Genomic DNA, 461,373 nt, shown 5'->3' with positions numbered 1-461,373 from the left:
TATTAAGGCATTCGCGAAGCATCAGGAATGGGAAAATAAGGGCTATTTTAAAAAGGGTGAGCTTGGTTATGAATATCCCGAATATACGACCCAATTTACGGACGGCACGGCCATACTGATGTATGACGGCACATGGAAATCCTCCGTATTCAAAAAGGGGGAGTCTGGTGCGGCCATGGTCGGCAAGGTTGGATTTTTCAATCTTCCACCTTTGGAGGGAGGTGTCGGTGACCAAGCATCGCTGATGTTCAATGTCAACAACGGATACGGTTTTTCGGCTGCTGTAGCCAAAGATCCGCGCAAGCTTGAAGCTGTGAAATCCTTCATCAAAAATATGTTCAATGAAGATATGCAAATCCGCGGACTGGTCGAAGACGGTGTTCTGCCTGCCATGAATCTCGATGTTTCGGTGCTTGCTTCGAGCCTCAGTGATACCCTGATGAAGGAGATCGTGGATGTACTAGAAAATGCCCATACAAAGTTTGCGGCGTTCGATTCCCTGATCCAAACGGATGTGACCTCTGAAATCAGCAATGTCCAAATTCAAAAGCTCATCAGCAATCAAACGACACCGAAAAAAATGGCTGAAGCCCTGCAGAAAGTACAGAATGAAGCCAACGCTTTAGCAGAATAAGTGCAAATCTAAAAACATCGAAAATGCCGCAGCAGGCGTTACAGGATAAAGATTGGAAGAGTGCCTATGAATTTGCGCATCAAATTATTTACGGCATTTGTGGTATTAATCATTGTTCCTCTCTGCATATTGGGTGTTGTCACCTATATTGTCTCTTCGCATTCTATTGAGGAAAAATACAGCCGTCAGACGGAATATTCACTTAAGGCAATAAGTTATAGCATCAGTACCGTGCTGAAGCAGATGGATAATGTCACGGACAACGGAATTGCCACTTCAGTATTTCACATGGCCCTTGCTGCCAAGGATCCTACCAAGCAGGATTTGAATGCTGAACAGCTCAGTCTGAATAACAGCCAGCGGAACTTTCGAAGTCTGCTCTACAATCATCCGGCAATCAGCTATGCATTCCTCTATAATCTGAACGGATCAGGCAAAAACAGTAATGTATCAATCTTCACAAAGGAAAATTTTACAACCATGCCCTTTGAGGATTTCAAAAAACAGCCTTTATACAAAGAGGTAATGGATCTCAACGGTGTGCCCAAATGGATTGCGCCGCATGAGTATCCTGAACTGACGGGTACTGAGCCGGTTTTCACACAGATTCGGTTGATCAAAGAGCTTAGCTATTTTAAAAATATCGGCATTTTGGTTGTCCAAATCAAAAACTGGGATATAGAATCGATCTTCCATAACCTGTCTCCAACCCAAAGCATGCAATCTACAGAATTTATGCTGGTGAATGATGATGGTCTAATTCTTTATGATCCGAATAAAGCATTTGAAGGACAGCAGCTCAGCACAGTTATGAAAAAACCGGTGAAGTTTGGAAGCGGATATCAAAGCTTCAAGACAGATTTCCATGATGAGAAGAGCATTGTTTCCATATATCATCTTAAAGATTACTCCTGGAATCTGGTATCGGTCACCTCCTGGAAATCACTTTCAAAGGAAACCCTTGTGTTTGCCCAGTGGTTTATCGGCATTACTCTGCTGTGCCTGCTCGCTGCGATCACCTTCAATATGGTGTTCATGAGACGGATTACAGGCTCCATCGCTGTCATTGTCCGTTTTATGAGAAAGGTGGAGGGCGGAGATTTCAACGTCCGTGTCGAGGACCGCGGAAAAGATGAGCTTCATATTCTGGCCAAGGGCTTCAATGATTTGGTGGATCAAATCAACAGCCTGTTCAAACAGATCAACACCAAGCAGAAGCAGAAGACCCAGGCCGAGCTTCGGGTGCTTCAAGCCCAGATCAAACCGCATTTCTTGTTCAATACACTGGAATCCATTAATGTACTGGCCATTCAGAATGAAGGAGTCAAGGTCAGTGAAATGGTGCATAGGCTGGGTAGCATTCTACGGATAAGTATTCAGGACAAGGAGGAAATCCCCCTGGATCAGGAAATTGAGCATCTGCAGAGCTACCTGGAAATTCAAAAATTCCGGTTTGATGACTTGTTTGATTATGAAATCGACATACCGCCTGAGCTGAGGAGACGGAGCGTGTTGAAGCTGACGCTGCAACCGCTTGTGGAAAACTGCATTCAGCACGGTTTTGAAGGAATCGCATACAAGGGGCATATTCATATTTCCTGCTGGGCTGATCAGGGGCGCATTATTTTGCAGGTTCAGGACAACGGAATAGGCATGGAACCGAACCAGCTTCTGAAGTTTCAATATATGAAGACAGACAAGGAAGATGAGGCTGACAGAAAAGACCAGGTCAGATATCTTTATGAGGAAAGACGGGGCTTGGGTGTACGAAGCGTGGCTGACCGGATCAGAATTCACTACGGTGAGCATTATGGACTTTTTATATGTTCATCGCATCTGACCGGAACGATTATTCAGTGTGTTATTCCTGATGCTGAATGGAGGGATTGGAATGATTCTTAAAGTGCTGCTGGTGGATGATGAGGCTCCGATACTTAACAATCTGAAGAGCATCATTCCCTGGAAAGAAATGAACATGCAGGTGCTTACGGCCAGAAGCGGGCAGGAGGCGTTGGGATTTTTTGAAATCCATAGTCCGGATATTATTTTATGTGATATCCGAATGCCTGTGATGGATGGTTTGACCTTGGTCAGCCAGCTTAGGGACAAAGGATCTGTAGCTGAGATCATTTTGCTGACGGGATACCAGGAGTTTGAATATGCAAGGGCCGGTATCAAATATAAAGTCCGCGACTATATCTGTAAGCCAATACATTACAAAGAGTTGGAAAATAACATCCGCGCTATTGGTGAACAGATTGTGCAGAACCGGCTTAAGGATCCGTTCCAGCAGACCGTGTCCAGAATCCAGGAAAATGAGGACGATCAGATTGTCCGGAAAAATCCGCAGCAGCTGATGGGTGAAGCCGTTGGTTACATCGCAGACAAACTCGACAAAGATCTCGGTATCGAAGAACTGGCGGGGCATCTCGGAATCAGCTGCAGCTATTTCAGTTTGCTCTTCAAGAACCATCTGGGCATGACCTTTGTGGAATATGTCACCTCCAAGCGTATTGAAGCCGCCAAATATTTGTTAGTCCATAGTGAAAAAAGTATCACTCAAATCGGTTCTGGCATCGGCTATCACGAGAGGCGGTACTTTACGAAAGTATTTCAGCGGTATACTGGCATGACTCCTTCGGAATTCCGCGATCAAGCTAGGAACATCCCAGCTATATAAAATGGATTCGGCATTACACATGTGAAGATGTACCTTTACTTCGTTTTAATTTAAGTGATTTGGTTTTGTAAAGCTGGTTTTATGTGAGGATTTTACAGAAAATGCTGGAATGGCTTTTTGCAAAATCCCGAACTTATATATAAAGGATGTGTAGAGAAATTGGATATTTCTAAACTTACACTGGAACAAAAAATCGGCCAAATGTTCATCTGCGGCTTTCATTCTCTGGTACCGGATGACCAGATCCGCAAACTGATTCAGGATTACCATCTAGGAGGCGTCATTTACTTTCGGCGTAATATTGATGAGCTGGAGCAGGTGGCCAGCCTGTCTGCTTCGCTTCAGAATTTAGCTGCGGCTAACGAGGATTTACCGCTTTGGATTGCCATTGACCAGGAGGGCGGCATGGTGGCTCGTATTGACCATAAGAAGATGAGCCGAATTCCAGGAAATATGTCCCTTGGCGCAACGGATAATCCGGAATATAGCTATGAGGTATCCCTGATCAGCGCGGAAGAAATGCTTCAGCTCGGTATCAATATGAACTTTGCTCCATGTCTGGATGTGAACAACAACCCTCAAAATCCTGTAATTGGTGTAAGATCCTTTGGCGAGAACGCGGACAAGGTATCAGAGCATGGTGCAGCCGTAATCCGGGCGTTCCAAGAAAAGGGAATCTCTGCAGCTGCCAAGCATTTTCCAGGCCATGGAGATACCAGCGTAGACAGCCATATGGGGCTGGCGACTGTTGAACATGATTTGGACCGTCTGCAGCAGATAGAACTGAAGCCTTTTATCAAGGCGATTCAGGAAGATGTGGATGTTATTATGACGGCTCATGTGATCTTCCCGGCGATTGAGTCCGAGCCGATTCCAGCGACGTTGTCCAGATCTGTATTGACCGGACTGCTGCGGGAGGATTTGGCCTACAAGGGTATTATTGTAACAGATTGCCTCGAAATGCATGCCATTGCCAAATTCTTTGGCGTTGGTGAAGGTGCTGTTAAGGCGATAGAGGCTGGTTCAGACGTTGTGCTTGTAAGCCATACGCTCAGTGACCAGATCGAAGCGTTCGAAGCGGTCCAAAGCGCAGTACGGAGTGGACGAATCAGTGAAAATACGATTGATCGTGCTGTCGGACGTATTTTGGCCCTCAAGCAAAAACGAATTGCCGATCTGCCGGCATCTGATGCATCCCCTGTATTTCTTGAAAGACAAGAAAAGCCTGAAGTGGACCGCCTGCTGAAGGAGGTATCTCTGAAGAGCGTGACGCTCGTCAAAGACCAAGGACAGCTTCCGTTGAACATAAATGAACAAGTACTTGTGATTTGGCCTGAAGTTCGTTCCGAAACACAGGTCGATGAGCCTTGGACCGAGGTTGTGACGCTGGGTGATGCCCTTGCAGGATGGATGGGGGATGTTCAAGAAATCCGCATAAGTGCCGAGCCGGATCAAGAAGAAATCGAGAAGGTTCTGAACGCTGCTTCATCCTGCGCTCAAGTGGTGTTGGCAACATACACCGCCGGAAGCTCCCTCCCTGAGGGTCAGCGTGCTTTGGCAGAACAACTGTTGCAGCAGAATCACAGCAAGTTGATTGCTGCTTCTACACGAAATCCCTATGATTTGAACGATATTCCCGGAATTCCTGCTTATCTGTGCTGTTATGAGAATACGCCTTATTTCATGGAGGCCCTGGCTTCCATTCTGGCAGGTCAAAGTAAAGCCGAAGGCAAGCTTCCTGTCAGTCTTGATGAGCCCAATATGGTGAGGGCAAACTAGCATTATCCATGCTCTCATGGCAAGCTGCTTCAAACATTGCGAGGGCGGAAGGCTCCTTCAGTTGAGGGAACCTTCCGTTTTTCACATTATTGGAAGCAGGAGAGCAACTTTTCAACAAAATATGCGTCTAATACTATGTCTATTAGAGGGCGAGATACAAAAATGGAAGCATAAAGGAGTCTGTACATGAATTTCAAAAAACTGACAATGATTGCTGTGTTAGCTGTAGCTCAGACTGCACTCGTCATTCCGGCCGCTGGCGCGGAAGGTGCGAATACAGTTCAGCCTGAAACCATTCAGGGCATTAACATGAATGCAGCAAACAACCCAGACAGCACGTCAAACGCGCAGCCGGGTACCACAGCAGGAATTGCTGGCAATTCCACCAGTGGAGAAACACAAAACGAAAACACTGGGGACAACCAGAACATCACAGGGGGAACAAACGGAGAAAACGGCACTTCGAGTACGGATAACTCCGGCAAAGCAGGTAATAACACACAAACATCCACATCCTCTCAGGACGGTAATCAAGATACTGCAAACGGTACTGATACCACGGGTGAAGGCAGCACAACCGGAGGAGATAAAGGCGAAACAACTCCGGGAACGACATCCGAGCAAGCGGGCAATTCGGAGGTAACAAAAGGAATTACATCTCAGGCAGGTTCCAACCAGCTGATCCTGATGATGAACAGTAACAAAATGTACCAGGATGGCAAGCTCTATCTCGCAGGTCAGCCTATGGCTGTGAAAAATGGTGTTTCCTATGTAGCCATTCGGGCTATGGTGGAACGCGTGGGTCTAAAGCTTACTTATGATGGCAAGACGAAGGAAACGATCATCATCAAGGATGGTAAGGAGCTTCGCTTTAAAACCAATAGCAGTGTTTATCGTGTTAACGGCGAATCCAAGCCGATGAAAGGACCATCCTACCAACAAAATAATACATTTATGGTTCCACTGACTTCGATCACTCAAGCGCTGAACATTCCGTATACGGTGGATCAGGCGAACAAGAGAGTCATTCTGTCAATTTCAACAAAGCCGGTAGCCGCATTTACCGTTCAGCCTTCTGATATATTTGCAGGTGAAACGAATGTTAGTTACACGACACAATCAAAAACCTCGAATGGTTTGCAAATTGTGGATGAGCGTTGGGAAGGCAAGCAGGATATTTTCGAAGAGGTTGGAACTCATACGATTACTCATTATGTACAAGATTCCAGCGGACAATGGAGTGATCCATATACCGTCACCATCAATGTTCTGAAAGCGAATGAGCCGCCAGTGGCTAACTTTACAACAGACAAAGACGAATACAAGATGGGTGAACTGGTAAATATCACAGATCTGAGTACCGATGATGAGAATGCAATTGTCGATCGTCAGTGGATGAATGACCGCAAGGCATTCTTTACCCCGGGTCCTGTAACCATTCGCCTCACGGTCACAGATAAGCATGGTGCCGTCGGTGAATTCCAGAAGACGATCACCATTACGAATGAAACGCTATATACCGAGGATGATTTCAATAAGCTGTTCACTCCGGTAGGCGACAAATATACCTTTGATGGAACCAAGGTGCCGTCGTGGAAGAACATGGACTTTACGTTCACATCTGAGCCGGCCACTTTGATCCGCAGCAACAGCCCTGAGACCGTGTACTCGGAAGGTTTGCTGTACAAGGAAACGGCGCTTGGCAGCACACGCTTTATGCTTCATCATGTGAATTCAACCGGTAAAAACGAGAAGCTGTACGTTATCGCAACCAATACGTATACGGATAGACCAGCGCAGATTACGATGCAAAACTTTGGCATTGGCGGTCCTAATCCTTATCCGGAATTGACAGGCAAAACATCTATTGAGCGCTATTTCCAATCGATGCAGGATCAATCGGCTCGTCAGGTTATTAATCTGGCACCGGGTGAAAGCAAAGTGATTATGACGGATGTGAATAAAACGAAAATGAAGCCGGGTGATACGATTTCTGCCCTTGCTGATGCATTCAGTGATTATCCGATTCAATACAGCGTAATCATGATCGATGAAAACAAGGATCCGCTTCAAACTTTGCCATATCTCACAAGCCTCGAACGCGATGTGCATAATCGTGGGACTTATCCGGATTCCGTCCGCTTGATTCGTTACGATGAGCCTGTCGGAAGTACACCATCCCGGTTGGTTCTTGGAGACAACAAGGCTGATCCAAACCTGATAGGGCTGGATGGCATCTACGGAACTGAGACCTCAAATGCAGGTAACTTTGGGGTATTGTACAAAATTACATTAAGCCGCGTCGCACCACATACTTTGATAACACTGAACCCTCGTGGAGGACTTTACAACGGTATTGTGACTGTGAATGGTCAAGTCATTCAGGTTGCCAATAAGGCGGCGGTAAGCGCGCCGAATGAGAACAGCGTTCTATATCGTACCGGTGACTTTGAGCAGAACGTGGAGATTATGTATACTCCATCGCCAGGAAGCAACTTGCCGATCAATTTGCTCCTGATGCCTTTGCCACAGGAAAAATAGTCTTTCATTAAATAGCAGTCCTTATTTTATAAAACCAATCACTATTAGCTGCCTCAGCATCGGATTTTAGATGTCTGGGGCAGCTTTTATTTTCTGAAATGAATAGAGGGAATATGAAGTTTGAGTGGTTAACAAGAGGTTATACAGGTGAGTTATACGGTGGTGAAGGGAATATAGAGACAAAAATGGCGGCTCAGCAGTCCACAACAGACTGCCGAGTCGCCATTTCGCATGTTTTGCCTAAGAGCTCCGGCTCCGCCATAGCAGGTAGATGAAGAACGGGGCACCTACGGCGGAAGTAAACACGCCAACCGGGATATCCAGCGGGCTAAATAAATTCCGTGCCAACACATCAGCCAGCACAACGATAAATGCTCCGCACAGACCGCTCGCCGGCAGCAGGGAACCGTAAGAAGAACCAATAAGCTTTCTGGCAATATGCGGGGACAAAAGCGCAATGAAGCCAATTGCACCACCGACGGAGATACCGGCACCGGCAAGACCGACAGCTGTGAAAATTAGCAATGTCCGATCCTTTTCCACACTGCTTCCCGCGCCTGCAGCCAGGTCATCACCAAGCTGGAGCATATTGATTCGGCGGGCAAAGACAAGACTTAAACATCCGAGTATGACAAACCACGGTAAAATCATGTTCACATGCTTCCACGAGCTGCCATACACGCTGCCAAGCAGCCAGTTAAAGGCCTTTTGGGCAACATCGGTCGGGCCGGTAACAAGCAGCATCGTAGAAATCGAAGAGGCTACAGAGCCGATTCCTACGCCAATGAGAACAAGCATCAAAGGATTGACACCATTCTTCCAAGACAAGGCATAGATCAGCAGCGTGGTGAGTGCTGCTCCTACGAAAGCTGCGGGTGGCAGCCAGAACACGCTTGCAGACGGGATGAGCGTAATGATGGCCGTGGCTGCAAGTGAAGCACCACTCGTTACACCCATAACATCCGGAGATGCGAGAGGGTTACGTATGAGCCCTTGAGTGATTGCACCCGACATAGCCAGGCAGGCACCAACCATCGCACCGACCAAAACACGTGGGAGACGAAGCTTTTGTACCACAACGACGTCAAGTGAATCACCTTGTCCGAAAATGCCTTGCACTACGGCCCAAGGATTTACATATTTTGTTCCGAATCCAACGCTTACGATCATGGCCAGGAGCAGAAGAACGGCCAATCCGGCAAGAACAAGAATTTGTCTTTTACTCGTTAGAAAGGAAATTTGGCTTCCTTTAATACGGACGGCGATCGGTTCTTTGGATTTGGTTGAACGGCTCATTTTTTTAACAGCCCCTTTCTAGCAGCGTGAATAAAGAAAGGAACGCCGATAATGGCGGTCATTACACCAATTGGGATTTCGCGCGGCATCGCAATAAACCGGGCGGCAATATCCGCCAGCAGCAATAAAATACCACCCAAAACCGCACTATACGGAATAAGCCACCGAATATCTTTGCCAACAACAGTTCGCGCAATATGCGGAATCACAAGTCCGAGAAAGCCGATGGGTCCGGCAACTGCAACGGAGCTGCCTGCAAGAACAACAATCAATAATCCCATTGTCAACTTTAGCAGCAAGGTTCGCTGACCCAGGCTTTTGGCGACATCATCACCAAGCATAAGCGTATTGATGGAAGAGCTGATGAGCAGGGCAACCAGCCAAGCGGCCAGCATATAAGGCAGCAGACTGAGCAAAATGTCCAAGCTTCTTCCTTCAACTGATCCCGACATCCAAAAGAGAACTTCCTCCATAGCACGTCCGCTGATTATGAGCATGCCATTGGTCATTGAACTGCAGAAGGCGGTAATCGCTGCACCGGCCAGTGTGATTTTCAAGGGTGTAAGACCTTGTCTGCCCGCAGAGCCGAGAATGAATACGAACAGGCAGCTGACACCAGCACCAAGGAAAGCAATCCAAGTAAATGAAGCCAGCGAGCTGACCCCGAAAAGGACAAATGATGCGACAACGAACAGAGAAGCGCCCGCATTCAGGCCGAAAATACCGGAATCCGCGAGCGGATTCTTAGTCAATGACTGAAGCATAACCCCGCAAATACCAAGGCTGCCTCCGACAAAAGCTGCTATCAAGGCTCTGGGCACCCGGACTTCGCGGACAATGATATGTTCCGTACTTCCATTATATGAGGTAAAAGCCTCAAGCACCTGCCTCCAGCCCGTATTGTGCACGCCAAACAGAATGCTTGCAGCGACGCTGAGCAGCAGGATAATGATCCCGACAATCAGACCCATCCATTTATATGTAGTTTTATGCAGCCATACTGTCTGCATGGCGTATCCCTCATTCCTGTCAGGCAAAATAAACAACATATAAAAGTTTAAGGGGAGGGGGATGGAATGTCAATGAATATCATTCTCAATTAAAATCCCCTCACCCATGTGTTCCTTCCGGTTTAATGTAATATTTCTTCAATTATGTTGACAAGCAAAAGGAACTTCGATTAGGATTAAACACGATACTGATAATCATTATCAGATAGAATTCGAAGGGGAGAACACATACTTATGAAAAAATGGAACGGTATCATACTTATGCTTCTGGCAGCCGTGCTAGTTTTATCAGCCTGCGGTAAAGACAGCGGCAGCACAACCGGCAGCACAGGAACGGATAATGGGAATAAAGAGGCGGCGCAAGGTTCGAATGACGCTGACCGTTCAATTGATACGATCATGGGCAAAGTGACTGTACCCGCTCATCCACAACGCGTAGTCGTGTTGACCAACGAAGGTACGGAAGCTCTTTTGTCCATTGGAGTAAAACCTGTAGGAGCTGTAAAGTCATGGACGGGAGATCCATGGTACCCGCATATTAAAGATCAGATGCAAGGTGTAGAAAGTCTCGGAGAGGAAGGCCAGCCGAACGTGGAAGCGATCGCAGCCCTGAAGCCAGATCTGATCCTTGGTACAAAAATGCGTCAGGAAAAAATTTACGATCAGCTGTCTGCAATAGCACCAACCGTGTTCTCTGAGACACTGCGCGGCGAATGGAAGGAAAACTTCAAACTGTGGGCGAATGCAGTGAACGAGCAAACCAAAGGTGATGAAGTGCTTGCCGCGTATGACAAGCATGTATCTGATCTGAAAGCCGAGCTCGGCGACAAGCTGAACATGAAGGTTTCCATGGTCCGCTTTATGGCAGGTAAAGCACGGATGTACTACAAAGACACATTTTCGGGACTCATTCTGAGCGAGCTTGGCTTCGCACGTCCGAAATCCCAGGACAACGCAGGATTCTTTGATGACGTAGGCAAGGAACGCATTCCGGAAATGGACGGCGATATCCTGTTCTACTTCACGTATGAAACCGGCAATGGCAAGGGTAATGAGATGGAGAAGGAATGGACCAACGACAAGCTGTGGAATAACCTTGATGTCGTGAAAAAAGGAAATGCGCACAAAGTTGACGATGTGATCTGGAATACGGCGGGCGGCGTACTGGCTGCTAACCTGATGCTGGATGATCTGAAGACTTATTTTATAAAGTAAATCATATCTGAAATATGGAGGGGGCCCAATCGGGTCCCCTTTTGCTGTAATTGACTGTCATATCGTTTTGAGGCATTATTATTAGTATCAGGATGCTGCAAAATTCGATTTATAAGAAGAACGCAGTGCATTTAAATTATAGCTTTGCGTTGATATAAACGGGAGGATGAGCGTTATGCTTTCGACAGAACAGATTATTGACGCCATGTCGGAACAAGGACTGCGCATTACCGACCAGCGGAAGACGCTCGCCAGATTATTTGGTGAACATTCGGGTTATTTGTCGGCCAAGGATGTTTATGAGTATATGTGCAAAAAGTACAGCGGTCTCAGCTTTGACACGGTGTACCGGAATCTCAGAGTGATGCAGGAGTTAGGGGTGCTGGAGCAGGTCGTTTTCGAGGATGGGATGAAGTTCAAGGCAAGCTGCAGTGAAGATCATCATCATCATCATATGATTTGCCTGCAATGCCAGCGAACCTATCCGATTCAATTTTGCCCTATACATCTGGCCGATGCACCGGAGCACTTCCAGGTCGTGACGCATAAATTTGAAGTATTCGGTTATTGTAAGGACTGCCAGCAGTCCACTTCGGATGAGGAGCCAATGTCCACTAAATCCGGCGGGGGACGATAAAGTGGGAGTTACACGAAAAGTCGTTAAAGGTCCAATTATTTTCTACCGTAAATACATTTCTCCACTCAAGCCGCCGACATGCCGCTTCTATCCAACCTGCTCCGCCTATGCGCTGGAGGCGGTTGAAGTGCATGGGGCTCTGAAGGGATCCTGGCTGGCTGCTAAACGGATTGCCAAATGTCAGCCCTTTCACCCTGGCGGGGTGGATCTTGTTCCTCCGCGCAAGGAGAGAAAAGACGGCAAGCCGCATAATGGCAGCAGCAGTCTGACTTGACTTCAGACCCGGAGGTTCAGTATATTAAGGAATATATGACATTTCCAACGAACGGATGAGTAGGAGAAATTAGCTTAGCTCAGAGAGCCGGGTCAGCTGTAAACCGGTCTAAGCCATTCACCGAATATGGTCCGGGAGGAACTGCTTTCGAGCGGCAGCGATTCTTGATCAGCTGCGTAAGGGGGCGGCGTGTTCCAGCGTTAATGGACGGTATCCGGCAGCAAGCCGGGAACCGATGGAGCCTGTCTTCCGAGAGGAAGCGGGGAAATTGGGTGGTAACACGTGAGAGAACTCTCGTCCCATAGCGGGGCGGGATTTTTTTGTGTTCAAACAAAAATTAAACCATTTTCAGGAGGATGAACTGACGTATGTCCGAGAAAAAGACGTTTTACCTGACAACACCAATCTATTATCCAAGTGACAAACTGCATATTGGTCACGCCTATACAACGGTTGCTGGTGATGCAATGGTCCGTTACAAGAAACTGCGCGGATATGATGTACGTTATTTGACAGGAACGGATGAGCACGGTCAAAAAATCGAACGCAAGGCTGCCGAAGCGGGCAAAACACCGCGGCAGTTCGTGGATGATATTGTCGCAGGAATCAAGGAATTATGGAAAAAACTCGATATTTCGAATGACGACTTCATTCGTACGACAGAGCCGCGTCATACAAAGGTCGTTCAGGAGGTATTTGAACGTCTGCTGGCCCAGGGAGATATTTACAAGGGTGAATATGAAGGTTGGTACTGCACCCCGGATGAATCCTTCTTCCTTGAAAGACAGCTGGTTAACGGAAACTGTCCGGATTGCGGACGTCCCGTGGAACGCGTAAAAGAAGAAAGCTACTTCTTCCGGATGAGCAAATATGTGGACCGTCTGCTTCAATACTATGAAGACCATCCGGACTTCATTCAGCCGGTATCCCGAAAAAATGAGATGATTAATAACTTTATCAAACCGGGACTTGAAGATTTGGCAGTATCCCGTACAACCTATGAGTGGGGAGTTAAAGTCAAAAGCGATCCGAAGCATGTCGTTTATGTATGGATCGACGCACTGCTTAACTATATCACGGCTCTTGGTTATGGATCGGAAGACACCTCATTGTTCGAAAAATATTGGCCTGCAGATGTTCATCTGATGAGTAAGGAAATTGTACGTTTCCATACGATCTATTGGCCTATTATTCTGATGGCGCTTGATCTGCCGCTGCCGAAGAAAGTTTTCGCACATGGCTGGCTGCTGATGAAGGACGGCAAAATGTCCAAGTCCAAAGGAAATGTGGTTGATCCGGTAACTTTGATCGACCGTTATGGTCTGGACACCCTGCGTTACTACTTGCTTCGTGAAGTACCTTTTGGCGCGGATGGAACCTTTACGCCAGAAAGCTTTGTGGAGCGTGTGAATTCGGATCTGGCTAATGACCTGGGCAATCTTTTGAATCGTACGGTAGCCATGGTTGATAAATATTTTGATGGTCTGGTACCCGAGTATCAGGCAGGAGTTACTGCATTTGACGCTGAGATTGAGGAAGCGGCCGCGGCGGTGTACAGCAAGGTAGAGGAGGCCATGGAGAACATGGAATTCTCTGTAGCCTTGACGGCCATCAGCCAGTTTATCAGCCGCAGCAATAAATACATTGACGAAACCCAGCCATGGACACTCGCGAAGGACGATGCCAAACGCGGGGAGCTTGCTTCGGTCATGACACATCTGGTGGAAAGCCTGCGCATTGCATCGATTCTGCTGCAACCGTTCCTTACCCAGGCTCCGCGTAAAATCTGGGAGCAGCTCGGTATTGAAGAAGGTGAGCTGACCTCTTGGGACAGCGGCAAAACTTTCGGCTCGATTCCAGCAGGCACGAAGCTTGTTAAAGGGAACCCGATCTTCCCTCGTCTGGAGTCTGAACCGGAGATTGCTTACATCAAGGAAGCCATGACGGGAGGTGCTGCAGCTGCCACTGAAGCAGCAGTGCAAACAGATGAAGCGGCTGTTACCGAAGTGCCGGAGCTGAAGGAAGAAATCGGAATCGAAGATTTTGCTAAGGTTGAGCTGCGTGTAGCGCAAGTCATAGCGGCAGAGCCGGTCAAAAAAGCCGATAAGCTGATGAAGCTACAGCTGGATCTGGGCTATGAGCAGCGTCAAGTCGTTTCCGGTATTGCGAAGTTTTACACACCTGAGGATCTGGTTGGACGCAAGGTTATTTGCGTGACCAACCTGAAACCGGTCAAGCTGCGCGGGGAACTGTCTCAAGGAATGATCCTTGCAGCCTCGCAGGGAGATCAATTGACGCTGGCTACTGTACCAGACAGCATGCCAAACGGCGCAGTTGTAAAGTAATCACGCCCCGGTTGGTCTGAACAGGCACTAATATAGGAATAATAAGACGGAATACCTTCAGGAATAATATAGGTATTCCGTCTTTTTTATGCTTTGTATATCGTTTGAAATCATGTTTTGTTATTTTTTGTTTATTCCATAGAGTTGACAAAATTTCTAAACCCATTCTATAATTTATTAGTAAAAATTACGATTAAGGTGGGTCATGTAACGGTGAAGATGAAATGGCGGCTTAAAGCCGGAGCAGTAGGGTCCGTTATTTTGCTCATGATCATATTGGCTGCAGGCTGCGGCCCAGAGAGCCAAGGGAAGATTGTTGAAGGAAAGGTCAATGTAGTGACCACCTTTTACCCGATATATGAATTTGCAAAGGCGATTGGCGGCGAGGATGCCAATGTCATTAACCTGCTGCCAGCAGGCGTGGAGCCGCATGACTGGACTCCGCGGAGTCAGGATATTGTGAATACTTCCAAAGCGCAGCTCTTTTTTTACAATGGTGCCGGACTGGAAGGATGGGTTCCGCAATTTTTGAAAGGCTTAAACCGTGACAGTAAAGTGAAAGCCTATGAGGTCAGCCAAGGGATAAAGCTGATTGAAGCGGATGATGAGGCGGATCACGATCATGAAGGCGAAGGTCATAAGGATAAGCACCACGTTGATCCGCATACCTGGGTTAGTCCGAAATCTGCAATGATGATGGCGGAAAATATGAAGAACAGCTATATTGAAGCAGATCCTGTTCACAAAGATGCATATACAAGTCGTTATATGACCCTCAAAAAACAGCTTGAAGAACTGGACAGTGAATTCAACTCCCATCTGGACGAGATGCCCCGAAAGGAAATTGTTGTATCTCACGAGGCTTTTGGATATCTGGCACGGGATTATGGGTTGACGCAGCATGCCATTATGGGATTGTCTCCGGATGCGGAACCGCGGGCGCGGGATCTGCTGCAGCTTTCCGATCTGGTCAAGGAGAAAGGCATCCATTATATCTTTTTCGAAGAGCTGGTATCGGACCGTCTCGCCAAAACATTGGCATCGGAGACTGGCGCAGAGGTGCTGGTGCTTAATCCGGTTGAGGGACTGACAGAGGATCAGCTGAAACGCGGAGATGATTATTTTAGCCTTATGCGCAATAATTTGACCAACCTCATTCTGGCACTACAGGAGTAATATTCGTAATCGTATTTTAAATAGAGAGGTAGATGTCGCATGTATACGCCAATGGATGATCATTGCCATCAACCTGTGGTGGAGCTGGAGAATATCTCATTTTCCTACCGGGATCAGCAGGTCATTTCCGATCTGAGTTTTACAGTCAAGGAGAGAGATTTTGTTGGCATCATCGGCTCCAACGGCGCCGGTAAATCGACGCTGATGCGGATGATCGTGGGGCTCCTGCCTGCAGGAGAAGGGAGCATCCGATTGTTTGGACAGCCTATCCGCAAGTTCAAGGACTGGGAACGGATCGGGTATGTACCGCAGAAGAATGCTTTTAATCCCCTGTTTCCGGCTACCGTCCGGGAGGTTGTGCTGTCAGGGCTGTATAATAATAAAAATTTATTCCGCAGAGTAAGCAAAAGCCAGCAAAGGCAGTGCGATGATGCGCTGGAGGTTATGAGAATCCAGGATATCGCAGGCAAAAGGATCGGTGAGCTTTCGGGCGGTCAGCAGCAGCGTGCCTTCCTGGCAAGAGCGATGATTAACCATCCGGATCTTCTGATTTTGGACGAGCCTACCGTTGGCATCGACGCAAAAACACAAGCGGACTTTTTTGAACTGATTACACATATGCACGAGCATCATCATATGACTTTTCTGATGGTATCCCATGATATGGGGATGGTCGAAAGCTACCTTGGGAAACATCCGAAGCAGCAAAACGGAAACATTAACTTTTATGTCCGGCATTCACATGAAATTCAAAATTGCGAGGTACAGGATCTGCAGCATTCGCTGACTTGATCTTTTGCTGCTCCCGCAGAAGGAGTCGTTATTATTGGCTATCGATATTATGCTAAGTGATTTTTTCCAGCGTGCACTGGCCGGAGGCATCCTGATTGGAATAACCGCGCCATTGATTGGGATTTTTCTGGTGCTGCGCCGGCTGTCCATGATTGGGGATACCCTCGCGCATGTGACCATCGCCGGTGTCGCGCTCGGATTTTTAATTGAAGTATATCCGCTTGGAGCCGGACTTGTTTTTGCAGTACTTGCCTCATTTGCGATAGAAAAGCTTCGGAAAGCATATAAAAGCTATGCTGAGCTGTCCATAGCCATTATCATGTCCGGTGGAGTCGCGCTGGCGTCTTTGTTTTTTACACTCGGTATGGGTTACAATACAGATGTGATGAGCTATTTGTTCGGAAGCATTTACACGCTGGATACACAGGATTTGTACGTGGTAGGGGCTGTGACGCTGGTTGTGGTCGTGGTGATATCCCTCTTTTTTAAAGAGTTCTTTCTTCTTAGCTTTGAGGAAGATGCCGCAAGCGTAAATGGTCTGCCTGTACGCATGTTGAACATGCTGATAACGATATTGACTGCGCTTGTAATCAGTACGGCTATTAAGATAGTAGGGGCGCTTTTGGTATCGGCACTCTTAACCATTCCGGTTGCGATAAGTCTGCTGATTGCACGAAGTTTCAAATCTTCCGTGATATTATCCGTGGTTATTTCCGAAATTGCCGTGATTATCGGGCTCGTCATCGCCGGCATTTGGAATTTAGCGCCAGGGGCAACCATTGTTCTTCTGTTGATTGCACTTCTGATTTTGACCATGGCCGGTAAAAAGGGGTTATCGATTTAGAATCAAAATAGGGGGTACGGCCTTGTCAAACTTGAACGTTTGGATTGCATTTCTTGCCGGACTGGCTTCTTTTATCTCTCCTTGCTGCCTGCCGTTGTATCCATCATATTTGTCCTATATTACAGGGATGTCGGTTCAACAGCTGAAATCGGAGCAAAATAAAAAAGAAGTCCGTTTCCGGACCATGACACATACGCTGGCATTTATTTTAGGTTTTTCAGCAGTTTTCTACACTCTTGGCGTGGGAGCAGGCTTGTTCGGAAATTTCTTTAACAATAACCGTGATCTCATCCGCCAATTGTCTGCCGTTCTAATCATTTTAATGGGACTTTTTCTCGTGGGTATATTCCAGCCTAAGTTTTTAATGAGAGATTTCAAAATGGATTTCAAGTTTAAGCCCGCAGGCTACATAGGTTCCTTCATCTTCGGAATCGGCTTTTCAGCTGGATGGTCCCCGTGTGTCGGCCCGATTTTGGCTGCCATTATTGCATTAGCGGCAACGGAGCCTGGAGCATGGTTCCCGCTGATCACCGCATACACGCTTGGATTTGCCATTCCTTTTTTCGTGTTGGCTTTTTTTATCGGTTCAACCAAATGGATCGTGAAGTACTCGGGCATCATGATGAAAATCGGCGGCGTATTGATGCTTCTGATGGGCGTCCTGCTGTTTACGAATCAAATGACCAAAATCACGATTTGGCTGCAGGCAATTACGCCGGAGTGGCTGAAGTTTTAGGTGAAGTAGTCAATGTTCGCTGATGGGAAATGTTCAAAAATCCGCTCTGTGATAAATTCGCGCAGGGCGGTTTGTTGTTCATCGGGATATACGTATTTGGACTGTCCCCAGCGGCCCCACTTCTTTTTACGTTTCTCCATATCCATTTCAAGCTTGGATTTGGGATAACGCTGCTCAATGACCGATTTTGCCGTTTTGGTAAAACGATGCTGGATCAGCTCAAAGGTTAAATCCTTGGTAGCATCCTTGGGAAGGGTTCTCTCCAGACGCTGCAGGAGGTCCGCATAGCCTTCTTCCCAGCCGTCATACCAAATAATCGGGGCGATGATAAAACCAAGCGGATAACCGGCGTGAGCCACTTTTCCGGCGGCTTCAATCCGTTCCTCGAAGTGAGAAGTGGAGGGCTCGAATTGACGAATGACATAATCGGAATTGACGCTGAAGCGGATCCTTGTATGTCCGTTATGTTTTAAGCCGAGTAAGGGATCCACATGATGGAATTTGGTTACAAATCTGAGTCTGCCGAACTCTTCATCAGCCATAAACGTGATCAGGTCTGCGAGTGAACCGGTAATATGTTCAATGCCCACGGGATCCGAAGTACAGGCAGCTTCAAATCGGGTAATTTCGGGCTTGCGCTCCTCAATATACCGTTTAGCGGCTGCAAGAATGTCTTCGGTATTCACATACACGCGGATATAAGGCTTGGCCCCAAGTGTTGTCTGGAGATAACAATAATGGCAGTGACCCATGCAGCCTGTAGAGATCGGGATTGCATATTCGGCTGAAGGCTTGGATTGATCAAATTCTAACGTCTTGCGAACACCTACGACTAGCGTCCGCTTGGCATTTTTGTACTTTTCAAGATCCGTTTCTCCCGGCAGGTTCGTGATGCGGTTATGGGAGCTGGTCATGCGCAGCGGAATATTGTTGGATTTTACCCATTCCATCATTTTTTTGCCTTTTGAATAGTTAAGCGCATTCGGTTCAAAATATACAAGGTCCGGTAAGAACGGTTTGGTTGGCCTTAAAGTCTTGCGCGGTCGTTCCTTCACACCTGTCCCCATAGCCATCATGCTCCTTTCAAATTTTATTATGTGTGGCCCGTTTACACCTCAATCGTGGTAAAAGGGCCGTTTCCCGGCAGGACTTGCCAAGTCCTCACGGAAACATGTATCATTACAAGAGCAGGTATTTTGGTTCCATGATTCATGCTTAAAAAGAGAAAAGAGGGAAAAAGATGCCAACGCCCAGCATGGAGGATTATTTGGAGCGCATCTACAAGCTGATTGACGAAAAGGGATATGCTCGTGTCTCAGACATTGCCGAAGGCTTGGAGGTTCATCCTTCATCGGTTACCAAAATGATTCAAAAACTGGACAAGGATGATTACCTCATTTATGAGAAATACCGTGGACTTGTCCTGACCAGCAAAGGCAAAAAGATGGGTAAACGTTTGGTCGACCGCCATAAGCTGCTGGAAGAATTTTTGACGATGATCGGTGTATCCGATGAGCATATCTATACAGATGTGGAAGGGATCGAGCATCACCTGAGCTGGGATTCCATTACGCATATTGAAACGCTTGTAGAGTTTTTCCGGCGGGATGAGCAGCGTCTTCAAGACTTGCGGAATATTCACAATGAATTAGTGGGCGATTCGGTAAAATAGGCATCTGTCCCTTACAAGAGACGGATGCCTCTTCGTTTTTGGAGAGTTGAGACCCCATATGCCGGCATGACAGCCTTGGCCCGAAAAGGCTGCGGTGCATTATGCCTGCAAATCTATTATTACTTGGAGGATTCGTAGAATGAGGTTTTGGAAGTTTCACAAATGGATGATCCTGGCACTCGTTTTTGTATTGTTCTTACCTGTTACCAGTCGTTCTGTTCAAGCGGAAACTTCGAAGCAGTCCATCAGCATCAGTCTCGATGGAGATAAGATCAGCAGTGATGTTGCCCCCTATATCATACCGAAAGTTTATGTCACCATGGTACCTCTTCGCGTCATCAGTGAAGGTTTGGGAGCATCGGTAGAATGGCAGCAGACCACGAAAACCGTCAAGATTAACCGCGATGGTTCGTCCATGTCGCTGGTTAGCGGCAAGAAGACTGCATTGGTGAACGGCAACACTGTGGCTTTGGATGCATCCGTCCAGATCAAGAACGGCAGAATTATGGTGCCACTGCGTTTTATTGGTGAAAATCTGGGACTTCAGGTGATTTGGAATCAGTCGGCTCAGAGCATTGCGCTTTTATCGGGATCATACATACCTAATCTGCCGAATCCGGCAGAGCCTAGCCAACCCGATCCGGGTAACGGAAACGGGCAGCAGACACAAGGACTACATGGTGCGTGGATTTCCACCGTGTCCAACTTGGACTGGCCTTCAACGAAATCCTTCGGAAAAGTAGATCAGCAGAAGCAGGAGTTTATTTCCCTGTTGGACAAGCTGCAGGCAATGGACATTAATGCCTTATTCGTACAGGTGCGTCCTGCAGGCGATGCGTTGTATCCTTCGGATCTTGTGCCTTGGTCCAGGTATTTGACAGGCACACAAGGAAAAGACCCTGGTTATGATCCGCTGGAGTTTATGATTGAGGAAGCTCATAAGCGCGGCATGCAGTTCCATGCCTGGTTCAATCCATTCCGTGCGAGCATGGATACGGTCACAACGAAGCTGGCTGCAAATCATGTAGCTATCGAACATCCGGACTGGATTGTGACGGCCAATAATCAGTTGATCATTAATCCGGGAATACCGGAAGCACGCCAGCATATCATTGATACCGTTATGGAAGTTGTGAACAAATACAACATTGACGGCGTCCACCTGGATGATTACTTCTACCCTTCGGGCGGAACATTTAACGATAACAGTACGTACAAAACCTATAATACCAGCGGGCTTTCCCAAGCTGATTGGCGCAGAGATAACGTAAGCCAGTTTGTTCAGCAGCTTGGTAAATCGATACATGCATCAAAGCCTTCGGTTGAGTTTGGTATCAGTCCGTTTGGCGTGTGGCGTAATAAGGCGACAGACGTAACAGGCTCAGATACTAAAGCCGGCGTCACAGCGTATGATTCGATGTATGCGGATGTGAGAACCTGGATTCAGAATAAATGGATCGATTATGTAGCTCCTCAAATATACTGGAGCATGTCTTTCAAAATTGCGCAATATGACAAGCTGGTCGATTGGTGGGCTGGCGAAGTAGCAGGTACAGGTGTGGATCTGTATATCGGTCAGGCGCCATATAAGCTCGGCACAACGGAAGCTGGCTGGCAGAGCTCGCAGGAGATTATCAATCAGCTGAAATATAATGAAAAGTATGCGGATATTAAAGGAAGCATTTTCTTCAGAGCCACGCATCTGATTAACAATCCGCTTGGACTTATTCCGGCACTTACCGCATTTTATCAGCAATAAATACCCATATCATGAGTCATTAATCGACTCCCGTTCTCATACATTATTTTGAATAGTGGAGGACGGGGGTTTTTTGTATGCTCATCAATGCGGTTTTTGAGGGCGGCGGCGTTAAGGGAATATCGCTGGCAGGGGCGGTTAAATCGGCGGAAGCAGCGGGAGTTGTATTTAACAAAGTGGCAGGAACCTCCTCGGGATCCATCGTTGCTGCGCTGCTTGCAGCGGGATTTTCAGCGGATGAAATGAGCGAAATTGTCAGAACAACACCTTTTACTTCTTTTCTTCACCGCGCCCCCATTTTCAACACGAAAATCATTGGGCCGGCGGTACGGCTTATAATTAAAAAAGGTCTATATTCGGGAGAAGCACTGGAATATTGGATTCACAATATATTGAAAAAAAAGGGGATTCGTACGTTTTCGGATATTCCTGCCGGAAAGCTGATGATTATTGCTTCAGACATTACCAATGGCAAGATTCTTGTGCTCCCGGAAGATTTGATCAAACTGGGTCTTAATCCGGCAAATTTTGAGGTATCCAAGGCCATCCGGATGAGCACGAGCATTCCTTATTTTTTTGATCCGGTGATATTAAGATTATCCGGTGAAGCGGCCAGAGGAAAAGCCTTTGCAGATCAGTTTGTGTATGTGGTGGACGGAGGGCTGCTCAGCAACTTTCCTTTATGGCTGTTCGATGATACGACGCTGGAGGCTCCCGGGCAGACCACGGTACAGACCATTGGATTTCAAATGGTGGGTCGCAGCTCCAATAGTCCCCATATGATCCGCGGGCCGATCAGCATGCTGCAGGCGATGTTTGAAACGATGCTTTCCGCTCATGATGAGCGGTATATCGAGCAGGTAAACCGGTTCAGAACCATTAAAATTCCTACGCTCGGCGTCGGAACAACAGAGTTTCACATTTCGCCGGAAAAAAGTATGGAGCTATTCGAGTCGGGAGTTCAGGCGGGGAACAAATTTTTTGCAAGATATAAGGACTGAATATAAAGAAGGCGTTCGACTCTTCCGCGAGGGAAGGGTGAACGCCTTTTTCAATGTGTTCTGTTCAATGATATTTTGGCTGATCATCGTTCTTTCCTTTGGAGCCTTCGATGACCTGAAAAGGATAATGCTTCCGTTTCCCAGCTGTATGCGTCTTTTTGGCAGCGGCCACCTTTTCCATTGTTCGGGCGGATGGCTTGACCTTTGGCGTTGCTCTCGATTTTCTGCGTCCGGGCTGGTATTTATAAAGCAGGAATATCACGCCGAATACCAGGACGGGTATGAGGAGGGTTCTAATGAGCTGCAGTGGGTCGGCCAACAACAATTTTGCGAAACCAAGCACGGCCAGCACGACTGCAACCCCAAAAATTAGAGCATGCCTTTTCATCTTATCCTCATCCTTTCAGGGGATCCAAGACTCCAGTTCTTACAGGCTGGTTTGCTGCAGGTGCATTTTCCATTTGAGCATCAAGCTCAAGCATACGTTTAAAGGAGGCAATTGAAACTTCCACCTGATCGTCTTTAGGCTCCTTGGTGGTCAACAGCTGCAGCCACAGTCCGGGATAACCAAGATAGCGGAGGACAGGAACCTCTCTGAGCGAGTTGGTTAACTTCAGAAATTCAAAAGAAATGGCGATGACCACAGGAAGCAGTATAATCCGCTGCAAAACCCGCTGAGTCATATTATCCCACGGAACCAGGGAATAAATGAGTACCCCCAGCACAATCGTCAACATCATGAAGCTGCTGCCGCAGCGGTAATGGAGACGGCTGTGTTTTTGTACATTTTGAACGGTCAGCTCGTCTCCCGCTTCATAGGTGCTGATCACCTTATGCTCCGCGCCGTGATATTGGAATAGACGTTTAACAACGGGTGTCTGGGATATTCCCCATAGATAGACGAGAAGCAGAAGAAGCTTGATGACTCCTTCAATCAAGTTATGCAGAATGTAGTTGTCAAACAGCTTGCCGAAAAAAATATTTTCCAGAAAAACAGGCAGCAGCGTTAGCACCAGCTTGCCGACCACGAAGGAAAGGACGCCCACGGCGGCAACGCCGATAATCATGCTAAGGCTCCATTTGGATTCGTCCTTCTCTTTTAGCTTAGCGCGCTCTTCAGGCTCAAGCGTATCATCTGCATAAGCATCGGCGGAATAGTTCAAATGCTTCGTTCCCTTGGCGCTCGAATCTATAATACTGACAATGCCCCGCAGTAACGGAACCTTACGCAACTTGCGCATCCAATTCTTATCCTGCTTCGGCACTTCCAAAAATGTGATTTCCTGATTCTTCCGACGTACGGCTGTCACATTGACATATTTGCCGCCAAACATAACGCCTTCAATGACAGCTTGGCCGCCGTAGCTGACAGTTTTTGATTCTTGCGACAACCAGTTCACCTTCCCTGAGAAATTAATGTGTTCAGGATTTAGCAAATCCTGTATCGGTTACTCCGCTTTCATTGCATGAGAGCCAGAGCTTGATTAATACTATTGTATCTAATTTCCGGCTTAATTTCTAGTTGGTTTAGGCATGGATGAAATGTACATACTAAGGAAAACAAAAGGAGACTTCTGAAAATGACAACACAGGCCGCTGCCTATCGCCAAAAGTCAGAGGAAGGTCACACGAATCCGCTTGCATTTGCCCTCGAGCTCGGATTTTTTGCAGGACTAATCTGGGGAGCCATCCATTGGGTTTTCTATATGTTTCATTTTACGAAGGTGATACCGGGTTATCTCGGGGAATCTTTCTTCAAGCATGCCTTTCTCAAAAGCGGCTCCGGACAAATCGTGGGCTGGCTGCTCTTTATCGTTCTCTCAGCGGTTGCATCCGTTATATATGTATTACTTTTCCGTAAATTTAAGGGTCCTTGGCCAGGAATGGTATATGGCATTGTATGGTGGGTTATCATTTTCACAATAGCTGGCCCCCCACTTCATATGATGAAGCCCCTAAAATATCTCGGATGGAACTCGATCATTAGCGAATTCTGCTTGTTTCTGCTCTGGGGATTGTTTATCGGGTACACCATTGCTTTTGAATTTACGGATGAGCGGAAGCGGGAACCGAAGCAAGCCAAGGCCTGAGGCGCGCAAAAAAACTTCTCAAGTAGACATCCCCTATGTTAAAATAGCAGATGGTAATTTGACAATAAGGGTGGGAATACCATTTTGAGAACCATTTGGGTGATCAACGGACCGAACCTGAATCTGCTCGGACTTCGGGAGCCCGGTGTATACGGCTCTCAAAGCCTGCAAGCAATTGAGGAAGGCTTGCTTCAAAAGGCTGAAGCTTTGGGTGTGACGGTTACATTTTATCAATCCAATCATGAAGGCGACATTATCGACCGGATTCATGGCGCCCTTGGACATGCTGATGGTATCGTTCTGAATCCTGGTGCGCTTACTCACTACAGCTATGCTGTTCGTGACGCTATCAGTTCTGTTCGGATACCAACGGTTGAAGTGCATTTATCCAATATTCATGCACGGGAAGAATTCCGTCATACTTCGGTCATTGCTCCTGTAGCGGTTGGACAAATCGCCGGATTTGGTGCTGTCAGTTATGAGCTTGGATTGATTGCCCTGCTTCGCCACTTGGAAAGTCAGGGACAATAGTTCGCTGCCTCTTCCGGATGAAGCTGTGAAGAGAGAGGAGACGATTAGTAGTGAGCAACCATCGTGTACTTAAACTGCGTGAAGCGATGCAGCAAAAAAATGTGGAGGCCCTTTTTGTAACAAGTGCGATCAACCGCCGGTATCTGACCGGGTTTACAGGTTCTTCAGGTTATGTACTGGTTACATTGAATGAAGCATATTTGTTGACCGACTTCCGCTATATGACCCAGGCGCCGCAGCAGGCGAAGGATTTCAAGGTTGTCGAGCATGCGCAGCGGGTTACGGATACAGTGAAGGAACTACTGGCCTCCGCCAATATTGGCAAGGTTGCATTTGAACAGGATGACGTATCATATGCTGCGTACAGCACTTACGCTGAACAGCTTAAGCCAGTCCAACTGGTACCGGTTTCGGGACTGGTAGAACAGCTGCGTATGATTAAAGATGCAGAAGAATTGAAAGTGATGCAGAGAGCTGCGGATCTTGCCGATGACACCTTCAAGCATATTCTTGGCTTTGTCAAAGCGGGAATGACGGAACGTGAAGTCGACCTGGAGATGGAATTCTACATGCGCCGTCACGGTGCGACTTGCTCCTCGTTTGATACGATTGTCGCCTCAGGAGAGCGCTCCGCAATGCCGCATGGGGTTGCCAGTGAACGCGTGATCGCAGGGAACGAGCTCATCACATTTGATTTCGGTGCGCTGCTTGACGGCTATTGTTCTGATTTGACCCGCACGATTGCAATCGGTGAGCCTGATCCGAAGCTGAAGGAAATCTACGATATTGTCCTAGAGGCCCAGCTTCATACCCTTGAGCATATTAAGCCGGGAATGACTGGCCGGGAAGCCGATGCTTTAGCCCGTGACATCATTATCAAATACGGATATGGCGATCAGTTTGGCCACAGTACAGGTCATGGCCTTGGCATGGAAGTGCATGAAAATCCACGCCTTTCCAAGCTGAGCGATGATATTCTGAAGCCTGGGATGGTTGTAACCGTAGAGCCTGGAATTTATATTCCTGGTCTTGGAGGCGTGCGTATCGAAGATGATATTGTGATTACGGAGTCGGGAATCACAGTCTTGACGCATTCGTCGAAGGAATTTACCGTATTGCCGGTGTGATTAACGCAATATATATTTTAATTTTGGGAGGCATTTTTGTGATTTCAGTAAACGATTTTAAAACAGGATTGACGGTAGAAGTGGATGGCGATATCTTTACCGTTATTGATTTTCAACACGTAAAACCAGGTAAAGGTGCGGCTTTCGTACGCTCCAAACTGAAAAACCTGCGCAATGGCAACACCGTTGAGCGCACATTCCGTGCTGGTGAAACCATTGGCCGCGCAATTATCGAAAACCGCGGAGTTTCTTATCTTTATGCAAGCGGTCAAGAGCATACATTTATGGATAACGAAACCTATGACCAGTTCACACTGGACAGCGATCAGCTGAAGTGGGAGCTTAACTTCCTGAAAGAAAACATGAACGTGAACATTGTCAGCTATCAAGGAGAAATCCTGGGTATCAATCTGCCAACCAGCGTTGAGTTGAAAGTTATTGAAACCGAGCCTGGAATTAAAGGCAACACAGCAACTGGCGCTACCAAAAATGCAAAAGTTGAGACTGGCCATAACGTACAGGTACCGCTCTTCATCAACGAAGACGACGTGCTTTTGATCGACACCCGCGAAGGCAAATACATTTCCCGCGCTTAGGATTTCCTCCGGAAAAACTGCGGTGAACTTCGGATTCCCCTCATGAATGGATGAGGGGGATTTTTTTAAATAAAAAGTAAAAATGCGTCGATAAATATTGAAAATGTGATCTGTCATTTTCGGAATTCATCTGATGTTCCTTTCTTACATAAGTAGGTAAAACCCTTGATATATATAGCCTCATCAGGAAAAAAAGCTACCTCTCCGATGGACTTTCGTATTATACTAATTTAAAGCGTAAAAATAGACATTTGGATAATGAGTGGGGAGTGAATCGAAGTTGTCACTGTACGTCATGAAATTCGGAGGCAGCTCTGTAGGTGATACGGAGCGTATGAAGCGCGTCGCCAGACGCATCGTTGAGAAGCAGGACGAAGGACATCAATGTGTTGTGGTTGTCTCCGCGATGGGAGATACCACAGACGATCTGATCGATCAGGCGAAGCTTCTGAATCCGGAGCCTCCGGCACGGGAAATGGATATGCTGATGACGACAGGGGAGCAGATTTCTATGTCTCTTTTGTCCATGGCCATTAATCAGCTGGGACGCAGTGCCGTTTCGCTGACGGGATGGCAGGCAGGATTCCGCACAGAACCTGTGCATGGCAAAGCCCGGATCACCAATATTTTACCTGAACGTGTTCTGTCTGCCCTGAAGGACAATCACATCATCATCGTAGCCGGTTTTCAGGGAATGACTGAAGATGGGGAAATCACCACATTTGGCCGCGGGGGTTCGGATACGACAGCGGTTGCTTTGGCAGCAGCCATCGAGGCTGATGTGTGCGAAATTTATACGGATGTGGATGGTATTTATTCGACAGATCCGCGTATCGTCAAATGCGCGCGCAAGCTGACGGAAATTTCCTATGATGAAATGCTGGAACTCGCCAATTTGGGGGCAGCTGTCCTGCATCCGAGGGCTGTTGAATACGCCAAGCATCATAAGGTGCATCTGGTTGTCAGATCCAGCTTTAACTATAACGAGGGTACAGCGGTTAAGGAGGAAACAAGCGTGGAGCAGGGAGTAGTGGTAAGCGGTATCGCTTATGATAAAAATGTGGCAAGAATCAGTATTCTTGGCGTGGAAGATATTCCAGGCGTTCTGGCTCAGGTGTTTGGTACACTCGCTGAGGCTGCTATAAATGTTGATATTATCGTTCAAAGCGGCGTACAGGACGGCAAGGCGGACTTCTCCTTTACGACATCTTTGTCTGAGTGCGACCATGCACTGGAGGTTATTCATAGCCTTAAGGCGAAGGTTCCTTACCGTGACGTTACTTCCGAACGGAACCTGGTAAAGGTTTCAATCGTCGGTGCCGGTATGATCAGTCATCCGGGTGTCGCCGCTCAAATGTTTGATGTGATTTCCAAACAGGGCGTGAGCATCAAAATGGTCAGCACATCGGAGATCAAAACATCCTGTGTTATCGAAAATGCTAATTTGGAGCAGGTGGTTAAAGCATTGCATACCGCCTATAACCTGGATACCGATGTGCAGGTTTTTGTCGGAGGACCACAGGATAGACGGTAATTTTCTTATCTCTTGAATATGAAACACAAAAAGGCCTGAAGTGGAAGCTTCGGGCCTTTTTGTGTTTGTCTGCACTTCATGCAAACTCCCAGCATTAAAAGTGAGGAAAACTAGTAGAGCGGTGTCAAAATGAGATCATTTTTGACGATAGGCACCACTGGCACGGTGTCAACACCCGTACAGTATTCCACATCATGTGCGAATCCAAGCTTGATAAGCTGTTTGGCGGAAGCCCCCTCCATAACCGTCTCATACAGCATATGACGGCATTGCTGGTAGGCAAGCTTCATGGCCACTCCCAGATCGTTCAAACGCAATGGATGACCTAATTGGGATTCCATTGCGTCAATAATCATCCCCGCACATAATCCGTCTTCCAGAGAGAATTCGTTTTTGCAGCCTGCACAGAGCAGGATAACATCTCTTTCAAAAGCTGTCAGCGCGGATGCGCAGGCTGTGCCGTTCATAAATGAAGCGGCAAGCAGCCGCGAAGCCCGCTGCGATTTCAGAAGCCCGCGAGTTCCGTTGGACGTGGTCAAAACCACCAGCTTGCCAGCAATTTCCTCCGACATATAGTCGTGAGGAGAGTTGCCCGCCTGAAAACCCGGAATCTTCTTATAATAGCGTTCTCCGCCGACAAAGGTATGTTCGCTGCGTTTACTTTGGGCTTGAGGGACGGTTTCAACGGGAAGCAGGCCGCATGCACCCTTGGCAAGCGCCGTGATCATTGTACTCGTAGCACGCAATACATCAATCACAACGGCGCTTTTTTGTATAAAATCCTCTGTTCTAATATCGTCCACATTGGCAATCACGTCCACCCGCATGGAATAAATCCTCCTTAAGCCACTTTTATGTGCTGATCTCTATCAGCGGTTTAAGCCCACAGAGATTTGTTATTTTACTGCTACTATATGCAGTCCGCGAGGAAATGTTCCAGGCTGTTTCTTGTAAAAGATATCTAAAAAGAGAGATTGGAGCATATCCATATAGAAGATGCATATTTTTGTGTAAGGAGGTTTTCTTCTATGGACAAGTTCGTAATCAGTATGGCTACACTGCGAGTGCTCTCGGGCGGCATTGAAATTGCTGCAGCCCTGTATATGTTGAGGCTCGCTCAGGTCGATAAGGCGCTTGCTGTGAACTCTTTGCTGGCTTTCGTAGGACCTACTGTGCTTATCTTAACGACATCCATTGGACTCATTGGTCTGGCTGACAAGCTATCCTGGGGAAAGATCGCATGGATCTTCGTCGGAGTATCCTGTCTCTTAGTCGGAATTTTGAGAAAATGATAGATTCGGTCGTCATAAATTTGAAGTACAAGCATAAACATGAGGTATAAAAAAACATCTACTAGATTATCAACAACATGTTTCAGACATTAGGAGAAGATAGCTCGGGGGTGGTCGTATTACGAATCTAAACTGGCTTGAGCTGTTTCCGGATCGGATCAAGTCCATTCTGCTTCAGCTGCCTCGTGATCTTCTTGAGAGGCTGGAGGAAATACGCATCCGCGAAGAAAGACCGCTGGAAGTAAATGAATCAGGCGGACACCACTTCGTAACCGGACAAGGGATGCTCACCATGGAAGAGGAGAAAGCGTATAGGCCCGAGCGGGATGACAGCCGCAGATTTCTGGACCTGATCAGCAATCATTCCTTATATACCTTGGAAGAAGAGCTGCGCAAAGGGTTCATCACTGTTCCCGGTGGACACCGTATTGGATTGTCCGGGAGAACTGTTTTGTCTGGTGGAAGAGTGGAGCATATCAGGGACATCAGCGGATTCAATATTCGGATCGCCAGAGAAGTTCAAGGAGCAGCCAATGAAATCCTTCCTTATCTATACGATGACAAGGAAAAAAGAATGAAGCATACGCTTATTCTCTCCCCACCGCAGCACGGCAAAACAACACTACTTAGAGATCTTGCCAGGCAGATCAGCAGCGGAAGCTTAGGCTCCTCACCAGCCAAAAATTTGGGAATGAAGGTTGGCATCATTGACGAGCGTTCTGAAATTGCCGGAAGCCTGCATGGTGTGCCAAGCTTTGATGTTGGACCACGGACTGATGTTATGGATGCATGTCCCAAAGCTGAAGGCATGATGATGATGATCCGTTCCATGTCACCGGATGTTCTGATCGTAGATGAGATCGGAAGGGAAGAGGATGCAGAGGCTGTCACCGAAGCACTCCATGCAGGTATTTCTGTTATTGCATCAGCCCACGGCAGTGGACCCGAAGAGATCCTTAACCGACCGGCCATGCATGGACTTATGGAAAACCAAATGTTTGAAATGTATGTCCTGTTGCATCGCAGCAATGGCAAAACGACATTCCGTCTGATGGACCGGCAAATGCGGGTGCTTCAGGTGCGAATGAAAGGGGAAGCTCGTCATGCTTAAGCTGATCGGGGCTGTGCTCATCTTACTCTCCGGCACACTTGCAGGGTTTCACCAGGCAGCCCGTTTTGCGGCCAGACCCAAGCAGATTCGGGAGTTGATACTTGCGATGCAGAGACTTGAAACTGAAATATCTTACGGGTTTACTCCTCTCCCGGATGCATTCCGCAAGATGTCAGAGCAGCTGGGAGAGCCGCTGCGGAGCATTTTCCGGAGTTCAGCCATTCATATGGCCTCAGGAGGAATCACAGCACAGGAAAGCATCCAGCGTTCCCTGCATGAGAACTGGAAGCGGACCGCGATGAAAACGCCGGAGCGCGACATTCTCCATCAGCTCAGCTTCACGCTTGGGACAAGTGACAGGCAGGATCAAATCAAGCACATCGCCTTGGCCGCCCAGCAGCTAAAGCATGAGGAAGCTGTGGCAAGAGATGAGCAGGCAAAATACGAAAAAATCAGCAGAAGTCTCGGGCTATTGATTGGAGCATTGATCGTCATTTTGATCTTTTAGCGAGGTGCCAAGGAATGAACTTTGAAGTGAACGCAATTTTCCAGATTGCGGGAATCGGCATCATCATTGCGATGATTCACACGGTGCTCAAGCAAATGGGAAAAGAGGATATGGCTCATTGGGTGACGGTCATCGGCTTTGTCGTGGTGCTGTTCATGGTCGTCCGGCTGCTCGATAACCTGCTGCAGGAGATCAAAACCATTTTTCTGTTCCAGTAGGGGTTGCATATGGAAATTATACAGGTGGTAGGTCTTGGGCTCATTGCCACAATATTGATTATGGTCGTTAAAGAGCAGAAGCCGATGTTCGCGTTTCTGCTGGCCGCCGCAACGGGTGTACTGATCTTCATGTTCCTTATGGGCAAGATCAGTACTGTCATTTCCGAGCTGGAGCGGATGGCCAAGTCCTCCGGTGTCGAGATGATCTATCTGAAGACGATTCTCAAGATCATTGGCATTGCCTACATTGCTGAATTTGGCGCACAGGTGGTACGGGATGCCGGGCAGGAGAACATAGCCTCAAAAATCGAATTGGCCGGCAAAATTTTGATCATGGTGCTCGCGGTACCGATTATCGGCATCATTATAGAAACCGTGATGAAATTGCTGCCTTCGTAGAAGAAAGTGGGAATATCCATGCTGGGACAACGACGGCTGGACAAACGGCATTTGATCATGTTTCTGATTCTGTTTTTGCTGGTGGGTACAACGCGGGTATTCGCCGCTTCTCCAGCAGACCAGTGGGTCAAGCAGCAGGCGGAAGCCCTGCCGAAGGATCAAGTGGAATCCTACTGGGAGAACCTGATGAAAGATTATGGAGGGTTTTTTCCGGATCAGAAAGTGCCTTCCTTTATGGATATATTGCTGCCGGGAGGCGACAGCTTCAATGTCAAAAATGTCTTCTCGGCTCTAGGTTCCTTTATGTGGCATGAAGTGCTATACAACGGGAAGCTGCTCGTCACCATCGTGATGCTGAGCATCATGAGCATGATTCTGGAGACGCTGCAATCGGCTTTCGAAAGAAAGACGGTCAGTAAAGTGGCTTACTCGCTTTGCTATATGGTGATCATCGTACTGGCCATTAACAGCTTCAACGTTGCCATCGGATATGCCAAGGAAGCAATCGACCGGATGATTGATTTTATGATGGCGATGGTGCCGCTCCTGTTCGCGCTTCTCGCATCCATGGGTAACGTGGTTACGGTCTCGGTAACACATCCACTCATTATCTTTATGATCAACACCGTCGGAACCCTGATCCACACGCTGATCTTTCCGCTGCTTTTCTTTTCGGCAGTACTTCACCTGGTCAGTTCCATTTCCGATAAGTACAAGTTGACACAGATGGCCAATTTACTCCGAAATATCAGCGTTGGATTTCTCGGAGTCCTGCTTACGATCTTTTTGGGAGTCATATCAGTCCAAGGAATCACGAGTTCAATTACAGACGGGGTTACCATCAGGGCGGCAAAATATGTGTCAGGAAGCTTCATACCGGTTGTGGGAAAAATGTTTGCCGATGCCACGGATACCGTAATCTCGGCTTCACTGCTTATCAAAAACTCCATCGGCCTTGTCGGGGTTATCATTATTCTCTTCCTGTGTGCTTTCCCAGCCATCAAAATATTAGTCCTTGCCCTGATCTACAACATATCTGCTGCCATTATGCAGCCCTTGGGGGATTCACCGATTACTACATGTCTCGAAACGATCGGCAAAAGCATGCTGTACGTTTTCGCAGCTTTGGCAGCGGTTGGTCTGATGTTCTTTCTGGCCATCACGATCATGCTCACAGCGGGTAATGTGACCGTCATGATGAGGTAAGGAAGGAGGCGTGAGATTGACCTGGCTGAGTGGTTGGCTGAAGGAAGTTATCATGGTGGTGCTGCTGGCCTCCTTCGTGGATCTCATCCTGCCGAGCCGGTCCATGGAGCGATACGTCAAGCTGGTGCTGAGCCTTCTGATATTGCTCACGCTGCTAAGTCCCTTGATCAAAGTGCTCACGCAAGCAGCTGATGTCAAACTCGCGGGAGCTTTTAACAAATGGAATCAGCAATCCGCAATAGGCGGAAACAAGGGTAGCCTACAGCAAATTATGGATCAGGCGAAACAGCTGAAAAGTCAACAGCAGGAGCAGTCGCTGGAATGGGCCGCACAGGAAATTGCAGCTCAGATGAAAGAACAAATCCGGAAACAAAATGGTCAAAGTCCGGCAGAAGTGAAGGTTGTGCTGGCGCTGCAGGAGGGACGTGCTGCGGATGGAGAAAATGCGCTGAACCCTTATATAAAAGGAGTGACGGTTGTCATGCAGCCAGAGGCAGCTAATCCAAAGAAAACGGCAGACGGACAGGATTCATCCACAGATATCCGCGTTGAACCTGTTACACCCGTACAGGTTGAAGTTAATATAGATCCGATTCAGGGGGATTCGGACAACTCCGGCGGAACGACATCTTCAAAAGCAGCGGGTACCGGGAATCAAGATAGCAGCGTAAGCGAACATGCCGAAGACATCAAAAAAATGCTGGGTAACACATGGGGAATCGAACCGGAAACCGTCGTCGTTCAAAGCGGCCCTTCCGGAAACCGGAAGCTCTAAAAAATCGAGGTGAACACAAAGTGGGGAAATGGTTCAAGAAGCTGGAGCAGTGGATCGGTGGCGGCGGGCGGGGGGGCGGAAAGCGGATTAACACCTTTCGCTGGTTGATCATCGTGGGATTGATCGGAGTCGCGATTATTCTGTTCAACTCCTTTGTCAATGTGAAAAAACTTGATAACGAGAACATTGGCAGGGAACCGCCATCAGCGACAACATCCAAGGAAACCTTTCAAAGTAACGACAGCGAGACGAGCGCTTTCAGCAGTATAGAGGAAGCGGCAGAAGACAAGATGAAGGATATTCTGGAAAAAATCGTTGGTGTAGGCACGGTGGACATCATGGTTACGGTCGATTCCACAGACGAAATCATATACCAGCGAAATATCAAGGATTCACAGCAGCAGTCGGATGAAAATGATGCCAATGGCGGCAAGCGCCACACAACGCAGTATACGCGTGACGGGGAAGTTGTTACGTACGAGCAGTCAGGAACCCAAACCCCCATGATTACGAAAAGAGTGAAGCCGCAAATCCGGGGTGTGCTGATTGTCGCCAAAGGAGCAGAGAACGAAGTTGTAAAGCAGCTGATTGTCGATGCGGTGGAAAAAGGATTGAACGTGCCGGGATACCGCATATCCGTTGTTCCGCGTAAGCAGGGGTAAGCAGATTTCAAATAATGAGTTCAAAATTGAGGAGGATTTAAGGAATGAACAGTAAAAGACAAACGATTTGGTTGGTATCGATGCTGAGCTTGATGGTTGTACTGTCCGCTTACTACCTGTTTACGGAGGACTCGGGTTCATCCAAGACACCGGTCGCTGATAGCCAGCAGGTCGGGACTGCGGTGAAAACATCGGATAAGGAAGCTGCGTCTTCTAGTAAAACAACGACAGAAAATGGAGTCGAGGTTACAGAAGTGATTACTGACGGTAAAGTCAATGACACAACCGGAAAAACGGCGGCCTCAAGCACGGAAACGGGCACCAAAGATGCTGATAAAGATACGGCGAAGGACACAACCAAGGACACAACCAAGGACAATACCGACAAAACGGCTGCCACAGCGAAAACAGACGACAAGGACCAGGCGTCGGCAGATAAAGCTGCTACTGATAAAACGGCTTCCACTGGCAAGACGGCAGCAGCAGATGATAAAACGACAGCGAAAACCGAAAAAAGCGATGCTGATGTGCTGAAGGAAGTAGCTGCTCAAACACAAAAAAGTTCCGGGGGCAGCGAGATCGAATCATTCCTCTTCCAACGTTCACAGGATAATCTGAAAAAACATAATGATCTAATGGCAACGATGAACAATATGACCAAAGATCCGGCTGAATCCGCTAAGGCAAGTGAAGAGCTCACCACACTGGAAACCAAAGAAAACAAAATTCAAGGAATCGAAGAGGAACTTGAGCAAAAATATTCCTTCGCCAACGCTTTCGTGAAGGAAGAAAATGATAAGTATCAAGTGCTTGTTCTCAGCGACAAACCGGATGTGAAGCAAGCGGTCAGCATCGTCGAGCTGGTCATGAAAGAGATGAATGTATCCCAGGATAAAGTCAGCGTGAAGTATATGGCTCCTTAAGAGCCGCGAAAAAAGTGGAAAAAAGTCGAAAGAGTCCGGGATTATCTTGGACTCTTTCCATTTCTTTCGTTTGTGATATAATACATATCGTTATGTATGTATGTCCGGAAGCTAGGCGCTTCCTTTAAGGAGTGAATTGTGAATGTTGAAGTTAAGCGAAATCAAAGAGTTAATACAATTGGTCGATCAGACCTCGGTACATGAATTGGATATCGAATTGGAAGGAACACACCTGACGATCCGCAAGGCAAACAAAACCGAAGTGGTTACCAGCCAGCCGGTTGTGCCCCAGCAATATCTTCAGGTTCCGCAGCAAGCGATGCCTCAATTTTTGAATCCGTCTGCAGCTACCGATGCCGGTCAGCAGTCCGCAGCCGGTAAGAAAAGTGCAGCCGACTCTTCATTACATAAGATTGTATCTCCGATGGTGGGTACGTTCTACAGATCTCCATCCCCTGAGGCGGGTTCGTTTGTTAGCGTCGGCGACAAAGTGAATGAAAAATCCACAGTATGCATCATTGAAGCTATGAAGCTTATGAATGAGCTTGAAGCTGAAGTCAAGGGTGAAATCGTGGAGATTCTCGTGGAAAACGGACAACTGGTTGAATACGGGCAGCCTCTGTTTCTGGTGAAGTCGGAATAAGCACCGTATGTTTAAAGGGAGGTTACTTGCATGAAATTTCATAAAATCCTGATAGCCAACCGCGGTGAAATTGCCGTCCGCATCATCCGGGCCTGCCGGGAGCTTGGCATTTCCACGGTTGCTGTTTATTCCGAAGCGGACAAGGATGCGCTCCATGTCCGTTTGGCGGATGAAGCTTACTGTATTGGTCCAACGTCATCCAAGGAAAGCTATTTGAACATCACGAACATTATGAGTGTGGCAACGCTTACCGAGTGTGATGCTATCCATCCCGGATACGGATTCCTGGCCGAAAATGCCGACTTCGCGGAAATTTGTGAGTCCTGCAATATTACATTTATCGGTCCATCTGCGGATGCAATTAACAAGATGGGCGATAAAGCCGTAGCGAAGCAGACGATGAAATCAGCGGGCGTGCCGGTTATTCCTGGTTCAGACGGTCTGGTAGAGAATTTGGATGAGGCTATTATGATTGGCCGGGATATCGGTTATCCTTTGATTATTAAGGCGACTGCGGGAGGCGGAGGTAAAGGCATCCGTATCGCGGAGGATGAGCCGGCACTGGTCAAGCAGATTACAGCAGCACAGCAGGAAGCGCAAAAGGCATTCGGCAATGCAGGTGTATATCTTGAGAAATTCCTGACCGGCATGAAGCATGTGGAAATCCAGATCATGGCCGACAATTTCGGTAATGCTGTCAGTTTGGGTGAACGAGACTGCTCAGTCCAGCGCCGCAGACAAAAGCTTGTGGAAGAGTCACCATGTCCGGTTATTTCCCAAGAAGTGCGGGAGAAGATGGGTGAAGCAGCTGTACGTGCTGCTAAAGCTGTTAACTATTCGGGTGCGGGAACACTTGAGTTTCTGCTCGGACCAGACGGACAATTCTATTTTATGGAGATGAATACCCGTATTCAGGTTGAGCATCCGGTCACTGAAATGGTAACCGGTATGGATCTGATTAAGGAAATGATCTCTGTTGGAGAAGGCAATCCGCTTTCGTTCGCTCAAGAGGATATCGTAATTAACGGTAGTTCCATTGAATGCCGGATCAATGCAGAGGATCCTGCCCGCAACTTTATGCCGGCTCCGGGCAAAATCCAGTTCTATCTTCCACCGGGAGGACCTGGTGTGCGTGTAGACAGCGCCGCCTATCAAGGATATTCGATTCCTCCGTTCTACGATTCCATGATTGCCAAATTGATCGTTTGGGCTCCTACACGTGAAGAGGCTATCGCCAAGATGAAACGGGCATTGTCTGAATTTGCCGTTGAAGGCATTCACACGACCATTCCTTTCCATCTGAAGCTTTTGGAGCATCCAACCTTCAACAAAGGTGATTTCGATATTAAATTCCTAGAGGAAAACGAGATATAGGCATCTAAAAGGATGTTTGTCATGATTCACTGTTAATGTTATATTATGAGTGAATAAGAGCGTCCTAACGGGTGTATCGGTTATCCATCCAACCTGAAAGGTGTGTTGAATCAGAATGAGCACAGTACCGAGTGAGTCTGAACGTACGGATATCGGTGAAATACAGATTGCACCTGAAGTGATTGAGGTTATTGCAGGTCTCGCAACCGTTGAAGTTAAAGGTGTTGCAGGTATGAGTGGCGGCTTTGCAGGCGGTATTGCCGAACTGCTCGGACGCAAGAACTTGTCCAAAGGTGTAAAGGTGGAAGTCGGTCAGCGTGAGGCTGCGGTAGACGTTTCCGTCATTATTGAATATGGACAGCGGCTGCCTGAGGTAGCTACTGAAATCCAGCGCAACGTCAAACGCTCCATCGAAATGATGACCGGCCTGACTGTTATTGAAGTGAACGTGCAAATTCATGATGTTCATTTCAAAAATGCCGAGAGAGTGGATGACATAGATTTCAGTCAACGAGTGAAATAAAGAGTGATTGATATAGAATGAGCTGAAGTTCAGACAATAAACTTTAGTTCAGTCTATCTATAACCCCCGACTTGTGTCGAGGGTTTACTCTAATTTAAGGAGGCTGTGCTATTCGTGGCCAAAATACTGGATAGACTTCTGCTGTTTGTGTACAGCCTAAGTATCGGAGTAATTAGTGTATTTGCCATCCTCCGCATGAGTGATTTGGTTCCGGCACTGGGTGACTATATGGACGGAGCAACACTTCAGATTACGGTTATCGTGGTCGGCGCTGTTTTGTTCTTGCTCAGCATTCGGTTTTTCTATATTTCCATTCGCCGCGAACGGGTTCATATTCATTCGATCGATCAGCGTACGGAATATGGGGACATCCAGATTTCAGTGGAAACGATTGAAAATCTTTGCTTGAAAGCTGCTGCCAGAATTCGTGGAGCCAAGGATTTGAAGGCACGGATTCGCGTGACGGAGGCTGGACTTGAAATTATGATTCGCGCTATTGTCGAAGGAGATGTATCCATTCCTTCCATGACGACCGACATCCAAAAGCAGGTCCATGATTATCTTCAGGAAACAACGGGTATTCCGGTGTCGAATGTGGCCGTATATATAGCCAATATAGCCCAGTCGGCAGCGATTAAGAGTAGAGTGGAATAGAGGTGATCTTCCCAATGCTCTGGAAAGAAATATGGGAGAGTCACAGAGGGCGGATAATCGGCGTTGCCGGCGGAATTTTTTTAGGGTTTATTTATTTGTTTGCAGGTTTTTGGGATATGTTGTTCTTTGCATTGGTTGTGTTCATAGGATATACTGCCGGCAAAAGGAAGGACTTGCGGTTAGGGTCTTTTTTTCGCTGGAGTGAAATGGGGCAGTGGCTTTCCGAGCGCTGGCGTCCTTTTAAATGAACCCGTGATATGCTTTCTCCGGAAAACAGAGCTGCAGCTTCATAATGCCCACTTTCTGGTGAATCGTATCACGGCTTTTTTTTGCGAAAAAGCCATTGATTTGAGAATGATGCAAAAAACCTTATACAGCAATCCATAATAATAAGAATTACACTTATGACTGGTTCAGGAGGAACATAATGAAAAGACGTTTAGCAAGGGAAATCGTCGTGCAAAGCCTTTATCAAATGGAAATGAATGAGGTGGGCAGTGAAGAAGCGGTTAATATGCTGCTGGATGAGGCTGCAGAGGAAAATGATACGGAACGTGTCATCAAGAATGAAATCGAGCTGAAGGCATACGTGCTGGAGCTGGTAAACGGTGTCTGGAGTCACAAGCAAGCCATTGACGGCCTACTCGAAAATTACTTGAAAGGTTGGCAGATCAGCCGTTTGTCGAGAGTCGATCGCCAGATTTTGCGTCTCGCTGCGTTTGAGTTGCTGTATTCTTCGGACGTTCCGGCCAAGGTCGCTGTAAATGAGGCGATTGAGCTTTCCAAGCATTTTGGAACGGATGAATCAGGCAAGTTTGTTAACGGTGTTCTGGGGAACATGTTCCGCGAGCTGGACAAGCTGAAAAGCAATCCTTCATAGGCTTCGTCCGCTTGGCCGTTTTACTTTTCAATCGCTATCGATCAATTCATATACAGGGGAGAGAGTAGAATGACAGCAACCATTATCAGCGGTAAACAGGTATCCGAGGAAATTCGTGGCAATATTGCAATTGAAGTGAAGGAATTGGCAGCCAAAGGCGTTGTGCCTGGTCTGGCTGTCGTTCTTGTGGGAGAAGATCCAGCATCCCAGGTGTATGTCCGGAACAAGGAAAAAGCATGTCATGATCTGGGATACTACTCCGAGGTTCACCGTCTGCCTGCGGAAACAAAGCAAGCTGATCTGCTTGCGCTTGTGGACAAGCTGAATTGCCAGGACAGCATCGACGGGATTTTAGTGCAGCTGCCCCTTCCCGGACATATTGAAGAAAAAGCAGTTATTAATGCCATCGCAGTAGACAAAGATGTGGATGGTTTTCATCCCGTCAATGTGGGGAATTTGGTGATTGGTGATGACAGTCTTCTTCCTTGCACTCCTGCGGGTGTCATTGAGCTAATCAAGCGTGCAGGCATTTCTTTATCAGGCAAGCATGCGGTGGTCATTGGACGAAGCAATATCGTCGGCAAGCCGGTATCTCTGCTGCTTCAACGTGAAAATGCGACAGTAACCATGTGCCATTCGCGTACAGCAAACATGGCTGAGATCGCTCGCCAGGCAGATGTGCTCGTCGTAGCGATCGGAAGAGCTAATTTTATTGACGCCAGCTATGTAAAACCGGGTGCGGTTGTCATTGATGTGGGCATGAATCGCCTTGAAAATGGCAAGCTTGCCGGAGATGTGGATTTTGAAAGCGTCAAGGAAGTGTCCGGTCCCATTACGCCAGTTCCGGGTGGCGTTGGTCCGATGACCATCACCATGCTGATGCAAAATACACTGATTGCGGCAAAACGTCATCACGGGCTTGTGTAAGAGAGGGGTTCTGAGATGGAACCACAACGTATTTTTTCTATTAAGGACTTAAACCGATACATTCGGATGAAGCTGGATTCAGATGCTCTTTTATCTGATGTTTGGATTCGTGGCGAAATATCGAATTTCACCCATCATTCCAGCGGGCATATGTACTTTACGCTCAAGGATGAGGGCAGCCGGATTCGCTCGATCATGTTTGCCTCCCACAATCAACGGCTTCCATTCGTGCCGAAAGAAGGCGCCAAAGTCATCGCGAGAGGTAATGTGACGGTCTATGAGCGCGATGGACAGTACCAATTCTACGCGACTCATATGCAGCCGGATGGTATCGGCAGCCTCTATCTGGCGTTTGAACAGCTGAAAAAGAAGCTGGAGGATGAAGGGCTCTTCGACATTGAGCGAAAAAGACCGATTCCCGAGTTTCCTGAAACGATTGGAGTCATTACTTCGCCAACCGGGGCGGCCGTGAGAGATATCATGATAACGCTCGGACGACGTTACCCACAGGCGAAAATTGTGCTGTACCCGGTTCTGGTACAGGGCAAAGGTGCTGCTCCCTCCATCGTCCGAGCCATCCGTAACATGAACGATATGGATGAAGCGGATGTGTTGATTATCGGACGCGGAGGAGGCTCGCTGGAAGAATTATGGGCATTTAATGAAGAACCGGTCGCCCGAGCGATTCGTTCATCACATATTCCGGTGATATCTGCAGTAGGGCATGAAACGGATTTCACCATCGCTGATTTTGCAGCGGATCTACGGGCTGCGACGCCTACCGCGGCGGCTGAGCTAGCTGTCCCGCATGCGGCGGAGCTGAATGAAAGACTGCAGCAGCGTCAAAGGCTGCTTAAACAACTGCTTCTGCAGCGCGTCAAACGGAGTCGGCAGCAGCTTACTTCGCTTCAGCGTTCTCCGGTGCTTGTGCATCCACGGAGATACATGCTCCAGCATGCTGAGCGGTTAGATATGTTGAAGCAGCGGCTTAGCGGTAGCATGCGTACGAAGCTGAGTCTTAGCCGGGAGAAACAAAGCAGGATCTATCACGGTTTGATGCGGTACAATCCACGTGAGCAGCTCGCTTATGCCAAAAAGCGAAATGAGGTCAGCCGTAAACAGCTGTTATCCCTCATGCAGTCTGTCTTGAAGAATAAACAATCACAGCTGCGTTCTTCGTTGAGACAGCTTGATGCTTTGAGCCCGCTTAAGGTTATGGCACGTGGTTATAGCTTGGTTTACGATGAGCAGGAAAAGAAACTCATTAAATCAATAAATGACGTACAGCCTGGTGATCTGGTGCAAATTAAAATGAGCGACGGTCAGCTTTCTTGCCAGGTGTGGGGAATGAAGGAGGATGGGCAAAATGACGGACAAGGAAAATGAGCTGAAGTTTGAGGACGCAATGATTCAGCTTGAAGACATCGTTGGGGAACTTGAACATGGCGATGTGCCTCTGGAGAAAGCAATCGAGCTTTTTCAGGAAGGAATGAAACTTTCACAGCTCTGCAGTCAAAAGCTGGAGCAGGTGGAGCGTAAAATCGAAATGATCGTGGAAGAAGACGGTGAACTTCGCAAAAAGCCTTTCGGCAGTGAGCTCGATGTAAATGGCGGTGACGTACTTGAGTGAACAGGTCTCCTTCGGACAATATCATCAAAACATCATTGACCAGGTGACCACAAGACTGGAGGAGGGCCTTCCCGGCAGCTGGCAGATACCATCCACACTTCGTGAAGCCATGCAGTATTCGTTGATGGCTGGCGGCAAACGGATGCGCCCGCTACTTGTGATGGCCGCATGTGAGGCCCTGGAAGGAAATATGAATGCTGCGCTTGACGCCGCATGTGCCGTTGAAATGGTGCATACCTATTCCTTGATCCATGACGATCTGCCCGCGATGGATAATGATGATTATCGCCGTGGTAAGCTTACGAATCACAAGGTTTTTGGCGAAGCCACGGCCATTCTGGCGGGTGATGCACTGCTCACGCATGCCTTCTACCTTGTTGCGCAAATGTCCGGGGCTTATGGCATTCCGGCTGAACGGGTGGTAGAGATCACTATGGACCTGTCAGAGTTATCGGGTCCAAGAGGCATGGTGGGTGGTCAGGCAGCGGATATGGAAGGTGAACAGGGTCTGACGGAACTATCGCAGCTGGAATATATTCACCTTCACAAAACGAGTGATCTGATTATGTTTTCACTGCTAGCCGGCGGCAGAATTGCCGGAGCTGATGCAGCGAAGCTGGAAGCACTGCGGATGTTTGGACGCAAGCTTGGCCTGGCCTTTCAAATTCAGGACGATATTCTGGATATCGTCGGTGATGAGTCGAAGCTGGGTAAAAAAACACAAAGCGACATTAAACAGGAAAAGGTAACATATCCCTATTTTATTGGGCTTGAAGCCTCACGGGACGAAGTACTGCGCCTCACGCAAGAAGCTAAGGCAGCGGTTCTCGAAGCGGGCTTTTCCAATCCTTTCCGTTTGCTGGAAATCGCTGACTATCTGATGAATCGGGATCATTAATCGGCATCATTTTATGTTTGCGTAACGTTTTGTGATATAATGACGAAAAGAATCGCTGTTTCTGTAAGGAAAGCGTAACCATATGAATGAAAAGAGGCTTTTACATGGAAGCCGTACTTAATGAAAATATTTTATTCTATCAAGGAAAGCGGGGAGATTGACGTGCTGCTTCCACAAATTAATCAGCCTGATCAAATCAAATCTCTATCGGTTGAAGAGCTCTCTTCTCTGGCGGCAGAAATCCGTCAATTTCTGATTGAGAAGCTGTCTGTGACAGGAGGGCATCTTGCATCAAATTTGGGAGTGGTGGAGCTCACGCTGGCCCTGCATTACTGCTATGACAGCCCACGTGATAAGTTTATTTTTGATGTCGGTCATCAGGCTTATGTGCACAAGATGCTGACCGGCCGGATGGACCAATTTGACACCCTTCGTAAATATAAGGGATTATGCGGTTTTGTAAAAAGAAATGAGAGCGACCATGATGTTTGGGAAGCCGGACACAGCAGCACATCTCTGTCTGCAGCCATGGGTATGGCTCTTGCCCGTGATTTCAAGGGAGAGAAGAATAAGGTCGTAGCTATCATCGGAGATGGTGCTTTGACGGGTGGCATGGCTTTTGAAGCCTTGAATCACATTGGACATGAGCAAAAAGACCTGATGGTCATACTAAATGATAATGAAATGTCCATCGCTCCGAATGTAGGCGCGATGCATAATTATCTGAGCAAAATCCGTTCTGACCGCCATTATCTGCGGGCTAAGGATGAGCTTGAAATACTGCTGAAGAAAATTCCGGCGATCGGCGGCATGCTGGCCAAAACCGGCTCGCGCCTGAAGGACAGCCTAAAATATATGATGGTGCCGGGTGTTCTGTTCGAAGAGCTTGGTTTGACGTACCTCGGACCGGTTGACGGACATGACACTCAAAAGCTGATTGAGACGTTTAAACAAGCCGACAACGTGCGGGGACCGGTTTTTGTTCACGTTCTGACTACCAAAGGCAAAGGCTATAAACCGGCCGAAGCGGATTCCTACAAATGGCATGGTATTTCCCCTTACAAGATTGAATCGGGTAAAGAGCTGAAATCTGTTGGTAATCCGATGTATACGGATGTGTTTGGCAAAACGCTCATTGAGCTTGGAGAACAGGATCCTAGAATTGTAGCCGTTACACCGGCAATGTCGAAAGGCTCGGGTCTGATTCCTTTCAGTGAGGTATTTTCTAGCCGTATGATTGACGTTGGTATTGCGGAACAGCATGCGGCTACGATGTGCGCAGCACTTGCGATGGAAGGCATGAAGCCTGTTTTTGCGGTGTATTCAACATTTATGCAAAGAGCATATGATCAAATCGTGCATGATATTTGCAGGCACAATGCGAACGTTATGTTCGCCATTGACCGTGCAGGCTTTGTTGGTGCGGATGGGGAAACGCATCAGGGCGTTTTTGATGTGGCTTTTATGCGGCATCTTCCGAATATGGTCATGATGATGCCTAAGGATGAAAACGAGCTGCGCCATATGATGAAAACGGCGCTTGATTATGACGATGGCCCGATCGCTTACCGTTATCCGCGGATTAATGGTCTTGGTGTGCCTCTGGATGAGAAGCTTGTACCCATTCCGATAGGTAAGTGGGAAACGGTCCGTGAGGGCGAAGGCTATGCTGTATTGGCGAGTGGCCCTATGGTTCAAGTTGCCCTCGAGGCAGCTGAACAATTGAAACGCGAAGGTATTAATCTGCGTGTCGTAAATGCCCGTTTCTTAAAGCCGCTCGATGAGGATATGCTGGTTGAACTGGCAAACAGTCATACAAATATGATTGTTCTTGAGGAAGTGTGCGAAGCGGGAAGTCTCGGCAGTGCGGTACTGGAATTTTACGCCTCCAAGCATATTTTTGATACAAGAGTTTCCCTGATGGGAGTTCCGGATCGTTTTATTGAACATGGTAGCGTAAAAGAACAACGTGAAGAAACCGGATTGACTGCTGAAGGTGTATGTGCGGAGCTGAAGAAGCTGATGTCGCTGCATACTTTTGGGATGGGTAAGACGGGATTCTCTTCGTAATGGGAAACAGATCAGGAGATAAACATGAATTCGCCAAAAGAACGGATTGATATCCTGCTGGTTGAGCAGGGATTTTATGAAAGCCGCGAAAAGGCCAAGGCAGCCATTATGGCTGGATTGGTCTTGGCAAATGAGGAACGCATTGAAAAAGCAGGAATGAAAATCCCCAGGGAAACGGTCATCCGTGTAAAAGGTGCCGTGCATCCGTACGTCAGCCGCGGAGGATTAAAGCTGGAGAAAGCCATTCGTACCTTTGACATCGATATGGCAGGCAGAACCATGCTGGATATCGGTTCCTCCACGGGTGGTTTTACGGATTGTGCCCTTCAACATGGTGCCGATTATGTTTACGCTATCGATGTAGGCTCGAATCAGCTGGACTGGTCTCTGCGTAATGATGACAGGGTTAATGTGATGGAAAAAACGAATTTCCGCTATATGACACCTGAAGATTTGAAGGGACCTGAACCCAATTTTGCGAGTATTGATGTGTCCTTCATTTCCCTCCGGATTATTCTGCCACCGTTAAAGGCGCTGCTGAAACGTCCGGGGGACGTGGCAGCTCTTATTAAGCCGCAATTCGAAGCAGGCCGGGAAAAGGTCGGCAAATCCGGCGTGGTTCGTGAACCAGCCGTCCACCGGGAAGTACTGATGAACATTCTTTCCTTTGCTCATGACCTTGGATTCGTGCTGAAAGGGTTGACCTTCTCGCCGATTACCGGTGGTGAAGGGAATATTGAATTTTTGGCACACTGGCATTTGCCAGATGAAGATGAATCAGCAGAAGTGGAGTCTTCAGAAGGGTTTGATTCCAAGCTCCAGGCAATCGTTAATGACATTGTGGCTCAAGCCTCGAATACATTTACGGGAAACTCATCCAAGTGATGAGTTTCTTTTCTTTCCAGGCTATTTTTCCGAAGCATACAAAAATGAGTTTGAGGAGAACGTCTGTTTGGGATATAATGTACTTGAAATTATCTTTATGCAGTAATACGTATGGTCCTATAGAAAATAACGTAAGGCGCAAACAAGATGCATCCATGTTAATAAAAAAAGGAATTTCTTCTTTTCCCGCGAATAGAACCATGAGGTGATCGGGATGGGGGAACGGGCGGATTGGCTCGTCATGCTTCTTATTGGATTGCTGTTATTGATCTGGATTGCTAATGGGCTAAGGAATTGGCTATTCAAGCCACTGCCTGCCCGTGTGCCGGAAATGCCTATAAACGAAGAAATACCTGATCATCCGGCCGTAGATATGCTGGAGAGAGCGGGGTATGAAGTATTGGGCGGTAAAATTAAAATCCCCCTTTGGTTTGATGTGGACGGAGAGGATTTTTACAGCCGCTTGTTTATTGATTTTATTGTCAGGAATGATGAAAATACTCTGTATCTGGTCAAAGTTGCCCGAAGCCGGCTCCCCATGGACTGGACGGGAAGCTCGATCAGGGATCGGCTTCTGCCTTATTTTCTGCTCTATCCGGGCTGTGGCGGAGTGCTGTATGTGGATGTGGACAATGATGAGGTTGCATGCATTCATTTTGATTGGGATGAAGAGGACTCTAATGGATATGATGAATAAATATAAGTTTTTTTCAGGAGGTTCTTATGAAAGGTCTAAGACATATTAAAATTCGGGAAATCATTACTCAACAGGAAATTGAAACGCAAGATGAGCTGGTAGAGGCACTGCGTTCTGCTGGCTTTCAGGTAACCCAGGCAACGGTATCGAGAGACATCAAGGAGCTTCTGCTGATCAAAGTGCCGATGGACGACGGAAGATATAAATATTCCCTGCCTACCGACCAGCGTTATAATCCGGTTCAGAAGCTGAAACGTGCGCTTGTGGATAACTTTGTCCATATCGATTACACAAACAATCTGGTTGTTATGAAAGCTTTACCGGGGACGGCTAACGCTATTGCGGTTCTGCTCGATAATATGGAATGGAACCAGATTATGGGAACCATATGCGGTGATGATACGATTCTGATGATCTGCCGGACCAATGAAGACAGTGAAAGTCTGGTTGAGCTAATCATGAGCTATATTTCTTAAGATATCAGAAAGTATAAAATTCGAAGCAAGAGCTTCCTGATATCGCAAGAAAAACAACATCTAAGCGCGGTCTGTCTCCTTAGAGAGTACGTCGATCGACGTTTTTCTTAATATCAGCGATGGGCGCATAAATGGGAGGTGCTTTTTTAGATGCTGATGACATTAAGTATCCGTAATTTGGCCGTGATTGAAGCGGTGGATGTGTCATTTCATGCAGGGTTTCATGTTCTTACCGGGGAAACGGGAGCTGGTAAGTCGATTGTCATTGATGCTTTGGGGCTCATTGCCGGAGGCAGGGGCTCTGCCGATTTGATCCGGTATGGCTGCGATAAAGCCGAGATTGAGGCAATGTTTGAGCTTCATTACAATCATCCCGTATGGATTGCTCTGGAGCAACTCGGTATCAAGGCCGATCCTGAGGAGCATTTAATTATCCGCAGGGAAGTGACGAGTCAAGGGAAAAGCACTTCACGTATCAATGGGCAGCTTGTGAATTTGACGATGCTTCGGGAAATTGGGGAGCAGCTGATTAATATACACGGCCAGCATGAGCATCAGAACCTGATGCGTGCTGACCGTCATTTGCATCTTCTCGATACATACGGTGAGGCCGTCATTGGGCCGGTTAAGAAGCTTTATCAAGAAAAGTATGCGTCGTTCTCCAAGATTGAAAAAGAATATCGTGAACTGATGAGCAACAGCCAAAAGACCTATCAAATGCTGGATCTTTACCGTTTCCAGCTTGAGGAGATTTCCGCTGCTTCCTTAAAGTCCGGTGAGGATGAATGGCTTTTGGAAGAACGGGTCAAGCTATCCCATAGTGAGAAAATGATGGATTCTGTTTCAGGTGCATATGATCTGATCTATGGTCAGCAGGGACTGGGGACGATCAGCACAGCAGTATCCCGGCTTGAGGATGTAGTGCAATACGATGAGAAGGAATTGAAGCCTATTTTGGAGCAGCTCCAATCGGCTTATTACCAGCTTGAGGATGCTGCATTTCAGCTTCGTGATTACCGGGATGAGGTTGAATTCAATCCGGAGCGCTTAGATGAGGTGGAACAGCGGCTTGATCTGATAGCCTCATTGCGACGGAAATATGGGGATAGCGTGGATGAAATTCTCGCGTATTACAATAATGTTTTTCAGGAGACCAATGCCCTGGAAAACAAGGACGAGCGTCTGGAGGAGCTTCAGTCCCGCCGTGATGTGATGCTCGGAGATCTGATCGGGACGGCACAGGAGCTAAGCGAGGCGCGTCAAATGTGCGCCGCAGATCTGGCCGGACAGGTCGAGAGGGAATTGAAGGATCTTCACATGGAAAGAACCTCACTCGAGGTTAGATTAGACCGTATTGAGGATCCCAAAGGTGCCGAAATCAATGGCCGAAAAATCAAACTGACGCGCCAAGGAATTGATACAGCAGAGTTCATGATATCACCCAATCCGGGTGAGCCGCTGCGTCCGCTGAGCAAAATTGCATCGGGTGGCGAGCTCTCCAGAATGATGCTGGCCATGAAAAGCATTTTTGCGAGACATGACCGTATCCCTGTGCTGATTTTTGATGAGGTCGACACAGGCGTGAGCGGCAGAGCGGCGCAGTCCATTGCCGAAAAGCTGGATAAGCTTGCTGAAAACTGTCAGGTCTTCTCCATTACACATTTGCCGCAGGTTGCTTGCATGGCGGATCACCAATATCTGATCGAGAAAAATATTGAGGGTAATCGTACGATGACGCGGGTTGAAGAGCTTTCCGAACGTGGCCGTGTTGAAGAGCTTGCACGTATGCTGGGTGGTGTTGAAATTACCGAAAAGACACTCCATCATGCCCAAGATATGCTGAAGCTGGCGGAGGAACGGAAAGCTGCCAAAACCGCACCAGAGTAATGATTGACAGTAATAAAAGCCTGGGGGCAGGGTAATCTTAAAGGTACGCAATTGGCGACCACCTTTTTCGTCAAGCGAAAGAAGCAAAAGGGAGCGTGACAGCCATTGAACTCCAGCCTCAGGAATAAATTGCTCGGTCTTTTCGTTGTCTTCTTTCTGTGCTTTTTATGTATCACTGCACCTGTGCAAAGCTTTAAGTCCATCCCCAGTGAGATCAAAATGTTCGCTGGCGAAACGAACTCCGTTCAATTGGCCATGCCGGTGGCGGCACAGGCGACGGTGGATCGTCCAGATGTGCTGCAGTTGAATGGATCTGCTTCTCCAACCTATAAAGTCACACGGCAGCATCCGCTGCAGCTGCTCCCCCAGCAGAGCGGCAGTGCCAAGTTAACGCTTAAGCTGTTTGGCAAGATTCCTTTTAAAACTGTACAGATTCATGTGATTCCTGGCCTTAAAGTCATACCTGGAGGACAAACGATTGGTGTGAAGGTGAAATCAGCCGGCATTTTAGTGGTGGGTCACCATTTGGTGCATATTGATCCAACAACCAGAGTTTCCCCCGGAGAAAATGCAGGTATTCAGCTCGGTGATTTAATGACGCATATGAACGGTGAGTCACTTCAGGATATTACCAAAGTGGCTCAGGTTGTAGAGGATGCGGGCAAAGCGAAAAGGCCCCTTGAGATTACTTTTAAACGTGGGGATAAGGTCATGAAGACCAAGTTAACACCGGCTTACGACCAAAGCGAAGGTAAGTGGAGACTGGGCCTGTATATCCGGGATTCTGCTGCAGGAGTGGGGACCCTGACCTTCTATGCCCCTGATCAAGGTGTATATGGAGCTCTGGGGCATGTGATTACCGACATGAATACCCAAACACCTATTACCGTCGGCAGTGGTGAGATCCTTCAGTCCAGCGTTACATCCATTTCTAAATCTCAGGATGGAGAGCCCGGTGAGAAAAGAGCCCACTTTCTGAAGGACAGCAAAATTTTGGGCAGCATTGAGCGAAACACCCATTTCGGTATCTTCGGGAAAATGAAGCATAACCCTGATTACAGCCTTTATAAAGAAGGAATACCTGTTGCTTTTTCTCAAGATGTAAAAGAAGGCCCTGCTGAAATTCTGACGGTTGTGGATGGCCAGCAGGTTGAGAAATTCAAGGTTAATATCGTTCACGTAGCCAAACAGGATACCCCAGCCACCAAAGGCTTGGTGATCCGGATTACAGATCCAAGACTTATCGAAAAAACAGGCGGTATCGTACAAGGGATGAGCGGAAGTCCAATCGTGCAGGATGGAAAGCTAATCGGAGCTGTCACGCATGTGTTTGTGAATGATCCGAAGTCCGGTTATGGCTGTTTTATTGAATGGATGCTTCAGGACTCCGGCGTGATTCCCAATAACACGAAAGATACATCAAATCTTAAGGCCAGCTGAGCCTTAAGATTTTTTGTCGTATTAGCTAGAAATACATAGTATTTTGAATAAAAATATTTATTATAAATCAATATTGAAAAAAAATAAACAAAAATAATTTTCGACAGAAGGAATTTAAATTCGAATGTCGAAAACTATTTCAGACAAAAAAAATTGGATAATGATTCTAAGGAGGAAGCAGCCAGTGCAAAAAATCGAGGTTTTGTTGGCAGATGACAACCGTGAATTCACAAATTTGCTTGCTGAGTACATTACGGAGCAAGAAGATATGATGGTTACGGGAATCGCCTATAATGGCGAGGAAGTACTTAATATGATAAGTGATTCCAGAAAAATTCCGGATGTGCTGATTTTGGACATCATTATGCCGCATCTGGACGGATTGGGTGTTCTTGAGCGCTTGCGTGAAATGAATTTGTCACCACAGCCCAAAATCATTATGCTGACTGCTTTCGGCCAAGAGAACATCACTCAGCGGGCCGTACAGCTTGGAGCTTCTTATTACATTCTTAAGCCGTTTGATATGGAAGTTCTTGCGAGCCGGATTCGTCAGCTTGTAGGACAGCAGAGTGTAACGACTGGAAATCTCAGCATGAGTTCTTCCATCAAGTCCAACGTCGTTCCAATGGCAAAAGGAAAAAATTTGGACGCCAATATCACTTCAATCATACATGAAATCGGTGTTCCAGCGCATATTAAAGGATATCAATATTTGCGCGAGGCGATCACCATGGTGTACAACAATATTGAAATATTGGGTGCCATCACCAAAACGCTGTATCCCGCCATCGCCGAAAAATTCAAAACGACGCCTTCCCGCGTGGAACGCGCCATCCGTCATGCGATTGAAGTAGCATGGACGCGCGGCAACATCGATTCCATCAGCCACCTGTTTGGCTACACCATCAACATCAGCAAGTCCAAGCCCACCAATAGCGAGTTCATCGCGATGGTCGCAGACAAGCTGAGAATCGAGCATAAGGTTAGTTGAAAGGGTTAGGGGCATTGAACGAGCAAACGTATTTTATGTAAATCAATGCAAGCTTTTTATGATAAGCTTGTCTAAGACCGCTGTTGATTGGGTTTCGTGGAAATCCAATGAACGGCGGTTTTTTGCGTTGTGCTGAAATCAGAAGAACCGGCTATTTTTGTTCAACATTTTTGTTTTCTTGTATACATAGGAGTCTTTTTCTTCGTTATGTCAGTAGAAAGGAGCGGGCAATCATCGATGAGGCATTAATCAAACAATTGATCCAAAGGGGAAATGTCATCAAGCGTTATTTAATCCGGATCGGCGCGCGTTCGCCTGATGCTGAAGAAATCGTACAGGATACCCTGATGCAGGGTATCGCGCATGTGGAAGCAATCGATCCGGCCAAATTCATGTCTTGGCTTTTTAAGGTGGCCACCCATAAATACTATGATCTATACAGGAAAGAAGCAAGAAGAGGAAAGACGGTTTCGATCGAATCGGTGTCCCTGCAGGATGAACATTCCCCGGAAAGCGAGTATTTAAGACAGGAGAAGAGTCTGGAGGTCAGGGCACTTCTGAATCAGATACCGCATAAATACAAGCAGCTGCTCATTTTGAAGTACGAAATGGGTTTGTCCTATGAGGAAATAGGCAGTTTGATGAATTTGAAGGCCGAGCGGATTAAGACGGAATTATATCGGGCACGAAAAACGTTCAAAAAGATCTATGAAGGAGAATACGGATATGAACCATGACTTTTCAGATGAACTGGATGAGCTTGGAAAGCTCGGAGAGAGTGAAGAGAAGGATTTTCACAAGCTGCTGAAAAAAACGAAAAGAAAAACGATGCTGCGGAACGTGATCATTTCAGTCTTATGCACGGTTTTGGTTGGGCTGGGCTTGCTCATTGCAAACCGGGTACTGTTATCTCACAGCTTGAATGCCGCTTATAACGACATGTATCATTACAAACAAATTTCGGATCCCAATGTGAATCTCGGCAATATTCAATCCGTGGACGGCATCTGGAGCGGAACGGCGGAATTCCAAACCTATAAAATCATCGAGGGCATTCCGCTTCCCTGGTCGGAGAAGAATATCCAATACAATGTTTTGAACCATTTTTCGTTGTATAATGGCGGGTACTCTCCACTGAGCGTCACGGATCCGAAGATGGTAGAGCAAGGCATGAATTTCGCCAGATCCTATAACATGCAAAATGGGCAAAGAGAGCTGCTGTTCTACCATCCGTCGGTTCATTATACCAAAATGCTGAAAGAGGTCACCGAGCTGGGTCAGATCGACCCTGAAAAAAGGGTAGAGCTGGCCATTTCCTTCGACCGCAGTTACACTTCCGGAGAAATCCGTGCCATGCTGCCTGCTGGTGTTCATGCCAGATGGTTCTGGGTCGATACGTATTCTGCCCATTATGTGAAGTATTTAGGAAATGTTCCTTATCTTCCGATATCCGGCAGCAATGTGTTTGGTTACTCTGCCTATGCCGATCAGGAGGACAAGTTTGAGAACAACGAGGAAAAGTTCATTGAATTCATTCACGCCGGTCTCAAGATGAAAGGAAACTATGATTTTGAATATCACCAGATTTTCGATAAATTAAGAGGCGACAAAACCGAGCCGACAAAAGGCGATGTGCATAACATTGGTGTTGTCGTTACGGGAAGCCCGGAATCATTGCAAGCTTTACAGGCGAAGAGGTATGTTCGCGCAGCTGTATTGGGAGCCATTGTTGATAAGTATTGATTCTGGATTGAAGTTGCATCTGTTTTTCATAAGAACATGGATATATGTTAAACTACTCCTATCTAGATTGTTTCATGGGGGTTAGGAGATTCAATGTCAGAAGAAAAGATTGTTGGTTATAAAGTAAAGTTTAATATAGGGAAAAGATTTCGGATGAAGGTATATATGACCAAAGATTATTATGATATATGGAAGAATCTCCGAGATGCGGCTATTAAGGATGTATGGGTAGAAGAGGTTGAATTAGAACAAAGTTATTTTATCAGTTGAACAGCAGGAAGCATCATCTTTATCCGTAAAGATGATGCTTTTTTATATACTTATTCCATAAAATTTGAAAAAAGTGAAAGAGTCTAGGTTATAATTGGATATATAATAAGGGAGGAAATGGAAAATGAGTCGTGTATTTGTGATTTCTGACCATCATTTTGGTCATCAGAAAATTATTGATTTTGAATCCAGGCCATTCCAAAATGCCGAAGAGATGGACGAGTATATGATTAAGCAGTGGAATACCGTAGTATCCAGAGAGGACAAGGTATTTCATCTCGGCGATTTTTCCTTTTATAATAAAGAAAAAACGCAGGCTATTGTTGAGCGATTAAACGGGAACAAGTTTCTGATCCTGGGAAACCATGACCGTGGACGAAGCAAGGCATGGTGGCTGGATGCCGGTTTTAATGAAGTAAGTGAATACCCGATTGTGTTCCAGTCTTTTTTCATATTATCCCATGAACCGATGTATATGAATAAACATATGCCCTACGTGAATATTCACGGTCATATTCATAGTCAGAAATACGAGGGACAGCATTATTTCAATGCCAGTGTGGAGCTATGGGACTACAAACCTGTTTCTTTTGAAGAGATCAAGAGCAGCTTGGTCGCAAACGAGGAGCAGTAAAACATAGAGCACGTGAAGACAAGCGCAGCGGCCAACTGGTAAAGGTTACAAACTTTTGGCTGGATAAGCTTCCCCAAAAAACATAGTATGGATATAGGGTAGCAGCTTTTACACAAAAGCTGTGCTATGCGATGAAGAGAGGAGCTTCACGTTGACTTTTAAAAAATGGATGATCGCTGCTTCGGCGGCCGCTGTCGTTTTGTTATCCGGTACATCAATTATGGCCTTGGCAAAGGCCAATCCTATAAAAATCATGCTAAATGGCACAGAGCTTGTAACTGCGAAAGCAGCTCAAAAGGTGGACGGGATCGTCATGCTCCCGTTAAAAGAACTGGGTCAATTGTTTGGGAAGAAAGTATCCTATGACGAGAAAAGCAATACCGTTTCGGTAGACAAAATTTCGGGAGTTACGATAGGCGAATCCGAGGATAAAACCGTTCATATTACAGGTAACAAGACTGAAACGGGAACCTTTGACCAACTTCAAATCCAGACTTCTGTATTTAGCCGCAGTATACCTGGATACAATGTAACGAATCCCTCTTACGCACCGTTCATTATTACTCAAGATTTGGATGGAGATGGTCAAAAGGAAATCGTTATTATTCTGACCACCGGGTACGGTACCGGAGTTTACCAGTCCAATGTTCTTGTGTATACTGCGGAGGGAGACTTGATTCCTGTTGAAGATGCCAATACGGCGTTTCTGAAACAGTTTAGTGGCAGTTATACCGCGAAAGGGCTTGAAATAACGCTTCAAGCGAATCATTATACAATTCCCTCGGAGCTTATGATGACTGAAAAAGAATATCTTGGCGATAAGCCGGGCATCGGCGGTATAATGCGGTATACTGTAGAGGATGGAGTATTAACCGCTACAACTGCAGTTCAGGTTTCTCCTTCGGAATTTGTGGGTGATATAAATCTGAAATATTCTTTTAAAAATGGCTTGTTCCAAGCCGAAAATGCAACCTTTGAATTATATCCAGAATATCGTTCTTAAACGCGTGAAAGGAAGTATATGAAAACATCTAAGAGTACATACACAATGATTATTTCCATGCTTGCGGCAATATGTATATTCACTTTTTCAGGCTGCAGCATAGGAAGTATCCCGGATACCGGAAAATCGGATTCAGTGGACGGAAAGAAGTTAAAGGTATATTTTCTGGATGTGGGGCAGGGTGCTTCACAGCTTTTGGTCACTCCTTCTGGGAAAACAATGCTGATCGATGCAGGCAATAATGACAAGGAACAAACGATGCTGGATTACATGAAAAAATACCATATATCCAAGCTTGATGTTGTCATTGGAACGCATCCCGATGCGGACCATATCGGAGGTCTGGATAAGGTTATTGACCATATCCCGGTTACAACCATCTATATGCCCAAGGTGCAATCCAATACGAAAACTTTTGAATCCCTGTTGAAGTCGATTAAGAACAAAGGACTCAAAGTCAAGACGGCCAAAGCAGGTTTGTCCTGGGATCTGGATGATCAGGTGCATGTGGAAATGGTTGCTCCAAAGGGTACTTACGAGGATACGAATAATATGAGCGCAGTGGTGAAGGTTACCTATGGCAAAAATTCATTTCTGCTGACAGGTGATGCTGAAGCTGAAAGTGAAAAAGCAATGCTCGCTTCGGGTGCGGATTTGCAGGCAGATGTCATGCTGGTGGGCCATCATGGCTCCAACTCATCCACAACCTTAAAGTTTTTGAAGACGGTAAATCCGAAATATGCAGTTATTCAGGTAGGTAAAGATAATACCTATGGTCATCCCAAAAGTGCGGTGTTAAGCCGTTTGCAGAAGCAGGGAGTCGAGGTTTACCGTAATGACAAACAGGGTACCATTGAAATTACATCGGACGGGAATTCACTTCATATTGTCACAGAAAGGTGAGTGGCTCATGTGAAAGGCCATAAAGGATATGTTGAAGGATTCGAAGAAGAGTACTGCAAGATTGAAATTGACGGAAGCGTAGAAAACATTCCGAAAATCAATGTTGCTTCCCATGTGAAGCGGGGCGATGTTGTGGAGTGGAATGGAGATAAGTGGCTCCCTAACCCCGAACTAACGCGTACACGCAGCGAAGAAATCAAAAAAATGATGGATGATGTGTGGGAAGATTAAAAAAACTCTTCAACTTTTACAAAGTTGAAGAGTTTTTTGCTTAAATGAAAGATATATGACAAATAAATAGATTATTCCTCTACGATCAATTTACCGGTCATGTTATCATGACCAGCACCGCACATTACGGAGCAATCAAAGTCAAAGCTACCGGCTTTGTCAGCTGTAAATTCGGCTGTGCCATCTTTTTGCAGGTTCACATTGTACTCAGGAATTTCCAGACCATGTGCACCTTCTGTGTTTTTGAAAGTCAACTTCACTTTGTCGCCTTTTTTCACTTTGATTTCGGATGGTGTGAACTCAAAGCTTTTTGCGTTTACAGTGATTTCTTTTGTAGCTCCGCCTGCGGTAGATGAAGAATCAGATGCACTGCTGGAACTGGAATCATCGTTGCCGCATGCAGCAAGAACGGTTGCAGAAAGAGCAGCGACAGCGATCAGAGAAAATAATTTCTTTTTCATTTCTATGTGCCTCCCCTTTTTATCTATGTGGCTAAGTTGATTAACCATTACAAAACACGAGTTTACGCTTTTCGTATGTCAGTGTCAACATAAAATTAATTTGAATATGCAGAATCAAGATGATATTTAGTGATTAATAGAACGTAAAGAAATGTTATTTGAATGTTCAAACAATCGAGAAATCCATGACAATAATCATATGACAAAAATGTAATATGAACAAATATTGACGAAATTGTTAACGAGGAGTATGCTACTTAACGTTTGGTAGCATTATTTGTAATTTTATTAACATTGCTTACTTTAGTTTGCAACGGAAAGAAAAGGGGTAATGAAAAGCAGATTCCTTTATTGGATACAGCCTGAACAGATATTTAATGAACCGATGCATTAGTGCAAATCCAAGGACGATATCGATAAATAACGGAAACCCCATCTGCTTATTCCATGTAAGACGTTTGTAAGGTGTGAAAAAGAAAGTCGCTTGATGAACATAGCAAACATCGGAGCTGTGCGTCTATCATGCATCTGGGAAAGTCACTGCGTGGTCTTCAAATAAGTAGATCAATATAAACCGCTGAATTTCAAATTGCATGCGATTTCAAGCCAGACATTTGGCCAAGATGATCACCCATACATAATATTGTTTGGGCTCCTTTGCATGTGTTTGAATAAAGTGTTGAAATGATGCTGCTATATTGTAGGCTTCAAGGTAATTAGCAATTATATTAATTATTAGGGGGCATTTTTGTGAAACATCAAATGAAATTAGCTAGTGCTATCATCGCTGCAACGATGTTGCTGTCTGCTTGCGGAACCGCTGCGGATGATAAAAAGGCGGATGACACGAAATCACAAACCGATTCGACTGCAAAAACAGATTCCAACACCAGCACGGACTCGAAGGACAGCGCTTATGGAATTACTTCCAAACTGGGGGATGCGACTGAAGGAAACAAAAAGTTTGAAAACTATCCGACATGGGGTTATGATCTCGGCAATACACGCCATGTTCCATACAAAGGGATTACAGCGGACAATGCCAAGGATCTTGGCGTTATCTGGTCTGCAGATTTCAAGAAAATTGACAGTTCCATTTTGAACGGTAACCAAAGTTATCCTGTTGTAGCTGACGGCGTGGTATATGTATCGGTCAGCGGCAGCCAGGTGTTCGCATTTGACGCGCTTAGCGGCAAGCAATTATGGCATTGGAAACCTGACGAAGCTCAAGCGGCTAATTTCAAAAAAGCGGGCATTGTTGCAAACCGTGGTGTGGCGGTAGCGGAAGGTAAAGTATTCATGCTGACTATCGACAACAATGTCGTTGCACTGGATCAAAAAACAGGCAAGCTGATTAAAATGGAGCCAATTTCTAATACGATGCCTGAAGTAACTCTTGCAAACGGCTACTATGAAACAACAGCTCCAATTTACTATAAAGGTAACATCTACATCGGCAGCAGCGGTGGCGATAACGGCGCACGTGGTTTCGTTATGGCTTACAAAGCCAGTGACCTGACTCCTGCTTGGGATTCCCCATTCTGGACAGTACCACCTAAGGGCCAAGATTGGCTCGCAGGCAACAAATACCAAGGTGGCGGCGCAGTATGGTGCCCTGTAACCATCGATGAAGAAACCGGAATCATGTACTTCGCCGTAGGTAACCCGGCTCCTGACTTTTATGGTGAGGATCGTCCAGGTGCGAATCCATACACTGACTCTGTTGTTGCTGTTGATGCAGCTTCGGGCAAATTGAAATGGGCTAAGCAAGAAATCAGCCATGATCTTTGGGACTATGACGCAGCTGCTTCTCCAATGCTGATGAATGCAACGGTGAACGGCAAACAGCAAAAGGTTGTTGTTGAAGGCGGTAAATCCGGTCAATGGTGGGCATGGGATGCTGCAACAGGCAAAGTTATCTATGACGGCGTACCTTTTGCAAAAATCGACCATCCAAAACCAACTCCTGAAGGCGTTCTGGTATACCCAGGTACACTTGGCGGCGAAAACTATGCACCAGAAACCTATGATCCAGAATCCAACTTTGTTCTGATCCCTGGTATCGAAGCACCAAATGTTCTTAAATCCGCAAAATCAACGGATGAAGCGTACAATGATGCTTACGTTGGAGCCAAAGCTTTTGGTACATCCATGGGGGCAGCTCCAGATAATATCAAATCCTATGGTACAGTTACCGCAATTGACATGAACACAGGTAAAGTGGCATACCAAAACAAAACCACCGATATGATGAGAGGCGGCTTTACTAGCAATAGCGCCGGTCTTGCTTTCTATGGTGAACTTGACGGTAAAATGAACGCGATGGATATCAAAACGGGTAAGCTCGTATGGACCTTCCAAACAACGGGTGACAATATCGGTGCTGCACCTTCCTTCTTTACTGTAGACGGCAAGGATTACTTTGTTCAAACGACAGGTGGTTCCAAACCGCAAATTATGGTCTTTGGTCTTGGCGGAGATAAAACGCAAGGTCATGAAGGCAGTGCTGACGACAGCAGCGCACACTCCAAGAAATAATCTGTTGGTATAAACACACTGGGCAGGTTGTGGGCATTTGACAGCCTGTCCTTGTGTACTTTTAGGATCAGTTAGGAAGGGAGCCGAAAAGAATGCGTAAAATATCCCAACTATCCATTTTGGGAGTGCTTGCCGTTTCACTAGTGGGTTGCGGCAGCGGTAAAGAAGCTGCTGATGCAAAGTTGAATGTTGACCAGACATCCTTTCCAGTCAAACAATGGAGTATGGATTATTCTCATACGAAACCTGTAAAAGGCAAGCTGATGATCGGTGACAAGCCGGTTGAAAACGCGGAAGTGAGGGTTGGTAACAATAATCACACTGTGATAACAGATAAAGACGGCTCATTTGAAATGCTGGTTGATCAAAGCTTGATTTCAACGGTGAACATTAAGGTAACATCAATCGATAAAGCTAAAGTCGATGGTAAGGATATCGATAAGAAGGAATCGGAGAAGCTGCTGAATGCAGAAACACCCCTCCAAGTGTACTATCCGCTAAAGGTGCAGAATACGAGCGTGAATGCCACAGATTCCAGCAAGGTTGATGTTCACATCAAAGCAGAGATGAAGAACGGCGAACAATGGCCGGTCGTTCATGAGGATAAATATAGCATTCATGGAATCGTAAAAAATGCGGATAACAAGCCGGCTGAAAATGCAGTGGTATGGATCACGCGTGACGGCGGCGAAGGCTTTGCGAAGTCCACACCGACAGATAAAGACGGAAAATACAGCATGTACTATATTCCGGAGGATGATGAAGAAATCAATCTGGAAGTAGGCTACAAGGGGGTTAAATATACTTTGCCTCCGAATAAAGTGTATTTCTTCCCGGATGAAACGAGTATCGAAACCAATATCACTTTGCCAAAAGACGGAACTTACATTAAGGATGAGCCGCCAACTCTGGTCAGTAAAGAGGCTCCAGGTGCACTGTATACCGGTATTATGGTTGGCTTGGATGTAGGCGATGATGTGAAGTATCAGGTGACAATACCAGATGAGAAGGGTGAATTCATCCTGACCCTACCGAAAGAAGCATGGGAAAAGTCACCGACTTTCTATGAAACTAACTTCAGCCGGTTTATCGAGAAAGAAATCAAGCCAGGCGATACGATGTCATCGGACCAGCTGCAAAAGCCAGCTGCCAAAGATCCGACGCATATTAAGGCTGAAACCCCAAAATCTTAAAGAAATCAAAACCTAGAGAACCTATAGAAAGGCAGGGAACATTATCCCTGTCTTTCTTGCTAGATTCGGTATTTAAAAACTCAAACCAAATCTCATTTACAAAGTGAAGAGGGACATGAAAAAAACTGGAATACTTATGCTCATTGTGCTGATGATGCTCTTTGGATGCAGTGCTAATGAAAAGGAACATCATGGCGAAATCAAGCTTATGAATACAGAACTACCTGTCAAGGCCTGGCAAATGGATAACTCACATATGACCACCATTCATGGACAAGTACTTATGGATGGAAAACCAGTGACCCATGCGCTAGTTGCCGTATCAACCATTAAAACCGTGAGAACAAACGGTGATGGAGATTTTTCTGTATTATTGGATCAAAGCCAGCCGCTCAAGGTTCCGGTGCATATTCAATCGCTGAAAGAAGCCACTGTCTCTGGTAAACCGATGAACAAAGTTATGCAGTCTACATTAATGAAGGAACAAGCAGAGCTGCAAATTGCCTATCCGATTAAAGTACATCAAGTCAATATCTCTGCAGCTGATCCGGATCAAGTTGAAATCCACGCCCAGGCACAGCTGGAAATGAAAACCTTCTTTCCGGCGCTGATGTTTGACAGGTACGGATGGTACGGCATAATCAAGGACAGTAACGGCAAGCCGGTTTCAGGTGCTGTCGTGGAGCTTTTGGGAGACGATAAGTCGGAGCCCTTGACTGCTTCAGAGCCTTCAGGCAAGGAGGGGGATTATCTCATAGAAGCTATTCCCCAAAATATTCAAGCGGTCAGTCTGCAAGTGAAAATGGATGAAAAGACGTATGAGCTGCAAAAAGATGTCTATATCCCTATTCCGCATCAGACGAGTTTGGAGACAGACATTACCCTGCAAGGAACGATGATAGAGGGCAATACAGATATGCTGCAAATGAAATTGCTTCCAGGTGCCGTCTACCAGGGGATCATGATTGGTGTCCGTTCCGGGTCACCGGTAGATTATACTTCGACTGTCCCGACGAGGGATGGTTCGTTCATACTTACGATGCCGAAGAAGGTGTGGGAAGAAAAGCCCTTTTTATACGAAACAAAAATCAGAATATTCAGGCAAAATCCTATCCAAGCAAGAGAAGTCATACCTTCGGAGTTCATTCCGGCAGCACGGAATTACGAACCTGATCATATACAGGCACAGCAAAAAAGCTCTTCGAAATGAAGAGCTTTTCGTTATTCTATTGATCTTATTGAACTTTGTGGGGAGGAACAAAGCAGTTCCGGCAGCGAGGTTCATAATCATCAGAATCGCCGATCAGTATGATCGAGCCGTGCGGGGCGGGTTTACCGTTGACAATCCGCTGCGTAAAGACAGCCTCGGGGCTGCCGCAAACCGCGCAAAAAGCGGTCAGCTGCTGAATATCATCCGCCATAGCAAGCAGTCCGCCGATAAATCCAAACTCTTTGCCTCTGTAATCCAGATTCAAGCCGTCTACGATGACATGCTTGCCGCGGTACGCCAGCTCTTCAACAATTCCGAGGATCGGTTTGTTAAAGAATTGCACCTCATCGAAAGCAACCACATCTGCATCGGCTGTTTCGCTGATAATTTTAGCCGTAAGCTCATCAGTGAGATGTTTCGGGATGGAAATGGCCGGCAGTCTGTAACCGATACGGCTGACGATTTCATCCTTCGCATAACGCTGATCCTCAGCTGGCTTGTAAGCAACCAGCTTTTTCCGTCCGTATTGAACCAGCTTTTGGCATCTGCGGATCAGTTCTCCTGATTTTTCACTAAACATGGGTCCCGTAATTACGGTAATCCGTCCTCTATTCACTTTTATGCTCCTTTCCCACTTGAAGCAGGTCTTTCATAGGATGAAGAATCACGAAAAATGGCGACTTTTATAGAGTACCATAATCTGTTGGGAGTGGCTATAGACTTTTGCGGACTGGCGTGTTCAGGGTAGAAAGTGGTAAGGTTAGAGAAGGAAAGTCTAAGTGATTACGGAGGAATGCAATCATGCTTGAGAAGATTGAACAGTATAAAGAAAGAATATCCGGCATGTCGAAAGACATTGAGCAAGTACCGGAAGTAAAAGCGCTTCTGGATGAAATGCTGGAGGACTTAGGTACTTCAATCCAGCAGAATCATGCTTTACGCAGAACGATTTTGAAAAGCACAAATAAGGGGTCGAGAATGTCGACCAAGCTGAAGGATGCTTTGTACGAATAAAGGGTGCAGCGGTTATTTTCTGATTAAGATACACCAATTTCACTCTGCCGTTATATCCTGTAAAAGGAGTACATCAGATATGGCGGGGTGATGAAGTGGGCCGTTCCAGAAAGAAGCCGCAGCGTAATTACAATGCTTCTCCCAAAAAGAAGCCGCTTCGATCTTCAGCATTGGCGGTGGAATTAAGCCCCCAGCAGATTGCCGTTATAGGCGCTCTCCTGTCCGGCTTTTTTGTCGTGGAGTCCGTGCTTTACAATCGAAATAACGAGTTGAAAGTGATTTTGACCAGCAATACACTAACTTCGCTGCCGGTTTTAGGTAATAAGGAAAGAGAAGAGCAAGAAGATGTGGCTCTGGATGTCATCGCAAGCGGACCGGATTTTAACACTCATATAACGACCTTGTCTCAACCAACCCGTAAAATCTAAAAGACCCCACCACAAATGAACATGCGGCGGGGTTTTGTTGTGCTTATGAAGTTGGCTGTGCGGGAGGCTTGGGTTTCCGCTTTTCCTTGAACCTTGGTCCGACATAATTCCGTTTGCGGTCCCGGTACAATATCCATCCGCCAAGAAAGCTCATGCCGATCAGGAACAACAGTAAGCCGAGTATGAAATGGCCCCATCCAAAAGTTGGATTGGATATGCTCGCATCACCATGAACCGAGTAGAACGCGAATACGGCGTCTTTCATAAATAAAAAACCTGTCATGGCCATCAGTCCAGGCACAACAAGAATAAGAATGGCAATGAATCGGGAAATCATTAATTTCATATGGAAAATCCCTTCCTGTCGTTCTTTTTAGCTTAATTATATCATACCGTTTTCATGAACTTCTGTCCATTTCATCAGCCAATCCGATTTGTAATGAAGGAAAAAGAGAGTACAATATAAAAGATATATGAATACAGATTCATGGGGATTGCTCAGTAAAAATGAAATCCATAATTAAAAATTAATAATAAATGTGGGGGTTGAACATGACAATAACATGTGATGTAGCTGTGCTTGGCGGAGGAACCGGGGGATACGTAGCTGCAATTCGGGCCGCTCAACTCGGCAAACAGGTCGTCATCATTGAAGCGGACAAACTGGGAGGCACCTGCCTTCACCGCGGCTGTATTCCAAGCAAATCGCTTCTGCGGAGTGCTGAAGTATATGCAGAAATTCGTGAAAGCGAAAGCTTCGGAATTGAGACCTCTGGAGCGACTCTGGTTTTCCCCAAGGTACAGAACCGAAAATCTGCCATAGTAGATCAGCTGCACCAAGGAGTTCAGTATTTGATGCGGAAAAATAAGATTCAAGTGCTTCAGGGCAAAGGACGAGTGATCGGTCCATCTATTTTTTCACCGAAAAGTGGAGCTGTAGCCGTCGAGCTGGCAGATGGTGAGATGGAAACAATCGTACCAACGAATCTGATTATCGCAACAGGTTCGCGTCCACGCCATCTTCCAGGTCTTGAACCGGATGGCCGTTATATTCTAACAAGTGATGATGCGCTTGTGATGGACGAGCTTCCACAATCCATCATTATCATTGGCGGCGGCGTGATTGGTGTCGAATGGGCTTCCATGCTGAATGACTTCGGCGTTCAGGTCACTATCGTTGAAACCGCGCAGCAGCTGCTCCCTGCAGAAGATGAGGATGTGGCGCGTGAGCTGCAAAAGCTTCTTGTGAAGCGCGGAGTCATCATACACACAGGCAGCACCGTACAGACAGATACATATCAGGTTCAGGACGGACATGTCAGCATTGATGTAAGTAAGGGTGAAAAAACAGAAACACTTACTGCTTCAAGTATTCTAGTATCTGTCGGACGACAAGCCAACGTGGAAAATATCGGCCTGGAGAACACAGATGTACGTGTTGAACGCGGCTTCATCGCGGTTAACCAGCATTTGCAAACCGGCGAAGCTCATATCTATGCGATCGGAGATGTCATTGGAGGTTTGCAGCTGGCCCATGCCGCCAGTCATGAAGGTATTGCAGCCGTGAACCATCTTGCCGGTGAAGCGGTTCATCCCGTTCCGCAGCATATGATTCCACGCTGTGTATATACCCGGCCTGAAGTGGCGAGTGTAGGTATAACGGAAAAAGAAGCACGCCAAAAAGGAATGGAAGTCAAAGTCGGCAAGTTCCCGTTTCAGGCGATCGGCAAGGCATTGGTACATGGAAGAAAAGAGGGCTTTGTCAAGGTTGTAGCTGATGCTAGGAGCAATGACATCCTTGGAGTTCAAATGATCGGTGCCCATGTGACTGACCTGATTAGTGAAGCGGCCCTGGCACAGCTCCTGGATGCGACACCGTGGGAAGTAGGGCAGATGGTACATCCTCACCCAACGCTTGCTGAGGTTATCGGAGAAGGCATGCTGGCCGTGGATGGTTTGTCGATAGGGTTGTAAACCGGGAAGCGTAAGCACGCGGTAGAGAAAAGTTATAAAACCTTCTTTTTTTTTGGGGCGTAAAGGATTATAATAAGGTTAACCCAAGTCTTAGTACCAGGTTTTAATAGCAGGTTAAGAATTTGGTCGAAGGCTTTATTAATAAGGAGGTACCTCCCATGAATGAACAAGGTACTGTTGGAACAGGACATGAGCATGAGCAGCTTGGACTCAGCAACGGACAAGTGATTGACATGTACAGATATATGCTGCTCGCACGAAAGTTTGATGAGCGTAATTTGCTGCTGCAGCGGGCAGGTAAAATTAACTTCCACGTTTCAGGCGTTGGTCAGGAGACCGCACAGGTAGCTGCCGCGTTTGCTTTGGATCGGGAAAAGGATTATTTCCTGCCGTATTACCGCGATTATGGTTTTGTTTTAACCGTAGGTATGACCGTTCGTGAACTGATGCTCTCCGCTTTCGCGAAGGCAGAGGATCCGAACAGCGGCGGTCGTCAAATGCCGGGCCACTTCGGCTCCAAAAGACTGCGGATCGTCACCGGATCAAGTCCCGTTACGACGCAGGTTCCTCACGCAGTAGGCGTTGCACTGGCTGCCAAGATGAGAAAGCAGGAGCTGGTCTCTTTTGTCACATTTGGTGAAGGCTCCAGCAACCAGGGAGATTTCCACGAGGGCTGTAACTTTGCCGGCGTGCATAAACTGCCTGTCATCATTATGTGCGAAAACAATCAATATGCCATTTCGGTTCCACTTCATAAACAGATTAGCGGCAAGGTCAGCGACCGCGCCCTGGGCTACGGATTCCCTGGTATCCGCGTAGATGGCAATGATGCACTTGCTGTGTACCGTGCGGTCAAGGAAGCTCGTGAACGGGCGATCCGCGGAGAAGGTCCGACGTTGATCGAAGCGATGATGTACCGCCTGTCTCCGCATTCCACTTCTGATAATGATTTGGCTTATCGGACCAAAGAAGAAGTAGAAGAAAATTGGAAGAATGACGGTGTTGCCCGCTTTAAAGCTTACTTGATGAACTGCGGTATTTGGGATGAGACGAAGGAAGCGGATCTTCTGGAACAGCTGGCGCTAGAAATTAAGGATGCAACCGAGTATGCGGACAATGCGCCATTTCCGAAGCCAGAAGACACGATGCTTCATGTCTACGCGGATGATCGTAAAGAGGGGGAAACCACATGGCAGTAATGGAATATATCGATGCGATCCGTCTGGCCATCAAGGAAGAGATGGAGAAAGACGAAGCTGTATTTGTTCTCGGTGAGGATGTCGGTGTCAAAGGTGGTGTGTTCACGACAACCAAAGGCCTGATGGAGCAGTTCGGCGAGGAGCGGGTTATGGATACGCCGCTGGCTGAATCTGCGATTGCCGGTGTGGCCATTGGAGCCGCGATGGTTGGCATGAAGCCCATTGCGGAAATGCAGTATTCCGATTTCATGCTGCCTGCGACGAACCAAATTATCAGTGAAGCAGCCAAAATCCGTTACCGCTCCAATAATGACTGGAACTGTCCTATCGTTGTCAGAGCTCCAATTGGAGGAGGCATTTTCGGGGGGTTGTATCATTCCCAGTGTCCTGAATCCATATTTTTTGGTACACCTGGCCTTAAAATTGTCGCTCCGTTCACAGCTTATGACGCAAAGGGACTTCTCAAGGCGGCCATTCAGGACCCGGACCCTGTGCTCTTTTTCGAAAATAAAAAATGCTACAAAATGATACAGGGTGATGTGCCTCTGGACGATTATACCGTTCCGATCGGTAAAGCAAATGTGCTGCGAGAAGGTGCGGATATTACCGTTATCGGCTACAGCATGCCGCTTCATTTCTGCATGCAGGCTGCCGAAGAGCTGGAGAAGGAAGAAGGCATTACCGCCCAAATTCTCGATTTGCGTACACTGCAGCCGCTGGACCGCGACAGCATTATTGAAGCCGTCCGTAAGACCGGCAAGGTACTGATTGTTCATGAAGATAATAAAACTGGCGGCGTTGGTGCCGAGGTAGCCGCTATCATTTCCGAGGAATGCCTGTTTGATCTGGATGCCCCGATCATGCGCTGCTGCAGCCCGGATGTGCCTGCAATGCCGATCAGCCCGCCGATGGAAAAGTTCTATATGCTGAGCAAAGACAAAGTGAAAGAAGCCATGCGTCAATTGGCAATCTACTAGGGAAGCTTAGGGGTGAAAACATGTCAGAAAATCAAAAGTTAACCGACGTGGTGATGCCGCAGCTGGCTGAGTCACTGGTTTCGGCGACCATCGCCAAATGGTTGAAGCAGCCGGGGGAAAAAGTCGAGCAATACGAACCGATTTGTGAGGTTCTAACCGATAAGGTTAACGCCGAAATCCCTTCTACAGTGGATGGTGTGATGGCCGAATTAATCGCTGAAGAAGGCCAAAAGGTTGGTGTGGGAGAGATTATTTGCCGTATGGCTGTTGCCGGCCAGGCTCCTGCTCCGGCTCAAACTCAGCCTCATCAGGAATCTCCGAGTAATGCTCCAGCCGGTAATACCGGTGACCAGTCCATGAGAAGCCGCTATTCGCCGGCAGTTCAATCTTTGGCTGCCGAGCATGGAGTCAACTTAAGTGCGGTACAGGGAACCGGCATGGGTGGACGGATCACCCGCAAGGATGTTCTTGCCTTTGTAGAAAAGGGGGGCAATGGAAGCCCTTCGGCTGCAGCAGGTCAGGCTCAACAGGAGACACCGTCACCGTTTAAGGATCTGCCGCATGCGAATCCCGCGGTAACACCTGAACAGTATATTCCGCGGCCTCCCGCACCGGAAAGAAATTCGGGTCTGCATATGACGGAAAATCCTAAAATTCCGCCTATAGAGGTGGAAAGAGGCGGTGAGCGTGAGACGCTGATTGATGTAACTCCGCTCCGCAACGCAATTGCAACCAGCATGCGCCAGAGTGTGTCCGAAATTCCGCATGCTTGGACAATGGTAGAAGTGGATGTTACCAACCTCGTGCTGCTGCGCAACAAGCTGAAGGATGAATTTAAGCGCAGAGAAGGTTATAATTTAACGTATCTGGCATTCTTCTTGAAGGCTGTTGTTAATGCGATCAAGGATTATCCGATTATGAACTCCGTATGGGCAGTGAATAAAATCATCGTTAAGCGCGATATCAATATTTCACTGGCTGTCGGTACGGAAGATTCAGTTATGACTCCTGTCATTCAACGTGCGGATCAGAAGAATATTGCGGGCTTGGCACGGGAGATCGAAGAGCTCGCTACGAAGACCCGCCAGGGCAAGCTAAAGCTTGACGATATGCAGGGAGGTACCTTCACCGTCAACAATACGGGTTCATTCGGTTCCATCCTGTCCTATCCGATTATCAACTACCCTCAGGCGGCTATTCTGACATTCGAATCGATCGTCAAGCGTCCGGTTGTCATTAATGATATGATCGCGGTCCGCTCCATGGCCAATATCTGTTTGTCCTTGGATCACCGGATTCTTGATGGGGTTATCTGCGGACGATTCCTGCAGCGTGTCAAGGAAAACATCGAAGCCTATACGCTGGATACTAAAGTTTATTAAAAACTGGCAGTACATTCATCATCAGGGAGAGGGCGTGATTCATTCATGAGCAAAGCACTTAATGTTTCCTATACGCCGATGATGGGTTATGATGCAGCATGGGATTTGCAAAAATCAATCGTAAAAAGCATTGACCTTGGAGAGCAGCAGGATACCCTGCTGCTCTTGCAGCATCCGCCAACCTACACCATTGGTTCCCAAAGACATCCGGAGCATCTGCTTCTCAGCAAACAAGAGCTGGAGGAGAAGGGCATCGGCTTATTCGAAATCGATCGCGGTGGTGATATTACATACCATGGACCCGGACAGCTGGTAGGGTATCCTTTGCTTCTGCTGGAAGGAGAAGGACTGGATCTTCACGGGTATTTGCGCAGCCTTGAGCAAGTCATTATCAACTATTTAAAGCACTATGGAATTGAGGCGGGACGTAAGCCTGAGTATACAGGTGTGTGGGTTGGGGATTTGAAAGTTTGCGCAATCGGGGTCAAATTCAATAAATGCCGCAGTCGCCGTGCGTTTGTAACCAGTCACGGGTTCGCATTTAACATCAAGGCAGGGATCGAAGATCAGGGCTTTAAGGGAATAATCCCTTGCGGAATTCAGGATTTCGGTGTGACTTCCATGGAAGAATGCACGGGTCAATCTTTTACTGTCGAACAGGTTGCGAAAGAAATCATGCCTTTCTTTACCGAAGTCTTTTCGTACGAGGTGAATGGGGAACAAGTAACTGATACAGCCCGCTGAATCAGCGGGCGATCAGGGATTCAACCACTCCGAAAATAACGGAGCCAACCATGGCGATCAGCATCAGGTAAATAAAAACACGAAACCATTTTTTATTTTGCATAGTTACTCCTTTACAGATTGAAGATATATGGATTGCAGTATGACTTTGATCTTGATAGACAGGCTGCTATGTTTATTGTAACTTAACCATGAGAGAGAGGAAAGTCCAATGATCAGACAAGACCGTTTAGTTGAAGAATTTATGGAACTCGTGAAAGTGGACAGCGAGACAGGACATGAAGAAGATATCTCTATCGTTCTGAAAAAGAAATTCACGGACCTCGGACTGAAGGTTATCGAGGATGACTCCAAGTCAAGAACAGGCCACGGCGCAGGTAATCTGATTGTTACAATAGAAGGAACGCCGGGTTCCAAAGCTCCCAAACTGTTCTTCACATGCCATATGGATACGGTAACGCCGGGCAAGGGCATTAAGCCAACACTTGGTGAAGATGGCTGGATTACAAGTGATGGAACAACCATTCTTGGTTCAGATGACAAGGCTGGACTAGCGGTACTTTTAGAAGCGACTAAGGTTCTTCAGGAACAACAAATTGATCATGGCCAAATTCAGTTTGTTATTACAGCGGGTGAAGAGTCCGGATTACTTGGAGCGCGCTGCATGGATCCGAAATATTTGGATGCAGAGCTGGGCTACGCCATTGATTCCAATGGTGAAATAGGTGCCATAGCCGTAGCCGCTCCAACACAAGCTAAAGTTAAAATGAAGATCTTTGGAAAATCTGCTCATGCCGGTGTTAATCCGGAAGACGGTATCAGTGCCATTCAGGTAGCTTCCAAAGCGATATCCCGTATGAAGCTGGGCAGACTGGATCATGAGACAACAGCCAACATCGGTAAATTTGCCGGGGGCGGTGCTACCAATGTGGTATGCGATTATGTCGAACTTGACGCAGAAGCGCGCAGTATTGTCCAGGACAAAGTCGAACGCCAAATTGAACATATGCGAGAAGCGCTGCACAGTGCCGTACAGGAATGTGGAGCGAAATGTGAATTCATCAGTGAAATTGTATATCCTGCCTTTAACTTTGGTGAGAATGATGAGGTTGTTCAGCTGGCGCAGCGGGCCATTGCAAATATAGATCTCAGCAGCCGTACTTTCCATTCCGGAGGCGGAAGTGACGCGAATATTTTTAATGGTATGGGGGTTCCAACCGTTAATTTGGCACTTGGCTATGAAAATATTCATACGACCAAAGAACGTATTCGTGCAGTAGATATGGCGAAAGCAGCCGAAATGGTTATCAGTATTATTCGTGAGACAACGAAATAAGAGAATAAATAACAAAAAGGCTATTCCAAGTCGGCATACTAAACCGGCTTGGAGAGCCTTTTTTTAATGTATATTAATGAAATAATTTGGCTGAGGATGCCGTATGATTCTGCTGCTGGGCTGGTGTCCATTCCGTATGCCACTGTGTAATATTCAGTATCTGCAGAGCACGAGTGATATTGCTTAAATAACGATCGGTCTTGAGAAACATTTCACTGTCGATGATGCTGCTTTCCAGTCTGGAGATCAAAGAACCTCTCGTTTGCTGCAGGTAGCAGGAGGCAGCACCAAATCTGGCTGGTGAATGGTTAGGATCCGTGCTGTAAATCGCTTCAAATACGGATGCGGCTTCCTCGTAATGACCGGCGTCATATTGAATCTCGGCGGCAATGAAGCAAATTTCAAGCGATATCTGGCTTCGATCATAAAGAGGCAGCTGATCCATTTCGGATATTCGCATTGCGACCAATTCACGATACCCCTGTTGGTACAAGGTATAGATTAATTCATTGTACTCCTGTGTTGTCGGACTTGATAGGATGGTGAGCGCTTCATCGATCTTTCCTAGAGTGATGGCGGTTTTGGCTGTTTCCAAAGCTTCATACCTGGATAAGACAGGCATGCCGATTCCTCCCTTCATACCATACAGGCAACATTTACATACATGAATAACTTCCGTGACTCTGATCATTTGCTGAGCAGTCACAAGCAGTACACGATCATGATTCATTGGCGTTCGTGATCATAGGTTGAGCGCTTCCTTGAATTGATTTTATTTAAATCAGACATAGTATGTAGTGGACTTGATTAAATTCAGAGCAGGATTGTTCACCTATGAAAGACGTATACAGTTCTGCCGCTGCATTATAGGTACCAAGTGCCCAGAGAGCTTCCGCAGCAAGTATCGCGGTATGTGGGAGTGATCGGGAAGCGGCGGAGGTAAGTTGAAGGGCTATATCATTGTCATTTATCCCCATCCGGGAAAGCATGGTCATTGTCCCTCCGCTATATATAACAACTTTAGCTGTCATTTGTTATAAGAAGCGCATTAAAAAGTTAAAAAAAACGAAAAATCCATGTCATTTCTCACATTTATTGATAGATTTACTAAAAACCGATGCTTTTGACACTGCTTTAGCCATTACATTTGTCTTTAGACCCATTCAGGATGGCTGCCAATGGGGTATGAGGTTCTGTTTCTTTCATCCATTGTTTAAGCATGATTCGGATCTGCCAAGCCTGTCCAACCATATGAAATGAGTTGCCTGTACGGTAGCTTTTCATTTGCCTTCCTTCTTTCCGCTTGAAGTTTGTTATAATAACACCATATGTGTCAGCTTGTACAAACATGCTTGTTTTTATAATAAGGAGAGATGAGACGTTGAAAGAAATTTCGAAACAGAACTCAAAACTTGACGAAGTAACGATCTCAACCAAGCCCATTTTTGAAGGGAAGATCATTTCACTGCAGATTGATACCGTCGAATTACCGGATGGGAGTGCAGCTTCCAGAGAGATTATCAAACATCCAGGGGCGGTAGCCGTAATTGCAGTGCATGGAGATAAAATCATTATGGTGGATCAGTTTCGGCAGGCTATGGGCCGCTGCGAGCTGGAAATACCAGCAGGGAAGCTTGAAAAAGGGGAAGATCCGCTGGAGGCTGCCAAACGGGAACTGCAGGAGGAAACCGGTTATGTTTGCAAAAACATCAAACTGTTACACTCCTTCTATACATCGCCGGGGTTTGCTGACGAGATCATTCATTTATATGTAGCGGAAGAACTCGAAAGCGGGGATGCTGCTCCGGATGAGGATGAATTTCTTGAACTTTATGAGCTTTCTCTTGCAGAGGCGGAAGAGGCTGTCGCTTCAGGTAGAATCAGCGATGCCAAAACCATTATGGCTGTCTATGCCTTGAAGCTGAAGCAAGCGACAGGGGCATTTGGGCTATGAAAAAGGAAGCTGAAGATTTGGCGCAAAAAGATAACAGCTGTTTAAATGAGTACTACGCCGATCTGCATATCCATATTGGCCGTACGACTTCTGGACAGGCAGTAAAAATCAGCGGCAGCAAGGACCTGTCTTTTGCCAATATCGCTAAGGAAGCTGCCGGCCGCAAGGGCATCGACCTGATCGGGATCATCGACTGTCATTCGCCTGAAGTGCAAAAGGACATTATGGATTGTCTTTACGCAGGTGACATGAGTGAACTTGAAGGCGGAGGCATATCCTACCAAGGCACGACGATTTTGCTAGGCAGTGAAATTGAGATTTTCGAGGAAGGCAAGGGAGCCGCGCATCTGCTTGCTTATTTCCCGGATTTATCTGTCATGCAGCATTTTACGGCATGGATGACGAAGCATATGAAAAATGTCAATCTCAGCTCCCAGCGTATTTATGTGCCTGCACGCAAGCTGCAGGAGGAAATCTACGCCAGAGGCGGCATCATGATTCCTGCTCATGTGTTCACCCCGCATAAAGGTATTTATGGAAACGTGACACCCCGTATGTCCGAGGTTCTGGACCTGGATATGATCAGCGGCGTGGAGCTTGGACTCAGCTCTGATTCCGAGATGGCCGGATTGATTTCCGAGCTCGACAGATTCACCTTTGTTACGAACTCGGATGCCCATTCCCTTGGGAAGATCGGCCGGGAGTATAACCGGATCAAGCTGGCGGAGCCAAGCTTTAATGAACTTGTTCTGGCGCTTGGCAATAAAGAGGGGCGTCGGGTAACCGCCAACTTCGGCTTGAATCCTCGTCTTGGAAAATACCACCGTACTTATTGCCTGAGCTGCAGCCGTATCCTGGACCAGAATGAAGCCGTGACGGGCGCATGCCCGCACTGCGGCGGACTGAAGAAGGTTCAGGGAGTATTGGACCGGATTCTGGATATCGCCGACCGCAAGGAATCCTGGAGTCCTGCTTCGCGTCCAGCCTATCATTATCAGGTGCCGCTGGAGTTTATTCCGGGCCTTGGCAAAGTCACGATGAAAAAGCTGCTGGACCGGTTTGGAACGGAAATGTCCATTTTGCATAGAACTGACGAAGCGGAGCTGGCCGAGGTTGTTGGAGGCAGCATGGCAAAGCAAATTGTCATGGCAAGAAACGGCTCGTTGTCCCTCACTTCCGGCGGGGGAGGAACCTACGGAAGAGTAGCAGCATCAATAGACAAGACATAGTTTGGAGCTTGTCTTCATAGAGTAGAGGTATGTGATAGGAAGGGGGAAATCCTGTATGCGAACTTTCCGCCATACCTTGAAGGAGCAAACGGTTCTCTATATTTTTGTCGCCGTGCTGTTTCTTGTCGGGGTCATCTTCGGTGCTCTAATGGTGAATGCATTGTCGCTGGAGCAGCAGCAGGACCTGGGGCGGTATCTTCAGAACTTTTTCATTACGGTGGATCAAAGTGAACCAGGAACGGGCGCCGCAGAATCGTTCTGGAATATCGCGGGCTTGCATTTGAAATGGGTGGGCTTGATCTGGTTTCTAGGGCTGTCGGTTATCGGTTTGCCGGGGATTCTTATTCTTGATTTCTTGAAAGGTGTTTTGATCGGGTTCTCGGTGGGCTATCTGGTGGGGCAATTTTCTTGGAAGGGACTGCTCTTTGCACTGGTATCCGTGGCACCGCCCAATCTATTGATTATCCCGGTTCTGATTGTGACCAGTGTATCTGCCATCGCCTTTTCATTGCATGTGATCAAAAATAGGGTCATGATGCATAATCGTGTCAATGTCGTTCGCCCATTTGCATCTTATGTCGGTTTGACTGTGTTAATGTGTCTGATTATGCTGGGAATTTCATCGTTTGAAGCCTGGGTGACTCCGGAGATGATGAAATGGGTAACTCCAACACTACTGGAGACCGTGGTAGTGCCTGGGATGTAAGTAAAATCGTTTGACTTTGCGGCTCAACTCCCCCTATAATGTAAGATGTGATATAGCAAATGGTGCAGTGATTTTCCTGTGGGGAGGGAGAAAATGGAAGCGCGGATCGATAAAATCAAACAACAATTGCAATCCCAGGGCTATAAACTGACACCCCAGCGGGAAGCTACCGTCAGAGTTTTGCTCGAGAATGAAGAAGATCACCTCAGTGCGGAGGATGTTTTCATGCTCGTCAAAGAAAAGGCTCCTGAAATCGGTCTGGCTACCGTATACCGTACCCTTGAGCTGCTCAGTGAACTGCATGTCGTGGAAAAGATTAATTTCGGCGATGGCGTTGCAAGATATGATTTGCGGACTGATACCGCAAAACACCACCACCATCATCTGATCTGCGTGAAATGCGGCAGCATGGATGAAATCCGCGAGGATTGGCTGGGACCGCTGGAAGAGCGGCTGGAACGCGAGTTTAATTTTACGGTTTCCGATCACCGGCTTGATTTTCATGGAATTTGTTACCGCTGCAAGGATAAGGAAGAAAGCCAGCGCAGCGATGACAAGAAGTCGGATAATTAACAATCGGATATGATCCTCCAAGATCACAAGCTCTCGCCGGCATAATGTTTGCCGGAGAGGGCTTTTTTGGTGACTTAAAGACGCAGGCTTGTCATACTACCGGATAAAGATTCATAAGCTTAAATAACGAGAAGATGGCAGAAACCCGCCATTAGTTTTTATTTTCCGGGAGAGTGATTCGGATGGTCATATCAATGCGTAAATGCTTGGCTTCCTTGAAATTTTTGCTTGTCTTTGCGGCGCTTACATATACACTGTATCAGCTGTTTGGTTTGATCGGTGCATGGATTACCCCTGTAGATCATTACCGCATACCGGAGGGACATGCCGTAAAGGCTTTCCAACCGTCGGATAAGGCCAAATCAGGTGAAATGATGGGTGACCGGCTGCGTTTTTTCTACTGGTACGGGGAATAGCAGCGGGCATTATTGCAGGGAACCAGACGTTTGTTGTCGAATTATTGAATGGATCGGCTAATCTAACCGAAGGAGCTTTATTAACTTATGATGCAGTATGTTCAGTCCTTCATTCGTTATATAGGTGATGAGAAGGGTTTGTCACAAAACACGCTCGAATCCTATCAGCGCGACCTGCTGCAATTTTTTGAGTTTATAGAGAAGCAGGGGATTGAGTCGGCGGACCAGATTAAGAAGATCCATATTTCCATGTATATGAATAATCTCAAGGGCCACAGTTTCGCATCATCCACGCTAACAAGGAAGCTGGTGTCGCTGCGTTCTTTTTTTCATTACATGGTCAAGGAGTCACTGCTCGAACAGGATCCTACACTTTACATGGAGTCACCAAAGCTGGAAAAGAAGGTTCCTCAGGTCTTAACCGTGGAGCAGGTAGAACGCCTGCTGGCAGCGCCGGAGATGTCGTCCCCGCCGGGAATGAGGGATAAGGCGATGTTGGAACTGCTGTATGCCACAGGCATGAAGGTATCGGAGCTGATGGCGCTCAATCTGGATGACGTGAACCCGGACATGAAGTTTCTCCGGTGTACAAGCAGCTCAGGGAAAGAGCGGGTGCTGCCGATCAGCAGCATTTCAGCCAATGTCGTGGGAACGTATATGTCGCAGATGCGGCCGAAGCTGGCCCGGGAACAGCAGGAAAAGGCGCTGTTTCTAAATAATCTGGGGACAAGATTGACCCGGCAGGGATTTTGGAAAATACTGAAGAAATACGCCGCGGAATCCGGCATAAACGGGGATATTACTCCTCACACGCTGCGTCATTCCTTTGCGGCACATTTGCTGGAGGATGGGGCCGATATAAGGTCCGTGCAGGAAATGCTGGGACACAGCGATATCTCAACTACCCAAATATACGGCGCCTTAACGAAAAAAGCGATGAAGGATGTATATGAAAACCATCATCCGCGGGAGCGCATGTATTCAACACAATTGAAGGAGAGATCTTCATATGACAACGATTAATCAGACAGTCATTCAAGAGGCGGCAGCTTATATTCAAAGCAAAACAGAAGCGAAACCGGAGGTAGGCCTGATTTTAGGATCAGGGCTGGGTGTTCTTGCGGATTTGATTCAGGACGGTATTTCGATTCCTTATCAGGATATTCCTCATTTCCCAGTGTCCACTGTAGAAGGACATGACGGTGAGCTGCTGCTCGGGACTATCGAAGGACGTGCTGTAGTCATGATGAAAGGCCGTTTCCATATGTATGAAGGATATGGCCCTGAAGTGACGGCATTTCCGGTACGCGTGATGAAGGAGCTGGGTGTTTCAAGCCTGCTCGTAACCAATGCAGCCGGAGGCGTGAATACCTCCTATGAGCCAGGGGACCTGATGGTGATTTCGGATCATTTAAATCTCACTGGCAAAAATCCGCTCATCGGTCCTAATGACGCTGCACTTGGCGTGCGTTTCCCGGATATGTCCGAAGGCTACAGCCGCCGTCTGCGCAAGCTTCTGAAGGATACGGCTGAATCCAAAGGCATTCATGTCCAAGAAGGGGTATATGCAGGACTGCTGGGTCCTACCTATGAAACTCCTGCTGAAATCAGAATGCTGCGGACTCTGGGCGCTGACGCTGTAGGAATGTCAACGGTATCAGAAACCATCGTAGCTCGCCATGCCGGACTCGAAGTGCTTGGTATTTCCTGCATCAGCAACATGGCTGCGGGGATATTGGACCAGCCGCTTTCGCATGACGAAGTCATGGAAACCACGGACCGCGTGCGTGAGAAATTCCTGAGCCTCGTGCTCGCTGTCATTCCGAACATGTAAGACTGGAGCATAACCTTTTTCTTAATCAAATGAATGTGAATGTCCACAGGTCATAGACCTGTGGATTTTTTTTGTTCGGTTTCCCCAAAATTTTCCTTCGTATCCCACCTTTGCATGGAATATTTTTCTGCCAACCTGACGACACTGGAAAACAGCAGCAATATCAGAATTTTTGTGAATTCACGCAGGCTTTAGGGTGATGCAGGATTTCCAAAATTCTCATATCACTAATGACCAGAGGTCAGGAGGGGACTTATTTTGAAAAAAACGCTATTGGCAGTTGTGCTTATGTTATGCTTTTCGACTGCTTTTCCGCAAATGGGATCTGCTGAGGAAAAGGCCAAGCAGTCCGCCCAAGCGGAACTCGCGGCAAATGCCAAGTCTGCCATCCTCATGGATGCGGATACAGGAACTATTATCTATGAAAAAAACAGCCATGATAAACTGCCGCCAGCCAGTATCACCAAGATCATGACCATGCTGCTTACCATGGAGGCAATTGACTCCGGGAAGCTGAAGCTGACCGACATGGTCCGCACGAGTGAATATGCTGCATCCATGGGAGGCTCGCAGATTTTCCTGGAACCAGGCGAGGAAATGTCTGTCAATGAAATGCTGAAAGGGATTGCGATGGCATCGGGTAATGATGCTTCTGTCGCGATGGCAGAGAAGCTCGCCGGAACCGAAGAAGCCTTCGTTCAAATGATGAATGACAAGGTGCAGGAGCTGGGACTTACGGACACCCATTTTGCTAACTGTAACGGACTTCCTGCGGAAAATCACTACTCCTCTGCACATGATATTGCGGTGATCAGCCGTGAGCTTTTGAAGCATAAGGAAATTACCAAATACACCGGCTCATATCAGGATTATCTGCGCAAAGATTCACAGAAGCCGTTCTGGCTCGTAAATACGAACAAGCTGGTTCGCTTTTATACCGGGGCCGACGGATTGAAAACAGGATACACCTCTGAAGCGAAGTTCTGCCTTTCGGCTACCGCCGTGAATGGTAATCTAAGAGCGGTTGCAGTTGTACTCGGCGAGCCGAACACAAAGACGCGTAATGAAGAAGTGTCCAAGATGTTTGATTATATGTTTGCGCAGTACAGTACCCATACGATATTCAAACCGGGAGATACGATCGGAACGGTAAAAATCAATAAAGGCAATGTCAAGGAACTGACGCTTACCGCCGGACAAAACTACAGTGTTCTTCTGAAGAAAAATGCCAAAGCGGAGGGCGTTCGTCATGAGATCCAAGTTCCGAAAGAAGTAAAAGCCCCGGTTCAGGCTGGACAGGTGCTCGGTAAGCTGGTGGTTTACCAAGGCGACAAAGTTCTCAAGGAATTCGAGCTCAAATCCCCTGAACAGATCGGAAAGGCGAGCTGGTGGAAGCTTTTCAAGCGAACGACAGCCAAATTATTTCTTGTAGATTGATAGCAGTTTTCTTCTAGTTTTGTCGGGGTGCAGGAATCTCTTTTTACTGCGTAGAAATCCTTGTTCAAGACAGGAAGGAGAGTGAGCAGGCGTGAATTTGCAAGTGGAAATGGAACATCACCGCAAAACACTGATTGTCCGTCTATCCGGAGAGCTTGATCATCATACAGCCGATCATGTCCGTTTACAGCTGGATGAATCCATCCAGAAAGGACAAACGGAGCATTTGGTGCTCAGTTTCAAACATTTACAGTTTATGGATAGTTCCGGACTTGGCGTTATTTTGGGACGGTACAAGCTGATCAAAAGCAAAGGCGGCAAGATGGCGGTATGCGATGTGAATGAAGCGGTCTATCGTCTACTAGACATGTCCGGGTTGTTTAAGATCATGCCTATTTATGATAACGAGGGCCAGGCGCTCTCGGGACTGGAGGTTGTGTCATGAATGAAGAAAAGGCTCCGCAGCGCAATTTCATGACGCTCCAATTTTCATCCAAATCCGAAAATGAATCTTTTGCCCGAGTAACGGTTGCGGCCTTTATTTCCCAGCTTGACCCGACGATGGATGAATTGAGCGATCTGAAAACGGTCATTTCGGAAGCGGTCACGAACAGTGTTATTCACGGTTATGACAGCAATCCGGAAGGGAAGGTCACTATCACCGCCGAGATTATCGGCGACACGGTTACCATTACCGTTGAAGATAAGGGAGCCGGCATTGAGGATTTGGATTTGGCAAGGCAGCCGCTATACACGTCAAAGCCTGAACTGGAGAGATCAGGAATGGGATTTACGATCATGGAAAACTTCATGGATGAGTTTGAAGTTTCCAGCGAACCTGGCTCCGGTACATCGATCAGGATGAAGAAAAGGATTGAATCCAAGAAAGCTTTGTATAATTAGGGGTTGGGCGCATGGATGCTGATGTGAAAAAACCTTCTCAGACCTATCTGGAAGATGCGGAAGTCAAACGTCTGATCGCACTGAGTCAGACCGGTGACAGCATGGCCCGCGATACGCTGGTAAACTGCAACATCCGTCTCGTCTGGTCCGTTGTACAAAGGTTCATGAACCGCGGCTATGAGCCCGAGGATCTGTTTCAGATCGGCTGTATCGGTTTGCTGAAGTCTGTTGATAAATTTGATTTGAGCTACGATGTTAAATTTTCAACGTATGCTGTTCCCATGATTATCGGAGAGATTCAGCGTTTCCTGCGGGATGACGGCACACTCAAGGTCAGCCGCTCCTTGAAGGAAATGGCCAATAAGGTCCGGAAGAAAAAGGACGAGATGTCGAAGCATCTGGACCGACTGCCTACGATCAAAGAGGTTGCTGAAGAGCTCGGGGTAACGCCGGAGGAAGTGGTTTTCGCCCAGGAAGCCAACAAGCCGCCAACCTCTATTCATGAAACCGTATTTGAGAATGACGGGGATCCGATCACGCTTATGGATCAGATTGCTGACGACTCCCAGGAACGGTGGTTTGATAAGCTTGCTCTGAACGAGGCCATAGACGGCCTCTCCGAGCGTGAGAAGCTGATTGTATATCTACGGTATTACCGCGATCAGACGCAGTCGGAGGTAGCCGCGAGGCTTGGGATATCACAGGTGCAGGTATCTCGTCTGGAAAAGAAAATATTGCAGCTGATCCGTGATCAGATTGCGCAATGAAGATCAATAGATCGGCCAGGGATAACCTTGGCCGGTCTATTTTTTTGTTATGACATGGAGAGTGAGTAAAGGGATGCCGTGACTTTTTGAGGCTGCCCCTTTTTATGGTGAAATTGCAATACCTGACTAGAAAACTGCGCTATTTCCTATACTAACGTCAATGAAACAGCAAAGGAGTGATAGGGAATGTCTCCAAATCCGGCTCCTACGGTGTACCTGCAGCTGCGCAGCCGCGTGCCGATAAGTCAGGGAAGGAATGTAACACTCGGGCATGTAGCCCGGATATTGAGTGACCCGGAGTGGGAGACGCAGCTTCGCAATCTTGAGCTGGTACAGCCGCATAAATGGGACGGTAACTTGTTACTTATTGATCTTATGCAAATCATTCCAAAGGTGCAGGAGCTTATCCCTGGCGCCAAAATCGAACCGATCGGACAGCATCATGTGGTTGTGGAAGTGATCAAAAAACCTAAAAAGCCCTCGATGCTGCTATTTCTGCTCGTCTGGCTGCTGCTATTCTTCGGATCTGCGCTTACCATTATGAATTTCCACGCGGACGTGAACATGCAGGAGGTCCAGATCCGGACGGTGGAGATGCTGACAGGCAAACGGGACGAGCATCCGTATTTGTTCCAGACAGCGTATTCCTTCGGTATCGGATTTGGTATGGTGGTTTTTTTTAATCATCTGTTCAAGAAAAAATGGAACGAAGAGCCGACGCCGCTTGAAGTCGAGATGTATCTCTACCAGGAGAATATCGACCAATACGTCGTTGCCCAGGAATATAAGCGGATGAAATCATCACAAAATCAGGGTGATAAGACTTGAATAGCATGCTGGGATGGATTGTACAAATTTTGCTTGGCATCGCAGGCGGTATTGCGGTAGGCGGAGGTGTCATTGCGTTGTTTATCGTACTCGACATGATTCCGCGGTTAGCTCAGTTGACCAAATCATATCATAGGGTTCATTGGTATGAGGGTGCTATGGTGTCGGGTTCGCTGATAGGTACGGTTTTTGATTTTTGGAACTGGAAGATGTCACTCGGGGCATGGTCCGGATTTATCGTTGGTTTGTTCAACGGGATCTTCGTTGGCCTGCTGGCAGCGGCCCTGACAGAAGTTCTGAATGTGCTTCCGATTTTGGCGAAGAGATTGAGAATGATTCACTATTTGTTTGGTTTGCTAATGGCTATGGTGACCGGAAAGGTGGCAGGCTCACTGTTTGACTGGTTTGTATACAGAAAGTAAGACGCGAAAGGTGCGGGTGGATTATGAACAAGCATGAGAACGAACAGAACAGCGTAGAGGATCCGTCAGGACTATCGATGCTGATGCAGCATGGTCAGGAGAAAGCAGACAAGGAGCAGGAAAACAAGGAGCAGGGAAATAAAGCTTCTGGCGAAGAAAGGGAGCAGGAGGAGGGAAAGAAGGAATCAGCAAATTCTTCCGAAGAAGGTGATCCGGAGGAGTCAGATAAGCTAAAGGCCCAGGAAAAGAAGCGGGAGGCGGAGAAGTCCGACTCGGTTGAGGAGTCCGTCATTTATTGGCAGCAGACCGATGATGTACAGGGAAGCCTGGACCGGACGAAGGCAACGTTGAAGGAAGTTGTTGGTCTTGGAACCTCCTTTGACATCGTATTCCGCGAGATGACGCTGGCCGAACAGAGAACGGGCTTATTCTTTGTCAATGGCTTCGCCAAGGATAATATTATGCTGGAAATTCTGAAAAGGCTGACATATTTGACTGCGGATCAGCTGTCAACGGATGCGCTGCGCTCCTTTTTCGAATGCTATATCCCGCATATTCAGGTTGAAGTCGATAAAAAGCTGAGCTCGACGATCAATAAGGTGCTGATGGGAATGTCCGCCCTCTTTATCGAGGGTGAGCATGCAGCAATCGTGATGGATACACGTACGTTTCCTGTACGCAGCCCGGAAGAGCCAAGTATTGAAAGAGTTGTGCGCGGAGCAAGAGATGGCTTTACCGAAACACTGCTGAGCAATGTGGCACTCGTCCGCAGGCGTCTGCGCGATCCGGGCCTCAAATGCGACCTGGTGCAGGTGGGCAGACGCACACGCACGGATGTATGTATTGCATATATTGATGACATCGTTGATAAAGTGCAGGTAGATTCCATCCGGGAGAAGATTAAAGGATTGGATATTGAAGGGCTTCCGCTGGCGGATAAACAGCTGGAGGAAGCCATTATCAATAAAGGCTGGCATCCCTATCCGTTAGTTCGCTATTCGGAACGTCCCGATTTGGTTTCTGCCCATTTGCTTGCGGGCAGAGTGGCCGTATTCGTGGATACCTCCCCCAGCGTGATGGTCATGCCGACGACCTTTTTTGATTTATGCCAGCATGCCGAAGAAAACCGGCAAACACCGTTCATGGGCACGTACCTTAGATGGGTCCGCTTCCTCGGTATTTTCGCCTCGATGTTTCTTCTGCCACTCTGGATGCTCTTTGTGGTGAATCCTGAATTGAAGCCGGCTGTACTGGATTTTATCGGGCCGCATGATCATGGCAAAATCCCTATAATCGCACAATTTCTCATGGTCGAATTTGGGGTTGACTTGCTGCGCTTGGCTGCGGTTCATACACCGACGCCATTGGCATCGGCTATGGGTCTCATCGCGGCGATCTTGGTCGGCGATATAGCTGTCAAGACAGGTCTGTTTGTAAATGAAGTCGTGTTGTATATGGCTGTTGCCGCCATCGGAATGTTCGCGACACCGAGCTATGAGCTCGGGCTCGCCAATCGGATAGTAAGACTGGTGCTCTTGGTAGCAGTGGCTATTTTTAAAGTTCAGGGCTTCGTCGTTGGCACCACGCTGCTCATCCTGCTGTTGACAATGCACCGGTCCTACAATTCTTCATATTTGTGGCCATTTATACCTTTTAATGCAAAAGCACTGGCAAGTGTTTTATTCCGTTTTCCGCTGCTTGAATCCAAGAAAAGGCCATCCTTCAACAAAACAAGGGATAATACTCGAATGGCTCCAAATCCGGACAATACCGACCAATCGTAGAAAAATACAAATGATGTGCATAAAAATCCATTCAAACTCTTCCGTTGTCTGTTATACTGGTGTAAAAGTTCAGATGGAATCTTTACATGTTCCACAGAAAGCGAAGGGATGCTGAATATGTTCTTACATGGTACAAGTCAAATAAATGCAGCCGGACATCTGGAGATCGGTGGATGCGATGTTACGGATCTCAAGGCCAAGTACGGAACCCCGCTCTATGTCGTGGATGAAGATCTGGTGCGCCAGCGCTGTCAGCAGTATGTAGCCGCTTTTCGCGCGTCAGGACTGAAATTCCAGGTAGCATATGCGAGCAAAGCGTTCTGCGTTATGGCCATGTGCCGTATTGCGGATCAGGAGGGTATGTCACTGGATGTCGTTTCTGACGGTGAGCTGTACACGGCTCTGCAGGCGGGTTTTCCGGCCAAGCGCATTCATTTTCACGGCAACAACAAGACACTTGAAGAGATTGAAATGGCGATTGATGCCGAAATCGGCTGCTTCGTTGTGGACAACTTGATTGAGCTTCATCTTCTCAATGCGGTGGCTGCCGAGAAAAATGTAAGTGTACAAATTTTGCTCCGCGTAACACCAGGTGTTGAAGCGCATACTCATGAGTATATTTCCACAGGCCAAACCGATTCGAAATTCGGTTTTGACATCGGAAATGGTTCTGCATTTGAAGCTGTGAAGCTGGCATCCGAACAGTCCAATCTGGATCTGCTTGGTGTGCACTCCCATATCGGATCTCAGATTTTTGAGGTAGAGGGCTTTGAAATGGCTGTCCAAAGAGTTGCGGAATTCGCTCAGCGGGTTCATCAAGAGCTTGGCGTACAGTTCAAAGTGGTCAATCTTGGCGGAGGCTTTGGTATCCGTTATGTGGAAGGCGACACACCGCTTGAGGTTTCGCAGTATGTCAAAGCGATCACCGATGCAGTCAAAACACATTTCTCCAGCTGGTCTTCAGAAGTACCTGAAATCTGGGTAGAGCCGGGACGCAGCATCGTTGGAGATGCCGGCACGACGTTGTATACCGTAGGAACAAGCAAGGATATTCCCGGCGTTCGCAAGTATGTGGCCGTTGACGGAGGCATGACGGATAATCCGCGTCCTGCTTTGTACGAATCCAAGTATGAAGCAGTGCTCGCTAACCGTGCCAATGAACCGATTCAAGAAACGGTTTCGATTGCCGGTAAATGCTGCGAGAGCGGAGATATGCTGATCTGGGATCTGGATCTGCCGAAGGTAAACAGTGGCGATTTGCTGGCTGTTGCCTGCACGGGAGCATACAACTATTCCATGGCCAGCAATTATAACCGGATTCGCCGTCCGGCGGTTGTCTTTGTCAATCAGGGCGAAAGCGATCTGGTTGTACGCCGGGAAACACTGCAGGATATCATTGGCAATGATATGGTACCTGAGCGTATTAGCAAGCAGGCTGTTCTGAAATAGAAATCAGCCGTACTTAAAGCAAGAATTGGTGAAGAACAAAACACGAAAAGAATCATTTCTGTATTGGGGAATGCAGAAATGATTCTTTTCGTTTAATTTTGCCGATTTTTGCTTATACATACTTAAGATCACTTGTAGTCAAAGTATGTGAAATATTGCAAAAGTGCTGTGAATTGAGATACAATCAGAAAGTGATGAAAATAAGGACTTGCCTTTAAAGGGGTTTGTCTATGGTTAAAAAATTTCCAGAGGAAGTGACAACGAATGAAAAAAGGTACAATTGAACTTGAAAATGGTGGAGTTGTTGAAATAGAATTTCTGCCACAAGAAGCTCCGAATACGGTTGCAAACTTTGAAAAGCTTGCTAACTCCGGCTTTTACAATGGACTGTCATTTCACCGTGTAATTCCTGGTTTTGTCGCTCAAGGCGGCTGTCCAGTAGGAAACGGAACAGGTGGACCAGGATATACCATTGATTGCGAAACAGCAACGAATACAACCAAGCACACTAAAGGTGTTTTCTCTATGGCACATGCTGGCCGTAATACGGGTGGCAGCCAATTCTTTATTGTTTATGAGCCGCAGCCTCATCTGGATGGTGTACACACTGTCTTCGGTAAAGTTACAAAGGGTATGGAATTGATCGATGCGGTCAAACAAGGCGACAAAATGAAAGAAGTTAAGGTTTGGGACGCAGAATAATAATCTCATGAAAAACCCCCTCCAGAGGTATATCCTTCGGAGGGGGTTTTTAGCAAAGTTCATAACAATCAAGCCGTTTATTTCATTGCTGTTGCAAGGGAAAGACGGCTTTTTTCGTTTGGAAAAAGAATAAGCCCTGCAGATTTGAGGTTGCATTTTACGAAATGCGGTGTTAACATTTCTTTTAAGAAAGCGCCTGAATGTTCAGGAAAGTTTTCTTTATAATTTCATAAGCAAGATTGGTTAATCCTTCGGGGCAGGGTGAAATTCCCTACCGGCGGTGATGATGCATATTGTTTCAAGGTGAGAAGCCATGAAGCGGAAGCGTCTCAGTCCGTGACCCGGACGCGTGGCAAATTGGCCCGCGTACGGTGGACCTGGTGCAAATCCGGGACCGACAGTATAGTCTGGATGAGAGAAGGAGAGGAAACGCATGTTACATATTGTTCATGCGATGCCACCCAATAGAGCTTACGCATGCGTGTCTTTTTTCACGTACTCAGGTATGAACGCTGAAGTCTATTTGGCTTACTCTGTATACCGGAAAGTATGCGATCCATAAAAAGACATTGTTATTTGCTATTCCTGCACACAGGATCTGTCTATAATTCCATGACAGAAGCTTTATTTGCGTGTCTTCAAATTACTCTCAAGCTGCCCCCGGATGTTGATCCGGAGGGCTTTTTTTGTTGCATTTTTGAAATAGGGAGGAGGTAGAGATAGGCATGGAAATGGTTGTTAACGATGAATTTTATATGTCGCTGGCACTGGATATGGCGGAGCGTGCACAAGGACAAACAGGCATTAATCCGGTGGTAGGCTGTGTCATCGTTAAGGACGGTGCGCTTGTCGGGCTGGGAACGCATCTCCAGCGGGGAAGCGGGCATGCGGAAGTTCATGCTGTGGGTATGGCTGGTAAAAACGCTGAGGGAAGCAGCGTGTATGTGACGCTGGAACCCTGCAGCCATTTCGGCAAAACCCCACCCTGCTGCGATCTGCTGGTGGAGGCCCAGGTGAAGCGGGTGATTATCGCATGTGAAGATCCGAATCCGCAGGTTGCGGGCACAGGAATCGAAAGGCTTAAACAGAACGGCATTGAAGTAAAGGTCGGTGTTTTAAGAGATAGAGCCATTCGCCAAAACGAGAAATTCGTGAAATATATTACGACAGGGATGCCTTATGTGACCATCAAGACGGCGAGTACACTGGACGGGAAAATTGCAACCGATACGGGTGACAGCAAGTGGATTTCGAATGAGGAGGCAAGGCGGCAGGTACACAGCCTCCGTCATCGGCATCAGGCCATCATGGTTGGCATCGGAACGGTTCAAGCGGATGATCCCGCACTGACGACAAGGCATGAAGAGGTAGGCGGCTTGCAGCCAATCCGCATCATTGTGGATTCCAAGCTCAGCTTATCGCCTGACGCCAGAATTTTCAGTGAAGGTGCATCTCCGGTCATCGTACTAACGACGGAGCAGGCGGATCCGCAGAAAGTGAAGCTGCTAAGGGACTTTGGAGCGGCAGTTCTCGCTTGCGGCAGTGGTTCTTCCGTCGATCTCGGGTTCGCTCTGCAAGAACTGGGGCGCATGGAGATTGGGTCCATATTGGTCGAAGGCGGAGGGACTCTGAACGGTTCACTGCTTAAGGAGCGTCTTGCAGACCGGATTATCATGTATTTGGCTCCGATGATTGTCGGTGGAAAAGGAGCCCCGGTTAATTTCAATTTTGAAGGGGTTCACCATATCGCGGACGCTGTTAAGCTCGATTCCCTGGAGATCGAACAGATCGGGAATAACATATCTGTAACGGGAATACCGGTGTGGCCAAAGGGATGAAGATCAATAAATAAAGGAGAGATGGCATGTTTACCGGATTGGTAGAAGAAATCGGTGTTCTGGATGGAATCACAAGACAGGGTGAAGCCTTGGTTCTAAGTATTAAGGCTTCTGTGATCATGGATGACATCCGGATCGGTGACAGCATTGCGGTGAACGGTGTATGCCTGACAGCGACGAGGATTGGAAGCAGCGGATTTTCGGTGGATGTTACTCCGCAGACTTACCGGCATTCCAATCTGGCTCTTCTAAAGCCGGGGAGCCAGATAAATCTGGAGCGAGCCATGAAGGCAAATGGTCGCTTCGGAGGACATCTGGTGCAGGGGCATGTCGATATGACTGGTACAGTTCGCAGACTATCCAGAGAACGTAATGCGGTGTTGATTGATATTGCACCTGATAAAACGGAAATGTCGGCATACATCATTCCTCAAGGTTCGGTCACCGTGGATGGCGTCAGTCTTACGATTGCACAGGTAGACGGGGATAGCTTCAGAGTATCCATCATCCCTCATACTCTTGGCGAAACAGGACTATCCGGCATTAGGGCAGGCACCATTGTGAATATCGAATGCGATATTATCGGCAAGTATGTGCATGCACTGCTTGGACAGAGGGGTGCAGGATCCGGGAGCAGTTCGAAGGGAATCGATCTGGAGATGCTGGCAGCGAACGGCTTTAATTAATGGGCGTATATGATTTTTAGCAGAACAAAAGGGGGACTAGACATGATGGATCCATTCATATTTGACCCGATTGAAGACGCGCTTGAGGAACTTCGGGCAGGAAAGATCATTATCGTGGTGGATGATGAGGACCGGGAGAACGAAGGCGACTTTGTTGCATTGGCGGAAAAGGCCACGCCAGAGGTTATTAACTTTATGATTACTGAAGGCCGGGGGCTGGTGTGCGTGCCGATTACACGCGAACGGGCCGAAGTACTCAAGTTGTCTCCCATGACAGAGCAGAACACCGACCATCACGGTACGGCTTTTACGGTATCGGTTGATCATAAAGATACAACTACGGGCATATCTGCGTTTGAACGCTCATTGACAGTAAAGGCTCTGAGCGATCCGACATCCGCAGCCGCGGATTTTCGCCGCCCCGGTCATATGTTTCCTCTGATCGCCAAGGATGGGGGCGTCCTTCGGAGGGCAGGCCATACCGAAGCAGCGGTGGATCTGGCAAGATTAAGCGGCTGCGCCCCCGCCGGTGTGATCTGTGAAATTATGAAAGAGGACGGAACCATGGCGAGACTTCCGGATTTACAGGCAATCGCGAGTAAGCAAGGTCTGAAGCTGATATCGATCCAGGATTTGATTCAATACCGCAATCAGCGAGAGCAGTTGGTCCACCGGGAAGCCGAGGTACGGATGCCAACGGATTTCGGAGTCTTTCAGGCAGTAGCTTACACCAACGAGGTGGATGACAAAGAGCATCTGGCACTTGTCAAAGGGACGATATCCAGCGAAACACCAGTGCTTGTGAGGGTGCACTCCGAATGTCTGACAGGGGATGTGTTCCATTCGCTGCGATGCGACTGCGGTCCGCAATTCGCTGCGGCGCTCCGGCAGATCGAAGAAGAAGGCTCCGGTGTATTGTTATACATGAGGCAGGAAGGCCGGGGAATCGGCCTGATTAACAAGTTAAAGGCTTATGAGCTGCAGGAGCAGGGGCTGGATACCGTGGATGCGAATCTCAAGCTGGGATTCCCGGCGGATCTTCGCGACTACGGCATTGGCGCTCAAATCCTTAAGGATCTGGGTGTTCGGCAAATCCGACTTTTGACCAATAATCCGAGGAAAATCAAAGGTCTTGAAGGCCATGGCCTGGAAGTTGTCGAGCGTGTTCCGATTCAGATGGAAGCCGGAGTCGATAACAGCCGTTACTTGCATACGAAACAAACGAAGCTTGGACACATGCTGAGCATGGAATCTTAATCACATATAAGAGAGGTTGATATAGAAATGGCACATATTTTTGAAGGCAATTTGGTATCGAGCGGTTTGAAATACGGGATTGTGGTTGGAAGATTCAATGAATTTATTACGAGCAAGCTGCTGGGCGGCGCTCTCGATGGATTAAAGCGTCATGGTGCCGGTGAAGATGAAGTTGATGTGGCGTGGGTACCGGGAGCTTTTGAAATCCCGCTGGTTGCCAGCAAAATGGCCGAAAGCGGAAAGTATGATGCCGTGATTACTCTCGGAACCGTCATCCGCGGGGCCACCTCCCATTATGATGTGGTATGCAATGAAGTGGCCAAAGGCGTTGCCGCTACCAGCCTCAAGACAGGCGTTCCGGTCATCTTCGGCGTTCTGACGACAGACAGCATTGAGCAAGCCATCGAACGGGCGGGCACCAAGGCGGGGAACAAAGGCTACGAGGCGGCGATGTCAGCCATCGAAATGGCCAACCTGACAAAACAGTTCAAATAGGAATACGAGGACAAAGAGGCACTCTTTTTCATAAGGGTGTCTTTTTTGCATGGTCCAATGATGGACAGCTTTCTGTGATAATACGTCGATAGATGTTTTTCAGATCATTGGACTCCTTCTGCATTACCGTCAAATGATGGGGTAACTTCCCGAATTAACTCGAAGGCTGGGTAGGTGTTTTTGCGATTATTTATAGCATTTTGTAACAATACAACTACCTTTGTCACCCGAAAGGAACTTACTTCTCGGTCATGGAATAGTTTTCTAAACTATGCACCTTAAGCCTTATAGAGAGAAGGGGATCCTATGAAAAAAAAATGGCGAATGTCCTCCATATTAAGACTTTTTTTCATCCTCATTGTCATTATTCCGATGCTCCTGATCTGCTCTATCATCCTCAACATTTACAAACGCGATATTCTGCAGCAAAACACGGATCGCTCCCTGCAAACCGCCCAGGCACTTGCCTATTCGGTCAGCCAGGAAATCGGGCGCTTGTCCGGCCTCTTCGCTTCCATTGGACTGGATGAGGATGTTATATCCACCGTTTATGATATCTACCGGCAGGACGGTTTTGAGAGACAGCTCGCCACTTATAAATTGAAGGTGCTGATTGAAAAATACACCGCCTCCGTCTCGGGACGCGTACTGTCCGTCAATTTCTATTTCGATGACGGGTCCTCATACTCCTATTTGAAAAATCTGATGCAGAGAGGAACGGAGATCCAAAAAGAAGATTGGTATATGTCGGCTCTGAAGAAGCCGAACTTTATCCATTTCATCGGCATGAAGCCGAACTCTCTCTATGGAAATTACAGTCCCTATATGATGGTCGCGGCCCTGTCGCCGGGCTACTCCAATCCTTCCTCACAGCTTGAGATGATATTGTTCACATTTGAAAGCAGCGCGTTCGACCATATTTTGCAGTCTCGGGACAACTCGGAATCGACACTTTTTATCGCCGATGATCTGGGTGAGATTATTGCCTCCAATACGATATTGAAGAGAGGCAGCAAGCTGCCCATGCACCGATTAGCAGACACATTTCAGCATGATCAGGGTTCGTACGTGGATGATACGGACGGTGATAAGACGCTGATCACCTACGCCAAGGTGGATGTATCCCGTCCCAACTGGGTGGTTGTGCAAAAAATCCCTTACACCAAACTCATGGCCAACTACCGCAGCGTCAATTCCTTCATCTGGTTTCTGGCGATATTGATCATTTTGGCTTTTATTCTGATCTCCTTTTACTTCGTATCCAATATGACCAAGCCCATCCTGGAGCTGCTCCGGCAGATGGTCCGGGTTACGCATGGTGATTTGAACGCAAAAATTAACGTCACGGGCAGCCTGGAGATGGCGAGCCTGGGCCATTCCTTTAACCAAATGACCGAAAGGATACGGGAACTGATATATCAGCATGAGCAACAGGAGGTCGAGAAGAGGAAGGCTGAGTTCGCAGCCCTGCAGTCACAGATCAATCCGCATTTTCTGATCAATACACTGAACTCGATCAAATTCATGGCACTCATCAGCAAAGCGGACAATATCCGCAATATGACGCATGCGCTAACCAGGCTGATTGCCTCTTCATTTAACCGGGGCGGGCTTGTCACGACAGTCGCGGAAGAAGTCGATCATCTCAAGCATTATTTGTATATCATGGAGATCCGCTTTGGCAAATCGGTCGTTACTCAGTGGGATATCGCTCCAGAGACAGAAGAATTATATTTGCTGAAGCTGCTGCTCCAGCCCATTTTGGAAAATAGCTTTATTCATGGGCTGAAGGATATCGATTATCAGGGTATTATCCGGATATCCAGTGTATTGGAGGGTGAGGACCTGCTGATCACCGTGGCGGATAACGGCGTGGGGTTGGAGCGGGAAGAGCCGATACTTCCGGATGAAGGTACAACCAGGCATACGTTCAGCGGTATGGGGAATATGAATGTCCATAAACGGATTCAGCTGCATTACGGTCCAAAGTATGGACTGCGATATGAATCTAATATGCCGCATGGAACGATTGTCCACATCCGTCTTCCCCAGATTCGCGAGCCTGATGAGCTGCTGGTTTAAGGATAATGTAAAGCGGTGAGATGGATTACATGGGAATGAGGTGCGAAGCAAATGAATCGTACGAAATGGTTATACCTTCTGCTTGCCGCCTGCCTTCTATTCTTTATTAGTATCGGCGTAAGCGGACCGCTGTCTGACATGGTATTAAATCCGGTAAAAAAAATTTCAACTGCAGGCAAACCGGCAGCCAATCAAGATCAGCCGGTTAAGATCAAATTTGGCATGTGGGAAACCAAAATGGACATTTTGTTCTGGACCAGCAAGGTCAAGGAATATTCCAAAATCAAGCCGAATGTGACCGTGGAGGTGGAGACCATACCGGATAACAGCGGCCAATATTTAAAGGTGAGGCTCGCGGCAAACGATCTGCCGGATGTGTTTTATTTGAAGCCCTCCCAGTTGTCCGCGTACCAGGATGCAATTCTTCCACTTAATGGTTTTGAGGCGACTAAAGCCAACAAGTTTCCTGCCGTATTTAATGGAGATATCCTGGGTTTGCCGCTGGTATCCTTCTCTGAATATGTTTTTTACCACCCCAGTATTTTTCATGAACTGAATCTGCAAATCCCGCAAACCCTCGGTGAATTTGAGCAGGTGCTTGAAGCCATCAAAAATCACGATACATATATTCCAATCGCGATTGGCGGGAAAGAGGACTGGACTTTCTACCCTTTCATCGAATTCGGTCCTCCTCTTCTCTCCAAAGATCCTAATTATCTCACCAATTTGGCATATACGAAGGAGCCGTTCGGCAAGAACTCGTCCTTCGAGACGGCCGCAAACCTTCTAAAAAGAATCGCCGAGCACAGGCTCGCAGGCACCGATGCTTTAAGCATCGGATTTGATGAAGCCAAACAGCTGTTTCAATCTAAAAAAGCCGCCATGATTGCGCTGGGACAATGGTATTACCAGGATTACATTACCAACGTCAAAACCGACGAGGATTTGGATGCTTTCGCGCTACCATGGAGATTGGATATTCACGAGCGGCTTGAGGCAGTAACCATGCCTGACCAGTACATGGCGATTAACAGAAACTCCAAAAATGTGGAGGAGGTAAAGGACTTTTTGGAATGGATATTCAGCACTGAGGTGTATCAGGATTACATCAATTATTCAGGAAATACCTCCACAATGACGAATATTCCCTCTGATCAGCCTTTTTTCAATCGGGTCAAAAGCATGCATCCATTCGAACCTTTTATGTATTTCGGAATGAACGAACGGTACGAGACTGTTAAGAGCAAGGCGCAGTTTAACGAGAAAAAAGCGGGACAGGATATCTTTTCCGGAGCATCCGTGGCAGATGTACAACACATGCTGAACCAGAACTGGAGTAAAGCCGTGGAGTCATTAAAATAACCGAGCCGGAGGGATAAAACATGAGTAAATATAAGGCTTTTATCGTGGATGACGAACCGCTGGCAAGGCTCGCCCTTCGCGAGTATATCTCTTTGACCTCAAATGAAATCGAGATTATAGGGGAGGCGGGCGATGGGGAAGAAGCATTAAAACTGCTGGAGGAGCGCCAGGATGTTGATATTGTACTGGCCGATATCCAAATGCCGCGCATGAACGGAGTCCAGCTGCTCGAGGCATTGGGTGGAACTACCTTTTCCAAGCAGCCGCTGACCATCATGCTGAGTGCATACGGTGATTATGACTATGTCAGGGAATCCTTTGTGCTGGGAGCATTTGACTATATGCTGAAAGCAAATTTGGAGGAGTCGTATATCGCGCCTGTGCTGCAAAAAACCGTGGATGCGCTGGATAAACGCCAAAGCAATTCAGATGCTGCAGATGATATCGATGAGGATGCATCGATCTGTGCAATTCTACACCGTTTGTCCAGCGAAGAACCGGGCATGCTCTCAGGCGGGGAAATGGAAGAACTCAAGGAGCCCTTGGATCGTCTACGGAAGCATATGGGGGAGAAGAATCAAGTGGCTGCCGTGCTCCGGCTTTCGGACGCCGTGCAGTTGGATCGTATTCACCGGATGATTATTCAGACGGTTCAGTCGGTTGCGAATAAAGACAGGCGCGAATCGGTATGCCACGTATGCCGCAGTGATGAACGGCAGTATAATCTGTACTTCACGTTTCCAAAGCCAAGCAGCAGCATGGCGGTGAGGAGACTGAGTTATACGATGCTGACGGATATCAAAATCAGACTTAAACAATTTCTGAATTTAAACTTATCCATTGGCATCAGCGATGCGGCAGACGGGCTTTTTGAATGGAACCGCCTGTTTCAGCAAGCGGAGAGGCTGTCCGTGCTCAGCTACTACCAAGGATATGATCGTCTTTTTTATCCCGAATCCGAGAAAAAGACGTCCGTTACCGAGGAAGACTGGAAGGAAATCTGGCCGCCTGCGAAAACAGAGCTTGTCCAATCTCTGAAAGATGAGGATGCATCCATATGGAAGCCGTATTATCAGCGATGCTGCGAGCTTCTAGCCGGAAGGTTTCCTTCGCTCCCCGGACAGATCAGATCGGAGCTCAGCGATTTAATCTGGACGGCAGGATCGCTTGTGTACCAGAAGGGGATATCGATGAAGGAGCTTAATGAAACCTTTCCTCATCCCTTGGAGCAGGTTCGAAGGTTCGATACATGGGAAGATACGGTCCAGTGGTGTGAAAAGTATCTGGAGCTCATTCATGAGAGCCTGCATCCGAAAACAGATCGCGCAGGCACCTGGTTGAGTCCGATGATAGCCAAAACCAAGTCCATACTCGAAAAGCATTACAGCGAGGAGATTCACCTGTCTGTGATCAGCCAAATGGTGGGGGTCAGCGAGAGCTATTTGAGCAAACAATTCTCCAAAGAAGTCGGGGTCAACTTCATCCAATACCTGACTAACCTTCGCATTGATAAGGCCAAGAAGGCCCTGGAGAATGGACTGAAGATTTATGAAGTCGCCGAAATGGTCGGGTATGTCAATCCGGAGCATTTCAGCAGGATTTTTAAAAAAGTCACCGGCGTGAGCCCTGTGGCATACCGCAGGGACAGCGAATAATTCAATTCAAAAATGATCAACTCCACTTCAAAATAGATCATGGTTCCTGACCCGAGACTTTATATGATAGGAGGTACAGACACACGAGCTGCCGCGACTGATTTTATTGCCGAAGGAGGGATAGATAACGAAGGGATTTACCTACGTCACTATGAAAAAAGAAGGGAATGGTTCCTAGATGCTCCGCAAATCATTGATCATTGCACTATTCTGCACATTTTGTTCTTCCACTTGGCTGGCTTCAGCCCATGCAGAGACTGCTTCCGATTTTCAAATGAAAGCGTCTTCAAAGGAGTCGTCTGACTCTACCTTTACCATTACACTGAAGGGCAGCAACATTAAGGATCTATACGCCTATGAAGTGAAATTCAAGATCGATCCGAGTGAACTAGAAGTGGTCAAGGCTGAAACGAAAATCAAGGGTTACTCCGTTTCTCCCATTGTTAAAAACAATGAGGTTACGATTGCCCACACGAAAATAGGAAATGTAGACGGGGATAAGGGCGATATGGATATTGCTACCATAACATTCAAGGCTAAAAAAGCCGGCTCCTCCAAAGTGGAATGGATCTCCATGAAAATGCTCGATAAGAACCTAAAGGATCAGGTGATCACACCAGGACAATCGACCACTTTCATGAAGATTTTCAAGGATATTGCGAGCCACTGGGCCAAGGACGACATCATGCAAATGGTGGATCAAAAAATCGTTGAAGGTATGGATAGCGACCGTTTTGCCCCGAACAACAACGTCACCCGTGCTCAGTTCGCTGCTTTGATTACGAGAGCGCTTGACCTGAAGGATGGAGACGGCAAAAATCCATTCACTGATGTGAAGTCCGGCGCCTGGTATGAAGAAACGGTGAAGAAAGCGTATTCGGCAGGAATTGTCAGCGGCATGACCAGCAATACATTTGCACCGGACCAAAGCATTTCACGTGAAGAAATGACCGTAATGCTTATGCGTGCGAAAGCTGCTGCTCAAGGGGTCAAGGCTGATGATCTGCCGGGGGGGACTTCCAGCTCGTTCAAGGATTCCGGGAAGATTAGCTCATGGGCGCAAAAATCCGTAGGCTTTGCCATTTCTACCGGTCTCATGAAGGGCAGAACGGAGACGACTTTCGCTCCGAAGGAGCATGCCACAAGAGCGGAATCGGCGGTTGTAATCAAACGTCTGCTGGCTTCAGGGAAGTAGGGAGTCAAACGAATGTTTCTAAAAAAGAGACATGATTCAAAAGCAGAGAGGAAGATGGAAGTGAGGAAAAATTTATTACCGTTTGGTATATTCCTGTCCGCGCTTTTTAGCCTGCAGCTTTGCTTTACTGCCGGTAATACATTTGCAGCGGGAGATAGCGATGTATATTTCAAGGATTATAATGACGGGAATATCAGCGGCTGGACGTCCGCGAAGGGAACGACAACCTTTTCAGCAGACAATGGAACCGTTAAGGCAGTTACCCAGGGAGCGGTGATTTTTGCGGATCTGGAATCTCCCCAGTTCGCCAACGGGGATTATGAGGTGAAGCTGAAATTCAATCAGACGCCGACGCGCTTTGGGCTGGTATACCGTTATGTCGATAAGGATAACTATAATGTCATTCAATTCGATACGAACAGCTGGGGTTGGGACTCTCTGAAGAACGGTGCAGAGACCTACGGTAGTATTCCATCGACCTCCCCGACATTTGCTGCCGGGCAGCAGTATGCATTTAAACTCCACTATGAAAATGACAGCATCCAGCTGTCCGTTGATGGCAACAGCGTATTCAATACGACACTGCCCGGACTTCCCGCTTCTGCCGGCAAGATCGGCCTTCGCAGCTGGTTTGATAACAAGACAATCAACATCGATGACGTCAAGCTGACTAAAGTCGATGCGGTCAATCCGGATCCCAAGCCGATCTCGGTAACGGACACATTGACGTCCAGCAAAATGAAAGTGGAAATCGATAAAGAATTTCCGCGTGTGAAAAAGTACATTTGGAACGGTAGCAATGCAGAAATGAACGGACAGTTAAACGGTATCAATGAACTCAAAATTAACGGCAAATCTTATTACCCTACGGCGCTATCCTACCTTAAGAAAGAGGCGGCAGGAGAAAAAGGGGAAACAGCGGTATATACCCTATTGGTTCCCGGCATTAATGTGAAATTGGTGTTTGAATTGGAGCTGAAGGATAATGTCCTGCAGTTTAAAGTGACGGATCTTCAGGAGAATGGTACGGAAAAGGTGAAGACTCTAGAATTTCCGAATCATGATCTTGTATCCGTACTAGCCACTGAGCCTAAGGCTCAGGAAACAGCAGCTTGGGTTACCGGCGATTGGGTTGCAGTGAAGGAGGAGTATAAGGACCTGAAAGCCGGGGCGACGGATGTGAGCGGGGGACGTACGTTTGGCTTCCTCAATTCGGATAAACTGGCGGCTGCCGTAATCACGAACGTGGTGAATGCGTATGACAAGGTCCGCGTCAAAATCGGTACGGACACGGTGCTGAATACTCAGAAGGCAGCATTGTCGGGCGGAGCCTGGACCTACCGTGGAAGTACGGTACTTGATCCAGAGCCTTTGCCTTGGGCGAAAATCGTCCTGACTCCGGATGCTAATGGGGATGAGTCCGTAGATTGGCAGGATGCAGCTATCGCATACCGGGATCATGCCGAAACCCCTTATGGCAGTGATATGATCCGTGACAATATTTCCTATATCAGCATGAATATTGGATCTACGACTTCATCGCCGTTCCTGCGGGCTTTTGACAATGCCAAGAAGATTTATAATCTGACGGATGGCTTTGGTCAGCTGATACTCTTCAAGGGTTATCAAGCTGAGGGCCATGATGATTCCCATCCGGACTATGGTGGTCATATCGGTATTCGTCAGGGCGGTAAGGAAGATTTCAATTATGTGCTAAGCGAAGGTAAAAAGTATAACATCCATGGCGGCGTCCATATCAACGCGACAGAATACATGCTGGATGCCTTTGAGACGAAGATGGAAAATCTGACGCAGCCGCTAAGCAAGGGATGGGGCTGGCTGGATCAGGCTTACTATGTGAACAAGACAAAGGATGTAGAGTCGGGCGAGCTGAAGCGCCGTCTGGATATGCTTAAGGCCGATACAGGAAATAACCTCTCATTCGTCTATGTCGATGTATATTCGGGAGCCGATTATAACGCGAAAAAGCTTGCCGAGTACATTAACGGGAACGGATGGATGTTGGGTACGGAGTATGCGGGACCGATCTATGAGCAGGCGGCTTGGGTTCACTGGGGGACCGACCCAGGTTATCCGAACCAGGGTAATGACAGCAAGATCACCCGTTTTATCCGCAATCAGTATGTAGACGGATTCTTGAGTAATCCGCTTTTGAAAGGCAATAAGCAGGTAGGAGTCGGATATTGGCAAAACAGCTCCAGCTTCTACAGTTATAAAACCACAACGGCTGCGTTCTTTAACCAAAACCTGCCGACCAAATACATGCAGTATTTCCCGATCATGAAGATGACAAACGATCGGATTGACTTCGGCAGTAACGTAGCTGTGCAGCGGGGGCAGGACGGTAAAATCCATTTGAGCAAAGACGGTCATGATATCGCAATCATGACGGACAGCAGTGAAATCAGCGACAGTACCGTTTTCATTCCATGGGATCCGGTGAAAGAGGATAAAATCTACCACTGGAATCCGGCTGGGGGACAATCGACATGGACACTGCCGGCATCATGGAGCAATGTGACTACAGCTCAGCTGTATAAGCTGACGGATCTTGGGCGTGAACGTGTAGGCACCGTGGATGTCAATGGTGGCAAGGTCACACTGACCGCAGAGAAGGGAACTGGATATGTGCTCTATAAATCGGTGCCGCAGGATGGACCAGAAGTGGTATGGGGCGACGGCAGTCCGGTGAAGGACCCTGGTTTTGACAGCCAGAAATTTGGCTCATGGCAGAAGTCCTCTTCTGCCGGAAACACTGACCATATCCAATATGTGAAAAACAACAACGCGGATGATCAGCTTCAGGTCAAAGGACCGGGAGACGCGACAATCCATCAGGTCATTACCGGTCTTACACCTGGCAAAACGTATTCTGCGTCTGTGTGGGTAAATATCAGCGGAAAACGCAAGGTGGAAATTGGCGTGAACCAAGGGAATGACACGGTGAACAACTACCTGGATAATACGGATCACAAATTTTTAGCCCAGCAGCACAAATATGTGAGTACCAATTTTCAGCGTATCAAAGTGAATTTTGATGCAGTAAGTAATCAGGCAACTCTGTATCTGAAAGTGGATGAGGGCAGCGCAGCGGTCACCTTTGACGATGTGAGAGTCTGGGGGAATCCGACTAAAACAGACGCAGGTGATTCTGTATTCTACGAGGATTTCGAGAATGTGGATGAAGGATGGGGGCCATTCGTCTACTCGAAGCTTGGACCCGTGCGTACACATCTCGCGGAAAAGGGCGGCAATCAGATTCAATCCTACGTCCTTGACGGTAAATATTCGCTTAAAACCAACGAGGAAGGAACAGGTGAGTGGCTGCGCACGCTGCCGCATACCCTGCGCCTTCAGGAAGACAACAAGTATCACCTGACACTGGATTACAATTCCGATGAGCTCGATATGTACACAGTAGCGGTTCGTGTGAATGAGAATGGCACTGTTCGGGATTTGGCATCTGAGAATCTGAAGGAAGGGCGCAATAAGCTGGATCTAACCTTTACAACGGAAGGCGCTAAGGATGCTTATCTTGCGATTATCAAGAACAAGGTCAACAATCAAAAAGATTTGACAGGCACATTGGTGCTGGATGATATCCGCGTTAATGATGAAGGTGCAATCTCCCCTGAGGAGGGTGTCAAAGTAACGAAAATTACGCTGACGCCTCAGAATATCGAGCTGAACAGGGGGCAAAGCTCCCAAATCACTGCCCGGGTGGAGCCTTCCAACGCTTATGATCGTACAGTGCTTTGGTCTTCCGATAAACCGGACATCGTATCCGTGGATCAAACGGGCAAAGTTACTGCACATCTCGCTGGAACAGCCGTCGTTACGGCAACGGCAAAAGACGGAAGCAAAGTTACTGGTTCAGTAACGGTGAAAGTGTATGAGCCGAATACGCTCATCCCACAATCGCAAATGTCGGCTACTGCCACCAGCTTCCAACCTGGCGATGAGCCGGCAAACGCATTGGATGGCGATCCAGAAACCATATGGCATACCAAGTGGACCCCTGCACATCTGCCAGAATCCATTACTTTGAATCTGGGTGGCAGTTATAAGGTCAATCAGCTGAATTACACACCAAGATCCGGAGCAGGGAACGGTACAATTACCGGGTATAACCTTTATGCGAGCACAGACGGTGTAGAATTCACGAAGATCGCAACCGGTTCATGGATACGAGATGATAAAGTCAAAAGTGTTCGTTTTGATGCGGTTGATGCAACCCACTTGAAACTGGAAGCTATTGAGGGTGTAGGCAGCTTCGCATCAGCTGCGGAAATTCAGGTGTTTAACGTACTGGACACCTCAGAAGAGGTGAAGGTAACCGGCGTTACCATCAATAAGAAAGAGGTTACCCTCAAGGAAGGTGAGACGGCAGAGCTTACTGCAGCCGTTCTCCCGGAAAATGCAACGAATAAAAACGTAAGCTGGAATACCAGTGACGAAAATGTGGCAGCTGTCGAGGTTAATGACGGACGCACAATCGTAACAGGTAAAGCACAGGGAACTGCGGATATCACCGTTACAACGGCAGACGGCAAATTCACGGATGTAAGCCGGATTACCGTTCAGAAGAAAGATGGAAATCTGGAAGAAGCTACTGTCCTTACTGCTCCGTCACAGGTACAAAGCGGTGCCGAGTTCCGGGTTCAGTTCGGGCTCCGGAATATCAAGCACAATGTTTTTGCACAAGATATTGAATTTACCTATGACACGGCTGTGATGGATTTTGTTTCTGCAAAATCATTGCTCCCGGGAGTAAACATTCTGGAGACACAGCGAACAGGGGGCAAGATGCGGCTGATTGTTGCCAGTGAAGGTGCAGATCACGCGGTATCCGGCAATGCAGACCTGTTTGAATTGACATTTAAAGCTAAGGAAGCATCCGAGCCTGTCAGCGGAAATGTAGCGGTAAATAAAGCAACCATCTCTGATGAGTTAGGCACGGAATATGCTGCCGCCTCTTCTAAGGCTACAGTAGAAGTCGGAGGTAAAATCACGAATGTCGGCGACGTTAACGGAGACGGAAAAGTGAGCATCGGCGACCTTGCCATCATTGCGGCACATTATGGCAAAACTTCGTCCAGTCCAGATTGGCAGCAAGCCAAGAAGGCAGATATTAACGGAGATGGTGTCATCGGTCTTGAGGATTTGGTCCTCGTAGCCAAAAAGATCGTCGGATAATGTAACGGAAGTACAAGGTACATGGTGTCTATTTGGCAGCGCCATGTACCTTGTTTTTAAGATGAAACACAACCCGAGATCTGCCTGTTGTCATGATTGACCAGTTGATTTCTTTACTCGATAAAAAGCCGATTCGTCCGGGGTGAATGAATATGAAAAAAACGTTAAGCGTGTTCATTGCTTTTTGTTTATTCTTTTGTGTGTTGCCGCTGTATCACGTTAGCGCTGCACTTGATACGAATATGAAGCCGAAAGTCATTCCAAGTCTGCAGGAATGGACGGGTGGAACAGGCAATTTCACGTTGTCTGCAAACTCTAGAATTGTCATAACGACGTCAACATGTGCCTGTAAGCTACCTGAGACAGCAGCGGTTTTTCAGGAGGACTTGAAGGAGATCACAGGGTATGACATTCCAGTGGTGGTTGCCAAATCAGCGTCCAAGGGAGATTTCCTGCTTCTGCTGAATGATACGCGGGATGAATCCATTGGAGACGAAGGGTACCTGTTTGAAACAGTGGATTTTGTTACCATTCGGGCAAATACGGAGACAGGGGTTTTTTACGGTACAAGGACGGCCCTGCAAATTTTAGATCAGGATCCCTTGAAATCAAATATTGCGAAGGGGACGGCGAAAGATTATCCCAAATACAAAGAACGCGGCTTCATGCTGGATGTGGGACGTAAATTCTTTCCGATGAGCTTTTTAAAGGACTACGCAAAATTTATGTCTTACTACAAAATGAATGATTTTCAGCTCCACCTGAGCGATAACGAAATTTTCAGCGACACAAGCCGGGCGAACTGGAACAAGTATTCCGCATTTCGACTCGAAAGCAAGAAGTACCCTGAATTGACGGCAAAGGATGGATCATACAGCAAGCAGGATTTTCGGGAGCTGCAGGATATTGCAGGTGTCAGGGGCTTAACCATTACTCCAGAAATTGATACCCCAAGTCATTCCCTGGCATTAACCAAGGTGAGACCGGATTTGGTCAAGGATAATTTGCCGGTGGATCATCTGGATATTACCCGTCAGGAAGCGGTAGACTTCGTCAAGGATGTCTGGAGCGAGTATCTGGATGGGAATTGGTTTGATACAGATACGGTGCATTTCGGAGGGGATGAATTTGACCGGAATGATAAAACGACTTATGAGAAATACCGGCAGTTTTTAAATGAAATGAACGAGTTTTTCAAAAGCAAGGGAAAACAATCACGAATGTGGGGGAGCTTAAAGCAATTTCCGGGAACAACTCCCGTAGACACCGATATTATCACCCATAACTGGTCCAACGGTTGGCAGGATCCCGTGGAAACCGTTAAACAGGGCTACAACACCATAAACACCCTAGACTCCTACCTTTATATTGTTCCCAAAGCCTCCTACTACCACGACTACCTGGATTCCCAGTGGCTCTATAACAATTGGGATCCGACAAATTTTGGTGGCAGCTTGAAGCTGCAGGATGGAGAACCGAATTTACTTGGCGGCATGTTCGCAGTTTGGAATGATCTGCTTGGCAAAAAGGTCACGGCCGTTGAAGTACACGACCGGGTTAAACAGGCTATGCCGGTTCTCGCCGAAAAGATGTGGCGAGGAGCTTCGGTTGATTCCACGTACGCAGAATTCCAGCTGCTTGCAGGACAGCTTGGGGAGGCGCCGGGAACGAATCTGCTGCATACCGTTGATTCAGTAGCGGATACGGTGATTCATTATCCATTTGAGGAAGGGAAAGATGCAAACACGACCGACCAGTCTGGTAATGGATATCATGGCAAGTTGAGCGGTGTGAGCTGGGAGAACGAAGGGAAGTCAGGTAAAGCGGTATTGTTCAAAGGAGGCAGCGACCAGATTGCCACTGGCATACCGGATATGGGCTTCCCGTGGACTGCGGCTGCGTGGGTAAAGCTGGATGAGAATCAGCCGGCGGAAGAAGCTGTTTTCATGGAATCAGATTACGGAGCTCTCAAGTTGAAGCAGAAGACTAGCGGCAAAGCAGGATTTTCCCGTGAAGGCTATGATTTCAGCTTTAATGCGTCCATTCCGACTGGCCGCTGGGTGCATGTGGCGTTTCGGGGGGAATTGCAGGGAACATCGCTGTTTATTGATGGAGAATTAAAGGCATCGGTTGCTGATGTAACGCTTCTGCCTGCAGCCCTGATTGGCAGCAGGACTCACGCTTTAGCGGGAGAACTCGATGATCTGAAGATTTTCAAGAAGGCTTTATCCGGCAAGGAAATCGCAGAAGAGGCAGGCTCGCCGCCCTGGACTGTGAATATTGCAGCACACCAATCAGCTTCAGCGTCTTCTACGGAAACGGGGCAGTTTACAGCTGACTTGGCTTTTGACGAGATCGAATCCAAAGCTTCCCGTTGGTCCTCCGGTTATACGGATAATGAATGGCTGCAGGTGGATCTGGGTGGATCGAAGGATATCGGCAAGGTCATTCTCAAATGGGAAGATGCATATGGCAAAGGCTACAAGATCCAGATTTCTGATGATGCACAGAATTGGCGGGATGTTTATTCAACAAACGCGGGTGTTGGGGGCACGGAAATCATCAAGTTCCCGGCAGAGCGTACACGGTATGTACGGATGCAGGGAACCAAACGCTCAGGCCAATATGGATTTTCATTATATGAAATGGAAGTATATCAACCGAATCCCTCTGATGAGACACCTGTCCCGGTACCTGTAAGGTATGCTCAGGATTTTGAAAATAACTCGACGGGAGGATGGCAGCATACTGTTGGATCGGGAGTAGGCAGCATGGAAATCGTGGATGCACCGGGCGGAGCAAGCAAGCATGCCGTCAAATTCACTGCGAACAACGTCAACAATATTTTCGTGGATCAGGAATCCCCGCAGATCAAGGACGGCGAAATTGAATTCAAAGTTACCCCGCAAAGCGATGTCATCCGAACAGGAATCGTATTCCGCTACGCGGATGAGAATACCTGGGCTTCCGTCGGTTTTGACAAAAACGCTTGGTACTGGGTTAACGCGCAGGATAATTACGGGGCTATGACGACGGAGCAGGGAGCATTTTTGAAAAAGGGCGAGACTGCTGCCGTCAAGGTCAAATTCGAGGGAACGAATGTCACTTTGATCATCAACGGAAAAACCTATTTTGAAGGAGCACTTCCAAAGCTGCCGCAAGAAGAAGGGAAAATGGGGGCAAGGGTATTCGGACCTGCAGCGGCGGTCTTTGACGACTTCAATTACAGCAATAATGTGGCAGATATTCCTGTGACCGGAATCGATGTGGATATGAAGGAGGTTCATCTGAAGGTTGGTGAAAAAGCGGTGCTGACCGCAACCGTTAAGCCAGGAAATGCAACCGACAAGCAGGTGAACTGGAGCAGTAGCGATGAGTCAGTAGCCACAGTCGAGCGTGTTAACGGCAAGGCAGAGATAAGTGCTGTGAAAGAAGGGATTTCCGAGATTACCGCAGTCACTGCATCTGGAGGGCAAAAGGCTGTCGTTAAAGTAACGGTTACTCAAGCTCAGCAGGGAGCGTTGACCTCGGTGCTTAGTGTGCCAGCACAAGTTTCCACAGGTCAGACGTTCACAGCCACATTGGGTCTTCAGCATGTGAAGGGTGAAATTTATGCACAGGATATTACGTTTCATTATGATGCAAAGATGATGGATTTTGTTTCAGCCAAACCGCTTCTTGAAGGCGTGGGTCTGGTTGAAACGAAGAATATGGACGGAGCAGTCCGCATTATTCTGGCAAGTCATGGAGCCGGACATGAAGTGAAGCAGGATAAAGATATTGTGGAGCTGACATTCAAAGCGAGGCCGCTATCCGAACCTGCCAAAGGACAGATTCAGGTGGCGGATGCCACCATAGGAAACGGGGACGGAGCAGAGACGAAAGCCGGTTTATCTTCCGCTGAAATCGAAATCACCAAAGAAACAGCCGGAATCACGGGTGATATAAACGGTGACGGCAAGGTCAGCATAGGCGATTTGGCCATCGTTGCGGCAAGCTACGGCAAAACCTCTTCTGACGCCGATTGGGATCAGGTTAAACGGGCAGATGTCAATCATGACGGCAAGATTGATCTTTCGGATCTTGTGCTGGTCGCCCGTAATATTACGACATAGGCCTGCAATGGATCGCTCAGAAATAATCGAGGCAGGGAATATCTCATTTCCCTGCTTCCGTTGGCGACAGCCGCGCACCAATGCAGATGCATAACTGTGGAGTATCGTGCAGGTACAATAAAACCCGAAAGAATGTGGGGGATTTCGCTTGAAAACCGTTCATTACCGTCTATATGTTCTGCTCGCATGCCTGCTCCTGACGGGAGCCTGGTTGCTTTTCGGTCCGGAATTCGTTAGCGCGGCATCGGTCGGCCCTGTCTCTGACTTTAAACAGACAGATGACAAGACCTTTACGATTACATCAGGCCAAGACAAGGTCAAGGTTATTTTCGAAAGAGATGATATGGTCCGGATTTGGCTTGGCGTGAACGGACAGTTTACGAATATTAAAGGCAAGAATGCGGAACAGCCGGCTGAACCGATTGTCATCAAGGATGATTTTGGTGCCGTACAGGTCAACTGGTCCGACGAAGGATCTTATTACAAAATGGAAACAGGTAAATTCGTACTCAGAGCCTATAAGGCTCCATTGAAATTTGCCATGTACCATAAGGACAATCAAACCGTGGTATGGGAGGAAGCGGCAAGCCTGAGCTACAATGGACAGTCGACCTCCCAGCAGCTGGTCCGGGGAGAGGATGAGTATTTCTACGGAGGCGGCATGCAGAACGGATACTTCAGCCACCGGGACCGGAAAATTGCCATTGCCGAGAATTATGGGGATTGGGGAAGCGGAACCGTATCCAATCCGTCCCCATTTTATCTGAGTACGGCGGGTTATGGCGTCCTCCGAAATACCTTCCAGAACGGCATGTATGATTTTGATTCGACGGTACGACTCACACATGATGAAAACAGATTTGACGCCTACTATTTTTATGGGGATAACATCAAAGACATCCTGAACGGCTTAACCGATCTGACTGGCAAGCCGGCATTGATCCCGCGTTGGGGGATGGGCCTTGGGGATGCGAACTGCTACAACAAGGCTCCTGCCACAACGAAGGATGTGATCGAAAAGATCGCTCAAGCCTATCGCGATAACGACATGCCTGGCAGCTGGATTTTACCCAATGACGGCTATGGCTGCGGCTATACGGATTTAGGGTACACCGTTAATGAATTGAAGGAAAGAGGCTTTTACACCGGACTCTGGACACAAAACGGTGTGGAACAAATTGCCCATGAGGTTGGTGTAGACGGCACAAGACTTGCCAAGCTTGATGTGGCCTGGGTCGGTCCAGGTTATGATTTTGCCTTAAACGGCACGAAGCAGGCTTATCAGGGAATTGAAAAATACTCGAATGACAGAGGATATGTCTGGTCTGTTGGCGGATGGGCAGGAACGCAGCGCTACTCGACCGTATGGTCGGGGGATCAGTCGGGAAGCTGGGAATATATTCGTTTTCACATCCCGACGTTAATTGGTGCAGGATTATCGGGGATTCCTTATGCGACCGGTGATATAGACGGTATTTTTGGCGGCAGTGCCAAAACCTATGTCCGTGATTTACAGTGGAAAGCTTTTACACCAATCCTGATGAATATGTCGGGATGGGCCGCAAAGGATAAGCAGCCTTGGGTCTGGGGAGAACCGTACACGAGTTACAACCGCGACATTTTGAAATTGAGACAGCGGCTGACACCATATTTCTATACTTATTTAAATGAAGCATATGAAACAGGTGCGCCTCTTGTAAGGGGGATGATCTACAGCAACCCCGAGGATCCCAACTCCAAGGGCACGCTAACCCAATATCAGTTCATGTCAGGTGATTCTTTGCTTGTGGCACCGGTCTATTCGGATACGACTACCCGGAATGGTATTTATCTACCCAAAGGAAAGTGGATCGACTATTGGACTGGGGAGTCACATTACGGCTCTAAAATGCTGGATGAATATGCAGCTCCGCTAAACCGCCTGCCGCTGCTCGTGAAAGCGGGAGCCATCATCCCGATGTATCCCGAATCGCTGTACGATGGGCAAAACCCAGCCAATCCGGTAACTTATGACATCTACCCGTACAAGACTTCCAGCTTTACGATGTATGAGGATGATGGAGTGACGAAAGAACACCGCACCGGCAAATTTGCCAAAACGCGAATTGAATCTATAGCACCAGAGCAGGGGACGGGCGATCTCACAGTAAAGGTTGGAGCAAGTATCGGGGATTACACCGGTAAGCCCGCATCCCGCGTTAGCCAATTTACGGTTCATATGCCGAATCAGCCAGAAGCAGTTGTAGTGGAAGGATCGGCGTATGCCAAACTGGATACAAAAGCAGCTTATGATGCTGCAGCGAGCGGATGGTTCTACGATAAGTCCGAAAAAGGCGGAGTTCTCTATGTGAAAACGCCGGAACTTAGCGCAAGCCGCGGATTTGAATTGAAGGTATCCGGCTTTACAGCAGATGTCACGCCGCTTACGGATGCAGTGAAGATCGAGCTGCCGCAGGAGGACACTGACCCAAGCCGGATTCCACAGGATGACATTGTTGCTACAACATCGAGCGCTGATCCGACTACACCTGCAGCGAACGTATTGGATGGCAATTATGAATCCATCTGGAGCACACCGCTGGATGGAAGTGCTAAGCTGCCTCAATCGATAACCTTGAACCTTGGAACCAAGCAGTATATCAACAAGATCAAGGTGCTTCCGAGACAATACGGAGGTAAAGAAGGCGTGATTACCGGATACAACATCTCTACCAGCCTCGACGGCGTCAATTATGCCCTGGTCAGTACCGGACAATGGAATGACGACAAGCTGGAAAAAACAGCAGTCTTTGAGACGGTCGAAGCGGCATATGCACGAATCGAAGTCACAGCAGGCGTTTCAGGCTTTGCCTCGGCCGCGGAAATGAATGTATACCGAGATCTGACGAAGCCTGCGCCAATAGCGATTCCGAAAAATGAAATGAAGGCTTCTGCACTTAGCTTCCAGCCTGGGAGCGAGGCTGCCAAAGCCATTGATGGTGACCGGAACTCCGTTTGGCATACCAAATGGGATGGATCCGACAAACTGCCGCAATCCATCATTTTGGATCTTAGCAAAGTCCGTGAAATCAGCCAGTTCCGTTATGCTCCGCGCACGGATGCCGGTAACGGAACGATGACGACCTACAATCTGTATGTGAGCCTGGACGGTCAAGTCTTTACGAAGGTATCCAGCGGAACATGGCTCCGGAACAGCCTGAAGAAATACATCCAGTTTGAACCTGTTTCGGCAAGGTACGTCAAGCTGGAAGCGGTGGCAGCTGTTGGCGGATTTGCTTCCGCTTCCGAGCTGGATGTGTATGAAGCACCGAAGCAGGCTCCTCAGCTTCAGGTTATATCGGAAGGCAAGAAAGCGACAGCAGATAGCGAAGACACGGACCATCCTGCTTCCGCAGGTAATGACGGAAAATTGGATACCCGCTGGTCTGCGGCGGATACGAAGGCGAATCACACCTTTACCGTTGATCTGGCTGCCATGTATTCCATCCAAGCCTCAGAGGTTTCATTTGAACATAGCGATAAGGCTTATGGATACAAAATCGAAACCCGCGAAAATGACAAATCGAACTGGATTACCGTCGCGGACCACAGTGGCAATCCATCTGCCGGAGCAGTATTGAAAGATACTTTCGGCAGCCGGGGCAGGTACGTACGCATCACAGTGACGGGACTTCCGGACAGCAGCACGAAGGCCAGCTTTTGGGAATTTAAAATATACGGATTGCCGTCAGGGGAAGGAGTTAAAGCAACAGGCGTGAGTCTGGACCAAACAACCTTGGCGCTCCATGTGCAGGATAAACCTGCTCTGCTGGTTGCAACCGTTGAACCTGATGATGCGGCCAATAAATCAGTCACCTGGTCAAGCAGCGATCCAGGAGTTGCAGTTATAGATACGAAGGGGAGCGTATCTCCGAAAGGCGCGGGAAAAGCGACCATTACGGTCACGACAGTGGACGGCGGCTTCACCGCAACCAGTGAAGTGACCGTATCCGGACAGCAGGGTCTGATGGAAATCCCGCAGAGCCAAATGAGTGCGACAGCTACGAGTAGTGAAGCGGGTGTGAATGATCCCTCGTTAGCTCTGGATGCCAATCCCGACACACATTGGCACACGAAGTGGTATAACGTGGATCCGCTGCCGCAGTCGATCATCGTTAATTTAGGAGGTTCCTACAAGATCAGCAAGCTCGGATACTTACCGCGCCCTGATGCAGGCAACGGCACCATTACAGCTTATAACGTATATGCCAGCACGGATGGTGTTGCTTTTACTAAAATTGCTGAAGGAACATGGCTGAGAAACAAACAGCTGAAGGAAGTGAATTTCACTCCCATTGTGGCTAACTATGTGAAGCTGGAAGCCGTGCAGGGTGTTGGAGACTTTGCGTCTGCGGCAGAACTTACCGTGTTTAAGGTAAGCCAGGCCGACAATGGTCCGGCCGCACATCTGAATATGGAAGGCAAGGCAGCCTCAGGAAAAGAGTTCACAGTACGTCTGGATATGAACCAACTCAGTCAGCAGGTATTCGCACAGGATATGACGATTGAGTATGATCCCAAGCTTATGAGCTTTGTTTCTGTAGAATCTCTAATTCCAGGTGTGAAAATTGTGGAATCGCAGTTGAAGCAGCCAGGCAAGGTCAGGCTGATTATTGCCAGCGAAGGTGCTGAACATGGAGTAACGGGAGATCAAGCCATTGCTGCACTTACGTTCAAGGCTGCGGATATTTCAGCAACGGTTTCCGGGGATGTGAATGTCTCGGATATACTCCTTGGCGACGAGAAGGGGGCTGAAGTTGCAGCAGCATCTGCTTCAGCCCGTATCGAGATTACAACCGGAAACACGGGAGCTTCAGGTGATATCAATGGTGACGGCAAAGTCAGCATCGGTGATCTTGCGATTTTGGCGGCTCACTATGGTAAGGACACGACCAGCTCTGATTGGGATCAAATCAAACACTTGGATCTGGATGGCAGTGGATCTATTGATATTGCTGATTTGGCGTTCGTGGCCAAAAAGATCGCAGGATGAACGATTGTCCAGGCGGGTGATCTTCCGTTACCCCGCCTGGACATACATGAATGCATTAAGGGAGGTCAATCAGGAACAGCGTTAGAAGAGGCCGTAACGATTATTTTAGAAGGTGAGGAGGGAAGCAATTGAAAAAATCGGGGATTAGGTTAATGGGTGCAGCCCTGATCATGTCTTTGGTTTTTGCCTACATCAGTACCCGTTCACCAGTTCACGCAGACTCTCTTAATGCGGATGAGCTAACCGTTGTGGATCAGCATCAGGCTGAATCAGCTATCATCTGGTGGAGCAAAGACAATAAAACGGAAACGGCTTTCTATGCGGCTTCAGAGCTTAGGGATTACATTAAACAGAGCAGTGGGGCTGCGATTCCCGTTATACAGGGGAAGCTCACGGAAGAGGGCTCAGGTAAACTCGACCATCTCGACAGCGCTTTGATTATTGTAACCGGAGATGAAGCAAAGTCATATTCAAAAGGCCATCAAACCGCGGATATTCCGGTTGAATGGTTGGGTTCTGCCAATATGAAATTAACGGAAAAAAAGGGGGATTCCTTCGCCACAATTACATTGGAAAACAGACTTATTCTTGCAGGAATGAATAACCGTGGTACGCTTTATGCCGCCTATGACCTGCTTGAAACGCTGGGAATGAAATTCTTCGCGCCATCCTTTGATTCTTATCAAAAGCATGCTGAAGATGTACCTGTCCAAAGTTCAATCACAATTCAGGCTCAGAATCAGGTACAAGAGCCCGGTTTTACGATCCGCCGCAAGTATATTGAAGAGGGATGGAGCCATTCTTCTGACAACATCCCTGCACTGATCGACTGGATGTCTAAGAACAAGCTGAATACCCTGGTGGTGCCTTACGATTATATTGCTCAAGGTAACACGCGTTGGGATGATTGGCGCGAGAAGCTCATACCGGAGCTGAACAAAAGAAGCATGATGGTGGAAGTTGGAGGACATGGTTTTGAAAGCTTTCTCCGCAAAGATAAATACGGGGCAGAGCATCCTGACTGGTTTATCAGCGGCTACAATGTGTTCAATATTGCCAATGATGAGGCCGTCAATGCCTATGTGAATGAAGTCATCGCTTACCTGAAGGCGAGACCGGAAATCAGCATTTTTGATGCATGGCCGCCGGATGTAGCGACTTGGCCGGCAAGTGTGGTTTCTAAATTTGGCAGCAATGCCAATGCCTATGCTTATGTGGTGAATAAGCTTCATGATGCCGTCAATCGGGAGCTGCCGGGTGTAAGGATTGAAGCCATCGCCTATGCCTCCCATGACCAGCCTCCAAGCAGCGCATATATGTACGATGAATCTGTCCTCATTGATTTTGCACCCTATTTTCGCAGTTACCGGGATACGGTATACGATCCGAGCTCTTCCACTAATAAACCCTCTATTGATTTGATTAATAAGTGGAAAAACGTATTCAAAGGCGATCTTACAATGTATGAATATTACCGTCGATATGCCTTTCATTCTCTCCCTGTCGTATTCCCGCAGCTCATCGGCCAAGAGCTTCCTTATTATAAAACACTCGGCGTAAACGGGATCGGCACGTACTCGGAACCTGGGGACTGGATCACATTCGAAGCAACCCATCTGATTTTGGCAAAAATGTCGTGGAAACCGAATGCGGATCCGCAACAGCTGATTCAGGACTATGTCAATACCAGATATGGTGCAGCCTCGGCAGAAATGGGTGAATATCTCCGGCTCGTTGAAGAAGCAGGACGTACCGTATTCAATCAGCCTGCCGGCGATTTTGGCAACATCAATTCCGTGACAAAGGCACGGGAGAACTACATGCAAGCCAAGACAAAGCTGGTAAGTGCCCAGTCCAAAGCGCAAAGCGGAAGCTCATCCTCTTTCATGATCGAGCGCCTTGCCTGGAATATCGATTATGCGATTGCGGATGTTGAAGTGGATTATTACAGATTGCGTAATGACAATGCAGCCTCGAAGGAAGCCAAACTGCGTGCCTTAGGCTCGCTATTCACACATCGGTTCGATGGTATCATACTGCAAAACTCGTATTCACTGCGCAGATATATTAGTGGGTTTGGAGATCCCGATTGGATCTATGCTATGAATCGCGGTCAGCTGCAGCAGGCCCCGATGACAACAATGGGAACCCAGGAGAATAACGCAATTTCAAATATGGTTGACAACAACGAGGCGACGATTTACTGGTCGAATACGAATCCGTTGATTGGCGATTATGTCGGTGTTGATCTTAAGTTTGTGCAGCACATCAAAGAGATTCAAATAAAGATGTCAACGGCTGATAAGCCGAACGACTATATTCACCATGGTGTGATTGAGGTTTCCAAGGATTTTAGTGAATGGGAGGCGATTGCCGAGGTTGCTGATCAACCGGAAGCTCAAATCATGGTTGAGGGGGGGACAGAGGCAAGATTTATCCGGATCCGCACAACAGCAGCACAGAACCAGTGGGTTCAAATCCGTGAATTTACCGTGAAGGCCGATTCAACAGGCGAGCCCGGAGAGAGTGATGAGCTTCAAACCACGCTAACAACAGACAAAATGGAGGTTAAGGCTGGGGAAGCTTTGCGCCTGGACATGGGACTGAACCACATTGCCGATCCGGTATATGCCTATGATATTTCTCTTCAGTATGACCCAGGAGTGATGGAGTTCGTTTCAGCAGAATCCGTCAAAGATGGCATGATGTTAATAGAAAGCAAAGATGGCGATGGGAAAATACGTCTGATTGGCGCGAGTGCAGGCCCAGGGAAAGCCATTTCAACGGATAGCCAGCTGCTGCAGCTTACCTTTTTGGCAAAGAACGTGAAAGTGCCAACGGATGGAGCCTTCAAAGTCACTAGCGCCATACTTGGCGGTGAAGATGGAGAAGAGTCGGTAGCAGCAGCTGCTTCTATAACCGTGAAGGCGATTCCTGGTACCACTGAACAATCGGCAGATTTGAACGGTGACGGCAAGATAAGCATTGGTGATCTCGGCATTGTCGCCGCGCATTATGGCAAGGATTCATCAAGTCCGGATTGGCAGCAGGTGAAGCATGCGGATATCAATGGTGATGGCAAGATTGACATTGCAGATCTGGCAGCAGTGGCAAGTCAAATGACAGAAGGTAAGGGAACCCGAACTATAGCCCAAATCTAATGAAGAGGTGATCGGTAATGATGACAGTTCGTATGGAGAAAAAATGGATGGTTATGTTTGCAGTCTTTATGATGGCGGCTTGGCTCTTGCTCAGCTCCTCGACGGCTCATGCCGCTTCGGGAGACGAGGTAAGCGGAACTGCAGTGGAACAAAACTCAGGCGGAGATCATACGGTTACAGCCGATCAGCAGAAACCGAATGAAACCGGTACGCCTCAAGAAGCAGGCAATGTGAAAGAACAGGGCAAGCAGGAACCAAGCCAGAATGCGGCGGCTACTAGTGCCGGGCAGCAGTCCGTAACATTAAAGGCAAGCGTTGAGCAGGCTGCGCCGGGTCAATCGTTCACAATCAAATATGGTGTTTCGGGAGTAACAGGGAATGTGTTTGCCCAGGATATCACCATTGAATATGATCCAGCCGTGATGGAGTACGTGGCTGATTCTATCAAAGTGCTTAAAGAAGGCGTAACCGTTGTCAACGATCCCAGCACACAAGCTCCGGGAAGTCTCCGCATTATCCTGGCAAGCATGGGCGCGCAGAATGCGGTAACAGGAACCGGGGATATCTTGGAGCTTGGCTTTAAGGCAGCTGCCGTAGACAAGGAGACAGACGGGGTGCTTCGGATTATACAAGCAACGCTGAGCAACGAGATTGGAGAGGAGTTCAACATGGATAGCACCTCGGTTACTGTAAAAATCAAATCCGGCTCTGCCGTTTCGGGCGATGTGAACGGAGACGGTAAAGTAAGTATTGGTGACCTTGCGATGATCGCAGCCAAGTATGGCATGGATTCGACCAGTCCGAACTGGAACGATGTGAAGAAGTTCGATCTGGATAACAGCGGAGCCATTGATGTCGGCGATCTGTCCATCGTAGCCAAGAAAATTATAGAGCAGCCATAACATATGTGAAGGCAGGGGTAGCCGAAAGTCTACCCCATTTTTCAAATCCTATTTTGGGTGAATAAAGGGGAGATCGGCGTTGAAAAAAGCTTCGACCTTGCTTTTAAGTTTGATGATGCTGTTCGTCATTTTTCCATCTGCGATAATGGCAAATCCACAGCCGGAATCTGAACCGGATCGAGGCCTTGTTTTCAGAACAGAGAACCAGCAGATATACAACCAGAATTTTATCAACCTGAATGACAAAGTGGATAAATTAAAAGGGCTTGAAGAAGGAACGATTATCGTCCGGTTCCGTTATACCGGATCTTCCATCATGTCGCTTTTCTCGCTCAGTAACAGCACACTGGCTAACGGACATTTTCACCTGTATGTCAGCCCGTCCGCCGTAGGCAGTGAAAACCGCTATGAAGAGCCCGGACAGACCAGCGTAAACACACATGTCAAAGCAGATGTCGCGGTTAAGGAAAATCAGGTTCATACCGTTGCGATGGTTGTCAGCAAGGACCAGGGATATAAATATTTTCTCGACGGTAAGCTTGTGAAGCAGGATACGACCTCTGCGAGAAAGTTTCTGAGCAATATATACGCTCCGAACAGTTCGGAACTGGGACGTACGGCAAGGAAAGCAGGCTCTAATATGTATCCTTTTAACGGCGAGATTGATTTTGCCGAGGTGTACAGCAAGCCGCTAATAGATCAGGAACTGCTGAATGTTACGGGAGTGACCCAAGCAAATCCTGTCCAGAATCCGCTGCCCGAAGGAGCCATGATCACCCAGCCTTATTCGATCTTTTATCCGGATTTGTACGGCTCAAAGGCTTACCGGATTCCATCCTTGTTATATACGGATTCCGGGACACTCCTCGCAGGTATTGATAAGCGAATCAACCATAGTGGCGATTCTCCAGCCAACATCGATATGATGGTGCGCCGGAGCCTCGATGCAGGGAAGACATGGGAAACGAATGGGGTGCTGATTAATGATTATCCCGGCAATGCCTCCAATATTGATCAAGAATTGCTGCAGGACCGGCAAACCAAGCGGATCTTTTCCCTGGTTCTCGGATTCCCGGAGGGCGGCGGATTTCCGAGCTCCGTGCAGAGCAGCGGGTACAAGACCGTAAACGATAAGAAATATATGATCTTGAAGGATCAAAGCGGCAGTGAATATACGATAAGAGAAAATGGTGAGGTGTTTGACATCAGCAATCAAAAAACCTCCTACCGTGTCGATAAGCTACGGAATCTTTTCCAGAACGATACACAGATAAGTAATGTTTTTCTGAGCAGCTCGCCGCTGAAGCCTATTATGACCTCCTATCTGGAGCTCTGGCACAGCGATGACGATGGCCTGACCTGGGATGGACCGGTGAATATGAACCCGGGACTGAAGGAAGACTGGATGGCCTTTTTGGGAGCTGGCCCGGGAACGGGAATCCAGCTTACCCAGGGCCCACATGCCGGGCGGCTTGTATTTCCTGTGTATTTTACAAATGAGAACCGCCAGCAGGCAAGTGCTGTCATCTACAGCGATGACCACGGGGAGACCTGGCATCGCGGTGAGTCTCCAAATGAAGGGCGTATTGTTAATGGGGTTACGCTGCATGAACGTAATTTTACGGGCAATGAGCTTACGGAGTCGCAGGTTGTGGAAATGCCAGACGGCCAGCTGAAGCTGTTCATGAGAAATTATTCAGGATATGCCCAGATAGCGACAAGCTTTGACGGCGGGGAAACATGGGATGCTGAAGTCGTCACAGAGCGTGGGCTCGTGGCTCCATACTGCCAAATGACAGTGATCCGTTACAACGGGAAGATCGACGGACAGGATGCTGTGATTTTCGCCAGTCCGGGGGATGCATCAAGCCGAATCAACGGAACAGTTAAAGCAGGGCTCATCCGTGAGGATGGAACTTATGCCAATGGCCGGACGAAATACATCTTTGACTGGAAGTATTCTCAGCTTGTCAAAGAAGGCAGCTATTCTTATTCCAGTCTCGCCAATTTGGAAAACGGTAATATCGGACTTTTTTATGAAGGCACCAATATGGATTTCATTAAATTCAATGTGGATTATTTAAAGTGGCAGCGTCAGGGCATCAGTCCTCCGGTGAAGTTGACATCCATTGCCGTTGATGAACCCAAGACAGAGGGCTACTCTACCGGCGATAAGCTGCAGGTCAAAGCGGTGTTTGACCGTTACACGATGCTGAGCGGCGATAAGACATTAAAAGGAATGATCGGCGAGAAGGAAATTAATCTCCCATTGAGTAGCCGGAACGAGGCGGGTACAGAGTATATCTTTGAGACTGCTTTTCCGGATATCGCTCCCGGTACCTATCCATTTAAAGCCAGCTTTAGCTCAAATCTTAAAATTCTAAACGTATTTGGCAACGCTTTATCCGTTCAGGCAGAGGATAACAAGCTTCACGCCGATGTGCGTGCTGGTGAAGCTGAGGAAAAGGGCGCAGTAGTATCTCTTACAGGTCCGGGTAAGGTGTCATCCGGAAAAGAATTTGAGGTAGGGCTGGGGCTACGCCATCCGGAGAAGCCGGTATTCGCACAAGATATCACAGTTATCTATGATGCCAGCAAAATGGAATTTATATCTGCTAAATCGGCTACTGCCGGGGTACAGCTGGTCGATACCCAAGCATCGGAATCAGGCAAAGCCCGCTTTATTATTGCGAGCGAGGGTGCAGACCATGCTGTGAAAGACAGCGCCGAGGTCCTAACCCTTAGTTTTAAAGCGAAAGTAGCTACTTCAGCCTTCACTGCAAAAGTAGAAGCTGCGGACGCGACACTTGGAGATTCGGAAGGAGTGGAGACCAAGGCGATCCTATCGTCCATCGATGTCGATATCGTACCGGAATCATCTGGGACTTCTGAGGATATTAATCACGACGGTAAAATCAGCATTGGTGACCTTGCAATTGCTGCTGCTCATTATGGAAAAGATACATCCAGTCCGGATTGGGAGCAGGCGAAGCGCGCAGATATCAATGGAGACGGCAAAGTGGATATTGCCGATCTTGCTGCGATTGCAAGAAAAATTCTGGAGTAATCAAGCATATCGATGGGAATGGCGACGGCAAAATTGATCTTCTGGATCTTGCCGAAATCGCCAAGAAAATTTTACAGTAGCGAGCCAAGAAGGTGGAGGAGACTGCGGCTGTTCTCCTCCACCCCTTGATAAGAACCATGAGGAGGAGTTCCATTGAGGCGAAAAGGTAGGTTCAGCAGAGGATTGAGCTTATGCTTTGCTGCAGTATTCATGTTGACCGGCTTTACTCTTCCGGTATCTGCACAGGAAAATGATGGAACGGAGGCGGCGAAGATTACAGTCATCTCCTCTGAAGCCAGTGGGATGGATTACGGCGGGGAAAGAAAGTTGGATTTCAATGCTGACTGGCGTTTTCAGCGGGAGAACGGCGGCAGTATTTCCGGAGCACAGGCTCCAGATTTTGATGATCATGCCTGGCGGCAATTAAACTTGCCCCATGACTGGAGTATTGAACTGGATTTTAATGCAAATTCACCGGCAACACATGAAGGGGGATTCCTCGACGGAGGCACAGGCTGGTACCGCAAAACCTTCACATTGCCTGCATCTATGAGTGGAAAACATCTTTCCATCGATTTTGATGGCGTTTACATGAACAGCACTACTTATTTGAATGGACAGGTGTTGGGAACATATCCTTACGGGTACACCTCTTTTTCCTATGATATTTCCGATAAAGTGTACACGGATGGTAGAGAAAATGTACTCGCTGTCAAGGTTAACAATACTCAGCCGAGCAGCCGCTGGTATTCAGGAAGCGGAATATACAGAAATGTATATCTGACCGTAACAAGTCCGGTTCATGTCGCAAGGTATGGAACCTTTGTGACGACACCTGATTTGGAAACGGCATATGCAAGCGGCAGAGCAGACGTCAATATCGTGACTAAAGTTGCGAATGATTCGACGGTCCCTGCCGAAGTGAGCGTGAGATCTTCGATCGTGGATGCAGCCGGGAACCATGTCGCGATGGTGGATTCCAAAAAGGTCACGGCCGGGGCGGGCAAAGTCACTTCCTTTGAAGACAAGACCCAAATCAATCATCCGGAGCTCTGGAGCACCACGAATCCATATCTATACAAGGTCATCACTGAAGTGATTGCTGGCGGAAAAACAGTGGACACGTACGAAACATCCTTTGGAGCTCGATACTTCAAACTCGATGCCAATGAAGGATTTTCCCTGAACGGTCAATATATGAAGCTCCATGGCGTTTCGATGCACCATGATCTGGGAGCTCTTGGAGCAGCTACTAATGCCCGTGCAGTTGAACGGCAAATGCAGATCATGAAGGAAATGGGCGTCAATGCGATCCGAACGACACATAATCCTCCTTCTCCGGAGCTTCTGGAAGCTTGCAATAAGCTGGGGCTGCTTGTAATTGAGGAGGCATTTGATGCCTGGAATCAAAGCAAAAAAACATATGATTATGCGCGCTTTTTCTCGGTTTGGGCAGATCGGTTTGCCTCGACATGGGCGGAGCATGACATCAAAGAAATGGTCGAAAGAGACAAAAATGAGCCTTCCATCATCATGTGGTCACTCGGAAACGAGATCTATGACAGCTCCAGTGCAGGCGGTGCCGCAACAGCACGTAAGCTGGTGGAATGGGTGAAGCAGGTAGATACAACAAGACCGACGACCATCGGTCAAAATAGTGCTAACTCCAGGCCGCTTAACAGCAATATTAAAAACGTGCTTGATGCCGTGGATGTGGTTGGGCTGAACTATGCCGAGAACAACTACACTTATTTTCACGAGCAGTATCCAAACTGGATCATGTACGGCTCCGAGACCTCTTCAGCCACAAGATCCAGAGGGATATATACCCATCCGAACAGTGATAACAAAATGGGAACGTATTCGGATTTACAGCAATCCTCCTATGATAATGATTCCGTAAGCTGGGGGAGAACAGCGGAAGATGCCTGGAAGCAGGAGCGGGATTTGAAGCATATCGCGGGGCAGTTTATCTGGACCGGATTTGATTATATTGGCGAACCGACACCTTATTACAACACCTTCCCGTCGAAAAGCTCTTATTTCGGCGCAGTCGATACAGCGGGTTTTCCGAAGGATATATTCTACTATTATCAAAGCCAGTGGACAAAAGAACCCATGGTGCACCTACTGCCGCACTGGAACTGGAAGGAAGGAGAAACGGTCCGCGTCCTGGCCTATACGAATGCCAAAAAGGTAGAGCTGCTGTTAAACGGCACTTCACTCGGCGAGCGAAGTTATGAGAATAAAACGACCTCATGGGGTGTCCCGTACAAAGAAACCTCTGCTGGAAAAACGTATCTGGAATGGTCCGTTCCTTTCCAAGCCGGGACACTCGAAGCGGTAGCAAAGGATGAGCAGGGAAAGGTTGTCGCAAGGGATGAAGTGGTCACAGCAGGTGAACCGGCATCCGTGCGTTTGACAGCGGATAGACAGGTTATAGAGGCAGACGGTGCAGATCTGTCCTTTATTACTGCGGATATCGTGGATAGTAAGGGCAATATTGTACCAACTGCTGATAATCAGCTGCAGTTCAGCATATCCGGCAAAGGCTCGCTAGCGGGTGTTGATAACGGTAATGCGGCCAGCGCGGAACGTTATAAGGATAATAAACGAAAAGCATTTAGCGGCAAGGCGCTGGCAATTTTACAATCGGATCAAAAGGCTGGCGAGATCACGCTAAATGTAACGGCTGCTGGACTTCGGGGAGATTCAGTCAAAGTTTTCAGCGTGCCTGCAGCAGCTGGCGGCGAAAAAACGGTTGCCGGCATTGAAGCGGTGAATGTCATAACCGGAATCAATGAAGCCCCCGTGCTGCCTCAGAACGTGAAGGTTTATTACAGCGATGGTTCATCTGCTGCCAAAGCGGTGGTCTGGAATCCTGTAGATCCTTCACTTTATGCCAAAATCAACAAATTTGAGGTGGAGGGAACGATTGAGGGTGTTACTGGGAAAGCGGCCGCCAACGTGACAGTAAAAGGAATAATGGCGGTCAAAGCGGTTGCGTTAACGACCAAGGTCGGTTCCCTGCCAATACTGCCTTCAAGAGTAAGTCTGGTATTCAGCGATGATTCCATAACGAATGTTGCGGTGACCTGGGATCCGGTGTCTCCAAGCCAGGTTGCCCAAGAGGGCAATTTTACGGTTGAAGGGCATGTAGATGAAACCTCCCTGAAAGCAAAAGCGGAAGTCAGAGTCACGAATGAAAACCGCAGAGTCAATATCATGCTGCGTGAAAATGGCTCCGGCTTTCCGCAGCTTGAGGCAACGTATACCGGCGTAGGAGACAATTTAAACCATATTAACGACGGGATCAAAAGCTATAACGAGAATCCGAAAAACCGCTGGACCAACTGGACCGGATCACCGCGTGATCAGGGAGATTCCATCACCGTTGATTTTGGTAAAGCATATACGATCGACAATCTGGATCTGTTCGTCTTTACCGATTTTGGAACGGTAGTCCCAAGCAAGGTAACGGTGCAGTATTGGAATGGCACGGCATGGTCTGATGTTCAGCATGTGAAAGAGCCATCCTCTTACGCTGTGCAAAAAAATGAAATCCGATTTGATCCGGTCACAACCGACAAACTGAAGTTTCACATGAAAGCTTCAGAGGCCGGCAAATTCTCTGCCTTGACCGAGGTTGAGATCTATGCGGATCAAATTGCGATGGGTTCCAAGGCTAATCTTGCAAGCATTACGATTGATGGTAAAGCATTAACAGGCTTCGCCCCGGCTAAACACGATTATGAACTGACATTGCCATATGGAAGCCAAATGCCTGTTGTAGAGGCCGTAGGTGCGGATCATGCGGCAGTTACGTTGGTACCCGCCATCTCGCTTCCGGGTTCGGTTAAAATCTACGTCACTTCAGAAGATGGTCTGGTCAGCGGAGAATATGTCATTCATATCCAGACGGATGAAGCCAAACTGATTTCCGCAGAGATTGAAGCGGCGAGAACAGAACTGGTTGAGGATGATGTCATCGATCTAAAGGTCACCGGACTGCTCGAGAATGGCAAGAAGGCAGATTTAACCGGTACCCATCCGGTGTATTCCTTTGACAAAAATAAGGTAAATATCGAAAATAACAAGCTTTATGCACTCCATGTAGGGCAGGCCCGGGTCACTGCTGAGCTTACCTATAACGGAAACAAAGTGACGACAAAAGAAGCCGTATTCAATATTAGCCCCAATACGTCCGAGAAGGTCATTGAAGGTCTGGAATCGGTAAGTGTTGTGACAGATCTGGGAGTGGCTCCAGTCCTTCCCGAAACGGTCATTGCCCATTATAAAACGGGCCTGCCAAAACCTGCTGCCGTAGTTTGGGAAACTGTTGCTCCTTACCAATACGGAAAATTGGGATCATTCGAGGTGCTTGGCAGCGTTGAGGGGACAAAATTGAAGGCGAAAGCACGTATTACAGTCAAGGGCGCAATAGCTGTGGAGAACGTAACTATGGCTGTGCTGCGCAAGCAAACTCCGGGTCTTCCTTTGAGTTTGACTGTTTATTACAGCGATGGTACGGATGAACGGAAGAATGTGACCTGGGCGGAAGTCCCTACCGGCAGTCTGGATCAAACGGGCATCTTTGAATTGGAGGGTACGGTCGAAGGCACGCTGATGAAAGCGAAGGCTGTTATACGTGTCACGGAGACTGTAGGGGACGAACAGAATATCGCCATGGCGAAAAATGGCTACGACCATCCGAAAGCAGAGGCTTCCTTCACCAACCTGGGGCCTGCATCGCTGGACCGCCTTGAGGCCATTAATGATGGTGTGATCTCCTATGATGATAATCCGCAGAACCGTTGGACGAATTGGCAGCGGACACCTCGTTCCGGCGACTGGGTCTCCATTACGTTCGGGGATTTCAAACCCGTTGAATATGATGTGGACAATATGGAGATTCACTGGTTCGGAGATCATGGAACCTCGTATCCGGCCAGCTACAAGATTCAATATAAATCGGGAGAAGACTGGGTTGACGTGAAAAATATGAAGTCCGATCCCGTCTCAACTGCGCTGCGGCAGGCGAATAAATATACCTTTGATATGGTGAAAACCTCCGCTCTGAGAGTGGATATGACAGCACAAACCGGCATGGGTATCGGGATTACCGAGATTAAAGTGTTTTCGAAACATCCTGCGTCTTTCAGCGAGCCGAAAGTAACGGACATTAAACTGGGAGATAAGAGCATTATCAGCGGCCTTATATATAAAGATGGAAACTATGAATATACCGCTGAAATTTCCAGTCCCGCAGAGCTTCCACGAATTACGGCACAAGGAACAGACAATACGGGGATCACGGTCATACCTGCTGTCACGGCACCTGCTGATGCCAAAGTGATTGCCAAATCAGAGGATGGCAAGAAGACGGTTGTCTATACCATTCATTTCACGCTCAAAGATGATGGGACACCAAAGCAGATTTCGGCACAGCTTGCAGGGCCGCAAACGGTTCTCCCGGAGGAAGCTTTCAAGGTTGATTTAGGCTTGAAGCATGTTACGGGTGCCATTCAGGCTCAGGATATAACCGTTCATTATAATGCGGACAAATTTGAGTTCGTTCAGGCCGAGTCCAAGGAAGAGCATATAAAAATCATTGAGACATCTGCAGCCAACCCTGGACAGGTACGCCTGATCGCCGTCAGTACAGGGGCTGAGCATGCAATTCAGAAGGATGGCTCATTCCTTGCACTATCTTTCCGTGCCAAAGCGCTGGAGCAGACGGACTCGGGAGAAATTACAACAAACCGGGTATTTTTGGGGGACCCGGAAGGAAATGAGGCAGAAGCTGCACCTGCATCTATCCAGGTTGAAGTCTCCAAAATGACTCACCCTCCTGGCAGTGTAGACCTGAACGGAGACGGCAAAATAAGCATCGGGGATCTCGGCATCGTTGCCGCACATTACGGCAAGGATGCATCCAGTCCGGACTGGGAGCAAATCAAGCGCGCGGATGTGAACAGAGACGGTAAAATTGATCTTATGGACCTGGCCGCTGTGGCCAAGAAAATAATCTGATAACCAGAATTTGAGTTAGGAGCAGCACGGAATTCCGTGCTGCTCTTTTTTTTAGTGCATCATACCCAAAAAGTTAGTTCAAAAAGTATCAACTCTACTTCAAAATAGATCATTTGGAGGCGTTTCCAAGGCCTGTATAATGAGAAAAGCTCATGGGAATTCAGGCATAAAAGTGGCTTGAAAGTAACGAAAAAATTATGAATGAACCAGTTAGGGGGAGCGCAAGCAATGAATAACAATCTCAGGAAAAAAGCAACGGGGGGCATGGCACTGATGCTGGTGCTGATGTCACTGGCAGGATGCGGAAGTGGCTCAAAGGAGACTACAACCCAGCCTACGCAAGAGACGCCAACAACAAAGACGGAAACAGACCAACCGAAGGAAGAGACCAAGGATGCACCGGCGGCCGAGCCGAAAGTTTCGGGGGACTTCGAAATCCAATATTTTGTGGGTGGCTACGGCGATGCCTGGTGGAAAGAAATGCTCGGGGAATTTCAAAAGAAATATCCTGATGTGAAAATTAAGGAATCGGCAGGCTCGCAGATTAATGAACAGATGAAGCCGCGCTGGATTCAAGGCAATCCGCCGGATTTGGTCTATATCGATGGCGCCGGATCGAATGAAACGCAGATGGTCAAGGATGACCAGCTGATGGATATCACCGATTGGGTGAAGCAGGCGAAAAACGTGGACGGCGAAGCCCTCACGGATCCGCTGATCGCACCTCCACAGGACTACGGCGGCAAGAACTATACCATTCCGCTTGTATTCGGATCTTGGGGAACCTTTTATGATGAAAGCCTCTTTAAGGAAAAAGGCTGGGATGTTCCGAAGGATTGGGACAGCTTCCTTGCTGTAAGTGATAAGATCAAGGCCGCGGGCATCAATCCATACATCCATACAGGGAAATATCCCTACTATATCGTGGGCGGTCTGCTGAACTCAGGCTTTGTGTCAGAGAATGGAGATAACCCGCAAATTCTGAAGGACCAGGAAGCCAACAAGGAAGGCTCATTCAAGAATGACGCCGTTGCCAAAACACTCCAAAAGCTTGTAGATATGCGGGATAAAGGTTTCTTCGATAATGCTTCCTTCGGTATCACCCATACCGACTCCCAAATGCTGTTCCTGCAGCATAAGGATGCGATGATTCCAAATGGTCTGTGGCTGGAAAATGAAATGAAGAAGGATATGCCGCAGGGCTTCAAATTCGGCTTCATTCCATCCGTCATGCAAAATCCGGGCGGCAAGTATATCGCCATTCCTTATACCAGCAACATTGCCATTGCGAAGAAAGCGAAAAATCCGGAAGCTGCAAAAGCCTTTGTCGAATTTATTTTCACCAAAAAAGCAGCTGTACGCTGGGCTGAATTGACAGGCGCCCTGATGAACGTAAAAGCGGATCTTGAATCCTCAGGCGCCAGCGATGTTGTCAAAACAGCTATGAAATACTTCAACGGCTCCGACACCATTGTGGCACCTGTATTCAAGCTCAATGCGGATCTGGAGCAAGCAGAGAATGACGCCACTATCGCGCTGCTGCAAAAAACGATCACACCCGAAGAGTGGATGGACCGGATGGAAAAAACGGCCGCTAAATCCCGATAACATGCTTTAAGCTGAACAATCAGAGGGCCATGTGCACCTCTGATTGTTCTTTAAAATCACAGGGGAGGGCGTAAGGCCATGATAAACCTGGACAAAAAGCCGAAAGCCGGATACGCCGCTAGACGGAGGTTATTTATCGCCGGTTTCCTGCTTCCGACATTCATTTTGTTTTGTGTTTTTACCGTATATCCCCTTTTACGGGGGCTATATTTAAGCTTTTTTGACTGGTCTGGCGGCTCGGAGACGATGAATTTCATCGGTTTTGGCAACTACAAGGATCTAATGAATGATGATATTATCCCTACTGCTATCAAAAATGACTATTTTCTCGTGTTTTGGAAGGTCATCCTCATCATGCTGCTGGCGACCTTCTTCGCCGTTTCATTGACCCGGCTGAAGCTCAGGGAGTATGGCTTTTATCGTGTCATTTTCTTCTTTCCGAATATTATTTCAGTGGCCGTTATCGGTGTACTGTGGAGCTTCATTTATAATCCTCATCTTGGATTTCTGAATTCCTTTCTTTCACTGTTTACGAGAAAACCCGTAGAGACCAACTGGCTGGGAGATTCCCATTTGGCCATGTGGTCGCTGCTACCCCCAAGTGTGTGGGCCGGCATCGGTTTTTATATGCTTCTAATCATCGCCTCGATTCTGGGTATTCCCTCTTCGCTGTACGAGGCGGCAGGTATAGATGGTGCAGGACAATGGAAGCAGTTTACGAAAATCACACTGCCGCTGATCTGGGAGCAGTTCAAAACCTCCATTATCCATATCGTGATAACGACGCTGAACGGTTCTTTTATCATCGTCAAGCTGATGACCGACGGAGGTCCAGATAACCAGACACAGGTGCTTGGATATTATTTGTATCAGATGGGCTTCAAGCAATTTCATTTAAGCTATGGCGCAACGATTGGCGTCCTTATCTTGATCCTGTCTATCATTACGACGCTCATTCTGCAGCGGCTGCTGCGCCGGGATACCATTGAAATGTAGAGGTGGAACTTATGAATAAAGCTGCGAGTCAAAAGCCGGCAGGATTATGGGTTTCCAAAACAGTTGTGCGGGTTCTACTGCTGCTGTGGACGCTTATTGTCCTTTACCCGGTGTTTTGGACGTTTGTGACTTCCTTAAAGAATAACCAGCAGGTCATGCTGGGCAAGCCATGGGATTTCCCCTCCGTGTTTCACTTTGAAAACTATGCCAACGTATGGAGCCGCGCGCATTTCGGAAGCTATTTTATGAATTCAATCCTTGTTACTGCAGGCAGCACGATTCTGTCTTTGGCATTGGCTTCAATGACGGCATATATTTTGGCCCGGTTTTCTTTTAAAGGCAGAGGCCTGATGTATTTTATCTATGTGGCTTCCATGATGATCCCGACGACTCTTGGACTGATCCCACTTTTTTTTCTCCTGAGCGACATGCACTTGTCCAATTCACTCTTGGGATTGACGCTAGTATATTCGGTAGGAACCATCGGAATTTTACCTTTGGGCATATTCTTCCTGGTGGGATTTTATAAAACATTGCCAAGGGAACTGGAGGAAGCGGCAACCATAGATGGCAGCTCTTTCTCGGGGACATTTTTACGGATCATGCTGCCCTTGTCATCCCCGGGAATGGTTACTGTGGGGATCATGAATGCCCTGACCGTCTGGAATGAGTACATTATGGCTACCGTACTGATCAATGATCCGATGAAATACACCATTCCGGTTGGTATTGCGGTGATGCAGGGCGAAATGCAGTACAGAACGGAGTGGGGACCTTTGTTTGCAGGGCTGTCGATATCCATGATCCCGGTCATTGTGATGTATGTCATTTATCAACGGCAGATTACAGGAGGATTGACGGCTGGAGCATTAAAAGGCTAGGAGGGGAATTATGAAGGTATCGTTTATGTCTAAGAAACTGATGAGCTTATTGTTTGCTGTATTACTGCTGACCGGCTTATTCTCGAATCTGGCAGGCGCTGCTCCCGGTTCGGAAGGAACTCAGGTCATTACGGCTGCTTCAGGGGATGCATATGAGATCTATCCGCTTCCCCAGCATCAAAGCTACCAAGGCGCAGATTTCACCCTAACCGGTCAAGTCAATGTGGTATTCGAAGCCGGTGTTGATGCACCCACGCGCAGCCTGCTCCGAAAAATACTGGAGAGCAAATCACTTCAAGTCACCGAGTCTGCGGCGGTCATAGGGGATAAAACAAATGTTGTGATCGGGATCAAGGATTCTACGGGGTATGCGGATACCTATTTTGCAAATCGTATTCCGTATTCGTCTGCGCTTTTTCATGAGAAGGATGCATATGTACTCGATTTAAACGCGACTAATGAAGCGAAAGGGACCATTGCCGTATTGGGAAAAGATACGGATGCCGCTTACTATGCACTGGAAACACTCAGTCTGATTTTTGAGCAGATTTCGGGTAAAACGCTGCATAGCGTGAAATTCGAGGACTTTTCGGATACGAAGTGGAGAGGGTTTATTGAAGGCTTTTACGGATTTCCGTGGTCGCATGAGGACCGTAAGAGTCTGATGCGGTTTGGCGGCAAATTTAAAATGAACACCTATATTTTCGCCCCGAAAAATGATCAATACCATAATTCGGCCTGGAGAACACTTTATCCGGCGGATGAACTGGCTAAAATCAAAGAGCTTGTGGATGTAGGCAATGAAACCAAAAACCACTTTGTGTGGGCAATCCATCCTGGTTTTAACATGATTAACTGGAATAACTACGATACGGAGCTGCAAACCCTGCTGGCCAAGCTGGATCAATTATACGGCGTTGGTGTAAGGCAGTTTGGACTCTTTATGGATGACATCAGCACCTCACAGTCACTCACTGACAAGGATAAGCACGTGAAGCTGATTACGGATGTGGCTAACTGGGCTGCGGACAAAGGTGATGTAAAGCCGCTGATCTTCTGCCCTCCATTCTATAATCAAAGCTGGACGGGAGATGGCGGCAAGCCTTATCTCCAGGCACTCGCCAATGTTCCGGCCAACGTGGACATCATGTGGACGGGGAAAGGAGTAGTCGGCTCGGTCAACACAACGGATATGCAGTGGCCAAAAAATCTCTATGGCAGGGATCCGTTCATGTGGCTGAACTGGCCGGTGAATGATTATAAGGATTCGCGGCTCATGCTGGGCAAAGGGGAAGTATTGGTGCCTGGAACGCATAATATTTCTGGTGTGGTATCCAATCCGATGGGATGGGCTGAACTGTCCAAAATAGCATTGTTCGCCGTAGCCGACTATACATGGAACGTGGATGATTATAATCAGGACAGCAGCTGGTTGAACTCGTTCAAATATGTTGCACCTGAGGCAGCCTCCGAGCTGAATACGATTGCCTATCACTTGAGCGATCCTTCGCCAAGCGGTCATGGATTGCAGGTGGGCGAGTCCGAGAATATCCGTCCGGATCTGGATGATTTCCTGAGTAAATACAATGGGGGTCAGTCGCTACAGGAGAGCGGAAACAGGCTTGTTGCTGATTTCAATCAAATATTATCGGCGATCGAAGGATTCAAATCCAAGAGCCAAAACCCGAAAATGCTGCAGGAGATCGATCCTTGGCTCAGCAGTCTCAAAAATATCGCCTTGTCAGGTCAAGCTGCTGTCCGTTCTGCCATGGCAGTACAGGAAGGCAGTATGGATATTGCCTGGGAGGAGCTGGCCAAAGCCTCTGCCGCACTTGCTGAATCTAAGGCATACACGATTAAAAAACTCAATTACCCCGATGTAACCGTGGAGGCGGGTGCCAAACGGATGGTCCCTTTTGCTGAACAGCTGATTAATAAGCTGGATGCGCAGATCTATACATCGATGGATCCGGATTATGTGATTCCTGTTCCGATGAGCTCCTATGGCACACCATCGGATATCGGCCGCATGGTTGACGGAGATCCCGCCACCTACATGTACGTTCAAACGGTGCAACAAAACGGGGATTGGTACGGTCTTGATTTAGGCAAGCCAGTCAAAATTCACGATATCAGTATTATCCAGGGTAGAAACGATTCCGACTTTGATATTTTTCAAAAGGGGATACTCGAAACCTCTATGAACGGAGTGGATTGGACCGCGATTGGAGAAGAACGTTCAGGCTTCAACATTCGTGCAGACGGGCTGAGTACCGAAGGAAGATACGTCCGTTACCGCTTGACGCATGCGGGGATTCCAGGAGGAAAGCCGGATTTATGGACTGCAGTCAGAGAATTTACAGTCAATGCGGACCAGGGTAAAGCTGTCATTTATACCAACGTAACCGAACTGCAAGGGCATCCTCTGAATGCTGCTGATACCTCAGCGGAGCTAAGCGGACTGACCCAAGTCATTTTAAAGCCATCCCAATACGTGGGAATCAAGCTGAAATCGATCGAGCAGATCGAGGAAATTACCTTCGATAGTACGAATAGCAATTTGATCTTAGAGACATCTGCAAATGGCTTGGAATGGGTAGTGGTTCAGCCTGGGGGGCCATACAGCAACGCAGCTTACATCCGGCTGATGAATAAAGGGACTGACAGCATTACATTTGATCTGAACAGGCTGTATGTCAAGCTGTCCAAGTTCGTACAATCATCAGTCAGTCACAATTTTGCAAGTGTATACTCAGGAGCGGCCGGAAATGTATATGATGGTAAACTGGATACCAAAACATGGTTTGGCGAGGTCCAGACAAAAGGGAAATATGTACAGGTGGATCTGGGCGGAACGGAGAGCGTTAAAAACGTTGCCGTTGTCATTTCGGATGGTGAAGGAGACTTTTTCCGTAAGGGTGATTTGCAGCTCTCCCGTGATGGTCAAACCTGGGAAACCATTCATTCCTTCAATAATCCCGGTGACCGGACGCTGAATTTCCCTGATCATGAGGTGCCCTACCGCTATAAAAGAGTGGTGCTTGATAATAGCAAACAGGCTCGTTATATCCGATTGATTTCGACGGAAACCAATAATGCCTGGCTGGCTTTAAATGAAATCATTGTCAATGAAGGAATGGAAAAACCAGGGAGCGGAAGCGCCTCGATTGAATCACAGCCAGCTGGAAAAGGCGGTTCAGAGGCAGGGATGGCGATTGACCGCAAGCTTTCAACTTTCTTTATGCCTGCAGGTGATGCGAAACCGGGAATTCTGAATTATCAGCTGGCTCTGGGTTCGAAGCTGAAGAAGCTGATTATACTGCAGGGACCATCATCCCTGTCCAATGCAGATATCTCTGTAAGGGATGAGAATGGATGGCATACAGCAGGAAAGCTTTCTGAGTCCTATAATGCCGTCGATACATCAGGATTTGGCCATGTTTTGGAAATAAAGCTTCAGTGGAACGGAAGCAGGCTTCCGAAAATTCATGAAATCATTCCGGTAAAATCGGATGATGATGCTGAAGTTGAGCCGCCGGAAGAGAATAGCACCTTAATTACAGGTCCATCCTCGGTAAAAAATGGTCAGGAATTTAATGCTGGTCTTAGTGTCAAGAATGTGAAGGACAGTATCTATGCGATGGATCTTAAATTGTCATATGATCCTGCCCTCGTAGAGTTCGAATCCGCTGCTTCGGTTAAGGATGGTTTTGGACTGCTGGAGACGAAGCATGATACCCCGGGAGAAATCCGGATGGTAGCTGCGAGCTCCGGATCACAGCATGCAATCCAGGGTGACATGCAGCTATTGACGCTTGTTTTTCAGGCTAAGGATGTGGAGCAGACATCTGAAGGCAGCATCAAGTTAATACGTTCGGTGCTTGGAGATGCTGAAGGCAAGGAGAAAGAAACCTCACTCTCAGCCTATACATTCCAGGTGACTGCTGACCATCCTAATCCAGGTGTTTCGGGAGACATTAACAACGACGGCAAAGTTTCAATTGGTGACCTTGCGATTATTGCCGCCAATTACGGCAAGAGCTCGCAAAGCCCTGACTGGCAGCAGGCCAAGAAAGCGGATATTAACGGGGATGGCGTCATCGATCTGAGTGATTTGGCGTTTGTAGCCCAAAAGATCATCGGATAATCTCTATGTGACAAGCTTACGAGCTTGACGAAACTGCAGAAATCATGCTTAGTTAATGTAGTGCCTTTACATAGGGCACTACATTTTTTTAATATAGAAGTAGAAGTAGTGCTGATAAAATTTGATAGATTGATCTATTATGGACGGAGGATAGGCCGTGAACACAGTATTATACAAGCTGGAGACATTTGAGGGTCCGCTCGATTTGCTGCTTCACCTGATAGACAAAGCGGAAATCAATATCCAGGATATCCCCGTCAGCGAGATTACCGACCAATATATGGAGTATTTGCACAGCATGCAGGAGCTGGAACTCGATATTACAAGTGAGTTTCTGGTGATGGCAGCCACGCTGCTATCCATTAAATCGAAGCTTCTATTACCGAAGCCCCCGGTTTTCATCATGGACGAATTTGATTTTTACGATGAAGAGGATCTTGATCCGCGTGCGGAGCTGGTGCAGAAGCTGATCGAATACCGGAAGTATAAAGGAATTGCCAAGCATTTGCAGGAGAAGGAATGGGAACGGAGCCTGCTCTATGCGAAAGAGCCAGAGGATTTGACTCCATGGGTGCCGGCGGTAACCGAGAATCCGGTGCGGGGCCTCCATGCTTCAGATTTGGTCGCCGCGTTCCAGAAAGCTCTCCGCAAAGCGGTTAAACGGACAACCTATACCCGCATTCAGCGGGATGAGATATCGGTCAAGGACCGGATCAGACAGGTCGTAAACGTACTTGAGCAGTCTGGGCGGGGCGGCAAAGTGCTGTTCTCCAGGCTTTTACATGAAGACATGATGAGACATGAGATCGTCGTAACCTTTCTGGCCATATTGGAGCTGATGAAGATGAAACAAATTCTATGTTATCAGGAAAAGCTCTTCGACGATATTGTAATGGAATGGAAAGGGGGAGAGCAGGATCATGGACTTTCCGAAATTGAAATCGATTATTGAGGGACTTCTGTTTCTTTCAGGGGATGAAGGCCTTACGGTCAAACAAATTGCCGAAATTGTGGATCACCGGGCAGAGCTTGTTGCTGATGCGCTCACGGAAATGAAAGAGGATTTTGAACAGCAGCAGCGGGGTATTCAGGTGCTGCAAATTGCAGGAAGCTACCAGCTGACCACGCTCGGGGATCATGCAGCATATTATGAAAAGCTGGCCTATTCGCCTTCCCGGTCCTCTCTGTCCCAGGCAGCGCTCGAAACGTTGGCCATCGTAGCCTACCGCCAGCCCATTACCCGGGTTGAGATTGAGGAGATCCGCGGCGTCAAATCGGAGCGTGCCATTCAGACGTTGGTACATAAGGATCTAATAGAAGAGATTGGACGAGCAGAGGCGATTGGACGACCGATTTTATACGGGACCACAAAGTCATTCCTCGATTATTTTGGCCTTCCAAGTCTACAGGCGCTTCCGGAACCGCAATTATTTGAAAGCACGGAAAATCTGGAGGAAGAAACGCAGCTTCTGTTCGAAAAGCTGGACGGCAGACAACTTACGATCGATGATGTGAACTAATATGTTAAATTGAACCGGTAATCTAGATCATAGATTGCCGGTTTTTTATTTTGATCAGACGCACATGAATCATGTCCACACTGAGCATATAATATAAATCCGAATCTTTTCCAGCTTAGTATGCCATACTATGTCCGAAGATAACGAATGGTCATTTGTAGGGGGCTATATTGTGTGGATTACGCTGGCTGTTATAGCCGTTATTCTCATATTGCTTGCCGCTGCCGCCATGTCGAACATCATCTGCACCATCCGTTTCAGCAAGGATGGTCATGATGATAAGGCAATAATCGACATCCATATGCTGTACGGACTGGTACGGTTTCATTATGAAATGCCCAAACTTGTGTTTGAAAATATGAAAAAAGGCTTTCTCCTTAAGCTTGAAAAAGGCAGCAACCTGAGCCGGAATTCGGGAAACACGACGCATACCCGGATTAATAAGAAAAAAACGGATTTATGGGCTCATGAAATCCGGATTTTGTTAAGATCGACCGCTTCATTAAAAAAATGGCTTCAGCGGACATTTTCCCATGTTCGGGTTCACGAGCTGAAGTGGTCAACTAATTTCTCAACAGGCGAAGCCGAGTGGACTGCCATCGCTTCGGGTGTATTATGGAGCATCAAAACAACGCTGATCGGCTGGTTATCCTTTCAGGTCCGTATGAAAAGCAGTCCCCGGATAAATGTCATTCCCGTGTTCAAAGACGAGATGCTTTTTTCGACGGAATTTTATTGTGTTTCCCGGCTATCCTTCGGTTACGCCCTATTCGCTGCCATTATTCTGTTATCACGGATTCTGAAAGTGGAAGGCGGATTGAAAAAATGGATTCGCTTATACCGACAGAGGAAAGGTAAGGGGAAGGGGCAGAAAGTTCCAAGTGTTTGACATGGAGATGAGTAAAATCCCTCCTACATACTCGATATGAAGTTGGGCAAACTAATTTTTGAAATGACCTTATTTAGATTTCATGAAGGAGGAAGCAGCAAATGACCGATCATCCAATTCAAGGCCTCATGCAGACCGCTATGGAAAACATCAAAGGCATGGTTGATGTGAATACAATTGTGGGAGATCCCGTTCAAACACCGGATGGCAGCGTGATTCTTCCGATCAGTAAAGTGGGGTTTGGGTTTGCAGCCGGAGGCAGCGATTTTAACGGAGAATATGCCGGTAAAGACGTTAACGCAAACGGCCAAAACCACAACGATCTTAAATCTTCCATGCCATTTGGCGGCGGTAGCGGCGGTGGTGTATCTATTCGTCCAATCGCGTTTCTTGTTGTGGGTAAAGAAGGTGTGCATATCGTGCCGCTGGATAATCAAACCCATCTGTTTGAGAAGCTGATCGACTCTGCACCGATGATGGTTGAAAAGATCCAGTCCATGTTCCAAACCAATCCTGCTTCAACCGCTGGCGTAAATACTACACAAACACCAGTCGAGCAACCCAATCCAACGTTTTATTAACACTTGCCCGTCCCCTTCCAGCCGGAGGGGATTTTTTTGTGTGAATGAACGCAGGGGCATAACCGCCTGAAGACAAGCATATACTTGTACAAGATTTTCAAGAATCCCGGAGGAAAGATAACCATGCGGATAAAATCAATCACTTGCTGGATCGCTATGATTGCACTTTTGCTGACCTTCAGCGTACCGGTTTCAGCGCAAAACAGACCATCTCTTCCTGAATTGTACACACATGCGCAGGCTGCCGCTTTGATCGATGTAACATCAGGGCGATTGCTGTATTCCAGCCATGGAGATGATGAGCTGCGGATTGCCAGCTTGACTAAAATCATGACGGCCATTGTTGCCATTGAACACGGAGATTTCAAGAAACCGGTCAAGGTAAGCAAAAATGCTTTTGGAAAAGAGGGCTCATCCATCTATCTCAAGCTGGGTGAAGAGATGACCCTTGAAAATATGCTCTACGGCCTAATGCTCCGTTCAGGGAATGATGCAGCTACGGCAATTGCCGAACATGTTGGCGGGTCAGAGGAAGGCTTTGTATATTTAATGAATGAAGAAGCAAAACAGCTTGGTCTGGTGCATTCACAATTTGCCAACCCCCATGGGCTCGATGCGGAAGGTCATTATTCATCGGCGAATGATCTGGCCAAGCTGACAGCCTATGCACTGCATAATCCCGTTTTCCGGAATATCGTCAAGACACCAACCAAAAAAGCACCGAATCCTAATGAGTCCTGGGATTACAAATGGGATAACAAGAACAAAATGCTTAGATTGTACGATGGAGCCGATGGCGTGAAGACTGGGTATACCAAAAAAGCATTTCGCTGTCTGGTTAGCTCGGCAACACGCAATGGCCAGCAGTTGGTCGCTGTGACGCTGAATGATGGGGATGACTGGAATGATCATGGCAAAATGCTGGACTACGGCTTTGAATACTATCCCTTGTCCTCATTGATGGAGAAAGGGGAAGCTGTAAAGGGCTATGATCTGGTGGTAAGTAATACCTTCCAATATCCCTTTGCCAAAGGTGAACAGGATGGAGTCGAAAAAAAGCTGGTTCTCCATCAGCCTGTTAGAGAAGGGAGCACAGATGTAAGCTTTGGACTGCGGGGGGAAATACAGATTTATCTTGAGGGGAAGCAAGTGGGAGTGGTTCCGGTTTATCAGAAAGGAAGTTTCCTGCCTGCTGAAAAAGAACGGAATCCAGTCCAGAACACAATGGCTCCGGTGCATCCATCGACCTTTGCCGGAGCGCTGTCAGAAGTGGTTAAAAAACTGTTCCTGCAGCATGACTAACCGTCGATAATGGGAGAAGCGGGAGAGGAGAATGTCTAATGATCAATGTCATTTGGCTGGCGCTGATCGTCATCGGATTTGGGTTTGCAGCTGCGCAGGGGAATATAGAAATCGTAACCTCAGCTGCGTTTGACGGAGCCAAAACCGGTGTCACCGTATGTTTTGGGCTCATCAGTGTGCTGGTATTTTGGCTGGGAATGATGAAGCTGGCCGAGGACTCGGGGCTCCTTCAAAAAATTGCGAAGCTGATGAGCCCGGTCGTAAGATTCTTGTTCCCCGACGTGCCCAAAAACCATCCTGCAATGGGGTACATCCTTTCTAATATGAGTGCGAATTTGCTCGGACTTGGCAATGCAGCAACACCGATGGGGATTAAGGCGATGCAGGAACTGCAAACGCTGAATCCGGATAAAACTGCGGCAAGTCCGGCGATGTGTACACTGTTGGCCTTAAATACGGCGAGTATAACCTTAATTCCAACGACTTTGATTGCCATACGAATGAATTACCAGTCGGCCAACCCGACAGAAATCGTTGGCACAACGCTAGCAGCCACGATAGTGGCGACTCTTGCCGCGGTGGCGGCAGACAGATGGTACCGCAGGAAATTTTTGAACCGACATCCAAAGCCCCCAATTTCAATGGGTCCATCATCAGCCTTAAAACAGGACATTCCGGATATGAAAGGATGATTTCGGATGACTGCAATCATTAATATGATTTCAGCGTGGGCGATCCCTGTTTTGATCGCCTTCATTCCGCTTTTTGCCTTTACGAGAAGGGTGCCTGTGTACGAATCCTTTGTCATTGGTGCAAAGGAAGGCTTCCAAACGGCCATTCAGATCATACCCAATCTTGTTGGCATGATGGTAGCCATTAGCGTATTCAGGGCTTCCGGCGCACTGGACTTTTTTATGGGCTGGACAGGCCCGTTTTTGCATCGGCTGGGAGTACCGAGTGAAATCTTACCCCTTGGACTTTTGCGCCCATTAACGGGTACAGGCTCACTCGCATTCGCTACAGATCTGATTTCGGTATATGGGCCCGATTCCATGATTGGAAGGATGGCTTCTACGATTCAAGGCAGTACAGATACGACGCTGTATGTTTTAACTGTATATATGGGAGCGGTAGGCGTCCGTAATGGCAGGTACTCACTAAAAGTCGGTCTCTTTTCTGATGTGATCGGATTTATAGCTTCAATTGCCGTATGCCTTCTCTTTTTCGGCTGAAAATAATCCCCGTTTATGAGCGTAACGTAATGATAGACACCTCATATACTGTACCACGCATGAATTTGTACAGGGATTGAGGTGAAATCATGACATTTGAAGGCTTTATTATTCATCATTCCTCTTGCACGTCCATCAATGGAGTCGGCTATGATTTCTGGATCGGAGCGGACGGCTTCGTGACCTCGGCTCCTTTATTGACGGACCCATCCCATATTCATATCTGTCTGGAAGGCAATTTCAATAGGGACTACGAGCTGTTGGGTCCTGCTGAAAAACAGCAGCTTTTTATTGCCAGCAAACTCATTATGGAGCTGTCCAGACAGTATGACATTTCTCCCCTTTTTCTTTATCCGCACACACCTTCCTGTCCGGGAAAAGAATTTCCCTGGAATGAACTTGTGATTTACCCTTCTCACGGGTATCATTAGTTTGAGGTGACCTAATAAACAATGGAAAGATTACAGAAAATTTTAGCACAGGCAGGTATCGCATCTAGACGCAAATGCGAGGAATTGATACTGGCCGGCAAGGTGGAAGTTAACGGGGAAACCGTTACTGCGCTTGGAACAAAGGCGGACCCCGAACAAGATATCATCACGGTGGCAGGCAAGCCGATCAGAAATGAAAACAAGATTTACATTATGCTGAACAAACCCAAAGGCGTCATTACAAGTGCATCGGACCCTGCCGGACGCAAGATTGTTACGGATTATGTAAAAGGCATCAAGGAACGGATCTATCCGGTAGGACGTCTGGATTACGACACAGAGGGACTTCTGCTGCTGACAAATGATGGCGAATTTGCGAATATGCTGACGCATCCGAAGCATCATGTGCCCAAAACATATCTCGCGACCGTAGAGGGTATTCCTCACGGCAGCGAGCTGGACAAGCTGCGCGCGGGAATTAAGCTGGAGGACGGTATGACTTCCCCTGCAGAAGTCGAATATAAGGATATCGATACCGAGAAAAAAGAGGCTGTAATCAGCATTACGATTCATGAAGGCAGAAACCGTCAGGTGCGCCGGATGTTCGAAGCGATTTCCCATAAAGTCATCCGTCTGAAGCGGATTTCGTTCGGTGATTTGCTGCTCCAGAATCTGAAGCGCGGACTCTATCGTCATTTAACGAAGGATGAAATAGAGAGCCTGAAGAATATGGCTATATCCGGAAAACAGGGTAAAAAATAGCTCGGAAGGTCACACAATATTCATAACCAGCCTCCACAAATATGACATGTTTTCGATATAATTGTTCATAGGATGTTCAAAACCTGCGATGGAAAACATGAGATTTGTCATAGTAAAGGAGCATTTGGCATGGGTAAATCAAGGAAGAAAATTCAGATAATTATCCTGCTTTTGATCGTTGTTCTGGGCGGATATGCCATTGTTTCGCAAGTGTCTGGTTCGGGCGGCAAGCCTACGGAAGGCAGCAAAGCGCCGAATTTCGACCTTCTCGGTCTGGATGGCAAGGCTCATAAGCTGGATGAATACAAGGGAAAGGCTATGGTTCTTAATTTTTGGGGAACCTGGTGCGGACCTTGTGTGAAGGAAATGCCGGCTCTGCAGGCACAATGGGAAAAATGGAAGGATCAAGACGTGGTTGTGGTCGGAATTAATGCCGGTGAGGACAAGATGGCTGTCGAAAATTTCGTGAATAGTGTTAACGTGAATTTCCCGATTCTTCTTGATCCGAATAAGGATGCTATCGCAAAATACGGCATTTCGCCGTTGCCTACCACCCTTTTTGTGTCCAAGGACGGGAAAATTAACAAGATTCATCTCGGTCAACTGGATTTGGCCACCCTCGACAAACAAATTGCAGAGCTGGTGAAATCGTAATGTTACAAGAAGTAATCGCTTTTAAAAACACAAAATGCGAGTGCGGACACCAGAATCCGGTGGGCACCGTACTTTGCGAGGCCTGTGGCAGACCGCTTGAAGAAGAGGACCGTGAGTCTACCGAAGTTCTGGAAATGCGTTATGACGGAATGGCGCGCAGATCGCAGCGCGTCAATCCGAATTTCATCGACCGCATTTGGAACTTCTTTTCTTCTGTCAAAATAGCAGTATACATGATCATCCTGACGCTGATCGGTTCGATGCTCGGTTCGATATTTCCTCAGGAAAGCACTTTCCTGAACGTCGATCCTTCGACCTATTACAAGGATACCTATGGAACCTGGGGCCTGGTCTATTACAAGCTTGGATTGACACATACTTATGAATCCTGGTGGTTTATTCTGCTGCTCGTGATGATTGGAGCATCGCTGATTATATGCAGCCTGGACCGGGTTCTCCCGCTTTATAAAGCACTTACCAAACAAAGAATACTTAAGCACATGCAGTTTTTGACGCGTCAGCGGGTTGTTTATCAGGGCCCGGTTGAAGGTACAGTTGAGGATTGGATGAAGCAGGTGTCAGCCCCGATCAAAAAGAAGGGCTATCGTGTGTACACAGACGGAAACGCTCTCTTGGCGGAAAAATACCGCTTTAGCCGCTGGGGCCCTTATGTTATTCACATCGGCCTCATCATCTTTTTGCTTGCCGTTCTGGCACGTGGTTTGCCTGGACTGAAAATGGACCAGCATATTCCTTTTCCCGAAGGGGAAATCAAACACATACCGGATACTTCTTTTTATCTGAAAAACGAGAAGTTCACAGTCGAGTATTATACGCAGGAGGAAATGCCGGAGGAGTTCCGCAATAAAGGCAAGACTCTTCCCAAGCTGTTTAATACCCAAGCTACATTGTATCAATGCACTGCCGATTGTGATGATCCGACCAAAGAACCAAAGCTTGAAGAAGTGACAAAGCATAATATTCAGGTGAATGATCCTTTGGACTACAAGGGCCTGATGGCATACCAGTTTGACTATGACATGACTCCGATATTGCGAGCGGTGAGTCCATCTTTGGTAGATGTCAAGACGGGCCAAGACTTCGGGAAATTCAAGCTGGATATCAGAAATCCGCAACGCAACTATACGGTTGGCGACTATTCGCTTGAATTGAAAGAAAAGTACAATGACTTTGGTCTTGATGAAAATGGCAAGCCTGTCACGAAAACTCCGAATCCAAATGCGCCGGCATTTCTTTTCCTGATTAAAGGTCCGGATCTGCCAGCTGCGGGTGTGCAGTATATCTATTTTCCGAAAGAAATTGATAAAGAGCGTTTTCAGCAAGATGCCATCAACACCAAGCTGAATGGAGGAAGTGCTCCGCTCATGCTTGACGTGAAGGGTATGGAAAATGTCGATTTCTCTTTATCTACCTCATACTTGAATATTCGCGTGGATAAGGTAATGCCGTTTATCTGGATCGGCGCCAGCATCGTGATGCTTGGCCTCGTGCTGGGATTCTACTGGCAGCACCGCCGGATCTGGCTGCGGATTGATGACGGTATGTTGACACTCGGAGCACACACCAATAAAAACTGGTTCGGCATACGCCGGGAGATCTCGGCCATTCTGAAAAAAATGAATCTGGATGTGGACGAAAAGTCCATGGATAACGGAGGAAAAAACGCATGAAGTTATTGGATTTCAGCAGCAATATGTTTGTCGTTGCATTCTTCCTTTACTGCGCGGCATTTATATTATTCGCCGTTGCTCTGATGGGCCGCAGGTGGAGCAATCGCGACCCTGAAGCACATATGAAAAAATGGGGGGGGATCGCCTTTCTGGGTTCGTCCCTGGGTCTGATCTTCCATCTGATATTTTTCGTGACCCGCTGGATTGGCGGCGAACATATTCCGGTCAGTAACATGTATGAATTTATGTCATTCCTGTCGATGATGGTTATGGTCGCGTTTACGGTCGTATACCTGATATACAGAAAGACATTGCTTGGTTTGTTCGCCGTACCGATTACCATTATTATTATGGCATACGCTGCGGTGTTCCCGCAGGAAGTGCAGCCGCTGATCCCATCGCTGCAATCCTACTGGCTCAAGATTCACGTTACTTTAGCTGCAGCGGGTGAGTCCTTCTTCGCCATCGGTTTTGCAGCCGGATTTATGTACTTGATTCGCACGGTTGATTTTAAGAGTAAAGAGAAGAAAGCAAAAAAACAGCAGCGCTGGGTAGAAGTTATTTTCTTTTCAATCATCCTTGTTATATCCTTTATAGCTACTGTATTTATTTTCCGCTCAGCCGGTTATGAGTCGGTGTTTACGCAAACGAAAGTAACGGGTCAAGTAGGCGCACAAACAACGATTACCGAGAAAGTATCCTATAAACTGCCGCCGATCGTTGGACCGTATCACAGCAAGATCGAAAGCTATGAGCCATTCCTGGGTATGAGCAAGCCGTTGTTTAATGCTCCATCTTGGATGAACGGGGTAAATGCCGGACGTAAATTCAACACGATTATCTGGTCAGTTCTCACCGGTCTCATTCTTTACGGTATTCTGCGTCTGATCGTCCGCAAGCCGCTTGGCCGCGCCGCTTCTCCATTAATGGATGGCATTGATGCGGACGATTTGGATGAGATCAGCTACCGCGCCATTGCGATTGGTTTCCCGATCTTTACTTTAGGTGCTCTCATCTTTGCAATGATCTGGGCACAAATTGCCTGGGGTATCTTCTGGAGCTGGGATCCGAAAGAGGTATGGGCGCTTATCTGCTGGCTGTTCTACAGTGCTTATCTGCATCTCAGACTTTCCCGCGGCTGGCAGGGCAGTAATTCGGCCTGGCTCGCGGTTATTGGCTTCCTTGTAGTTATGTTCACTCTGGTCGGGGTAAATCTGGTTATCGCAGGTTTGCATTCCTATGCAGGTGTTGAATAACATTCATTAATCGACAAAAACCATCATAAAGAGAATCCGTTTCGCATTTGATGTTGAATGTTGAAGCGGATTTTCGCTATAATTGTCCTTTGAGAGCAAGTGGAAGATCTTCGTATGAACATAAAGGGGTTGTTGTCTATGTCAGAGCACGGAAATCGAATACTGGTTGTGGACGATGAAGAACGGATTCGACGTTTGCTTAAAATGTATTTGGAAAAAGAAGGTTATGAAGTGGAAGAAGCGGAAGATGGAGAAACGGCGCTGCGCAAAGCTTCCAATCAAGATTATGGACTTATACTGCTGGATTTGATGCTGCCAGGAATGGATGGCATGGAGGTCTGCACCCGTTTAAGACAATTAAAATCAACACCAATCCTGATGCTGACGGCCAAGGGTGAGGAAATCAACCGTGTTCAAGGTTTTGAAGTCGGTGCGGATGATTACGTTGTTAAGCCGTTTAGTCCCCGGGAAGTTATATATCGTGTAAAGGCGATCCTGAGACGTTCTTCAGCTACTGCTTATCTGTCGAAGGATAGTAATTCCAGCAACAATATTGTATTCCCTTATCTTGTTATCGAACATGATGCGCACCGGGTAACCGCAAGCGGACATGAAGTCAGTTTGACACCAAAGGAATATGAGCTCCTGCATTATCTTGCAGTTTCACCTGACAAGGTATTTTCAAGAGAAGAACTGCTGAAGGATGTATGGAATTACGAGTTCTTCGGTGATTTGCGTACCGTGGATACGCATGTCAAAAGATTAAGGGAAAAGCTGAACAAAGTATCTCCGGAATCGGCTGCCATGATTACAACCGTATGGGGAGTCGGTTATAAGTTAGAGGTGCCAAAGTAACGTGAACTTCTGGACATCGCTGGTCGGTAAATTGTGGGCAACGATCATATGCCTGGTGGCATGTATTCTGATTATCATGGCCTTGTTCCTGCTTCCGTATATCGATACCAATTTTTCGAACAATTCCGGAGATATTAAGCGTCTATTCACCTATACGGCGATCATCGGCTTTTCGATGACCACCTTTTTTGCGCTATTCCTTCTCACCAAAATTACCCAGCCTATGCAAAAGCTGATCAGCGCAACAGAAGCGATTAGCAAAGGCGAGTACAGCACCCGTCTGTCCATCGTAACCAGCGATGAGATTGGAAAGCTCGCTAATACGTTTAACCATATGGCTACTGAGCTTGAAGACAATATCCGCAATCTCAATCAGGAAAAGGAACATTTGGCTAGTGTACTGCGAAGCATGAGTGATGCAGTGATTACGATTGACAACTCTGGCCATATTATTTTGACTAATCCACCAGCTCAGAAGCTGATTCCCAAGTGGAAGGATATCGATTGGGATATGGATGAGTCAGAGGAGCTTGAAGGTCCATTCGAGGAGAAGGTACCTAAACCGCTGTTGGACTTGTTTGGACTGATGCTTCAGGAAAGTGCGGATGTAAGTGCGGATGTGCATGTCAAGCAGGGGGTATGGTCTGTACATATGGCTCCCCTGTATGCTGACAATGATATTCGCGGCGCTGTGGCAGTGCTCAGAGATATAACCGAACAGGTGAAGCTGGAGAAAATGCGACAGGATTTTGTGGCCAATGTGTCCCATGAAATCCGGACGCCGCTTTCGATGATGCAGGGCTACAGTGAAGCTTTACTTGATGGAATGGCTGCATCTCCGGAAGAGAGTGAGGAACTGATTCAGGTTATCCACGATGAATCCTTGCGGATGGGGCGCCTGGTAAAAGATCTGCTCGATCTGGCACGAATGGAGGCCGGTCATACGGATATTCAGCGGAGCAGGCTGGATGTAAATGAGCTGCTCGAACGCGTGTACCGTAAGTTCTCCGTACGGGCGAAGGAAAACGCAATCGAGCTATCCTACAGTAAAAAGTCGGATGATCTCTTTTTGGAGGAGGCGGACGAAGATAAGCTGGAGCAGGTTTTCACAAATCTTCTGGACAACGCATTCCGCCATACACCTGAAGGCAAGCAGATCCGTATTGTAGCCGAACGGGTAGGAGAGGGGCCTGTTACTGATCTGCAGATAAAGATTGAAGATGAAGGTGCAGGAATCCCTCAGGAAGATATTCCGTTTGTATTTGAAAGGTTTTATAAGGCAGATAAAGCCAGAGTGCGCGGAGGTTCCAATGGAACGGGGCTCGGGCTTGCAATCGTGAAAAGTATCGTAGAATCCCATTCCGGATCGATTCGAGTTACAAGCCAGCTTGGCGAAGGAACCATATTCTCGATACGACTTCCTGTCGAAAGCCATAAATCTTGATAGCATACCAAGAAACACCTCATTCTGGGGTGTTTTTTGTTGAAGTTGAAAGATTAATCTTGTTCAACGTGGAACAATCGATGATGCCCAAAAAGCGCATACCCTCTAATAGGGCATGCGCTTTTTGGTTATTTGATTTAATTTCTCGCTTATCGTTACAGCGTAATTTCGATGGCACGGTTCAGTTCAGCAAGGGTTGTCAGCTGAACCAGCACATCTTTTTGGACAGCTTTGTCAACGGACAGAATCATAATGGCTGCGCCACCGATGATCTTACGACCCACCTGCATGGAGGCGATGTTGACGTCGTTTTGGCCGAGAAGCGTACCAACACTGCCAATAATACCTGGCTTATCGTTATGGGAAATGAGAATTTGATGGCCTTCCGGTGCCATATCAACAGGGAATTTGTCAATTTGTACGATCCGTTCGCCATAACCGTTCAGCAGGGTACCGGCAACCAGAGTTTCCTCATTGTTTTGTGTCTTCAGGGTGACTGTCAGCAAATTCGTGAAGCCCTTGGACTTCGAAGCTTGGGTCACAACCACGTTGATATCCCGCAATTTAGCGAGATGCATGCAATTGACGATGTTTACTTCGCTTCCAAGATGATGCGCAAGCACACCTTTCACAATATAACGGGTCAGTGGCAGTGTATCCACATCCGACAGGTCGCCGGCATAGTCTATATGAATCTCATTGACAGCCTGGTTGGCTGCTTGTGCAGCAAAGCTGCCGAGCTTCTCACCGATTGAGAAGTAAGGCTGCAGACGGCTCATGACGCTTGCGGCTACCGGAGGCATGTTCACAGCGTTTTTAAACGGTTCGTTACGAAGGATATGAAGTACTTCCTCCGAGACGTCAATGGCCACGTTTTCCTGGGCTTCAACGGTCGAAGCGCCAAGGTGAGGCGTCACAATGATTTTTGGATGAGTAAGGAACGGATGATCCTTTTCCGGCGGCTCGCTTTCAAATACGTCAAATGCAGCGCCAGCTACAATGCCTTCATTAATAGCTTCCACGAGAGCCGCTTCATCGATGATTCCACCACGTGCGCAGTTGACAATACGCATGCCCTTTTTCATGACTTCAAACTGTGGACGGGAGATCATATGATGTGTTTCAGGTGTCAGTGGCGTATGAACGGTCATGAAGTCTGCATTCCGAACGATGTCATCCACGGATGCCAGCTTGACTTCCATCTTCTCGGCACGCTCCTGAGTCAGGAAGGGATCGAACGCCAGGATGTTCATACCGAATGCTTTCGCACGCTTCGCTACTTCACTGCCGATCCGTCCCATACCCATGACACCGAGAGTCTTATTGCGTAGCTCGACGCCCAGGAAGGATTTCCGGTCCCATACGCCACCAACCGTTTTTGCATAGGCCTGTGGAATATGCCGGGCCAGAGCCATCATCATGGCAAAGGTATGCTCACAAGTGGTAATGGTATTGCCGTCAGGAGCATTAATAACGATGATTCCGCGCTTGGTAGCTGCCTCAAGATCAATATTATCCACACCTACGCCGGCGCGGCCAACCACCTTGAGATTTGTACCGGCTTCCATAATTTTTTCCGTGACACGTGTTTGGCTGCGGACGAGAAGGGCATCATACTCTCCAATAATGGCAACAAGTTCATCCTCTCCGAGTCCCGTCTTTTTCTCTACCAGGACATCGGCTGCATCCATCAGCTGCTGAATTCCCAGATCACTGATTGGATCCGATACTAACACTTTAAACATGGTTTCTTTCCTCCTCATTCTGTTGGAAAACTTATATAATAGAGGGCTGTATTTCACAAAAAATACATTCCCGTAAAACCATACTCAGATGCTTTGTGGAAATATAGTATTCCCTGGGCAACGCGGTGCTGTATAAAAGAGCAGAGGTATGCTGTTACTCGGATTCCGCCGCAACATGGGGGAACAACGGAAAAATGGCTTAATATAACAAAAAAACCCTCAATCCGCACACTACTTGCGTAGTAAGGGACGAGAGTTGTTCGTGGTACCACCCTAATTCACCGCTGGATATTGCAGCCAGCAGCCTCAGAGGTCTTCTAAAGACCTGATTTGATAACGGAAATGACCCGGTTGCACCTACTGTAAGGTTCAATGCAACTTCTCTGGAACGCTAAGACGGCTTGACTGTCACCGGTTTGCACCAACCACCGGCTCTCTGAAGACTCTCAAGGGTCTTTTTTCCTTCATCGGTTTAACTCGTTAATTTTTTCATAATGTATCACGGCCCCGTGATGGCTGTCAATAGGGAACCTTGGCTCCTTGAATCTTCTGCGCTAAATCTGCTATGATTTTTATGATATTATTTGGCGTTTTCCCTGTGGGAATTGTCACTTTATGACTCGAAAAAGAATGGAAGCTGGGGCAGCAGCTCATTTCCGCCGTATTGTGCCTTCAATTTAATAAAATCCTGTGGATGAACGGCATTCTTTTTACGGAGAAAGTTAATGGTCTCCTGAAGTGAACCAAGTTTATATGTTTTGGTCTTTCCGGCTGCAATCCAGGAATCAATGAATGCGGTGATATCCTGCGGATCGGCTGCACTGAAGAAGGCGCTGCTCAGCATGATGGAGGCTACCGCTTCGTTTTTCACCATCAACGGGTAAGATTCCCATTCGTTCAGTTTTAGGGTGGAGGGCATTATATATTGATTCGGGATGGACGGACTAACCTTTGTTCCCCATTTCAGCATGGAGGAATAATATTGTTTTTGAGCCAAGAGACCGTATTTCACCGCATTTTGATAATAGGCATCCTCTTCGAGTGAATCAAGGATAGTTTTTGAATTTGATTCCGTCACAGCCGCGTGTTGAGCAGCCTTACTGAACAGCCGCAGGCTCTTCAGTGTGTTATTTTGGGACTGCTGCAGCAGAGGTGAAGAGTCATACATGGAGATTTGGAGTACCTCATTATATTTTTTATCTGCCAGCTTGGAAAGACTTTTGAAAATGCCGGATTTTTCTATCGCAAAGATGCCAGCAGTTTCGGTTTGTGCCAGCCATTCGCTCTTGAATTCCCGATAAGGCAAAAATACGGTATGATAGAAGGTGACGACATCCTGCTGTTGGTAGGAATCGGAGAAATCGGGTGAAGCGGATGATAACTTCAGATAGTTGTACTTTTCCTCCATACGGTTAGCACCTACCTGAACCCCTGACAGAAACGCTGCTGCTGTCACAATCAATGCGAGTATAAATAATAGGCTGAAGTAAAGCTCGAAACGGGAGGGGCGGTTTTTCATGATCTCTTGCACTCCTTCAAAATGGTGATGATCCTTGTATCGTTTAATAACTAAAGACAGGCAGGCATAATATGAAAAAATTTAAATTCCGTGCGCCGAAGTTGAAGCAGGCGACACCAGATCAGCTGACAGACCATCTGCTCCTGATCAATCTTTATCTTACACAAGGTCTTACCTTAATTATCGGATTAGCCTGGATATTATTTCAGAAGAGAAATCCTTTCGAATTATTCGTAGCACATAAAGGTGACTATTTTGTGGCTTGGGGGCTGGGACTGGCTGCCGCCATGTTTTTAATTGATTTTCTGGTGTCCCGAGTAACGCCAGAGGAAGTCATGGATGACGGCGGAATCAACAATATGCTGTTTCAAAACCGCCCTGTTTGGCATATTGTACTGATAGCGGCTCTGGTCGCGGTATGCGAAGAGCTGCTGTTCCGGGGTGCTATCCAGCATTCATTCGGTCCATACTGGACCAGTATTTTGTTCGCCGTGATCCATGTCCGCTATTTGAAGCACTGGATTCCAACGGGCTGGGTATTTCTGAGCAGCTTCGGACTCGGTTATATCTACATACACTCCGGCACACTTCTTGCCCCTGTGGTATGCCATTTTGCGATAGATTGTATTTCCGGGTTAGTGATTCGATTTCGGAGGGAATCATGAGTAGTGAATTAAGCAGAGTTGAAACGTATAACAGAAGCCGAAAAAAAAACCAAACAAAAAAACCCCCTGCATCATCGGATGAAGCTCCTAAGTCTAAGCCCGCTAATAGCCGGAGAGAACAGATAAAGCCGGCAGCTGCTCCTCCTTTGAGCAGGGTGAGAGCAATGAAGGAGAGGAAGAGCCGCGGAGCCTTACCTTCTCCTGCAGACAGCCGGTCAGAAGCCTCGCAGGGATCTGATCCAAAGCCCGATCCTAAACAAACATACCCTTCCCGCGCTCATAAGCATAAAGCGGGGTATGGAGCAGCAAGCACAGAAGAGGAGCTGGACTCTGCCCCGGCACGTTCTGAAACCTATGGTTCACGCAGAAATGTGATCAGTAAGTACTTTACCAACTCTTTATTTTTCCTGTTCCTTGTTTTGACGGCATTTCTTGTGTACTGGGGAGTGAAGGGCGCACCTCCGCTGGAGGACTTATGGTAACTGCAGTGCTGCTTTGGATCACCGGATTCCTCATCGTATGCTGTGTGCTGCTCTTTGCGAGGATGTCCTATGAGGCACGGCTTCATGCCGTTACGCATTCAGAAGTTATGATGGAAGGTTTGCCGGAAGCTTTCGATGGCTGCAGCATTTTTTTTATATCCGATATTCACAAGCGCAAGCTTTCCAACAAATATTTGCAGGAATTTCAAGGCAAAGCGGATTGGGTAATTCTCGGCGGGGATATGATGGAGAAAAACGTTCCGCTGGAACGTGTGAAGGAAAACTTGGAGATTTTATCAGGTGTGGGTCAGGTATACGCCGTATACGGCAATCATGATCTGAAGGCAGATCCCGAAGGATTGGCACAAGTGCTGAGAGATACGGGTGGAATTCTACTAAGGGATCAGAACATACGGCTGGTACGAGATGGGGAAGAGGTATGCCTGACAGGCGTCGACCAGCCGCTAACCAAGCGGGATGGTTATCCTGATCTTCCGGATTTGCCGGACAGTGATACTAAGGCGTGCAGGATTGTAGTAGTACATGACCCCGCCTGGATACGCTTTGCTCCCAACAAACCGGATTTGATTCTCGCAGGGCACACGCATGGCGGGCAAATCAGATTGCCATTTTTCGGGGCGGTAAGACTGAACGCTTTCTACCGCAAATATGATTGTGGCTGGTTTAGATGGTATCAGCCGCAATCTGCTGTGAAGCTGCCGCAAATGCTGATCAGCCGCGGATTCGGCAATAGGCGTGTCGCGCTCCGCTTATGCTGTCCTGCCGAGATGCACCTTATCCGGTTGAAGAAAGGCACGGCTGATAAGCTAAAGTGATAGTCCTGTATATACGAAAAGGCACTCGCCCCGACGATGAATTGGGAAGAGTGCCTTTTTAGTTTTGTCACATTATCTCATTTCAAGTTCTATACTGCGGGGATCCACAAACGTGTAACCCTTGCTCTCAAGCTTGGTCAGCAGCTGATCAAGCGCTTCGGTGGTCCATGAAAGCTCATGCATCAGAATATTGCTTCCGGCATGCAGCTGGTCCATAACATTTTGGATCACCTTCTGTGGATTATCTGTCCCTTTGGATTTCATTGTCCAGTCGAGAGAACCGTTTGACCAGGTCATATAGAGAAGTCCGTTTTCCTTCGCAATCTTCTTGCCGACATCTCCGCCTTCTCCGAAAGGAGGCCGGAAGAACACTGGCGTTTCTCCAATGGTATCTTTTACGATCTTTTGTACATCTTCTATTTGCTTTTTCACTTTTGCCTCTGGTTCTTTTCGTAAGGAAATGTGATCCCAGCTATGATTGCCGATAATCTGTCCACGGTCATGGATCAGCTTCAGCAAATCCGGATTTTCTTTGACCCGGTATCCGTTTACGAAGAAAATGGCTTTGGCATGATGCTTGTCCAGCGTATCAATCAAGCTGTTAATCCATTCCGCCTTTTTAGGACCATCATCGAATGTCAGCAGTACGACCTTTTTCTCCGTGCCTTCTTCATTAGGGACAATATTGTATGCCTTATTCATGTGGTATTTCAAAGGCACGGCAGCATTTTCATCATTTTGTCCGGCCGCGTTTTCCTGGGTACCATCTTTTTGCGTGCCTGGTACTTCCGCTGCGTCAGCGCCAGCCTTGCCGGCTTCTCCGGCTTGATTCTCATTGGCAGCATTCTCATGTCCTGAATCGTCATTTGAGCCGGGAACGGCTGTTGTCGTCGTTTTAGTGCTATCCTGGGTAGTTGTGCTTTGATTCTTCTCTGCAGTCGTTTCGTTTTTGTCGCCGCATGCGCTTAACAACAAGGCAGTCACAAGAAGAAGCGCAGCTGTCTTTTTAACCATTTTTCCATCTCACTTTCCTGTTTTTATGCCGCATGAGTATATCCATTTCCGCGAACAATACACTTGAGTTTATCACACAAGGAGGTTGTAATTGTGAATACTTCGTCATTTATAAGCGGTGTGCTGATTGGTGCCGCAGCTACGGCTATCATGTCCAAAAACAAAGGCTCGATCACTTCCGCAATCACTCAAAATGCGGGAAAAATGATGGATATGAGTTCCCTTGGAATGAATAGTTCAGCGAGCCACAGCAGCCAGCATGTTCAGATGCACTCCAAGGATGAAAGCATGAAGCAAATCAATGACTTCATCAACTCAAATCCTGATGTGAAAAGAGAAGTGGACATGATTATGAAGGAAACCAATACGGTCATACCTGGAATGTAAACGAAACGCAAGCCATTAGAATCATTTTCAGAGCGGATAATGCTCGGAATGATTCTTTTTTTTGTCTATTTTACAGCGTGCATTTCTGGTTATATAATGATAACATACTTACATAGAACTATTTTCAGCACACATTATGGGGGACATCATAATTTGTTATATCATTGCTTACAGAGGAGGATCCTGTCATGAAAATAGAACGATTGAGCTCAGATAAGATACGGATTTTCCTCACGTTCGACGATTTGAGTGAGCGCGGAATCCAGAAGGAAGACATGTGGCAAGAGCTTCCAAAGGTCCACGAGCTGTTCACCGAAATGATGGATCAAGCCTATAATGAACTTGGTTTTGACGCAACTGGACCGCTCGCTGTAGAAGTCTTTGCTCTGCCTGCTCAAGGCATGGTCGTCATCGTGACACGTGGGAAATATGATCATTCGCATTACAGTCATTTAGGGGAAGATGAGCTCCCCGAAGAAGTGTATGAAATGGAAGTGACCCTGGAGCAGAGCGACTCCATCGTGTATGCTTTCAACGATTTTGAGATACTCATTGAAGCTGCGCATGTTCTCGGCGGTCATATTACAGAGGCAGGCCGTCTTTATCATTATAAAGATAAATGGGTGCTGTACATGGATCCTGAACAGATTGATTCCAGCAAGCATCCTTCACTCATAGCCGTTTTGGCAGAATACGGAGAAGCTGCTTCTTATACAGAAGCTGTTCTTGACGAATACGGTAAGGTTGTCATGCAGGAAAATGCTATCGCGAGCATACGTGAGCATTTCAAACGGCAGGATTAAATTAGTGACATCATCCCATGAACAATGATTTCATGGGATGAATTGCTTTTTAAAGCGAAATACACACGGAAAAAGGGGGAAAGAAACGGTGCTTTGGTTTTCAGTCATAGCTTCGGCGCTAGCGCCGGGTCTAGCCCTTTTGACGTATTTTTATCTGAAAGACAGATATGAGCAGGAACCACTCATGATGGTCATCAAGGTGTTTGTGCTCGGCTTTCTGATTGTTGTGCCGGTGATGATCATCCAGCGGGGGATGACGAGCGGGTTTGGAGGCAATCCCTATATCGAATCATTCATCATTTCATCGTTTGTTGAGGAGTTTCTGAAATGGTTTGTACTGTACCATATGATTTACAACCATACCGAATTTGACGAGCCTTACGATGGGATTGTGTATGCGGTCGCCATTTCCCTTGGATTTGCTACGGTGGAGAATGTCATGTACGCCTGGTACAGTCACGCTTCGATCGGAGCGATGTTCCTGAGGGCGCTGCTGCCAGTATCAGGCCATGCTATGTTTGGGGTTATGATGGGTTATTATCTGGGACGCGCCCGTTTCTCCACGGGAAGGAAGGCTAAACGTTACTTGGTTTACTCCATGATCATTCCTTGGTTCTGGCATGGCGTTTATGATCTGATTCTTGCCACGATGACCCAATACTGGATATGGTTTATCGTTCCGTTGATGGCGTTTCTGTGGTATGGGGGAATGGGGAAGGTATACCGGGCTAACAACCGCTCTCCATTCAGGTTCGTCAAACGTGAAGAAGAGGTTAATACCTAATAAAAATGGGCACACTTTATCCTACGAGATTCCAATTTTGGAAATCCATACAGGATGGAGGGTGCCTTTTTTGCGTGTCAAAGTCACGATTGTATGCAGACAATGTGGAGAACGTTTTATATTAAGGGGAAAAAGAGACCGGGGACGGATTGAGACAGGTTTTAAGCAATGCTTGTGCAACAATAAAAATCTGTTCGATATTGAAGAACTGCCGATCTAAGTTAAAAATCCGGATAAAGTATACTGCCATAAGATGCATAAGACTCCTTTCTTCTTGTCAAACTAACAGCAGCAACGATATAAATTGAACTAAAGAATCAAGGAAATGCAAGGCTAAACTTTAGTTCATTTATATAGTAGATTGATCAAAATCAGCTGTGATACGCCGCGGGCTTTGGTTTTGATCTATACAGTTGAAGAAAGGAGACTCGAGCAATTATGTACAAGCGACTAAGCGCTGTTTTGTTTCCCATCGTCACCCTCTTTATGATCGGGGCTTTCGTGTGGGGGTATCAGGAGAATCAAGAGAAAAACGCAGTTCTCATTAAAGCCGAGAACCAGTATCAGCGGGCTTTTCATGACTTGTCCTACCATATGGACCGATTGCATAGTGAGCTTGGCAACACGCTTGCAGTCAGCTCTACCTCCAATGCAATGCACCGCAAAGGGTTAATTAATGTTTGGAGACTGACTAGCGAGGCCCAGAATGAGATTAACCAGCTGCCGCTGACGATGCTTCCTTTTAATAAGACAGAGGATTTTCTGTCCCGGATTTCAAATTTCTCGTATCAGACTTCGATGCGTAATTTGGATAAGGAGCCATTGTCACAGGATGAGTTTAAAAACCTCAAAGCTCTGTATAAGAATTCGGCAGACATCACCAAGGATCTGCAGACCGTGCAAAGCAAGGTTATTCAGAACCGGCTTCGCTGGATGGATGTAGAGAGTGCTATGGCAACTGAGGAGAAGGCTCTCGACAACACGATCATCGACGGTTTCAAAACGGTGGACAAGCGGGTTGGTGAATATCCGGAACTAAACTGGGGACCGGCTGTATCAAGCATTTACGACAAGCGTTCAGTTAAAATGCTGTCCGGCTTACCGGTATCCAAGGAGGATATTAAGCGTAAGGCTGCGAAATTCGCGGATGCAGGCTCCAAAGCCTCCATTCAGGTAACAGAAAACGGCAAGGGGACGGATTGGGAGTCCTATACGGCTACGGTTAAATCCAAAAACTTGCCTGCTATAGTTTCCATGGACTTTACCAAAAAAGGCGGACTTCTGATTAGCTACCATGACAATCGGAAGATCGGTAAGAAATCGGTAACCATTAAGCAGGCCAAAGAAAAGGCTAACCAGTTTCTGAATAAAAAGGGCTATAAAGATATGACAGCTGTAACCGCGGACCAATATGGGAATATGGGCAACCTCACTTATGTCAGCGTACAGGACGGTGTTTTGATATATCCTGAAAAAATCACGGTCCGAGTCGGTTTGGATAATGGTGAAGTCACAGGGTTCCAGGCAAGCGATTATGTGTATGAGCACAAAGGCAAACGCAATCTGCCGAAGCCAAAGATGACCATTGATGAGGTCCGCAAAAAGATAAACCCCGAGTTCAAGGAGACTTACAGCCGGTTGGCATTGATTAAGGATGACCAATCCAAGGAAACGCTCTGCTACGAATTCGGAGGAAACATTAATGGAGCAAGATACCGTTTATACATGGATGCTGCTGACGGCTCGGAAAAAATTGTTGAGGAGCTCAAATCTTCAGACCAGCAGGCTGCTGTAAAATAAATGACTTTTAACCCAGCTATCAAGAAGTCTCTTTCGTAAAGAGGCTTCTTTTTTGCTTAAAAACACATATTACCTGTGACGAAAGACATGGTATAATCAGGATATGCGGTTAATATATGAGCTGGCGGTGAACTTTTTTGTATCCTAAAATTGGTGACTTATTGTTTATTAGCGTAGATTCAGGGGATGAAAAAGAAGCGAACATTCAGTACAAATCCAGAATTGGGGATATGGACGAGGATTCGATTCTCATCGAGGTGCCAATGCAGGAGGGCACCGGACGGCTGAAGCGATTGTTTATCGGGGACGAGCTATCCATTTTTTTTATGACCGAGGGCGGAATCAAAAATTATTTCAATTCCTATGTCTTTGGATATAAAGAAGATGTTATCCGGATGGTGCGGATCCGCAGACCCGAACCCGAATCCATCAGTAAAATCCAGCGGCGCAGCTTTTTGCGTGTCCATGCAGAGCTGGAGGTAGCTGTCAAAACGGACAAGATGCTCCGCTTCGTTGCCCGTACGGATGATGTGGGGGGAGGCGGATTGTCCTTCTACTGCGACGCCAACCACCGTATTTCGGAGGGGGAAGGCGTATCTTGCTGGGTTCTCGTTCCTTATAAAAACGGAAGTATTGAACATGTGCCGTTTAACGGCGAAGTCGTCCGCATCAAGGTGCTTGAGAATGGCCGCAAAATTGTCATGGTCAAATTCACAACGATTGCAGATATGGAACGCCAAAAGCTGATCCGTTATTGCTTTGAACGACAATTTGATTTCAGACGTTAAAATGTTCCTGCTTATGAGATGATTCTAGAATAATGCAGCCATTTTCCGGAAACATTATAGGAAAAATCCGGGAGTGCATCTTTATGAACGAAAAAGAGCAGGTAAAACAGTATTTGCTATTATTTGAAAGGCTGAATGCACAAGCAGGAAGGCTTACCAAAATCCTGCTGATCTTTTTAATCGCTGCCTTAATATTCTTTCAAGCCGCACTGCATATCCGTTATCTGCGCCCTTTTATCTCACCGGTGGATCGACTGGATGGTATCCCTGTAAAAGAGCGGAATGTCAAGGATTGGCATGACTGATTTCACGGGTCTTTTTTGCATCAGTGTATGTTGTGTGGTATAATTTTCACGTCGCAGGCAGTGCCTGCTTTTTTCTTACGTTTGTGTTTGAGGAGGAATGCCCCTTTGGATAGGCAGGGGACTGGAAACAACTTGAAGATCAATATTGCAATTGATGGTCCTGCCGGGGCAGGCAAAAGCACGATTGCCCGCTTGGTGGCCAATGAGCTGTCCTACATATACGTGGACACGGGGTCCATGTACCGGGCAGTAACCTGGTATATGCTGAAGCATAAAATTTTGCCGGAATTTTCCGCTGAAGTGCTTCAACATGTTCAAAACATGGTGATTGAATTAATACCGGGTGCCAATGGGCAGAAGGTATTGGTGGATGGTCAGGATGTATCGCCGTTTATCCGTTCACAGGAAGTGAATGGCATGGTGTCGCAATATGCGCAAATTGAAGGGTTACGCAAGCATTTGGTAGCACTCCAGCAGCAGATGGCTGCACGCAAAGGCGTCGTTATGGATGGACGGGATATCGGAACAACTGTACTGCCGGATGCCGAATTGAAAGTTTTCATGACGGCCAGCGTCAAGGAACGTGCTCTCCGCCGTTTTAAAGAGATGAGTGATGCACCAGGTTTGACCTTGGAACAGCTTGAGAAGGATATATCAGAACGTGATCGTCTGGATGAAGGACGTGAAGTTTCACCTCTACGTTGTGCAGAAGATGCCATCGTTCTGGATACGACGCAAATGGACATCCCTCAGGTTGTGGAAACGATTGTTTCTTATTGCAGAACTCATACGAACTCATAAGGATGGGGAGAACGAAACATGATTTATATTTTTTGCCGGGGATTGCTGCGGGTGATATTTGCTTTTATGTATCGTCTAGAGGCGGTAGGCAAGGAAAACATCCCGGATGAAGGCGGAGTTCTGCTCTGCTCGAATCACATCAGCATACTTGATCCCATGACGGTGGGAATTAAATTCAGACGCAAAGTCAAGTTCATGGCAAAAGCAGAATTGTTTCAGGTTCCTGTTCTTGGCTGGCTCATTACACAGCTTGGCGCTTTTCCGGTAAAACGCGGAGGCGTCAGCAAAGAATCCTTTAAGACATCCCTGAAAATTTTGCGGGGTGGCGAAATCATGGGGATCTTTCCGGAAGGAACACGTAATTCTGACAGTGGTGCTGCGAAAAAAGGCGCTGCAAGCTTTGCTCTTCGAAGCGGAGCCGCAGTCGTGCCGGCTGCAATCATTGGTGATTACAAGTTTTTACGGAAAATGAAAGTTATATACGGGAAGCCGCTAGATTTATCCGAATTTGCTGACATGGAGTCCGCAGAAGCGGTAGATGCCGTGACTGACAAAATTATGTCCCGAATTCATGAGATGCAGAAGACCGGAAAGCCTACGGTGAATTAACGGTCCCGTGAATGAAGGCAAGCACTTATTGGAAAGATATTAAACACATATTTGAATGTTTTGAACTCTGCTTCAGCAGGTTTGAATAAATGGCTTTTTTTGAATTGAGGAGGGTATTGACATGTCGGAAGAAACAAAAAATCAGGAAGTTGAAGTAAACCAAGAGGAAATGGACCAATTCGTATCCTTGAAAAAAGGGGACACCGTGAAAGGTTCAATCGTCAAGCTGGAGGACAACCAGGCTTATGTAAGCATTGGATATAAATATGACGGTGTGATTCCGATTCGTGAGCTGTCTTCTGTTCATCTGGACAACGCATCAGATGCGGTTCAGGTTGGTCAAGAAGTTGAATGCAAAGTAGTAAGCATTGACGACGAAAAGGAAAAGCTTGTTCTTTCCAAACGTGCGATCGATAGTGAAAATGCTTGGGAAGAGCTTGAAAAGCATTTTGAAGCTAAAGACGTGCTCGAAGTGACTGTAGCAGACGTAGTTAAAGGCGGCCTCGTTGCTGACGTGGGTGTTCGCGGCTTTATTCCTGCTTCCATGGTAGAACGTCATTTCGTTGAAGATTTCAGCGACTACAAAGGACGCACTTTGCGCGTGAAAGTGAAAGAAATTGACCGTGAAAACAACAAGGTTATTCTTTCCGCTAAAGATGTTCTCGACGAAGAATTCGAGTCCAACAAAGTGCAAGTGATGTCCCAGCTTCAAGAAGGACAAGAAATCGAAGGTACCGTTCAACGTCTGACGCAATTCGGCGCATTCGTTGATGTAGGCGGAGTAGACGGACTGGTTCACGTGTCTGAAATGGCATGGAATCATGTTGAAAAGCCAGCCGACGTTGTTTCCGAAGGAGACAAAGTGAAGGTTAAAGTTCTTAAAGTAGACCCTGAAAAAGGTAAAATCAGCCTCAGCATGAAGGCTGCTCAACCTGGACCTTGGGATTCTGCAGCAGAGAAATTCAACACAGGTGATGTAGTTACAGGCGAAGTTAAACGTCTTGTGGCATTCGGCGCATTCGTTGAGCTTGCTCCAGGAGTTGAAGGACTTGTTCATATTTCCCAAATCTCTCATAAACACATCGGAACTCCGCAGGAAGTCCTGAAAGAAGGACAAGAGGTTCAGGTGAAAATCCTCGACATCAACACTGCAGAAAAACGTGTGAGTCTCAGCATCAAAGAAACAGAAGAAGCTCCGGCTGCTGCTCCTAGATCGGAAAGACCAGCTAGAGGAGGAAGCAGCAACCATAAGGATGAGCTTAAGGACAATCCTAACGTATCTCTGAGTAACCAAGGCCTCAGCATTACGCTTGGAGAGCGTTTTGGAGACAAACTCAGCAAATTTAAATGATTTTTGCAGTCTCGGAAATGACAATCGGCGAACCCTTTACCGGGTTTTCCGATTGTTTTTTTTTAGACGTAATAACTTTGTCTATTCTAGTATCATCTTGGCATGGGATTCGCTAAAATGCAGAGAAGATATGGCACAAAGATGCATGGAAACCATTTTCTTCGGGAAAATAGGATTAAAGTGAGCCATAGTCTGATGAAACGTTAGCCAAAATAAGTGTTTTTTGCTATGATGATAATCGTAAGTATTGACAGGAGGAGTGAATATGGCAAGACCCGTAGTAGCTATCGTTGGCAGGCCTAACGTTGGCAAATCAACCATTTTCAACCGTTTGATCGGCGATAGACTGGCCATCGTGGAAGATAAACCGGGAATTACCCGTGATCGAATTTATGGTGTTTCAGAGTGGAACGGAAAACCGTTCAGCGTCATTGACACTGGTGGTATCGAGATTGATGGAGACGATGTTATTTTAAAATCCATCCGCATGCAGGCAGAACTTGCGATTGAAGAAGCAGATGTCATTGTGTTTATGTGTGATGCTAAGAGCGGATTGACGCAGTCTGATGAAGAAGTAGCCCAAATTCTGTTTCGTTCCGGAAAGCCGATTGTACTAGCCGTGAATAAGGTCGATAACCTCGGCCGTCACGACGAGATTTATGAATTCTACAGCCTGGGATTTGGAGACCCGATTCCGATCTCCGGAAGTCATGGCACAGGTATCGGCGATTTGCTGGATGCAATCGTCGAGATTTTACCTGAATTGAATGATGATGAGTATGATGAAGATGTTATTCGTGTGGCCTTGATTGGCCGGCCGAATGTTGGCAAATCCTCACTCGTTAACGCAATTCTTGGCGAAGAACGTGTCATTGTCAGTGATATCGCAGGAACCACACGGGACGCAATCGATACGCCTTTTGAGAAAGATGGTCAGCGGTATGTGCTTATTGATACAGCTGGTATGCGTAAGCGTGGGAAAGTATATGAAACAACGGAAAAATACAGCGTTATGCGCGCCATGCGCGCCATTGAACGTGCTGATGTGGTGCTGATCGTTATTAACGGCGAAGAGGGAATCATCGACCAGGACAAGCACATTGCCGGCTATGCATATGAAGCGGGCAAAGCATCACTATTCGTTGTGAACAAATGGGATGTTGTGGACAAAGATGATAAAACGATGCTGCAGTTTGATAGAAAGATCCGTGATCATTTCCTATTCATGACCTATGCACCGATCGTGTTCCTGTCTGCCAAAACGAAGTCGCGTTTACATAAGCTGCTTCCTGTTGTGCAGCATGTGGCTGAACAGCATAATCTTAGAGTACAGACCCATCTTCTCAATGACGTTGTTTCCGACGCGGTGGCGATTAATCCTCCTCCGACGGATAAGGGAAGACGTATGCGCATTAACTATGTAACCCAGGTGGCTGTGAAACCTCCAACCATAGTTGTTTTTGTCAACGATCCTGAACTGATGCACTTCTCCTATGAGCGTTACCTGGAGAATAAAATCCGGGGAGCGTTTGATTTTGAGGGTACACCGATTAGAATCTTTACTCGGCGCAAATCGGATGAAAGTTAGGGGAGAATAGATTGATTCTACAGATCATAGCTATTGTTCTGAGTTATCTGCTCGGCTCTGTCAGCTTCAGCGTCGTGCTGGCTAAAATGCTCAAAGGGATTGATATCCGCCAGCATGGAAGCGGGAATGCGGGAGCAACCAATACACTTCGTATTCTGGGCAAAGGACCGGCTATTGTCGTGCTCCTGCTCGATGTTTTAAAAGGGATCATTGCGGTATTGGTTGGCAGATGGCTTGGAGACGGAAATGAATGGATTCCTGCTCTTTGCGGCATTGCTGCGATCATCGGTCATAACTGGCCGATCTATTTCCACTTTCGCGGAGGCAAGGGTATAGCCACTACCATTGGCGTAATGGCCACACTCAGCTTTGTTCCGGCCCTATGTGCCGGAGTTATCGCGATACTGCTTATTGTTATCACACGTTATGTATCACTCGGGTCGCTCGTATTTGTAGCGCTCACCCCAATTTCTCTATTGATCTCTGGTTTGATCTTTGGTTTTGACTGGTCCATCTTCTGGTCCAGCTTCGTTATCTGTTTGTTTGCCTTCTGGAGACATCGAAGCAATATTGTGAAAATTGTTCAAGGTCGGGAAAACAAAATAGGCTCCGGAGGATCCAAAGGAGGGAAGGGAATTGTCAAATAAAGTAGCTGTACTTGTTGCTGGCAGTTGGGGAACGGCACTGGCTAGCGTCTTAGCCGCCAATCATCCGGATGTGGTAATTTGGAGCCGCAATGCAGAACAAGTACAAGAAATTAACGAAAAGCACATGAACAGCCGCTATCTTCCTGAGGTAAGTCTGCCTGAGAATCTGAAAGCGACAACTGAAATGGAAGAGGCAGTTAACGGAGCAGCCGCCGTGTTGATTGTTGCGCCTTCCAAAGCGATGCGCGAGGTTGCCCGATCCTTAAAAGCCTATTGGCGTGAGGATATGATCTGCATCCATGCAACGAAGGGTTTTGAAACCGAGACCATGAAGCGGATGTCCACGGTGATCTCTGAAGAGCTCGGATGCACGGAAGGGGATCTTGTCGTCCTCTCCGGACCAAGCCATGCGGAGGAAGTGGTCCGGCGCTGCCCTACCACGGTTGTCGTCGCATCTCTCAATCAAAAGGCTGCTGCAGTTGCCCAGGATCTGTTTATGAATGCGGATTTCCGTGTGTATACGAATCGGGATATGCTTGGTGTAGAGCTCGCAGGTGCACTGAAGAACATTATTGCACTGGGTGCAGGCATGTCAGATGGACTTGGTTACGGAGACAATGCCAAAGCAGCTCTTCTTACACGGGGCCTTGCGGAAATAACCCGTATCGGTGTCGAGATGGGAGCGAATCCGCTTACGTTTTCCGGACTGGCAGGTGTCGGAGACCTTGTTGTTACCGCTACCAGCCAGCACAGCCGTAACTGGCGTGCAGGTTCGATGCTCGGCCAAGGGACGAAGCTGGATGAAGTGCTGAATTCCATGGGCATGGTGGTGGAAGGGATCCGCACGACCAAGGCGGCTCACACAATTTCAGAAAAATTCGGTGTTCAGATGCCTATAGCTGATCAGCTGTATCAAGTGCTTTTTGAAGACAAAGACCCGCGTATTGCGGTGGAAGCGTTGATGGGACGCGATCCTAAGACGGAAATGGAGTCCATGAAGCTCGCAACTTGGGAGCAGTGGCACAGCTGATGCTTTTCACCTTTCAGGGCAATTCCTCATATATATAATTTGAGGACTGCCGGAGGAGGGGAGAAGATGAGCAAAAATATTTCCAAGGATGTTCTGAATGTTGTCAATAAGAAATCAGGAAAGAATATCTCGGAAAATGCCGTTAAGAAGCTTGCCAGCACCGTAAAACCTTCTACTATGCAAAATGAGACCCAGCTCCGCCAACTGATCAAGCAGGTGTCCGCGATGGCCAATGTTCCAGTCAGCGAAGATACCATACAGGATATCGTAAGCGCGGTTAAAAAGAGCGGAATGAGTACGCAAAATATGGAATCGCTGATGAAATTAATGATGAAGAAATAACTCATGAATACTGTAGCGTAAAGGGCAATAAGTCGACGAAGCCTCGCGGCTTCCGAGACTTTATGCTCTTTTTTTAAGAGAAAAGTATGTACATGCTCCAATGGAATCATGCATTTATCTTTTGATAAGAAAGTGGACAAGTTTCATGCTATAATACGCTTATATCATCGTAAAAAGATTGGAGAATCAGAGCCTATGGATCCGATGACAAAAATGTGGGTTTCCCTGATTGCCATGCTGGTAATGGGGTTATCTGTGTTTTTAATTACATTTGCACGTACCAAAACGACCGGCGTTCTTCGGGGGACGTTATCCTTTGTGGCGTTTATTATTATGGTGGTCGGATTTCTCGGAGGAATGGCGGCGTTAATGTGATGAACCGTTTCCGCATGCTTTTTGACAAGAAAAAGCCGGCCCAAGAAGCTATTCAAGTGGAAGCGACTGTGACACATGAAGCCACGATGAAGCTTAAGGGCAATACGATTGAGAAAATGGTAGTACCTGAACCGGGCAAGACCATTCTTCAGCACGCCAAGGATCATGAGATTGATTGGCAGCATATGTGTAAACGCGGCACTTGTGCCCGCTGCAGATGTCAGGTGCTTGAAGGTGCTGAGTTTCTGGAGGAGCCAACCGAAGCTGAGCATAAACGCCTTGATCCGGAAGAATTTGACGAAGGCTTCCGTCTGGGCTGCCAGGCGGTTGTGAAGACATCAGGGATTATTTCAGCGCGTAACAAAACCTATTTCTAAACGGATGGGAAGAACAGGAGAGTGAGTCATGCAGATCACATCCGAATTACAGCATGCGCTGCAGCAGGTGTCTGAGACGCTGAATCAAGCCGGAAAATGCTGGCTGATCGGCGGTAGCTGCGGACTTCTGCTCCAGAATGTGCATCTGGACGCGATGCCAAGAGACATCGATGTTTATACGGACCAAGTCCATATGGCAGAGCTTCATCATCTGCTGCAGGATCGCTCTGTTGACGAGCCTGCTTTAAGTGAAACAGTCAGATACCATTCCATCCTAAGCCATTATGAGCTTGAAGATTATACGATGGAATTGGTGGGTGGCTTTAGGGTACGTGCTCAAGGGAGTCTTTATGAAGTGCATGTGGATAAGCTGTTGTTATCACAAGCCAAAGTGATCGAATTAGAAGGAATATTTGTACCATTAATGCCGCTAAGTCATGAACTGGTATTTAATATGCTCAGAAATCGGGCCGACCGTTATGAAGCAATTGCTAAGATAATGAGGACAGATCTTCAGGCCCATATACCGCTTTTAAGACAAATATTACACAGCAGCAGCTTTACAGAAAAGCATATCCGGCAAATAGTAAGCCTATTAGGTTTGAACCGAACCGGGAATGATAGTGCAAACCCTCTGCAAGCTCTATTGCGAGAGGAGCCATACACGAAATGAAACATGAAATCACATTCAGACCTTCCGGCAAAAAGGCAGTGGTAAGCCATGGTACAACTGTTCTGGCTGCCGCACAACGGGCTGGAGTACATATCCCCACACGCTGCGGCGGGAAAATGGGATGTCTGATGTGCAAGATAAACGTGGACGAAGAAGCCCGCGCTAAGTTATCGCGTCCGGCCGAATCTGAAAAACGAAAGCTTGGATCGCTTGTGCATCAAGGTGTCAGACTGTCCTGCCAGTCCAAAATCGAAGGGCCCGTAACCATAGACATACCGGAAGATAAATTAAAGGCTGCCATCCGTAAACAATTGGAAGCGGCCCGGCAAGAAGACCAGGATCAGCTGTGGTAAGACCATCTCACTAATATAATATCAATTGATATAAAGGATGATTATTGTGACTCAGGCTTCATTTTCTAGACGCTCCGGAGGCTTCCGGAAAGCTGCGGGAGCTGTTATGGTAATTCTGCTCGCGGTAAGCTTGACCGGTTGCTTGTATCCGGATGATAAAAAGAACGAAAACAGGGTCTCTTACCGTGAAAGCGTGAAACGGATTCAGTCGGCTATTGATGATTTTCAGAAGGATCAGGGCCTGCTGCCAATTCTAAATGCGGATGAAGATACCCCGAAATATGAAAAGTTTCGCGTTGATTTGGATCAGCTTCAAAAGCGGGGATTCATTGATGAAATACCAACCACGGCGTTTGAAAAAGGCGGCAGCGGCTATTTCATCATTCAGAATGAGGAAACAGACCCGACGATTAAGGTCATGGATCTGATAACGGTACAGAAGGTGAACGACGTACAGCGTGCGGTAAACCGCTATAAGATTGCCCATGACGGTAAGCTCCCTGCCGGGGATGAAGTGTATGCAGGTATTCATATGGTAGATCCGGCACTCGCGGATACCAAAAATATTGTTCTCAAAAGTGTCTACTCAGGTCAAGACATGAATTTTATCATGGATCAGACGGGTGTGGTCTATGTTGACTATGCATTCGATATTATGCAGTTGATTGACAAGGAAGGGCTCAAGCCTTCCAAAGAGGAAGATTTGCGGGAAGAACTCGTGAAATCCTCGGACTATGTCCCCGTCAAGTCTCTGCCTTATAAATGGTCCGGTGATTCTCCGGTCGCGATTCAAACACAGTCATAAAATGCTGAAGGTTAATGAATTAACTTCAAAGCCGTTCTCTATCGTGCTTCTGCACTTTGGAGAATGGCTTTCTTTTTTTCCTCCATCCAATTGATATACATAGATGAACATCTTCTCGCATATATCTGAGATGGATGACGAGGCCGGGCAAAGTTTGGGTATATAGAATGAGCTAATGTTGAGGGAATGGGCAGAAGCAACATTAACTCAATCTATAAGTTATGAGATTTTGCAAATACCCGTCATATTGTTTTTGATAGGTACATAATATGATACTAGTCCAAATGCCTAAAGCGAGTATCGCCGCTTTGCCGTTTCCGATCCAATTCTGACCCCGGCGGCGGACTACTGACGACATTGTATGGCTCCAATCCGTTGCAATGGCTCGAGGCTCCAGATGGAACACGAAGCGGATGCTCTTAAGCATTTTTCCTTCGGAGTAAATGAGGAGGGGATCTCTTTTGGAAAAAGTGGACATTTTTAAAGACATTGCCGAACGCACCGGCGGGGATATTTACCTGGGTGTCGTCGGCGCGGTCCGAACAGGCAAGTCAACTTTCATCAAACGGTTCATGGAAACCATCGTGCTTCCGAACATCGCAAGCGAAGCCGACCGTGCCAGAGCCGTAGATGAACTGCCGCAGAGCGCAGCAGGCAAAACTATTATGACAACCGAACCGAAGTTTGTACCAAACAATGCGGTGCAAATTAAGGTGGCTGAAGGTCTGGACGTCAACGTCCGCCTGGTGGATTGCGTAGGCTATGCGGTTGAAGGTGCGAAGGGATATGAGGACGAAAACGGTCCGCGTATGATTTCCACTCCCTGGTTTGAGGAACCGATTCCATTTCAGGAAGCAGCTGAAATCGGAACACGCAAAGTAATTCAGGAGCATTCCACGCTTGGCGTGGTTGTTACAACAGACGGCTCTATTGCCGAAATTCCCCGCGGTTCCTACGTGGAGGCAGAAGAGCGTGTCATTGCTGAACTCAAGGAAGTGGGGAAGCCGTTCGTTCTTGTCATCAACTCTACCCGTCCGCGCAGTGAAGAAACACTCCAGCTTCGGAATGAACTTGCTGAAAAGTATGACATTCCGGTCATGTCTCTCAGCGCAGCTACGATGACTGAGGATGACGTCACAGGGGTTCTTCGTGAAGTTCTCTATGAATTCCCTGTGCATGAAGTGAACGTGAATCTGCCGAGCTGGGTCATGGTGCTGAACGAGAAGCACTGGCTCCGCAACAACTATGAAAATTCCGTCCGCGATACGGTGAAGGATATCCGTCGTCTGCGGGATGTGGACCGTGTCGTATCGCAGTTCATGGATTATGAGTTCATTAACCGTGCTGCTCTCAGCGGAATGAACATGGGTCAGGGCGTAGCGGAGATCGACTTGTTCGCTCCGGATGAACTATATGACCAGATCCTCATGGAAGTGGTCGGCGTTGAAATCCGCGGCAAAGATCATCTGCTGCAGCTGATGCAGGAATTCTCTCATGCCAAACGGGAGTATGACCGCTTCGCTGAGGCACTGGAGATGGTCAAGACGACGGGCTACGGCATCGCCGCACCTTCTCTTGCGGAAATGTCATTGGATGAGCCTGAGCTCATTCGTCAGGGTACAAGATTTGGCGTGAGACTGAAGGCTACTGCGCCATCGATCCACATGATCCGGGTGGATGTTGAATCCGAATTCTCTCCGATTATCGGCACCGAGAAGCAAAGTGAGGAGCTTGTGCGCTACCTCATCCAGGATTTCGAAAACGATCCGATAAAGATTTGGGATTCAGACATCTTCGGCCGGTCCCTGCACTCCATCGTCCGCGAAGGTATTCAAGGCAAGATTGCCATGATGCCGGATAATGCGAGATACAAACTTCAGGAGACACTTGGCAGGATCATCAACGAGGGCTCTGGCGGACTCATTGCCATCATCTTATAAAAATGCAAAAAGAAAGCCGCAGGCGGAATACTCCTCTTGCGGCTTTTTGCTGTTCTCATTAACAAAGTACATAACATGTTGCTTTTAAAATAGCCTGAATCTCAGGAGGTATATATACTATGGTGTTGTCAATATACCGATTTGAAAATTAATATTTATTCATTTATTTGTTAATTTTATTTGTATTTGATTCCTGGCAGTTATTGCGGCCGAGGAGTGATGAATTGAAGGGAAACAGGAGTGTTATCATGAGAAGAGACGAGCTGGCTTTTAGGCTTGATTTTCTGGAGAGAAGCGTATATAGACATGTATTTGTCGTCACTTTTTATGTTTTAAACCGTTCTCAAGCTTAAAACTCTTGAAATTCTAGTTGCACTGTATTACTATAAGTTTGTCCGCGCCTGCGGCTGTACTAGCTTTATGGCGATTCTATCTGTAAAATAAACAGATGAACGTATATTTTACGGCAAAACGGAAAGAGTGAGTAACAACCGATTCAATCATTGGGGAGGTGAAATAGAAATGAATAAATCCGAACTGATTTCCCAAGTATCTGAAACGGCAGAATTGTCCAAGAAGGATGCGACTAAAGCGGTTGACGCTGTATTCGAATCCATTGCACAAGCTCTGCAAAGCGGAGACAAAGTCCAACTCGTTGGATTTGGCAACTTTGAAGTTCGCGAACGTTCTGCACGTAAAGGACGCAATCCGCAAACAGGTGAAGAAATCGAAATCCCTTCGAGCAAAATTCCTGCTTTCAAACCAGGCAAAGCGCTCAAAGACGGAATCAAATAAGATTTCTACATATTCCATATGTAAGCAAGAACAAGACCGTGATGAATCTTCAAATTTTTACTGTTCAACTTTTGTCAGTAAAGAATTGAAGATACCTGCAAGTCTTTTCGGTTCAACCGAATGGATCTGCAGGCTGTTCACGGCCTTTTCTTTTCTATCGGGATGTTTCCTGATCCGTATAAGCAATGAGAACCACAGTTTCGCCTGCGGCTTCACTCATTTGCTGCTCAAACTCGCGAAGCTTGGATACTGTTTCTTCATCCAGCTGTGCTGGTTCATAGTTCATCGCAAACACTCCCTTTTATAATAAATACCGTGTCAGTATGCCCGGTAGCTTAACAGCTTATGACCATAAAATTGAAATAGGAGAGGAGGATGAAGAATGGAAAATACCAATAACACGGATTACATTGTCGTCAAGGCCAAAGAAAACGGCGTGCAAGTTATCGGATTGACCCGGGGGACGGATACCAAGTTTCATCATACGGAGAAGCTCGACAAGGGTGAGGTCCTGATTGCTCAGTTTACCGATCATACTTCTGCAATGAAAATTCGTGGCAAGGCTGAGGTTCAGACTAAGCACGGCGTTATCGAGAGTGAAAGCTAGAATGCAGGCATAGCCTGCTTTTTTTCGTTGTATATCGAGGTATGGACTTCTGCGATGAAGATTAAACTAAAGGATACAACAAGCGAGGGAGGCCTTTTCCATGAACCGCTTTATCCTAACTAGTGCTGCACTCTTCATCACACTGGGAACAGTACTTCTGCTCTTACCATTCAGCAATCTTCATACCTCGGTGCCGCGCCGACCACAAGCATTGCCTGTTCTTCTGCATCAACCTGGCTGGGAGCTCAGCAATGACAATATCGTCGATGCCTTGCATTCACTTCCTCTGACTATGCCAATTCGCAGAGTGGAATGGAATGAACCAGCCATGTCTATTGATCTCATCGTATCGGCTCCGGATACCAAGCTTTCGGAGATGTATGAAAATATTGCGGATCTCCTTTCGTTTAGTTTTTCAAGTACTATTAATGTGAATCAGGTCAAGCTCAGGCTTGTGGCTGAGGACAAGTGGCTTGGAACAAAACATCTTTTGCTCGCAGCGGATGTCAGAAGGGTAGATTGGGACAGCGGGCTCAATGGGGAGCTTAAACGTACGGGGGAAGCGCCATTGTCTGATCTGATTAAACAGCGTTTTCATGTCATTGAAACAATATTGTGGAAAAACCAGTTCGGAGTGCTCCAAAACGGGTAAGATAACATGATTGATGTTATTTCACATAAGACAAATTACAATTTAGTGGCAGTTTAATGGAAGTTTGTCTTGCGATTATAGAATCGTTTTCATTTTGCTGAAAACTTATCCATTTATAATCTAAAAAAGAAGAAGTGCCACCGTGCGTGGCGAAAAAACATGTGATATAATAGGAAAGATTGTGAACAAAAGTTCTTGTTCGTGAAAAAGAAAGTGATTCAAGAAAGAAATAGGCTCGGAGGCTGACGATGAAACCGTACCGCGTACCCCAACTAGCAAAGAAATATGTCGAATACGACATGATACAAAAACATACGGAGCTGCCGCCTTTTCCTGACGCCCGTGTTCAGCTGTTATATATTTTTCTGAACCAGGGAACAAGCAAGACAACCGTTCATAGCGAATTGTTCTCGCTGGTCACCTCCCTGGTGCAAATGGGTATAGATACGCATGAAACGATTGATACGCAGGAGGGCAAGCCGGGAGAAGGATTTATGCGTTCCCGCCAGCTGAAGGTTCTCGCAGGAGATTATTTCAGCAGTCGGTTTTATCAGATCCTGTCTCAAAAAGGGCAAATCGAGGCTGTGTCGCGTCTCAGTCAGGCGATTTGCGACGTGAACGTGTTAAAAATGAATTTGTATGGGAAAATGAAGAGCCTGTTCATGTCAGCGGAAGAATATTTGCGGCAAACGGTGCAGCTGAATATGCAGCTGTTTCTTTCTTTTACTCCCCTGCTCGAAGAATCCTTGCATGATTTGTGGAATACGCTTCTGCGCAATGTCAGCGAGTGTGAGACCGTTGCAAGAGAAATGCAGCGGAGCAGTAATGAGCCGTATATTTACAGTTATTCGTATTGGCATATCCTGGATGTTGCCAGTGAAGAAGACAAACAGGCACTCAGAGAACGTAAAATCGACAACAAGGATTGGAAAAAGCTGATGCTGAAATATAAAGCAGGAGAGCATATGGCTGAAAAGCTTCGCCAAGCGGTAAACGGCGTGCAGTCTATCCTGAAAAGCGTCAAGGGTGATAGCCGCTTCCGTGAAATCGGACAAGTTTTGGAGCCTTTCCAGCGGCAGCTTCACGCTTCCGGATCTGCTGTCGGAGAAGGGTAGGGTTGCTTCAATGAATATCAATACTTCTGAGCCCAAAGCACATACGGAGGAACAATATGATCATGTCCAGTCCGTATTCGAAAGCATAGCTCCCAAGTACGACATTATGAATGACATTTTGAGCTTCCGGAGACATAAGGCCTGGCGTAAATTTGCCATGAAGAAGATGGCGATGAAGCCGGGGGATACGGCAGTGGATCTGTGCTGTGGAACCTGCGACTGGACACTGAGCATGGCGGATGCGAGCGGAAACGGTAAGATGGTGGGACTGGATTTCAGTCCGAACATGCTCAAGGTTGGGGAGAGCAAGGTACGCGCCAAGCACTTGGAAGACCAAATTACACTGGTTCAGGGTAATGCAATGGAGCTGCCGTTCGAAGATAACCGCTTTGACTATGCCACCATCGGATTTGGGCTGCGGAATGTGCCTGATTTGGAAAAAGTGCTTCAGGAAATGAGAAGAGTCGTTAAACCGGGCGGCATGGTAGTTTGTCTGGAATTGTCCAAGCCTACCTGGCAGCCGTTCAAAGGCATTTATTATTTTTATTTTCAAAAGATACTGCCTAATATGGGCAAACTCTTTGCCAAAAGATATGAGCAGTACAAGTGGTTGCCGGATTCGTTAGCCCTTTTTCCGGGAAGGGAGGAGCTGGCATCGATATTCCGGGACGTCGGTTTACAGCATGTCGAAGCCTTTCCCCTGACTGGTGGCATCGCGGCATTACATATTGGGATTAAGGAGAATCGGCATGTTTAAGAAAATCGGTATTTTTTTGGAAATGATCAAGATTGAACATACATTGTTTGCCCTTCCTTTCGCGTTTATGGGAGCCATTTTGGGATCGGTAGTGGTCAACAGCCACCTGCCTTCATGGGCGCAGATCGGCTGGATTCTTCTGGCCATGTTCGGAGCAAGAAGTGCGGCATTCGGTCTGAATCGGATGATAGACCAGGTTATCGATAAAAAGAATCCGCGTACGGCGGGCCGCGCAATTCCTGCAGGGCTTCTGAAGAATGCGGAAGTCATCGTATTTACGATCATTTCTTTTATTTTATTATTCTGGGCGGCATATGAACTCTCGTCTCTTGCGATGAAGCTGCTTCCTATAGCGGTGTTTATGCTCGTATTTTACTCGTATACCAAACGTTTTACCTGGCTTTGCCATCTGGTGCTTGGATTAACGCTCGGCCTTGCTCCGCTGGGAGGATGGGTTGCAGTGACCAACAGCATCGATTGGGTTGCTGTTCTTCTCTATGTAACGGTTGCTTTCTGGACGGCAGGGTTTGATGTGATCTATGCGATTCAAGACATGGAATTTGACAAAAACGAGGGGCTATATTCCATTCCTGCACGTTTTGGGATTCATAAATCCCTTCAGATTGCAAAGTTTTTCCATGTTTTGACGGCGGTTGGATTTGTGGTTCTGTTCTTCACGACAGATCTTAGCTGGTGGTATTTTGCCGGTATGGTGATCTCATATATTATTTTATTCTATGAACACTACATCCTGTCTCCAAAAGATATGAGCAAGCTGCAAACCTCGTTCTTTACGATGAACAGCGTGCTTAGCATTGCAGTATTCGTTTTTACACTGATTGATCTGGTGGTGCGGTACCATTGATACATACGGAAAATGAAAAGCGGGGCTGGGTCGTCGGCATAACGGGAGCAAGCGGCTCCGTTTACGGGGTACGCTTGGTCGAAACTCTGCTGGAACAAGGCTTTCCTGTTCATGTCGTGGTATCCAACGCGGGCTGGAGGGTGCTAAGCGAGGAACTGGGATGGAATGCCGGCAAGAGGGAGCAGATGCTGAGAGAGAAGTTCGACGGACTTCCGGGGAAACTCCATTATCATTCCATTGCCGATATCGGTGCAACCATTGCAAGCGGCTCGTTTCAGGTGGAGGGCATGGTAATTGCTCCCTGCTCCATGGGTACGTTGTCTGCTGTCGCAAACGGGACCTCTGATAATTTGATGACCCGGGCAGCAGATGTAATGCTGAAGGAGGGGCGGACGCTGGTTCTAGTGCCACGCGAGACGCCTCTTCACGCCATCCATCTCGAAAATATGCTGAAGCTCGCCAGGCTGGGCGTACGGATCATCCCGGCTATGCCGGCTTTTTATTTTCATCCGGAAACGATTGCGGATTTGGTTGATTTTCAGGTGGGGAAATTGCTTGATAGCATGCGCATTGAGCATCGTCTCTTTGCCCGCTGGAATGGTGGTCAGGCTGCGGTCAGGCTGTCTGCGGAGGAATAAGCTCCCTCGCAAGTGATTTATGGGATAGAAATATGCTATGATTTGACTGATAATGCTTCTGATGAAGATTTTTGACTCGAATTCTGCTGCTGGTGAAAAAGGATTGCGGATTGAGAATACGCTGACACGGGTGAAGGAATGAAAAGATTAGACATATTCGGCTTATTGAAAAAAGACATGAATTATATTGAAGACGAGCTCTTTCGGAGTATCGAAGGCGAGCATGAACTGCTGAACGAAACGTCCATGCACCTGCTTAAAGCGGGAGGAAAGCGTCTTCGTCCGGTATTCGTCCTGATGGGCGGCAAATTCGGCTCATATGATCTGGAAAAGCTGAAGCATGTGGCTGTCCCCCTAGAGCTGATTCATATGGCTTCTCTGGTCCATGACGACGTGATCGATGATGCGGATACACGCCGCGGGGAGCTGACTGTCAAGTCAAAGTGGGATAACCGTATTGCGATGTACACAGGGGATTATATTTATGCCCGTGCGCTTACGATCGCTACGCAGCTCGGAAATCCTCTGATCCATCAGGTGCTTTCCAAAGCAATGGTCGAAATGTCCATCGGTGAAATGGAGCAGATCCGTGATTTCTTTAATACGGAACAGAACGTGCGCCGTTATCTTCTGCGTATCCGCCGGAAAACCGCTCTATTGATCGCAATTAGCTGCCAGCTTGGTGCTGTCGCATCCGACGCTGATCGAAAAACCGTTAATCTGTTGTACCGCTATGGCTACAATGTCGGCATGGCGTATCAGATCCAGGATGATCTGCTCGATTTGTGCGGCACCGAAAAGCAGATTGGAAAGCCGCCGGGCAGCGACATGAGACAGGGAAACATTACGATTCCGGTCATTTACGCGCTGCAGGATGAAGAATTGCGAGGTCCGCTGCTGCGTGAAATCAGCTACATCCGCGAACGAAACGGGGAATGCGATGTCACGGGTGCCATTCGAATCATCAAGGAAAGCAAGGGCATTGCGCAGGCGGAAGAGCTGGCTGACCGCTACTTCAAAAAAGCGTTTGACGCGCTTGAACGGCTGCCGGACATTCGGACGAAGAAAAACCTCAGGGATATCGCGAATTTTGTTGCTAAGCGCTCCTATTAAATTTTTGATCTGAATTCTATATCAATTGTCAGTCTGAAATAACTGTAAGAAGATTACCAAACCTAACCTTATGACTTGAATCAAAACAGGAGAGTGAGTTTATGGAACGAACTTTTTTAATGGTCAAGCCTGATGGCGTTCAGCGCGGTTTAATCGGCAGAATTGTTGCGAGACTGGAAGACAAGGGATTCACCATGGCAGCCGGCAAGCTGGTTCAGGTATCTGAGGAACAGGCGAAACGGCATTATGCCGAGCATGAAGGAAAAGACTTTTATGATAATCTGGTGCGCTTCATAACATCCGGCCCTGTGTTCGCTATGGTTTGGGAAGGCGATGACATTATTGCGCTATCCCGAATTCTGATGGGGAAAACAAATGTAAAAGAAGCTCTGCCGGGTACAATCCGAGGCGATTATGCATCGCATACACCTCATAATCTGATTCATGGCTCCGACTCTCCAGAAAGCAGCGCGCGCGAAATTGCTAATTTTTTTGAAGCGCATGAACTGGTGGATTACGACAAAAGCATTTCGCCGTGGATGTAGTGAACCCGTTTTCTCAAGCCGGAGGCGCTCCTGCCGGAGAGCATCAACCGGATCCGGATTATTTGAAATTCATTCAAAATATTAAGCAAAGTACCGGCATTGATTTGTCGGAGTATAAAGAAGCCCAAATGAAGCGCCGTCTGACAACACTTCGGGTAAAGAATGGTTACCAAAGCTTTGCGTCTTTCTATGAAGCCATTTCTAAGGACAAAATGCTTTTCTATGAATTCCTCGACCGTATGACCATCAATGTTTCAGAGTTTTGGCGTAACCCCAACCGTTGGGAGATTCTCAGAGACGTCATTCTCCCTGAGCTGTCCGCAGGTGGCAATCGCCGTCTAAAGGTGTGGAGCGCCGCCTGCTCCACGGGTGAAGAGCCTTATACACTTGCTATGATTCTTGATGGAAAAGGATTGCTTGCGGACTCTTCTCTGGTTGCGACTGACATTGATGAAGGGGCTTTGGCAAAGGCGAAGCAAGGACTATATATGGAACGCTCTTTGAAGGACGTGCCCCAAGATGTCGCTTCCCGTTATTTTGCGCAGGAAGGCTTGATGTATAAATTCAGCGAACAGCTGAAGAAAAGCGTTCAGTTCCGCAAACAGAATCTGCTTATGGACCGTTTTGAGGAGAAGCATGATCTGATCGTCTGTCGAAATGTGATGATTTATTTTACAGAAGAGGCCAAAAACAAACTGTATCATAAGTTTGCGGAGGCGCTTCGCCCAGGTGGCTATTTGTTTGTTGGCAGCACTGAGCAGATATTTACACCTGGGCAATATGGTCTCGAGCCGACAGAAACCTTTTTCTACCGGAAGAAATCCTGAAATTCCATCCTGAGGGTATAATTGCAGCCGCTTGATGCGATACTATGACTAACACAATGACATGGATAAGTGGAGGTCTGCTTCAGTATGGATAAGCGGAAAGTGATTACGGCGTACCGTCGCGGTTTTATAACGATTCAGGAATGCGGTCAGATCCTGGGTATCGAGGATATCCGTCTGAGCCAGATGGTACAGGATTCCGTGGAAAGACTGAAGGAAGAAAGTAAGCAAAAAGAGTGCTTCCAGGTTAATAGCAGCAATGCAGAGTAAGACGCCGTCCCTTTAATTGAGGGAAAGGCGTCTTTTTTTGCAAATGCATACCTTCCTTGTCAAAGCGGTGGCAGCTATACTATAATGAGCAAAGATATCTTCGGATTTTAGCCAATTACCGTTTAACAGTTTAAAGGGGGAAAGCAACATGAGTATTCGTTACTTAACAGCCGGGGAGACGCATGGTCCCCAGCTTACTGCCATTATTGAAGGTTTTCCAAGCAATCTTACACTTGATTTTGAAGCATTGAATTTCCAGCTCCACCGCCGCCAGAAAGGTCATGGTCGTGGACGCCGGATGCAAATTGAGAAGGACACGGCAAAAATCGTCGGTGGCGTACGCCATGGCGTTACGACCGGTGCACCCGTTGCCATCGTGGTGGAAAATAAGGACTGGGCCAGCTGGAACCAGATCATGAACGTTGAGCCTATTGAAGGCAGTGATGAAGAGAAGCGTCGTGTGCATCGTCCACGTCCGGGTCATGCGGATTTGAACGGAGGCTTGAAATATAATTTGAAGGATCTTCGGAATGTGCTGGAACGGTCCAGCGCAAGAGAAACGGCCGTCCGCGTTGCTTGTGGAGCGATTGCCCGCCAGTTTCTTGAAGCCTTCGGCGTGAAGATAGGCGGACAAGTCATACGTATCGGAGAAATTGAGGCACCTGCCAACCAACTATCTGTGGATGAGCTAAACGAGCGCACGGAAGCCTCTTCCGTACGAGTGGTGGACTCCGAAACGGAACAGAAGATGGAAGCTTACATCGATCAAATTAAAAAAGAAGGCGACTCGGTCGGCGGGGTTGTCGAGTGTGTCGTTGAGGGTCTGCCGGTTGGACTTGGAAGCTATGTCCAGTATGACCGCAAACTTGATGGACGCATAGCTCAGGCGGTGATGTCGATTAACGCATTCAAGGGTGTAGAGATTGGCATCGGATTTGAAGCGGGCGTTCTCCGCGGGTCTCAGGTGCATGATGAGATTATCCATGAAGATGGACAAGGGTACTACCGCGCAAGTAATCGTCTCGGCGGTTTTGAGGGTGGTATGACAAATGGAATGCCTGTGGTTGTGCGCGGCGTAATGAAGCCGATCCCAACTCTTTACAAGCCGCTCAGAAGCGTGGACATTGATACGAAGGAACCATTTACAGCTCAGGTGGAGCGTTCGGATGCTTGTGCGGTACCTGCGGCGAGCGTCGTGATGGAACATGTCGTGGCATGGGAAATCGCCAAAGCTTTCCTTGAGAAATTCGGGGGCGATTCGATGGATGAGATTCGTGCGAATTACAATAACTACTTAACCCAAGTGGAGAATTACTGATGATGAGAAACGTACATGTGGAATTGGGAGAGCGTTCGTATCCGATCTATATCGGCTCCGGTCTGCTGCCGCAGGCCGCGGCTTATCTAATAAAGCATGGATTGTCAGTCAAAAGTCCGCATCTGGTTGTCACGGACGATAAGGTTGCTCCCTATCATCTTGAAACCTTGAAGTCCTCGCTGCAAGCGGCAGGCTTCCGGCTAGTGATCTCAATCGTTAAATCCGGAGAAGGCTCCAAATCCTTGTCAGTCTTTGAAAATGTCATGACAGACGCCATTCAGGGCGGTCTTGATCGCAATTCATCCGTCATCGCCCTTGGTGGAGGTGTAGTCGGAGATTTGGCCGGTTTTGTAGCCGCTACTTATATGCGGGGGATTTCTTTTCTCCAGATGCCAACCACCATCCTGGCGCATGACAGCAGCGTTGGTGGCAAGGTTGCCGTTAACCATCCGCTTGCCAAAAATATGATTGGGGCATTTCATCAGCCTGAATTTGTGTTGTATGATCTCGATACGCTTACAACACTGCCTCCCCGTGAGGTATCTGCCGGACTGGCTGAAATGGTCAAGCATGGTCTCATCAAAGACGAAGCATTTGCATACTGGTGCAAGGATCATGCGGGTGAACTGCTAGCCCTTGATTTGGATGCGCTTGGATATGGTTTGGAACGGGGTGTCGCTATTAAAGCGGATGTTGTATCCCAGGATGAACGTGAAGGTGGACTGCGTGCCATATTAAACCTTGGACATACCATTGGACACGCCATTGAGGCCGTTGGCGGCTATGGAGAGTTTTTGCACGGTGAAGCCATCTCGATCGGAATGGCTGGTTCGGCGCTCTTGGCTGAGGCATTGGGACGAAAAAAAGGTGTCTATGCCGAAACGATAGCAATGCTAACCGCTCTGAATCTGCCGGTTCTACTACCGGAGCATTTGGATGAGGACGACCTGATGGAGGCTATGATGCATGATAAGAAGTTCAAGGAAGGTACAATGGTATTTGTAGTACCGGATTCAATCGGCTCAGTCAGCATTGTGAAGGATATTCCGCAGCAACTGGTCAGAGATATCCTGAAACAGCTTAGAAAAGGAGGAGAAGCCCATGTATAACCGAGGTATTCGCGGTGCGACAACCGTTGAGCTCAATGAAGAGCGGGAAATTCTGGATGAAACTGTTGTATTGATGCGTGAAATAGTGGAGCGTAATGAAGTAAATCCTGAAGATATTTGCAGTGTTTGGATCACGCTGACTCAAGATCTGGACGCCGCATTTCCGGCAAAAGCCATAAGGCAATTAGAGGGCTGGGAACTGGTACCTTTAATGTGTTCCGTAGAAGTGCCTGTAAAAGGAAGCCTGCCGCGGTGCATCCGCCTGATGGTTCAGGTTAACACCGAAAAGAGCCAAAGCGATATTAAGCATGTGTATATGAACGAAGCGAAGAAGCTTCGCCCGGACCTTGCTGCTCCCAAGGCTTAACTTTTTGAGATCTATGCTTGCCAGGACGAGGGTCCATCCTGTATAGTGTAAGTTACATAGAATGACAGATGCGCAAAGATGTTGATGATCATTCTATAATGTATCGTTCGAACGAAGCATTTCGAACAATGTCCATGGATTGAACTTAGATAGAGATCTAAGTTAATCTATATAGCTGAGTAGAGTTTAGAAGAGCTGAGTTGAGTATAGAAGAGCTGAGTCCATATGCGTAATGCAAATTTTGGAACGTCCAGCCATAATGTTTTGCATAGATGTTTCTAGTTCTTCTTTCCAGTGATCTGGGATGCGGGAATTACAAATAATCGAAGCGGAATATGATTGCTGCGGACGACTCTTTCCACATACTTAATGAACGTCAAACCTCTACTTCGGTAGAGGTTTTTTTGTTATCTACATCAATAGTTCACTTAAGTTTTACCGAAATCCGAATGAAAAACGAAGGAGGGAACAAGTCATGATGAATCCGGGTGTGGAGCAGGTCATAAAGCTGTCCCGCGAGTATAATCTGATTCCTGTCGTAAAACGGCTGCTGGCGGATATGGAAACCCCGATACGAATTTTTCAGCGTTATGCTGAACGCGATTGCGCGTTTTTGCTTGAAAGTGTAGAGGGTGGCAGTCAGTGGGCACGGTATTCTTTTATTGGAACCGATCCTTTCATGATGATCTACGGCAAGAAGGGCGAGATTGTACTTGAAAGAAACGGCGCAGAAGAAATCGTTAAGGGCAAGCCTGTTGAAGAGCTGAAGGCTCTGCTTCGCCGCTACCGCAGTCCGAAAACGGAGGAACTGCCTCCTTTCACGGGTGGAGCGATCGGGTTCTTCGGTTATGATTTGCTGCAATATTATGAGAAGCTTCCTTCCCATGCAGTTGATGATCTTGTCATGGATGACATCCGGTTTATGTTTTGCGATACGGTGATTGTTTTCGATCATGTAAAGCAGCAGATTTTGCTGGTCGGTAATGTTCACGTCCAAGACGGAGATCGAGATGAGGATATCCGCCGCTGTTACGTGGAGATCGACAACAAGCTTAGTCAAATTGCTGAACAGCTGCAGACGCAGGGGCCGCGAGAAAACGTAAATGGACGTACAATTCCTGCAGATATTGAGCTTGGTGACATCAAGTCCAATATGACGAAGGAACAATATATGGAAAATGTGAAGCAGGCGCAGGAATATATACGGTCAGGAGATATTTTTCAAGTGGTACTGTCCCAGCGTTTTCATATTGAAACGGATGTTTCTCCGCTGCATGTATACCGCGTGCTGCGAACGCTCAATCCATCCCCTTATATGTACTACCTTAAGATGCATGAGGAGATCATTGTTGGAACCTCGCCTGAAGCACTGGTTAAAGTTGACGGTGGTAAAGTCGAAACGAGGCCGATTGCAGGTACACGGCCACGAGGGGCGGACGAAGCCGAAGATGACCGGTTGGCAAAGGAACTGCTTGAGGATGAGAAGGAACGAGCCGAGCACTTGATGCTTGTCGATCTTGGACGCAATGATTTGGGCCGGGTATCACAGTTCGGAACGGTTAAATGCGACATGTTTATGGAAATTGAGCGTTATTCTCATGTCATGCACATGGTTTCCAATGTATCCGGTACGCTTCGGGACGATAAGGATTTCTTCGATGCCTTTCTATCCTGCCTGCCCGCGGGAACGGTATCCGGTGCACCAAAGCTGAGAGCGATGGAAATTATCGCCGAGCTGGAGAAGGAAGCCAGAGGAGCTTATGCGGGAGCCATTGGATACCTGGGCTTTAACTCCAATATGGATTCCTGCATTACAATCCGGACGATCATCTTCCGTAAGGGCAAAGCTTACGTGCAAGCTGGAGCAGGGATCGTATGGGATTCGGTGCCCGAGAAGGAATACGAAGAGACGGTGAATAAGGCCAAAGCACTGCTGAAATCGATCCGGACCGCTGAAGCCATGTTTCCGACAGCGTCCAAAGTGGAAATAGAACAGCAGCTGAATCAGGATTATTTTTATGAATACACGCCATAAACACAAAGGAGGAGAAGAAGGTATGAGTACTAGTGAGTTTATTCCAGCATGCTTGAACCAGCTGATCGGAGGACAGGATTTAACGCGTGAGGAAGCACGTCTATTGATGTCTTCGATCATGGAGGGGAATGTTACCCAGTCGCAGATCGGAGCGCTGCTGATGGCACTGCGGATCAAGGGAGAGACGGTTGAGGAAATTACGGGATTTGCAGAAGCGATGCGGAATGTTGCCAGCACGGTCCAAACCGATAATGAGAAGCTGCTGGACACCTGTGGCACAGGCGGATCGGGAATACACAAATTTAATATTTCTACAGCGTCGGCCATTATCTCTTCTTCCGCCTCTGTGCGGGTGGCCAAACATGGAAACCGGTCGGCATCGGGCCGGGCCGGAAGCGCAGATGTGCTGGAAGCGCTCGGCGTGAACATTCACTTAAGCAGTGAGCAGGCTAAACGTTGTCTTGATGAGATCGGCATCTGCTTCTTATTCGCACAGCTCTATCATCCTTCGATGAAGCATGCTGCTGCCCCGCGCAAGGAGCTTGGTATACGTACGGTGTTCAATATGCTCGGACCATTAACGAACCCTGCAGGTGCAGACCGGCAGCTGCTTGGAATCTATGACCGTAACCGGACCCAGATGATTGCCGAGGTGCTCAGAGAGCTTGGTTCCAAACGAGCACTAGTCGTGACAAGCCATGATGGTCTCGATGAAATCAGTATCTCTGCATCAACCCAAGTTTCTGAGCTCCGTGATGGTGAGGTCCGGACGTATGATATTCATCCCCATGATCTTGGACTGGATGTTCATCCGCTTGAGTCCGTACTGGGCGGGGATGCGCTGCAAAATGCCAAAATCGTGGAATCCGTACTACAGGGAGAAAAAAGTCCGTACCGGGATGTTGTTCTTGCGAATGCAGGCGCATGCATTTATGTATCCGGACTTTCAGACAGCATTGCAGAAGGGGTTCTTACTGCCGCAAAGGCTATCGATACCGGCAGCGCATATACCAAACTGCAGCAGCTGATTCAAATGACAGGAGAGCTGAGCTATGTATCTTGATCGCATCGTAGAAACCAAACGTGAAGAAACAGCCGTACTGGCTGAAACTTTTTCAATAGATAAGGCGCTTGAGACCATCTCAGGATTGCCTGCAACCAAAGGGTTCGCCCGTACGCTGACAGCAGGTCGGAAACGGGATATGGGGCTCATTGCGGAAGTGAAGAAGGCCTCCCCTTCGAAAGGACTGATCCGCCCCGACTTCGATCCGGTCCAAATTGCACTTGCTTACGAGAAGGCTGGAGCGGATTGCTTGTCAGTACTGACGGACACTACTTATTTTCAAGGAAGCGGCGAATATCTGAAGGCTGTGCGTCAAGCTGTGAATCTCCCGCTGCTGCGCAAAGACTTTGTAATCGATGAGCGCCAGATCTATGAGGCGAGGCTGCTGGGAGCAGACGCGGTTCTCCTCATCGCAGCGATCCTCACACCGGAACAAATTTCATCGTTTATGAAAACGGCAGCCTCGATTGGCCTGGACTCTCTGATCGAGGTTCACAGCCTGGAAGAGATGAATCAGGTGCTCGAACTCGAACTTCACGATGGTGCCTTGATTGGTATCAACAACCGAAATCTCCATACCTTTGAAACTTCTCTTGCAGCAACAGAATTGCTGAGCAAGCTGGTGCCGGCAGGTGTGCCCGTCATTAGTGAAAGTGGGATAGCAGGCCCGCAGGATATGGAGTTTCTAAGAAATACAGGTGCATCGGGCGTCCTTGTGGGTGAATATTTCATGAGACAGGAAGATATCGCTGCGGCGGTTCGGAGCCTGATGGGGCCGGTAACGGAGGAAGGCGGCGTTCATTTGCATGAATAATACAAAAGTAAAAATTTGTGGACTTCAGGGCGTTGAAGTGCTAAAATCAATGATAAACATGCCTGTTGATTATATTGGTTTTGTATTTGCCAAAAGCCGGCGGCAGGTCATGCCCCAAGCGGCGGCCTCCATGGCAGCCGTTTTGAAAGAATGGGAAGCGCCTGTCATTCCACGCAGTGTGGGAGTGTTTGTCAATCCGGATATGGATCAGCTTGAGAAGGTTATGTCTCATCTTGAGCTTGATGTGATCCAGCTTCACGGCCAGGAAAGTCCGAATTTTTGCCGGGATATCAAGGAACGCTTTCAAGTTGACCTGTTCAAGGTCGTTTCTGTAGGACCTCAGCAGCGCGCGGACGGAAACCCCGTGGCTTTTCAGGATTATGCGGGAGTTATCGATGCTTTGCTGATTGATACATTTGAACCGCATTACGGAGGCGGATCTGGCTCCACTTTTGCCTGGGATAAGATCCCGGCATATCAGAAGTGGACCGAAAGTCAACGTATACCGCTGTTTGTGGCAGGGGGGCTGAACGCTTCCAATGTCGCAGGACTCATACAGGATTATGCACCGGACGGAATTGATGTATCCAGTGGTGTGGAAACGAACGGGGACAAGGATCTCGATAAAATCGCAGCTTTTGTGGAAAGGGTGAAGCAGGCATGACACAACTGCCGGATCAAAATGGACGCTTTGGCGAATTCGGAGGACGGTTTGTACCGGAAACTTTGATGAACGCTCTGATACATCTGGAAGAATCTTATAATCATTATTCAGAGGAGCCTTCCTTTCAGGAGGAGCTTTCCTATCTTTTGAAGCAGTATTCGGGAAGGGAAACCCCGCTTTATTATGCGGAACGGCTGAGTAAGCATCTGGGCAAGGCCAAAATTTATCTAAAACGTGAGGATCTGAACCATACGGGTGCCCACAAAATCAACAACGCTTTGGCGCAGGGTGTTTTGGCCAAAAGAATGGGCAAGCAAAAGGTCATCGCTGAAACGGGAGCAGGTCAGCATGGTGTGGCTACCGCAACAGTAGCAGCTCTTCTGGGAATGGAATGCAAGGTGTTCATGGGGGAAGAGGACACCAAGCGTCAGGCGCTGAACGTATTCCGCATGCAGCTGCTCGGAGCCGAAGTGGTTCCGGTTTTGTCTGGCTCGCGGACACTGAAGGACGCCGGCAATGAGGCTCTCCGCTACTGGGTCAGCAACGTGGAGGATACGTTTTATATTTTGGGATCGGCTGTTGGACCACATCCGTATCCTATGATGGTGCGTAATTTTCAGCGGATTATTGGAGATGAGACACGGCGCCAGATTCTTGAAGCAGAAGGCCGTCTCCCGGATCATGTAGTCGCGGCAATCGGCGGCGGCAGCAACGCAATTGGTATGTTTTATCCTTTTATCGAAGATAAGGAAGTGGCTTTGATAGGTGTTGAGGCTGCCGGCAAGGGTGTGGAAACCGCCTTTCATGCAGCGACCATGAGCAAAGGCACCAAGGGGGTATTCCAAGGCTCTATGAGCTACCTGCTTCAGGATAATTTTGGACAGGTTCAGGAAGCCTTCTCGATCTCTGCAGGATTGGATTATCCTGGAGTAGGACCAGAGCATTCGTATCTGAAGGATATTGAACGTGCCAAATATGTACCGGTTACGGACCAGGAAGCACTTGATGCACTGCAGCTGTTGTGCCGTACGGAAGGGATTATTCCTGCACTGGAATCCGCGCATGCGGTTGCGCAGGTGATCAAGATGGCACCTGGTCTCAGCAGTGATGATATTGTTGTGATCTGCCTGTCCGGACGCGGGGATAAAGACGTGGAATCCATTATGGCATACACAGGAGGGAACCAGGCATGAATTTGATCGACCAAACGTTTGCCAGATTAAAAGAAAATCAGCAGACTGCTTTGATCCCTTTTTTGACCATTGGTGACCCGGACTTGGATACCTCGGTTGAGATTATAGCAGAGCTGGAGGCGGCCGGGGCTGATATTGTCGAGCTCGGCGTTCCTTACTCAGATCCTCTTGCGGATGGACCTGTCATTCAACGGGCTTCCCAGCGGGCGCTGAAGCATCAAGTGAACATTGCCAGCTGCATGGAGGCTGCTGTTAAAGCGCGGGCTGCCGGCGTAAAGCTTCCTTTTATCCTGTTTACCTATTATAATCCGGTGCTTCAGTTCGATCTGGAGCGTTTCTTCGAAGAAGTGAAGAAGCATGACATCAGCGGACTGATCATTCCGGATCTACCGGTAGAAGAATCAGCGGAATTATCTAAACGCGCAGAAGCCGCGGAGATTCATCTCATTCCTCTGGTAGCACCGACTTCCAATGAAAGAATCAAGAGCATCGTGGCGAGTGCCAAAGGTTTTGTATACTGCGTATCTTCCCTGGGTGTGACGGGTGAGCGTTCCAGTTTCTTTGATGGAGTGGAGGAGTTTATCGCCCAAGTGAAAGAATATACGGACATTCCAGCAGCGGTAGGTTTTGGCATCTCTAACGGCGAGCAAGCAGCGAAGTTTGCCCGGATCTGCGACGGCGTTGTCGTAGGCAGCGCTATTGTCCGCCAGATAGAAGAAACCATACCACTCCTGCAAAATGTGGACACCCGCCAGGAAGGGCTCTTGCAAATACGCAAGTTTGTGGCACAATTAAAAGCATAAATTTGCTGAAAGTGAGTGGTTATCATGAAACCAAAATCCCATATTGTGAATCTTCCCGTGTATCAGCCGGGCAAACCAATTGAAGACGTGAAAAGAGAGCTAGGACTGGATGAGGTCATCAAATTGGCGTCAAACGAAAACCCATATGGTGCCTCTCCTAAAGTAAAAGAGGCTATCCTGGCTGAGCTGGAAAATATCAGCATCTATCCGGATGGCGGGTCTGTCGAGTTGACGGCTGATCTTGCGAGCTCTCTTGGCGTGAATGCCAATCAAATCATCTTTGGCTGCGGTTCGGATGAAATTATCGCCCTGCTTGCACGTGCATTCTTTGTTCCTGGTGATGAAACCATCATGGCAGACCAAACGTTCTCGGTATACAAAAGCAACGCGGATATCGAAGGAGCGATCAGCATTGAAGTGCCACTTGTTGATGGTACCCACGACTTGGATGCGATGCTGGATAAGGTCAACGACCATACGAAAATGATTTGGGTATGCAATCCGAACAATCCGACAGGCACCATTTTGTCTGAGCAAGTACTGACAGCATTCCTGGAAAAAGTTCCAGGGGATGTATTGGTTGTCCTCGATGAAGCATATTGTGAGTATGTGACAGATTTGTCTTACCCGAACAGCATTCAATATCTTGATAAATATCCGAATGTTGTCATTTTGCGCACATTCTCCAAAATATACGGTCTCGCTTCCCTGCGTATCGGATATGGTGTAGGACAGCCTGATGTTATTAAACTGATTAATCAGGTGCGTGAGCCGTTCAACACGTCACGTGTAGCTCAGGCAGCGGCTAAAGCAGCTCTGAAAGATCAAGAATACATTGCAATGTGCCGTACCGCTAATGCTGCGGGAATTGTACAGCTTCAAGGTGCGTTTGACCGTCTAGGTCTGGAGTATTTCCCTGCTCATGGCAACTTCATCATGGTGGATGTACGCAAGCCTTCGGGTCAAATATTCGAAGCATTGCTCCGCAAAGGTATTATTATTCGTGGCGGCCACAGCAAGTACCCGACACATATTCGGGTGACCGTAGGCTCGCAAGAACAAAATAAAGCATTTATTCATGCGCTGGAGCAGGTATTGGAAGAAGAAAAGGCTCATGCATAATAAGATGCGAACAATCAAGTGAGGTAACATGACTACGAAAATTGCAATTTTCGGAGTGGGACTCATCGGCGGTTCTCTGGCTCTTTGCTTCAAAGGCAAGCCGGGGATTACCGTCGTGGGTCATGCCCACCGTCCCGTCTCCGCTGAAAAGTATATAAGCCGTGGTGTTGTCGATGAAGCCACGCTGTCCATAGAGGAAGCGGCACTGGATGCCGACTTCATTTTTTTATGTGTACCTGTGGGCAAATTGGACGAGTACCTGACGAAGCTTAGTTCCATGCCTTTAAAGAAAGGCTGCATTATCACCGATGTTGGAAGTACCAAAGCGAGCATCGCTGCAGCGGCAGCCAAGCTTGAGCTTCAGGACGTCTATTTTATCGGCGGTCACCCGATGGCGGGTTCGGAGCGCTCAGGAGTTGAAGCGGCAACACCGCTGCTGTTCGAGAACGCTTATTATGTCCTGACGCCTCCAACCGGGCTGCCGGAAGGGGTGTATGAATCATTAGTGCATCTTCTCGTATATACCCGCGCTCAAATTGTTAAGGTCGATCCGGTAGAGCATGACAGAATTGTTGGTGCCATCAGCCATCTTCCGCATATCATTGCTGTAGCGCTGGTAAACCAAGTGTGTGATTACAATGAGACCAATTCCCTTTACCGCAGGCTGGCTGCAGGCGGCTTCCGGGATATTACACGGATTGCTTCCAGTGATCCGTTGATTTGGCGTGATATTCTGCTGAATAACCGTGATATTATGCTTCAGATGCTTTCGGATTGGAACGAGGGGATCACATCGTTTGTACAAATGCTTGAGGCAGACGACGGTGAAGGGATCACAGAAGCCTTTGCCAAAGCCAACGACTTCCGCAGCGAGCTTCCAGAAGGCCGTAAGGGCATGATTACTTCCTCTTTTGACCTGTACATTGATGTACCGGATCATCCTGGTATTATTGGCAAAATCGCAACTGAGCTCGGGATAAACCATATTAACCTGAGCAATATGCAGATCATCGAGAGTCGAGAAGATGTACCTGGCATCATGCGATTGTCTTTCCGCCAGGAAACGGATATGGAGCGGGCCAAAGAGCTGCTTAACAACATGGACTACAGCATTTCGCTGTAGTCCATAAAACGTTTACATTTCAAGTTCTAATATAGGGTTGACAAAATGAAAACGTATACATATAATAAAAGTACAGTATGGTTTCTCTCCACTCCTATCCAAATAACTGAGTTGCCCTTATATGGGCGACAGGCCACCAATAATGGTGGCCCTTTTTTTTTAGGAAATAATAAGTTCTTGCATACGCGAACATGTGGGACTTGTTGTCAAAAGATAATAAAATTCAGTTTTAGACTAGAAAATAAAGTGTTTTCTTAGTGCTTTGATTAAGATAAGGTTCCTTTTAAGCATTAGATGCTACCCGCATACGTTCTTTAGTTAAATATTGAAGATGGAATGTAGGGGGGAGGACGTAGCCCAAGCGAAGGCATGGGAGCGTCCTTTTATTGAACTAACGGGCAGTTTTGTTTAAGATCAAACACGGTGAACCTTACCATAAATAGCAGCAAGTTTTTATAAAGAAAGCCCCTTCCTACAGGTCTACTGGACATTAGGCGTGCGATGTAGGCCCAGTGGGAATGCTCCGCCGTGTACATGCTATCTTCACCCACGCATAGCCGCTCTCTGGCAATCGCGGAATGGTGCCGTCCTAACACCTGTCCGATTGCACAATTCGATCATCCTAGACGTAGTAAGATTTCTAACGATGGATTATCTGTGAATAGAGTCCCTCTGAATGACTAATTTGCCTCTCTTATTCCGGGTATCGTAATATTCATGAGCTTCGGCTACACCTTGGCCGGTAAAGGGGAATACGTGGTCCACATGTATGTCGAGCTTATTCGTCTGAATCCATTGAATAAACGCTTCCCAGTCACCCGCACCCGGGGTGATCAAGGCAAACTGGGCATCAATCCCACGGATGAGAGGGTGTTTCGCAATCGCCGGATTTACAAGAGAGATGAACGTCCCATTATCCTTTAAAATGTTGTAATTCTTCAGTTCTGTTAATCCGATTCCCGTAACTTTATCGACATCTGGGTCACGAACCATATCCAGCACGACATCAACAGGACTCAGAGTCTCCGCAAAGTCGGTTGTTGTATAATCAATCACTTCGTCGGCACCGAGCTGAAGAACAAAGGGATGATTATGTGCCTGAGCTGTGGTAATCACATAAGCTCCATGCTGTTTGGCTAATTGTATGGCGAGATGTCCTACGCCACCTGCACCGGCGTGGATCAGAATACGCTGACCCGGCTGCAGCTTGCCATAGTGAAATAGGGATAGCCAGGCCGTCATGCCGGAAGCAGAGAGCGAAGCGGCTTCTGCATCGGAAAGAGACTGCGGTATCACAGCAAGATCGCATTCTTCCACAGCGACATATTCAGCGTAGCCCCCGCCTGTACGTGACACTGCAAGAACGCGTTCCCCGGTTTGTACACGAGTAACCTTTTTTCCAGTAGCCACGACGATACCAGCGATGTCGACTCCAAGAACATGAGGGAATTGGGTGGGCATGAATTGACGGAATGTTCCACTCCTGATCAGTTGATCTGCTGAGGATACCGTGGTCGCCCTCATCTCCACGAGCACCTGTGTATCACGAATATGTGGTATATCGCACTCCTTCTCCGCAAAAACTTCCGAGCCACCATAATTCTCTATCACTACTGCTTTCATCATTGTCGTCCTCCATTCGGTATTGCTGGCTGTTGGTTGATTTGTTCATAGCCGTTCAATATAATTGATTGTACTTATGATGGGATTGGGGAACAATTGTTAAAACAATGGAATATGTACAATATTGAACACATTTTACGGTATTGTTCAATCTCTGTTTGATCAAAAAGGAGTAAGCATGGATAGAAGAATACTAAAATCACGTGAATCGATTATAGAGGCATTTATTAAACTGCTGTCCGAGAAAAATTTTGAGCAAATCACGATTAATCAAATCGCTGAGCGGGCCAATGTAAGTCGCGGAACGGTGTATCTGCATTTTATGGACAAGTTCGACTTGCTGGATCAGTGTATTAAATCCCACTTGGTGGAGCTGATCGAGAGCAGTCTCTTCTGCGGAGTTACTGGCATTTTTCCTTCCAAAGAAGCTTTGCTGCACAGTTTTCGGTATCTGAGAGAGCATGCCCCATTCTATGATGCAGTGCTGGCTGATCAAAGCGTCCCGGAATTTCGAACCCGCTTGCAGGCTGCTCTGCTTCGAGGATTGGATAAACAGATCGATATGAGTGGCATCAACCAGGGAAGGAACAAGGAGATTATGCTTCAATTCCTCGCTTCCGCAATGGCAGGCATGATTGAATGGTGGATTACCTCTTCCGAGTCTTACCCCGCAGAAGAATTGGTCGAAGAGTTGTGGATTCTGATGGAACGCAATCAAATGATACCTGTGTCTCCCGTTTAGGGGAGAGAGGCTGGAACTTATTGATAGTTGTGTTCAGCTGACGATAGTTATTATTCAATAAAAGAAAGAGCAGGAACAAAGGGTACTGTGCCCTTATTCCTGCTCTTTTCATGTCACGGCGTTTACTTCGTCACACTGCTCAACTTGAATGAGCCATCTGTCAGCCGGTTTGTATTCGCAAAGTCCACGCCAGGCTTATTCGTTTCCGGATCAATGATCGCAATCGCGATATCATAGGTTCCGGTAGCAAGGCCTGAGACGTTCAAACATGCGAGCAAAATGGGAGTAATCCTTGATGTCGATAAAATAAGATTAAAGATCCCAGCTAATGTAGAAGATTATGAACGCCAGGCAGATGAGTTAGCGGACGATGATTTTTTGTAGTCACAAATACCTTACACTGCCTTGCTTAATGCCAAAGAGAGCCTATCCCTTTACTAATTGGAAATGATTTAACCTCCAAATCAAAGTGATGGACTTATTTTCTTTCTCCTTAGCACTACACTACATAGACTAGGCCAATAAAGTTGTGGAATGAAAAAATATAAAGAAAGATGCTATGCCGAATACGAAAAAAAGAGGTCGACCATTTCGTTGGTCGACCTCTTTTTTTCTATTGCGCGGTCAAAATTTGTGGACCCTCAGCCGTGATGGCGATCGTATGCTCGTATTGGGCGGCGAGCTTGTTGTCCATCGTCCGTGCGGTCCAGCCGTCCGGATCGATTGTCATGAAGTAGGAGCCTTCGGTGATCATGGGCTCAATCGTGAACACCATACCTTCTTTGATACGGAGGCCTTTTCCAGGCTTGCCGACATGCATATAAGTCGGCTCTTCATGCAGGTCGCGGCCGATGCCGTGGGCGAGAAGGTCGCGCACAACGCCGAAACCGTGTGATTCCGCATGCCGCTGAATCGCACTCGTCACGTCGCCGAGTCGATTGCCGGGCTGCGCCTGCTCGATGCCCAGGTCAAGACATTCCTTCGTGACACGCATCAACTTCTCGGCCGTCGGCGAGATCTGCCCGACCGCATAACTCCAGGCCGAATCGCCGAGCCATCCATCGAGCTCAGCGACCGTGTCGATCGTCACGATATCGCCTTCCTCAAGTGGCTTATTGCTAGGGAAGCCATGTGCGATCACATCGTTGGCGGAGGCACAGGTCGCATATTGATAGCCCTTATAGCCTTTCTGGTATGGCTTTGCGCCGTGCTTCAACATAATGTCCTCGAATATACGCTCAATCTCGTTGGTGGTAATCCCCGGTTGGATAAGCGGGGCGATTGTACGATGGCATTCAGCCACCACTTGGCATGCTTTGCGGATAGCCTCAATTTCATGCTTGCTTTTTAAAATGACCATGTTCGTATCAGGACTCCTTCGTAATAGCTTGCATAGCGAGTCGGGCGATTCGTTCGACGTCCAGGTCGGAATTGCCCGCATAGTAGTGTAGCCCACAGCAACCGACCAGCACGGCAAGCATATGGTCGACGCTGTCGTCTTCGCACTGGGCGATCGTTTGGAGTGGAACGTACAGCCGTTCCATAAATTTTCTTTTGGCGTGGTGCCGATCCCTTTCAGGCAAGCCTGCATAATGTTCCGCCGCCATTTTGTAGACGAGATATGCGCGGGCATCCGATTGCCACAGCCGGAGCAGCGCTTTACAATACGTCAACAACGGAGAGTCATCCGGGGGGCTGCCGCTGATGTTCGCCCATTGTGCGATAACTTGCTCACATCGTTCGAAGCCGCTTCCTAGCACATCTTCTATTAATAAATGCCGATTGGGGTAATAATGGTATACTGTGCCGTAACCAAGACCTGCCTCGCGGGCGACGTCGCGAATATCAAAGCTGCCGCCCGTGCGAAAGTAGGAGCGCGCGGCGACGTCCAGAATCAGTTCTCTGCGCTGCATGCGTATGAGCTCATTTTGTGCTTTGGTACGGGGGCACATAGCGTGTTAACCTCCTTATATAGACCTGCAAATTTGTCAATATAAAAACAATAACGCATGGGGTGGGGAAATGCAAAAGATTTGTTGATATTCGATAAAATGAAGTACTGAACAATAAAGAACTAGAGCGTAATAATAAAGTTTAGACAGGGTGCTGGCGATAACCTAACGTGAAGCGATAGCTCAATAAAAACAAGAAGGCAGCCGATCTCAACATAATCGGCTGCCTTTATTCAACAAACGGGCAGTTCGCTACTCACCCAGAAAGCTTTGTTCAAAGAATTTCAATTGATAGTCAAGACTTATGGGGTCGCTAAAATAAAACGCTCTCGCATTGACTTCGAATACATGATGATTCTTCACAGCCGGAATATTTTTGTATGTCGATGTTTCCTGGAATGCAAATGAAGTGTCACCCTCTCTGTCCTTGCTGAAAATCACATAATCACCTACAAACTCTGACAATACTTCAGAAGAAATCGCATAGTAACCCTTCTTCAAGGCTACCTCTTTAACCCTGCTCGGCATGTTGAGTTTCATTTTTTGATACAGAATTTCTGTGCCCCGACCCCAGTTGTCTCCAAAAACATACAGCTGTTTATCATCATTTTCAATCACAGAAACCGTAGCATTCTCACCAATTTTGGCCTTGATTTTCTCCCCGGACTTTTCGGTCCGCTGTTTGAAATCATCCACCCAGGCTATAGCCTCTTGCTCTTTATTAAGCAGCTTACCGATCTCTAAATGCTGTGTTAAATAATCCAATTTCCCGTACGTAAAAGTAACGGTAGGAGCTATTTGCTTCAATTTGTCGAGATTCTTAATATCCGAGCCGGATAAACCAATAATTAAATCAGGATTGAGTTCAATAATTTTCTCTAAATTCTCATCTGATACTTCGGCAACAGCCTTTAAGTCCTTTTCAAAAATCGGACTCTTTTTCGACCAAACATCCACACCCACCAGAGTTACCCCCAGCGAAATTACATTTCCGGCATAAGTAGATAGTACAATGACCCGCTCAGGATGAGCTGGAACCTCGACAGGACCATCCTCGGATTGGTAAGTGATCGTTTTGTCTTCGGGATCTACAGCGGATTTAGGCGCTGCCCCCTTGTCTTCCGCTGATTGCTTACCGCAGGCGCTTAAAATTAAGATAAAACATAATAAAAGTGGAAGTAGTGCCTTTTTCATAGTTATGTACTCCTTCAAATTATTTAAATAAGAGCAACCCTATCCAAAATGAAATACTGTCGAATATAGCCGAACTATGATCCGCCTCCAATCCACTAGTACCGTGCATGGATGATAAACGCTTAACTGATAATGATTATCAATATCGTCATAAACATTAATTTAATTAGAAGGAATTGTCAATGGCTGTTTGGAAAATGGTGAACTGATTGCTATGAAGGAGCAAAATCACAAATCTTCACGGTATTTTTCAATGGGAGGAAGGAAAGGGTTACGAAGTCTCAAATTTTACGGGATTACCGGCCGAGGGTGTTTGGAAAGATGTTGCTCAAATAGGGGTAGACGGGCCGTCATGAATGGTGGTCTTTTTTGTGGGTAAGTAGACAAGACAATGAACTTTCCACCGAAAACAATGCCTTAACGTACCTCTAAAAAACGACTCGGAAAAAATATGTATTTTCTAGTAACTTTTTAAGGATTTGTTTCGTCTAATAGGATATTGAGTATATTTTTATGATGGGAAAAATCTTTATGTACCAGCAAAATTCGGCAATATGTGCAGGGTTTAACTGACTATCAAACATTAATATGGTACAATGAATAAGATATTTTTATAGAATCGTTGGTGAAATTACCAATACATAGGTTTGCTTGACGAAAACCGCCAACGCGAGTAGTCGACCGCAACTTTTCAAGTCCTGTTCGGTACTAATATACAACTGAATCGAACGGAAACGCTTTTGTACGGGCGAGGAGGTTACATAAAAATGACGGATTCCCAGATGATTAGGGAAATCAAGGAGGGCAATGTTGAGCTCTTCTCTGAATTAATGCGCCGTTATCAGCGGAAAATATTGGCTTTTGTTTATCATATGCTTAAAAGCTCCCACATGGAGCTCATGGCAGAAGACCTATGCTCCGAGACATTCTATAAGGCTTTTCGCAGCCTGCACTCATTCCGGGAAGTAGATGCTTCTTTCTCGACATGGCTGTATACGATTGCACGGAATACCGTGCTTAGTGAGCTGAGAAAGCAAAGAGGCGCACATATCCCTTTGGAGGAAAGCGGGGTTACCCCGGTAGCGCCGGCAGAGATTGCCCCGGAACAAGCCATTCTGCGTAATGAGAAAGTGGAGCTTGTCCGCGAGGCCATTAATAATTTGCCGGAGAAACAGCGGTCAGCCTTAATCCTTCGGGAGTACGACCAGCTGGACTACCAGGAAATAGCAGATATTCTTGGACAAAGTGTCAGCTCGGTCAAATCCTTGCTGTTTAGAGCCCGATCCAGTGTTAAATTACAGCTGGAACCGTATTTTTATGAGAATTACAATGAACAATACGAAGGGATGAAAAGCAGATGACTTGCGATGAAGCTCAAGAAATATTCGGGCTGATATCGGATATGGAGGAGCATGATCCAAGACTGCGGCTGCTGAAGGAGCATATGACTACATGCAGCGACTGCGCGGCCGAGTTTGAATTATGGTTGGAGAGCAGCAGCTTCATTATGGATTTGCAGGATGAACCATCCGAAGCGCGTGCTGAGGAAATCAACCGGAATGTCATGGACAGGATTTATCGTGAATCCCCGTGGCTAATCCCGGATCAAAGCAAACCGTTTGATGTCCCTGCGGTTGCCAGAAGGCATCTGTCACGTTGGATAGCCGGCTTTGTCATGGTTTTTCTGTGCAGCTTTCTATACTTTATGCTAATGGATAAACCTCATGTGAAAGAAACGGCGGATGCAGCCACAGGCATTTTGCCAACCGGAATTGCTGGTCATGCGACTTTGGTATCGGATCGTTTCAGTTACGACATCCCCGCTGCAAACAGTGGGATTATTGAGCCACTTGTCGTAGGGATGGGTCCTACTCATCCGCAATACTGGATGATTCTGTCGGTGCTAGGTGTTGCAATGGCTTTGTTTTCACTACGGAAATTAAGTCACATGCGAAAATAGAACGGTTCTTCCTTGAACTGCAGATAGAAAGTGGGTTCACATATGAGAATCGGTTTAGTCCGGCATGGGTTGACGGACTGGAATATGCTGGGCAAAATTCAAGGGCAAAGTGATATACCACTTAATACGGAAGGCCGAAGACAGGCAGAACTTCTTGGTGATCGTCTGCTGCTTACAGAGGAGTACACATGGGACTTTGTGATCAGCAGCCGACTTTCACGAGCAGAGGAAACCGGGAGAATTATAGCCTCGAAGCTGAACATACCCATACTTGAGCCTGATCCGAGATTAAATGAGCGTTCATTCGGTCAGGTGGAAGGCCTGACACTTTCCGAAAGGGAGAGTAAATGGGGCCGTGATTGGCATTTGCAGGAGCTCGGTCAGGAAAAGGATGAAGAGATCCAGGCACGGGGTCTTGCTTTTATGGAAGACACGTGGAATACATATCCTGACAAAAATATGCTAGTCATTTCTCATGGTGGCTTTTTGGCGCAGCTTTACCGCTCCTTGTATAAGGAACGCTATACGGAAAGGATAGGTAATCTGTCCTTAACGATTCTTGAGAAAACGGATCTGGAATGGGTCCCGCTTCTCTATAATTGCACAAGGCATCTCTTGGAAAACAAGGAATAACCCGAACTCATTCGGGTTATTTTTTTTGTCTCTACCGAATAAAAATTGTAATAATTCCCATAATGGTATTAAAACGGCGAGGCGATCAGAGATGAATTTAGCGGATATGCTGACATACGCGGATATCGGCCAGCTGACAACCATTGCGGAGCATTATGAATGCGAATGCAAACGGAATTCCAAGCATGAACTGATCCAGAGCATTTTGGTTATGCTAAGCCGCAGGGAATTCATTGAGCAACAGGTCAGTAACTGCTCGGCCAAGGATTTACGTTTTCTAAATACCCTTTTGTTTGATAACCGCAATTCATACAGCGTAGAAGAGCTGCAGGCCATGATTGCGCAAACGGCATTTGATGGTGAGCAGAAGGGCAAGAAGAAGCCCGAAAGTCCCAGAGAAGCAATTGCGCGCTACAAACGGAGCGGTTGGCTGTTTAACGGAATGACGCAAAACACGAGATTTTTGTTCCAGATGCCTAATGATTTGAAGGACAGGTTTAGATCAGAGCTAGGGATGACACTCCGCAAACAAATCAGCAGGACAAGCGAGCCTCCTGTTTACCGGGAGGAACAGAATTTATGCGCGGATGATCTGTTACTATTTCTCCGGTACTTGCATCAACAGGATATCGAGCTTAATCAGGAGTCAGTGATGTATCGACGTCATCAACAGCAAATCATGGAGATGCTGCATGTGAGAGAGCAGCTGGTGTTGAAGGGTGGTTGGCGTTTTGGCTATGGCAGAACATTCGGATCCTATCCAAGCCGGTTTGCATTACTGTACGATTTTGCATACTACCATGAATATATTTCGGAAGATGGACTAAGGCTGCGTTTAACCGCTAAAGGAACTGAGGTTCTGGAAGGCGGAATGAAAGAGAGCATGGTACAAATTTTTCGTTTCTGGTTAAGACTTTATAAACAAGCCGTGCCAAACCTTTCCTCACTGGTATATTGGACAAGCGAATGCACTAAAGACTGGGTAACGGTTTCGTCTTTGCATCAGGCTATAGGATGGCTGATTAAGCCATACTACTACGATACGGCAGAATCGATATTGAATGAGCGAATCCTTGGGATGATGCTTCATTTGGGATTGCTGCGGATTGGAGAAAGCCCTGAGCAGGGCATGGTTGTTCAAATGACCGCCTGGGGGCAAAAGGTTGCCGGCAAAAGCTCTGTTTTGGGTGGAGGTACGCTCCATGCATCCATTGACAAGACCTGAGCGGAGTTGTTAAAATCACTCCCAAAGTTAGGAGTGATGAGAAATGTTATTGCGTTATGGTCAGCATATGCCCAAGCTCCATCCTTCGGTCTATGTGGGCGAGGGAGCAAAGATTATCGGGGATGTTCAAATGGGAATGGACTCGAGTGTTTGGTTCAACGCAGTTCTCAGAGGCGACATGGCACCGATTATCATTGGCGAACGCTGCAATATTCAAGATGGAACCGTCGGGCATGTGAATACGGATGAGCCACTGATCTTAGCCGATGATGTTTCCGTTGGACATTCAGCCATCATTCACGGATGTACGATAGGTAAGGGTACATTAATCGGCATGGGGGCCATTGTATTGAACGGGGCTGACATTGGAGAATATGCTTTAATAGGAGCAGGTTCTATCGTTACTGAAAATAAAAAAATTCCACCCTATACCCTTTCCCTGGGGTCTCCCGCGAGAGTGGTCCGTGAATTAACGGAGGCGGATTTGCAAAGAATGTACCGAACGACTCAAAATTATGTGGAGAAGGGGAAGGAGTATAGGATGTTCTAAACAAAAGCTTGGAGGTGCATCCTATGGATAAAATGAAAGTTACGTATGAAGTCATGTTGGGGCTGGCGGCTGAAATGGTATGGGACGAAGCATTGCGCAAACACCGGAGCGAGGAGCTTTACCGAGAAATTGATCGGGCGCTGGCCTCCGGAGACGAATCGGCTTTCCGCAATCTTACGGATGAACTGAGGTTGCTGAACTGAAAATATAACTGAAAAGAAATGCAGTTCGCTGCAATTCATTTATTAAATAACAGATATAAATGAATTGAAAGACATCTGCATTTCTTTTTTTACTTCAGTCTTGGCATAATATGAAATATAATGGAGAAAAATGATGGAAGGATGAAAGTAATGAAGTTCAGTGAAGTGGACGAGGCTTCCTGGCCGGAGCTGCAGCCCTATTTCGACACCTGCCTTATCCCCTATACCGGACTTGCCGGCAAGGAGAATCCGATGCAGGCCACCGCAGCTTTGGAGCGGCTGCGGGATTTCATGGATCTGGTTGAGATTCCGTATAAGGGCAGAATAATTACATATCCGGCTTTCCAGTATGGATTGCAGCAAGAAATGTCACTTTTGAATGAAATATGCCGAAATGTGAAAAGTACAGGATTTAAATATGTAATCGTCATGTCATCAGACAATTTACTTCAATCAGAGGATTTAACGGAAGCAGATCTTATTCTTTCACGGTCTGAGATGAAGGAGCTGGAAGGGAAGGAACTTGCGGCTGCTATACAGGCAAAAATCCAAATTTTATGGAATCCTGTCCTTCTGACGTAAATGTGACAGAAATTCAACAATTTATTTGGGTAAATCTTCATCTATATGATAAAAAGATCTGGATATTCTTGACGGTCTTATAAGGCTAATATATTATTATTATGTCCTAGTAAGTCGTGTGATAATAATCATTGAAAGCACTTAAAGAATTGGTTGACAAAGGGGGTTGAAGACATTATGAGCAACCAAAATGACCACCATGAACCATCTGGAAAACCACCCGGGCGTAAAGAAATGTCCCGTCGACAATTTCTGGCTTATACTTTAGGTGGTGCAAGCGCATTTATGGCAATGGGCCCTGTCCTGCCTATGGTGCGGTTTGCAGTTGATCCGATTCTGCATAAAAAAGGTGAAGGCGAATTCATTAAGGTCGTGGAAGTAAACAAAATTACGGACGAGCCTCAGGAATTCACTTTTGAACTCCCTCAGCAGGATGGATGGTATGCGAGCAAAGCTACGTTAACAGCTTGGATCCGTAAGGATGAAAAAGGGAAAATCTACGCGCTGTCCCCGATCTGTAAGCACTTGGGCTGTACAGTCGGCTGGAACAATGATAAAAATTTCCCGGATGAGTATCACTGCCCATGCCACGGCGCACGTTACACCAAACTCGGCAAGAACTTGGCTGTAGCCCCAAAACCACTCGACACGTACAAATTGCAACAAAAAGACGGTTGGGTATACTTGGGACAACTGGAGCCAAATACTGAAGTGAAATAGGAGGCGTAGATTCGGATGTTTAAGAATGTTTACAACTGGATTGATGAACGTCTTGATGTCACGCCGATTTGGAGAGACGTTGCTGACCATGAAGTGCCTGAGCATGTTAACCCGGCGCATCATTTCTCCGCATTCGTATACTGCTTTGGCGGATTGACGTTTTTTATCACGGTCATTCAAATCCTGTCAGGAATGTTCCTGACCATGTATTATGTACCGGACATCATCAACGCTTATAACAGTGTTGAATACCTGCAAACGCAAGTGGCCTTTGGCCAAATCGTACGCGGTATGCATCACTGGGGCGCGAGCTTAGTTATCGTAATGATGTTCCTGCACACCATGCGCGTGTTCTTCACAGGTTCTTACAAAGCACCTCGTGAAATGAACTGGGTTGTTGGTATGCTTCTTTTCTTTGTTATGCTGGGTCTGGGCCTTACAGGCTATCTGCTTCCTTGGGATAACAAAGCTTACTTTGCTACAAAGGTTACCCTGGAAATTGCGAATTCCGTTCCATGGCTTGGGCCAATTATCAAGGAATTCCTGCAGGGCGGAACCATTGTAGGTGCAGAGACGCTAACGCGCTTCTTCGCACTGCATGTATTCTTCCTCCCAGCCGTATTGCTCGTACTGATCGTGGGACACTTTATCATGATCCGCAGACAGGGCATTTCCGGTCCACTATAATAAGAAGGGAGGAATATCGATGGCACATGGAAAAGATTCAAAAGAAAAAGTTGTATATGTAGGCGATTCCCGTGTTAAAAGAGGCGGCGGATTTATAACTCCTCCGGATTACACTGCGTTTCCGGGCAAATCGGAAGCGTTCATCCCTAACTTTCTTTTGAAAGAATGGATGGTTGGTGTTGTTGTCCTTGTAGGGTTCCTGGTACTTACCATCGCAGAACCTGCTCCACTATGGTTCCCTGCGAATCCGAGTGCGTCCATTATTCCGATGCCGGACTGGTACTTCTTGTTCTTGTATCAGTACCTGAAGCTTCCATACGCTTCCGGAAGTTATATCGTTCTTGGTACGATCGGCGTAAGCGGCGTGGCTTTCGGCTCACTGCTTCTGGCTCCATTCCTGGATACAGGTAAAGAACGTCGTTTCAATCGCAGACCGATTGCATCGTCATTAATGATTCTTTCTCTGATCGCGGTTGTATATTTGACCAACAGCGCTTGGACTCATTACAAGGATGAGATGGCTGAAACGGGTCAAATTCCTGAGAACATTCAGCGTGAAGAAAAAGCTGCTGAGAACAAGGCTAAAGGTCTTCCTACGACAAGCGGCAATCAGCAAAAAGAAATTGCTATTGTAGATAAGGAAAACCCAGCCATGGAATCCTTCAAAAAAGCGGGCTGTATTTCTTGCCACGCTGCTGATATGAAGGGTGCTAGCGGTCCATCGCTTCGCGGTGTCGGTGACAAACATAGTAAAGATGACATTCTGAAAATTATCAAAGAGGGCTATGAAGGTAAAATGCCTGCGATGTACGATAGTGCAATTGCTGCAGGCTTGACCGACAAAGACGTTGATAATTTGGCAGACTGGCTTTCCAAACAAAAGGCTGAAGCAAAATAAGCCGAATATACTTACCAAAAACCTGATCGTGAAAGCGGTCAGGTTTTTTTGGGAGTATAGGATAACACAGGGATTAATTTTAAAGCTCTTCATGTAGGAGGGACGATCATGTCCATTTCTTTTTTTTGGAGCCGTGCATTGCTGACTAACCGTTTTGTTTTATGGCTGCTGTTTTGGTGTAATCTGGCCGGAACTATATATGGTTATATGTGGTACGGTGAACAGATGGAATATACCATCGCCCATAATGCCATTTGGCAGGTCATTTTTGTTCCGGACAGTCCAACGGCCAGTCTTTTTTTCACGATCGGTGTTCTCTTTTTATTGTATCCTCCGAAGTCGCAGGCACTGAAGGGATTCAGTTTTCTGATGGAATCACTGGCAGTCGTCACTTCTGTTAAATATGGGATATGGGCGGTAAGCATTATTTTTGCCGGAGCCGCACAAGGGGATCATCTGGTATGGCAGGATTGGATGCTGGTGGCATCGCATCTTGCGATGGCTGTAGAAGCGCTGCTGTTTGTTCGTTTCTTCCGCTTTGGAGCTATTATGCTGATTCCGGCTGCGGCATGGACCTTCCTGAATGATATTGTGGATTATACATATGGTGTGTTTCCTTGGCTTCCTAATGAACTGCAGGATGATCTCCTCGGAGTTCAGTATTTTACTTTAGGATTGACTGTCTTCAGTGTACTTCTGGCCTGGGTCTTTCTAAGGCTTGCCAAACGCAAAAACATATAGCTTGTTCTACAGTCATCCCTTCTGCCATACATTTACGGTAGGAGGGATGTCCTATGCGGCGGAGCAAACGATTATTTAAACTTAAACCATGGTTATTTATATTTCTGGCGGCTCTATGCATGACTATGCAGCCTGCTAAGATAAACGCTCTTGGTGGTAACCAGGATTCCGGAAAGCCAGCAGAGGCTGTTAAGCAGGCGGAAGCGCTTAGCCAGACTGTTGAGCGGTTGTATCAGCATGTTCTCGAAGGAGATACCAATCTCGTCAATAAGGATCTTCAAGAGGTTGATTCTATATTCGAGAATTCCTCTTTGCAAAAACTGACTACTGTTGAAGGTATACATGCCCTATCGGAGAGTATCATCGAAATGAAAGAAGCCGTTGCCAGGGTTCAGCTGGATCCGAAACATTGGCTTGCAGCATCGGCCAAGCTGAGAATGGCGGCTGACAGTATAAACAATCCGAAGCAGGCCTTGTGGCTTCAGTATTACAAGCTGATTCGTGAAGAACTCACTCAAATGGGGGCTAACACCGATAAGGGTGATTTTCTAGCCGCAAAACAGGCATACGAGCGTCTCCAGGAACATTATGAAATCATACGTCCGGCTGTAATCATACAACGCAAGCCTGCTGACGTAACGATGGTGGACTCATGGCTTTCCTATGCGGGAGGATTAGTCAACGCAGTGACACCCAAACCGGGAGAAATGCAGAGAAGTATTGAGATAGGCGAGGAAATTTTCAACGGTCTGTTTGGCAAGAAAAAGGATTCACCGGCTCTTGCTCCTTTGGACCAAGTCAACGGGCCATGGCCTTGGGCGATATGGGCGGGTGCTTTTATCCTCGTCATTCTCACATATACAGCATACCGGAAATATCGGGGAGAGCGGGACAGTTTTAAAAAGGTGACACCGAAGTGGTAAGAACACTAACGATGCATACAGAAGACCGATCATGTTTACGGAAGTTTTACTTGCGGGATCAGGGATCGATCAAGCGTCAGTGGAGTTTGGTGTTTTGATTATTTAATTCAAAAAAATCTCCTCTGAACATAAAATCCAGAGGAGATTTTTTTTTGATTGAGATCGGTTTTAAGTTTCCTTGAATCCTTCTCCCAGTACATCATGGACGTCATTAATAATGACAAATGCACGTGGATCTATGGATTTGACAATCCCATTTAATCTGCGTATTTCATGCCTGGCGACAACACAGTAGGCCATATGCTTGGCCTGTTTGGAGTAGGCGCCAATCGCAGGAATGAGCGTAACTCCCCGTTCCATCTCTACCGTGATCAGATCGGCAATTTCAGGCGCATGATCACTGATGATCGTAAAGGCTTTGGCAGCGTAAGCCCCTTCTTGTATGAAATCTATGACCTTAGACGAGATGAAGACGGCTACAAATGTATAGAGAATTTTTTCTCTCGGGATAAAGAAAAGGGAAGCACCTATTATGATGATATCGATGCCCAGAATAACCTGACCCATACTCCAGCCGAATTTCCGGTTGCATATTCGCGCCACGATATCTGAACCGCCAGTCGTTCCGCCAAATCGGAAGACGATACCCAGTCCTACACCTAGTGTCACACCGGCATAGAGAGAGGCAAGGATATAATCCCGTTCCGTTTGAAAGGGCGAAATCCACCCTGCGTTAATCATTTTTTCAAACAGCCATAAAAAAAACGTCAGTGAAGCGATACCTACGCCGGTATATACCATCTGCTTTGATCCCAGTATTTTCCACCCGAGCAAAAACAGCGGAATGTTAAGAATCAATGTAGAGAGCGCGGGCGGTATGGAAAAAGCATAGTTGAGAAGCACGGTGACACCGGTCACACCGCCTTCCATTAACTGATTGGGGATAATGAAGTAGAGCAGTCCAAAAGCATAAATCGCAGCCCCGAGTATAATCGGCAATACCATTTTCATTTGTACGAACCATTTAGATGAACTCATGATACCCCTCGCATAGCTAAAAGTAGGAAGAATTTGTTCTTCGCTCCATTCTTAGTATACCTTTTTCCCTTCAGATTTAAAAAAGATTTGTTTTCAATTCTGCTTTGCGATAACATATGGAGTAAACTAATACCGGATTTATCCGGTAAAGGGATACAGCTAAAAAGGGGGAAGGTCATCAAGATGGAGAAGTCTTTGGCTGAAATGCAGAGGGAAGTTGACCAGTATATCTCCCAGTTTAAAGAAGGGTATTTCAGTCCTCTGTCCATGCTGGCGCGAATGTCGGAAGAAGTCGGCGAGCTGGCGCGAGAGGTGAATCACAGCTTCGGAGAAAAGCCGAAAAAGGCCTCTGAGGAAGATAATTCGATCGAGCTTGAGCTAGGGGATATATTGTTCATAACGATATGCTTTGCCAATTCCTTGGGTATTAATCTGGCCGAAGCGCATGACAAGGTCATGCATAAATTTAATACTCGTGACGCGAACCGGTGGACGAAAAAGGACACCGAATAAGTCCGTCATACATATGCTGTACAATAGCCCGTAATAACAGGGGGGAGTACAGCATAATGAAATCCGAACAATACGTCCGGAATGCCTATCACTGCATTTTGCAGAATGATTTTGAAGGGGCCATACAATGGTTTGAAGCGGCTGTAACCGAGGATCCGGAATCCGCAGAAATTCATTATCGCTGCTCCGTGACCTACGCCAGAAGCAGCAGGCTCGAGAAGGCGCTCGATCATGCGCAAAGAGCATGTGAGCTGGACCCGGAAAAAGCAGAATATTTGCTTTATCTACAGCATTTGCAGTCCATGAGGCTGGTGCAGGATGCGAAAAAAATGATCGATTCCGGTAAGGTGGCACCTGCAAGTGACTTATACCAGACAGTATCCATGCTGAAGGAAGCTGTGCGGCTCGATCCACTGTATGGTGAGGCGTATATTTGGCTTGCTTTAACGTACAGCCAGCTGAATGAACATGCATTGGCGATATCCTCGTTGAAGGAGGTCATAGCGCTTCAACCGCAGGATCATGGACTACAGGATATGCTCGCTCAGCTTAAAAATCGATTAAGCACATATTTACATGATTGATGAACATAGTACAGGAAGGCGGGGGAAAGCAGATGTCAGATCAGATTAAAGTTGCTGTAGCCGGTGCAGCCGGCAGAATGGGAATAGAGGTCGTTAAGCTTGTACTTGAGGATGCAAATCTTCAGCTGGTAGCAGCTGTGAACCGCTCTCAGGAAGGCACAGACGCAGGTACATTAGTAGGCTTGCCAGCTTGCGGAATCAAGCTGACGAGTGATCTTGAGCTTGCTTTAGTGGAAACAAAACCGGATGTCCTGGTCGACTTCACAACGCCTCAGTTTGCTTATCCGAACACGGCGCTGGCTGTCTCTCTTGGCATCCGGCCAGTTGTAGGCACCACCGGGTTTACTCCCGAACAAATCGAAGAGTTGGACAAGCAGTGTCAAAGTAAGGGGATTGGCGGACTGATCGCACCGAATTTTTCGATTGGCGCCATTCTTATGATGAAGTTTGCTGCTCAGGCGGCCAAATATTTCCCTCATCTGGAGATCATGGAATTCCATGGTGACCAGAAGCTGGATGCCCCATCAGGAACTGCGATTAAAACAGCTGAGATGATTGCTCAGAACCGCGAAGAAATTCGTCAGGGCAATCCGAAGGAAGAAGAGACAATTGATGGTGCAAGGGGCGGCTATTACAATGGCTTCCGCATTCATAGTGTCCGCCTTCCGGGCGTATTTGCACAGCAGGAAGTGATTTTCGGCGGTTTCGGCCAGACATTGAAAATCCGCCATGATTCCTATGAACGGGCAGGTTATATGCCTGGTGTGAAGATGGCCATTGAAAAAGTTATGAGCTATACCGGTATGGTTTACGGATTTGATCACTTTATAGAGTAGCTTCTAAAGGAGTGGGACAGGATGAAAATCGCATTTATTGCACATGACCGTAAAAAAGACGAGATGGTCAATTTTGTAACGGCCTATGAAAAGGTATTTGAAGGACATGAACTGTATTCAACTGGAACGACAGGGAAACGGATCATGGAAAATACAGACTTGAAAATTCACCGTTTTATGTCTGGCCCCCTCGGAGGTGATCAGCAGATCGGAGCACTTGTCGCGGAAAACGAAATGGATCTGATTATATTCCTGCGTGATCCACTGATGGCTCAGCCGCATGAACCGGACATTAATGCTCTATTGAGACTTTGCGATGTGCAGGGCATACCGCTCGGGACCAATATTGCAACGGCGGAAATTTTAGTCAAAGCACTGGATCGCGGAGATTTCGCTTGGCGGGAGCTGGTGCATAAATATAAACCAGGTGCTGAAATATGAGTGAATCGCTAGATATTTTGGTATTCGGAGCACATGCGGATGATGCCGAAATTGGTATGGGCGGTACAATCTTAAAGCATGTAGAAGCCGGGTACCGTGTAGGGATTTGCGATTTAACATTTGCTGAAATGTCTTCTAACGGTACCGTTGAGCGGCGCCGGCAGGAAGCAGAAGCAGCTTCCGGAGTTCTTGGGCTCACGATGCGGAGCAATTTGGGACTTCCTGACCGCGGTTTGTTTAATACTCCTGAGCATATTGAGGCAATCACTGCAGAAATCCGCCTCCATGCGCCCCGAATCGTGTTTGCACCCTATTGGGAGGACCGGCATCCGGATCATGTCGCCTGCAGCAAGCTTGTAGAAGAAGCTGTTTTTAACGCGAAGCTTCGGCGTTATATGCCGGACAAGCCTGCGGTGCTCGTGGATCAGCTTTATTTTTACTTCATTAATGATATGGGCAAAGCCGACCTCATGGTTGATATAACGGCCCAGCAGGAGAAGAAGGAACAATCCCTTCTGTGCTACCGTTCACAGTTTGAAAGCAGCAAGGATGGGGAAGATGCCGTTTCGACCCCGCTGAATCAAGGGTATATTGAACGTGTGCGGTCCCGGGACAAGCTTACCGGCCAACGCAGGCTTGTTCCCTATGCGGAAGGCTTTGCTGCACGATCACCTTTTCTTGTGGACAAATTCATGAAGGATTCCCATTAAAAAAGTCAGGGCTGATCTTTTGGAGATAACAGGAGATCAGTTCTGGCTATTTAACGCTTTGGGAACAATAATATAAACATATAAAGAATGTTTAAGGAAGGAGTGGGTCACATTGAGCCAACAATTGAAAATTGGCATCACATGTTATCCGTCTTTGGGCGGTTCTGGTGTCGTAGCGACTGAGCTGGGGAAGCTGCTGGCTGAAAGAGGGCATCAGGTCCATTTTATCGCACATAGCATACCATTTCGCTTGGGCGGAACGTTTCATAAGAATATTTTCTATCATGAGGTGGAAGTCAGCGATTATTATGTATTCCGCTACCCGCCGTACGATATGTCATTAGCCACGAAAATGGCTCAAGTTGCGAAAATGCAGCAACTGGATGTTCTGCATGTGCATTATGCGGTTCCGCATGCTGTCTGCGCGTTTCTTGCCAAGCAAATGGTGGGGGATCAACTGAAGGTTGTGACGACACTCCATGGTACGGATATTACCGTCCTGGCGCAGGATGAGTCTTTAAAAGACCTGATCCGGCTGGCCATTAATGAAAGCGATGCAGTAACTGCTGTGTCCCGGGATTTGATCAACGAGACGCGTGATGTTCTAGATATCAGCAGAGATATTGACCTCACCTATAATTTTGTGGATAAACGGATCTATTATCCGCGGGACACTAGCTCACTCCGCAGCGATTTTGCTGAGCCCGATGAAAAAATACTGATGCATATTTCCAATTTCCGTCCCGTAAAACGGGTGGGGGATGTAGTTGAGATTTTTGCGAAGGTAAATGAGAAGGTTCCTTCCAAGCTCTTATTTGTTGGAGAAGGTCCGGATTTGCCTAAGGTACAATGCAAAATTCAGGAGCTTGGTCTGCAGGATAAAGTCTTTTTCCTTGGAAAACAGGATGAAATTGCACAAGTGATTTCGCTTGCGGATGTGCTGCTGCTTCCTTCCGAGAAGGAGAGCTTCGGACTCGTTGCGCTTGAAGCGATGGCCTGCGGCGTACCAACGGTCGGTTCACTTGCCGGTGGCATCCCTGAGCTTGTCGTACACGGGGAAACCGGGTTTTTGGCTCCAATCGGGGATACGAAGCGCATGGCGGATTACACGATTCAGCTTCTGTCAAACGAGGCGCTTGCCGCGAATTTCCGGGAGGCATGTTTGAAGAGAGCTTGCCGTGAATTTGCTGATGGGCTCATCACACAGCAGTATGAGCAAATTTACTATCGCGTACTGGGACGTGAGGTTCCGCAGCTTAATCCGGTTTGCGGCTAATTCAAAGCGGTAATAGCTGTAGGCGGGAGGTTAAATATTTTGGTAACTTGGAAACAGGCTGACGCAGATATGGCGTTTCATAGTGAAGCGGTGGTATCCAAGCTGCTTGAGTGTGGCCATGAAGCTTACTGGGTAGGCGGATGCGTGAGAGATGAGCTCATGGGCAGACCTGTGCATGATATGGATATCACTACATCCGCATTACCGGAAGAAGTAGAGACCGTATTTGAGCGGACTGTACCGACAGGCATAAAACATGGAACGGTTACGGTGCTTTGCGGATCTTTCGCTTATGAGGTAACGACATACCGAGTTGAGGGAGCCTATGAAAATCACAGAAGACCTGCAGAGGTCGAATTTGTCCGTGATTTGAAGGAAGATCTCAAACGGAGAGATTTTACGATTAATGCAATTGCAAGAGCGGTTGATGGAACGATTGTCGACCCCTTTGAAGGGACAATGGATTTAAGTAAAGGCCTTGTCCGCTGCGTGGGCAATGCGAGAACTCGGTTTCAGGAAGATGCTCTGCGTATGGTCCGCTGTATCCGGTTTGCCTCGGTGTTCGGATTTGGCATCGCTTACCGCACATGGAAAGGACTGGTTGAAGAGCGGGAGGGTATCCGTTATATTGCCATGGAACGGTTTCGGGTAGAACTTGAAAAGCTGATGGATGGCAGTACGCCATACAGAGGACTTCTACTTCTTCACCGGAGCGGGCTGCTGAAAGATGCAAAAATCCCTTTTACATATGAACCAGATCGAGACTTGGTATCGGTGATTGATGACATATCCCCCGAAAATGTGGTCATCCGTTGGGCAATGCTCCTTTATGCCTGTGGATTAAGCGCACAAGGGGCACATGACGGCTTGCGTTCATGGACGTTTGCGAATACAATGCGGGAACAAATAGCGGGGATTCTGAGTGTCGGTGAGGCCGTAGGAGCGATGAATACGGAAATCCCTTATCAAGAACAATGGATTTCATTGGTGCTTCAACATGGAAGAGAGACGGCTGAACGATGGCTATTCATGGCAGGTTACATTACCCGACGGTACCCAGGCATTTACCCTCCTGAACTATTGGAGAACGGCCATGCTTGGACCCGCGAGATGGGAATTTATCATTTATCCGAGTTGTCCGTTACGGGGAGGGATCTGATGGATCTCTCCGGACGCAGAGGCGGTCCATGGGTCGGAGAGATACTTGGCATCCTGCTGGTTAAAGTAGCTTCTCGAATTCTGCCCAATGACAGAGAGATATTAATTGATGAAGTGAAACGGGTGATGATGACATGAGTGAGAAGGAAACACTTCTGGATTTGCTGCTTGAGAACCCGCAGGAGTTTATATCCGGCGAAGAGATCAGCCGCAGGCTGTCTGTTAGCAGAACGGCCGTTTGGAAACAGATCAATAAACTCCGGGAAGCGGGTTACGAATTTGAGGCTGTGCCCCATAAAGGTTACCGGATCCTGCGCAAGCCCGAGCGGCTTGATACGCTATCGTTGACCAAAGCTCTGAAGACAAAGACAATGGGTCAAAAGGTGAAGATCATAGATTCTACCGTATCCACACAAGAGGAGGCCAAGTTATTGGCCGAAGAGGATGCACCTGAAGGGACTCTTGTGATTGCGGAAGAACAGACCGGCGGTAAAGGAAGAATGGGACGTAAATGGCACTCACCTAAAGGCAAAGGAATTTGGATGAGCCTGGTACTGAGACCCAAACAGCCGATGCATTACATGCCGCAGATGACATTGATGACCGGAGTTGCCGTCTGCCGGGCAGTACGCAGAACGACAGGAGTTATGGCCGGGCTGAAATGGCCTAATGACCTGTTGGTGAATGGGCGGAAGATCAGCGGTATTTTGCTGGAATCCGCAGCAGAGGATGAGTATGTGCGCTATTGCATTGCCGGAATTGGTATTAGCGTTAATCTGGATCCGCAGGATTATCCGGAAGCGCTGACCGATGTTGCCACCTCACTTAAGATCGAAGCCGGTGAAGAGGTTGATCGAGTGGCTCTTATCGCGGCTGTTCTGGAAGAGTTTGAGGTGCTTTATGCCCTGTATCAGCAGGAAGGCTTCGGACCGATCGCATCGCTTTGGGAAGCATTATCCGTTACTTTAGGGAAGTCCGTGACCGTTAATACAGCCCGTGGAGCTGTCATAGGTACTGCGGAGAAGCTGGATCTTAGCGGGGCGCTGCTGGTCGCAACCGGCGAGGGACAGCATGTGTCTATTTTTTCCGGAGATGTCGAACTTAAACGCTGAAATCATCCACAGGATTTGCTAAGATATAATATATCGTAAGAAAAAAACTTCCGCATAAAACGTGGCCCATGCTGATTTGAATGTACTTCGATAGATGTTTTTGTTATACTGACATGTAGAGGCGGTATCGGCGTGACCGAACTGCACTCTGCCTGTGCAAGTGAAAGACATGTAGCATTCATAAAGCAAGACGCCGCTACGTTGGATTCTGCTCTGAGCCGAAGGGACCGAGACAGAAGGGACGATCGCAAGTGACTCTTTTTTGCCCTTTCGGAACTTTTTAGTGAAATTACTAAAAGGTTTTTTTGTTTTTCAAAATATTCCGAAATGGAAGGGGCTGCAAAAAATGGCAGTTAAACATCCGCTAAACATTGTGAAAATGAAAAAAATGAAACAGGAGGGCAGCGCGCTCAGTATGGTCACCGCTTATGATTACCCTACCGCGCGTCTGGCTGAGGAAGCAGGCGTGGATATGATCCTGGTCGGCGATTCACTTGGAAATGTTGTGCTTGGATACGACTCGACACTTCCGGTTACGATTGAGGATATGGTATATCATACACGCTCCGTTGTACGTGGAGCAGGGAATACCTTTATTGTCGCGGACATGCCTTTTATGACATATCACGGAAGCATTGATGAAACACTGCGCAATGTGCGAAAGCTGATGCAGGAAGGTCATGCTCAAGCCGTCAAGATGGAGGGCGGGAGAGAGATCTGCGCAGCAGTTGAAACGATTGTCGGAGCCGGTGTTCCTGTACTCGGACATATCGGTCTTACACCGCAGTCGGTGAATCAGATTGGCGGCTACCGGATTCAAGGGAAGGATGAAAAGGACGCGCAGCGTCTGCTGGATGATGCCAAGGCATTGGAGCAGGCAGGAGCTTTTGGCGTTGTTTTGGAACTGGTAACGGAGCAGGTAGCTGAATTCATCACGTCCCAGTTATCCATTCCAACGATTGGGATCGGTGCCGGTCGCGGTGTTGATGGCCAAGTGCTTGTATTCCATGATATTTTTCAATATGCTTCCCCGTACCGCAGCAAAAAATTTGTGAAAACATTCGGTGATGCCGGAACCTTGATCCGAGAAGGGCTCGCTCAATACGTCAAAGAAGTGAAGGAACGTTCTTTTCCGGATGAGAGTCATGTGTTTACTGCAGAGGATCAAGTTGTGGAAAACTTATACGGTAAAGGCCGGGAAAAGGTGAACAACGCATGAAAGCTGTAAGAACAATTACAGAACTAAGAGCACAAATTGAGGAATTAAAGTCCTCTTTAAATAAAACTACCGTCGGCCTGGTACCTACAATGGGGTATTTGCATCAGGGCCATGCCAGTTTGATCCAAGCTGCCAAAGAAAAATCGGATATCGTGGTAGTCAGCATTTTCGTCAATCCTATCCAATTTGGACCCGGAGAGGACTTTGAAACCTATCCACGTGATGAAGAAAGGGATTTGGCAGCCGCGGAGGGTGCAGGAGCTGATCTGGTATTCCTGCCCTCAGTTGAGACCATGTATCCCAAAGCTGCGAAGACGCGAATTGCTGTCTCAGAAGTAACCTCTGGTTTGTGTGGAGCTTCGCGTCCGGGGCATTTTGACGGCGTAACGACAGTTGTTAGCAAGCTCTTCCATATCGTTCAGCCGAATTATGCTTTTTTTGGCATGAAGGATGCGCAGCAGGTGGCGGTCATTGAGCAAATGGTCTTTGATCTGAACTTTAATGTCGAAATCGTTCCTTGTCCGATCATCCGTGAGGAGGACGGTCTGGCACTTAGCTCACGTAATGTTTACCTGAGCCCTGAAGAACGCTCACAGGCCCTTGTGCTTTCCCAGTCACTGCGTAAGGCACAGGCGGCCCTGGAGAAGAGGGAGATTCGGACAGCAAGAGAGGCAAGAGATCTTTTGGTGAGCAACATCAGTAAATCTTCACTGGCAGTGATTGATTACGTAGAAGTTGTAGCTTTTCCAGAGCTTTCACTTCTGGAGGATGAAGCAGGCGTATTAGAAAATGGTGAACCTGTTCTGATGGCTCTTGCTGTGAAATTTGGCAAAACCCGTTTGATCGATAACTGTCTGTTATACCCGAAGGGAGCATAAGACCATGTTTAGAACGATGATGAAATCAAAAATACACCGTGCCACCGTAACGGAAGCCAATCTGAATTATGTTGGCAGCATTACCATTGATGAAGATTTGATGGAAGCTGCTGATCTTCTGGAGAACGAAAAAGTGCAAATTGTGGACAATAACAATGGTGCACGCCTTGAAACTTATGTTATTCCTGGACCCCGGGGCAGCGGCGTGATCTGTCTCAATGGCGCAGCAGCGCGTATGGTTCAGCCTGGTGATACCGTCATTATAATTTCTTATGCCATGATGTCGAATGATGAAATCAAGAATCACAAGCCTACGGTTGTGTTCGTTAACGAATCGAATCAGCCTAAGACGACCATGAATAAGGAAGTGCACGCTACCATTATTTAAGGATTGGCGCCACTCGGGTAAAGACAAGGAATGGCAGGTCGATCGAGGAATGAAATGGGCTGTATCTACAAAAAATGAATGCAGGTGACCGCACTGATTTCATTTTTGGTTAAGGGTGGGATGCAGCCATGTTCCAACATGTATTCGCGGAAATGAACCACATGTTAGATGAGATCATGAAACATTACCCGACGGCGCAGGAGGCCCAAAAGCATCAGCTGATACAAAAGTGGAATATGCTTAAAACCATGAGTGATGGAATTATTGATGAGTGGTTATCTTTTGAGGAAAAGATGGGCGAGTTTCGCCAGCATGCCGAGGTGCCTTCCACCTTATTTTCGGAGCAGACACCTGAAATGGAGTTAAGCGCCTTTGTACGCGGACAGGGATATTTCCGGTTATTAATGTACCGTCAGGCCGCCCAGCAATTTTCTCTGGTTATCCGTCAATATCCGGACAGTCTTCTGGCCCGGATGTATCTGGCCATGGCACATTTATATCTGGAGGAAACCAAAGAAGCGCATCTTCATTTTCACTGGATACTCCCGCTGGCCAAAAGCCAGAAGCTGAAGGCCATGATCTACAATGCGTTAGGATGTATCGCGGTGAAGCATGGGAATGCAGGCAAGGCCCAGGAATTTTTTACATTGGCATTGCAGAGTGATCCCACACTTCCCGATCCCTTGGTTAATTTGAAGGTTTGCCAGCAAAACCGCGGTCAGCTTCAATATGGCAGCCAGTTGATTTCCTTAATGTAAGGCAACGCGAAAGGGACGATGCATCTTGCGCAAAAAAGCGCCTTGAGCATCGCCTTTTTGTTGTCACTTAATTTTCAAATGTGAAATCTTCTGTTATGCTGGTAATGAGACTGGAATGAAAGGATTAAACATAAATCATGAAATTTGCCGTACTGGATTTTGAAACGACAGGCAACCAGTCCGCCGATGAAATTATTCAAGTTGGACTTGCCATCATAGAAGAAGATTTGACGATTTCCCGTGTTTATGGTTCCTATGTGAAACCTGGTGTCGAAATTCCGCCTTTTATTACCGGTCTGACAGGCATAACGGAAGCGGATGTTGCAGATGCTCCTTCGCTGGAGGAGATGCTCATGGAGCTTGTTCCTCTGCTGGATGATGTCATTCTTGTAGGACATAACGTCGCCTTTGACTTCAATTTTCTGCAGAATGCGCTGGACAGCAGTGGATATTTGCCGTTTTCTGGCCGGATTCTGGACACGCTGGATTTTCTTAAAATATGTTTTCCGTCCCTGACTTCATATCAATTGAGTCAGGTGTCAGCGCATTTTCAAATAAAGCATGATCATCCGCATCAAGCCGATAGCGATGCATTAGCTACAGCCTATGTATTGTTAAAATGTCTGGATGAACTGGATGGTCTGCCTCTGATAACTTTGCAGCGCTTAAGTGAGCTTTTTGCAGAGGAAGACAGTGACCTCGGCTGGTTTTTCGACGGTCTCTGTCAACAAAAGGAACAAGAGCCGATACAGGATTTGAACAGCCATACCTTTTACCGCCAACTGGCGCTTGCTGTCGATGATTGGACTGAAATGAAGCCGCCGAGAGATGAATCGGATGATAATCCACTTTCAGGAGTCGATTTCAAAGAATATCTGGGTGAGATTCAGAAGCGGCTAAAAGGTATTATGCCCCAGTATGAAGAGCGTGAACCACAGTCGATTATGTTCGAAGAAGTGATGAATGCCCTGGATCAGGACAAGCATCTATTAATTGAGGCAGGTACGGGCACAGGTAAATCTTTGGGTTACCTGATTCCTTCCATATATCAAAGCGTGAAGCAGCAGCAAAAAGTGATGGTCAGCACGCATACCATTAACCTTCAGGAACAGCTCCGTGAACGGGATGTGCCCCTATTAACACAGGTCGTGCCGTTTCCCTTCAAAGCCGCTGTCTTTAAGGGCAGACAACACTATTTGTGTTTGAGAAAATTTGAACATAAAATAAACAGAAGAGACTTCTTTAATCCCAAGGAAGACACGATAACGGCAGCACAGATGATCGTCTGGCTGGCCCAAACTGAAAATGGGGATGATGAAGAGCTGAACCTCGGCGGGCGTGGCGGTGACTTCTGGGAAACTGTAAGCAGTGATTCGGATTCCTGTCTCGGACGCGGCTGCCCATGGTTCCGCAAATGTTATTATCATCGGGCGAAGCATGAAGCAGGGATCGCGGATGTGGTCATTACGAACCACTCCAAGCTCTTCACCGATGTGAAGGCAGGCCATCAGCTTCTCCCAGCATATGAACGTCTTGTCATTGATGAAGCGCATCATTTGGAAGATGTAGCAGGCAAGCATCTCGGACTCAATATGAAGTATTTCAGTGTGGTTCACACGCTTACCCGCCTGTATAAGGATGGCCGCAGCGGTCAACTTCCAACACTTCGCCAGCAGCTTCAGTCTTCGGGACAGGAGCGCGCCGGAGACTGGATTGCGGCGATCGATCGCATCAGTGAGGATCTGGTCGATGTCAAAGAGAACTGGGATAAGCTGAGCGAATCTCTCTTTAGCCTCATTCCGGAGCGTAATGATGCTGCACCTGGTGATGCCGGTCAGTTTGTACTTCGTTTGCAGCCCGGCAAATGGCCGCAGGAATGGGAGACGCTCAAAGGGCTGGAAAACCAAAACCATGTTAAAATCAGCGAAATCGTGCGCCGCGGGGAGAAAATGCTTGCGGAGTACAAGGAGGATGAAGACGATTACAGCGCAGATAGCCTGATCACGGATCTAAGTGGTCTATTTAAGGATTTGGCAGTCGAGCGGGATGATCTTCGTTTCTTCATGAATCTTAATGATGAGACCGTTGTGTACTGGATGGAAGCCAGCAGCCATTACCGGAGCAAGTCACTCCAGCTGTACGCCGTTCCAGTCGATGTAAGCAAGCAGCTCAAGGATTTGTTCTTTGATAAGAAAAAAAGCGTCATATTGACGTCTGCCACGTTGTCTGTGGATAAATCATTCCAGTACATGATTGATAATCTGGGATTGCAAGAGGATCAGGAAAACGGACGTTTGGTCTCTGTGCAGCTTCCTTCTCCGTTCAATTACCGGGATCAGGCTTTGCTGGTGATTCCGCGTGATTTTCCAAGTGTAAAGGGAAGTGTCGGTGATGCAGTATTTGTGAATACACTGGTACAGTCATTGGCTGATACTGCGGTTGCCACTCACGGACGAATGCTGGTGCTGTTTACTTCTTACCGCATGCTGCGGCAGGTTCATGAACCACTCAAAAATGCTCTTGCCAGCAGCGATATAACCGTATTGGGACAGGGCGTTGACAGCGGCAGCCGCACCAAACTCATCCGCAGATTTCAAGACAGCAGCGCTTCCGTACTGCTCGGTACAAGCAGCTTCTGGGAAGGTGTGGACATTCCGGGAGAAGCCTTGACCTGTTTGGCTATTGTAAGGCTGCCATTCCAGCCGCCGAACCATCCGCTCGTGGAGGCAAAAAGCGAACTGCTGCAGCGGCAGAAGAAAAATCCGTTTATGAAGCTTTCTGTGCCGCAGGCGGTTATTCGCTTCAAGCAGGGCTTTGGTCGGCTGGTTCGTACGGCAAATGATCGTGGAATTGTTATTGTATACGATACGCGCGTGATTGAATCCTATTACGGCAAGTACTTCCTATATTCATTGCCAGGACCCAAAATGGAACATATGATTACTGAAAAAATGATTCCTCGCATATCCGAATGGCTTCATGAGGGCCGAGCGTCCGAATCAAATGACTGAAAAACATGTATATAAATTAAGCTGTTAAAAATAGGGGGAGCAAGCATGAAATCGGAGAAAATATCCGAAGCGGTTGTCCGCAGATTGCCTGTGTATTTAAGATACTTGAATGATCTGAATAAACGTGAGGTATCCACAGTATCATCACAGGAGCTCGGACTAAAGCTGGATTTGAATCCTGCCCAGATTCGTAAGGATCTGGCTTATTTCGGGGATTTTGGCCGCAAGGGGATTGGTTACGATGTATCGTACCTGATCGAGAAAATTCGCCATATCCTGAATCTGGACCAGCAGATTAATGCCGTGCTCGTTGGAGCCGGTAATCTGGGCCACGCGCTATCGAATTATAACTTGTACCTTCGGGAAAATATCAAAATTGTCGCTGTATTTGATGAGAATCCCAAAAAGGTAGGATCGCGCATCAGCTCCTTAACGGTTCAGTCGATGGATGAAATTAGTGACACGATCAAAAGCCAGAACATCCGTATTGGGATTATTACGGTTCCTGATGTTGAAGCGCAGAATGTGGCAGATAAGTTGATTACCGCCGGTATAGAGGCAATTCTCAACTTCGCACCAACCATCTTGAAGGCGCCTGCGAACATCCGCATTCATGCGGCTGATTTCACAACGGATCTGCTGAGTCTGGCTTATTATTTGGACAATGGAAAGGACGATTCTGCGGATGACGGAGAACATAAAGACAAATAAATGGGTAATTAAGAACGGAAGCTTTGCTGTTTCTGATGCAGACAAGCCTGTGATTCACGGCTGTATGGTGATCGAGGATGACATGATTACTTATATAGGAGAGAAAATGCCTGAGATCGAAAGCGATGTTTCTGTCGTGGATGGAACTCACCTTTTCTTCATGCCAGGACTGGTTAACACCCATGGTCATGCTGCCATGTCACTGCTGCGCGGGTATGGTGATGACCTTGCGCTGCAAATTTGGCTGGAAGAAAAAATGTGGCCTATGGAGGCTAAATTTACATCTTCAGATGTGTACTGGGGCACTTCACTATCCGTACTGGAAATGCTGAAAGGCGGTACCACTACGTTCTTGGACATGTATGACCATATGGACCAAGTCGCTAAGGTGGTTGAGGAATCGGGCATGCGTGCATCACTTATGCGCGGGGTTATTGGTCTGTGTCCAGAAGATGTTCAGCGCCATAAGCTGAATGAAGCTATCGCGTTTGCGCGTGATTGGAACGGACAAGCAGACGGTCGTATCACGACCATGATCTCACCGCATGCACCATATACCTGCCCTCCGGACTTTATCGAAAAGTTTGTGCAGGCAGCGCATGACATGGATCTGCCGATGCATACCCATATGTCCGAGACGAAGGCTGAGGTAGAACAGAATGTCCGGGATTATGGAGTTCGTCCGGTCGCCCACTTAGAGAAGCTTGGCATGTTCTCACGTCCTTCGCTGGTGGCACATGCTGTGCATCTGACGCATGAGGAAATTGAAATTCTGGCTGCTAATCATGTTGCTGTCTCTCATAACCCGGGAAGCAATCTGAAGCTGGCCAGTGGGGTGGCTCGCGTAACAGACCTGCTCAAAGCAGGAGTAACCGTATCGCTGGGTACCGATGGAGCGGCAAGCAATAATAATTTGGATATGTTTGAAGAAATGCGTCTTGCGGCATTGATCCATAAAGGTGTCTCCGGCGATCCTACTGCTGTTCCTGCAGCTGAAGCCCTTAAAATGGGTACGGTTTATGGGGCTCAATCGCTCTTTTTGAAAAATGTGGGCACTCTGGCTCCGGGTATGAAGGCGGATTTCATCGCCCTGAATACGGATCAGGCGCATTTCCTGCCACATACCGATCTCATCTCACATGCTGTTTACTCCGCTTGCAGCAAGGATGTTGAGCATGTCTGGGTGGACGGCAAGCAAATTGTGAAACATGGCGCCTGTCTGACGCTGGACGAAGAGCGGATCCGCCGGGAAGCCCAAGCCGCTTTTGATGGTCTTCTGTCCCGATAAGGACGAAGGGCCTCAGAAAGGGAGCTTATGTTAAAGAATAAAAAAACGTGGATATTTCTCGGAATACTGTTACTCCTGCTGCTTGGGTTCGGTTCTTATCGTTATTACATATATGTAACGCAGGATATCCGCGCAGAAGAAACTGCGGTCATTCTAAAAGCCAAACAGGATACCAGTCTGGTAAAGGTGACCGAGGCAGAGAAATCAGTTTGGGACACGATCTGCTGGGCTATTGAAGGATTGGATAAAGAGAATCGGCCAATTATGGTGTGGGTGACGATGGATGAGAACGGAAAGGTCAAGTCGGGAGAGGGAGCGGTTCATGAGGAGCTGCTTTCAAACGGTTTGTCCGAAGTCCAGATCAAAGAAAAGATTCAAAAGGAAATACCGGATTTGGACAAAATGAGACTGCTGCCCGGAACGTATAACGGAGAATATGTTTGGCAGCTGTTTTACCGCTCTAAAGACCACTATTACTATCAATTCTATCGTTTCAGCGATGGACAAAGTATTGGCGGACCATTTACTCTGCCGAATAGGTAAAATATCATCCTAAAAATGGAAGAACCTCATTGAAAAATGGGGTTCTTTGGTGTGTACAGGATAAAATTTTAAATAATTTCACACTTTACCTTCGAAATAATATATACGATGTGATATACTTTTATTTGTATTCAAGAGATATAAGATATGCAGCTCGATGTATCGGCTGTTTTGATGTTGATAGAATAGAGCCTGAATAACCGTGACAAGAAGCTGCTGCCATAGCCTCCTTTGCCGCGGTTGTCTATTTTTTGTATGATGTAACTAGGTAATCTAGTTTTTTTCAATTTTGAGAGGAGGACAACTGTTTGAAACTGCGTCCAATACCTATTGTTCTTACTGTTGTTGTTTCAGCTGCAATATTGTTTGGTGGCTGGTTCTTTTACCGGCAGACAACCATGCAAGGGCCGCTTCAAAAAATTGTCCAGGACTATAATGGCGTTAATAATGCTCAATTTAATATTAACCGCAATCAGATCAACTTGAAACTTGATTTGAAGCCGGAAACGAATTTATCTGGTCTTGTCGATCAGATTACGACGAAAGGTAAGTCAGTTGTAGGGAGCCGCACATTGAAATTCGATTTTGTGGATCATTCCTCCGACAAGCTGAATCGTTATTGGGATTCCGCCATGTTTTCGGTAGCGGAAGCCATGGACAATAAAAAGTACACGGATATTCCTGCGAAACTGCAGGATCTGGCTAAGGATTCAGGGATCAAAGCCCAAACGGAGATGGACACTAAGAATGTATATATCAGTCTCAGCGATGGAACATCCAGCAAATTTATCGTACTGCCTCGTGATCCCGCCAAGATAGGGGTGTGGGAATAATGCCAAGATGGATTAAAGAAGTACTCATTGGATTCGTACCCGTATTGTTTATTTTCCTTGCTTTCATTGGTGTTAATATTATTCCGCTCGTGATCGCAGGACTGATGATTGGCGGCCTGCTGTTCGTAGCCAATATGCGCGGCGGCCTGGCTGTTGGCGCAGGGGCAGAGCGAAAACGTAAAAAGAGCGGTCCTCAAAAGCTCACGTTTGAACAAATCGGCGGTCAAGATAATGCCAAGCAGGAGCTGATGGAAGCTCTCGACTTTTTGATCAAGCATGAGGAGATTCGTAAGCTGGGTATCCGCCCTCTGAAGGGGATTTTGCTGACAGGCCCTCCAGGAACAGGTAAAACACTCATGGCGAAGGCTGCGGCACATTATACGGATTCTGTGTTTGTCGCTTCTTCAGGCAGTGAGTTCGTAGAAATGTATGTCGGCGTTGGTGCAGGACGTGTACGTGAGCTTTTCCGTGATGCTCGCAATCGTGCTGCCAAGGAAAATAAGCAAAGCGCCATTATTTTTATTGATGAAATTGATGTTATCGGCGGCAAACGCGAGGGCGGACAGCAGCGTGAATATGACCAGACCCTCAACCAGCTGCTTACCGAGATGGACGGGATTTATTCTTCCGAAAGTCCGCGTATTCTGCTTATCGCAGCTACCAACCGGAAAGAGATGCTGGATAGTGCTCTGCTTCGTCCGGGACGTTTTGACCGTCATATTCAAGTAGACTTGCCTGATAAAAAAGGCCGCAAGCATATTCTTGAACTTCATGCCAAGAACAAACCGCTTCAGTCCGAAGTGGTTCTGGAAAAGATCGCCGAGGAATCTTATGGCTTCTCCGGTGCCCAGCTTGAAAGTGTGATGAATGAAGCTGCCATTTATGCCATGCGTGAAGGATTAAAGGAAATCGAACAAAGACATCTGTCGATGTCCATCGATAAGGTTATGATGGGTGAGCGTACAGACCGTGAATCATCACTCGAAGAGAAAAAACGCGTAGCGATTCATGAACTCGGACATGCCATTATGGCAGAGCTCGTACGCCCTGGTAGTGTAAGCCAGGTTGCACTCAGCCCTCGCGGCAAAGCGCTCGGATATGTGCGGCATAATCCGCAGCAGGAGCAATATTTGTATACAAAATCGTTCCTCGAAGAGCAGATTATGATCGCTTTGGGCGGCGCCGCATCTGAGGAAATATTTTACGGCGGACGCAGTACCGGCTCAAGCAATGATTTTGAGCAAGCGCTGAATATTGTGCAAACCATGATGAAATCCGGGCTCACATCTCTTGGTATTGTGGATCTGGACATGGTGACGAAAGAAGAGCTGATGAAAGAAAACCATATTATTTTGGAAGACCTGATGAAACGGACACGGACCATGCTCGAGGAACGCCGGACGATCTATGAGCAGTCTTTGGATATACTGCTTAAAGAAGAGACGTTATCAGGCGATCAATTTCGGTGTCTATTTCATGAACATTCCCTGTTACCAGCATGAATTGTGATGCTGGTTCTTTTTTTTTACTTTTTTCATGTGCTAAGTTATTATTATAGTTTGGGTCACTATGTGCTCTCTTACAAAACAAAGAATCGGGTACATTATAAATATAGGAAATAGTGACCATAGGAAGGTGGAAGAGAAACATGTACTTTAAAAAAATTGGTGTGATTGGCGGAGGAACGATGGGCCAAGGAATCGCAGAGATGCTGGCTGCGCGTGGTCTTGATGTTCTTCTGGTTGAGAAATCGCCGGAGAAACTGGAATACTCCTATTCTTTGATCGAAATGAGTCTGGACAAACAGCTCGAAAAATGGGCTATTACCCAGGCAGAAAAAAAATTAATTTTGGGCAGAATTCATAAGGTGGTACATCTTGCTGAGCTTGGCACTTGCGATATGGTTATTGAGACCATTTCCGAGGATTTGGATGCGAAAAAGCAGGTGTTTTCCCAGCTGGATCAGGTTTGTCCTAATCATATTATCCTTGCCAGCAATACATCTTCACTCAGTCTGACTGAGCTTGCCAGCACTACGATGTATCCAGAGCGCGTCATTGGCATGCATTTTATTCATCCGGTAAGTAAAGTGGATCTAGTAGAAATTATCCGCGGACTGAAAACTTCGGATACAACCTTTTCCGAAACCAAGCGTTTTGTGGAAGAAGTCGTTCACAAAAAAGGCGTTATGGTTTATGAATCACCAGGATTTGTATCCAGCCGCATGATCTGTTTGATGATTAACGAAGCGTTACATATTCTTCAGGAGGGTGTGGCATCTGCAGAGGATATCGATGATGCTATGCGTATTGGATATCAATTCCAACACGGTCCTTTGGAGATGGCTGACCGCTTCGGTCTTGATTCCGTATTGGCTGCTCTTGAGCGCATGTTCCGTGAATTCGGCGAACTGAAATACCGTCCGTCGATTGTATTGAAAAAAATGGTGCGCGCAGGACATTTAGGCGTCAAAACGGGCGAAGGCTTCTTCAAGTATGACAAGGATGGTGACCGGGTATGAAAATTTTAGTCATTAACGCAGGAAGTTCCTCTTTGAAATACCAACTGTACGATATGAGGGATGAGTCCGTACTGGCAAAAGGCTTGGTGGAGCGGATTGGAATGGACTCATCCATTGTAACCCATAAGCCGTCTGGCCGCGCCGAGGTTACAGAGGTTAGCGAAATTCTGGAGCACACGACAGCAATCCGCAAAGTTCTTGCTTTGCTGACGGATAAAGAACATGGCGTGATCAGTTCAGTGGAAGATATCGATGCGGTAGGACACCGGGTTGTTCACGGCGGTGAGTACTTTGGGGAGTCCGCGCTGGTTGATGGAGATGTGAAGACCAAAATCCGTCAGCTGTTTGATCTCGCACCGCTGCATAACCCTGCATCGATGATGGGGATTAAGGCGGCTGAGTCGAATATGCCGAACGTACCGCAGGTAGTAGTATTTGACACGGCTTTCCACCAGTCCATGCCAGAGCATGCTTATCTGTATGCTATTCCAAGAGTGCTATACAGCAAGCATAAGGTAAGACGTTACGGTGCACATGGTACGTCTCATGAGTATGTCAGCAAGACAGCTGCAGAGTTCCTGAATCGTCCAATTGAGGATTTGAAGATCATCTCCTGCCATATCGGCAACGGGGCGAGCATCACGGCTGTGAAAGAGGGCCGTTCGATCGACACTTCCATGGGGATGACGCCGCTTGAAGGACTTATGATGGGAACACGCAGCGGTGATTTGGATCCAGCGATTGTGCCTTATGTCATGAACAAGGAAGAACTGACGGTTAATGAAGTGAACTCCATGTTGAACAAGCACAGCGGTCTTCTCGCTATTTCCGGCATCAGCAGCGATATGCGCGAGATTACAGATGGAATGTCAAAAGGTGATGCCAATTCGAAGCTGGCCTTTGATATGTATGAATACCGTCTCCGTAAATATATTGGCTCCTACGCAGCTTTAATGAACGGCGTTGATGTGATTGTATTCACAGCAGGCGTTGGAGAGAATTCGGTTGTTTTACGGAAAAAAGTATGCGAAAATTTGACTTATCTGGGCGTTGAGCTGGACGAGGAACTCAATGAGATCCGTTCCGGTGAACCGCGCCGTATTTCTTCGGCTAATTCCAAGGTACAGGTTTTGGTGATTCCTACCAATGAAGAGCTTGTCATTGCACGGGATACCAACCGCATTGTCCAGGGATTAAAGTCGTAGATTTTACTGAATCCAAGCAAGCAAAGCAAAGGGAGAGATTTAGGCATGGCCACTAAAAGTGTGATTCGTGATGTGAATCAGCATGTAGGAGAAACCGTTACGATCGGCAGCTGGATTAACAACAAGCGTTCCAGCGGTAAAATCCAGTTTTTGCAGCTTCGTGACGGAAGTGGATATATTCAAGGCGTTGTCGTAAAAAGCGAAGTTTCCGAGGAAATATGGAATGACGCCAAGAGCTTAACTCAGGAAAGCTCCGTATATGTTACAGGCATCATCCGTGAGGAGCCGCGCAGCCAATCCGGTTATGAAATGACGGTAACTGGACTTGAGATTATTCATTTGACCGAGAATTATCCGATTACACCGAAAGAGCATGGTGTCGATTTCTTGATGGATCACCGCCATCTGTGGCTGCGTTCGCCGAAGCAGCGCGCTGTTCTGGTGATCCGCGGAGAAATTATCCGCGCTGTTCAGGAGTTTTTCGATCAAAATGGCTTTACGTTGGTGGATCCGCCGATTTTGACTCCAACTTCTGCTGAAGGAACTACGAATTTGTTCCATACGAAGTATTTTGAAGAGGATGCCTATTTGACACAAAGTGGTCAGCTTTATATGGAAGCCGCAGCCATGGCACTCGGAAAAGTGTATTCCTTCGGTCCGACATTCCGCGCTGAAAAATCGAAAACGCGCCGTCACCTGATCGAATTCTGGATGATCGAGCCTGAAATGGCTTTTACAGATCATGAGGAAAGCCTTCAGGTTCAGGAACAGTTCATCAGTCATGTGGTTCAATCTGTATTGAAGAACTGCAAAACGGAATTGGAAGCGGTTGGACGCGATATTTCCAAGCTGGAACATATTCAAGCGCCATTCCCGCGCATTTCGTATGACGAGGCGATTGAATTTCTGCAAGGAGAAGGCTTCGATATTCCTTGGGGTGAGGACTTTGGCGCTCCGCATGAAACAGCTATTGCTGAGAAATACGACAAGCCTGTTTTCATCACGAATTATCCTGCCGGTATTAAGGCATTCTATATGAAACCAGATCCTAACCGTCCGGAAGTGGTTCTCTGTGCGGACATGATCGCACCGGAAGGCTATGGAGAAATTATCGGGGGATCACAGCGTATCGATGATCCGGCTTTGTTGGAACAACGCTTCAAGGAGCATGACCTGTCCATGGAAACATATCAATGGTACATGGATCTGCGCACATACGGAACAGTACCGCATTCGGGCTTCGGGCTTGGTCTGGAACGTACGGTGGCATGGATTTGCGGTCTGGATCATGTTCGCGAAACCATTCCTTTCCCTCGTACCTTGTATCGTCTTTACCCATAAGATAAGGAGAGGTGAAGCTCATGGACAGCGCTGAATGGAAGACATGGGCCGAGGGAGCTTCATCCGGTTTGGGAGCGGGCATGGCGATTATACCGTATGTCCTGCTCCAACATTACCGCAAGCTGAAGCTTAGCGATCAGGAGATGCTCCTGCTGATTCATCTGATTTCTTTCAAGCAGGTGGAACAGAAGGATTTCCCCTCATTGGAAGAACTCCAGGAAGTCATGGGGGCTTCGTCCCAAGCGATCGCGCAATGCCTGCAGAAATTGTTAAAAGCGGGCTTGATCAGTATCGATGAAGAGCTTGATGAGCTGCGTAATATTCAATATGAGCGCTATAATCTGTCCGGTCTTTACGAGAAACTGGGGCGCTGCTTAGCTGCCGAAGAGAAGAACAGATCTTCCCAGCTCTCCCCTCCAAAGCCTCAGGAGTCTTTGGATCAGGATGAAGGACATAATCTGTTCATCGTCATCGAGAAGGAATTTGGCCGGCCATTGTCTCCCATGGAATGCGAGACGATCTCCGGTTGGATGGATCAGGACCGGTACCCGGATGAGCTTATTCGTATGGCGCTGAAAGAAGCTGTATTCGCCGGAAAGGTGCATTTCAGGTATATCGACCGGATACTGCTTGAATGGAGCCGGAACCGAGTGAAAACAGTGGATGACGCCAAAGCCTATACGCAAAAGTTCCGCAGCGGCGGACGAGCATAATTTTCATATGAGCGTGTCTTTCCGAGAGTATTCGGAAGACACGCTTTTTGTGGTAAAATACGAAGAGAATTTTATTAATTTATCTTTATCAGGAAATCTAATGAAGGAGGATCATAGATGAAGAACATACTTATTTTGGGCGGGACCCGCTTTTTCGGTAAAAGACTTGTCCAGCTTCTTTTGGATGAAGGGCATAAAGTGACGATCGCAACCCGGGGGAATACGGAGGACGGCTTTGGCGATGAAGTCGGACGCATCCAGCTTGATCGCGAAAATAAAGAATCACTGGCCAAAGCGGTTGAAGGTGGCAAGGAATGGGATACGATATATGATAATATCTGTTACTCCCCTCAGGCTGCCCAGGACGCTTGCGATGTTTTCCAGGGGAAAGTAAAGAGGTACATACTGACTTCCACGCTATCTGTGTACGAGCCTGCTTCCCGCACGCATGAGGAAAAGGATGTGAATCCTTATATTTACCCGGTGACCTTGGGCGGGAAAAATGACTTTTCCTATGGAGAAGGCAAACGTCTTGCCGAAGCGGTATTTTTCCAAAATGCCGATTTTCCGGCTGTGGCGGTCCGTTTTCCGATTGTGCTTGGAGAGGATGATTATACGGGCCGGCTGGAATTCCATATCGACCATGTGAAGCAGGAGGAGCCCATCGGGATTCCGAACCTTCAGGCAAAAATGTGTTTTATTTCGTCTGGCGAGGCTGCAGCCTTTCTCAGCTGGCTCAAAAACCAGCGAGTGGAAGGCCCGATCAATGCCCGTTCTCAGGGAGATGTGAAATTATCCGAACTGATGGGATGGATTGAGAAGGAAGCCGGTAAGAAGGCTTTGATTACGAAGCAAATCACGGATAGCAACAAATCTCCTTTTGGCGTGCCGGACTCCTGGGTCATGGATACGAACAAGGCGGAACGTTTAGGTTTTCAATTCCAGCCGCTTCGTTCCTGGCTGCCTGCGCTAATCCGCCAGTTGTCTGTGCAAGAAAAGTAGTATTGGCGAATTTTAAAAAAAGGATATCATAGCAGCCCTTTCCCCATGGGGAAAGTGGCTGTTTTCTTTTCATGAACTTTTTTTCGGAAAAGATGCAGGGTTAGCAAAATTCATGTCGTCTATTGATACGGGGAAGGGGGAGAGAAAGATTGACGAAGAACGATTGATCGATCAAATCAGGCGCGGCGACCAGGCTGCATTCCAGATGCTTGTAGAGCATTACGGGCAGCATGTTTTCCAAACCGCCTATTCTGTGCTAAAAGAACCGAAAGAAGCGGAAGACGCGGCACAGGAAGTTTTTTTGCAAGTCTATAAATCTCTCCCGGATTACCGTTCCCAAGGGTTCAAAACATGGATTACCCGCATCGCGGTACATAAAGCGATTGATGCCAAACGCAAGCTGAACAGGCGGCGGGAAGACCAAATGGCTGAAGGAGAGCTTATTGAGCATCTGCCATCAGCTGATGAGGATGTGCTGGGGCAGCTGGTCCGCCAAGAGAAAAAGTTGCTGCTAGAGAGAAAAATGGACAGTTTGCCTGCCCAGCACAAGGATATTTTAATTCAATTTTATATACAGGAAAAAAGCTATGACCAGATTGCCAGGGAGCAGGATATTGCGGTGAAAACTGTGGAGTCAAGATTGTACCGGGCAAGAAGCTGGATTCGCAACCACTGGAAGGAGGAAGAATGGAATGAGTGACAACAGGCAGTCAATACTGACAATCGAGGAATGGATAGCTTATATTCGTGGTGAAACCCCGCAAGGGCTGACCGAATGGATGGAAACGCTCCTTCTTGAGGATGAAACTGCTTTTTCACTGTATATGCAGGCCATGGATATGGAAGCGGATGGTCTTCCTGTCATGGGAAATCCGGAGCAGTTTGTACAAAATGTCATGAGTCAGCTTGTAGCACCGGAAGTCAATAATATACACCTGGAGCAGAAAGAAAACAGGCGTCGTTGGTATGAGCACCGATTATTCCATTATGCGATAGCAGCCTGCTTAACCTTGATCTTCCTCTCGGCAGGGTGGTTCGATAAGCTTACGCCTGGGCCACAGCAGGTTAATGCTCATGAAAACAAAGCTTCCTACAGCGAGGAGCTCGTTCGAGTGACGACGGGGTGGCTTGACCGGATTAAGCCTTAAAAACTAATAAATAGATGAATATATCTTTTGAAAGGAAAGATGAATTTGGAACCGTACCGCAATAAAATGACAGCCTTTATCCTCAATTTCATCCCTGGGCTGGGGCACTATTATATGGGGAGAAAAGGTAGAGGGTTTATATATCCACTCCTGTTCTTTGGAGGAATCCTTCTCGGGTTTATGCTGTTTGTGGCCAGTAATGGTGAAGGAGCCGTCTTTGCGCTAACAGCAGTCTGCGCGTTCGTCCTGTGGATCATCTGCATGCTGGATCTTATCGTCTATCTGCTGCGGATCCCCACTGTACAGAATAATCAATATCACTCTGGCGGATATGGTCCGCATGGGCATCCCCATTACGGTAATCCGGGCAATCCGCCTGCAGGAATGGGCATCTATCCGGATCCGGAGGAGATGGAAGGGCAGCAGATGCATTCATTCCAGCCTTATCCACCACCAGCAAGCGCTGTAAGGAGTCCGGAGAGTGAGCGCTTTTACACCATTTTGCTCTCCTTTGTACCGGGACTTGGACATCTTCATATGGGTTTGATGCAGCGCGGACTTTCTTTTCTCATTGCTTTTTTCGGACTCGGCACGATTATGTTTTTCCTGACGGGCTTGACCAGTCATACGATATTCCTGTTGTTCCTCGGTATACTCCCGATCATTTGGCTGTACTGTATGTTTGATGCCGTTCAGCTCATTCACCGCAGACAGGCGGGAGAAATGCTTCAAGACCATAGCCTATTCGACGATATGGAAGCTGGACGCGAGGAAGGCAAGCGCAGCAAAGTCATTGCTACACTCTTGTCCGCTTTTCCAGGCGCAGGGCATATGTATCTTGGACTTCAAAAGAGGGGACTTCAGCTCATGGTCATATTCCTGGGCAGTGTATATGTGCTGGATGTACTGCATTTGTCGCTCTTTCTCTTTTTGATCCCGCTGATCTGGTTCTTCTCATTTTTTGATGGACTGCAGCAAACGAGCCGTTATGGACGTGAGCCGCTGGTGGACCGCCCAATCGTGGAGGGCATATCGAATCATCAGCGCTGGTTGGGCATCGGGCTGCTATTGCTCGGATTGTATTATGTGGTGACCAGTTTTGTCATACCCGTGATGAATAAGATTTTACCTGATATGTATTTCGATGATCGAATCAGTCAATATTTTAAGCCGGTGATCGTTTCGATTCTCCTGATTGCTGGCGGAATCAAGCTGATGATGGGGACAGAGAAGAAGCGTTCGAGCAGGGAGGAGAAGCGGCATGGAAAGTGATCGTGCGCAAACGCATATGGTGTTTGGTGAAACACCGGTGCCGCAGCCTTTTCCTGGTTCTTCTTTAGAATCAGATTCGGCGCTCGCTTCCCAGAGGCACTGGCGGGTAGGCACATTCTCCATGGGACTTTCCATTTTCATGCTTGGCATCATTATTTTCTTGTCGCAATGGCAGGGAAGCGATGTGTTCGACACTGCGATGACGTGGTGGCCAATCATCTTTATTTTATTGGGACTTGAGATTCTGCTGTACACTTTGTTTTTTCGTAAAAACGGGAAGATGTCTTATGATGTGCTGAGTGTGTTTTTTGTTGGCTTTCTGTCGCTCTGCTGCCTCGTATTTGCCGGCTTAAGCTCGCTAGGGGTCGTTGACGGTGTGCGAAAGTCACTGAATGAAGTGGAGCATACCATTACACTTCCGGAATGGACCGAGAATATACCGGCGGATGTCCATAACCTTATTATTCAAGGGGATAACCCTTATCAAGTCAAGGTGGACCAGAGAAACGTGCAGGAAGTGCATATGTTTGCAAACTTTCGGACCACGGCCGCGAATGCGGGCTTTCTGGATACTGACAGTCTGACGCAGATGAAACGGGTTGGAGATACACTCTACATTATGTTCTCGGATCCACCTAAAAGTAATAGCATGTTTGGAGGGAGCTGGTCGCCGCTCAATATGACCGTCGTAGCCCCTAAGAGCCTGAAGGTGGAAATCCGCCGAAATGACGGCACGGTGATAGAGCCAGCAGATATGTAATTTGAGGATGAAGGAGCAGAGACTGCTCCTTTTTTCCGTTTTATCAGGTTATCATATGAGCTCCAATGGTTTGTCACCTGTTAGGGTGTCTGTTAAGATGGTACCAGACTATCATTTTTAGAACTGTGAGTGTGATCAAAGTGGCGAATATAGAAGACTTGTTGAAGCTGGATATCCGGATTGGCACAATTACGAAAGCGGAAGCTTTTACAAAAGCACGTAAGCCAGCGATCAAGCTGGAAATCGATTTTGGCGAGCTGGGGATTAAACGTTCTTCAGCACAAATCACCCAGAGATATACGCCGGGTCAGCTTGTCGGCAGACAAGTAGCTGCGGTGGTGAACTTCCCGCCTCGGAGGATTGCGGGTTTTGATTCAGAAGTGCTTGTGCTGGGCGGAACTCCCGAAGAGGGAGACGTGGTACTCTTGAAGCCGGACGTAGTAGTGCCTAACGGAACACCTATTGCCTAAAGGAGAGTCATACGACATTGGGAATGAAGGCCCACTGTGATATAGTAGTAGAATGAATTCATGTGAGAAACGGAGCGATTATCAGGATGGCTGAGAGAATACACAACAAGGCGAAAGGGAGCAAGGCGGGTGGCGGACCGGACAAGCGAACTGCCAAACCGGCAGGTGCTCCTTCAGCCCGGACAAAAGCTGCCCATCCGAAGCAACAGCAGCAGGGTAAACCGCAAACATCCCAGAAAAATCCAAAGCCGACATACCGGCAGCAGAATCCTGCGAATAAGCAGGCTGCTTCCGCCGAGAACGTGAAGCCCGGAGAACGGATCATTGTCACGATCAAGCGTATCGGCATCAATGGAGAAGGCGTCGGATATTACCGCCGCAAGGCTGTGTTTATCGATGGCGCACTGCCGGATGAAGTGGTCAAGGCTAAAGTTATCAGAGTAGAGCCAGGATACCTGACCGGAGAAATGATCGAAATCGAAAAGCGCTCGCCGCAGCGGCAGGAGCCGCCTTGTCCCGTATACGGGATTTGCGGGGGCTGTCAACTGCAGCATATGACCTATGCGGCGCAGCTGCAGGCCAAGGAAGAAATTGTGCGCGAATCCTTCCAGCGATATGCGAGGCTGCAGGATATTCCGCTTCGACCGATCTTCGGCATGGACAATCCCTGGGGGTACCGGAATAAAGCACAGCTTCAGGCAGGGCGAGAAGGAGAAGACATCATCGCAGGTCTGTATGCAGCAGGCTCGCATCGCCTGATCGATATCAGCGGATGTCCGATTCAGCATCCGGTGGTCAACCATGTCATCGAGCGGGTTAAGGAAGTGATGGAGGAGCTGCAGATCCCTGTCTACAATGTACGGACGCGTGAGGGAGCGATCCGGACCATCGTGGCCCGTGTCGGTCAAGCCACCGGCAAAGTGCAGCTGACGTTCATTACATCAACGGACCGTCTTCCTGATTCGAAACGACTGGTTGAAAAAGTATGCGAGCGGCTGCCGATGGTGATTACGGTCGCACAAAACATCCATAAGGGCAAATCTCCACTTGTTTTCGGTAACAAGACCGTGATCCTTTGGGGTGAAGAGCAGCTGGAGGAGTCTCTCGGTGACGTGCGTTTCGCGTTGTCTCCGCGGGCATTCTTCCAACTGAATCCGGATCAGACGGTTAGGTTGTATAATGCCGTTCAGGAGGCTGCGGGGCTCAGCGGCTCAGAGCTTGTGGTCGATGCGTACTGCGGTACGGGCACGATCGGACTTTGGCTGGCACCGTTCGCACAGGAAGTCCGGGGGATCGAACTGATTCCCGAGGCGGTGCTGGATGCCCGCGACAACGCGAAATCTTCTGGCGTTGCTAACGCCCATTTTTATGAAGGCCGTGCCGAGCAGCTGCTGCCCGATTGGGTCAGCCGCGGCATCCGCCCCGATGTCGTGGTCGTCGACCCGCCGCGTACCGGGTGCGAACGTCCGCTGCTGGACGCCATCGTGAAGTCCAAGCCTAAGCGGCTGGTGTATGTTTCATGCAACCCGGCAACTTTGGCAAAAGACTGCCAGGTGCTGCTGAACGGCGGCTATCATCTTGAGTGGGTACAGCCGGTGGATATGTTTCCGCAGACGAGTCACGTTGAGTGTGTGGCGTTGTTGGTAAGGAATGACTAATAGTTGAGATGTATTGGCAAGAGAAAAGTTAAAGAGGGGCAGCGACCCCTCTTTTTTGTTGCTTTGAAGATGAAATGTAGTTAAAAAAAGGATTCTCTTGCAGAAATATTAACTTATGAATTGAGTTAGTTAGTGTTTTTTCTTATAAAGTATTCTCGGGCATCTGTTCGCACTTTTTGAGGTAAAGTATGATCGAGTTCCTTATTTAACCATGCAAGTGTTTTATTACGAAGAAACTCACGCATATATTCTTCTGCTTCAAGCATCGTTATGTTAATCGTACAAGAAGGATTGCCGGAAGTACAAGTACAGTTAGACCAATCATTATCTGAATACATAAGATTATGTTTTAATATATTTTTACATTGAAAAATTGGGTTTACTCCTTCAACTGCTTCTATTACATCCCAAAAAGAAATCTCTTCGGGAGACTTAGCTAATTTATAACCACCCTTTACCCCAGGTGTAGAACTTACAATACCTGCCTTAGACAATTTCCCTAGAACTTTCGAAAGATACGTTTCTGAAAGTCCTTGAAATTCTGAAAGGTCTTTTATTCCAATGCTTTCCTCTTCAGGTACGTCTATTAAATAGACAAGGCTATGCAAAGCATATTCAACCATAACACTATACTGCATATAAAAATCACCAACTTTCTTGTTAAAGGGCTTTATTAAAATAGTATAGCATCAATTTCATATTTGCCAATTTACATAAATTACAACGCTGAATAAATTGACATTAATTTTTTGAGGGTATAATATAGATTTAATTAATCGGCGATTAAATTGATCTACAATTAGATTTAATGAAAATTCATTTTAGGAAGGAATTATCAATGAATAAACTACTTATTATCAATGCACATCCAGAATTTGATTCAAAAACCTCGGCAAGTCTGAATGTATTCAATTACTTTTTGAAAGTATATAAAGAGAAGCACTCAAATAACGAAGTAATTGAACAAATTAATCTATACGAAGATGAAGTACCCATGTTAGATAAAACTGTTTTTAGTGCATGGCGGAAACAAAGAACAGGTGAAGAATTAACGGGTCAAGAAATAGAACTAACAGACCGCATGAGTGAGATATTAAAGCAATTTAAGAGTGCTAATAAGTATGTCATTGTTTATCCTTTGCATAACTTTAATATCCCATCAAAACTGAAGGATTATATGGATAATGTTATGATTGCAAGAGAAACATTTAAATATACAGATACTGGTTCAGTCGGTCTTCTTAAAGATGGAAGAAGTATCGTTGTAATTCAAGGTAGTGGTGGAATCTACACCAATAATGACTGGTATACTGAAGTGGAGTACTCACATAAGTATCTTAAATCGATGTTTAATTTCTTTGGGATTGAGGATTATCAAATTCTTCGAGTGCAAGGGACAGATATACTGGATAGAGATGAAGCACTACAAAAGGGATATATAGAAGCTGAAGATGCCGCTTCTAAGTTAGCAGTAAAGTAAGCTCTCCTTACGGGTTAACTCTATTTTTTCAATTATTTGATGAAGCAACTGTTTCAGAACTTGCTCATCATCAATATCAAGATGTGCAAACAACGATATTTGTTTCTTGAAGGCACGGAATCGCTCTTCCGTGTCTTTTTGTGATTCGATAACTTATTCTAGTTCTGCCTTACGTTTGGAAAGTGTTTGTTGCTCCGACTGAATCCGAGATGATAGATGAAGCAATTCGATTGTCCAATGATAACAGGGTGCAGAACGTTAGATGGTTGCATGGCAAGGCGGAAGATAAATCAAACGATTGGGGTTCATTTCGGCTCATTTTAATTGCAAAGGCGTTTCATTGGATGGATAGGGAGTCAATCCTTGAAATTCTATATAAAAGTTCTGACGCAGTAATCCGCGCCATTACAGATACGAGGCAAGCATTTCGCCCAATTTTGCTACTGCTGGTTATCCCACCCTTTATTCGAAAACCTGTCCTTTACTACATAGAATTTCAAACAGATGTACTTGCCATAATTCAGTTGTCAGATGAGTAGCTCTGCGTAACAAAAAGATCTGGATAAATGTTAATTTCTCCCTTGTAGTCACTAAAATCGATTATAATTAAATTTATGTTCAAGTCGATTACCTATCCTAAGTTAATAGGATAATCATACGCAAAAAGGCATAGTTATGAATCGCCTATGCTCTAAAGGTTATTGAGTTTTCGAATACATACTTATGTATAAGAGGAGGCGAATGATATGACGATAATGCCTGTTATAGTAATGATCTTTATATTTGTACCTACCATTGTACTCATGGTAAGCATGCCTTATTTAACAAGAGAGACGATTAGTTTTGGGGTCACCATCAGCGCTGTACAATTCCACAGTGAGCCTCTGCGCCAGATGCGGAAGTCATATGCTAGGATTAGTGCTACCTTGCATACCATCCTATTCATTGGTGGTATCATCTGCCTAATATACAGTGATGAACATTCCAAGCAACAAAGTTGGATCATTGTCACTTATTCACTCGCCATGGTCGTAATCTCCCTAGTCATAAACATTAGCTATCATTTCAAAATGAAAAGTTTACTACCTGTGCTGCCTATTGCTCCGGAATCATCGATCATGGCAGTGGACACCGATATTCGGAAAAGAAACATTGGCTTGTCTAGTAATTGGTTCCTCGTTCATGTTTTAATTATTGTTGTTAGTATTGTAACTGTGCTACGCAACTACGATCTGATTCCTGATCAGATTCCGATCCATTTCAACAGCAGTTGGAACGCAGACCGCTATGCAGCTAAATCTTATAGTTCTGTGTTTATGCCTACGATAATGCAAGTGTTCATAACACTTTTGTTCATATTTGAGAATTGGAGTATTCGCAGAGTGAAGCAGCAGGTTCAACCCACTGATCCGAATCGTTCCCTCAGACAAGACGTAACTTTCCGCCGTGCTTGGTCTTGTTTTACGATTACAGCAAGCTTCTTAATAGTTATCCTGTTTTCCGTCGTGCAACTAAACATGATATCTCTATTTAACATCAATTTCGCTATCCCCATTATCCTAATCATAATAGCCTTTATCATCCTATACGCCCTCTCCTTATCGTTCTGGGCTGGTCAGGGCGGAAGCCGATTGGAGCGATCTGCCGATCGCTCCAATGTCAGACCTGTCCATGATGATGATAAATGGCTATTAGGTATGATTTATTTCAATCGCAAGGATCCAAACCTAATCGTCGAGAAAAGGTTCGGAGTCGGCTGGGGATTAAATTTCGGTCATCCAGTAATCTGGCTGATTTTGCTCGGAATTATTGTACTGTTAGCTGTGGTAACAAGGCTTGGAGGTTAGTACTCACCGGAGTAGAGAAATGGCTGTCCATGGCACTCGTCTGGATCGCGATTGGAATTGATCTATCGGCGATGTTCTTGGGAGCGCAGCTTGGTAATGGAATGAGTCTTGCGGGTGAAAGCAGCGGGAAAATTATAAGAAATATATAGATCTGCTTAGAAGAGAAGGGTTTCTCGTCTGGGTAGATTTTTTTTGATCAACGGAAATCAACTGTAGTAGGCCTTCTAAAACGGAAGTTCATTGGTGAAGAACTCATAAAAACAAGGTTCTACGGATTGCAACAGACAGTATCCTACTGCAGTGTGTTCCCGCATACAGTGCATCGGGATTGGAATCACAATAAAAATACTGGACTATTCGTTCCCGAAATATTATACTGTTCCTACAGTGAGGAGGGAGTAACCATCGGACGTACAAAAGAGTTTGACAAGGAGCACGTACTTCATAAGGCAATGTTAGTTTTTTGGGAAAAAGGTTACGAAGCGACAAGCATACCGGATTTATTAAAAGCAATGGGATTAAGCAGATCGAGCTTGTACGAAACATTTGTGGACAAACAGACGCTTTATGTAGAGGCAATACACCATTACAAAATAATAGGGCAAAATAAAAGAAATCTTTTGGTAAATGCGCCGTCTGCGAAAGTTGGAATCCGCCAGTATTTTGATCAGCACATTACTTCCGCATTTGATGAGGATTCACCAAAAGGATGCTTGATAACAAATGCAACCATTGATATGGATTCACCAGATGAAGAACTACGTAAATTAATACGTGACCGATTTGAGGGATTGGAACAGTCTTTTTATGATCTTTTACGAAAAGGACAGCAGACAGGAGAAATCGACCCAAAAAAAGATATAAAAGTGCTATCACATTTATTGCTTAACCTTAATCATAGTATAAATGTAATTTCCAAAGTGGAAAATGACAAGAAAGTTGTTCATGACATGATTAATATTGTGATTGAGATGCTGTAACATATTTTTTTTGATCATACCGGAACGATCGTTCCGAAAAATACATCTACCATCTTCCATAACTATTGTAAAGGAGCTTGCTATGAGTTTAAGTGCAGACCAAAAAGTTGAGAAAACTGTTTCATCTTGGATCACCCTCCTTCTAGCAATTTCATGCGGTTTAATCGCCGCTAATCTCTATTATGCGCAGCCCCTGGTGGGACCAATCAGTTCAGCAATCGGGTTATCTACAGAAACTGTAGGGCTTGTCGTCACACTTACCCAGATTGGTTACGGTGTCGGCTTATTATTTATCGTACCCTTGGGAGACATTCTTGAAAACCGACGGCTGGTAGTGACATTATTGCTCTTCACTGCAGTCGGTTTGGCGATTGCGGCGGTAGCGAAAAATGCAGCGCTATTCCTCATAGCTTCACTATTTATTGGGGTAGGGTCAGTCGCAGCTCAGGTGCTTGTACCTTATGCAGCTCATCTATCGCCCAATGCCTCGCGCGGACGTGCAGTTGGTAATGTCATGAGTGGTCTGTTACTCGGTATCATGCTTGCGCGTCCTGTATCGAGTTTGGTGGCAGATCTCCTGAGCTGGCACGCTGTATTCTTCTTGTCTGCTGCAATGATCTTTGTTCTGGCACTTTTATTAGCAAAGGCGCTGCCTGCAAGGAAACCGTTGATAAATGTACGATACCCAACCCTTATGGGCTCCATGTGGCATATACTCCGAACGACTCCGGTTCTGCGTCGTCGAGCGATCTATCACGCTTGTGTGTTCGGAACATTTAGTCTGTTCTGGACAACGGTTCCTTTGTTATTGAGCAGCTCCACTTTTCATTTTTCTCAAAAAGAGATTGCATTATTCGCGCTGGTTGGAGTATCCGGAGCGGTTGCTGCGCCTGTGGCAGGACGTTTTGCAGATAGAGGCTGGATTCGACCTGCCACAGGATTAGCGCTAGCTATTGTTATCATTTCTATATTGCTTCCCCTGATGATTCAAGGCGGTTCGAGGGCTGCAGTTGCAACCCTAGTTGTTGCAGCGATCCTTTTAGACATGGGAGTTTCTGCTAATCTGGTTCTTGGACAACGTGTCATCTTTTCATTAGGGGCAGAGTTTCGTAGCCGATTAAATGGATTATACATGGCCATTTTTTTTCTTGGCGGTGCCATAGGATCAGCCTTAGGTGGGTGGGCATATGCCTTAGGTGGCTGGAGTGCAGTGTTGTGGATTGGAATAGCTTTTCCGGTCATCGCGATGATTTATTATACGACAGAGAAAAATTAACTATATCTATAAATTATTGAAGTAACGGGTACGATAGCAATAAAAGCAGCGGCAGTCTAAGACTTTATTTTTCAAGTCCTAGTGCGCCGCTGTTTCATTTTATGTATTTGACTTCTATGTAGATGTTGAGAGCGGGACAACTGGAAAGAGAGAAAATCTGCAACGCTTGATACGGGATGCAAAGGCTCTAAAATTTGATGCAATTCTAGCAACAGAACTCTCACGCCTTGCTCGTAACGGTGGGCTATCCTATCAGATCAGAGATATTGCGTTAGCGAATCATATCGGTATTATCACACTTGACCATGCTATCAACACATTTGAGAGAAAAGATGAAATGACCGAATACAAGGAAGCAACAGAAAGCGGCAATGCTACTATGTAGCCTTTAAGATCAGTTAAAAGGCTTTCAGTCTTTACAGGCAAGTAGTAGCATAGGTGAAAGTATCGTTCGATTGAAGAAGGAACTCAAGCGGTTCATGAAGTTGGATGAACTGACTTCTGAGATGGCACATCGTTTGGTCGATAAGAGTGGCCGACACTCAAGTCACGTGGAATGCGTAATATTGATGGTACTGAAAGAATAGATGAGATGTAACAGTATTGCTCAAGGTATTGTTTTTGCTGGTAGGTTACTTGGCCCAGTTGCTCAGCGGTTTGATCCCGTAGGCTAGCCTAATACGAACAAGATCTTTAGATGAAGATCTACTCGCCTGTTATGAAACTGAAAAAGCCCCTAAAAGGGATAAGGGGCTTAAAAGCTATTACAATGCTCCTGCATCCCTTGCCGTATAGAAGGAAGGGAATATAGGACGATAGTTTAATTCGTCCCGTATGAGTGTTGTATCCACGATCATATCCCATGGATTGAATTCTTGCTGTAAGGCTCCCACTAATTCTTGGTGAGGAAAACCATGGAGTTGAACCAGCTCTGACACTGTTATGGGGGAGTCATCGGCAACGTTATAGATGCTGCCATCAATGTCCGGTGTGGAGGTGGCAAGTAGCAGCGCTTGGCCTACATCCGCATGGTGTACCATATGGAGTCGTTTGGCAGGGTTCCATTTGCTCATGATCGGCAGAAATTCCGAGATATGGGGATCACGCTCTCCATAGACAAAAGCAAATCTTACGATACGAAGACCTAATCCCTGCTCACGATGCATCAGAAGCAAATCTTTTTCAGCTGCCGCTTTAGTTTGTGGATAAGGGGATGCAGGTCGTAGCCCATCATATTCACGGCTCGGTCTGCTATGAGTACCTGCACCATAAACTAAATTTGTGCTAGCAAACACAAACCTTGGAACATTCGCCTTCAGGGCAGCCTTTGCTAAAAGAATGCTGGCATCGATGTTAGATATTCTCGCAGTTGCTTCATCTACTCCACGAAATTGTGCCGCCAGATGTACCACGGTATCCATGCCTTGCAATGTAGTTGCGAGATTTTCTATTTGCAAAAGGTCACCTTCTATAACCTCGACCCCTTGCTGTTGAAAAGAGTCCGCCTTCGAAACATCGCGAACCAAAATTTTAATGTTATGACCGCGTTGCAGTAAACGAGGTACAAACCGGCTTCCAATTTTTCCTGTTGCTCCAGTTACGAATATATTCACTTTTGATGTCCTCCTCATATTGTCGATGCTATACTTGTAGTATTACAGATTGTGGAATCAACTGCCTTCCTGTGTTTATCGTACGATTGGTAGTGTTAGGATGAAGGGGATTAAACTATGAAAAAGAGTTCTACAAACGAATCGCTGGGTGAATTTTTGCGAGCACGTCGAGAGCGCCTTACCCCGGAAGAAGTAGGGTTGCCGTCATATGGTCGACGCCGAACGCTTGGACTTCGACGTGAAGAGGTGGCCCAACTTGCCCATATAAGTACCTCGTGGTATACCTCATTGGAACAGGGCAGAGTAGTTAATCCGTCCGAGCAGGTACTGGATGGTTTGTCCGAAGGGTTACGATTGTCCATGGATGAACGACGTCATCTCCACATGCTGGCAAGCCAAACAGAATTGGAGAAAGATGAAGTGGATCAAGAAGTGAGTACTGGTTTGGAGCGAACAGTGTTTGCTCTTGAACCTAATCCAGCTTTTATACTGGGGAGAAGTTGGGATTTATTGATGTGGAACAAAGCGGCGGAGGTTGTGTTTAGACTACCGGTTTTCTCTAAGGAAATGCAGCAACGGCCCAATTGGCTAAGACGGTTTTTGACTGATCCATCGCTTCAAATGAACAACTTGGATTGGGAAGAAAAAGCGCGTGTCATGATTGCACGGTTTCGAGCAGATTACGTGTACTGCCAACATGACCCGAGGTTTAAGGAACTGATAGAGGAATTTATGCAGATAAGTGAACTGTTCCGTTCTTGCTGGCTGCGACATGACGTTCAAGTCATCACCGATTGCCACAAGCGATGGAGTGACTCCTTGATCGGGGAGATGGAGTTTGAGCACGTGACATTGCAGCAACCAAATGATCCAACGCTAAAGATCATGATTTATATCGCTTCATCATCGACTGCAGAGCATCTCAAGAGTTTACTGAGACCTTAAGAAAAGTCGTTACCTACAGGGCAATAGGTAGAATGCTTCTAATGACCTTGAATATTCACGAGGATGAAGCGTATAAGATTCCAGATGTTGATCTATTATTGCGGATGGTAACAGGGTGTCCCTGATCAGTGAACGCAAATGCGGCATTAATACCTGAGATCACTTATTACGACGAAAAATTAATCCCCTTGTAGATTTCAGGTTTATCCATGAGCGGCTTACTCGTTTACTCTACTGCAGATCCTGTAGAATCATTCAAAAAGCTGCCGTACAGCTCAGAAGCAGTGTTCTTGTTAAAGTACTATGAAGCTACCGGGCAGGATTCATTAAATGTAATCCCGGATTATTTTCTGAGGGGTATAGCTATGCATATACATGGAAATATGAAAAGCGTATCTTTAGGTACGCGTATAATCGCCTTTTTGTGGGATTATGTGATCATTGCGAGCTATCTGCTCCTGCTGGTGGGCCTGTCTTTTCTTATACGACCGTGGTTGGTTCCACTGTTTACGACAAATGCCTTGCTGGCAGAGATCACCGGGTTTCTTTTTATTACCTTGCCAGTGTATCTGTATTTTGCCATAGGTGAATTTTCAAAATCACATGCGACATGGGGGAAACGAAAAATGGGGATTGTAGTAAGTGGTATTCGCGGTCAATCCATCGGACTCGGTTCCTCACTTTTTCGTTCTGCGCTTAAATTTCTTCCTTGGGAGCTGGCCCATTTCACCATTTGGCACATGGTTATTCCTTCCGATTACCCTGACTCCATCATTTATGTTTTATTGGCGACGGTCTACGGATTAATACTTTTCTACCTGATAAGTCCATTGTGGAGTAAAAATAAACAAACGATATATGACGTGATTGCTGGAACGGTAATAAGGTACAAGGAATAGAGCACTCCATCACATATTCAGACTTTTAACGGGTTATCGTCCGCTCATATTAATTTATTTGGAGAGAAATTATCTCTTGACCCTCACATTAATGTCAGGGTATAGAATGAAATCGAATCATTCATGTAGGAGGCGCTGAAGTATGAAAATTGGAGAACTTGCAGTCCGCACCGGAGTCAGCATCCGATCGCTTCGTTATTACGATGAGCAGGGATTGCTTACGCCGATTCGGCGCGAGAACGGCTACCGGGAATATTCGCCATTTGCGGAAGAGCAGGTGCGGACCATACAGCTGTATCTCAATCTGGGATTGACTACGGAGCAGATCGCCAGTTTTCTGCACTGCGTCTTGACGATTAAAGAGGCGTTCTGCAAGGAAGTGTTTCCAGTATACCGCCAAAAACTTGCGGAGATCGAAGCACAAATACTCCAGCTGCAAAACATCAAGATGAATCTGGAGGAACGCATGCAGTCGATTCTAGATGAACGGAAAACAAGTGGACCGGAGGACTGAACATGAGTATAGAAACCATCAATGCATCAACTTTTCAGAGTGCCATTCGAGAGAAGGGAGTGACGTTTGTCGATTTTGTCACGAAGTGGTGCCCGCCCTGTAAAGTGCTGCTTCCTATTCTTGACGAATTGAGTAATGAAGAAGGGGACCGACTATCGATCTTGAAAGTGGATTGTGACGAAACACCTGAGATAGCCGCAGAATTCGGCGTCATGTCCACGCCTACCGTAATCGTGTTCCGTAACGGCGAACCGATGGACAAATTGATTGGACTCAGACCCAAGGGAGTATACCAGGCGGCGCTTGCGAGGTATGTGGAGTAGAGTGTAAAACGAATGAAGAAGATGTAGACGATGACTTTCAAAAATAGAGAATAAAGAAGACGCTCGGATGCGGATGATCCAGGCGTCTTTTTGTCTGCTATTCAAAGAGCTAACGAGAATAAATTACAAAATCCGTCAAATATCTGAGATTAAGTACAAAAAAATCCAATACTTTACAAATGCTATAAGTTATAATAATTAACAAATATATTAAAATTTGAGAGGTGTTCTATGAATTCAGTCTACATTACAGGTATGGGTAAGTTTCTTCCTGGATCCCCGGTTAGCAATGATGATATGGAGGATTATCTCGGCAAAATTGGAGGTAAGCCTTCCAAAACCAAGCGTCTTATTCTTGAGAAGAATCAAATTCGGTATCGGTATTATGCGATGGATAAAGAACAGAAGAGTTTATACACGAACGCAGAGATGGCTTCTCTGGCTATTCGGGATGCATTAGAACGAAATGGGAACGTGGCAGATCATGATATCGGATTCCTTGCGACAGGTACGACTAGAGGTGACGTGCTTCTACCTGGCTTTGCGAGTATGGTGCATGCAGAGAGCGGTTTACCCGTTATGGAAATTGCATCACATTCCGGGTTATGTGCGGGTGGAATGCATGCGCTTAAGAATGCTTATTTACATATTAAATCCGGTGAGCATGAAGTTGCGATCTCTTGTGCCAGTGAGTTTCTGAGCCGTGAATTTAAACATACCAAATATGAAGCGCAGGGTATTCATGGCAGCAGCCGGGTACCCTTCGACACCGATTTTTTAAGATTTATGCTTTCGGATGGAGCAGGAGCAGCCATATTGCAAAATACTCCTTCCAGCGTAGGACAATCGCTCCGTATTGAATGGATTGATAACAAGTCGTATGCGAATAAATACGATGTTTGTATGTATTCAGGAATGAGTAAAGAAGACGGAAATCAATCCTGGCTTGATTATTCATCCATTCATGAGGCGGCGGATCATGGAGCCCTTAATCTGAAGCAAGATGTACGGCTTGTTAATGAAATAACAAAGGTAGGAGTAATTCGATTTTTGGAACTTGTGGAGGAAGGCCGGTTTGACCCTAAGGCGATTGATTGGATGGTCTGTCATTATTCTTCGCATGTTTTCAAGGAAGAAATATTCCGGTTATTGGAACTTGGCGGGGTGACTATCCCGGATGAGAAATGGTTTACGAATTTATACACGAAGGGCAATACGGGTTCGGCTTCGATTTATATTATGCTGGAGGAATTGCTGAATTCGGGACATCTCTCTGAGGGAGAGCAAGTGTTGTGCGTCGTGCCCGAGAGCGGTAGATTCCAAACTTCTGTCATGCTATTGACTGTAGTGGGTTCATCATCTGAGTCGACACATGTAACCCAATAATCGGTCAGGAAAACATATAAGGCGCTAGCAGATTCTACAAGAATAAAAATTTTGATTCTACTTGCTGATGGAGAACTTAATGGTCAAATATTGGCGGAAAAATTAAGTGTTACACCTGCTACAATAACGCATCATACGACGAAACTGAGAGAAGCGAGTCTGATCAACGAACGAAGGGATAAAAATACGATATATTTTTCGTTAAATCATTACTTCATCAAAAATAATGCCAGCGCTACGGAAGATTTGATATATAGAAAAGCTAATTCTAAGGGAGATATGGACATTTCGCATGATGATCAAAAACGAATGAAAGATTCCGTCATTAAAAACTTTTTCACATCCGATGGGAAATTGAAAAGTCTCCCGGTTCAACTTAAGAAAAAACTTATTGTGCTGGATCATCTCGTGTCTCAGTTGGATAAGGGGCGCAAGTATAGCGAGAAGGAGCTCAATGAATTCATTAAAAATTTCCATGATGATTTTGCGACGATACGCAGGGAATTTATTATGCATCAATTCATGTTTAGGGAGAATCAAATTTACGAATTAAACCCTCAAGAAATGTGGGCGAGATGGGAGGTCCTCTCGTGACGACGATAGGTATTTTAGGTGTTGTACATGATGATGAACTCAGGCAAAAGTATAATTTATCACTGGATTTCATTAAGGAGTTAATATTAGAATTTAATCCGGATGTTATTTGTGGTGAGGTGCTTCCCGACAGTTGGGAAAAATATAATCTAGATAACAGTAATCGAGGATATTGGGGAGAACCGGCTAGCGAATATTGGGATTTGATCTTTCCACTATGTGAAAAAGATAAAATCGAATTTGTACCTATCGATTGGGTTGAGCTGGATGTGTGGATGGATTTTGACCCATTCAATATCTACAATGAACAAAAAAGACAAGAATTGAGCTGTGAGTTAGAGCAATGGTTTCAAAGACAACTTTCAACATGGGATTTGAGTGCAATTCCGTTCAATTCTGTAGAATTCGATATGATTACGAAACAGAAGTACGAGTGGTTAGAACAAATAAATCCGCAAGCACATCTATTTAGGTGGGTATGTAGACATCTGATTATGATTCAGCGGATAAAAAACGCCATTTTGAAACACTCAGGGAAAAGAATGCTGTGCATTGTAGGTGCAGACCATAATCATATATTGTATGAAGGATAGATTGCAGAAAAGGATATCCAACTCGTATATCCTTTGAGAAACCGGAATGAGGGGAGGTAACAGAATTTGATTCTTTTGAACGAAAGAAATGAATGGTTGGCCCATAAATTGGCTCATGCCGATAGTGATATGATGTTTGCAGGCGTCGTTGTTGGTAATAATCCAGGGCAAGTGTGGGTAGATAACGAACAAAATCCATCATCCGCGATCGTATGGTCTAGTGGGCTTGGAGGTTTTAATTTTATGGGGAGCGCTGGAAACACTTACTTTAATCAATCTATAGAAACGTTCATTGATCATGAAATGATCCCCTTCTTAAGAAATAAAAATATACATAGTTTTGAGTTCTCAGTGGATACGGATGACTGGTTTCCTACTATATATCAAGCTTTTGAAAACCGAAAAATAGAAGAAAGTTTCCAGTATGTCTATAAATCTGAAATGAATAGAATTGATAGTCTCTACTTAGATATTCCACCGTCTTATATGACCGCGGAGATTGATGACGCTTTTTATGATGAACTGAATAATGGTGGATTAAAAAATGCGGAATTTTTGGTGAATTACATTGAACAATATTGGGGCACATTCGATAATTATTTAGGAAAAGGCTATGGTTACGCTGCACTCACGGAGGATAAAGAAATCGTAAGTATAGCCGTTTCCTCATTCATTTTTAGTTCCACGCATGCAATCGGGGTAGAAACGCATGAAGCTTATAAAAGACAAGGGTTGTCTAGTTCAATTGCGCAATTATTAATCAAAAAATTCAATGAAAACAACATTACAGCTTGGTGGGATTGCATGGAGAGTAATATGGCTTCGCGAAAAACAGCCGAGAAGGCAGGTTTATTTAAAGCACATCGCTACAAAATAAATTGGTTTAATTTTTAGCAAAATTGTCAGCTCATATAGTCCGCTTTGTTTCAACTGTCCGTTGAAATATAGACCAGCTGTGTCCATCGTTTCCGTTATTACCTCATCTTATGAAGTGGCTTGCCATGGGCCAGCCTGGTATAATGTTCTTTAAAATCCACGCAATTTCTAGAAAAAGGAGAATTGAACCGTGAAAGGAAATAAAGCTGCTTATGGATCGATTGACGAATATATCTCTGCGTTTCCTCCTGAAATTCAGGATACTCTTCAAACAATGAGACAGGTCATCCAAGAATCGGCACCGGAGGCGAAGGAAAAGATTAGCTATCAGATGCCTACCTTTGAACTTCATGGGAATCTTGTCCACTTTGCGGCATTTAAGAAACACATCGGTTTTTATCCGGCTCCGGATGGAGTCGAGGAATTTCAAGAAGAATTAAAAGAATACCAGACGTCAAAAGGGGCCATTCAATTTCCCTTTGATACGCCGGTGCCCTATGAACTGATACGCAGAATTGTTAAATTCAGAGCTTCACGTAACGTTGAAAAATCCGAAAGCAAAACGAAAAAGAAAAAATAAAAACAAGCCAGATGTCACTTAGATTTAAAAGTGGATCGGCTTGTATTATTTTGAAGTCAATGCCTTATTTTATGGTGCCAACCATTCGGTTGCGGCCTTCTCTTTTAGCTTGATATAAGACTTGGTCTACGGCTTGAAACATATCATTGATCATTGTTCTGGAATCTGGATTCATTTCAATCGAGAAATTATGTATGGATAGCAATCCGATGCTGACCGTTATGGATATAGACTCAATGGAATGAGGAACGGTGATCACATTGGATTCTACCGCAGTGCGTACTTGTTCAGCTAGATGAAGGGCATGGGCTGAAGACGTATTTGGCAAGTAGATGATAAACTCTTCTCCGCCAAAACGGGCTAAAATATCCGTCTGCCTAAGCTTTTCTTGAATTGCTTTCACCGTGCTGCATATCACTTCATCACCGACCAAATGACCGTAATTATCGTTGATTAGTTTGAAAAAGTCGATGTCTAATAAAAGTATGGAAAATGGTATTTGATTTTTCATATTTTTTATCACTTCATGCTCTAACTGCTGCGTCAGATAATTACGATTATAACAGCCTGTTAAACCGTCGGTGATCGCCATTTTCTGGAGCTTTTGGTTAGTCAGATATAGCTCCCGCTGAATGGTAGTTAGCGATAGGTTGCGTTCTTGCAGGATGTCATTTTGCAATGTTGTCTCATTAATGAGACGACGCAGTTCGCTCATATCCTGGAATGTGATGATTCGCCCTAATCGGGTACCGCCAACCAAGATCGGAGAGACATGAATATGGACATAGCTTGGATCGAGTTTCTGATATAAAACTTCAATTTCTACACTTTCCAACGGGTGTTCTTGGTATGTTTTGATAAAAGTGATCATGCTGTTTACCGGCTCCTGTGGAGGCAGTATGGTTGTGATATCAAAACGTTCGCCCGTATGCAGGTCAATATGGAAAGGGAGCGACTGGTTGATTTCTACAATGATCTCATTTTCATCAAGAACCAGGATCCCAAGAGTGATCGTGTTAATAATATCTTGATGAGCTATGGTAACGATATCAAACACTTTATCCCGATTGATGGCAATGATAAAAAAGACAGCAGAAAAAAGAATGCCAAGAGAAGTCAATCCTGGCGTCACCTTTTGAGAAATAGGGAAGACAACATTGATTAAAATATCCGCCGCAATAAACCCAATGACGACTACAATCCCTCTAAGGACTTGCTTTACCTTTTTTTTGATCCGAGGGGCATTTTCCGAAACTAAAGTATGAAAGATTATGTAAAGTGACACGATACCATAGCCAATCAGGATCACAGCAGTAATCCAAAAAAGAGGTCCGTAAATTCTTTGGATGTATCCACCGTGTATTGGCTGGACGAACATCGCATTTGGGTTGAAAATTGCAGCTACTGCTGTTAATAAAGCTGGAATAGGTATGAGAAAGGTTATTTTTCGTATTCGTGATAGTAGAGTGTGGTTCGTTAGGAGTATTGTGAAAAATAACCATCCAACAGCCAAAAGAGCCATATCAACAAAAGCGAGTTTTACATAAAACAATTGGAGCTTGGTAGTATCTGCTATCTTAATAGCAAACTGGCAGAAGGGCCATAACATCATGGCGAAGTGGAATACTAAATAAGCCTTGTGCAAGTTAGTTATTGTTACAGAAACAAACACATACACCAATAAAACAAACAATAGGATACACACCACGAAGTCAATCCATGCCATCACACCCAATATACACCTCTTATGTAAAGTAGAATCTATCTATTCTAACACGAAAATAATAAATGATGTTCCAAATAATTAATGCACAGTTAAATCAACCACAATCTATATATTAGCAAACATACGCTATGATAGTAACTGTTGTAAAGAAATTAAATTTGAAAATAAGGGGAAGCAAGATATGGGAAACTCAAAGATATGGGACGCGGACTGGGAAGTTTCTGAGGAATTAGCTTCTCGATTAATAGGTAGTCAGTTTCCTCAGTTAGCATCCAAAAGGATTCAAAGATTAGGTCATGGTTGGGATAATACCGTTTATGTTGTTGGAGATGAATTTGCGTTTCGTTTTCCAAGAAGAAAGATTGCTGTGAATTTGCTCGAAATGGAAAGCAGGATCCTGCCTGAGCTTGCAGATCGTATTGCGATTCCGTATTCGAAACCTCTTTTTTTTGGCAAAGAGACCGGCGATTATCCCTCACCTTTTCTGGGATATACATATTTGGCTGGAGAGTTTCCGATCGGATTGACAGACGATCAGCGCTTGCTCTCGGTAAGCTCTCTCGCACATTTTTTAAAAAGCCTGCATGCATTTCCATTGCAGATCGCACGGGAACATGGTGTCCCGCATGATCACAGAAATCTTATCGACATATCCTCCAGAAAAGAAAAAATGCTGAACTTCCTCTCGGATCTCAAACAACATCTTCAGGAGGAAGAATACTGCTTAATAGAAGCCTATTTGCAGCATTTAACATTGGACCATGTATACCCCAAAGATGTATTCCTTCATGGCGATCTTCACTTCAAAAACATGCTGGTGGACGAAACCGGTAAAATATCTGGGATTATTGATTGGGGAGATATGAATATCGGTCATCCTGCTTGTGATTTGAATCTTGTATACAGCTTCTTACCTCCCGATGCGCGTTCAACCTTTTTCAAAGAATATGGGGAAGTGGACGAAGAAACGAAAATATTAGCCCGGTTCATTGCGGTATACATTCCGTTGCTGATTCTATTGCAGGCGACCAGTGACAAAGACGAGAGAATAGCTGATGAAGCAAAAGCAAATATTATACGCGCTCTGACTGATTAAGCCATTCAGGCAACGGAGTGTTTAACATGAAATCAGATTTGTGCAGAGGCATTTTATAAAACCAATTATTGACAATGCAAGAGCGAGTTTTTATCATATTGGTGAAGAGGATTTATAGAGATGTTGTTAATGAGGTATCGCATCATGCAACACAGGAAATATTCTTGGCATGTATTCGAGATCTACTATTGAAAGGAGGTGGGGTAACTGACTGTAAAACCGCCGCAAGCAATCGGCTTTTGAGTCTATGCGGTGAATGTCTAAAACAAAGAAGTTTATATCTATCATATTGATAGCGCTCTCTTTAGCGGAGTTACGTGTTAATCCTTCAATGAACCAAGGCTGATAAGATGACAATATCTATATTAGAGGAGGCTGTTCTTTTATGGTATATGCTGAACCAGGACAGAATGGATCGAAAGTAACTTTTAAGAAGCGTTATGAAAATTATATCGGTGGCAAATGGGTTGCACCCGTTCAAGGTCAATATTTTGAAAACGTATCACCTGTCAACAACCAGGCATTCTGTGAGGTACCCCGCTCGACTGCTGATGATATTGAGCTGGCATTAGATGCGGCACATGAGGCCAAAAATGCCTGGGGACGCACTTCTGTTGCAGAGCGTTCAGTCATTCTGAACCGGATTGCGGATCGGATCGAAACAAACCTGGAAATGCTCGCTGTCGCTGAGACTTGGGACAACGGCAAGCCGATACGGGAGACGATGGCAGCGGATCTGCCGCTTGCGGTCGATCATTTCCGCTATTTTGCCGGCTGCATCCGGGCACAGGAAGGATCTCTGAGTCAAATTGACGACGATACCGTGGCGTATCATTTCCATGAGCCGCTTGGGGTCGTCGGGCAGATCATTCCTTGGAATTTCCCACTGCTTATGGCGACTTGGAAATTAGCTCCCGCTCTTGCGGCAGGCAACTGCGTTGTTCTGAAACCTGCAGAGCAAACTCCGGCATCCATCCTGGTTCTGATGGAGCTTATTGAGGATCTGCTCCCAGCGGGCGTGGTGAATATAGTAAACGGCTTTGGTCTCGAAGCAGGCAAGCCGCTCGCTTCCAGCAGCAGGGTCGCCAAAGTGGCATTCACGGGCGAAACGACAACCGGACGCTTGATCATGCAATATGCCTCTCAAAATCTGATTCCTGTTACCCTGGAGCTTGGCGGCAAGTCTCCGAATATTTTCTTCGAGGATATTATGACTAAGGATGATGCTTTCTTCGATAAGACGCTGGAAGGCTTCACATTGTTTGCGCTCAATCAGGGTGAGGTCTGTACTTGCCCATCACGTGCATTGATCCAGGAATCCATCTATGATGAATTTATGGAGCGGGCATTGAAGCGCGTGGCAGCTATTAAGCAAGGAAACCCGCTGGATCCATCCACGATGATCGGTGCACAGGTTTCTACGGAACAGATGGAAAAAATCCTCAGCTACATCGACATCGGAAGACAGGAAGGTGCGGAATGTCTGATCGGCGGGGGTAGAGCTTCATTTACCGGTGAGCTGTCTGATGGGTATTACATACAGCCAACCGTTTTGAAGGGGCAAAACAACATGAGAATATTCCAGGAGGAGATCTTTGGACCTGTTGTGGCTGTAACGACCTTCAGGGATCAGGAAGAGGCTCTTGCTATCGCGAACGATACCCTCTATGGTCTGGGTGCCGGGGTGTGGACACGTGATATGAACACCGCTTACCGGGTTGGCCGTCAGATTCAAGCTGGCCGCGTGTGGACGAATTGCTATCATGCCTATCCTGCTCATGCTGCTTTTGGTGGGTATAAGTCTTCCGGTATCGGTCGTGAGAATCATCTGATGATGCTCTCCCATTATCAGCAAACGAAGAATCTGTTAATCAGCTACAGTCCGGATAAGTTGGGTTTCTTCTAAAAAGGGGAGATCGATATGACCCTTAAAGACAATGATGTTGAAAAGGTAATTGCCACAGACGCTGCACTGGAGCTAATTGAGTTGCTGAAGGCCAAGCACGGGCCGGTGATGTTTCATCAATCGGGTGGCTGCTGCGACGGAAGTTCACCCATGTGCTTCCCTCTTGGAGAATTTATCGTAGGAGACAGCGATGTGCAGATGGGGGAAATCGGCGGGGCACCATTTTATATGAGCAGAGCACAGTATGAATATTGGAAGTATACACAACTCATCATCGATGTGGTCCCTGGACGGGGAGGCATGTTTTCATTGGAGGGGCCTGAGGGCAAAAGGTTTCTGACCCGTTCTCGCGTTTTTACTGAAGAAGAGCGTCAAAGCTTGAATCTCACCTGATCTTATTGGATGACTATAATGATGGCAGCGAGTGATCGGAATAATCATCAGTAATATAATATCTGAAAAAAAAGCCTGCTGATTAAGTTCAGCAGGCTTTTTTTTTAATATCAGAACGTTTTAAATTGTGGCAATCGCATTCGTTACATCGTAAAGATGTCAATTTCTAAAGAAGTAGTCTATCATCATTGAAATTCCATCGCAGGCGATTATCATTTCCGATTTTTATAATAACGTAACAAAACTGCAAATACATGCATAATAACTTAAAAATATCATTGAAAAGCGGATAAAACGCGCATATAATAATACTGTGAGTCGATGTAAAAATTTCCAATTGAGGAGGGCGTGTATGTTTTTACAAGAACGTCGTGACAAGATTTTAGAACTGCTCAGCAGAGAAGGACGGGTTCTGGCCAAGGATTTAGCAGATCTATTTGAAGTATCAATCGATTCGATCCGTCGGGATTTATCCATCATGGAGGAAGAAAAGCTCTTAAAAAGAACGCATGGAGGAGCTATCCCGCTTCCAAATGTCAGAAAGCAGCCACAGCATCCTTCCATAAGGTATGGTGAAGGGGATGTATATCAAAATGCCATTGCAAAGGCTGCTGCTGCGCATATCAGGGAGAATGAGACCGTATTTATTGGCGGGGCGGCGATCCACTTTGTACTTCTAAAATATCTGCCCAAGCATCTTCCGTTTACGGTGGTCACCAACTCATTGAGAATTGCAGATGCTTTAAAGGATGAGGAAAATATACAAACGTATCTCCTTGGCGGCAAAATTAAATCTTCCGGGAATATGACGGATGCTTTAGCGAATGAACTAGCAAGCAAATTTACGATTGATCTTGCTTTTGCAACGGGGGGCGGGTTATCAGTTAAGGGATTAAGCACAGCTACGCCGGAAGTAGCGAGTTTTGGGCGTACTATTGCTGAAAATTCACGAAGAAACATATGTCTGGCTGAGCACTATAAATTTGGAATAGACTGCTTTGCAAGAATTGGTCCGCTGAATCAGCTCCAATTGATTATTACGGATGAAGAAACATCGAGAGATGAAATTGAGAAAATCCAAGCAAGCGGCGTAAACGTCATCGTTGCTGAAATAAAATGACCTCCTGCTGGCACAGAAGGTCATTACTTCTGAGGGAGATAATATCTCCACTCAAACTACAGTGATCATTTTATCATGCTCAATTATACTTTGTAACTAAGAAATGCTCAGGAAGAATGGCCGCTATCGAGCGGTCATTCTTTTGTTTTCAGATCGGATCATTCGACAACCGGCGGATTCATTCGTGTGATATGGATTTTTTAATTAAAGCCATTCTCTAACCTATCAGTCCCATCTTCGTATGGTAAGTTGAATAAGTGAAAATATTTATGAAAATCAAAGGAAGGGGTGACATTTTGAAAAAAATCGACTTTCAAAATGATATGCAGATGAGAGGGCACACTTCATAACGACGTTTTGTCCTCTCTGCTGCAGCGGGAGGAAATCATCCATTGATGAATTTAAAAACCATGGTGGTCGGATTGTCATCCGATCATGTTGCCAGGGATCTTATCCGGAATTGGGAGCATGACGAGGGATCTTTGAGGTTCTGGCGTGCCAGCTCCAATTTTGTGTATGCTTTTCAGCGGAATCAGGAGAGATTTTTTATGAGATTCAGTACGGAGCAGGACCATGTCATAGGACAGATAGAAGCCGAGCTGGAGTTCATGCAGTACTTGATCGCGAGTCATTATCCTTGTGTTTCTCCGGTTTCCTCCATGAACAACAAGCTCATTGAAACGGCACAGACTGCAGAAGGAAAGTATTTTGCCGTTGTTTTTCAAGCGGCCCAAGGAAAGAATCTGGATGAAAGCTTGTCTCGTGAGCAATGTGAGGAATGGGGAAGGTCGCTTGCCGGATTACATTCGTTATCTGCAGTTTATGAGCCTGCTCATTCAGAAAGAAGAAACTGGCGGGATATTCTGGGATGGATCGAACATGTTCTTCAAAAGCACCCGCAGGAACAGGAAGCAGCGGCAGAGCTTCAATGGATGACATTATGGCTTAACTCCCAGTCTGTCACGCAGGAGACATATGGGCTAATCCACTATGATTTTCAGCTGGATAACGTATTTTATGATAATGGGCAGCATTCATATAACGTGATCGATTTTGATGATTCCTTTTACAGCTGGTATGCTCTTGATATTGTGTCAGCTCTTTCTGATATGCCCGGTCAGGGAGATCCGCTATCGAGTGAACATATGCAGTCCTTTTTAAAGGGATACCGCAGCGCGAGAGTAATGGGCGATGATTTTATAGAGCAGATCCCCTATTTCCAAAGATTCATGAACCTGTATGGATTCTCGAGATTGTTAGGATCACTGGATGACAGTGAGATGGAGCAGGGTCCGGACTGGCTTGAGGATGTCAGGTTGAAGCTCGCTCGTTCCCGGGACAATTTGAGACAAGGATTTACAAGGGGAATCTAAAAAGAGTAAGGTACAGATGCATCCACCTGAAAAGGATCGGAACAAAAGCTTCTGTACCTTTTTCATTTCTTTCACATAAGGATTATTCAAAAGAATGTGCGTCCAAAAATTGCAAAATGCGATCATTCACCTGAGTCGGATGTTCCCTGGACATATGCGGCCTATGACTTCCGCCTGAAACCACATAAGTCTCCGAATCTTGAATAAGTGAGCCTAAATAGGATAGTTTCTCCTCGCCTACAAAAGGATCATGCTCGCCGCTGATCAAGAGAGAGGGGCATCGAATACTGCGCAGCTGATCTTCCGTAAGCTGAGGATAAAGACGCCAATCCTGCGCCGACTGCCGCATATGCTCCTGCCAGTTTCCACGATGCGCCTCTTCATGCCGCTCCGTCATTTGCTTGATGGTATCCTGTTGGTCCTGTTCAATGAGCCACTCTGGCTCAAATTCCTCCACACCCGTAGGGTCTGCAAAACCGCTCGTGCCTATGGTAGTCAACGTTATCACCCGTTCCGGATATTGAACCGCGCAGTATAAACCGACATTTGCCCCTAAGCTGTAACCCACCAAATGAGCTTTTGGAATGTGAAGTGCATCCATAAAAGCGATCATATCCTTTGCGAGCTGTGGCGTGCTCCATTCCAGGCTTACGCAGCGTGTTCTGCCATGGCCTCTCAAATCAGGATAATAACAGGTATAGTTTTTTTGGAAATCCAGCAGCTGACTCGCAAAGGCCAATATCCCTCTGGAATAACCGCTATGTAAAAATATGATGGGCTCACCGCTTCCCATTTTTTCGTGAAATACCTCCAGATCCTGAAGCTGAACGTACGGCATAAAAACCTCCCTGAATGAGCTTTTAATCCCATTTTAAGCTTAAAAAGCGACTTCGTCACCAAGAACCTTACACCCAAATCTTCATTAAGCGTGTATAATTTTGGTAAACAAAATGATTAGATATGGAGAACCGCACATGATGAACCATGAGTATAAAGACAGGATCGAAACGGTCATCAGGTATATCGAGAAGAATAGCAGCGATAAGCTCACCTTGGACCATTTGGCGGACATGGCTAATTTTTCGAAATATCATTTCAGCCGCATATTTACTGCCGTCGTCGGTGTAACGCCTGTGGCTTTTGTGAATCGGGGGCGTATACAAAAGTCCGTGCATTTACTTGCTGATACCCGATTGACGATACTTGAAATATCCAATCAATGCGGCTTCGAATCGCTGTCCACCTATAATGCCGTATTTAAAAAGCACTATGGACAGACACCAAGTGAGGTCCGTAGAGGTATGAGAAATGATAGCAATTTTCCATCATTTTATAGCAAAAATCCGGAAGAGTCTGCACCCCTGGAAGAGTACAATCAGAACCGTAAGAATTCACTTTTAACAAGGGTGTGGGATCAGATGATCAGGATCGAAGAACTGCCAGATGTTGAAGTTGCTTACGTCAGATATGTGGGGAGTTATTTGGATACGTATTATGCTTGGGACAAGCTGGGGCGCTGGACCGATGCAAGGGGAATAACACCTGCTAATCACCATTATATCGGCATTTCGTTGGATGATCTTAATTTGGTTGATGAATGGGCCTGCCGCTATGATGCTTGTGTCACATTACCGGCAGGATATCGAAAAGAATATGATACAAAGGAAGTGGATTATAAAATATTATCGGGCGGGTTGTATGCGGTATATCCCTATTATGATACGGTTGAAAGGTTTGTCCTTGCCTATCAGAATGTATACAGCTTGTGGCTGCCGAACAGCTGTTATGAAGCCGATGACCGTCCTTGCCTCGAATTCTGTAAAAACGATCCCGCAACGGATGCGGAAGGGAAATGCAAAGTAGATCTGCATGTCCCCATTAAGAAAAGAGGATGACATGAATTTAGAAAAGACCGGGAGCAAAGCGGCTACAATGATAAGCGGTAATCCCTTTTTATAAGAATGGGGCTTTGCGGACTTTACAGTTAAATAGAAAACTTGGAGTGATGATGGTATGAATTTAGAAGCGGCTTTTGGAACCTTTCCTGTACTTGCATCAGATAGAGTTATTCTGAAAAAAATCGAAACCAGCCATCTGAAGGACCTTTTTGAAATTTATAATAATGAAAATGTATTTACATACTGCGGCATTATTCCGAAGCATAACAAAGACACGATCAAAAATATGATTGGACATTTCGAACGTGATTTTTTGAAAAAGGCAAGGATCAAGTGGGGCTTATTTACGGCGCAGGAACCTGACCGGCTGCTTGGCATTATCGAGGCATTTAATTTTAATCAAAAGGTAAACACGCTTTCGGTAGGATATTATTTAGCCGAACATCAATGGGGTAAAGGATTGGCCACGGAAGCTCTAAAGCTTCTTCTGCCCTATCTGCTCCATGAGGTTAACGTCAACCGGATTCAGGCAGAGGTTATGCCGCGGAATGAAGCATCCAAGAAGGTTTTGCTAAAGAATGGTTTTCAACAAGAGGGTCTCTTGAGACAAGCCGCTTTATGGTCGGGGAAAGGGATTGTCGATCTTGAAATTTACAGCATTCTGCAGCAAGATCAAGTGAATGATCAAGATACGTAAATTTGTGTCCTCTATTCAAGATGATCTGTGCTACAATAAATCTGACTTGATTTCAGCCGTGTGTAACTGGCGTAACGTGGGTAAACCACGAGGGAGCACATGGATCATAACAGCCGTACGCCTGGGCAAAAGTATTTGGTGGTTCATTCCATCCAAATACTTTTTTTGTTTAGATTTAAGAAATATAATCTTACTACCATTTAACGGAGGCGACTGGAATGAGCATGCTGCTTAAAACCAAAGAACTGGCAAATGAGGTTTCTGAATCTATTATCACTGAAGTTAACAGCCTTAAAGAAAAAGGCATACAGCCGAGGCTGGCTACAATTTTAGTGCAGGGAGATCCTGCTTCGGAATATTATGCGAAAGCGAAACAGAAAAAAGCCCGGCAGCTGGGGATTGAATTCGATCTGATTCAGTTTGATCCGGAGGTCACAGAGCGCCGTTTGCTGGATGAAATTGAAGGCTTGAACCAAGATCCGGCGGTACACGGCATTATGCTCGAGCTCCCTGTACCCAAACATATCCGTGTACAAAAGTGTTCGGACGCGATTACGCCTGAAAAAGACGTAGATGGCATTTCATCGGCGAACAAGCTCACCTGCATGACGGGGAATACCGGCATTTATCCGGCAACACCACAGGCCTGTATCGCTATCTTGAAGCATTTTGGGTTCACGCTGAAAGGCAAAAATGTAGTGCTTGTAGGGCGGGGAGATACGGTCGGCAGACCCCTGATGCAGCTGCTGCTGAGAGAAAATGCCACGTTGACTGTCTGTCATTCCCATACCCAAGACATCGCCGGCCATATTGCGAATGCAGATATTCTGATGACCGCCGCAGGACAGGCCGGACTGATTACGGCAGACATGATGCATCCGGAACTCGTTGTCATTGACGCAGGCATTAATGAGACGGCAACCGGGATAACAGGGGATGCAGTACCCGAAGCTGCAGCGTTTGCAAAAGCGATTACACCTGTACCCGGCGGTGTGGGAACACTCACAACAGTCATGCTCTTTGAGAACTTGATGCTGGCAATCCGGCTGCAGCAGCAATCTGCAGATGCCCTGGAAACGAATGGAGAACAACAGGTATTTGACCAAACGATCCGGCAATTTCTGCAGGTGTCTGCCTCAAGCGCACCTACGCCGGGTGGAGGAAGCATTGCGGCTCTATCTGCCGCATTAGGTGCATCCATGGGATCCATGGTGGCGAACATTACAAGCGGGCCAAAGTTTGAGAGTGTGCGGCAGCAGATGGCGGACATCGTGGTGCTGATGCAGTCTGCGATGTTGGAGGCTGAAAGCTTTCTGAAGAAGGACATGGAATCGTTTAACGGTTATATGGCCGCACTTGGCCTGCCTAAAGAGAATGATGAGGAAAAGAAAATGCGTTCCCTTGCTCTGCAAAAGGCTGCGGTTCAAGCTGCGTCTGTTCCGCTGCACCTCATGAAGCGAAGCTTGGAGATTATGTCGGCACTGGATAAAATTACGGAAGAAGTCAATAAAAATGTCATATCAGATCTAGGTATAGCGCTCATCATGCTGGATGCTGCTGTACAATCGGCATGGATTACGGTAGAAATAAATCTGGGAAGCATTAAAGATGCGGGTGTCAGGAGCTCATTTCAAGAAACGGGAGCCGAGCTATCAAGCCAGTCGAATGAGCGGAAGCTCCAGGTATTGCAAAAAATTAAGGAGAAGTTGGTGTAACCAAAGTGACAGAAGAACAATGGGTACAGGTTGCGCGCATGGCAGAACCCGGTTCGAGACTGATTCGTACAAAGGAGCTTAAAGGCGGGGTTTCAGCACAAGTGACGATGCTTGAGATTGAAAAGACGGATGGCAGTATGAAAAAGCTGGTTGTCCGTCAGCATGGCGCTGTTGACCGAAACAGGAATCCAGAAATTGCAAAGGATGAATTTAAGCTTTTACAGGGTCTAGTGGACGCAGGGTTGCCTGTACCTCAGCCATATGCATACGATACATCCGAATTTATTGTACCCACTCCCTACATCGTGACTGACTTTGTGGATGGATTCGTGAATATGTCTCCCTCGGATTTGTCAGATGCTATGCAGCAAATGGCGAAGATATTATCGGATATCCATCAAGTGGATTGGACAAGTCATTCACTGGATTTTCTTCCTGAACAGCTTATATGGTGCTCCGACAAGATTGGGAATAGGCCCCGGAACCCGGATGAATCATTAAATGAAAGTACAATACGGGATGTGCTTGAGTCCGCATGGCCGTTGTCTCCATTAAATAAAAATGTGCTGCTGCATGGAGATTATTGGCCGGGTAACATCTTGTGGAAAGACAACGGAATTGCTGCGGTGATCGACTGGGAGGACGCGGCGATTGGTGATCCAATGTATGACCTTGCGAATAGTAGACTCGAGGTACTCTGGGCATATGGCAAGGACGCTATGCATCAGTTTACACGGCAGTATCAAGCACTCAATCTGCAAACAGACATATCGGAGCTTTCTTTCTGGGATCTTTTTGCAGCGCTCAAGCCTGCTTCAAGTTTATCTAGTTGGGGGCTGGATAGCCATACGGAAAAGAGTATGCGGGAAAAACATCAGTGGTTTACAGATCAGGCGCTTGCCCGACTTCAGACACGTTGAAGCGTAAAACGGGATAGTTTATAGTAAAATCGTTTACCAAGTGGTTTGCTAGTAGTGTTGCAATGATAATTGGGACTTCTTAATAACCGGCGATGAGCCGGTTATTTTATTTTTGCGGTTTAGACATTACAATGAAATAGGGAATTACAGGTAAATTATAGAAGGGGAGTGAAGGCGATGTTCGTTATAAATGTTGAAGGGGCTGTATACCAAGAGAATAAGTGGCTGGTGATTAAGCGAGGATCGGGGGAAGAGCATGCGGCTGGAACCTTGTCTTTCGTAGGAGGAACCGTAGAGCAGGAAGGATTCTCACAGGACATTCTGGAGCGGACCGTCAAAAGAGAGATTTTCGAGGAGGTCGGCGTTGAGATAAAAGAAAGGATGCATTTTGCATATAGTTCATCATTTGTTACGGGGGACGGATCTCCTGTGATCAACGTGGTATTCGTTTGTGAATATGATCATGGAACTGCCCATAGAAAAAGTCCGGAGGAAGTCGAGGCGGTATATTGGATGACAGCCGAAGAAATAATCAAACACCCGGATACACCGCCTTGGACGATGGAGAGCGTGAACCGGGCGGATTCGATATTGAAGCAGCTTACCGAGTCACATTTTTAAGCGAAGGAGAGCCGTGGGAATATGAGTCATAGCAATGGCAGCATCCTAAATTTCTCGCCGATTCTCCACGAGCGAAGTGCCGAGTATTACTGGAAGGGAACAGGAGGTCTATCGATCAAAACCTTCAGAGGGGGAAGAGCCTTGTACCAGGCAGGGCATGGCCATTTTGCTGTAGGGGAAGACCGGTATTTACTTTTAAATCAAGGGCAGGAGTACAGTATCACCATAGAATCAGAAAAGCCTGTCGAATCCTTCTGCGTGTTCTTTCCGGAGGGCATGGTTCAGGAGGTGCGGCGCAGTTCGATGCTAACGGTGGAGGAGCTGCTGGTCGAGCCATTTTACCCGGTGCTACGGGAGATTGATTTTGTCGTCAAAACCTATGAGACATCACCGGAGCTCTCACAAGTCATGCGTCAGATGCGGATGGATTCCCTACATAAGGTTCAAGAGAGTACTCGTGTGGAAGAACAGCTGCAAGCTTTGGCATATGGTCTTCTGCTAGAGCATCAACAGGTAAAAAGAGAGATCGCCAAGCTTCATTCCATCAAATCTTCAACCCGGCAGGAGCTGTATCGGCGCGTGCATGTTGGATATGAGTATCTTTGCGCTTATTTTAATCAATCCATCTCCATTTCAGAGGCAGCGGAAGCGGCTTGTCTTTCAACGAATCATTTTCTCAGAAGCTTTAAACAGCTTTTTGGCTTCACGCCTCATCAGCTGCTGAAGGAGAAAAGACTGCAGGAGGCAGGGAAGCTGCTGCAGCGAACGGAATTGCCAGTAACTGAAATTTGTTTGGAGGTCGGGTTTCAAAGCCTTGGCTCCTTCAGCAGCCTGTTTACACAGAGATTTGGGGTTAGCCCGTCAGTATATCGCGGAAAGTGTAAAAGGTGATTTTCAAGAAGTAAAAAACCGCTTCCGGATTTATGATGAATCATGTACATACATTGAAAATGAATTGGGGGACAAGTGAATGGATCAGAATCAGATAATAAATGAGTTATTTGAGGCAGCGAAGGAAGGAAATGCTGCACGACTTCAGGAGCACCTGATTTCCCGTCCTGAATATGTGAACATAGAAAACGCAGAAGGGCTGACACTGCTTGGTTATGCTGCGCATTTCGGGCAACCAGAGGCTGTGCGGGTAATTATTGCTGCCGGAGCGGATGTGGATGCTGTCTCTCATTCGAACATATCGTTCATTCCTTCGAATACAGCACTGCACGCAGCGATCGCTGGGGAGAGGAATATGGATGTCATCCGGTTGTTACTTACTCATCATGCTGGAACCCGGATTTTTGACAGCAACGGCCACACATGCCTGCATAGTGCTGCTTTCCATGATGACAATGTGGAGATGATCCATCTGCTGATTGAGTATGGTGCAGATGTGAATGCTCAGCTTGATGAGGGCGAAACTGCAATTGAATTAGCCGAGAATCAGGGGAATAACAAAGTGACGGAACTTTTAAAACAATGTAGTGCACCGCATTAAACGAAAAAAGCCCTGATTGCATGTCGTATGCAGCAGGGCTTTTCATCTTCATTTGCAGCTTAACGGCGGCCGTCGGCATGTACCTGCGGAACGCTGTTTTTCAGCAGCATGCTGTGGTATAAGTATTCAAAAATAAATTCAAAAGCCTCCAGATGCTTCTTCGCTTCAAATGCGTTTTTACCCCAAGTATAAATGCCGTGGCCGCGCAGCAGGATTCCGGGAATGCTTGGATTCAGTACGTCTGGAACGCGCTCGGCAATGGATGGGATATGGGCAAAGTTGGGCAGCACCGGAATGGAGACAGGCGCATTTTCTTCCCAGATGTTAAACGCCTTGATCAGTTCAATCCCCTGTGCCGGAACAGCGCCTTGATCGCCGAACCATTCGCTGATGACATTATTGAAAATGGTATGCACATGAAAAACTGCGCCGCAGCCGGTCAAGCGGTATATTTCGCAATGAATGAGGGTCTCCGCACTTGGCTTCAGGTTCGTCGTTTCCACAGCTTTGCCGCTTTTATCCACGAACAGAAAATCTTCAGGTGTACTCAGCGATTTGTCCTTGCCGCTGGCGGTGATGGCGAAATGAAATTCCTCAGGATCAAAATCGCCTACGCGCATGGATAGGTTGCCACTGGTACCCGGAAACCAATTTTTAGCCGCAAATTGCTGTTTGATGTGACGGAGTTCATTCAGCACCTGCTGCTTATGCTCCAGATTGATACTTGCAAACGTCATAGGTTACAGCACTCCTTGTTGTTGTTTCTGTTTCATATCGCCCATGATATCAAAAAAGCTCTGGAAAGGTACATGCTTAACACCCAGCTCTGCACATTTATCGGTCAGGATGGAACGAGAATAGACCATGTCGGCAATCTTTGCTCCTTCAAAATCCGTTAGGCTGTCGCCGATCAGAATCCGCTCATATTGATCTTCAGGGAAATGGCGCATCACGGTAGTCTTACACATGCCGCAGCCATTGTCACATGGAGCCTGGCAGGGATGCGGCCATGAAATTTCAATGTTTTCACCGTTAAAATCAGCGCTGTTGCAGTAGATATGGCCTTCAGGAATGTCAAAAGGAGCGAGCAGGGGATCAATAAAAAAATCCATGCCGCCGCTTGTGACGTAAAACTCGATATTTTCCTGCTTTACATAATCAAGGAATTCCCGGAAGCCTTCACGGATACCAGCACGGCTGAGAACGAAATCCACGATTTCATCCTTCCGGCTGGAAGGCAGCAGGGCAAACATGTTGCCTACGCCTTCACGCAGCGTGATTTCCTGATCCACAGTCCGCTTCATCAACGGTTCATAGCCTTCTGGTTTGAAATGCTTCATGATCGCGACGATATTATCAGAGAGTGTGATTGTTCCGTCGAAATCGCAAAAGATGACGGGCTTTTTACCTGCTGTCATTATCGTTCTCCTCCCCAAGCCTCAAGAGCCGCCTTAAGTTCCGGATGTCCGGCTTCGGCGTAATCGGCCAGTCGGAGGGACTGCTGAGCTGCCTCAATTGCTTGCACGAAAGCTCGTCCGCCGGCTTCTGTACCCATAGGATGACCATGAATACCGCCACCTGCATTGATAACCACGTCCTTACCGAAATCCCGCATGATCAACGGCACAAGACCGGGATGAATGCCTGCGGAAGGAACCGGCATGCTGGTTTTAATGGGGAGCGCACTCGTGATCAGTTCATCGCGGATTGCCATATTCTCTTCACGCGGCATGGTTACGGAACCGTAAGGTGAAGGGAAGAGGACCAGATCTGCACCTGCAAGACGCATCAGCTGGCCAAGCAGTACCGACGCTGAAATACCGTAGTGCTGAGATGGGTAATAAGCTCCCGCCAGTGCTGGATGCGCAGCAATCGGTACGGTAATCTCCGGATCAGAGCTCAGTTCATGCAGCACATCATATCCGTAAGACAGCACGTTGAACAGAAGGGCATTGGCACCGGCTTGAATCGCTTTTTTGGCTTGCGACTTCAGACTTGACGTATGCCCGGTCAGATTGGCTGCATAGAGCAGCTTTTTGCCGGTTTCACGACTTGCAGCTTCAGCGGCCTTCAGGCAGACCTCGACACGTTTTTCAATGGGGGTAAGCTCATTCTCGAACAGAATTTCATCGTCTTTGATCAGATCAACTCCGCCAAGGGCTTGTCTCGTAAACTGATCCCGGAGCTCATCCATATTTAGTCCGATCACGGATTTGAAAATGCTCATGAGCAGCGGCCGGTCATGCACACCGAGAAGATCGCGGATGCCGGAAATGCCGAATTTCGGTCCTGGAAAAGCAGAAAGATAATCATCAGAGAATCCGAGGTGGTTCAACTTGATGCGGCCGTCCATAGAGATTTTACCAAAAACGGTAACTAGCAATGCCGGTATATCCTTGCTGAAATTAACGTCGGGATAGGCAATCGTCACATCCGCGTAGCGCTCGCCCGGCTGAACATCTTCCGGTTCATGGACATCGACTTTCAGAACTTGTCCCAGATGCTTTTGCATCGATTCCCGTTTGGCCTGCGGAAGCTCAGTCCAGCTCCCTACAGTCATGCCGACAGCAATCGATTCAGCCTTTTTGCGGAAATCCGCTTTATCATCATATAAGCGGTATGTTGCTGTGCAGTTATTCATGAAATCCCCTCCTTCAAAGCGGCTCCCATTTCTTTTGAGCGTTCCGCGCAGCGGGCCACGGCAGCAATCACCGTTTCAAAGAAATCGCCTTTATCCAATGTCTCGATTGCTGCCTGCGTAGATCCGTTAGGGGAAGTTACCTTGGCTCTAAGCGCTGCCGGCTCTTCGCCGGTCAATTGGACCATACGGGCTGCACCCAATACCGTTTGCACGGTCAGCTCCCGGCACTGCTGGGGAGTCAAGCCACCACGGATACCGGCAGCCATCATAGCTTCCATCATATAGTAGATGTAGGCTGGGCCGCTGCCGGAAATGCCTGTGAGCACCTCAAGTTTGTCTTCTTCGACAATGGTGACGGTTCCTACGGCGCCGAAAAGGGTCATAACCGTCTGCCGCTGCCGGTCGTTGATTTCCTTCGAATAAGAAATACCTGTTGCACCGAGTCCAATGGAGCTTGAAGTATTCGGCATCGTACGCGCAACCGGCTGCTTCCGTCCCAAAAGGTCTTGAATGGTCCGGATGGTCAGGCCGGCAATGACCGAAACAATGAGTGTATCTTCTGAGAGCAGAGGACCCAGGTTTCTGAGAACCTCCCCCGCGTCTTTGGGCTTAATGGCGAGCACAATCACCGGAGAGCTCTGCAAAATATCATGCAGTTTGTCGGCATTGTTGCTGACCTGTACGCCATATAGCTGCTGCAGCTCTTCCAAACGGCGAGTGTTGCTGCGGTTCAGCATCATAATATCGGATGGCTGCAGAACAGACTTGCCGATCAGCCCTTTCACTATCGCCTCAGCCATTGATCCGGCACCGTAAAAGGTGATCGGATCTGTAATCATCGCTTGTTGTTGACTCATTTTGTTCATCCTCCCAGCAGGTGCTTCGATTAGATGTTGCAGCGAAAGCTACCCGCGAATTTGTCCTTTGCCATGGATGATGTATTTGGTTGACGTCAATGCAGGAAGTCCCATCGGACCGCGTGCATGAAGCTTTTGGGTACTGATTCCGATCTCCGCGCCGAAGCCGAATTCAAATCCGTCCGTGAACCGGGTGGAAGCGTTGTGATAGACTGCAGCCGCGTCGACTTCCTGAAGGAAGCGCTCGGCGTTTGCTGTATTTTCGGTAACAATGCACTCCGAATGCTTGGTACTGAAGCGGGAAATATGATCCATGGCCTCATCTAGAGTATCGACCAATTTTATATTTAAAATATAGTCGTTATATTCTGTTGCAAAATCTTGCTCCTCAGCGGGTACAGCCCAAGGTATGAGCTTGACGGTTTCAGTGCAGCCGCGAATCTCTACGCCGGAGTTTTTCAGCTGATCTGCAAGATGCTCCAGATGGGCTGCAGCAAAGCGCGTGTTTACGAGCAACGTCTCCATGGAATTGCAGACCGAAGGCCGCTGAACTTTGGCGTTGACCGCAATGGCCTCAGCCATGGCAGGCTCTGCCGTTTCATCCACATAAGTATGACAGATGCCTGCACCTGTCTCAATAACGGGAACGGTGGCGTTCTCCACGACGTTACGGATCAGCGATTGGCCGCCGCGGGGAATAATCACATCCAGCATGCCGTTCAGCTTCAGCATTTCATCAACGGACGAGCGATCCGCACTTTCAATCAATTGAATCGCATCCGCGGGCAGTGGCGACGCTGATAGGGCAGATTGTAGTACTTCCACGATTTTACGATTGGACGACAGCGCAGACGAGCCCCCGCGCAAAACGACTGCATTGCCTGCCTTCAGACAAAGTCCTGCAGCATCGACCGTAACGTTAGGCCGCGCTTCATATATAATACCGATGACCCCGAGAGGGACACGTACTTTAGTGATTTGCAATCCGTTAGGGCGTTCAAAGCTGTCGAGTACATCTCCGACTGGGTCGGGCAGCATGATTATCTGCTCCAGCCCTTCGGCAATGGCTTCAATTCGCTGCGGATTTAGGGCAAGGCGGTCCAGCAGGGAAGGAGATGTGCCTTGTGCACGGCCGCGCTCAAGGTCTTCCTGGTTGGCTGCAATAATGTCGTCCTTATGCTTACGTAAGCTGTCAGCCATCAACTGAAGTGCATCATTTTTTTGATTGGTACTGAGCCTGTTCAGCACAGCCGAGGCGGAACGGGCTTTCCCGGCTTTCATTGTTATTTCACTCATCATATAAGCCTCCTTTTTTGTAGGGCCTGCGAATCCTCATTATTTTAATGTAATCCATTCATCTCTGTGAATCACTTCGAGACGATGGACCAGCTCCAGTGTTTGAATGACCTCAGAGCTGCTCATGCCCTGAATCCGGCGCAGCTGCTCATCGTCATAGTTCACAATTCCGCGTCCAAGAACAGTTCCATCCAGATTAAGCACTTCAACAACATCGCCTGTCTGAAAATGCCCTTCAACCTCTTTGATGCCAACGGGCAAAAGGCTGTGTCCACCGTTTACCAAGGCTTGCTCCGCACCCGGATCAACCCTCAGAAAACCAAGCGGCGTAGACATAAATCCAAGCCACTGCTTTTTCATCGGCAATGAGTGAAGGCGGGTATCGAAATAGGTTCCTCGGCCTTGGCCCGAAACGGCGTTTTGCAAATCGCCGCCTGAGTCCACTTTGCCTACAAATACGGGGACACCCCCGCGCGTGGCGATTTTGGCGGCATCGATTTTGGAACGCATACCACCGGTACCAACGGAAGATCCGGCTCCTCCGGCGATGGAATAGATCTCTTCGGTGATCTCTTCAACATGATCGAAACGCACCGCATTCGGATGTTTACGGGGGTCACCTGTGTATAATCCGTCCATGTCGGTCAGAATGAGAAGCTGCTGTGCCTTCACCAGGTTGGCTACCAGTGCGGATAAGGTATCATTGTCACCAAACTTCAGCTCATCAATCGACACGGTGTCATTTTCATTAATGATCGGGATGGAGCCTTGCTTCAGCAGTTCTTCAATCGTCATGCCGGCATTATTCATCCGTTTGCGGTTTCCGAAATCCGTACGGGTGAGGAGGATTTGCGCGGTTGTAATGCCATGGGAGGCAAAAGCCTCCTGATAAGCCTGCATTAGCAGTGCCTGGCCAACGGCCGCCGCAGCTTGCTTTTCATGCAGAAGCTTGGGGCGGAAGCTATAACCAATCGCACGGAATCCAGCAGCAACGGCTCCGGAGGTAACCAGCAGAATTTCACAGCCAGCTTGTTTCAAAGCAGCAATTTCACTCGCGAAAAATGCTACAGCATCACGGCTGAGGCCACCTTCGACGGATGTGAGTGAGCTGCTTCCAATTTTGACGACGACTCGCGTCGACATATGTCATCACTTCCATTTCATAGGTATAGGAATTCGAACATTTTCATACTTAAAACAAAAAAAGCCTTCATCCTTTTGGTTAAAGGACGAAAGCTTCACTTCCGCGGTACCACCTTTATTGATGATGTGAATCATCCGGCTTAAGGCCTTGTAACAGAAGGCACTGTCCCACAGGTTAATGCGGGCCGTTCAGGGGTAGGATTCGGAGCGAATCGGGTAAATTCTTTCAGCCGGTGGAATTTACTCTCTATTTTCGCGATATATAGCTCGTACTGGTCCCGTCGTCACGTTTTATGAGGTATGGAAAACCCGTTATTTCACATAGAATACCACGGAATATCCTGGTTTGCAAAATAGTTATTTAAAAAGTTTAAGCTCTCCGATCCGTCTTGCAGCCTCCTGAAGCCTTTCTTCGGAAGTCAGCAGCCCCACGCGGACATAGCCTTCGCCATGCTCACCGAAACCGATGCCCGGTGCAACAGCAACCTTGGCTTCTTGAAGCAGCAGATCAGCGAAGGATGTGGAGGTATATCCTTTGGGCACAGGCAGCCAGCTGAAAAAAGAGCCTCCAGGCTTCTCAGCCTGCCAGCCGATGTCGGCCAGACCTGTGAAAAACGCATTTCTACGGGATTCGTAGCGCTTGACCAGCTCATACACGCATTCTTGGGAAGCGGTTAGAGCCTCGGCTGCCGCAGCCTGAATACCGCCGAACAAGCTGACATAGATATGATCCTGGAGCAGGTTGATCATTGAGATGATCTCGCGGTTGCCGAGGGCAAAGCCCACGCGCCAGCCTGCCATGTTATAGGTTTTGGAGAGGGTGTAGAACTCAACCCCGACTTCCTTGGCATGCGGTGCCTGAAGGAAGCTCACCGGGCGCTGTCCGTCAAATCCGATGGCGCCGTAAGCGAAATCGCTGGCCACGACAATGCCATTTTCTGCAGCAAATTTGACGGTATCCTCATAAAAAGACAAAGGTGCCGTAGCGGAAGTCGGATTATTCGGATAGTTCAGGAACATCAGCTTCGCCCGTCGACGGTCAGCCTCGGAAATGCTTCCAAAGTCCGGCAGGAAGGCATTATCTTTACGTAGTGGCATAAAGGACATTTCAGCTTTAGCAAGGGCCACACCAGACCAATAATCCGGGTAGCCCGGATCAGGAACCAGGCAAAGATCGCCGGAATTGAGCAAAATTTGCGGGAGCTGTACAAGTCCGGTTTTGCCGCCGAACAGAACGGCTACCTCGGTTTCAGGATCGAGCTCCACGCCGTAATCCTCCAGATAACGCTTCGCAATGGCTTCCTTCAGGAAGCTAAAGCCTGTAAAAGGCGAATATTTATGATAGAGCGGATTGGCGGCTGCTTCCTGAACAGCTTTCACGATGTGGCCCGGTGTCGGTGTGTCAGGATTGCCTTGTCCCAAATTAATTACATCATGGCCTGCGTTGATTTCACGGTTCACTTTTTGTACAAGAGTGGCAAAAAATTGTGTAGGCAGCTGGTTCATCACTTCTGCGGGTTTAATATGAAAAGCCGATTGATATGAAGGGTTGTCTGTCGGTTTCATTATATTCATCACTCCGGTTCTTGCTTCAAAATAGAATAGATTTAATCTAACATGATTTATCCGGGGTGTATAGAGGGAATAGCCAGCTCTTGCCCGATCCTTTCGATACATTTATGATGGAATACAATATGATGGACCATGCAGGTCCATCTCCTGGTTTTATAGGGTGCAAGGAGGAAAAACATGGGACATATGGATGAGAACCAGCTGGCTGTCGCCTTGATTCAGGCGGATATTGAAATAGGCAGTCCGCAAGCGAATAAAGCACATATTGAGGAATTATTGGAGAAGGCCATACAGGGTGAATCGAAGCCCGATCTTCTGGTACTGCCTGAAATGTGGAATACCGGATATGCATTGGAGCAAATTCAGGATATCGCTGATCCGGAAGGAAAGGAATCCCGGACATGGCTGTCGTCTTTCGCCAAAAAACATCATGTCATGATTGTGGGCGGATCGGTTGCTGTCAAAAAAGGGGATCAAATCTTTAATACGATGTATGCCTTTGATCGGAATGGCCAGCAGGTCGGAGAATATTCCAAGCTGCATTTATTCAGGCTGATGGATGAAGAGAAGCATTTAACGGCTGGTGAGGCTGTGGTTACCTTTGATTTGGAAGGATTCAAGGTTGGGGCTTCCATCTGTTACGACATCCGTTTCCCTGAGCTTGCCCGAAGCCTGGCACTTGGCGGCACAAAGATGCTTATCGTACCTGCCGAATGGCCGCATCCGCGCCTTCATCACTGGCGTACGCTTTTGATGGCAAGGGCCATTGAAAATCAGATGTATGTGATTGCCTGCAACCGTGTGGGCAGCAGCCGGGGAACGGATTTCTTCGGTCATTCCCTGATCATTGATCCTTGGGGTGAAATTGTGGCTGAGGGCAGCGAATCGGAGGAAATTGTAACGGGTCTGATCTCACCGGAGCTGGTAGATGAGGTCCGGGGACGGATCCCCGTGTTTGCAGACCGCCGGCCTGAGATGTATACGGATAAATAATAGGCGGAAAAAAGGCTCCTGAGGAATCAGGGGCCTTCTTCTATTTAGGTGAAGCTTATTTCACTAACTCCTGCATGGTTTCTTTAAAGGTATCGATAAAAGCCTCAGCTGCTTTGGACAGATAGCGGCCGCGCCGATAAGCGATCACGAGTGTCCGGCTCGGAACGGGTTCGGCAAGGGGCAAGTAGACGGGGACAAATTCACTTCTCGAAGAGCGTGAGATAAACCTTGGCACCAAGGTAATCCCCATTCCCGTTGCTACCAGTGATTGAATGGTTTCCATGTTATTGCTCTCGAATACCACCTTCGGTTCAAACCCCGCCTTTTGACACAGGTCGAATGTGATCTTGCGGAACCCCTGTCCTTTTTTCAGAACGATAAATGATTCTCCGCTCAGCTCTTCAATGCGGACAGGTACAGGTTTGCCGCCCTTGGCTCTCTCCGCAAGCGGGTGGCCGGCCGGGACCGCAAGATCTATTTTTTCTTCCCCAATAATTTCATAGGTAAGGGAAGGCTCCTGCAGCGGGAGGGAGAGCAGACTCAAATCAGTTTTACCTCCGGCTGTCAGCTTTTCCAGATTCATGGATGAATCTTCAAGTAATGCAATTTCAATCTCGGGATATTTTTGTTTAAAGGAAGGAAGGACATGGGGGAGCAGGTGGGCACCCGTAATCGGCATACTACCGACCATAACCTTTCCCCCTCTAAGCTGGGAGATATCTGACATTTCCTGGCGCAGCAGCTCTACGGCATCCATGATCTTTTGAGCCTGATCCATAAATAGCGAGCCGGCATGGGTAAGCTCAACGGTACTGGTATTCCGCTGAAAAAGAAGCACCCCGAGCTCCTTTTCAAGCTTGGAGAGCTGTTGGCTTAAGGATGGCTGGGCGATATGCAGCTTTTCGGCTGCCCGGGAAAAATTTCGCTCCGAAGCGATTTGTAAGGCATATTGGAGTTGTCTCAGTTCCATATTCATCGGTCCTATCGTTTTGATTTGTCGGTTTACATGATTATGCTCATAGTTATTTCCTATTACTTTTATAGATATTATATCTTGGAACAATTAAGAGTGAAATGCTATATTTATTTCATTCAAGAGATACCGCACTCCGGTGCTCTTCCAAGGACGTATAACCATGATGAGGTGAAAAAGATGAGTAAAAGAACAATGTTTGAGAAAATTTGGGATAACCACGTTATTCATCAGGAAGCAGGCAAGCCGAGTATCCTTTACATCGATTTGCATCTCGTCCATGAAGTAACTTCCCCGCAGGCGTTTGAAGGACTTCGCCTCAGCGGACGCAAGGTTCGCCGCCCTGAGCTGACCTTTGCTACCATGGACCACAATGTACCAACCAAAGACCGTTTCAACATTAAAGACCCGATTTCCAAGCAGCAGATCGATACCCTCACTCAAAACTGCCGTGATTTCGGCGTCACACTGTTTGATCTTGATACGATTGATCAAGGCGTCGTGCATGTTATGGGACCTGAGCTGGGTTTAACACATCCTGGCAAAACGATCGTTTGCGGTGACAGCCATACTTCTACACACGGTGCTTTCGGCGCTCTGGCGTTCGGTATCGGAACCAGCGAAGTTGAGCATGTCCTCGCGACACAATGCTTGCAGCAGGCAAAAGCCAAAACGATGGAAGTCCGCTTTGTAGGTAAACGTAAAGCCGGCATCACCGCAAAAGACATGATCCTTGGCGTAATCGCTAAATATGGCACGGATTTTGCAACTGGCTATGTTATTGAATACACTGGTGAAGCGATTCGTGAGCTGACGATGGAAGAACGTATGACGGTATGTAATATGTCCATCGAAGGTGGAGCACGCGCTGGTATGATCGCACCGGATGAGACTACATTCGAGTATCTTCGTGGTCGCCAGCATGTGCCGGCAGGCAGTGATTATGACAGCCGTGTTGAAGAATGGAAGCAGCTTGTGACCGACGAAGGCGCTGCATACGATTTGGTTCTTGAGTTTGATATGGAGTCCTTGATCCCTCAAGTGACCTGGGGCACAAGCCCGGGCATGGGGACAGACATCACATCAAAAGTACCTGTACCTTCCGAATTGCCAACTGAAAATGAACGCAAGGCTGCTGAAAAAGCCATCGAATATATGGGTCTGGTACCAGGCACACCTATGAATGAAATTCCAGTCGATTATGTATTTATCGGCTCCTGCACCAATGGACGGATTGAAGATCTTCGCGCGGCTGCTGAAGTAGCCAAAGGCTATAAGGTATCGGATCAGGTGACAGCCATTGTCGTTCCTGGATCCGGACGTGTGAAGCTTCAAGCCGAAGCTGAAGGTCTCGACAAAATCTTTGTTGAAGCAGGTTTTGAATGGCGCGATGCCGGCTGCAGTATGTGTCTGGCGATGAATCCGGATGTGCTTCAGCCTGGACAACGCTGTGCTTCGACCTCAAACCGTAACTTTGAAGGACGTCAAGGACGCGGTGGACGGACGCATCTGGTTTCACCTGCCATGGCTGCTGCTGCAGCGATCAAAGGCCGGTTTACAGATGTCCGCGAATGGAATATTAAATCTGATGTGGTTAGCTAAGGAGGAGAACAGACATGGAAGCTTTTACTAAATTAACAGGCCTTGTTGCCCCGGTAGACCGGGTGAACGTGGATACGGATGCCATTATCCCTAAACAGTTTTTGAAAAGGATCGAACGCACCGGCTTCGGACAGTTTCTGTTCTTCGAATGGAGATTTGATGAGCAAGGGAATGAGATCCCCAATTTCTCCCTGAACCAGCCGCGCTACAAGGGCGCTTCAATCCTGATTTCCCGTGCCAACTTTGGCTGCGGATCTTCCCGTGAGCATGCACCATGGGCAATCATGGACTATGGCTTTAAATGCGTCATTGCCCCATCCTTTGCGGATATTTTCTATAATAACTGTTTCAAAAATGGTATTCTGCCGATCAAGCTCTCTGAAGAGCAGGTGGAGGATTTGTTCCAGCACACTGCAGCTCAAGAAGGATATCAGCTGAACGTAGATCTGGATAATAAGACAATTACCGATAGCGAAGGTCTTCATATCGATTTTGAGCTTGATGAGCACCGCCGCCAATTCCTTTTGCAGGGTCTGGATGACATTGGTTTGACTCTTCAACATGAAGATGAGATTTCCACATACGAGCAAAAGCATGCTTCGCATCTGTTTGCTTAATCTTGCCTGCGCCTGATCTTTAAAATTGGAAGGCTTCTATATTTCCTTCGCGGGATATAGAAGTCTTTTTTTGTTGAGCACAGGAAAAATTGAAAAAGGTAAAAAAATGAAATGTTCCAGGAGGAAAATGGGTTCCTGGTGGCGAATATTGTCCTATATTCCGATGATAATGATTTTTTTTATATATATTTGTTTTTCATGCCCAAGAATCGGCAAAAAATTTAGTTTGGCAGAGGTGGATAATGAAAAAAACCGGATTTTTATTGTTTTTGTTACTGTTTATCGTCATGATGGTGTCTGTTCAGGATCGGGCAGCTGCCGCGGCAGGGAATGTTCAGATTATACTGGACGGGAACGAGCTGAAAGTTTCTAAAGATACCAAGGTTACGAATGTGAATGGCAGTACCATGGTTCCTTTCCGTGTGATCGGTGAAAACCTTGGGTTCGATGTGAAGTGGGAGCAGAAATCGCAAAAGGTTCTGATCAGCAAGGACAGCAAGTCAATTGAGCTGATTGTGAATCAAAAGAATGCTACAGTAAATGGAAAAAAATTAAGCTTAGACAACCCTCCGCTCCTGCAAAACAACATTGTGGTCGTTCCTGTACGTTTTGTCAGTGAACAGATGGGAATTCATGTGAGCTGGGATGGGGCAAACCAAACGGTATACCTTACAACGGCGGCATCTGATCCTCCGAAATCCGAAAGCGGAACAGGCGCGGGCAATGGGGACGTACCCGTTCCTGATCCTTTGCCTGGTACAAGTCCATCGGGTGGGACATCGACGACGGAGCCAGGTGAAGTATCTGATCCCTCGACTACGGTGCCGCCTATAACGGGTAATGCCCTGATCAGTGGTATCAGCTTCAGCGAAAACCGTTTGATGATTGCTTCCCAAGGGGGTTCGATTACCCCTAAGGTATTTAAAATGTCTGGTCCGGATCGAATCGTTGTAGATTTGCCTAATGCGGGCTTCTCTTCCGATTTCCTGGGCGGGGCGAACGCTGTCGCAGGAAATCAGGGACAGCTGGATGTCAGCGGCTATCCGGATGTAACGAACATCCGTTATTCCCTTTTCAGCAGCAGTCCATCAACCGTTAGGGTTGTCATCGACTTGAGTTATCCCAAAGAATACTCGGTATACAGCGATCCATCGGGTTCAGGGCTTCTTATCGTTGACCTGAACAAGTCCGACAGCACGCCAACCAACCCGGTTGGAGGAAACGGCAAAAAAGTCGTGGTCATTGACGCAGGCCATGGAGATCAGGACCCGGGAACGTTAGGCTATTCGAAGAAAAAGGAAAAAGACTTCAATCTGGCTGTAGCCCAAAAGGTAGGGCAGCTTCTGGCCAAGGAACCGAACATAGATTTTGTGCTTACACGCAGTGACGATACGTTCCTTAAGCTTGAAGAGAGAGCAAGGATTGCGAATGACCTGAATGCGGATGTTTTTGTTTCCATTCATGCCAACAGCGGGCCTATAGCGGCCAGCGGAAGTGAAACATACTATCAGCGCGATGCAAGTAAGGCGCTTGCGAACGTCATGCACAAGTACCTCGTCTCGGCGACGGGATTGCCTGACCGCGGCGTCAAATACGGAAATTTCCACGTCATCCGCGAGACCAAAATGCCTGCCGTTCTGCTCGAGGTCGGTTACTTGAGCAATCCGAAGGATGAGGCAGCTTTATTCAGTGAGTCTGTGCAAAATAACGTTGCCCAAGGCATCGTAAACGGCATTAAAGAATACCTAGGAATTCAATAAGTCATTCGTTAGTTAAGGAGGCGGTAAAGTGAACAAAAAGCTCTTAAGCGCTGCGCTTCTGGCTATGGTTATGGTTGTAGGAGCAGGCTGCGGACAAAAGCCGACAGCAGCCCCTGCTTTGCAGGAAACAGCACAAAATCAAAACGAACAATCGGATGTCAACGCGGCGCAGCCCGATGATTCTAACGGTTCCGATGCTGCCCAGGGCGAAGATACTGCAAATACGAATAATCAGGTGGACAAGCCGGATCAGAAAGCGGATGAACCCGCAGACCAGAAGCAAACCATTGAGGTTTATTATACGGACCCGCAGGAAATGGAACTGAAGAAAAGCGAGAAGGAAATCCATTTCAAAAAAGATTCTGATAAATATCAAGAGGCATTCAAAGCGCTCCAGGATAGCGGAAATAGCGAACTCATTCCTCTTTGGGGCAAGATTGAGCTGAAATCCATGGAAGTGAAGGATGGAGCAATGACGCTGGATATTCACATGCCGGATGAAGCGCGACTAGGAGCCGGCGGTGAACAATTCGCTCTTGATGCATTATCCCAAACGATGTTCCAATTCAAGGAAGTCCAAACGATTGAACTTCTGGTCGATGGGCAGCAGGTCGAAAGCCTGATGGGTCATGTAGACCTGGATCATCCGATGACAAGGAACTAATTTTATAGAATTAAATATAGTCAAGAGACCGCGAGCATATAGGGTTAATCCCGTGCTTGCGGTCTTTTTCTGTTGATATCCTATGAGTAAGTAAGCATAAACTACTAACCTTGTCTACCTTAAGGCATAGATTAAGTTTTGCATAAAGAGGAATATATTCGCAACTTTTCGAAGCATAGAGCGTCTAATAGATGTCTGGTGATGTCGAATGAAAGCCTAAGCCGAAACGGCAGAGCTAATGACAAAAATTTTAGAATGGTAGGGGTGAAGAATGAAGAAGTTTGGTTTTATGGCAGTGTTGTTATTTGTCTTCATTTTGGCGTTTCCTCACAATGGACAGGCTGCGGCAGGCAGTGCCAAAATTTTTCTGGATGACAAGCAACTGAGTCTGTCAGGAAATGCAAAAGTGGAAAATGTGAATGGTAATATCATGATTCCATTTCGTGTCGTCGGAGAGAATCTAGGGTTTGACGTCGCATGGGAACAAAAGACGCGCACGGTAACCATAAAAAAAGATTCTAAGGTCATCAAACTTGTAGTTAATCAAAAAACAGCCGATGTGAATGGAACAAAAGTATCCTTGAACATCGCACCCATTTTGCGTACAGATACCGTGATCGTACCTATACGCTTCGTCAGTGAACAAATGGGGCTTAAAGTGAATTGGGACAATATTAAGAAGATCGTATACTTATATACCCAAGAAATTGAAACTGGAAACGGGGACGCAGGAACAGGTGCCGGAAACGGCGGAGAAGCGACTCCGGGAACAGGATCGGGTAACGGCGGCAGCAATACGGGCAGTACATCGGCGGCTCAGGTAAATGGAATCAGTTTCAGTGACAATCGCCTGATGATTGCAACGAATGGACAAGCCAAAGTGAATGCTTTCAAAATGAGCGGTCCTGACCGGATTGTTATCGATTTGGAAAACGCAAAATTTTCGGATAGCTTCAGCAGCAGCAATTCACCTCTCGATCAAAATTCGATGGGATCGCTGGATATCAGCGGGTATCCTGACGTTTCGCAAGTCAGATATTCGCTCTATAACAATAATCCTTCAACGGTAAGGGTCGTTGTTGATCTGAACTATGCGAAAAATTACAAGCTGACCAATGAGAATGGTTTGTACATCGTCGACTTGAATACTTCAGACTCCGGTACGCCGTCGAAGCCAATTGGTGGCAGCGGAAAGAAAATCGTCGTTATTGATGCAGGACATGGAGCTCACGACCCGGGTACAACTGGCGTTACGGGCAAAAAGGAGAAGGATTTCAATCTTGCCATTGTTTTGAAGGTTGAAAAACTCCTGAAACAGGAACCAAACATTGATGTTGTGCTTACACGCAGTGATGATACGTTCCTCGAATTGAAGGATCGCGTCAAGATTGCCAATGACTTGAAAGCAGATGTGTTTGTATCGATTCATGCTAACAGTGCAGGTTCTTCGGCGGCTTCCGGCAGCGAAACCTACTATCAGCGAGACGCGAGCAAGGCGTTTGCCAATGTCATGCACAAATATCTGGTACAAGCTACGGGTCTTTCGGACCGTGGAGTTCGTTATGGTAACTTCCACGTCATCCGGGAAACGAAAATGCCGGCGGTTCTTCTTGAAGTCGGATACCTCAGCAACAAAAAGGATGAAGCTACATTGTTCACCGAAAGCGTTCAACAACGCGTTGCTCAAGGGGTCGTAAATGGAATTAAAGAATATCTGGGTGTTCAATAAGGAATGTCCCCTTAAGGAGGCGGCAGTGAATGAGTAGGAAATTATGGTGTGCAGGCATTTTGGCTTTGGTGATGATTGCCTCGGCCGGCTGCGGCCAGAAGCCGACAACCGCGCCGGAAAGCGGACAGCAAGAGACAGTCTCCGGGGAGCAGCAAACAACAGGAAGCGGCAGTGATGAGACTGCTCCTGAGGATAAAACGGGAAGCGATGATAAAGGCAGCGAGGCAGGAACCGCGCAAGATGATCCGTCCAAAGGGTCATCAACCGATTCATCTTCCCAAACAACGGAGTCAACCGCTAAAAAAGAAATGATTGATGTTTATTATACCGATCCTCAGGAATTGGATTTGAAAAAATCCCAAAAGGAAATCAGCTTTAAGAATGAAGCTGGAAAATATGAGGAAGCCTTCAAGGCTCTTCAGTCCAGCGGCAAGTCTGAGCTGGTTCCGCTATGGGGGAAAATCGAGCTGAAAAAGCTTGATTTTAAAAACGGTGAAATCACCATGGACATTCATATGCCTGACGAGGCGAGACTGGGAGCCGGTGGCGAACAGTATGCTTTGGATGCATTGACCAAGACGATGTTCCAATTTGACGAGGTCAAAACCGTTGAACTTCTGGTAGACGGTGCGAAGGTGGAAAGTCTGATGGGTCATGTCGATCTGGAGCATCCTTTGACAAGACACTGAAAAAATTAGGGCAAAAGCAGGAGCTTAAGGCCTTCTTGTCGAATATCATATAGGCGTGATTTTTGTGGATATGAAATGAACTAAAGTTTGCGCTCCCGATTTTGCCGGGTGGCCTTAAGGGTCATCAGGCAGGGACGCAATCTCTTTAGTTCTTTCTGTTTATTTTCGGGATTATGCCATACGGCACAATCCTTATTTGAGAAAGGGGAAAAAGAATGGTTTCCAAACGCAGCAATTCTTCATCACATTCTAAAAAAGTAGTATCAGCCGTCATCGTAGGCATGATGGCACTGGGTACCGGCACTGCCGTATTCGCAGACACAACAGCAACAACAACCTCAGCATCCGTGACGGCAAGCGGCCTCTTCAGCGATGTCAAAAGCGGGTATTGGGCCGAAAAACATATCTATAAGCTGGCATCCCAAGGAATACTGTTGGGTAATAATGGCCTGTTCCGTCCGAATGATTCTGTTACTCAGCAGGAAGCTGTTACGATGGCGATCCGGTTTGCAGGTTTAGAGGATAAAATCAGCAATAACTCTGCTGTGGCACTGCCTGCCAATCTGCAGGTGAACAACTATTTTAAGCCGTATGTGGCTTTGGCACTTCAGCAAAATCTCCTGGATAAAACCTCCGAGAATGCTGCAGTGAATTCCAAGGAAATCTGGGGCGAACGAAAAGCGAGCCGGGAATGGATCACTGAAGTTCTCATTCGTGCGCTCGGCAAAGAAAGCGATGCGGCTTCGATGGCATCCAAAGCAACGACGTTTGCAGACAACGGTAAAATATCCGCTTCCAAGAGAGGATTCGTTAACGCGGCTCTGGAGCTTGGACTGACTAACGGCGTAGACGGCAACCGGTTTGATCCTCAAGGTTCAGTGACCCGCGCCCAGCTCGCAACCTTCTTCAGCCGTGCAGAAGCACTTAATGGCGTGAAATATAACAACTCTGCCGAGGGCATCGTAACCGGATTGGGTACCAACAAGCTCGATCTGTATGTGGATGGAAGCATCCGTACTTATGCACTGGATAGTTCAACGGTATATTACACCAGTGATTCTGATAACAAAATCAGCTTTGCTGATTTGAAGCCATACACGAAAGTGATGGTCATTGGCAGCACGAACAAAACTGCATATGTAGAAGTCACAGACTCTAAATTGCAGCTTGAGAGCGTAGAAGGAACTTTCCAGAAGCTTTCGCCTGGCAACATCATCTGGCTGGAGACCAACAACACGTTCAAGGAGTTCACTTATGACGCCGGAACATCTTTCCTGGATCAAAATGGATCTAAAATTGATCCGACTGCATTGGTCGTAGGCAGTAAAATCCAGATTCAACAAGAAACATTCAGTTCTGCGAAAAAGCCGGTTATCATTCAGGTCAAATCGGGAATTATCAATAAGAGTGGCAACGGTACCCTTCAAAGCGTGGATACAGCCTCCAAATCACTGGTTGTCAAAAATTCATCCGGTGCGATGGAAAGCTACACATGGGATGACAGCCTGATCGTAAAATATCAGAATCAGCTCCTCTCACCATCTGAATTGAAGAATGGGGCAGTCATTAATTACACCGTTAAAAACAATCTGATTGAATCGATTGAAGTGACCCAAGGTGTGGAAAGAACAATACGCGGTTCTCTGTATGAAGTCGGGGCTAACAATGCCACCATTACATACAAACGTGATGGAGGACAGCTTGAAGTGAAGCTTCTCACGGATAAGCCGGAGCTTGTGATCAGCGGTATCGCTTCTCCAGTGCTGGGGGACTTGATTGCTGATTCCGTAAACGGGGATCAGGTGGAAATCACGCTGAATCCTCAGGATCAGGTTACCAAAATTCAAGTGATGAACCGTCAGATGGAACAGAAGAAGGGTGCCACCATCGTTCAGTATGAACCAAAAAGCAAACTTCTGACCCTTCTGGATGCGAACAAGAAGCCATATGTTGTTTCCATTGATGAGAAGACCAAATTGACTTATAATTCTCCCAATCCGACTTTGGCTGGAATCGAACCATATCTGATTAACGGTCGCAAGGTTAATATCACTTACCTGACAAACCGGGCGTTGTCACTTGAAGTGATTTATCAATATGAAGGAAAAGTATCTTCTCTCGATCTGGCAGGCAAAAAGCTTACGCTGCTGACCGCTGACGGACAAAGCATGACGCTGCCGTTCACGAATCCAGTTGTTCAGGTATACGGCAAGAGCAGCACATCCCTGTCCGATGTCAAAGTGGGAAGTGAGATTGCGGCTGTGCTGAGTGCGACACAGGATGCCATTCAATCGATCCAGGTAAAATCAAATGTTCAGTTTGAGATTGTGGATGTTGATTATAACAACTCCCGTGTCACGGTGAAAAAGGATGGAATCATCAGCCAATTCTATGTGGACAAATCAACTCTTACAGGTGACAACGGACAAGAGATTACTGTGCAAGAGCTCCGTTCGGGTCAGCTGTTGAATGTTACCTTCAATGGGATTACACCAGCAGCTGTACAGGTTGTAAAGCTGACGACCGGTGAAGTGACTGCCGTGAACACTTCCTCCGCATCACCAAGCATTACAGTCAAGAATTATGGAGGAACAACAGAAACCTTTAAGCTGGATAATGCATCCAAAATTATGAATGATGCCGGAAGTGCGCTTAACCTCAGCAATGTTACAACAGGTAACCGTGTAGAAGTGCGTAAGGATGCTGACGGCAATTCGGTCGTGAAAGTGCTGAATATAACGAACCAAACCTTCTGGAAATATGACAGTTATGCGAAGGAAATATATGTGAAACGTCAAAATGTCAATGATACCAGCCATTATACGCTGTCCCCGGCTGCTTACATTCATCAAGGAGATACGACTTTGACCGTGCAATCCCTGAAAGAAAATGATAATATTGTACTGTATTTAAACAATGGAACGATTGTCGAGATACAGAAACAATAGTATGCTATGGGAATGGTCATGAGATACACCGTCTTGATACGGGAAGTCTTACCCGTATCAAGACGTTTTTTTTGCAGGAGGTACGTAAGCGATGAAGGCAGCAACCGTACGTTATATACTCGATACCATCGGTGAATTGTTTCCCGATGCCCATTGTGAATTAAACCACAGCAATGCTTTTGAACTGACCATTGCCGTTTTGTTGTCCGCACAATGTACGGACGAAACGGTGAATAAGGTCACCAAGGATTTGTTCCAAAAGTACAAGTCTCCGGAAGATTATGTGGCAGTTCCTTTAGAGGAGCTCGAACAGGATATCCGTAGAATCGGTCTTTTCCGGAATAAAGCAAAGCATATTCGTAATCTATGTATGCTGCTCATGGAACAATACGGCGGTGAAGTGCCGCGGGAGCATGATGAGCTTGTGAAACTTCCTGGGGTTGGCCGCAAGACGGCCAATGTGGTGGTCTCCAATGCTTTTGATGTACCGGCGATTGCCGTGGATACGCATGTGGAAAGGGTATCCAAACGGCTGGGTCTGGCAAATTGGAAAGATTCCGTGCTGGAAGTGGAAAAGAAGCTGATGAAGCAGGTGCCGCGTGAAGAGTGGACCTTAACGCATCACCGCTTGATCTTTTTCGGACGATATCACTGCAAAGCCCAGAATCCGAAATGCCAGGTATGCCCGCTGCTTGATGTATGCCGCGAAGGAAAAAAACGTATGAAGACGTCCCAAATCAGAAAAGATAAGTAACAATATAATTTGAACTAAAGAAAGGGATGTTAAACTTTAGTTCATTTTATGTAGCAGGATAGGAACTACAAAGATGGAGAAGGATGGGATAAACATGAAATGCATCTCAGTATATACTGACAATTTTGAAATATTTTCTGATATTATGGATCAAGTGATGGAGGCCGAACTTGTAGAGAACGAAGAAAAAGAGTTCGAAGGAATCACGGTCAGCCACTCCGGCGATGTTCCCGAGCATTACCTGGACCGCATGTCCACTAAACCCGAAGTTGTCGTCATGAGAGACAAGTCCCGTGGCACAACGATTTTGCAGCATGGCAAAGTATTTGAAATTCTTGTACCCGAGCTGGAAAACGCAAGCGTATAATTCATATCAGGTGTAACCAAGCATAAAACCGAAGCTTATTCGGTTTTATTTTTTTTGTCATTATCGAATTTTTGAATTTTCGGGATGGGAGCAGGACTACCACTCTGTTTTAGTTTATGTTTTATACGCCATGTAGCTTATAATGAATTTATCATAGATCAAATTCCATTTTTTAAAGACAATTATATTAATATTGTTAATGCACCAACGTGTGGGAGGACAGGCCATGAACAAAGAAGAACAGGTCATAATGGGTTTCAGGGACTTATATAACAAGTTGGTTTGGCTTAATAAGGATAAGATGGAAGACAGTCTTAAGGGGTATCAATCTTCCGAGGTACATTGCATCGAATACATTGAAAAAAATATGGATTCCAATGTGACAAAACTTGCGGACTACTTTTATATGACTCGCGGTGCCATAAGTAAAATGACGAAGAAGCTCTTAAAAAAAGGCCTTATCGAAAGCTATCAGAAGTCGGATAACAAGAAAGAAATCTATTTTCGGCTGACGGAGCAAGGGAAAGTAATTTATAAAATCCATGAGGACCTGCACAAAGAATTCCAAGATCGGGATAAAGTCGTATTTGAGCAGGTAACCGAAGAGCAATTTGACGGTATGCTTAGTTTCGTGGAAAAGTATAGCAGGCATTTGGATGCAGAAATAAAGAAGCTGGGTAAAGAATCGAAGCCTTAAATAAATTTGAATCATGACATTGAAACCACAGGCAGCCGGGCTCTATTGAGAACAGGCTGCATTTTTATTGTTATTATTTTGTTGACAGGGAAACAAAAACATAATACGATTAATTTGTTTCCGAGGAATCAAAATTATAACTATTGTGAGGAGAATTGAATGTTCAAATTTAGATCACACCATGAACAGAACACTGAACCAACCGTAGATAAACACGCTTTAATATTCGGCCTTATCTCTGTGTTTCTTTGCGGAATAGGCTTCAGTATCATAACACCTGTCGTCCCATTCTTAGTGCAGCCTTATATAAGCAATCCGGGAGAACAAGCTATCACTGTTACGCTGCTGACCTCTGTTTATGCACTCTGCGTGTTTTTTGCGGCCCCAGTACTTGGAGCTCTAAGCGACAAATATGGCCGTCGTCCATTGCTCTTAGTATGCCTTTTGGGTTCCGCAATCGGATACTTCATTTTTGGCATAGGAGGAGCTTTATGGGTACTATTTGCTGGACGCATAATAGAAGGGATAACAGGCGGCAGCATAGGCACGATCTTCGCCTATTTTGCAGACATCATTCCTCCGCAACAGAGAACCAAATACTTTGGATGGGTGAGTGCGGTTGTAGGTGCAGGCACTGTCATTGGCCCAACGTTAGGTGGATTACTTGCTAAGTTTGGTTATTCTGTACCTATGTATTTTGGAGCAATCATCACTTTATTGAATGTTGTTTACGGATTCTTTTTTATGCCTGAGAGCCTTAAGAAGAAGAATAGACTGAAAGAGATTACCTTTGTAAGACTGAATCCATTTACGCAGCTTGCAAACCTGCTTTCCATGAAAATCTTAAGAAGGCTGCTTGTTTCTGCGTTCTTACTCTGGATACCCAATGGATCTTTACAGGCTGTTTTTTCACAATTTTCAATGGATACTTTCAGCTGGAAGCCTGCACTCATCGGACTTATGTTTTCAATTATGGGCGTCCAGGACATCATTTCTCAAGGTTTCATCATGCCAAAGCTTTTGAAAAAACTTAAGGATAAACAGATAGCCATTCTTGGAATGGTTTCGGAGATTATAGGCTACAGTTTTATTGCATCATCTGCTTTGTTCTCCTTCTATCCTCTTCTGATCGCCGGCATGTTTATATTTGGTTTTGGGGATTCGATCTTCGGGCCTTCATGGGGCGGGATGCTCTCCAATTCTGTCGATTCCAGCGAACAAGGGCGGATTCAAGGCGGTAGCCAATCGATTCAGGCTTTGGCAAGAATGATTGGGCCTATCATTGGAGGTCAGATCTATGTACTACTCGGTCATGCCGCACCCGCAGTCATGGGTATGATCCTAATAGCAGCGGCAATCCCCGTTTTATATAAGAGAACGAATGTAACTATGTAATAATTACTTTCCAAAAACTTGGCAATATTTTTCGAGGCTCGGTTGAGTTTATTTCAGCCGGGCTTTTTTGTCTTCTAAAGAAGATCAGGCTTCCGGCTTAAAATGTTTCTCTTTCCCACTCCATGATGTTAAAATGTAACTATTTGAGAAAACAGCATAATGTATGATAGAGCGACAAACTTCGGATAATTTATTGATTAGAGAGTAAGGGGAGAGAAGGCAGCATGTCGACATCAAGTCCAGTAATTCAATTAGATACCGGTTCACTGCAGCGTTTGCAGGAGAGCCTGCACGGTTGGAAAGATGATAAGTCCTCGAAACTAATGGGTGATTTGCTGAACAAGGCTACTGCGGGAGAGATGACGATCGCATTTTGCGGGCATTTTTCCGCGGGGAAATCGAGTCTGATTAATTCCTTATGCGGCAAAAAAGTTCTTCCATCCAGTCCGGTACCCACGAGTGCGAATGTAGTTTCCATTCGTAACGGCCAGCCGCATGCTTTGATCTATCCTGCTCAAGCAACGGAGCTATCAAGTCAGGAAGTAAAGCCCCAGGAAGTTTCACTGGATGAGCTCTATACATACTGCACGAATGGAGGCTCCTACTCCTCGGTAGAGGTATGGGATCATATTCCTCTCCTGGGCGGACGAGGTGTACTGATGGATACACCAGGTGTGGACTCAACGGATGACAGTCATCAGAAGGCGACGCATTCTGCGCTCCATTTGGCGGATACGGTGCTGTACGTGATGGATTACAATCATGTACAGTCGGAAAATAATCTTGCCTTTGCCAAAAGCTTGTCCGACTGGGGCAAGCCGCTGTATCTGGTTGTGAACCAGATTGACAAGCATAGGGAGCGTGAGCTTTCTTTTGAAAGCTACCGGGCAGAAGTGGAAGCTGCGTTTAAGCGTTGGCAGGTCAATTATGAGAGTCTGCTGTTTACCACACTGAAGGAGCCGGATCATCCTTACAATCAATGGAAACAGATTCAAGAGCTGATTGCAGAGCTGATTGAAAAAAGAGAACCGATTCTGAATTATAGCTTGGATTGTTCCTCTCGTCATATCGTTGAGCAGCATGTGAAGCAGTATGCGGATTCGCTGGAGGATACGAAGCAGCAGCTTCTGGACGAAATGGGAGGGGAGGAGCAGGCGGCGAAATTGGAAGCGGAGATAGCCGGCTACAGAAAAGAGCTGGAGCATTTCAAAGAGCTGCCGCAAACCGAGCGAGAGAGCATACGAAAGCAGGTAGATGCACTGCTCGATAATGCAAATCTTACGCCTGCTGAGCTGAGGGATACGGCAAAGCTGTTTTTGGAGAGCCGCAAAAACGCCTTCAAGAAAGGGCTTCTGTTTGCAGGTGCCAAGACGGAGCAGGAAAAGCAGGAGCGGCTCCGCAAGTTTACAGATGAACTGCGGGAGCAGTCAGCTGCACAAGTGGTATGGCATCTGCTGGAGCTCATGAAGCGATGGGGCAAGAATTTGTGGACAGAAGACCGGCAGAAGGCTCTGGAAGAGTCCATGCCCGAGATTAGCGAGGGTATGCTGGAAAGCTCCGTGAAGCCGGATGCGGTGCTGTCCGGCGAATATGTTTTGAACTACTGCCGCATGCTGTCGGCAGACATCAAAAGTGTATACCGCCGCGCGATTATGAATGCGGCGGAGGATGTGCTGGCGGATGTAGCGGCATCCGCCAAAGAGCAGCAGCAGCGCGTCATCGCAGCCCTGAACGCGCTGCTGGAGCAATCGGCCGCGATGTCCCGCTATGTGCAGCTGGAGCGGGACATCGCGGAGCGCGCGGCAGCCGCCGGGCAGCTGCTGCCTGCGCGCGTGACGCTCACCCCCGGCTTCCTGCCGGAGGTGAGCGCCCCTGCCCCGTCGGCGGCCATGCAGCCGCCAGGGCCTGAAGCGGGCGCGCGGACGTCCGCGCCCGCCGGAGCCCCGCGCAGCGGGGCTGAGCCGCTCGGCGGCGCGGCCTTTGGCCGCCGCCAGCGGCTGGACGCCGCAGCAGCGCGCCTGCAGGACGCGGCGGCGCTGCTCGGACGCTATCCCGCGCTGGCATCTGCCGCGCGCGGACTTCGCAGCCGGGCAGATGCCCTGGCCGGCGGCTCGTTCACCTTGGCGCTGTTCGGAGCGTTCAGCGCCGGCAAGTCCTCGTTCGCCAATGCTTTGCTCGGCGAGCGCGTTCTGCCTGTATCGCCGCATCCGACAACCGCGGCGATTAACCGCATCCTCGCTCCACAGGATGGCTTTGAGCATGGCACGGCTCAGGTCATGATGAAATCTCCGGACACCTTTAAGGAGGATCTGGAGTATTCCTTCTCTGTTCTGCAGCTGGGAACACCAGCAGAAGATGGATGGCTTCAAGTGATCGAGCAATTGAAGCCGGAGGGGATTCATCCTGCCGGATTGCCGCATTATGGCTTCCTGAAAGCAGCCGCGGCAGGCTGGAAGGAAGCACAGCCACTGCTGGGCACCGTTCAAACGGTGAACATGGATGGCTATAAGACCTTTGTAGCTGATGAGACACGGTCCTGCTTTGTGGATCGCATTGATTTGTATTACAGCAGCCCGCTTACCGAGCAGGGAATCGTTCTGGTGGATACACCAGGGGCGGATTCGCTTCATGCCCGGCATACAGGAGTCACCTTCCAATATATGAAGCATGCAGACGCGATCGTCTTTGTGACTTATTATAATCACGCTTTTTCCAAGGGTGACCGTCAATTCCTGACCCAGCTCGGCAGAGTCAAGGACAGCTTCGCTCTTGATAAAATGTTCTTTATCGTCAATGCGGCAGACCTGGCTTCGTCGGAAGAAGAGCTGGACCAGGTTATCAAGCACGTGGAGACGAATCTGAAGGCAAGAGGTATCCGTCTTCCGCATATTTATCCGGTTTCCAGTATGAAAGCATTGGAAGGAAAGATGGACGGCGACGCAGACCTTTATGCGGAATCAGCATTTGAATCCTTCGAGAAGGCGCTTGGAGCCTTTGCTGGAGAAGAACTGCCCAAGTTATCTTTGGCAAGCGCCGTTCAAGAAATCTCATCTGTCCGCCAGCGTGTGATTGAATGGGGACGGATGGCCCGGCAGGATGCTGGTTCACGGGAGCAGCGCAGGCAGCAGTTGCTCGAGGTTAATCAGTTGGCATTGTCCCGAATCGATTCTTTTGCCCGGCAGGATCTTTCGCGTGAAGTGGAACAGGAAATCCGTGAGCTGCTCTTCCATGTCAAACAGCGAATCGGCTTTAGTCTAGGCGAATTTTTTGCTGAAGCCTTCCATCCGTCGGTGCTCCGGGAGGACGCAGGGCAGCTGAAGCGAATATTCACGGACTGCGGAAGGGAACTTGAACGGACGATTGTGCATGAGCTTGAGCAGGAGCTGTGGGCAACAACGCTTCGACTGGAGAATAAGGGCAAAGCAGTCCTCCATGCAGCGGCCGATGGGGCTGCAGAAGACATACGCGGTTATGATGCAGTCATTATGCTTACACCGCCGGCGGAAAAACAGTGGACTTCGCCCGAGTGGAATGATGCTGGCCTGACCAGTTTTGTGGATTGGACATCGTATTGGTCTTTGTTCAAGTCGCCGAAGCATTTCTTCGAGGACGGAGGCAGGGAGAAGCTCAGAAGTGCAGTAGAGCCTGTGATTAAGGAAGCCTTGAGCGGAGAGGCTGCAGTCAAGCAGGAGGTTCTTGTGTCTTTCTACAACACTCTCGTGACTGACGCTCAGGAGAAGCAGAAGGAGGAACTGCGGGAGCAGCTCCATGAAGCCATGGAGGCGGCGACCTCCTCGCTTTCTTCCGGAGAACAGCCTGAAGTTTGGGATCAGCTGGCTTCGCAGCTTCAGCAAATGGAACAATCATTGGCATAAGAATATAGTAGGCAAACGAAAGAGGGGGCGTGATGATGACGCTCCCTCTTGATTTTGAAATTTCAAAATAATGAATGATCACCTGATCTGGATGATTCTGTCATTCCAAGCGAGAGCGACCTCAGAGCCGTTGTTTCTGAAATGACGCATCAGATGATTTTTATTGATAATTATCCTTTTTTCTTGATCCTATTTTACTTGTTTTACGCCGTGAATCACCTCTAAAACGAGTCCTTTGCATGCTTTCTGGAAGGAGTTTGACAGGAGGATTGACTTTTTTATCGGGTTAGGCAGAGATATGGAGGATTTTCTATGATTTGATAAGTAATTTATGATTATACAAAGGTATTGACCATTGATTGCCAATGCGGCGAAAATATGCCCAGTTATCCTCTTTGCCGCCTTTCCAAGACGGTGTTAAACTTCATAAATATTCAACATCACTTCCGAAAGAAGTGATAAAGTTTTGAGATGACTCGAAGGAGGAGAACCATGAATGTTCTCAGGCAAATGCAGAGCTTTTTTTGGGAGAAACGGAGTTTTCTATATCTATCTATACTCTGCCTCGCCATAGCTACTGCCTTGGGGCTTGTAACCCCAAACCTGCTGCGGAGTCTGATTGATGACGCCATCCAGCCGCAGCATTATGAAAAAGTTCCCGTATTGGCACTAACCGTCATTTTGGTGGTAGTTGCCAAGGCGCTTATGCAGTTTTTAAGCGGTCTTCTTGGCGGAAGAATGGGGAACTATCTGGCATACCGTTTACGTAACGGCTGCTATGAGAAACTGCAAGTCTTGTCTTTCCGGTATTATGACACGGCCAGAACCGGAGATCTAATGTCCCGTCTGACCGGGGATCTCGAAGCGATCCGCCAGTTTATAGCCTTCGGTATTCCACAAATATTAAATACGATTCTGATGGTGGTTTTTGGCGCCATTGTCATGCTGTCGATCAGCTGGCAGCTTACATTGCTAACGATGATCAGCATACCGTTTCTGGTTATCGTCGCACTGAAGTTTGAGAACCGTATCCATCCTGCCTTCCAGGAAATGCGGCTTGCGCTTAGCGCGTTAACCACCTCGGTTCAGGAAAATATTACAGGGGTAAGAACAGTCAAATCATTTGCACGTGAGCCTTATGAAGTCGATAAATTCTCACTACGCAATGAACGGTACAAGAGTAATCAGATTTTTGCTTCGACATTATGGAGCCGTTACTTCCCATTGATGGAACTGCTTGCATCTGTATGCGTCGTCATTTTGCTTGGCGTCGGCGGAACTCTTGTTATCCATAAATCGTTATCACTGGGTGAGCTGGTTGCTTTCTTCAGCTTGATTTGGTACATTATCGGTCCCATGTGGAACATCGGTTATCTGATTAATAACTATACACAATCGGAGGCTTCAGGTGAACGTGTCATGGAGCTGCTTAATCAGCCGATTGATGTTGAGGATAAAGTGGATGCAATCGAGCTGAACTCTGAGGAAGTGAAGGGCCATGTAACCTTTGATCATGTAACCTTTGCTTACGGGAACAAACTGGCTGCCATCCAGGATGTCAATTTGGATGCGCCTCCAGGAACTGTAATCGGCCTGCTCGGGGGAACCGGTTCGGGCAAATCAACAATCATTCAGCTTATGATGCATGCTTACAATGTTAACGGTGGCAGCATTAAGCTGGATGGAGTCAATATTAATGATATTAAAGTTCAAAGCCTGCGGGGGCAGATCGCATCTGTTTTCCAGGAGACATTCTTATTCTCATCCAGTATCCGAAACAATATTGCATACGGTCTCAAGGATGTTTCGATGGATGAGATTATCCGTGCCGCGAAGCTGGCGAAAGCCCATGAATTTATTATGGAAATGGCTGAAGGGTATGATACGGTCGTTGGTGAACGGGGTATGGGCTTGTCCGGAGGACAGAAGCAACGGATTGCCATAGCACGTGCACTGCTGAAAAACCCGAAAATTCTTATTTTGGATGATGCGACGAGTGCGGTTGATATGGAAACGGAACATGAGATTCAGTCCGGATTCCAAGAGGTTATGAGAGGGCGCACGACATTTATCATCGCCCACCGTATTTCTTCATTGCGTCACGCGGATGAGATTCTCGTAATGAACGAAGGTAAGGTCGTACAGCGGGGTAAACATGAGCAGTTGATCGCCGAGACTGGACCTTATCAGGATGTATACAATATACAATATGCAGACCACATTGCCCGGATGAATGGTAATGCAGGAGAGCAGGTGAGCTCATGAACACGGCCCTGAATACCGAAAAACGTCCTCAGAAAGATCCTGGCAAACAGAAGGGGAAGATGCCAGGCAAGACCGGTGAACGTTTCGTCTATCAAGATGATGAAATTATCGAAAAGCCGTTTAACTGGGCTCAGCTTACAAGGCTGTTTGCCTATATGAAGCCTTACGCGAAACAGATGCTGCCGCTCGTCATTCTTATGATGATTCTTGGCACCGTGACCAAGCTGACGGTACCTTTTCTGACAAGTATGGCCATCGACAAGGCGATCGCACCGGAAGTAGGCCCGACCAGCATCAACATGTTATATACGATAACGGCAATTGTACTTGTTTTGTACATCATCCAATGGCTTGCGAGCACATACCGTATCAAATTTACGAATATTATTGGGCAGCGCGTCATATATGATTTGCGAAGTGATTTGTTTAAGCATATTCAGAAGCTGTCCTTTAACTTCTTTGACAAAAGACCTGCAGGTTCCGTGCTGGTACGCGTTACGAATGACGTCAACTCACTGCAGGAACTGTTCACAAGCGGTGTCGTGAATCTTATGATTGACTGTGTGCAGCTTGTAGGTATCGTCGTTATTCTGCTTGCCATCAACTGGAAGCTGGGGCTGGCGGTCATTTTGACTGTACCGATCATGTTCATCATTTCTACCAAGCTGCGCGTGCGGATACGCCGGGCCTGGCAGGATGTGCGGATGAAGAACTCGCGGATTAACTCCCACTTGAATGAATCGATTCAGGGAATCCGTGTCACTCAAGCTTACACGCAGGAGCAGGAAAACATCCGCTTCTTCGATAAAATGAACTTTGAAAGCAAAAAATCCTGGGACCGCGCTTCAATGCTTAATCAGGGGTTTGGGCCACTGATTGAGATTACAGGCGGATTCGGAACGCTCATCTTGTTCTGGTTTGGTGCGTATCTGATTCAGGAAGGACAGTTGACCATAGGTCTGCTGGTCGCATTCTCAAGTTATGTAGGGAATTTTTGGGAGCCAATCAACCGCCTCGGTCAAATGTACAATCAGCTGCTGGTGGCGATGGCTTCCTCCGAACGGATCTTTGAATTTATCGATGAAAAGCCAAATATTGATGATAAGCCCAATGCCGTACCGATGCCGAAAATCAAAGGTGATATCAAGCTGCAGGATGTCGTGTTTGAATATGAAAAAGGTCGTCAGGCACTCAAGGGCATCAATATGGATGTGAAAGCGGGACAGACGATTGCTCTCGTGGGGCATACCGGCTCAGGAAAAAGTACCATAATTAATCTGCTCAGCCGTTTCTATGATATTTCCAGCGGTAATATAACGATCGACGGCTACGATATTCGTGATGTGCAGCTGGAAACGCTGCGCAGCCAAATCGGGATCGTGCTGCAGGATACCTTCATTTTTTCCGGCACCATCCGGGATAATATCCGCTTCGGGCGCCTGGATGCGACGGATGAAGAAATTGAGGCCGTATCGAGAGCTGTTAACGCGCATGAGTTTATCGAAAAGCTTCCGGGAGGATATGACACGGAGGTTGAGGAACGCGGGAATATGCTTTCTATGGGACAACGACAGCTTCTGTCCTTCGCCCGTGCGCTTCTAGCAGATCCAAGAATCCTGATTCTGGATGAAGCAACCGCAAGTATTGATACGGAAACCGAGTTGAAAATTCAAGAGGCGCTCAAGGTGCTCTTGAAAGGCCGGACTTCCTTTATTGTCGCACACCGTCTCTCCACGATTCGACATGCGGACAAAATCATTGTGCTGGATCATGGCGAAATCAAGGAAGAAGGCAACCATGCAGAACTGATGCAGCATCGGGGAACCTATTACGGCCTGATTGAAGCCCAGTTCAGATTTGTTTAATTCATACGGTTTGGAAGATATCACAATAAATTTCTGTAAAATCATTGAACTTTCCCTAAATATCGACAGCCGAAAGGCCTAAAAATGAGGAGAGTTTGTGAACTTTACAGGAAAATGTCGGAGCACTCTTGCATTCTTTCTCTTAAACCCTGAAAATAGTTAGTGTGGTATACAGATGTGGTATACAAGACTAGGGGGGAATTGGGAAGTGGTGTGGGGTGCTCCTTTTTCTGCACATGCCAAGAAGATGCTGCTGCTAGGCAGCGGAGAATTGGGAAAAGAAGTGGTGCTCGAAGCCCAGCGACTGGGCGTGGAGACCATAGCCGTGGACCGCTATGCTAATGCACCTGCCATGCAGGTTGCGCACCGGTCCCATGTGATTGATATGCTCGATGCCGATTCCCTGAAACGGATTATTCATCAGGAAAAACCGGATGTAATTGTACCGGAAATTGAGGCTATTGCTACACATGCTTTGCTTGAACTTGAAGAAGAAGGATTTCATGTCGTTCCGACGGCCAGAGCCGCGCGTCTGACGATGGATCGCGAAGGAATTCGCCGGTTGGCGGCCGAGAATCTGGGTCTTCCAACGGCAGGATACCGATTTGCCGATAGCTTGGAAGAGTTAAAGGAAGCTGTTGTCGCACTTGGAACACCTTGTGTGATCAAGCCTATTATGAGTTCTTCCGGTAAAGGGCAAAGCGTATGCCATACAGAGGATGAAGCGGAAGCCTGCTGGAATACGGCGATTGAAGGCGGACGTGCAAAAAGCACTCGTGTCATCGTTGAAGCCTTTGTTTCATTTGAAAGTGAAATCACGCTGCTTACGGTACGATCTGTAAGCGGAACCATTTTTTGTAAGTCGATTGGTCATATTCAGAAAGATGGCGATTATGTTGAATCCTGGCAGCCTCATGTGATGAGCGAGGATCAACTGAAGGAAGCGGAGTCCATTGCGAAAGCCATCACGGATGAACTCGGGGGATATGGCATTTTCGGAGTAGAACTGTTTGTTACCAAAGAAGGAATCATATTCAGTGAAGTATCGCCCCGTCCGCATGACACTGGGATGGTGACATTGATCACCCAGGATTTATCCGAATTTGCCCTGCATGTCAGAGCAATTCTCGGTCTTCCGATCCCTTCCGTTGAGCTGCTGATGCCGGGTGCTTCGGCAACGTTGAAAGCGGAGAACGCAAGTATGAATTTTGCTGTTGGTGGTGTGGAGGATGCGCTCAGCCTGCCCCGGACCCAGGTTCGTGTTTTTGGCAAACCTGAAGCAAGGAGTGGCCGGAGAATGGCTGTCGCCTTAAGCGCTGATACGGATCTTCAAAAAGCTCGGAATACGGCTAAACAAGCCGCCAGTCTTTTAAAAGTGGAGGAATATGATCATGAACAGTAACATTTTGGCTCCTGCTCTGCAGATTCGTAAATCCGACTGTGAGTGTGATCTTGAAGCGGTAACAGCCCTGATGCGGGAACTGAATTATCCGACCACGATTAATGTCATGCGTGAACGTATTCAGGCATCCGAGAACAATCCCAAGCTTTGCACCATGGTTGCTGAGCTCGATGGAAAAGTTGTAGGCATGATTGCTCTCAATCAGGTGAAATCTTACGCGAAAAGCGAGACTGCAACTCAGGTTTCCGCTCTGATCGTATCACAGAATCACCGCGGGCAAGGTATTGGCAAAAGACTGATCCGCAACGCCGAAGAATGGAGTCAGAATCAGGGAAGCCAAATCCTGTTTCTTACTAGCGGTAACCGTGTAGAGCGGGCACCGGCCCATGCTTTCTATGAACATATCGGTTTTGAGAAAATTGGATACCAGTTTGTAAGAAAACTGAAGTAATCCTTGATGCTTGATGATGATATGCCCGTCCCTTTTTAAGGGGCGGGCTTTTTGTATATAAAACCGAGCCTGCAGGTGTGGATTTTTATTTACAATGTCCCATCGCTTGATATAGAATACCTTAGTAAAAATGAGTAAGCGTTTACAGGATGCATCATATGCAAGTCCCGGGATTTATTTCAAATCCTCACGAAAACATAGAATGCCAAAGGGATGGATGAAAACGATGTACAAGCTGTTACTGGTGGAAGATGAGGAAGATGTAAGAGATGGACTCGTAGAAGAGATCGATTGGGTAAGCTATGGCTTCCAGGTTGTGGATACCGCCGAGAACGGAAGAGAAGCAGCAGAGCTCATCGACAAGCATATTCCCGATGTGGTTGTGACCGATATCCAAATGCCTTTTATGGATGGCCTGCAGTTGGCTGGCTGGATCCGGGAACATTATCCAACAACGAAGATTATTATTTTAACTGGATTCGATGAATTTGAATACGCGCAAAAAGCCATTAAACTGCAAATTGATGAATATGTGCTCAAGCCGTTCTCATCACAGGAGCTAATTGAGGTCGTACTTAAGGTCAAGCAGCAAATGGATGCCGAAATGTCTGAAAAAGAAAATGTCCAAGTGCTGATGGATCATTACCGCAAAAGCATTCCTGTGCTCAGGGAGCTTTTTTTGTCTCAGCTGGTATCACGGCGTATGTCATCCGAAGAGATACGCGAAAAGGGCAGCAGCTATGGAATGGAGCTCGCCGGTCACAGCTTTATGGCTTCAGTTATCCGGATTGATTATGTCCATAACCATCTGGAATTGCAGAAGGATAACGTGAAAACTTTTCCATCCGGCTCATTAAAATATTCTGAGGATCGCTATCTCCAGCTGTTCGCCGTTCTGAATATTGCGGAGGAAATATGCCAGCGGATAGAGGGTTTTAAAGTGTTTATCCATTTGGAAGACTGCGTATTGCTATCCGCTCTCCCGGAACAGGAGCAGAGCTCGGCGGCTCAAAGAACCCTTGCCGTCCTCGAAGAAATACGCATGAACGTGCACAAGTATCTGAAGCTTACGCTCACTGCCGGTGCAGGTACGGTCTGTGTGTGGCCTGGAGAGATTCATCAATCTTATCAAAAAGCGATGCAGGCGCTCGATTATCGTCTGATTCTGGGCAATGACCGTGTCATCTGGATCGGGGATGTCGAGTCGGAACATTATGAGTCGCTGAGTTTTGACGAAATGAAAGAACAGTCCTTGATCCGCTGTATCAAGGTGGGCACCCAGGAAGAACTGGATGAAATACTTGCGAATCTGTTCACCGGTCTGCATATGACGCAGCTATCTGTACAGGAATGTCAGGTGTACTTGATGGAAATTCTCACATGTGTCATGAAAATCGCGAAAGAATTCAGTGTGGAAATGGAGGAGTTGTTTGGGGCAGGAACGTATCCATTTGCGGAAATTTACAAATATAACAACCTTCAGGAGGTTAGACAATGGATGGGTGCGATATGTCTGAAGCTGATGATCTCCATAGCACAGGGACGGCAGACGGGGTATAACCAGCTGGTTGAAAACGCCAAGGAATACATCCGGCTTCATTACCAGGATAGTGACATATCCATTAATAAGGTGTGCAAACATCTGCATATCAGTACCGGCTATTTTAGCAGCATTTTCAAGAAAGAAGTGAAAATGACCTTCGTCAATTATCTGATGCATATCCGTATGGAAGCGGCGAAGGAGTCCCTCCGATCAACCGATCAGAAAACATTTGAAATCGCTGAAGCTGTCGGATTTTCCGATCCGAATTATTTTAGCTTTTGCTTCCGCAAGAAATTTGGCATCTCACCGAAAGAATACCGAAACGGCGCCGGAGGTGCGTAACCGATTTGAAAATCCAACATAAACGGAATGCAATGAAATTGCCGCGGATCCGGGAGTCCTTCAGGCTGCGCAGCATTCAAACGATCATTACCGTGTCGTTCACGCTCATGACGATTTTGGTCGTCGTTGCGGTCAGCTTCATGCTGTATAACAAATTCACCAAGACAGCTGAGGAAAATGCCTATTTGAACATCCAGCAAATTATCGAGCAGGTTAACTATCATTTGGAGCTGTATGTAAAAGGCATGCAGGATATCTATGAAGTTGTGGAGGAACAAATCAACGATACCCCGGATATTTCAAGCCCGGTGCTGAGGGAGCAGCTGTCGACTTTGCTGCATACCCGCGAGGATCTGGTATCCGTGGGGCTTTTCACGCCAGGGGGCAAGCTCGTCTTGGACAACCCTGATCTGGAAATGCGCAAGAATACGATGCTGGAGGAACAGAGCTGGTTCGAATCCGCCCATGAGCAGCCGCAAAAGCTCTCTTTTTCGGCTCCGCATATCCAAAATTTATACAAAGGTCAATATAAATGGGTCGTTTCGCTCAGCAGAGTGATTAAATATAAGGATCATGGCATCAGTAAAGAAGGCATATTGCTCGTGGATGTCAATTTCCGGACGATCGATGAGCTCAGTCGCAAGGTCAGCCTTGGGAAGAGGGGATATGCATATATCATCGATGACCTGGGCAATATCGTGTACCATCCGCAGCAGCAGCTGATCTACGCCGGTCTGAAGTACGAGAATCTGGAGCCCGTTTTTGAATATGCTTTTGGCAGTTACATAGACAAATCGACGGGTGAGCCGAGGTACATCACGATTCGAACGGTGGAACCGATCAAGTGGAAAATCGTCGGGGTAGCTTATCCGGATGAAATTGTGACGACCAAAAAGGATTTGAATCAGTTCGTATTCTGGTTTCTGCTGGTCGTATGCGCAGCCGTTGTCGTGCTGGCCATGTTCGTTTCCGCGAAAATTTCACAACCGCTCCGAAGACTGGAAAAATCGGTGCAGAGTGTCGGGCAGGGTGATTTCAATACGCCGATTCATGTCAGTGGCGCACATGAGGTTGTACAGCTTTCCAAGCGGTTTAACTTTATGCTGCACCGTATTCGTCAGCTGATGGATCAGAATATTCATGAGCAGGAAGCAAAGCGCAAGAGTGAGCTGGATGTTCTGCAATCCCAAATTAACCCGCACTTTCTCTACAATACTTTGAATTCAGTCATACGCCTGGCGGAAAAAGGAAAAAAGGAAGAGATCGTTGCGACGATCACCTCGCTCTCGAGATTCTTCCGGATCAGTCTGAGTAAAGGCAAGAACATCATTACTCTGGAGGAAGAACTGGAGCATGTACGTCATTATTTGATTATCCAGAAAATACGTTTCAAAAATAAATTTAACTATGCCATTGAATGCGAGGATTTGGCCTTAACTTGCAGGACACTGAAGCTGATTCTCCAACCCATCGTAGAAAATGCCATCTATCATGGCATCGAAAAAATGTCTGATGAAGGTCTTATCCGCATTTCCGCTTCCATTCAGGAGGAACGTCTGGTGATCAAGGTTTCCGATGATGGACTAGGCATGACACGACAAGTGATGGACCAGATTCTGATCGGGGGTAACCGCAGCGGGGGTTCCGGCGTAGGAGTCAAAAACGTCAATGAACGGATCCGCCTGTATTACGGCAAACATTATGGTCTTAGCTTTGAAAGCGAACTGGAGGAAGGCACCACTGTCACCATTACACTGCCCGTTGAGAAGTACGAGGACGAGCAGCAGGAAAGAGGGATGGCATGACAAGGACCCGGGCTGTACGAATGAGAGTTTATTTTATGCTCGCGTGGACGGTATTGCTGGCATCCTGCGGCGGAGCTGCCCCGAACCTTCATGTGCTGGAGAAACCGAAAAACGTGGACATGATCGTTAAAATGAATCACGGCGATTTTTGGAAAACGGTGAAAATGGGGGCCGAAGTCGCTGCCAAGGAATACAACGTCAACCTGACCTTCAAGGCGCCCCAGAACGAAAGCGATATAGATGAACAGATCCGACTGGTCGATGAATCGATCAAGAACAATGCTGATGCCATCATCTTATCCGCAAGTGATTACATGAGGCTGGCCCAAGTGACGGACCGGGCGGCTTACTATAAAATTCCTGTGATCTCCATGGACTCGGAGGTGGCTTCGGCTCGGATCACAACATTCGTGGGCACGAACAATTACGAAGCGGGGCAAAAGGCGGCTGAGCGTCTGATCAAGTTAACCGGACCCGAAAGCCGGATAGGCGTCATGAATTTTGTCAGAGGGGCCAAAAACGCGGATGAGCGCGAAGAAGGCTTCATGGATTACGTTGCCCGTTTCCCCGGTGTGGAGGTCGTGGATATTGAATACTGCGAATCGGATGAACAGATTGCCAGGCAGCTGACGCGAAAAATGATGAAGGAGCATCCCGATATAAGTGGAATTGTCGCGTTAAACGAGGTGGCTTCCATCGGCACGGCGGAGGAAATTCAAGAGCTGGGCTTCGGTGGGAAGGTCAAAATCATTACGTTCGACAGTCCGGCCAAGGTAATGGAGCTGCTGCAGGAGGGGATCGTGCAGGGGACGGTCATCCAGAACCCTTTTAACAATGGATACCTCGCGGTTCAGTATGCCGTTCAGGTGATGGAGGGCATTGAAGTCAAAGAGCGGGAGGATACGAAATCCAGGCTGATCGATCTTGACAACATGCTGCGGCCCGATAACCAGAAGCTGCTGTTCCCATTCGTAAAATAATGTTTATGCGTATTTTCAAGGCATGAGAATTTTCATAGAACATGTGAGAATTTTATATTCGAATCTGGCGTTCGATCCAGCATAATGAAAACGTATCCAAGGGGATGCGATAAAACAGTAGATAATCAGGAGGTCACTATTACGATGAAAAAAATAACTTCCGTATTGCTGGCAGGTGCTTTGCTCGGAACTGTCATGGCAGGCTGCTCTAATGGGAGCGACAAAAGCGCAAGCGGCGGCGACAGCAAAAGCTCGGACAGCGGCAAGGAACCATCCGTTGGCGTAGCCATTTATAAGTTTGACGACACCTTCATGACAGGCGTGCGCAACTCCATCAAAACCAACGCAGAGGGAAAAGCGAAAGTAGACATCGTAGACAGCCAAAACTCCCAGCCGACACAAAACGATAAAGTGGACTTGTTTATTTCGAAGAAATCCAATGCACTGGTGATTAATCCGGTTGACCGTACGGCTGCAGGCGTGATTATCGACAAAGCACAAGCCGCAAAAATTCCGGTTGTGTTCCTGAACCGTGAACCGCTGCCTGAAGATATGAAAAAATGGGATAAAGTGTACTATGTAGGCGCGAAGGCTGAAGAATCCGGTACCATGTCCGGTGAGCTCATTGCCGATTACTGGAAAGCGCATCCGGAAGCAGACAAGAACAAAGACGGCGTGCTGCAGTACATCATGCTGAAAGGCGAGCCTGGACACCAGGATGCCGAGCTTCGTACCAAGTACTCCATCGAAGCGATTGAGAAAGCCGGCATTAAAGTGGAAAAATTAGAAGAAGATACCGCGATGTGGGACCGTGTAAAAGGTCAAGAGAAGATGGCTGCGTTCCTTGGTGCCCATGGCGACAAGATCGAAGCCGTATTGGCCAACAATGATGATATGGCACTCGGCGCGATTGAAGCCCTGAAAGCTGCCGGTTACTTTAAAGGTGACAAAATGATGCCGGTTGTCGGCGTAGATGCAACAGCCCCGGCTCTTGAGGCTTTGCAGGAAGGAACTCTTCTCGGAACCGTACTGAACGACGCCAACAACCAAGGTAAAGCTTCAGTATCGCTCGCAACCGTTCTGGCGAAAGGTGAAACACCATCCAAAGATAATATCGGATTCGATATCACAGATAATCAATATGTATGGATTCCTTATAAAAAAATCACCAAGGACAATATCAACGACGCCAAATAAATAGATCACGCGTCAACATTAATAACCATCCTTCCGGGAGAGGCGGCGTTAGCCGTCTCCCCTCATGGTGGGGATGAGGAGCAGGGAGCGGAAATCTATGGCTCAGAGTGAGTATATATTGGAGATGAATGGAATTTCCAAGGAATTTCCCGGTGTCAAAGCGCTTGATGATGTTACGCTCAAAGTGAGACCCGGTACGGTCCATGCCTTAATGGGAGAAAATGGCGCCGGTAAATCAACATTGATGAAGTGTTTGTACGGTATCTATTCACCGGATGCGGGCGAGATACTACTGGATGGCCAGAAGGCTCAAATCCAAAATTCCAAGGATGCGCTGAATTATGGCATATCCATGATCCATCAGGAGCTGCATCCCGTGCCGTTCCGCAATGTTATGGAAAATATCTGGCTGGGACGCTTTCCTACCGTAGGTGTGGGCCCGATCCAGTTCATTGATCATAAGAAAATGCATAAGGATACGGAGGATCTTTTCAAGCAGCTGGATATTGACTTGGAGCCGGAAACCATCGTGGGTAAACTATCCGTTTCCAAGGTTCAGTCCATTGAAATCGCCAAAGCGGTATCCTTCCAATCGAAGATCATTATTATGGACGAACCTACTTCTTCTCTGACGAGTGTTGAGGTGGAGCATTTGTTCCGGATTATCCGGGATCTGAAGCAGCGCGGCGTGTCCATTATTTATATCTCGCATAAAATGGAAGAGATTTTACAGATCTGTGATGAAGTAACGATTATGCGCGATGGACAGAAGATTGGATCCTGGCCCGCAAGCGAGCTGACCACGGACTTGATTATTTCGAAAATGGTGGGGCGTGACCTGACGCAGCGCTTTCCGGACCGAGAAAATGTTCCCGGTGATGTTCTGCTTGAAGTAAAAGGAATTACTTCTCTCCTTCCTAAATCCTTTAAGGATATTTCATTTGAACTCCGAAAAGGTGAGATATTGGGTGTGGGTGGTCTTGTGGGTGCTCAGCGTACGGAGCTAATTGAAGCGCTATTTGGTTTGCGGGGGTTATCAACCGGTCATATCAAGATACACGGGAAAGAAGTTAAAATTAAGACGCCGGAAGATGCCATTAAGCACGGTATGGCGCTTTTAACCGAGGAACGTCGAGCTACAGGGATTATCCCCGTGCTGCCCGTGCATGAGAATGCATCGATTGCAAATCTCAGCCGGTACCGTAAATTATTGTTTTTTCTGGATGGAAGAAAGAAGAGAAAAGAAGCGGATGTAATGATCGAAAAGCTTCGTACCAAGACGCCTACATCTAACACCCTGATCATGAACCTTTCCGGGGGCAACCAGCAAAAGGTGCTGCTCGCGAGATGGCTGCTGACCGAGCCGGAAATTCTGCTGCTCGACGAACCGACGCGCGGTATTGACGTCGGCGCCAAATTTGAAATCTACACGATTATTAAAGACCTTGCCAAGCAGGGCAAAAGCATTATCATGATCTCTTCTGAGATGCCTGAGCTGATCGGAATGTCTGACAGAATTATGGTCATGTCCGAAGGACGCCTTACCGGGATTCTGGATGGCGATGCCGCCTCGGAAGAAGAAATTATGCGGCTGGCTGCACAGCATTAAGGACATCAAAGGAGGAGAACCCATGCTGAATACGAAAAAACTCGGCGGCAGCAAAAGCATGCAGAGCTTTACATCGCAATATGCGATTTATATCGTTCTGGTGCTGCTTGTAATCGGAATCACCATTTATAACCCGTCATTTTTATCCATAGACTCACTGCGCAATATTTTAATTCAGTCATCCACAAGAGCAATTATCGCATTGGGCGTTGCTTTTATCCTGATTACAGCCGGAACGGACTTATCCGCCGGCCGGATTGTAGGCCTTACGGCCGTTGTTTCCGCATCCATGCTGCAGACGGCTACTTATGCCAACCGGTTTTTTCCGGATTTGCCGCAGCTTCAGGTCATTGTGCCCATTTTACTTGCTATTTTGGTTGGTTTGATTTGCGGTCTGCTTAACGGGCTGGTTGTGGCGAAGCTGAATGTACCACCATTCATTGCAACGCTTGGCACCATGGTCGTGGTGTATGGCATAAACTCGATGTACTTTGATATGGATCCTAACAACTCGCAGCCGATCGGCGGACTGCGCAAGGATTTCACGAAAATCGGCTCAGGCTCTATTGGTGAAGGACAATATTCCATACCTTACATTGTTTTAATCGCCATCTTTGTCGCATTCATTGTATGGGTCATATTCAACAAAACAAAGCTTGGCAAGAACATGTACGCAATTGGCGGAAATGTGCAGGCAGCCAAGGTATCCGGCATTAATGTAGCCAAGTATCTCATTTATATTTATATGATTGCCGGTGCTTTGTATGGCCTTGCGGGTGTACTGGAAGCTTCCAGAACCGGGGGGGCAACGAATAACTACGGTAACATGTACGAGCTGGACGCGATCGCAGCTTGTGTTGTAGGCGGCGTGTCTACGACAGGAGGCATCGGTACGGTGCCGGGAGTCATGGTCGGCGTGCTGATCTTTACAATTATCAACTATGGACTTACGTTTATCGGCATTAGTCCGTACTGGCAATTGATCGTCAAAGGCTTGATCATTGTGGCGGCAGTCGCGTTTGATATGAGAAAATACGCCGCTAAAAAATAATGCATTAACGTTATCCGGATTCGCCGCAGCCTGCTGGTTGCGGTTTATTCGTGTTTCATGAATGGAAATTTATTTCCATTATTTGAGGTCTCCACAAAAGAAACAGTCATGTTACAATGTTTGAGTAAGTGATGACAACTTTGTAACCGGAGCTAAACACCCATTCTGGTTGAACACAACAAGAAGGAGATGTATCCATGAAGAACAACAAAATGATGAAAACAATGATCAGCACAGCTTGTGCTGCAGTATTAGCAGTAGGTCTGATGGGAGCGGGTCCAGCCTCGGCGGCATCTGCACAGCAAAACAATGCACCAACAGAAAACAACTTGAAAAACCTGCAAAACTACCTGCAACAATGGCTGCAAGACAATGGCGGTGCTTATATATTAAAATACCAACTCCAGTTTCCAGGTGCTGGTCAGGTGACCAAGCCAGAAACATCGAAGCCAGAAACATCGAAACCAGAGACTTCGAAGCCTGAAACGTCCAAACCAGAAACATCCAAACCAGAGACTTCCAAGCCGACTGAAACGACTAAACCGGATCAATCTACTTCTAAACCTTCGACTGGAACGGGCACAACTTCGAACCAATCCAGCTATGCTGCTGAAGTGATCAAGCTGGTTAACCAGGAACGTGCCAAAGCAGGTCTGAAGGCATTGACTGAAAATACAAAGCTTTCGGGCATGGCAATGGACAAGGCCAAAGATATGAACAACAACAACTATTTTGATCATAACTCTCCAACTTACGGTTCTCCGTTTGACATGATGAAGAAATACGGTATTTCTTACAGCTATGCAGGAGAAAATATCGCTAAAGGTCAAAAGACACCATCTGATGTCATGACTGCATGGATGAACAGCGAAGGTCACCGTGCCAACATCCTGAACAGCAACTACACCACCATCGGAGTAGCATACTACAACGGATACTGGGTACAAGAGTTTATCGCGAACTAATATCGATTATACAAAGGAAGCCTGTTCCTCATGGGAGCAGGCTCCTTTTTTTATTCAAATAGACTGCATCATCTAATAAAAGTATGGGTATCAGGGAGAATATAGGGTTGTTAAAGTGGCATGCTGTCGAATTTGCAAATTTTACATAGAAGTTTTATGTTTATGTACATGAATCCATTTCATAATACCTTAAGCCGCTTCAATCAAGGCTATATATAGATCCAAACGGTTTTATTGGTCTATATATAGTTTCGATTTTATCGTTTTAGCGAGTTATGAAATTGATTCACATATGTATCTGGCGGATAGATTAATGAATTGCCATCATGGATGGATATGGAGGGATCTGTTTGAATTCAACGAAGTGGATTTGGCGCATAGTGAGTATCATATCCGTCTTGGCCACACTGCTTCTTTTGGCCGGTTTTGTCTATGCGATTAAGGATATCCAGAATCCGCAAGCCGGAAATGAGCTGGCAGCTCCATCGGCCAAGCCTCAAGAGAACACAGAAGATAAAAGTCCTGATGCGAAAAAGGAAATCAAGATTGCGGCGATTGGCGATTCACTGGCCAAAGGAACGGGTGACAATTCAGGCATGGGGTTTGCACGGCGTACAGTCAAGGAGCTGTCGACGGATACAGGCAAGAAGGTGACACTTCTGAACAATCTTGGCATTAACGGCCTTACAACGACAGGACTCCTGCCGAAGCTGGAAGAACGCGGGACACAGTATGTACTTGGGCAGGCGGATATCATCCTAGTATCCATCGGAGGCAATGATCTGTTCCAGGGCGCCGATCTTGCATCCAAAGGCATTTCTGGTACTTCTTCAACAGCCACGGGTCAAGAGATGGATCCTAAGGATCTTTTAAAGGGCTTGCCAAAGGCTTCCACGCAGCTTAAGGCAATTCTGGAACGTATTCATGCCATCAATCCGGACGCATGGATTGTGTACGTCGGATTATATAATCCGTTTGGAGACATCGAGGACCTGAAGATTCCTGGTAACCATGCAGTAGCCAGCTGGAATCAGGCCGCTCTGGATTCCATAAATAAATACAGTAACATGACCCTTGTCCCTACATTTGATCTTTTCCAGCATAATTTGGACAAGTATTTATCGTCGGATCATTTTCATCCGAATGGTGACGGTTACCAGCAAATTGCCGAGCGAATCGTTCAGGGTATCCGATAAACATCCACATGAGGAAAGGAGTTAAGGAGAATGCCTGTGACGGACAATCTGAGCCGCAAAGAAAACATTGTTTTATCGGTTGAAAATGTCAGAAAAAAGATCGGAAGAAAATGGATCATTGATGACGTCACGTTTGATGTCCGGGAAGGTGAAATCTTCGGATTTCTGGGCCCGAACGGTGCGGGTAAGACAACGACGATCCGCATGCTGGTGGATTTAATTAAACCAAGCAGCGGCATGATTAAGGTCTGCGGCTATGATGTGAACAGACAGCAGGAAAAAGCGCTGCAATATGTTGGTTCAATTGTGGAGAATCCCGAGGTCTACACTTACCTCACAGGATGGGAAAATCTTGAACATTTTGCCCGCATGCAGCCTGGAATCGACCAGAAGAGGATTCAGGAGGTCGTCGATATTGTCCGCCTCGATCAGCGGATTCATGACAAGGTGAGAACCTATTCCCTCGGCATGCGCCAGCGTCTGGGCATTGCGCAGGCTCTCTTAGGCAGACCCAAGCTGCTTATTCTTGATGAACCGACAAACGGTCTCGACCCGAAAGGGATCAAAGAGCTTCGTCAGTTTATAAGGGAGCTTGCTGAAGGCGGATTGGCTGTGTTTGTCTCCAGTCATTTGCTCAGTGAAATTCAGCTTCTATGCGATAGAGTAGCAATTATTAGCCGCGGACGGGTTTTGGCTGTTGGTGAAGTAGAGGAACTTGTTGCAGCGAACGCGAAATATGTGATCTGGGACCTTGAGCCGTCCGAAGCAGGGAAGCTTGAACTTGCAAGCCGGCAGGGGATTGATGTCATTGAGCAAGTGGATGCCGTATTGGATGACACGATCGTTGCGGGAATGAGCCCAGGCGCTATTGTTACCCGCATGGAGGAAGAAGGGATTGCTGAAACGGTGACTCATCTGGTGCATTCGGGAATTTTAGTTCAAGGCGTACACAAGATTAATCCGACTTTGGAACAGCTATTCCTGAAAATGACGGAGGGTGAGAGCATTGACTAGCGTGTTGCCTCTGATCAAGAATGAAACCATTAAAATCATCAAAAAGAAACGGTTTTATGTTATTCTGTTAATTCTGCTGGTGTTGGTTCCGATCTTCACTTATGCTCAAATGCGGTCTGCCGAACGGACGCGTGAAAAATTTAACGGAGACTGGCGGCTTGAAATTCAGCAGCAGATTACCGATAATGAAAATTCCCTCGGAAGCGACAGGGTACCGGATGAATGGAAAAAGTTCAGGAAGATTTTCGTACAGCAGCTCCAGTATTATCTGGATCACGATGTCAATCCGAATGAACCAAACGGCGTTACATTTACGCGGGAGTTTATGTCAAATTCAATAACTTTGTTCATACCCCTGCTGATTATGGCGATTGCATCCGATATAGTATCCGGGGAACGAACCACAGGCACGATCAAAATGCTCTTGACCCGTCCGGTGAAAAGATGGAAGGTACTGCTTAGTAAGCTGGTGACGCTGTTTATGTTTACCTCGCTGATTGTCGTAGCAGCATTTGTGATTACGTACGTGGTGTCCGGAGCTGTTTTCGGCTATAAGGGATTTAATCTCCCGGTATTTACCGGCTTTCAAATTACTGGCTCTGATGTGGATTTGGCAGCTGTGCATGGCGTTCCACAATGGAAATACCTGCTCATGCAAGGGGGATTAATCTGGTTCGTGAGTCTGACCGTGGCCTCGCTGGCATTCATGGTATCGGTTTTGGTACGGAGTACGGCTGCAAGCATCGTGGTAATGATGGCTGCGCTCATCGCGGGATCCATTTTGACCAATATGGCTTCAGCCTGGACCAGCGCTAAATATTTGTTTATGGTTAATTTGGAGCTCACGGACTATCTGTCCGGAACACCGGCTCCGATTGAGGGGATGAATTTATCGTTTTCTTTGGCGGTTTTGTCCATATGGGCTATTGCCGCAATGATAATCTCATTCCTTGTCTTTACGAAAAGGGATATCTTGAATTAAAATGGACAAGGATAACAAAACATCTGTTTGCATTTTGGGGTGAAAATCCTACATAAAGAAGCACAAAGGGGGAGCATGAATGGTCGACCAGATCGATATGTTTGCAGAGTCATCACAGGGCGGCAGCAATAATGGCCAAACCGGATACGATGCTGACGACATTCAAGTGCTCGAAGGCCTGGTTGCGGTACGCAAACGGCCAGGTATGTATATTGGCAGCACAAGTTCATCAGGGCTTCATCATCTGTTATGGGAGATTGTGGATAATGCCGTCGATGAGCATTTGGCCAAATACTGCACGAGAATTGATATTACTTTACACAAAGACGGCTCAATTACCGTCGTTGATAATGGACGAGGCATTCCGACAGGAATGCATAAGACAGGAATACCGACACCACAGGTGGTTTTCACGATTCTGCACGCAGGAGGCAAGTTTGGCGGCGGCGGATATAAGAAATCAGGCGGTCTGCATGGTGTGGGTGCATCCGTAACGAACGCGTTATCAGAATGGCTGGAAGTCGAAATTTACCGCGATGGTAAAGTTCATAGGCAGCGTTTTGAATACTGGCAGGACAAAAAAGGGAAAGAGCATGTCGGCGAGCCTGTTACCGGACTTGAGGTACTGGGCAATACCAACAAAACAGGCACTAAAGTTACCTTTAAGCCTGATATCCGTGTATTCCATGCAGGAATCCAGTTTAACTATGACACGCTGTCGGAACGCCTGCAGGAGATTGCTTTTCTGAACTCTGGTCTTCGTATTGTACTTAAGGATGAGCGTTCAGGTAATTCCGACGAGTTTTACTATGAAGGCGGAGCAAGCCAATTCGTCGAGTTTTTGAACGAAGGCAAAGACGTCCTGCATGAAGTCATTCACTTTTACGGTGAAAAGGAGGATGTCGAGGTAGAAGTCGCTTTGCAATACAATGCTGGCTATACCGAAACGCTGGCTTCATTTGTTAACTCAATCCCTACAAGGGGCGGAGGCACACATGAGACTGGTTTTAAGACGGCATATACACGCATCATGAATGATTATGCCCGCAAGAACAGCATGCTCAAAGAAAAGGATAAAAATCTAGAGGGCAATGATCTCCGCGAAGGTATGATGGCGGTTATCAGCGTTAAAATGTCCGAGGTCGAATTCGTCGGCCAGACGAAGGACCAACTGGGCAGTGCTTCGGCCCGCAGTACGGTGGACGCGATTGTATCCGAGAAGATGCAGATCTTTCTGGAGGAAAATCCGCAGGTTGCCCAGACGCTGATCAAAAAGGCGATCCAGGCATCGAAGGCGCGGGAAGCGGCGCGTAAGGCTCGGGATGACATGCGCACCGGCAAAAAGCGCAGTGAGAGCGCAAGTCTTGGTGGCAAGCTTAGCCCTGCACAGTCCAAGGATTTTACTCGCACGGAGCTGTTTGTTGTTGAAGGGAATTCTGCAGGCGGTTCGGCCAAACAGGGCCGTGATTCCAAAATTCAAGCGATCCTTCCGCTGAGGGGGAAGCCGCTTAATCCGGAGAAAGCCAAGCTCGCCGATATTATGAAAAATGAAGAATACCGTACGATCATTCATGCGATTGGCGCAGGGATCGGAACTGAGTTTGAAGTGGAAGACAGCAATTACTCCAAAATCATAATTATGACGGATGCCGATACAGACGGCGCACATATTCAAGTGCTGCTGCTTACATTCTTTTACCGCTATATGAAGCCGCTGATTGATAAAGGCCGGGTCTATATCGCTCAGCCGCCGTTATATAAAATCACACGCAAATCGGGCAAGCTGGAAACGGTTAGATATGCATATACCGATGAGCAGCTGCAAAATTATCTCAAGGAATTCGGAAAAAATTATGAGCTTCAACGTTATAAAGGTCTTGGCGAGATGAATCCCGAACAGCTGTGGGAGACAACGATGAATCCGGAAACGCGTACGCTGCTTCAGGTGCAAATCGAGGATGCAGCCAAGGCTGAACGCCGTGTATCCACGCTGATGGGCGACAAAATTGACCCGCGCAAACGCTGGATTGTGGAAAATGTCGACTTTAGAGAGTTCGAGGAATAGAAGGTGAATTGATGAGTTTATCAGAACAGTTTCTGCCGGCTTTTTTGGAAGAGGTCGTGGGTGACCGATTCGGCCGGTATTCCAAATATATCATTCAAGACCGCGCCATCCCTGATGTACGTGACGGTCTGAAGCCTGTTCAAAGACGGATATTGTATGCCATGTACGAATCAGGCAATACGCATGAGAAGGGTTACCGGAAATCTGCGAAAACGGTCGGGGATGTGATGGGTAATTACCATCCTCACGGCGACACGTCGATATACGACGGGATGGTCCGGATGGCGCAACCATGGAAAATGGGTCATGTGCTGGTGGACGGCCACGGCAACTGGGGCTCGATTGATGATGATCCTCCGGCAGCCATGCGTTATACGGAAGCCCGGCTTTCACCAATCGCATTGGAACTGCTGAGAGACATTGATAAGCGGACCGTCCAGTTCAAGGATAATTTTGACAACACCGCCAAGGAGCCGGTTGTGCTTCCTGCGCGGTATCCGAACCTGCTGGTCAACGGTGTCAGCGGGATTTCGGCGGGTTTCGCCACTGAAATTCCTCCGCATAACCTGCGGGAGGTCATTGATGCCTGTGTGGCTGTCATGCAGAAGCCTGAAATTGAACTGGAAGAGATCATGACGTTCATCAAAGGCCCCGACTTTCCGACAGGCGGCCTGATTATGGGCGAAGAGGGAATCAAGGAAGCTTACCGGACAGGTAAGGGACGCATCTATTTGCGTTCCAAAGCTGATATCGAATTTTTGCGGGGCGGTAAACAGCAAATCGTTGTAACGGAAATTCCTTATCAGGTGGTCAAATCCCGTTTGGTTACCCAGATGGAAAACATCCGTATGGAGAAAAAAATCGAGGGTATCGCAGAGGTTCGAGATGAAAGCGGTCGTGAAGGCTTGCGGATCGTCGTTGAGATTAAAAAGGAAGCTGATGCGCAAGGTATTATGGCGTATTTGCTCAAAAAGACGGATCTTCAGGTAACTTACAACTTTAACATGGTCTCGATCGTGAATAAAGCACCTCAGCAGCTTGGCCTTAAACCCATGCTTGAAGCTTATATCGGGCACCAGCGTGAAGTAGTAAGCAATCGTACGCGTTATGATCTGGAAAAGGCGGAAGACCGTGCCCATGTCCTTGAAGGACTGGTCAAGGCTCTTAACATTCTGGATGAGGTCATCGTGGCAATTAAGGCCTCGAAAAACCGTCAGGATGCCCAGAACAACCTGCAATGGATGTTTGGATTCACCGAGCGGCAGGCAGATTCGATTCTGACCCTACAGCTGTACCGTCTGACCAATCTGGAGATTACAACTCTTCAGAAAGAGCTCGATGATCTGATGAAGAAGATTGATTCCTACCGTTCAATTCTCGAAAGCGACAAAAAGCTGATTGCACTAATCCGCAAGGAATTGCTGGAGATTAGAGACAAGTACGGAATTGATCGCAGATGCTCTATCCAAGGTGAAGTAGAAGAGATCAAGGTTAACCTGGAGGTTATGGTCAGCTCTGAGGACGTTCTGGTGACGCTTTCCAATGATGGCTATATCAAGCGGACAAGCATGCTGTCCTTTACCAGATCGGGCGGGGAACGCGGAAATTCAGGCATCAAGGAAGGAGATTATATCTCGAGGATCTTTGAGATCAACACACTCGATAATCTCCTCATATTCACGCAGAAGGGACAGTTCTTCCTGCTTCCGGTTCACCAGATACCTGAGTTCAAATGGAAAGATCCCGGAACTGCTATCGTGAATGTGATTCATCTTTCCAAGGAAGATATCATTGCCGGAGTGATTCCGGTGAATAATTTCGAAGAACCCAATCATTCGCTTGTCTTTGTCACGAAGAGGGGACAGGTAAAACGGACGGAGCTCAAAGAATATATGACCAACCGTTCCGGGGCGGTGGCTGCTTGTAAGGTTGGCGCGGACGACGAGATTATCTCAGTCACGCTCAGCGACGGAACCAAGGATATATTGCTGGTCAGCAAAGACGGCATGAGCATTCGCTTTAGAGAAAGTGATGTCAATGCCATGGGCCGTGTATCCGCTGGTGTGAAAGGGATTCAGCTTCGCGAAGGGGACGAGGTCGTCTCTGCATTATGGGTAGAGGAAGACGAAGGCGAAATTCTGACTCTGACGGATCTTGGTTACGGTAAACGTACGCTGCTCGCGGATTACCAGGCGCAGAGTCGTGGTGGCAAGGGACTGGCGAACTTTGAATTCAAGGAAGGCAAACGCGTAAAACCGAATGGAAACCGAATTGCCGGCGCGTTCTACTGCAGGGAGCCTTTGCAAATTACGGCCATCAGCCGAGACGGATTGAATTATTCTTTCAGTTCGGAGCAGGCCCCGATCACCGAGCGCAAATCGACAGGAAAATTGCTCGTTCATCTTGAGAAAAAAGACGAAATATCGGCTTTGCTGGTGTATCCTGAATCCTCTTGAAGAACGCTGCTTGGCTTTGAATAAGAACGATGTTAAGGTGTCTTCGCCTGCTCAGGGCGGGGATGCCTTTTTCTAAAAAAATTTTTGATGTGAGGAAGGAATTGGAACGGAATTGCTCGAAAGTTAATCCTGTAAAAGATTGCTTGCGAAAGGAAGATAATCCCGTGCAGACTTCCGAATTTGCGAAAATATGGTCTAAACTGAGCAAAGATTACAAATTACATATGGAGAATGAATTGGCTCCCGCGCTTACTGAAGCACAGCTCGTTGTACTTGAGGTGCTTGGGGAGCAAAAGCGGATGAAGCCTTCCGAGTTGACACCGCTGCTGGCGACCAGCCCGGCTGCGGTAACGATGCTGCTCGACCGGATGGAGAAGAACGGACTGATCAATCGGGAACGTGATGGCAACGACCGCCGGATTGTCTGGGTGTCCATATCGGATAAGGGCAGCCAGGAAGTTGTACGCGGCTTGCAAATCCGAGATGCATTTCTGGCCAGCATTCTCTCACGTATTTCGTCACATAATCAGCAGCTCCTGATCTATTTATTGGGAAAGCTAACTATGGTGCCCTAAGCAGGCTCTAAAAGAATAAATGTAGAGGAAGTCAACTAGATGAACGATGCAGCACTTCTGAAAAATCCTAAAACAAAAAAATTGCTGTTCAGCGCCGGCTTCAGCTGGCTTTTTGATGCAATGGACGTAGGTATTATCTCTTTTATCGTGACCGCTCTGACTTTGGAGTGGAAACTGTCACCGCAGGATATCGGTATACTGACGAGTATGAATTCAGTGGGTATGGTATTTGGTGCTGCGGCGGCTGGTTATTTGGCTGACCGGTTCGGGCGTAAAAAGGTTCTTCTCTGGACCTTGCTGATCTTTTCTGTGGCCAGCGGGTTGTCCGCATTAGCTTCGAGCTTCTGGGTGCTTTGTCTGCTGCGATTTATCACGGGCATCGGGCTTGGAGGAGAGCTTCCTGTTGCTTCGACGCTCGTATCCGAAAGTATGCCTGCCAGCCAGCGCGGACGGGCTGTAGTGCTGCTGGAGAGCTTTTGGGCAGGAGGCTGGCTGGTCGCTGCGTTGATTTCCTACTTTTTGATTCCAACCTATGGCTGGCAGATTGCTTTTGTGATCGGAGCACTGCCGGCCCTGTATGCACTGTATTTGCGTCGCGCCATTGATGACTCGCCTCTGTATAAAAGCGGGAAGAGCAAGATGGCGTCACAATCCTTTACTAGTAAGCTGAACTCCATTTGGACCCGTAAACACCGTCGTACGACGGTAATGCTGTGGATCTTATGGTTTACGGTCGTATTCTCCTATTATGGGATGTTCTTATGGCTCCCTTCTGTTATGACGATGAAGGGCTTCAGTCTGATCAAAAGCTTTGAATATGTGTTGATTATGACGATCGCTCAGCTTCCAGGTTATTTTACGGCAGCTTATTTCATCGAAAAGTTTGGCAGGAAATTCGTGATGATTACTTACCTGGTTTTAACAGCCGTAAGTGCTGCGTGGTTTGGTAATGCCGATTCTGCCGGCATGCTGATTGCAGCGGGGATCTGTCTATCCTTCTTCAATCTTGGAGCTTGGGGAGGACTGTACGCTTATACACCGGAGCTGTATCCTAACTCAGTACGATCGACGGGAGTAGGATTGGCCACATCGGTGGGAAGAATCGGTGGAGTCATTGCGCCATTCCTGGTAGGTTACATGGTGCAGCATAACATTCAGATCAGCACGATTTTCATTTTGTTCTTCGTAGTCATTCTGATCGGCGCGATTGGTGTTTTACTGCTTGGTACAGAGACGAAGGGCAAGGAACTGACGGATTAAATCTCATGTAGACTCCGAAAAAAGGCGGCCTTCAGGCTGCCTTTTTTCTTACTGAATCAGGCTTATTAAAATGTTCGATATGAAACACGCAGAAACCGGGTTTGTGAAAATGCTATGCTTTGAATTATAATAAAATATGTTGCAGTTATAAGAATTGAACTTTATCTATATAGACGTCATTGAAACGGAGGGATTTATGATGCAGCTGATTAACCCGCAAATGGTTCAAGAGCTTCTCGATAAACTACAGGATCAGGATCTTTATATACATCTGGAAATGACGACCGGAGCGTATGCTTCGCATGAGGATGAATCCAAATTTACCGCGTCCACATTTATCAAAAATGGTGTCGTACGCTACAACCATGGCTCCATCGCAGGCTTTGGGCCATATCGTGTTGGACTTAAAATGGAGCAGGGCTGGATTTATGCCCAAGGGCTGACGCATATTGATCAGGCAGAGACGGAACGTCTTATCATGGCAGGTCATGACAGCGAAGGAAAGCTTGTTGTTGCTCTTCAGTTAAGCAAGGAACCATTCTGAATAATACACAACATCGGTCATAAATCGTGAAAGGGTGATAGAGATATGGAGAATCATATACTGGTCGTTTTTCCGCATCCGGACGATGAATCGTTCGGGACATCCGGAACATTGGCTAAACGAATACATGAGGGTGCGCAAGTGACATATGCCTGCCTGACATTAGGCGAGATGGCCCGTAATATGGGTAAGCCGCTGATGGCTAACCGGGTTACACTTCCGGAACTCCGCAAAAAAGAGCTTGCTGAATCAGCCCGTTCCATAGGGATTCAGGATGTTCGTATGATGGGATTGCATGATAAGACGATTGAGTTTGAAGATCAGGATATGCTGGATGGAATGATCCGGGATTTGATTGACGAACTTAAACCGTCTCTGATCTTCACATTTTATCCTGGTTACAGTGTACATCCGGATCATGATGCAACCGGTGCAGCGGTCATCAGAACGGTTGCGGCGATGCCGAAGGGGCAGCGCCCTGTCGTGAATTGCGTCGCTTTTTCCAAGGGCTGCGAGAAAATTCTGGGCAAGCCGGACGTTATGGTGGATATCCAGGACTTTCTTCCAAATAAATTCGGATCCATCCGTGCCCACAGCTCTCAGTTTCGCTGGCAGGATATGCTGGGCAGCCTTACTGAGGATGACGAGCAGATTAAAAGCCGATTCAGCAAAGAAAGATTCTGGACTTATCATTTCGAATAAGTTAATATCTCGGTACACAGACTTGGTGTTTGTGGAATCCGAATACTTTTTTCGAAAGGTGAGTTGAGAAGAGATGAGCAGAGCTGAGAAGAGTAAAGAATTAGAAGAGAAACAGGTACATGCGTTAGAAGAGGCCGAGCTGAGGCTGGAGCGGATTGTGTTTATTGGCAGGACATTCGATGAATACATGCGCATGTTCGGCCTGGATGAGAAGACCATCTCGGGCCTGAGCATACTGGATTGTCCGGGTGGTGCGTGTTCGTTTACGGCAATTGCCCGTAAGCTTGGTTGTGAGGTACTTGCTGCGGATATCGCTTATTATCATGACACAGGGAAGCTGTATGAAAAGGGCATTCAGGATATCGTTCACGCCATGGAACATGTAGAAACCGAGAAGGAAAGGTATATTTGGACCGAGTTCTTGTCGGTAGAGGATCTTCGGGCAGAGCGGAATAAAGCCTTACAGGATAGCGTAAGCGACATGCGTCTTTATCCGGAGCGGTATATTCCGGTTACGCTGCCTTCACTTCCATTTCAGACAGAACAGTTCGATATGACCTTATCGGCACATTTTCTGTTCACCTATGCTGACAAGCTGGATATTCAGTTTCATCTTGAGACCTTGCGGGAATTGTTTCGTGTGACAAGGGCTGAGGTACGGATCTTTCCACTTGTAGACCAGAGCGGGAGAATTCCTGAGCAAGTCGATAAGCTTGTCGATTTCGCTCATACGGTGGGCTGGACAGCTGAGATTAAAACCGCTGACTACCACTTCCAAAAAAATGCTGACCATATGCTGATTTTTCGAAATACCCATCATAAATAAGAGAAAGCCGGAGCTGCTTATGCTGCTCCGGCTTTCTTTTATGATCATCTTATGTTTAACTATGCTTCATCCATCATCAAACGGTTCAGTACCGGTTCGGTCCATAAATTCCATGGATGCTCGGCAGGGGGAAGAGAAGTGAGTTTCACATCTTCTTTGGTCACCGGATGCGGAAAACGGACGATGACGGACCATAGTGCAATCTGCTGTCCCGGCTTATTCACACGGCTGCCGTATTTCTGGTCTCCGTACAGTGGACAGCCTGCCTGATTCATCTGGACACGTATCTGATGAGATCTTCCTGTATGAAGTTCGATTCGTACCAGGTTGAAGGAGCCGTTCGTACCAAGAACCTCGTAATCGAGAATGGCTTCCTTTGCTCCGGGAGTGCCGCTTTTGACGACGGAGACGATATTGGTCTTTGGATCTTTCAGAAGCATGTCCCTCAGCGTTCCGCGTGGTGCTGGCAGCTGACCATGAACGACAGCTGCATATACCTTATGGAAGCTGCGGCTTCTGACCGTTTCCGACAAACGTGAGGCTGCTTTGGAGGTTTTTGCGAAGATCATCGTTCCCCCAACCGGCCGGTCCAATCTGTGCACCAACCCCAAATACACATTACCCGGTTTATTGTACCGCTCTTTAATGTCATCTTTCAGAAGTGAAAGCAGGTCCGGGTCGCCTGAAATATCAGCTTGCGTCGGAATGTTGACTGGCTTCACAATCCCTAACAGATGATTGTCTTCATATAAAATCGGAATTTGGGAAAGATGTTCATGACTCATATATGATTTACGACTCCCAGCGGCCCAAAATTCCGCAAGGCAAATGAAGTCCCGAAGTCGTAATCGGAAGGCCAAGCTCACCGCAGGATATGCTTCCGCCAAAGCGGCGGCCGGCGGTCATGGACAGAATGTTGTGAAGCACAGTCGGTGATATGCCAGTCGTGTAAGAGTTAATTAACATAAACAATGGCTGCTCGGACATAATGCTCATGCAGCTTTCCACGAATGGGTACAAACTTTGCTCGAGCTTCCACATTTCTCCGCCCGGGCCACGTCCATACGAAGGCGGATCCATAATAATAGCGTCATATTTGTTGCCGCGGCGCTCCTCGCGCTGTACAAATTTGAAGACGTCATCGGTAATGAAACGAACCGGACGGTCACCGATTCCTGTCAACTGAAGGTTTTCCTTGGCCCATTGCACCATTCCTTTAGCAGCATCGACATGGACCACCTCAGCACCGGCGTAGGCCGCAGCAACGGTAGCTCCGCCAGTATAAGCAAATAAATTTAATACCTTGATCGGGCGTTTGGCGGCAGAGATCTTGTCCATCATCCAGCGCCAATTGGCAGCCTGTTCCGGGAAAAGACCGGTATGCTTGAAGTTGGTTGGGCGGATATGAAATTTTAACTGGTCATAGGAAACTGTCCAACGCTCCGGCAGCTGCTTTTTCATATCCCACTGTCCACCGCCAGAGGAGCTTCTATGGTAATGGCCGTGTACTTCACGCCACATTCCGCTTTCTTTTTCTAGAGGCCATATAATTTGCGGGTCAGGTCTGCGCAGGATGACATCTCCCCAGCGCTCCAGCTTTTCGCCTGATCCTGTATCGATCAATTCGTAATCTTGCCAATCACGAGCTACATACATGTTCTATCCATCCTTCTGTGCTATTTTTCGTTTAGCTTATATTGTACAACATTTGACGGCAACAATGCACTTTCTTGGCCCGATAATGGGTAAATATACGATACAGGACAATAATCTCTGAAAGGGGAGTGAATAAGTGGATAGCAAGCAGGTCATATCCAGAATATTAATTGGCTTTGGTATGCTCAGTATTCTGTTATACGGGTATGGGGCGGTCATGTATGGAATGTGGGATTTCGTCGGTTATTTGCTTTTTGCGATTCTGCCATTAGGTTATGGCTGGACGTTGGATAAACATAACCGGAAGAAGGTTCATGAGAATATGGAAAAACAGATTCTAAAACTTGCAGCCAGGAAGCAAAATCTGTTAACCGCAGCTGACGTGGCATTATATACGCCCCTTAATATGGAGCAGTCTGGTGATGCACTGGAGGATTTGAGAAGAAAAGGTTTTCTGCATTTAAAGGTCGCGGAAAATGGGGCGTTCGTATACGAATTTCAATCCTTTTTATCCGTGGAGGAGAAACTGAGCGCAGAGAGAGTGTAGAGAATTTTAGGCGGCTGACCCTTTCTTATCCACACACGCCTGAATAGGATGAAGATAACTATTCATTCAAAGGGGGCCTCGCCTGTGCCGGCAAAAAGCGGAAAGCAGTTCTTGGACCGAATCAATCATGCCAAACCGAGCGTTTGGTTTCGTGGAGAACAAATCGACGGGAGGCTCTCGGATCATTCTGCTTTTCGGGGACTTATGTCCACGCAGGCGGAACTGTATGATATGCAGAACCATCCCGATTATCAAGAACGTATGACCTATGCCTCACCAACCACCGGAGATCCGGTCGGCCTATCGTTTATGCAGCCCAAGACTCGGGAAGATCTGGAGAAACGCAGACAGATGATGATGCTCTGGGGAGATAAGCATCATGGTTTACTTGGACGGTCACCGGATTATATGAATACGGGTCTGATGGCCTTCTATACCGCATCGGAAATACTTGGTGAGAAAGAACCGAAATATGCGGATAACATGCGGAGATATTACGAATTTTGCCGTGAAAACGATATTTCTCTTTCCCACGCCTTTGTGCAGCCGCATGCCAGCCGTTTTGACGAATTGCTGGAAGATGGCAGCATCGAATCATGCGCTGCGAGGATTATTGAAGAGAATGAGGAAGGGATCATCGTGGAGGGGGCATTTTTACTGGCCACACAGGGCGTGACCACGGATGAGATTCTGGTTTATCCTCCGGCCTACTCTTTTATGCCTGAGGAGGATAGTCCGAGAACCTTTGCGTTTGCAGTACCAAACAATCTGCCGGGTATAAGGTGGATATGCCGGGAAAGCCTGGTTGGTGGAGATTCCGCCTTCGATTACCCTCTCAGCTCCCGTTTTGATGAGATGGATACGCTCGTTCTTTTCGATCATGTCCTGGTTCCTTGGGATCGTGTGTTTATTCTGGGCAGTGACCATTTATCGATGCGCTTATTTGCGGAAAGCGGCTTTCATGTACATTGTGGTCACCAGGTACTGTGCAGATATATTGCGAAGATGGAATTTACGCTGGGTGTAATTCTATATATGGCCGAAACGCTCGATCGAGCCACCTATCCTGCGACCATTGAAAAGGTCTCGGAAGTGATCATACATTTGGAGACGCTGAAGTCTTTGCTGATCGCCTCAGAGGCCGGTGCAGCCCTCGACCGTTTCGGGAGCATGCTGCCGGATCGGAGACCTTTATGGACGGCTAACGTCATTTTTCCGAAAGTGTATCCGAGAATGATGGAGATCATTCAGCTTCTTGGCGGCAGCGGAATCATCATGCTTCCATCGGAGCTGGATTTTAGCGGTAATCCAAAGGCGGATCTGAATAAGTATCTCCGAGGCAGCGATGTGGATGCCGCGCAAAAAACAGCGTTATTCCGATTGGCGTGGGATCTCAGTACAAGCGGCTTTGGAGGCCGTCAGACGCTGTATGAGCGTTTTTTCTTCGGAGATTCTTCTGTTGTCACCAACCGGCTGTATCAGTCTTATACCGATAAAATGACATACATCGGCAAAGTCAAAACATTTTTGGGGCAAAAGGACGAATAACCCTCCACCTGCGCGAATAGATATATAACGGGGAAACGCAAGTCGGCATTACATGGGAGTAAGAAGCCGTCCGTAGAGCCATCCTGGTGTCAGGGGAGGCGGACGGGTTGACAATCGACCAGTTGATTGCTCTGTTAACACTTGTCGTCATGATCATCACTCTTGCAGTAAACCATGATAAACCGAAGCAGTAGCATGAAAAGGAGAGCCCGGGTGGCTCTCTTTTTTCTATTCCTTTTAGCTTGTACTTCACAAATAAAAAAAGAGTACATAATCCAAACAGGGGCACATACATATTTAAAAAATGCTTCACCATGATCCTGACGTTATCTTCTGAATAAGACGCTGCCATCGGAAGGAGGAGAACTGCTTGTCATTAAACGCAAATATGAAAACGGATACATTTCCGGAGACATCAAACAAGCGGAAGAAGCGATTTACCCGAAACGACTGGATGGGATATCTTTTCAGTGCGCCATTAATCATTGGGGTGTTGGCATTTGCTATTTACCCGATGATTGCCGCGTTGATCATGAGCTTTCATCAAACCTCGGGATTGTCTGTTGGCGGAAAATGGGTGGGGTTCAGCAATTACAACTATGTGGTACATGATTCTTTATTTTGGCAAGCGCTTACAAATACGTTTTTTATTGGAATTTGGTCTGTTCTGCTCGGAATCATTTTGTCTTTTGTACTGGCGAGTCTGATCAACAACCTGAATTGGAGTACGGGTAAAAACTTTTTCAAAGCTGTGTTTTTTCTGCCGAATGTCGTGTCGGGTGTTGCAACTACGCTGCTGTTCTCATTTTTGTTTTTTCCCTCGAAGGAAGGGCTGCTCAACTTTGTCATCGGATTATTCGGCATCGATCCTGTGGGGTGGTTCACCAATCCCCAGGTTTCCAGGTACAGCATTGTCCTTATGAGCTTATGGGGGGCTCTTGGCTACAACACGATCATTTTCCTCGCCGGTCTGCAGAGTGTTCCGCGTGATCTGTATGAAGCCGCAGAGGTGGATGGAGCCGGGACTTACCGCAAATGGTTTTATATTACGATTCCATATCTGCGCCCCATTTTCGTATTCATGCTCATCATGGGTACCATCGGGGCAATGAAGCGGTTTACAGATGTGTGGCTCATTGGCGGAACGGCTGGGAATCCGGGCGGCAGCTTAATGACCGTCGTGCTGTATATTTACCGGAATGCCTTCCTTGCTTCACAAATGGGTATGGCGACGGCCGCCTCCTACCTGCTGTTCATCATCATATTTATACTCACCGCATTCCTGATGCTGCTGAACCGGCGCAAGGACAGCTTCGATTAATCCATGCAGCATTTTTAGCAGATCCAACCTGAGTTAGGAGGTCAGTGTGATGAACACCGTGGATGCAAAAATTATACATCGCCGTAAGAAAATATCCCTGAATCAATGGATTCTAACCATCGTTCTTTTTCTGGGATCGTTCGTCATGATCGTTCCGTTTCTATGGATGCTTGTTACGAGCTTCGACTGGGCAGCCCGGCTTCATATTAATTTCCCGCCAAGGCTTTGGCCAGAAGAACCATCTGTTAAGACCTTCGAAGCAGCTTTTACAAGCATTAAAATGTTCCGCTATATTACCAATTCCATCATGGTCAGCGCGGGCGTCATTATAATCAGTGCGCTATCGGCGTTGTTGTCGGGTTATGCATTGTCAAAGCTCCGGTTCAAAGGGGCAAATATTGTGCTGCTGCTGGCCTTGAGCACGATGATGATTCCGTTTGAAATGACCATGATTCCCCAATATCTTTTGTTCAGCAAGCTCGGTCTCGTCGACAATTATCTTGCTTTCTACCTACCCGCTCTCAATTATGCATTCGGAACATTCCTGGCAAAGGCCTTCTTCGACCAGCTTCCTACCACGCTTCGGGAGGCTGCCATTCTGGATGGGGCCAAGGAAGTATCTGTTTTCAGCCGGGTATATCTGCCGCTCTGCACACCGATTATCGCGACGATGATCATCCTGCTGTTTCTCGGCGTATGGAACGATATGCTGTGGCCGCTGCTTATTCTTAAAAAGGCGACCAAGTATACCATTCAGATCGGTCTTGCGATGTTTACGTACAACAATGGTATCGACAAACAGCCTTCCATCATTATGGCTGCTACGACGGTGAGTCTGATCCCGGTCGTTGTCGTATATATGTTCCTGCAGCGTTACATTATCGAAAGCATTGCATTATCGGGAATCAAGCAGTAAGCAGCGCCTCGAATCAGCGGGATGGCAGACTTCAAATGTACTGTATGCCAAGTTTGATTAACAAAGGGGGAACGGAAGATTCATGAAAAAGCTATTATTGCTGGTATTGTCCTGCGTGCTCGTCTTGTCGCTTGCGGCGTGCTCGGGTGGTTCGGACTCAGATGTCACGGGCGGGGTAGAAATCAAGAAGGTATCTGACATGAAAGGAACGGTACGGGTAGCTTTGGCGGGGTGGCAGCTGGATAACGGGCTTAACGCACAGACAGGTAATCCGACGATTGGACTTAACGAATATCTGGATCAAACCTTTTATAAAATGTATCCGAATATCAAACTCGAGCTGTATCAAATCCCATGGGAGAACGTAAAGGCAAAACAATCAGCTATGTTGCTCTCCGGAGATGCTGATGTCATGTATACAGGCGGTGCTTTTGCTTCCCAATGGTATCAAGAGGGACTGCTGCGTGATCTCGATGATCTCATCAAGGAGGACACAAGCTTCGATCCAAGCATTTACCTGGCAGGCATTATGAACAATTCCTACAGCACCAAATCGCCGGACGGAACTAAGCAGTTTGGTATCCCGGTAGCCCTGGGCCGCAGAATGACGATTTATGACAAGAAGCTCTTTGAAGACTGGGGAGTTGAGCCATTAACGGCAAAAGCGACTCCGGCAGAGCTGCTCGAAAAGGGCAAGAAAATGACGGGTAAAAATCCGAAGACCGGTGAAGACAATTACGGACTATACTGGAGTGGCAACTCTCTGAACGGCTCTACATTTGTTGCGTTGACTCTAGCTTTTGGTGCAAAAGGAGCGGAAGGCAGTCTTAAAGATGTGAAAAGCATCAAGTGGCAGCTGAACACACCTGAGATGGTGAAAGTCATGGAGTGGTTGAAGGAAGCATCGAAGCTGCCTCCAGCCGGTTTCGTGAACGCACAAGGCGGCGAGAACTTTGGTCTGGAGAAGAATAATATTGCCATCGCACTTGATTCCACAGGCGGTGCAACGATGAATGAATATCAAAGCAAGAAGAATAAGGATCTTCTGGACCGTTTTGAGCCTGTTCTGAATATGGGACCAAACGGCGAAGGTTGGGTAGCTGTTGACCCGTTCATCATGGCTAAAAAAGCCAAAGACGTAAAAGCATCCTGGGAAGTATTGAAATTCCTGACAAGTCCGATGACTCAAAAATATATGTACGATAACTTTGCTCAAACACCAACGCTGAAAAATGCCGATTTCGTGTCGGCAGATGACAAATATGTTAAAAAAGCGCTGGAAATTGCGGAAGTAGGACACTCGGAGCTGATGGATGAAGCAAATCCGTTCTATATGAGTGACATTGTGCCTGCCGTTAACGGTTTTATCAGTAAAGCGGCAACGGGAAGCGCGCCGGATATTCAGAAATTCCTGGATGATTTGCAGCAGCGCGCCGAGAAGTGGTCAGCGAACTTAAAATAACAGGTGTAAGTGCAAAGCCCTTCTAAGGGCTTTGCACTTGTCCATTTGATGCAAAATTTAGGCTGAATGAAGGAGGATGAAGATGAAAAAGGGAATTAATCAATGGTGCTTTCCGGCAGGAACCCCAATGGGTAAATTACTTCGTACAAGTGCAGCAGCAGGCTTTGAGACAATTGAGCTGAATTTGTATGCTTCCGGTGGTATTGGATTGACAATGGATACTACGCCGGACGAGGCAAAGGCCATAGGACGTCTTGTGCGCAGCTATGGGCTATCCATCAGCAGCTTGTCTACCGAAATGCTGGGCCGTTACCCGCTTAGTTCTCCTGATAAAGAAACTAGAGCGCAAGGCGTAGATTCGATCCGCAAGCAAATTGAGCTGGCACTTGAGCTTGAGGTGGACACGATCCTCGTTGTTCCTGGACGGATTGAAACGGACGTGACCTATGAGCAAGTATGGGAACGGTCGCAAATGGCTCTGCAGCCGCTGATTGATGATATTGACGGCAGCGGGGTGAGCATTGCCATCGAAAATGTATGGAACAAATTCCTGTGGAGTCCACTCGAAATGGCCCGCTATATCGATCAATTTGAATCTCGTCATGTGGGTGCCTACTTTGACGTGGGGAACACACTGGCTTTTGGCAAACCAGAGCACTGGATCCGCACGCTTGGAGATCGTATTCGCAAAATCCACGTTAAAGACTTCCGGGTTCAGGTCGGTAATTATCTTGGCTTCGTCCCGCTTCTGTCCGGTGATGTGGATTGGTTGAATGTCAGATTGGCACTCAGTGATATCCAATACCGCGACAGTCTGACTGCCGAGCTGGACCCGTACACCAGCTTTCCGGATCAGCTGATCTTTGATACATCACGCCATTTGGATGTTATTATGGGGAAAAATCCGCACTAGAAGAGAAATGGAGGAGATAGGTACATGATTAGAATCGGAATGGTTGGAGCAGGAATCATTGCAGCAGAGCATATGAAGCATATCCATCAAAATGATCACGCGGAACTCACAGCAATCTGCGATGTTGCACCTGGAGCCGCGGAAAAGGCAGTCCAGCAGTATGGGGGAACGGCATACACCAATTTTGACGAAATGCTGGAAAAGGAAAAGCTGGATGCATTGTTTTTATGTGTTCCTCCCTTTGCCCATGGGGATATGGAAGAAAAAGCCGCAGAGCGCGGGATTCATCTTTTGGTGGAGAAGCCGCTTGGTCTGGACATGGAGGAAGTAAGAAAGAAAGCGGATATTCTGGACCAATCCGGCATTATTACTGGTTCGGGCTACTGTTTGAGATATATGGAGTCTGTGCAGCGCGCCAAGAAATATTTGGAGGGAAAGGAGATCGCCATGGTCCGGGCATACCGTTTTGGTGGTCTTCCTCCGAATGTTTGGTGGGTGGATCATGCCAAATCTGGGGGTCAGCTTGTCGAGCAAACAACACATAATGTGGATATGATGATTTATCTGGCTGGTGACGTTCGCAAAGTATCTGCTGATATGGCCCTTCAGCTGTGCCGCGACGTTCCTGGTATAACAACACCGGATGCTGCTTCAGTCAATATGGTGTTTGAATCGGGTGCACTCGGACATATTGACACCGGATTTTTCCCGCAGCCGGATGGCCGATCATCTCTGGAAGTGTTGGGACGGAATTTCAGATTAACGCTGGAAGGCATGGACCTGACGATTCTGGAGCCTGAACAAACCACGATACTGCGTGGCAAAGGTGATTTTTATAAGACGCAGGATGATGCCTTTATCCGTGCAGTGGAAACCGGGGATCGCAGTTTGATCCTGGCTCCGTACAGCGAGGCGCTGCGTACGCTGGAAGTCACGCTCGCCGCGAATGAGTCTGCTAAAACGGGGCAGCCGGTGTCTTTTGTGTAATCATACAAAGTATACAAAATTAGAAGAAAGGCAGCCTCCGGGCTGCCTTTTGTTTGAGTTACATCAAATGCTCCAAAAATATTTTATTTACTTATTTACTCTTGTTAACCGCCTGGAGAAGTAGGATAATCAAAAGAAATCATTTTTTTGCTGTATATAGAAAAGGAGAGAAGGCCAATGAACCCGATAACAAAAACTTCAAAAAGAATTGCGCCCCCATTCCGGGCAGACCAGGTGGGCAGTTTCCTGCGGCCGCAGGCTTTGAAAGAGGCTAAAGCCAAATACCATGAAGGTTTGATCTCGAAGGAAGACCTGCGATCCATTGAGGATGCAGAGATCATCAAGCTGGTGGAAAAGCAGAAGGCTGTTGGTCTTACCGCGGTGACGGATGGAGAATTCAGACGTACCTGGTGGCATCTTGACTTCATTGAAGCTTTGGAAGGCATCGAGGTATTCGATCTGAGTGCTACCGGATTGTTCCATGGTGCGATGAGCAAGGCCAAAGGTTATACAGTGGCATCCAAGCTTGGCTTTCCGGCGGATCATCCGTTTTTGGAGGATTTTAAGTTTTTGAAAAGCGCAGCGGGTGACCATGTGGCGAAATTTACGATTCCAGGTCCCAATATGATTTTCTATTCCGGCGTAATTAACAGCCAAAAATATGCGGACAACCCTTCTTACGTAGCGCTTGAGGATGTAGCCAAAGATATTGTGCAAGTATACCGCGATGCAATTCAGGCGTTTTACGATGCAGGCTGCCGCTACCTTCAACTCGATGATACTAGCTGGGGCGCATTGTTCAGCGATGACTTCAGAGAGAAAATTAAAGCGAAGGGCTTTGACCCGGATCAACTGGTGAAGCAGTTCGCAGATATTACCATTGATGCCGTGGCGCAAAAGCCTGCAGATATGGCGATTACCATCCACATTTGCCGCGGCAACTTTAAATCATCCTGGCTGTATGATGGTGGTTATGAGCCGATTGCGAAGGAGCTTTTCTCGCGGGTGAACGTGGATGGCTTCTTCCTTGAATATGACAGCGATCGTTCGGGAGATTTCAAACCGCTTCGCCATATCAAGGATCAATGCGTAGTGCTGGGGCTAGTCACAACCAAAACCGGTGAGCTTGAGAACAAGGATGATTTGAAGCGGCGTGTTCAGGAAGCTGCTGAATATGTAAAATTGGATCAGCTTTGCATCAGCCCGCAGTGTGGCTTCTCGTCTACAGAAGAGGGCAATACGGTAACCGATCAGGATCAATGGAACAAGCTTGGGCTTGTCGTTGAGACCGCTCATGAGATCTGGGGTTAACTTCTAACAGTCGACACGAGGTGCAGGAAAGCTGTGCTTCGTGTTTTTTCTACTCACAAAAAAAATCTCCTCTTGGAGAGGAGAGGAAATCAATTAGATTAACGCAATCGCGAGCAGTGTAAATAGGCTTAAGGTTAAGACCTGATTACCGTATCCAAATCCGCCATAAGGTCCAAAAGCTGAGGTTGTGACATTTCCTCTTCGCTCTGTTTCCAGATATACGTTATTTCTGTCTACGTTCACGATCTTTCCTTCATGTATCATGCCGTCTCTAGTTAAAATACGCACCTTCCGGTTCATACACTGTCTACAGTTGTAATACGCTTCCACCCCATCACCCCTTCCATGACTAAGGCATCATATGACTGAAATGGACAAATGGTAACGGCAGATGCCCCGAATAGATGTACAAGCTGTTGTGAAATAGACTGATGATAGATTCCGGACAGATTTTTAGTTATGATACAAGAGTAAGAATGTACAACAGAGAAGGTATGGAAGGAGAGTCGGAGGTAGGAGTATAGCTAATTTTAAACTTGTATGCGCTTTACTGAAAGAATTCACATGTTGGCCGATTCATTAAATTTCACATTTCTACGAAGTTACCTGTAACATTTTCGGGTAAAATCGAAGAGACAAACAGACGCACCGTGTAAGGTTCATTGCATTTTGATCTTTTGTAATATAAAATAGAATTAAAATTTTATGTTGATGGATTATTTTTGAAATTAAATTTTATATGCATAATATTGTTAATATTCCTATCATTTAGTTGCTATTCTTGTTTTTCGGAAAATTAACTATTATGATGAAAAAAGAGCTTCTATTAAACTGTGAGTGAGTAGGTAATACATATGTCGATCCATGATAATATTTTAATTAAAATTCGTGAAATGAAAGACAGCTTAACACCTGTCGAAAAAATGGTTGCGGAGTATGTGCTGCAGAATCTGGAGGAAATTCCGCATCTCTCCATCAAAAGACTTGCCCAGCTTACGAAGACCAGTGATGCATCTGTGCTTCGCTTCTGCAAAACCATGGGCTATTCGGGGTATCGAAGTTTTATTGTCAGTATTTCGGCATCTCTTGGCTCCATGGAAGAGCAGAAGGACCCATATACCGACATTCAGCCCGGAGACGATCTGTCCGTTATTATTTCAAATACGTCAAGAAACAATATCAAATCGATTGAAGACACGTTAAGTGTCATCGATAAAAATGAAGTAGACCGCGCTGTTCAGGTACTTCGGCAGAGCAACCGTATTGTCTTCTTCGGCATCGGAGCTTCAGGTCTAGTTGGCATTGATGCAGAGCAGAAGTTTTCACGGATCAATAAAATATGCCATGCGTATACGGACGGCCACAGCCAGCTAACCGCAGCCACACTCCTCGATAAAGGGGATGTCGCCGTGTTTATCTCCAATTCGGGCAAGACGTCGGAAATTTTGGAGTCTCTGGAAATCACGAAGAAAACCGGAGCGACCATCATCGCCATCACCAAGTATAATAAAAGTGAACTCGCGGATAAGGCTAATATCGTTTTGAATATCTCGACTCCTGAGGTGACCATCCGCAGCGGTGCAATGGGTTCGCGCATTGCCATGCTTACGATCATTGATATTTTATTTGCCGGTGTGGCGAGTGCGGAATACAAGAATGTGAAGAAATACCTGACCAAGACGCATAATATTATTGCCAGCAAGCATCGCTAATCTAAGGTAAGACATCGCAGCCTCGTGGCGTACGATGTCTTTTTTTGTTGTAAAAACTAAAATTAAAAAACAATAATTTATTTTATAATAAAATAATATTTCAAAAACTGTTGACCAAATTGAAATTTCTCGTTAATATTGAAATCAAGAAGAGGATTTGGCAAATATCAAAAGTGCGGTTTTGATACACATCATGTAGTATGATCACATATGAATAAAACTACATATTGTGCCTTGATCCGTCTTTAGGATTTGCGACTTCCCATAAATTAAAAAAATGGATAGGAGGATCGCAATGGATGAGTATCTGGCGGGGCTGACAACGGAAGAGATCAATGAGCAAACTCGGATGATCGATGAATGCACCACAGAAGAAATGCTTCGTCTCATGAACGAACAAGATGCCAAGGTTCCAGCCGCTGTGGCAGCGGAAATCCCGCAGATTTCGAAAGCGGTTGATGTACTGCATCACGTGCTTAAGAATGGCGGCAGAATGTTTTATATAGGGGCTGGAACCTCGGGCAGATTGGGTGTTCTGGACGCATCTGAATGTCCGCCGACATTCGGCATTGATCCTTCAAGAGTGCAAGGTCATATTGCCGGAGGCGATGGAGCGCTGAGACTGGCTGTGGAAGGTTGCGAGGATAGCGAAGAGGAGGGGGTCGCATTAATCGAGCAATGCGGGGTTACAGACAAAGATGCTGTGATCGGTATTACGGCGAGCGGAAGCGCAGCATTCGTGATTGCGGGACTTCAAAGAGCCCGGGAAATCGGAGCTGCAACGATCGGCGTCGTGAACAACAAGCCATCTAAATTAGAGAAGGTCTGTGATATCTGTATTGCGCCGGTAGTCGGGCCTGAGGTTATTATGGGTTCAACAAGGCTGAAAGCAGGCTCTGCCCAGAAATTGGTTTTGAATATGCTTAGCACTTGTACTATGGTTAAGCTTGGGAAGACATATGACAATCTAATGGTTGACTTGAAAGCGAGCAACATCAAGCTGAGAGATCGTTCCATTCGCATTATCAAGTCGGCAACAGGTGTCGATGACGCTACAGCTGCTGCCCATTTAGAAAGCGCTTCCATGAATTGCAAGCTGGCTATCATGATGATCAAAACCGGGTTGGAGGCAGGAGCTGCTGAGCATGCGCTCAATCAAGCCGAAGGCAGTTTGAAGAAAGCAATAAAAGGCTTTAATCATGTAGTCTAAAATTACATTTATATTTTCTAGGAGGCCATTTTTCATGAAAAAGAAAATGCGAGTATTGGCAACGGTGTTTGCGCTCAGCATGGCATTGACGACCCTTTCCGCTTGCGGAAGCAAGGACGATGCCAAATCATCGAACGCGGATGATCCGAACGCAAAAGACACCATCACAGCTTTGTTGCCACCGGTATCTGCGAACTTCCAAAGCAATTTTGACCAAATGGCGAAAGATTTCAACGCAAAATATCCGAACCTGACGCTCAAAATTGAACCTGCAAGCTGGGAAGACATGACGCAAAAGCTGGACACGCAAGTAAACGCGGGCAGCCCGCCGGATATCGCATTTATAGGGTCTGACGGAATTTCGAAATATGTAGATTCAGGTATGGTCATGGATATCTCGGATACGGTAACAGATGAAATGATCAAAGATTATGACCCAGCTCCACTCGAGTATATGAAGAACGGCAAAGGTCTTTACGGCTTCCCGGCTTACATGGAAGCACATGCCATCGGCGGTAACAAAGAGTTCATGGAAAAAGCCGGCATCGACTACAAAAAGGTGCAAAAAGAAGGATGGACCTTCGACGAGTTCCGTGAAGCCATCAAAAAAGGCGTTGTCTCTGAAAACGGTAAAACATCCCGTTACGGTTTTGTATTTGCTACAGCGGGCGTAACTTCCAAAGACTACCTCGGGATCCTGGTGAAGAGCGCCGGCATGCCGGCAGCTTTTAACAAAGATCTAAAATACGCTTACACAAGCAAGAATTTCCTTGAAGTACTGAAAGACATCCGCGTGATGATCGAGGACGGCTCCATGCCGAAAGAACTCAGCTCCATTGATGCAGGTAAGCGTTGGAATATGTTCCTGACAGGTCAAACGATGATCACAGGTAAAGGTCTCGCAGGCTTCGAAAGATCCGCGAAGCTGAACAACGAGAAGCTGCAAAACAAAGACGCAAGCGCGGTTAAAGGTTCCATCCCTGTCGATTACGTAGTACTTCCGGTTCCTGCTTTCGCTGGTGCACAAGCACAAGCAAGCGTTGCTGTTGACGGTTACGTAACATTCCGCGGCACGAAAGAACCTACGGCTGCCCACAAGGCTAACGTCGTTAAAGCAGCTAACTTCCTGTCCAGCGGAGCAAACGCAGCTACAACCAACAATGAGCTCTTCGTTGCTCAAATTACAGAGAGCAGCAGAAAAGCAGCGGAAAGCATGACGGTTGACCGTGATGCGGACAACAAAGCTGCCGTTGAAGCGATGCTTAAGACAGCGGTTCCTGCCCGTCCGGACATTCCTACTGACCTCGGCGCGAAAGCCATCAAGCTTGAGGACGAAGTGATTGTTCCTAAGCTCCAAGCACTTATCGCAGGCGAAATCACTCCTGAAAAGATGTACGATGCAGTGAAATCCGCTGCCGTGCAAGCCTTTGGCGATGACGGAGTAGTAAAAGACTAGAGAGAATACATTTGGAAACCGTATGGATTTCCATACGGTTTTTCCTCCAATACCTGTGATACGTTAGTATGAAAGGGGTTTCGCAGATATGACAGAATATGCTAAACCGATCAAACGGCGGAAGATCAATAGCGATGCAGCTTGGGGATATGCTTTTATTGCTGCAGCTCTCCTGATTTTTGTGATGTTTACCGCATACCCGGTTGTCAGTGCCTTGATTATCAGCTTTCAAGAGTATAAGCCGTTAGGTTCCAAGTTTATCGGATTTGATAACTATACAGAAACCTTCAAGGACTCTCTGTTCTGGAAGGCTGCTGTAAACACCATTATTTATACCTTGTTGACTGTTCCGGTATCGCTTTTCTTATCTTTTGCAGTATCGGTCCTGATCTTGCCGTTTAAGAAAAGAATGCAAACTGCTTTTAAAGCAGTGTATTATCTTCCTGCTGTCGCTTCAGGCGTGGCTCTATCCGTTGTTTGGCTGTGGATCTACGATCCGATGCCAGAGGGCATTTTCAACAAGATTACTGCATTCTTCGGTATGGGCACCCACAACTGGCTTGGATCCAGCACTTATGCGATGTTTTCGCTCGTTTTGATGGCTTGGTTGTCCAGTCATGGCACGAGCATCATTATTTACCTTGCAGCTTTGCTTGGCATTGATGGAAGCTACTATGAAGCAGCCGAGCTTGATGGAGCGAATTTCTTCCAAAAGCTGTGGTACATTGTTGTTCCTTGTTTGAAACCAACAACCTTATTCTTGCTTGTTACAGGCGTGATCGGTTCGTTCCAGGTATTCCAAAATGCGTATCTGATGACTGGCGGCGGACCAGATAATGCAACAACGATGGTAGGTTTACTCATTTTCAATAACGCATTTAAATACTTCGAATTCGGCAAGGCAGCAGCACAGTCTCTGATTCTGGCCGCAATTATCGCTGGTATTTCGGTAATCCAATTCAAATTCCTGGGCAAAGACGTGGAATATTAAAGGAAGGGAGATACAGCAATTATGGCTCTTTACAACGCGCATGCTGGGAAACCAGCTACCAGAAACATCAGAAATACGGCTATTTTCACCGTGCTTCTGCTGTTTGCTGTGGCAACGATTTTCCCAATCTACTTTATGATTATTTCTTCCTTTGGTGAACCCGTTGCAGCCGGGGCCATGGATTACAAATTATTTCCGAGCAGCTTCTCGCTTGAATCTTACAAGTTCTTCTTTCAATTCAATTCTTACACTTGGCGCTGGTTGCTGAACTCCCTGATTGTGGCAACCTCAGTTATGGTGACTAACGTGGTGTTCGCCAGTATGGCAGGGTATGCTTTCTCGAAAATCAAATTTAAAGGCAGAGCCATTACTTTCTCGGTGATGCTGGTCGCCATGATGATCCCTTATCAGGTAACACAGGTTCCTCTGTACATCCTGATCGTAAACGTCTTCCATATTCAAAACACGTATACCGCTTTGATTTTGCCGGGTCTTGTTACTGTTTATAACATCTTTCTTGCCAAGCAGTTTATGAGCAGCATTCCGAACGAGATTCTGGAGTGTGCAAAAATTGAAGGCTGTAACCAGTTCCAAATTTATTTCCGCATTATTATGCCTTTATCCAAAACCGTACTTGCGGTAATGGCGATTCTTACATTTATGGACAACTGGAATACGTTCTTTTGGCCGCTTCTGGTAACGAACTCCATGGATATGCAGACAATCCAGGTCGGACTAAAGAGCTTCAAGTTTGCGAATACGACTTTATTTGCGCCAATGATGGCAGGTGCAACGATTTCCGCACTGCCAATGTTCATATTGTTCTTCAGCCTGCAAAAATACTTCCTCGAGGGTGTTACCGTAGGCGCGGTGAAGGGCTAATATGGGACGCGAAACCTTTGATACGCATTCAAGCCGCTATGCCGTAGGACTCATGTCCGGCACTTCAGTGGATGGGATAGACGCAGCCGTGGTTCAAATCACGGATTGTCCTGACGGAAAAATGTCGGTCAAATTGATCGCATTTGAAAACACGCCTTTCCCGGCGGCCGTCAGAGAGGATATTTTTACACTGTTTGATCCGCTTAAGGCAACAGTCAATAAGATCGGAAGCATGAATGTATTACTTGGCGAGCTGTATGCGGAAGCTTCATTATCCGTCATCACGGCAGCGGGACTAACAATCGCTGATATCGCCGTCATCGGTTCGCATGGCCAGACGATTTATCATGCGCCGGAAGCCACGAAGCTGCATGGTTATGAGATTCATTATACAGTGCAGATTGGCGAAGGATCGGTTATCGCTGCACGGACAGGGATTCCGTGCGTATCCGATTTCCGCCCGGCAGACATGGCAGTTGGAGGACAGGGTGCGCCGCTCGTTCCGTTTACGGAATATCTGTTATACAGAGAGGCTCACCGGACCCTGCTACTGCAAAATATCGGCGGCATCGGGAATATGACGGTAATACCTGCCGGATGTACACAGGAGCAGGTATATGCTTTTGATACCGGACCGGGAAACATGATCATCGACGGGGTCGTTGAGCGTCTGTATCCGGGACAACAAACGATGGATACTGGAGGGGCCATTGCCCGCAAAGGGAGAATTCATGAAGGACTGCTGAACCTCCTTACACAGGAGCCTTATTATACGCAGCCGCTTCCGAAATCAACCGGTAGGGAGCAATTCGGCTCAGCTTATATAGATTGGCTGCTGGCATATGCCAAACAGCAGAACATGATAGCAGAAGATGTGGTGGCTACCGTCACCATGCTGACCGCATGGTCGATTGGTGATGCGTACCGCCGTTATGTACGTGAACATGATCCGGCGGATGTCCTGCTTGTGGGCGGCGGCGGAAGCTATAATCCGGTTATGATCGAATTTCTGCGTCAAGAAATGGAGCCGATGGGTGTTCAGGTGATGACTCAAGAGGAAATCGGTCAGAGCAGTGATGCGAAGGAAGCGGTTGCTTTTGCACTGCTTGCCGACTATACGATGAAACAGCAGCCGAACAATCTTCCGAATGTAACGGGAGCTGCAAGGCCCATCATCATGGGGAAAATAAGCTACTAATCCTGACAAGGAACGGAGGTGCCGCTGATCATGATTAACACCTGGGAAGAGACGTATACGCAGGCGGTAATCGATTTATGGAACAAGGAAGCCGTTAAGGATGGATACAAGGAGCTTACGGAGCAAAGCTTTCAGCAGATATTTGTTTCGAGCCCTTATTTTGACCCGAAAAACACGTTTGTCCTGCTCGAAGAGGAACAGGTTACAGGCTTTGCCTGTGGATGTACCGGAGACGATCTGCCGCTTGGGCAGGTGGCCGGGTATATTACCTGCATCGTGCTTGCGGACGGGAGCCAAACGGATGACAATTACAAGCTTCTGCTAAGCGCGCTTGAAGCCCGTTTTCAGGAGCTTGGAAAAAAACAGTCGGATGTGCTTTTCTTCAATCCGATGATGCTGCCGTGGTACATACCGAATACGCCGCAGCATGAACACAATAATGCACCAGGGGTGCCAGTGGACAGCAGGTTGTATTCATTTTTGCAAAATGAAGAATATGCGGAACGGGCGAAGGAATGTGCCATGTATCTGAACCTTGAGCAGTTTTCCATGCCGGAGGAAATCCACGGCAAAGAAGATAAGGCAGCTGCCGGCGGTTACAACGTAGAACTGTTTGATGCCAGCAAGCATCAAGGCGTTGCTGAAATGCTTCAAGGACTGAATAATCCGTTATGGGAAAAAGAAATTGGCAGATGTACGGCTGAAGGCGTACCGGTTGTTATCGCGGCACTTGGGAACCAGGTTGTCGGCTTCGCCGGGCCGGTTATCCGTCAAGAGAACGGTCGCGGTTATTTTGCCGGTATCGGGGTACATCCAGAACATGAAGGACATGGACTCGGAACCATCCTTTTCTTCAAGCTTTGTGAAGCGTTTAAGACCATAGGTACCGATTATATGTCACTCTACACAGGCAGTTCCAATCCGGCGATCCGGATTTATGAAAAAGCAGGCTTTCAAACCGTAAGGCAATTTTCTATCATGAGAAGGGAGTTTTCATAATGAGCGAACAGAAATTGACGATTTTGGCGATTGGCGGACATGTAGGAGATGCAGAATTGACAGCAGGCGGCGTACTGGCCAGCCACTCCTTAAAAGGGGATAAAATCGTAACGCTTGCCCTTACGGCAGGTGAACGTGGCGTGCCTGCAGGTCAGGACATGGCGGAATACCGCGAGCAAAAGGTAAACGAGGCAAAAACCTTCGCGGATATGCTGGGCGGCGAATCCATCGTGTTTGATATCCCGGATGGCGAGCTGAAGGACACGGAAGACATGCGTCTGCGCGTATGTGATGTGATCCGTCAAGTGAAGCCGAATGTGATCATCACCCACTGGAAGAACAGTATGCACAAGGACCATGCGACAACACATCATATCGTTAATGATGCGCGCTTCTTCGCTGGACTGGCTTCATTCGAAAGAGAACTTCCGGCCCACTTCGCTTCCAAGCTGTACTATGCCGAAAATTGGGAAGACGCCGTTGAATACAAGCCTTATGTTTACGTGGACTTTTCCAAGGAAGCCTTTGATTTGTGGGTGAAAGCAACCGAGCAGCATTGGTTCGTTACTAACAGCAAGTCCTTCCCATACCTGGAGTACTATAAGCATCTTGCGAGAGTACGCGGCATTGAAGCACGTAAGGAATATGCCGAAACCTTCATGATTCCGGAAGAAACCAAGCGTGTACTGAAAAGTGACCTGTTGTAGTTTAATGTAAGAGAAGAATGACTGCAGCAATGAATATTGCGGCAGTCATTTTTTAATAAATGACTTAAACAACTGATATGGGGGGAAGCAGCGATGATTCTAAACGGAATTGATACCATGATGGAAGCAGCCCATTTGTTCAAGGGAAAGAAGCTCGGACTGATTACTTCACCAACGGGCCTGAATAAGGAATATATGTCCACGATACAAATTCTACATGAACATTTTCATCTGGAGGCACTCTTTTCGCCGGAGCATGGTGTGCGGGGAGATCAGGCAGCAGGAGCAATGGTCGAAAACTATACCGATCCGATAACGGGTGTACCTGTGTACAGCTTGTATCGTAAGGATTCCAAACGTCTGAGCCAAGAAATGCTCGATGAAGTGGATATGGTAGTTTACGATATCCAGGATGTTGGTACTCGTTATTATACGTTCATATATACGATGCTCTATACCTTGGAAGACTGCGCGAAGGCAGGCAAGGAGATTGTTATCCTCGACAGGATCAATCCGCTCGATGGCGTGACTGTGGAGGGAAATATCCTGAAGCCAGGATATGAATCTTTCGTGGGCAATTACCCGCTGGCTGTTCGTTACGGACTGACTGCGGGCGAGGTGGCAATGATGGCCAATGAACAGACGGGGTGGAATGCCAAGCTTCATGTTGTCCGTTGCCAAGGCTGGGATCGCAAGATGCTTTTCCCTGAAACGGGACGTCAGTGGATTATGCCATCCCTGGGAATACCTCGTTTTGAAACGGCACTTATTTATCCAGGCACCTGCTTGTTCGAAGGTACGAATATGTCGGAAGGGCGTGGTACAACCGCTCCGTTTGAAATGATTGGTGCGCCATTTATCCATGCTGAGAAATTGGCGGATGAGATGAACAGCCAGCAGCATCCAGGCGTGATCTTCCGTCCTGTATACTTCAAGCCCTCCTTCTCCAAGTTTCAGGGAGAGCAGTGCAGCGGCGTGCAGATTCATATTACGGATACGCGGGCGGTCCAGCCACTCGAGACCGGCGTGAAGCTCTTGTTTACGATCAAGAATAACTATGAAGAATTTTCGTTCCTGCCCCCTCTGAAAGAAAATTCAAGACCATTTATCGATCTTTTGGGCGGAGACAACATGTATCGGAATGAGAATATTGATATTGCTGTCCTGCTTGAGCAGTTCCGTGATGAAAGCCGTGAGTTCGCCAAGCTGAAAGCACAGTATCATTTGTATTAAATAAAATGAACGAAAATGAAGGAGCCGATATCAAGATGAAAGAATTAACATTACGAGAAAAAGTCGGCCAGTTGATTGTTGCAGGCTTTCCTGGCCTTGACATCGATGAGCAGACGCAGCGTCTGATAGCCGATTATAAAATCGGTAATATCATTTTGTTCGCACATAATGTAAAGGACAAAGAGCAGGTGAAGTCCCTGTGTACAGACCTTCAGGCGAAGATCACTGAACATACTGGCCATCCGGCTTTAATCTCCATCGACCAGGAGGGCGGCCGCGTGACACGTCTTCCGAAGGAAGCCGTTAATGTGCCGGGAGCCATGGCGATTGCTTCGACAGGCCGTCCCGAAAATGCATATGCCGCAGGACGGATTACTGCCCGTGAAATGCTGGCGCTTGGCATTAACTTCAATCTGGCACCGGTGCTGGATATCAACAACAATAAGAAAAATCCGGTAATTAACGTACGTTCTTACGGAGATACTGCAGAGGTTGTGACCGAATATGGTCTGCAAATGATGCGTGGCCTTCAAGAGGGAGGCGTACTCGCTGCAATCAAGCATTTTCCGGGTCATGGGGATACGGCTGTGGATTCACATTTAGGGCTTCCTTCCATCGACAAATCGCTGGAAGCACTTGCTGAGGTTGAGCTGAAGCCGTTCCAGGCTGCGATCGACAGTGGTGCGGAATGTTTGACCAGCGCACATATCCTGTTCCCATCGATTGAAAAAAGTCAGGTTCCGGCTACGATGTCCAGAACGATTATAACCGACCTGCTGAAGGATAAAATGGGCTACCAAGGACTTGTCATTTCCGACTGCCTTGAAATGAACGCGATTCAGGAGTTTTACGGTACCGCGGAAGGAGCGGTCGGAGCACTTAAAGCCGGTGTTCACCTGCTGTTTATCAGTCATTCCGGCCAGCTAGTGATGGATGCCGTGGAGCGGATTGAACAAGCTGTGGAATCCGGAGAACTGCCGATTGCCATTGTTGATGAAGCCGTGGAAAAGGTGCTGTTTTACCGAGCGAAGTACGGACAAGTGGTTAATGGTGATCTGTCTGATACGGAAAATGCCGTGAATCAGCGTGCAGCCGAGGCTATCAGTCTTGAAAGCATTTGCCATGTCAGCGGGCAGCTGGATACGGTTCAGCGGAATGACTCTGACACGATTATCATCGGCAGTTTGCCATACCGCCCGGACCAGGCATCGAGCCGCGCCAGCGCAGAACTGTCATTTCCGGCTGAAGCAGCAGATCTTCTGGGAATTCAGCATTTGATGACAGACTTCAATCCGAATGAACAGGAACAAATCCGGATTGCGGAACAAGTAAAAGGCTACTCCAAAGTGGTTGTTGGCCTGTATAATGGATGCGATCACACAGGACAGGTGGAGCTTGTGAATCGTTTGTCCCGTGCGGGACATCAGGTGACTGCTGTAGCGCTTGGCAAACCATATGATCTGGAAATGCTCGATGGCGATATTTATGGCCTTGCAGCATTTGAATATACATCTATGGCGATCCGTTCAATTATTCGGATTCTTGGCGGAGAAGCAGTGCCAACAGGCAAACTGAGCCTTCGCAAAGAATATGTACCTATGACTTAAGTTCAGAGAGCAAGGATGTGATGGCATCAATGAAATTTGTAGCCGGTCTGGATGGCGGGGGTACGAAAACGGCGGTAACCGTCGCTGATGAGAATGGCCAGGTGGTTAAGACGTTTACTTCCGGAGCCATTAACTATAACGGTCAGGATGAAGCGAGCGTCGGCGCAAGCTTAAAGGAAATTGTTGAAACCATTGCACAGATTTGCGGAGGAGTCGAGCATTGTGCGGAAATGTGTATTGGAGCTGCCGGCGTAAGCAATCCAAACGTTGTGAGTAAAATGACGTCTCAAGTCAGACTCCATGGATATCATGGCGGACTGCATATAACGGGTGATCATGAAACGGCATTGATGGGAGCCCATCAGAGACTATATGGTATGATTCTGATCGCAGGCACCGGTTCCATTGGACTTGGGAAGAACGAAGCCGGTTTAACCCACCGTGCCGGAGGTTATGGGCATCTGATTGATGATGAAGGAAGTGGATACAGCATCGGTCGCGATCTGTTAACCGCACTGGTTCAAGCGCAGGATGGCCGTATACCACAGACGATCATCACCGATATGGTGTATAAAAAGCTTGCGATCAGCTCCGTTCAGGAAATCATCGGATTCGTATATGATAAGCGCACCAATAAAAAAGACATTGCGGCGATTGCGCCGATACTCTCCGAAGCCTGCTCGGCAGGTGATCCGGCTGCCTTGAGTATTGCAGAGAAGAGTGCTTCTTCGTTGTTGCAGCTGGTCATTCCAGTCGCGGAAACTCTTTCCCTTCAGAAGAGTAGCCTGGCGATGGCAGGCAGCGTGCTTCTCCAGAATACCTTTGTGCAATCGAAATTCCGGGAATTGCTTGTCGGACGCTATCCTGAAATGGAATGTATTACGCCAAAAAGCGATGCATCCATGGGCGGCGTATATATGGCATTGCAACGTTTAAAAGAACATTAGGTTGTCAGTTTGGTCATGAGCCGGGAGATATTCTCCCGGCTCATTCTATTGTAAAAGACAGGGGGATTCTAATCGTATAATCATGAAGTTTTATTGCTCCGAGCTTTGATAAAACGTATATTGTAAATAATTGATTTTGTTAAACGATGGGAGACCGAGAAGAATGAGAGATTTTGATAAGCTATGGGATTACCAGCATCCTGAGGCAACGGAACAGAAGTTCAGGAATGTACTGACGGAGACGACCCAAGACCATGAGAATGTTGATTACATAGCCGAGCTTTGGACCCAAATTGCACGAACGCAAGGATTGCAGAAGAAATTCTCAGAGGCTTACGAGACGTTGGATCAAGTCGAGCATATGCTGCCGGAGAGGATGACTGCAGCCCGTATCCGATATTTGCTGGAAAGAGGGAGGGTGTTTAATTCTTCATCCCGGCAAGCGGAGGCGCTGCCATTGTTTCTTGAAGCCTGGGAGCTCGGGGTTCAGGCCGGCGAGGATGATTATGCGGTGGATGCGGCGCATATGCTGGGGATTGCCGAATCTACCCCGGAGAAACGGATGGACTGGAATCTGAAGGCTCTTGCCCATGCTGAGGAGAAGGCCGAAGCCAGCCGCTGGCTGGGTTCACTATATAACAATATTGGCTGGGCTAAAGTAGACGCAGGCGAGCTTGATGATGCTCTGGATTTATTTGAGCGTGCTTATGCGTTTCGGAAGCTGCAAGGCAACCCGGTTTCCATTTTTATCGCGAAATGGAGTATTGCCAAAGTGCTGAGACTCCTGAATCAAGTTGAAAAAGCGCTGGAAATCCAGCAGGAATTACTGCTGGAGACCGATCAAAGTGTCGAGCCGGATGGGTATGTATATGAAGAAATGGCAGAATGCCTGTTATTGCTTCATCGGGAAGCAGAGTCCAAGCCTCATTTCTCACGGGCATATGAGATCCTTTCCCGAGATTCATGGCTGACCGATCATGAAGCTGAGCGGATTGCACGTTTGAAGGAATTAGCTGTTTGAACTTTCAGAGGACCTTACCAATCTAAGAGGAAGGCCATAAAGGAGCTTTGTGGCCTTTTTAGTGTTTCGAGGCAGAATTGGGTTTCAATTCATGAAGATATTCAAATTTTACATAGAAGTAAAAATAGTTGAACAAAAGTAAAACGCGTCGGATTTTTTCCCCGAACTGATCTCTCTATACTAGCATTAAGCCCAAAATAATAAAGGCAAAGGGGAAATGGATTTGAAAAGAGTCGGGCAAATGTTACTTGTCACCTGTTTGATTCTGGTCATGCTTGCAGGATGCGGCTCCGGTAATAGCGGCAGTGGTAAATCGTCCAGTCCCGGTTCTTCCTCCGGCGGAGATAGCAAAAAGCAGCAGAGCCTGGTCATTTGGACGCTGCAGCAAGCAGACACGAATATTCAGGAAGCACAGGAAAATGCAGCGAAGTCTTTTGAAGAAAAGTATAACGCGAAGGTACAGATTACAGCCTTCCCGTACGATCAGTTGAAGAGCAAGCTGCTGCCGGCGGTAGCAGGTGGCGAAGGCCCGGACATTCTTCTGCTCGACCAGGTATGGGTAGCCCAATATGCGGCAGCCAAATATATCGTTCCGCTCGATGATTATATGGGCAAATCCGAGATTAAAGCGGAGGATTATTTCGACGGCGCCTGGGGTGCAGGTTCATTCCAGAACAACATCTATGCGATTCCGTTTGATGTGGGTGTATGGGGTGTTCTTTATTACAATAAAGATATGTTCAAGGCTGCAGGTCTCGATCCCGAGAAACCGCCACTGACATGGGAAGAGTTTTTGCAAGACGGACAGAAGTTAACAAAAGACGGCAAGTATGGCGCATCCAACTGGGCTGGCAGCAGTGAATCCGTTCAATGTCTCATTGACGCTTTCACGGTTGCAGGAGGCGGGAAACTGCTGGATGAGTCCGGCAAGAAGATTATGATTAATGAAGATCCAGGCGTGAAAGCGCTTCAGTTCTGGGCGGACATGAGCAAGATCAGTCCTCCGGGAAGCGTCGGTAAAAATGAAGAAGATGCGATGACATTGTTCACAAGCGGACAGACGGCGATGACCATGTACGGGGAATGGGGGCAAGACACCATCAAGACAAGAGCACCGAACATGAACTATGGTGTAGCCAATCTGCCGAAGCCTGCGGGCGGAGAATCCATCGGAACGTTTGGCGGCTTTAATCTCGCCATCAATGCGAATTCGAGTAACAAGGATTTGGCATGGGAATTCATTAAATACTCCACCAACGAAGAAAATCAGAAAACAATCACGATGCTGACACCGGCCAACAAAAAAGCAGCGAAAGAGTATCTGAATCAAAAACGTCAATTTCCGGATGTTATTTATCAGCAGCTGACAACGGCAACTTATCGTCCGAACGTCGCTAACTATCCAGCCATCGCTGATCTTCAGCTTCAAGCTACCCAGAAGGTCATGACTGGTGAAATGAGCGCAAAGGATGCTCTACAGGAAGCTGCGACGAAAATTAATGATCTCTTGAACAAATAACCTACCGTTAAATGCATAAGGCAATAGGAAGGCGCTGCCCCGGATCAGCCAATGTATCCAGCGCAGCGCCTTTTCCATTCATGGAAGGAACTAACAGGAGTGAGGACATGAAAACACGCTCAACTTTGCTGGGTTATGCACTTATTGCTCCGGCGATCGTGCTGCTGCTCGTACTTTTATTTATTCCACTGCTCTATTCACTTCAAATCTCTTTCCAAGATACCGATTTATCTCATGGGGCCCCTAAATGGGTTGGTCTATCAGCCTATGTGGATTCATGGAAAAATGGTGAGCTGTGGAAGGTAGGGAAACACTCTATCGTTTGGACGGTATCTGTAGCATTTTTTCAGGTGCTGGTCGGATTGCTGGCGGCACTGATGCTGAACCGCAAGTTTCCGCTGCGATGGCTGGTTCGCGTACTTGTATTGCTGCCGTGGGTTCTGCCCGGTGTTATTGCAGCTCTGACGTGGAGGCTGGTCTATGATTCGCAGTTTGGATTTCTGAATTCGCTGATCGCGAAGCTCGGTTTCGGGCAGCATGCGACGGATTGGCTGGGAACACCTGGATTGGCGATGTTCTCGGTCGTCCTGGCGGCGATCTGGAAGGGCTATCCATTTGCGATGCTCATGCTGCTGGCTGCGCTGCAAAGCGTACCACAGGATCAGTATGAGGCTGCAAAAATAGACGGAGCGGATGGCTGGCGGCAGTTTATCCACATTACACTGCCTTCCATATCCGGGGTGATGAAAACCGTCGTATTGCTCGTCTCCATATGGACCTTTAACTACTTTGAAATGATTTATGTGCTGACGGGAGGCGGACCGGTACGCTCTACCCATATTGCGCCTACGTATATCTATGAGCTGAGCTTTGGGCATTTTGATTTCGGCGAGGCTTCCCGCGTGTCCGTCATCAGCTTCTTGTTTATCTTTTTAATCAGTCTCATTCTCATCCGGCAAATGCACAAGAATGAAAGAAATTGAGGGATGCTGACATGATAATAAAGCGATTGGGATCCAGGATCCTGTTTACGGCTGGCATCCTACTGCTCCTGTTCTTCACCTTGTTTCCGTTCATGCAAATGCTTTCGACTTCCTTAAAGTCGTCAGACCAGCTGTTTACTGTACCGCCGGTATGGATTCCTAAACACGCGACGCTGTCCAATTTTGCAGCTGCGATGCAGCATCAGCAGTTTGTCCATTATTTTATGAACAGTCTGCTCGTCTCTGTTGTGACATGTATACTTGTTATCATTGTTTCCGTGCTGGCGGCTTACAGTTTTACACGTTTGGAATTTCCGGGACGTAAGTTCTTCATGAATGTCATTCTGGTGAGTCAAATGTTCTGTATTAGTGCAGTTGTCATTCCGCTGTATAAAATTGTGAGCGCTCTGGGTCTTCTGAACTCTTTTCCAGGTCTTATCCTCGCTTATATGGCTTTTACAGTTCCAGTAGCGGTGTGGCTGCTCCGAAGCTTCATGCTGAACATTCCGGTCGATATGGAAGAATCCGCGATGATGGAGGGAGCCTCCCAGCTCCAGGCCTTTATCAAAGTGGTTGTCCCTCTGCTTCGCCCGGGAATCGGAGCAACGGCTGCCTATGTATTTCTAATGACGTGGCAGGAGTTTCTATTCTCGCTGGTGTTCATGACAGACCCTTCGAAGAGAACGCTTCCGATCGGGATCATGGATTTCAAAGGGCAGTATGAAACGAATTGGGGGACAATGATGGCCGCTTCCATTCTAATCTCCATTCCGGTGTTCGTCTTGTTTCTGATCATTCAGCGCCAGTTGATTTCAGGATTGACGGAAGGGGCTACCAAAGGTTAAATACACAAGTAAGCACGCAAACCAAAGGAGAGTGTCTACGCCTTGAACATACACAGTTTGCGTTTCAAACTGATTGTCTATTTTTCAATATTGATCTGCCTGCCTCTTGGCGTTGTATCATTCTTTTCCTACCAAAGCTCGACCGCCATTATCGAGAATAAAGTCACCGAATCCGTCTCTGCCAATCTGAGTGTGCTGGAAGAGAGCATTGAGTCGGTTCTGAAGGAGTCGCGGTATACCGTGACTCCATTTCTCATTAACTTTTCATATCGGCAATTTCTCCAGAGGAAGATCAATCTGTCGGATTACAGTGATCTGACAAAAATCAACCAAATTATGAATGAGCTGAATTCCATCCAAATTTCAGGCCATAACATTTATTCCATCAGTTTGTACAACAGCCGCAACCGGATGCTGCTGACCTCCGAGCGCACGATGTATTTTTATCCGAATAATGAAGTGCTGCATATGGAGGAGCTGGCCGCGAGGGAATCAGCTGAGCCCCATTGGTTTCTTGAGAATGAAGCGGGATTTACCTATATGACACGTAAAGCCAATTATATTACCTATCCCATCCTGCTTGACCCGACCGATTCATCCAGTATTTTATTTGTTCATGTCAGCGAAAACACCATATCCGATTACATCAGGAAAATCAATTCGAATGAGAAAGGAATCAAGACATTGGTGCTGACAGGTGACGGACGCAGCCTGAGTCAAACCGAGGGAAGCGGGGACACACCTTTTCCGCCAGTGCTTTTTGGGGAAAAACCTGAATTTCTGAATGAGTTGAAGCAGCTTCATGAAACGGAGGAAGGCAGCTTTACGGCTAAGGTTAAGAAGAAGGAGCTGTTGATTGTGTTCAACACCTCCCAAAGTACGGGATTCCGGTACCTTGCCTTCGTCCCCAGGGAGGATTGGAACAAAGAAATTATCAATCTGCGCAAAGATATTGCGATTGTTGCTGCCATTGCTGTAGCGGGCATGCTGGTGCTTGCTTTCCTCTTCATGAGAAATATATACAACCCGATGTTCCGCTTGCTCAGCGCCATGAAGCAGTTTGTAGTCAAACGCGATTTTACATATCAGATCGAGGAGAAACGCAAGGACGAGTTCGGCGTGCTGTTCGAAGGCTTCAATACGATGACTGAGAACCTGCAGCAGCTGGTCAAGGAATTGTACGAAGAAAAACTCATGAAGCAGGAGTTCGAGCTCAAGCTGATGCAGTCGAAGATCAATCCCCATTTTCTGTATAATACGCTGAATTCCATCTACTCCATTGCCAAAATTCACGGGGTCCGCGAAGTTACGGATATGACGTACGCTCTTTCTCACTTCTTCAGACATAGCCTGAAAGGGGATGACTGGATCACGGTAAAAGAGATGTTGGATCATATCCAATACTACCTCCGAATCCAGAAAATCAGGTATCGCGACAAGTTTGATGTGCTGATCGACGTGGAGGACGAGCTCATGGACATGCCGGTTTTGAAGCTGCTTCTGCAGCCGCTCGTGGAAAACGCCATCATACATGGCATTGAGATGAAAAAAGGTAAAGGAAACATTACCGTTTCGGGATATGCGATGGGCGAGGATGTTATTTTTTCCGTGAGCGATGACGGGCTTGGTATGGACCCGAAACGGCTTAATGAAGTGAGGAAACATCTAAAATCAGGCGCACAATCTACCGATGAAATATTTGCGTTAACGAATGTGGATCACCGGATCAAACATTATTATGGGGAAGCTTATGGCCTCCAGATCTACAGCCAACCTGATCATGGAACAACCTTAGAAGTGATACTGCCAAAACCAGGGGGAGGTAGCCATGTATAGCTTACTCATTGCAGAAGATGAAAGCTGGACCAGAGAAGTGCTTGTGAATGCCGGTTACTGGAAGCATTGCGGGATAACCCGCATTTATGAAGCCGGAAACGGAGAGGATGCCTACGATATTTTGCAAAACGAAAAGGTGGATTTTCTGTTATCTGATATCCGGATGCCCATGATGAATGGATTGGAGCTGTTGTCGCGGATCCGGGACTCCCATCCCGGTATGACAAAGGTCATACTGACTGGATTTGACGACTTCGAATATGTTCGTACGGCATTGCGTCTGGATGCCCATGATTTCCTGCTGAAGCCGGTGAACGATGATGAAATGCTTCAGCTCTTTCTACGCTTGGCCAGCCAAAAAAATGAAAATCAGGCCCAGCAGCTGCGCCGCCTTGCCGAGGAATCCAAATGGAACCTGGGACGACAGGTGCAGCGCGAACAACTCCTGGCCAGTTGGTTCTCCGGAAGAAAGACGGATGAGACTCTCATACAGCAGCACTGTGAGGAGCTCGGTATCGATATGATCAAGGACCATTTCATTGTGATTTTACTGGAAGTAGATCAGCTTCATCTGCTGCTGGAACGGTACAGCCGGCGCGATTACGAGCTTCTGCATTATGGCATCCGGAACATTGCCGAAGAGTATATGAAGGAAAGCGGACGGAAGCATTACCTGTTTGAAATAGATGACCGCATTGCCGTCTGGTGTGAAGCTCGGAGGGATTCCTCCGGACTTGAAACCCTGCTGGAACGTATACGTGAAAGCATCAAACGATTTATAAAAGTCACCGTGTCTATTGGTATCAGTAGCAAACATAAGGCAGAGTGTAAGGCTTTTCATGCCTATATGGAGGCGCTGAATTCTTTGAAGATGAAAATGTATTTCGGAAACGACCGTGCTACTTTCTATGATCAGCTGTCAATTGAACATCACCGCAAGCTTTTCAATCGGGATTTGCAGCTCCGGCTCTTCAACTATGCGGCAAACGGGAATATGGAAGATACGGGGGCTTTGGTGGAGGAACTGTTTGATGACATCAGGCGAAGCCGTGCGTCGGGTCAGGATATGGAGGATATATTACAGGCCATGAGCCGGATTGTTTGGGAAATTCGTGAGCAGGAACAGCAGACGGATGCGGGCCAGTTTACGGAAGACTGGCTCTCTAAGGTCCGTTTGTTCGATACGCTGGATGAGATAGAGCAGTTTGTATTATCCGTATTTATGGATGCTGCATCGGAAGGGGCAAAGCTTAAGATCCAGCGCAAAAGCAAACTGATCGTTGATGTACTGCATTTTCTGGATGATCATTATATGGAGGATGTATCGCTGCAAAAACTTGCGGAACGCTTCTATGTGAATGCGTCCTACTTGAGCCGATTATTCAAAGAGGAAGCGGGAGAGATTTTCACCAAATATCTGATGAAGCTGCGCATTGATCGTGCACGTCATCTGCTCCAATCGACGCATCTGAAGGTATATGAGGTCAGTGAAGCTGTCGGATACAATGATGTGAAGTACTTCAACAAGATTTTCAAAGACTTGACCGGACTCACGCCCGCAGATCACAGAAGTTTGTCAAACTCCTAAAAAGAATAGAAGAAAAGTAATAACCGTCACGTTACGTCGTGAAAAGGAACCCGCTATCATAAATGTATCGAACCCAAGGATCCAACAGGGCTCGAATGACATCTAAGGCAAGGGAGAGGTTCCAATTGACGCCTAACGTGACTTTTGATTTTACAGGACAGGTTGCCGTTGTAACAGGCGGCTCGAAGGGAATTGGAGAAGCAGCTGTACGCGGGTTTGCTGGTGCAGGTGCTACCACAGTTATCGCGGATATGGATGAGGCGACGGGACGTAAGCTCGAAAGCGAGCTGCGGAGCCATGGCAAGGATGTTCATTATATATCTGTTGACGTCGGCAGTGATGAAGCTATGAAAAACCTTATGGAACAAGCACATGCTTTAAAGGGCAGTCTCGATATTCTATACAATAATGCAGGCGTGGCGATAGCCGGAGAAGCAGCGGTGACAAGTGAATCGGACTGGCAGCGCGTGCTGAATATTAACCTGGGTGGTGTATTCCGCGGCTGTAAGTATGCGATACCTTATATGCTGCAGCAAGGGAAAGGAACAATCGTTAACTGCTCTTCGACACAGGCGCTTCATGGATTTCTGGGTTGGGCTGCTTACAGTGCCTCCAAAGGAGGCATCTTGGCATTCACCAGACAGGCGGCCATTGAATATGCGAAGCAGGGCATTCGGATCAATGCCGTTGCTCCGGGAACAATCATGACTCCGATGAATGAAAAGATATTCAGAGAATCGGAAGATCCGGACCAGCTGATTCGTACATGGAATAATGCTCATCCCATCGGCAGATTCGGTCAGCCAGGTGAAATCGCGGATCTCGTCATGTATCTTTGCAGCGATGCGGCTTCATTTATTACAGGGCAGACCTTTGTGGCAGATGGTGGCCAGTCAGTCCGGGGCGAATAAGCAAGGAGGAAGAAGTATGAATGGCGGATACCAATATATCAAGGTGGAGCAAGTCGAGAGGGTTGTTACGATTACGTTTCAACGTGAAGCTAAGCTTAATGCCATGAATAGCATCATGATGTCTGAGCTAACAGACTGCTTTCAGAAGCTGGATGAACAAATAGATGTGCTTGCGATCATCTTGACCGGTTGCGGCAAAGCGTTTATGGCAGGAGCGGACATCGAAGAATACAGCGGATTTGATCTGGGAGCTTTTTTTGCGTTTCAGAACAAGGGGCGGCAAATGTACCGTGCGATTGAGGAATGCTCTAAGCCGGTCATCGCAGCCGTAAACGGCTATGCCTTAGGCGGGGGATTCGAGATGGTGCTTGCCTGCGACTTGGTTATTGCTTCGGATAGGGCGAAATTCGGGCTGCCTGAAATCAATCTGGGTCTCGTACCGGGTGGAGGAGGCGTCCAGAAAGCACTTCGGGCGGTTGGCCCCTATGTGGCTAAAGAAATATTGATGACAGGGCGATTTTTATTGGCTGAAGAAGCCCGCGAGCTGCGGATTGTGAACCGTGTGGCTGCACCCGATCAATTGCTGGAAGAGGCTATGACAATGGCTAAAGATATAGCCAGAAAAGCACCATTGGCAGTTCAAGGCCTTAAAAAGCTCGTCAATGAAGGACGCGACGCAAGTCTGGAGAGTGCGCAGGCTTACGACAGAGCGTATTTGGCCAACCTCTTTTACAGTGCAGATGCGAAGGAAGGTATTTCGGCATTCGTGGAAAAAAGGCCACCCGTGTTTAAGGGCAAATAAGCATGTTCGGGGAGGGAGCAGGAAAGATGAGATTCCAGGCATATGAGGATGTTTGGGACGGCAGTCGTGTGGTTGTGTTGAAGGATGCACTGCATGATTCGGAAGCGATGATAAACCTGGATATTGGATTCAATTTGATCCGCTGCCGTCTGGGAGGCCATGATACGATTGAAGGCCCGGAAGATTTGTCTGTACTGTCTGCACGCTCATCTGAGTTCGGAGTGCCATTATTATGGCCGCCGGGAAGGATTGCTGGAGGGAAGTTTTCTTTTGAGGGGCGCCCCTATACCTATCCCCTTCATGAAGGAGTGAATCATCTGCATGGTGAGATCCGGATGATGCCTTGGCAAATAAGCGGAATGGAAGCGAACGAATGCCAGGGAGCGAACGTAACTGCAGAGCTGCATTTCACTGAAACGGATGTGAATCCTGCTTACTATCCTCATGCTGTCGTGCTCCGAATGACATGGAAGCTGCAAGGGGACCGGATATCCGGAAGGCTGATCGTGGAAAACGAGGGGGAGACGGAAGTTCCCTTCGGATTTGGCCTGCATCCGTATTTTTCATTTCGAGGAAGTATGGCAGGAACGGATGTTACAGCAGCTGTGACTCAGCAATACTTCGCAGATGAGGATGGTATCATGCGCAATATTCCGGTTCAAACGGAGCTGTGCCAAGATTTGTTGGTAGGCATGCCTTTGGATAAACTGCCCAAGGATACGGATCATTTTGTCTTTCGAATGGATCAAGATGTTCACTGCTGTGAGATTATTCGCCATCAGGAGCAGATCAGAATAAAGCTTGAATTTGATCAGAGCTTCCCGTATCTGGTTGTGTTCAAGCCGTTGTGGGCGGATGCCATTTCATTTGAGCCATGGACCTGTGTCTCGGATGCGAACAATTCACCATTGCCGCCAGAATGGTCAGGTGTATCAGGATTGCCGGCAGGAGCATGCCGCGAGCTGCAGTGGTCTTGGCAGGCTGAATCGCTTGCCTAGATATACAACGAAAGGATGAAGACATGTGGAAAAAGCTTTAGAGGGTATTAAGGTGCTGGATTTTACACATTTGCTGCAGGGACCGTTTGCGACGCAGATGCTCGGCGATCTGGGGGCGGACGTGATCAAAATTGAACGTATTGGAAGCGGAGACAGCTATCGTCAATGGTCCTTTTTAAAATATTTGGTGGGCGGAACGGAATCACCCTGCTTCTTGGCGTTCAATCGGAATAAACGATCGCTTGCCCTGGATTTGAAAGCAGAGGAAGCTAAAGAGGTCATATACCAGCTGGCTGTGGAATGTGAATTTGTTATTGAAAATTTCCGCCCGGGCGTCATGGATAAGCTGGGTTTCGGGTACGAAGATTTGAAGAAGATCAATCCCAAGATTATTTACTGCTCCAGTACAGGTTACGGTCAGGATGGGCCATACGCTGAGCGACCAGGGCAGGACCTGATGATACAATCCCTCAGCGGACTGACGACGCTAACCGGTCGTAAGGATGCAGACCCAACACCGCTTGGCACAGGCATTGCCGATCAACTTGGCGCCTATAACATTGTCTACGGATTATTATCTGCACTGTATTATCGGGAACGGACCGGGAAAGGTCAGAAAATCGATATTAATTTGTACCAGTGCCTGCTCACTCATCAGTTACAGGAATTTGCGGTAACGTTAAACTCGGGCAAGCTGTTTGAACGTCCGATGTCGGGCATCGCTCATCCGGGACAGTCAGCGCCATTTGGCATATACCAAACAGCTGATGGTTATATGTGTATTTCGGTCAATCCAATTCCGGTCCTGGCTGAAGTACTTGGAGATGAAGGTCTGAATGAATATAATGATCCGGATACTCTATATGATAAAAGGGATGAGGTATTTTTCCGTATTCAGGCAAGTGTAGTCAAGAAGTCGACAGCTTACTGGATTGATAAAATGCTGGAAAAAGACATGTGGGTGTCTGAGGTGAAAAATCATCTGGAAGTGGAGCAGGATCCACAAGCAGTTCATCTGGGGGCTTTCACCAGCTATCAGCATCCAACCGCCGGTGAAGTGAAAACTGTCAATATACCTGTAAAGTTTAGTGAAACACCTGGAGAAATTTTACGCCATCCTCCGGGCGTTGGAGAGCATAATGAAGAAATTCTGCTGGAGCTAGGATACAATCCGGATACCATCGCCGTAATGAGAGAAAGAGGGGTAATTTAGATTGATTACCCTGAAAGGCATGACCTGGGATCATGAACGAGGTTTTTCACCACTGGTAATGGCTTCGGAACAGTTCAGTAAGAAATATCCAGGAGTAAATATCATTTGGGACCGCAGATCACTCAAGGATTTTGGAGATTATCCTCTCGATTTGCTCGCGAGCAAATATGATCTTCTGCTCATTGATCATCCCCATATTGGAGTCAGTGCGGCTCAAGGAATTCTGGCTCCCTTGGACGAATGGTTATCGGGTGATTACCTGATGGACCAATGGAAGAACAGCGTGGGACCGAGCTATAGCAGTTATCAATGGGGCGGCAGGCAATGGGCCTTGGCTGTAGATGCAGCGGCACAAGTTGCTTCCTGCCGGCCGGATTTAATGGTTGGCCGCGAAATGCCGACCACCTGGGTGGAGGTCAGAGAACTCACCGAAGAGCTGACAGGCAACCAAAAAATTGGCTGGCCGCTTTGTCCTACCGATGCCATGTGCAGCTTTCTTTCCCTATGTGCTAATATTGGAGGCAAATCCTTTTTCGATGAGGAGGAAGGTATACCACAACCGACTGGAGAAGCAGCGCTTGCATTAATGTTTTGGCTGCTGCCGCATCTTCATGTAGCTTCCCTTGCATCCAATCCGATACAAATGTATGATCTGATGGCTTCTGGCGATGAAATTGTATATGTTCCTTTGGCGTTCGGATATTCCAATTATTCCAGGTCCGCAAGTCATGGCCATAGACTCCATTTTGCCGACATCCCATCGATGACGCGGAAACCTGAGCACGCTCTGTTGGGTGGCGTCGGAATCGCAGTATCAGCCAAATCTGATCATATACCCTTGGCAGCGGAGTTTGCGGAATATGTAGCAAGCCCTGAAATTCAGAGCTCCATATATTATGAAGCAGGAGGACAACCGGGACATTCCGCCGCTTGGCTGGATGAGAAGATTAACAAGGATTCTAACGACTTTTTCTTCTCGACACGCGAAACGCTCGAATTTAGTTATATGCGGCCCAGAAATCAGGTGTTTCCTGCTTATCAGGAGGAAGCCGGTTTGATTTTACATAGAGCACTTTCCCGGGCCTATAAGGATAGAACGCAGTATGTTCCAGAAACCTTGGAGGAAATGAATCAGCTGTATCGTTATTTGAAGAAAAATCATCAGGAAAATACTTAATTACATGAATCGAATACTCGGTTTCTTCGGCGCTGTCGATCATCTGGTGAGGATGATATTTGTCAGCGTCTCTTATTTATTTGAACTTTACTTATGAGGAAAGCCATTCTAAAAACTCAATCCGATTTCCAAAGGGATCGTTTACATAGAATCGTCTTACTCCTTCAGGAGTCCTTGCTTCATCATCAATTATTTGAATATTATTGTGCTGCAGTTGTGCACGCAATTCATCCAAGTTCAGTACATGAAATGCCGGGTGGGCTTTTACAGCGGGAACAAAATCCTTTTGTACTCCAATGTGTACTTGATGAGTACCGCATTGAAACCAAACCCCGCCACGTTTTTTTAGGGCTTCAGGTTTTGGTATCTCCGTCCAACCCAATAGGTTATGGAAAAAATGCCGAGCCTCTGTTTCGCAGCCTTCCGGTGCTGCTAGTTGAACGTGGTCAAGACCATAGAAAGTGTAAGCCATACATCTTCCTCCTTTATTTAGTTTCATATAATGAAACAATGTTTCATTTAACAGTTTCATTTTATAATAATCCCCAATTAAAATCGAGTTATTTTTGCGCTGTCTAAAAGCACCCATATTAATAAAGGATCCTTTTATATATAAGAATTTAAATATAAATAAAGTCATCGCTTTCGCCTATACATAAGAATGGGAAAAAACGTCGAAATGAAAGATATCCTGCGATTACCCGAGAAATAAACAAGCATTTCCCATGCAGTGAACGGAAATAAAGTAAACGGAGTTAAGCCGGGAAGAAAATTGAATCTGGAGTATCAAAGAATATGGGTTAAAATGGAATGAAGTGATTCATGATTATACTGCTTTGGAGGTGCTGACTGTTGATGAAGATCGGATTAGCGCGGAAACATGCTGCAGAATGGCTTATGGCATATGCAAGTGCGGATGAAGGTTACTTGGGGGCATACTTTAGCGGTTCTACCGTAGGGCGATCAGATGAAGACTTGCTGCCTGTCGGTTCGGATGTGGATGTTGTAGTTGTCAGGGACGGTGATACGGCTCCTTCAAAGTTGGGAAAATTGATGTACCGGGATACTTTAATTGAGATTACTTATTTATCCTCTCAGCAGCTGGATTCAGCAGAAAAAGTTCTGCAGTCCTATCATCTTGCTGGCAGCTTCCGAATCAACACGCTGATCGATGATCCTACGGAACACTTAAGTTTGCTGCAAAAGCAAGTTTCCCGACATTTTGCGGAGAGAAAATGGGTGAGCCTCCGTTGTGAGAATGCTCGCGAAAGAATAGAAAATGGGATCCAGTCCATGAATCCCTCTGCTCCCATGTATGAGCAGCTCACATCATGGATGTTTCCGACCGGAGTGATGACGCATGTTCTTCTTGTCGCTGCGCTCCGCAATCCGACAGTGAGACTTCGCTACCTGGCAGCGCGACATGTGTTGGAGGAATATGGATACGAAGAGTGTTATCCTGTGCTGCTTAAATTGTTAGGATGTGAGGATTGGACTGCGGACAGAGTAGAGCATCATTTAATTGGACTTGAAAAAACCTTTGATGCTGCTGCAGCGGCAGCCAAGACAGCATTCTTTTTCAGCTCCGACATCACTCCAGAAGCGAGGTCGATAGCCATTGACGGAAGTCGGGAACAAATCCGGGCAGGCAATCACCGGGAAGCCGTCTTTTGGATCGTGGCGACCTACGCGAGATGTCATCAGATATTAGCAGTTGACGCTTCAGCAGAAATACGGCGCGAGCTGACTCCCTTTTTTGTGGAATTGATCGCAGATTTGGGGATTCATTCAAGCGAGGATCTTGTCCGCCGCGGAGAAGAGGTCATGCGTTTTTTACCGAGACTCTGGAAGATTGCTGAAGAGATCATGCTGGCAAATACGGAGATAGTGAATAATTAGAGTGATATGGAACGAAGCAGGGATTTCCATGCCGGAGCATCGCCCTCCCATGTGCTTCCGTGAGGAATTTGAACAATGGTGATACGTTCATGCTCAGATATCCGCTGTATAATGGAAGATTCCTTGCTGGGGATGACGAACAGAAAATGCAGATTCGGATTCGCATAGGTGCCTTTTATCGCATGATAGAGACGGAGTGCATCCGCGGGATTGGATATGGTTCTGATAAGCAAAACTTCGGCATCGGATGATAAATAAGAGACGAAGCGCGTGATCCTCCGATCCAGTTTTTCTTTGAACAATGCGTAATCATATAAAGGAGGTTGATCAGGGGCATTATTAAAGTCGTGAAAGGATAAGGATGTGGTCTGCAGATCCCGGACATAATAGCAATTCTTTGACTTTCCGTATACCTCCAGATGCTCAAGTTCCATAAAACCTTGAAAACGACCGCGTAAAACTTTACATACCGCCTCCGTTGAAGCAAAATTAAACCAATCCAGCGGACCGGCAACTTTTCGTAATTGATTCCGTCTTAATTGTGAGGCCACCTGGCAGCTATGGCCGAGACTAAAAATCATATCGAATACCTTACTCATCAATAGTCTCACCTCCTAAACTCTTAGATCTATTAATGTATTCGCTAGAGTAAGAATTGGATTGGATGAAGGCTAAGGCGCAGAGAGGTGATTGTTAACATGAATTTATATAAACTGAAAGCTAGTGTAATGGTTTTGTTAATACCAATCTTACTGCTAGGCTGCACACAAAAGGAACAAGCAGACGAGAAAGCAATGACCACCTCGGTTTCACACTCATGGGCTTTTGAGTTTGTTCATTGGAATGACGTTTTATATCGATTAACAGACATTAGGATTGTATCAGTTGATCGAATGGTAGGGACTGTGGAATCTCTAATTACGGATGAGACCATTATAGGTCATGGGGTGTATTCCAACAGATTTGCTGAGGGCACTAAGCTGTACTCGATTTCTGAAATGAGCACGGACGATGCGATCGCTGTGAAGATGAACGATGGTTACTACAAAATGGTTAATACGGTTAAGGAAAGAGCGGAACAGAAGGATCAATAAAAATTTATAGGGATAACGTGAAAGATTGTCTGGATCACCAGACAGTCTTTTTTAATTTGTCTCCGATTAAAAAACACTAAATTAACGATGCCACTCAGACGCCTTGTATCCTGTCTAGACAGCTATTTAGTTCCTCGCATTAATCCCTGCATTACTATAGTGGTTTTGAGTGCTTAGATAATGATCTGAATGCGTTAAAAACGCTATTTTCTTTGGGTTTTTGGTATGTTATCATTTCAAAACAGAAAGAGGAGGTGGATTCATTAATGTCTATTACGCTTATCTTGTTGGCTGTAGCTGCAGTTTTTATCGGTGCTCTTATGAGATCCATGTTTGGCTTCGGTGAGGCGATTGTGAGCATGCCTCTGCTTACGCTTTTGCCGATCCCGCTCCATACTTCGGTTTCTTTGATCGGTTTAGCCGGTTTAACGGTCGCTTTATTGACTGTTTTCAGTGGTTGGCGTCATATTGAACGGCCTGTCCTCATCCGGCTGGCTGTTTCCACGGTCATTGGCATTCCGGTCGGGCTTATCGTATTGAACACCATTCCTTCCTACATCATTACATCTATACTGGGCATTTTTCTCATCGGTTACGGGGCGTATTGTTTAATCAAGAAAAGTCTCTCTGAAGCGATTGATCATCCGCTGCTTAATAGCCGCGGCTGGGTTTGGCCTTTCGGATTTGCTTCAGGCGTGCTGGGTAGTGCATATAACATTAATGGTGTGCCAGTCATGATCTACGGTACTTTGCGGCGGTGGAACCCTGAACGTTTGCGAGGCACATTACAGGCGCATTTTCTGGTTTCCGGAGTACTCGTTGTAGCGGGGCATGCTTTGGGAGGATTATGGACAGCAGACGCCTTTGTTTTATACGCATATTCTATTCCAGCCATTCTATTAGCTACAGGCCTCGGGGTTCTATTGAACAAACGAATTCCAGCCAGGAAGTTTGAACGCATTTTATTTGTCATCATTATTGCATTAGGCATTCTGTTGTTGTTTCCGCGTGGGTAATGATTCTTTCATAATTACGCAGATTTGTAGTCTGGGATTATTGAACAAAATGGTAGGATTTACCCTGTTAAGTTTATGATTTGGACAGCTCACAGATTGATTATGGTTAATACACCATGATGGATCTGTTTTTTTGTTTTTTGCTTCATATTCTAAAATAAGAATGCTTGTTCTTAAATAGGACTTAAGAGGGTAGGGGCGTTTCATATTATTAGGTATGATTTATCTTATAGGGTTAATATCATAATCTTGGTGGTACTGCAAACTTACCGAGCGGGAGGGAAATCGTTTGATTGAAATTTCAGAGACTTGGATTGATTCGCAGGCACCCAATAGTGCTGCGATAAAAAACGGACATGATCTCATAAAAAAAGGGAAGTTTACAACGCTTCACCACTCTGAGGATCAACAGGTGCTATTTGGGACATGTGCAGGCAGCGGGAAGACGCCGTATGCACCTTCTGTGGATTTTGTGCTTCCGGATAAACCTGTGATGCGCTGCAGCTGTCCGAGCCGACAAATTCCGTGCAAGCATGTACTTGGTTTGCTGTATGCCTATGCACAAGGCAAGCCTTTTTCGGCAGCGGCGGTGCCGGATGAACTGGCTGCCAAACGGGAAAAGGCCGAGAAACGTGAAGAGAAAAAAGCCAAAGATGCAGCTGACGGGGTTGCAGTCAAGCCTAAGAAAGTAAATAAATCGGCCCTGAAGAAAAAAGTGACGGCTCAGCTCGAAGGATTGGATGTATTGGAAAAGCTGACTCATTCCTTGATACGCCGTGGTCTGGGAATGCTGGATACAAAAGAGCTTAAAGTCATCCAGGATCATGTTAAGCAAATGGGGAGCTTTTATTTAAACGGGGCTCAGATCCAGCTGCGTAAGCTGCATATGATTCTTTCGGCAGGCGGGAATCCCGAACTTACCTATACTTATGCCGCTGAACAATTTGCTATCATCCATGCCTTTATCAAAAAAGGAAGGGCACATCTGAACGCGAAGCTTCAGGATACCGAACTTGCGTTAGACTATGAATCCACCATTGAAGAGTGGCTGGGTCATGCTTGGCAGCTCTCAGAGCTCAGGGATGCAGGTCTGGTTAGCCCGGAGACGGAACTGATCCAGTTATCTTTCCTCAGCTATGATGATTCATCCCGTCAGGAGTTTGTGGACTGTGGTTACTGGATTCAAAAGGACAGCGGCGAGCTTCATTGCACATTACAGTACCGTCCATATAAGGCGGCGAAGCTGATGCGTGAGGAGGACAGCTGTTTTGATGTTGTTCATGTGCCGGCTCTCTATCGTTACCCGGGTGATATGAACCGCCGAGTGCGGTATGAGTCCTTCACCACAAGACCGGTGGAAGAGCAGGACATAGCCCGGATACGGCAATATGCTGCCCATTCCTATGCCGAGGCCATAAAAAAAGTGAAGAATCAACTCAAAAATCCGCTGGGTGATCCGAATCCCGTGATGCTGCTGCATGTGGAGCAGGTGGTGGCTGATGAGGAAGGCCGATTATTCATCTCGGATTCGAACGGGGAGACGCTTGGACTGCAGGATCTGCTCGATGACTCCACTGTTAACCTGTTGAAATATTTACCTGATGACAGCCTGAAGGATGTCTCTATGCTGGTTATGTTCGATCATCAGACTCAAAGCGGTCAACTGCAATCGCAGCCGCTGAGTATCATGAATAAACAAGAGATTATCCGTTTGCTATACTAATTTGCAGAATTGGAGGAGATACGCAAAATGAGTCATGCATTGCTGATGGAGCTGAACGAAGAAATCAGACGCTTATATATTGCAGGGAGTGACCTCGCAGCCGGAGACTATCGGCTGAAACGACTGCTGCCGTCTTTTGAACAGCTTGGTGAACGGGCGCCGGTGTTTAAAAAGCTTGCCGAAGGTGTCCATGGCTTGATCGAAACAGGTAACAGCATCGATACGGACTCTGCCCGGCAGCTGCAGATCGTGAACCTGCTGCTGCAGTCCGTATTACATACCCAAGGAAAAGCGGCAGCAGAAGGTGAGACAACGCCGTTCATAAGTAAACCTCTCGCGCTCCCAACCCGCCTGTCATATCGCAGGTTATCTGCAGTTCGGACCGCACTGACGACACGTGGAGGTGGACGTCATGAAGTTATTCTGGAAGCTTACAGAGAGGGATTATTCCGGGATTTGCGACTCCTGCCGCTTGCCGTTGAAGCGCTTAATGACCCTTATGTAGAAATCGCGGAATTTGCCATGACGGATATTCTGCCATCGTATGGACCGGAAATCGTGCCGCATCTGCTTGAAAGCTTTCAGCCTGCCGGGGGTAAACTCGAAGCACGCAAGCTGACCGTCATTTCAAAGAGCGGTGGTCAAGATGTAATACATGTCGTATATGATGCTGCTGTTTCAGGTTCGGATGAGATCCGTACAACAGCCATTCGGCTGCTGGCAGGGCATCAGGAATATGAACAAGCGCTGCTGGACTTTAGCCGGGACAAGAAGAAGGGCATCCGTGAAGCTGCATACCATGCGCTCGCGGACAGTAGCTGGGAAAGTGCGGCTGAACGTCTGTACGAGGCTTCCAAAGGCAAAGACTGCGATCTGGTGAATTCTTCACTGACCCGGTGCCAGTCGGAACTGCTGACGGGATGGCTTACACGGGATTTCTCGATTATTTTGCAGTCGCTGGAAGAGATAGAAGGAAACAAGCAAAAGGCGGAGGAGATCTGGACTCGGGTTAAACGATATCTCTGGTCCCTGCATCAAAAAGAGAGTCCTGAGCTAGAGGAACTGTATTTGAATGTCCTGCGTCAATATAAGCTGTATATGTATAAACTCGGCTGGGTATTTTTGGCCAATGAAGCAATGAACTATATGAAACAAATAGACTCCGAAGAAGGTCGACAGCTCATGAAGGCAGCCGTGGAAATGGATTTGAAGCATTCTGCAGGCACCAGCTCCTATGCGCGCGAGATATTCATTAAAGCTCAGCCCATTTTGTCGCCGGGGCGTGTATACGAGGAATATGCCAAGATTTTGATGGACCGTCTGCAAGCATCAGCCGTAAGCCGCAGCGCGAATTACTGTAAACAATTGCTGGATACAATAGAGGACCTAGTCATATCCAGGAGGTACCAAGCTTATAACCGGGAATGGGCATATGGTAAAAACGACGGCTATACCTATCATGTGGAGATGCTGCCCCAGGAGGAGATCGCAGCAAACTGGGATTCCAGGTGGCTGGGCCATTTTATCGAGCTGGATCACATGGCGTTGGTCAGTGCATTTGCCCGTCCGGGACAACCGGAGGCTGGTTCTTATTTGCTTGGCAAGCTGAAGAATTCACCAGAGTTCCGTAATCGTTTCGCCAATTTGGCAGTGATCGGGCTGGTTCGCGCAGGTATTCCGGAAGCTCAGCTGCATGAAGCGCTCGTTCGCGCAATGGAGGATGAACGGAATACCGAATGCCATGAAATCGAACCGTACCTGTTCAATCAATTATGCCGTCTTCCCGCAGGCTATGCTGAACGAATCCGGTCTGCATTGCCTAAGTTCAAGTCCAACGCAGAGGAGCAGCTGGAATTCATTTTGAAGAATATGACGTCATCCATTCATTCATAAAGGAGTGTTATATATGAGTACGGAACAAGCCATGCAGGATATCATGCGGCAGCCGTCTGAGCTGTTGTATCGGGAGGAGTTAAATGCATTAATTCAAGAGGATCAAGGGAAAATTCCGGCAGGTTGGCAGATGTCACCGCAGTCGGTTTTGAAATTTATCGTGGGAGGTAAGGCGGGAAAGCAGGTCATTACACCAAAATATATCGGCAATCCACGTATTGTTGAAATGGCGATTGCGACGCTCGTCACGGACCGGGCGCTGCTGCTCATCGGAGAACCGGGAACGGCCAAATCCTGGCTGTCCGAAAACCTGTCTGCGGCCATCTATGGAAATTCAGGTCTCGTTGTGCAGGGGACGGCGGGAACTACTGAAGAGCAGGTACGTTACTCCTGGAACTACGCTATGCTGCTGGCGCAAGGGCCAACGCCGGAGGCGTTAGTGAAAAGTCCGGTGATGAGAGCGATGGAGACTGGAGGCATTGCCCGCTTTGAGGAAATATCACGCTGCGCCTCCGAGGTGCAGGATGCCTTGATATCCATTCTTTCTGAAAAGACAATTTCTGTTCCTGAGCTCGGCAAGGAAATGAATGCACGCAAAGGATTCAGCATTATTGCCACAGCCAATACCCGCGACCGTGGCGTGAATGAGATGTCGACGGCACTTAAGCGCCGCTTTAACATTATTGTTTTGCCGGCACCGGCAGATCTTGAAACCGAAATGGAAATCGTGAAGAAACGGGTTGCCGAGATTGCTGCCTCTTACGATTTACAGGCGGCAGTGCCTGCGGATGAAGCGCTACAGAAGGTTGTGACCATTTTTAGAGAGCTGCGCAGCGGTATGACCCTCGATAAGAAGGAAAAAGTGAAATCTCCGGCAGGCGTCATCTCAACGGCCGAAGCCATCTCGCTGCTTACGAACAGCATGGCGCTGGCGGCAAGTTTTGGAAACGGAGATATGACAGATGAGGATATAGCGGCAGGGCTGCAGGGGGCTATCGTGAAGGATGATGATAAAGACCGGCTTGTATGGAAGGAATACCTGGATAATGTGATGAAAAAACGCGGGGCAAGCTGGCGTGGGCTTTATACGGCATGCAAGGAGATGAATCAATGAATGCGGCCAGCGGCGCTGGGATACATATTTTTGGCGTCCGGCATCTGTCGCCGGCGGGCGCTTTTCATGTCGCAGATTATTTGGAGCAGGTACAGCCTACAGCGGTATTGATTGAGGGGCCTTCAGATGCAACCTCTGAAATCCTTCATTTAACCAACAGTTCCACGAAGCCGCCCGTTGCTATTCTTGCATTCACAGAGGAACTGCCTGTCCGTACGGTGCTGTGGCCTTTCGCTGCATATTCCCCCGAATATCAGGCGATGCTTTGGGCACGCAGAAATGGAGCTCATTGCGCTTTTATCGATTTGCCTTCATCTTCAGCTGTCTGTTTACAGGATGTACGAGGGGAACATGGGGAGAATCACTCGGGTCCAGATGAAGCCGAGGAATCAGGAGGGCAGCAGGCATTGGAGTCCAATATCCATAGATCAGAGCAAAGGGCAGAAAGTGACCGGAGTGAAAAGACAGGAGACAGCAGCTCCATCTACAGCAGGATCGCGGAAATATCCGGAGAGGTAGATTACGACACGTATTGGGAGCGCAGCTTTGAGCATAACCTGAGTCCGGATGCTTACCGGCAGGCTATTTTGGCTTATTCAGGCCAGATGCGAGAGCTTACGGAGGAGCAGGAGCGTAAGGATCAGAGACTGGAATACGCCTATAATGCGGTACGTGAAGCCTATATGTGCCGGCAAATTGCAGATGCCATCGCGGCAGGCCACAAACCGGATAAAATTGTGGTGATCTGCGGGGCTTACCACGCTTCTGCTTTGATCAATCTTACATCTGCGATGACCGGCGATGAATTAAAGCAGCTTCCTTCCCGCAAGACGAAGCTGACGCTCATGCCTTATTCTTATTTGAAACTGTCGTCACTCTCCGGTTATGGTGCCGGCAATATTGCTCCGTACTATTTTGAAATGATGTGGGGACATATGCTCCAAGGCACGCTTGGGGATTTGCCTCATCATTACTTGTCATCGGTGGCGGGTGATTTAAGAAAAGCCGGTACGCACCGCTCGACCGCAGAGGTAATCGAGGCGGTACGGCTGGCTGAATCCCTTGCAGCGCTGCATGACGGCTTGGCCCCAACGCTCAGGGATCTAAGGGATGCGGCCAAAACTCTTCTTGGAAGGGGCGAGCTCTCCGTAATTGCAGAGTCATTGGCAAAAACAGAGGTTGGGACGGCGATCGGAGAATTGGCGGAAGGCGTCAGCCAGACACCGATTCAGGAGGATATGAACCGCCAGTTGAAGCGACTGAAGCTGGATAAATATAAAGCGGCTGTTGCAAGTGATCTGATCCTCGATCTGCGCGAGAACCGTAGGGTGTCTTCGGAAGAAGCTGCCTATCTCGATCTGAACCGCTCATTCTGGTTTCATCGCTTGAAACTGCTGGGGATTCATTTTGTCAAAGAAATTGTCAGATCTCAGAATCAGGCTATTTGGGCGGAACATTGGGTTACCCAGTGGTCGCCTGAAGTGGAGATTGAGATTGTTGAATCTACGCTACTCGGCGAGACGGTTGAAATTGCAGCGGGATTTGTTCTGCAGCAGCGGCTGGAAAGTTGCGGCTCAATTGAAGAAGGATCTGAGCTTATTACAACTGCATATGAGTGTGGAATGATTCATCAGATGGAGGCTGGCCGGCAGACCTTGCAAAGACTTGCGGTTGAGAGCCAGGATGTCGTACACATTACGGCAGCGGCCAGAAAGCTGTCGCAGCTGATTCGTTTCGGAGGAGTACGAAGAATGGATACGACGCCGCTCGTACCGCTGCTTCAGCAGCTGTTTATGCGTGCCTGTCTGTTTTTATACGATGCGAGTCAGTGCAATGATGAAGTGGCGCAGGCGATGGCTGCGGCGATCAATGAATTGAACCATATCGCTTCGGAACACAGCGAAGAAGTTGATGAAGCGTTGTGGATTCAAGAGCTGGGCAGATTGTCAGACAGGGACGATGCACATCCACGCCTTTCGGGACTTGCTTGTGCCATTTTGCTGGAACGTAATGATATTACGGCGCAGCAATGCGCTGCGGAGGTATCCCGGCGGCTATCTCCGGGTATTCCGGCAGATCTTGGAGCAGGATGGTTCGAGGGGCTTGCGATGCGCAACCGCTATGCGCTTTTATCGCGAATGAGCCTATGGGAACAGCTGGATGAGTATATTTGTACACTCGAGAACGAAGAGTTTGTGCGAGCACTTGTATTTTTGCGCCGTGCATTTAGTGTCTTTAGCCAGAAAGAAAAAACGATGGTAGCCGAGCTGCTTGGTGAGCTTTGGGGCGCAGATACGGAGCAGGTAGCGGAAATACTCATGGATGACCTTAAGGAGGACGAAACCCGGATGCTGGATGAATTAAATGATTTTGACTTTGAGGATTTTTAAATATGGGAAATAATGCGGATCATCAGGCATTATCCCGTTGGCGGCTCATTCTGGGTACGGCTGCTGAAGAAGAACTTAACCGCTACAGCAGCGGCGGACATTTGGAATTGTCCAGCGATGAGCTGATTATGGACCGGGCACTTGCTGCTATTTATGATCAAACGGATGATACTGGACAAGATGGCGGAACTTCTTCAGCGACAAAATCACGTAATGCAGGACAAGGGAAGTCCGCACCGCGGTTAGCGCAGTGGCTCGGGGACGTGCGTGCTTTTTTTCCTGACGACGTGGTCTCCGTTATACAGAACGATGCTATGGAGCGAAAGGGCTGGAAGCAGCTTTTGTTTGAGCCGGAAGTACTGGCAAGTGTAAAACCGGATATACAGCTGGTCGGAACTCTGTTGTCACTTAAAGGGAAAATACCGGAGCAAACGAAAGATACCGCGCGAATGCTGGTGCAGGCCGTGGTGGATGAACTCGTTAAAAGAATGGAGCAGGATATTCAAAGGGCCGTTACCGGTGCTCTGAATCGCAGGCAGCATACACCGCTTTCTTCATTAAGCGGTATTGACTGGAAGCGAACAATCCAGAGAAATCTCAAAAATTATGATGCCGGACTGAAGCGGATCATTCCCGAAAGATTCTATTTCTATGACCGTGCAAGACGGAATAAGGAATGGACGGTTATCGTGGATATCGACCAGAGTGGCTCCATGGCGGAATCAGTCATCTGGGCATCGGTAATCGGATCGATTTTTGCCAGCATACCTGCTCTTGATACCCGCGTCGTTGTGTTCGATACAGAAGTAGTTGATCTGACAGAACAATGTGCGAATGATCCCGTGGATATGCTGTTCGGTATTCAGCTTGGCGGCGGTACGAATATCGATAAATCAGTCGCATATTGTGAGCAATTTATCCAGGAACCCCAAAAGACATTGTTTATTATCATTTCTGATCTATATGAAGGTGGCAACCAGTCAAGGCTGATACGGCGTATGCGTGAGATGAAGGAATCCGGCGTGAAGACACTTTGCCTGCTCGCGTTATCCGATGAAGGCAAGCCATTTTATGATGAGCAGCTGGCCAAGGCTTTGACGAAGGATGGAACTCCTTGCTTTGCCTGTACTCCTGCGCTGCTGCCGCAGCTGGTGGAAGGTGCGTTAAAAGGACAGGATCTGTCGGAGCTAGCCAAGAGGTTGAAGACGAAGGGAATCTAGTGTTACATCGAACAGGTCGATTATGGTCCTTCATTATAAGGAATAAAATTACATATGCCGAATAGATCTCTTACTTATAGTTCACCAGATTACATGCAGGGTATCCAATAAGCCGGTCTTCGGCTTAACGGATGCCTTTTTATGTAGGGCAAAGACTATCTTGAGTCTTATAGGCTATAATAGAAATACATAAAGTGATATTCTTCCAAAAAAGGAGGCGGGTACCATGAATTGCACGCCGGAAATCATTGAACGCAGTCATACGGAGCGAGGGGACATTCAGCTTCAAAAAAGAGAGAGTCATTATGAGATCATATACAACGGCATCTTTTTAATGGCAACGTATAATGGGGAATCGGAACGTCTGCTTGTCAGCAGTGCATTGGAGAGATGCAGGAGCGCGCAAAGCGTGCTCATTGGTGGTCTTGGAGTTGGATTTACACTGGAAGAAGCGTTGTCCGATTCCAGAGTCGGGAAGGTGGATGTCGTCGAGATTGAGGAAGTGATTATTCGATGGAACCGCAATCATCTGGCGCCACTCTCCGGCTTTGCGCTGGATGATCCCCGTACTCATGTTATCCACACAGACCTGGTGAAATGGATGGATTCAGCTCATGATCCATATGATGTCATCTGCCTGGACATTGATAACGGACCGGATTGGACCGTCTCTGAATCGAATAATGGACTTTACTCGGAGAAAGGAATTAAGGCACTAATCAGGCTGCTTCGTTCTCAAGGAATCATATCGTTTTGGAGCGCCACGGCTTCGCCTGAATTCGTGGATTACTTAAAAACCTTTTTTGATAAGGTAGAGGTTGAATTCGTTCCTCAGGAACGCGGCGAACCCGACTATATATATCTGGCTTCTTCTCCAAAGATCATGCATTAGCGAAGCGATGATTTTGAAATTTCCCCTAAGAGTATCATTTGGGGAACGAATATTTTGTTTTTATAAGCCTCTCATGAGTTCTGCGAATTTTTGGGAGGCTTATTTCTTTTTAGGCTTTGTAACGAGCAGCACAAGTCCATACTGAAAGGGGGGCGAGTATATGTTCCACTCCGTACCCTTCGGCAGTCTGGTGCAGCGGACAGCGTTACCTGTGATGCAGCGAAACGTCAGGTGCAAGTCGTGATCCATCCTGAGGTGCTGCCAGCGTTTAATACTCTGACCTTCCGGATCGGTTCGGAGGATGTGTACCTTGTGGATGGTAGCTCGATTGGCGAGAAAATTCCGGCACCGTTTCTTACTTCGGGAAAAGTTTATGTGCCAATTCGGGCGTTATCCTTGCTTGGAATAGCTGCCTCAACCGTGAAGAACACGGTGAGCTTGAACTGGAGCGATAAAGTCATAGAGGTTTTGAAGCAGGAATGGGAGACTGATCAAGCTAGCGCAACGTTCACCATGTTGTATCAGAAGGATATGTATATTCCACAGTACATGTATTCATTAGGAAGCGGCGGTTGGGGCGGCGAAACAGGCAAGGTCACGAAAAAGGATATATCATTGGATGGAAGGATGTATAACCGTATGCAGTTTACAGTAAATTTGCGACCTGGACCCAATCCGGTGATGCTCACTGCAGTGTCGGCTGGCAGCAAGGTAGTCAAAGTGAAAAGAAAGGTAACAAATATTACCTCGCTACCGGTCACCATATCGGAAGAAGGGAAAGGGAACATCGCTTTCACCAGCCCTACCTATGGCTTTATCCAGACAAGGCCCGGACAAAAGATTGATGTGTCGGGGGATATTCTACAGCACAATGACCTGTTTGATAAGCTGACCGTCAGCGTTGAACGGTATCTACCGTCAAGCAAGGACAGCTATCAGGTATACGAAGAGGAGAAAAGTTTTGAGCTGCCCATTAAGGACCAAAAATTCGCGGGCTCGTTCACATTAAGCGAAAAAGGCAGTTATCTGATTAGAGTCATCAGCCCTGCCTATATACCTTTCATCGAACATGGGCCATCGATGACGCAGTGGGCTGAATTCGCGGTAGAAGTAGAGTAGTGCTCTACCTGTTATGGTCATACTGTGGGAGATTGAATAAAGGCCCCCTGTAGGAACTTGATGTTCCGCTTGCTTGATCGGTCTAGTGCGGTTTTTTTCTAATATTCACGATGAATTGTGAGCACTGAAAAAGGTGAGAATGGTACGCCCGGTTGCATGAATGTGGAGTTGAACCGGGCGTAACCATTCTCACCTTAAATTTTTGTTATCTTCTTACTGTTGAGTGGTATGTTGATCTCTCATCATATGATGATAGTGATAATGATGATGATGGTGGACATGGATATAGTGCTGACCTTGTGGGTAACTGGCGGCATGATAATAGGGATGATGTATATGTTCTTGGCCGTAATGATGAGGTGATTGGGGATCTCTTTGTTGAGATCCTTGAACGTTATAGTTTTCCTGAATCATTGATTTTCCCCTTCCGTCTCGTGGTTGATATATAATATGCCTACCCATGATTAGCGACACTTGACCTAGATAAATTGGGCTACCTAATATCCATGTTTATTTTATTGACGATCCGCTCGTACAAATACGTGCCGGGTATTTTGCGTCGTCTCCCGATAAGCATGAATCCCCCTAAATGAGTACTTTTACAGAGAGCTGTACTCAGGATCTTCGGTTAGCAGATTTTGGTGCATGACTTCTATTCACCTGTAGTGTTTAATAAGAATTACTGCTTATTAGAAACGGAGATTTAGAACTTGAATCAGGCTCGCAGAATCAAAATGACTACGATTTTAATTGCATTTCTCTTGATCGGCATTATCATTTATGGCTATATGAAGCATAAAGAATTGAAACAAGAATTGGATCAACTGCAAAGCGAAAAGCTTCATGACACACGCCTGTGGTTTCAGCTGCAAATGATGAATACTGAAACGCTAGATTTTGATCTGGCAAACGTTCTAGCTTCGAACTCTGCAGCATATCGCAAAAAATACTTGAAAGCTGCCTATGAATCGGCTTCTTTTATGACGAATATGAACTGGTATAATCCAACCCCGACGATTCTATATGACTTTCAGTCTAATCGTTCTGGGCCATTTTGGAGCCAAACAGCAAGTTATTTAGGTTACTTAGTAGATGACAGTGCGGAAACACTAACGGATGTTCAGCGGCAAAACTTATTAAAGATGCGAAACTTCATCCTCAAAACAGCTCCTGCGTTGCATCAAATAAACGATAGCGTGTTGTATGGTCCTCATGTTAAGAATGAAGTTCCTTCGGAAGAACTGAGTCGACGAATAACCTCTTTAACCAATGAGCTCGATTCCACACCCTCAATCGGTGATAAAGAATCGTTGTTCAATGAGTACCTTTACCATTTGAATCCGTATCAGCCTCAGGTTCAAGTGTTTAAGAAGGAAGTACGAGTGCATAAGGAAGAATTGCAATCGAAAGTGGAATCCTTTATGAATGTACTCTGGAAAGACAAGCGTGATAATCAAGTCATGTCGAGCGGTGGAAGCATAACTCCTGAGTTTGGGGATAGCCTTGTTTTTTTGTCCGGAAATAGCGAGAAGATGTTCTATAATGTTCAAATCAGTGTTGCTGGGGGACATATACTATCGATTAATCCAAAAGATGATGGTATTAAAAAGTTCAACAATAAAAAAATAACTAAAGCAGAGGCCATTCAATTAGCCGAATCTCTTGTGAAAAGCTGGGGGGAGGCTCCTCTGGTTATCGATCATACATTAGCAAAGGGTACCTTACTAGATGTAACATTTGTTCCTCAGGTTGGAGGAGTTCCTTATACTGACGCGGATATTGATGTTACGATCGATACAGCAACTGGAACGCTGCAAAATTTCAATACGACAGGTTATTATTTGAAAAGAGATCGGATCGTCAAGACGAAAGCAGGCATTCCGCCTGAGACTGCGCTGAAACAAGTAAATGCTGAATTAACAGTTACAGATCGCCCCAATCTGATGATTCGTAACGGGAAACTGGTTTACTCCATTCCTGTAAAAGGCTATGAACAGGTTACGAAGATCTATGTGGATGCCCAAACCGGGAAACAAGTAGATATTGAGTATAAAAGTCTTGATTATTAAAAAGATCACTGTAAAGAAATGAGTCGTCGAGCATCCGGCGGCTCTTTTTTGATTTTCCTCACCTCAATACATACTAAACGGGAAATTGAATGAGGGACTTATTTTTATTTTTTTGTAATTAACGTACAATGAAAGAACATAGTGGGGACGGATGGTCCTTTATATGATCATATTCATGTCATTAATCCTGATTTTTTCTATAAGGTTTAACGTATGGAGGTAGTCACATGATCGGCAAAAGCAATATTGAACGGGATTTACGCGATAGGTTGGAACATGAGAACGAATACAAGGAACTGGAGAACATGCTTATTTTAGAGTCCAATCTCAGCAAAGCCAGAATTTCAAAAAAATCCCTTGTGGAAATCAGCCGTGTCACGAGGTTGCTCCCTTGATGGATATTAAAGAGAAAGTTCAGAACTTGCCGCTTACTCCAGGCGTATATCTGATGAAGGATGCTCACGGCAGTATTATATATATCGGTAAATCCAAGAGCCTGAGGAAAAGAGTCCAATCCTATTTTTATAACTCCCAATCGCATGCTCCCAAGATAAAGAGGCTCGTACAACATGTGAAGGACTTGGAGATTATCCAAACGGATACCGAATTCGAGGCCTTTTTGCTCGAGTGCAGTCTGATTCATAAGTACAAGCCTATGTATAACCGGAAAATGAAAAATCCGATGGCGTACACGTATATTACAGTCCCAAACTCGGATGGACTTAGACGTGTTGAAATAACAAATTCCCCTTCTCCTGCGAAAGACAGAGTCGTTTTCGGTCCCTATACAGCGAACAGAAACACAGTGGAAAAAGCCGTACAGCGGATTCAGGAATGCTTCAAAATAGCCTGCAATCACACGTCAGCCGGAGCTGCTACCCCATGCTTAAATCATTCGCTCGGTTTATGTCTGGGAATGTGTCTTGGCGGGGATGGTCTTCATAAGTATAACGAACTAATGATTCAGTTCATCAGCATGTTGGAAGGTTCAGATACGAGTCTGTATGAAGAAATGGAACAACAGATGAACGCTGCCTCCGAACGATTTGATTTTGAAACGGCGGCAAAATTCAGGGACGGTATCAAGGCTGTTAATTTCCTGCTTCATAAAGAAAAAGTGATAGGCTTCGTCGAAGAGAATCGGAATATTGCAATCTATGAATATATGAATGATGAGACCATCAAGCTGTTTTTGATTAAACGGAGTACGGTTCTTTTTAGCAGGAAGTTTCATGTGGGCGGTTCGGACATCCAGCAGTTGCAAGAAGAGGTCAAAGAGTTAATCTCGGCGTATTTTAAACTGGATCAAGCCGCGTATTCTGCCGAAGTGGGTAGAGATGAAATTGATGAGGCGCAAATTATATACAGCTATCTGCAGAACAATGCGAGTCACTATTTGATAATTCCCGATGAATGGCTTGATCTGGAGAAGCAAGTGGAATTCAATCAAGAGTTAGCATCATGGCTGCGTCCTAGAGATCAAGATGAAGAGGAATACGAATAAGCGGAAATTTTAATTAATATAATAATCAGGAGTAACCTCGGGACTATATCCGGGGTTTTTATATGTAGAAGTACTGAGAAGGTTGTTAAAAATTGCGGATTTTACAGGAAAAATATAGCTTTGTAGAGAATAAGTCAACAAACTTCAAAATGAAAAGCGGTGGTATTGGTGGCAAAGACTCTGCTTGAAGAAATGGGAGAACGCTTAAAGAAGGCAAGAATCAACCGGAAAATGACGCAAATGGAAGTATACAGACTCACACAAATCAATCCGGATACACTTACTTTATATGAATCGGCTCAAGCTGAGCCTGAGTTGGTGACTCTATCCAAGTTTGCGGATACCTACCAGGTATCACTGGATTGGATCATTACCGGATTTGAATTCAACTCGAGAAGCAGGCTTTTTGCGGCTGAGAGAGAAGTAAGACGTCTGCAAAAAATTATCGATGAGCAGTCAACGATGATCAAAACCATTCAGAAGGTGGTTAACAGCTGCGAAGAATATGACACCCCGCCTAAACGGAATTGGGGGAGTTGAACATGCAAAACTGCGAAAAAAATATGAATAACACCATTTTAGAAAAAATTCATGAAATTGAGTGTGATCATCAGGTCAAAGTCCTGTTTGCCGTTGAATCAGGCAGCCGGGCTTGGGGATTTCCGTCACAGGATAGCGACTACGATGTTCGATTCGTATATATACACAGACCGGAATGGTATTTGTCCATCGATGAGAAGCGGGATGTGATCGAGGTGCCGATCAACGAGCTGCTCGACATCAACGGTTGGGATATCAGGAAGGCACTGAAATTATTCAGAAAATCAAATCCGCCGCTGCTGGAGTGGTTAGTTTCGGATATTCACTATTATGAAGCTTATGGTTTTAAAGAGGAGATGCTTCAATTAAGAAACCGAGTCTTCTCGCCAAGAGCATCCCTACATCATTATTTGAATATGGCCAAAGGGAACTTCAGAGAGTATCTGCAGGGAGAGCAGGTAAAGATTAAAAAGTATTTTTATGTTCTGAGACCGATTCTTGCCTGTAAATGGATTGAGAAATATAACCTGAATCCTCCGATTCTGTTTCAGGATCTGATTCATGATTTGATTACGGAACCGGAGCTGCTCCAGGCTATTGAAGATTTGCTCAAAAGGAAGATCTCCGGGGAAGAATTGGACTTCGAAAAGCGCGTTGATGTGATCAATGATTTTATTGAGAAAGAGATACGGCACTTAACGGAGTTTGCGGAATCAACACAGACTGAATTAGAAGATCCGACGGAGCTGCTCGACCAGTTATACCGGAAGTATTTAAAAGTGGTGTGGGAATAAGGATAATCAGCGTAAGAGAGCAGTTGGTCTTAAGACCGGCTGCTTTTTCTATTTCTCAGGAATGAAAGGATCATTTCCTGCACCAATAACCGCGACCTTATACCCGAAGGTATTGTTAAGATAGTAGTTTTGTCATATCAGAATGAGCACCCTGCTGCATATAGTCTGTGGGTGACATTCCAGTGTGTTTTTTAAATACACGGTGAAAATAAGAAGTGTCGTAGTAACCTAAGTATTGAGATATGCTGGCGATGGTCATATCCGAGCTGATCAGCAGGTTACAGGCTTCCAGCATACGCAGCTGATGCATATAACGAATCGGGGAATGGCCATATACCTCTCTGAATAAAGCCGTGGTGTAATTAGGTGAACGGCATATAAGCTTGGACAACTGCTCGATTTCAATATGCTGCCGATAATGCTCAAGCAAGTGTGTTTTAATGATTTCCGCATATTTCAGTTTGCTTGGCGTCAGATCCGGTTTTTCCAACTCACGGGCGAGCATGCCGATCAGCTCCTGAAAGATGCCAAAGCAAATCATCGTACGAAAGCTTTTGCCACCTCGGATTTCTTCATACAGTCTTTCACAGCGTTGATAAGCATATTGATCATTGAACAACTTGAACTGAATGAATTGACGCTGATCCAGGAATGGAATCCCCGTTTCAAAATCGGCATCGTATGTAAACAAAATCGTATGCTTCTGATGAGGAATGCCCATCCAATTTTCTCCGGATCTACGGGTTGACCTCGGAATGAAGAGAACATCACCGCTATCTGCGATAACCTCCTTGCCATTTATTTCATACCGGACTTTTCCCTCTCTCACCAAGACAAGAACGTTGTAATTGATCGCTTCCAGCTGTGTTCGCCAATTCGGAATATTTTTATCGAAATTTACACTCATAATTTGGATCAACACTTCACGCCTCTCTATCAAAATGCTTGATAACACCCTATCACACAAGTTTATTTCCAGTAAACAGAATCCGAGTTATTTTTATATATAAAAAACTATTGTTGAATTATACATCATTTTAGTGAAATGTACATGGACGGCTTTCAAAGCATTGACCTATAATTCATCTTACATGAAGTAGTGACGTACATGATCCGCTCCGAAATAAGCGGATGATTGATTTGGACAAAATACATTTATTTTGATTATGCTACACAACATTCACACATGGGAAAGGTAAGGGGATACGATATGAAAATCTTGTTGCTGGATTTGGATTCTTTGAGACCCGATCACCTGGGTTGTTATGGTTATCATCGGAATACCTCGCCCAACATTGATAAGGTGGCTGCAGAGGGCATCCGTTTTGATCAATATTACACCTCGGATGCTCCCTGTTTTCCGTCGCGTTCGGCTTTAATGACAGGGAGGTTCGGCATACATAACGGTGTGGTCGGTCATGGAGGAACAGCGGCGGATGTAAGATACGAGGGTATTAACAGGGATTTCCATGACAAACTGTCATCCGAGAGTTTTCCTGCACTTTTCCGTAAGGCTGGCATGAGAACCGCGCTGGTTAGTCCGTTTGGTGAGCGGCATTCCGCTTGGACCTTTTATGCGGGCTTCAATGAAATCTACAACACGGGCAAGTCCGGAATGGAGTCGGCTGAAGAGGTCACGCCTGTTGTTCTGGACTGGATTGAACGCAATGCCGATCAGGATGACTGGATGCTGTACGTGAACTATTGGGATCCGCATACGCCATACCGTGCTCCAGAAGCTTTTGGAAACCCATTCAAGGATGAACCGCTTCCCGAGTGGATTACCGCGGAGGTGCTTGAAGCTCATAAGAAGAAGGCAGGTCCGCATGGCGCGCGTGAAATCAACATGTACAACAGCGATACTTCACCTCAATTCCCGCGACATCCCGGAGAGATTACTTCAATGGAGGATTTGCGGACGATGATCGACGGTTATGATTCCGGTGTCCGCCATATGGACGATCATATCGGCTTGATCTTCCAGCTGCTGGAACAGAAAGGAATCATGGAGGAGCTTGTCATCATCATTACGGCCGACCATGGCGAGAATATGGGTGAACTCGGTATTTATGGTGAGCATGCGACAGCTGATCAGGGTACATGCCGCATTCCAATGATCATGAGATGGCCAGGTCAACAAAGCGGGATCACGGATACCCAGCTTCATTACCATTTAGACCTGCTTCCAACCATGGCTGATCTTCTGAACCTCAAACCGGCACCAAGTTGGGACGGAATCAGTTATGCAAATACGGTAAGCAGCGGCAAGGAGGAAGGCAGGGAGTATCTGGTCGTTTCGCAATGTGCCCATGTTTGCCAGCGCAGCGTACGGTTCGGGGATTGGCTGTATATCCGGACGTATCATGATGGGTTCCATTTGTTCGATAAGGAAATGTTGTTTAACCTCACGGAGGATATGTACGAGCAGAACAACCTAGCCAAAGAGCGCCGGGACCTGTGCAAGGAAGCTGTCTACCTGCTTAATGAATGGCATGATGATATGATGCAGACCATGAACCATGATGTGGATCCGTTATGGACGGTCATGAAGGAAGGCGGGCCGTACCACGCCAAGGGTCATTTGCCTATGTATGTTGAACGACTGAAACAGACGGGACGGGGTGAGGCAGCCGCGGAACTCATGAGACGCCATCCTAGAGAATTTGCATAAAACGAATGGGTCTCTCTGTGCAGAAATATATGGCGAAGGTATACGAAGCACAACTGAAAAGACAGCGATCGGATGATCGCTGTCTTTTCATCGTTTTATTTTGCCAGAAGATTAATGTGATCCAGGTTCGTACTGCTGTTAAAGATAAACTCCAGTTTGTAATCTCCACGGATATACGTAAGTTTCGTTTGCGTTGTTTTGCCGTTTTTGAATGTTGTCGTGGAACTCGGAGCAAACCAGTTCTGCTTCACCATTTTCATGGTAATGCCGCCGATATTGGTTTGGCGTTCCACATTAGTACCGAAGTAGCGGATCTCACGGACCTTGTTCAGTTTGTACGAGAAAGCGTAGCCGGGATTTCCCATATTCGCACTGTACAGATCGAAAGCTTCAGAATTTTTTCCAGGTGCCGTAGGTTCGCCGATTTTTTTAATGACGTTCTGTTTTGTGCTTTGCCCGATCGTAAGGCCGCTCACCGCTCCGGGGAACTGTCCTTTCAAAGCGGGTTTATAAAAGCTGTTCAGCGTTTTGATTGCCTGTTGGGAAGCATAGCTGCTTGTGCTGGCTGTCGCCGCAGCGTCTGCCTGATGTATAGGGAATACGATATTATTGATTCCAAGTGCACTCAAGCCAACTACGCCTGCCATGGTTAAGGTGATTACTGCTTTTTTAGCCGGTTGTTTAATCATGATTGCATCCTCTCCTTGTAACATGTATTTACCACATGTTTTCTTTATCAAACAAATTCTTTAAGTTCATCCTCAATATTAGTAGATTCAAAAAAGGAAAGGGTTACGATTCCATGAAGATGAAATTTCAAGTTTGATACCGGGAGAAATGAAAGTGGACTATGTACGGAGCACACTAAGACTTCATTAATCTTGTGCTCTCAGTTCAGTGACCGGACAGAATCCCGGATTCGTTGAACATAATTGTTTGGTATATTGCGGCTGGAGTTTGGAGAGCTCGGCAAAATAGCTTCCAATGACGTGATTGGCACCAACCGATCCATTCTGGAAAGGTAGAGGCGAGGAGGTCTGGACATGACTGTAATAGTATTTTTTTTCTCGTCTTGGAAGCTTGTAGATAGATGGGGGCGTATGTGTTACGACGTCCAGTAGATTGGCAGTGCGGCAGCTGCTCCGGACATACTTCGTAAAGGCTTTTGAGAAGGCTGGATCGCCTACACGGGGAGAACCATATGTAAACAGATTGGGTGAGACGAAGGCGGTGTTGGCCGCAATATCGATAGCACACAATGTCGCGAGTGCTGCGCCGAGGCTGTGACCAGTAATATAAAGTGTCATATCGGGAGATAATCTGCCCAGAGCTGAGAAGATTTGGCCGCGGGCGGAAGAATAAATGTCAGTAAAACCGCGGTGTGTAAGACAGTCTTCTTTAATATATTTGAAATTCTTTTGTGAGGCGATAACGTCGGATATCCAATTGGTTGCAGAACTGGTTCCCCGAAAGGCAATGATAATTTCCTGGGGAGATGCCAGGATGAACCCGAAGCGTTCCCACACACGGGTAATGGATTTCGCTTCAATGGTATCGATGACCGAATAATTCAGTGGAACAACGAAAGAACCGTCCGTATTTGTAAATTGTGCATAGGTCTGCCCACAGACAGCCGCCAGAAAGATAGCCCTTTGCTCTTGATCATTGTTTGTACCCACCTGCATCCCGCCCCTTCCCTCCTGCATTATATTAATGGGAAGAAGGAGAGGTGCCTATTTGTGTGAGATGTATATGGAATACATTCATATCTTATATTTTTTACATATTATCCATAAGGAAGGACGCATGTTAGCATACAAGATACAGGGAAAAGGGGAAAGATGCCAGGTTCGACTGAATTGTTCTGTCTACAGAGGAGATAACAGATGCTATCCAAATCAGCGTTTCCATTACTATTATTGAACATGTTTCTTGCTATGCTCGGCACGGGTCTTGTCATTCCGATATTGCCGGACCTTCTAAAGGAGTTTGGAGCTGGCGGTCAAGCAGCGGGATATTTGGTATCCTGCTTCGGTCTGACACAGTTTCTATTTTCACCGATTGCAGGCAATTTGTCCGATAAATACGGCCGTAAACCGATGATTGTCGCCGGACTTATTTTATTCGCCCTTTCCAATTTATTGGCGGCGTTTGCCGGTGATTTGTCTTTATTATTCGTGTCGCGCTTAATTGGCGGAATAGGCTCAGCAGCCTTGGTCCCATCCATTATGGCGTATGTAGCGGATATTACGACCGATGATCAGCGCAGCAAGGCAATGTCTTGGTTGGGTGCGTCGATGTCATCGGGTTTCATTATTGGGCCGGGTGTAGGGGGTTTACTTGCTGAGTTTGGCATCAAGGGGCCCTTCTACGCATCCGCTTGCATTGGACTATTGGCCATGGGTTGCAGCCTCAAAATGCTGCCGGAATCGTTGTCACCGGAAATACGTCTAATGCGTCAGCAATCGGTTGAGAGACGGGAGAGCGTTTTTCGTGAGCTTGCGCTTTCGGTGAAATCCCGTTATTTTATTTTATTGCTCATTGTTTTTGCCTCAACGTTTGGTCTTACACATTTTGAGGCGATTTTTCCGCTGTTCGTTGTACAGGGCTACGGATTCACTACACGTGATATCGCTATACTGATAACAGTCTGTTCTTTGATCGGTACGTTTAACCAAGTTGTATTGACCAACCGGATAACGCAGCGATTCGGGGAAAAGCGAATTATCAGCGCCATGCTTCTGCTATCTGCGGTATCACTCGTATTCTTGCTATTTTCGGGAAATTTCTATTATGTCATGTTCGTAACGATGCTTTTCTTTACATTCAATAATATTTTACGTCCGACGATCAATACCATGCTTTCCAAGGAGGCTGGTGAGGAACAGGGCTTCGTGGCTGGAATGAACAATGCCTACATGAGTCTCGGAAATATTTTTGGACCTGCACTCGCGGGGATTTTATTCGATATCCATATTGACTTACCGTATTTGTTTGGAGCGTTCGTGCTGCTCGTCAGCAGCTTCGTATCGGGAAGACGGATCGGAAGGAAGGGACGCAATATATCCATGAACATGGATCAATCAGCCTGAAAATTTTAATGCCAATTTGGATCGTTATAATATCTCTTCGCTTACGTTTAATATGTATATGAAAAATGTAAGAAAAACAAATGATTTTAATATTTTTCATATGGATGCGCACATGGTAGCATGTCGTTAAGAAGGCAAAGGAGTCATGTGTATGATTCGTCTTTTTATCATTTTATGCATTGTTTTTCTAACCTCATGTCAAATGGTTCCCGAATCTCTGCAGAGTTCGGCGAAAGAAACGCAATCCAAGGAAGAGAGGGTGGAAACGGTGAATCAACCATTCGTTTTATCGGCTGAAAAAGGAGACACTCCAAACGTTCTGAAACTTCTTCAAGACGGAGCGGACATTAATGCAGTGGATGAACGCGGAAGAACTGCCGTCATGGCAGCGACTTATAACAATAAGGTGGACACAGTAAAAGAACTGATTCAAAAGGGTGCAGACCTTAATATTCGCGATCACAACTTAAATAATGTGCTTTTGTATGCCGGAGCGGAAGGTTTTCTCGACATCGTAAAACTCGCAGTCGATGCCGATGCAAATACCAAACTTACGAACCGGTTTGGAGGCACTGCTCTGATCCCTGCTTCAGAACGTGGACATGTAGAGGTTGTTGAAGAACTGCTTACCCACTCGGATATAGACATCGACCATATTAATAATTTGCATTGGACGGCTTTACTGGAAGCGGTCATTCTGGGAAACGGCGGAGAGAAGCATCAAAAAATCGTGCAGCTGCTGGTCGACCACGGTGCTGATGTTCACATTGCTGATGGTGACGGCATCACTCCTTTGCAGCATGCTAAAAAACGTGGATATCGCGAAATTGAACATATTTTACAACAGTCGGGTGCATAAAGCGGCAGTTCATCAGTAACGGGTCACGATAGAATTCCCGAAAATGGAAAGAGCGAACGGAGAGATCCGTTCGCTCTTTTCATTTTACGGCCGATACTTCTACCCAAGTCAACCAGATACCTTTTCGCCGGATGGAACAGGTTTGATTTTTCGGTTTCCGATTTTAAACTGAATCACAATCATGACGATCACCACGGCCGTCAATCCAAGAAGCGCCGGAGGAAAACTGCCTGTATTATCATGTATAAAGCCTACGCAAAGCGGACCCAGGGAAGCAAATATATAGCCGCCGGATTGCGTCATTGCTGATAATGTGCTTGCTTCTTCCATATTCGCTGACTCATCGATAGGCAGCATTAACGCCATGGGGAATAATCCTCCAGCGCCGATCCCCAGAAAAATGCAGGTGAGCCAAGGCGTCACGGGCAACTGAAGCAGCAGCAGGCCGACCAGCTCCATCATGGAGCAGCCAATTAGCCAAACCACCCGGTGCTGAAAACGGCTGACGAGGATGGGGAGCAGAAAGCTGACCGGTATTTGCACGAGTGTGAATAAGGTCAAAATCATGCCGGCCGTATGTTTATCATAGCCCATTTCCTCTACGATCGGTGGTAGCCAAGCGGTGAGTGAATAAAACATGAAAGCCATCAGACCGAAAAAGCAGGTCAGCAGCCAAGCTCGTTTATTGTTTAACGGCAGCTTTAATTCTTTGTTCTCTGCTAAGGATGAATCGCCGGCGGCAGGATTTGCTCTATTTGCAGTCTTCCGGACAGGTCTCCACCAAAAGCAAAGGGCAATGACGGCCAGGACTGACCATGATGCGACTGAAGCCTGCCAGGAATGGTTCAGCGTATTTTGAAGCGGCACGGAAAAGGCGGATCCCAGGGCAGCACCTATGACAAGCGCCATGGAATAAACACCGACGATGGCCGAAGGGTTAGAAAAATTCTTCTTGATGAATCCGGACAGCAGCGGCCCGATAATGGCAATACCCACACCGGCAAGAAAAGCGGTTGCCAGCATCAGCCATGCAGAGCTTACGACATATCTTGCGGCTGTGGCGGCGCCAATCAGCAGAAGACAATAAGTGATGGTACGTTCAAGACTCCAGCGGTTGCTTAATTTGACCGCCGCTGGTGCGAAGAAACCCATACACAAGACGGGCAGGGAGGTCAACAAACTGGCTGCGGATCCGTTCATGCCTAATGTATCTTGTATCGTCCCCAGCAAGGGAGAGACAGATGTGATAACGGGACGCAAATTGAGTGAAGCAAGGAACAGGGCCATAATAAGAAAAATAAAACGTGACATGTATCAACACCATCTTTCATTTTCATTGTAACGGGTAGGTCCAATCCAGTGTATCTGAAAGAGTATTGATTGATCAATCCTATTATTTCTATTATTATCATTAGTATTACTTATGAAAAGTTGGTGAATCGTTTGGAAATCCGTCAGCTTCACTATTTTATGGCGGTTTGTGAAGAGATGCATTTTACGAAAGCAGCGGAAAAAATCGGCGTATCCCAGCCGACATTAAGCCAGCAGATACGTGCGCTGGAGGATGAGCTTCATATGCCGCTGTTTGACCGGATCGGCAAAAAAATTGCGCTCACCGAAGCGGGGATGCTGCTGTTAAATAATGCAACCACAATTATGGATACGCTGCAAAACGTCAAGGATTCCATCGCGGATCTTCGTCATCTTCATGGCGGAAAAATAAGAGTGGGGATCATGCCGTCTGATTTGGATTACCGGATTACGCAGCTTGTTATTGATTTCCATCATGAATTTCCGAAGGTGAAATTGATGGTGATCTCGTCCATAGATATTCTCCAGCAGGTGCTTGATAGTGAGGTCGATATCGGAATTGGCGTGAATGTGCAGCCGAATGACCGGCTGGTTACCATCCCTTTATGCAGAGAGGAGTATGTGTTGACGGTTTCAAAGAAACATCCTTTAGCCAACCGGACGAGCATTGACCTGAAGGAATTAAAGGATCTTCCCGTCATCATGTATCCCGAAGGGTATCTCGGCCGTGATTTGGTGGAAGAGACGGTACGCCAGCAGGGCTTCCAGCTCCATTCCATTCTTGAAACCAGTTCGGCTACTTCGATTCTCAATCTGGTAAAGGCCAACATCGGAGCGACTGTGCAGCCCAATCTATTAATACGTCAAATTAATGATCCGGATTTGCAAATGATTCGTATCCAAGAGAATCCGCCAAGCCGCAGTATGGCGATCATCTACCGTTCTGACCGTTATCTGAGCCAAGCAGCGAAGGCTTTCATGGACAGGTGCAGAGAATATTTTCAAGACCAGGGGGGAGTACGTGTTCATCCGGAATAAACTGTTGTGACCCGATACTGACCTGTACGAATCGGACAAGCTGCAAAACAAAGAGCTTTTCACGACATCGGCAGTAATGGATTATAATAGAGTTAACTTCATTTTAAAGGAGAAATAGATTACATAATGACACAGAAGACGAACTTTGAACAGGTTAGAGAGTTTCATCAGGCATTCAATTGTCCTGCACCAGAGATGCCAACACCGTTGTCGGATAAATTGGCTAACAATCGTGCTGCTTTTATTTTGGAGGAAGTCATTGAGCTCCTGCATGCAACGGCTGGAAGTGATGAGCGTTTCGAGTTGTTTTTTAACGATTTGATGGATCGCGCAAAAGAAACTTATATGAAGCAATCTCAAAAACCCTATCCACAAGATAAACTTACCGGGCAAGTGGATTCATTTACTGATATTAAATACTTTGCCAATGGAGGCTTTGTGGAAATGGGGATTGAGCCAGATCCCATCTTTTCAATAGTTCATGAAGCAAATATGGGAAAGATTTTCCCGGATGGTAAACCACATTACAATGAAGTAGGGAAGGTTATTAAACCGGATAATTGGGAGAAGGACCATGCTCCTGAGCTAAAAATTGCGAGTGAAATCAATCGGCAGATTGAAATAGGTGCTAAGCGATTCGAAAAATAGATTGAATGAACCAATAAAACTCCGGAGAGTAATCCCCGGAGCAGTGAATCAAGAACGAATTATACGATATCGGGAAGAGGATGCCGCCGGCTATTCAGATCAACATCATGTTGATGTATAGTGTGGCGGCTTGTTTTTCGTTATTGGAGCAGTTGAGACGGCTTCGAGGAACGGCGTTCCCGAATCAGAACAATAGAAATGATCATAAGGGAAGTGAGCACCAGTGACATCGGAATGACGAATATGGAAGGATCATACCCTTCAATGAATAATGGCAGCACGTATCCGATCAATGATGCCGTTAATGAAATGAATACGTACAAACTCGAACCGAATCCGGTTCGGCCTACAAACATGCGCTGGACATATCCCATAGCCACTCCATATAAGATGGAAACGAAGAAAGAATAAACTGGCTGAATGAGGAAAAATACGATCAGAGGCGAATGCAAAGCGTAAACCGAATAAGTAATAAGCGCACAGATCCCGCCGAGCAAAATGATTTTTCTGCTGCCGTATTTCGCAGCCCAATAACCGGCAATCGTCATGAACAACAGCTCGAATACGGCCTGCGCACTCCAAATATAAGACACGTATTCCGGTTTGCCGAATAATGATTTAATAACAAGCGGCAGATACAATCCGCGAAGGGCATCTGCGCTTGCAAGAAGCAGCAGCGCGATCAGCATGACAAAGGAAAACGGTTCACCCGCTCCCGGACTGGACTGATTCTTCTCATCCGTGTGTTCCCGATAAGTTAGCAGCATGATAACAAGCAACGCATAACCTGCAAAATTGCCCCATAATACCCCATGAAACGTTGCAATCAAATACAAATTCGCTCCAGCAAGCAAACCGCAAAAAAATCCGACGCTGTACCCGGCTCGCAGCCAAATTTGCGCCATTTCCACAATATCACCGGCTAATCTGGAAAAATGATTCCGAGACAAGGCGAATAACTGTCCCATAATAAGTCCGGACGGCGCACTCACAATACACATCCCGATCAGAGCCTGAATATATCCTTCCGCACGCATGTATACCAGCAAACCGACGAGGCATAACGAAGCTGCTGCAATTGCGAGCTTTTTCCTGCTGCGCAGCTTATCGCTTAACAGTCCAACGGTAATCGTCGTTCCCATATTGAGCAGCAGCGATACAACGAAGATCGACACGACTTCGACCTTCGACAGTCCAATGCTCTCGCTCAGATAAATGGCATTCATCGGAGCTAAAATTCCCATGCCGATTCCATAGCAAATTAATGTAAACAGCATCCTGCCAGCGCCTTCGACCTGCAAAAAACGTCTCATATCCGTTGCCATACGAATCTTCATCCTGCTCCATCTCCTAAGGCTCTTTCCATTTCACCGGTGATCATGTAAGTACAAGCAGTACCATTGGTGGTGAGCTTCACCAAATTTTCAAATAGCTTCTGAGCTGATGTATATACGAGTTTATGAGGTAGTGGCAATTCGCATGCATGTTGTGACCTATTCAAATTGCGTATCATCAGGTAAAAACATATAAGTGCAGGAAGTGTTTAAAATTTTAGATTTTCGAATTTTGATGTCTAATAAAATGAACATTCGTATCGTGGCTATAAATTTAGCCGCTTGAGCTTGTTATAGAGCGTTGCTCTCGAAATGCCGAGCTGCTTCGCGATGGCAAGCTTGTTTCCATTGGCTGATTCCAAGGTGTGGAGCAATAGATTGCGCTCGAATTCGTCGAGTTTAGCCTGAAATGCGGAGCCGTCCAGCTCAGCTGTATTCAGGTCATCGGCCGGCGGGCCAGGAGACCGGCGCTTATGATCTCCTGAATAGATATTGGCAGGCAAGTATTCACGTTTGATTTCCCCGTCGGTGGAGAAAATAACAAGCCGCTCAACGATGTTTCGGAGTTCCCTAATGTTGCCGGGCCAATCGTATTGAAGCAAATCCTCGAATACATCGGGCGTGAATGATTGGATATGACGTCCATAAACGAGTGAGAACTCATGCAGAAAGGATTGCGTAAGTTCATATATATCTTCTTTGCGGTCACGCAAGGAGGGGACATCCAGGGATACGACATTCAGTCGATAGTAGAGATCCTCACGGAAGCTGCCTTCAGTGATCATTTTCTTTAAATCACGGTTGGTTGCAGCGACGATGCGACAGTCTGCTTTCTTCAATTGCGTGCCGCCGACCGCAAAATAATTCTTTTCCTGCAGTACTCGAAGCATTTTAACTTGCATATCCAGGGGCATTTCCCCAATTTCATCGAGAAAAAGCGTGCCTCCATTGGCTAATTCGATTTTACCTTTCTTGCCTTTCGGATCAGCTCCGGAGAAGGCACCCTTCTCGTAGCCGAATAATTCACTCTCGAACAGGGCGGCCGGAATAGCCCCGCAATTGATTGCGATAAACGGGGCGTTGCTCTGCTCGCGGGAATTATGAATCGCCTGGGCGAAGAGTTCCTTTCCAGTACCGCTTTCTCCCTGGATAAGGACCGTTGCTTTCGTCGTACTGATCTTCTTAATTGTGTCGATGCTAGATTTGATCGTAGTGCTCGTTCCTTTGATATGCTGGAAAGGATCGCTTGAAGGGCTTAACATCGCAACTTCCTTCTGCAGATGATGAACCTTGCTTGTCATCTGCAGCAGCTCCTGATGCAGTCTCATCTGTGTGGTCAAATCGGATTCCGCTGCAACAGCCCCAATGATACGATCATCCAATTTTACGGGGGTGGAATTAATGAGGACAAACATATCTTGCCGCGGCCGATGCTGCATTTTATGTACGGATTCGCCGGTTTCAAGCGTTTTAAGCGATTGCAGACGGTCGACTTGAAAAAAATCCGAAGCCGGTTTGCCGATGATCTCGTTTTTTTGAATAGAAAATATATGCTCTGCACCGGATGTCCAGACTGCTACATGTCCTTCCTCATTTATTAGTGTGATCGCGACGTCAGGATTAAGCGTTTTCAAAGTGGTTGTAAAATAAGCTTCTATATATCTGTGCGCCTGCACGGTTGCTTCGATTATATCCGGGGCTGCAACATAACCAACAGGCTGGCCATCACGCAGGACAATTGCAAGAGAACAAGAAGCGAAGGCAGTAGAGATGAAGGTCAAGGAATCCTCCGCATTGACGGTTTGGACGTTGATTATATTTGGCAAATTTGAGGGGTTATCGGTAGTGGACGGCGTGTTCAACAATCCATATTGTCCGGAATCATTTCTCAGGAAAACAGGGAAGTCATGCTCTATTTCATGGCTATCTTGGAGTGATGCCAGGTCAGACAGATCGACAATCTTGTAATTCGTTCGAATAAGACGTTCCAGACTGGGCAATAGATGTTTCATTCAGCTGACCCCCTATACATGAAGAATGTAAGCTCATTGTATTATTAGGGTCATTATACCCAGCCTGATTTTAAGTGTAAATCCTTTTTGAATTTTGATTATGAATACGTAGCTATTTGAACATATTTTTGACGACCATCCACAAATTTGCGGGTTTTTCGGCCAACCGGCGCGTATAGTAGGGATACCACATGGTACCGTATGGCATATAGCAGCGGATCCGAAAACCTTCTTTGGCTAATTGCTCCTGATCATTCATTCGTAAGCCATACAGCATCTGAAATTCAAAAGCGTCTTTGGAAATGCCGTTTTTCGCCGCATATTCCTTGACCCAATGTATGATACGGTCGTCATGTGAGGCGATGGCGGTGTATACGCCTCCGTCCAAATGCATTTTGATGATCTTCTTGTAGTTGTCAATGACTTCGCTCATCTGTTGATAGGCAACCGTTCCCGGTTCTTTATATGCCCCCTTAACCAGACGAAGATTTACTTTTGCTTCGATCAATCGCTTCACATCATCTTCCGTGCGGAACAAATAGGCTTGAATGACGGTGCCAACATTGGTCAACCCTTCCGCATGCAGCCGCAGTACGATATCAATCGTCGCTTGGGTGAATGGTGTATCTTCCATATCGATGCGCACAAAATTGTTATGCTTCCTGGCTTGGCTTACGACGGCTTTAATGTTGTCATAGCAGGCTTCCTTATCGAGAGCTAAACCCATTTGGGTGGGCTTCAAAGAAACATTAGAGTTTACGTTCCCTTCAGCGATCCCGTTAACCAGTCTAATATATTCTTCCCTGTAGCCAGCAGCTTCCGCTAATTGTTTGATTCCCTCCCCCAGGTGGTCCAAAGTGACCATGATGCCTTTGCTGTTCAAGATTTTGATTTCGGCTAGAGCCTCAGCCAAGGTATCTCCTGCAATGAATTTGCCTGCCAATTTCTTGCCGTATTGTAGTGAAAGCTTCTCGACCAGCTGATTGCCTGAAATCGAGAGCAGCACCTTCCGGTATAATTCTGTACTGTCCATGGGTATTTCCCCTTTCAGATGTTGAATATTGTCATGTGTCAACTTGCATCATTAGTTAAGCAAAATTCATACCAAAACAATCGTTAAGGGAGTTGGCATGATTTTTGCTTCTAGTTTATAGAGCAGGTTAAATTACACAACTCATTAGAGAGAGGATGGTTTTTATTTATGAGATCAGAATTCAGGAACGAGACATTCGTTAACTTTAAGGAAGCACACAATAATGTAGAATACGATGCAGCTCTTAAGAAAGTGGAGGCCGAACTAGGCAAGGACTACCCGCTCATTATCGGCGGCGAGAGAATCATGACCGACCACAAAATTTCTTCAATAAATCCGGCAAATAAAACGCAAGTAATCGGCGTTGTATCGCAAGCGGACATCCATATCGCGGAGAAAGCAATCCAAACTGCAGCGGCGACGTTTGAAACATGGAAACGTACCGATCCGAATGAGCGTGCCCGATATTTGTACCGGGCCGCTGCGATTCTAAGACGGCGCAAGCATGAGTTCTCTGCCTTGATGACTTTTGAGGCTGGAAAAACGAGAGTGGAAGCCGACGTCGAAACGGCCGAAGCCATCGATTTCCTCGAATTTTATGCGCGCGAGATGCAGCGTCTCAGCCAGCCTCACCCTTTGACGGTCAGCGCAGAGGAAGAGAATGAACTGTACTATATTCCTCTTGGCGTAGGTGTCGTTATTCCTCCGTGGAATTTCCCGCTCGCGATCATGGCAGGCATGACCTCCGCGGCTCTTGTATCCGGCAACACGGTCGTACTGAAGCCGGCGAGCACAACGCCGATCATTGCTGCGAAATTCATGTCCTTGCTGGAAGAAGTAGGGTTACCTGCTGGAGTTGTCAATTTCCTGCCCGGACCTGGTGGGCAAGTCGGCGATTATCTCGTTGATCATCCTCTCACCCGGTTCATCAGTTTTACAGGCTCTCGCGATGTAGGCTTGCGTATTAATGAACGGGCAGCAAAACCGAATCCAGGGCAAAAATGGATTAAACGCGTTGTAGCTGAAATGGGAGGTAAGGATGCGATCGTTGTTGACAAAGAAGCCGATCTGGATCTGGCTGCGGACACGATTACGCTTTCCGCATTCGGTTTCTCCGGGCAGAAATGTTCGGCATGCTCCCGCGTTATCGTTCATGAGGATGTCTATGACACGGTTCTGGAGAGAGTCGTGGAAAGAGCAAGTAAACTGGTTATGAGTGATCCGGCCGATGCAGCAGCTAACCTGGGACCAGTAATCGACGAAAAAGCATACATGAAGATTCGTGAATATATTGAAATTGGCAAGCAGGAAGGGCGTCTGGTGCTTGGGGGCGGTACGGGGGATCCGAACGGATTTTTCATCGAGCCAACCATCTTCGCAGATGTGGATTCCAATGCCCGGATTTCCCAGGAAGAAATATTTGGGCCGGTCGTTGCTTTTACAAAAGCCAAATCCTTCGATGAAGCGCTGGATTTCGCTAACAATACGGATTACGGCTTAACCGGGGCAGTGATCTCAAGTAATGGAGCCAATCTGGAGAAAGCAAGACGGGAATTTTTTGTGGGCAATCTGTACTTCAACCGCAAATGCACAGGTGCATTGGTCGGAACGCATCCGTTTGGCGGATTCAATATGTCGGGTACGGATTCGAAAGCCGGTGGTAGGGATTATTTATTATTGTTTACGCAAGCGAAGTTGGTATGCGATCGATTCTAAAATATTAGACAGCGGCAGCAATGTTCAATTTGGATATTTTTAAGTATAGTGAATAGAGAATCATACTTTTGCGAAGAGACAACCTGCGCGGAAGGGGAGAGTTTCGTTGATAGGCTATCAATTGGTGCAAGATCAGCGCTTGAAACTGGCGATCACTCCTGAACTGAAACAATCCATTCATATTTTAACGTTGTCGGGTTATGAGCTTGCTCAGTATTTGCAGGAACAGGCGACAGAGAACCCTGTCCTGGAACTTGAGGATCACAGGGATATTTATATCTATGGCAGAAAGACCAGAAACGGTGAAGAAAAGCACTTCATGCAAGATCCATTCTGGAATGTGAACAAAGCACAAGAAACAATGGAGGCGAGGCTGAAGAGTCAGCTGCGACTTCTCTCGCTCCCTCCAGAAGTGTATCGGACTGCTGCATACATGGCCGGTAATCTAAACGATGATGGTTATCTGGATATCACATTTGACGATATTCGGACGGAACTGAATATTTCCGAGGCACTCCTGAAGGCTGCGCTTGAGAAGCTGCAATCGCTGGAGCCGGCAGGCATAGCGGGAAGAAACTTGCGAGAATGTTTGCTGCTACAGATCATCCGAGATCCGGCTGCTGTTCCCTACGCATATGAGATCGTGGATGAATATTTGACGGAATTAGCAGATGGAAACTTGGGACGCATGGTTTCTGCTTTACGGATCTCAAGGGAACAGGTGATGGTCGCCTATAAATATATACGAAGCTTAAATCCTCGTCCCGGGCTTTCGATTGGCGCATTCGAACAACATTATATCGTTCCGGATGCCATTGTCGAATATCATGCCGATGGTTTTACAGTTTCTATGCAATCTTCGGCTGTTCCCAAACTTTCCATCAGCCATGAGTGCGGGGAATGGGTTAAGCTGCGGCAATCGACAGATGCTTCTTCGTATTTGAACCATTGCGTGAAGTCGGCACAATGGATTATTCGATGCATTGAGATGCGGAAGCAGACCTTGATGAAGGTCGTATACGCCATGATGGAGGAGCAAAATGAGTTCTTGGCAGAAGGGGTCAGAGGCCTCCGACCCATGACCTTGCATACAATATCCAGCAAGCTGGATATGCATGAATCAACGATAAGCCGGGCGGTTCATGATAAGTTCGTGCGTACCCCATATGGCCTCTTTCCACTAAAATACTTCTTTGCTGCCGGACTTTCGACTTCGGGTGGAGGGACAGCTTCCTCCCAGAAAGTGAAAGCGAGGATCAAAGAGCTCATCGATTCCGAGAATAAAACCCGTCCTTACTCCGATCAGAAGATCGTTGATGTACTTTTTTCGGAAGGGGTAAGGCTGTCGCGCAGAACGGTTACCAAATATCGTGAAGAATTAAAGATTCTTTCTTCTTCGAGCCGAAGACGCAAAATATAAATACAAGGGGCTGCCTCAGCAGGATTCATTGCTGAGGCAGCCCCTTGTAATATGACTGAATGAGTTCACCATTCACCGATACATGAATGAAATAGAAAATTCACTTTGCAATGAATCCATTCCTTTGATGAGTAATTTCATGGATTCCAATAAATTATAGGCGATAATGGGCGGGACAGCCTTCTGATCCGCCATCCCGGCTTCAGCGGCGAGGCGAATGCCATGGCCCAGTCCGATGACATGGAATACGATTTGGTTGAGAGCTTCGGCTGCTTCCGTATTCACTCCGATGCTCAAATACGGCTCGTTCTGATCCGACGGGAACGAAGCGGCGGCGAGGCGAATATCGCTGCATAGTTTCGATATATCTACCGCGCATTGGTTTATCGCTGAGGAAAGTTCAACAAATGCATCTTTGCTGCAGGTTGTATCACTCCGGTCTTTAATGGTGGTCATGTTAAGCTGGGTGTTGACCTTTAAATACGCTGTGATGATGTCCGTGAAATCTGGGCTCGTGTTCGATTCGGAGTTGGTGAACGCTTCGCCCAGATCGATCGTCTGCAGCTGTGAGGCAGCCATGACAAGATGTTTCATATCCCGGAGCAGGTTACGGGCAGCATTGCCGAATTGATGGCCGAGCCAAGGAGGGGTTCCTATTTTCACAGACGTATTCCCGGGTCTGTAAAGCTCCTCCATGTTCTTTTCTTTGGCGAGCAGGCAGGTAATCAATTGATCGGTGGACTTAATCAAATTATGAGTAAGCTGATAGGCAGTGATTTGGAGAGCCACGGTAATGATCCCATTCGATGATTGTGCTAGATTTACATGGCCGTCCGGATTAATTAATGAATAATTCCCTTTATCCTCAAGCATAAACTCAAGAGCCCGATTAGCGATAACCTCGTTCATGTTCGTATTCAATGCATCGGAAGTTCCGCCCTGGACAAAATCCAATGTAAAATCCTCCAGATGCTTTCCATTCATAATTTCTTCCGCAGCCTTGATCATGCAATGACCGATCTGCTTCGGTAACATGCCAAGCTCAAGATTAGCCTGAGCAGCAGCGCGTTTCACGCATGCCATCGCGATAATAAATTCGTCATGAACGGGCGTGCCTGCATTCGGGAATTTCTCGGCGGCGCGCAGTGTTTGAATGCCGTAATAAGCGTAGGAGGGGACCTCTCGAGTCCCTAAGTGATCTTGTTCGATTCTGGTCATCTATTTTCCCTCCGAAAGTTTTATTCATGTGAACGGTTTCAGCTTTGCATTGGATAACTCATGTTTGTAATCCACTATATTAATAAGCAATTTTCATTCCACTTTCGGTTCAACCGGGGACTACATCTGAAATAAACATGACATCCTCAACCATTTGGGTATAATAGGCATATGTTGCGATGAGATGATCTGTATTTGTAGCATGGAGGGATTTATGAATAGCAACCAGCTTTTTTTTCACATTCATTATTGCAATGGCAGGAAATTGAAGGAGCCATTGAGGGTTCCACGTACGTTCTCCAGAACACTATCACATCATGAGCTCATTCTGGTTACAGGAGGCGCCGGCAGCATAACCATCGGTGAAAAAAAACATCCGGTCCAGGAAGGAATGCTGTACTACATCGCTCCGGGTGTATTCCATGCTTTTGAACCGAATCCCTCGAAACCGGCCAGTTTCCTGACCGTTCATTTCAGCTATGCACGTGTGAGCTTGCATGAAGGCAAGTGGGAGGTTACAGACGATATGCAACCGCTTGGTCTCCAGTCTGCCCAATCATTAAAAGATGCCTATCCTGCTCTGGATCTGTTTCAAAAGTTAGTGGATTGCTGGAATGCCAAGCTTCCGGGGTATGAATTCATTTGTAAGACCTTAATCCAGCAATTATTCATCGCCATAGTTCAACATATAAAAAAGCAGCATTCAAGCGACGCGGCTTCCTTGAAAGTTGAGAAGATCATTCAGTACATGCTTCAGCATATCAGCGACAAAGTCACCTTGAATGAGCTGTCGGACCTGGTCCAATTAGCGCCTACGTATTTATCCAGAACTTTTAAAGAGACGACCGGTTACTCGGTCATAGAGTTCTTTAACAGGATGAAAATCGATAAGGCCAAAGAGCTGCTGATTGAAGGGGATAAGAAAGTGAAGGAAGTTGCCCAAGCCTTGGGTTTTACGGATGAATTTTATTTCAGCAGGATATTTAAAAGAAACGAAGGCATCAGTCCATCGGAATATTACAGCAAAAATGTCCATGGAATTTAAGATCGTGCATGGAATTAGGCCTATCTTCGAGCTATTATGAGGAAGTTATTGTTCATGGTTTTGTACAACAACTCTCGCATACAGCAGAAAGGAGGTCTATTTTTTATGCCGATGTGGAAAAGAAATTTAATCGTGTGCTGGTTTGGCATGTTTGTAACCGGTGTGGGCATGAGTCAGATTGCGCCGATTTTGCCTCTGTATATCAAGCAGCTTGGTGTGGATAATACGGAATCTATTGCGCAGTTCTCAGGCATTGCCTTTGGCATAACCTTTATTATTTCAGCTATTTTTTCACCCATTTGGGGAAAGGCCGCTGACAAATTCGGGCGCAAGCCGATGCTTTTGCGTGCAAGCTTGGGAATGGCTGTTGTTGTAGGCTGCATGGGTTTTGCGCACAATGTATATGTATTGATCGGACTCCGATTATTGCAGGGTGCGATTACGGGTTACAGCACAGCCTGTACGACATTGATTGCCACACAGACGGATCAGGAACATGCGGGTTATGCGTTAGGCACACTTTCTACGGCAAATATTGCCGGTTCTTTGCTTGGGCCGACGATCGGCGGATTTATAGCAGAGAACTTTGGTTTGCAAAATTCATTTTTTATTACAGGACTGCTCATGATGGTCGCCTTTATCACGACGGTATTATTTGTAAAGGAAAATTTCGTTCGTGAGAATAAAAAAACACCTAGCATCAAGGACGTATGGCATACCGTTCCCGAAAAAAGCTTGACCATTACCCTATTCGTAACTTTCTTGGTGTTAACGGTGGACTTATATTCGGTAGAGCCCATCATTACTGTATATATTACCAAGTTGTCCAGCCATAGCGGACATGTTGCTTTGTTAGCCGGTTTGGCATTTTCGGCTTCGGGCCTGGCGAACATTATTGCCGCTCCAAGACTCGGGAAGCTTTCGGACAAAATAGGGGCACATAAAGTGATTTTTGCAGCCCTGATCGCAGCAGGAATCCTATTCATCCCCCAAGCCTTTGTGCAGAATCCGTGGCAGCTGATGGGATTACGCTTTTTATTCGGTTTAACTGCAGCAGGTCTGATTCCCTCCGTCAATATCCTGATCAAAAAGATCACGCCGAATGCTCTGACAGGCAGGGTGTTTGGGTTTAACATGTCGGCAGGGTATTTGGGCGTATTTGGGGGGGCCGTCCTGGGCGGACAGGTGGCGGCCTGGTTTAGCATTCGGGATGTGTTTTTTATCACGAGTGCATTGCTGTTGATGAATGCCGTGTGGGTTTATTTTAAAGTGTATAAAAAGCTTAACAATCAGGAGTTGGCTTTAGGAAAACAATAATGAATGATGAGGAGATATGAACATGGAACATGTACAAACAGCAGAAACAGAATGGTTAAATGCAGAGAAAACAGCGCTGGTGGTTATTGATTTACAGCAGGGAATCGTTGCCGGCGGACGTCAGAGCGCTCCTTATACGAGTCCTGAAGTTATACAGAACGCAAGCATATTAGTGGATGCATTTACAGAGAAAGGCGCGTTTGTCGTTCTAGTAAAAGTTTCATCGGTTGATGGTAAAGATATGCTTAAACCTAATACGGATTTAAAAATGGGCCAAATGCAATTGCCGGAAGGTTGGGATAACATTGTGCCTGAATTAGCCGACACGCCAAATGCCCATATCGTTACCAAGCGTCAATGGGGAGCATTTTTCGGTACGGATCTTGATCTGCAGCTGCGCCGCCGTGGCATTGACACGATTGTGCTCTGCGGTGTTTCTACTTCCATTGGTGTGGATACGACAGCAAGAGAAGCTTATCAGCACGGATATCATCAAGTTTTTGCAGAAGATGCCATGGCCGCCACAACCCAGGAAGAACATGATTATGTGTGCAAAACAATTTTTCCTAGGATCGGTAAGGTTCGGAAGAGTGAAAAAGTGGCGGAGATGTTGAAATAAAATAGAATGAGCAATGATTGTAGCTCTATCTATTAGGAATGATAGTATAAGGAACGCCAACACTGGCGTTCTTTTTTTGAAGACTTATTTCACAGTAATTGGAATTGTATATATTGGTTGAAATGTATATAATTTTCTAGGCTACATCATTCAATATCACATCAGGAGAACAGACATCATGAAAAAAATCATTTCTTTACTCATCATTTTCTTGTTTAGTGTTACCGGAGTAACTTCAACATCGGCAGCTGCCGATGCGAAGGAACCACCCATCATTGTGGATAACGGTAAAATATTGAATGGCAGAACATTCATTCCGATTAGAGTGGTTTCTACACATTTTGGATTTCAGGTGGATTGGAACCAAGAATCCAAGACGGTTAACATTGGTGATAAAGACTCAAATATTGCCTTGAAACTGAATTCAAAGCAGGTTGCAGTTAACGGCAAGGAAGTCATTTTAGATGCACCTGCTCAAATCGTTGATGGAGTTACATATGTGCCGTTAAAGTTTGTGGGAGATGCTTTCGGGGCGAGTATCAGCTGGAACCAGACATTTAAGGCAGCGCATGTTCAATTAGCCGAATCCGATCTTCTCATCTATACACAGATTAAACCGATTCCCAAAATGACGGCAGATCAGTTAAACATATTTACACAGATCGCCAACAAGGCAGCTGTGATTTCCGATACACATCAGGCAAAAGTATATTTTAAACCTTATCTGACTGGCCCATTACTAGGAAATATCATTTGGTATAAGGGACTGCCGTTTAAAACCCAATTTGATTCAAAAAATCTAGGTGATATGACTTACAGTAACATGTATAATTCGGAGGCAACGATCTCACAGAACACGCATTTTACGACGTTTGTATGGCTTTCACGTACGATGCAGTTTAAGTATGTAGATCATAGCTGGAAAATAGACAAAATTGATTTTAAGTATATCTATTTCTAATTAGAGAGGGGTTGTTCGAACCCTTAGATGTACATCAAGTTTTCTCTTTTTTCTGAGTATGCTAAAATTGATATAACGAAATGCATCATTCGGAGGAAGGGAGTTCTGATCGATGGAAATATCCGATTTTCTGTTCCCGAAAGACAAAGTGGCTTATGTTCACTCAACTGCCAACATGCAGGAGGCCATGGAAATGTTAGAGAAAAGTCAATATACGGCGATTCCTGTTATTGATGAGAAGGGGAAGTACGTGGGTACGCTCTCTGAAGGGGATCTATTATGGAAGATGAAGAATACTTCCGGATTGAGTTTTCACAACCTGAGTATCGTCCAAGTTCATGAGATCAAACGTCGTATTAAAAATGAATGCGTTGCAATTCAAGCAAATCTGGAGGATATGCTTGAATTGGCTGCCGATCAGAACTTTGTTCCCGTCGTAGACGACCAAATTTTCGTCGGAATCATCCGTCGTAAGGATATTATTGAGTACTACACGAGTAATATTACCGATTAGTGGTTTGAGCATGTTTTTTTAAACATAGTCCTTCTAGCCTTTATAAAGGTGGTAGTGTATATGAAAAGAAATGCTTTTAATGCTCTTCTATGGACTATACTTGGCATAATGGTTGTCTTCATTTTACTTTACTACTTTGCAGAAGTTAATTAATCCAAAGAATTAACATACTAATAAAACCCAGGTCCGAAGGACTTGGGTTTCTGTATATTTGATAAAACAATAAGGAGGCAAACACAGAGTTCAGACGTCGGATGGCATGATTAATAGTACTTGAAAATTGGGAATATTGGAAAACGGAGGGTTAAACTATAGGAGACTCATGGCTGATTCAATGGATGTGAGTGGTTTACGATTGATCTTCTATGTATTAATCAGCCATGAGGTACTGCTTAATTACTTTTTACTTCCCGTCATAGCCTACGCCATGATTTAGAGGTTGGATTCCTGGGGAAGTGGTAGGTGCTGAAACTACGCCTGCACTAACGATCCCTAGTAACAACAGTGTCGAGAGTAATACATTCTTCATTTTTCATCACTCCTAATAGATAGTCTTGTAAAACGTTGTAGTACTTATCGAGATGTTCCGGCAAAGCGCGCGGTCTACATATCTCAAAAAGTGCAGTTGATTTTTTGAACTGCTTGTCATCTCCAATTTTATCAGAAAAAATCAATGCTTGTATAGTGGAATTTAAGGCAAGCTCAAAATGACTTCTTTTATAATAATAAATGGATAGTAGATGGAGAATAGAAAGATAATATGTACAGTCCGTTGAGCTCAATTCTTCATATCTGATACTCGTTACATAATCCGACAGAGATTCAATGATTGAATCTACATCAATATTATTCGTATTCGCACATTCTAGAATAGTAATTAAGCCTGGCAGCGTTTCAGAAGGGTATTTCTGAATAAATGCAGCATATTCCTCTAAAATGTTTGTTTTTCCAGATAGAATATCGACCGTATATAAATTAGCTATCGCAAAAAATTTAAAGTCGTCAACGATTTTCTTGTTGCTTTCACTTCCGTCCGAGAATAGATGGAGATGTTTATAGTTTTCAATGCACATTTTAGCTTCTCTATAATGCTTTTTCTTCTGGTAAGCCACACCTTTCATGAGATTACCGTAGCCTATATAATAAACCAAAGGTTTTTCCATATAAGGAATGGGTATTTCTGCATTTTCCTTGAAAGGACTATACACTTTATCCAGTAGTTTGTCTGCCAAAACGATGAGATTATCCCAATTTTCAAGAGAATGAGCCATACGAAGCGTCGCTACTAAAAAATCTACGCTGTTTTTAATCTGTGTTAACTCCGTTTCCAAATGTTTCTCCTCCCTTAATCATTCATATCATGAGTCTATATGTTAATTAAAGGTAGGTCAATTATTAGTAAGAGGATAATTTAAAGTCATCAGTGCTTTATATTGTAATCAATCCATTACTAGGAATTCCTAACTATAAGACGGTCTAGAGAAAAACCTTCTTCATCACGAATCACTCCGAACAAATAGTTCTTTAAGATTGAGTTATAGCGCTCTAGTTGTTGTGTTGAGGCATGGGATCTGAATTGTTCATGGAGAGCAGTTGCCTTTTTAAAATGCTGATCATCATTTGTTTTATCGGAGGATTCCAAATATTTCAGATTATAATCTATAGCATCTTGATATCTTTTATTATTGAAGTTATAAATCGCTAATAAGTAAAAAATTGTGAAATAGTATGATCTTTTATCAGAATTTATCTCATCATCAACAGAATGAAGGACGAACTCTAGTAATGGAGCGATTTCTTCATCAACCTCAATGTTATGGGCAGTCGCATGCTCTAAAATGGTAATGAAACCAGGCAATATTTCGCTTGGATATCGTTGGATAAACTGAGCATAATCATCCAGTTTCCGATTATCACCAGATAAAATATGGATGGAAAAACGATTGGCTTCAGCAAAGAATTTGAAATTATCAACGATGTTATTACTCTTTTCGCTGCCATCCGAGAATAAGCTAAGGTCTTTGTAGTTCTCGATACTTAATAAAGCTTCTTGATATAACTTTTTCTTTTGTAAAGACAATCCCTTCATCAGACTGCTAAACCCTAAATAATAAACCAATGGTTTTTGCAGGTAGGATTTTCCTCGTGGGTCACCGTTAAACATGCTGAGAGCTAAGTCGTATAAAGCATCCGATAGTCTAATTAGATTGTCCCAATTCTTAAACGAATGAGCCATGCGAAGCATCGTTGTAAGCGTGTCTGGACTCGTATCGATGGAATCAGTAGTTTCTTTCATATGTAATAACCTCCTTAATATTCCACTAGGCGAGTATATATGTAAATCTAATAGTGGTCAATTAATATGCAGGATCAGTAAAGGAAAGCAATGATTTGGCATATACATAACAAATAAAACCAAATTGCCAGTGAGAATTGCATCTCATAAGTAATGTTACTTTCTTCAGAGATCATGAAGTGTTACAATTTCGACAGACTGGATCATTTAGGATCTGAAACATGACTGAATCATTCACGTATATACTAAATAATCATTTGTACCTTATGGGGGGAAGCAATAGTGTCAAATCAAGGATCTGCAACGCGAGGGGCTTTAATTTGGTCAGGAAGAAAATGTACAATTTTTGGCTTGCCACTTTCATTCACGAAGTACTTTGTATACGAAAAAAGATTGGTTACGAGACGGGGATTCTTTTCATTAGTAGAGGATGAGTTGGATTTCTATAAAGTACTTGATAAGAGTATTGTTTTGCCCTTTTGGCAGCGTGTATTTGGATGTGGTTCGATTCATTTAAATGTTGCCGATGTCGATACACCTGTAAAAGTGCTCATGTCGATAAAAAAACCTCGTGAAGTATATGAACATATTGATAGTATTGTTACGAGTCTAGCAGGTAATAATCCAATGCGCACAGCAGCTAGTATTTTAGGGTCTGTAAATCAAGGTGAATTTTATAATTAGGTCATTCAAAATGATTCCCATATGATTAGAGTTAATAGAGGCAGCCATTCAGGATGTTTAGGCTGCAAGGAAAATCGATCAAGTAAACCAGCAGTCATCCAATAAGCATGAAGAAGCCTCCAAAACCATTAATTGAAATGGATTTGGAGGCTTTATGTTCTAATTCATGAAGCCCAGGAGAAACCCTGGAGTAGTAAATCATTGACGATTGCGTTTGTATGACAGGACAAACAGAAGGCCGCCAAACATCACGAGCGCAATAAAAATCAGCATCATATTGCTATAAAGTGCGGATGCTTGACTGGTTATGGTCGTTCATAACACTGAAAAACGTCAAAATACTCTGCCAAAGGATGAATCGTGATGCGTGAACTTGCAGTTTATAGGGTCAATTATACGTCTTCCCCTAAATGTTGTACCCTACAGAGTTGTTTTGTCGCATGATATAATACGCCCCCAAATAAGTAAAATAGGAAAAATAAACCAATGCAATTGTACGATATCCTGTTAGAAGGAATTATTGCATGAAATTAAGTCTCTTTACTTATATACTTGGTCTAGAAAGGAGTGAATTAGTAATGGGGTGGCAAGGCGATGAAAATGCCAATAAAAAAAGAGAGTCTCAGTTCATTGAGGAACTATCAGAGTCACAATTATCGGCTTTAGAATATGTTACGAATTACGCGCGAATCCGAAAAAGTGAAGCAGTTCAGGCCATCCATGAAATTCTTCAAATGTCTAATGTGGATCGGGAAGAATTTGAAGATGCTGTTGCCAAAATAAAGTCACATCATTTCCATCCAGATCGACTAGATCCGGCAAAGAAAAGTGTTGCAGTGGCGCTACTGGAGCAAGGCGTATATAAGAGCCAATTTGAGACCTTACTATCCAATGGCAGTGTATCAGCCTATCCTGGTGGTCAACGTGATTTGTGGGAGGAAAGACTATTTGGAGGAGCATACCAACAAGAGGGTACTTCGAATAGCGAACGCCCTAAATATGGCGCCCTTGATTTGATGCGTCATCCGGATGGGCCAGCTCCGCGCTTTGGCTCATGCTATTTCCTTCTATCCCCGGAGGTTTCTTATCGCAGTACATACACCTATTTGGATTCGCATCAAAACCCTGTACAGAAAGGGACATATGCAGAATTTGATGATATGATGGCGGCATTACTAGAGGAGATTTTCTTAAGAGATTCCGCTCTAGGGAAAAAAAATCTTCGACCGCAAAAATTAGTCGACCATTTTCGGGTTCATCTCACAATGCCATTCTCAGATCTTTCAAGAAGTGAGGCTAAACGTAATCTTAACCACTATATTGAAGCGCAAGTTCATGGAAACATTCGTCTTAAGGAAGATGTGGAAATCTTAGTAGCCGATCCTTCATTCAAGGGTACTCCAACAGGGCGAATCTTGGAGCGAATATGTTTACAGTATTCCATCCAACTCTATTGGCACATGGGTTTCGCGATGTGGGTAGACGAAGTGCCTTCAGATTTTAGAGGTCCTACGATGCCCTCCTTGGCTGAGCGTATTGCTCATCACAGCTATATCGATGCGAACATGATTGGATCTGCTGCTATGCACTTAAAGCATGATCCTGCAGCATGGCGGGACCGAGGAACCGATAAAGAAGTACTTCAGGAATTAAAGCTCTTATGGCATGTTTTGGTACGGTATGGAAAGCCGCTCCGAAACTTTAAGTTGTAAGAAGAGTTGGTATACTAGAAATGACGGGCGTTTAAGTAAACAAACGAAAAAATAAGCGAATTTCCTTGTGGATTTCTTGATCCCATTTTCTTGGCTATCGACGATTTTTTTACTTGGATAACGGGAGTAGCGGATTGTTCCAAAAGAATATTCAAGGTTCGGTTGGTGCATAAGCTCAGCTAGCTTACATCACATAGGGTATCCAAATACCCGTTTGTTGATTTGTGGATATAACTGATCTACAATGTACTTTATAGAAAAATCGAGACTTGTGGAAGGAATGGTGGTTATGATTTACGATTGTGCAATTATAGGTGGAGGCCCGGCAGGACTAAATGCGGCATTGGTGCTGGGCAGGGCGAGGAGAAGTGTGGCGCTGCTGGATAACAATCTGCCCCGAAATGCGGTTACTCATGCCTCTCATGGTTTTTTGACTCGGGATGGCGTTGCGCCGGCCGAATTTCGGAGAATTGCATATGATGAGTTGCTGCGATATCCTTCGGTAGGACACTTCCCTCTAAAAGTTACTCATATTCGCAAACTTCAAAACGGATTCGAGATTACAACAGACAAAGGTGAAACGATCCAAGCCCGTAAAGTGCTGATTACCACCGGGCTCAAGGAAATTTTACCGGATATTCCGGGTATTAAGGAACTATATGGCAAAAGTCTTTTTCACTGCCCTTATTGCGATGGCTGGGAGTTGAGGGACCAGTCATTGATTGTGGTGTCTGAGAATCCAGGTGTTTTCCATATGGCTAAACTGCTTTACAGCTGGAGTCGGGATCTTGTAATTTGTACAAATGGCCGCAGCGTTCTGACGGATGAACAAAAACAGCTACTGACTTCTCGAAATATTATCGTGTCGGAACAAACAGTAGCCGCTTTTCTGGGCAATGAAGGCAAGCTGCAGCAGGTGGAATTTACAGACTGCTCGCGGATTGACAGAACGGGAGGATTCGTAACGCCTCAGTGGCTGCCACAGGCTCCCTTTCAAGATCTTGGTTTGAAAACAACAGAATTAGGCGGAATCGTGACCGATGGAATAGGGAAAAGTACGATATCCGGGTTGTTTGCGGCTGGAGAAGCAGCCACCGGAGCGCCCTCACAGCTGATTGTATCTGCGGCCGCCGGTAGTATGGCAGCTGTCAGCATTAATACGGAGTTGATGGAAGAGGATTGGGAATGTGTAATACTTGACGATGCCGATATATAAAAGTTATTATCGATAAATAAAAACCTTTATTGAAGGAATGATTTTAATGAAGTATTCGAAGGCGACGAACTATGCCCTTCACACCATGCTTTTTCTTGTAGCAGCTCCTCCCGATAAACCTGTTGGTGTACAGCAGCTGGCGGAGCAGCAGCGGGTTTCCCCTACGTATTTATCCAAAATATTAACCAAGCTGGTCAAGGCAGGAATGATTGAATCCGCGTCAGGTGCCAATGGCGGGTATCGGTTAAAGCGGAATTCGAAAGAAATTTCGTTTTTGGATATTATTCATGCCATTGAAGGGACGGCCTCTTTGTTTGATTGCAGCTTGGATCATGGACCAGAATGTCCGATTCAGCAGGTGGTACTATTGGCGGAAGAAAAGATGGAAGAACATTTAAGAAATCAGACGATGGCTGAGCTCGCACAAAAAATGAAGATGAGTTTATAAAAAGCATCTTCTTTTATATTAATTATAGATATAACAAATCCCCAAAGTCCCCTTTTGTTTGCCATAATCCCGATCATGATTTCATGATCGCAGCAATAAAAGATCAAATTGAAAGAATCAGCCTTTCAAAACCATCATGCGGAGATATTTTCCTTACCACAAAACATTACAGACAGCCTCAAGCAGTCAATTCGAGTTATTACAAACGGCAGAAATGCCGTTTTTTTATGTTGTTAATTTCTGCAGCATAGTGCGGACAGGTTTTTTTGTTGGAGAGAAGGAGTTTTAATTCTCGCCATAATCTTCCAATTGATAGTATAATAAGAACTTATAGGGGAATTCAATATCGTTGTGTTCCATTTTCTAGAGAAGCCAACCAGAATCACTTTTTTACGAATACATACTCATATTTGAAAAATAAGGAGATGAGTTCATGTCAACAAATATCGCGGAGCAAATCCGCATTATTGAATACGACCCTTCCTACGCTGGGGCGGTTGCTGAGATGTGGAATCGAAGCAACGAAAGCTGGGGCGGCGGCACCAACCAAAGAACAGAGGACGGCGTGCGCCGGGAAATGGAGATTTCGTCCAATCTTCATGTGTTTCTCGCTGTCGATGGCAAGGGAGTGGTTGGGTTTTGCAGTTTCGCCCACTACCGTCATGACGAAGGAGCTTTGTACGTACCGCTTCTGAATGTGCGACCGGATTATCACGGTTACAAGGTAGGCCGCAATCTAATTTTGAACGTCGTCCGCAAAACAGTAGAAGCGGGCTGGCCGCGTCTCGATCTGTTTACCTGGGCAGGCAACACCAAGGCCGTGCCGATGTATAAGAAATGTGGGTTCTTCTGGGAAAAAAATGAAGATTACGTCCATCTGATGAACTTTATTCCAACCGTTCTGCAAACGGAAGCGCTTGCTCCCTATTTCAAGGAGCTGGATTGGTATGCAGACAGCACCCGCGAGCTTCTCATTCAGCCGGATGGTCGCAGGGAGCGCGGTTTTGATTTCTTGGATTACACATGGCAAAAGGGAGAGCTCTCCTTGCGGGCGGAATTCGAGAAAACCGGGCGCGGTCTGACTGCTCTTGACACACCTGACTATGAAATCTTCACCGAGATTGACGACCATGATCTTGTGTTCGGCTTCCCCTATAAGATTCGCTATCATATCAAGAATCGCTCTGCGGCCGATCTGGCGATTGAGATCAAGGGCCAGAACGACAAGAATATCCGTTTTGCCTTGGCTGCTGCATCAACGCTCGCTCCGGGAGAAACGGTCATCATAGAGGGCGATTTCGAGCTTGATCCCGTCCGGGAGGAGCAGAACGATAAGAAGACCCATCCGGTTGTCAAGAGCCAATGGATCATCGGTGACAAGCGGGCTGAGTTCCGCATTGGCGTCGCCCCTAAATTTCCGGTCAAGATGAAGGTAGTGCTGCCAACCCGGGAATTGTATCCGGGGCTTCCAGCCGAACTCTATCTGAACGTGGAGAATAATTTTGCCTCGGAAGCAGAGTTCTCTTTTGACTTGCCTGGGGATGAATTCATAGAGTGGGCGGATCATGCGGTACGCTTCACGATTCCGGCTAAGAGCAAAGCCTCTGTCCCGGTGCCCTTCACACTCCGGTCTTACGGGCTCTACTCGCGGGAAGTTGAGGTGACGGCCGTTCCAGCTGGGCAGAAGGCGGTCTCCTTTACAAGCAAGCTTTCCGTCCTAATGAAAGGAACGCAGGGCCGCTTTGGCGGGGAGGACGGGGATCAATGGATCGTCGTTAACGGTGCATTCTCCCTCCATTTCAACAAGCTCGACAATTCAATATGGATTGATTATCCCGGCTCCAGCCACAATTTTTGGTGGACTTATCCGAAGATAGGCAAGCCGTTCGCAGAGGAATTCTCCAAGAAGCAAGCGAAAGAAGTGAAGATCTATTCGAAAGAGGAGAGCCAGGTTCTCGAAGCTCTCTATGAGTCCGAAGACTTCCCAGGCTTGGAGATAAAAACGGTGGCCAAGCTATTCGCAAACGGTATCACTGAGTTTCATCATGAGATCTGCAATACCAGCAGTAAAGGGCTGGATGAGAACGTGTATCTGCTGACGAATTTCGGTTTCTTCGGTAAGCGACTCATCCTGCCATATCAAGGCCATTATGTGGACATGGGCGACGTATACGCCAGCGATCCAAGTCGCTGGGATAGCGCCCAGATCACAGAGAACTGGCTGTTCTGCAAGGAAGAGAACGTCACATGCGGAATATGTTGGGACCCTTCTCTGAAGCTGCTTCGACCGGAATATCCACTTGGGCTGGAGCATAATCTTGGCCGGATTTCCGCCGGAGACACCGTGCGGACAAAGGCGACTGTGTTTGCCCTGAACACCTTCGCCAAGTGGTCAGATTTCCGTTCCTTCGCCCGAATGGAGAGGAATCCGGTCGTACCGGTGTTGGATGATCATCTTGAATTAACGCTAGGCGGCGGAAATCCGTTTGTGACGGGGGCACTTCATGCAGAATTAATCGAAAGAAAGATGACTCCGCTTGCCGGGAGGCTTGAACTGTATGTGCAAAACGATGGAGAAGCGGAGCGTGTAGCGGCAGATATGGAGCTGCAAAAGGAGCAGGATTTGCGCTCCGCGGGATTCGAGCTCTCTTCTGAGGAAATGGAATCGCCGGGATACAGCGAATCCGTTAGGAAGATCCGGGTCGTTTATCACGGAGAGGATCGCATTCAGGAGCGTTCAGGTCTCTGGTTCCCACAGACGGAATCAACCGTCGTTTGCGGGATGGAAGAAGGACCGGCTGGTTCTCTATACACGGTGAGTAACGGAGTTCTCTCGATAGCGGCTGCCCCTGAGTTCGGGGGCTTCGTGCATTCGCTGAAACATCAAGGAGAAGAATGGCTCGACAGCTCCTATCCGGAAGCGGTTCCGCGTTCCTGGTGGAATCCCTGGCACGGTGGACTTGGCGTGGGAATTCCCGGCTTGGGTGGGTTTAGTCGGCAGCAGGAGCCGAGAACAGTGACTTGGGCGGAGCGTATTGATATTCACGGCAACGTCTGGAAGGGACTACGAATAACCACTTCCATCGAGAAGCAGGAAGCAAACCGGGGGATCACCATTAACCAGCATTACCTTATGCTGCCCGGCGTCCCTGTGCTTTGTGTGCTGCATTCGGTGACTAATGATAGTGGAATGGTTCTGCCGCAGTATTCGCTATCGGAGAATAGCTACTTCAAGCCATCGCCAGTTTTTTCTGAAGGATGGATGGAACTCCCCGAAGAAGGTAAGTTCCTTCATGGGAAGGTCGAAGCCCATATTGATTCCAAAGGTCTTATACGAATCGGTGCGGCTTCGCGTAAGGACATGCTGCATATCGTGAATAGCTGCTCCAATCAGAGGGCTTCGGCTTATGTGAACAATAAGGTGTTCTCTTACGGTGTGAATCACCATCTTCCACTTCTGAATGGAGAAACCGCTTGGACACAGCCGACCCTCCTCATATTGGGAGAATCCGCTTTGAATCCAGATGATGTCCGTGGCCTTCTGAAGCTGACTTTTGAATGTCCTACTGCCGAAAAGGAGACCACAAATGCCGATCATTGATATTCACATTCATCTGTCGGACATCGACAGCTTTCATCAAACAGCGGTCGATCTGTCCAAAGTCGATTACACTGCCGCTGGTCTTAAGGCAGAGTTTGACAAGAACGATGTTGTTCTCGGCATTGGAATGGGGGTCACGGAGCAGACGAAGGGAGCCTTTCCCGACTCCACCTCTCCCAATCCGATGGGCCTTAACTTGGAAGAAAGTGTTCCGCCGTTCTTAATGGAATGCGTCGGCATCAATCCGAACAGGCTCGAAGGTAAACACGCCTTGGAGGAGCTAGACCGGATCGAAGCGCGGCTGCAAGCACCCGAGGTAGCGGGAATTAAGCTGTATGCCGGTTACTATCATCATTACGTCTATGACAAAATCTATACACCGATCTATGAGTTAGCTGCCAAGTACTGCGTACCCGTGGTCATTCATACCGGCGATACGTATTCGATGAATGGATTGCTCAAGTATGCGCATCCTCTCACCGTGGATGAATTAGCCTACCAGCAGCGTGGCGTTAACTTTATGATCTGCCATCTGGGCGATCCCTGGGTGATGGACGCTGCCGAAGTGGTGGCCAAAAACCCGAACGTCTATGCCGATTTGTCCGGTCTCGTCGTCGGCGATCGTCCCCATTTTGAAAGGTTTATGAACGAACCCCTATTCATGGACCATTTTCGCCGGGCGCTGGTGTATTCAGATCACTACGAGAAAATGTTGTTCGGAACCGATTGGCCGCTCGCGCCAATTGACCTCTATGCGGAATTCGTTCGCCGACTCGTGCCTGAACAGCATCATGAGAAAGTATTTTACGAGAATGCCTTTGGACTGTTTCCGCGCATTCAGCAGCGGATTGCGGCGCTCTGAGAGGAGCGGGAAGAGCACAGCTAGAGCGCAATGCGCATGAGAATAAGAAAATATAGCAAATAATAGCTTATAAGGTGTTCAGAACACGGGTGAGCATCTCCGGGCGGAAGTGGACTAGTCTGCGTTAACCTATATCCAACGGAATATGACTTCACCGATAGGTGCCATTTATTCTGCTGAGGAAGCGGACTCCGAAGGGGAGTATCCGCAACATGCCATTACTCTGAAGGATTATATGGTCGAGGATTTCCGAGATGCAAAGAGCGCTGTTCTATTTCAGCAGTAAGACGGCGTATGTCTGTGAATATTTTTCCTGCCGTGATCCTGTCACGACGCTGGAAGCGCTGAAGGAAAGCTTGGCAATGCAGTGATTATTAGAATAAAATATAGCCTACACGTCAGGGTGTGCATTCCAAGAATGTGCATCCTTTTTATCCTTGTTATAATTTGTCTTCATAAGTAGGGCTACTTAATACAAGGTGAGAAAGGTTCATTTTCAGAAATATACATAGATGGTGATTATTTTCACGAAAGAGGAAAATATCGATGATTAAGTTTGCGAATTATTTCTTGTATTATATACTTAGTATATTAACATTATGATGGCAGGGTGGTTTTAGTGGAATTGCATTTATATGAGCAGATATATCTCCATGTTGTTCAAGAGATTAAAGAAGGCCGATTAAAAGAAGGAGATCGTGTATCTTCCGAAAAAGAATTGGCTGAAAAGTTTGGTGTCAGTCGTATTACATCTAAAAAGGCTCTGGAGAAATTGGCGGATTCCGGGGTTATCAGACGAATACAAGGAAAAGGCTCTTATGTGGCCGATGGTTTAATTGGAGGACAAGAGCCGAAGCATTATTCAGAGGTAAGAACGACCTTGGTTCCTGAGGATGATAAGCGGTTGATAGGGTTTATTATACCTAATTTTTCAGACGAGTTTGGCCTACAACTTCTTAGATCGATGGAAAGGCGGAGTGCTGAGCATAATTATCAACTCATTATCAAACGAACTCGCGGGGATCGGGATGAGGAAAAACGCGCGATCGACTTATTTATTAGTTTGGGTATCAAAGGATTAATCGTGACCCCCATTCATGGGCAGCACTATAATTCGGAGCTGCTCCGTCTTGTGTTTGATCGGTTTCCAATTGTTTTGGTGGACAGGTATCTAAAAGGAATTCCGGTGTGTTCGGTTTACACAGACAATAAGAAAGCAGCCATGGATCTTACGCGCCATCTGATTAACAAAGGACACAAGAAAATAGCCTTTTTGTCACCGCCGGAAGAGAACACTTCAACATTGGAGGAAAGGCTGCTCGGATATACGTTTGCTTTCACCCAAGAGGGGATGAACTTGAACAAAGAGTATTTATTGACGAACTTGAAGGGCACCCTTCCTATGAACATAGACGGAACAGCGACTGAAAGCGATAAAGAGGCAGTGAAGCATTTTTTGCAACAACACCCTGATGTAAAGGCGTTTGTTGCGTCGGAATTTCTAATAGCTACGATGCTGGCTCAGGTTATCAACTCGCTGGGGAAGTCTCTAGAGGAATTCGAAATTGTTTGTTTCGACTCGCTAAACGATCACCTGGGACAACCCATCTTCACTCACATTGAGCAGGATGAGAAGCAGATGGGTGAGTTGGCGGTGGATATGCTAATCTCCCAGTTGGAAGGAACAGCCGTACCAGAGCTGAACATCATTGAACATCGCATGATCGTGAAAAATAACGGTTAGGGAGAATACAAGTCCGGTTCAGCAAAGCTAAAGCAAGGATACGTTTGTTCAAAGTGTCGAGGAGTCCGTAAGGACTTTTCGGCACTTTATTTTTTATGTTAAAGCCTATCTCACATCATGGATTGGTTTAGGGGTTAGCTGCATATCATGAATTTTTATGTCGTAATATTGCAATTGACACATTATACCAAGCATATTAATATACTTAGTATAACCGGATGATTCCTTATAACAAAGTCACTTTCACAACCTGAAAGTCTATCGTTTAATATTTTTAATAGTTAATATCGCCAATCGTGTTAACGCTTACATTAGCTTGTGAGTGCGATTATGTTTCTATTAATTATATATAAATGTGAACTTATCAGGCACTAATATGGGCTTTTTAGGAATTATAGGTAAAATAATCAATCCTAACTTAAGGAGGCTTTTAAATGAGGAAATCCAAAAAATTCGCATTTCCAATTCTTGCTTGCTTTCTGGCTATGTTATTGCTTGTAACCGCTTGCTCAACGAAGGGGAGGGCAAGCGATCAAGACGGAAAGGGGATTACAACGGTTACAATGTGGCATGGTCTTACCTCAATTGATTTAGATAATATGAATAAAGTCGTAAAGGCATTTGAGGAGAAAAACCCTACCATCAAAATGAAATTGGTTTATACAGAATCCAGTGAGGGATCCGATCAGAAGCTGCTAACTGCAGTCGCAGGTGGCAATCCGCCTGATGTGGCCCTTTTCGACCGGTTTAAGGTCGGTACTTGGGCAGCACAGGGTTCTCTGACTGACTTATCCTCGATGGCAGCAGAATCGGGAATTACCAAGGAATTGTATTATCCATTTGCTTGGGACGAGTCCAGTTATCAAGGAAAGCTTTATGCAATGCCGATGGATACGGACTCCCGCCTGCTGTTTTACAATAAGGATCATTTTAAAGAAGTAGGGCTCGATCCCAACAACCCCCCAAAAACGATTGCCGAGCTTGAAGCGGCCGCCGAAAAGTTGACCATCAAGGATGGTAAACGTTTCAAACGAATCGGGTTCATCCCATGGTATTCGCAAGGCTGGTTGTATACTTGGGGATGGGCGTTTAGAGGAGAATTCCAGGACCCTGCTACTGGCAAAATTACCGCAAATGATCCTAAAGTCGTTGAAGCGCTGCAATGGATGACCGACTTCGGCAAAAAATACAATGTCGAGGATATTGCCGGATTCACAAGCGCAGCCGGCTCGGAGGAAATGGATCCGTTCATTTCCGGTCAAATCAGCATGAAGATAAGTGGAAACTTTACGGTGAAGGGTATCGAAAAATTTAAGCCGGATTTAAATTACGGTGTTGCACCAATACCGACCCCAACAGGTACGAATTTTACGACATGGTCGGGAGGCGGGTCCGCTATTATCCCTAAAGGCGCCAAGAATGTCGCTGCTGCTTGGAAATTCCTCGAATTCTTAGGGAAAGAAGAGGGGCAAACGTTATTAAACGCTGACTCTCAAATTTCCGTTATCGATTCGGTTAACGACAAATACGGTTACAAGGACGATCCGATTATGAAGGAATTTATCAATATTTTGCCCAATTCACACAACCGCCCGGTTATTCCTGAAGGACAGCTGTTGTGGAATGAGTTAGCCTCCGCTACGGAAAAGGCTACCCGCGGTAACGGTACTCCGAAAGAGAACCTGGATAAAGTAACAGAGACGGTTAATAAGGCTTTGGAGAAATACGATAAATAAGATGCTTGATGGGCGGGGAGGGGACTTCTCTCTCCTTGCCTATTGTTGATTGACAATTGGAAGGAGGATGTACATGGCGAAACTGGCCGATTCAGTTCGTGTAAATACAATTCCATCGGCAAGGAAACAACGCGCGCTCCGCAAAACTAACGTGATCGGGTGGCTGTTTGCTTCACCTTGGGCTATAGGACTGCTTTGCTTTTATGCCATTCCGATGTTGATGTCGATCTACTTTAGCTTCACCACGTATAGCATTCTGCAGCCTGGTGAATTTGTCGGAATGAGTAATTATATAGATCTATTCCATGACCCTTTGTTTTGGAAATCAATATACAACACGATCTATTTCACTGTATTTTTTGTTCCATTAAGTATATTTTTTGGTGTGGCACTCGCTATGATGTTGAATATGAAGGTCAAAGGTATGGCTGTATTCAGAACGATCTTTTTCCTACCTACACTTGTGCCACAAGTGGCTTTGGCTGTTCTGTGGATGTGGTTGTTACATCCAAACTTCGGATTGGTAAATGGGATGTTAGCGCATTTCGGTATCGATGGTCCTCCTTGGCTTGGTGGTGAAGCTTGGTCCAAGCCTTCACTCATCTTGATGTCGCTTTGGGGTATTGGGCAAGCCGTCGTCATCTACCTTGCTGGATTAGGAGACATCCCAGATGAGTACTATGAAGCAGCGCAAATCGATGGAGCTAACTGGTTTCAGAAAACGAGAAAAGTAACCATCCCTTTGCTCACTCCTGTTATTTTTTACAATCTGGTCATGGGAATGATCGGTGCATTCCAACAGTTCACTCTTCCCTATACATTGACCAAAGGGCAAGGGACGCCTGCAAATTCCATGACTTTTTACGTCATGTATTTATATGAGAACGGATTCAGATATTTCAAAATGGGCTATGCCTCCGCAATGGCCTGGATCTTATTTATTATCGTTATGGCATTAACCGGAATTGTTTTCATAACGTCTAAACGCTGGGTTCATTATCAAGGGAAATAAGGAGGAGGAAATAAGGGATGAATCCAATCGCTATCAAGAGGATCAATCGTTCGTTAGCCTATTTATGTCTGATTGTTGCTTCTGCATTTTTCATTATTCCGTTCATTTGGCTGCTTTCGACTTCGCTTAAACCGCTCACACAAGTCTTTGCATACCCACCAGAGTGGATTCCGCATCCATTTCTGTGGAGCAATTATTCCCGTGCCGTAGAGTATATCCATTTCTGGACATATCTGGAAAATACAGCGATTATAACCATCGTTAGTACGCTAGGTGTGATCATATCCTGCCCCTTGGTTGCCTACAGTTTTGCCAAGTTAGAGTACCGTGGAAGAGGTATACTTTTCTTTGTTACTCTCGCTGTTATGATGATTCCCGGTCAAGTGACGATGATTCCTCTCTTCCTATTGTTTACTAAATTAGGTTGGGTAGGAACATCTCTTCCACTGATTGTGCCCCAATTTTTTGGAGTGCCGATTTACATTTTTCTATTGCGGCAGTTTTTCCTGGGATTGCCTGATGCTCTCCGTGAAGCGGCCCGCTTAGACGGGGCTAGTGAGTTCCGCATATATTTACAGATCATGTTTCCACTGGCCAAATCCGCCGTTTTAGCCGTTGCACTTTTTCAATTTATGGGGAGCTGGACTGATTTCATGGGCCCCTTGCTCTATTTAACCAATGAAGCATCTTACACGGTTTCGCTCGGTTTGCAGCAATTTCAGAGTCAAAAGGGATCCGAATGGGGTCTACTAATGGCCGTATCCACCTTGATGACATTACCGATTATTGTTTTGTTCTTTTTTCTTCAAAAGACGTTTATTAGCGGCATTACATTTAGCGGTATAAAAGGTTGAATATAATTTGTATGAATTCAGATCCACTGCTATTATGAGTTGACCATGTCGAGTAGACAATTAACAAAAAGCAATATTTAAGCAGCCTGAGTCCTGTATTCGCAGGGGCTCAGGTTGTTTAGTTTCTTTTATACGGGGAGCATATCATTATTGAAGAGCTATCTTTTTTGAACTATAATAACGATAATGATTATCAATATCAAATGAAAGATGTGACTCATCGAGGCTGCATCTTCTTGTTTCCGATCATTAAAATATGTAATGCTGTATATGACATGGATGAATCATGGGCATCTAGCTAATAAAAATAAAATTGACGATGTGCTTAGAATGATTTCTAAAAACTAATCGGGGTGCAGGAGAGAAGATGACAGATTTTCATCAGAACTTTAACCAATTTTTCGATGGACTTCATATACCTAGACAACAAGTACATCGTTCGGAACGGATGCAGATTCATTCGGAAGCTGGGGAGGGAGCCATTCATCGTCTTGTACCTAGACCTGATATTGAGGTGGTGATCTCCGACTTCACCTTTCATCGGAATCGGACGACGCCTGTTGTCACGGAAACAGCCATGGTTGAGCTTAGTTTTTGCTTGCATGGAACAAGAGAAATAAGCATTAATGGAGAACAGTATGAATTTGCTCCGGGCAGCTGCTCCCTTCAGTTCATGAATCAACTGGGCGCTGAGTTTGAATTTAACGAGAACCAGTCTTATCTCTTGCTGGGCATTGGGATTCCAATTTCTACTTTTCATCATTATATGGAGGATGACAGTGGCAAAAGATCGGCGGATTTCTTTCAACTACTAGGTCAACGGCCATTCCGTATTTTTCAGGAAACGATCAATCCGGCAGCTTCTGTCATTATTCAGCGGATTATACAATTGGTCCAGTCATGTGCTGCGAAGAATTTTGAAGTGGAATCCAGTGTATTGCAGCTTTTATCAATGGCCTTTAATTCCTTCCTAATCGATGTGCCTTCCAAGCATAGGTTGCCCAAACATGATACGCAAAAAATTCGTGAAGCTAGAGATATCATGATGGAACGGATGACAGATCCGCCTACACTGATCGAGCTTTCCCGGATGATTGGTCTGAATGATCATAAATTAAAGACAGGGTTTAAAGAGCTTTATGGTACAACGGTATTTGGCTATTTACGGGAGAAGCGATTAGAAAAGGCTTTTCATTTACTGCAGCAGGGAACGTTGAATGTAACTGAGACCTCATGCGCAGTGGGTTACTCTAATGCAAGTTACTTCTCGGAGGCGTTTCGTGATCGATATGGGGTCAATCCCGGGAAAATCATTCGCCATTCTCCTGCTTTACCAGGTTCAGACAGTTGAATCGATGAACGCTTCAACCGCTCCTTTCGAGCGGTTTTTTGGTTTGTTCTCCCACATATCCGGCTAACCAGTAAAGTATTCCGCCAACTGGTAGAGGCCCGGCTAACAAGCATAGTACCATGAAAACATCGATTATGAATCGTATAAAGCTCTGGTATACATGGGAGGAGAATGGTTTTTAATGAAATACAGACTTGGTATTATGTTTCTAATCGTGCTAAGTGGCATGATATCGATAGCCGCATTTAATCCGATTATTGGTCCTCTTTCTCGTAATTTGGGGCTGAGTGATTTTCAATCCGGATGTTTGGTGTCGGTTGCGGGGCTTTGCTGGCTACTTGGGGGATATTTCTGGGAAAAGCAAACGTTCATGAACCGAAAATTGCTGCTCGCTTCGATTATGTTCGCCTATTTGGCGACACTCATCATTTTTGCACTGCTGGCGGATTATGCCGTACAAGCACAGAGCAAGGGAAGCTTTTTCTGGAGCTTCTTTCTACTTCGCGCAATTGCCGGATTTTTCTTTGGAGGTATACCGGCGTTGGCACAAGCCTATGTTATGGGCTGGACCACAAAAGAAACGCGTACAAGGGGAATGGCATTATTCGGTGCTGCCAATGGGCTCGGATTCGTCATAGGACCGGCAATGAGCGGTGGAATGGCTGCGGTGGGACTCACCGCTCCAATGTACGCGGCAGCGTTCCTGCTGTTCGCCTTGGCCATTTTGTTTCTGGTGTTTATTCCTAAAGAAAGGGATAAGGAGATACAGCGGCAGGTTATTTCACTTTCACCAAACGACAGGCGGATTCGCCTCTATTTATGGATTGGACTCTTGCTTTCGATTGCCCTGAATATCGTGCAGGTTACCATCGGATTTTTCGTGCAGGATACCCTTGGTTATAATGCCCAGCAATCAACCCAGTTAATTGGATTGGGGCTTGCCGTTTCGGGAATTATGGTTGTGCTCTCGCAAATTGTGATCAGTAAATATCTCAAATGGCATCCTAGGCGGGTGCTTTGCGTAGGGCTCTTGTTTGTCGCTTTGGGATTGATGGGACTATTAATGTTCATCAAGTTTGCTTATGTAGATTTTGCATTCTTGGGAATTGGCATCGGCTTTACACTGCTAGGATACAGTGCCGGTGCTTCAATGGCGGTTCAAGATCATGAGCAAAGGAGTGTTGCATCCTTTATTGCGGCTTTGCAAGGTGGCGGATCATTCTTGGGTCCTGTTATTGGTACGGCCTTATACACCGCAAATATGGTATTTCCTTATTCTCTCTGCGTTTTGATGATTTGTATTGCAGGCTTCGTTATTATGAAGAAAAGGACAGAGGGCGTACAGCTAACTAGTTAAAGAGTTGTCTTACTTGTTCCTAGTGCACCTTCCTATCTCGATTTATCAAAATACAATGGAGAAAAAATTACTATATGTGTTAATCTTACTAGGTGCAAATTGCCGATAGGTTAGGAGATTTTTATTAAATGATTTATTTTAAGAGTTTCTCTGTTATCAGTTGCCTGCTTATATTACTTTTAATAGGTTGCTCAAAAATAAAGCCTGAGGTTGAGATTCCTACCCAGATACGTTAAAAATGAATGCCGATTATTCATCATTGATTAACGACGAGATCATCGAAGGTATCATTAATGATTCTTTTAAGTTATTGTGTGAAGTATTTAACAATAGGGATAAGAATACTGGTAAAATAAGGGTTGACGATAAGATAGATATAAATCAATCTTTACATGATAAACGAATTCTGGAGGAAACACATTGAATCTAATATGGGACTCAAGAGGGACAATCCTGATAAGTGCAATTATTTCGTTGATTGTGGTGGCGATTCTTCTTATCATCATAAAAGTGCTACCTGATAAATTCGGTAGGATTATCACACTCCTTTCCCCGATTGTCGTTGTCATTTCTTTTATCGTTTCATGTTATGTTGCCAGTGGAGAGTGGGCATGGAGATAAGCACCTAACAAGGTGCTTTTTCAATTTGTCTGATACATATTTTTGGAGGGGAATGATGTGCCAACACATCGAGTATTAAAGACATTATTAAACTAAAGTACGAACTCGAAAACATGAACGGGAGCTTCCTTTATGATTCACTGGGAAGGCGGAGCAGGGGAAAAGCTACTGCGCGAACTGCTGCCTCATGTCTCCGATATGAAACCGGTCAATGGCAGACCCGCGGCATGCAACTGTGAGCATTTCAGCTGTAAGAAGCCGGTCACCACTCTTGAAGCGTTGCATGAAGCTTAGGCACCAAATCCGTAACTTAACTTCATAACGCAAAAAAGGTAGGCATCATTACGATGTCTACCTTTTATTTTTAATTCGTCTGCTGCACTTCCACATCGATCTGGGCTGTTATTTCCTCGTCCACATCGAGTGAAATCTGCTCACGGTAAGCACGGATGCCGTACTCGCTTTGCAGATAGCGCATAATGGCTTCGATCATATTGGATTCGACCAGGTACTGACTGCGGCCTTCGGTCCATACCTCAGCGGAGTAGCCGGTTTCTTCTTCCCAAAAGAGTTCGACTTGAACGTCTTGGGGACGAATCCGTTTGCGCTCTGCCATATGAAGACAAATCGCATTAATAATTTCATCCATTGTGAGTATCATCATCGTTTAGTACCGTCCGTTACGTGGGTCCGGTTTACGCCGGTTCTTGAATGCCCTGTAAGCCGCAACCGCGAGGGATATGACGACATAAATGGCAAAAAGATTGATAATCAAGCCTAAGATGTTACCGAATGCTCCCATACCGCCAAACATACCACCAAACAGCATGCCTGCGAGGCCGCCGATCATCAGGCCTTTCATTAAACCGCCACCGCTGAAGAATCCGCGCTTAGCCGTTGTACCTGCTGTGGAGTTGTTCGTATTCGTCGACTTTTTAACGTTATCGGTCGTCGTCGATTTCTTCGGTGTATTGGTGAAGCCTTTGGTGCCGGATCTAAAGCTGCTTCCACCACCACGTCTGGCCTCCGCATTATCCGCCGGTACAGAAATTGCGAAGAAGAACGTAAATGCCATGACAATCATGATCCATTTCTTCAACGATTTGTTCATCATGAAGTAGAAAACCTCCCGAGTAATTTGCTGGCATGTTTGTTTGCCTACTATGCTTTACGTGCTTAGTATCTTAAAGTTTCATTTTTCAAAAAAAAAATATAAAACAGTTTAAATTCTTTCTTTCATAGAAGTTTTTACTGCGCCGATTGAACCTGTGATTCTGTTGCTTGCTGCTCCTTTAGCATACCAAGGACCCAATTGCACCAATCCTGTCCGGCCGTTGCATTAAATATTCCCTTTTGAACGAGAATGTAATCATAAAATTCGCGGTTGCCGAATGTCCGCTTTTCTTCAGGGATTTTTTGCAGCATGCTGTTGAAGGATTCGAGCCTGCGTGTAAAATAAGCTTTTCTCGTCTCCACAATTTCGATCGCGTTATCGCGGTCTGTCATCCACATGCAAAACGTTTTCATAGACAGCTCGTCCCTAGTAATCGGGTCTGGAAGAGGCATGTACATCCATTCTTTCAGTTTTCGAATGCCGCTGTCTGTGATGGAGTAGATTTTTTTGTCGGGCTTTTCCGACTGTTTGATCCAATAAGAAGTAAGTAGTTCATTCTCCTCCATTTGTGCAAGGAGAGGATAAATTTGGCTGTGCTTGGCCTGCCAGAACGGCTGGATCTTTAGCATCACATCATAGCCTGAACCAGGTTCCCTGGCCAAAAAAGCCAACAATCCGTAGGATAACGTATTCATTTGCGATGTCTCCCATACGTGATATGTTCTTTCATCAAAAAGTGTACACTTAAACTGTATGGTTTTGCAACCGAAGTCGCAAAAAAACACGGATACAGGTATCCGTGTTTTTGCATGCAAATGTAAAGAGTTATTTTTGTGAAATTTTTTCGTAGCCGTCGACGACCAGTTCAAGCGCGCCGGTGTTCGGATCGATGATCATGCCATGAACCGGCACGTCTCCCGGAAGCAGCGGATGCTTTTTGATGAGGTTGACGGTTCCGTTCACGCCGTCTTTGATGTTGTTGAAGCCCTGAAGCCAAGTATCCAGCTTGATGCCGGAATTCTCCAGGGTGGACAGCACTTCCTCGGAAACGCCGCGGTTGCGTATTTCCTGGATCATATGATCGGCATTCAGGGCAGCCATGCCGCAGTCGAGGTGGCCGACGACGATGACTTCGTCCGCGCTTAGTTCATACAGGGCAACCAAAATGCTGCGCATCACGCTGCCGAACGGATGGGATACGATCGCGCCTGCAATTTTGATGATTTTGACATCGCCGTTCTTCAGGTTCATGGCTTTAGGAAGCAGTTCCACCAGACGGGTATCCATGCAAGTGATGATGACCAGCTTTTTATCGGGAAACTTGCCTGTCAAGAATTGTTCGTACTGTTTTTCTTCCACAAATTGATGGTTATACTCCAAAATTTCTGAAACGTGGCTCATAATGCATACACAACCTTTCAAGGATTTAAGATTCGTCTTCACGCTTGTCCAGTAGTCTTATATTCTGTCCGTACAGCTGGCTGTCTCCCGAAAGGCGAAATGACGGGTACGTTTCTTCCGAATCCAGATAAAGATGTTCTTCAAAATATACGGCATGTATCCGGTTGATGAGGAAAGGGACTCCATTGCTATGTATGATTATATCATGTTCATCCTGCGCAGGGAGAATCCACAAAGCCGGAATACCGTTGACCCCGCAGCCGCAGCCCTCAGAGTCAAAGACAAGCCTGACAGGCGAAGACTTGCTGCCTATTTTCTGGCGGAGAAAGCGTTCCGCATGTTCGGAAATCTGAATATTCATGGTGACTACAGGCTCCTTTACTCAAAAAGTAGGTTTGAAGACGAACGATTCGTATTAAATATTGATTATACTTTCCTCAAAAAGTATCATCAAGAGGTAAGACAAAAATACGTGGCGAGGTGAATCTTGGAATGAATAACGATGTAAAGGCAAAATTGGAATCTTTTATGGAACTCGTGCGCAAAATCGGCGCATATACCGAAGCGATTTCCCTGATGCACTGGGATCTTCGTACGGGAGCACCGCGCAAAGGCGTGGAACTTCGTTCCGGAGTCATCGGCACACTGTCTGCGGAGCAATTCAAGCTGCGTGTATCGGACGAAATGGGAGAATACATATCCTTTTTCACTAAACCAGAGGTCGACAGCCAACTGGATGAAACAACCCGTCGCGTGGTGAAGGAATGCAAAAAGGATTACGAAGAAAACAAACAAATCCCTGCGAAAAAGATCGAGGAATTCTCCGTGCTTTCTGCACATACGCAGACCATTTGGGAAGAAGCAAAGGAAAATAATGATTTTGCTTCCTTCGAACCGAATCTGACCAAAATCGTAAGTTTGCTGAAAGAATTCATTCAGTACTGGGGTGTGAAAGGCACGACTTATGACACACTGCTGGATAAATACGAGCCGGAATTGACCGTAGACAAGCTGGATGAAGTCTTTGGCAGATTACGCGACCGCTTGGTACCGCTGGTTGCCGCTATACAGGCATCTCCCAACAAACCGGATACGACATTCCTGGATCAAATTTTTGAAAAAGAGCAGCAGGAGAAAATGGGTCTCTTTATCCTCGGACAGATGGGCTATGACTTTGACGCTGGACGTCTTGATGAAAGCGTCCATCCATTCGCTATGGGGCTAAACTCCGGTGACGTACGGATTACGACCCACTACCTCCAGGATGATGTGACCAGTGCGCTGTTCAGTTCCCTGCATGAAGGCGGGCATGCGCTGTATGAACAAAATATCAGTAAAGACCTTGCCGGCACACCACTGGCGCAAGGAACATCGATGGGCATTCACGAGTCCCAATCCCGTTTATGGGAAAACATAATCGGCCGCAGCCGCGCGTTCTGGGAACGCTATTACACAGATTTGCAAAAGCATTTCCCGCAGCAGCTTCAGGATGTAAAGCTTGAAGACTTCTACCGCGCCGTTAACCGTGTGGAAAACTCCCTCATTCGGATCGAATCCGACGAGTTGACATACAACCTTCATATCATTATCCGCTATGAAATCGAGAAGATGATCTTTAATGAAGGATTGGAAGTCAAAGATCTTCCGAAAGTATGGAATGAAAAATATCAGCAATATCTTGGCGTCACGCCACCAAACGACAGTCTAGGCGTACTGCAGGACGTTCACTGGTCCGGAGGGGATTTTGGTTATTTCGCTTCTTATTCCCTCGGCAACATGTACGCTGCCCAAATCATGAATACCATGAAAAAGGAGCTGCCTGAGCTGGATCAGTATATCCGTGAGGGCAACCTGATTCCAATCAAAGAATGGCTGACCGAGAAAATCTATCGCTTCGGCAAAAGCTTATCTCCTGCCGAGATCATCATGCAAGTAACCGGAGAGGAACTGAGCCCGGATTATCTGGCTGATTATCTCGAAGAGAAGTACAAGGAAATTTACAAGCTCTAAGCTGCTGAAATCAATACAAGTTTTAAAAAGCTCCTGAGTTTTTCTGCAACGTTTAAGTTGCGGAAGGCTTAGGGGCTTTTTTTGTGTTATGGACGATGAGTCTACCGTGAGTCATTTTTGATAACAGTTTTATTTAACCCTTTGCTGGGCGGATGCATATGATGGCATATGGCTTGAAGAGGATGGAGGAAGGCATATGCTGAAGAACAAACGAGGGATTTGGATCGGACTTTTCTCTCTTGTCCTGTGCGGAATGATCTTTTCGGGCTGCTCCGGCAGCAAATCCGCGGTAAAGGTGAAAGTGGGGGAAGTCACGCGGTCCGTTTTCTATGCCCCTGAATATGTGGCGCTGGAAAAGGGATTTTTTAAGGAGGAAGGACTGGATGTCGAGCTGCAAACGATCCCTGGCGGCGACAAAACGATGACAGCTCTTTTATCAGGGGCCATTAATGTGGCTTTGGTCGGATCCGAAACATCCATCTATGTGTACCAGCAGGGCTCGGATGATCCGGTCATCAATTTTGGTCAGGTCACGCAAACCGATGGCACATTTTTAATGGCGAGGAGCCAAGAAGGCAAACTGGATTGGAATAATGTGAAAGGGAGTACTTTCCTGGGTCAGCGTAAGGGAGGCATGCCACAAATGGCAGGCGAGTTTACGCTGCGCAAGCATAACATTGATCCCCAGAAGGATTTAAAGCTGATTCAGAATATTGATTTTGCGAATATCGCATCTGCCTATTTATCCGGGACGGGGGATTATGTGCAGCTGTTTGAGCCGCAGGCTTCTATTTTTGAAAAAGAAGGAAAAGGTCATGTCGTTGCATCCTTCGGTGAGGAAAGCGGCCATTTGCCGTATACGGTATTTATGAGTAAGCAGAGCTACATCAAAAAGAATAACGATACCGTACAAAAATTCACGAATGCGCTGCAGAAAGCGCAAAACTGGGTTCAACAGCACAGTCCTGAAGAAATTGCGGATGCCATCCTGCCTTACTTCAAGGACGCAGATAAAGAAATTATCATCTCTTCCGTCAAACGCTATAAAGATCAAGGTACGTATGCTACGGATCCGATCGTGGATGAAACCGAATGGAATAATCTGCTTGATGTCATGAGCCAAGCTGGAGAATTGAAAGAGAAAGTGCCGGCAACAGCGATCGTCGACAACAGCTTTGCCGAAAAAGCCAAGTCATCCGTGAAATAGCATTCCAATGCCGAGAGGAGAGTGGAAGCATGGAGCCGGTAGTTGAATTACAGCATATCACGCATGTTTACGACAGTGACCGCGAAGCATCACTGGCCCTGGACGGACTAGATTTGAAGGTGTTTCCGGGGGAGTTTGTCAGTCTTGTCGGCCCAAGCGGGTGCGGCAAGACGACACTGCTCTCCATTGTAGCTGGATTGCTCAACCCTACGAAAGGCGGAGTGTTTGTCTACGGGCGCAAAGTGGAAGGACCGACGCCTGAAGTAGGATACATGCTGCAGCAGGACTATTTATTCCCTTGGCGAACCATTTTTGAAAATGCCTCGATCGGGCTTGAGCTTACGAGGCGTCTGGATGATAAACAACTCGCCAGAACATCCTCTTTGCTTGAAGAAATGGGGCTTGAGGAAGCCAAAAATATGTATCCGCAGCAGTTATCCGGAGGAATGAGGCAGCGAGTGGCTCTTGTGCGGACGCTGTCTACTGATCCCGGTCTGCTGCTGCTGGATGAGCCTTTCTCCGCACTGGATTACCAGACTAAGCTGCAGCTGGAGGATTTGATTTCGGAGACGCTGCGCGAGAAGAATAAAACGGCAATTTTGGTTACCCATGATTTATCCGAGGCCGTAGCGGTCAGCGACCGTGTTATCGTGCTTGGAAGCCATCCGGGAAAGATTCGCAGAACTTTTGAAGTTCCGGAGCATATTCGGCTCGCAAGGCCTTTGGTGGCCAGGGAGCAGAGTGGATTTAATGAACTGTTTCATGAGATTTGGCGCGAAATGGAGAGCGCCGGGGATAAGGAGTGAGGGTAGATGTCAGTGCTGAACAGCCGGATGAACACGAATACGCCCGCTCTTCCGGAAGATAGTTTGCAGATGCTGCATAAGTCACATCTCAAGCGCCAAAAGAAACAGCGGATTCAGGTGTTTTCCGTACAAATGGCGTTATTGCTGTTATTTTTTGCATTTTGGGAGATCGCGGGCAGGCTGAAATGGATCGATGTGCTGCTATTCAGCTATCCGTCCAAGGTATTCGCGCAGATTGGCAAAGATATGGTGAGCGGTGAGCTCTGGGGACATCTTGGAATTACGGTCGGGGAAACAGCAGCGGGATTTGTGCTGGGAACGCTATTTGGGACGCTGCTTGCCGTACTGATCTGGTGGTCACCGTTTCTTTCCAAGGTGCTCGACCCGTACATGGTCGTCTTTAACAGTATGCCTAAGGTCGCATTAGGTCCCATATTCATCGTGATGTTTGGTGCAGGATTTTTGTCCATTACCGTTACCACGCTGTCTATCACAGTGATTGTGACGACGCTGGTGGTGTATAACAGCTTTTGCGAGGTGGACACCAATCTGATTAAGGTTGTGCGCGTCTTCGGTGGGACGAGGGCTCAGGTATTCCGTAAAGTAATTCTCCCGGCCTCTTTTCCTACCATCATATCTACCCTGAAAGTCAATGTAGGCATGGCCTGGGTTGGCGTTATTGTGGGCGAGTTTCTGGTGGCCAAGATGGGGCTCGGCTATTTGATCATTTATGGTTTTCAGGTATTTAACTTTACGCTTGTCATGTCCAGCCTGCTGATTATTGCTGTTGTTGCTACAGGAATGTACCAGCTTGTCGTCTATGCGGAGCGTAAACTGCTGAATCATCGGCGATAACCAAGGGAGAAAATGTTGCTGAATTCCGACATTTGTTCCGCTCAAAAAATTGACAGGCCCGTGTGACATTGTGTCCGGCGCTCAAATCCGCTACCATGGAATACGTCAAATGTGTATGAAAGAGGCGGTTTCATGGGCTTTCGTGTCATTAAAACAGCCATTGCAACTCTCATGGCGATTCTGGTAGCGGATGCGTTCGGCATAACAGGGCCGCTGTCAGCAGGCCTGCTGGCTGTACTCGGCGTGGATGTTACCCGTAAGAAAAGCATAAGAACGATATCTGCCCGTTTTTTCGCATCGCTTCTCGGGCTTGCTTTTGCTTGCGTATTATTTGAAATTCTGGGCTATCATTATTGGGTGCTGGCTATCTATATATTAGTTGCCTTTCCCGTAATAGCCCGCGCCAACTTCAAAGAAGGTATCGTAACCAGCTCGGTAGTTGTCTTCCGGGTCTATGGCAATGGCAGCATCACGCTGCCGACGCTTGTGACACAAATTGAATTACTTGTGATTGGCCTGGGTTCAGCAATGATTGTTAATCTGGCATATATGCCGCAGGCAGCCGATCAGATGGTTGCAATCCGCAAACGGGTGGATAAGCAGTTCTCTATTATTTTCGCCCGGATTGCCCAAACGCTGCGTGACCCTGACTATGTATGGGATGGAAAAGAACTGATCGAAGCAGGCAAAGAAATCCGCATCGGAAAAGAGGCTTCGCATCGGGCGATGGAGAATCAAATGCTTCATCCGGACGAGGTCTGGAGCATTTATTTTTACATGAGGAAAGAGCAGCTGGAGTCCATCCAGAACATGCTGCAGCTCATTTCACATGTATATCATAAGCTCCCGCAGGCGGATGATGTAGCAGAGCTTTTCGAGCAGCTCAGTCATGATGTGACGGAGGAAGTATATACCGGCCGCACGGAATTTCTTTTGGAACGGCTGGAACAAGAATTTAAAACAATGGATCTCCCTTCCACACGGGAGGAATTTGAGATCCGCTCGGCAATTCTGCAGCTGATCCGCGAGTTGTCTCTGTATCTTAAGCTGGCGAAAAAGAATAAGGCACCTACTTCCGTCGCTGCACGTAAAGCTGCCATCACTTCCGAATAACGGCATAAACTTCATATACCCCCTGCTGCAGGCTTCTGTGCTAGAACCTGATGCTCAGCAGGGGGTTTCGCGTTGCAGGATCATTACTCCACATGATCTGGAGGTAAGGTGATTCCTTCAATTTTGTAAGAGATTTTCATCATATCATACTCCCAACGCAGTAGAGCAAAGCTTTGATATTATTAGTTACTAAACGGAGTGCTGCTTAGAAAGTTGCGGATTTCTGCCATTCGCTGGCATTCTCTTTCGAAGCGAAGAAGAATATTTCATTCATTTATGCTCGTTTAATCAACAAATGCCTATGTCCTGCATACACTTAAGTGAATGATTGTATGGAGGAGGTTCAAAGATGTCATTAAGCGATAAACATCAATGTAGAGAGATCATAACGAAAGCGATCTGCGGCAAAGGTCGTAAGTTCTCTACCGTAACACATACCGTGACTCCGCCTCATAATCCAACCAGCATCTTGGGGGCATGGATTATAAACCATCAGTATGAAGCGGTTGCCGCAGGCGACGGAATTGAAGTTATTGGTACTTACGATATCAACATCTGGTACTCCTATGACAAAAACTCTCAAACCGACGTCGCGAAAGAAACGGTATCCTATGTAGAGCTGGTTCCACTCTCGTATCTGGATCCAAAACACCGGGCTTCAACCGTGGAGGTATCTGCGGAGGCCACGCAGGAACCTAGCTGCGTTGAAGCCAGTGTTTCGTCCGGGGGAGGCAATGTCATCATCCGCGTAGAACGTGAGTTTTGCGTAGAGCTTGTGGCCGAGACCAAGGTTCGTGTTCTGGTGTGTGAAAAAGGCCATGGGGATTACGAAGACAAAGAATTTGATTTCGGCGACGATGTGGACTACGACGATTTGGATCCTGATTCACTGGATGATGAATTGTAGGTTAGCGTGGCTGGAAAAGAGGTATGGTTTAATATATGACGCGAGGGCGGCGGCGTAGAGGGCGGATGCCCTCCTTTTTTATTTTTATTTTTATTTATTCGCGAAAAGGGTGAGGCGGTAGATGAATAATCAGGAGGAAGCAGAACGATATGGAAGCTGGTCTGTCCCTCTCAGGCATGCACGCCTGACCCGTTCCGGGATAGCTTCGCTGCTTAACGTGAGCGATAAACCTCAATATGACGGGGTCTATCGCAGCCGTTATGCTGTTCATGTATCCGGCTTGCATGCCATCGAAGTGGCTAAAGTAGACGGAGCGGACCGTTCATTCCGTTCACCGATAACGCTGGACACGGAGCAGGCAGCCGTTTCATCCTCCTTGCTGTATCAGCTTGAAAAGAGGGCGGTACGCAGTCTGTACACACTTGGCTTAAGCTCTGGGGAGGTATTGTTTGTCTCCAGCGGCGGTGAACGAAAATATGCGGTTGAACGGATTACACCATCGGCTTGGATAGAAGGGCAGAGGCTGCAGCAGCTGTATCAACGAGCAGAACGTGAACTTGCACGGAAGCTACGGAATGAGCTTGGCAATTCATCATCTCTCATGCTGGGGATGGATCCGGAATTTCTGATTGTAGAACCCGGTGACCATGAGGTTGTACCTGCATCCCGCTATCTGGACCGGGAAGGTGATGTCGGGTGTGATGCTGTACATGGAGACGGGATAACCACATATCCCATTGCCGAGCTGCGGCCGCAGCCGAGTGCGGATCCACGGGGACTGCTGGTTGGATTGATGAAGACGATGCGGATGGCAGGGGAGCTGATCACGGACCGTTCCCTGCTTTGGCTGGCCGGAGGCATGCCGAAGACAGGACTGCCGCTCGGAGGTCATCTTCATTTCAGCGGCATTGAGCTGACAACTGAGCTGCTGAGGACACTGGATAATTACCTTACTCTTCCGGTCTCCGTTCTGGAGGCACCGAGCAGCCAATTAAGGCGTCCGAAATATGGTTATCTCGGAGATTTTCGCAGACAACCGCATGGAGGCTTTGAGTATAGGACGCTGCCAAGCTTCCTTGTCTCCCCTCTTTTGACCAAAGGGATTGTATATTTGTCCTACCTGATTGTTACCAATTATCGGACGCTTTCTCGCCGTCCTCTTGAAGATGAAGACCGGATACATCGGGCCTATTATAAGGGGCAGAGAGAGAAAATACGTGAATGCATCGAGCCGATGATCGCAGATATTCAGGCGCTGGAGCAGTATAAGGAAGTGGGAATGTATATCGACCCACTCTTCCGGCATATCCGGCAAGATGGCGTCTGGAATGAATTCCGTGACATTAGACCGCTCTGGAATATTCCCTTTCAGCCTTGATGATGGTATCCTTTGATTTCTGCTATAATAGGGCATGAGCAAAGTTCGAGGTTTGGAGGTAAGTCATGGCACAATATACGCCAATGATTGAACAATATTTAGCAGTGAAGGAACAAGCACAAGACGCTTTCCTTTTTTTTCGTCTGGGCGATTTTTATGAGATGTTTTTTGAAGATGCGGTGAGAGCATCAAGAGAGCTTGAGATTACCTTGACCGGCCGTGAGGGCGGTGGGAATGAACGAATTCCGATGTGCGGAGTACCTTACCATTCGGCTGAAGGCTATATCCAGCGCCTGATTGAGAAAGGCTATAAAGTGGCCATTTGTGAGCAGATGGATGATCCGGCTGTCACGAAGGGCATGGTACGCCGTGAAATTGTCCGTGTGGTGACCCCGGGAACCATCATGGAAGGGAAGACCATTGCCGACAAATCCAATAATTACCTGGTATGTGTGACAGAGAGTGACCGGATGATGTCGCTTGCTGCATGTGATATCTCGACAGGCGAACTGTATGTCACCTCGGTTCCTTCCTCTGTGGAATGGCTGCGCGATGAAATCGGCATTTATGAACCGGCGGAAATGATTGGCGACAGCAGCGTTCTGGAGGTGATCCAAACGGAACAAATCCAGTGGAGCCGTCCGGTTGTGTATACACCTTGGGAGAAAAAAGATGAGAAGCTGGTGCGAAGCCAATTCGGTGAAGCGGCCTGGGCCAGACTGGATCCAGAGCGTCAGCACTGCGTGTCGGTTCTTATTTCCTATCTGAGTGAGACACAACGCCGCTCTTTGGGGCAGCTGACGCAGTTCTCGCCGTATGAACCCGGGCATTACATGATTCTGGATCCATTTACTCGTCGGAATCTGGAGCTTGTGGAGACAGTACGTGATCGCTCGAAGAAGGGATCTCTGCTATGGCTTCTGGATCGCACTCAGACATCGATGGGAGCAAGGCTTTTGCGGAGGTGGATCGATAAACCGCTTCTTCACCGCAAACCTATTGAAGAACGCCTGGAGGCGGTGGATCATCTCTATAACCAGTTTATTCTACGTGAGGATTTAAAGGCCTCATTGGATGAGATTTATGATCTGGAACGGCTTGTAGCAAGAATTGCTTTTGGAAACGCCAACGGGCGTGATCTGAATGCATTAAAAGTATCGCTGCAGCAGATTCCCGCTCTTAAGGAGCTCTGCGCGTCTTCCTCTTCCAGCACGCTTCGCCGCATCGCTGGTGAAATGGACGAATGTACGGATCTTAGCGAGGCCATTGATCTGACGATTGTGGAGGATCCTCCTGTATCCGTTCGTGACGGGGGTCTCATCAAGCCTGGCTGCCATGAGCATCTGGATGAACTGCGAGAAGCAAGTGTTAACGGGAAGCGCTGGATCGCGGAGCTAGAAGCCAAAGAACGCGAGGTCACAGGCATCCGCTCACTGAAGATCGGCTTTAATAAAGTGTTCGGATACTATATCGAGGTGACCAAGGCCAATGTTAGCTCCTTGCCTGAAGGCAGATATGAGCGCAAACAGACGTTGACTAACGCAGAGCGTTATGTGACGCCCGAGCTGAAGGAGAAGGAAGGACTGATCCTTGAAGCTCAGGAAAAGATGGTAGACCTGGAATACACTCTTTTCACAGAACTCAGGGAAAAGCTTGCTGCTGAAATCTCGAGATTGCAGCTGCTGGCTGAAAAAGTGGCAGAGCTTGATGTGTACCAGTCACTGGCAGCTGTCAGCGCCGAGCAGGGCTTTGTAAAACCTGATCTGACGGATGGATATGATCTGATTGTGGAAGCAGGAAGGCATCCGGTAGTCGAAGCGGTTATGAAGGATACCTCGTTCATTGCCAATGCGACTAGCCTGAGCCGTGAGGAAGCAGGGATTCTGCTGATTACCGGTCCGAACATGGCAGGTAAGAGCACGTATATGCGTCAGGTTGCACTCATTTCCATCATGGCTCAAATGGGCTGCTTCGTACCGGCAGGAAAGGCTGAAGTACCCATGACGGATCGTATCTTCACTCGGATTGGTGCTGCGGATGATCTGATAGGCGGACAGAGCACATTTATGGTGGAGATGGCAGACATTCAGGTCATGACGGAAAAAGCAACGCCGCGAAGCCTGATTATCATAGATGAGCTGGGCCGGGGTACCTCGACCAGTGAAGGTATGGCCATCGCTCAAGCCGTCATTGAATATGTGCATGATACCATTGGCTGCAAATCACTCGTGTCAACGCATTTTCATGAGCTTGCCCACTTGGAAGAAAGCCTAAAAGGACTAAGGAATTATTCCATGGCGGTACAGGAAAGCGGGGAAAATGTTCACTTTCTGCGCAAGCTGGTGCCTGGTCCTGCAGGAAGCAGCTATGGCATCTACTGTGCCCGCTTGGCAGGCCTGCCTTCATCGATTATTGGACGGGCTTATACTTTGCTGCAGGGGCTTGAACAGAGCGCATCACAAGCAGCTGTTGGACTCGAGGAAGTAGAAAAATCTACTACAATAATTGAGCCTGCGGCACAAGCAGAGTCTGTCAACGTCTCCAATGAAGTTGTCCAGCTGTCTATTTTTGGAGAAGAGGAAATAAAACCTGCTTCGAAGGCTGCGGCTTCTACTGAGAAGGCAGACCCATCGCTCATACATATCGTGGAGACGATCAAGAGTGTAGATGTCATGAATATGACACCACTTCAGGCGATGCAGCTGCTGAATGAATTGAAAATGAAAGCCAGGGATTTGTAATAATATACGGCTTTGATATAAGGATATGAGATAAGGGGTGACGGATATGGCAAAAATTCATATATTGGACGAGCATATTGCCAACCAGATTGCTGCCGGTGAAGTAGTGGAGCGTCCAGCTTCCGTTGTGAAGGAACTTGTGGAGAACTCTATTGACGCCGGCGCGATCCGCATCGAGGTTCATGTGGAAGAGGGAGGGCTTGTAAGCATCCGGGTGTCAGATAACGGCTCAGGAATCGAGCCTGATGACTGCGGGACAGCCTTTTACCGCCATGCAACCAGTAAAATTGAAAACAGCCGGGATTTGTTTCACATTACGAGTCTGGGTTTCCGTGGTGAAGCTCTACCCAGTATTGCAGCCGTAGCCAAGGTCGAACTGGTGACTTCGAACCGGGATGACGGCATGGGACGGCGAATCCGCATGGAGGGTGGCAAGTTTCTGGTGGAGGAGGACATGCCTGCACCGCGCGGGACAGATATCCATGTGAAGGAGTTATTTTTCAATACACCGGCCAGACTGAAATATATGAAGACCATTCAGACGGAGCTTGGTCACATCTCTGATTTTATGTACCGAATTGCTCTTTCCCATCCGGAAATTGCCATTACGCTGCGTCATAATGAGAATCAGCTGATCAAAACGCTTGGAAATGGCGATCTGCTCCAAGTTATTGCAGCCGTGTATGGAACTCAAGCCGCTAAAGCGATGCTGCCGATTCAAGCGGAGAATCTTGATTTTGAAATTAGCGGTTACGTGAGTTTGCCGGAATGGACAAGATCGAACAGAAATGGGATATCTACCATTGTTAATGGAAGGTATATCCGGAATTACGGTCTGAATCAAGCGATACAACGCGCTTATCACACGCTGCTTCCGATCAACAGATTTCCGCTGGCTGTGCTGGAAATCAAGATGCATCCATCTCTTGTGGATGTTAACGTGCATCCGGCCAAGCTGGAAGTCCGGTTCAGTAAAGAACAAGAGCTGTATCCGTTTGTCGAGGAGAGCATCCATCGTGTCCTGCGTCATGAGGTCTTGATTCCTCAGGCTGTTAAGCAAAATATTGGCGGAAAGAACAGCAGTTCATTTGTTCAAGAGCAGTTCCATTTTCCTAACCGGAGTGCGCAAGCTGATCCTGCAGTAGAAACGGCCTCAGCCTCAGAAACAGTGAATTTGTCAACGACTTCTGATCAGGCGCCATCTACGAATAATTTCAGTAGCAATGAGCTCTTTTCGCAGAAAGCCAAGGAACAAAGTCAACCATACAGTTCAAGCGGATATTCGGATCGAGTACAGGGACAATGGCAAACTGGCAACAGCGTGGTTAGAGAAGAACGGCCAACCACCTATCGCGGAGGTTCTGTTCCCGCCCAGCGGGGCAGTCAGAGCTCTAATCCAGAGCTGGCCAGCAGATTATTAGCTTCCTCTGCGGACAGCCATGCGGAAATACCGTCGTTTCCTGAATTGACACTAATTGGGCAGCATCACGGTACCTACCTGATCGCACAAAACGATCAAGGACTGTATCTGATTGATCAGCATGCGGCCCATGAACGTGTGAATTATGAATTTTATTATGAAAAATTTGGTCAGCCGGCGAATGCTTCCCAGGAACTTCTGCTGCCAATCACGCTGGAATTCACACCTTCTGAGACCGATCAGCTGAAGGACAGGCTGCAATGGTTTGAGCAGGTAGGCGTGTATCTGGAGCATTTTGGAGGTCAGACGTTCCGCGTCCGTTCCCATCCTTACTGGTTTCCTAAGGGCGAGGAAAAGGAGCTTATCGAAGAGATGGCGGAATGGGTTTTGGGTGAGCGCATGATTGACCTGGCGAAGCTCAGAGAGAAATCATCGATTCTCTGCTCCTGCAAAGCATCCATTAAAGCAAATCAGAAGCTGACAGAGCAGGAAGCGAACACGCTGCTTGACCGTTTGGGAGCATGCAAACAGCCATACACATGTCCACATGGACGGCCGATTGTAGTTTCTTTTTCAACCTATGATCTGGAAAAGCTTTTTAAGCGCGTCATGTAAATGAAGACTGCTGTAAATAACGGATAATTATAGATGAATGGAGATTGACATGATTATTACAACAGGGGACAAGGCCGGGGAGAAAATTATAAGCCGTGCTGAGGCCCTGGCGTCCCGCACAGGGAGCTTATATGTACCAAGGCACCATACTTCGCTTCCGAAGATGGCCGGTATGCATGGGAATGCGGATATCATCGTTGTTTTAGATGGTGGTGCCAGGCTGGTCAGAGCAGGCAAGGATCCCATGGCTTTTCACCCCAGTATGGGATTTGTTCGCGCGAAACGGATTATTAGGGGAGAAAATGATCCCATGATCGATTCGGCCCATATGAGCGAGGGTAATAGCGTATTGGATTGTACGGCGGGACTTGGCACGGATGCGCTGGTTTTCGCGGTTAAAGGCGGATTGAACGCCAAGATAACGGCAGTGGAAAGTTCCCCCTCGCTGGCTGCGCTCCTATCAGAAGGACTGGCATACTACACCTCGGGCGTTGAAGAGATTAATGCAGCTATGCGGCGTGTGAACGTTCTGAATCAGCATCATCTGGATGTGCTTCGCTCATTGCCGGATGGCAGTATGGACATCGTCTATTTCGACCCGATGTTTCGCGAGCCGCTCATGGACTCATCAGCGATCCGGCCTTTGCGGTGGTTTGCCAACAGCGATCCACTGACCGAAGAGAGCATTAAAGAAGCCGTCAGAGTTGCACGGAAAACGGTGGTACTGAAGGAAAAACAAGGCAGCGGCGAGTTTGCCCGTCTCGGATTCTCGGAGCAGGAACGCGCCCATTCTAAAATTTCATATGGAGTGATCACCGTTGACAGGACTTAACACAACCGAGAACAAACCAAAGCTGCTGGTGCTTGTAGGACCTACGGCCGTCGGTAAGACGAAGCTGAGTATAGAGCTGGCGAAAGAGCTGAATTGTGAAGTGATTTCTGGAGATTCTATGCAGGTTTACCGGGAGATGGATATTGGTACTGCCAAAATCAACCAGAACGAAATGCAGGGGATTCCCCATCATTTAATCGATATTCACTCTCCGGATGAGCCTTATTCCGTTGCTGAATTCCAGGAACAGAGCCATCAGCTCATCCAGGAAATTCATGCGCGCGGAAAGCTGCCTTTCATCGTTGGCGGGACGGGTTTGTATGTGGAATCGGTCTGCTATGATTATCAATTTGCGCAGGTGGGTGAAGACAAGGCTTTTCGCGATGAGCAGGCTGCTTTTGCCGAGGAGCAAGGAGCTGAAGCCCTGCATGCCAAGCTGATGGCGGTGGATCCGGTCAGTGCTGAAAAACTGCATCCCAATGATCAGAGACGAATTATTAGGGCTTTGGAAATCTACCATTTGACGGGAGTCGCTCTTTCGGCCCAGTTGGAGGGACAAACTCGGGAATCTCCGTATCAATTATGTCTCGTCGGTTTGACAATGGATAGGCAAATGCTATATAAACGTATTGAAGCCCGTATTGATGAAATGCTGACGCAGGGTTTGGTAGAAGAAGTCTCTTCTCTGCTGGAAAAGGGCTACGGAACAGATCTGGTCTCCATGCAGGGGCTGGGTTACAAGCAAATCATATCCTATCTTCAAGGCCGCGAATCTCTGGATGAGGCGGTTATGATCCTGAAGAGAGACACACGCCGGTTCGCCAAACGCCAGCTGTCCTGGTTCCGCCATATGAAGGATATCTCATGGGTGGACGTCACGGAGCCCGTAAATTTTTCTGCTAAATTAGCGGAAATCCGTGATATAATAGCAGGAAAGTTTCTCTCAAATCTTGAATATACTTCAAAACAATCTAAATGAAACGTTGGGGGTACGGGTAAATGAACAAATCCATTAATATCCAAGATACATTCTTAAACCAGCTGCGCAAGGAAAACATCCCAGTTACCATTTTTCTCGTAAACGGATTTCAGATTCGCGGCACCATCAAAGCTTTCGATAACTTTACTGTAGTTGTCGATTCCGATGGCAAGCAGCAGATGCTGTTCAAGCACGCTATCTCCACTGTTACACCTCAACGCAATGTTTCATTGATGCAAGAAACGCCAAACGAGGGCTAACGGACGTAATTTTGAAACTTTTTTGGATGATTTTCGTTTAAGTATATAGACTTAAGCAGGCCGGCTATCTGCTGCGTTTGCTAATGTCTGTAGGCATAGGACTGGAGCGGAGCAACCTTGTCGAGGTTGTTCTTTTCATTCCAAAACTTGAATGATCCTAAAGGGAGTCAGGAGGCACCATGGATAACAATAAACTGTCGAGGACGGGGAGTAAAAATAAAGAACAACCATCCAAGACACCAAAAAAGAAAAAGAAAAAACTATCAGGCAAACGAATATTCTGGACTTTGTTTTTTACATGCGCTATCGCCGTGTTTTGCGCCATTGCAGGGTATCTGTATATATCGGTCAACGGCGAACGACTGTACCAAGCCAACAAGGATAAAATTACGGTCAATGAAACCTCAAAGGTATACGACCGTAACGGGGATCTTATGGGCGAGCTGTCTCTGCAGAAAAGCGATCCGGTAAAAAGCGAAGACATTCCGAAGCTTCTGAAGGATGCATTTATCGCAACAGAGGATAAACGGTTCTATGAGCATAGCGGGGTCGACTTGTGGTCGATCGGGCGTGCAGCCGTAAAAGACGTCATGGCCCGTTCCAAGGTCGAAGGCGGCAGTACGATCACCCAGCAGCTGGCAAAAAATATTTTCTTGACCCGCGATAAGACGTTCTTCCGTAAAGCAACGGAGGTATCCATTGCGCTCGCGCTTGACCGTAATCTGACCAAAGACGAAATCATTACGATGTATTTGAACCGCATTCCCTTTGGAGGACAGATTTACGGGATTAAAGAAGCTTCCAAATATTATTTTGGTAAAAGCAATTTGAATGATCTAAAAGTCTGGGAAATCGCAACGCTTGCTGCCATGCCTAAGGGGCCATCTAAATATAACCCGCTCCGTAACCCGGAGCTTTCAATGCAGCGCCGCGCGGTTGTTCTCAGTTTGATGGCTGACCAAGGGTACATTACCGCAGACGAGGCCGCAAAGGCTAAGGACGTTGTTTATAATTACGAACCTCCTAAGAAAAAACAGAATTATCAGAACTTTATGGATTATGTCATGAATGAGGCTGAGGACGTAACCGGGTTAAGTGAAGATGATCTGAATATCGGTGGCTATAAAATTTACACGACAATGGATGCAAATGCGCAAAAGGTGCTTGAAAAGGAATTTGCAGATGCTTCCAATTTCGAGAAGAGCAAGGATGATCAGCCTGTACAGGGCTCCATGGTCATTATGAATCAGGAGAACGGTTCCCTGGTTGCCCTCCTGGGCGGACGTGACTACGAACGTAAGGGATACAGCCGTGTGACGAACAGCCGTCGTCAGCCGGGATCGGCGTTTAAACCGATTGTATCCTATGCTCCGGCACTGGAAACCGGTAATTTCAATATGGATTCACAGCTGAGCAACAAAAAGCAGTGTTTCGGTAAATACTGTCCGGGCAACCTTCACGGTTATTCTGACACAATTGGAATGTCTGAGGCGATCACCAAGTCGGAAAACATTCCTGCCGTGTGGACGCTTAACGAAATTGGTGTCAAAACGGGCTTTAACTTTGCAACAAAGCTTGGCATTCAGTTAACTGAAGAAGACAAGAATCTTGCGATGGCGCTTGGCGGTATCAGCAAAGGCACCAACACGCTGGAAATGGCTCAGGCATATAGTGCTTTTGCCAACGGCGGCAAGTTCAACAAAGCGTTCTCCATCAAAAAGATTGATGGCAGCGATGGCAAACCTGTATACACGCATAAAGATAAGAGTGAGAAAGTGATGGAAGAAAGCACTGCTTATCAAATGACCGAAATGATGAAAAAGGTCGTAGAGAGCGGTACAGGAACGAAAGCCAGAATCGACAGACCTGTAGCAGGTAAAACAGGAACAACACAAAGTGGTATCTCGGGACTCAAGTCCAACCGCGACGTCTGGTTCGTTGGCTATACGCCTGAACTGACCGCTGCAGTTTGGATGGGTTATGATAATCCGGATAAAACACATCTGCTCCATAACAGCAGTCCGCTTGCAGCTGCATTCTGGGGTAAAGTTATGAAGCAGGCTCTTGAAAACTTCCCGGCGAAGGAATTTAAAGTTCCGGATAATATGAAGCAGCCTGAACCACCTCCGGTTGAAGAGACGACGGAACATGTAAGTGGACTCATTGCAAGCTATAGTCCGGAAACACAAACGGTATCCTTGTCTTGGAATGGTTCGGACAGCGGCAATGCAACTTATCGTGTATACCGCAAGGAATCCTCGGAAGCCGATTTCTCGCTGCTTCTGAATGATGTGTCTGATACAAGCGCAGAGGATATGGGTGCAGTGGCAGGTCTCACTTACCAGTACTACGTTACAGCAGTATCGAAGGACACCGGAACAGAGTCCGATCCATCGAACACCGTAACGATAAAGGTCGAGGGACCTCCGGAAGAACAGCTGCCACCTGACGAAAATACAGGCGATAACGGTCAGGACGGAAATACGGACCAAGGCCAAGATGGAAACGCAGGTAACAACCCAGGCGATGGAGACCAGGGTAACGGCAGTGATAATGGTAATGGCAATAATGGCAATAATGGCAATAATGGCAACAATGGCAACAATGGCAATAACAATGGACACAATAACGGTAATGGGCAAGGCGGTGACCAAGGCAGCGGCACTGGATCAGGTACTGGGAACGGGAATACCGATAACGGTACGATCGTTCCACCGGATAACGGTAACGGTAGCGGTAGCTCTACGGATACAGGCACCACCGGTGACATTGCTAAAAAGCCGGATAACATCGGTTCCGGACCGTTTGAGGATGGAACCAACCCGTAATGACTGCATGTGGTCACAGAAAAAGAGCCCCCTTATGGGGGCTCTTTTCATTTTTTGCTTATACAATGGGCCGTGCTTGCGCTATATTTAACTTATACATTTTGAGTGTGATTCCTAAATGTGATAAGCTGAAGCTAACATATTGGAGAGGGAAATTTCCATGAAACGAAAATTTGGAGATCGAGCGAACTGGCGCCGGATTTCCCGCCGGCGATTTGCCTGCCGTTATGTCGAAAGTGATTCATTCACCGGGTACATAACGCTCTACACGATTTACAACTTAAAAGAGCCACTATGGAAGCATTACGGGACCCATACCTACCGCATTGCGGATAAAGGCTATTCTTGGCTGCAGTATTTTCCTAAAAACAGTCATTACATTGTCACAGCCATGTTTGATGAACATCAGGAAATCATTCAGTGGTACATAGACACCTGCAAGACGCAGGGAGTCACAGAACAGGGAGTACCTTGGTTTGATGATCTGTATTTGGATATTGTCGTCCTGAGAAACGGAGAAGTTTTCTTACTGGATGAGGATGAACTTGAGGAAGCCTTGTCACGCGGAGTGATTACACAAGATGATTACATGCTTGCGACAACAACGGCGCGGGAAGTGCTGCATGATATTAAAGCGCATAAGTTTCCATATTTCCTGATGTCATTGGATCAACGTAAGCGGCTGTTTGAAAATGGGGATTTCAGGAGGAAAACATGACAATGTCTGAACGGGGACCGGTGCTGTTGACGCGGAAAAAGCGCTCTCCCTTGAAAACCACTTTCTTTTGCATCGCTGCATTGGTGATTCTGGGTCTTCTGTGGGCCGGGTTTGTGTGGTGGAAAATGGACAGTGCCCAAAGCTCCAGCCTCAGCGGAGCCAGCGATGTCGGCATTGTTCTGGGAGCATCCATGTGGGGCGATTCTCCGAGTCCCGGCCTCAAAGAAAGGCTTGATGAAGCTTTGAAGCTGTATCAGGAAAAGAAGTTCAGCAGCATCATCGTCAGCGGCGGACTGGACAAGCCGGGAAATAAGTACACGGAAGCAGAAGGCATGCGGAATTATTTGGTAGACCAAGGCGTGCCTGAAGCAGCTATTATATTGGAAAACAAGGCGCGAAGCACCTATGAAAATCTTTTGTTCAGTCAAGAGATTATGAAGGAACGAGGCTACTCAAGTGCTGTCATCGTAACCCATCAATATCATGGTATGCGCTCAAAGGATATTGCGAAATTTTTGAAATACGAGCAACCGCAGCTCGGTTTAACGGAATCACGAACGCTTCAAATGAAATACCATAAGCCCAGAGAGGTACTGGCCTACACCAAGTGGAAGATTGATGAGCTGCTGCTCTGGCTTGGCTGGAAATAAGCCTGAAACTGCTAATAACCACTCTTTAAGTAGAATACATTGAATAGAGAATACATCTCTGTGGATATGAGGTGATGGATGCATGAACGGGCGTGTAGCGGCCGCAAAGGACCTGCCGGAAGGCAGGCCATCCAGACAAATCAATGTTATTTTACGCAACCAGGAGCCTCCTGTGCTTAGCAGTGCTGTTCCCGAAAAAGAGTCTGTGCCTGCCCAAAAAAGCAATGTTCAGCACACTCTGTATCAGGAAATTGAAAGAGAGCTGGAAAAGCTCGTCGGTTTAGAGAATATCAAAGAATTTGTCTTTGAAATCTATGCCTTGCTGCAGATCACACATATGCGACAGGAAGCGGGTCTTGCCTGTGGAGGGCAGGTATATCATATGGTGTTCAAAGGGAACCCGGGTACAGGAAAAACAACGGTTGCACGCATTATTGCGAAGCTTTTTCAGAAGATGGGTGTACTTAGTAAAGGCCATTTGATTGAAGTGGAACGTGCGGATCTGGTTGGTGAATACATCGGACATACTGCACAGAAGACGAGAGATCTTGTTAAAAAAGCTCTTGGGGGCATTCTCTTTATCGATGAAGCCTATAGTCTAGCCCGTGGCGGTGAAAAGGATTTTGGCAAGGAAGCGATCGATACGCTGGTCAAAGCGATGGAGGACCATAAGAATCAATTCGTTCTTATTTTGGCTGGCTACTCCGAAGAGATCGATTTTTTCCTGCAAACCAATCCGGGACTGCCTTCACGTTTTCCGATTCAGGTGGAGTTTCCGGATTATTCGGTAGACCAGCTGATTCAGATTTCCGAGCTGATGGCAAAGGAACGAGACTACATTTTAATGCCACAGGCGATAATGAAATTAAGACAGCATCTAATTCAGGAAAAAACGGAAACCGAGCATGCCTTCAGCAACGCCAGATACGTGCGTAATACGATAGAAAAATCCATTCGTAATCAAGCCGTACGGCTGCTCAATGTGTACGCGAACACCAATCCCGGAAAACTTGAGCTGATGACGCTGAGAACAGAAGATTTTAAGCTTGAACTTAAGGGTACGGTTTAATGGCTTTTTAGAACACGTAAGCAGCGGAAAAGGGGTACTCATTTTTGGCACATACCATTCACGATACGAACACACAAATACGCGACCGGGCCATTCTTGTCAGTCTTGTCACCGATGAAGTCAAAAGATCCGGGATCAATCCGGAGCATTCACTCCAGGAACTTGTCAGCTTGGCTGAAACGGCGGGTGTTGAGGTGCTTGATGTGATCAGCCAAAACCGTGAAGTACCTGATGTCCGCTGGTTAATCGGCAAGGGTAAGGTAGAGGAACTGAGGATCTCTATTGACTCCGCCCAAGCAAATACCGCTATTTTCGATCATGATTTATCTGGAGCCCAAGTTCGTAATTTGGAGCAAAGTCTGGATGTTAAGATTATTGACCGGACGCAGCTTATTCTTGATATTTTTGCGCAGCGTGCGAAGACACGTGAGGGGATTATTCAAGTTGAGTTGGCACAGCTGTCTTATTTGCTTCCTCGTCTGTCGGGACACGGCAAAAATTTGTCGCGTCTCGGCGGGGGGATCGGTACGCGTGGACCGGGTGAGAGTAAACTGGAGACGGACAGACGTCATATCCGGAGCCGTATCGGTGATTTAAAAAAACAGCTTGAAGCAGTGATCAAGCACCGCAAGCTGTACCGGGGACGCCGGCAAAAGAGCGGGGCCATTCAGATCGCGCTTGTAGGGTACACCAATGCCGGGAAGTCAACGCTGCTCAAGCAGCTTACCAGCGCTGACGTGTATATTGAAAACCAGTTGTTTGCCACTTTGGATCCGACTTCGCGTACCTTGGAGCTGCCTGGCGGCAGTGAGGTGATTTTAACGGATACGGTTGGCTTTATTCAGAATTTGCCGCATGATCTCATTGCTGCTTTTCGGGCAACCCTTGAGGAAGCAAATGAAGCAGATCTTATTTTGCATGTGGTGGATGCCTCTTCACCGATGCGAGATGAGCAGATCGCGGTCGTTGACTCAATCCTTGAGGAGCTGGGAGCGGCAGATAAGCCGCAGTTGATTCTTTTTAATAAAGCAGATATTTGTACGAAGGAGCAGCTTGAAATGCTGCCAGCAGGTCCAGGGTATCTAAAAATCAGCGCACTCAATCAAGATGATCTGCTCCTTGTAAGACAAGAAATCCAAAACCGTTTGTCTGGTGGGATTCTGACATTCCGGATCCCGCCGGAAGACGGCAACACCATGGCGATGCTTTATCGAGTAGGAGACGTCATAGGACAGCAGGCCGAAGAAAATGATATGATCTATAAAGTACAGGTTCACAAGCCTGATTATGAGAAATGGGGACATATGCTTGCCTCATATCTTGTAAGAGATTGAATGGAACGACGTGGAGGAGAAATTCGGAGACATGAAACAATTTGCACAAGAACTGGAACAATGGAAGGAAACTGCTGAAGATCGGATCGAAGGACAATTGCGTAAACTGGACCGTGTCATTGACCAGAATCAATGGAAGGTCATCGAAGCGTTTCAGCGGCATCAGGTAAGTGATTTTCATTTTGCGGGTTCAACAGGGTATGCCTATAATGACCGGGGCCGAGAGGTGCTGGATTTGGTATATGCGGACGTATTTGGAGCCGAAACTGCTCTGGTACGCCCGCATTTTGCTTCGGGCACACATACGATTTCGACGGCTCTATTTGGCGTGTTAAGACCTGGGGATGAGCTTTTTTATATCACAGGACGTCCTTACGATACACTTCATAAGGTTATTGGTAAAAAAGGCGACGGAACCGGCTCACTGCAGGATTTTGGAATTACATACCGTGAAGCTGCCTTAACGACGGATGGCGGTATTGATTGGGATGCTGTCCGTGACGGAATTCATGAATCCACGAAAGTTATCGGAATCCAGCGTTCAAGAGGGTATGATTGGCGATCATCCTTTACGGTGAATGAAATCGGTGAAATGGTCAAAAAGGTGAAAGAAATTAAGCCGGATGTGATCGTATTCGTCGATAACTGTTACGGGGAATTTACCGAAGTGCTTGAACCTACAGAAGTAGGTGCGGATCTGATCGCGGGCTCTTTGATTAAAAATCCTGGTGGAGGCATTGCCGAAACAGGAGGATATATTTGCGGAAAGCAGGCATATGTGGATCTCTGCGCGTATCGGCTGACAGCTCCAGGAATCGGTAGTGAAGTGGGTGCGATGTTAGGTACGACGCGTGGAATTTATCAGGGTTTGTTTATGGCACCGACATTGGTTGGACAAGCTTTAAAGGGAAGCATTTTTGCAGCGGCCATGTTCGAACAGGCCGGATTCGTAACCAAGCCAGCCTGGAATGAGACGCGGACGGATTTGATTCAGGCTATTGCATTCACGGGCGCAGAACATCTGATTGCTTTTGTCCAAGGTATCCAGCGTGCCGCTGCAGTGGACAGCCATGTGGTTCCAGAACCGTGGGACATGCCTGGATATGATCACCCTGTTATCATGGCAGCGGGGACCTTCATCCAAGGTGGAAGTCTCGAATTATCTGCAGACGCACCGATCCGGGAACCTTTCATCGGGTACATGCAAGGAGGCCTGACATACTCTCATGTCAAATTTGGAGTCATGTTAGCCCTGCAAAAGATGAAAGATCAAAATTTATTGTAAGTTTATCTGACATGTTATTGACGCAGGAGATCAGGAAATGTACAATATGAGTGAGAAAAGTTTACTGGAAGGTTGAGATAAGTCATGGGTGATGATATTCGCAGAAACATGGCATTGTTCCCAATTGGTATTGTTATGAAACTTACCGATTTGTCAGCCAGACAGATCCGGTACTATGAACAGCATAGCCTGATTGTTCCTGCACGTACCTCGGGTAATCAGCGCCTGTTCTCCTTTAACGATGTGGAAAGATTGCTGGAAATCAAGGCTCTGATTGAGAAGGGTGTTAACATCGCCGGTATTAAGCAGGTGATGAACCCGGTGTCCAAAGAATCCGAGGAAGCGACAGTCATTACCCCGGATACAGAAGTGAAACGAAAAGAAATGTCAGAATCCCAACTGCACCGCCTGCTGAAGCAGCAGCTCGTTTCCGGTAAGAGACCGGGTCAGGTATCATTAATTCAAGGTGAATTATCCCGGTTTTTTAATAAAAAATAAAACAGATTCAAAAATGGAAAGGGAGAGGATCCTGTGAGTTACACTAAAGAAGATATTCTTCGAATTGCCGAGGAAGAAAATGTTCGTTTTATCCGCCTTCAATTTACCGATTTGCTGGGAACGATTAAAAACGTTGAAATTCCAGTAAGCCAATTGAAAAAAGCAGTTGACAATAAGATGATGTTCGATGGATCTTCCATCGAAGGTTATGTTCGTATTGAAGAATCCGATATGTATCTGTATCCGGACCTCGATACCTGGGTTATTTTCCCTTGGGTAACCGAAGACCGCGTTGCACGTTTGATCTGTGACGTATATATGCCGGACGGTACTCCATTTGAAGGAGATCCGCGCGGCATTTTGAAACGCAACCTTAAAGAAGCAGAGGCTATGGGATACACTTCCATGAATGTGGGTCCAGAACCGGAATTCTTCCTGTTCAAAACGGATGAAAAAGGAAATCCGACAATGGAACTGAACGATCAGGGCGGATACTTTGACCTTGCTCCTACAGATCTCGGTGAGAACTGCCGTCGTGAAATCGTGCTTACCCTTGAAGAAATGGGCTTCGAAATCGAAGCTTCCCACCACGAAGTGGCACCGGGCCAGCATGAGATCGACTTTAAATATGAAAATGCTGTTAAAGCAGCTGACGAAATCCAAACATTCAAGCTGGTTGTTAAAACCATTGCACGCCAGCATGGCCTGCATGCGACATTTATGCCTAAGCCGCTGTTTGGTGTGAACGGATCCGGTATGCACTGTCACCAATCCTTGTTTAATGGTAACGTTAACGCTTTTTATGACGAATCCGATGAGCTTGGCCTGAGCCAGGAAGCTCGTTACTACATGGCGGGTATTTTGAAGCATGCACGTGCTTTTGCTGCGATCACGAACCCAACCGTAAACTCTTATAAACGTCTGGTTCCAGGCTATGAAGCTCCTTGCTATGTAGCATGGTCCGGCAGCAACCGCAGTCCGATGATCCGAATCCCGGCTTCCCGCGGTCTGAGTACTCGTGTCGAAGTGCGTAACCCGGATCCAGCTGCAAACCCTTATCTGGCACTTGCCGTAATGCTGCGTGCCGGTCTGAACGGTATCAGCAAAAAGATGCCTCTTCCAGCTCCAATCGACCGCAACATTTATGTGATGTCCGAAGAAGAGCGTATTGAAGAAGGCATCCCAAGTCTGCCGGCCGACCTGAAAGAAGCGTTGAACGAAATGGTTCGCGATGAAGTTGTCATCGAAGCGCTTGGCGAACATGCCCTGTCCCACTTCTACGAGCTTAAAGAAATTGAATGGGATATGTACCGCACACAAGTTCATCAATGGGAACGCGATCAATACATGACTCTGTACTAGGATGATAACCCCCTTACGCTATATGGCGTGAGGGGTTTTTGTATTTGTGGGAAGTGGAGAGAGGAGGTGAGCGATGAAGAGTGGTTGCCCACAAAACGCCCACAAAAAATCATTTTAAGAAATCACCAAGGTACTTTTCGAACTGGTCAATATTCTTATTCTTGATTTTTTTTGATATGTGCGCGTAAATATCTGATGTGATTTGAATACTTCCGTGCCCCAACTGTTCTTATACAAATTTCATGCCGGCACGACTTTCCAGCAGCAAGACTGCATATGTATGTCTTAACGAGTGGATTGGTAATGTTGGAAGCCTTGATTTCTTTAATATTCTTGAAAAAGCATTAAACAATGAAGACTTAGGCATGAAGTTGCTGTCGTTTCTACACAACACAAGGTTAAGCTCGTGCCTATACATATCTTTTAGAGTTAGTTTGTTTTGATTTTGCCATTTCATGTGGAATTTCAACTCATTGGATAGCGTATTGCTAATAAGTATTTTCCTTCTTGAATTATAAGTTTTAGGATCCCCAAATAATTCGTTTACATTTGAATCCGTAAATCTAATGTCTTGGTTATTGATATAGTATTGATTTTAAAATCAATGTCTGTCCATTGTAAGGCAGCTGCCTCGCCTTTACGTATTCCAGTCTCAATCAGAACCTTAAAGAAAATCCAGTATCTGTGCACATCTTTTTAAACTAACGGGCAGGATAGTTGAGCATTTATATTGAATTTATTAAATATTCAGGATTCGGAAAACACCACATAGTGAGGTGAAAATATGAATAGCGAAGTGATACTGCGAGACGTGAATAAAGATGAATTGCCGATATTTTTTGAGCAACAGTTGGACAAGACTTCCAACTATATGGCTGCCTTTACAGCCAAAGATCCAACGGACAAGATTGCCTTTATGTCACACTGGCAAAAGATATTAGACGACGATCGGATTATAAAAAAGACCGTACTCTTTAACGATCAAGTGGCGGGGCATGTTTCGAGTTTTGAACAGTTCGGTGAACCAGAAGTCAGCTACTGGATCGGACGACAGTACTGGGGAAGAGGTGTTGCAACTAGAGCACTTTCTCAACTTCTTGACTATGTAAACATTCGTCCCTTATTTGCTCGTGCAGTGAAAGATAATACAGCTTCTATTCGGGTATTGGAAAAATGCGGGTTTAAGATTTGTGGTGAAGATAAGGGGTTTTCCAATGCACGTGCTGAGGAAGTCGAAGAATATGTTTTAAAGCTGCCTTCTAAGGCAGAGTAGCCATCTCTCCAATATTTCTCAGTTAACGGGAAACATTAGTTGAAAAGTATTGACGAGTAAGTCAACAATTAATAATTGTCGGCTTTTTCTGTCGTATTCGGTCAATACTTTTCATCTTTCTTATTGAACTAACTGGCAGTTTTCTTCAATAAAAGAGTAATCCCATTTTGGGTCCAATGTGTTATAGTTCGGAAAAATGTTTGGAAGGACCTAAATAAATGGAAGAGGGATGTACTGATGCTCCATCAAAACAAGTTACTCGAAACCGGCGTACGATTGTTCGGACTTAATCCGGACGACTTGCTCAGTCATCATGATTCCGAACACAGTATCATTGCTTTTTACAGAATGGTAGAAACTAGTGTATTCCTAAGGATGACGAGAGCTACGCATAGGTCGACCGACATCATCCGTGGTGAGATCGACTGGATTGAGTTTCTATCGGACAAAGACTTGTGTGTTTCCCGGCCAGTTCGTTCCGTCGAGGGGCAGTTGGTGGAAGAAATAATGACGGATGAAGAAATATATTCAGCTGTTTGCTTTGAGGCCGCTCGTGGCCAGCGGATATCGGAAGCCGATTATAATGCTAAGTTGTTCCGTCTCATGGGGTCATTCATGGGGAAAATGCATAACGCCACGAAATATTATGAACAACCATCTATCCAATCCAAAAGATCGGATTGGTCCGCGGAAGTGGATCTAATCGCGAGCTTTGAACTATCTGAGTCCGAAAGGCAAATCGTAGAGCGTTACTCTGATTTGCGGGGACATATCGCAATGCTTCCGAAGTCGCGAGAAAGCTACGGGTTAATTCATGCTGATTTTCATCATGGAAACTTTTGCATGAATGGGGATACGATCTACTTATATGATTTTGATGCCTGCCGATATTCTTGGTTCGTAGATGATATTGCCATCGCGGTATTTTTCGCAACGGCGCTAGATCCTATGGATGATGCGAGGGAGAAGTTCCTAAACAGCTTCCTTGAAGGATATAGCTTAGAAAATGATTTGGAAAAGAGCTGGCTTGATGAAATCCCAAATTTTATAGCCCTAAGAGAGATTGGAAGATATATCAAGCTCTATCGTGCTTGCGGTGGAAGGTTTGAACGGCTCCATCAATGGGGAAGATCTTATATGCAAAATCGCAAAGAACGGATATTGCGACTCTAAGAAAGCCATTACACAACAAACTAAATTGACTTCTATGAGATCCAGAAGGCATCATTCAATGATTCAACTAACGGAGATCGATAGTTGAATAAGGAATTACTCGAGTTGCCCAACATATTAATTAATAGTCGGTCTTTTTCTGTCGCATCCGGACGATACTGTTCACCACTTTTAAACTAACGGACAGAATTGCGCAACAGACAAAAATGGATTAAAATGGTATTTATGATAGCTGATGAAGATATTGTATGGAGGGGATATGAGAAATGGATAAAAAAAGATCAGATAAAGCGATGTCAAATTGGCTGGCAATAGGAGTTGCATTAGGAACTGCTTTTGGTTTCATGTTTCATAACTATGCTATTGGAGTGGCAATTGGTGTTGCACTTGGAGCCGGAATCGGTGCATCATCGTACGTTGCAAGAAGAAATTGAATTAACGGACCCTTTAGTTCAATATTCAAAGAAAGGCTATCCTGCAAGGATGACCTCAAAACTTTCCGTTAACGAGCAAGACGGAGAACCGTATCATCTATCAAATTGGATCATTACGCTAACGAGAAACATTAGTTGAAAAAGTAATGATGAGTAAGTCAACATTTATTAATATTGGCTTTCTCTGTCGTATCAAGTTCTTGGTACAATAATATGAATAGATATTTACGTAAGGCGCTCATTTTTGAGCGTTTTTTTTGTTCAGGAAAAATTTCCTTATCTGAGGGGAGGTCAGCAATGGTTAGGGAGATTACCCCTGCTTTGCCCTCCTCGTTAGGTGGAGGACTATCTTTTTCACTAGCAGGATCAGAGTCTTAAAAAGCGTCAAACCGCTTAAATGTGTATTAAACTTACTTGAATATAAAACCAGCCGTAGCTTGCATGTGGTGGACCTCCGACATGCAACACCACACCGCGCGCTGGGAGCATAGTCCTTCGTATAAGAAAGAAGATTCCTCAAGAAAAGTTGGATGAACTAAACATATCCATAAAAGTGCCTTTATTTATTCCAATACGTGAACATTCAACTAACGGGGAACGTAAGTTGAATAAACCAGCGGCAGTCTAAGCCTTTATTTATTAGTCCAATTCTCACGCGCGCAACCGCTCGACGGAATCGTAACGATTGACTTCTTAGCGACGTTGATGGGCTTCACAGCGTCCTCGTTCACAAAGATCCTTCCACCATTATTCAGGTACTCAACGCCGTTCTGCTTAAAGAACGTATAGTCCAAGAGATCCCGCCCGCTCATTCCCGGAATTTGCAATTCGGAGACGGCCGTATTCGGGCTCGCAATTGTTTTGACACGTTCAATTGGGTGGGCGGCAACACCAAATAAACGATCGACGTATACTTCTCATTCAGCAAATAATACTTCTTGCCGTCTCGCTGCATCCATGCTTTTTTTGTCTTTGTCGGAAGATCTTGAGGCTGGAGCTTCTCGGCGTTGTACTCTGACAGAGCCGTCTGCCCAAGATCTGGCACCGAAACGTATTGACGAATCCATAAGTAAGTGCGGCCATTCTCCTTCGTAACAAAGCTGATCATCACATTCCCATCCGCACTCTTAAACGTGCCGTCCGCCGAATGCTCGTAGATCTGGGCCGGACTACCGGGTAACTGCTCCGAAGTGATGGACATGACGCCGCCTTCGTTAATATCGATGTTAAACGTTCCAATATACGCACCATAGATTCCCGAATACTGCAGCATGTACTCCGGCATATCATTCTTTACCGGAGCGCCGTACGACTTCTCAGGCTTGAATTCGGCAATTGTCCCTTTCTCCTTCAGAGTCTGAAGCAGGATTTCGTTCGCCAGAAGCTGGTCGTACGTGCTGCTTCCGCCGGAAGAGACGACAGCTGCCGCTATGTCCTGCTCGGGAAGCGCGACGAGCGACGAGTGAATGAGAGGCGTGTCCCCGCCTTTGGTCAGCGCCTTCATCCCGTATTCGATGAAGGGATAAAGATTGACGCTGTCCCAGCCGAGACCGTATTCGAACGAGCTGTCCGCATTGTCTGGCCACAAAGTCGTCTTATACTCGTCTTGTGCCATGGCCGCAGCCGATTTGCCGGACAAGACTTCTTCCGCTCTCCCCGTGAAAATTTGCGAGAATCGAGCCAAATCTTCCGCAGTGGAATAGATGCCCCCCCGTTCCGATCACGTTAACCGGCTGGTTGGGAAGTTGTCCTATGTAGGTAGGATAATAGATTCCCGCCATCTTCGCTGAATCCAGAGAATCGAACGGCGTCTCCGTATTGGCCATACCCAGAGGTTTCGTAATGTATCGATGGATATATGAGGTGAAGTCCATACCGCTGACACGCTCGACCAGAATCTCGGCCAGCGTAAATCCGTCATTGCAGTAAACGGAGTAAGCACCCGGGTCCGCCTTCAAGGTCTGTCTGGCCAGTTGCTTCAGCAGTGTGTCGTGGGCGTAAGTATCGTTATCTTCGAATAAAAAGGCGTCCGTAAACGACGATCCGTTCAGACCGGAAGAATGATTCAGCAGCATGCGCGGTGTAATCTGCTTGTATCGTTCATCCTTCATCGTAAACTCGGGGATATACTGGACGACCGGCGTATCCAGAACGATTTTCTCTTGGTCGACCAACTGCATGACGGCAACCGCGGTAAACATTTTACTCGTCGAGCCGATCCCGTATATCGTGTCTTTCGTGAGGAGATCGGCCTTCTCCTTTGCATCTTTCCGGGTTACTTCGTAGGTGATCAAAGCATCGTTCGAAGGTGAGTCCATTGCCGCCGTTGGCTCAGATGTATTCAGAACCCCTGCTATGTTCTGCGTCTCTGCCGGTGCTCTGTTGTCGTCGCAGGAGAATAGCAGCAAACACGAAGATAGCATAACTCCCATTATCCATCGACTTTTCATCATTCGAACTCTCCTTCCGGAGTTTTGGTAGATATGAGCCTGATTTGGTATATTTATACATTATTGAAAATTAGTATTTATGCAAAACTGCCCGTAGCGTAACGATCGATCCTCGATTAATGCTTTTTTTAAAATACGGAAAATAAAGAGATTTACATATTAGTTGCGAATAATTATGTAGATCCCTTTATTTTATTAAATTCTTCTCAACCAAGGTCTTGATAATGTTTAGTCTAATACTATATTTTCATTGAACAATTTAATTAACACATAACCCCCGTTGAACAGAAAGATTTGGAGAGGAGGCTTTAACTCGCATGTTGGATTGTCAACAGTAAATCAGACAACTTTTTTAAGGGCTTCTTGGCGATACTGAACAGGAGTCATATAACCTAATGTCCCATGAATACGATGCTTGTTGAACCAATTAACGTAATCGTATAATTCCAGTTCCAGATGACGAAGACTTTGGAAGTTCATCTGGTTCACGAACTCTGTTTTCATGATTTTGTAGGTAGCTTCGGCTACAGCGTTATCGTATGGACAGCCTTTCGCACTTAGAGATCTGCCGATCTCAAACGTCCCCAGAAGCTCGTCTATCTTTTGATTTTTAAACTCGCTGCCGCGGTCCGTATGAAACCACTGAATCTGACGTAAATCTCCCTGGACGTTCGCAAAAGCGCGGGAAATCAGAGCAGCGTCTTTATTCGTACCTGCACTATGGCCAATGATCTCTCGATTGAACAAGTCGAGCAGCACACATATGTAATGCCATCGGTTCTGAACCTTCACATAAGTCAGATCGCTGACAACGAAGCGCTTTGCTTCCTCCTGCTCGAACTCACGGTCCAGAACATTCCCTGTCGTTGCTTCATTAGAAGCGGTTTTATGGGGCTTATATTGAGCCACAGTGTAGGTGGAAACTAGCCCTTGCTCTTTCATAATCCGCCCAATTCTACGTCTGGAAACGACGAATCCGCGTTCTTGGAGCTTGACCTTGATCTTTCGTGTACCGTAAGCTTTTCGATTGTTGTGGAATATCTCAAGAATCGCTTCGGTTATATCGTCTTCGTTCGGTTGTTCTTTCGCGTCATAGTAAAACGTACTTCTTGCGATTTGCAGGACGTCGCACATTGCTGATACCGAGTATTTATCGAGGTTGTTCTGGATGATAGCTACTTTCGTCCCATGATCAGCGCGGCTTGCTTTAAAATATCCACCTCCATTTTCAGACGTTGGTTCTCTTTTCGTAATGCAATTAACTCGTTTTCTTCTGACGAGCGATTGTCCTTCTCCTTGAAGGAGCCCGTTGTCTGAGCTTGTTTGATCCAGCGGTCTAAAGCAGAGGCTGTGAGATCATATTCCTCCACAATGGCTGCTCTGGATTTCCCATTTTCATAGAGTTCCACCAGTTGCTTTTTGAATGCTGAGGTAAAGGTACGTCGTTCTTGTTTTGGCATTGTAGAGTTCCGCTCCTTAATGATGATAGGTTTATTCTACAAGCCCTTATTTTTTCTGTCCAACTAAGTGTAGACGATCCATGTTGTGGTTTGGGTTTGCAGAGTCCAATGAATTTTTGAAAACTGTACAAAATAGCTGCTCACTCCGGATATTTTGTACAGTTTAATATTTATGTACAAGTGTAATTTATGCTAATAATGCATAGTTCAAAAGGATTGGGATTGTTTCTTTAATAATCTACACGTTGGTTTATAGAGATACTTTCGGTTCAAAAATGAAATTAGAATGTGAGAAGGGGCTTGCTGACGTTGCGAGTAACATTGGACTGATAAACATAAAAAAAACCTCTGATGCAATTATAGCTTTTAACTGCATTAGAGGTGGGCGGTAAGTATTGGTACTAATCCGACTGTAGCCTCTGCGGTAACAAAAGGCCATCTCAGAATTATTTGGCTGTGATATGCTCGGTACATGTATTCAGCTCTGTCAATATCGCCAACAAGCTCTTAAAAAGTTGTCTGATTTAAAGGATCATCGGCTAAAGATCAATCATGTCCGAGTAATTAGGTCAAATGCAAAAGGGGCGTCTCCGAGTCGGAAGACGGACTTTTGAGACAGTCCCATAATCCATTGTATGAATTGCTTGTGTATTACCCCGAAATCACTCTCTCCACAGGAAAATGAATTTTCGGTTTCTTTTTCTTGCCTCCAATAATAAAGATGAACGATGTCAGACCGATTCTACCAATGAACATGAGCAGCATCAGCAGACATTTGGCAAAGGCGCTTAGTTCTGGTGTAATGCCGGTGGACATCCCTACCGTACCAAAGGCAGAGCACACCTCCAAAATGATGGATATCAGTTGATGATGTGGATCAGTAATGTTGATCACAATAACGGAGGTCCCACACATCATAATGGCAAGCAGCATAATCGCCAGTGATTTCATGACATCATCCGGATGGATTTCTCGGTTAAACACTTTGATCTCCCGATTCCCTCTGACGTAGTTATATACAAATAAGGTGCATACCGCAAAGGTCGTGGTTCGAATTCCTCCGCCTACAGAGTTTGGAGATCCTCCGATAAACATGTAGATGCTCATAACAAGCAGGGTAGATTCTGACATTTGAGTGATATCCATCGTCGTTAATCCGGCGCTTCGAGTTGAAGTGGTTTGGAAGAACGAGTAGAAGAAGCCCTCATGCCATGACATTCCCTTAAAATAATGCTGATATTCAAGCAAGAAAATAAGAATTGTCCCAACGACCAAAAGAATGACATACGTCGATGTCGTTAATTTGGCAAATAGTGAAAAGCGAAATGGCTGGGCCTGCTTGTCTCTTCTTCTCGCTAAAAAAGTCTTAATCTCAATCAGCACAGGGAATCCGATGGCTCCGAATATGATCAAGAAGCTGGTAACAATTTGTACAAAATAATCATGGGCAAAAGGCATCAGCGATTGTCCTGTAATATCCATTCCGGCGTTCGTCGTTGCACTGACTGAGGCAAACAATCCTTGTAGGAAGGCTTCTTGCCAGGTTGGGAAATAATTAAGAAAATGTAGTCCGAAAATAACAGCTCCAATGAATTCAGCAAGCAAAATAATCCCTAAAATTTCCTTAATGAATTGAACCAGCCCTGATAATTGAAACTGGTTGTTGTCAACCATGATAAGCTGGCGTTCGCGCAATCCAATTTTACGTCCGATAAGGATCCAGAAGAAGGTGCTCATCGCCATAATCCCAAGACCACCGAATTGCAGCACCAACATAATGATAAAGTATCCAAAAACACTAAAGGTGTCTGCAACGTTCAGTACAGCAAGACCTGTGTCGCTTACGACGCTAACTGCTGTGAACACCGTATCAAAGAAGCTTACCTCTGTGCCACGTCGATATACGCCTGGAAGGCTGAATAATCCGATAGATATCGTTACGGCAAATAAATAATAGCCGGTTATAGCCTGAGCAGGTGAGCGTTTTTCTAGCCAACCTCGCATTTTACTAAGTAGGGTCAACAATGTATCCTCCAAATTCATAAATCGTAAAAAGAAGACAATGAAAGAGATTGCTCTTCCGACAGCTTCAAACGAATTTTTAATCGAATCGTGTTTATCATACCCGTGGTATTTCGGCTTGTAAAGGGTAGTAAATAACAATACTTTTGAACAACCAATTATAATGAGCAGATGAACTAATATCAAATAATAAACTTTGTAAAGACTGAATCGTGAAGCAGCCCCGATCGGGTCCAGTTTCTCATTTTCACCTGAGCACGAGCCCTCGGTTCCAGATAAACGAATTAAATAGTCATTTGATCATTTTCTTATTATTAGCTGTTGCAGTGCTTCGGTTACTTAATGACAAGTTTGAATTAGTATCATTTGAGGTCTTGGAGAAAAAGGATCAAGTGATGATTGAGGCGCTCCTGATCCTTTTTCTTATTGTGACATCATAAATTTACCTAGTCATGCCGGGGCAAATATTGTCTACTACGATAAATTCGAATACGCTCTATTCGACTCCGGCCTTATGGGGATAAGGACGATTTAGCAGAGACGTCCCTGGTCACAAAGACGACTAATGTGAGTTTGAACTATGTACCTCCACCTTAAGAGCATTAAGTTTTTATAAGTGCTCTTTCTAACTTTTTATTACTGTCTTGATTGTAGTCTTGGTCTTAGTGGTTGTAACAGTCCCTTTGTTGTTTTTTGAACCGAATTGCTTGTTGTTGCCCTTCTTTAACACTATCGGTAATACACCAAGTATTATCGTTGTGGCCAACATTACGATGAGACAACAAAGCCGGAAAAGGAGGAACCTAAGATGCCTGAACATGATGAACCAGATGGGGGAGTTATTTATGTCATGCAGTCAATGAATACTCCAGCATTTGAAACTTTTACCTTGCACACTTCGTATAGATGGTGGAGGCGATACATATGAAATTAAATCAAAGAATAGGTTTATCACTGACAGCAGGACTCCTGGGGATATGCTTGGTGTCAATTACGACTGAAGCAGCAGTATCAGAAACCGTAGATAAACAAGTGCAAGTGTTAGCCCAGACGACGGAGAAGGTTGTTGTTACTGATCCGACGGTCATAACCAAACTGAACAATACCAGTGTTACACCATTAATCATTGAAGCCGAGAAGAGATTTTTTTATGCAATGGGTGGCGGAAATGCTCCAGAGGAAGGTTTCGAATTAAATGGCCAGCAATACCGTTATGTGTCTGAAGATATCGGAACCCGTGCAAAGCTGATGGATTATCTTAAGCAAGTATATACTGAAAAAGCGGCTGCCTACTTTGTTGATAAATATTTCATCACCTATGATGGACGATTAGCGCAGCTTAATGCCGATGCAGGCAATATTCTGGAATACAACAAGGCTACCGCCAAAATGCTGAGCATGACGGCAACGCAGCGGGTATACAAGCTGAGTGTGCCTTACCCAGAACATAATCAGGGTCCAAAATACATTATTGTAAAGTTTGAGAAGGTCGGTGACTTCTGGCGAGTGGGAACAGCACCACATGCTATTTTCTAAATCATATATAGGCTCGACAAGACTTAACGAAGACTCTGCTGGCTATGTGCTGGAAGAGTCTTTTTAGGTTTTACAATCCGCTCATTTGTTGGATTCGTTCTGATGGCTCATCCTGAACACGTGGATTGAGCCATTATTTAATTGCCTTTTTGCCCTTCCCCAAGATCGGCAGATTCCATAATATATGGTGTACTCTAAATTAAAGGAGGTCGCACTCATGAGTGAAGTTGTTGGAGGAGTAGGTTATGGTTATGGTGGTATGGGCACAAGTACGGCAGCAATCCTAGTTCTGTTCATTTTGCTGGTTATCATAACTAAATCTTTCTTTTTCTAAGAATGGGACATTTAAGACCTGCTGGCATTGTGAACTGACCCCAAAAATTTAGACACGTGGAGACCTAGGCTGCTATAGAGGACTGGAGGCGGTATTCTACCGGCGAGAGTCCTCTTAGCTTTTGTTTAGTCCTTCGGTGGTTGTAATAGTGCATATACTGATGTAATTCTTGGATGAACTCTTCAAGTGAATCAAATTCTTGAATATACAAAAGCTCAGTTTTCAAGATACCAAAGAAATTCTCTATTACTGAGTTATCCAGGCAGTTTCCTTTACGTGACATACTCTGTGTGATTCCTCTCTCTGAGAGCATATGTTGGTAGTGTTTATGCTGGTATTGCCATCCTTGATCAGAGTGCACAATAAGTTTGTGTTGCTCAGGAAGCTTCTTAAATGAATCTTGAAGCATCTCAGTGACCATAGAGAAGGTGGGCCTACTGGATATGGTGTAGGTGACAATTTCACGGTTATACAGATCCATAATCGGCGACAGATATATCTTTTGCCCAAACAGGTGGAATTCAGTCACATCGGTAACCCACTTTTCATTTGGTGCTACTGCATTAAAATCCCTTTTCAGGACATTCGGAGCTGCTTTCCCTTGGTCACCTTTATAAGAACGATATTTCTTCCTACGAACCATACACCGAAGCCCTAGCTCTTTCATTAGGCGCTGGACTGTCTTGTGGTTGATTTGAGATGTTTTACGAATCTCCCTAGTCATCGTACGGTATCCTGCCCGACACTTTAATTCGTCGTTAAATAAACGCCGCATCTCTGTCTTCACATCGGCGTACTTATCCGGATTACTCCATTTCTTTACATGATAATAGTAAGTGCTACGAGGAATGTCTGCAATTTTGACAAGCTCTTTTACGTTAAATTCATGCCTTAGCTCGTATATCACATGAGCTTTGTCGTCGTTCGTAATTAGTCCTTTTCCTGAACTAAGGCATTCAATTTTTTTAAGTATGCAACCTCCATACGAAGGCGTTGGTTTTCCTTAATCAGCTCGTCTACATTGCTTGTATTTTCCTCTAATCCTTCCAGTGGCTCTTTACTAGCAACACGTCCTCGGCGCTCTATATAAAGGCCTCCCGGCCCCTCACTTTGATATAGCCGTTCCCATTTTCGTATTGATCTGTCCGGTACATCATGCTTCTTTGCTGCGCCTTTATAACTCAAACGGTTCTTATGCATGTCTTCTAATATGTACTGCTTTTGTTCTCCTGTAAAAGTCCTGTATGTTTGCTTAGTTAATAGTCCTGCAGCTCCATGCTTGGAGTAGGCTGCTACCCATTCATTAACAGTGACATGGCTCATTCCATATTTCCGCGCTGCTTCGTTCTCAGAAAGCCCGCCCTCAAGGACATCTATGGCAACTTTTATTCGTATCTCTTCGCTGTATTTGACCATAATGTAAAAATCCGCACCCCTTCTTCTTAGACGATTATATCATGTGTCCAAGATATGGGGTGCGGTTCATTGTGCCAGCAGGGTCTTTTGGTATTTCAGGATTAGTAATATTTTGTGGAATAAACATAACATATCTAGAAACGGTGAACGATATTGACGGTGAGGTAGTAAACCTGTTCCGGATAAGAAATAACCCAGAATTACAGAAATTTGCATGATTAAGCTATCGGATACTATAGTTTTCTTGCCTTGATTACAAAAGTTACAGGAAGCATCTTTGCTTTTTTTGCAAAATCACTGTCATCGCCCCGCGATTGCAACATTTCATCATCAGATTGCTCAATCATTTGCTCAATGACAAATCCCGCTTTTGAGAGCGCATTTACATAGGTTGATAGTTTACGGTCCGATAATGTTAGCGTACTTTCCTCAAGAGATACCGAATACCAAGATTCATCGAAATAACATTTTTTAAAATTAAGCACGTTATTTTCTGCAACAACACATTTGTGTATAGGGTGAGACCAACTGAAAATAAATACACCGTCTTTTTTTAGATAAGAAGCAATTCTGCAAAAAGTACTCTCAAGGTCGGTTGTCCAGCCTATGGCATAAATCGAATAAACAAAGTCAAAATAATTTTCAGGTATGCCACATTTTTCTTCCATGGGAGAACAGATTAATTTTGCTGAAAGACCGCGCTCTGTCAAATATTGCCTTGTCTTTTCGATTTGGTTTTCTGATATATCCATACCCCATAGTTCAGATGCTTTGCGTTCCCCCTGATATTGCAAGGATTGACCGCTTCCACAGCCTATCTCCAGCATCTTTTTTCCTGAAACATCGCCAAAAAGCTGGCATTTTTCTTCTGAGACAAATGCTCCATATAAAGGAAGCGAGGTTGCTCCTAAGATGTCATTTCCTTTTGTATCCCAAAAGATGCTGTTTGTTTTATGTATTGAATTCTTGTCCATGTCGACCGAGATGGCGCTGCCAACCTCGCCAGCCCCTATAATGTTTGTTCTATAAACAGAATTCTTGTCCATGCCGCTACCATCCCCCAATATAATATGAGCCTAAACGTGTATCCCGACTTACGTGTTATCCCAATAACACAAATCGAATACGAACATTCTGCGCTATTCAAAACAATGTACCATTTTCCTATGAGCAAATCCACCTAAAATCTCCCATCCAACGTACATTTGATCTCACAGACAATGACCGCCTCATCATGTGGCAATGGTAACGGCCTGCGGCATGACATCATTAAAAAATACCTAAAGAATTTACTGGCTATGCGCGTTAAAAAAGACTGAATCTAAATGTCGGGTTCAACTCGCTGGTTGTAAATAGTAAGGGGGCTTATTAAGTGGACAGATTAGTTAAAATTTAAAATCCGTGACAGAGCAAATGATATTGACAAATTAACTACTGCGTGTTACTTTATAGCAGTAGTAAGTAATACTTCATACCAGTCATACAGAATAGCAAAGGGTGATTATGTTGGAAAACCTAACGGAAATGCTCAAAGGCGTGCTCGAGGGCTGTGTCCTTGAAATTATAAGCCGCAAAGAAACCTACGGATACGAAATCACGCGGCGGCTGAACGCCATCGGTTTTACAGATGTTGTGGAGGGAACGGTGTACACCATCCTGATCCGGCTTGAAAAAAACAAGTTGGTGGAGATCACCAAGAAGCCCTCCGACATGGGACCACCGCGAAAGTTTTTCGCGATCAACGACGCGGGACGCGAGGAGCTGCGGAAGTTCTGGGAAAAATGGGAGTTCGTATCATCAAAAATGAGCGAGTTAAAGGAGAAAAAACAATGAACTTTTGGGAAAAAATCACCGGCAGCGACATGACTAAAGAAATGAAAGCTTTTGAAGCGCGAGCCAAAAAGCTTCCGGCCGATTATCAAGCGGCATGGGAAGACATCAATACAAATATTTGGTCGTACTCCAATTTCTCTGGTCGCAACCTCATGCCAATTCTCGACGGTGTGCTTGGCCTGCTCGAAGAATCGTCGGCGGACGGTCAGCGTGTCCAAGAGGTGTTGGGTGACGATATCAAAGGCTTCTGTTCAGCACTCGCAGGCGAAGAAGGGGCAAAGTCTTATCGCGACAAGTGGCGTGAGCAACTTAACCATAATATCGCTAAAAAATTAGGTAAATAGAATGAACTAAAGTTTTGATTTGATATCCCTGTTACAACGGCTCCGAAAGGCCTTAAAACATTGTTTTCTTTAGTTCATTCGATATAAATAGGAGGATAATATGAGAATACAAGATATCATCGAAGGCAAAAAAGAGTGGCGTGCGCATGTGGCGCGTGTCAAAGCGCTCCCGCAAGATTATCAGATTGTTTATAAAGAGATTCAAAAATTTTTCCTTAAGGTAGGCCCTGTTGAGCTAACCGAAGGGACGGGTTTACTCTCGGGGATTGTCGATCTTTTTGAAGACGGCGCGGCCTTGGGGAAAGGCGTGCTCGAAGTGACGGGCAATGACGTAGCGGCTTTCTGCGACGATCTAATCAAAGATTCAAAAACTTACGCTGACATCAATCAAGAATCCGTAGACCAAAAAGTCTACAAGGCCATAAAAAAGGTTACGGATAAAACAAAGTAAAAGGGGGGGATCAGGATGGAAAAAGCAATTCAAGTGAAAGGTCTGCGAAAATCTTTCAAGGACACAGAAGTCCTAAAGGGTGTAGATTTTGAAGTGAGGAAAGGTGAAATTTTCGCCTTGCTTGGCTCCAACGGCGCTGGCAAGACGACGATTGTCAGAATCCTCACCACGTTGCTCAAACAGGGCGGAGGCACCGCCGTCGTAAACGGATTTGACGTCGCGTCAAAACCCGAGAATGTGCGGCATGCGATCAGTCTGACTGGGCAATTTGCCGCGGTTGACGAGATTTTGACCGGGCGGGAGAATCTAATTTTGATCGCCAAGCTGCGGCACCTTAAAAATCCGCGTCAGGTTGCGGATAACATGCTTAAACGCTTCGGCCTGACAGACGCCGCGGACCGCAAGGCATCTACTTATTCGGGGGGGATGCGCCGTAGGCTCGACATCGCCTTGAGCCTTGTGGGGAATCCGCAGATCATTTTCCTCGACGAGCCAACTACGGGGCTTGACCCCGAGGCTCGCATCGAGGTTTGGAAGACCGTCAAGGAACTTGCAGATGGCGGCACGACGATATTTCTAACCACTCAGTATCTGGATGAGGCTGAGCAACTTGCCGACCGAATCGCCATTCTTCACGAAGGTAGGATTATCGCCAATGGCACGCTCTCGGAACTGAAAAAGCTGTTCCCGCAAGCGAAGGTAGAGTATGTGGAAAAACAGCCGTCGTTAGAGGAGATTTTCCTCGCAATCGTCGGCAAGAAGGAGGCAATGTAAATGGAGACGGTAAAGAATCACTTTTTTAGCGATATGGGCGTGATGCTTGGGCGCTCCATGCGCCATATTTTCCGCAGCATGGACACCATCATCACGGTCTGCATCACTCCGATTGCGATGATGCTGCTGTTCGTCTATGTGTTTGGCGGCGCTATCCAAACCGGTACGGATAACTATGTGAACTACCTGTTGCCCGGCATTCTGCTGATTGCGATTGCAAGCGGTATATCCTATACGGCTTACCGCCTGTTTATGGATAAGCAACGGGGCATTATTGAGCGGTTCTACTCCATGCCGATTGCGCGTTCTGCTGTGCTGTGGGGGCATGTGCTGACCTCGGTGGTATCCAATGTCATTTCTCTTGTCGTTATCATTCTCGTAGCGCTCATTATGGGCTTTCGCTCGTCGGCAGGGGTCCTGCCATGGCTCGCCGTAGCCGGTATACTCGTTCTGTTTACGCTTGCTTTGACTTGGGTCGCAGCGATCGCCGGATTGTCCGCAAAATCGGTGGAAGGTGCAAGCGCATTTTCCTATCCGCTTATCTTCCTGCCATTTATCAGCTCGGCCTTTGTGCCGACCGATTCGATGCCGAAGGTAGTTCGCGCTTTTGCCGAAAACCAGCCGGTGACCTCTATCGTAGAAACCATCCGTGCATTATTGTCAAATCAACCGGTAGGCAATGATATCTGGATCGCTCTTGCGTGGTGCATCGGAATTATGCTCGTAGCTTATATCTTTGCGATGCGAGTGTACAAACGGAAAGCAGCTTAATGTTTACAAGTATTAAATTATGGGCGATCTTTAAATTGGATCGTCCATAATTGTTACTATGCATGCTGAAAAGTTACGGAAGTATTTTACCAACCATTCTACATGCTCATTATCACTAAACCAAATATAATAAACAAAGCTCCTGCTGGCTTGTGCTTGCAAAGGCTTTTTCTATTTACAGGCAGAACAATATTATATGAAATAATCTATCTCAATATTTACGGTTATGTCCTTATCTATGTCCATAAAGGAGTGGTTAATTAATGGCATTAAAGGCTTATCTAATAGAGCAAATCAGGAAAGATATTAGAAGAGATATAACTTTGCCTACACCAGAAACGGTTATTTATTCACTGGGGATCTGCTTTACGATAATACGGGGATAATGGTCTCATTAAGTTTGGAACTGGAATTATTAAATTCAAAGGTTTTAGCTTTCAGTTCTAATTCTATTGTTGGAGGCAATCTATGAATAGTCCGGGAGAGTTACAAGATATGAGAGATAATTAGGAAAAGATTCCTGTGAAAAAAAAGATGATGCCCATGACTAATGCTATTACTCCACCTCGGAGACCAATGAATCGCTATTCTAAACAATACTAACGGTAGCGAGAAATCAGTTTTCGGCACTGATTAATTGCACGAAATACTAAGGGAGATAAACTATGGACAAAATTCATTTCGGGGGAGCCTGGAAGAGACAACTTGTACGAGGGTACGCAGGGGTTTCAAGGGTATTTGGTCAATATCGGCAACACTGAGGCATTGGTTAAGGACACCGATGAGTATTTTTAAAATAGTCATTCGAATCATCTCCTTCATTTATATAACGCGAGGAATTACAAATAGTTAGAAATAGGCACAGGCAGGGCACGTGAATTGGGGAAGTTTTGGAAGGAGGAAGCACATGATTTTTACGCTAGCGTATACGATCATCATGATGTTCTATATCGGTATTATGATTTATCGCATGATTAAAAAGACATTTTCTAACTTCTTACGAGAAGAGATTGGATTTGTCATGTTTTTTTTAATATTAAGTTTCCCTCTAGAAGTTTCAGGAGTATTAAAAGCGATATATATTCCTATCGTCTTGTTGGTTTTTCTATTCGGTTATATCCGGAAATAAAGCCTGTTTCGCAACTCTATGTGTTCTTTCAAGTTCCGTATTTGTGCATATCTGACACCCACTTTAGTTAAGAATTAACTTCATTGGATATAGGTTTTAAAATCGATCTTTTTGGCTTGGTACAAGTTATCCTTGAATTTATACGTAATGACTATAATCCCTGCACTTCCGCCTCCAGGTTCAATTCCGTATTTTTCTATATTAACAAGTGTTCTTTTTTTACCTATAGTGATTTCTGCTTCCGACGATGTTAATTTAGTTTTCACATTCTTCATGGCTATAACGATTGGATCATCTACATAGCTTTCATATATGAATTTATTAATATTAGAGCGGTCCACGTTAAATACATGAACTTCTCTTTCGGAAACTCCTGTTCCTGAGCCAGTTGTAAGAATAATAATGATTTCTTTGGCACCATCTTGATTAATGTCTGAATAAAAAAGTTTGAGATCACGATTACTTGCGCTTTTCCAATCCAGGAATTTTCTCATCACATTATTAATTCTTAGTAGTATCCTTTTGATTCAGAGGCATAGAGGGAAGCATCTGCTTCAGGTAAGGTAGCCACAAGTATTGAGAGAGGTACTTTTTCTGTGATAATCACTTCACTTTTTTTAGAGTCCCATTTCGCATCAAATCCAAGTGCCTCAGCAATTGCTTTTACTGGAGCCATGATTTTTCCATTGACTACTTGAGGGGATACATCCAATGGAATTTCAGACTCGTGAAAGAGAGTTTTAATAGAATGATCTGCAGACGTAATACTTGAAATTAATAAAAGTGTTAAAACCGTTGGAACAATCATTAGCCATCGTTTACGCATGCTAAATTCCTCCTGAAGTATACACCAACGATCCAAAGTAGCTAATAACGATATGCTTGGCGAAATTTATTATTATACGTTCTATAATGAGCCAAAGAATGTATTACCTATTCATGGGATTAATGTTTCAGTGTTAATGTAGAAATGAAGTTAATGATTGCAGCGTAAAAAGGAAAGATGATCACCATTCCAATGATAAGCAAACCTAACCCGGGAAGCGGTTCCTCAAGTTGCAATTCATCGTATTCGCTGGATTTTTCGGTATTTGCAACAATATGAAATGAATGCTGCTATTCATGGGAATTCATTTTGAATCCAGTCAGTGATTTAAGCGAAGCCTTAGAATTACCTAATGGTTTACGCGGGGGTTCTTGTTGTCCTTGAGTCCGGTTTAAAAGTTCCCTTAGATAATAATTGTTCTCTTCCAGATATTCCAGCATCATACTGAACGCTATAAATAATACTCCAGATATGGCCCCACCGACCCAACATGTGAAGGCTGCTAACCAATTAACTTGTATACCAATGATAAAACCGATGATGATGCCGCCGATGATCGATATCCATCCAAGGGTACTCAATATTTTGATCAAAACCCAATCCCTCCATTTGATTAATCCGTGTTTTAGTTTACCAGAATTGGGAAAAGGTATCTATAAAATCATGAGTTGTTCGGATTTATTGTTTTTTTTATTACCAATCCGCCCTTACCTTCTTCCGGAATTTCCATAAGATATGATGTGTTTCAAAACAAAGGAGGGTGCAAACATGAGTGAAGTAGTTGGAGGAGTAGGCGCAGGATACGGTTTTGGTGGTGGAGGTATCGGAGCAATCCTGGTACTGTTCATTTTGCTGGTAATCATCTCCAAAGCATTTATTTTCTAAGATAATTTATTGAAACTAGCCTCTGCCGGCTTTATGTCGGTAGGGGCAGTTATGTTTTAGAGCATGAAAAAAAAGAACCGGCACACAATCTTAGTGGCCAGATCTGTTATTTTTGCGTAACCGCTCGCTTTACCGTCCAGTAGGGAATGGTGATCGTTTGATTTTCGCTGGTTACCAGCTTAAATGTACCGGAGTCATTTTCTTGGCAGATCCCCTGATAAAATTCACCGCTAACCAGATGAACAGTGGTATCTGACTGATTTTCAAAGGCTTTCTGAAAGCTATGGTTTGTCATACTGTATTTCTCCTAACTTGTGCAATTCTGGAAAGTCAAATAGTTATTAAACCAAATCATCTGCTTGTAAACATGACTTTGCAAAAAGATCGGTCCGAGAAAATCCATAAATTATGTTATTATTGACTTAATAACGTTTAAATAAAAAACTTCTTATCCATTAGAAATTCAAAATGTGGAGGAACTAAACCATGGAGGATAACGGTGGGCAGATTCAGGAATTAGAAAAGCGTATTGCTGAATTGGAAAACCACATTAGAAAATCGGAAAAAAGGTCGAAGGGCAGCCGTCTTTTTGGGTATATTGTCGGCGGGGCCATTATACTGTTGATTTTGCTGTTCGCTATACAGTTTGTAGGCTGAAAAATTTTCAATCAAAAATTCAGCTAACTTATTTAAAATTACATATAACAGCGAATTGATCTCCCTTATTAGGGGGATTTTTTTATGACATGCTGTGGAATCTATAGAAATCAAACCTAAAACCTGAATTTCACACCTCCCTATTATCGGCATTTCCCTGCATAATGAGTTCATACCAAATAAAAAGGGGATTAAACGATGGCGAAGATGTCGAAATTGTTAAGCCTGGTGATGACGGGCACACTGGCGCTCAGCCTTACAGCATGCGGCGGTGGCAGCAAGACCGATGAAGGAAGCACTTCTTCCAATGCTTCGGGAACATCCAGTAATACCACGGAAACGGTGAAGGAAAAGAACGTTACGATTACCTTCCAAAATATCTACCCGGATCCAACCGATCCGAAGAACAAGCTGATGAACAAGCTGGTGAAGCAGTACGAAACGGATCATCCGAATATCAAAATCGAGCTGGATTCACTGAACACGGACCAGCAAAAGCTGAAGCTCAAGACGCAAGCAGCTTCTAAAGAAGTTCCGGATATTACAGTGGTGAACCCGGCCGCTCAAATGCAGCCTTTCGTTGATGCGAAGCTCCTTGCACCGCTAAATGATATGCTCGACCAAAACGGATTGAAAGACACATTCCAGGATGGACTTTTAGACTGGTACAGCTTTGACGGTAATACATACGCTCTGCCTGACGGCAATAACATAGGCGTAGTGTACTACAACAAAGAGCTGTTTGATAAAGCTGGCGTGAAAGTTCCAACGACGTTCGAGGAAATGCTGGAAGTCGTGAAAACTTTGAAATCCCAAAAGATTCAACCGATGGCAATCGGTGAGAAGGACAGCTGGACCGGTTCGTTCCTGTTCATGAACATGCTGCTCCGCACAAACAACGGTCCTGGATTCTTGAAGGATGTTGTGGATAAAAAGAAAACGTTTGATGATCCTGCCTTCAAAGAAGCTGTAGATGCATTCGAAAACCTGGTTCAAGCCGGAGCCTTCCAAGACGGGGCAACTTCCTTTGACTACAATGCTGGCGAGAACCTGTTCAAGACAGGTAAAGCAGCGATGTACTACATGGGAACTTGGGCAACAGGCGGAATTGAAACTTCTTCTGTAAACGGTAAGGTTGGCGTATTCAAATTCCCTACCATTAATGGCAAGGGGAATCCGGATGAATTTATGCTCGCACCTGGATCCGCATTTGCGATTTCGGCAGACAGCAAGCACCTGGATGAAACTAAAGCATTCCTGAACTGGTTCATGATTAACTTCCCGAAGGAAGCGTTTGAAGCCAAAGGAGCAGTCGGTATCGGACAGAAAGTAGACGGCGACTTTAAAGCAGCCGGATATTCTGATATGGCCATGGATGTTCTGGGACTTTTCAAAGACGTGAAGGGTGGAGACCTGGCATTCGATAACACGATGAACCCGGGCACAGCACAAGTCCACTTGACCAGCATCCAGAATCTTTTCGCACAGAAAAAGGATGCAGCTGAAGTTGCGAAGGAACATCAAGCCGCATTCGAGGCAAACAACAAATAAGCATGACCGTGGAGAAGGGAACGCGTGCGGAATAACAGCATGACGTTCCCTTCAATTCCATGATGAACCAGCCAGAGAAGGAGGGGGTTAGTTGTGAACGTGCTGAAGGTCTCCCGCCTGACGATTGCCGCGTTTGTACTGCCTTGCTTAATCATTTATGTAGGAATCGTATTTGTGCCGATTATCGTATCCATGTACAGCGGTTTGCTGGATTGGAACGGCATAGGAGAGTCCAAGTTTATCGGACTAGAGAATTTTAGAAATCTGTTTTTTCATGATCCTGTTTTTTGGCCTTCTGTACGCAGGACGCTGATGTTTGCGGTCTTTTCCATGGCGGAGATTCCAGTAGCGCTGCTCGTGGCGATTTTACTGAAAAGATATGTACGCCGGCCAAACTTTCTGGTTTCAAGCTATTTTCTACCGGTTATTCTATCGGTTGTTGTCGTTGGACAGCTGTGGAAAACCATTTACAATCCTGCGTCCATGGGCGGCATGCTGAATCAGGTGCTTACTACGATCGGGTTGGAATCCTGGACCCACTCATGGTTGACTGAACCTTCGGTTGCCATGTATTCACTGTACTTTGTGGCATTGTGGCAGTATCTGGGTTACCACACGCTGATACAGTACACGGGAATTCTGAATGTACCGGAGGAAATTTACGAGGCAGCAAGAATCGATGGTGCCGAAGGTTTTACTGCGGACCGATATATCACGTTTCCGAATATCATTCCAATTTTTAAAATATCGATCGTGCTTGCGTTTATCGGATCGCTTCAAGCTTTCGACATGGTCATGGTTATGACAGGCGGAGGTCCGGCTCATGCCACGGATGTGATATCGACGCATATGTACAACATGTCGTTCCTGTCCATGAAATATGGGTACGGCAGTTCGATTGCGGCCTTCCTGGTCATACTCTGCCTAGCAGCTACGTTCCTGATTAACCTGATATTTAACAAACTGGAGAAACGATTCTCGTAAAGGAGGAAAATCGCCATGAATACAAGCTCTGTCGTATCGCTTAATCAGCAGACGGCAACAACCAGACGCGGACGGTTTTCTATTGCGAAGACAATCGTGATTCTGTTCTTGTCACTGCTCGTCGTGACCCAGGTTTATCCACTGCTGTGGCTGGTTCTATATTCACTGAAAACCAATGAAGAAATTTTATCAGGCAGCTTTTTTGCCCTGCCGCATTCCTTCCAGTGGAGTAATTACAGCGCCGCCCTCGAAGGGAATTACGTTCGGTATCTCTTAAACAGTCTGTTCGTTACTTCAGTGACGATGGCTACGGTTATTTTGCTAAGCTCCTTATGTGCGTTTGCGATCAGCCGCTTCCGCTGGAAGTATGGTCAAGTGGTCATGCTGCTGTTTCTCGTCGGTATGATGATTCCAATGCAGGCCACGCTGCTGCCGCTGATGATTATTTTTAAGAACATCCATGTGCTGAATACGCATTTGTCGCTGATCCTGCCTTATGTCGCGTTTGCGATGCCAATCGCAGTATTTATCTTAAGCGGGTTTATGAAGTCCATTCCGCATGAGATTGAAGAGTCGGCAGTCATGGACGGTGCGAACGTCGGACGGATTTTCTGGAGCATTATCCTGCCTGTGTCCGTTCCACCCGTGATGACGGTATGTATTCTGACTTTCATTAACATCTGGAATGAATACATTCTGGCAGCGACATTTATCTCTTCAGAAAAGCTCAAGACCCTACCTTTTGGAGTAAACAGCTTTGTCAGCCAATACTCCGTTAATTATGGTGCGATTGGTGCTTATCTTGTGCTCGGAGCACTTCCGGTCATCATTATTTATTTCCTGCTCGCGGATAAGATTACGCAGGGCATGGTGGCTGGAGCAGTGAAAGGCTAGACTTTCAAAAAAAGATAGTACGAGACAAGCGGAGAGTATGCTAAAATTGACACGAAATGTCGATTTGCCGAAAGGAGAACGTATCGTTTGTGAGACGCTTCCGATCCATACACAACCGCTTGTTCCTGCTATTTCTAGGATGTATGACCGGTATTTTGATCCTCATGAGTGTTTTGTACTATAATCGTACACTCGCCATCATTCATTCCAAAGTCAGTGATATTGCTGAGAAAAATATTTCTCAAACCGCGGGACTGTTCAACCTGATGCTTCAAGGTTACAACAGCCTATCCAAATCACTCAACAGTAATTATGAACTGACACGTTTGCTGCAGGAAACGGCTGCTAATCCTGCGGTTGGGGTCATTAATGAACGAACCATCACCAATATTATTGGAGCAGCCTACTACTCGCGGAGCGAAGTGGTAGGCATTCAT

430 protein-coding genes, 4 pseudogenes, 2 riboswitches and 1 other annotated feature (2 of these 437 running past the window's edge) are annotated in these 461,373 nt (G+C 46.6%); of the genes and pseudogenes, 369 read left to right on the top strand and 65 right to left on the bottom strand.

Annotated elements, in window-relative coordinates; genetic code table 11:
* The 5 genes from E6W40_RS15830 to E6W40_RS15810 form a co-directional block, all read left to right on the top strand.
* Positions 1 to 634, top strand: partial view of an extracellular solute-binding protein gene (locus E6W40_RS15830; protein ID WP_136606337.1) — the final stretch only. Its footprint begins 746 nt before the window's first position; 634 of the gene's 1,380 nt are visible here — the last part of the coding sequence; its start codon lies off the left edge, out of view; the stop codon is at positions 632 to 634.
* A gap of 66 nt (positions 635 to 700) precedes the next feature.
* Positions 701 to 2,536, top strand: coding sequence for a cache domain-containing sensor histidine kinase (locus E6W40_RS15825; protein ID WP_136606336.1), 1,836 nt, complete (start codon positions 701 to 703; stop codon positions 2,534 to 2,536).
* Entirely contained in the window at positions 2,526 to 3,314 is a 789-nt protein-coding gene (locus tag E6W40_RS15820; protein ID WP_246073024.1) for a response regulator transcription factor, read from the top strand. The genes E6W40_RS15825 and E6W40_RS15820 overlap by 11 nt, the downstream gene beginning before the upstream one ends.
* Before the next feature lie 159 nt (positions 3,315 to 3,473).
* The gene (nagZ, locus tag E6W40_RS15815) at positions 3,474 to 5,093 is read left to right on the top strand and encodes a beta-N-acetylhexosaminidase (RefSeq protein WP_136606335.1); all 1,620 of its coding nucleotides are present in this window, start codon (positions 3,474 to 3,476) and stop codon (positions 5,091 to 5,093) included.
* A gap of 186 nt (positions 5,094 to 5,279) precedes the next feature.
* Entirely contained in the window at positions 5,280 to 7,634 is a 2,355-nt protein-coding gene (locus E6W40_RS15810; RefSeq protein WP_136606334.1) for a stalk domain-containing protein, read from the top strand.
* 240 nt (positions 7,635 to 7,874) lie between these two features.
* Here E6W40_RS15810 and E6W40_RS15805 read toward each other — a convergent pair whose 3' ends face one another.
* Entirely contained in the window at positions 7,875 to 8,930 is a 1,056-nt protein-coding gene (locus E6W40_RS15805; RefSeq protein ID WP_136606333.1) for a FecCD family ABC transporter permease, read from the bottom strand.
* Positions 8,927 to 9,940: a FecCD family ABC transporter permease gene (locus E6W40_RS15800; RefSeq protein ID WP_136606332.1), complete on the bottom strand. Its 1,014-nt coding sequence runs from the start codon at positions 9,938 to 9,940 to the stop codon at positions 8,927 to 8,929. Before E6W40_RS15800 ends, E6W40_RS15805 begins: the two co-directional genes overlap by 4 nt.
* Before the next feature lie 234 nt (positions 9,941 to 10,174).
* Here E6W40_RS15800 and E6W40_RS15795 point away from each other — a divergent pair, with 234 nt between their 5' ends.
* The 8 genes from E6W40_RS15795 (at position 10,175) to E6W40_RS15760 (ending at position 17,959) form a co-directional block, all read left to right on the top strand.
* Positions 10,175 to 11,155, top strand: coding sequence for an ABC transporter substrate-binding protein (locus E6W40_RS15795; RefSeq protein WP_136606331.1), 981 nt, complete (start codon positions 10,175 to 10,177; stop codon positions 11,153 to 11,155).
* Positions 11,156 to 11,330: 175 nt separating this feature from the next.
* A complete protein-coding gene (locus E6W40_RS15790) occupies positions 11,331 to 11,792 on the top strand; it encodes a Fur family transcriptional regulator (RefSeq protein ID WP_136606330.1) in 462 nt (153 codons plus the stop codon).
* Position 11,793: 1 nt separating this feature from the next.
* Positions 11,794 to 12,066 carry a membrane protein insertion efficiency factor YidD gene (gene yidD, locus E6W40_RS15785; protein ID WP_246073023.1) on the top strand — a complete coding sequence of 91 codons (273 nt, stop codon included), beginning with the start codon at positions 11,794 to 11,796 and terminating at the stop codon, positions 12,064 to 12,066.
* Between the two features lie 368 nt (positions 12,067 to 12,434).
* Positions 12,435 to 14,411 carry a methionine--tRNA ligase gene (gene metG, locus E6W40_RS15780; protein WP_136606328.1) on the top strand — a complete coding sequence of 659 codons (1,977 nt, stop codon included), beginning with the start codon at positions 12,435 to 12,437 and terminating at the stop codon, positions 14,409 to 14,411.
* Positions 14,412 to 14,630: 219 nt separating this feature from the next.
* Complete coding sequence (locus tag E6W40_RS15775; protein WP_136607028.1) at positions 14,631 to 15,587, top strand: metal ABC transporter substrate-binding protein; 957 nt, start codon at positions 14,631 to 14,633, stop codon at positions 15,585 to 15,587.
* A 39-nt stretch (positions 15,588 to 15,626) separates the two neighbouring features.
* Complete coding sequence (locus tag E6W40_RS15770) at positions 15,627 to 16,379, top strand: metal ABC transporter ATP-binding protein (protein ID WP_211147013.1); 753 nt, start codon at positions 15,627 to 15,629, stop codon at positions 16,377 to 16,379.
* A 49-nt stretch (positions 16,380 to 16,428) separates the two neighbouring features.
* Positions 16,429 to 17,223: a metal ABC transporter permease gene (locus tag E6W40_RS15765; protein WP_136607026.1), complete on the top strand. Its 795-nt coding sequence runs from the start codon at positions 16,429 to 16,431 to the stop codon at positions 17,221 to 17,223.
* A 22-nt stretch (positions 17,224 to 17,245) separates the two neighbouring features.
* Entirely contained in the window at positions 17,246 to 17,959 is a 714-nt protein-coding gene (locus E6W40_RS15760) for a cytochrome c biogenesis CcdA family protein (protein ID WP_136606327.1), read from the top strand.
* On the opposite strand, the gene splB is transcribed toward E6W40_RS15760, so the two are convergent.
* Positions 17,956 to 19,026, bottom strand: coding sequence for a spore photoproduct lyase (gene splB / locus E6W40_RS15755; RefSeq protein WP_136606326.1), 1,071 nt, complete (start codon positions 19,024 to 19,026; stop codon positions 17,956 to 17,958). The genes E6W40_RS15760 and splB overlap by 4 nt on opposite strands.
* A 173-nt stretch (positions 19,027 to 19,199) precedes the next feature.
* On the opposite strand from splB, the gene mntR reads away from it, so the two are divergent.
* The 3 genes from mntR to E6W40_RS15740 all read left to right on the top strand — a co-directional run bounded on the left by mntR (position 19,200) and on the right by E6W40_RS15740 (position 22,391).
* Positions 19,200 to 19,631, top strand: coding sequence for a transcriptional regulator MntR (gene mntR, locus E6W40_RS15750; RefSeq protein WP_136606325.1), 432 nt, complete (start codon positions 19,200 to 19,202; stop codon positions 19,629 to 19,631).
* A gap of 139 nt (positions 19,632 to 19,770) precedes the next feature.
* On the top strand, positions 19,771 to 21,390 hold the full coding sequence (locus E6W40_RS15745) for a family 10 glycosylhydrolase (protein ID WP_136606324.1): 1,620 nt from the start codon (positions 19,771 to 19,773) through the stop codon (positions 21,388 to 21,390).
* 77 nt (positions 21,391 to 21,467) lie between these two features.
* Positions 21,468 to 22,391 carry a patatin-like phospholipase family protein gene (locus E6W40_RS15740; protein WP_136606323.1) on the top strand — a complete coding sequence of 308 codons (924 nt, stop codon included), beginning with the start codon at positions 21,468 to 21,470 and terminating at the stop codon, positions 22,389 to 22,391.
* A 64-nt stretch (positions 22,392 to 22,455) separates the two neighbouring features.
* Here E6W40_RS15740 and E6W40_RS15735 read toward each other — a convergent pair whose 3' ends face one another.
* Together E6W40_RS15735 and E6W40_RS15730 are read right to left on the bottom strand one after the other, a co-directional pair.
* On the bottom strand, positions 22,456 to 22,779 hold the full coding sequence (locus E6W40_RS15735; RefSeq protein ID WP_136606322.1) for a YihY/virulence factor BrkB family protein: 324 nt from the start codon (positions 22,777 to 22,779) through the stop codon (positions 22,456 to 22,458).
* A 7-nt stretch (positions 22,780 to 22,786) separates the two neighbouring features.
* Positions 22,787 to 23,782, bottom strand: coding sequence for a DUF1385 domain-containing protein (locus tag E6W40_RS15730; RefSeq protein ID WP_136606321.1), 996 nt, complete (start codon positions 23,780 to 23,782; stop codon positions 22,787 to 22,789).
* A gap of 189 nt (positions 23,783 to 23,971) precedes the next feature.
* Here E6W40_RS15730 and E6W40_RS15725 point away from each other — a divergent pair, with 189 nt between their 5' ends.
* From E6W40_RS15725 to E6W40_RS15705, 5 genes are all read left to right on the top strand, one after another.
* Positions 23,972 to 24,481: a YqhR family membrane protein gene (locus tag E6W40_RS15725; RefSeq protein ID WP_136606320.1), complete on the top strand. Its 510-nt coding sequence runs from the start codon at positions 23,972 to 23,974 to the stop codon at positions 24,479 to 24,481.
* Between the two features lie 84 nt (positions 24,482 to 24,565).
* The gene (gene aroQ, locus E6W40_RS15720) at positions 24,566 to 25,012 is read left to right on the top strand and encodes a type II 3-dehydroquinate dehydratase (RefSeq protein ID WP_136606319.1); all 447 of its coding nucleotides are present in this window, start codon (positions 24,566 to 24,568) and stop codon (positions 25,010 to 25,012) included.
* 50 nt (positions 25,013 to 25,062) lie between these two features.
* Positions 25,063 to 26,139, top strand: a complete 1,077-nt coding sequence (locus E6W40_RS15715; protein ID WP_136606318.1) for a M24 family metallopeptidase — start codon at positions 25,063 to 25,065, stop codon at positions 26,137 to 26,139.
* Positions 26,140 to 26,177: 38 nt separating this feature from the next.
* Positions 26,178 to 26,735 carry an elongation factor P gene (efp, locus tag E6W40_RS15710; RefSeq protein WP_136606317.1) on the top strand — a complete coding sequence of 186 codons (558 nt, stop codon included), beginning with the start codon at positions 26,178 to 26,180 and terminating at the stop codon, positions 26,733 to 26,735.
* 280 nt (positions 26,736 to 27,015) lie between these two features.
* Positions 27,016 to 28,269 (top strand): aspartate kinase, encoded by a 1,254-nt coding sequence (locus E6W40_RS15705; protein ID WP_136606316.1) that lies wholly within the window; start codon positions 27,016 to 27,018, stop codon positions 28,267 to 28,269.
* A 110-nt stretch (positions 28,270 to 28,379) separates the two neighbouring features.
* On the opposite strand, the gene E6W40_RS15700 is transcribed toward E6W40_RS15705, so the two are convergent.
* The gene (locus tag E6W40_RS15700; protein ID WP_136606315.1) at positions 28,380 to 29,096 is read right to left on the bottom strand and encodes a 2-phosphosulfolactate phosphatase; all 717 of its coding nucleotides are present in this window, start codon (positions 29,094 to 29,096) and stop codon (positions 28,380 to 28,382) included.
* A gap of 201 nt (positions 29,097 to 29,297) precedes the next feature.
* Between E6W40_RS15700 and E6W40_RS15695 the strand changes: the two genes are divergently transcribed.
* From E6W40_RS15695 to E6W40_RS15540, 33 genes are all read left to right on the top strand, one after another.
* A complete protein-coding gene (locus tag E6W40_RS15695; protein ID WP_136606314.1) occupies positions 29,298 to 29,561 on the top strand; it encodes a YqhV family protein in 264 nt (87 codons plus the stop codon).
* Between the two features lie 118 nt (positions 29,562 to 29,679).
* Positions 29,680 to 30,672: a stage III sporulation protein AA gene (gene spoIIIAA, locus E6W40_RS15690; protein WP_136606313.1), complete on the top strand. Its 993-nt coding sequence runs from the start codon at positions 29,680 to 29,682 to the stop codon at positions 30,670 to 30,672.
* Positions 30,665 to 31,180, top strand: coding sequence for a stage III sporulation protein SpoIIIAB (gene spoIIIAB / locus E6W40_RS15685; protein ID WP_136606312.1), 516 nt, complete (start codon positions 30,665 to 30,667; stop codon positions 31,178 to 31,180). The genes spoIIIAA and spoIIIAB overlap by 8 nt, the downstream gene beginning before the upstream one ends.
* Before the next feature lie 14 nt (positions 31,181 to 31,194).
* Positions 31,195 to 31,398, top strand: coding sequence for a stage III sporulation protein AC (spoIIIAC, locus tag E6W40_RS15680; RefSeq protein WP_076170008.1), 204 nt, complete (start codon positions 31,195 to 31,197; stop codon positions 31,396 to 31,398).
* A gap of 9 nt (positions 31,399 to 31,407) precedes the next feature.
* Complete coding sequence (gene spoIIIAD, locus E6W40_RS15675; protein WP_136606311.1) at positions 31,408 to 31,797, top strand: stage III sporulation protein AD; 390 nt, start codon at positions 31,408 to 31,410, stop codon at positions 31,795 to 31,797.
* An 18-nt stretch (positions 31,798 to 31,815) separates the two neighbouring features.
* Positions 31,816 to 33,003, top strand: a complete 1,188-nt coding sequence (gene spoIIIAE, locus E6W40_RS15670; RefSeq protein WP_136606310.1) for a stage III sporulation protein AE — start codon at positions 31,816 to 31,818, stop codon at positions 33,001 to 33,003.
* Positions 33,004 to 33,019: 16 nt separating this feature from the next.
* Positions 33,020 to 33,778 (top strand): stage III sporulation protein AF, encoded by a 759-nt coding sequence (spoIIIAF, locus tag E6W40_RS15665; RefSeq protein WP_136606309.1) that lies wholly within the window; start codon positions 33,020 to 33,022, stop codon positions 33,776 to 33,778.
* A 20-nt stretch (positions 33,779 to 33,798) separates the two neighbouring features.
* Positions 33,799 to 34,440: a stage III sporulation protein AG gene (gene spoIIIAG, locus E6W40_RS15660; protein ID WP_136606308.1), complete on the top strand. Its 642-nt coding sequence runs from the start codon at positions 33,799 to 33,801 to the stop codon at positions 34,438 to 34,440.
* A gap of 44 nt (positions 34,441 to 34,484) precedes the next feature.
* Positions 34,485 to 35,363: a SpoIIIAH-like family protein gene (locus E6W40_RS15655; RefSeq protein WP_136606307.1), complete on the top strand. Its 879-nt coding sequence runs from the start codon at positions 34,485 to 34,487 to the stop codon at positions 35,361 to 35,363.
* A 142-nt stretch (positions 35,364 to 35,505) separates the two neighbouring features.
* Positions 35,506 to 36,006 carry an acetyl-CoA carboxylase biotin carboxyl carrier protein gene (gene accB, locus E6W40_RS15650; protein ID WP_136606306.1) on the top strand — a complete coding sequence of 167 codons (501 nt, stop codon included), beginning with the start codon at positions 35,506 to 35,508 and terminating at the stop codon, positions 36,004 to 36,006.
* A 30-nt stretch (positions 36,007 to 36,036) separates the two neighbouring features.
* Complete coding sequence (gene accC / locus E6W40_RS15645) at positions 36,037 to 37,380, top strand: acetyl-CoA carboxylase biotin carboxylase subunit (protein ID WP_136606305.1); 1,344 nt, start codon at positions 36,037 to 36,039, stop codon at positions 37,378 to 37,380.
* Between the two features lie 115 nt (positions 37,381 to 37,495).
* A complete protein-coding gene (locus tag E6W40_RS15640) occupies positions 37,496 to 37,903 on the top strand; it encodes an Asp23/Gls24 family envelope stress response protein (protein ID WP_136606304.1) in 408 nt (135 codons plus the stop codon).
* Between the two features lie 114 nt (positions 37,904 to 38,017).
* Entirely contained in the window at positions 38,018 to 38,557 is a 540-nt protein-coding gene (gene amaP, locus E6W40_RS15635; protein WP_136606303.1) for an alkaline shock response membrane anchor protein AmaP, read from the top strand.
* Positions 38,558 to 38,571: 14 nt separating this feature from the next.
* Positions 38,572 to 38,805: a DUF2273 domain-containing protein gene (locus E6W40_RS15630; RefSeq protein ID WP_136606302.1), complete on the top strand. Its 234-nt coding sequence runs from the start codon at positions 38,572 to 38,574 to the stop codon at positions 38,803 to 38,805.
* A 179-nt stretch (positions 38,806 to 38,984) separates the two neighbouring features.
* On the top strand, positions 38,985 to 39,437 hold the full coding sequence (nusB, locus tag E6W40_RS15625) for a transcription antitermination factor NusB (protein ID WP_136606301.1): 453 nt from the start codon (positions 38,985 to 38,987) through the stop codon (positions 39,435 to 39,437).
* A gap of 69 nt (positions 39,438 to 39,506) precedes the next feature.
* The gene (folD, locus tag E6W40_RS15620; protein ID WP_136606300.1) at positions 39,507 to 40,364 is read left to right on the top strand and encodes a bifunctional methylenetetrahydrofolate dehydrogenase/methenyltetrahydrofolate cyclohydrolase FolD; all 858 of its coding nucleotides are present in this window, start codon (positions 39,507 to 39,509) and stop codon (positions 40,362 to 40,364) included.
* 15 nt (positions 40,365 to 40,379) lie between these two features.
* Complete coding sequence (gene xseA / locus E6W40_RS15615) at positions 40,380 to 41,750, top strand: exodeoxyribonuclease VII large subunit (protein ID WP_136606299.1); 1,371 nt, start codon at positions 40,380 to 40,382, stop codon at positions 41,748 to 41,750.
* Complete coding sequence (gene xseB, locus E6W40_RS15610) at positions 41,731 to 41,994, top strand: exodeoxyribonuclease VII small subunit (RefSeq protein ID WP_136606298.1); 264 nt, start codon at positions 41,731 to 41,733, stop codon at positions 41,992 to 41,994. Before xseA ends, xseB begins: the two co-directional genes overlap by 20 nt.
* Positions 41,972 to 42,892, top strand: coding sequence for a polyprenyl synthetase family protein (locus tag E6W40_RS15605; protein ID WP_136606297.1), 921 nt, complete (start codon positions 41,972 to 41,974; stop codon positions 42,890 to 42,892). Before xseB ends, E6W40_RS15605 begins: the two co-directional genes overlap by 23 nt.
* A 162-nt stretch (positions 42,893 to 43,054) precedes the next feature.
* On the top strand, positions 43,055 to 44,962 hold the full coding sequence (gene dxs / locus E6W40_RS15600) for a 1-deoxy-D-xylulose-5-phosphate synthase (RefSeq protein ID WP_136607025.1): 1,908 nt from the start codon (positions 43,055 to 43,057) through the stop codon (positions 44,960 to 44,962).
* Between the two features lie 24 nt (positions 44,963 to 44,986).
* On the top strand, positions 44,987 to 45,847 hold the full coding sequence (locus E6W40_RS15595) for a TlyA family RNA methyltransferase (RefSeq protein ID WP_136606296.1): 861 nt from the start codon (positions 44,987 to 44,989) through the stop codon (positions 45,845 to 45,847).
* Between the two features lie 214 nt (positions 45,848 to 46,061).
* Complete coding sequence (locus E6W40_RS15590; RefSeq protein WP_136606295.1) at positions 46,062 to 46,544, top strand: hypothetical protein; 483 nt, start codon at positions 46,062 to 46,064, stop codon at positions 46,542 to 46,544.
* A gap of 26 nt (positions 46,545 to 46,570) precedes the next feature.
* Complete coding sequence (gene ahrC, locus E6W40_RS15585) at positions 46,571 to 47,020, top strand: transcriptional regulator AhrC/ArgR (RefSeq protein ID WP_136606294.1); 450 nt, start codon at positions 46,571 to 46,573, stop codon at positions 47,018 to 47,020.
* Between the two features lie 150 nt (positions 47,021 to 47,170).
* On the top strand, positions 47,171 to 48,907 hold the full coding sequence (recN, locus tag E6W40_RS15580) for a DNA repair protein RecN (protein ID WP_136606293.1): 1,737 nt from the start codon (positions 47,171 to 47,173) through the stop codon (positions 48,905 to 48,907).
* 105 nt (positions 48,908 to 49,012) lie between these two features.
* On the top strand, positions 49,013 to 50,347 hold the full coding sequence (gene spoIVB, locus E6W40_RS15575) for a SpoIVB peptidase (protein ID WP_136606292.1): 1,335 nt from the start codon (positions 49,013 to 49,015) through the stop codon (positions 50,345 to 50,347).
* Between the two features lie 184 nt (positions 50,348 to 50,531).
* The gene (gene spo0A / locus E6W40_RS15570; RefSeq protein WP_136606291.1) at positions 50,532 to 51,338 is read left to right on the top strand and encodes a sporulation transcription factor Spo0A; all 807 of its coding nucleotides are present in this window, start codon (positions 50,532 to 50,534) and stop codon (positions 51,336 to 51,338) included.
* 257 nt (positions 51,339 to 51,595) lie between these two features.
* Entirely contained in the window at positions 51,596 to 52,075 is a 480-nt protein-coding gene (locus tag E6W40_RS15565) for an RNA polymerase sigma factor (protein ID WP_168928946.1), read from the top strand.
* Positions 52,065 to 53,081: an anti sigma factor C-terminal domain-containing protein gene (locus E6W40_RS15560; protein WP_168928945.1), complete on the top strand. Its 1,017-nt coding sequence runs from the start codon at positions 52,065 to 52,067 to the stop codon at positions 53,079 to 53,081. Before E6W40_RS15565 ends, E6W40_RS15560 begins: the two co-directional genes overlap by 11 nt.
* A 93-nt stretch (positions 53,082 to 53,174) precedes the next feature.
* Positions 53,175 to 53,351 carry a hypothetical protein gene (locus tag E6W40_RS29520; protein WP_168928944.1) on the top strand — a complete coding sequence of 59 codons (177 nt, stop codon included), beginning with the start codon at positions 53,175 to 53,177 and terminating at the stop codon, positions 53,349 to 53,351.
* A gap of 124 nt (positions 53,352 to 53,475) precedes the next feature.
* A complete protein-coding gene (locus E6W40_RS15555; protein WP_136606288.1) occupies positions 53,476 to 53,985 on the top strand; it encodes a metallophosphoesterase in 510 nt (169 codons plus the stop codon).
* Positions 53,986 to 54,136: 151 nt separating this feature from the next.
* Positions 54,137 to 54,988, top strand: coding sequence for a stalk domain-containing protein (locus tag E6W40_RS15550; protein WP_136606287.1), 852 nt, complete (start codon positions 54,137 to 54,139; stop codon positions 54,986 to 54,988).
* Positions 54,989 to 55,006: 18 nt separating this feature from the next.
* The gene (locus E6W40_RS15545; protein ID WP_136606286.1) at positions 55,007 to 55,891 is read left to right on the top strand and encodes a ComEC/Rec2 family competence protein; all 885 of its coding nucleotides are present in this window, start codon (positions 55,007 to 55,009) and stop codon (positions 55,889 to 55,891) included.
* A gap of 9 nt (positions 55,892 to 55,900) precedes the next feature.
* Positions 55,901 to 56,122 carry a DUF3006 domain-containing protein gene (locus E6W40_RS15540; protein WP_246073022.1) on the top strand — a complete coding sequence of 74 codons (222 nt, stop codon included), beginning with the start codon at positions 55,901 to 55,903 and terminating at the stop codon, positions 56,120 to 56,122.
* Between the two features lie 71 nt (positions 56,123 to 56,193).
* On the opposite strand, the gene E6W40_RS15535 is transcribed toward E6W40_RS15540, so the two are convergent.
* The gene (locus E6W40_RS15535) at positions 56,194 to 56,583 is read right to left on the bottom strand and encodes a cupredoxin domain-containing protein (RefSeq protein ID WP_136606284.1); all 390 of its coding nucleotides are present in this window, start codon (positions 56,581 to 56,583) and stop codon (positions 56,194 to 56,196) included.
* 750 nt (positions 56,584 to 57,333) lie between these two features.
* Between E6W40_RS15535 and E6W40_RS15530 the strand changes: the two genes are divergently transcribed.
* From E6W40_RS15530 to E6W40_RS15520, 3 genes are all read left to right on the top strand, one after another.
* Positions 57,334 to 59,121: a pyrroloquinoline quinone-dependent dehydrogenase gene (locus tag E6W40_RS15530; protein WP_136606283.1), complete on the top strand. Its 1,788-nt coding sequence runs from the start codon at positions 57,334 to 57,336 to the stop codon at positions 59,119 to 59,121.
* 92 nt (positions 59,122 to 59,213) lie between these two features.
* A complete protein-coding gene (locus E6W40_RS15525) occupies positions 59,214 to 60,314 on the top strand; it encodes a hypothetical protein (protein ID WP_136606282.1) in 1,101 nt (366 codons plus the stop codon).
* Positions 60,315 to 60,429: 115 nt separating this feature from the next.
* The gene (locus E6W40_RS15520) at positions 60,430 to 61,524 is read left to right on the top strand and encodes a peptidase associated/transthyretin-like domain-containing protein (RefSeq protein ID WP_136606281.1); all 1,095 of its coding nucleotides are present in this window, start codon (positions 60,430 to 60,432) and stop codon (positions 61,522 to 61,524) included.
* Positions 61,525 to 61,549: 25 nt separating this feature from the next.
* Here the strand turns inward: E6W40_RS15520 and E6W40_RS15515 are convergent, their stop codons facing one another.
* Positions 61,550 to 62,140 carry a thymidine kinase gene (locus tag E6W40_RS15515; RefSeq protein WP_136606280.1) on the bottom strand — a complete coding sequence of 197 codons (591 nt, stop codon included), beginning with the start codon at positions 62,138 to 62,140 and terminating at the stop codon, positions 61,550 to 61,552.
* A gap of 185 nt (positions 62,141 to 62,325) precedes the next feature.
* On the opposite strand from E6W40_RS15515, the gene E6W40_RS15510 reads away from it, so the two are divergent.
* Positions 62,326 to 62,538, top strand: coding sequence for a hypothetical protein (locus E6W40_RS15510; RefSeq protein WP_136606279.1), 213 nt, complete (start codon positions 62,326 to 62,328; stop codon positions 62,536 to 62,538).
* A 95-nt stretch (positions 62,539 to 62,633) separates the two neighbouring features.
* The gene (locus E6W40_RS15505) at positions 62,634 to 62,966 is read left to right on the top strand and encodes a hypothetical protein (protein WP_136606278.1); all 333 of its coding nucleotides are present in this window, start codon (positions 62,634 to 62,636) and stop codon (positions 62,964 to 62,966) included.
* A gap of 43 nt (positions 62,967 to 63,009) precedes the next feature.
* Here E6W40_RS15505 and E6W40_RS15500 read toward each other — a convergent pair whose 3' ends face one another.
* Complete coding sequence (locus tag E6W40_RS15500; RefSeq protein ID WP_136606277.1) at positions 63,010 to 63,312, bottom strand: DUF2627 domain-containing protein; 303 nt, start codon at positions 63,310 to 63,312, stop codon at positions 63,010 to 63,012.
* Between the two features lie 206 nt (positions 63,313 to 63,518).
* Here E6W40_RS15500 and lpdA point away from each other — a divergent pair, with 206 nt between their 5' ends.
* From lpdA to lipB, 5 genes are all read left to right on the top strand, one after another.
* A complete protein-coding gene (gene lpdA / locus E6W40_RS15495; RefSeq protein WP_136606276.1) occupies positions 63,519 to 64,940 on the top strand; it encodes a dihydrolipoyl dehydrogenase in 1,422 nt (473 codons plus the stop codon).
* 158 nt (positions 64,941 to 65,098) lie between these two features.
* Positions 65,099 to 66,139, top strand: a complete 1,041-nt coding sequence (locus E6W40_RS15490; RefSeq protein WP_136606275.1) for a thiamine pyrophosphate-dependent dehydrogenase E1 component subunit alpha — start codon at positions 65,099 to 65,101, stop codon at positions 66,137 to 66,139.
* Entirely contained in the window at positions 66,130 to 67,116 is a 987-nt protein-coding gene (locus tag E6W40_RS15485; protein ID WP_136606274.1) for an alpha-ketoacid dehydrogenase subunit beta, read from the top strand. Before E6W40_RS15490 ends, E6W40_RS15485 begins: the two co-directional genes overlap by 10 nt.
* Before the next feature lie 20 nt (positions 67,117 to 67,136).
* On the top strand, positions 67,137 to 68,498 hold the full coding sequence (locus tag E6W40_RS15480; protein WP_136606273.1) for a dihydrolipoamide acetyltransferase family protein: 1,362 nt from the start codon (positions 67,137 to 67,139) through the stop codon (positions 68,496 to 68,498).
* Between the two features lie 45 nt (positions 68,499 to 68,543).
* Complete coding sequence (gene lipB, locus E6W40_RS15475) at positions 68,544 to 69,242, top strand: lipoyl(octanoyl) transferase LipB (RefSeq protein ID WP_136606272.1); 699 nt, start codon at positions 68,544 to 68,546, stop codon at positions 69,240 to 69,242.
* Between the two features lies 1 nt (position 69,243).
* Here lipB and prli42 read toward each other — a convergent pair whose 3' ends face one another.
* Entirely contained in the window at positions 69,244 to 69,345 is a 102-nt protein-coding gene (gene prli42, locus E6W40_RS15470; protein WP_136606271.1) for a stressosome-associated protein Prli42, read from the bottom strand.
* A gap of 108 nt (positions 69,346 to 69,453) precedes the next feature.
* Here prli42 and E6W40_RS15465 point away from each other — a divergent pair, with 108 nt between their 5' ends.
* Positions 69,454 to 70,578, top strand: a complete 1,125-nt coding sequence (locus tag E6W40_RS15465; RefSeq protein WP_136606270.1) for a M20/M25/M40 family metallo-hydrolase — start codon at positions 69,454 to 69,456, stop codon at positions 70,576 to 70,578.
* Positions 70,579 to 70,651: 73 nt separating this feature from the next.
* Here E6W40_RS15465 and E6W40_RS15460 read toward each other — a convergent pair whose 3' ends face one another.
* Together E6W40_RS15460 and mciZ are read right to left on the bottom strand one after the other, a co-directional pair.
* Positions 70,652 to 71,200, bottom strand: coding sequence for a tetratricopeptide repeat protein (locus E6W40_RS15460; RefSeq protein WP_168928943.1), 549 nt, complete (start codon positions 71,198 to 71,200; stop codon positions 70,652 to 70,654).
* 512 nt (positions 71,201 to 71,712) lie between these two features.
* Positions 71,713 to 71,862, bottom strand: a complete 150-nt coding sequence (mciZ, locus tag E6W40_RS15455) for a Z-ring formation inhibitor MciZ (protein WP_136606268.1) — start codon at positions 71,860 to 71,862, stop codon at positions 71,713 to 71,715.
* 97 nt (positions 71,863 to 71,959) lie between these two features.
* On the opposite strand from mciZ, the gene E6W40_RS15450 reads away from it, so the two are divergent.
* The 49 genes from E6W40_RS15450 to E6W40_RS15210 all read left to right on the top strand — a co-directional run bounded on the left by E6W40_RS15450 (position 71,960) and on the right by E6W40_RS15210 (position 143,928).
* Complete coding sequence (locus tag E6W40_RS15450; RefSeq protein WP_246073021.1) at positions 71,960 to 72,532, top strand: NUDIX hydrolase; 573 nt, start codon at positions 71,960 to 71,962, stop codon at positions 72,530 to 72,532.
* Positions 72,529 to 73,761 (top strand): endonuclease Q family protein, encoded by a 1,233-nt coding sequence (locus E6W40_RS15445; protein ID WP_136606266.1) that lies wholly within the window; start codon positions 72,529 to 72,531, stop codon positions 73,759 to 73,761. Before E6W40_RS15450 ends, E6W40_RS15445 begins: the two co-directional genes overlap by 4 nt.
* A 55-nt stretch (positions 73,762 to 73,816) precedes the next feature.
* A complete protein-coding gene (gene spoIIM, locus E6W40_RS15440; RefSeq protein ID WP_136606265.1) occupies positions 73,817 to 74,467 on the top strand; it encodes a stage II sporulation protein M in 651 nt (216 codons plus the stop codon).
* Positions 74,468 to 74,560: 93 nt separating this feature from the next.
* Entirely contained in the window at positions 74,561 to 75,040 is a 480-nt protein-coding gene (fur, locus tag E6W40_RS15435; RefSeq protein ID WP_136606264.1) for a ferric iron uptake transcriptional regulator, read from the top strand.
* A gap of 182 nt (positions 75,041 to 75,222) precedes the next feature.
* Positions 75,223 to 75,456, top strand: a complete 234-nt coding sequence (locus E6W40_RS15430; RefSeq protein WP_136606263.1) for a DUF4227 family protein — start codon at positions 75,223 to 75,225, stop codon at positions 75,454 to 75,456.
* 87 nt (positions 75,457 to 75,543) lie between these two features.
* Positions 75,544 to 76,479: a site-specific tyrosine recombinase XerD gene (gene xerD, locus E6W40_RS15425; RefSeq protein ID WP_136606262.1), complete on the top strand. Its 936-nt coding sequence runs from the start codon at positions 75,544 to 75,546 to the stop codon at positions 76,477 to 76,479.
* A complete protein-coding gene (locus E6W40_RS15420) occupies positions 76,466 to 77,290 on the top strand; it encodes a purine-nucleoside phosphorylase (RefSeq protein WP_136606261.1) in 825 nt (274 codons plus the stop codon). Before xerD ends, E6W40_RS15420 begins: the two co-directional genes overlap by 14 nt.
* Positions 77,291 to 77,548: 258 nt before the next feature.
* Complete coding sequence (locus tag E6W40_RS15415) at positions 77,549 to 78,727, top strand: D-alanyl-D-alanine carboxypeptidase family protein (protein WP_136606260.1); 1,179 nt, start codon at positions 77,549 to 77,551, stop codon at positions 78,725 to 78,727.
* A gap of 91 nt (positions 78,728 to 78,818) precedes the next feature.
* The gene (gene spoIIAA / locus E6W40_RS15410) at positions 78,819 to 79,172 is read left to right on the top strand and encodes an anti-sigma F factor antagonist (protein ID WP_136606259.1); all 354 of its coding nucleotides are present in this window, start codon (positions 78,819 to 78,821) and stop codon (positions 79,170 to 79,172) included.
* Complete coding sequence (spoIIAB, locus tag E6W40_RS15405) at positions 79,169 to 79,630, top strand: anti-sigma F factor (RefSeq protein WP_136606258.1); 462 nt, start codon at positions 79,169 to 79,171, stop codon at positions 79,628 to 79,630. Before spoIIAA ends, spoIIAB begins: the two co-directional genes overlap by 4 nt.
* 11 nt (positions 79,631 to 79,641) lie before the next feature.
* A complete protein-coding gene (gene sigF, locus E6W40_RS15400) occupies positions 79,642 to 80,397 on the top strand; it encodes an RNA polymerase sporulation sigma factor SigF (RefSeq protein ID WP_136606257.1) in 756 nt (251 codons plus the stop codon).
* A gap of 186 nt (positions 80,398 to 80,583) precedes the next feature.
* Positions 80,584 to 81,225, top strand: coding sequence for a stage V sporulation protein AA (locus E6W40_RS15395; protein WP_136606256.1), 642 nt, complete (start codon positions 80,584 to 80,586; stop codon positions 81,223 to 81,225).
* 5 nt (positions 81,226 to 81,230) lie between these two features.
* Complete coding sequence (locus E6W40_RS15390) at positions 81,231 to 81,647, top strand: stage V sporulation protein AB (protein ID WP_136606255.1); 417 nt, start codon at positions 81,231 to 81,233, stop codon at positions 81,645 to 81,647.
* A 77-nt stretch (positions 81,648 to 81,724) separates the two neighbouring features.
* Positions 81,725 to 83,431 (top strand): spore germination protein, encoded by a 1,707-nt coding sequence (locus E6W40_RS15385; protein WP_425464946.1) that lies wholly within the window; start codon positions 81,725 to 81,727, stop codon positions 83,429 to 83,431.
* A gap of 117 nt (positions 83,432 to 83,548) precedes the next feature.
* Positions 83,549 to 84,880 carry a diaminopimelate decarboxylase gene (gene lysA / locus E6W40_RS15380; protein ID WP_136606254.1) on the top strand — a complete coding sequence of 444 codons (1,332 nt, stop codon included), beginning with the start codon at positions 83,549 to 83,551 and terminating at the stop codon, positions 84,878 to 84,880.
* Between the two features lie 264 nt (positions 84,881 to 85,144).
* Positions 85,145 to 85,582, top strand: coding sequence for a peptidylprolyl isomerase (locus E6W40_RS15375; RefSeq protein WP_136606253.1), 438 nt, complete (start codon positions 85,145 to 85,147; stop codon positions 85,580 to 85,582).
* A 243-nt stretch (positions 85,583 to 85,825) separates the two neighbouring features.
* Positions 85,826 to 86,009: riboswitch (FMN riboswitch) on the top strand.
* 298 nt (positions 86,010 to 86,307) lie between these two features.
* Positions 86,308 to 87,420, top strand: a complete 1,113-nt coding sequence (ribD, locus tag E6W40_RS15370) for a bifunctional diaminohydroxyphosphoribosylaminopyrimidine deaminase/5-amino-6-(5-phosphoribosylamino)uracil reductase RibD (protein WP_136606252.1) — start codon at positions 86,308 to 86,310, stop codon at positions 87,418 to 87,420.
* A gap of 26 nt (positions 87,421 to 87,446) precedes the next feature.
* The gene (gene ribE / locus E6W40_RS15365) at positions 87,447 to 88,106 is read left to right on the top strand and encodes a riboflavin synthase (RefSeq protein ID WP_136606251.1); all 660 of its coding nucleotides are present in this window, start codon (positions 87,447 to 87,449) and stop codon (positions 88,104 to 88,106) included.
* Positions 88,107 to 88,148: 42 nt separating this feature from the next.
* On the top strand, positions 88,149 to 89,363 hold the full coding sequence (locus E6W40_RS15360) for a bifunctional 3,4-dihydroxy-2-butanone-4-phosphate synthase/GTP cyclohydrolase II (protein WP_136606250.1): 1,215 nt from the start codon (positions 88,149 to 88,151) through the stop codon (positions 89,361 to 89,363).
* 27 nt (positions 89,364 to 89,390) lie between these two features.
* Positions 89,391 to 89,858: a 6,7-dimethyl-8-ribityllumazine synthase gene (ribH, locus tag E6W40_RS15355; RefSeq protein ID WP_136606249.1), complete on the top strand. Its 468-nt coding sequence runs from the start codon at positions 89,391 to 89,393 to the stop codon at positions 89,856 to 89,858.
* Positions 89,859 to 90,164: 306 nt separating this feature from the next.
* A complete protein-coding gene (locus E6W40_RS15350; RefSeq protein WP_136606248.1) occupies positions 90,165 to 91,940 on the top strand; it encodes a sensor histidine kinase in 1,776 nt (591 codons plus the stop codon).
* A 51-nt stretch (positions 91,941 to 91,991) separates the two neighbouring features.
* On the top strand, positions 91,992 to 93,302 hold the full coding sequence (locus tag E6W40_RS15345) for an ABC transporter substrate-binding protein (protein ID WP_136606247.1): 1,311 nt from the start codon (positions 91,992 to 91,994) through the stop codon (positions 93,300 to 93,302).
* 20 nt (positions 93,303 to 93,322) lie between these two features.
* Complete coding sequence (locus tag E6W40_RS15340; RefSeq protein ID WP_136606246.1) at positions 93,323 to 94,957, top strand: response regulator transcription factor; 1,635 nt, start codon at positions 93,323 to 93,325, stop codon at positions 94,955 to 94,957.
* A 178-nt stretch (positions 94,958 to 95,135) separates the two neighbouring features.
* Positions 95,136 to 96,152, top strand: coding sequence for an S-layer homology domain-containing protein (locus E6W40_RS15335; RefSeq protein WP_136606245.1), 1,017 nt, complete (start codon positions 95,136 to 95,138; stop codon positions 96,150 to 96,152).
* Between the two features lie 60 nt (positions 96,153 to 96,212).
* Complete coding sequence (locus E6W40_RS15330; protein ID WP_168928942.1) at positions 96,213 to 101,369, top strand: endo-alpha-N-acetylgalactosaminidase family protein; 5,157 nt, start codon at positions 96,213 to 96,215, stop codon at positions 101,367 to 101,369.
* 152 nt (positions 101,370 to 101,521) lie between these two features.
* Complete coding sequence (locus E6W40_RS15325) at positions 101,522 to 105,484, top strand: family 20 glycosylhydrolase (protein WP_168928941.1); 3,963 nt, start codon at positions 101,522 to 101,524, stop codon at positions 105,482 to 105,484.
* Positions 105,485 to 105,632: 148 nt separating this feature from the next.
* The gene (locus E6W40_RS15320) at positions 105,633 to 110,516 is read left to right on the top strand and encodes a discoidin domain-containing protein (RefSeq protein WP_136606242.1); all 4,884 of its coding nucleotides are present in this window, start codon (positions 105,633 to 105,635) and stop codon (positions 110,514 to 110,516) included.
* Between the two features lie 128 nt (positions 110,517 to 110,644).
* Positions 110,645 to 113,677: a DUF4838 domain-containing protein gene (locus E6W40_RS15315; RefSeq protein WP_136606241.1), complete on the top strand. Its 3,033-nt coding sequence runs from the start codon at positions 110,645 to 110,647 to the stop codon at positions 113,675 to 113,677.
* Between the two features lie 17 nt (positions 113,678 to 113,694).
* Positions 113,695 to 114,579: a cohesin domain-containing protein gene (locus tag E6W40_RS15310; RefSeq protein ID WP_136606240.1), complete on the top strand. Its 885-nt coding sequence runs from the start codon at positions 113,695 to 113,697 to the stop codon at positions 114,577 to 114,579.
* A 79-nt stretch (positions 114,580 to 114,658) separates the two neighbouring features.
* The gene (locus tag E6W40_RS15305; RefSeq protein WP_136606239.1) at positions 114,659 to 117,646 is read left to right on the top strand and encodes a sialidase domain-containing protein; all 2,988 of its coding nucleotides are present in this window, start codon (positions 114,659 to 114,661) and stop codon (positions 117,644 to 117,646) included.
* Positions 117,647 to 117,799: 153 nt separating this feature from the next.
* Positions 117,800 to 123,679 (top strand): Ig-like domain-containing protein, encoded by a 5,880-nt coding sequence (locus E6W40_RS15300; RefSeq protein ID WP_136606238.1) that lies wholly within the window; start codon positions 117,800 to 117,802, stop codon positions 123,677 to 123,679.
* Positions 123,680 to 123,907: 228 nt separating this feature from the next.
* Positions 123,908 to 125,287, top strand: a complete 1,380-nt coding sequence (locus E6W40_RS15295; protein WP_246073020.1) for an extracellular solute-binding protein — start codon at positions 123,908 to 123,910, stop codon at positions 125,285 to 125,287.
* Between the two features lie 78 nt (positions 125,288 to 125,365).
* A complete protein-coding gene (locus E6W40_RS15290) occupies positions 125,366 to 126,283 on the top strand; it encodes a carbohydrate ABC transporter permease (protein ID WP_136606237.1) in 918 nt (305 codons plus the stop codon).
* Between the two features lie 11 nt (positions 126,284 to 126,294).
* Entirely contained in the window at positions 126,295 to 127,164 is an 870-nt protein-coding gene (locus tag E6W40_RS15285) for a carbohydrate ABC transporter permease (protein WP_136606236.1), read from the top strand.
* Between the two features lie 10 nt (positions 127,165 to 127,174).
* Positions 127,175 to 131,311 carry a beta-N-acetylglucosaminidase domain-containing protein gene (locus tag E6W40_RS15280; protein ID WP_136606235.1) on the top strand — a complete coding sequence of 1,379 codons (4,137 nt, stop codon included), beginning with the start codon at positions 127,175 to 127,177 and terminating at the stop codon, positions 131,309 to 131,311.
* A gap of 157 nt (positions 131,312 to 131,468) precedes the next feature.
* Entirely contained in the window at positions 131,469 to 132,263 is a 795-nt protein-coding gene (locus E6W40_RS15275; protein ID WP_136606234.1) for a segregation and condensation protein A, read from the top strand.
* Positions 132,232 to 132,831, top strand: a complete 600-nt coding sequence (gene scpB / locus E6W40_RS15270; protein WP_136606233.1) for an SMC-Scp complex subunit ScpB — start codon at positions 132,232 to 132,234, stop codon at positions 132,829 to 132,831. Before E6W40_RS15275 ends, scpB begins: the two co-directional genes overlap by 32 nt.
* A 172-nt stretch (positions 132,832 to 133,003) precedes the next feature.
* Entirely contained in the window at positions 133,004 to 133,720 is a 717-nt protein-coding gene (locus tag E6W40_RS15265) for a DUF2953 domain-containing protein (RefSeq protein ID WP_168928940.1), read from the top strand.
* A 101-nt stretch (positions 133,721 to 133,821) separates the two neighbouring features.
* Complete coding sequence (gene ytfJ / locus E6W40_RS15260; protein ID WP_136606231.1) at positions 133,822 to 134,301, top strand: GerW family sporulation protein; 480 nt, start codon at positions 133,822 to 133,824, stop codon at positions 134,299 to 134,301.
* Positions 134,302 to 134,424: 123 nt separating this feature from the next.
* Positions 134,425 to 135,603 carry a D-alanyl-D-alanine carboxypeptidase family protein gene (locus E6W40_RS15255; RefSeq protein ID WP_136606230.1) on the top strand — a complete coding sequence of 393 codons (1,179 nt, stop codon included), beginning with the start codon at positions 134,425 to 134,427 and terminating at the stop codon, positions 135,601 to 135,603.
* A gap of 38 nt (positions 135,604 to 135,641) precedes the next feature.
* Positions 135,642 to 136,295, top strand: a complete 654-nt coding sequence (locus E6W40_RS15250; RefSeq protein WP_136606229.1) for a nucleoside recognition domain-containing protein — start codon at positions 135,642 to 135,644, stop codon at positions 136,293 to 136,295.
* A 6-nt stretch (positions 136,296 to 136,301) separates the two neighbouring features.
* Entirely contained in the window at positions 136,302 to 136,835 is a 534-nt protein-coding gene (locus E6W40_RS15245; RefSeq protein WP_136606228.1) for a spore maturation protein, read from the top strand.
* An 89-nt stretch (positions 136,836 to 136,924) separates the two neighbouring features.
* Positions 136,925 to 137,266, top strand: coding sequence for an N-acetylmuramoyl-L-alanine amidase (locus tag E6W40_RS15240; RefSeq protein ID WP_136606227.1), 342 nt, complete (start codon positions 136,925 to 136,927; stop codon positions 137,264 to 137,266).
* 21 nt (positions 137,267 to 137,287) lie between these two features.
* Positions 137,288 to 138,028 carry a pseudouridine synthase gene (locus tag E6W40_RS15235; RefSeq protein ID WP_136606226.1) on the top strand — a complete coding sequence of 247 codons (741 nt, stop codon included), beginning with the start codon at positions 137,288 to 137,290 and terminating at the stop codon, positions 138,026 to 138,028.
* Between the two features lie 129 nt (positions 138,029 to 138,157).
* Positions 138,158 to 138,682: a thiol-disulfide oxidoreductase ResA gene (gene resA / locus E6W40_RS15230; protein WP_136606225.1), complete on the top strand. Its 525-nt coding sequence runs from the start codon at positions 138,158 to 138,160 to the stop codon at positions 138,680 to 138,682.
* A complete protein-coding gene (resB, locus tag E6W40_RS15225; protein WP_136606224.1) occupies positions 138,682 to 140,373 on the top strand; it encodes a cytochrome c biogenesis protein ResB in 1,692 nt (563 codons plus the stop codon). The genes resA and resB overlap by 1 nt, the downstream gene beginning before the upstream one ends.
* Entirely contained in the window at positions 140,370 to 141,629 is a 1,260-nt protein-coding gene (ccsA, locus tag E6W40_RS15220) for a cytochrome c biogenesis protein CcsA (RefSeq protein ID WP_136606223.1), read from the top strand. The genes resB and ccsA overlap by 4 nt, the downstream gene beginning before the upstream one ends.
* A 138-nt stretch (positions 141,630 to 141,767) precedes the next feature.
* On the top strand, positions 141,768 to 142,484 hold the full coding sequence (locus E6W40_RS15215) for a response regulator transcription factor (protein ID WP_136606222.1): 717 nt from the start codon (positions 141,768 to 141,770) through the stop codon (positions 142,482 to 142,484).
* 1 nt (position 142,485) lies between these two features.
* Entirely contained in the window at positions 142,486 to 143,928 is a 1,443-nt protein-coding gene (locus E6W40_RS15210; protein WP_136606221.1) for a HAMP domain-containing sensor histidine kinase, read from the top strand.
* Between the two features lie 155 nt (positions 143,929 to 144,083).
* On the opposite strand, the gene serA is transcribed toward E6W40_RS15210, so the two are convergent.
* Positions 144,084 to 145,673 (bottom strand): phosphoglycerate dehydrogenase, encoded by a 1,590-nt coding sequence (serA, locus tag E6W40_RS15205; RefSeq protein ID WP_136606220.1) that lies wholly within the window; start codon positions 145,671 to 145,673, stop codon positions 144,084 to 144,086.
* Between the two features lie 242 nt (positions 145,674 to 145,915).
* Positions 145,916 to 146,150: a binding site (T-box leader), on the bottom strand.
* A 136-nt stretch (positions 146,151 to 146,286) separates the two neighbouring features.
* A complete protein-coding gene (locus E6W40_RS15200; RefSeq protein ID WP_136606219.1) occupies positions 146,287 to 147,192 on the bottom strand; it encodes a hypothetical protein in 906 nt (301 codons plus the stop codon).
* A gap of 71 nt (positions 147,193 to 147,263) precedes the next feature.
* Here E6W40_RS15200 and E6W40_RS15195 point away from each other — a divergent pair, with 71 nt between their 5' ends.
* From E6W40_RS15195 to E6W40_RS15185, 3 genes are all read left to right on the top strand, one after another.
* Positions 147,264 to 147,857, top strand: coding sequence for a CPBP family intramembrane glutamic endopeptidase (locus E6W40_RS15195; RefSeq protein WP_136606218.1), 594 nt, complete (start codon positions 147,264 to 147,266; stop codon positions 147,855 to 147,857).
* Positions 147,858 to 148,021: 164 nt separating this feature from the next.
* Complete coding sequence (locus E6W40_RS15190) at positions 148,022 to 148,339, top strand: hypothetical protein (RefSeq protein ID WP_136606217.1); 318 nt, start codon at positions 148,022 to 148,024, stop codon at positions 148,337 to 148,339.
* A complete protein-coding gene (locus tag E6W40_RS15185) occupies positions 148,333 to 149,175 on the top strand; it encodes a metallophosphoesterase (RefSeq protein ID WP_136606216.1) in 843 nt (280 codons plus the stop codon). The genes E6W40_RS15190 and E6W40_RS15185 overlap by 7 nt, the downstream gene beginning before the upstream one ends.
* A gap of 72 nt (positions 149,176 to 149,247) precedes the next feature.
* On the opposite strand, the gene E6W40_RS15180 is transcribed toward E6W40_RS15185, so the two are convergent.
* Complete coding sequence (locus E6W40_RS15180; RefSeq protein WP_136606215.1) at positions 149,248 to 150,189, bottom strand: polysaccharide deacetylase family protein; 942 nt, start codon at positions 150,187 to 150,189, stop codon at positions 149,248 to 149,250.
* A gap of 93 nt (positions 150,190 to 150,282) precedes the next feature.
* Here E6W40_RS15180 and E6W40_RS15175 point away from each other — a divergent pair, with 93 nt between their 5' ends.
* From E6W40_RS15175 to E6W40_RS15080, 20 genes are all read left to right on the top strand, one after another.
* Positions 150,283 to 150,576 carry a hypothetical protein gene (locus E6W40_RS15175; protein WP_136606214.1) on the top strand — a complete coding sequence of 98 codons (294 nt, stop codon included), beginning with the start codon at positions 150,283 to 150,285 and terminating at the stop codon, positions 150,574 to 150,576.
* A 188-nt stretch (positions 150,577 to 150,764) separates the two neighbouring features.
* Positions 150,765 to 151,379, top strand: a complete 615-nt coding sequence (locus tag E6W40_RS15170; RefSeq protein ID WP_136606213.1) for a genetic competence negative regulator — start codon at positions 150,765 to 150,767, stop codon at positions 151,377 to 151,379.
* An 88-nt stretch (positions 151,380 to 151,467) separates the two neighbouring features.
* Entirely contained in the window at positions 151,468 to 152,163 is a 696-nt protein-coding gene (gene prsW / locus E6W40_RS15165; protein WP_136606212.1) for a glutamic-type intramembrane protease PrsW, read from the top strand.
* Positions 152,164 to 152,601: 438 nt separating this feature from the next.
* Complete coding sequence (gene ypeB / locus E6W40_RS15160; protein WP_136606211.1) at positions 152,602 to 153,963, top strand: germination protein YpeB; 1,362 nt, start codon at positions 152,602 to 152,604, stop codon at positions 153,961 to 153,963.
* A gap of 137 nt (positions 153,964 to 154,100) precedes the next feature.
* A complete protein-coding gene (locus E6W40_RS15155) occupies positions 154,101 to 154,751 on the top strand; it encodes a flagellar brake protein (RefSeq protein WP_136606210.1) in 651 nt (216 codons plus the stop codon).
* Positions 154,752 to 154,834: 83 nt separating this feature from the next.
* Complete coding sequence (locus E6W40_RS15150; protein WP_136606209.1) at positions 154,835 to 155,056, top strand: hypothetical protein; 222 nt, start codon at positions 154,835 to 154,837, stop codon at positions 155,054 to 155,056.
* A gap of 105 nt (positions 155,057 to 155,161) precedes the next feature.
* Positions 155,162 to 155,857, top strand: coding sequence for a (d)CMP kinase (gene cmk, locus E6W40_RS15145; protein ID WP_136606208.1), 696 nt, complete (start codon positions 155,162 to 155,164; stop codon positions 155,855 to 155,857).
* Positions 155,858 to 155,875: 18 nt separating this feature from the next.
* Entirely contained in the window at positions 155,876 to 156,466 is a 591-nt protein-coding gene (locus tag E6W40_RS15140; RefSeq protein WP_136606207.1) for a lysophospholipid acyltransferase family protein, read from the top strand.
* A 121-nt stretch (positions 156,467 to 156,587) separates the two neighbouring features.
* Positions 156,588 to 157,817: a 30S ribosomal protein S1 gene (gene rpsA / locus E6W40_RS15135; protein ID WP_136606206.1), complete on the top strand. Its 1,230-nt coding sequence runs from the start codon at positions 156,588 to 156,590 to the stop codon at positions 157,815 to 157,817.
* A gap of 265 nt (positions 157,818 to 158,082) precedes the next feature.
* Positions 158,083 to 159,405, top strand: coding sequence for a ribosome biogenesis GTPase Der (der, locus tag E6W40_RS15130; RefSeq protein ID WP_136606205.1), 1,323 nt, complete (start codon positions 158,083 to 158,085; stop codon positions 159,403 to 159,405).
* 11 nt (positions 159,406 to 159,416) lie between these two features.
* Positions 159,417 to 160,052 carry a glycerol-3-phosphate 1-O-acyltransferase PlsY gene (gene plsY / locus E6W40_RS15125; protein WP_136606204.1) on the top strand — a complete coding sequence of 212 codons (636 nt, stop codon included), beginning with the start codon at positions 159,417 to 159,419 and terminating at the stop codon, positions 160,050 to 160,052.
* The gene (locus tag E6W40_RS15120; protein ID WP_136606203.1) at positions 160,042 to 161,082 is read left to right on the top strand and encodes an NAD(P)H-dependent glycerol-3-phosphate dehydrogenase; all 1,041 of its coding nucleotides are present in this window, start codon (positions 160,042 to 160,044) and stop codon (positions 161,080 to 161,082) included. Before plsY ends, E6W40_RS15120 begins: the two co-directional genes overlap by 11 nt.
* Before the next feature lie 66 nt (positions 161,083 to 161,148).
* Entirely contained in the window at positions 161,149 to 161,424 is a 276-nt protein-coding gene (locus tag E6W40_RS15115; RefSeq protein ID WP_136606202.1) for a stage VI sporulation protein F, read from the top strand.
* Between the two features lie 195 nt (positions 161,425 to 161,619).
* Positions 161,620 to 161,799 carry a DUF2768 family protein gene (locus E6W40_RS15110; RefSeq protein ID WP_127602835.1) on the top strand — a complete coding sequence of 60 codons (180 nt, stop codon included), beginning with the start codon at positions 161,620 to 161,622 and terminating at the stop codon, positions 161,797 to 161,799.
* On the top strand, positions 161,799 to 162,176 hold the full coding sequence (locus E6W40_RS15105; RefSeq protein WP_342774709.1) for a 2Fe-2S iron-sulfur cluster-binding protein: 378 nt from the start codon (positions 161,799 to 161,801) through the stop codon (positions 162,174 to 162,176). Before E6W40_RS15110 ends, E6W40_RS15105 begins: the two co-directional genes overlap by 1 nt.
* 28 nt (positions 162,177 to 162,204) lie before the next feature.
* Positions 162,205 to 162,849 (top strand): nucleotidyltransferase domain-containing protein, encoded by a 645-nt coding sequence (locus E6W40_RS15100; protein ID WP_211147011.1) that lies wholly within the window; start codon positions 162,205 to 162,207, stop codon positions 162,847 to 162,849.
* Complete coding sequence (locus E6W40_RS15095; RefSeq protein WP_136606201.1) at positions 162,846 to 163,202, top strand: 2Fe-2S iron-sulfur cluster-binding protein; 357 nt, start codon at positions 162,846 to 162,848, stop codon at positions 163,200 to 163,202. The genes E6W40_RS15100 and E6W40_RS15095 overlap by 4 nt, the downstream gene beginning before the upstream one ends.
* Positions 163,203 to 163,239: 37 nt before the next feature.
* Complete coding sequence (locus E6W40_RS15090; RefSeq protein WP_425464926.1) at positions 163,240 to 164,007, top strand: hypothetical protein; 768 nt, start codon at positions 163,240 to 163,242, stop codon at positions 164,005 to 164,007.
* A 461-nt stretch (positions 164,008 to 164,468) separates the two neighbouring features.
* The gene (gene spoIVA / locus E6W40_RS15085; protein ID WP_136606199.1) at positions 164,469 to 165,947 is read left to right on the top strand and encodes a stage IV sporulation protein A; all 1,479 of its coding nucleotides are present in this window, start codon (positions 164,469 to 164,471) and stop codon (positions 165,945 to 165,947) included.
* Between the two features lie 522 nt (positions 165,948 to 166,469).
* Positions 166,470 to 166,742 carry an HU family DNA-binding protein gene (locus E6W40_RS15080; protein WP_136606198.1) on the top strand — a complete coding sequence of 91 codons (273 nt, stop codon included), beginning with the start codon at positions 166,470 to 166,472 and terminating at the stop codon, positions 166,740 to 166,742.
* A 154-nt stretch (positions 166,743 to 166,896) separates the two neighbouring features.
* Here the strand turns inward: E6W40_RS15080 and E6W40_RS30295 are convergent, their stop codons facing one another.
* Positions 166,897 to 167,028 (bottom strand): hypothetical protein, encoded by a 132-nt coding sequence (locus E6W40_RS30295; RefSeq protein ID WP_281281460.1) that lies wholly within the window; start codon positions 167,026 to 167,028, stop codon positions 166,897 to 166,899.
* A 96-nt stretch (positions 167,029 to 167,124) separates the two neighbouring features.
* On the opposite strand from E6W40_RS30295, the gene mtrB reads away from it, so the two are divergent.
* The 21 genes from mtrB to E6W40_RS14975 all read left to right on the top strand — a co-directional run bounded on the left by mtrB (position 167,125) and on the right by E6W40_RS14975 (position 185,742).
* The gene (gene mtrB / locus E6W40_RS15075; RefSeq protein WP_136606197.1) at positions 167,125 to 167,349 is read left to right on the top strand and encodes a trp RNA-binding attenuation protein MtrB; all 225 of its coding nucleotides are present in this window, start codon (positions 167,125 to 167,127) and stop codon (positions 167,347 to 167,349) included.
* A gap of 100 nt (positions 167,350 to 167,449) precedes the next feature.
* Positions 167,450 to 168,001: a hypothetical protein gene (locus tag E6W40_RS15070; RefSeq protein WP_136606196.1), complete on the top strand. Its 552-nt coding sequence runs from the start codon at positions 167,450 to 167,452 to the stop codon at positions 167,999 to 168,001.
* Between the two features lie 248 nt (positions 168,002 to 168,249).
* The gene (locus E6W40_RS15065; RefSeq protein ID WP_136606195.1) at positions 168,250 to 169,116 is read left to right on the top strand and encodes a heptaprenyl diphosphate synthase component 1; all 867 of its coding nucleotides are present in this window, start codon (positions 168,250 to 168,252) and stop codon (positions 169,114 to 169,116) included.
* Between the two features lie 10 nt (positions 169,117 to 169,126).
* Positions 169,127 to 169,873, top strand: coding sequence for a demethylmenaquinone methyltransferase (locus tag E6W40_RS15060; protein ID WP_136607021.1), 747 nt, complete (start codon positions 169,127 to 169,129; stop codon positions 169,871 to 169,873).
* Positions 169,866 to 170,738, top strand: a complete 873-nt coding sequence (locus E6W40_RS15055; RefSeq protein ID WP_136606194.1) for a UbiA-like polyprenyltransferase — start codon at positions 169,866 to 169,868, stop codon at positions 170,736 to 170,738. Before E6W40_RS15060 ends, E6W40_RS15055 begins: the two co-directional genes overlap by 8 nt.
* Positions 170,735 to 171,376, top strand: a complete 642-nt coding sequence (locus E6W40_RS15050; RefSeq protein ID WP_211147010.1) for a UbiX family flavin prenyltransferase — start codon at positions 170,735 to 170,737, stop codon at positions 171,374 to 171,376. Before E6W40_RS15055 ends, E6W40_RS15050 begins: the two co-directional genes overlap by 4 nt.
* A 138-nt stretch (positions 171,377 to 171,514) precedes the next feature.
* Complete coding sequence (locus E6W40_RS15045; RefSeq protein ID WP_136606193.1) at positions 171,515 to 172,489, top strand: polyprenyl synthetase family protein; 975 nt, start codon at positions 171,515 to 171,517, stop codon at positions 172,487 to 172,489.
* 101 nt (positions 172,490 to 172,590) lie between these two features.
* Positions 172,591 to 173,034, top strand: coding sequence for a nucleoside-diphosphate kinase (gene ndk / locus E6W40_RS15040; RefSeq protein WP_136606192.1), 444 nt, complete (start codon positions 172,591 to 172,593; stop codon positions 173,032 to 173,034).
* Positions 173,025 to 173,861, top strand: a complete 837-nt coding sequence (locus E6W40_RS15035) for a CheR family methyltransferase (RefSeq protein WP_281281459.1) — start codon at positions 173,025 to 173,027, stop codon at positions 173,859 to 173,861. Before ndk ends, E6W40_RS15035 begins: the two co-directional genes overlap by 10 nt.
* Positions 173,862 to 173,948: 87 nt before the next feature.
* Positions 173,949 to 174,131: a hypothetical protein gene (locus E6W40_RS15030; RefSeq protein ID WP_136606191.1), complete on the top strand. Its 183-nt coding sequence runs from the start codon at positions 173,949 to 173,951 to the stop codon at positions 174,129 to 174,131.
* Between the two features lie 148 nt (positions 174,132 to 174,279).
* On the top strand, positions 174,280 to 175,449 hold the full coding sequence (aroC, locus tag E6W40_RS15025) for a chorismate synthase (RefSeq protein WP_136606190.1): 1,170 nt from the start codon (positions 174,280 to 174,282) through the stop codon (positions 175,447 to 175,449).
* A 2-nt stretch (positions 175,450 to 175,451) separates the two neighbouring features.
* Positions 175,452 to 176,558: a 3-dehydroquinate synthase gene (gene aroB / locus E6W40_RS15020; RefSeq protein ID WP_136607019.1), complete on the top strand. Its 1,107-nt coding sequence runs from the start codon at positions 175,452 to 175,454 to the stop codon at positions 176,556 to 176,558.
* Positions 176,551 to 176,925 carry a chorismate mutase gene (gene aroH / locus E6W40_RS15015; protein ID WP_136606189.1) on the top strand — a complete coding sequence of 125 codons (375 nt, stop codon included), beginning with the start codon at positions 176,551 to 176,553 and terminating at the stop codon, positions 176,923 to 176,925. The genes aroB and aroH overlap by 8 nt, the downstream gene beginning before the upstream one ends.
* Before the next feature lie 475 nt (positions 176,926 to 177,400).
* Positions 177,401 to 178,960 (top strand): anthranilate synthase component I, encoded by a 1,560-nt coding sequence (gene trpE / locus E6W40_RS15010; protein WP_136606188.1) that lies wholly within the window; start codon positions 177,401 to 177,403, stop codon positions 178,958 to 178,960.
* A gap of 22 nt (positions 178,961 to 178,982) precedes the next feature.
* Positions 178,983 to 180,023 carry an anthranilate phosphoribosyltransferase gene (gene trpD, locus E6W40_RS15005; RefSeq protein ID WP_136606187.1) on the top strand — a complete coding sequence of 347 codons (1,041 nt, stop codon included), beginning with the start codon at positions 178,983 to 178,985 and terminating at the stop codon, positions 180,021 to 180,023.
* Positions 180,013 to 180,837, top strand: coding sequence for an indole-3-glycerol phosphate synthase TrpC (gene trpC / locus E6W40_RS15000; RefSeq protein WP_136606186.1), 825 nt, complete (start codon positions 180,013 to 180,015; stop codon positions 180,835 to 180,837). The genes trpD and trpC overlap by 11 nt, the downstream gene beginning before the upstream one ends.
* Positions 180,830 to 181,501, top strand: coding sequence for a phosphoribosylanthranilate isomerase (locus E6W40_RS14995; protein WP_136606185.1), 672 nt, complete (start codon positions 180,830 to 180,832; stop codon positions 181,499 to 181,501). The genes trpC and E6W40_RS14995 overlap by 8 nt, the downstream gene beginning before the upstream one ends.
* The gene (gene trpB, locus E6W40_RS14990) at positions 181,498 to 182,694 is read left to right on the top strand and encodes a tryptophan synthase subunit beta (RefSeq protein ID WP_136606184.1); all 1,197 of its coding nucleotides are present in this window, start codon (positions 181,498 to 181,500) and stop codon (positions 182,692 to 182,694) included. Before E6W40_RS14995 ends, trpB begins: the two co-directional genes overlap by 4 nt.
* Positions 182,691 to 183,497 (top strand): tryptophan synthase subunit alpha, encoded by an 807-nt coding sequence (trpA, locus tag E6W40_RS14985; protein ID WP_136606183.1) that lies wholly within the window; start codon positions 182,691 to 182,693, stop codon positions 183,495 to 183,497. The genes trpB and trpA overlap by 4 nt, the downstream gene beginning before the upstream one ends.
* Positions 183,498 to 183,521: 24 nt before the next feature.
* A complete protein-coding gene (hisC, locus tag E6W40_RS14980) occupies positions 183,522 to 184,619 on the top strand; it encodes a histidinol-phosphate transaminase (protein ID WP_136606182.1) in 1,098 nt (365 codons plus the stop codon).
* Between the two features lie 28 nt (positions 184,620 to 184,647).
* Positions 184,648 to 185,742 (top strand): prephenate dehydrogenase, encoded by a 1,095-nt coding sequence (locus E6W40_RS14975; protein ID WP_136606181.1) that lies wholly within the window; start codon positions 184,648 to 184,650, stop codon positions 185,740 to 185,742.
* Positions 185,743 to 186,393: 651 nt separating this feature from the next.
* Here E6W40_RS14975 and E6W40_RS14970 read toward each other — a convergent pair.
* Complete coding sequence (locus tag E6W40_RS14970) at positions 186,394 to 187,368, bottom strand: NADP-dependent oxidoreductase (RefSeq protein WP_246073018.1); 975 nt, start codon at positions 187,366 to 187,368, stop codon at positions 186,394 to 186,396.
* A 175-nt stretch (positions 187,369 to 187,543) separates the two neighbouring features.
* Here E6W40_RS14970 and E6W40_RS14965 point away from each other — a divergent pair, with 175 nt between their 5' ends.
* Positions 187,544 to 188,107 (top strand): TetR/AcrR family transcriptional regulator, encoded by a 564-nt coding sequence (locus E6W40_RS14965; RefSeq protein ID WP_136606179.1) that lies wholly within the window; start codon positions 187,544 to 187,546, stop codon positions 188,105 to 188,107.
* A gap of 122 nt (positions 188,108 to 188,229) precedes the next feature.
* On the opposite strand, the gene E6W40_RS29515 is transcribed toward E6W40_RS14965, so the two are convergent.
* The 4 genes from E6W40_RS29515 to E6W40_RS14945 form a co-directional block, all read right to left on the bottom strand.
* Positions 188,230 to 188,385: a hypothetical protein gene (locus E6W40_RS29515; protein WP_168928939.1), complete on the bottom strand. Its 156-nt coding sequence runs from the start codon at positions 188,383 to 188,385 to the stop codon at positions 188,230 to 188,232.
* Between the two features lie 335 nt (positions 188,386 to 188,720).
* Entirely contained in the window at positions 188,721 to 189,467 is a 747-nt protein-coding gene (gene map / locus E6W40_RS14955; protein WP_136606178.1) for a type I methionyl aminopeptidase, read from the bottom strand.
* A gap of 7 nt (positions 189,468 to 189,474) precedes the next feature.
* The gene (locus E6W40_RS14950; protein ID WP_246073017.1) at positions 189,475 to 190,020 is read right to left on the bottom strand and encodes a TetR/AcrR family transcriptional regulator; all 546 of its coding nucleotides are present in this window, start codon (positions 190,018 to 190,020) and stop codon (positions 189,475 to 189,477) included.
* A 291-nt stretch (positions 190,021 to 190,311) separates the two neighbouring features.
* Positions 190,312 to 191,253 (bottom strand): iron-hydroxamate ABC transporter substrate-binding protein, encoded by a 942-nt coding sequence (locus E6W40_RS14945; RefSeq protein ID WP_136606176.1) that lies wholly within the window; start codon positions 191,251 to 191,253, stop codon positions 190,312 to 190,314.
* 767 nt (positions 191,254 to 192,020) lie between these two features.
* Between E6W40_RS14945 and E6W40_RS14940 the strand changes: the two genes are divergently transcribed.
* The 12 genes from E6W40_RS14940 (at position 192,021) to E6W40_RS14885 (ending at position 200,375) form a co-directional block, all read left to right on the top strand.
* Positions 192,021 to 192,614, top strand: coding sequence for an RNA polymerase sigma factor (locus E6W40_RS14940; protein ID WP_136606175.1), 594 nt, complete (start codon positions 192,021 to 192,023; stop codon positions 192,612 to 192,614).
* Positions 192,611 to 193,213 (top strand): anti-sigma factor, encoded by a 603-nt coding sequence (locus E6W40_RS14935; RefSeq protein ID WP_136606174.1) that lies wholly within the window; start codon positions 192,611 to 192,613, stop codon positions 193,211 to 193,213. Before E6W40_RS14940 ends, E6W40_RS14935 begins: the two co-directional genes overlap by 4 nt.
* Positions 193,214 to 193,255: 42 nt before the next feature.
* Positions 193,256 to 193,846 carry a histidine phosphatase family protein gene (locus tag E6W40_RS14930; protein WP_136606173.1) on the top strand — a complete coding sequence of 197 codons (591 nt, stop codon included), beginning with the start codon at positions 193,256 to 193,258 and terminating at the stop codon, positions 193,844 to 193,846.
* A gap of 91 nt (positions 193,847 to 193,937) precedes the next feature.
* Positions 193,938 to 195,071 (top strand): hypothetical protein, encoded by a 1,134-nt coding sequence (locus E6W40_RS14925; RefSeq protein ID WP_136606172.1) that lies wholly within the window; start codon positions 193,938 to 193,940, stop codon positions 195,069 to 195,071.
* A gap of 43 nt (positions 195,072 to 195,114) precedes the next feature.
* Positions 195,115 to 195,621, top strand: coding sequence for a gamma carbonic anhydrase family protein (locus E6W40_RS14920; RefSeq protein ID WP_136606171.1), 507 nt, complete (start codon positions 195,115 to 195,117; stop codon positions 195,619 to 195,621).
* Positions 195,622 to 195,644: 23 nt separating this feature from the next.
* The gene (locus E6W40_RS14915) at positions 195,645 to 195,824 is read left to right on the top strand and encodes an IDEAL domain-containing protein (protein ID WP_136606170.1); all 180 of its coding nucleotides are present in this window, start codon (positions 195,645 to 195,647) and stop codon (positions 195,822 to 195,824) included.
* A 150-nt stretch (positions 195,825 to 195,974) separates the two neighbouring features.
* Positions 195,975 to 196,406 carry a DUF2487 family protein gene (locus E6W40_RS14910; protein ID WP_136606169.1) on the top strand — a complete coding sequence of 144 codons (432 nt, stop codon included), beginning with the start codon at positions 195,975 to 195,977 and terminating at the stop codon, positions 196,404 to 196,406.
* Between the two features lie 177 nt (positions 196,407 to 196,583).
* A complete protein-coding gene (locus E6W40_RS14905) occupies positions 196,584 to 197,126 on the top strand; it encodes a Rieske (2Fe-2S) protein (RefSeq protein WP_211147009.1) in 543 nt (180 codons plus the stop codon).
* Between the two features lie 15 nt (positions 197,127 to 197,141).
* Positions 197,142 to 197,813, top strand: a complete 672-nt coding sequence (qcrB, locus tag E6W40_RS14900) for a menaquinol-cytochrome c reductase cytochrome b subunit (RefSeq protein WP_127607180.1) — start codon at positions 197,142 to 197,144, stop codon at positions 197,811 to 197,813.
* A gap of 19 nt (positions 197,814 to 197,832) precedes the next feature.
* The gene (locus tag E6W40_RS14895) at positions 197,833 to 198,711 is read left to right on the top strand and encodes a c-type cytochrome (RefSeq protein ID WP_136606168.1); all 879 of its coding nucleotides are present in this window, start codon (positions 197,833 to 197,835) and stop codon (positions 198,709 to 198,711) included.
* Positions 198,712 to 198,819: 108 nt separating this feature from the next.
* Positions 198,820 to 199,452, top strand: a complete 633-nt coding sequence (locus E6W40_RS14890) for a DUF1405 domain-containing protein (protein ID WP_136606167.1) — start codon at positions 198,820 to 198,822, stop codon at positions 199,450 to 199,452.
* Positions 199,453 to 199,505: 53 nt separating this feature from the next.
* Complete coding sequence (locus E6W40_RS14885; RefSeq protein ID WP_136606166.1) at positions 199,506 to 200,375, top strand: sporulation protein YpjB; 870 nt, start codon at positions 199,506 to 199,508, stop codon at positions 200,373 to 200,375.
* Positions 200,376 to 200,543: 168 nt separating this feature from the next.
* Here the strand turns inward: E6W40_RS14885 and E6W40_RS14880 are convergent, their stop codons facing one another.
* Positions 200,544 to 201,413 (bottom strand): YitT family protein, encoded by an 870-nt coding sequence (locus E6W40_RS14880; protein WP_136606165.1) that lies wholly within the window; start codon positions 201,411 to 201,413, stop codon positions 200,544 to 200,546.
* A 183-nt stretch (positions 201,414 to 201,596) separates the two neighbouring features.
* On the opposite strand from E6W40_RS14880, the gene E6W40_RS14875 reads away from it, so the two are divergent.
* The 29 genes from E6W40_RS14875 to rlmD all read left to right on the top strand — a co-directional run bounded on the left by E6W40_RS14875 (position 201,597) and on the right by rlmD (position 229,762).
* Positions 201,597 to 201,926, top strand: coding sequence for a nucleotide pyrophosphohydrolase (locus tag E6W40_RS14875; protein ID WP_136606164.1), 330 nt, complete (start codon positions 201,597 to 201,599; stop codon positions 201,924 to 201,926).
* A gap of 56 nt (positions 201,927 to 201,982) precedes the next feature.
* Positions 201,983 to 202,510 (top strand): tetratricopeptide repeat protein, encoded by a 528-nt coding sequence (locus tag E6W40_RS14870; RefSeq protein ID WP_136606163.1) that lies wholly within the window; start codon positions 201,983 to 201,985, stop codon positions 202,508 to 202,510.
* Between the two features lie 32 nt (positions 202,511 to 202,542).
* The gene (dapB, locus tag E6W40_RS14865; protein ID WP_136606162.1) at positions 202,543 to 203,346 is read left to right on the top strand and encodes a 4-hydroxy-tetrahydrodipicolinate reductase; all 804 of its coding nucleotides are present in this window, start codon (positions 202,543 to 202,545) and stop codon (positions 203,344 to 203,346) included.
* Between the two features lie 21 nt (positions 203,347 to 203,367).
* The gene (gene mgsA, locus E6W40_RS14860) at positions 203,368 to 203,787 is read left to right on the top strand and encodes a methylglyoxal synthase (protein ID WP_136606161.1); all 420 of its coding nucleotides are present in this window, start codon (positions 203,368 to 203,370) and stop codon (positions 203,785 to 203,787) included.
* Positions 203,784 to 204,497 carry a bacillithiol biosynthesis deacetylase BshB1 gene (gene bshB1 / locus E6W40_RS14855; RefSeq protein ID WP_136606160.1) on the top strand — a complete coding sequence of 238 codons (714 nt, stop codon included), beginning with the start codon at positions 203,784 to 203,786 and terminating at the stop codon, positions 204,495 to 204,497. Before mgsA ends, bshB1 begins: the two co-directional genes overlap by 4 nt.
* A 112-nt stretch (positions 204,498 to 204,609) precedes the next feature.
* Positions 204,610 to 205,773 carry an N-acetyl-alpha-D-glucosaminyl L-malate synthase BshA gene (gene bshA, locus E6W40_RS14850; RefSeq protein ID WP_136606159.1) on the top strand — a complete coding sequence of 388 codons (1,164 nt, stop codon included), beginning with the start codon at positions 204,610 to 204,612 and terminating at the stop codon, positions 205,771 to 205,773.
* A gap of 39 nt (positions 205,774 to 205,812) precedes the next feature.
* A complete protein-coding gene (locus E6W40_RS14845; RefSeq protein WP_246073016.1) occupies positions 205,813 to 207,069 on the top strand; it encodes a CCA tRNA nucleotidyltransferase in 1,257 nt (418 codons plus the stop codon).
* Positions 207,066 to 208,043 carry a biotin--[acetyl-CoA-carboxylase] ligase gene (locus E6W40_RS14840; RefSeq protein ID WP_136606158.1) on the top strand — a complete coding sequence of 326 codons (978 nt, stop codon included), beginning with the start codon at positions 207,066 to 207,068 and terminating at the stop codon, positions 208,041 to 208,043. Before E6W40_RS14845 ends, E6W40_RS14840 begins: the two co-directional genes overlap by 4 nt.
* Positions 208,044 to 208,389: 346 nt before the next feature.
* The gene (gene panB, locus E6W40_RS14835) at positions 208,390 to 209,262 is read left to right on the top strand and encodes a 3-methyl-2-oxobutanoate hydroxymethyltransferase (protein ID WP_136606157.1); all 873 of its coding nucleotides are present in this window, start codon (positions 208,390 to 208,392) and stop codon (positions 209,260 to 209,262) included.
* Positions 209,259 to 210,140 carry a pantoate--beta-alanine ligase gene (gene panC, locus E6W40_RS14830; RefSeq protein ID WP_136606156.1) on the top strand — a complete coding sequence of 294 codons (882 nt, stop codon included), beginning with the start codon at positions 209,259 to 209,261 and terminating at the stop codon, positions 210,138 to 210,140. Before panB ends, panC begins: the two co-directional genes overlap by 4 nt.
* A 4-nt stretch (positions 210,141 to 210,144) precedes the next feature.
* Positions 210,145 to 210,528 (top strand): aspartate 1-decarboxylase, encoded by a 384-nt coding sequence (gene panD, locus E6W40_RS14825; protein WP_136606155.1) that lies wholly within the window; start codon positions 210,145 to 210,147, stop codon positions 210,526 to 210,528.
* A gap of 128 nt (positions 210,529 to 210,656) precedes the next feature.
* Positions 210,657 to 211,286 carry a tetratricopeptide repeat protein gene (locus E6W40_RS14820; RefSeq protein ID WP_136606154.1) on the top strand — a complete coding sequence of 210 codons (630 nt, stop codon included), beginning with the start codon at positions 210,657 to 210,659 and terminating at the stop codon, positions 211,284 to 211,286.
* Between the two features lie 137 nt (positions 211,287 to 211,423).
* Positions 211,424 to 214,297 (top strand): ATP-dependent DNA helicase DinG, encoded by a 2,874-nt coding sequence (gene dinG, locus E6W40_RS14815; protein WP_136606153.1) that lies wholly within the window; start codon positions 211,424 to 211,426, stop codon positions 214,295 to 214,297.
* Between the two features lie 45 nt (positions 214,298 to 214,342).
* Positions 214,343 to 215,008, top strand: coding sequence for a redox-sensing transcriptional repressor Rex (locus tag E6W40_RS14810; protein ID WP_136606152.1), 666 nt, complete (start codon positions 214,343 to 214,345; stop codon positions 215,006 to 215,008).
* On the top strand, positions 214,995 to 216,296 hold the full coding sequence (locus tag E6W40_RS14805) for an amidohydrolase (protein WP_136607016.1): 1,302 nt from the start codon (positions 214,995 to 214,997) through the stop codon (positions 216,294 to 216,296). The genes E6W40_RS14810 and E6W40_RS14805 overlap by 14 nt, the downstream gene beginning before the upstream one ends.
* 27 nt (positions 216,297 to 216,323) lie before the next feature.
* A complete protein-coding gene (locus tag E6W40_RS14800) occupies positions 216,324 to 216,839 on the top strand; it encodes a cell wall elongation regulator TseB-like domain-containing protein (RefSeq protein WP_136606151.1) in 516 nt (171 codons plus the stop codon).
* A gap of 308 nt (positions 216,840 to 217,147) precedes the next feature.
* Positions 217,148 to 217,672, top strand: a complete 525-nt coding sequence (locus E6W40_RS14795; RefSeq protein ID WP_136606150.1) for a hypothetical protein — start codon at positions 217,148 to 217,150, stop codon at positions 217,670 to 217,672.
* A complete protein-coding gene (locus E6W40_RS14790) occupies positions 217,672 to 219,174 on the top strand; it encodes an AAA family ATPase (protein WP_136606149.1) in 1,503 nt (500 codons plus the stop codon). The genes E6W40_RS14795 and E6W40_RS14790 overlap by 1 nt, the downstream gene beginning before the upstream one ends.
* 146 nt (positions 219,175 to 219,320) lie before the next feature.
* Positions 219,321 to 220,193 carry a 3-hydroxyacyl-CoA dehydrogenase family protein gene (locus E6W40_RS14785; RefSeq protein ID WP_136606148.1) on the top strand — a complete coding sequence of 291 codons (873 nt, stop codon included), beginning with the start codon at positions 219,321 to 219,323 and terminating at the stop codon, positions 220,191 to 220,193.
* The gene (locus E6W40_RS14780; protein ID WP_136606147.1) at positions 220,190 to 221,398 is read left to right on the top strand and encodes an acetate/propionate family kinase; all 1,209 of its coding nucleotides are present in this window, start codon (positions 220,190 to 220,192) and stop codon (positions 221,396 to 221,398) included. The genes E6W40_RS14785 and E6W40_RS14780 overlap by 4 nt, the downstream gene beginning before the upstream one ends.
* 45 nt (positions 221,399 to 221,443) lie before the next feature.
* Complete coding sequence (gene asnS / locus E6W40_RS14775; protein ID WP_136606146.1) at positions 221,444 to 222,739, top strand: asparagine--tRNA ligase; 1,296 nt, start codon at positions 221,444 to 221,446, stop codon at positions 222,737 to 222,739.
* 20 nt (positions 222,740 to 222,759) lie between these two features.
* A complete protein-coding gene (locus tag E6W40_RS14770; RefSeq protein WP_136606145.1) occupies positions 222,760 to 223,452 on the top strand; it encodes a DnaD domain-containing protein in 693 nt (230 codons plus the stop codon).
* 117 nt (positions 223,453 to 223,569) lie between these two features.
* Entirely contained in the window at positions 223,570 to 224,454 is an 885-nt protein-coding gene (locus tag E6W40_RS14765; RefSeq protein ID WP_136606144.1) for an NAD-dependent epimerase/dehydratase family protein, read from the top strand.
* Positions 224,455 to 224,566: 112 nt separating this feature from the next.
* Complete coding sequence (locus E6W40_RS14760) at positions 224,567 to 225,154, top strand: RNA polymerase sigma factor (protein WP_136606143.1); 588 nt, start codon at positions 224,567 to 224,569, stop codon at positions 225,152 to 225,154.
* On the top strand, positions 225,147 to 225,602 hold the full coding sequence (locus tag E6W40_RS14755) for a hypothetical protein (protein WP_136606142.1): 456 nt from the start codon (positions 225,147 to 225,149) through the stop codon (positions 225,600 to 225,602). Before E6W40_RS14760 ends, E6W40_RS14755 begins: the two co-directional genes overlap by 8 nt.
* Before the next feature lie 114 nt (positions 225,603 to 225,716).
* Entirely contained in the window at positions 225,717 to 226,874 is a 1,158-nt protein-coding gene (locus E6W40_RS14750; protein ID WP_246073015.1) for a hypothetical protein, read from the top strand.
* Positions 226,864 to 227,634, top strand: a complete 771-nt coding sequence (locus tag E6W40_RS14745; protein ID WP_136606140.1) for a hypothetical protein — start codon at positions 226,864 to 226,866, stop codon at positions 227,632 to 227,634. The genes E6W40_RS14750 and E6W40_RS14745 overlap by 11 nt, the downstream gene beginning before the upstream one ends.
* Positions 227,635 to 227,774: 140 nt before the next feature.
* Complete coding sequence (gene csaA, locus E6W40_RS14740) at positions 227,775 to 228,104, top strand: chaperone CsaA (protein WP_136607015.1); 330 nt, start codon at positions 227,775 to 227,777, stop codon at positions 228,102 to 228,104.
* Between the two features lie 86 nt (positions 228,105 to 228,190).
* Positions 228,191 to 229,762 (top strand): 23S rRNA (uracil(1939)-C(5))-methyltransferase RlmD, encoded by a 1,572-nt coding sequence (gene rlmD, locus E6W40_RS14735; RefSeq protein WP_136606139.1) that lies wholly within the window; start codon positions 228,191 to 228,193, stop codon positions 229,760 to 229,762.
* A 125-nt stretch (positions 229,763 to 229,887) separates the two neighbouring features.
* Here the strand turns inward: rlmD and E6W40_RS14730 are convergent, their stop codons facing one another.
* Positions 229,888 to 230,400 carry an Rrf2 family transcriptional regulator gene (locus tag E6W40_RS14730; protein WP_136606138.1) on the bottom strand — a complete coding sequence of 171 codons (513 nt, stop codon included), beginning with the start codon at positions 230,398 to 230,400 and terminating at the stop codon, positions 229,888 to 229,890.
* Positions 230,401 to 230,600: 200 nt separating this feature from the next.
* Between E6W40_RS14730 and E6W40_RS14725 the strand changes: the two genes are divergently transcribed.
* The 5 genes and pseudogenes from E6W40_RS14725 to E6W40_RS14705 all read left to right on the top strand — a co-directional run.
* Complete coding sequence (locus E6W40_RS14725; protein ID WP_136606137.1) at positions 230,601 to 231,242, top strand: FMN-dependent NADH-azoreductase; 642 nt, start codon at positions 230,601 to 230,603, stop codon at positions 231,240 to 231,242.
* A gap of 746 nt (positions 231,243 to 231,988) precedes the next feature.
* Positions 231,989 to 233,089, top strand: coding sequence for a DUF1648 domain-containing protein (locus tag E6W40_RS14720; RefSeq protein ID WP_136606136.1), 1,101 nt, complete (start codon positions 231,989 to 231,991; stop codon positions 233,087 to 233,089).
* 275 nt (positions 233,090 to 233,364) lie between these two features.
* Positions 233,365 to 234,069: a TetR/AcrR family transcriptional regulator gene (locus tag E6W40_RS14715; RefSeq protein ID WP_246073014.1), complete on the top strand. Its 705-nt coding sequence runs from the start codon at positions 233,365 to 233,367 to the stop codon at positions 234,067 to 234,069.
* An 82-nt stretch (positions 234,070 to 234,151) separates the two neighbouring features.
* Complete coding sequence (locus E6W40_RS14710; protein ID WP_136606135.1) at positions 234,152 to 235,345, top strand: MFS transporter; 1,194 nt, start codon at positions 234,152 to 234,154, stop codon at positions 235,343 to 235,345.
* Positions 235,346 to 235,460: 115 nt separating this feature from the next.
* Positions 235,461 to 235,730 (top strand): annotated as a pseudogene (locus E6W40_RS14705) (recombinase family protein); the annotation flags it as partial.
* Positions 235,731 to 236,109: 379 nt separating this feature from the next.
* Here E6W40_RS14705 and E6W40_RS14700 read toward each other — a convergent pair.
* A complete protein-coding gene (locus tag E6W40_RS14700) occupies positions 236,110 to 236,958 on the bottom strand; it encodes an NAD-dependent epimerase/dehydratase family protein (protein WP_136606134.1) in 849 nt (282 codons plus the stop codon).
* Between the two features lie 117 nt (positions 236,959 to 237,075).
* On the opposite strand from E6W40_RS14700, the gene E6W40_RS14695 reads away from it, so the two are divergent.
* The 9 genes and pseudogenes from E6W40_RS14695 (at position 237,076) to E6W40_RS14655 (ending at position 243,668) form a co-directional block, all read left to right on the top strand.
* Positions 237,076 to 237,903, top strand: coding sequence for a helix-turn-helix transcriptional regulator (locus tag E6W40_RS14695; RefSeq protein ID WP_136606133.1), 828 nt, complete (start codon positions 237,076 to 237,078; stop codon positions 237,901 to 237,903).
* Positions 237,904 to 238,268: 365 nt separating this feature from the next.
* Complete coding sequence (locus E6W40_RS14690) at positions 238,269 to 238,802, top strand: RDD family protein (RefSeq protein ID WP_136606132.1); 534 nt, start codon at positions 238,269 to 238,271, stop codon at positions 238,800 to 238,802.
* A 142-nt stretch (positions 238,803 to 238,944) separates the two neighbouring features.
* Complete coding sequence (locus tag E6W40_RS14685) at positions 238,945 to 239,316, top strand: MerR family transcriptional regulator (protein WP_136606131.1); 372 nt, start codon at positions 238,945 to 238,947, stop codon at positions 239,314 to 239,316.
* 2 nt (positions 239,317 to 239,318) lie between these two features.
* Positions 239,319 to 239,639: a thioredoxin family protein gene (locus E6W40_RS14680; protein WP_136606130.1), complete on the top strand. Its 321-nt coding sequence runs from the start codon at positions 239,319 to 239,321 to the stop codon at positions 239,637 to 239,639.
* Between the two features lie 231 nt (positions 239,640 to 239,870).
* A complete protein-coding gene (locus E6W40_RS14675; RefSeq protein WP_136606129.1) occupies positions 239,871 to 241,025 on the top strand; it encodes a beta-ketoacyl-ACP synthase III in 1,155 nt (384 codons plus the stop codon).
* A gap of 15 nt (positions 241,026 to 241,040) precedes the next feature.
* Positions 241,041 to 241,619: pseudogene (locus E6W40_RS14670) on the top strand (DUF2087 domain-containing protein); the annotation flags it as partial.
* The gene (locus E6W40_RS14665; RefSeq protein ID WP_136606127.1) at positions 241,616 to 242,212 is read left to right on the top strand and encodes a hypothetical protein; all 597 of its coding nucleotides are present in this window, start codon (positions 241,616 to 241,618) and stop codon (positions 242,210 to 242,212) included. The pseudogene E6W40_RS14670 and the gene E6W40_RS14665, both read left to right, overlap by 4 nt.
* Positions 242,213 to 242,278: 66 nt before the next feature.
* Positions 242,279 to 243,106 (top strand): GNAT family N-acetyltransferase, encoded by an 828-nt coding sequence (locus tag E6W40_RS14660; RefSeq protein WP_136606126.1) that lies wholly within the window; start codon positions 242,279 to 242,281, stop codon positions 243,104 to 243,106.
* 172 nt (positions 243,107 to 243,278) lie between these two features.
* A complete protein-coding gene (locus E6W40_RS14655; RefSeq protein WP_136606125.1) occupies positions 243,279 to 243,668 on the top strand; it encodes an iron chaperone in 390 nt (129 codons plus the stop codon).
* A 64-nt stretch (positions 243,669 to 243,732) separates the two neighbouring features.
* On the opposite strand, the gene E6W40_RS14650 is transcribed toward E6W40_RS14655, so the two are convergent.
* Positions 243,733 to 245,394, bottom strand: coding sequence for a histidine kinase N-terminal 7TM domain-containing diguanylate cyclase (locus tag E6W40_RS14650; protein ID WP_136607013.1), 1,662 nt, complete (start codon positions 245,392 to 245,394; stop codon positions 243,733 to 243,735).
* 181 nt (positions 245,395 to 245,575) lie between these two features.
* On the opposite strand from E6W40_RS14650, the gene E6W40_RS14645 reads away from it, so the two are divergent.
* The 5 genes from E6W40_RS14645 to E6W40_RS14625 all read left to right on the top strand — a co-directional run bounded on the left by E6W40_RS14645 (position 245,576) and on the right by E6W40_RS14625 (position 251,282).
* The gene (locus E6W40_RS14645) at positions 245,576 to 246,490 is read left to right on the top strand and encodes a phosphotransferase (protein ID WP_136606124.1); all 915 of its coding nucleotides are present in this window, start codon (positions 245,576 to 245,578) and stop codon (positions 246,488 to 246,490) included.
* A 385-nt stretch (positions 246,491 to 246,875) separates the two neighbouring features.
* Positions 246,876 to 248,396, top strand: a complete 1,521-nt coding sequence (adh, locus tag E6W40_RS14640) for an aldehyde dehydrogenase (RefSeq protein WP_136606123.1) — start codon at positions 246,876 to 246,878, stop codon at positions 248,394 to 248,396.
* A gap of 15 nt (positions 248,397 to 248,411) precedes the next feature.
* Positions 248,412 to 248,789 (top strand): DUF779 domain-containing protein, encoded by a 378-nt coding sequence (locus E6W40_RS14635; RefSeq protein ID WP_136606122.1) that lies wholly within the window; start codon positions 248,412 to 248,414, stop codon positions 248,787 to 248,789.
* A 352-nt stretch (positions 248,790 to 249,141) separates the two neighbouring features.
* On the top strand, positions 249,142 to 249,909 hold the full coding sequence (locus tag E6W40_RS14630; RefSeq protein ID WP_136606121.1) for a DeoR/GlpR family DNA-binding transcription regulator: 768 nt from the start codon (positions 249,142 to 249,144) through the stop codon (positions 249,907 to 249,909).
* Between the two features lie 395 nt (positions 249,910 to 250,304).
* Positions 250,305 to 251,282 carry a phosphotransferase enzyme family protein gene (locus E6W40_RS14625; protein WP_246073087.1) on the top strand — a complete coding sequence of 326 codons (978 nt, stop codon included), beginning with the start codon at positions 250,305 to 250,307 and terminating at the stop codon, positions 251,280 to 251,282.
* Between the two features lie 82 nt (positions 251,283 to 251,364).
* Here E6W40_RS14625 and E6W40_RS14620 read toward each other — a convergent pair whose 3' ends face one another.
* Positions 251,365 to 252,120 (bottom strand): alpha/beta fold hydrolase, encoded by a 756-nt coding sequence (locus E6W40_RS14620; RefSeq protein WP_136606119.1) that lies wholly within the window; start codon positions 252,118 to 252,120, stop codon positions 251,365 to 251,367.
* Between the two features lie 136 nt (positions 252,121 to 252,256).
* Here E6W40_RS14620 and E6W40_RS14615 point away from each other — a divergent pair, with 136 nt between their 5' ends.
* From E6W40_RS14615 to E6W40_RS14585, 8 genes and pseudogenes are all read left to right on the top strand, one after another.
* Positions 252,257 to 253,177, top strand: a complete 921-nt coding sequence (locus E6W40_RS14615; protein WP_246073011.1) for an AraC family transcriptional regulator — start codon at positions 252,257 to 252,259, stop codon at positions 253,175 to 253,177.
* Between the two features lie 118 nt (positions 253,178 to 253,295).
* A complete protein-coding gene (locus tag E6W40_RS14610) occupies positions 253,296 to 253,877 on the top strand; it encodes a GNAT family N-acetyltransferase (protein WP_136606118.1) in 582 nt (193 codons plus the stop codon).
* Between the two features lie 52 nt (positions 253,878 to 253,929).
* Positions 253,930 to 254,011: riboswitch (ZMP/ZTP riboswitch) on the top strand.
* A gap of 84 nt (positions 254,012 to 254,095) precedes the next feature.
* Positions 254,096 to 254,950 (top strand): annotated as a pseudogene (locus E6W40_RS30110) (bifunctional 5,10-methylenetetrahydrofolate dehydrogenase/5,10-methenyltetrahydrofolate cyclohydrolase); the annotation flags it as partial.
* A complete protein-coding gene (locus E6W40_RS30105; protein ID WP_425464945.1) occupies positions 254,924 to 255,592 on the top strand; it encodes a cyclodeaminase/cyclohydrolase family protein in 669 nt (222 codons plus the stop codon). The pseudogene E6W40_RS30110 and the gene E6W40_RS30105, both read left to right, overlap by 27 nt.
* A 5-nt stretch (positions 255,593 to 255,597) precedes the next feature.
* A complete protein-coding gene (locus E6W40_RS14600; RefSeq protein ID WP_246073010.1) occupies positions 255,598 to 256,512 on the top strand; it encodes a phosphotransferase family protein in 915 nt (304 codons plus the stop codon).
* Between the two features lie 177 nt (positions 256,513 to 256,689).
* Positions 256,690 to 257,133 (top strand): NUDIX hydrolase, encoded by a 444-nt coding sequence (locus E6W40_RS14595; RefSeq protein WP_136606116.1) that lies wholly within the window; start codon positions 256,690 to 256,692, stop codon positions 257,131 to 257,133.
* A 21-nt stretch (positions 257,134 to 257,154) separates the two neighbouring features.
* On the top strand, positions 257,155 to 258,024 hold the full coding sequence (locus tag E6W40_RS14590; RefSeq protein WP_136606115.1) for a helix-turn-helix transcriptional regulator: 870 nt from the start codon (positions 257,155 to 257,157) through the stop codon (positions 258,022 to 258,024).
* 79 nt (positions 258,025 to 258,103) lie between these two features.
* Positions 258,104 to 258,625: an ankyrin repeat domain-containing protein gene (locus E6W40_RS14585; RefSeq protein WP_136606114.1), complete on the top strand. Its 522-nt coding sequence runs from the start codon at positions 258,104 to 258,106 to the stop codon at positions 258,623 to 258,625.
* A gap of 59 nt (positions 258,626 to 258,684) precedes the next feature.
* Here E6W40_RS14585 and mtnB read toward each other — a convergent pair whose 3' ends face one another.
* From mtnB to E6W40_RS14550, 7 genes are all read right to left on the bottom strand, one after another.
* On the bottom strand, positions 258,685 to 259,362 hold the full coding sequence (gene mtnB / locus E6W40_RS14580; RefSeq protein WP_136606113.1) for a methylthioribulose 1-phosphate dehydratase: 678 nt from the start codon (positions 259,360 to 259,362) through the stop codon (positions 258,685 to 258,687).
* A 3-nt stretch (positions 259,363 to 259,365) separates the two neighbouring features.
* Positions 259,366 to 260,043, bottom strand: coding sequence for a 2-hydroxy-3-keto-5-methylthiopentenyl-1-phosphate phosphatase (locus E6W40_RS14575; protein ID WP_136606112.1), 678 nt, complete (start codon positions 260,041 to 260,043; stop codon positions 259,366 to 259,368).
* Entirely contained in the window at positions 260,043 to 261,266 is a 1,224-nt protein-coding gene (locus E6W40_RS14570) for a 2,3-diketo-5-methylthiopentyl-1-phosphate enolase (protein WP_136606111.1), read from the bottom strand. The genes E6W40_RS14575 and E6W40_RS14570 overlap by 1 nt, the downstream gene beginning before the upstream one ends.
* Positions 261,263 to 262,123: a pyrroline-5-carboxylate reductase gene (proC, locus tag E6W40_RS14565; RefSeq protein ID WP_136606110.1), complete on the bottom strand. Its 861-nt coding sequence runs from the start codon at positions 262,121 to 262,123 to the stop codon at positions 261,263 to 261,265. The genes E6W40_RS14570 and proC overlap by 4 nt, the downstream gene beginning before the upstream one ends.
* Positions 262,124 to 262,171: 48 nt before the next feature.
* Positions 262,172 to 263,419 carry a glutamate-5-semialdehyde dehydrogenase gene (locus E6W40_RS14560; RefSeq protein WP_136606109.1) on the bottom strand — a complete coding sequence of 416 codons (1,248 nt, stop codon included), beginning with the start codon at positions 263,417 to 263,419 and terminating at the stop codon, positions 262,172 to 262,174.
* A 39-nt stretch (positions 263,420 to 263,458) separates the two neighbouring features.
* Positions 263,459 to 264,562 (bottom strand): glutamate 5-kinase, encoded by a 1,104-nt coding sequence (gene proB, locus E6W40_RS14555; RefSeq protein ID WP_136606108.1) that lies wholly within the window; start codon positions 264,560 to 264,562, stop codon positions 263,459 to 263,461.
* Positions 264,563 to 264,919: 357 nt separating this feature from the next.
* Positions 264,920 to 266,128 carry a pyridoxal phosphate-dependent aminotransferase gene (locus tag E6W40_RS14550; protein WP_136606107.1) on the bottom strand — a complete coding sequence of 403 codons (1,209 nt, stop codon included), beginning with the start codon at positions 266,126 to 266,128 and terminating at the stop codon, positions 264,920 to 264,922.
* Positions 266,129 to 266,311: 183 nt separating this feature from the next.
* Between E6W40_RS14550 and E6W40_RS14545 the strand changes: the two genes are divergently transcribed.
* Positions 266,312 to 267,127, top strand: a complete 816-nt coding sequence (locus E6W40_RS14545) for a carbon-nitrogen family hydrolase (protein ID WP_136606106.1) — start codon at positions 266,312 to 266,314, stop codon at positions 267,125 to 267,127.
* 55 nt (positions 267,128 to 267,182) lie between these two features.
* On the opposite strand, the gene E6W40_RS14540 is transcribed toward E6W40_RS14545, so the two are convergent.
* Positions 267,183 to 268,097, bottom strand: a complete 915-nt coding sequence (locus tag E6W40_RS14540; RefSeq protein WP_136606105.1) for a LysR family transcriptional regulator — start codon at positions 268,095 to 268,097, stop codon at positions 267,183 to 267,185.
* Between the two features lie 183 nt (positions 268,098 to 268,280).
* Here E6W40_RS14540 and leuC point away from each other — a divergent pair, with 183 nt between their 5' ends.
* From leuC to E6W40_RS14375, 33 genes are all read left to right on the top strand, one after another.
* Positions 268,281 to 269,702 (top strand): 3-isopropylmalate dehydratase large subunit, encoded by a 1,422-nt coding sequence (leuC, locus tag E6W40_RS14535; RefSeq protein ID WP_136606104.1) that lies wholly within the window; start codon positions 268,281 to 268,283, stop codon positions 269,700 to 269,702.
* 14 nt (positions 269,703 to 269,716) lie between these two features.
* Positions 269,717 to 270,319, top strand: coding sequence for a 3-isopropylmalate dehydratase small subunit (leuD, locus tag E6W40_RS14530; protein WP_136606103.1), 603 nt, complete (start codon positions 269,717 to 269,719; stop codon positions 270,317 to 270,319).
* 242 nt (positions 270,320 to 270,561) lie between these two features.
* Entirely contained in the window at positions 270,562 to 272,079 is a 1,518-nt protein-coding gene (locus E6W40_RS14525) for an N-acetylmuramoyl-L-alanine amidase family protein (RefSeq protein ID WP_136606102.1), read from the top strand.
* A 28-nt stretch (positions 272,080 to 272,107) separates the two neighbouring features.
* The gene (locus tag E6W40_RS14520) at positions 272,108 to 272,743 is read left to right on the top strand and encodes a GerMN domain-containing protein (RefSeq protein WP_136606101.1); all 636 of its coding nucleotides are present in this window, start codon (positions 272,108 to 272,110) and stop codon (positions 272,741 to 272,743) included.
* Positions 272,744 to 273,014: 271 nt separating this feature from the next.
* Entirely contained in the window at positions 273,015 to 274,472 is a 1,458-nt protein-coding gene (locus E6W40_RS14515) for an N-acetylmuramoyl-L-alanine amidase family protein (protein ID WP_136606100.1), read from the top strand.
* A 29-nt stretch (positions 274,473 to 274,501) separates the two neighbouring features.
* Positions 274,502 to 275,161 (top strand): GerMN domain-containing protein, encoded by a 660-nt coding sequence (locus E6W40_RS14510; RefSeq protein ID WP_136606099.1) that lies wholly within the window; start codon positions 274,502 to 274,504, stop codon positions 275,159 to 275,161.
* Positions 275,162 to 275,376: 215 nt separating this feature from the next.
* Positions 275,377 to 278,109: an S-layer homology domain-containing protein gene (locus E6W40_RS14505; RefSeq protein WP_136606098.1), complete on the top strand. Its 2,733-nt coding sequence runs from the start codon at positions 275,377 to 275,379 to the stop codon at positions 278,107 to 278,109.
* A 91-nt stretch (positions 278,110 to 278,200) separates the two neighbouring features.
* Positions 278,201 to 278,863, top strand: coding sequence for an endonuclease III (nth, locus tag E6W40_RS14500; RefSeq protein WP_136606097.1), 663 nt, complete (start codon positions 278,201 to 278,203; stop codon positions 278,861 to 278,863).
* Positions 278,864 to 278,957: 94 nt separating this feature from the next.
* Positions 278,958 to 279,230 carry an NAD/NADP transhydrogenase alpha subunit gene (locus tag E6W40_RS14495; protein WP_136606096.1) on the top strand — a complete coding sequence of 91 codons (273 nt, stop codon included), beginning with the start codon at positions 278,958 to 278,960 and terminating at the stop codon, positions 279,228 to 279,230.
* A gap of 226 nt (positions 279,231 to 279,456) precedes the next feature.
* Positions 279,457 to 279,927: a MarR family transcriptional regulator gene (locus tag E6W40_RS14490; RefSeq protein ID WP_136606095.1), complete on the top strand. Its 471-nt coding sequence runs from the start codon at positions 279,457 to 279,459 to the stop codon at positions 279,925 to 279,927.
* A gap of 159 nt (positions 279,928 to 280,086) precedes the next feature.
* The gene (locus tag E6W40_RS14485; RefSeq protein WP_136606094.1) at positions 280,087 to 281,322 is read left to right on the top strand and encodes an MFS transporter; all 1,236 of its coding nucleotides are present in this window, start codon (positions 280,087 to 280,089) and stop codon (positions 281,320 to 281,322) included.
* 224 nt (positions 281,323 to 281,546) lie between these two features.
* Positions 281,547 to 285,197, top strand: coding sequence for a dynamin family protein (locus E6W40_RS14480; RefSeq protein ID WP_136606093.1), 3,651 nt, complete (start codon positions 281,547 to 281,549; stop codon positions 285,195 to 285,197).
* Positions 285,198 to 285,689: 492 nt separating this feature from the next.
* A complete protein-coding gene (locus tag E6W40_RS14475) occupies positions 285,690 to 287,462 on the top strand; it encodes an ABC transporter ATP-binding protein (RefSeq protein WP_136606092.1) in 1,773 nt (590 codons plus the stop codon).
* 59 nt (positions 287,463 to 287,521) lie between these two features.
* Positions 287,522 to 289,327 carry an ABC transporter ATP-binding protein gene (locus E6W40_RS14470; RefSeq protein ID WP_246073085.1) on the top strand — a complete coding sequence of 602 codons (1,806 nt, stop codon included), beginning with the start codon at positions 287,522 to 287,524 and terminating at the stop codon, positions 289,325 to 289,327.
* Positions 289,328 to 289,538: 211 nt separating this feature from the next.
* Positions 289,539 to 290,729: a formate-dependent phosphoribosylglycinamide formyltransferase gene (purT, locus tag E6W40_RS14465; RefSeq protein WP_136607010.1), complete on the top strand. Its 1,191-nt coding sequence runs from the start codon at positions 289,539 to 289,541 to the stop codon at positions 290,727 to 290,729.
* On the top strand, positions 290,719 to 291,180 hold the full coding sequence (locus E6W40_RS14460) for a GNAT family N-acetyltransferase (RefSeq protein ID WP_244864370.1): 462 nt from the start codon (positions 290,719 to 290,721) through the stop codon (positions 291,178 to 291,180). The genes purT and E6W40_RS14460 overlap by 11 nt, the downstream gene beginning before the upstream one ends.
* A gap of 226 nt (positions 291,181 to 291,406) precedes the next feature.
* Entirely contained in the window at positions 291,407 to 293,065 is a 1,659-nt protein-coding gene (locus E6W40_RS14455; RefSeq protein ID WP_136606089.1) for a response regulator, read from the top strand.
* A gap of 32 nt (positions 293,066 to 293,097) precedes the next feature.
* Complete coding sequence (locus E6W40_RS14450) at positions 293,098 to 294,870, top strand: sensor histidine kinase (protein ID WP_136607009.1); 1,773 nt, start codon at positions 293,098 to 293,100, stop codon at positions 294,868 to 294,870.
* Positions 294,867 to 295,850 carry a substrate-binding domain-containing protein gene (locus E6W40_RS14445; protein ID WP_246073009.1) on the top strand — a complete coding sequence of 328 codons (984 nt, stop codon included), beginning with the start codon at positions 294,867 to 294,869 and terminating at the stop codon, positions 295,848 to 295,850. The genes E6W40_RS14450 and E6W40_RS14445 overlap by 4 nt, the downstream gene beginning before the upstream one ends.
* A gap of 144 nt (positions 295,851 to 295,994) precedes the next feature.
* Positions 295,995 to 297,047 (top strand): galactose ABC transporter substrate-binding protein, encoded by a 1,053-nt coding sequence (locus E6W40_RS14440; RefSeq protein WP_136606087.1) that lies wholly within the window; start codon positions 295,995 to 295,997, stop codon positions 297,045 to 297,047.
* A 97-nt stretch (positions 297,048 to 297,144) separates the two neighbouring features.
* Entirely contained in the window at positions 297,145 to 298,656 is a 1,512-nt protein-coding gene (locus E6W40_RS14435; RefSeq protein ID WP_136606086.1) for a sugar ABC transporter ATP-binding protein, read from the top strand.
* A gap of 22 nt (positions 298,657 to 298,678) precedes the next feature.
* Positions 298,679 to 299,707 carry a galactose/methyl galactoside ABC transporter permease MglC gene (mglC, locus tag E6W40_RS14430; RefSeq protein ID WP_136606085.1) on the top strand — a complete coding sequence of 343 codons (1,029 nt, stop codon included), beginning with the start codon at positions 298,679 to 298,681 and terminating at the stop codon, positions 299,705 to 299,707.
* 197 nt (positions 299,708 to 299,904) lie between these two features.
* Positions 299,905 to 300,672 carry a CAP domain-containing protein gene (locus tag E6W40_RS14425; protein ID WP_246073008.1) on the top strand — a complete coding sequence of 256 codons (768 nt, stop codon included), beginning with the start codon at positions 299,905 to 299,907 and terminating at the stop codon, positions 300,670 to 300,672.
* 350 nt (positions 300,673 to 301,022) lie between these two features.
* Entirely contained in the window at positions 301,023 to 301,868 is an 846-nt protein-coding gene (locus E6W40_RS14420; protein ID WP_136606084.1) for a GDSL-type esterase/lipase family protein, read from the top strand.
* A gap of 30 nt (positions 301,869 to 301,898) precedes the next feature.
* The gene (locus tag E6W40_RS14415) at positions 301,899 to 302,882 is read left to right on the top strand and encodes an ABC transporter ATP-binding protein (protein ID WP_136606083.1); all 984 of its coding nucleotides are present in this window, start codon (positions 301,899 to 301,901) and stop codon (positions 302,880 to 302,882) included.
* On the top strand, positions 302,875 to 303,864 hold the full coding sequence (locus E6W40_RS14410) for an ABC transporter permease (RefSeq protein ID WP_136606082.1): 990 nt from the start codon (positions 302,875 to 302,877) through the stop codon (positions 303,862 to 303,864). The genes E6W40_RS14415 and E6W40_RS14410 overlap by 8 nt, the downstream gene beginning before the upstream one ends.
* A 79-nt stretch (positions 303,865 to 303,943) precedes the next feature.
* Entirely contained in the window at positions 303,944 to 305,929 is a 1,986-nt protein-coding gene (gene parE / locus E6W40_RS14405; RefSeq protein ID WP_136606081.1) for a DNA topoisomerase IV subunit B, read from the top strand.
* A gap of 11 nt (positions 305,930 to 305,940) precedes the next feature.
* Entirely contained in the window at positions 305,941 to 308,385 is a 2,445-nt protein-coding gene (gyrA, locus tag E6W40_RS14400; RefSeq protein ID WP_136606080.1) for a DNA gyrase subunit A, read from the top strand.
* Between the two features lie 164 nt (positions 308,386 to 308,549).
* On the top strand, positions 308,550 to 308,960 hold the full coding sequence (locus E6W40_RS14395) for a MarR family winged helix-turn-helix transcriptional regulator (RefSeq protein ID WP_136606079.1): 411 nt from the start codon (positions 308,550 to 308,552) through the stop codon (positions 308,958 to 308,960).
* Positions 308,961 to 308,999: 39 nt separating this feature from the next.
* Positions 309,000 to 310,220: an MFS transporter gene (locus E6W40_RS14390; protein WP_136606078.1), complete on the top strand. Its 1,221-nt coding sequence runs from the start codon at positions 309,000 to 309,002 to the stop codon at positions 310,218 to 310,220.
* A 199-nt stretch (positions 310,221 to 310,419) separates the two neighbouring features.
* The gene (locus tag E6W40_RS14385) at positions 310,420 to 310,764 is read left to right on the top strand and encodes a YojF family protein (RefSeq protein ID WP_136606077.1); all 345 of its coding nucleotides are present in this window, start codon (positions 310,420 to 310,422) and stop codon (positions 310,762 to 310,764) included.
* 45 nt (positions 310,765 to 310,809) lie between these two features.
* Positions 310,810 to 311,466: a bacillithiol biosynthesis deacetylase BshB2 gene (bshB2, locus tag E6W40_RS14380; RefSeq protein ID WP_136606076.1), complete on the top strand. Its 657-nt coding sequence runs from the start codon at positions 310,810 to 310,812 to the stop codon at positions 311,464 to 311,466.
* 73 nt (positions 311,467 to 311,539) lie between these two features.
* The gene (locus tag E6W40_RS14375) at positions 311,540 to 312,292 is read left to right on the top strand and encodes an SAM-dependent methyltransferase (protein ID WP_136606075.1); all 753 of its coding nucleotides are present in this window, start codon (positions 311,540 to 311,542) and stop codon (positions 312,290 to 312,292) included.
* 59 nt (positions 312,293 to 312,351) lie between these two features.
* On the opposite strand, the gene E6W40_RS14370 is transcribed toward E6W40_RS14375, so the two are convergent.
* Together E6W40_RS14370 and E6W40_RS14365 are read right to left on the bottom strand one after the other, a co-directional pair.
* Positions 312,352 to 313,077: an RluA family pseudouridine synthase gene (locus E6W40_RS14370; RefSeq protein ID WP_136606074.1), complete on the bottom strand. Its 726-nt coding sequence runs from the start codon at positions 313,075 to 313,077 to the stop codon at positions 312,352 to 312,354.
* A 7-nt stretch (positions 313,078 to 313,084) separates the two neighbouring features.
* Entirely contained in the window at positions 313,085 to 313,948 is an 864-nt protein-coding gene (locus E6W40_RS14365; RefSeq protein ID WP_136606073.1) for a class I SAM-dependent methyltransferase, read from the bottom strand.
* A 136-nt stretch (positions 313,949 to 314,084) separates the two neighbouring features.
* Between E6W40_RS14365 and E6W40_RS14360 the strand changes: the two genes are divergently transcribed.
* The 8 genes from E6W40_RS14360 to E6W40_RS14325 all read left to right on the top strand — a co-directional run bounded on the left by E6W40_RS14360 (position 314,085) and on the right by E6W40_RS14325 (position 322,953).
* Positions 314,085 to 314,495, top strand: a complete 411-nt coding sequence (locus E6W40_RS14360; RefSeq protein ID WP_136606072.1) for a hypothetical protein — start codon at positions 314,085 to 314,087, stop codon at positions 314,493 to 314,495.
* A gap of 84 nt (positions 314,496 to 314,579) precedes the next feature.
* Positions 314,580 to 316,043, top strand: a complete 1,464-nt coding sequence (hpaB, locus tag E6W40_RS14355) for a 4-hydroxyphenylacetate 3-monooxygenase, oxygenase component (RefSeq protein WP_136606071.1) — start codon at positions 314,580 to 314,582, stop codon at positions 316,041 to 316,043.
* Between the two features lie 388 nt (positions 316,044 to 316,431).
* Positions 316,432 to 317,364 (top strand): ABC transporter permease subunit, encoded by a 933-nt coding sequence (locus tag E6W40_RS14350; RefSeq protein WP_136607007.1) that lies wholly within the window; start codon positions 316,432 to 316,434, stop codon positions 317,362 to 317,364.
* Positions 317,365 to 317,413: 49 nt separating this feature from the next.
* A complete protein-coding gene (locus E6W40_RS14345; RefSeq protein WP_136606070.1) occupies positions 317,414 to 318,280 on the top strand; it encodes a carbohydrate ABC transporter permease in 867 nt (288 codons plus the stop codon).
* Positions 318,281 to 318,362: 82 nt separating this feature from the next.
* Positions 318,363 to 319,742, top strand: coding sequence for an extracellular solute-binding protein (locus E6W40_RS14340; protein WP_136606069.1), 1,380 nt, complete (start codon positions 318,363 to 318,365; stop codon positions 319,740 to 319,742).
* An 82-nt stretch (positions 319,743 to 319,824) separates the two neighbouring features.
* A complete protein-coding gene (locus tag E6W40_RS14335; RefSeq protein ID WP_136606068.1) occupies positions 319,825 to 320,655 on the top strand; it encodes a sugar phosphate isomerase/epimerase family protein in 831 nt (276 codons plus the stop codon).
* Positions 320,656 to 320,679: 24 nt separating this feature from the next.
* Positions 320,680 to 321,642 (top strand): Gfo/Idh/MocA family protein, encoded by a 963-nt coding sequence (locus E6W40_RS14330; RefSeq protein WP_136606067.1) that lies wholly within the window; start codon positions 320,680 to 320,682, stop codon positions 321,640 to 321,642.
* Positions 321,643 to 321,819: 177 nt separating this feature from the next.
* Positions 321,820 to 322,953 carry a 5-methyltetrahydropteroyltriglutamate--homocysteine S-methyltransferase gene (locus tag E6W40_RS14325; RefSeq protein ID WP_136606066.1) on the top strand — a complete coding sequence of 378 codons (1,134 nt, stop codon included), beginning with the start codon at positions 321,820 to 321,822 and terminating at the stop codon, positions 322,951 to 322,953.
* Between the two features lie 93 nt (positions 322,954 to 323,046).
* Here E6W40_RS14325 and E6W40_RS14320 read toward each other — a convergent pair whose 3' ends face one another.
* On the bottom strand, positions 323,047 to 323,283 hold the full coding sequence (locus tag E6W40_RS14320) for an LSm family protein (protein ID WP_136606065.1): 237 nt from the start codon (positions 323,281 to 323,283) through the stop codon (positions 323,047 to 323,049).
* A gap of 524 nt (positions 323,284 to 323,807) precedes the next feature.
* On the opposite strand from E6W40_RS14320, the gene E6W40_RS14315 reads away from it, so the two are divergent.
* The 22 genes from E6W40_RS14315 (at position 323,808) to E6W40_RS14210 (ending at position 348,788) form a co-directional block, all read left to right on the top strand.
* Positions 323,808 to 324,665: a MurR/RpiR family transcriptional regulator gene (locus E6W40_RS14315; RefSeq protein WP_136606064.1), complete on the top strand. Its 858-nt coding sequence runs from the start codon at positions 323,808 to 323,810 to the stop codon at positions 324,663 to 324,665.
* A 295-nt stretch (positions 324,666 to 324,960) separates the two neighbouring features.
* Positions 324,961 to 325,875 carry an N-acetylmuramic acid 6-phosphate etherase gene (murQ, locus tag E6W40_RS14310; protein ID WP_136606063.1) on the top strand — a complete coding sequence of 305 codons (915 nt, stop codon included), beginning with the start codon at positions 324,961 to 324,963 and terminating at the stop codon, positions 325,873 to 325,875.
* 34 nt (positions 325,876 to 325,909) lie between these two features.
* Positions 325,910 to 327,331, top strand: a complete 1,422-nt coding sequence (locus E6W40_RS14305; RefSeq protein WP_136606062.1) for an ABC transporter substrate-binding protein — start codon at positions 325,910 to 325,912, stop codon at positions 327,329 to 327,331.
* A gap of 88 nt (positions 327,332 to 327,419) precedes the next feature.
* Positions 327,420 to 328,322 carry a carbohydrate ABC transporter permease gene (locus E6W40_RS14300; protein ID WP_136606061.1) on the top strand — a complete coding sequence of 301 codons (903 nt, stop codon included), beginning with the start codon at positions 327,420 to 327,422 and terminating at the stop codon, positions 328,320 to 328,322.
* 21 nt (positions 328,323 to 328,343) lie between these two features.
* Positions 328,344 to 329,204 (top strand): carbohydrate ABC transporter permease, encoded by an 861-nt coding sequence (locus E6W40_RS14295; RefSeq protein ID WP_136606060.1) that lies wholly within the window; start codon positions 328,344 to 328,346, stop codon positions 329,202 to 329,204.
* A gap of 1 nt (position 329,205) precedes the next feature.
* Positions 329,206 to 330,402, top strand: a complete 1,197-nt coding sequence (locus tag E6W40_RS14290) for an anhydro-N-acetylmuramic acid kinase (protein WP_136606059.1) — start codon at positions 329,206 to 329,208, stop codon at positions 330,400 to 330,402.
* Positions 330,403 to 330,432: 30 nt separating this feature from the next.
* Positions 330,433 to 331,401, top strand: coding sequence for a GNAT family N-acetyltransferase (locus tag E6W40_RS14285; protein ID WP_136606058.1), 969 nt, complete (start codon positions 330,433 to 330,435; stop codon positions 331,399 to 331,401).
* Entirely contained in the window at positions 331,401 to 332,108 is a 708-nt protein-coding gene (locus E6W40_RS14280) for a PIG-L deacetylase family protein (protein WP_136606057.1), read from the top strand. The genes E6W40_RS14285 and E6W40_RS14280 overlap by 1 nt, the downstream gene beginning before the upstream one ends.
* A 93-nt stretch (positions 332,109 to 332,201) precedes the next feature.
* The gene (locus E6W40_RS14275) at positions 332,202 to 333,341 is read left to right on the top strand and encodes an exo-beta-N-acetylmuramidase NamZ family protein (protein WP_136606056.1); all 1,140 of its coding nucleotides are present in this window, start codon (positions 332,202 to 332,204) and stop codon (positions 333,339 to 333,341) included.
* A 35-nt stretch (positions 333,342 to 333,376) separates the two neighbouring features.
* Complete coding sequence (locus tag E6W40_RS14270) at positions 333,377 to 334,948, top strand: glycoside hydrolase family 3 protein (RefSeq protein WP_136607006.1); 1,572 nt, start codon at positions 333,377 to 333,379, stop codon at positions 334,946 to 334,948.
* Between the two features lie 29 nt (positions 334,949 to 334,977).
* Positions 334,978 to 335,895, top strand: coding sequence for an N-acetylglucosamine kinase (locus E6W40_RS14265; RefSeq protein ID WP_136606055.1), 918 nt, complete (start codon positions 334,978 to 334,980; stop codon positions 335,893 to 335,895).
* A gap of 163 nt (positions 335,896 to 336,058) precedes the next feature.
* A complete protein-coding gene (locus E6W40_RS14260) occupies positions 336,059 to 336,916 on the top strand; it encodes a tetratricopeptide repeat protein (protein WP_136606054.1) in 858 nt (285 codons plus the stop codon).
* A gap of 223 nt (positions 336,917 to 337,139) precedes the next feature.
* Positions 337,140 to 338,435: an ABC transporter substrate-binding protein gene (locus E6W40_RS14255; RefSeq protein ID WP_168928938.1), complete on the top strand. Its 1,296-nt coding sequence runs from the start codon at positions 337,140 to 337,142 to the stop codon at positions 338,433 to 338,435.
* 107 nt (positions 338,436 to 338,542) lie between these two features.
* Positions 338,543 to 339,418, top strand: coding sequence for a carbohydrate ABC transporter permease (locus E6W40_RS14250; protein ID WP_168928937.1), 876 nt, complete (start codon positions 338,543 to 338,545; stop codon positions 339,416 to 339,418).
* An 11-nt stretch (positions 339,419 to 339,429) separates the two neighbouring features.
* Positions 339,430 to 340,263 carry a carbohydrate ABC transporter permease gene (locus E6W40_RS14245; RefSeq protein ID WP_136606051.1) on the top strand — a complete coding sequence of 278 codons (834 nt, stop codon included), beginning with the start codon at positions 339,430 to 339,432 and terminating at the stop codon, positions 340,261 to 340,263.
* A gap of 42 nt (positions 340,264 to 340,305) precedes the next feature.
* Positions 340,306 to 342,099 (top strand): sensor histidine kinase, encoded by a 1,794-nt coding sequence (locus tag E6W40_RS14240; RefSeq protein WP_136606050.1) that lies wholly within the window; start codon positions 340,306 to 340,308, stop codon positions 342,097 to 342,099.
* Positions 342,092 to 343,687: a response regulator transcription factor gene (locus E6W40_RS14235; protein WP_136606049.1), complete on the top strand. Its 1,596-nt coding sequence runs from the start codon at positions 342,092 to 342,094 to the stop codon at positions 343,685 to 343,687. Before E6W40_RS14240 ends, E6W40_RS14235 begins: the two co-directional genes overlap by 8 nt.
* 125 nt (positions 343,688 to 343,812) lie before the next feature.
* On the top strand, positions 343,813 to 344,598 hold the full coding sequence (locus E6W40_RS14230) for an SDR family NAD(P)-dependent oxidoreductase (protein ID WP_211147008.1): 786 nt from the start codon (positions 343,813 to 343,815) through the stop codon (positions 344,596 to 344,598).
* Positions 344,599 to 344,614: 16 nt separating this feature from the next.
* Positions 344,615 to 345,400 (top strand): enoyl-CoA hydratase/isomerase family protein, encoded by a 786-nt coding sequence (locus tag E6W40_RS14225; protein WP_168928936.1) that lies wholly within the window; start codon positions 344,615 to 344,617, stop codon positions 345,398 to 345,400.
* 26 nt (positions 345,401 to 345,426) lie between these two features.
* Complete coding sequence (locus tag E6W40_RS14220; RefSeq protein WP_168928935.1) at positions 345,427 to 346,398, top strand: aldose 1-epimerase; 972 nt, start codon at positions 345,427 to 345,429, stop codon at positions 346,396 to 346,398.
* Positions 346,399 to 346,423: 25 nt separating this feature from the next.
* Positions 346,424 to 347,611 (top strand): CaiB/BaiF CoA transferase family protein, encoded by a 1,188-nt coding sequence (locus E6W40_RS14215; RefSeq protein ID WP_136606045.1) that lies wholly within the window; start codon positions 346,424 to 346,426, stop codon positions 347,609 to 347,611.
* A 1-nt stretch (position 347,612) separates the two neighbouring features.
* Positions 347,613 to 348,788: an ABC transporter substrate-binding protein gene (locus tag E6W40_RS14210; protein ID WP_136606044.1), complete on the top strand. Its 1,176-nt coding sequence runs from the start codon at positions 347,613 to 347,615 to the stop codon at positions 348,786 to 348,788.
* A gap of 91 nt (positions 348,789 to 348,879) precedes the next feature.
* Here E6W40_RS14210 and E6W40_RS14205 read toward each other — a convergent pair whose 3' ends face one another.
* Positions 348,880 to 349,260 (bottom strand): VOC family protein, encoded by a 381-nt coding sequence (locus tag E6W40_RS14205; RefSeq protein ID WP_136607005.1) that lies wholly within the window; start codon positions 349,258 to 349,260, stop codon positions 348,880 to 348,882.
* A 383-nt stretch (positions 349,261 to 349,643) separates the two neighbouring features.
* On the opposite strand from E6W40_RS14205, the gene E6W40_RS14200 reads away from it, so the two are divergent.
* The gene (locus E6W40_RS14200; RefSeq protein WP_136606043.1) at positions 349,644 to 350,687 is read left to right on the top strand and encodes a hypothetical protein; all 1,044 of its coding nucleotides are present in this window, start codon (positions 349,644 to 349,646) and stop codon (positions 350,685 to 350,687) included.
* On the opposite strand, the gene E6W40_RS14195 is transcribed toward E6W40_RS14200, so the two are convergent.
* On the bottom strand, positions 350,684 to 351,286 hold the full coding sequence (locus tag E6W40_RS14195) for a DUF1796 family putative cysteine peptidase (RefSeq protein ID WP_136606042.1): 603 nt from the start codon (positions 351,284 to 351,286) through the stop codon (positions 350,684 to 350,686). The genes E6W40_RS14200 and E6W40_RS14195 overlap by 4 nt on opposite strands.
* 99 nt (positions 351,287 to 351,385) lie before the next feature.
* On the opposite strand from E6W40_RS14195, the gene E6W40_RS29510 reads away from it, so the two are divergent.
* The 15 genes from E6W40_RS29510 (at position 351,386) to E6W40_RS14125 (ending at position 368,055) form a co-directional block, all read left to right on the top strand.
* The gene (locus tag E6W40_RS29510; protein ID WP_168928934.1) at positions 351,386 to 351,781 is read left to right on the top strand and encodes a hypothetical protein; all 396 of its coding nucleotides are present in this window, start codon (positions 351,386 to 351,388) and stop codon (positions 351,779 to 351,781) included.
* Positions 351,782 to 352,047: 266 nt separating this feature from the next.
* Entirely contained in the window at positions 352,048 to 352,797 is a 750-nt protein-coding gene (locus E6W40_RS14185; protein WP_136606040.1) for a sulfite exporter TauE/SafE family protein, read from the top strand.
* A 289-nt stretch (positions 352,798 to 353,086) separates the two neighbouring features.
* Positions 353,087 to 354,520, top strand: a complete 1,434-nt coding sequence (locus E6W40_RS14180; protein WP_136606039.1) for an SWIM zinc finger family protein — start codon at positions 353,087 to 353,089, stop codon at positions 354,518 to 354,520.
* Positions 354,521 to 354,547: 27 nt separating this feature from the next.
* Positions 354,548 to 356,413 carry a HEAT repeat domain-containing protein gene (locus tag E6W40_RS14175; protein ID WP_136606038.1) on the top strand — a complete coding sequence of 622 codons (1,866 nt, stop codon included), beginning with the start codon at positions 354,548 to 354,550 and terminating at the stop codon, positions 356,411 to 356,413.
* Between the two features lie 13 nt (positions 356,414 to 356,426).
* Positions 356,427 to 357,527: an ATP-binding protein gene (locus E6W40_RS14170; protein ID WP_136606037.1), complete on the top strand. Its 1,101-nt coding sequence runs from the start codon at positions 356,427 to 356,429 to the stop codon at positions 357,525 to 357,527.
* Positions 357,524 to 359,917: a DUF5682 family protein gene (locus E6W40_RS14165; protein ID WP_136606036.1), complete on the top strand. Its 2,394-nt coding sequence runs from the start codon at positions 357,524 to 357,526 to the stop codon at positions 359,915 to 359,917. The genes E6W40_RS14170 and E6W40_RS14165 overlap by 4 nt, the downstream gene beginning before the upstream one ends.
* A 2-nt stretch (positions 359,918 to 359,919) precedes the next feature.
* Positions 359,920 to 361,137, top strand: a complete 1,218-nt coding sequence (locus E6W40_RS14160; RefSeq protein ID WP_136606035.1) for a VWA domain-containing protein — start codon at positions 359,920 to 359,922, stop codon at positions 361,135 to 361,137.
* A 226-nt stretch (positions 361,138 to 361,363) separates the two neighbouring features.
* Positions 361,364 to 362,029: a spermine/spermidine synthase domain-containing protein gene (locus E6W40_RS14155; RefSeq protein ID WP_136606034.1), complete on the top strand. Its 666-nt coding sequence runs from the start codon at positions 361,364 to 361,366 to the stop codon at positions 362,027 to 362,029.
* 90 nt (positions 362,030 to 362,119) lie between these two features.
* Positions 362,120 to 363,148, top strand: a complete 1,029-nt coding sequence (locus E6W40_RS14150) for a stalk domain-containing protein (RefSeq protein WP_136606033.1) — start codon at positions 362,120 to 362,122, stop codon at positions 363,146 to 363,148.
* A 152-nt stretch (positions 363,149 to 363,300) separates the two neighbouring features.
* Complete coding sequence (locus E6W40_RS14145) at positions 363,301 to 363,597, top strand: hypothetical protein (protein WP_136606032.1); 297 nt, start codon at positions 363,301 to 363,303, stop codon at positions 363,595 to 363,597.
* Between the two features lie 261 nt (positions 363,598 to 363,858).
* Positions 363,859 to 365,217: a PepSY1/2 domain-containing protein gene (locus E6W40_RS14140; protein WP_168928933.1), complete on the top strand. Its 1,359-nt coding sequence runs from the start codon at positions 363,859 to 363,861 to the stop codon at positions 365,215 to 365,217.
* 227 nt (positions 365,218 to 365,444) lie between these two features.
* Positions 365,445 to 365,612, top strand: a complete 168-nt coding sequence (locus E6W40_RS29505; protein ID WP_168928932.1) for a hypothetical protein — start codon at positions 365,445 to 365,447, stop codon at positions 365,610 to 365,612.
* Positions 365,612 to 366,721 (top strand): GIY-YIG nuclease family protein, encoded by a 1,110-nt coding sequence (locus tag E6W40_RS14135; protein WP_246073005.1) that lies wholly within the window; start codon positions 365,612 to 365,614, stop codon positions 366,719 to 366,721. The genes E6W40_RS29505 and E6W40_RS14135 overlap by 1 nt, the downstream gene beginning before the upstream one ends.
* Positions 366,722 to 366,889: 168 nt before the next feature.
* Complete coding sequence (locus E6W40_RS14130) at positions 366,890 to 367,261, top strand: helix-turn-helix domain-containing protein (RefSeq protein ID WP_168928931.1); 372 nt, start codon at positions 366,890 to 366,892, stop codon at positions 367,259 to 367,261.
* A 23-nt stretch (positions 367,262 to 367,284) separates the two neighbouring features.
* The gene (locus E6W40_RS14125; protein WP_136606029.1) at positions 367,285 to 368,055 is read left to right on the top strand and encodes a nucleotidyltransferase domain-containing protein; all 771 of its coding nucleotides are present in this window, start codon (positions 367,285 to 367,287) and stop codon (positions 368,053 to 368,055) included.
* Between the two features lie 115 nt (positions 368,056 to 368,170).
* Here the strand turns inward: E6W40_RS14125 and E6W40_RS14120 are convergent, their stop codons facing one another.
* The gene (locus E6W40_RS14120; RefSeq protein ID WP_246073004.1) at positions 368,171 to 368,977 is read right to left on the bottom strand and encodes an AraC family transcriptional regulator; all 807 of its coding nucleotides are present in this window, start codon (positions 368,975 to 368,977) and stop codon (positions 368,171 to 368,173) included.
* Between the two features lie 288 nt (positions 368,978 to 369,265).
* Here E6W40_RS14120 and E6W40_RS14115 point away from each other — a divergent pair, with 288 nt between their 5' ends.
* Positions 369,266 to 370,726, top strand: coding sequence for a sulfatase family protein (locus E6W40_RS14115; protein WP_136606028.1), 1,461 nt, complete (start codon positions 369,266 to 369,268; stop codon positions 370,724 to 370,726).
* Between the two features lie 95 nt (positions 370,727 to 370,821).
* Here E6W40_RS14115 and E6W40_RS14110 read toward each other — a convergent pair whose 3' ends face one another.
* Positions 370,822 to 371,415, bottom strand: coding sequence for a YjgB family protein (locus E6W40_RS14110; RefSeq protein ID WP_246073003.1), 594 nt, complete (start codon positions 371,413 to 371,415; stop codon positions 370,822 to 370,824).
* 186 nt (positions 371,416 to 371,601) lie between these two features.
* Complete coding sequence (locus E6W40_RS14105) at positions 371,602 to 372,411, bottom strand: lipase family protein (protein WP_136606027.1); 810 nt, start codon at positions 372,409 to 372,411, stop codon at positions 371,602 to 371,604.
* A gap of 201 nt (positions 372,412 to 372,612) precedes the next feature.
* Between E6W40_RS14105 and E6W40_RS14100 the strand changes: the two genes are divergently transcribed.
* Positions 372,613 to 373,818 carry an MFS transporter gene (locus tag E6W40_RS14100; RefSeq protein WP_136606026.1) on the top strand — a complete coding sequence of 402 codons (1,206 nt, stop codon included), beginning with the start codon at positions 372,613 to 372,615 and terminating at the stop codon, positions 373,816 to 373,818.
* 151 nt (positions 373,819 to 373,969) lie between these two features.
* Complete coding sequence (locus E6W40_RS14095) at positions 373,970 to 374,677, top strand: ankyrin repeat domain-containing protein (RefSeq protein ID WP_211147007.1); 708 nt, start codon at positions 373,970 to 373,972, stop codon at positions 374,675 to 374,677.
* Between the two features lie 108 nt (positions 374,678 to 374,785).
* On the opposite strand, the gene E6W40_RS14090 is transcribed toward E6W40_RS14095, so the two are convergent.
* On the bottom strand, positions 374,786 to 375,988 hold the full coding sequence (locus tag E6W40_RS14090) for an MFS transporter (protein ID WP_136606025.1): 1,203 nt from the start codon (positions 375,986 to 375,988) through the stop codon (positions 374,786 to 374,788).
* A 69-nt stretch (positions 375,989 to 376,057) separates the two neighbouring features.
* Here E6W40_RS14090 and E6W40_RS14085 point away from each other — a divergent pair, with 69 nt between their 5' ends.
* Positions 376,058 to 377,026: a LysR family transcriptional regulator gene (locus tag E6W40_RS14085; protein WP_342774697.1), complete on the top strand. Its 969-nt coding sequence runs from the start codon at positions 376,058 to 376,060 to the stop codon at positions 377,024 to 377,026.
* Positions 377,027 to 377,152: 126 nt separating this feature from the next.
* On the top strand, positions 377,153 to 377,674 hold the full coding sequence (locus E6W40_RS14080) for a pyrophosphohydrolase domain-containing protein (RefSeq protein WP_136606024.1): 522 nt from the start codon (positions 377,153 to 377,155) through the stop codon (positions 377,672 to 377,674).
* A gap of 140 nt (positions 377,675 to 377,814) precedes the next feature.
* Here the strand turns inward: E6W40_RS14080 and E6W40_RS14075 are convergent, their stop codons facing one another.
* The 3 genes from E6W40_RS14075 to E6W40_RS14065 all read right to left on the bottom strand — a co-directional run bounded on the left by E6W40_RS14075 (position 377,815) and on the right by E6W40_RS14065 (position 382,053).
* Complete coding sequence (locus E6W40_RS14075; protein WP_246073002.1) at positions 377,815 to 379,011, bottom strand: MFS transporter; 1,197 nt, start codon at positions 379,009 to 379,011, stop codon at positions 377,815 to 377,817.
* Between the two features lie 263 nt (positions 379,012 to 379,274).
* A complete protein-coding gene (locus E6W40_RS14070; RefSeq protein WP_136606023.1) occupies positions 379,275 to 381,020 on the bottom strand; it encodes a sigma-54 interaction domain-containing protein in 1,746 nt (581 codons plus the stop codon).
* 112 nt (positions 381,021 to 381,132) lie between these two features.
* Positions 381,133 to 382,053 carry a proline dehydrogenase family protein gene (locus E6W40_RS14065; RefSeq protein ID WP_136606022.1) on the bottom strand — a complete coding sequence of 307 codons (921 nt, stop codon included), beginning with the start codon at positions 382,051 to 382,053 and terminating at the stop codon, positions 381,133 to 381,135.
* Positions 382,054 to 382,221: 168 nt separating this feature from the next.
* Between E6W40_RS14065 and pruA the strand changes: the two genes are divergently transcribed.
* Positions 382,222 to 383,769, top strand: coding sequence for an L-glutamate gamma-semialdehyde dehydrogenase (gene pruA / locus E6W40_RS14060; protein ID WP_136606021.1), 1,548 nt, complete (start codon positions 382,222 to 382,224; stop codon positions 383,767 to 383,769).
* 106 nt (positions 383,770 to 383,875) lie between these two features.
* Positions 383,876 to 385,189, top strand: a complete 1,314-nt coding sequence (gene rpoN / locus E6W40_RS14055) for an RNA polymerase factor sigma-54 (protein ID WP_246073001.1) — start codon at positions 383,876 to 383,878, stop codon at positions 385,187 to 385,189.
* A gap of 72 nt (positions 385,190 to 385,261) precedes the next feature.
* Here rpoN and E6W40_RS14050 read toward each other — a convergent pair whose 3' ends face one another.
* Positions 385,262 to 386,407 (bottom strand): lyase family protein, encoded by a 1,146-nt coding sequence (locus tag E6W40_RS14050; protein ID WP_136606019.1) that lies wholly within the window; start codon positions 386,405 to 386,407, stop codon positions 385,262 to 385,264.
* Between the two features lie 214 nt (positions 386,408 to 386,621).
* On the opposite strand from E6W40_RS14050, the gene E6W40_RS14045 reads away from it, so the two are divergent.
* The 5 genes from E6W40_RS14045 to E6W40_RS14025 all read left to right on the top strand — a co-directional run bounded on the left by E6W40_RS14045 (position 386,622) and on the right by E6W40_RS14025 (position 390,863).
* A complete protein-coding gene (locus E6W40_RS14045; protein ID WP_136606018.1) occupies positions 386,622 to 387,452 on the top strand; it encodes an AraC family transcriptional regulator in 831 nt (276 codons plus the stop codon).
* A 105-nt stretch (positions 387,453 to 387,557) separates the two neighbouring features.
* Positions 387,558 to 388,769, top strand: coding sequence for a multidrug efflux MFS transporter (locus E6W40_RS14040; RefSeq protein ID WP_136606017.1), 1,212 nt, complete (start codon positions 387,558 to 387,560; stop codon positions 388,767 to 388,769).
* A 22-nt stretch (positions 388,770 to 388,791) separates the two neighbouring features.
* The gene (locus E6W40_RS14035; RefSeq protein ID WP_136606016.1) at positions 388,792 to 389,388 is read left to right on the top strand and encodes a hydrolase; all 597 of its coding nucleotides are present in this window, start codon (positions 388,792 to 388,794) and stop codon (positions 389,386 to 389,388) included.
* A gap of 178 nt (positions 389,389 to 389,566) precedes the next feature.
* Positions 389,567 to 390,349, top strand: coding sequence for a copper amine oxidase N-terminal domain-containing protein (locus tag E6W40_RS14030; protein WP_136606015.1), 783 nt, complete (start codon positions 389,567 to 389,569; stop codon positions 390,347 to 390,349).
* A 112-nt stretch (positions 390,350 to 390,461) separates the two neighbouring features.
* A complete protein-coding gene (locus tag E6W40_RS14025; protein WP_136606014.1) occupies positions 390,462 to 390,863 on the top strand; it encodes a CBS domain-containing protein in 402 nt (133 codons plus the stop codon).
* Between the two features lie 482 nt (positions 390,864 to 391,345).
* Here E6W40_RS14025 and E6W40_RS14020 read toward each other — a convergent pair whose 3' ends face one another.
* Both E6W40_RS14020 and E6W40_RS14015 read right to left on the bottom strand, forming a co-directional pair.
* A complete protein-coding gene (locus E6W40_RS14020) occupies positions 391,346 to 392,194 on the bottom strand; it encodes a hypothetical protein (protein WP_136606013.1) in 849 nt (282 codons plus the stop codon).
* Between the two features lie 119 nt (positions 392,195 to 392,313).
* On the bottom strand, positions 392,314 to 393,159 hold the full coding sequence (locus E6W40_RS14015; RefSeq protein WP_136606012.1) for a hypothetical protein: 846 nt from the start codon (positions 393,157 to 393,159) through the stop codon (positions 392,314 to 392,316).
* Positions 393,160 to 393,441: 282 nt separating this feature from the next.
* On the opposite strand from E6W40_RS14015, the gene E6W40_RS14010 reads away from it, so the two are divergent.
* The 13 genes from E6W40_RS14010 to E6W40_RS29500 all read left to right on the top strand — a co-directional run bounded on the left by E6W40_RS14010 (position 393,442) and on the right by E6W40_RS29500 (position 410,651).
* Positions 393,442 to 393,843: a PH domain-containing protein gene (locus E6W40_RS14010; protein ID WP_168928930.1), complete on the top strand. Its 402-nt coding sequence runs from the start codon at positions 393,442 to 393,444 to the stop codon at positions 393,841 to 393,843.
* Between the two features lie 578 nt (positions 393,844 to 394,421).
* Positions 394,422 to 395,555 carry a DUF3626 domain-containing protein gene (locus E6W40_RS14005; protein ID WP_136606998.1) on the top strand — a complete coding sequence of 378 codons (1,134 nt, stop codon included), beginning with the start codon at positions 394,422 to 394,424 and terminating at the stop codon, positions 395,553 to 395,555.
* Positions 395,556 to 395,844: 289 nt separating this feature from the next.
* Positions 395,845 to 396,771, top strand: coding sequence for an NAD(P)/FAD-dependent oxidoreductase (locus E6W40_RS14000; RefSeq protein ID WP_136606010.1), 927 nt, complete (start codon positions 395,845 to 395,847; stop codon positions 396,769 to 396,771).
* A 46-nt stretch (positions 396,772 to 396,817) separates the two neighbouring features.
* Positions 396,818 to 397,219, top strand: coding sequence for an RrF2 family transcriptional regulator (locus E6W40_RS13995; protein ID WP_136606009.1), 402 nt, complete (start codon positions 396,818 to 396,820; stop codon positions 397,217 to 397,219).
* 433 nt (positions 397,220 to 397,652) lie between these two features.
* Entirely contained in the window at positions 397,653 to 400,820 is a 3,168-nt protein-coding gene (locus E6W40_RS13990; RefSeq protein WP_136606008.1) for a GNAT family N-acetyltransferase, read from the top strand.
* A complete protein-coding gene (locus tag E6W40_RS13985; protein ID WP_136606007.1) occupies positions 400,807 to 401,682 on the top strand; it encodes an amidohydrolase family protein in 876 nt (291 codons plus the stop codon). The genes E6W40_RS13990 and E6W40_RS13985 overlap by 14 nt, the downstream gene beginning before the upstream one ends.
* Positions 401,683 to 402,301: 619 nt before the next feature.
* A complete protein-coding gene (locus tag E6W40_RS13980; RefSeq protein WP_168928929.1) occupies positions 402,302 to 403,426 on the top strand; it encodes a GntR family transcriptional regulator in 1,125 nt (374 codons plus the stop codon).
* A 434-nt stretch (positions 403,427 to 403,860) separates the two neighbouring features.
* Entirely contained in the window at positions 403,861 to 405,162 is a 1,302-nt protein-coding gene (locus E6W40_RS13975) for an ABC transporter substrate-binding protein (protein WP_136606005.1), read from the top strand.
* A 73-nt stretch (positions 405,163 to 405,235) separates the two neighbouring features.
* Positions 405,236 to 406,174 carry a carbohydrate ABC transporter permease gene (locus E6W40_RS13970; RefSeq protein ID WP_136606004.1) on the top strand — a complete coding sequence of 313 codons (939 nt, stop codon included), beginning with the start codon at positions 405,236 to 405,238 and terminating at the stop codon, positions 406,172 to 406,174.
* Between the two features lie 17 nt (positions 406,175 to 406,191).
* Positions 406,192 to 407,028, top strand: coding sequence for a carbohydrate ABC transporter permease (locus tag E6W40_RS13965; protein ID WP_136606003.1), 837 nt, complete (start codon positions 406,192 to 406,194; stop codon positions 407,026 to 407,028).
* A gap of 367 nt (positions 407,029 to 407,395) precedes the next feature.
* The gene (locus tag E6W40_RS13960; protein ID WP_136606002.1) at positions 407,396 to 408,379 is read left to right on the top strand and encodes a helix-turn-helix transcriptional regulator; all 984 of its coding nucleotides are present in this window, start codon (positions 407,396 to 407,398) and stop codon (positions 408,377 to 408,379) included.
* 181 nt (positions 408,380 to 408,560) lie between these two features.
* Positions 408,561 to 409,736: an MFS transporter gene (locus E6W40_RS13955; protein ID WP_136606001.1), complete on the top strand. Its 1,176-nt coding sequence runs from the start codon at positions 408,561 to 408,563 to the stop codon at positions 409,734 to 409,736.
* 753 nt (positions 409,737 to 410,489) lie between these two features.
* Complete coding sequence (locus tag E6W40_RS29500; RefSeq protein ID WP_168928928.1) at positions 410,490 to 410,651, top strand: hypothetical protein; 162 nt, start codon at positions 410,490 to 410,492, stop codon at positions 410,649 to 410,651.
* Positions 410,652 to 410,721: 70 nt separating this feature from the next.
* Here E6W40_RS29500 and E6W40_RS13950 read toward each other — a convergent pair whose 3' ends face one another.
* The 5 genes from E6W40_RS13950 to E6W40_RS13930 all read right to left on the bottom strand — a co-directional run bounded on the left by E6W40_RS13950 (position 410,722) and on the right by E6W40_RS13930 (position 413,233).
* Positions 410,722 to 411,018, bottom strand: coding sequence for a YxcD family protein (locus tag E6W40_RS13950; RefSeq protein WP_136606996.1), 297 nt, complete (start codon positions 411,016 to 411,018; stop codon positions 410,722 to 410,724).
* 6 nt (positions 411,019 to 411,024) lie between these two features.
* Positions 411,025 to 411,471 carry a hypothetical protein gene (locus E6W40_RS13945; protein ID WP_425464925.1) on the bottom strand — a complete coding sequence of 149 codons (447 nt, stop codon included), beginning with the start codon at positions 411,469 to 411,471 and terminating at the stop codon, positions 411,025 to 411,027.
* A 134-nt stretch (positions 411,472 to 411,605) separates the two neighbouring features.
* The gene (locus E6W40_RS13940) at positions 411,606 to 412,166 is read right to left on the bottom strand and encodes a PadR family transcriptional regulator (protein WP_136606000.1); all 561 of its coding nucleotides are present in this window, start codon (positions 412,164 to 412,166) and stop codon (positions 411,606 to 411,608) included.
* A 130-nt stretch (positions 412,167 to 412,296) separates the two neighbouring features.
* Positions 412,297 to 412,872 carry a beta-class carbonic anhydrase gene (locus tag E6W40_RS13935; RefSeq protein ID WP_136605999.1) on the bottom strand — a complete coding sequence of 192 codons (576 nt, stop codon included), beginning with the start codon at positions 412,870 to 412,872 and terminating at the stop codon, positions 412,297 to 412,299.
* Between the two features lie 25 nt (positions 412,873 to 412,897).
* Positions 412,898 to 413,233, bottom strand: a complete 336-nt coding sequence (locus E6W40_RS13930; protein ID WP_136605998.1) for an iron-sulfur cluster biosynthesis family protein — start codon at positions 413,231 to 413,233, stop codon at positions 412,898 to 412,900.
* A gap of 131 nt (positions 413,234 to 413,364) precedes the next feature.
* Here E6W40_RS13930 and E6W40_RS13925 point away from each other — a divergent pair, with 131 nt between their 5' ends.
* The 20 genes from E6W40_RS13925 to glnA all read left to right on the top strand — a co-directional run bounded on the left by E6W40_RS13925 (position 413,365) and on the right by glnA (position 437,739).
* Positions 413,365 to 414,882: a carboxypeptidase M32 gene (locus tag E6W40_RS13925; protein ID WP_136605997.1), complete on the top strand. Its 1,518-nt coding sequence runs from the start codon at positions 413,365 to 413,367 to the stop codon at positions 414,880 to 414,882.
* Between the two features lie 196 nt (positions 414,883 to 415,078).
* The gene (locus E6W40_RS13920) at positions 415,079 to 416,089 is read left to right on the top strand and encodes an ABC transporter substrate-binding protein (RefSeq protein WP_136605996.1); all 1,011 of its coding nucleotides are present in this window, start codon (positions 415,079 to 415,081) and stop codon (positions 416,087 to 416,089) included.
* A gap of 29 nt (positions 416,090 to 416,118) precedes the next feature.
* Positions 416,119 to 416,895, top strand: coding sequence for an ABC transporter ATP-binding protein (locus E6W40_RS13915; protein WP_136605995.1), 777 nt, complete (start codon positions 416,119 to 416,121; stop codon positions 416,893 to 416,895).
* A gap of 69 nt (positions 416,896 to 416,964) precedes the next feature.
* Complete coding sequence (locus E6W40_RS13910) at positions 416,965 to 417,750, top strand: ABC transporter permease (RefSeq protein ID WP_374706168.1); 786 nt, start codon at positions 416,965 to 416,967, stop codon at positions 417,748 to 417,750.
* A gap of 132 nt (positions 417,751 to 417,882) precedes the next feature.
* Positions 417,883 to 418,863 (top strand): aromatic acid exporter family protein, encoded by a 981-nt coding sequence (locus tag E6W40_RS13905; protein WP_136605994.1) that lies wholly within the window; start codon positions 417,883 to 417,885, stop codon positions 418,861 to 418,863.
* A gap of 349 nt (positions 418,864 to 419,212) precedes the next feature.
* Positions 419,213 to 419,770, top strand: a complete 558-nt coding sequence (locus tag E6W40_RS13900) for an outer spore coat protein CotE (RefSeq protein WP_136605993.1) — start codon at positions 419,213 to 419,215, stop codon at positions 419,768 to 419,770.
* A 121-nt stretch (positions 419,771 to 419,891) separates the two neighbouring features.
* Positions 419,892 to 421,148, top strand: coding sequence for a putative amidoligase domain-containing protein (locus tag E6W40_RS13895; RefSeq protein WP_136605992.1), 1,257 nt, complete (start codon positions 419,892 to 419,894; stop codon positions 421,146 to 421,148).
* 65 nt (positions 421,149 to 421,213) lie between these two features.
* The gene (gene mutS / locus E6W40_RS13890; RefSeq protein WP_136605991.1) at positions 421,214 to 423,889 is read left to right on the top strand and encodes a DNA mismatch repair protein MutS; all 2,676 of its coding nucleotides are present in this window, start codon (positions 421,214 to 421,216) and stop codon (positions 423,887 to 423,889) included.
* 46 nt (positions 423,890 to 423,935) lie between these two features.
* On the top strand, positions 423,936 to 425,924 hold the full coding sequence (gene mutL, locus E6W40_RS13885) for a DNA mismatch repair endonuclease MutL (protein ID WP_136605990.1): 1,989 nt from the start codon (positions 423,936 to 423,938) through the stop codon (positions 425,922 to 425,924).
* A 49-nt stretch (positions 425,925 to 425,973) separates the two neighbouring features.
* Entirely contained in the window at positions 425,974 to 426,756 is a 783-nt protein-coding gene (locus tag E6W40_RS13880) for a class I SAM-dependent methyltransferase (RefSeq protein ID WP_136606994.1), read from the top strand.
* On the top strand, positions 426,743 to 427,735 hold the full coding sequence (miaA, locus tag E6W40_RS13875; RefSeq protein ID WP_136605989.1) for a tRNA (adenosine(37)-N6)-dimethylallyltransferase MiaA: 993 nt from the start codon (positions 426,743 to 426,745) through the stop codon (positions 427,733 to 427,735). Before E6W40_RS13880 ends, miaA begins: the two co-directional genes overlap by 14 nt.
* A 20-nt stretch (positions 427,736 to 427,755) precedes the next feature.
* On the top strand, positions 427,756 to 427,995 hold the full coding sequence (gene hfq, locus E6W40_RS13870) for an RNA chaperone Hfq (RefSeq protein ID WP_127602544.1): 240 nt from the start codon (positions 427,756 to 427,758) through the stop codon (positions 427,993 to 427,995).
* A 179-nt stretch (positions 427,996 to 428,174) separates the two neighbouring features.
* Positions 428,175 to 430,823: a PBP1A family penicillin-binding protein gene (locus E6W40_RS13865; RefSeq protein ID WP_136605988.1), complete on the top strand. Its 2,649-nt coding sequence runs from the start codon at positions 428,175 to 428,177 to the stop codon at positions 430,821 to 430,823.
* A 160-nt stretch (positions 430,824 to 430,983) separates the two neighbouring features.
* The gene (locus E6W40_RS13860; protein WP_136605987.1) at positions 430,984 to 431,541 is read left to right on the top strand and encodes a ribonuclease FAU-1 family protein; all 558 of its coding nucleotides are present in this window, start codon (positions 430,984 to 430,986) and stop codon (positions 431,539 to 431,541) included.
* 2 nt (positions 431,542 to 431,543) lie between these two features.
* Entirely contained in the window at positions 431,544 to 432,191 is a 648-nt protein-coding gene (locus tag E6W40_RS13855) for a YdcF family protein (RefSeq protein WP_246073000.1), read from the top strand.
* A gap of 82 nt (positions 432,192 to 432,273) precedes the next feature.
* Positions 432,274 to 433,260: an AAA family ATPase gene (locus E6W40_RS13850; RefSeq protein WP_136605985.1), complete on the top strand. Its 987-nt coding sequence runs from the start codon at positions 432,274 to 432,276 to the stop codon at positions 433,258 to 433,260.
* A 44-nt stretch (positions 433,261 to 433,304) separates the two neighbouring features.
* Complete coding sequence (gene hflX / locus E6W40_RS13845; protein WP_136605984.1) at positions 433,305 to 434,594, top strand: GTPase HflX; 1,290 nt, start codon at positions 433,305 to 433,307, stop codon at positions 434,592 to 434,594.
* A gap of 31 nt (positions 434,595 to 434,625) precedes the next feature.
* Positions 434,626 to 435,879 carry a methionine gamma-lyase family protein gene (locus tag E6W40_RS13840; protein WP_136605983.1) on the top strand — a complete coding sequence of 418 codons (1,254 nt, stop codon included), beginning with the start codon at positions 434,626 to 434,628 and terminating at the stop codon, positions 435,877 to 435,879.
* An 84-nt stretch (positions 435,880 to 435,963) separates the two neighbouring features.
* Complete coding sequence (locus E6W40_RS13835) at positions 435,964 to 436,377, top strand: MerR family transcriptional regulator (protein WP_136605982.1); 414 nt, start codon at positions 435,964 to 435,966, stop codon at positions 436,375 to 436,377.
* Between the two features lie 33 nt (positions 436,378 to 436,410).
* Positions 436,411 to 437,739: a type I glutamate--ammonia ligase gene (glnA, locus tag E6W40_RS13830; protein WP_136605981.1), complete on the top strand. Its 1,329-nt coding sequence runs from the start codon at positions 436,411 to 436,413 to the stop codon at positions 437,737 to 437,739.
* Positions 437,740 to 437,848: 109 nt separating this feature from the next.
* Here the strand turns inward: glnA and E6W40_RS13825 are convergent.
* Positions 437,849 to 438,420 (bottom strand): annotated as a pseudogene (locus E6W40_RS13825) (site-specific integrase); the annotation flags it as partial.
* A gap of 103 nt (positions 438,421 to 438,523) precedes the next feature.
* Between E6W40_RS13825 and E6W40_RS13820 the strand changes: the two are divergent.
* The 3 genes from E6W40_RS13820 to E6W40_RS29495 all read left to right on the top strand — a co-directional run bounded on the left by E6W40_RS13820 (position 438,524) and on the right by E6W40_RS29495 (position 440,619).
* On the top strand, positions 438,524 to 439,012 hold the full coding sequence (locus E6W40_RS13820) for a GNAT family N-acetyltransferase (protein WP_136605980.1): 489 nt from the start codon (positions 438,524 to 438,526) through the stop codon (positions 439,010 to 439,012).
* A gap of 237 nt (positions 439,013 to 439,249) precedes the next feature.
* The gene (locus tag E6W40_RS13815; protein WP_136605979.1) at positions 439,250 to 440,185 is read left to right on the top strand and encodes a phosphotransferase; all 936 of its coding nucleotides are present in this window, start codon (positions 439,250 to 439,252) and stop codon (positions 440,183 to 440,185) included.
* 266 nt (positions 440,186 to 440,451) lie between these two features.
* The gene (locus E6W40_RS29495; protein ID WP_168928782.1) at positions 440,452 to 440,619 is read left to right on the top strand and encodes a glycine zipper domain-containing protein; all 168 of its coding nucleotides are present in this window, start codon (positions 440,452 to 440,454) and stop codon (positions 440,617 to 440,619) included.
* Positions 440,620 to 441,427: 808 nt separating this feature from the next.
* Here E6W40_RS29495 and E6W40_RS30505 read toward each other — a convergent pair.
* The 4 genes from E6W40_RS30505 to E6W40_RS13800 form a co-directional block, all read right to left on the bottom strand.
* Entirely contained in the window at positions 441,428 to 442,303 is an 876-nt protein-coding gene (locus tag E6W40_RS30505; protein ID WP_425464924.1) for a serine hydrolase domain-containing protein, read from the bottom strand.
* The gene (locus E6W40_RS30500; RefSeq protein ID WP_425464923.1) at positions 442,215 to 443,072 is read right to left on the bottom strand and encodes a serine hydrolase domain-containing protein; all 858 of its coding nucleotides are present in this window, start codon (positions 443,070 to 443,072) and stop codon (positions 442,215 to 442,217) included. The genes E6W40_RS30505 and E6W40_RS30500 overlap by 89 nt, the downstream gene beginning before the upstream one ends.
* 336 nt (positions 443,073 to 443,408) lie before the next feature.
* Positions 443,409 to 444,529, bottom strand: a protein-coding gene (locus E6W40_RS13805) for an IS3 family transposase (RefSeq protein ID WP_136603897.1) whose coding sequence is annotated in 2 segments (ribosomal slippage) — positions 443,409 to 444,280 and positions 444,280 to 444,529 — 1,122 coding nt in all. Because the reading frame shifts where the segments join, the coding sequence is not laid out codon by codon here.
* 651 nt (positions 444,530 to 445,180) lie between these two features.
* On the bottom strand, positions 445,181 to 446,533 hold the full coding sequence (locus E6W40_RS13800; RefSeq protein ID WP_211147047.1) for a TrkH family potassium uptake protein: 1,353 nt from the start codon (positions 446,531 to 446,533) through the stop codon (positions 445,181 to 445,183).
* A 942-nt stretch (positions 446,534 to 447,475) separates the two neighbouring features.
* On the opposite strand from E6W40_RS13800, the gene E6W40_RS13790 reads away from it, so the two are divergent.
* Together E6W40_RS13790 and yjcZ are read left to right on the top strand one after the other, a co-directional pair.
* Positions 447,476 to 448,087, top strand: coding sequence for a DL-endopeptidase inhibitor IseA family protein (locus tag E6W40_RS13790; protein WP_168928927.1), 612 nt, complete (start codon positions 447,476 to 447,478; stop codon positions 448,085 to 448,087).
* A gap of 217 nt (positions 448,088 to 448,304) precedes the next feature.
* Positions 448,305 to 448,421 carry a sporulation protein YjcZ gene (gene yjcZ / locus E6W40_RS13785; RefSeq protein WP_136605976.1) on the top strand — a complete coding sequence of 39 codons (117 nt, stop codon included), beginning with the start codon at positions 448,305 to 448,307 and terminating at the stop codon, positions 448,419 to 448,421.
* Between the two features lie 64 nt (positions 448,422 to 448,485).
* On the opposite strand, the gene E6W40_RS30495 is transcribed toward yjcZ, so the two are convergent.
* Together E6W40_RS30495 and E6W40_RS13770 are read right to left on the bottom strand one after the other, a co-directional pair.
* Positions 448,486 to 449,837 (bottom strand): IS3 family transposase gene (locus E6W40_RS30495; RefSeq protein ID WP_425464922.1). Its coding sequence is split into 2 segments (ribosomal slippage): positions 448,486 to 449,381 and positions 449,381 to 449,837, totalling 1,353 coding nucleotides; the frame shifts between segments, so codons are not numbered across the junction.
* Between the two features lie 233 nt (positions 449,838 to 450,070).
* Entirely contained in the window at positions 450,071 to 450,883 is an 813-nt protein-coding gene (locus tag E6W40_RS13770) for a class I SAM-dependent methyltransferase (protein ID WP_136605973.1), read from the bottom strand.
* A gap of 457 nt (positions 450,884 to 451,340) precedes the next feature.
* Between E6W40_RS13770 and E6W40_RS13765 the strand changes: the two genes are divergently transcribed.
* The 6 genes from E6W40_RS13765 to E6W40_RS13735 all read left to right on the top strand — a co-directional run bounded on the left by E6W40_RS13765 (position 451,341) and on the right by E6W40_RS13735 (position 455,139).
* Positions 451,341 to 451,670 (top strand): PadR family transcriptional regulator, encoded by a 330-nt coding sequence (locus tag E6W40_RS13765; protein ID WP_136606993.1) that lies wholly within the window; start codon positions 451,341 to 451,343, stop codon positions 451,668 to 451,670.
* Positions 451,667 to 452,014, top strand: coding sequence for a DUF1048 domain-containing protein (locus E6W40_RS13760; protein WP_136605972.1), 348 nt, complete (start codon positions 451,667 to 451,669; stop codon positions 452,012 to 452,014). Before E6W40_RS13765 ends, E6W40_RS13760 begins: the two co-directional genes overlap by 4 nt.
* Positions 452,015 to 452,114: 100 nt before the next feature.
* Positions 452,115 to 452,465 (top strand): DUF1048 domain-containing protein, encoded by a 351-nt coding sequence (locus tag E6W40_RS13755; RefSeq protein WP_136605971.1) that lies wholly within the window; start codon positions 452,115 to 452,117, stop codon positions 452,463 to 452,465.
* 15 nt (positions 452,466 to 452,480) lie between these two features.
* A complete protein-coding gene (locus E6W40_RS13750) occupies positions 452,481 to 453,239 on the top strand; it encodes an ABC transporter ATP-binding protein (protein ID WP_136605970.1) in 759 nt (252 codons plus the stop codon).
* Positions 453,240 to 454,010 (top strand): ABC transporter permease, encoded by a 771-nt coding sequence (locus tag E6W40_RS13745; protein WP_136605969.1) that lies wholly within the window; start codon positions 453,240 to 453,242, stop codon positions 454,008 to 454,010.
* Positions 454,011 to 454,917: 907 nt separating this feature from the next.
* Positions 454,918 to 455,139, top strand: a complete 222-nt coding sequence (locus E6W40_RS13735) for a hypothetical protein (RefSeq protein ID WP_136605968.1) — start codon at positions 454,918 to 454,920, stop codon at positions 455,137 to 455,139.
* Positions 455,140 to 455,219: 80 nt separating this feature from the next.
* Here E6W40_RS13735 and E6W40_RS13730 read toward each other — a convergent pair whose 3' ends face one another.
* The 3 genes from E6W40_RS13730 to E6W40_RS13720 form a co-directional block, all read right to left on the bottom strand.
* Positions 455,220 to 455,636, bottom strand: a complete 417-nt coding sequence (locus E6W40_RS13730) for a hypothetical protein (RefSeq protein ID WP_168928926.1) — start codon at positions 455,634 to 455,636, stop codon at positions 455,220 to 455,222.
* Between the two features lie 11 nt (positions 455,637 to 455,647).
* Complete coding sequence (locus E6W40_RS13725) at positions 455,648 to 455,965, bottom strand: stalk domain-containing protein (RefSeq protein ID WP_136605966.1); 318 nt, start codon at positions 455,963 to 455,965, stop codon at positions 455,648 to 455,650.
* 290 nt (positions 455,966 to 456,255) lie between these two features.
* Entirely contained in the window at positions 456,256 to 456,558 is a 303-nt protein-coding gene (locus tag E6W40_RS13720; RefSeq protein ID WP_136605965.1) for a hypothetical protein, read from the bottom strand.
* A 175-nt stretch (positions 456,559 to 456,733) separates the two neighbouring features.
* Between E6W40_RS13720 and E6W40_RS13715 the strand changes: the two genes are divergently transcribed.
* Positions 456,734 to 456,850 (top strand): dihydroorotate dehydrogenase, encoded by a 117-nt coding sequence (locus tag E6W40_RS13715; RefSeq protein ID WP_136605964.1) that lies wholly within the window; start codon positions 456,734 to 456,736, stop codon positions 456,848 to 456,850.
* 106 nt (positions 456,851 to 456,956) lie between these two features.
* On the opposite strand, the gene E6W40_RS13710 is transcribed toward E6W40_RS13715, so the two are convergent.
* The gene (locus tag E6W40_RS13710) at positions 456,957 to 457,145 is read right to left on the bottom strand and encodes a hypothetical protein (protein WP_136605963.1); all 189 of its coding nucleotides are present in this window, start codon (positions 457,143 to 457,145) and stop codon (positions 456,957 to 456,959) included.
* 191 nt (positions 457,146 to 457,336) lie between these two features.
* On the opposite strand from E6W40_RS13710, the gene E6W40_RS29490 reads away from it, so the two are divergent.
* The 5 genes from E6W40_RS29490 to E6W40_RS13690 form a co-directional block, all read left to right on the top strand.
* Positions 457,337 to 457,507: a hypothetical protein gene (locus tag E6W40_RS29490; protein WP_168928925.1), complete on the top strand. Its 171-nt coding sequence runs from the start codon at positions 457,337 to 457,339 to the stop codon at positions 457,505 to 457,507.
* A 198-nt stretch (positions 457,508 to 457,705) separates the two neighbouring features.
* On the top strand, positions 457,706 to 459,058 hold the full coding sequence (locus tag E6W40_RS13705) for an extracellular solute-binding protein (RefSeq protein ID WP_136605962.1): 1,353 nt from the start codon (positions 457,706 to 457,708) through the stop codon (positions 459,056 to 459,058).
* 93 nt (positions 459,059 to 459,151) lie between these two features.
* On the top strand, positions 459,152 to 460,042 hold the full coding sequence (locus E6W40_RS13700; protein WP_136605961.1) for a carbohydrate ABC transporter permease: 891 nt from the start codon (positions 459,152 to 459,154) through the stop codon (positions 460,040 to 460,042).
* Between the two features lie 15 nt (positions 460,043 to 460,057).
* Positions 460,058 to 460,936 (top strand): carbohydrate ABC transporter permease, encoded by an 879-nt coding sequence (locus E6W40_RS13695; RefSeq protein ID WP_136605960.1) that lies wholly within the window; start codon positions 460,058 to 460,060, stop codon positions 460,934 to 460,936.
* An 89-nt stretch (positions 460,937 to 461,025) separates the two neighbouring features.
* Positions 461,026 to 461,373 carry the beginning of a sensor histidine kinase gene (locus E6W40_RS13690; protein ID WP_342774696.1) on the top strand. The gene runs 1,467 nt beyond the window's last position, so the window shows 348 of its 1,815 coding nt (coding positions 1-348); the start codon lies at positions 461,026 to 461,028; its stop codon lies beyond the right edge, outside the window.

It is taken from the genome of Paenibacillus dokdonensis (assembly GCF_004916975.1).
Taxonomy (GTDB): domain Bacteria; phylum Bacillota; class Bacilli; order Paenibacillales; family Paenibacillaceae; genus Paenibacillus_AQ; species Paenibacillus_AQ dokdonensis.
This window is presented reverse-complemented; position numbering and strand designations above follow the sequence as displayed.

What these genes read in the sequence shown, in the direction of transcription:
- pruA (WP_136606021.1), top strand. Translation starts at nt 382,222, where the DNA reads ATGAGATCAGAATTCAGGAACGAGACATTCGTTAACTTTAAGGAAGCA.
- recN (WP_136606293.1), top strand. Translation starts at nt 47,171, where the DNA reads ATGCTGATGACATTAAGTATCCGTAATTTGGCCGTGATTGAAGCGGTG.
- E6W40_RS14175 (WP_136606038.1), top strand. Translation starts at nt 354,548, where the DNA reads ATGAGTCATGCATTGCTGATGGAGCTGAACGAAGAAATCAGACGCTTA.
- E6W40_RS14645 (WP_136606124.1), top strand. Translation starts at nt 245,576, where the DNA reads ATGGGAAACTCAAAGATATGGGACGCGGACTGGGAAGTTTCTGAGGAA.
- E6W40_RS13715 (WP_136605964.1), top strand. Translation starts at nt 456,734, where the DNA reads ATGAGTGAAGTAGTTGGAGGAGTAGGCGCAGGATACGGTTTTGGTGGT.
- E6W40_RS30500 (WP_425464923.1), bottom strand. Translation starts at nt 443,072, where the DNA reads ATGATGAAAAGTCGATGGATAATGGGAGTTATGCTATCTTCGTGTTTG.
- adh (WP_136606123.1), top strand. Translation starts at nt 246,876, where the DNA reads ATGGTATATGCTGAACCAGGACAGAATGGATCGAAAGTAACTTTTAAG.
- aroH (WP_136606189.1), top strand. Translation starts at nt 176,551, where the DNA reads ATGTATAACCGAGGTATTCGCGGTGCGACAACCGTTGAGCTCAATGAA.
- E6W40_RS14295 (WP_136606060.1), top strand. Translation starts at nt 328,344, where the DNA reads ATGGCTCTTTACAACGCGCATGCTGGGAAACCAGCTACCAGAAACATC.
- E6W40_RS13995 (WP_136606009.1), top strand. Translation starts at nt 396,818, where the DNA reads ATGAAGTATTCGAAGGCGACGAACTATGCCCTTCACACCATGCTTTTT.
- E6W40_RS14350 (WP_136607007.1), top strand. Translation starts at nt 316,432, where the DNA reads ATGAAAACGGATACATTTCCGGAGACATCAAACAAGCGGAAGAAGCGA.
- E6W40_RS14275 (WP_136606056.1), top strand. Translation starts at nt 332,202, where the DNA reads ATGATTCTAAACGGAATTGATACCATGATGGAAGCAGCCCATTTGTTC.
- E6W40_RS14870 (WP_136606163.1), top strand. Translation starts at nt 201,983, where the DNA reads ATGAAATCCGAACAATACGTCCGGAATGCCTATCACTGCATTTTGCAG.
- E6W40_RS15465 (WP_136606270.1), top strand. Translation starts at nt 69,454, where the DNA reads ATGATCAGACAAGACCGTTTAGTTGAAGAATTTATGGAACTCGTGAAA.
- E6W40_RS13855 (WP_246073000.1), top strand. Translation starts at nt 431,544, where the DNA reads ATGTCTGAACGGGGACCGGTGCTGTTGACGCGGAAAAAGCGCTCTCCC.
- mtnB (WP_136606113.1), bottom strand. Translation starts at nt 259,362, where the DNA reads ATGACGTTTGCAAGTATCAATCTGGAGCATAAGCAGCAGGTGCTGAAT.
- E6W40_RS14940 (WP_136606175.1), top strand. Translation starts at nt 192,021, where the DNA reads ATGACGGATTCCCAGATGATTAGGGAAATCAAGGAGGGCAATGTTGAG.
- E6W40_RS14460 (WP_244864370.1), top strand. Translation starts at nt 290,719, where the DNA reads ATGAACAGTAACATTTTGGCTCCTGCTCTGCAGATTCGTAAATCCGAC.
- E6W40_RS13710 (WP_136605963.1), bottom strand. Translation starts at nt 457,145, where the DNA reads ATGACAAACCATAGCTTTCAGAAAGCCTTTGAAAATCAGTCAGATACC.
- E6W40_RS13940 (WP_136606000.1), bottom strand. Translation starts at nt 412,166, where the DNA reads ATGAATACGTTATCCTACGGATTGTTGGCTTTTTTGGCCAGGGAACCT.
- E6W40_RS15630 (WP_136606302.1), top strand. Translation starts at nt 38,572, where the DNA reads ATGCTCTGGAAAGAAATATGGGAGAGTCACAGAGGGCGGATAATCGGC.
- E6W40_RS15445 (WP_136606266.1), top strand. Translation starts at nt 72,529, where the DNA reads ATGAAAAAGGAAGCTGAAGATTTGGCGCAAAAAGATAACAGCTGTTTA.
- E6W40_RS14920 (WP_136606171.1), top strand. Translation starts at nt 195,115, where the DNA reads ATGTTATTGCGTTATGGTCAGCATATGCCCAAGCTCCATCCTTCGGTC.
- E6W40_RS14780 (WP_136606147.1), top strand. Translation starts at nt 220,190, where the DNA reads ATGAAAATTTTAGTCATTAACGCAGGAAGTTCCTCTTTGAAATACCAA.
- E6W40_RS14455 (WP_136606089.1), top strand. Translation starts at nt 291,407, where the DNA reads ATGTACAAGCTGTTACTGGTGGAAGATGAGGAAGATGTAAGAGATGGA.
- E6W40_RS14810 (WP_136606152.1), top strand. Translation starts at nt 214,343, where the DNA reads ATGAAATCGGAGAAAATATCCGAAGCGGTTGTCCGCAGATTGCCTGTG.
- E6W40_RS13735 (WP_136605968.1), top strand. Translation starts at nt 454,918, where the DNA reads ATGATTTTTACGCTAGCGTATACGATCATCATGATGTTCTATATCGGT.
- E6W40_RS14840 (WP_136606158.1), top strand. Translation starts at nt 207,066, where the DNA reads ATGAGTGAGAAGGAAACACTTCTGGATTTGCTGCTTGAGAACCCGCAG.
- E6W40_RS14615 (WP_246073011.1), top strand. Translation starts at nt 252,257, where the DNA reads ATGATGAACCATGAGTATAAAGACAGGATCGAAACGGTCATCAGGTAT.
- E6W40_RS15590 (WP_136606295.1), top strand. Translation starts at nt 46,062, where the DNA reads ATGGGGGAACGGGCGGATTGGCTCGTCATGCTTCTTATTGGATTGCTG.
- E6W40_RS14720 (WP_136606136.1), top strand. Translation starts at nt 231,989, where the DNA reads ATGACGATAATGCCTGTTATAGTAATGATCTTTATATTTGTACCTACC.
- trpD (WP_136606187.1), top strand. Translation starts at nt 178,983, where the DNA reads ATGAGTACTAGTGAGTTTATTCCAGCATGCTTGAACCAGCTGATCGGA.
- E6W40_RS13850 (WP_136605985.1), top strand. Translation starts at nt 432,274, where the DNA reads ATGAACGGGCGTGTAGCGGCCGCAAAGGACCTGCCGGAAGGCAGGCCA.
- E6W40_RS14050 (WP_136606019.1), bottom strand. Translation starts at nt 386,407, where the DNA reads ATGACCAGAATCGAACAAGATCACTTAGGGACTCGAGAGGTCCCCTCC.
- sigF (WP_136606257.1), top strand. Translation starts at nt 79,642, where the DNA reads ATGGATGCTGATGTGAAAAAACCTTCTCAGACCTATCTGGAAGATGCG.
- E6W40_RS14510 (WP_136606099.1), top strand. Translation starts at nt 274,502, where the DNA reads ATGAGTAGGAAATTATGGTGTGCAGGCATTTTGGCTTTGGTGATGATT.
- E6W40_RS14115 (WP_136606028.1), top strand. Translation starts at nt 369,266, where the DNA reads ATGAAAATCTTGTTGCTGGATTTGGATTCTTTGAGACCCGATCACCTG.
- splB (WP_136606326.1), bottom strand. Translation starts at nt 19,026, where the DNA reads ATGGGGACAGGTGTGAAGGAACGACCGCGCAAGACTTTAAGGCCAACC.
- E6W40_RS14575 (WP_136606112.1), bottom strand. Translation starts at nt 260,043, where the DNA reads ATGACAGCAGGTAAAAAGCCCGTCATCTTTTGCGATTTCGACGGAACA.
- E6W40_RS14945 (WP_136606176.1), bottom strand. Translation starts at nt 191,253, where the DNA reads ATGAAAAAGGCACTACTTCCACTTTTATTATGTTTTATCTTAATTTTA.
- E6W40_RS29490 (WP_168928925.1), top strand. Translation starts at nt 457,337, where the DNA reads ATGGAGGATAACGGTGGGCAGATTCAGGAATTAGAAAAGCGTATTGCT.
- E6W40_RS14680 (WP_136606130.1), top strand. Translation starts at nt 239,319, where the DNA reads ATGAGTATAGAAACCATCAATGCATCAACTTTTCAGAGTGCCATTCGA.
- E6W40_RS14480 (WP_136606093.1), top strand. Translation starts at nt 281,547, where the DNA reads ATGTCGACATCAAGTCCAGTAATTCAATTAGATACCGGTTCACTGCAG.
- E6W40_RS14100 (WP_136606026.1), top strand. Translation starts at nt 372,613, where the DNA reads ATGCTATCCAAATCAGCGTTTCCATTACTATTATTGAACATGTTTCTT.
- E6W40_RS14070 (WP_136606023.1), bottom strand. Translation starts at nt 381,020, where the DNA reads ATGAAACATCTATTGCCCAGTCTGGAACGTCTTATTCGAACGAATTAC.
- E6W40_RS15560 (WP_168928945.1), top strand. Translation starts at nt 52,065, where the DNA reads ATGAACCATGACTTTTCAGATGAACTGGATGAGCTTGGAAAGCTCGGA.
- E6W40_RS14290 (WP_136606059.1), top strand. Translation starts at nt 329,206, where the DNA reads ATGGGACGCGAAACCTTTGATACGCATTCAAGCCGCTATGCCGTAGGA.
- E6W40_RS14200 (WP_136606043.1), top strand. Translation starts at nt 349,644, where the DNA reads ATGAAGATCGGATTAGCGCGGAAACATGCTGCAGAATGGCTTATGGCA.
- E6W40_RS15395 (WP_136606256.1), top strand. Translation starts at nt 80,584, where the DNA reads ATGTCTCCAAATCCGGCTCCTACGGTGTACCTGCAGCTGCGCAGCCGC.
- murQ (WP_136606063.1), top strand. Translation starts at nt 324,961, where the DNA reads ATGGATGAGTATCTGGCGGGGCTGACAACGGAAGAGATCAATGAGCAA.
- ribD (WP_136606252.1), top strand. Translation starts at nt 86,308, where the DNA reads ATGGAAATGGTTGTTAACGATGAATTTTATATGTCGCTGGCACTGGAT.
- E6W40_RS14625 (WP_246073087.1), top strand. Translation starts at nt 250,305, where the DNA reads ATGAATTTAAAAACCATGGTGGTCGGATTGTCATCCGATCATGTTGCC.
- E6W40_RS14425 (WP_246073008.1), top strand. Translation starts at nt 299,905, where the DNA reads ATGAAGAACAACAAAATGATGAAAACAATGATCAGCACAGCTTGTGCT.
- E6W40_RS13900 (WP_136605993.1), top strand. Translation starts at nt 419,213, where the DNA reads ATGTCATTAAGCGATAAACATCAATGTAGAGAGATCATAACGAAAGCG.
- E6W40_RS14505 (WP_136606098.1), top strand. Translation starts at nt 275,377, where the DNA reads ATGGTTTCCAAACGCAGCAATTCTTCATCACATTCTAAAAAAGTAGTA.
- proC (WP_136606110.1), bottom strand. Translation starts at nt 262,123, where the DNA reads ATGAGTCAACAACAAGCGATGATTACAGATCCGATCACCTTTTACGGT.
- E6W40_RS14090 (WP_136606025.1), bottom strand. Translation starts at nt 375,988, where the DNA reads ATGTCACGTTTTATTTTTCTTATTATGGCCCTGTTCCTTGCTTCACTC.
- E6W40_RS14225 (WP_168928936.1), top strand. Translation starts at nt 344,615, where the DNA reads ATGAATGGCGGATACCAATATATCAAGGTGGAGCAAGTCGAGAGGGTT.
- E6W40_RS14610 (WP_136606118.1), top strand. Translation starts at nt 253,296, where the DNA reads ATGAATTTAGAAGCGGCTTTTGGAACCTTTCCTGTACTTGCATCAGAT.
- E6W40_RS15795 (WP_136606331.1), top strand. Translation starts at nt 10,175, where the DNA reads ATGAAAAAATGGAACGGTATCATACTTATGCTTCTGGCAGCCGTGCTA.
- E6W40_RS14440 (WP_136606087.1), top strand. Translation starts at nt 295,995, where the DNA reads ATGAAAAAAATAACTTCCGTATTGCTGGCAGGTGCTTTGCTCGGAACT.
- E6W40_RS13970 (WP_136606004.1), top strand. Translation starts at nt 405,236, where the DNA reads ATGGCGAAACTGGCCGATTCAGTTCGTGTAAATACAATTCCATCGGCA.
- serA (WP_136606220.1), bottom strand. Translation starts at nt 145,673, where the DNA reads ATGTTTAAAGTGTTAGTATCGGATCCAATCAGTGATCTGGGAATTCAG.
- E6W40_RS14890 (WP_136606167.1), top strand. Translation starts at nt 198,820, where the DNA reads ATGTCCATTTCTTTTTTTTGGAGCCGTGCATTGCTGACTAACCGTTTT.
- ccsA (WP_136606223.1), top strand. Translation starts at nt 140,370, where the DNA reads ATGAAGTTATTGGATTTCAGCAGCAATATGTTTGTCGTTGCATTCTTC.
- E6W40_RS14250 (WP_168928937.1), top strand. Translation starts at nt 338,543, where the DNA reads ATGAAAACACGCTCAACTTTGCTGGGTTATGCACTTATTGCTCCGGCG.
- E6W40_RS13770 (WP_136605973.1), bottom strand. Translation starts at nt 450,883, where the DNA reads ATGGACAAGAATTCTGTTTATAGAACAAACATTATAGGGGCTGGCGAG.
- E6W40_RS14730 (WP_136606138.1), bottom strand. Translation starts at nt 230,400, where the DNA reads ATGCAGTATAGTGTTATGGTTGAATATGCTTTGCATAGCCTTGTCTAT.
- E6W40_RS13815 (WP_136605979.1), top strand. Translation starts at nt 439,250, where the DNA reads ATGCTCCATCAAAACAAGTTACTCGAAACCGGCGTACGATTGTTCGGA.
- E6W40_RS15430 (WP_136606263.1), top strand. Translation starts at nt 75,223, where the DNA reads ATGGTCATATCAATGCGTAAATGCTTGGCTTCCTTGAAATTTTTGCTT.
- ytfJ (WP_136606231.1), top strand. Translation starts at nt 133,822, where the DNA reads ATGACCGATCATCCAATTCAAGGCCTCATGCAGACCGCTATGGAAAAC.
- E6W40_RS13895 (WP_136605992.1), top strand. Translation starts at nt 419,892, where the DNA reads ATGAATAATCAGGAGGAAGCAGAACGATATGGAAGCTGGTCTGTCCCT.
- E6W40_RS13755 (WP_136605971.1), top strand. Translation starts at nt 452,115, where the DNA reads ATGAGAATACAAGATATCATCGAAGGCAAAAAAGAGTGGCGTGCGCAT.
- E6W40_RS13860 (WP_136605987.1), top strand. Translation starts at nt 430,984, where the DNA reads ATGAAACGAAAATTTGGAGATCGAGCGAACTGGCGCCGGATTTCCCGC.
- trpC (WP_136606186.1), top strand. Translation starts at nt 180,013, where the DNA reads ATGTATCTTGATCGCATCGTAGAAACCAAACGTGAAGAAACAGCCGTA.
- E6W40_RS15235 (WP_136606226.1), top strand. Translation starts at nt 137,288, where the DNA reads ATGGAAAGATTACAGAAAATTTTAGCACAGGCAGGTATCGCATCTAGA.
- E6W40_RS14935 (WP_136606174.1), top strand. Translation starts at nt 192,611, where the DNA reads ATGACTTGCGATGAAGCTCAAGAAATATTCGGGCTGATATCGGATATG.
- trpB (WP_136606184.1), top strand. Translation starts at nt 181,498, where the DNA reads ATGACACAACTGCCGGATCAAAATGGACGCTTTGGCGAATTCGGAGGA.
- E6W40_RS15110 (WP_127602835.1), top strand. Translation starts at nt 161,620, where the DNA reads ATGGATCCGATGACAAAAATGTGGGTTTCCCTGATTGCCATGCTGGTA.
- E6W40_RS15825 (WP_136606336.1), top strand. Translation starts at nt 701, where the DNA reads ATGAATTTGCGCATCAAATTATTTACGGCATTTGTGGTATTAATCATT.
- E6W40_RS14970 (WP_246073018.1), bottom strand. Translation starts at nt 187,368, where the DNA reads ATGATGAAAGCAGTAGTGATAGAGAATTATGGTGGCTCGGAAGTTTTT.
- E6W40_RS15555 (WP_136606288.1), top strand. Translation starts at nt 53,476, where the DNA reads ATGAGTCGTGTATTTGTGATTTCTGACCATCATTTTGGTCATCAGAAA.
- E6W40_RS15535 (WP_136606284.1), bottom strand. Translation starts at nt 56,583, where the DNA reads ATGAAAAAGAAATTATTTTCTCTGATCGCTGTCGCTGCTCTTTCTGCA.
- E6W40_RS14490 (WP_136606095.1), top strand. Translation starts at nt 279,457, where the DNA reads ATGAACAAAGAAGAACAGGTCATAATGGGTTTCAGGGACTTATATAAC.
- E6W40_RS14185 (WP_136606040.1), top strand. Translation starts at nt 352,048, where the DNA reads ATGTCTATTACGCTTATCTTGTTGGCTGTAGCTGCAGTTTTTATCGGT.
- E6W40_RS13965 (WP_136606003.1), top strand. Translation starts at nt 406,192, where the DNA reads ATGAATCCAATCGCTATCAAGAGGATCAATCGTTCGTTAGCCTATTTA.
- hfq (WP_127602544.1), top strand. Translation starts at nt 427,756, where the DNA reads ATGAACAAATCCATTAATATCCAAGATACATTCTTAAACCAGCTGCGC.
- ribH (WP_136606249.1), top strand. Translation starts at nt 89,391, where the DNA reads ATGGCACATATTTTTGAAGGCAATTTGGTATCGAGCGGTTTGAAATAC.
- E6W40_RS14165 (WP_136606036.1), top strand. Translation starts at nt 357,524, where the DNA reads ATGAATGCGGCCAGCGGCGCTGGGATACATATTTTTGGCGTCCGGCAT.
- dinG (WP_136606153.1), top strand. Translation starts at nt 211,424, where the DNA reads ATGAAATTTGCCGTACTGGATTTTGAAACGACAGGCAACCAGTCCGCC.
- E6W40_RS14235 (WP_136606049.1), top strand. Translation starts at nt 342,092, where the DNA reads ATGTATAGCTTACTCATTGCAGAAGATGAAAGCTGGACCAGAGAAGTG.
- E6W40_RS15070 (WP_136606196.1), top strand. Translation starts at nt 167,450, where the DNA reads ATGAACCGCTTTATCCTAACTAGTGCTGCACTCTTCATCACACTGGGA.
- E6W40_RS14335 (WP_136606068.1), top strand. Translation starts at nt 319,825, where the DNA reads ATGAAAAAGGGAATTAATCAATGGTGCTTTCCGGCAGGAACCCCAATG.
- E6W40_RS14800 (WP_136606151.1), top strand. Translation starts at nt 216,324, where the DNA reads ATGTTAAAGAATAAAAAAACGTGGATATTTCTCGGAATACTGTTACTC.
- E6W40_RS13925 (WP_136605997.1), top strand. Translation starts at nt 413,365, where the DNA reads ATGAATAACGATGTAAAGGCAAAATTGGAATCTTTTATGGAACTCGTG.
- E6W40_RS14330 (WP_136606067.1), top strand. Translation starts at nt 320,680, where the DNA reads ATGATTAGAATCGGAATGGTTGGAGCAGGAATCATTGCAGCAGAGCAT.
- E6W40_RS15030 (WP_136606191.1), top strand. Translation starts at nt 173,949, where the DNA reads ATGGATAAGCGGAAAGTGATTACGGCGTACCGTCGCGGTTTTATAACG.
- E6W40_RS14995 (WP_136606185.1), top strand. Translation starts at nt 180,830, where the DNA reads ATGAATAATACAAAAGTAAAAATTTGTGGACTTCAGGGCGTTGAAGTG.
- E6W40_RS13955 (WP_136606001.1), top strand. Translation starts at nt 408,561, where the DNA reads ATGAAATACAGACTTGGTATTATGTTTCTAATCGTGCTAAGTGGCATG.
- E6W40_RS14910 (WP_136606169.1), top strand. Translation starts at nt 195,975, where the DNA reads ATGAAGTTCAGTGAAGTGGACGAGGCTTCCTGGCCGGAGCTGCAGCCC.
- E6W40_RS13985 (WP_136606007.1), top strand. Translation starts at nt 400,807, where the DNA reads ATGCCGATCATTGATATTCACATTCATCTGTCGGACATCGACAGCTTT.
- E6W40_RS14345 (WP_136606070.1), top strand. Translation starts at nt 317,414, where the DNA reads ATGAACACCGTGGATGCAAAAATTATACATCGCCGTAAGAAAATATCC.
- E6W40_RS14585 (WP_136606114.1), top strand. Translation starts at nt 258,104, where the DNA reads ATGGATCAGAATCAGATAATAAATGAGTTATTTGAGGCAGCGAAGGAA.
- E6W40_RS15595 (WP_136606296.1), top strand. Translation starts at nt 44,987, where the DNA reads ATGAATTCGCCAAAAGAACGGATTGATATCCTGCTGGTTGAGCAGGGA.
- E6W40_RS14650 (WP_136607013.1), bottom strand. Translation starts at nt 245,394, where the DNA reads ATGGCATGGATTGACTTCGTGGTGTGTATCCTATTGTTTGTTTTATTG.
- E6W40_RS30295 (WP_281281460.1), bottom strand. Translation starts at nt 167,028, where the DNA reads ATGAACTATGAACCAGCACAGCTGGATGAAGAAACAGTATCCAAGCTT.
- accB (WP_136606306.1), top strand. Translation starts at nt 35,506, where the DNA reads ATGTTGAAGTTAAGCGAAATCAAAGAGTTAATACAATTGGTCGATCAG.
- ribE (WP_136606251.1), top strand. Translation starts at nt 87,447, where the DNA reads ATGTTTACCGGATTGGTAGAAGAAATCGGTGTTCTGGATGGAATCACA.
- E6W40_RS15725 (WP_136606320.1), top strand. Translation starts at nt 23,972, where the DNA reads ATGACAACACAGGCCGCTGCCTATCGCCAAAAGTCAGAGGAAGGTCAC.
- E6W40_RS14515 (WP_136606100.1), top strand. Translation starts at nt 273,015, where the DNA reads ATGAAGAAGTTTGGTTTTATGGCAGTGTTGTTATTTGTCTTCATTTTG.
- E6W40_RS14000 (WP_136606010.1), top strand. Translation starts at nt 395,845, where the DNA reads ATGATTTACGATTGTGCAATTATAGGTGGAGGCCCGGCAGGACTAAAT.
- E6W40_RS13765 (WP_136606993.1), top strand. Translation starts at nt 451,341, where the DNA reads ATGTTGGAAAACCTAACGGAAATGCTCAAAGGCGTGCTCGAGGGCTGT.
- E6W40_RS14765 (WP_136606144.1), top strand. Translation starts at nt 223,570, where the DNA reads ATGAAGAACATACTTATTTTGGGCGGGACCCGCTTTTTCGGTAAAAGA.
- E6W40_RS14015 (WP_136606012.1), bottom strand. Translation starts at nt 393,159, where the DNA reads ATGAAAGAAACTACTGATTCCATCGATACGAGTCCAGACACGCTTACA.
- E6W40_RS15140 (WP_136606207.1), top strand. Translation starts at nt 155,876, where the DNA reads ATGATTTATATTTTTTGCCGGGGATTGCTGCGGGTGATATTTGCTTTT.
- E6W40_RS14385 (WP_136606077.1), top strand. Translation starts at nt 310,420, where the DNA reads ATGCAGCTGATTAACCCGCAAATGGTTCAAGAGCTTCTCGATAAACTA.
- prli42 (WP_136606271.1), bottom strand. Translation starts at nt 69,345, where the DNA reads ATGCAAAATAAAAAATGGTTTCGTGTTTTTATTTACCTGATGCTGATC.
- bshB2 (WP_136606076.1), top strand. Translation starts at nt 310,810, where the DNA reads ATGGAGAATCATATACTGGTCGTTTTTCCGCATCCGGACGATGAATCG.
- E6W40_RS15195 (WP_136606218.1), top strand. Translation starts at nt 147,264, where the DNA reads ATGAAAAAATTTAAATTCCGTGCGCCGAAGTTGAAGCAGGCGACACCA.
- E6W40_RS14435 (WP_136606086.1), top strand. Translation starts at nt 297,145, where the DNA reads ATGGCTCAGAGTGAGTATATATTGGAGATGAATGGAATTTCCAAGGAA.
- E6W40_RS14635 (WP_136606122.1), top strand. Translation starts at nt 248,412, where the DNA reads ATGACCCTTAAAGACAATGATGTTGAAAAGGTAATTGCCACAGACGCT.
- E6W40_RS14685 (WP_136606131.1), top strand. Translation starts at nt 238,945, where the DNA reads ATGAAAATTGGAGAACTTGCAGTCCGCACCGGAGTCAGCATCCGATCG.
- trpE (WP_136606188.1), top strand. Translation starts at nt 177,401, where the DNA reads ATGATGAATCCGGGTGTGGAGCAGGTCATAAAGCTGTCCCGCGAGTAT.
- E6W40_RS14195 (WP_136606042.1), bottom strand. Translation starts at nt 351,286, where the DNA reads ATGAGTAAGGTATTCGATATGATTTTTAGTCTCGGCCATAGCTGCCAG.
- E6W40_RS15115 (WP_136606202.1), top strand. Translation starts at nt 161,149, where the DNA reads ATGAGCAAAAATATTTCCAAGGATGTTCTGAATGTTGTCAATAAGAAA.
- E6W40_RS14080 (WP_136606024.1), top strand. Translation starts at nt 377,153, where the DNA reads ATGACACAGAAGACGAACTTTGAACAGGTTAGAGAGTTTCATCAGGCA.
- ndk (WP_136606192.1), top strand. Translation starts at nt 172,591, where the DNA reads ATGGAACGAACTTTTTTAATGGTCAAGCCTGATGGCGTTCAGCGCGGT.
- xseA (WP_136606299.1), top strand. Translation starts at nt 40,380, where the DNA reads ATGGAACCACAACGTATTTTTTCTATTAAGGACTTAAACCGATACATT.
- E6W40_RS14690 (WP_136606132.1), top strand. Translation starts at nt 238,269, where the DNA reads ATGCATATACATGGAAATATGAAAAGCGTATCTTTAGGTACGCGTATA.
- E6W40_RS15500 (WP_136606277.1), bottom strand. Translation starts at nt 63,312, where the DNA reads ATGAAATTAATGATTTCCCGATTCATTGCCATTCTTATTCTTGTTGTG.
- aroB (WP_136607019.1), top strand. Translation starts at nt 175,452, where the DNA reads ATGAGAAACGTACATGTGGAATTGGGAGAGCGTTCGTATCCGATCTAT.
- E6W40_RS13990 (WP_136606008.1), top strand. Translation starts at nt 397,653, where the DNA reads ATGTCAACAAATATCGCGGAGCAAATCCGCATTATTGAATACGACCCT.
- E6W40_RS15350 (WP_136606248.1), top strand. Translation starts at nt 90,165, where the DNA reads ATGAAAAAAAAATGGCGAATGTCCTCCATATTAAGACTTTTTTTCATC.
- E6W40_RS14105 (WP_136606027.1), bottom strand. Translation starts at nt 372,411, where the DNA reads ATGCAGGTGGGTACAAACAATGATCAAGAGCAAAGGGCTATCTTTCTG.
- spoIIIAB (WP_136606312.1), top strand. Translation starts at nt 30,665, where the DNA reads ATGCTTAAGCTGATCGGGGCTGTGCTCATCTTACTCTCCGGCACACTT.
- E6W40_RS15805 (WP_136606333.1), bottom strand. Translation starts at nt 8,930, where the DNA reads ATGAGCCGTTCAACCAAATCCAAAGAACCGATCGCCGTCCGTATTAAA.
- aroC (WP_136606190.1), top strand. Translation starts at nt 174,280, where the DNA reads ATGAGTATTCGTTACTTAACAGCCGGGGAGACGCATGGTCCCCAGCTT.
- E6W40_RS13930 (WP_136605998.1), bottom strand. Translation starts at nt 413,233, where the DNA reads ATGAATATTCAGATTTCCGAACATGCGGAACGCTTTCTCCGCCAGAAA.
- qcrB (WP_127607180.1), top strand. Translation starts at nt 197,142, where the DNA reads ATGTTTAAGAATGTTTACAACTGGATTGATGAACGTCTTGATGTCACG.
- E6W40_RS15245 (WP_136606228.1), top strand. Translation starts at nt 136,302, where the DNA reads ATGACTGCAATCATTAATATGATTTCAGCGTGGGCGATCCCTGTTTTG.
- E6W40_RS14030 (WP_136606015.1), top strand. Translation starts at nt 389,567, where the DNA reads ATGAAAAAAATCATTTCTTTACTCATCATTTTCTTGTTTAGTGTTACC.
- E6W40_RS14915 (WP_136606170.1), top strand. Translation starts at nt 195,645, where the DNA reads ATGGATAAAATGAAAGTTACGTATGAAGTCATGTTGGGGCTGGCGGCT.
- E6W40_RS14725 (WP_136606137.1), top strand. Translation starts at nt 230,601, where the DNA reads ATGAATAAACTACTTATTATCAATGCACATCCAGAATTTGATTCAAAA.
- E6W40_RS14155 (WP_136606034.1), top strand. Translation starts at nt 361,364, where the DNA reads ATGAATTGCACGCCGGAAATCATTGAACGCAGTCATACGGAGCGAGGG.
- E6W40_RS14895 (WP_136606168.1), top strand. Translation starts at nt 197,833, where the DNA reads ATGGCACATGGAAAAGATTCAAAAGAAAAAGTTGTATATGTAGGCGAT.
- folD (WP_136606300.1), top strand. Translation starts at nt 39,507, where the DNA reads ATGACAGCAACCATTATCAGCGGTAAACAGGTATCCGAGGAAATTCGT.
- E6W40_RS14570 (WP_136606111.1), bottom strand. Translation starts at nt 261,266, where the DNA reads ATGAATAACTGCACAGCAACATACCGCTTATATGATGATAAAGCGGAT.
- E6W40_RS15360 (WP_136606250.1), top strand. Translation starts at nt 88,149, where the DNA reads ATGATGGATCCATTCATATTTGACCCGATTGAAGACGCGCTTGAGGAA.
- E6W40_RS15045 (WP_136606193.1), top strand. Translation starts at nt 171,515, where the DNA reads ATGAAAAGATTAGACATATTCGGCTTATTGAAAAAAGACATGAATTAT.
- E6W40_RS15480 (WP_136606273.1), top strand. Translation starts at nt 67,137, where the DNA reads ATGTCAGAAAATCAAAAGTTAACCGACGTGGTGATGCCGCAGCTGGCT.
- xseB (WP_136606298.1), top strand. Translation starts at nt 41,731, where the DNA reads ATGACGGACAAGGAAAATGAGCTGAAGTTTGAGGACGCAATGATTCAG.
- E6W40_RS14315 (WP_136606064.1), top strand. Translation starts at nt 323,808, where the DNA reads ATGTCGATCCATGATAATATTTTAATTAAAATTCGTGAAATGAAAGAC.
- E6W40_RS14035 (WP_136606016.1), top strand. Translation starts at nt 388,792, where the DNA reads ATGGAACATGTACAAACAGCAGAAACAGAATGGTTAAATGCAGAGAAA.
- E6W40_RS15325 (WP_168928941.1), top strand. Translation starts at nt 101,522, where the DNA reads ATGAAAAAAACGTTAAGCGTGTTCATTGCTTTTTGTTTATTCTTTTGT.
- spoIIIAE (WP_136606310.1), top strand. Translation starts at nt 31,816, where the DNA reads ATGCTGGGACAACGACGGCTGGACAAACGGCATTTGATCATGTTTCTG.
- E6W40_RS15055 (WP_136606194.1), top strand. Translation starts at nt 169,866, where the DNA reads ATGTTTAAGAAAATCGGTATTTTTTTGGAAATGATCAAGATTGAACAT.
- E6W40_RS13745 (WP_136605969.1), top strand. Translation starts at nt 453,240, where the DNA reads ATGGAGACGGTAAAGAATCACTTTTTTAGCGATATGGGCGTGATGCTT.
- E6W40_RS14620 (WP_136606119.1), bottom strand. Translation starts at nt 252,120, where the DNA reads ATGCCGTACGTTCAGCTTCAGGATCTGGAGGTATTTCACGAAAAAATG.
- E6W40_RS15240 (WP_136606227.1), top strand. Translation starts at nt 136,925, where the DNA reads ATGACATTTGAAGGCTTTATTATTCATCATTCCTCTTGCACGTCCATC.
- E6W40_RS14745 (WP_136606140.1), top strand. Translation starts at nt 226,864, where the DNA reads ATGGAAAGTGATCGTGCGCAAACGCATATGGTGTTTGGTGAAACACCG.
- E6W40_RS13905 (WP_136605994.1), top strand. Translation starts at nt 417,883, where the DNA reads ATGGGCTTTCGTGTCATTAAAACAGCCATTGCAACTCTCATGGCGATT.
- bshB1 (WP_136606160.1), top strand. Translation starts at nt 203,784, where the DNA reads ATGAGTGAATCGCTAGATATTTTGGTATTCGGAGCACATGCGGATGAT.
- E6W40_RS15150 (WP_136606209.1), top strand. Translation starts at nt 154,835, where the DNA reads ATGAACGAAAAAGAGCAGGTAAAACAGTATTTGCTATTATTTGAAAGG.
- E6W40_RS15790 (WP_136606330.1), top strand. Translation starts at nt 11,331, where the DNA reads ATGCTTTCGACAGAACAGATTATTGACGCCATGTCGGAACAAGGACTG.
- E6W40_RS14975 (WP_136606181.1), top strand. Translation starts at nt 184,648, where the DNA reads ATGACTACGAAAATTGCAATTTTCGGAGTGGGACTCATCGGCGGTTCT.
- E6W40_RS15310 (WP_136606240.1), top strand. Translation starts at nt 113,695, where the DNA reads ATGATGACAGTTCGTATGGAGAAAAAATGGATGGTTATGTTTGCAGTC.
- E6W40_RS15510 (WP_136606279.1), top strand. Translation starts at nt 62,326, where the DNA reads ATGCTTGAGAAGATTGAACAGTATAAAGAAAGAATATCCGGCATGTCG.
- E6W40_RS13835 (WP_136605982.1), top strand. Translation starts at nt 435,964, where the DNA reads ATGGGTGATGATATTCGCAGAAACATGGCATTGTTCCCAATTGGTATT.
- E6W40_RS15520 (WP_136606281.1), top strand. Translation starts at nt 60,430, where the DNA reads ATGAAAAAAACTGGAATACTTATGCTCATTGTGCTGATGATGCTCTTT.
- E6W40_RS14300 (WP_136606061.1), top strand. Translation starts at nt 327,420, where the DNA reads ATGACAGAATATGCTAAACCGATCAAACGGCGGAAGATCAATAGCGAT.
- E6W40_RS15290 (WP_136606237.1), top strand. Translation starts at nt 125,366, where the DNA reads ATGATAAACCTGGACAAAAAGCCGAAAGCCGGATACGCCGCTAGACGG.
- ypeB (WP_136606211.1), top strand. Translation starts at nt 152,602, where the DNA reads ATGTACAAGCGACTAAGCGCTGTTTTGTTTCCCATCGTCACCCTCTTT.
- E6W40_RS14540 (WP_136606105.1), bottom strand. Translation starts at nt 268,097, where the DNA reads ATGGAACTGAGACAACTCCAATATGCCTTACAAATCGCTTCGGAGCGA.
- E6W40_RS15820 (WP_246073024.1), top strand. Translation starts at nt 2,526, where the DNA reads ATGATTCTTAAAGTGCTGCTGGTGGATGATGAGGCTCCGATACTTAAC.
- scpB (WP_136606233.1), top strand. Translation starts at nt 132,232, where the DNA reads ATGGACTTTCCGAAATTGAAATCGATTATTGAGGGACTTCTGTTTCTT.
- E6W40_RS14905 (WP_211147009.1), top strand. Translation starts at nt 196,584, where the DNA reads ATGAGCAACCAAAATGACCACCATGAACCATCTGGAAAACCACCCGGG.
- E6W40_RS15345 (WP_136606247.1), top strand. Translation starts at nt 91,992, where the DNA reads ATGAATCGTACGAAATGGTTATACCTTCTGCTTGCCGCCTGCCTTCTA.
- E6W40_RS15180 (WP_136606215.1), bottom strand. Translation starts at nt 150,189, where the DNA reads ATGGTTAAAAAGACAGCTGCGCTTCTTCTTGTGACTGCCTTGTTGTTA.
- E6W40_RS14710 (WP_136606135.1), top strand. Translation starts at nt 234,152, where the DNA reads ATGAGTTTAAGTGCAGACCAAAAAGTTGAGAAAACTGTTTCATCTTGG.
- mtrB (WP_136606197.1), top strand. Translation starts at nt 167,125, where the DNA reads ATGGAAAATACCAATAACACGGATTACATTGTCGTCAAGGCCAAAGAA.
- parE (WP_136606081.1), top strand. Translation starts at nt 303,944, where the DNA reads ATGGTCGACCAGATCGATATGTTTGCAGAGTCATCACAGGGCGGCAGC.
- E6W40_RS15525 (WP_136606282.1), top strand. Translation starts at nt 59,214, where the DNA reads ATGCGTAAAATATCCCAACTATCCATTTTGGGAGTGCTTGCCGTTTCA.
- spoIIIAD (WP_136606311.1), top strand. Translation starts at nt 31,408, where the DNA reads ATGGAAATTATACAGGTGGTAGGTCTTGGGCTCATTGCCACAATATTG.
- resB (WP_136606224.1), top strand. Translation starts at nt 138,682, where the DNA reads ATGTTACAAGAAGTAATCGCTTTTAAAAACACAAAATGCGAGTGCGGA.
- E6W40_RS14095 (WP_211147007.1), top strand. Translation starts at nt 373,970, where the DNA reads ATGATTCGTCTTTTTATCATTTTATGCATTGTTTTTCTAACCTCATGT.
- metG (WP_136606328.1), top strand. Translation starts at nt 12,435, where the DNA reads ATGTCCGAGAAAAAGACGTTTTACCTGACAACACCAATCTATTATCCA.
- E6W40_RS14160 (WP_136606035.1), top strand. Translation starts at nt 359,920, where the DNA reads ATGGGAAATAATGCGGATCATCAGGCATTATCCCGTTGGCGGCTCATT.
- E6W40_RS15485 (WP_136606274.1), top strand. Translation starts at nt 66,130, where the DNA reads ATGGCAGTAATGGAATATATCGATGCGATCCGTCTGGCCATCAAGGAA.
- fur (WP_136606264.1), top strand. Translation starts at nt 74,561, where the DNA reads ATGGAAGCGCGGATCGATAAAATCAAACAACAATTGCAATCCCAGGGC.
- E6W40_RS15060 (WP_136607021.1), top strand. Translation starts at nt 169,127, where the DNA reads ATGAATATCAATACTTCTGAGCCCAAAGCACATACGGAGGAACAATAT.
- E6W40_RS13880 (WP_136606994.1), top strand. Translation starts at nt 425,974, where the DNA reads ATGATTATTACAACAGGGGACAAGGCCGGGGAGAAAATTATAAGCCGT.
- E6W40_RS14965 (WP_136606179.1), top strand. Translation starts at nt 187,544, where the DNA reads ATGGATAGAAGAATACTAAAATCACGTGAATCGATTATAGAGGCATTT.
- E6W40_RS13910 (WP_374706168.1), top strand. Translation starts at nt 416,965, where the DNA reads ATGCTGCATAAGTCACATCTCAAGCGCCAAAAGAAACAGCGGATTCAG.
- E6W40_RS14880 (WP_136606165.1), bottom strand. Translation starts at nt 201,413, where the DNA reads ATGAGTTCATCTAAATGGTTCGTACAAATGAAAATGGTATTGCCGATT.
- E6W40_RS15700 (WP_136606315.1), bottom strand. Translation starts at nt 29,096, where the DNA reads ATGCGGGTGGACGTGATTGCCAATGTGGACGATATTAGAACAGAGGAT.
- E6W40_RS15735 (WP_136606322.1), bottom strand. Translation starts at nt 22,779, where the DNA reads ATGAAAAGGCATGCTCTAATTTTTGGGGTTGCAGTCGTGCTGGCCGTG.
- E6W40_RS15390 (WP_136606255.1), top strand. Translation starts at nt 81,231, where the DNA reads ATGCTGGGATGGATTGTACAAATTTTGCTTGGCATCGCAGGCGGTATT.
- E6W40_RS15770 (WP_211147013.1), top strand. Translation starts at nt 15,627, where the DNA reads ATGTATACGCCAATGGATGATCATTGCCATCAACCTGTGGTGGAGCTG.
- nth (WP_136606097.1), top strand. Translation starts at nt 278,201, where the DNA reads ATGAAGGCAGCAACCGTACGTTATATACTCGATACCATCGGTGAATTG.
- E6W40_RS14560 (WP_136606109.1), bottom strand. Translation starts at nt 263,419, where the DNA reads ATGAGTGAAATAACAATGAAAGCCGGGAAAGCCCGTTCCGCCTCGGCT.
- E6W40_RS13865 (WP_136605988.1), top strand. Translation starts at nt 428,175, where the DNA reads ATGGATAACAATAAACTGTCGAGGACGGGGAGTAAAAATAAAGAACAA.
- E6W40_RS14475 (WP_136606092.1), top strand. Translation starts at nt 285,690, where the DNA reads ATGAATGTTCTCAGGCAAATGCAGAGCTTTTTTTGGGAGAAACGGAGT.
- E6W40_RS15765 (WP_136607026.1), top strand. Translation starts at nt 16,429, where the DNA reads ATGCTAAGTGATTTTTTCCAGCGTGCACTGGCCGGAGGCATCCTGATT.
- E6W40_RS14375 (WP_136606075.1), top strand. Translation starts at nt 311,540, where the DNA reads ATGAGCAGAGCTGAGAAGAGTAAAGAATTAGAAGAGAAACAGGTACAT.
- hisC (WP_136606182.1), top strand. Translation starts at nt 183,522, where the DNA reads ATGAAACCAAAATCCCATATTGTGAATCTTCCCGTGTATCAGCCGGGC.
- E6W40_RS13790 (WP_168928927.1), top strand. Translation starts at nt 447,476, where the DNA reads ATGAAATTAAATCAAAGAATAGGTTTATCACTGACAGCAGGACTCCTG.
- E6W40_RS14675 (WP_136606129.1), top strand. Translation starts at nt 239,871, where the DNA reads ATGAATTCAGTCTACATTACAGGTATGGGTAAGTTTCTTCCTGGATCC.
- E6W40_RS14270 (WP_136607006.1), top strand. Translation starts at nt 333,377, where the DNA reads ATGAAAGAATTAACATTACGAGAAAAAGTCGGCCAGTTGATTGTTGCA.
- E6W40_RS13945 (WP_425464925.1), bottom strand. Translation starts at nt 411,471, where the DNA reads ATGATGAACAAATCGTTGAAGAAATGGATCATGATTGTCATGGCATTT.
- proB (WP_136606108.1), bottom strand. Translation starts at nt 264,562, where the DNA reads ATGTCGACGCGAGTCGTCGTCAAAATTGGAAGCAGCTCACTCACATCC.
- E6W40_RS14875 (WP_136606164.1), top strand. Translation starts at nt 201,597, where the DNA reads ATGGAGAAGTCTTTGGCTGAAATGCAGAGGGAAGTTGACCAGTATATC.
- E6W40_RS15200 (WP_136606219.1), bottom strand. Translation starts at nt 147,192, where the DNA reads ATGAAAAACCGCCCCTCCCGTTTCGAGCTTTACTTCAGCCTATTATTT.
- E6W40_RS15185 (WP_136606216.1), top strand. Translation starts at nt 148,333, where the DNA reads ATGGTAACTGCAGTGCTGCTTTGGATCACCGGATTCCTCATCGTATGC.
- E6W40_RS13750 (WP_136605970.1), top strand. Translation starts at nt 452,481, where the DNA reads ATGGAAAAAGCAATTCAAGTGAAAGGTCTGCGAAAATCTTTCAAGGAC.
- E6W40_RS14340 (WP_136606069.1), top strand. Translation starts at nt 318,363, where the DNA reads ATGAAAAAGCTATTATTGCTGGTATTGTCCTGCGTGCTCGTCTTGTCG.
- E6W40_RS14305 (WP_136606062.1), top strand. Translation starts at nt 325,910, where the DNA reads ATGAAAAAGAAAATGCGAGTATTGGCAACGGTGTTTGCGCTCAGCATG.
- E6W40_RS15545 (WP_136606286.1), top strand. Translation starts at nt 55,007, where the DNA reads ATGAAAACATCTAAGAGTACATACACAATGATTATTTCCATGCTTGCG.
- E6W40_RS15335 (WP_136606245.1), top strand. Translation starts at nt 95,136, where the DNA reads ATGCTCCGCAAATCATTGATCATTGCACTATTCTGCACATTTTGTTCT.
- E6W40_RS14285 (WP_136606058.1), top strand. Translation starts at nt 330,433, where the DNA reads ATGATTAACACCTGGGAAGAGACGTATACGCAGGCGGTAATCGATTTA.
- E6W40_RS14220 (WP_168928935.1), top strand. Translation starts at nt 345,427, where the DNA reads ATGAGATTCCAGGCATATGAGGATGTTTGGGACGGCAGTCGTGTGGTT.
- E6W40_RS15375 (WP_136606253.1), top strand. Translation starts at nt 85,145, where the DNA reads ATGAAAAAAGGTACAATTGAACTTGAAAATGGTGGAGTTGTTGAAATA.
- mutL (WP_136605990.1), top strand. Translation starts at nt 423,936, where the DNA reads ATGGCAAAAATTCATATATTGGACGAGCATATTGCCAACCAGATTGCT.
- E6W40_RS13695 (WP_136605960.1), top strand. Translation starts at nt 460,058, where the DNA reads ATGAATACAAGCTCTGTCGTATCGCTTAATCAGCAGACGGCAACAACC.
- E6W40_RS29505 (WP_168928932.1), top strand. Translation starts at nt 365,445, where the DNA reads ATGATCGGCAAAAGCAATATTGAACGGGATTTACGCGATAGGTTGGAA.
- E6W40_RS14265 (WP_136606055.1), top strand. Translation starts at nt 334,978, where the DNA reads ATGAAATTTGTAGCCGGTCTGGATGGCGGGGGTACGAAAACGGCGGTA.
- E6W40_RS15800 (WP_136606332.1), bottom strand. Translation starts at nt 9,940, where the DNA reads ATGCAGACAGTATGGCTGCATAAAACTACATATAAATGGATGGGTCTG.
- der (WP_136606205.1), top strand. Translation starts at nt 158,083, where the DNA reads ATGGCAAGACCCGTAGTAGCTATCGTTGGCAGGCCTAACGTTGGCAAA.
- E6W40_RS29520 (WP_168928944.1), top strand. Translation starts at nt 53,175, where the DNA reads ATGTCAGAAGAAAAGATTGTTGGTTATAAAGTAAAGTTTAATATAGGG.
- E6W40_RS14525 (WP_136606102.1), top strand. Translation starts at nt 270,562, where the DNA reads ATGAAAAAAACCGGATTTTTATTGTTTTTGTTACTGTTTATCGTCATG.
- E6W40_RS15190 (WP_136606217.1), top strand. Translation starts at nt 148,022, where the DNA reads ATGAAGGAGAGGAAGAGCCGCGGAGCCTTACCTTCTCCTGCAGACAGC.
- E6W40_RS15280 (WP_136606235.1), top strand. Translation starts at nt 127,175, where the DNA reads ATGAAGGTATCGTTTATGTCTAAGAAACTGATGAGCTTATTGTTTGCT.
- E6W40_RS13915 (WP_136605995.1), top strand. Translation starts at nt 416,119, where the DNA reads ATGGAGCCGGTAGTTGAATTACAGCATATCACGCATGTTTACGACAGT.
- E6W40_RS14415 (WP_136606083.1), top strand. Translation starts at nt 301,899, where the DNA reads ATGCCTGTGACGGACAATCTGAGCCGCAAAGAAAACATTGTTTTATCG.
- E6W40_RS13705 (WP_136605962.1), top strand. Translation starts at nt 457,706, where the DNA reads ATGGCGAAGATGTCGAAATTGTTAAGCCTGGTGATGACGGGCACACTG.
- E6W40_RS13760 (WP_136605972.1), top strand. Translation starts at nt 451,667, where the DNA reads ATGAACTTTTGGGAAAAAATCACCGGCAGCGACATGACTAAAGAAATG.
- lysA (WP_136606254.1), top strand. Translation starts at nt 83,549, where the DNA reads ATGTTCTTACATGGTACAAGTCAAATAAATGCAGCCGGACATCTGGAG.
- E6W40_RS15745 (WP_136606324.1), top strand. Translation starts at nt 19,771, where the DNA reads ATGAGGTTTTGGAAGTTTCACAAATGGATGATCCTGGCACTCGTTTTT.
- E6W40_RS14760 (WP_136606143.1), top strand. Translation starts at nt 224,567, where the DNA reads ATGTCGTCTATTGATACGGGGAAGGGGGAGAGAAAGATTGACGAAGAA.
- E6W40_RS13800 (WP_211147047.1), bottom strand. Translation starts at nt 446,533, where the DNA reads ATGCGAGGTTGGCTAGAAAAACGCTCACCTGCTCAGGCTATAACCGGC.
- E6W40_RS14110 (WP_246073003.1), bottom strand. Translation starts at nt 371,415, where the DNA reads ATGATTAAACAACCGGCTAAAAAAGCAGTAATCACCTTAACCATGGCA.
- E6W40_RS15655 (WP_136606307.1), top strand. Translation starts at nt 34,485, where the DNA reads ATGAACAGTAAAAGACAAACGATTTGGTTGGTATCGATGCTGAGCTTG.
- E6W40_RS15385 (WP_425464946.1), top strand. Translation starts at nt 81,725, where the DNA reads ATGCTGATGCAGCATGGTCAGGAGAAAGCAGACAAGGAGCAGGAAAAC.
- E6W40_RS14545 (WP_136606106.1), top strand. Translation starts at nt 266,312, where the DNA reads ATGGGACATATGGATGAGAACCAGCTGGCTGTCGCCTTGATTCAGGCG.
- E6W40_RS15695 (WP_136606314.1), top strand. Translation starts at nt 29,298, where the DNA reads ATGGACAAGTTCGTAATCAGTATGGCTACACTGCGAGTGCTCTCGGGC.
- E6W40_RS13935 (WP_136605999.1), bottom strand. Translation starts at nt 412,872, where the DNA reads ATGAGCCACGTTTCAGAAATTTTGGAGTATAACCATCAATTTGTGGAA.
- lipB (WP_136606272.1), top strand. Translation starts at nt 68,544, where the DNA reads ATGAGCAAAGCACTTAATGTTTCCTATACGCCGATGATGGGTTATGAT.
- E6W40_RS13975 (WP_136606005.1), top strand. Translation starts at nt 403,861, where the DNA reads ATGAGGAAATCCAAAAAATTCGCATTTCCAATTCTTGCTTGCTTTCTG.
- E6W40_RS14885 (WP_136606166.1), top strand. Translation starts at nt 199,506, where the DNA reads ATGCGGCGGAGCAAACGATTATTTAAACTTAAACCATGGTTATTTATA.
- E6W40_RS14045 (WP_136606018.1), top strand. Translation starts at nt 386,622, where the DNA reads ATGAATAGCAACCAGCTTTTTTTTCACATTCATTATTGCAATGGCAGG.
- accC (WP_136606305.1), top strand. Translation starts at nt 36,037, where the DNA reads ATGAAATTTCATAAAATCCTGATAGCCAACCGCGGTGAAATTGCCGTC.
- E6W40_RS14595 (WP_136606116.1), top strand. Translation starts at nt 256,690, where the DNA reads ATGTTCGTTATAAATGTTGAAGGGGCTGTATACCAAGAGAATAAGTGG.
- E6W40_RS14205 (WP_136607005.1), bottom strand. Translation starts at nt 349,260, where the DNA reads ATGGCTTACACTTTCTATGGTCTTGACCACGTTCAACTAGCAGCACCG.
- lpdA (WP_136606276.1), top strand. Translation starts at nt 63,519, where the DNA reads ATGACAATAACATGTGATGTAGCTGTGCTTGGCGGAGGAACCGGGGGA.
- mglC (WP_136606085.1), top strand. Translation starts at nt 298,679, where the DNA reads ATGCTGAATACGAAAAAACTCGGCGGCAGCAAAAGCATGCAGAGCTTT.
- E6W40_RS14820 (WP_136606154.1), top strand. Translation starts at nt 210,657, where the DNA reads ATGTTCCAACATGTATTCGCGGAAATGAACCACATGTTAGATGAGATC.
- E6W40_RS14065 (WP_136606022.1), bottom strand. Translation starts at nt 382,053, where the DNA reads ATGGACAGTACAGAATTATACCGGAAGGTGCTGCTCTCGATTTCAGGC.
- E6W40_RS15295 (WP_246073020.1), top strand. Translation starts at nt 123,908, where the DNA reads ATGAATAACAATCTCAGGAAAAAAGCAACGGGGGGCATGGCACTGATG.
- E6W40_RS14325 (WP_136606066.1), top strand. Translation starts at nt 321,820, where the DNA reads ATGAACCCGATAACAAAAACTTCAAAAAGAATTGCGCCCCCATTCCGG.
- rpsA (WP_136606206.1), top strand. Translation starts at nt 156,588, where the DNA reads ATGTCGGAAGAAACAAAAAATCAGGAAGTTGAAGTAAACCAAGAGGAA.
- E6W40_RS14950 (WP_246073017.1), bottom strand. Translation starts at nt 190,020, where the DNA reads ATGCAGCGCAGAGAACTGATTCTGGACGTCGCCGCGCGCTCCTACTTT.
- E6W40_RS15490 (WP_136606275.1), top strand. Translation starts at nt 65,099, where the DNA reads ATGAATGAACAAGGTACTGTTGGAACAGGACATGAGCATGAGCAGCTT.
- gyrA (WP_136606080.1), top strand. Translation starts at nt 305,941, where the DNA reads ATGAGTTTATCAGAACAGTTTCTGCCGGCTTTTTTGGAAGAGGTCGTG.
- mciZ (WP_136606268.1), bottom strand. Translation starts at nt 71,862, where the DNA reads ATGAAAAGCTACCGTACAGGCAACTCATTTCATATGGTTGGACAGGCT.
- E6W40_RS14370 (WP_136606074.1), bottom strand. Translation starts at nt 313,077, where the DNA reads ATGAGTCATGAACATCTTTCCCAAATTCCGATTTTATATGAAGACAAT.
- E6W40_RS14470 (WP_246073085.1), top strand. Translation starts at nt 287,522, where the DNA reads ATGCCAGGCAAGACCGGTGAACGTTTCGTCTATCAAGATGATGAAATT.
- asnS (WP_136606146.1), top strand. Translation starts at nt 221,444, where the DNA reads ATGGCCACTAAAAGTGTGATTCGTGATGTGAATCAGCATGTAGGAGAA.
- resA (WP_136606225.1), top strand. Translation starts at nt 138,158, where the DNA reads ATGGGTAAATCAAGGAAGAAAATTCAGATAATTATCCTGCTTTTGATC.
- E6W40_RS15215 (WP_136606222.1), top strand. Translation starts at nt 141,768, where the DNA reads ATGTCAGAGCACGGAAATCGAATACTGGTTGTGGACGATGAAGAACGG.
- panD (WP_136606155.1), top strand. Translation starts at nt 210,145, where the DNA reads ATGTTTAGAACGATGATGAAATCAAAAATACACCGTGCCACCGTAACG.
- E6W40_RS15460 (WP_168928943.1), bottom strand. Translation starts at nt 71,200, where the DNA reads ATGCCTGTCTTATCCAGGTATGAAGCTTTGGAAACAGCCAAAACCGCC.
- E6W40_RS29495 (WP_168928782.1), top strand. Translation starts at nt 440,452, where the DNA reads ATGGATAAAAAAAGATCAGATAAAGCGATGTCAAATTGGCTGGCAATA.
- yjcZ (WP_136605976.1), top strand. Translation starts at nt 448,305, where the DNA reads ATGAGTGAAGTTGTTGGAGGAGTAGGTTATGGTTATGGTGGTATGGGC.
- E6W40_RS14770 (WP_136606145.1), top strand. Translation starts at nt 222,760, where the DNA reads ATGGACAGCGCTGAATGGAAGACATGGGCCGAGGGAGCTTCATCCGGT.
- ahrC (WP_136606294.1), top strand. Translation starts at nt 46,571, where the DNA reads ATGAAAGGTCTAAGACATATTAAAATTCGGGAAATCATTACTCAACAG.
- nusB (WP_136606301.1), top strand. Translation starts at nt 38,985, where the DNA reads ATGAAAAGACGTTTAGCAAGGGAAATCGTCGTGCAAAGCCTTTATCAA.
- E6W40_RS15340 (WP_136606246.1), top strand. Translation starts at nt 93,323, where the DNA reads ATGAGTAAATATAAGGCTTTTATCGTGGATGACGAACCGCTGGCAAGG.
- E6W40_RS14755 (WP_136606142.1), top strand. Translation starts at nt 225,147, where the DNA reads ATGAGTGACAACAGGCAGTCAATACTGACAATCGAGGAATGGATAGCT.
- E6W40_RS14750 (WP_246073015.1), top strand. Translation starts at nt 225,717, where the DNA reads ATGGGGAGAAAAGGTAGAGGGTTTATATATCCACTCCTGTTCTTTGGA.
- E6W40_RS14925 (WP_136606172.1), top strand. Translation starts at nt 193,938, where the DNA reads ATGAATTTAGCGGATATGCTGACATACGCGGATATCGGCCAGCTGACA.
- trpA (WP_136606183.1), top strand. Translation starts at nt 182,691, where the DNA reads ATGAATTTGATCGACCAAACGTTTGCCAGATTAAAAGAAAATCAGCAG.
- mntR (WP_136606325.1), top strand. Translation starts at nt 19,200, where the DNA reads ATGCCAACGCCCAGCATGGAGGATTATTTGGAGCGCATCTACAAGCTG.
- map (WP_136606178.1), bottom strand. Translation starts at nt 189,467, where the DNA reads ATGGTCATTTTAAAAAGCAAGCATGAAATTGAGGCTATCCGCAAAGCA.
- E6W40_RS14445 (WP_246073009.1), top strand. Translation starts at nt 294,867, where the DNA reads ATGACAAGGACCCGGGCTGTACGAATGAGAGTTTATTTTATGCTCGCG.
- panC (WP_136606156.1), top strand. Translation starts at nt 209,259, where the DNA reads ATGAAAGCTGTAAGAACAATTACAGAACTAAGAGCACAAATTGAGGAA.
- E6W40_RS14005 (WP_136606998.1), top strand. Translation starts at nt 394,422, where the DNA reads ATGGGGTGGCAAGGCGATGAAAATGCCAATAAAAAAAGAGAGTCTCAG.
- E6W40_RS15080 (WP_136606198.1), top strand. Translation starts at nt 166,470, where the DNA reads ATGAATAAATCCGAACTGATTTCCCAAGTATCTGAAACGGCAGAATTG.
- E6W40_RS15255 (WP_136606230.1), top strand. Translation starts at nt 134,425, where the DNA reads ATGCGGATAAAATCAATCACTTGCTGGATCGCTATGATTGCACTTTTG.
- E6W40_RS14280 (WP_136606057.1), top strand. Translation starts at nt 331,401, where the DNA reads ATGAGCGAACAGAAATTGACGATTTTGGCGATTGGCGGACATGTAGGA.
- E6W40_RS14075 (WP_246073002.1), bottom strand. Translation starts at nt 379,011, where the DNA reads ATGAAGATTCGTATGGCAACGGATATGAGACGTTTTTTGCAGGTCGAA.
- dapB (WP_136606162.1), top strand. Translation starts at nt 202,543, where the DNA reads ATGTCAGATCAGATTAAAGTTGCTGTAGCCGGTGCAGCCGGCAGAATG.
- E6W40_RS15810 (WP_136606334.1), top strand. Translation starts at nt 5,280, where the DNA reads ATGAATTTCAAAAAACTGACAATGATTGCTGTGTTAGCTGTAGCTCAG.
- E6W40_RS14495 (WP_136606096.1), top strand. Translation starts at nt 278,958, where the DNA reads ATGAAATGCATCTCAGTATATACTGACAATTTTGAAATATTTTCTGAT.
- mgsA (WP_136606161.1), top strand. Translation starts at nt 203,368, where the DNA reads ATGAAAATCGCATTTATTGCACATGACCGTAAAAAAGACGAGATGGTC.
- E6W40_RS14245 (WP_136606051.1), top strand. Translation starts at nt 339,430, where the DNA reads ATGATAATAAAGCGATTGGGATCCAGGATCCTGTTTACGGCTGGCATC.
- E6W40_RS15105 (WP_342774709.1), top strand. Translation starts at nt 161,799, where the DNA reads ATGAACCGTTTCCGCATGCTTTTTGACAAGAAAAAGCCGGCCCAAGAA.
- E6W40_RS15775 (WP_136607028.1), top strand. Translation starts at nt 14,631, where the DNA reads ATGAAATGGCGGCTTAAAGCCGGAGCAGTAGGGTCCGTTATTTTGCTC.
- E6W40_RS15640 (WP_136606304.1), top strand. Translation starts at nt 37,496, where the DNA reads ATGAGCACAGTACCGAGTGAGTCTGAACGTACGGATATCGGTGAAATA.
- spoIIAB (WP_136606258.1), top strand. Translation starts at nt 79,169, where the DNA reads ATGAATGAAGAAAAGGCTCCGCAGCGCAATTTCATGACGCTCCAATTT.
- mutS (WP_136605991.1), top strand. Translation starts at nt 421,214, where the DNA reads ATGGCACAATATACGCCAATGATTGAACAATATTTAGCAGTGAAGGAA.
- spoIIIAC (WP_076170008.1), top strand. Translation starts at nt 31,195, where the DNA reads ATGAACTTTGAAGTGAACGCAATTTTCCAGATTGCGGGAATCGGCATC.
- E6W40_RS14695 (WP_136606133.1), top strand. Translation starts at nt 237,076, where the DNA reads ATGAAAAAGAGTTCTACAAACGAATCGCTGGGTGAATTTTTGCGAGCA.
- E6W40_RS14790 (WP_136606149.1), top strand. Translation starts at nt 217,672, where the DNA reads ATGCCAAGATGGATTAAAGAAGTACTCATTGGATTCGTACCCGTATTG.
- E6W40_RS14135 (WP_246073005.1), top strand. Translation starts at nt 365,612, where the DNA reads ATGGATATTAAAGAGAAAGTTCAGAACTTGCCGCTTACTCCAGGCGTA.
- leuC (WP_136606104.1), top strand. Translation starts at nt 268,281, where the DNA reads ATGAGTAAAAGAACAATGTTTGAGAAAATTTGGGATAACCACGTTATT.
- E6W40_RS15740 (WP_136606323.1), top strand. Translation starts at nt 21,468, where the DNA reads ATGCTCATCAATGCGGTTTTTGAGGGCGGCGGCGTTAAGGGAATATCG.
- E6W40_RS13950 (WP_136606996.1), bottom strand. Translation starts at nt 411,018, where the DNA reads ATGATACTCACAATGGATGAAATTATTAATGCGATTTGTCTTCATATG.
- E6W40_RS13920 (WP_136605996.1), top strand. Translation starts at nt 415,079, where the DNA reads ATGCTGAAGAACAAACGAGGGATTTGGATCGGACTTTTCTCTCTTGTC.
- rlmD (WP_136606139.1), top strand. Translation starts at nt 228,191, where the DNA reads ATGGCTGAGAGAATACACAACAAGGCGAAAGGGAGCAAGGCGGGTGGC.
- E6W40_RS15095 (WP_136606201.1), top strand. Translation starts at nt 162,846, where the DNA reads ATGAAACATGAAATCACATTCAGACCTTCCGGCAAAAAGGCAGTGGTA.
- E6W40_RS14365 (WP_136606073.1), bottom strand. Translation starts at nt 313,948, where the DNA reads ATGTATGTAGCTCGTGATTGGCAAGATTACGAATTGATCGATACAGGA.
- E6W40_RS14550 (WP_136606107.1), bottom strand. Translation starts at nt 266,128, where the DNA reads ATGAAACCGACAGACAACCCTTCATATCAATCGGCTTTTCATATTAAA.
- E6W40_RS15285 (WP_136606236.1), top strand. Translation starts at nt 126,295, where the DNA reads ATGAATAAAGCTGCGAGTCAAAAGCCGGCAGGATTATGGGTTTCCAAA.
- E6W40_RS14170 (WP_136606037.1), top strand. Translation starts at nt 356,427, where the DNA reads ATGAGTACGGAACAAGCCATGCAGGATATCATGCGGCAGCCGTCTGAG.
- E6W40_RS13725 (WP_136605966.1), bottom strand. Translation starts at nt 455,965, where the DNA reads ATGCGTAAACGATGGCTAATGATTGTTCCAACGGTTTTAACACTTTTA.
- E6W40_RS14930 (WP_136606173.1), top strand. Translation starts at nt 193,256, where the DNA reads ATGAGAATCGGTTTAGTCCGGCATGGGTTGACGGACTGGAATATGCTG.
- E6W40_RS14040 (WP_136606017.1), top strand. Translation starts at nt 387,558, where the DNA reads ATGCCGATGTGGAAAAGAAATTTAATCGTGTGCTGGTTTGGCATGTTT.
- leuD (WP_136606103.1), top strand. Translation starts at nt 269,717, where the DNA reads ATGGAAGCTTTTACTAAATTAACAGGCCTTGTTGCCCCGGTAGACCGG.
- E6W40_RS14390 (WP_136606078.1), top strand. Translation starts at nt 309,000, where the DNA reads ATGAACGATGCAGCACTTCTGAAAAATCCTAAAACAAAAAAATTGCTG.
- E6W40_RS15170 (WP_136606213.1), top strand. Translation starts at nt 150,765, where the DNA reads ATGAAAATAGAACGATTGAGCTCAGATAAGATACGGATTTTCCTCACG.
- E6W40_RS15100 (WP_211147011.1), top strand. Translation starts at nt 162,205, where the DNA reads ATGCAGATCACATCCGAATTACAGCATGCGCTGCAGCAGGTGTCTGAG.
- E6W40_RS15420 (WP_136606261.1), top strand. Translation starts at nt 76,466, where the DNA reads ATGACAACGATTAATCAGACAGTCATTCAAGAGGCGGCAGCTTATATT.
- E6W40_RS29500 (WP_168928928.1), top strand. Translation starts at nt 410,490, where the DNA reads ATGATTCACTGGGAAGGCGGAGCAGGGGAAAAGCTACTGCGCGAACTG.
- E6W40_RS14485 (WP_136606094.1), top strand. Translation starts at nt 280,087, where the DNA reads ATGTTCAAATTTAGATCACACCATGAACAGAACACTGAACCAACCGTA.
- E6W40_RS13960 (WP_136606002.1), top strand. Translation starts at nt 407,396, where the DNA reads ATGACAGATTTTCATCAGAACTTTAACCAATTTTTCGATGGACTTCAT.
- E6W40_RS14025 (WP_136606014.1), top strand. Translation starts at nt 390,462, where the DNA reads ATGGAAATATCCGATTTTCTGTTCCCGAAAGACAAAGTGGCTTATGTT.
- E6W40_RS29510 (WP_168928934.1), top strand. Translation starts at nt 351,386, where the DNA reads ATGAATTTATATAAACTGAAAGCTAGTGTAATGGTTTTGTTAATACCA.
- E6W40_RS15605 (WP_136606297.1), top strand. Translation starts at nt 41,972, where the DNA reads ATGGCGGTGACGTACTTGAGTGAACAGGTCTCCTTCGGACAATATCAT.
- E6W40_RS14260 (WP_136606054.1), top strand. Translation starts at nt 336,059, where the DNA reads ATGAGAGATTTTGATAAGCTATGGGATTACCAGCATCCTGAGGCAACG.
- E6W40_RS14450 (WP_136607009.1), top strand. Translation starts at nt 293,098, where the DNA reads ATGAAATTGCCGCGGATCCGGGAGTCCTTCAGGCTGCGCAGCATTCAA.
- E6W40_RS14785 (WP_136606148.1), top strand. Translation starts at nt 219,321, where the DNA reads ATGTACTTTAAAAAAATTGGTGTGATTGGCGGAGGAACGATGGGCCAA.
- E6W40_RS14590 (WP_136606115.1), top strand. Translation starts at nt 257,155, where the DNA reads ATGAGTCATAGCAATGGCAGCATCCTAAATTTCTCGCCGATTCTCCAC.
- E6W40_RS14630 (WP_136606121.1), top strand. Translation starts at nt 249,142, where the DNA reads ATGTTTTTACAAGAACGTCGTGACAAGATTTTAGAACTGCTCAGCAGA.
- xerD (WP_136606262.1), top strand. Translation starts at nt 75,544, where the DNA reads ATGATGCAGTATGTTCAGTCCTTCATTCGTTATATAGGTGATGAGAAG.
- E6W40_RS15250 (WP_136606229.1), top strand. Translation starts at nt 135,642, where the DNA reads ATGATCAATGTCATTTGGCTGGCGCTGATCGTCATCGGATTTGGGTTT.
- E6W40_RS14125 (WP_136606029.1), top strand. Translation starts at nt 367,285, where the DNA reads ATGAATAACACCATTTTAGAAAAAATTCATGAAATTGAGTGTGATCAT.
- E6W40_RS15090 (WP_425464926.1), top strand. Translation starts at nt 163,240, where the DNA reads ATGATTATTGTGACTCAGGCTTCATTTTCTAGACGCTCCGGAGGCTTC.
- E6W40_RS13820 (WP_136605980.1), top strand. Translation starts at nt 438,524, where the DNA reads ATGAATAGCGAAGTGATACTGCGAGACGTGAATAAAGATGAATTGCCG.
- E6W40_RS15065 (WP_136606195.1), top strand. Translation starts at nt 168,250, where the DNA reads ATGAAACCGTACCGCGTACCCCAACTAGCAAAGAAATATGTCGAATAC.
- E6W40_RS13840 (WP_136605983.1), top strand. Translation starts at nt 434,626, where the DNA reads ATGAAACAATTTGCACAAGAACTGGAACAATGGAAGGAAACTGCTGAA.
- spoIIM (WP_136606265.1), top strand. Translation starts at nt 73,817, where the DNA reads ATGCGAACTTTCCGCCATACCTTGAAGGAGCAAACGGTTCTCTATATT.
- panB (WP_136606157.1), top strand. Translation starts at nt 208,390, where the DNA reads ATGGCAGTTAAACATCCGCTAAACATTGTGAAAATGAAAAAAATGAAA.